At 62.9% G+C, this 452,978-nt stretch carries 439 protein-coding genes, 6 tRNA genes, 5 pseudogenes and 1 riboswitch (2 of these 451 running past the window's edge); of the genes and pseudogenes, 217 read left to right on the top strand and 233 right to left on the bottom strand.

The window, feature by feature from the left end; genetic code table 11:
* Both LB569_RS08890 and parE read right to left on the bottom strand, forming a co-directional pair.
* Positions 1-1,538 carry the 5' portion of an FUSC family protein gene (locus LB569_RS08890; RefSeq protein WP_224691878.1) on the bottom strand. It extends 532 nt beyond the left edge of the window, so 1,538 of the gene's 2,070 nt are visible here — the first part of the coding sequence; it begins with the start codon at positions 1,536-1,538; the stop codon falls past the left edge of the window.
* 44 nt (positions 1,539-1,582) lie between these two features.
* Positions 1,583-3,640: a DNA topoisomerase IV subunit B gene (parE, locus tag LB569_RS08885; protein WP_224691877.1), complete on the bottom strand. Its 2,058-nt coding sequence runs from the start codon at positions 3,638-3,640 to the stop codon at positions 1,583-1,585.
* A 238-nt stretch (positions 3,641-3,878) separates the two neighbouring features.
* On the opposite strand from parE, the gene cpaB reads away from it, so the two are divergent.
* From cpaB to LB569_RS08835, 10 genes are all read left to right on the top strand, one after another.
* On the top strand, positions 3,879-4,805 hold the full coding sequence (gene cpaB, locus LB569_RS08880; protein ID WP_246677438.1) for a Flp pilus assembly protein CpaB: 927 nt from the start codon (positions 3,879-3,881) through the stop codon (positions 4,803-4,805).
* 30 nt (positions 4,806-4,835) lie between these two features.
* Complete coding sequence (locus tag LB569_RS08875) at positions 4,836-6,281, top strand: type II and III secretion system protein family protein (RefSeq protein ID WP_224691876.1); 1,446 nt, start codon at positions 4,836-4,838, stop codon at positions 6,279-6,281.
* Between the two features lie 4 nt (positions 6,282-6,285).
* On the top strand, positions 6,286-6,555 hold the full coding sequence (locus LB569_RS08870; protein ID WP_224691875.1) for a hypothetical protein: 270 nt from the start codon (positions 6,286-6,288) through the stop codon (positions 6,553-6,555).
* 33 nt (positions 6,556-6,588) lie between these two features.
* Positions 6,589-7,797 (top strand): CpaE family protein, encoded by a 1,209-nt coding sequence (locus LB569_RS08865; RefSeq protein ID WP_224691874.1) that lies wholly within the window; start codon positions 6,589-6,591, stop codon positions 7,795-7,797.
* Positions 7,794-9,215, top strand: coding sequence for a CpaF family protein (locus LB569_RS08860; protein ID WP_224691873.1), 1,422 nt, complete (start codon positions 7,794-7,796; stop codon positions 9,213-9,215). The genes LB569_RS08865 and LB569_RS08860 overlap by 4 nt, the downstream gene beginning before the upstream one ends.
* Before the next feature lie 4 nt (positions 9,216-9,219).
* The gene (locus LB569_RS08855) at positions 9,220-10,185 is read left to right on the top strand and encodes a type II secretion system F family protein (RefSeq protein ID WP_224691872.1); all 966 of its coding nucleotides are present in this window, start codon (positions 9,220-9,222) and stop codon (positions 10,183-10,185) included.
* 1 nt (position 10,186) lies between these two features.
* On the top strand, positions 10,187-11,149 hold the full coding sequence (locus LB569_RS08850) for a type II secretion system F family protein (RefSeq protein WP_224691871.1): 963 nt from the start codon (positions 10,187-10,189) through the stop codon (positions 11,147-11,149).
* A gap of 84 nt (positions 11,150-11,233) precedes the next feature.
* The gene (locus tag LB569_RS08845) at positions 11,234-12,067 is read left to right on the top strand and encodes a hypothetical protein (RefSeq protein WP_224691870.1); all 834 of its coding nucleotides are present in this window, start codon (positions 11,234-11,236) and stop codon (positions 12,065-12,067) included.
* 165 nt (positions 12,068-12,232) lie between these two features.
* Positions 12,233-12,706: a tetratricopeptide repeat protein gene (locus LB569_RS08840; RefSeq protein ID WP_224691869.1), complete on the top strand. Its 474-nt coding sequence runs from the start codon at positions 12,233-12,235 to the stop codon at positions 12,704-12,706.
* Positions 12,707-12,872: 166 nt separating this feature from the next.
* Positions 12,873-14,048, top strand: coding sequence for a GGDEF domain-containing protein (locus LB569_RS08835; RefSeq protein WP_224691868.1), 1,176 nt, complete (start codon positions 12,873-12,875; stop codon positions 14,046-14,048).
* Here the strand turns inward: LB569_RS08835 and gcvP are convergent, their stop codons facing one another.
* The 3 genes from gcvP to gcvT are packed head-to-tail and all read right to left on the bottom strand — an operon-like array spanning position 14,049 to position 18,351.
* The gene (gene gcvP, locus LB569_RS08830; RefSeq protein WP_224691866.1) at positions 14,049-16,859 is read right to left on the bottom strand and encodes an aminomethyl-transferring glycine dehydrogenase; all 2,811 of its coding nucleotides are present in this window, start codon (positions 16,857-16,859) and stop codon (positions 14,049-14,051) included. It abuts the gene before it with no gap.
* A 17-nt stretch (positions 16,860-16,876) separates the two neighbouring features.
* Positions 16,877-17,245 carry a glycine cleavage system protein GcvH gene (gene gcvH / locus LB569_RS08825; protein ID WP_224691864.1) on the bottom strand — a complete coding sequence of 123 codons (369 nt, stop codon included), beginning with the start codon at positions 17,243-17,245 and terminating at the stop codon, positions 16,877-16,879.
* 5 nt (positions 17,246-17,250) lie between these two features.
* Positions 17,251-18,351 (bottom strand): glycine cleavage system aminomethyltransferase GcvT, encoded by a 1,101-nt coding sequence (gene gcvT, locus LB569_RS08820; protein WP_224691862.1) that lies wholly within the window; start codon positions 18,349-18,351, stop codon positions 17,251-17,253.
* A gap of 149 nt (positions 18,352-18,500) precedes the next feature.
* Positions 18,501-18,587, bottom strand: a riboswitch (glycine riboswitch).
* A 269-nt stretch (positions 18,588-18,856) separates the two neighbouring features.
* On the opposite strand from gcvT, the gene LB569_RS08815 reads away from it, so the two are divergent.
* Positions 18,857-19,858 carry a hypothetical protein gene (locus LB569_RS08815; protein ID WP_224691860.1) on the top strand — a complete coding sequence of 334 codons (1,002 nt, stop codon included), beginning with the start codon at positions 18,857-18,859 and terminating at the stop codon, positions 19,856-19,858.
* On the opposite strand, the gene LB569_RS08810 is transcribed toward LB569_RS08815, so the two are convergent.
* The 7 genes from LB569_RS08810 to LB569_RS08780 all read right to left on the bottom strand — a co-directional run bounded on the left by LB569_RS08810 (position 19,855) and on the right by LB569_RS08780 (position 25,067).
* Positions 19,855-20,292, bottom strand: a complete 438-nt coding sequence (locus LB569_RS08810; protein WP_224691859.1) for a GNAT family N-acetyltransferase — start codon at positions 20,290-20,292, stop codon at positions 19,855-19,857. The two genes, LB569_RS08815 and LB569_RS08810, sit on opposite strands and share 4 nt — an antisense overlap.
* The gene (locus LB569_RS08805) at positions 20,292-21,083 is read right to left on the bottom strand and encodes a molybdopterin-binding protein (RefSeq protein ID WP_224691857.1); all 792 of its coding nucleotides are present in this window, start codon (positions 21,081-21,083) and stop codon (positions 20,292-20,294) included. Before LB569_RS08805 ends, LB569_RS08810 begins: the two co-directional genes overlap by 1 nt.
* A gap of 1 nt (position 21,084) precedes the next feature.
* The gene (locus LB569_RS08800) at positions 21,085-21,966 is read right to left on the bottom strand and encodes a cytochrome b/b6 domain-containing protein (protein ID WP_224691855.1); all 882 of its coding nucleotides are present in this window, start codon (positions 21,964-21,966) and stop codon (positions 21,085-21,087) included.
* Between the two features lie 98 nt (positions 21,967-22,064).
* Positions 22,065-22,742 carry a DUF1345 domain-containing protein gene (locus tag LB569_RS08795; RefSeq protein WP_224691853.1) on the bottom strand — a complete coding sequence of 226 codons (678 nt, stop codon included), beginning with the start codon at positions 22,740-22,742 and terminating at the stop codon, positions 22,065-22,067.
* Between the two features lie 30 nt (positions 22,743-22,772).
* Complete coding sequence (locus tag LB569_RS08790) at positions 22,773-23,240, bottom strand: YaiI/YqxD family protein (protein ID WP_140701537.1); 468 nt, start codon at positions 23,238-23,240, stop codon at positions 22,773-22,775.
* A gap of 63 nt (positions 23,241-23,303) precedes the next feature.
* Positions 23,304-23,873, bottom strand: coding sequence for an S-(hydroxymethyl)glutathione synthase (gfa, locus tag LB569_RS08785; RefSeq protein WP_140701536.1), 570 nt, complete (start codon positions 23,871-23,873; stop codon positions 23,304-23,306).
* A gap of 66 nt (positions 23,874-23,939) precedes the next feature.
* Entirely contained in the window at positions 23,940-25,067 is a 1,128-nt protein-coding gene (locus tag LB569_RS08780; protein WP_224691851.1) for an S-(hydroxymethyl)glutathione dehydrogenase/class III alcohol dehydrogenase, read from the bottom strand.
* Between the two features lie 243 nt (positions 25,068-25,310).
* Here LB569_RS08780 and LB569_RS08775 point away from each other — a divergent pair, with 243 nt between their 5' ends.
* The 3 genes from LB569_RS08775 (at position 25,311) to LB569_RS08765 (ending at position 31,826) form a co-directional block, all read left to right on the top strand.
* Positions 25,311-27,323: an acetyl/propionyl/methylcrotonyl-CoA carboxylase subunit alpha gene (locus LB569_RS08775; RefSeq protein WP_224691849.1), complete on the top strand. Its 2,013-nt coding sequence runs from the start codon at positions 25,311-25,313 to the stop codon at positions 27,321-27,323.
* 107 nt (positions 27,324-27,430) lie between these two features.
* Complete coding sequence (gene dnaE / locus LB569_RS08770) at positions 27,431-30,958, top strand: DNA polymerase III subunit alpha (protein WP_224691848.1); 3,528 nt, start codon at positions 27,431-27,433, stop codon at positions 30,956-30,958.
* A gap of 64 nt (positions 30,959-31,022) precedes the next feature.
* A complete protein-coding gene (locus LB569_RS08765) occupies positions 31,023-31,826 on the top strand; it encodes a potassium channel family protein (protein ID WP_224691846.1) in 804 nt (267 codons plus the stop codon).
* A 12-nt stretch (positions 31,827-31,838) separates the two neighbouring features.
* Here the strand turns inward: LB569_RS08765 and LB569_RS08760 are convergent, their stop codons facing one another.
* Positions 31,839-32,720 (bottom strand): DMT family transporter, encoded by an 882-nt coding sequence (locus tag LB569_RS08760; protein WP_224691845.1) that lies wholly within the window; start codon positions 32,718-32,720, stop codon positions 31,839-31,841.
* Between the two features lie 191 nt (positions 32,721-32,911).
* Between LB569_RS08760 and LB569_RS08755 the strand changes: the two genes are divergently transcribed.
* Positions 32,912-33,418, top strand: coding sequence for a hypothetical protein (locus LB569_RS08755; protein WP_140701530.1), 507 nt, complete (start codon positions 32,912-32,914; stop codon positions 33,416-33,418).
* Positions 33,419-33,420: 2 nt separating this feature from the next.
* On the opposite strand, the gene LB569_RS08750 is transcribed toward LB569_RS08755, so the two are convergent.
* Complete coding sequence (locus tag LB569_RS08750; protein WP_224691843.1) at positions 33,421-34,749, bottom strand: DNA polymerase IV; 1,329 nt, start codon at positions 34,747-34,749, stop codon at positions 33,421-33,423.
* 65 nt (positions 34,750-34,814) lie between these two features.
* Between LB569_RS08750 and LB569_RS08745 the strand changes: the two genes are divergently transcribed.
* Positions 34,815-35,402, top strand: a complete 588-nt coding sequence (locus LB569_RS08745) for a GNAT family N-acetyltransferase (protein WP_224534990.1) — start codon at positions 34,815-34,817, stop codon at positions 35,400-35,402.
* Positions 35,403-35,486: 84 nt separating this feature from the next.
* A complete protein-coding gene (locus LB569_RS08740) occupies positions 35,487-37,079 on the top strand; it encodes a hypothetical protein (protein WP_140701527.1) in 1,593 nt (530 codons plus the stop codon).
* 81 nt (positions 37,080-37,160) lie between these two features.
* Here LB569_RS08740 and LB569_RS08735 read toward each other — a convergent pair whose 3' ends face one another.
* A complete protein-coding gene (locus LB569_RS08735; protein ID WP_224691841.1) occupies positions 37,161-37,823 on the bottom strand; it encodes a DUF2608 domain-containing protein in 663 nt (220 codons plus the stop codon).
* Positions 37,820-38,119, bottom strand: coding sequence for a DUF3572 domain-containing protein (locus LB569_RS08730; protein WP_224534985.1), 300 nt, complete (start codon positions 38,117-38,119; stop codon positions 37,820-37,822). Before LB569_RS08730 ends, LB569_RS08735 begins: the two co-directional genes overlap by 4 nt.
* Before the next feature lie 247 nt (positions 38,120-38,366).
* Here LB569_RS08730 and LB569_RS08725 point away from each other — a divergent pair, with 247 nt between their 5' ends.
* The 9 genes from LB569_RS08725 to LB569_RS08685 all read left to right on the top strand — a co-directional run bounded on the left by LB569_RS08725 (position 38,367) and on the right by LB569_RS08685 (position 48,604).
* Entirely contained in the window at positions 38,367-38,738 is a 372-nt protein-coding gene (locus LB569_RS08725; protein WP_006334976.1) for a response regulator, read from the top strand.
* 33 nt (positions 38,739-38,771) lie between these two features.
* Entirely contained in the window at positions 38,772-40,145 is a 1,374-nt protein-coding gene (locus LB569_RS08720) for a PleD family two-component system response regulator (RefSeq protein WP_140701524.1), read from the top strand.
* Positions 40,146-40,679: 534 nt separating this feature from the next.
* Positions 40,680-42,191 carry an FAD-dependent monooxygenase gene (locus LB569_RS08715; RefSeq protein WP_224691839.1) on the top strand — a complete coding sequence of 504 codons (1,512 nt, stop codon included), beginning with the start codon at positions 40,680-40,682 and terminating at the stop codon, positions 42,189-42,191.
* Positions 42,192-42,306: 115 nt separating this feature from the next.
* Positions 42,307-43,041, top strand: a complete 735-nt coding sequence (locus LB569_RS08710) for a FadR/GntR family transcriptional regulator (RefSeq protein ID WP_140701522.1) — start codon at positions 42,307-42,309, stop codon at positions 43,039-43,041.
* Positions 43,038-44,225, top strand: coding sequence for a PLP-dependent transferase (locus tag LB569_RS08705; protein ID WP_224691837.1), 1,188 nt, complete (start codon positions 43,038-43,040; stop codon positions 44,223-44,225). The genes LB569_RS08710 and LB569_RS08705 overlap by 4 nt, the downstream gene beginning before the upstream one ends.
* 28 nt (positions 44,226-44,253) lie before the next feature.
* Positions 44,254-45,531 (top strand): ABC transporter substrate-binding protein, encoded by a 1,278-nt coding sequence (locus LB569_RS08700; protein WP_140701520.1) that lies wholly within the window; start codon positions 44,254-44,256, stop codon positions 45,529-45,531.
* A 229-nt stretch (positions 45,532-45,760) separates the two neighbouring features.
* Positions 45,761-46,684, top strand: coding sequence for a carbohydrate ABC transporter permease (locus tag LB569_RS08695; protein WP_224691835.1), 924 nt, complete (start codon positions 45,761-45,763; stop codon positions 46,682-46,684).
* Entirely contained in the window at positions 46,684-47,532 is an 849-nt protein-coding gene (locus LB569_RS08690; RefSeq protein WP_224691834.1) for a carbohydrate ABC transporter permease, read from the top strand. Before LB569_RS08695 ends, LB569_RS08690 begins: the two co-directional genes overlap by 1 nt.
* A gap of 4 nt (positions 47,533-47,536) precedes the next feature.
* Entirely contained in the window at positions 47,537-48,604 is a 1,068-nt protein-coding gene (locus tag LB569_RS08685) for an ABC transporter ATP-binding protein (RefSeq protein ID WP_224691833.1), read from the top strand.
* Positions 48,605-48,706: 102 nt separating this feature from the next.
* On the opposite strand, the gene LB569_RS08680 is transcribed toward LB569_RS08685, so the two are convergent.
* From LB569_RS08680 to LB569_RS08640, 9 genes are all read right to left on the bottom strand, one after another.
* On the bottom strand, positions 48,707-49,132 hold the full coding sequence (locus tag LB569_RS08680; RefSeq protein ID WP_224691832.1) for a hypothetical protein: 426 nt from the start codon (positions 49,130-49,132) through the stop codon (positions 48,707-48,709).
* 146 nt (positions 49,133-49,278) lie between these two features.
* Positions 49,279-49,446, bottom strand: coding sequence for a 50S ribosomal protein L33 (rpmG, locus tag LB569_RS08675; protein ID WP_006201775.1), 168 nt, complete (start codon positions 49,444-49,446; stop codon positions 49,279-49,281).
* Positions 49,447-49,601: 155 nt separating this feature from the next.
* On the bottom strand, positions 49,602-50,060 hold the full coding sequence (locus LB569_RS08670; protein WP_224691831.1) for a hypothetical protein: 459 nt from the start codon (positions 50,058-50,060) through the stop codon (positions 49,602-49,604).
* 113 nt (positions 50,061-50,173) lie between these two features.
* Positions 50,174-51,352 (bottom strand): MFS transporter, encoded by a 1,179-nt coding sequence (locus LB569_RS08665; protein ID WP_140701515.1) that lies wholly within the window; start codon positions 51,350-51,352, stop codon positions 50,174-50,176.
* Between the two features lie 77 nt (positions 51,353-51,429).
* Positions 51,430-52,170 (bottom strand): NUDIX hydrolase, encoded by a 741-nt coding sequence (locus tag LB569_RS08660; RefSeq protein WP_224691830.1) that lies wholly within the window; start codon positions 52,168-52,170, stop codon positions 51,430-51,432.
* Positions 52,171-52,242: 72 nt separating this feature from the next.
* Positions 52,243-52,677 (bottom strand): DUF983 domain-containing protein, encoded by a 435-nt coding sequence (locus tag LB569_RS08655; RefSeq protein WP_140701513.1) that lies wholly within the window; start codon positions 52,675-52,677, stop codon positions 52,243-52,245.
* On the bottom strand, positions 52,677-54,983 hold the full coding sequence (gene rnr, locus LB569_RS08650; RefSeq protein WP_224691829.1) for a ribonuclease R: 2,307 nt from the start codon (positions 54,981-54,983) through the stop codon (positions 52,677-52,679). Before rnr ends, LB569_RS08655 begins: the two co-directional genes overlap by 1 nt.
* Positions 54,984-54,989: 6 nt before the next feature.
* Positions 54,990-57,611, bottom strand: coding sequence for a type I DNA topoisomerase (topA, locus tag LB569_RS08645; protein ID WP_224691827.1), 2,622 nt, complete (start codon positions 57,609-57,611; stop codon positions 54,990-54,992).
* Positions 57,612-57,954: 343 nt separating this feature from the next.
* Positions 57,955-58,332, bottom strand: coding sequence for a hypothetical protein (locus LB569_RS08640; RefSeq protein WP_224691826.1), 378 nt, complete (start codon positions 58,330-58,332; stop codon positions 57,955-57,957).
* A 223-nt stretch (positions 58,333-58,555) separates the two neighbouring features.
* Between LB569_RS08640 and LB569_RS08635 the strand changes: the two genes are divergently transcribed.
* From LB569_RS08635 to LB569_RS08620, 4 genes are all read left to right on the top strand, one after another.
* Positions 58,556-59,302 (top strand): cytochrome c biogenesis CcdA family protein, encoded by a 747-nt coding sequence (locus LB569_RS08635; protein WP_224691824.1) that lies wholly within the window; start codon positions 58,556-58,558, stop codon positions 59,300-59,302.
* Positions 59,303-59,746: 444 nt separating this feature from the next.
* The gene (glmU, locus tag LB569_RS08630) at positions 59,747-61,111 is read left to right on the top strand and encodes a bifunctional UDP-N-acetylglucosamine diphosphorylase/glucosamine-1-phosphate N-acetyltransferase GlmU (RefSeq protein WP_224691823.1); all 1,365 of its coding nucleotides are present in this window, start codon (positions 59,747-59,749) and stop codon (positions 61,109-61,111) included.
* Positions 61,112-61,278: 167 nt separating this feature from the next.
* Positions 61,279-63,102, top strand: a complete 1,824-nt coding sequence (gene glmS / locus LB569_RS08625; protein ID WP_224691822.1) for a glutamine--fructose-6-phosphate transaminase (isomerizing) — start codon at positions 61,279-61,281, stop codon at positions 63,100-63,102.
* Positions 63,103-63,195: 93 nt separating this feature from the next.
* Positions 63,196-63,948 carry a DUF502 domain-containing protein gene (locus LB569_RS08620; protein WP_140701505.1) on the top strand — a complete coding sequence of 251 codons (753 nt, stop codon included), beginning with the start codon at positions 63,196-63,198 and terminating at the stop codon, positions 63,946-63,948.
* Here the strand turns inward: LB569_RS08620 and recG are convergent.
* Complete coding sequence (gene recG / locus LB569_RS08615) at positions 63,900-66,008, bottom strand: ATP-dependent DNA helicase RecG (RefSeq protein ID WP_140701504.1); 2,109 nt, start codon at positions 66,006-66,008, stop codon at positions 63,900-63,902. The two genes, LB569_RS08620 and recG, sit on opposite strands and share 49 nt — an antisense overlap.
* A 92-nt stretch (positions 66,009-66,100) precedes the next feature.
* Here recG and LB569_RS08610 point away from each other — a divergent pair, with 92 nt between their 5' ends.
* The 3 genes from LB569_RS08610 to LB569_RS08600 all read left to right on the top strand — a co-directional run bounded on the left by LB569_RS08610 (position 66,101) and on the right by LB569_RS08600 (position 71,472).
* Positions 66,101-66,388 (top strand): succinate dehydrogenase assembly factor 2, encoded by a 288-nt coding sequence (locus tag LB569_RS08610; RefSeq protein WP_224534954.1) that lies wholly within the window; start codon positions 66,101-66,103, stop codon positions 66,386-66,388.
* An 86-nt stretch (positions 66,389-66,474) separates the two neighbouring features.
* Complete coding sequence (gene mfd / locus LB569_RS08605) at positions 66,475-69,963, top strand: transcription-repair coupling factor (RefSeq protein ID WP_224691821.1); 3,489 nt, start codon at positions 66,475-66,477, stop codon at positions 69,961-69,963.
* A 135-nt stretch (positions 69,964-70,098) separates the two neighbouring features.
* Positions 70,099-71,472, top strand: a complete 1,374-nt coding sequence (locus tag LB569_RS08600) for a class II 3-deoxy-7-phosphoheptulonate synthase (RefSeq protein ID WP_224691819.1) — start codon at positions 70,099-70,101, stop codon at positions 71,470-71,472.
* 116 nt (positions 71,473-71,588) lie between these two features.
* Here the strand turns inward: LB569_RS08600 and LB569_RS08595 are convergent, their stop codons facing one another.
* The gene (locus LB569_RS08595; RefSeq protein WP_224691818.1) at positions 71,589-72,656 is read right to left on the bottom strand and encodes a GGDEF domain-containing protein; all 1,068 of its coding nucleotides are present in this window, start codon (positions 72,654-72,656) and stop codon (positions 71,589-71,591) included.
* A gap of 407 nt (positions 72,657-73,063) precedes the next feature.
* On the opposite strand from LB569_RS08595, the gene LB569_RS08590 reads away from it, so the two are divergent.
* Positions 73,064-73,480, top strand: coding sequence for a GFA family protein (locus LB569_RS08590; RefSeq protein ID WP_224691814.1), 417 nt, complete (start codon positions 73,064-73,066; stop codon positions 73,478-73,480).
* A 78-nt stretch (positions 73,481-73,558) separates the two neighbouring features.
* Complete coding sequence (locus tag LB569_RS08585; RefSeq protein WP_140701499.1) at positions 73,559-73,918, top strand: diacylglycerol kinase; 360 nt, start codon at positions 73,559-73,561, stop codon at positions 73,916-73,918.
* Between the two features lie 18 nt (positions 73,919-73,936).
* Here the strand turns inward: LB569_RS08585 and LB569_RS08580 are convergent, their stop codons facing one another.
* Both LB569_RS08580 and LB569_RS08575 read right to left on the bottom strand, forming a co-directional pair.
* Positions 73,937-74,524, bottom strand: a complete 588-nt coding sequence (locus LB569_RS08580) for a DedA family protein (RefSeq protein ID WP_224534947.1) — start codon at positions 74,522-74,524, stop codon at positions 73,937-73,939.
* Positions 74,521-75,081: a DUF1003 domain-containing protein gene (locus LB569_RS08575; RefSeq protein ID WP_224534945.1), complete on the bottom strand. Its 561-nt coding sequence runs from the start codon at positions 75,079-75,081 to the stop codon at positions 74,521-74,523. Before LB569_RS08575 ends, LB569_RS08580 begins: the two co-directional genes overlap by 4 nt.
* 88 nt (positions 75,082-75,169) lie before the next feature.
* Here LB569_RS08575 and LB569_RS08570 point away from each other — a divergent pair, with 88 nt between their 5' ends.
* The 8 genes from LB569_RS08570 to gltX (LB569_RS08535) all read left to right on the top strand — a co-directional run bounded on the left by LB569_RS08570 (position 75,170) and on the right by gltX (LB569_RS08535) (position 85,073).
* A complete protein-coding gene (locus LB569_RS08570; protein WP_224691813.1) occupies positions 75,170-75,886 on the top strand; it encodes a DNA-3-methyladenine glycosylase I in 717 nt (238 codons plus the stop codon).
* A 64-nt stretch (positions 75,887-75,950) separates the two neighbouring features.
* Positions 75,951-77,627, top strand: a complete 1,677-nt coding sequence (locus LB569_RS08565; RefSeq protein WP_140701495.1) for an NAD+ synthase — start codon at positions 75,951-75,953, stop codon at positions 77,625-77,627.
* Between the two features lie 35 nt (positions 77,628-77,662).
* The gene (locus tag LB569_RS08560; protein ID WP_140701494.1) at positions 77,663-78,550 is read left to right on the top strand and encodes an SPFH domain-containing protein; all 888 of its coding nucleotides are present in this window, start codon (positions 77,663-77,665) and stop codon (positions 78,548-78,550) included.
* 8 nt (positions 78,551-78,558) lie between these two features.
* Positions 78,559-79,509: an NAD(+)/NADH kinase gene (locus LB569_RS08555; RefSeq protein WP_210242259.1), complete on the top strand. Its 951-nt coding sequence runs from the start codon at positions 78,559-78,561 to the stop codon at positions 79,507-79,509.
* A gap of 50 nt (positions 79,510-79,559) precedes the next feature.
* Complete coding sequence (locus LB569_RS08550; protein ID WP_140701493.1) at positions 79,560-79,976, top strand: GNAT family N-acetyltransferase; 417 nt, start codon at positions 79,560-79,562, stop codon at positions 79,974-79,976.
* A 380-nt stretch (positions 79,977-80,356) separates the two neighbouring features.
* The gene (locus tag LB569_RS08545) at positions 80,357-82,162 is read left to right on the top strand and encodes an ABC transporter ATP-binding protein (protein WP_224691812.1); all 1,806 of its coding nucleotides are present in this window, start codon (positions 80,357-80,359) and stop codon (positions 82,160-82,162) included.
* Positions 82,163-82,275: 113 nt separating this feature from the next.
* Positions 82,276-83,562 (top strand): hypothetical protein, encoded by a 1,287-nt coding sequence (locus LB569_RS08540; protein ID WP_224691810.1) that lies wholly within the window; start codon positions 82,276-82,278, stop codon positions 83,560-83,562.
* A 137-nt stretch (positions 83,563-83,699) separates the two neighbouring features.
* Entirely contained in the window at positions 83,700-85,073 is a 1,374-nt protein-coding gene (gltX, locus tag LB569_RS08535) for a glutamate--tRNA ligase (RefSeq protein WP_224691808.1), read from the top strand.
* On the opposite strand, the gene LB569_RS08530 is transcribed toward gltX (LB569_RS08535), so the two are convergent.
* The 4 genes from LB569_RS08530 to LB569_RS08515 form a co-directional block, all read right to left on the bottom strand.
* The gene (locus LB569_RS08530) at positions 84,991-86,208 is read right to left on the bottom strand and encodes a DUF2865 domain-containing protein (RefSeq protein WP_224691805.1); all 1,218 of its coding nucleotides are present in this window, start codon (positions 86,206-86,208) and stop codon (positions 84,991-84,993) included. The genes gltX (LB569_RS08535) and LB569_RS08530 overlap by 83 nt on opposite strands.
* Positions 86,209-86,347: 139 nt before the next feature.
* Complete coding sequence (locus tag LB569_RS08525; protein WP_224691803.1) at positions 86,348-87,025, bottom strand: outer membrane protein; 678 nt, start codon at positions 87,023-87,025, stop codon at positions 86,348-86,350.
* A 184-nt stretch (positions 87,026-87,209) separates the two neighbouring features.
* A complete protein-coding gene (locus LB569_RS08520; protein ID WP_224691802.1) occupies positions 87,210-89,534 on the bottom strand; it encodes an NADP-dependent malic enzyme in 2,325 nt (774 codons plus the stop codon).
* Positions 89,535-89,708: 174 nt separating this feature from the next.
* Positions 89,709-90,488, bottom strand: a complete 780-nt coding sequence (locus tag LB569_RS08515) for an SDR family oxidoreductase (protein WP_140701486.1) — start codon at positions 90,486-90,488, stop codon at positions 89,709-89,711.
* 120 nt (positions 90,489-90,608) lie between these two features.
* Here LB569_RS08515 and LB569_RS08510 point away from each other — a divergent pair, with 120 nt between their 5' ends.
* Both LB569_RS08510 and LB569_RS08505 read left to right on the top strand, forming a co-directional pair.
* Positions 90,609-91,442, top strand: coding sequence for a UDP-2,3-diacylglucosamine diphosphatase (locus tag LB569_RS08510; RefSeq protein WP_140701485.1), 834 nt, complete (start codon positions 90,609-90,611; stop codon positions 91,440-91,442).
* A 129-nt stretch (positions 91,443-91,571) separates the two neighbouring features.
* Positions 91,572-92,786, top strand: a complete 1,215-nt coding sequence (locus tag LB569_RS08505; RefSeq protein ID WP_224691801.1) for an MFS transporter — start codon at positions 91,572-91,574, stop codon at positions 92,784-92,786.
* On the opposite strand, the gene dgcA is transcribed toward LB569_RS08505, so the two are convergent.
* Positions 92,757-93,740, bottom strand: coding sequence for an N-acetyl-D-Glu racemase DgcA (gene dgcA, locus LB569_RS08500; protein WP_224691800.1), 984 nt, complete (start codon positions 93,738-93,740; stop codon positions 92,757-92,759). The two genes, LB569_RS08505 and dgcA, sit on opposite strands and share 30 nt — an antisense overlap.
* A gap of 77 nt (positions 93,741-93,817) precedes the next feature.
* Here dgcA and LB569_RS08495 point away from each other — a divergent pair, with 77 nt between their 5' ends.
* The 4 genes from LB569_RS08495 (at position 93,818) to LB569_RS08480 (ending at position 97,891) form a co-directional block, all read left to right on the top strand.
* Positions 93,818-95,005: an MlaE family ABC transporter permease gene (locus tag LB569_RS08495; RefSeq protein ID WP_224691798.1), complete on the top strand. Its 1,188-nt coding sequence runs from the start codon at positions 93,818-93,820 to the stop codon at positions 95,003-95,005.
* A 4-nt stretch (positions 95,006-95,009) separates the two neighbouring features.
* On the top strand, positions 95,010-95,819 hold the full coding sequence (locus LB569_RS08490; RefSeq protein WP_224691796.1) for an ABC transporter ATP-binding protein: 810 nt from the start codon (positions 95,010-95,012) through the stop codon (positions 95,817-95,819).
* Positions 95,820-95,833: 14 nt separating this feature from the next.
* Positions 95,834-97,207 (top strand): MCE family protein, encoded by a 1,374-nt coding sequence (locus LB569_RS08485; protein WP_140701480.1) that lies wholly within the window; start codon positions 95,834-95,836, stop codon positions 97,205-97,207.
* A 105-nt stretch (positions 97,208-97,312) separates the two neighbouring features.
* Positions 97,313-97,891 carry an ABC-type transport auxiliary lipoprotein family protein gene (locus LB569_RS08480; RefSeq protein WP_224691795.1) on the top strand — a complete coding sequence of 193 codons (579 nt, stop codon included), beginning with the start codon at positions 97,313-97,315 and terminating at the stop codon, positions 97,889-97,891.
* Between the two features lie 35 nt (positions 97,892-97,926).
* On the opposite strand, the pseudogene LB569_RS08475 reads toward LB569_RS08480, so the two are convergent.
* Both LB569_RS08475 and LB569_RS08470 read right to left on the bottom strand, forming a co-directional pair.
* Positions 97,927-98,542 (bottom strand): annotated as a pseudogene (locus LB569_RS08475) (exonuclease domain-containing protein).
* 129 nt (positions 98,543-98,671) lie between these two features.
* Positions 98,672-105,181, bottom strand: coding sequence for a kinesin (locus LB569_RS08470; RefSeq protein WP_224691793.1), 6,510 nt, complete (start codon positions 105,179-105,181; stop codon positions 98,672-98,674).
* A 274-nt stretch (positions 105,182-105,455) separates the two neighbouring features.
* On the opposite strand from LB569_RS08470, the gene LB569_RS08465 reads away from it, so the two are divergent.
* The 3 genes from LB569_RS08465 (at position 105,456) to LB569_RS08455 (ending at position 107,407) form a co-directional block, all read left to right on the top strand.
* Positions 105,456-105,824, top strand: coding sequence for an Hpt domain-containing protein (locus LB569_RS08465; RefSeq protein WP_140701476.1), 369 nt, complete (start codon positions 105,456-105,458; stop codon positions 105,822-105,824).
* Positions 105,825-105,967: 143 nt separating this feature from the next.
* On the top strand, positions 105,968-106,288 hold the full coding sequence (locus LB569_RS08460) for a 2Fe-2S iron-sulfur cluster-binding protein (RefSeq protein WP_010909663.1): 321 nt from the start codon (positions 105,968-105,970) through the stop codon (positions 106,286-106,288).
* 87 nt (positions 106,289-106,375) lie between these two features.
* Positions 106,376-107,407, top strand: a complete 1,032-nt coding sequence (locus tag LB569_RS08455; RefSeq protein WP_224691792.1) for an NAD(P)/FAD-dependent oxidoreductase — start codon at positions 106,376-106,378, stop codon at positions 107,405-107,407.
* Here LB569_RS08455 and LB569_RS08450 read toward each other — a convergent pair whose 3' ends face one another.
* Together LB569_RS08450 and LB569_RS08445 are read right to left on the bottom strand one after the other, a co-directional pair.
* On the bottom strand, positions 107,408-108,889 hold the full coding sequence (locus LB569_RS08450) for an MDR family MFS transporter (protein ID WP_224691791.1): 1,482 nt from the start codon (positions 108,887-108,889) through the stop codon (positions 107,408-107,410). It abuts the gene before it with no gap.
* Between the two features lie 229 nt (positions 108,890-109,118).
* A complete protein-coding gene (locus LB569_RS08445; RefSeq protein ID WP_224691789.1) occupies positions 109,119-109,742 on the bottom strand; it encodes a DUF922 domain-containing Zn-dependent protease in 624 nt (207 codons plus the stop codon).
* A gap of 99 nt (positions 109,743-109,841) precedes the next feature.
* Here LB569_RS08445 and folP point away from each other — a divergent pair, with 99 nt between their 5' ends.
* The 3 genes from folP to folK are packed head-to-tail and all read left to right on the top strand — an operon-like array spanning position 109,842 to position 111,552.
* Complete coding sequence (gene folP, locus LB569_RS08440; protein ID WP_224691788.1) at positions 109,842-110,693, top strand: dihydropteroate synthase; 852 nt, start codon at positions 109,842-109,844, stop codon at positions 110,691-110,693.
* Positions 110,694-110,696: 3 nt separating this feature from the next.
* Positions 110,697-111,056 (top strand): dihydroneopterin aldolase, encoded by a 360-nt coding sequence (folB, locus tag LB569_RS08435; protein ID WP_224691787.1) that lies wholly within the window; start codon positions 110,697-110,699, stop codon positions 111,054-111,056.
* Positions 111,040-111,552, top strand: coding sequence for a 2-amino-4-hydroxy-6-hydroxymethyldihydropteridine diphosphokinase (gene folK, locus LB569_RS08430; protein WP_224691786.1), 513 nt, complete (start codon positions 111,040-111,042; stop codon positions 111,550-111,552). The genes folB and folK overlap by 17 nt, the downstream gene beginning before the upstream one ends.
* An 11-nt stretch (positions 111,553-111,563) precedes the next feature.
* Here the strand turns inward: folK and LB569_RS08425 are convergent, their stop codons facing one another.
* From LB569_RS08425 to LB569_RS08415, 3 genes are all read right to left on the bottom strand, one after another.
* Positions 111,564-112,121 (bottom strand): cytochrome b, encoded by a 558-nt coding sequence (locus LB569_RS08425; RefSeq protein ID WP_224691785.1) that lies wholly within the window; start codon positions 112,119-112,121, stop codon positions 111,564-111,566.
* Between the two features lie 148 nt (positions 112,122-112,269).
* A complete protein-coding gene (locus tag LB569_RS08420) occupies positions 112,270-112,815 on the bottom strand; it encodes a DUF924 family protein (protein ID WP_224691784.1) in 546 nt (181 codons plus the stop codon).
* Positions 112,816-112,829: 14 nt separating this feature from the next.
* Positions 112,830-114,665 (bottom strand): monovalent cation:proton antiporter-2 (CPA2) family protein, encoded by a 1,836-nt coding sequence (locus LB569_RS08415; RefSeq protein ID WP_224691782.1) that lies wholly within the window; start codon positions 114,663-114,665, stop codon positions 112,830-112,832.
* 158 nt (positions 114,666-114,823) lie between these two features.
* Here LB569_RS08415 and LB569_RS08410 point away from each other — a divergent pair, with 158 nt between their 5' ends.
* The 3 genes from LB569_RS08410 to LB569_RS08400 all read left to right on the top strand — a co-directional run bounded on the left by LB569_RS08410 (position 114,824) and on the right by LB569_RS08400 (position 117,532).
* A complete protein-coding gene (locus LB569_RS08410) occupies positions 114,824-115,813 on the top strand; it encodes an AraC family transcriptional regulator (protein WP_224691904.1) in 990 nt (329 codons plus the stop codon).
* Positions 115,814-115,873: 60 nt separating this feature from the next.
* A complete protein-coding gene (locus LB569_RS08405) occupies positions 115,874-117,082 on the top strand; it encodes an MFS transporter (protein ID WP_140701467.1) in 1,209 nt (402 codons plus the stop codon).
* 183 nt (positions 117,083-117,265) lie between these two features.
* Positions 117,266-117,532: a hypothetical protein gene (locus LB569_RS08400; protein WP_027029131.1), complete on the top strand. Its 267-nt coding sequence runs from the start codon at positions 117,266-117,268 to the stop codon at positions 117,530-117,532.
* An 89-nt stretch (positions 117,533-117,621) separates the two neighbouring features.
* On the opposite strand, the gene LB569_RS08395 is transcribed toward LB569_RS08400, so the two are convergent.
* The 4 genes from LB569_RS08395 to LB569_RS08380 all read right to left on the bottom strand — a co-directional run bounded on the left by LB569_RS08395 (position 117,622) and on the right by LB569_RS08380 (position 121,437).
* Entirely contained in the window at positions 117,622-118,173 is a 552-nt protein-coding gene (locus LB569_RS08395) for a hypothetical protein (RefSeq protein ID WP_224534884.1), read from the bottom strand.
* A 123-nt stretch (positions 118,174-118,296) separates the two neighbouring features.
* The gene (locus LB569_RS08390; RefSeq protein WP_224691781.1) at positions 118,297-119,382 is read right to left on the bottom strand and encodes a YcjF family protein; all 1,086 of its coding nucleotides are present in this window, start codon (positions 119,380-119,382) and stop codon (positions 118,297-118,299) included.
* Positions 119,379-120,857: a YcjX family protein gene (locus tag LB569_RS08385; RefSeq protein WP_224691780.1), complete on the bottom strand. Its 1,479-nt coding sequence runs from the start codon at positions 120,855-120,857 to the stop codon at positions 119,379-119,381. Before LB569_RS08385 ends, LB569_RS08390 begins: the two co-directional genes overlap by 4 nt.
* Positions 120,858-120,933: 76 nt before the next feature.
* Positions 120,934-121,437: a SixA phosphatase family protein gene (locus LB569_RS08380; RefSeq protein ID WP_224691779.1), complete on the bottom strand. Its 504-nt coding sequence runs from the start codon at positions 121,435-121,437 to the stop codon at positions 120,934-120,936.
* 275 nt (positions 121,438-121,712) lie between these two features.
* On the opposite strand from LB569_RS08380, the gene dksA reads away from it, so the two are divergent.
* The gene (gene dksA, locus LB569_RS08375; RefSeq protein ID WP_006202025.1) at positions 121,713-122,129 is read left to right on the top strand and encodes an RNA polymerase-binding protein DksA; all 417 of its coding nucleotides are present in this window, start codon (positions 121,713-121,715) and stop codon (positions 122,127-122,129) included.
* Between the two features lie 134 nt (positions 122,130-122,263).
* Here the strand turns inward: dksA and LB569_RS08370 are convergent.
* A pseudogene (locus tag LB569_RS08370) lies at positions 122,264-123,021 on the bottom strand (flagellar biosynthetic protein FliO).
* Positions 123,022-123,349: 328 nt separating this feature from the next.
* On the opposite strand from LB569_RS08370, the gene cckA reads away from it, so the two are divergent.
* Complete coding sequence (gene cckA, locus LB569_RS08365; protein WP_140701460.1) at positions 123,350-125,926, top strand: cell cycle histidine kinase CckA; 2,577 nt, start codon at positions 123,350-123,352, stop codon at positions 125,924-125,926.
* A gap of 86 nt (positions 125,927-126,012) precedes the next feature.
* The gene (locus tag LB569_RS08360) at positions 126,013-126,726 is read left to right on the top strand and encodes a DeoD-type purine-nucleoside phosphorylase (RefSeq protein ID WP_224691777.1); all 714 of its coding nucleotides are present in this window, start codon (positions 126,013-126,015) and stop codon (positions 126,724-126,726) included.
* On the opposite strand, the gene LB569_RS08355 is transcribed toward LB569_RS08360, so the two are convergent.
* The gene (locus LB569_RS08355) at positions 126,723-127,022 is read right to left on the bottom strand and encodes a ribbon-helix-helix domain-containing protein (protein WP_224691775.1); all 300 of its coding nucleotides are present in this window, start codon (positions 127,020-127,022) and stop codon (positions 126,723-126,725) included. The genes LB569_RS08360 and LB569_RS08355 overlap by 4 nt on opposite strands.
* A 229-nt stretch (positions 127,023-127,251) precedes the next feature.
* Between LB569_RS08355 and LB569_RS08350 the strand changes: the two genes are divergently transcribed.
* The 3 genes from LB569_RS08350 to LB569_RS08340 all read left to right on the top strand — a co-directional run bounded on the left by LB569_RS08350 (position 127,252) and on the right by LB569_RS08340 (position 129,876).
* Entirely contained in the window at positions 127,252-127,647 is a 396-nt protein-coding gene (locus LB569_RS08350) for a VOC family protein (protein WP_224691774.1), read from the top strand.
* Positions 127,648-127,728: 81 nt separating this feature from the next.
* The gene (locus LB569_RS08345; RefSeq protein WP_140701456.1) at positions 127,729-128,259 is read left to right on the top strand and encodes a gluconate 2-dehydrogenase subunit 3 family protein; all 531 of its coding nucleotides are present in this window, start codon (positions 127,729-127,731) and stop codon (positions 128,257-128,259) included.
* A gap of 45 nt (positions 128,260-128,304) precedes the next feature.
* Positions 128,305-129,876, top strand: a complete 1,572-nt coding sequence (locus LB569_RS08340; RefSeq protein WP_224534868.1) for a GMC family oxidoreductase — start codon at positions 128,305-128,307, stop codon at positions 129,874-129,876.
* A 65-nt stretch (positions 129,877-129,941) separates the two neighbouring features.
* Here the strand turns inward: LB569_RS08340 and LB569_RS08335 are convergent, their stop codons facing one another.
* Together LB569_RS08335 and LB569_RS08330 are read right to left on the bottom strand one after the other, a co-directional pair.
* Entirely contained in the window at positions 129,942-131,855 is a 1,914-nt protein-coding gene (locus tag LB569_RS08335; RefSeq protein WP_224691772.1) for a PhoX family protein, read from the bottom strand.
* 132 nt (positions 131,856-131,987) lie between these two features.
* A complete protein-coding gene (locus LB569_RS08330; protein WP_224691771.1) occupies positions 131,988-132,395 on the bottom strand; it encodes a hypothetical protein in 408 nt (135 codons plus the stop codon).
* 312 nt (positions 132,396-132,707) lie between these two features.
* On the opposite strand from LB569_RS08330, the gene urtA reads away from it, so the two are divergent.
* The 6 genes from urtA to LB569_RS08300 all read left to right on the top strand — a co-directional run bounded on the left by urtA (position 132,708) and on the right by LB569_RS08300 (position 138,941).
* Positions 132,708-134,018, top strand: a complete 1,311-nt coding sequence (urtA, locus tag LB569_RS08325; RefSeq protein ID WP_140701452.1) for an urea ABC transporter substrate-binding protein — start codon at positions 132,708-132,710, stop codon at positions 134,016-134,018.
* 116 nt (positions 134,019-134,134) lie between these two features.
* Complete coding sequence (gene urtB / locus LB569_RS08320) at positions 134,135-135,751, top strand: urea ABC transporter permease subunit UrtB (protein ID WP_224691769.1); 1,617 nt, start codon at positions 134,135-134,137, stop codon at positions 135,749-135,751.
* Positions 135,748-136,983, top strand: a complete 1,236-nt coding sequence (gene urtC / locus LB569_RS08315) for an urea ABC transporter permease subunit UrtC (RefSeq protein ID WP_224691767.1) — start codon at positions 135,748-135,750, stop codon at positions 136,981-136,983. The genes urtB and urtC overlap by 4 nt, the downstream gene beginning before the upstream one ends.
* A 6-nt stretch (positions 136,984-136,989) precedes the next feature.
* Positions 136,990-137,736, top strand: coding sequence for an urea ABC transporter ATP-binding protein UrtD (urtD, locus tag LB569_RS08310; protein ID WP_224691765.1), 747 nt, complete (start codon positions 136,990-136,992; stop codon positions 137,734-137,736).
* 69 nt (positions 137,737-137,805) lie between these two features.
* On the top strand, positions 137,806-138,501 hold the full coding sequence (gene urtE / locus LB569_RS08305) for an urea ABC transporter ATP-binding subunit UrtE (protein ID WP_140701448.1): 696 nt from the start codon (positions 137,806-137,808) through the stop codon (positions 138,499-138,501).
* A gap of 263 nt (positions 138,502-138,764) precedes the next feature.
* Entirely contained in the window at positions 138,765-138,941 is a 177-nt protein-coding gene (locus tag LB569_RS08300) for a hypothetical protein (protein WP_140701447.1), read from the top strand.
* Between the two features lie 12 nt (positions 138,942-138,953).
* Here the strand turns inward: LB569_RS08300 and LB569_RS08295 are convergent, their stop codons facing one another.
* The 8 genes from LB569_RS08295 to LB569_RS08260 all read right to left on the bottom strand — a co-directional run bounded on the left by LB569_RS08295 (position 138,954) and on the right by LB569_RS08260 (position 147,085).
* Positions 138,954-140,135, bottom strand: a complete 1,182-nt coding sequence (locus LB569_RS08295; RefSeq protein ID WP_224691764.1) for a GGDEF domain-containing protein — start codon at positions 140,133-140,135, stop codon at positions 138,954-138,956.
* 184 nt (positions 140,136-140,319) lie between these two features.
* Entirely contained in the window at positions 140,320-141,126 is an 807-nt protein-coding gene (locus tag LB569_RS08290) for a DUF72 domain-containing protein (protein WP_224691763.1), read from the bottom strand.
* Between the two features lie 28 nt (positions 141,127-141,154).
* Entirely contained in the window at positions 141,155-141,661 is a 507-nt protein-coding gene (locus tag LB569_RS08285) for a GNAT family N-acetyltransferase (protein WP_224691762.1), read from the bottom strand.
* A complete protein-coding gene (gene uvrA / locus LB569_RS08280; RefSeq protein WP_224691761.1) occupies positions 141,661-144,582 on the bottom strand; it encodes an excinuclease ABC subunit UvrA in 2,922 nt (973 codons plus the stop codon). Before uvrA ends, LB569_RS08285 begins: the two co-directional genes overlap by 1 nt.
* A 696-nt stretch (positions 144,583-145,278) precedes the next feature.
* Positions 145,279-145,578, bottom strand: a complete 300-nt coding sequence (locus LB569_RS08275) for a hypothetical protein (protein ID WP_224534849.1) — start codon at positions 145,576-145,578, stop codon at positions 145,279-145,281.
* 99 nt (positions 145,579-145,677) lie between these two features.
* Positions 145,678-146,283: an ATP-dependent Clp protease proteolytic subunit gene (locus LB569_RS08270; protein ID WP_224691760.1), complete on the bottom strand. Its 606-nt coding sequence runs from the start codon at positions 146,281-146,283 to the stop codon at positions 145,678-145,680.
* A gap of 23 nt (positions 146,284-146,306) precedes the next feature.
* Positions 146,307-146,774, bottom strand: coding sequence for an SRPBCC family protein (locus tag LB569_RS08265; protein ID WP_224691759.1), 468 nt, complete (start codon positions 146,772-146,774; stop codon positions 146,307-146,309).
* A complete protein-coding gene (locus tag LB569_RS08260) occupies positions 146,771-147,085 on the bottom strand; it encodes an ArsR/SmtB family transcription factor (protein ID WP_140701439.1) in 315 nt (104 codons plus the stop codon). Before LB569_RS08260 ends, LB569_RS08265 begins: the two co-directional genes overlap by 4 nt.
* Before the next feature lie 226 nt (positions 147,086-147,311).
* On the opposite strand from LB569_RS08260, the gene LB569_RS08255 reads away from it, so the two are divergent.
* Both LB569_RS08255 and LB569_RS08250 read left to right on the top strand, forming a co-directional pair.
* Positions 147,312-147,842 carry a single-stranded DNA-binding protein gene (locus LB569_RS08255; protein WP_224691902.1) on the top strand — a complete coding sequence of 177 codons (531 nt, stop codon included), beginning with the start codon at positions 147,312-147,314 and terminating at the stop codon, positions 147,840-147,842.
* A gap of 114 nt (positions 147,843-147,956) precedes the next feature.
* Positions 147,957-148,382 (top strand): OsmC family protein, encoded by a 426-nt coding sequence (locus LB569_RS08250; RefSeq protein ID WP_224691901.1) that lies wholly within the window; start codon positions 147,957-147,959, stop codon positions 148,380-148,382.
* 24 nt (positions 148,383-148,406) lie between these two features.
* On the opposite strand, the gene LB569_RS08245 is transcribed toward LB569_RS08250, so the two are convergent.
* Together LB569_RS08245 and LB569_RS08240 are read right to left on the bottom strand one after the other, a co-directional pair.
* Positions 148,407-149,036: a MarC family protein gene (locus LB569_RS08245; protein WP_224534843.1), complete on the bottom strand. Its 630-nt coding sequence runs from the start codon at positions 149,034-149,036 to the stop codon at positions 148,407-148,409.
* Between the two features lie 293 nt (positions 149,037-149,329).
* Positions 149,330-149,866, bottom strand: coding sequence for a hypothetical protein (locus LB569_RS08240; RefSeq protein WP_224691758.1), 537 nt, complete (start codon positions 149,864-149,866; stop codon positions 149,330-149,332).
* Between the two features lie 85 nt (positions 149,867-149,951).
* Here LB569_RS08240 and LB569_RS08235 point away from each other — a divergent pair, with 85 nt between their 5' ends.
* The gene (locus LB569_RS08235; RefSeq protein ID WP_224691757.1) at positions 149,952-150,782 is read left to right on the top strand and encodes a helix-turn-helix transcriptional regulator; all 831 of its coding nucleotides are present in this window, start codon (positions 149,952-149,954) and stop codon (positions 150,780-150,782) included.
* 18 nt (positions 150,783-150,800) lie between these two features.
* On the opposite strand, the gene LB569_RS08230 is transcribed toward LB569_RS08235, so the two are convergent.
* Together LB569_RS08230 and LB569_RS08225 are read right to left on the bottom strand one after the other, a co-directional pair.
* Positions 150,801-151,421 carry a ParB-like protein gene (locus tag LB569_RS08230; protein ID WP_224691755.1) on the bottom strand — a complete coding sequence of 207 codons (621 nt, stop codon included), beginning with the start codon at positions 151,419-151,421 and terminating at the stop codon, positions 150,801-150,803.
* Positions 151,418-153,148 carry a SulP family inorganic anion transporter gene (locus tag LB569_RS08225; protein ID WP_224691753.1) on the bottom strand — a complete coding sequence of 577 codons (1,731 nt, stop codon included), beginning with the start codon at positions 153,146-153,148 and terminating at the stop codon, positions 151,418-151,420. Before LB569_RS08225 ends, LB569_RS08230 begins: the two co-directional genes overlap by 4 nt.
* A 175-nt stretch (positions 153,149-153,323) precedes the next feature.
* On the opposite strand from LB569_RS08225, the gene gyrA reads away from it, so the two are divergent.
* Positions 153,324-156,125, top strand: coding sequence for a DNA gyrase subunit A (gene gyrA / locus LB569_RS08220; protein WP_224534833.1), 2,802 nt, complete (start codon positions 153,324-153,326; stop codon positions 156,123-156,125).
* Positions 156,126-156,186: 61 nt separating this feature from the next.
* On the opposite strand, the gene LB569_RS08215 is transcribed toward gyrA, so the two are convergent.
* Complete coding sequence (locus LB569_RS08215; RefSeq protein WP_081714296.1) at positions 156,187-156,339, bottom strand: hypothetical protein; 153 nt, start codon at positions 156,337-156,339, stop codon at positions 156,187-156,189.
* Positions 156,340-156,533: 194 nt separating this feature from the next.
* Here LB569_RS08215 and coaD point away from each other — a divergent pair, with 194 nt between their 5' ends.
* From coaD to tgt, 7 genes are all read left to right on the top strand, one after another.
* Positions 156,534-157,034, top strand: a complete 501-nt coding sequence (gene coaD, locus LB569_RS08210; RefSeq protein ID WP_224691752.1) for a pantetheine-phosphate adenylyltransferase — start codon at positions 156,534-156,536, stop codon at positions 157,032-157,034.
* A gap of 111 nt (positions 157,035-157,145) precedes the next feature.
* Positions 157,146-157,640: a peptidylprolyl isomerase gene (locus tag LB569_RS08205; protein ID WP_224535410.1), complete on the top strand. Its 495-nt coding sequence runs from the start codon at positions 157,146-157,148 to the stop codon at positions 157,638-157,640.
* Between the two features lie 26 nt (positions 157,641-157,666).
* A complete protein-coding gene (locus LB569_RS08200) occupies positions 157,667-158,179 on the top strand; it encodes a peptidylprolyl isomerase (RefSeq protein ID WP_224691751.1) in 513 nt (170 codons plus the stop codon).
* Positions 158,180-158,191: 12 nt separating this feature from the next.
* Positions 158,192-158,641 carry a DMT family transporter gene (locus tag LB569_RS08195; RefSeq protein ID WP_224691750.1) on the top strand — a complete coding sequence of 150 codons (450 nt, stop codon included), beginning with the start codon at positions 158,192-158,194 and terminating at the stop codon, positions 158,639-158,641.
* 6 nt (positions 158,642-158,647) lie between these two features.
* A complete protein-coding gene (queA, locus tag LB569_RS08190) occupies positions 158,648-159,733 on the top strand; it encodes a tRNA preQ1(34) S-adenosylmethionine ribosyltransferase-isomerase QueA (RefSeq protein ID WP_224691749.1) in 1,086 nt (361 codons plus the stop codon).
* On the top strand, positions 159,723-159,992 hold the full coding sequence (locus tag LB569_RS08185; RefSeq protein WP_224691748.1) for a hypothetical protein: 270 nt from the start codon (positions 159,723-159,725) through the stop codon (positions 159,990-159,992). Before queA ends, LB569_RS08185 begins: the two co-directional genes overlap by 11 nt.
* Positions 159,985-161,115, top strand: a complete 1,131-nt coding sequence (tgt, locus tag LB569_RS08180; RefSeq protein ID WP_224691747.1) for a tRNA guanosine(34) transglycosylase Tgt — start codon at positions 159,985-159,987, stop codon at positions 161,113-161,115. The genes LB569_RS08185 and tgt overlap by 8 nt, the downstream gene beginning before the upstream one ends.
* Before the next feature lie 18 nt (positions 161,116-161,133).
* On the opposite strand, the gene LB569_RS08175 is transcribed toward tgt, so the two are convergent.
* Complete coding sequence (locus tag LB569_RS08175; RefSeq protein ID WP_224691746.1) at positions 161,134-161,553, bottom strand: DUF4864 domain-containing protein; 420 nt, start codon at positions 161,551-161,553, stop codon at positions 161,134-161,136.
* A 184-nt stretch (positions 161,554-161,737) separates the two neighbouring features.
* Here LB569_RS08175 and LB569_RS08170 point away from each other — a divergent pair, with 184 nt between their 5' ends.
* From LB569_RS08170 to glpK, 16 genes are all read left to right on the top strand, one after another.
* A complete protein-coding gene (locus LB569_RS08170; protein WP_224691745.1) occupies positions 161,738-162,361 on the top strand; it encodes a DsbA family protein in 624 nt (207 codons plus the stop codon).
* 81 nt (positions 162,362-162,442) lie between these two features.
* Entirely contained in the window at positions 162,443-162,679 is a 237-nt protein-coding gene (locus tag LB569_RS08165; protein WP_010909609.1) for an Lrp/AsnC family transcriptional regulator, read from the top strand.
* Positions 162,680-162,850: 171 nt separating this feature from the next.
* Complete coding sequence (locus tag LB569_RS08160) at positions 162,851-164,263, top strand: circularly permuted type 2 ATP-grasp protein (RefSeq protein ID WP_181173531.1); 1,413 nt, start codon at positions 162,851-162,853, stop codon at positions 164,261-164,263.
* 124 nt (positions 164,264-164,387) lie between these two features.
* Positions 164,388-165,329, top strand: coding sequence for an alpha-E domain-containing protein (locus tag LB569_RS08155; RefSeq protein WP_224691744.1), 942 nt, complete (start codon positions 164,388-164,390; stop codon positions 165,327-165,329).
* A gap of 61 nt (positions 165,330-165,390) precedes the next feature.
* Positions 165,391-166,185 carry a transglutaminase domain-containing protein gene (locus tag LB569_RS08150; protein ID WP_224691743.1) on the top strand — a complete coding sequence of 265 codons (795 nt, stop codon included), beginning with the start codon at positions 165,391-165,393 and terminating at the stop codon, positions 166,183-166,185.
* Between the two features lie 31 nt (positions 166,186-166,216).
* Complete coding sequence (locus LB569_RS08145) at positions 166,217-166,948, top strand: peptidase (protein ID WP_140701422.1); 732 nt, start codon at positions 166,217-166,219, stop codon at positions 166,946-166,948.
* 76 nt (positions 166,949-167,024) lie between these two features.
* Entirely contained in the window at positions 167,025-168,437 is a 1,413-nt protein-coding gene (locus LB569_RS08140) for a pyridoxal phosphate-dependent decarboxylase family protein (protein WP_224691742.1), read from the top strand.
* 126 nt (positions 168,438-168,563) lie between these two features.
* Positions 168,564-169,331 carry a DeoR/GlpR family DNA-binding transcription regulator gene (locus LB569_RS08135; protein WP_140701420.1) on the top strand — a complete coding sequence of 256 codons (768 nt, stop codon included), beginning with the start codon at positions 168,564-168,566 and terminating at the stop codon, positions 169,329-169,331.
* Positions 169,332-169,455: 124 nt separating this feature from the next.
* Positions 169,456-170,982 carry a glycerol-3-phosphate dehydrogenase gene (gene glpD, locus LB569_RS08130; protein ID WP_224691741.1) on the top strand — a complete coding sequence of 509 codons (1,527 nt, stop codon included), beginning with the start codon at positions 169,456-169,458 and terminating at the stop codon, positions 170,980-170,982.
* 42 nt (positions 170,983-171,024) lie between these two features.
* Positions 171,025-172,104, top strand: a complete 1,080-nt coding sequence (locus LB569_RS08125) for an ABC transporter ATP-binding protein (protein WP_224691740.1) — start codon at positions 171,025-171,027, stop codon at positions 172,102-172,104.
* Positions 172,105-172,114: 10 nt separating this feature from the next.
* Positions 172,115-173,200 (top strand): ABC transporter ATP-binding protein, encoded by a 1,086-nt coding sequence (locus tag LB569_RS08120; protein ID WP_140701417.1) that lies wholly within the window; start codon positions 172,115-172,117, stop codon positions 173,198-173,200.
* Positions 173,201-174,067, top strand: a complete 867-nt coding sequence (locus tag LB569_RS08115; RefSeq protein WP_140701416.1) for a carbohydrate ABC transporter permease — start codon at positions 173,201-173,203, stop codon at positions 174,065-174,067.
* A 1-nt stretch (position 174,068) separates the two neighbouring features.
* Positions 174,069-174,989 (top strand): carbohydrate ABC transporter permease, encoded by a 921-nt coding sequence (locus tag LB569_RS08110; RefSeq protein ID WP_140701415.1) that lies wholly within the window; start codon positions 174,069-174,071, stop codon positions 174,987-174,989.
* A 3-nt stretch (positions 174,990-174,992) separates the two neighbouring features.
* On the top strand, positions 174,993-175,280 hold the full coding sequence (locus LB569_RS08105) for a DUF2160 domain-containing protein (RefSeq protein ID WP_224691739.1): 288 nt from the start codon (positions 174,993-174,995) through the stop codon (positions 175,278-175,280).
* A gap of 84 nt (positions 175,281-175,364) precedes the next feature.
* Positions 175,365-177,089, top strand: coding sequence for an ABC transporter substrate-binding protein (locus tag LB569_RS08100; RefSeq protein ID WP_140701413.1), 1,725 nt, complete (start codon positions 175,365-175,367; stop codon positions 177,087-177,089).
* A 92-nt stretch (positions 177,090-177,181) separates the two neighbouring features.
* Complete coding sequence (gene glpK / locus LB569_RS08095) at positions 177,182-178,672, top strand: glycerol kinase GlpK (protein WP_224691738.1); 1,491 nt, start codon at positions 177,182-177,184, stop codon at positions 178,670-178,672.
* A gap of 77 nt (positions 178,673-178,749) precedes the next feature.
* Here the strand turns inward: glpK and LB569_RS08090 are convergent, their stop codons facing one another.
* Positions 178,750-179,241 (bottom strand): BA14K family protein, encoded by a 492-nt coding sequence (locus tag LB569_RS08090; protein WP_140701411.1) that lies wholly within the window; start codon positions 179,239-179,241, stop codon positions 178,750-178,752.
* A 296-nt stretch (positions 179,242-179,537) separates the two neighbouring features.
* Here LB569_RS08090 and LB569_RS08085 point away from each other — a divergent pair.
* Positions 179,538-179,613 (top strand) — tRNA-Lys (locus LB569_RS08085).
* Positions 179,614-179,685: 72 nt separating this feature from the next.
* Here the strand turns inward: LB569_RS08085 and LB569_RS08080 are convergent.
* Positions 179,686-180,252, bottom strand: coding sequence for a hypothetical protein (locus LB569_RS08080; protein WP_224691737.1), 567 nt, complete (start codon positions 180,250-180,252; stop codon positions 179,686-179,688).
* A gap of 85 nt (positions 180,253-180,337) precedes the next feature.
* On the opposite strand from LB569_RS08080, the gene LB569_RS08075 reads away from it, so the two are divergent.
* The 4 genes from LB569_RS08075 to otsB all read left to right on the top strand — a co-directional run bounded on the left by LB569_RS08075 (position 180,338) and on the right by otsB (position 186,247).
* Complete coding sequence (locus tag LB569_RS08075; protein ID WP_224691736.1) at positions 180,338-181,399, top strand: glycosyltransferase family 4 protein; 1,062 nt, start codon at positions 180,338-180,340, stop codon at positions 181,397-181,399.
* A gap of 44 nt (positions 181,400-181,443) precedes the next feature.
* Positions 181,444-183,606: a glycogen debranching N-terminal domain-containing protein gene (locus LB569_RS08070; RefSeq protein WP_224691900.1), complete on the top strand. Its 2,163-nt coding sequence runs from the start codon at positions 181,444-181,446 to the stop codon at positions 183,604-183,606.
* Positions 183,607-183,713: 107 nt separating this feature from the next.
* Positions 183,714-185,489 (top strand): trehalose-6-phosphate synthase, encoded by a 1,776-nt coding sequence (locus LB569_RS08065; RefSeq protein WP_224691735.1) that lies wholly within the window; start codon positions 183,714-183,716, stop codon positions 185,487-185,489.
* Positions 185,489-186,247: a trehalose-phosphatase gene (gene otsB / locus LB569_RS08060; RefSeq protein ID WP_224691734.1), complete on the top strand. Its 759-nt coding sequence runs from the start codon at positions 185,489-185,491 to the stop codon at positions 186,245-186,247. Before LB569_RS08065 ends, otsB begins: the two co-directional genes overlap by 1 nt.
* Before the next feature lie 6 nt (positions 186,248-186,253).
* Here the strand turns inward: otsB and dprA are convergent, their stop codons facing one another.
* From dprA to LB569_RS08040, 4 genes are read right to left on the bottom strand one after another with little or no spacing between them, the layout of a single operon-like run.
* On the bottom strand, positions 186,254-187,387 hold the full coding sequence (gene dprA / locus LB569_RS08055; RefSeq protein ID WP_224691733.1) for a DNA-processing protein DprA: 1,134 nt from the start codon (positions 187,385-187,387) through the stop codon (positions 186,254-186,256).
* The gene (gene plsY / locus LB569_RS08050) at positions 187,384-187,971 is read right to left on the bottom strand and encodes a glycerol-3-phosphate 1-O-acyltransferase PlsY (protein WP_224691732.1); all 588 of its coding nucleotides are present in this window, start codon (positions 187,969-187,971) and stop codon (positions 187,384-187,386) included. Before plsY ends, dprA begins: the two co-directional genes overlap by 4 nt.
* Positions 187,972-188,025: 54 nt before the next feature.
* Positions 188,026-189,312, bottom strand: a complete 1,287-nt coding sequence (locus LB569_RS08045) for a dihydroorotase (RefSeq protein WP_224691731.1) — start codon at positions 189,310-189,312, stop codon at positions 188,026-188,028.
* Positions 189,309-190,289 (bottom strand): aspartate carbamoyltransferase catalytic subunit, encoded by a 981-nt coding sequence (locus LB569_RS08040; protein ID WP_140701405.1) that lies wholly within the window; start codon positions 190,287-190,289, stop codon positions 189,309-189,311. The genes LB569_RS08045 and LB569_RS08040 overlap by 4 nt, the downstream gene beginning before the upstream one ends.
* A 210-nt stretch (positions 190,290-190,499) precedes the next feature.
* On the opposite strand from LB569_RS08040, the gene LB569_RS08035 reads away from it, so the two are divergent.
* The 3 genes from LB569_RS08035 to LB569_RS08025 all read left to right on the top strand — a co-directional run bounded on the left by LB569_RS08035 (position 190,500) and on the right by LB569_RS08025 (position 193,156).
* Positions 190,500-192,128: a DNA alkylation response protein gene (locus tag LB569_RS08035; protein ID WP_140701404.1), complete on the top strand. Its 1,629-nt coding sequence runs from the start codon at positions 190,500-190,502 to the stop codon at positions 192,126-192,128.
* 138 nt (positions 192,129-192,266) lie between these two features.
* A complete protein-coding gene (locus LB569_RS08030; protein WP_224691730.1) occupies positions 192,267-192,815 on the top strand; it encodes a hypothetical protein in 549 nt (182 codons plus the stop codon).
* On the top strand, positions 192,815-193,156 hold the full coding sequence (locus tag LB569_RS08025; protein ID WP_140701402.1) for a DUF6105 family protein: 342 nt from the start codon (positions 192,815-192,817) through the stop codon (positions 193,154-193,156). Before LB569_RS08030 ends, LB569_RS08025 begins: the two co-directional genes overlap by 1 nt.
* On the opposite strand, the gene ruvX is transcribed toward LB569_RS08025, so the two are convergent.
* Positions 193,074-193,580, bottom strand: a complete 507-nt coding sequence (ruvX, locus tag LB569_RS08020) for a Holliday junction resolvase RuvX (protein ID WP_224691729.1) — start codon at positions 193,578-193,580, stop codon at positions 193,074-193,076. The genes LB569_RS08025 and ruvX overlap by 83 nt on opposite strands.
* A 140-nt stretch (positions 193,581-193,720) precedes the next feature.
* On the opposite strand from ruvX, the gene LB569_RS08015 reads away from it, so the two are divergent.
* The 6 genes from LB569_RS08015 to LB569_RS07990 all read left to right on the top strand — a co-directional run bounded on the left by LB569_RS08015 (position 193,721) and on the right by LB569_RS07990 (position 198,099).
* Positions 193,721-194,428, top strand: a complete 708-nt coding sequence (locus LB569_RS08015) for a metal-dependent hydrolase (RefSeq protein ID WP_224691726.1) — start codon at positions 193,721-193,723, stop codon at positions 194,426-194,428.
* A 24-nt stretch (positions 194,429-194,452) separates the two neighbouring features.
* Entirely contained in the window at positions 194,453-194,869 is a 417-nt protein-coding gene (locus tag LB569_RS08010) for a hypothetical protein (RefSeq protein WP_224691725.1), read from the top strand.
* 88 nt (positions 194,870-194,957) lie between these two features.
* Entirely contained in the window at positions 194,958-195,245 is a 288-nt protein-coding gene (gatC, locus tag LB569_RS08005) for an Asp-tRNA(Asn)/Glu-tRNA(Gln) amidotransferase subunit GatC (RefSeq protein ID WP_224691723.1), read from the top strand.
* A gap of 7 nt (positions 195,246-195,252) precedes the next feature.
* The gene (locus tag LB569_RS08000) at positions 195,253-195,708 is read left to right on the top strand and encodes a GNAT family N-acetyltransferase (protein ID WP_224691722.1); all 456 of its coding nucleotides are present in this window, start codon (positions 195,253-195,255) and stop codon (positions 195,706-195,708) included.
* Positions 195,708-197,273: an amidase gene (locus tag LB569_RS07995; protein ID WP_224691720.1), complete on the top strand. Its 1,566-nt coding sequence runs from the start codon at positions 195,708-195,710 to the stop codon at positions 197,271-197,273. Before LB569_RS08000 ends, LB569_RS07995 begins: the two co-directional genes overlap by 1 nt.
* A gap of 28 nt (positions 197,274-197,301) precedes the next feature.
* On the top strand, positions 197,302-198,099 hold the full coding sequence (locus LB569_RS07990) for a YdcF family protein (RefSeq protein ID WP_224691718.1): 798 nt from the start codon (positions 197,302-197,304) through the stop codon (positions 198,097-198,099).
* Here LB569_RS07990 and LB569_RS07985 read toward each other — a convergent pair.
* A complete protein-coding gene (locus LB569_RS07985; RefSeq protein ID WP_140701395.1) occupies positions 198,048-198,791 on the bottom strand; it encodes a DUF599 domain-containing protein in 744 nt (247 codons plus the stop codon). The two genes, LB569_RS07990 and LB569_RS07985, sit on opposite strands and share 52 nt — an antisense overlap.
* Positions 198,792-198,965: 174 nt before the next feature.
* On the opposite strand from LB569_RS07985, the gene LB569_RS07980 reads away from it, so the two are divergent.
* The 3 genes from LB569_RS07980 to LB569_RS07970 all read left to right on the top strand — a co-directional run bounded on the left by LB569_RS07980 (position 198,966) and on the right by LB569_RS07970 (position 201,857).
* A complete protein-coding gene (locus LB569_RS07980; protein ID WP_224691716.1) occupies positions 198,966-200,369 on the top strand; it encodes an L-serine ammonia-lyase in 1,404 nt (467 codons plus the stop codon).
* A gap of 74 nt (positions 200,370-200,443) precedes the next feature.
* Entirely contained in the window at positions 200,444-200,881 is a 438-nt protein-coding gene (locus tag LB569_RS07975) for a DUF1489 family protein (RefSeq protein WP_140616375.1), read from the top strand.
* A 274-nt stretch (positions 200,882-201,155) separates the two neighbouring features.
* Complete coding sequence (locus LB569_RS07970; protein ID WP_224534768.1) at positions 201,156-201,857, top strand: DnaJ domain-containing protein; 702 nt, start codon at positions 201,156-201,158, stop codon at positions 201,855-201,857.
* Positions 201,858-201,903: 46 nt separating this feature from the next.
* Here LB569_RS07970 and LB569_RS07965 read toward each other — a convergent pair whose 3' ends face one another.
* Positions 201,904-203,325, bottom strand: a complete 1,422-nt coding sequence (locus tag LB569_RS07965; RefSeq protein WP_224534766.1) for an SPOR domain-containing protein — start codon at positions 203,323-203,325, stop codon at positions 201,904-201,906.
* 285 nt (positions 203,326-203,610) lie between these two features.
* On the opposite strand from LB569_RS07965, the gene LB569_RS07960 reads away from it, so the two are divergent.
* From LB569_RS07960 to LB569_RS07935, 6 genes are all read left to right on the top strand, one after another.
* The gene (locus LB569_RS07960) at positions 203,611-203,940 is read left to right on the top strand and encodes a phasin family protein (RefSeq protein ID WP_140701390.1); all 330 of its coding nucleotides are present in this window, start codon (positions 203,611-203,613) and stop codon (positions 203,938-203,940) included.
* Positions 203,941-204,246: 306 nt separating this feature from the next.
* On the top strand, positions 204,247-204,576 hold the full coding sequence (gene clpS, locus LB569_RS07955; RefSeq protein WP_010909565.1) for an ATP-dependent Clp protease adapter ClpS: 330 nt from the start codon (positions 204,247-204,249) through the stop codon (positions 204,574-204,576).
* A gap of 6 nt (positions 204,577-204,582) precedes the next feature.
* Positions 204,583-207,051, top strand: a complete 2,469-nt coding sequence (gene clpA / locus LB569_RS07950; RefSeq protein ID WP_140701388.1) for an ATP-dependent Clp protease ATP-binding subunit ClpA — start codon at positions 204,583-204,585, stop codon at positions 207,049-207,051.
* A 65-nt stretch (positions 207,052-207,116) separates the two neighbouring features.
* Positions 207,117-207,746, top strand: coding sequence for a chloramphenicol phosphotransferase CPT family protein (locus LB569_RS07945; RefSeq protein WP_224691714.1), 630 nt, complete (start codon positions 207,117-207,119; stop codon positions 207,744-207,746).
* 149 nt (positions 207,747-207,895) lie between these two features.
* Entirely contained in the window at positions 207,896-208,627 is a 732-nt protein-coding gene (locus LB569_RS07940; protein ID WP_224691712.1) for an AzlC family ABC transporter permease, read from the top strand.
* Positions 208,624-208,974 (top strand): AzlD domain-containing protein, encoded by a 351-nt coding sequence (locus tag LB569_RS07935; protein ID WP_140701386.1) that lies wholly within the window; start codon positions 208,624-208,626, stop codon positions 208,972-208,974. Before LB569_RS07940 ends, LB569_RS07935 begins: the two co-directional genes overlap by 4 nt.
* A gap of 12 nt (positions 208,975-208,986) precedes the next feature.
* Here LB569_RS07935 and LB569_RS07930 read toward each other — a convergent pair whose 3' ends face one another.
* The 4 genes from LB569_RS07930 to LB569_RS07915 all read right to left on the bottom strand — a co-directional run bounded on the left by LB569_RS07930 (position 208,987) and on the right by LB569_RS07915 (position 211,980).
* Complete coding sequence (locus LB569_RS07930) at positions 208,987-209,418, bottom strand: HIT family protein (protein ID WP_140701385.1); 432 nt, start codon at positions 209,416-209,418, stop codon at positions 208,987-208,989.
* Positions 209,419-209,496: 78 nt separating this feature from the next.
* Positions 209,497-210,717 carry a GNAT family N-acetyltransferase gene (locus LB569_RS07925; RefSeq protein ID WP_224691710.1) on the bottom strand — a complete coding sequence of 407 codons (1,221 nt, stop codon included), beginning with the start codon at positions 210,715-210,717 and terminating at the stop codon, positions 209,497-209,499.
* Positions 210,718-210,772: 55 nt separating this feature from the next.
* A complete protein-coding gene (locus LB569_RS07920; RefSeq protein ID WP_224691899.1) occupies positions 210,773-211,501 on the bottom strand; it encodes a glycerophosphodiester phosphodiesterase in 729 nt (242 codons plus the stop codon).
* Positions 211,502-211,515: 14 nt separating this feature from the next.
* A complete protein-coding gene (locus LB569_RS07915; protein WP_224691708.1) occupies positions 211,516-211,980 on the bottom strand; it encodes a RidA family protein in 465 nt (154 codons plus the stop codon).
* Positions 211,981-212,118: 138 nt separating this feature from the next.
* On the opposite strand from LB569_RS07915, the gene LB569_RS07910 reads away from it, so the two are divergent.
* The 5 genes from LB569_RS07910 (at position 212,119) to tsf (ending at position 215,879) form a co-directional block, all read left to right on the top strand.
* Positions 212,119-212,949, top strand: a complete 831-nt coding sequence (locus LB569_RS07910) for a cell envelope integrity EipB family protein (RefSeq protein ID WP_140701382.1) — start codon at positions 212,119-212,121, stop codon at positions 212,947-212,949.
* A 36-nt stretch (positions 212,950-212,985) separates the two neighbouring features.
* Positions 212,986-213,264 (top strand): DUF4031 domain-containing protein, encoded by a 279-nt coding sequence (locus LB569_RS07905; RefSeq protein WP_224691707.1) that lies wholly within the window; start codon positions 212,986-212,988, stop codon positions 213,262-213,264.
* The gene (locus LB569_RS07900) at positions 213,261-213,872 is read left to right on the top strand and encodes a LysE family translocator (protein ID WP_224691705.1); all 612 of its coding nucleotides are present in this window, start codon (positions 213,261-213,263) and stop codon (positions 213,870-213,872) included. The genes LB569_RS07905 and LB569_RS07900 overlap by 4 nt, the downstream gene beginning before the upstream one ends.
* Before the next feature lie 177 nt (positions 213,873-214,049).
* On the top strand, positions 214,050-214,832 hold the full coding sequence (gene rpsB, locus LB569_RS07895; protein WP_140505484.1) for a 30S ribosomal protein S2: 783 nt from the start codon (positions 214,050-214,052) through the stop codon (positions 214,830-214,832).
* A 126-nt stretch (positions 214,833-214,958) separates the two neighbouring features.
* The gene (gene tsf, locus LB569_RS07890; RefSeq protein ID WP_140701379.1) at positions 214,959-215,879 is read left to right on the top strand and encodes a translation elongation factor Ts; all 921 of its coding nucleotides are present in this window, start codon (positions 214,959-214,961) and stop codon (positions 215,877-215,879) included.
* A 13-nt stretch (positions 215,880-215,892) separates the two neighbouring features.
* On the opposite strand, the gene LB569_RS07885 is transcribed toward tsf, so the two are convergent.
* Positions 215,893-216,828, bottom strand: a complete 936-nt coding sequence (locus tag LB569_RS07885; RefSeq protein WP_224691704.1) for a LysR substrate-binding domain-containing protein — start codon at positions 216,826-216,828, stop codon at positions 215,893-215,895.
* 112 nt (positions 216,829-216,940) lie between these two features.
* Between LB569_RS07885 and LB569_RS07880 the strand changes: the two genes are divergently transcribed.
* The 13 genes from LB569_RS07880 to lpxB all read left to right on the top strand — a co-directional run bounded on the left by LB569_RS07880 (position 216,941) and on the right by lpxB (position 230,064).
* Positions 216,941-217,468 carry a nuclear transport factor 2 family protein gene (locus tag LB569_RS07880; protein ID WP_224691702.1) on the top strand — a complete coding sequence of 176 codons (528 nt, stop codon included), beginning with the start codon at positions 216,941-216,943 and terminating at the stop codon, positions 217,466-217,468.
* A 35-nt stretch (positions 217,469-217,503) separates the two neighbouring features.
* Positions 217,504-218,613, top strand: coding sequence for an aldo/keto reductase (locus LB569_RS07875; protein WP_224691700.1), 1,110 nt, complete (start codon positions 217,504-217,506; stop codon positions 218,611-218,613).
* Between the two features lie 152 nt (positions 218,614-218,765).
* Entirely contained in the window at positions 218,766-219,488 is a 723-nt protein-coding gene (gene pyrH, locus LB569_RS07870) for a UMP kinase (RefSeq protein ID WP_224691698.1), read from the top strand.
* Between the two features lie 105 nt (positions 219,489-219,593).
* A complete protein-coding gene (gene frr, locus LB569_RS07865; protein ID WP_224534744.1) occupies positions 219,594-220,148 on the top strand; it encodes a ribosome recycling factor in 555 nt (184 codons plus the stop codon).
* 32 nt (positions 220,149-220,180) lie between these two features.
* Positions 220,181-220,915 carry an isoprenyl transferase gene (locus tag LB569_RS07860; protein WP_140701368.1) on the top strand — a complete coding sequence of 245 codons (735 nt, stop codon included), beginning with the start codon at positions 220,181-220,183 and terminating at the stop codon, positions 220,913-220,915.
* Positions 220,912-221,727, top strand: a complete 816-nt coding sequence (locus LB569_RS07855; RefSeq protein WP_224691696.1) for a phosphatidate cytidylyltransferase — start codon at positions 220,912-220,914, stop codon at positions 221,725-221,727. The genes LB569_RS07860 and LB569_RS07855 overlap by 4 nt, the downstream gene beginning before the upstream one ends.
* 97 nt (positions 221,728-221,824) lie before the next feature.
* Complete coding sequence (gene rseP, locus LB569_RS07850; RefSeq protein WP_224691695.1) at positions 221,825-222,967, top strand: RIP metalloprotease RseP; 1,143 nt, start codon at positions 221,825-221,827, stop codon at positions 222,965-222,967.
* 217 nt (positions 222,968-223,184) lie between these two features.
* Positions 223,185-225,569 carry an outer membrane protein assembly factor BamA gene (bamA, locus tag LB569_RS07845; protein ID WP_224691694.1) on the top strand — a complete coding sequence of 795 codons (2,385 nt, stop codon included), beginning with the start codon at positions 223,185-223,187 and terminating at the stop codon, positions 225,567-225,569.
* A gap of 75 nt (positions 225,570-225,644) precedes the next feature.
* Positions 225,645-226,700, top strand: coding sequence for a UDP-3-O-(3-hydroxymyristoyl)glucosamine N-acyltransferase (gene lpxD, locus LB569_RS07840; RefSeq protein WP_224691693.1), 1,056 nt, complete (start codon positions 225,645-225,647; stop codon positions 226,698-226,700).
* The gene (gene fabZ / locus LB569_RS07835; protein WP_015317790.1) at positions 226,693-227,160 is read left to right on the top strand and encodes a 3-hydroxyacyl-ACP dehydratase FabZ; all 468 of its coding nucleotides are present in this window, start codon (positions 226,693-226,695) and stop codon (positions 227,158-227,160) included. Before lpxD ends, fabZ begins: the two co-directional genes overlap by 8 nt.
* Positions 227,161-227,173: 13 nt before the next feature.
* Positions 227,174-228,007, top strand: coding sequence for an acyl-ACP--UDP-N-acetylglucosamine O-acyltransferase (gene lpxA / locus LB569_RS07830; protein ID WP_224691692.1), 834 nt, complete (start codon positions 227,174-227,176; stop codon positions 228,005-228,007).
* Positions 227,979-228,884, top strand: coding sequence for an LpxI family protein (locus LB569_RS07825; RefSeq protein ID WP_224534730.1), 906 nt, complete (start codon positions 227,979-227,981; stop codon positions 228,882-228,884). The genes lpxA and LB569_RS07825 overlap by 29 nt, the downstream gene beginning before the upstream one ends.
* 1 nt (position 228,885) lies before the next feature.
* Positions 228,886-230,064, top strand: a complete 1,179-nt coding sequence (lpxB, locus tag LB569_RS07820) for a lipid-A-disaccharide synthase (RefSeq protein ID WP_224691691.1) — start codon at positions 228,886-228,888, stop codon at positions 230,062-230,064.
* Positions 230,065-230,136: 72 nt separating this feature from the next.
* Here the strand turns inward: lpxB and gltA are convergent, their stop codons facing one another.
* Positions 230,137-231,459 carry a citrate synthase gene (gene gltA / locus LB569_RS07815; protein ID WP_015317794.1) on the bottom strand — a complete coding sequence of 441 codons (1,323 nt, stop codon included), beginning with the start codon at positions 231,457-231,459 and terminating at the stop codon, positions 230,137-230,139.
* A 183-nt stretch (positions 231,460-231,642) separates the two neighbouring features.
* The gene (gene gltX, locus LB569_RS07810; RefSeq protein ID WP_140701352.1) at positions 231,643-233,067 is read right to left on the bottom strand and encodes a glutamate--tRNA ligase; all 1,425 of its coding nucleotides are present in this window, start codon (positions 233,065-233,067) and stop codon (positions 231,643-231,645) included.
* 103 nt (positions 233,068-233,170) lie between these two features.
* Between gltX (LB569_RS07810) and LB569_RS07805 the strand changes: the two genes are divergently transcribed.
* A complete protein-coding gene (locus LB569_RS07805) occupies positions 233,171-235,627 on the top strand; it encodes a ComEC/Rec2 family competence protein (RefSeq protein WP_224691690.1) in 2,457 nt (818 codons plus the stop codon).
* On the opposite strand, the gene lexA is transcribed toward LB569_RS07805, so the two are convergent.
* A complete protein-coding gene (gene lexA / locus LB569_RS07800; protein ID WP_140701348.1) occupies positions 235,621-236,364 on the bottom strand; it encodes a transcriptional repressor LexA in 744 nt (247 codons plus the stop codon). The genes LB569_RS07805 and lexA overlap by 7 nt on opposite strands.
* Before the next feature lie 385 nt (positions 236,365-236,749).
* Entirely contained in the window at positions 236,750-237,523 is a 774-nt protein-coding gene (locus LB569_RS07795) for a GntR family transcriptional regulator (RefSeq protein WP_224691688.1), read from the bottom strand.
* Positions 237,524-237,676: 153 nt separating this feature from the next.
* Here LB569_RS07795 and LB569_RS07790 point away from each other — a divergent pair, with 153 nt between their 5' ends.
* From LB569_RS07790 to kynU, 4 genes are read left to right on the top strand one after another with little or no spacing between them, the layout of a single operon-like run.
* The gene (locus tag LB569_RS07790; RefSeq protein WP_224691898.1) at positions 237,677-238,663 is read left to right on the top strand and encodes an ABC transporter substrate-binding protein; all 987 of its coding nucleotides are present in this window, start codon (positions 237,677-237,679) and stop codon (positions 238,661-238,663) included.
* Between the two features lie 60 nt (positions 238,664-238,723).
* Positions 238,724-239,503: an ABC transporter ATP-binding protein gene (locus LB569_RS07785; RefSeq protein WP_224534720.1), complete on the top strand. Its 780-nt coding sequence runs from the start codon at positions 238,724-238,726 to the stop codon at positions 239,501-239,503.
* Between the two features lie 5 nt (positions 239,504-239,508).
* The gene (locus LB569_RS07780; protein WP_224691679.1) at positions 239,509-240,432 is read left to right on the top strand and encodes an ABC transporter permease; all 924 of its coding nucleotides are present in this window, start codon (positions 239,509-239,511) and stop codon (positions 240,430-240,432) included.
* A 19-nt stretch (positions 240,433-240,451) separates the two neighbouring features.
* The gene (gene kynU, locus LB569_RS07775; protein WP_224691897.1) at positions 240,452-241,699 is read left to right on the top strand and encodes a kynureninase; all 1,248 of its coding nucleotides are present in this window, start codon (positions 240,452-240,454) and stop codon (positions 241,697-241,699) included.
* Between the two features lie 44 nt (positions 241,700-241,743).
* Here the strand turns inward: kynU and kynA are convergent, their stop codons facing one another.
* Both kynA and LB569_RS07765 read right to left on the bottom strand, forming a co-directional pair.
* On the bottom strand, positions 241,744-242,580 hold the full coding sequence (kynA, locus tag LB569_RS07770; RefSeq protein ID WP_263491161.1) for a tryptophan 2,3-dioxygenase: 837 nt from the start codon (positions 242,578-242,580) through the stop codon (positions 241,744-241,746).
* A pseudogene (locus LB569_RS07765) lies at positions 242,577-244,201 on the bottom strand (AMP-binding protein). Before LB569_RS07765 ends, kynA begins: the two are co-directional and overlap by 4 nt.
* Positions 244,202-244,508: 307 nt before the next feature.
* Here LB569_RS07765 and LB569_RS07760 point away from each other — a divergent pair.
* Positions 244,509-245,339, top strand: coding sequence for an alpha/beta hydrolase (locus LB569_RS07760; protein WP_224691678.1), 831 nt, complete (start codon positions 244,509-244,511; stop codon positions 245,337-245,339).
* A gap of 43 nt (positions 245,340-245,382) precedes the next feature.
* On the opposite strand, the gene glp is transcribed toward LB569_RS07760, so the two are convergent.
* Genes glp through LB569_RS07735 form a run of 5 tightly spaced genes read right to left on the bottom strand, consistent with a single transcriptional unit; the run spans position 245,383 to position 250,788 of the window.
* On the bottom strand, positions 245,383-246,588 hold the full coding sequence (gene glp, locus LB569_RS07755; RefSeq protein WP_224691676.1) for a gephyrin-like molybdotransferase Glp: 1,206 nt from the start codon (positions 246,586-246,588) through the stop codon (positions 245,383-245,385).
* A complete protein-coding gene (gene moaC, locus LB569_RS07750) occupies positions 246,588-247,070 on the bottom strand; it encodes a cyclic pyranopterin monophosphate synthase MoaC (protein WP_224691674.1) in 483 nt (160 codons plus the stop codon). The genes glp and moaC overlap by 1 nt, the downstream gene beginning before the upstream one ends.
* Positions 247,071-247,072: 2 nt before the next feature.
* Positions 247,073-247,885 carry an indole-3-glycerol phosphate synthase TrpC gene (gene trpC / locus LB569_RS07745; protein ID WP_224691673.1) on the bottom strand — a complete coding sequence of 271 codons (813 nt, stop codon included), beginning with the start codon at positions 247,883-247,885 and terminating at the stop codon, positions 247,073-247,075.
* A gap of 3 nt (positions 247,886-247,888) precedes the next feature.
* Entirely contained in the window at positions 247,889-248,899 is a 1,011-nt protein-coding gene (gene trpD, locus LB569_RS07740) for an anthranilate phosphoribosyltransferase (protein ID WP_224534709.1), read from the bottom strand.
* Positions 248,896-250,788, bottom strand: coding sequence for a SurA N-terminal domain-containing protein (locus LB569_RS07735; RefSeq protein WP_140701326.1), 1,893 nt, complete (start codon positions 250,786-250,788; stop codon positions 248,896-248,898). Before LB569_RS07735 ends, trpD begins: the two co-directional genes overlap by 4 nt.
* Positions 250,789-250,931: 143 nt before the next feature.
* Here LB569_RS07735 and tpiA point away from each other — a divergent pair, with 143 nt between their 5' ends.
* The 5 genes from tpiA (at position 250,932) to LB569_RS07710 (ending at position 256,026) form a co-directional block, all read left to right on the top strand.
* A complete protein-coding gene (tpiA, locus tag LB569_RS07730; RefSeq protein WP_224691671.1) occupies positions 250,932-251,702 on the top strand; it encodes a triose-phosphate isomerase in 771 nt (256 codons plus the stop codon).
* Positions 251,703-251,869: 167 nt separating this feature from the next.
* On the top strand, positions 251,870-252,361 hold the full coding sequence (gene secG, locus LB569_RS07725) for a preprotein translocase subunit SecG (protein ID WP_140701322.1): 492 nt from the start codon (positions 251,870-251,872) through the stop codon (positions 252,359-252,361).
* A 211-nt stretch (positions 252,362-252,572) separates the two neighbouring features.
* On the top strand, positions 252,573-253,703 hold the full coding sequence (locus LB569_RS07720) for a L,D-transpeptidase (RefSeq protein ID WP_224691896.1): 1,131 nt from the start codon (positions 252,573-252,575) through the stop codon (positions 253,701-253,703).
* A gap of 137 nt (positions 253,704-253,840) precedes the next feature.
* On the top strand, positions 253,841-255,478 hold the full coding sequence (locus tag LB569_RS07715; RefSeq protein WP_140701320.1) for a CTP synthase: 1,638 nt from the start codon (positions 253,841-253,843) through the stop codon (positions 255,476-255,478).
* 8 nt (positions 255,479-255,486) lie between these two features.
* On the top strand, positions 255,487-256,026 hold the full coding sequence (locus LB569_RS07710) for a DUF1697 domain-containing protein (protein ID WP_224691670.1): 540 nt from the start codon (positions 255,487-255,489) through the stop codon (positions 256,024-256,026).
* Positions 256,027-256,061: 35 nt separating this feature from the next.
* On the opposite strand, the gene LB569_RS07705 is transcribed toward LB569_RS07710, so the two are convergent.
* Both LB569_RS07705 and LB569_RS07700 read right to left on the bottom strand, forming a co-directional pair.
* Complete coding sequence (locus LB569_RS07705) at positions 256,062-257,519, bottom strand: NCS1 family nucleobase:cation symporter-1 (RefSeq protein WP_140701316.1); 1,458 nt, start codon at positions 257,517-257,519, stop codon at positions 256,062-256,064.
* Positions 257,520-257,769: 250 nt separating this feature from the next.
* Positions 257,770-258,672 carry a LysR substrate-binding domain-containing protein gene (locus LB569_RS07700; RefSeq protein ID WP_140701314.1) on the bottom strand — a complete coding sequence of 301 codons (903 nt, stop codon included), beginning with the start codon at positions 258,670-258,672 and terminating at the stop codon, positions 257,770-257,772.
* Positions 258,673-258,933: 261 nt separating this feature from the next.
* Here LB569_RS07700 and LB569_RS07695 point away from each other — a divergent pair, with 261 nt between their 5' ends.
* The 9 genes from LB569_RS07695 to dusA all read left to right on the top strand — a co-directional run bounded on the left by LB569_RS07695 (position 258,934) and on the right by dusA (position 268,677).
* Complete coding sequence (locus LB569_RS07695; protein ID WP_224691669.1) at positions 258,934-260,448, top strand: leucyl aminopeptidase; 1,515 nt, start codon at positions 258,934-258,936, stop codon at positions 260,446-260,448.
* A 39-nt stretch (positions 260,449-260,487) separates the two neighbouring features.
* A complete protein-coding gene (locus tag LB569_RS07690) occupies positions 260,488-261,393 on the top strand; it encodes a proline iminopeptidase-family hydrolase (RefSeq protein WP_224691668.1) in 906 nt (301 codons plus the stop codon).
* An 18-nt stretch (positions 261,394-261,411) separates the two neighbouring features.
* Positions 261,412-263,073: an ABC transporter substrate-binding protein gene (locus LB569_RS07685; protein WP_224691667.1), complete on the top strand. Its 1,662-nt coding sequence runs from the start codon at positions 261,412-261,414 to the stop codon at positions 263,071-263,073.
* Between the two features lie 40 nt (positions 263,074-263,113).
* Positions 263,114-264,130 (top strand): ABC transporter permease, encoded by a 1,017-nt coding sequence (locus LB569_RS07680; RefSeq protein WP_318012753.1) that lies wholly within the window; start codon positions 263,114-263,116, stop codon positions 264,128-264,130.
* Positions 264,130-265,101, top strand: coding sequence for an ABC transporter permease (locus LB569_RS07675; protein WP_224534693.1), 972 nt, complete (start codon positions 264,130-264,132; stop codon positions 265,099-265,101). Before LB569_RS07680 ends, LB569_RS07675 begins: the two co-directional genes overlap by 1 nt.
* Positions 265,098-266,057, top strand: a complete 960-nt coding sequence (locus LB569_RS07670; protein WP_140701304.1) for an ABC transporter ATP-binding protein — start codon at positions 265,098-265,100, stop codon at positions 266,055-266,057. Before LB569_RS07675 ends, LB569_RS07670 begins: the two co-directional genes overlap by 4 nt.
* A gap of 8 nt (positions 266,058-266,065) precedes the next feature.
* On the top strand, positions 266,066-267,052 hold the full coding sequence (locus LB569_RS07665; RefSeq protein WP_224691666.1) for an ABC transporter ATP-binding protein: 987 nt from the start codon (positions 266,066-266,068) through the stop codon (positions 267,050-267,052).
* Between the two features lie 137 nt (positions 267,053-267,189).
* Complete coding sequence (locus LB569_RS07660) at positions 267,190-267,492, top strand: DUF982 domain-containing protein (protein WP_224691665.1); 303 nt, start codon at positions 267,190-267,192, stop codon at positions 267,490-267,492.
* A gap of 192 nt (positions 267,493-267,684) precedes the next feature.
* Positions 267,685-268,677 (top strand): tRNA dihydrouridine(20/20a) synthase DusA, encoded by a 993-nt coding sequence (gene dusA, locus LB569_RS07655; protein ID WP_224691664.1) that lies wholly within the window; start codon positions 267,685-267,687, stop codon positions 268,675-268,677.
* A 2-nt stretch (positions 268,678-268,679) separates the two neighbouring features.
* On the opposite strand, the gene LB569_RS07650 is transcribed toward dusA, so the two are convergent.
* Together LB569_RS07650 and LB569_RS07645 are read right to left on the bottom strand one after the other, a co-directional pair.
* Positions 268,680-269,384: a TIGR02281 family clan AA aspartic protease gene (locus tag LB569_RS07650; protein WP_224691663.1), complete on the bottom strand. Its 705-nt coding sequence runs from the start codon at positions 269,382-269,384 to the stop codon at positions 268,680-268,682.
* Between the two features lie 9 nt (positions 269,385-269,393).
* Positions 269,394-269,624 (bottom strand): DUF1289 domain-containing protein, encoded by a 231-nt coding sequence (locus tag LB569_RS07645; RefSeq protein ID WP_140701294.1) that lies wholly within the window; start codon positions 269,622-269,624, stop codon positions 269,394-269,396.
* Between the two features lie 198 nt (positions 269,625-269,822).
* Between LB569_RS07645 and LB569_RS07640 the strand changes: the two genes are divergently transcribed.
* Positions 269,823-270,821 carry a nicotinate-nucleotide--dimethylbenzimidazole phosphoribosyltransferase gene (locus LB569_RS07640; protein ID WP_224691662.1) on the top strand — a complete coding sequence of 333 codons (999 nt, stop codon included), beginning with the start codon at positions 269,823-269,825 and terminating at the stop codon, positions 270,819-270,821.
* A 19-nt stretch (positions 270,822-270,840) separates the two neighbouring features.
* Here LB569_RS07640 and LB569_RS07635 read toward each other — a convergent pair whose 3' ends face one another.
* A complete protein-coding gene (locus tag LB569_RS07635) occupies positions 270,841-271,365 on the bottom strand; it encodes a GNAT family N-acetyltransferase (protein WP_224691661.1) in 525 nt (174 codons plus the stop codon).
* Between the two features lie 54 nt (positions 271,366-271,419).
* Positions 271,420-272,940 carry a sensor histidine kinase gene (locus LB569_RS07630; RefSeq protein ID WP_140701290.1) on the bottom strand — a complete coding sequence of 507 codons (1,521 nt, stop codon included), beginning with the start codon at positions 272,938-272,940 and terminating at the stop codon, positions 271,420-271,422.
* 76 nt (positions 272,941-273,016) lie between these two features.
* Here LB569_RS07630 and LB569_RS07625 point away from each other — a divergent pair, with 76 nt between their 5' ends.
* The 4 genes from LB569_RS07625 (at position 273,017) to LB569_RS07610 (ending at position 275,500) form a co-directional block, all read left to right on the top strand.
* Entirely contained in the window at positions 273,017-273,640 is a 624-nt protein-coding gene (locus LB569_RS07625; protein WP_224691660.1) for a thermonuclease family protein, read from the top strand.
* Positions 273,641-273,674: 34 nt separating this feature from the next.
* Positions 273,675-274,286, top strand: a complete 612-nt coding sequence (locus LB569_RS07620; RefSeq protein ID WP_140701286.1) for a glutathione S-transferase — start codon at positions 273,675-273,677, stop codon at positions 274,284-274,286.
* Positions 274,226-274,900: a uracil-DNA glycosylase family protein gene (locus tag LB569_RS07615; RefSeq protein ID WP_140701284.1), complete on the top strand. Its 675-nt coding sequence runs from the start codon at positions 274,226-274,228 to the stop codon at positions 274,898-274,900. The genes LB569_RS07620 and LB569_RS07615 overlap by 61 nt, the downstream gene beginning before the upstream one ends.
* Before the next feature lie 108 nt (positions 274,901-275,008).
* Positions 275,009-275,500 (top strand): Lrp/AsnC family transcriptional regulator, encoded by a 492-nt coding sequence (locus tag LB569_RS07610; RefSeq protein ID WP_006205209.1) that lies wholly within the window; start codon positions 275,009-275,011, stop codon positions 275,498-275,500.
* Between the two features lie 9 nt (positions 275,501-275,509).
* Here LB569_RS07610 and LB569_RS07605 read toward each other — a convergent pair whose 3' ends face one another.
* The 12 genes from LB569_RS07605 to moaA all read right to left on the bottom strand — a co-directional run bounded on the left by LB569_RS07605 (position 275,510) and on the right by moaA (position 284,758).
* Positions 275,510-276,073 (bottom strand): DUF3299 domain-containing protein, encoded by a 564-nt coding sequence (locus LB569_RS07605; protein WP_224691659.1) that lies wholly within the window; start codon positions 276,071-276,073, stop codon positions 275,510-275,512.
* A gap of 103 nt (positions 276,074-276,176) precedes the next feature.
* Entirely contained in the window at positions 276,177-276,881 is a 705-nt protein-coding gene (locus tag LB569_RS07600) for a DNA alkylation repair protein (protein WP_140701280.1), read from the bottom strand.
* A 6-nt stretch (positions 276,882-276,887) separates the two neighbouring features.
* Positions 276,888-277,757, bottom strand: coding sequence for an NAD(P)-dependent oxidoreductase (locus LB569_RS07595; RefSeq protein WP_140701278.1), 870 nt, complete (start codon positions 277,755-277,757; stop codon positions 276,888-276,890).
* A gap of 125 nt (positions 277,758-277,882) precedes the next feature.
* Positions 277,883-278,707, bottom strand: a complete 825-nt coding sequence (locus LB569_RS07590; RefSeq protein ID WP_140701276.1) for an ABC transporter permease — start codon at positions 278,705-278,707, stop codon at positions 277,883-277,885.
* Complete coding sequence (locus LB569_RS07585; protein WP_224691658.1) at positions 278,704-279,420, bottom strand: ABC transporter permease; 717 nt, start codon at positions 279,418-279,420, stop codon at positions 278,704-278,706. Before LB569_RS07585 ends, LB569_RS07590 begins: the two co-directional genes overlap by 4 nt.
* A gap of 75 nt (positions 279,421-279,495) precedes the next feature.
* A complete protein-coding gene (locus tag LB569_RS07580) occupies positions 279,496-280,281 on the bottom strand; it encodes an ABC transporter substrate-binding protein (protein ID WP_140701272.1) in 786 nt (261 codons plus the stop codon).
* Positions 280,282-280,440: 159 nt separating this feature from the next.
* A complete protein-coding gene (gene mobB, locus LB569_RS07575; protein WP_224691657.1) occupies positions 280,441-280,950 on the bottom strand; it encodes a molybdopterin-guanine dinucleotide biosynthesis protein B in 510 nt (169 codons plus the stop codon).
* A complete protein-coding gene (mobA, locus tag LB569_RS07570) occupies positions 280,947-281,579 on the bottom strand; it encodes a molybdenum cofactor guanylyltransferase MobA (RefSeq protein ID WP_224691656.1) in 633 nt (210 codons plus the stop codon). Before mobA ends, mobB begins: the two co-directional genes overlap by 4 nt.
* 56 nt (positions 281,580-281,635) lie before the next feature.
* Positions 281,636-282,556 (bottom strand): DMT family transporter, encoded by a 921-nt coding sequence (locus LB569_RS07565; RefSeq protein ID WP_224691655.1) that lies wholly within the window; start codon positions 282,554-282,556, stop codon positions 281,636-281,638.
* A 180-nt stretch (positions 282,557-282,736) separates the two neighbouring features.
* Positions 282,737-283,096: a hypothetical protein gene (locus LB569_RS07560; protein ID WP_224691654.1), complete on the bottom strand. Its 360-nt coding sequence runs from the start codon at positions 283,094-283,096 to the stop codon at positions 282,737-282,739.
* 138 nt (positions 283,097-283,234) lie between these two features.
* Positions 283,235-283,651: a hypothetical protein gene (locus LB569_RS07555; RefSeq protein ID WP_224691653.1), complete on the bottom strand. Its 417-nt coding sequence runs from the start codon at positions 283,649-283,651 to the stop codon at positions 283,235-283,237.
* Between the two features lie 111 nt (positions 283,652-283,762).
* Positions 283,763-284,758, bottom strand: a complete 996-nt coding sequence (moaA, locus tag LB569_RS07550) for a GTP 3',8-cyclase MoaA (RefSeq protein WP_224691652.1) — start codon at positions 284,756-284,758, stop codon at positions 283,763-283,765.
* A gap of 192 nt (positions 284,759-284,950) precedes the next feature.
* Between moaA and LB569_RS07545 the strand changes: the two genes are divergently transcribed.
* Together LB569_RS07545 and LB569_RS07540 are read left to right on the top strand one after the other, a co-directional pair.
* Positions 284,951-285,304, top strand: coding sequence for a gamma-butyrobetaine hydroxylase-like domain-containing protein (locus tag LB569_RS07545; protein ID WP_140701258.1), 354 nt, complete (start codon positions 284,951-284,953; stop codon positions 285,302-285,304).
* A gap of 80 nt (positions 285,305-285,384) precedes the next feature.
* Positions 285,385-285,996 (top strand): pyridoxamine 5'-phosphate oxidase family protein, encoded by a 612-nt coding sequence (locus tag LB569_RS07540; protein WP_140701256.1) that lies wholly within the window; start codon positions 285,385-285,387, stop codon positions 285,994-285,996.
* 21 nt (positions 285,997-286,017) lie between these two features.
* On the opposite strand, the gene LB569_RS07535 is transcribed toward LB569_RS07540, so the two are convergent.
* Positions 286,018-286,470 carry a MarR family winged helix-turn-helix transcriptional regulator gene (locus LB569_RS07535; protein WP_224691651.1) on the bottom strand — a complete coding sequence of 151 codons (453 nt, stop codon included), beginning with the start codon at positions 286,468-286,470 and terminating at the stop codon, positions 286,018-286,020.
* Between the two features lie 47 nt (positions 286,471-286,517).
* On the opposite strand from LB569_RS07535, the gene LB569_RS07530 reads away from it, so the two are divergent.
* Complete coding sequence (locus LB569_RS07530) at positions 286,518-287,429, top strand: alpha/beta hydrolase (protein ID WP_224534656.1); 912 nt, start codon at positions 286,518-286,520, stop codon at positions 287,427-287,429.
* A gap of 12 nt (positions 287,430-287,441) precedes the next feature.
* On the opposite strand, the gene LB569_RS07525 is transcribed toward LB569_RS07530, so the two are convergent.
* Positions 287,442-287,837, bottom strand: coding sequence for a rhodanese-like domain-containing protein (locus tag LB569_RS07525; protein WP_140701252.1), 396 nt, complete (start codon positions 287,835-287,837; stop codon positions 287,442-287,444).
* A 64-nt stretch (positions 287,838-287,901) separates the two neighbouring features.
* Positions 287,902-288,510 (bottom strand): TetR/AcrR family transcriptional regulator, encoded by a 609-nt coding sequence (locus tag LB569_RS07520; protein WP_224534654.1) that lies wholly within the window; start codon positions 288,508-288,510, stop codon positions 287,902-287,904.
* Positions 288,511-288,609: 99 nt separating this feature from the next.
* Here LB569_RS07520 and LB569_RS07515 point away from each other — a divergent pair.
* Together LB569_RS07515 and LB569_RS07510 are read left to right on the top strand one after the other, a co-directional pair.
* Positions 288,610-289,355 (top strand): annotated as a pseudogene (locus LB569_RS07515) (3-oxoacyl-ACP reductase family protein).
* A 211-nt stretch (positions 289,356-289,566) separates the two neighbouring features.
* Positions 289,567-291,456: a murein L,D-transpeptidase gene (locus LB569_RS07510; protein WP_224691650.1), complete on the top strand. Its 1,890-nt coding sequence runs from the start codon at positions 289,567-289,569 to the stop codon at positions 291,454-291,456.
* Positions 291,457-291,460: 4 nt separating this feature from the next.
* On the opposite strand, the gene LB569_RS07505 is transcribed toward LB569_RS07510, so the two are convergent.
* From LB569_RS07505 to LB569_RS07490, 4 genes are all read right to left on the bottom strand, one after another.
* A complete protein-coding gene (locus LB569_RS07505; RefSeq protein ID WP_140701244.1) occupies positions 291,461-291,937 on the bottom strand; it encodes a hypothetical protein in 477 nt (158 codons plus the stop codon).
* Positions 291,938-292,201: 264 nt separating this feature from the next.
* Positions 292,202-292,459 carry a PepSY domain-containing protein gene (locus tag LB569_RS07500; RefSeq protein WP_224691649.1) on the bottom strand — a complete coding sequence of 86 codons (258 nt, stop codon included), beginning with the start codon at positions 292,457-292,459 and terminating at the stop codon, positions 292,202-292,204.
* A 658-nt stretch (positions 292,460-293,117) separates the two neighbouring features.
* Positions 293,118-293,192, bottom strand: a tRNA-Val gene (locus tag LB569_RS07495).
* 123 nt (positions 293,193-293,315) lie between these two features.
* A complete protein-coding gene (locus tag LB569_RS07490) occupies positions 293,316-293,999 on the bottom strand; it encodes a phosphoglycolate phosphatase (protein ID WP_224691648.1) in 684 nt (227 codons plus the stop codon).
* Between the two features lie 164 nt (positions 294,000-294,163).
* On the opposite strand from LB569_RS07490, the gene rpiA reads away from it, so the two are divergent.
* From rpiA to gor, 3 genes are all read left to right on the top strand, one after another.
* Positions 294,164-294,895 (top strand): ribose-5-phosphate isomerase RpiA, encoded by a 732-nt coding sequence (rpiA, locus tag LB569_RS07485; RefSeq protein ID WP_140701236.1) that lies wholly within the window; start codon positions 294,164-294,166, stop codon positions 294,893-294,895.
* Entirely contained in the window at positions 294,882-295,496 is a 615-nt protein-coding gene (locus LB569_RS07480; protein ID WP_140701234.1) for a DUF2059 domain-containing protein, read from the top strand. The genes rpiA and LB569_RS07480 overlap by 14 nt, the downstream gene beginning before the upstream one ends.
* A gap of 112 nt (positions 295,497-295,608) precedes the next feature.
* Positions 295,609-297,000 carry a glutathione-disulfide reductase gene (gor, locus tag LB569_RS07475; protein ID WP_224691647.1) on the top strand — a complete coding sequence of 464 codons (1,392 nt, stop codon included), beginning with the start codon at positions 295,609-295,611 and terminating at the stop codon, positions 296,998-297,000.
* Between the two features lie 46 nt (positions 297,001-297,046).
* Here gor and mgtE read toward each other — a convergent pair whose 3' ends face one another.
* The 4 genes from mgtE to LB569_RS07455 form a co-directional block, all read right to left on the bottom strand.
* Complete coding sequence (gene mgtE, locus LB569_RS07470; protein WP_224691646.1) at positions 297,047-298,411, bottom strand: magnesium transporter; 1,365 nt, start codon at positions 298,409-298,411, stop codon at positions 297,047-297,049.
* A 271-nt stretch (positions 298,412-298,682) separates the two neighbouring features.
* A complete protein-coding gene (locus tag LB569_RS07465) occupies positions 298,683-300,575 on the bottom strand; it encodes an ABC transporter ATP-binding protein/permease (RefSeq protein ID WP_224691645.1) in 1,893 nt (630 codons plus the stop codon).
* 492 nt (positions 300,576-301,067) lie between these two features.
* Positions 301,068-301,748 carry a DsbA family oxidoreductase gene (locus LB569_RS07460; protein ID WP_224691644.1) on the bottom strand — a complete coding sequence of 227 codons (681 nt, stop codon included), beginning with the start codon at positions 301,746-301,748 and terminating at the stop codon, positions 301,068-301,070.
* 16 nt (positions 301,749-301,764) lie between these two features.
* On the bottom strand, positions 301,765-303,585 hold the full coding sequence (locus LB569_RS07455) for an extracellular solute-binding protein (protein ID WP_224691643.1): 1,821 nt from the start codon (positions 303,583-303,585) through the stop codon (positions 301,765-301,767).
* A 231-nt stretch (positions 303,586-303,816) separates the two neighbouring features.
* Here LB569_RS07455 and LB569_RS07450 point away from each other — a divergent pair, with 231 nt between their 5' ends.
* Entirely contained in the window at positions 303,817-304,446 is a 630-nt protein-coding gene (locus LB569_RS07450) for an invasion associated locus B family protein (RefSeq protein WP_015317881.1), read from the top strand.
* Between the two features lie 90 nt (positions 304,447-304,536).
* Here LB569_RS07450 and hspQ read toward each other — a convergent pair whose 3' ends face one another.
* Positions 304,537-304,860: a heat shock protein HspQ gene (gene hspQ / locus LB569_RS07445; RefSeq protein WP_027142695.1), complete on the bottom strand. Its 324-nt coding sequence runs from the start codon at positions 304,858-304,860 to the stop codon at positions 304,537-304,539.
* Positions 304,861-304,986: 126 nt separating this feature from the next.
* On the opposite strand from hspQ, the gene LB569_RS07440 reads away from it, so the two are divergent.
* Positions 304,987-305,949 carry an AEC family transporter gene (locus tag LB569_RS07440; protein ID WP_224691642.1) on the top strand — a complete coding sequence of 321 codons (963 nt, stop codon included), beginning with the start codon at positions 304,987-304,989 and terminating at the stop codon, positions 305,947-305,949.
* Here LB569_RS07440 and LB569_RS07435 read toward each other — a convergent pair.
* Positions 305,926-307,137 carry a UbiH/UbiF family hydroxylase gene (locus tag LB569_RS07435; protein ID WP_224691641.1) on the bottom strand — a complete coding sequence of 404 codons (1,212 nt, stop codon included), beginning with the start codon at positions 307,135-307,137 and terminating at the stop codon, positions 305,926-305,928. The genes LB569_RS07440 and LB569_RS07435 overlap by 24 nt on opposite strands.
* A 112-nt stretch (positions 307,138-307,249) precedes the next feature.
* Here LB569_RS07435 and LB569_RS07430 point away from each other — a divergent pair, with 112 nt between their 5' ends.
* From LB569_RS07430 to LB569_RS07395, 8 genes are all read left to right on the top strand, one after another.
* Complete coding sequence (locus tag LB569_RS07430; protein WP_224691640.1) at positions 307,250-308,155, top strand: DUF2182 domain-containing protein; 906 nt, start codon at positions 307,250-307,252, stop codon at positions 308,153-308,155.
* Complete coding sequence (locus tag LB569_RS07425; RefSeq protein WP_140701216.1) at positions 308,152-308,766, top strand: DUF1326 domain-containing protein; 615 nt, start codon at positions 308,152-308,154, stop codon at positions 308,764-308,766. The genes LB569_RS07430 and LB569_RS07425 overlap by 4 nt, the downstream gene beginning before the upstream one ends.
* Positions 308,763-309,581 carry a phosphatidylcholine synthase gene (gene pcsA, locus LB569_RS07420; protein ID WP_224534634.1) on the top strand — a complete coding sequence of 273 codons (819 nt, stop codon included), beginning with the start codon at positions 308,763-308,765 and terminating at the stop codon, positions 309,579-309,581. Before LB569_RS07425 ends, pcsA begins: the two co-directional genes overlap by 4 nt.
* Positions 309,582-309,608: 27 nt before the next feature.
* Positions 309,609-310,586: a quinone oxidoreductase family protein gene (locus LB569_RS07415; protein WP_224691639.1), complete on the top strand. Its 978-nt coding sequence runs from the start codon at positions 309,609-309,611 to the stop codon at positions 310,584-310,586.
* A 216-nt stretch (positions 310,587-310,802) separates the two neighbouring features.
* Positions 310,803-312,380 carry an ABC transporter ATP-binding protein gene (locus LB569_RS07410; RefSeq protein WP_224691638.1) on the top strand — a complete coding sequence of 526 codons (1,578 nt, stop codon included), beginning with the start codon at positions 310,803-310,805 and terminating at the stop codon, positions 312,378-312,380.
* Positions 312,377-313,507, top strand: a complete 1,131-nt coding sequence (locus LB569_RS07405) for an ABC transporter permease (RefSeq protein ID WP_140701208.1) — start codon at positions 312,377-312,379, stop codon at positions 313,505-313,507. Before LB569_RS07410 ends, LB569_RS07405 begins: the two co-directional genes overlap by 4 nt.
* On the top strand, positions 313,507-314,427 hold the full coding sequence (locus LB569_RS07400; RefSeq protein ID WP_224691637.1) for an ABC transporter permease: 921 nt from the start codon (positions 313,507-313,509) through the stop codon (positions 314,425-314,427). The genes LB569_RS07405 and LB569_RS07400 overlap by 1 nt, the downstream gene beginning before the upstream one ends.
* A 51-nt stretch (positions 314,428-314,478) precedes the next feature.
* Entirely contained in the window at positions 314,479-315,546 is a 1,068-nt protein-coding gene (locus LB569_RS07395; protein ID WP_140701204.1) for a BMP family ABC transporter substrate-binding protein, read from the top strand.
* A gap of 76 nt (positions 315,547-315,622) precedes the next feature.
* Here LB569_RS07395 and rimO read toward each other — a convergent pair whose 3' ends face one another.
* From rimO to LB569_RS07365, 6 genes are all read right to left on the bottom strand, one after another.
* On the bottom strand, positions 315,623-316,936 hold the full coding sequence (rimO, locus tag LB569_RS07390) for a 30S ribosomal protein S12 methylthiotransferase RimO (RefSeq protein WP_224691636.1): 1,314 nt from the start codon (positions 316,934-316,936) through the stop codon (positions 315,623-315,625).
* Positions 316,937-317,098: 162 nt separating this feature from the next.
* On the bottom strand, positions 317,099-317,785 hold the full coding sequence (locus LB569_RS07385; RefSeq protein ID WP_140701202.1) for a TerC family protein: 687 nt from the start codon (positions 317,783-317,785) through the stop codon (positions 317,099-317,101).
* 184 nt (positions 317,786-317,969) lie between these two features.
* Positions 317,970-318,377: a DUF930 domain-containing protein gene (locus LB569_RS07380; RefSeq protein ID WP_181173525.1), complete on the bottom strand. Its 408-nt coding sequence runs from the start codon at positions 318,375-318,377 to the stop codon at positions 317,970-317,972.
* A 56-nt stretch (positions 318,378-318,433) separates the two neighbouring features.
* On the bottom strand, positions 318,434-319,132 hold the full coding sequence (locus LB569_RS07375) for a DUF2161 domain-containing phosphodiesterase (RefSeq protein ID WP_224534629.1): 699 nt from the start codon (positions 319,130-319,132) through the stop codon (positions 318,434-318,436).
* Between the two features lie 94 nt (positions 319,133-319,226).
* Positions 319,227-320,033, bottom strand: a complete 807-nt coding sequence (locus LB569_RS07370) for an alpha/beta fold hydrolase (RefSeq protein WP_224691635.1) — start codon at positions 320,031-320,033, stop codon at positions 319,227-319,229.
* Positions 320,034-320,147: 114 nt separating this feature from the next.
* Complete coding sequence (locus LB569_RS07365) at positions 320,148-321,014, bottom strand: sterol desaturase family protein (RefSeq protein ID WP_224691634.1); 867 nt, start codon at positions 321,012-321,014, stop codon at positions 320,148-320,150.
* A 335-nt stretch (positions 321,015-321,349) separates the two neighbouring features.
* Here LB569_RS07365 and LB569_RS07360 point away from each other — a divergent pair, with 335 nt between their 5' ends.
* Positions 321,350-321,583, top strand: a complete 234-nt coding sequence (locus LB569_RS07360; protein ID WP_224691633.1) for a hypothetical protein — start codon at positions 321,350-321,352, stop codon at positions 321,581-321,583.
* Between the two features lie 18 nt (positions 321,584-321,601).
* Here LB569_RS07360 and LB569_RS07355 read toward each other — a convergent pair whose 3' ends face one another.
* The 3 genes from LB569_RS07355 to LB569_RS07345 all read right to left on the bottom strand — a co-directional run bounded on the left by LB569_RS07355 (position 321,602) and on the right by LB569_RS07345 (position 322,340).
* Positions 321,602-321,817: a hypothetical protein gene (locus LB569_RS07355; RefSeq protein WP_140701192.1), complete on the bottom strand. Its 216-nt coding sequence runs from the start codon at positions 321,815-321,817 to the stop codon at positions 321,602-321,604.
* A gap of 58 nt (positions 321,818-321,875) precedes the next feature.
* Positions 321,876-322,118, bottom strand: coding sequence for a hypothetical protein (locus LB569_RS07350; RefSeq protein WP_224691632.1), 243 nt, complete (start codon positions 322,116-322,118; stop codon positions 321,876-321,878).
* Between the two features lie 132 nt (positions 322,119-322,250).
* Positions 322,251-322,340: transfer RNA gene (locus LB569_RS07345), tRNA-Ser, on the bottom strand.
* Positions 322,341-322,609: 269 nt separating this feature from the next.
* Between LB569_RS07345 and LB569_RS07340 the strand changes: the two genes are divergently transcribed.
* The 9 genes from LB569_RS07340 (at position 322,610) to LB569_RS07300 (ending at position 332,103) form a co-directional block, all read left to right on the top strand.
* The gene (locus LB569_RS07340; protein WP_140701190.1) at positions 322,610-323,833 is read left to right on the top strand and encodes a septal ring lytic transglycosylase RlpA family protein; all 1,224 of its coding nucleotides are present in this window, start codon (positions 322,610-322,612) and stop codon (positions 323,831-323,833) included.
* A gap of 92 nt (positions 323,834-323,925) precedes the next feature.
* A complete protein-coding gene (locus tag LB569_RS07335) occupies positions 323,926-325,089 on the top strand; it encodes a D-alanyl-D-alanine carboxypeptidase family protein (protein WP_224691895.1) in 1,164 nt (387 codons plus the stop codon).
* A gap of 80 nt (positions 325,090-325,169) precedes the next feature.
* The gene (tmk, locus tag LB569_RS07330; protein ID WP_224691631.1) at positions 325,170-325,844 is read left to right on the top strand and encodes a dTMP kinase; all 675 of its coding nucleotides are present in this window, start codon (positions 325,170-325,172) and stop codon (positions 325,842-325,844) included.
* Complete coding sequence (locus tag LB569_RS07325) at positions 325,841-326,893, top strand: DNA polymerase III subunit delta' (protein WP_224691630.1); 1,053 nt, start codon at positions 325,841-325,843, stop codon at positions 326,891-326,893. The genes tmk and LB569_RS07325 overlap by 4 nt, the downstream gene beginning before the upstream one ends.
* Positions 326,894-326,976: 83 nt before the next feature.
* Positions 326,977-328,527, top strand: a complete 1,551-nt coding sequence (gene metG, locus LB569_RS07320; protein ID WP_224691629.1) for a methionine--tRNA ligase — start codon at positions 326,977-326,979, stop codon at positions 328,525-328,527.
* On the top strand, positions 328,527-329,327 hold the full coding sequence (locus LB569_RS07315; RefSeq protein WP_224691628.1) for a TatD family hydrolase: 801 nt from the start codon (positions 328,527-328,529) through the stop codon (positions 329,325-329,327). The genes metG and LB569_RS07315 overlap by 1 nt, the downstream gene beginning before the upstream one ends.
* Positions 329,324-330,145 carry an MBL fold metallo-hydrolase gene (locus LB569_RS07310; protein ID WP_224691627.1) on the top strand — a complete coding sequence of 274 codons (822 nt, stop codon included), beginning with the start codon at positions 329,324-329,326 and terminating at the stop codon, positions 330,143-330,145. Before LB569_RS07315 ends, LB569_RS07310 begins: the two co-directional genes overlap by 4 nt.
* A gap of 324 nt (positions 330,146-330,469) precedes the next feature.
* On the top strand, positions 330,470-330,994 hold the full coding sequence (locus LB569_RS07305) for a dihydrofolate reductase family protein (protein ID WP_224691626.1): 525 nt from the start codon (positions 330,470-330,472) through the stop codon (positions 330,992-330,994).
* A 197-nt stretch (positions 330,995-331,191) separates the two neighbouring features.
* Positions 331,192-332,103 (top strand): agmatinase, encoded by a 912-nt coding sequence (locus LB569_RS07300; protein ID WP_224691625.1) that lies wholly within the window; start codon positions 331,192-331,194, stop codon positions 332,101-332,103.
* Here the strand turns inward: LB569_RS07300 and LB569_RS07295 are convergent.
* The 6 genes from LB569_RS07295 to LB569_RS07270 form a co-directional block, all read right to left on the bottom strand.
* The gene (locus tag LB569_RS07295; RefSeq protein ID WP_224691624.1) at positions 332,013-332,447 is read right to left on the bottom strand and encodes a hypothetical protein; all 435 of its coding nucleotides are present in this window, start codon (positions 332,445-332,447) and stop codon (positions 332,013-332,015) included. The genes LB569_RS07300 and LB569_RS07295 overlap by 91 nt on opposite strands.
* Positions 332,448-332,450: 3 nt before the next feature.
* Positions 332,451-333,332: an aldose 1-epimerase family protein gene (locus LB569_RS07290; RefSeq protein ID WP_224691623.1), complete on the bottom strand. Its 882-nt coding sequence runs from the start codon at positions 333,330-333,332 to the stop codon at positions 332,451-332,453.
* 157 nt (positions 333,333-333,489) lie between these two features.
* Positions 333,490-334,206: a Bax inhibitor-1/YccA family protein gene (locus LB569_RS07285; protein WP_224691622.1), complete on the bottom strand. Its 717-nt coding sequence runs from the start codon at positions 334,204-334,206 to the stop codon at positions 333,490-333,492.
* A gap of 23 nt (positions 334,207-334,229) precedes the next feature.
* Positions 334,230-335,003 carry an anti-sigma factor family protein gene (locus LB569_RS07280; protein WP_224691621.1) on the bottom strand — a complete coding sequence of 258 codons (774 nt, stop codon included), beginning with the start codon at positions 335,001-335,003 and terminating at the stop codon, positions 334,230-334,232.
* Positions 335,000-335,530 (bottom strand): sigma-70 family RNA polymerase sigma factor, encoded by a 531-nt coding sequence (locus tag LB569_RS07275; RefSeq protein WP_411970195.1) that lies wholly within the window; start codon positions 335,528-335,530, stop codon positions 335,000-335,002. Before LB569_RS07275 ends, LB569_RS07280 begins: the two co-directional genes overlap by 4 nt.
* 75 nt (positions 335,531-335,605) lie before the next feature.
* On the bottom strand, positions 335,606-336,199 hold the full coding sequence (locus LB569_RS07270; RefSeq protein WP_224691619.1) for a histidine phosphatase family protein: 594 nt from the start codon (positions 336,197-336,199) through the stop codon (positions 335,606-335,608).
* Between the two features lie 119 nt (positions 336,200-336,318).
* Between LB569_RS07270 and LB569_RS07265 the strand changes: the two genes are divergently transcribed.
* On the top strand, positions 336,319-337,503 hold the full coding sequence (locus tag LB569_RS07265) for an aromatic amino acid transaminase (RefSeq protein ID WP_224691894.1): 1,185 nt from the start codon (positions 336,319-336,321) through the stop codon (positions 337,501-337,503).
* 89 nt (positions 337,504-337,592) lie between these two features.
* Entirely contained in the window at positions 337,593-338,417 is an 825-nt protein-coding gene (mazG, locus tag LB569_RS07260; protein WP_140701163.1) for a nucleoside triphosphate pyrophosphohydrolase, read from the top strand.
* Positions 338,418-338,470: 53 nt separating this feature from the next.
* Here mazG and hflX read toward each other — a convergent pair whose 3' ends face one another.
* From hflX to dusB, 8 genes are all read right to left on the bottom strand, one after another.
* The gene (hflX, locus tag LB569_RS07255; RefSeq protein ID WP_224691618.1) at positions 338,471-339,853 is read right to left on the bottom strand and encodes a GTPase HflX; all 1,383 of its coding nucleotides are present in this window, start codon (positions 339,851-339,853) and stop codon (positions 338,471-338,473) included.
* On the bottom strand, positions 339,854-340,099 hold the full coding sequence (hfq, locus tag LB569_RS07250; protein ID WP_006202172.1) for an RNA chaperone Hfq: 246 nt from the start codon (positions 340,097-340,099) through the stop codon (positions 339,854-339,856).
* A 144-nt stretch (positions 340,100-340,243) separates the two neighbouring features.
* Positions 340,244-341,107, bottom strand: a complete 864-nt coding sequence (locus tag LB569_RS07245) for a D-amino-acid transaminase (RefSeq protein WP_140701159.1) — start codon at positions 341,105-341,107, stop codon at positions 340,244-340,246.
* A gap of 87 nt (positions 341,108-341,194) precedes the next feature.
* Positions 341,195-342,556, bottom strand: a complete 1,362-nt coding sequence (locus tag LB569_RS07240) for a sigma-54-dependent transcriptional regulator (RefSeq protein WP_015317919.1) — start codon at positions 342,554-342,556, stop codon at positions 341,195-341,197.
* Complete coding sequence (locus LB569_RS07235) at positions 342,546-344,831, bottom strand: sensor histidine kinase NtrY-like (RefSeq protein ID WP_224691617.1); 2,286 nt, start codon at positions 344,829-344,831, stop codon at positions 342,546-342,548. Before LB569_RS07235 ends, LB569_RS07240 begins: the two co-directional genes overlap by 11 nt.
* A gap of 129 nt (positions 344,832-344,960) precedes the next feature.
* Positions 344,961-346,421, bottom strand: a complete 1,461-nt coding sequence (gene ntrC / locus LB569_RS07230; RefSeq protein WP_224691616.1) for a nitrogen regulation protein NR(I) — start codon at positions 346,419-346,421, stop codon at positions 344,961-344,963.
* Positions 346,418-347,560, bottom strand: coding sequence for a two-component system sensor histidine kinase NtrB (locus LB569_RS07225; RefSeq protein ID WP_140701155.1), 1,143 nt, complete (start codon positions 347,558-347,560; stop codon positions 346,418-346,420). Before LB569_RS07225 ends, ntrC begins: the two co-directional genes overlap by 4 nt.
* The gene (gene dusB / locus LB569_RS07220; protein ID WP_140701153.1) at positions 347,557-348,585 is read right to left on the bottom strand and encodes a tRNA dihydrouridine synthase DusB; all 1,029 of its coding nucleotides are present in this window, start codon (positions 348,583-348,585) and stop codon (positions 347,557-347,559) included. The genes LB569_RS07225 and dusB overlap by 4 nt, the downstream gene beginning before the upstream one ends.
* A gap of 140 nt (positions 348,586-348,725) precedes the next feature.
* Between dusB and LB569_RS07215 the strand changes: the two genes are divergently transcribed.
* Together LB569_RS07215 and LB569_RS07210 are read left to right on the top strand one after the other, a co-directional pair.
* Positions 348,726-349,955: a bifunctional 2-C-methyl-D-erythritol 4-phosphate cytidylyltransferase/2-C-methyl-D-erythritol 2,4-cyclodiphosphate synthase gene (locus LB569_RS07215; protein ID WP_224691615.1), complete on the top strand. Its 1,230-nt coding sequence runs from the start codon at positions 348,726-348,728 to the stop codon at positions 349,953-349,955.
* On the top strand, positions 349,952-350,461 hold the full coding sequence (locus LB569_RS07210) for a CinA family protein (protein WP_224534602.1): 510 nt from the start codon (positions 349,952-349,954) through the stop codon (positions 350,459-350,461). The genes LB569_RS07215 and LB569_RS07210 overlap by 4 nt, the downstream gene beginning before the upstream one ends.
* Here LB569_RS07210 and LB569_RS07205 read toward each other — a convergent pair.
* From LB569_RS07205 to eno, 11 genes are all read right to left on the bottom strand, one after another.
* The gene (locus LB569_RS07205) at positions 350,437-350,895 is read right to left on the bottom strand and encodes a type II toxin-antitoxin system RatA family toxin (RefSeq protein ID WP_140701147.1); all 459 of its coding nucleotides are present in this window, start codon (positions 350,893-350,895) and stop codon (positions 350,437-350,439) included. The two genes, LB569_RS07210 and LB569_RS07205, sit on opposite strands and share 25 nt — an antisense overlap.
* A gap of 36 nt (positions 350,896-350,931) precedes the next feature.
* A complete protein-coding gene (gene lipA / locus LB569_RS07200) occupies positions 350,932-351,897 on the bottom strand; it encodes a lipoyl synthase (protein ID WP_224691614.1) in 966 nt (321 codons plus the stop codon).
* 136 nt (positions 351,898-352,033) lie between these two features.
* Positions 352,034-352,291 (bottom strand): GlsB/YeaQ/YmgE family stress response membrane protein, encoded by a 258-nt coding sequence (locus LB569_RS07195; protein WP_019858028.1) that lies wholly within the window; start codon positions 352,289-352,291, stop codon positions 352,034-352,036.
* Positions 352,292-352,390: 99 nt separating this feature from the next.
* Positions 352,391-353,839, bottom strand: coding sequence for a dihydrolipoyl dehydrogenase (lpdA, locus tag LB569_RS07190; RefSeq protein WP_224691613.1), 1,449 nt, complete (start codon positions 353,837-353,839; stop codon positions 352,391-352,393).
* Positions 353,840-353,854: 15 nt separating this feature from the next.
* Positions 353,855-354,490 (bottom strand): SGNH/GDSL hydrolase family protein, encoded by a 636-nt coding sequence (locus tag LB569_RS07185; protein ID WP_224691612.1) that lies wholly within the window; start codon positions 354,488-354,490, stop codon positions 353,855-353,857.
* Between the two features lie 4 nt (positions 354,491-354,494).
* Complete coding sequence (locus tag LB569_RS07180; RefSeq protein WP_224691611.1) at positions 354,495-354,908, bottom strand: hypothetical protein; 414 nt, start codon at positions 354,906-354,908, stop codon at positions 354,495-354,497.
* 14 nt (positions 354,909-354,922) lie between these two features.
* Positions 354,923-356,308 (bottom strand): pyruvate dehydrogenase complex dihydrolipoamide acetyltransferase, encoded by a 1,386-nt coding sequence (locus tag LB569_RS07175; protein WP_224691610.1) that lies wholly within the window; start codon positions 356,306-356,308, stop codon positions 354,923-354,925.
* A 19-nt stretch (positions 356,309-356,327) separates the two neighbouring features.
* Complete coding sequence (locus tag LB569_RS07170; RefSeq protein ID WP_140701137.1) at positions 356,328-357,713, bottom strand: pyruvate dehydrogenase complex E1 component subunit beta; 1,386 nt, start codon at positions 357,711-357,713, stop codon at positions 356,328-356,330.
* 14 nt (positions 357,714-357,727) lie between these two features.
* Entirely contained in the window at positions 357,728-358,765 is a 1,038-nt protein-coding gene (gene pdhA / locus LB569_RS07165; protein ID WP_224691609.1) for a pyruvate dehydrogenase (acetyl-transferring) E1 component subunit alpha, read from the bottom strand.
* A 191-nt stretch (positions 358,766-358,956) separates the two neighbouring features.
* Entirely contained in the window at positions 358,957-359,280 is a 324-nt protein-coding gene (locus tag LB569_RS07160; protein WP_224691608.1) for an FtsB family cell division protein, read from the bottom strand.
* A gap of 151 nt (positions 359,281-359,431) precedes the next feature.
* A complete protein-coding gene (gene eno / locus LB569_RS07155) occupies positions 359,432-360,706 on the bottom strand; it encodes a phosphopyruvate hydratase (protein ID WP_140701131.1) in 1,275 nt (424 codons plus the stop codon).
* A gap of 200 nt (positions 360,707-360,906) precedes the next feature.
* On the opposite strand from eno, the gene LB569_RS31795 reads away from it, so the two are divergent.
* A complete protein-coding gene (locus tag LB569_RS31795) occupies positions 360,907-361,029 on the top strand; it encodes a hypothetical protein (protein ID WP_263494311.1) in 123 nt (40 codons plus the stop codon).
* Positions 361,030-361,084: 55 nt separating this feature from the next.
* On the opposite strand, the gene LB569_RS07150 is transcribed toward LB569_RS31795, so the two are convergent.
* The 6 genes from LB569_RS07150 to LB569_RS31790 all read right to left on the bottom strand — a co-directional run bounded on the left by LB569_RS07150 (position 361,085) and on the right by LB569_RS31790 (position 364,211).
* Positions 361,085-361,450: a PRC-barrel domain-containing protein gene (locus LB569_RS07150; protein WP_224691607.1), complete on the bottom strand. Its 366-nt coding sequence runs from the start codon at positions 361,448-361,450 to the stop codon at positions 361,085-361,087.
* Between the two features lie 84 nt (positions 361,451-361,534).
* On the bottom strand, positions 361,535-361,738 hold the full coding sequence (locus LB569_RS07145; protein WP_027045027.1) for a dodecin family protein: 204 nt from the start codon (positions 361,736-361,738) through the stop codon (positions 361,535-361,537).
* Positions 361,739-361,823: 85 nt separating this feature from the next.
* On the bottom strand, positions 361,824-362,669 hold the full coding sequence (kdsA, locus tag LB569_RS07140) for a 3-deoxy-8-phosphooctulonate synthase (protein WP_140701125.1): 846 nt from the start codon (positions 362,667-362,669) through the stop codon (positions 361,824-361,826).
* A complete protein-coding gene (locus LB569_RS07135) occupies positions 362,666-363,550 on the bottom strand; it encodes a VOC family protein (protein ID WP_224691606.1) in 885 nt (294 codons plus the stop codon). The genes kdsA and LB569_RS07135 overlap by 4 nt, the downstream gene beginning before the upstream one ends.
* A 138-nt stretch (positions 363,551-363,688) precedes the next feature.
* Positions 363,689-363,979: a Dabb family protein gene (locus tag LB569_RS07130; RefSeq protein WP_140701121.1), complete on the bottom strand. Its 291-nt coding sequence runs from the start codon at positions 363,977-363,979 to the stop codon at positions 363,689-363,691.
* Positions 363,980-364,076: 97 nt separating this feature from the next.
* Entirely contained in the window at positions 364,077-364,211 is a 135-nt protein-coding gene (locus LB569_RS31790) for a hypothetical protein (protein ID WP_263491405.1), read from the bottom strand.
* A gap of 337 nt (positions 364,212-364,548) precedes the next feature.
* Here LB569_RS31790 and LB569_RS07125 point away from each other — a divergent pair, with 337 nt between their 5' ends.
* Positions 364,549-365,793: an SAM-dependent methyltransferase gene (locus LB569_RS07125; RefSeq protein WP_224691605.1), complete on the top strand. Its 1,245-nt coding sequence runs from the start codon at positions 364,549-364,551 to the stop codon at positions 365,791-365,793.
* Positions 365,794-365,844: 51 nt separating this feature from the next.
* On the opposite strand, the gene LB569_RS07120 is transcribed toward LB569_RS07125, so the two are convergent.
* Both LB569_RS07120 and LB569_RS07115 read right to left on the bottom strand, forming a co-directional pair.
* A complete protein-coding gene (locus LB569_RS07120) occupies positions 365,845-367,824 on the bottom strand; it encodes a bifunctional 2',3'-cyclic-nucleotide 2'-phosphodiesterase/3'-nucleotidase (protein WP_224691604.1) in 1,980 nt (659 codons plus the stop codon).
* Positions 367,825-367,970: 146 nt separating this feature from the next.
* On the bottom strand, positions 367,971-369,236 hold the full coding sequence (locus LB569_RS07115; RefSeq protein ID WP_224691603.1) for an NAD(P)/FAD-dependent oxidoreductase: 1,266 nt from the start codon (positions 369,234-369,236) through the stop codon (positions 367,971-367,973).
* Positions 369,237-369,400: 164 nt separating this feature from the next.
* Between LB569_RS07115 and LB569_RS07110 the strand changes: the two genes are divergently transcribed.
* On the top strand, positions 369,401-370,051 hold the full coding sequence (locus LB569_RS07110; protein ID WP_224691602.1) for a 5-formyltetrahydrofolate cyclo-ligase: 651 nt from the start codon (positions 369,401-369,403) through the stop codon (positions 370,049-370,051).
* A gap of 10 nt (positions 370,052-370,061) precedes the next feature.
* Entirely contained in the window at positions 370,062-370,493 is a 432-nt protein-coding gene (locus LB569_RS07105; RefSeq protein WP_224691601.1) for a hypothetical protein, read from the top strand.
* Here LB569_RS07105 and LB569_RS07100 read toward each other — a convergent pair.
* On the bottom strand, positions 370,490-370,963 hold the full coding sequence (locus LB569_RS07100) for an Lrp/AsnC family transcriptional regulator (protein WP_015317948.1): 474 nt from the start codon (positions 370,961-370,963) through the stop codon (positions 370,490-370,492). The genes LB569_RS07105 and LB569_RS07100 overlap by 4 nt on opposite strands.
* A gap of 157 nt (positions 370,964-371,120) precedes the next feature.
* On the opposite strand from LB569_RS07100, the gene ald reads away from it, so the two are divergent.
* Both ald and LB569_RS07090 read left to right on the top strand, forming a co-directional pair.
* The gene (ald, locus tag LB569_RS07095) at positions 371,121-372,236 is read left to right on the top strand and encodes an alanine dehydrogenase (RefSeq protein WP_224691600.1); all 1,116 of its coding nucleotides are present in this window, start codon (positions 371,121-371,123) and stop codon (positions 372,234-372,236) included.
* Between the two features lie 213 nt (positions 372,237-372,449).
* Entirely contained in the window at positions 372,450-373,724 is a 1,275-nt protein-coding gene (locus LB569_RS07090; RefSeq protein WP_224534580.1) for an outer membrane protein, read from the top strand.
* A gap of 213 nt (positions 373,725-373,937) precedes the next feature.
* Here the strand turns inward: LB569_RS07090 and LB569_RS07085 are convergent, their stop codons facing one another.
* From LB569_RS07085 to LB569_RS07060, 6 genes are all read right to left on the bottom strand, one after another.
* A complete protein-coding gene (locus tag LB569_RS07085) occupies positions 373,938-374,405 on the bottom strand; it encodes a DUF1203 domain-containing protein (protein WP_224691599.1) in 468 nt (155 codons plus the stop codon).
* A gap of 177 nt (positions 374,406-374,582) precedes the next feature.
* On the bottom strand, positions 374,583-375,140 hold the full coding sequence (locus tag LB569_RS07080) for an OmpA family protein (RefSeq protein ID WP_224691598.1): 558 nt from the start codon (positions 375,138-375,140) through the stop codon (positions 374,583-374,585).
* Positions 375,141-375,241: 101 nt separating this feature from the next.
* On the bottom strand, positions 375,242-375,805 hold the full coding sequence (locus LB569_RS07075) for a GNAT family N-acetyltransferase (protein ID WP_140702158.1): 564 nt from the start codon (positions 375,803-375,805) through the stop codon (positions 375,242-375,244).
* A 5-nt stretch (positions 375,806-375,810) separates the two neighbouring features.
* The gene (sseA, locus tag LB569_RS07070) at positions 375,811-376,692 is read right to left on the bottom strand and encodes a 3-mercaptopyruvate sulfurtransferase (RefSeq protein WP_224691597.1); all 882 of its coding nucleotides are present in this window, start codon (positions 376,690-376,692) and stop codon (positions 375,811-375,813) included.
* 36 nt (positions 376,693-376,728) lie between these two features.
* Positions 376,729-377,472: an alanyl-tRNA editing protein gene (locus tag LB569_RS07065; RefSeq protein ID WP_224691596.1), complete on the bottom strand. Its 744-nt coding sequence runs from the start codon at positions 377,470-377,472 to the stop codon at positions 376,729-376,731.
* The gene (locus LB569_RS07060; RefSeq protein WP_140701097.1) at positions 377,472-378,506 is read right to left on the bottom strand and encodes a cysteine synthase A; all 1,035 of its coding nucleotides are present in this window, start codon (positions 378,504-378,506) and stop codon (positions 377,472-377,474) included. The genes LB569_RS07065 and LB569_RS07060 overlap by 1 nt, the downstream gene beginning before the upstream one ends.
* 225 nt (positions 378,507-378,731) lie before the next feature.
* On the opposite strand from LB569_RS07060, the gene LB569_RS07055 reads away from it, so the two are divergent.
* Entirely contained in the window at positions 378,732-379,553 is an 822-nt protein-coding gene (locus LB569_RS07055; RefSeq protein ID WP_224691595.1) for an SDR family oxidoreductase, read from the top strand.
* Positions 379,554-379,645: 92 nt separating this feature from the next.
* Entirely contained in the window at positions 379,646-380,620 is a 975-nt protein-coding gene (locus tag LB569_RS07050) for an alpha/beta hydrolase (protein ID WP_224691594.1), read from the top strand.
* A gap of 103 nt (positions 380,621-380,723) precedes the next feature.
* On the opposite strand, the gene LB569_RS07045 is transcribed toward LB569_RS07050, so the two are convergent.
* On the bottom strand, positions 380,724-382,157 hold the full coding sequence (locus LB569_RS07045; RefSeq protein WP_224691593.1) for a DEAD/DEAH box helicase: 1,434 nt from the start codon (positions 382,155-382,157) through the stop codon (positions 380,724-380,726).
* A gap of 393 nt (positions 382,158-382,550) precedes the next feature.
* Here LB569_RS07045 and LB569_RS07040 point away from each other — a divergent pair, with 393 nt between their 5' ends.
* Positions 382,551-384,083 carry an acyl-CoA carboxylase subunit beta gene (locus LB569_RS07040; RefSeq protein ID WP_140701089.1) on the top strand — a complete coding sequence of 511 codons (1,533 nt, stop codon included), beginning with the start codon at positions 382,551-382,553 and terminating at the stop codon, positions 384,081-384,083.
* A 27-nt stretch (positions 384,084-384,110) separates the two neighbouring features.
* Here LB569_RS07040 and LB569_RS07035 read toward each other — a convergent pair whose 3' ends face one another.
* Positions 384,111-385,640 (bottom strand): NAD(P)H-hydrate dehydratase, encoded by a 1,530-nt coding sequence (locus LB569_RS07035; protein ID WP_224691592.1) that lies wholly within the window; start codon positions 385,638-385,640, stop codon positions 384,111-384,113.
* A 354-nt stretch (positions 385,641-385,994) separates the two neighbouring features.
* Between LB569_RS07035 and LB569_RS07030 the strand changes: the two genes are divergently transcribed.
* The 3 genes from LB569_RS07030 to LB569_RS07020 all read left to right on the top strand — a co-directional run bounded on the left by LB569_RS07030 (position 385,995) and on the right by LB569_RS07020 (position 388,348).
* Positions 385,995-386,333, top strand: coding sequence for a P-II family nitrogen regulator (locus LB569_RS07030; RefSeq protein ID WP_006205430.1), 339 nt, complete (start codon positions 385,995-385,997; stop codon positions 386,331-386,333).
* A 58-nt stretch (positions 386,334-386,391) separates the two neighbouring features.
* The gene (gene glnA, locus LB569_RS07025; RefSeq protein WP_140701085.1) at positions 386,392-387,801 is read left to right on the top strand and encodes a type I glutamate--ammonia ligase; all 1,410 of its coding nucleotides are present in this window, start codon (positions 386,392-386,394) and stop codon (positions 387,799-387,801) included.
* A gap of 328 nt (positions 387,802-388,129) precedes the next feature.
* A complete protein-coding gene (locus tag LB569_RS07020) occupies positions 388,130-388,348 on the top strand; it encodes a hypothetical protein (RefSeq protein ID WP_224691591.1) in 219 nt (72 codons plus the stop codon).
* A gap of 356 nt (positions 388,349-388,704) precedes the next feature.
* Here LB569_RS07020 and LB569_RS07015 read toward each other — a convergent pair whose 3' ends face one another.
* Positions 388,705-389,742, bottom strand: a complete 1,038-nt coding sequence (locus LB569_RS07015; RefSeq protein ID WP_224691590.1) for a glutamine synthetase beta-grasp domain-containing protein — start codon at positions 389,740-389,742, stop codon at positions 388,705-388,707.
* A gap of 316 nt (positions 389,743-390,058) precedes the next feature.
* Here LB569_RS07015 and LB569_RS07010 point away from each other — a divergent pair, with 316 nt between their 5' ends.
* Positions 390,059-390,253 carry a DUF2735 domain-containing protein gene (locus LB569_RS07010; RefSeq protein ID WP_224534564.1) on the top strand — a complete coding sequence of 65 codons (195 nt, stop codon included), beginning with the start codon at positions 390,059-390,061 and terminating at the stop codon, positions 390,251-390,253.
* Positions 390,254-390,331: 78 nt separating this feature from the next.
* Here the strand turns inward: LB569_RS07010 and LB569_RS07005 are convergent, their stop codons facing one another.
* From LB569_RS07005 to rpsL, 42 genes and pseudogenes are all read right to left on the bottom strand, one after another.
* The gene (locus LB569_RS07005) at positions 390,332-392,218 is read right to left on the bottom strand and encodes an MFS transporter (RefSeq protein WP_224691589.1); all 1,887 of its coding nucleotides are present in this window, start codon (positions 392,216-392,218) and stop codon (positions 390,332-390,334) included.
* 183 nt (positions 392,219-392,401) lie between these two features.
* Complete coding sequence (locus tag LB569_RS07000; RefSeq protein ID WP_224691588.1) at positions 392,402-393,193, bottom strand: ATP12 family chaperone protein; 792 nt, start codon at positions 393,191-393,193, stop codon at positions 392,402-392,404.
* An 11-nt stretch (positions 393,194-393,204) separates the two neighbouring features.
* Positions 393,205-394,077, bottom strand: a complete 873-nt coding sequence (locus LB569_RS06995) for a DMT family transporter (protein ID WP_224691893.1) — start codon at positions 394,075-394,077, stop codon at positions 393,205-393,207.
* A 47-nt stretch (positions 394,078-394,124) separates the two neighbouring features.
* A complete protein-coding gene (locus tag LB569_RS06990) occupies positions 394,125-395,105 on the bottom strand; it encodes an RluA family pseudouridine synthase (RefSeq protein ID WP_095091656.1) in 981 nt (326 codons plus the stop codon).
* A gap of 110 nt (positions 395,106-395,215) precedes the next feature.
* On the bottom strand, positions 395,216-395,590 hold the full coding sequence (crcB, locus tag LB569_RS06985) for a fluoride efflux transporter CrcB (protein ID WP_224534559.1): 375 nt from the start codon (positions 395,588-395,590) through the stop codon (positions 395,216-395,218).
* 31 nt (positions 395,591-395,621) lie between these two features.
* Positions 395,622-395,798 (bottom strand): annotated as a pseudogene (locus LB569_RS06980) (DUF779 domain-containing protein); the annotation flags it as partial.
* Positions 395,799-395,859: 61 nt separating this feature from the next.
* Positions 395,860-397,563, bottom strand: a complete 1,704-nt coding sequence (locus LB569_RS06975; RefSeq protein ID WP_224691587.1) for a hypothetical protein — start codon at positions 397,561-397,563, stop codon at positions 395,860-395,862.
* Positions 397,564-397,779: 216 nt separating this feature from the next.
* Positions 397,780-398,610, bottom strand: a complete 831-nt coding sequence (locus LB569_RS06970) for an aspartyl/asparaginyl beta-hydroxylase domain-containing protein (RefSeq protein ID WP_224534555.1) — start codon at positions 398,608-398,610, stop codon at positions 397,780-397,782.
* Positions 398,611-398,767: 157 nt separating this feature from the next.
* Entirely contained in the window at positions 398,768-399,208 is a 441-nt protein-coding gene (locus LB569_RS06965; RefSeq protein WP_224691586.1) for a DUF930 domain-containing protein, read from the bottom strand.
* Positions 399,209-399,444: 236 nt separating this feature from the next.
* On the bottom strand, positions 399,445-400,752 hold the full coding sequence (locus LB569_RS06960; protein ID WP_140701068.1) for a replication-associated recombination protein A: 1,308 nt from the start codon (positions 400,750-400,752) through the stop codon (positions 399,445-399,447).
* Positions 400,753-400,809: 57 nt separating this feature from the next.
* Positions 400,810-402,303 (bottom strand): DegQ family serine endoprotease, encoded by a 1,494-nt coding sequence (locus tag LB569_RS06955; RefSeq protein ID WP_140701066.1) that lies wholly within the window; start codon positions 402,301-402,303, stop codon positions 400,810-400,812.
* 197 nt (positions 402,304-402,500) lie between these two features.
* The gene (gene rplQ, locus LB569_RS06950) at positions 402,501-402,932 is read right to left on the bottom strand and encodes a 50S ribosomal protein L17 (protein ID WP_224691585.1); all 432 of its coding nucleotides are present in this window, start codon (positions 402,930-402,932) and stop codon (positions 402,501-402,503) included.
* 104 nt (positions 402,933-403,036) lie between these two features.
* Complete coding sequence (locus LB569_RS06945) at positions 403,037-404,047, bottom strand: DNA-directed RNA polymerase subunit alpha (protein WP_006205443.1); 1,011 nt, start codon at positions 404,045-404,047, stop codon at positions 403,037-403,039.
* Positions 404,048-404,148: 101 nt separating this feature from the next.
* On the bottom strand, positions 404,149-404,538 hold the full coding sequence (gene rpsK / locus LB569_RS06940; protein WP_006205444.1) for a 30S ribosomal protein S11: 390 nt from the start codon (positions 404,536-404,538) through the stop codon (positions 404,149-404,151).
* Positions 404,539-404,675: 137 nt separating this feature from the next.
* Positions 404,676-405,044, bottom strand: coding sequence for a 30S ribosomal protein S13 (rpsM, locus tag LB569_RS06935; protein ID WP_006205445.1), 369 nt, complete (start codon positions 405,042-405,044; stop codon positions 404,676-404,678).
* Positions 405,045-405,260: 216 nt separating this feature from the next.
* Complete coding sequence (locus LB569_RS06930) at positions 405,261-405,857, bottom strand: adenylate kinase (RefSeq protein ID WP_224691584.1); 597 nt, start codon at positions 405,855-405,857, stop codon at positions 405,261-405,263.
* Positions 405,854-407,194 carry a preprotein translocase subunit SecY gene (gene secY, locus LB569_RS06925; protein ID WP_013895692.1) on the bottom strand — a complete coding sequence of 447 codons (1,341 nt, stop codon included), beginning with the start codon at positions 407,192-407,194 and terminating at the stop codon, positions 405,854-405,856. Before secY ends, LB569_RS06930 begins: the two co-directional genes overlap by 4 nt.
* Positions 407,195-407,388: 194 nt before the next feature.
* Positions 407,389-407,862 (bottom strand): 50S ribosomal protein L15, encoded by a 474-nt coding sequence (gene rplO, locus LB569_RS06920; RefSeq protein ID WP_224691583.1) that lies wholly within the window; start codon positions 407,860-407,862, stop codon positions 407,389-407,391.
* 22 nt (positions 407,863-407,884) lie between these two features.
* On the bottom strand, positions 407,885-408,082 hold the full coding sequence (gene rpmD, locus LB569_RS06915) for a 50S ribosomal protein L30 (protein WP_006205449.1): 198 nt from the start codon (positions 408,080-408,082) through the stop codon (positions 407,885-407,887).
* A 24-nt stretch (positions 408,083-408,106) separates the two neighbouring features.
* Complete coding sequence (gene rpsE / locus LB569_RS06910; RefSeq protein ID WP_032933400.1) at positions 408,107-408,670, bottom strand: 30S ribosomal protein S5; 564 nt, start codon at positions 408,668-408,670, stop codon at positions 408,107-408,109.
* A gap of 76 nt (positions 408,671-408,746) precedes the next feature.
* Entirely contained in the window at positions 408,747-409,106 is a 360-nt protein-coding gene (gene rplR, locus LB569_RS06905; RefSeq protein ID WP_140701056.1) for a 50S ribosomal protein L18, read from the bottom strand.
* 137 nt (positions 409,107-409,243) lie between these two features.
* Positions 409,244-409,777 (bottom strand): 50S ribosomal protein L6, encoded by a 534-nt coding sequence (gene rplF, locus LB569_RS06900; protein WP_013895694.1) that lies wholly within the window; start codon positions 409,775-409,777, stop codon positions 409,244-409,246.
* Positions 409,778-409,865: 88 nt separating this feature from the next.
* The gene (rpsH, locus tag LB569_RS06895) at positions 409,866-410,264 is read right to left on the bottom strand and encodes a 30S ribosomal protein S8 (protein WP_006205453.1); all 399 of its coding nucleotides are present in this window, start codon (positions 410,262-410,264) and stop codon (positions 409,866-409,868) included.
* 12 nt (positions 410,265-410,276) lie between these two features.
* On the bottom strand, positions 410,277-410,582 hold the full coding sequence (gene rpsN, locus LB569_RS06890) for a 30S ribosomal protein S14 (RefSeq protein ID WP_010909282.1): 306 nt from the start codon (positions 410,580-410,582) through the stop codon (positions 410,277-410,279).
* A 27-nt stretch (positions 410,583-410,609) separates the two neighbouring features.
* Complete coding sequence (gene rplE, locus LB569_RS06885) at positions 410,610-411,188, bottom strand: 50S ribosomal protein L5 (protein WP_224691582.1); 579 nt, start codon at positions 411,186-411,188, stop codon at positions 410,610-410,612.
* Positions 411,181-411,495 carry a 50S ribosomal protein L24 gene (gene rplX / locus LB569_RS06880; RefSeq protein WP_006205456.1) on the bottom strand — a complete coding sequence of 105 codons (315 nt, stop codon included), beginning with the start codon at positions 411,493-411,495 and terminating at the stop codon, positions 411,181-411,183. Before rplX ends, rplE begins: the two co-directional genes overlap by 8 nt.
* A gap of 12 nt (positions 411,496-411,507) precedes the next feature.
* Positions 411,508-411,876, bottom strand: a complete 369-nt coding sequence (gene rplN / locus LB569_RS06875) for a 50S ribosomal protein L14 (protein WP_006205457.1) — start codon at positions 411,874-411,876, stop codon at positions 411,508-411,510.
* 72 nt (positions 411,877-411,948) lie between these two features.
* On the bottom strand, positions 411,949-412,188 hold the full coding sequence (gene rpsQ, locus LB569_RS06870) for a 30S ribosomal protein S17 (RefSeq protein ID WP_006205458.1): 240 nt from the start codon (positions 412,186-412,188) through the stop codon (positions 411,949-411,951).
* Positions 412,189-412,192: 4 nt separating this feature from the next.
* Positions 412,193-412,393 (bottom strand): 50S ribosomal protein L29, encoded by a 201-nt coding sequence (gene rpmC / locus LB569_RS06865; RefSeq protein WP_140701052.1) that lies wholly within the window; start codon positions 412,391-412,393, stop codon positions 412,193-412,195.
* 13 nt (positions 412,394-412,406) lie between these two features.
* A complete protein-coding gene (rplP, locus tag LB569_RS06860) occupies positions 412,407-412,820 on the bottom strand; it encodes a 50S ribosomal protein L16 (protein ID WP_140701049.1) in 414 nt (137 codons plus the stop codon).
* Between the two features lie 27 nt (positions 412,821-412,847).
* Positions 412,848-413,573 carry a 30S ribosomal protein S3 gene (gene rpsC, locus LB569_RS06855; RefSeq protein WP_010909278.1) on the bottom strand — a complete coding sequence of 242 codons (726 nt, stop codon included), beginning with the start codon at positions 413,571-413,573 and terminating at the stop codon, positions 412,848-412,850.
* Complete coding sequence (gene rplV / locus LB569_RS06850) at positions 413,573-413,962, bottom strand: 50S ribosomal protein L22 (RefSeq protein ID WP_010909277.1); 390 nt, start codon at positions 413,960-413,962, stop codon at positions 413,573-413,575. The genes rpsC and rplV overlap by 1 nt, the downstream gene beginning before the upstream one ends.
* Positions 413,963-413,964: 2 nt before the next feature.
* Positions 413,965-414,243, bottom strand: coding sequence for a 30S ribosomal protein S19 (gene rpsS, locus LB569_RS06845; RefSeq protein WP_015317982.1), 279 nt, complete (start codon positions 414,241-414,243; stop codon positions 413,965-413,967).
* A 16-nt stretch (positions 414,244-414,259) separates the two neighbouring features.
* Positions 414,260-415,093, bottom strand: a complete 834-nt coding sequence (gene rplB, locus LB569_RS06840; protein WP_013895698.1) for a 50S ribosomal protein L2 — start codon at positions 415,091-415,093, stop codon at positions 414,260-414,262.
* 22 nt (positions 415,094-415,115) lie between these two features.
* Positions 415,116-415,409 carry a 50S ribosomal protein L23 gene (locus LB569_RS06835; protein ID WP_010909275.1) on the bottom strand — a complete coding sequence of 98 codons (294 nt, stop codon included), beginning with the start codon at positions 415,407-415,409 and terminating at the stop codon, positions 415,116-415,118.
* Positions 415,406-416,026, bottom strand: a complete 621-nt coding sequence (rplD, locus tag LB569_RS06830) for a 50S ribosomal protein L4 (RefSeq protein WP_224691581.1) — start codon at positions 416,024-416,026, stop codon at positions 415,406-415,408. The genes LB569_RS06835 and rplD overlap by 4 nt, the downstream gene beginning before the upstream one ends.
* Positions 416,026-416,748: a 50S ribosomal protein L3 gene (rplC, locus tag LB569_RS06825; protein WP_140701045.1), complete on the bottom strand. Its 723-nt coding sequence runs from the start codon at positions 416,746-416,748 to the stop codon at positions 416,026-416,028. Before rplC ends, rplD begins: the two co-directional genes overlap by 1 nt.
* 61 nt (positions 416,749-416,809) lie before the next feature.
* Entirely contained in the window at positions 416,810-417,118 is a 309-nt protein-coding gene (gene rpsJ / locus LB569_RS06820) for a 30S ribosomal protein S10 (RefSeq protein WP_010909272.1), read from the bottom strand.
* Positions 417,119-417,187: 69 nt separating this feature from the next.
* Positions 417,188-418,363, bottom strand: a complete 1,176-nt coding sequence (tuf, locus tag LB569_RS06815) for an elongation factor Tu (RefSeq protein WP_224534536.1) — start codon at positions 418,361-418,363, stop codon at positions 417,188-417,190.
* A gap of 68 nt (positions 418,364-418,431) precedes the next feature.
* Positions 418,432-420,522 carry an elongation factor G gene (gene fusA, locus LB569_RS06810; protein WP_224691580.1) on the bottom strand — a complete coding sequence of 697 codons (2,091 nt, stop codon included), beginning with the start codon at positions 420,520-420,522 and terminating at the stop codon, positions 418,432-418,434.
* Positions 420,523-420,551: 29 nt separating this feature from the next.
* Entirely contained in the window at positions 420,552-421,022 is a 471-nt protein-coding gene (rpsG, locus tag LB569_RS06805; RefSeq protein ID WP_008875664.1) for a 30S ribosomal protein S7, read from the bottom strand.
* A gap of 76 nt (positions 421,023-421,098) precedes the next feature.
* On the bottom strand, positions 421,099-421,470 hold the full coding sequence (rpsL, locus tag LB569_RS06800; protein ID WP_006333356.1) for a 30S ribosomal protein S12: 372 nt from the start codon (positions 421,468-421,470) through the stop codon (positions 421,099-421,101).
* 483 nt (positions 421,471-421,953) lie between these two features.
* Here rpsL and LB569_RS06795 point away from each other — a divergent pair, with 483 nt between their 5' ends.
* Both LB569_RS06795 and LB569_RS06790 read left to right on the top strand, forming a co-directional pair.
* Positions 421,954-422,235, top strand: a complete 282-nt coding sequence (locus LB569_RS06795; RefSeq protein ID WP_140710747.1) for a transcriptional regulator — start codon at positions 421,954-421,956, stop codon at positions 422,233-422,235.
* A gap of 133 nt (positions 422,236-422,368) precedes the next feature.
* The gene (locus LB569_RS06790; protein ID WP_224691579.1) at positions 422,369-423,304 is read left to right on the top strand and encodes a Gfo/Idh/MocA family protein; all 936 of its coding nucleotides are present in this window, start codon (positions 422,369-422,371) and stop codon (positions 423,302-423,304) included.
* Positions 423,305-423,591: 287 nt separating this feature from the next.
* On the opposite strand, the gene LB569_RS06785 is transcribed toward LB569_RS06790, so the two are convergent.
* The 9 genes from LB569_RS06785 to secE all read right to left on the bottom strand — a co-directional run bounded on the left by LB569_RS06785 (position 423,592) and on the right by secE (position 436,601).
* Positions 423,592-424,269 (bottom strand): O-methyltransferase, encoded by a 678-nt coding sequence (locus tag LB569_RS06785; protein ID WP_224691578.1) that lies wholly within the window; start codon positions 424,267-424,269, stop codon positions 423,592-423,594.
* Between the two features lie 178 nt (positions 424,270-424,447).
* Positions 424,448-428,644: a DNA-directed RNA polymerase subunit beta' gene (rpoC, locus tag LB569_RS06780; protein ID WP_140710753.1), complete on the bottom strand. Its 4,197-nt coding sequence runs from the start codon at positions 428,642-428,644 to the stop codon at positions 424,448-424,450.
* Between the two features lie 129 nt (positions 428,645-428,773).
* The gene (gene rpoB, locus LB569_RS06775; RefSeq protein WP_224534543.1) at positions 428,774-432,910 is read right to left on the bottom strand and encodes a DNA-directed RNA polymerase subunit beta; all 4,137 of its coding nucleotides are present in this window, start codon (positions 432,908-432,910) and stop codon (positions 428,774-428,776) included.
* Between the two features lie 265 nt (positions 432,911-433,175).
* Positions 433,176-433,553 (bottom strand): 50S ribosomal protein L7/L12, encoded by a 378-nt coding sequence (gene rplL / locus LB569_RS06770; protein ID WP_015317993.1) that lies wholly within the window; start codon positions 433,551-433,553, stop codon positions 433,176-433,178.
* A 54-nt stretch (positions 433,554-433,607) separates the two neighbouring features.
* The gene (gene rplJ, locus LB569_RS06765; RefSeq protein WP_027146631.1) at positions 433,608-434,126 is read right to left on the bottom strand and encodes a 50S ribosomal protein L10; all 519 of its coding nucleotides are present in this window, start codon (positions 434,124-434,126) and stop codon (positions 433,608-433,610) included.
* A 412-nt stretch (positions 434,127-434,538) separates the two neighbouring features.
* Positions 434,539-435,237 carry a 50S ribosomal protein L1 gene (rplA, locus tag LB569_RS06760; RefSeq protein ID WP_140710757.1) on the bottom strand — a complete coding sequence of 233 codons (699 nt, stop codon included), beginning with the start codon at positions 435,235-435,237 and terminating at the stop codon, positions 434,539-434,541.
* A 4-nt stretch (positions 435,238-435,241) separates the two neighbouring features.
* Positions 435,242-435,670 carry a 50S ribosomal protein L11 gene (rplK, locus tag LB569_RS06755; RefSeq protein ID WP_010909262.1) on the bottom strand — a complete coding sequence of 143 codons (429 nt, stop codon included), beginning with the start codon at positions 435,668-435,670 and terminating at the stop codon, positions 435,242-435,244.
* Positions 435,671-435,841: 171 nt separating this feature from the next.
* Complete coding sequence (nusG, locus tag LB569_RS06750) at positions 435,842-436,369, bottom strand: transcription termination/antitermination protein NusG (protein ID WP_015317996.1); 528 nt, start codon at positions 436,367-436,369, stop codon at positions 435,842-435,844.
* Between the two features lie 28 nt (positions 436,370-436,397).
* Positions 436,398-436,601, bottom strand: a complete 204-nt coding sequence (gene secE / locus LB569_RS06745; RefSeq protein ID WP_013531408.1) for a preprotein translocase subunit SecE — start codon at positions 436,599-436,601, stop codon at positions 436,398-436,400.
* A gap of 379 nt (positions 436,602-436,980) precedes the next feature.
* Between secE and LB569_RS06740 the strand changes: the two genes are divergently transcribed.
* Genes LB569_RS06740 through LB569_RS06725 form a run of 4 tightly spaced genes read left to right on the top strand, consistent with a single transcriptional unit; the run spans position 436,981 to position 441,397 of the window.
* Positions 436,981-437,469, top strand: coding sequence for a MarR family winged helix-turn-helix transcriptional regulator (locus LB569_RS06740; protein WP_224691577.1), 489 nt, complete (start codon positions 436,981-436,983; stop codon positions 437,467-437,469).
* 21 nt (positions 437,470-437,490) lie between these two features.
* The gene (locus LB569_RS06735) at positions 437,491-438,051 is read left to right on the top strand and encodes a (2Fe-2S)-binding protein (protein ID WP_411970194.1); all 561 of its coding nucleotides are present in this window, start codon (positions 437,491-437,493) and stop codon (positions 438,049-438,051) included.
* Entirely contained in the window at positions 438,048-439,037 is a 990-nt protein-coding gene (locus tag LB569_RS06730) for an FAD binding domain-containing protein (RefSeq protein WP_224691576.1), read from the top strand. The genes LB569_RS06735 and LB569_RS06730 overlap by 4 nt, the downstream gene beginning before the upstream one ends.
* On the top strand, positions 439,034-441,397 hold the full coding sequence (locus tag LB569_RS06725) for a xanthine dehydrogenase family protein molybdopterin-binding subunit (protein ID WP_224691575.1): 2,364 nt from the start codon (positions 439,034-439,036) through the stop codon (positions 441,395-441,397). The genes LB569_RS06730 and LB569_RS06725 overlap by 4 nt, the downstream gene beginning before the upstream one ends.
* 152 nt (positions 441,398-441,549) lie before the next feature.
* On the opposite strand, the gene LB569_RS06720 is transcribed toward LB569_RS06725, so the two are convergent.
* From LB569_RS06720 to tuf (LB569_RS06700), 5 genes are all read right to left on the bottom strand, one after another.
* A tRNA-Trp gene (locus LB569_RS06720) sits at positions 441,550-441,625 on the bottom strand.
* Between the two features lie 79 nt (positions 441,626-441,704).
* Positions 441,705-442,256 carry a putative glycolipid-binding domain-containing protein gene (locus tag LB569_RS06715; RefSeq protein ID WP_224691574.1) on the bottom strand — a complete coding sequence of 184 codons (552 nt, stop codon included), beginning with the start codon at positions 442,254-442,256 and terminating at the stop codon, positions 441,705-441,707.
* A 29-nt stretch (positions 442,257-442,285) separates the two neighbouring features.
* On the bottom strand, positions 442,286-442,768 hold the full coding sequence (locus LB569_RS06710; RefSeq protein WP_224691573.1) for a group II truncated hemoglobin: 483 nt from the start codon (positions 442,766-442,768) through the stop codon (positions 442,286-442,288).
* A 95-nt stretch (positions 442,769-442,863) separates the two neighbouring features.
* Positions 442,864-444,516, bottom strand: coding sequence for a hypothetical protein (locus tag LB569_RS06705; RefSeq protein WP_224691572.1), 1,653 nt, complete (start codon positions 444,514-444,516; stop codon positions 442,864-442,866).
* 165 nt (positions 444,517-444,681) lie between these two features.
* On the bottom strand, positions 444,682-445,857 hold the full coding sequence (gene tuf, locus LB569_RS06700) for an elongation factor Tu (RefSeq protein WP_224534536.1): 1,176 nt from the start codon (positions 445,855-445,857) through the stop codon (positions 444,682-444,684).
* A 293-nt stretch (positions 445,858-446,150) separates the two neighbouring features.
* On the opposite strand from tuf (LB569_RS06700), the gene LB569_RS06695 reads away from it, so the two are divergent.
* Positions 446,151-447,038 carry a DMT family transporter gene (locus LB569_RS06695; RefSeq protein ID WP_224691571.1) on the top strand — a complete coding sequence of 296 codons (888 nt, stop codon included), beginning with the start codon at positions 446,151-446,153 and terminating at the stop codon, positions 447,036-447,038.
* A gap of 192 nt (positions 447,039-447,230) precedes the next feature.
* On the opposite strand, the gene LB569_RS06690 is transcribed toward LB569_RS06695, so the two are convergent.
* Complete coding sequence (locus LB569_RS06690) at positions 447,231-447,488, bottom strand: GlsB/YeaQ/YmgE family stress response membrane protein (RefSeq protein WP_140710278.1); 258 nt, start codon at positions 447,486-447,488, stop codon at positions 447,231-447,233.
* A gap of 130 nt (positions 447,489-447,618) precedes the next feature.
* Between LB569_RS06690 and LB569_RS06685 the strand changes: the two genes are divergently transcribed.
* Complete coding sequence (locus tag LB569_RS06685; RefSeq protein WP_224534533.1) at positions 447,619-448,083, top strand: YidB family protein; 465 nt, start codon at positions 447,619-447,621, stop codon at positions 448,081-448,083.
* 79 nt (positions 448,084-448,162) lie between these two features.
* On the opposite strand, the gene LB569_RS06680 is transcribed toward LB569_RS06685, so the two are convergent.
* Together LB569_RS06680 and LB569_RS06675 are read right to left on the bottom strand one after the other, a co-directional pair.
* A tRNA-Gly gene (locus LB569_RS06680) sits at positions 448,163-448,236 on the bottom strand.
* Positions 448,237-448,326: 90 nt separating this feature from the next.
* A tRNA-Tyr gene (locus LB569_RS06675) sits at positions 448,327-448,411 on the bottom strand.
* Positions 448,412-448,607: 196 nt separating this feature from the next.
* On the opposite strand from LB569_RS06675, the gene LB569_RS06670 reads away from it, so the two are divergent.
* The gene (locus LB569_RS06670; RefSeq protein ID WP_224691570.1) at positions 448,608-449,456 is read left to right on the top strand and encodes a TrmH family RNA methyltransferase; all 849 of its coding nucleotides are present in this window, start codon (positions 448,608-448,610) and stop codon (positions 449,454-449,456) included.
* 118 nt (positions 449,457-449,574) lie between these two features.
* On the opposite strand, the gene LB569_RS06665 is transcribed toward LB569_RS06670, so the two are convergent.
* From LB569_RS06665 to gcl, 3 genes are all read right to left on the bottom strand, one after another.
* A complete protein-coding gene (locus LB569_RS06665; RefSeq protein WP_224691569.1) occupies positions 449,575-450,492 on the bottom strand; it encodes a 2-hydroxy-3-oxopropionate reductase in 918 nt (305 codons plus the stop codon).
* A gap of 144 nt (positions 450,493-450,636) precedes the next feature.
* Positions 450,637-451,434, bottom strand: a complete 798-nt coding sequence (gene otnI / locus LB569_RS06660; protein ID WP_224691568.1) for a 2-oxo-tetronate isomerase — start codon at positions 451,432-451,434, stop codon at positions 450,637-450,639.
* Between the two features lie 81 nt (positions 451,435-451,515).
* Positions 451,516-452,978, bottom strand: the 3' portion of a protein-coding gene (gcl, locus tag LB569_RS06655; protein ID WP_224691567.1) for a glyoxylate carboligase. It continues 319 nt past the right edge of the window; 1,463 of the gene's 1,782 nt are visible here — the last part of the coding sequence; its start codon lies beyond the right edge, outside the window; the stop codon is at positions 451,516-451,518.

Below are 452,978 nucleotides of genomic sequence, written 5' to 3'. Positions count from 1 at the left end.
AGGATCGACGCCGAGCCGGCGAAGAAGGGGCCGGGATCATAGGTCATCGCCTGGTGAGGACTGAGAAAGGCCAGGAAGTTGATGGCGAAGGCCGTGGCCACGCCGACATAGCGCGGATTGGCCATGGCGAGTGCGGCCGGCACCATGATGGGCACGACGAACAGCATGAACCAGCCGAAGCCGGGCAAAGCGGGAAGCGCGATCTGGCCGACGAGAAAGGCAAAGGGCAAAGCGAGCAGCGTTCCCTTGAAGAACCCCCAGGATACCTGCACCGGATCGGGGCGAGCGGCAAACAGGCTCGACACGACGGCAACGAGGATGACGGTGCCGGCCGCTTCCGACCACTTCGTCGTCAGCCAGAAAGCCGCGACCAGCAGCGTGGCAACGGCCGCGCGGATGGCGTTGCGCGCGGCACCGGGATAGTCGCGATGCACCACCAGGGCGGGCTGCTGGCTGCCGGGACCTGGACGACGGGTCACCGGCGCGCGCAAGGCGTCGAGGCCACGCAGCACCTGTTTCAGCGCCTCGGCGAAATCGGCTGCTATGGTGAGGCGGGTGATGGTTCCGACCCTGTCCTCACCTTGATCGGTCGAGGCATCGGGCATTTGCCGGGCTTTTATCGAGATTGCGTCGAGGCGCGCCAACCAGGGCGAGGTATCGTCCAGCGCTCCCGGCTTGGCGGCCAGTTCGCTGACAAGAGCCTGCAGTTCCGAGCGCACCGGGATGAGGGCGGCGTTTTTCGGAGCTGCATGAGAATGGAGCGCGCGCGCCGCCGAAAGGGCGGAGAGCAGTTGTCCGATGGTGCGCCGTACCGGATGCGCGCGCGGCGCGAAGCTCGGCGCTTCGAGCCTGGCATAGGCGCGCATCTCGCCAAGCGTCTGGGTGTCGGCGACAAGCTTCCGGTGAAGGCCGATCAGCGTCGCCCGATCGCCGCCCGAGAACGCGCCGCCGGCATAGGTGGCGAGGTCGAGAATGCAGCGTTTCAGCCGCGAGATGATGGCGTCGCTGGCCAGTTTCGGCAGGATCAGCCGGCTGGTGAGGCCGGCGCAGACGATGCCGAGCACGATCTCGGCACAGCGCGCGACCGCGAGATCGACGACCAGGTGCGGTTGGCCGAAGGCGGGAAGGCCGATGATCATGGCGGTGTAGCCGGCAAGGGCGGCGCCATAGGCTTCGGGATTGCGCAGCAGCGACGAGACGAAGGTGCAGATGCCAATCCAGACGGCAAGCACCGTCACCAGAATCCAGGGGCCGGTGCCGAACGCCGTGGTGATGCCGATTGCCGCGACACCCCCGACAAGCGTGCCGAGCAGCCGGTAGAAGCCTTTCGCCAGCACCATGCCGGCAACCGGCTGGGCGACGATGAACACCGTCATCATTGCCCATTGCGGGTGGTCGAGCTTGAGCGCGTAAGCGGCCAGCAATGCGATCAGGCCGGCCGAAACGGTGCGCAGCGCGAAAATCCAGTCCGAGCGCGTCGGTTGCGTCACCCCGGCCAGGCTCGTCTCGAAATTGGTTTTCAGCCGCGCCCAGGTCACATGCTGGTCTCCATGTCAGGGACGCAAGCTAAACTGGCCAGCGGCTAGATATCCAGCACTTCCGTCTCGGCGAATTCGGCACGTTCCTGGATGAAGCGGAAGCGGGCTTCGGGCTTGGTGCCCATCAGTGCGTCGACCGCATCCTTGGTCGCCGCCTCGGCGTCGATCACGTCGACCCTGAGCAGCGTGCGCTTCCTCGGGTCCATGGTGGTCTCCTTGAGCTGCGCGGCCATCATTTCGCCCAGGCCCTTGAAGCGGCCGAGTTCGACCTTGCCGCGGCCGGTGAATTCGGTGCGCAGAAGCTCGTCCTTGTGCGCGTCGTCGCGGGCATAGGCGACCTTGCCGCCTTGCCTGATCGAGTAGAGCGGCGGCACCGCCAGGTAGAGATGGCCGCCGCGTACCAGCGCCGGCATCTCCTGGTAGAAAAAAGTGATCAGCAGCGAAGCGATGTGGGCGCCGTCGACGTCGGCGTCGGTCATGATGATCACGCGATCGTAGCGCAAATCCTCGTCGCGGTACTTTGACCGCGTGCCGCAGCCGAGCGCCTGGATCAGGTCCGATATCTGCTGGTTGGCGGCCAGCTTGTCATTGCCGGCGCTGGCGACGTTGAGGATTTTGCCGCGCAGAGGCAATACCGCCTGGCTGGCACGGTCGCGCGCCTGCTTGGCCGAGCCGCCGGCGGAATCGCCTTCGACGATGAAGAGTTCTGCACCCGCCGCCGCATTCTGCGTGCAGTCGGCGAGCTTGCCAGGCAGGCGCAGCTTGCGCACCGCGCTTTTGCGCGACACTTCCTTTTCCTGGCGCCGGCGCACCCGCTCATCGGCGCGCGCGATCACCCATTCGAGCAGTTTTGAAGCTTCCTGCGGATTGTCGGCCAGCCAATGGTCGAACGGGTCGCGGATCGCGGTCTCGACGATGCGAATCGCTTCGATCGTCGCCAGCCTGTCCTTGGTCTGGCCGACGAATTCCGGTTCGCGGATGAACACCGACAGCATGCCGGCGGCCGAGATCATGACGTCTTCCGATGTGACGATCGAGGCGCGCTTGTTGCCGACGAGATCGGCATAGGCGCGTAGGCCGCGCGTCAGCACATTGCGGAAGCCGGCCTCGTGCGTGCCGCCTTCACCGGTGGGAATCGTGTTGCAGTAGGAATTGATGAAGCCGTCGCCGCCGAACCAGGTCACCGCCCATTCCAGCGACCCATGGCCGCCCTGTTTCTCGCTCTTGCCGGCGAAGATTTCGCGGGTGACCTGGAAGTCGTCGCCGAGTGATGCCTTGAGATAATCCTTGAGGCCGCCTGGGAAATGGAATTCCGCCTTGGCCGGCGTCTGGTCCTTTTCCTTGATCAGGGAGGGATCGCAGGTCCAGCGGATCTCGACGCCGCCGAACAGATAGGCCTTGGAGCGCGTCATGCGATAGAGCCGCGCCGGCTCGAAGGCGGCGCCCTTGCCGAAGATCTGCTCGTCGGGATGGAAGCGGATCCTGGTGCCGCGGCGGTTGTGCACCTCGCCGAGGTGCTCCAGGCCGCTTACCGGAACGCCACGTGAAAAGCGTTGGCGATAGAGCTGGCGGCCGCGCGCGACTTCGACCTCGAGATGGTCGGATAAGGCGTTGACGACGGAAACGCCGACGCCGTGCAGGCCACCTGATGTCTCATAGACCTTGGAATCGAATTTGCCGCCCGAATGCAGCGTCGTCATGATGACTTCGAGCGCCGGCTTCTTGAATTTCGGATGCGGGTCGACCGGGATGCCGCGTCCATTGTCGGTGACAGTGAGATAGCCGTCGGCGGAAAGCTCGACATCGATGAAGGTAGCGTGGCCGGCAACCGCTTCGTCCATCGAATTGTCGATGACCTCGGCGAACAGATGGTGCATCGCCTTGTCGTCGGTGCCGCCGATATACATGCCCGGCCGGCGGCGCACCGGCTCGAGGCCCTCGAGCACCTCGATATCGGCGGCACTGTAGCCCTCCGAACCGTCACGGATCGCGGCCGGACGCTTGGCCGCCGCTTGCACCAGCGGATCCGCTGGGCGCGCCGACGCGCGAACCGGCTGCGGCTGTTTCTCCAGATTGCCGAAAAGATCGTTGTTGTCGTCCATGCCTGCCATAGCGCCCAAGCTGCGAATCACCCCGTCGATACTGCCACGCTTTTCAGCGCCAAGCGACGGAGGTTCCTGTTACGTTCGGGGATTTAACCCCCTCTTATCCTAAAACCATTCGATAACCAAGCCGGTGGAAATCGGGCGTACCGGCGGCCGGAAGATTCCTGATTCTTTAACAATGCGGCCTAGCGTGAGCCCAACATAACAAGAAACGACGGGCATCAGGGGTTTCGGCGTGAGGGGCAAGGCCATAACGATGATCGGCATCGCCGCCGTTTTCGGCGCGATCTCGATCTTTGCCGCGGATTTCTGGGTGAAGAGCCAGGCCAAGGCCGACGCCGAGGAGAAAACGGCTTCGATCGCCGCTCCGGCCGCACCCAGGATCGAGTTCAAGACGATCGTGGTGGCGAGCGCGCCGTTGCGTTACGGCATGGAGCTCGACCGCGCCAAGCTCAGCGAGATCCCATGGCCGCAGGATTCCCTACCGCAGGGTGCCTTTGCCACCATCGATGGATTGCTGGGCGAGGGTGGCCGGGTCGTGCTGTCGCCGATCGACGTCAACGAGCCGGTGCTGCTCACCAAGCTGTCGGGACCGAACGGCCGCGCGACGCTGTCCAATATGCTGACGCCCGGAATGCGGGCGGTCACCATCCGCACCGACGAGATCGCCGGCGTCGGCGGCTTCGTCACGCCCGGCGACCGTGTCGATGTCGTGCTGACCCGTGACGCCGGCGAAATCCAGGAAGTCGCCAAGAACGCGCAAGGCGCGTCCGGTTCGACCATCACCTCGGAGATCGTCGTTGCCGATGCCAAGGTGCTGAGCGTCGGGCAGGGCGCCGACGAGCGCCAGACGACGCCGCAGGTGGCCAATTCCGTGACCCTGGAGGTGACGACCGAAGGCGCGCAGAAAGTGGCGCTGGCGCGCACCGTCGGGACGCTGTCGCTCTCGCTGCGCTCGGCCAGCGAAGGCGGCGACGGCAAGAACGGCGTCACCACCATCTCATCCTTCGGCGGATCGGTGGCTTCCAAGACCCAGGCCGCGGCCGGCTCCTTGTTCGATGCCATCGCCAAGGAGCCGGAGAAGCCGAAATTCAAGACGGTCATCGTGACACGCGGCACGCAGGCCGAGGAATATCAGGTTCCTTCGCGGGACCAGAAGTAAGGACCGGTGGGGACCGGGCGGGACGGGATCATGGTGATGCATACGCACTATCGAATGACGGGTCGGTTGCGTTTCGTGCGCGCTCTGGCGGTGGCGGTTTGCCTGGCCGCGAGCGGCATGCTTGCATTCGCCGGCGCGGCCAAGGCGGACAACGACATCGTCTATGTCTCGTCGACCAAGAACGCCTCGATCAAGGTCGCCAAGGGCAAGCCCAAGACGATCATGACGAGCGCCGCCTTCTACCAGATCGTCATCGGCGATCCGGAGATCGCCAACGTCAATCCGCTGACCGACAAATCCTTCTATGTGCTGGGCAATAATCTCGGCACCACCGGCATCGCGCTGTTCGACCAGAACAAGCAGCTTGTCGGCACCGTCGACATCGAAGTGACGCTCGACACCGACCAATTGGCCAGCACCATCCGTGCCAGCGTGCCCGACGCCAAGATCAAGGTCGGCTCGGCCAATGGCCGTGTCGTGCTTTCGGGCGAGGCCGATGACGCCGTCGCCGCCGAAAAGGCAAACAAGATCGCCACCCGCTTCTCCGGTAATGAGGAGGTGATCAATTCGGTCAATATCTCCTCGTCGCAGCAGGTCCAGCTCAATGTCCGCTTCGTCGAGATCAACCGCCAGGCCGGGCAGGACCTGGGCGCGAAATACAGCGCCAATTTCGCTTACGGCTTCGGCGGTCGCGATGTCTCTCTCGATCCGGGCACGGTGCCGGGGGCAGGGACCGGTGAAGCCATAGGCCGGCTGCTGTCCAACGGCGTTTCGATCGATATCGCGATCAAGGCGCTGGAGGAGCGCGGCCTTGCCCGAAGGCTGGCGGAACCGAACCTCATCGCGCGGTCCGGCGAAACGGCGAGCTTCCTTGCCGGCGGCGAATTCCCGATCCCGGTTTCGGAGGACAATGGCAAGATCTCCGTGAGCTACAAGAAATACGGCGTCAGCCTGGATTTCACGCCGACCGTGCTGAAGGACGGGCTGGTGAGTCTCGACATCGCGCCGGAAGTCTCCTCGATCGACGCCTCGGCATCCTACAATATCGGCACCATCTCGGTGCCGGGTTTCATCGTGCGCCGCGCCAAGACCTCGGTCGACCTAAAGAACGGCCAGAGCTTCATGATTGCCGGGCTGCTGCAGTCGCAGAACGACATCACCACATCGCGCATTCCGGGCCTCGGCAAGATGCCCGTGCTTGGGGCGCTGTTCTCGTCGAAATCCTACCAGCGGCGCGAGACCGACCTGGTCATCATCGTTACGCCCTATCTGGTCAAGCCGGTCGATCCGTCGAAGAAAATGGCCGAGCCGACCGATGGGACGCAGCCCGCCAGCAATGCCGACTATTTCCTCAACAACACCGAGGAGGTGAAGGGGGCGGACACCAACCGTGCGCTGGCATTGGCCGACGGCGGCGCCGCGCGGGGCGCTTCCGCCACCAAAGTCGGTCATTTCCTCGACCTGCCGAAGGACTGAAGCCATGCGTCTGATCCTGAGGTCGAGCATCGCCCTGCTTCTTGCCGGCCCGGCAAGCGGCTGCACCAGCGACGACTACCTACGCAGCGAAGGGGTGACGTCCGGCGCCGGCGAGGCGCAGGCCGCCAACACCGTCAAACAGATGGTCGATCCGTGGAAGTACGGCGTCCAGAACACCAGGCTTCTCGTGCCTGCCAAGCGCGGGACCGCCGGGCCGGTCACTCCCGATCAGGCGGCCGGTGCCAAGGCAGCGCAAACGACCACGGGCAACTGATCCAGACGGCGATCGACCTCACAGGCGGCGAGAATGGCAAACAGCACCAGGAAAATCCTGCTCATATCGACAGACCGGACATTCGCGCAGGACACGAAGACGGCCTTTGCCGCCTCCGAGATCATCCAGATCGTGACGGTGGAGAGGAGCATCACCGAGCTGCGCGGCGAGGTCCAGGAGGCCGAGTTCGGCGTCGTCATCGTCGACATGGATGCGGCGAAACTGGAAGAAATCGAGTCACTGCAGCGTGTCATGCGCCGGCTCGAGGGCAAGGCGCCCGTGGTCGTCGTCACCCAGGAGTTCAACGCCGCCGCCGTGCGCATCTTGGTGCAGCTCAAGGTCGCCGACTTCCTGGTCAAGCCGATCACCACCGCCGATCTCGTGCGTTCGGTCGTGCGGGCGTTGCAGGGACCCGGGCGCGAGGAAAACACCGAATCGCAGATCTATACCTTCATGCCCGCCGCCGGCGGCGTCGGGACCACGACACTGGCGCTGCAGACGGCGTTCCAGCTGCACCACTCGGTGACGCGCGGCGCGTCGACCTGCGTGGTCGACCTCAATTTCCAGCAGGGTGCCTGCGCCGAATATCTCGATCTGGAGCCGCGTTTCGATATCACCGAAATCGAGAACCAGCCCGAGCGCCTCGACCGGCAACTGCTCGATGTCATGCTGTCCAAGCACGCCAGCGGCCTTTGCGTGCTGGCGGCGCCCACGCATCCGGCCGAGATGCGCTCGTTCAAGACCGATGTCGTTGTGCGCATGCTGGACCTCGTTTCGGCCTATTTCGACAATGTCGTCATCGATATGCCGCGCACCTGGTTTCCGTGGACGGAGACGGTGCTGCTCGGTTCCAACAAGCTCTACATCGTTGCCGAAATGACGGTGCCGTGTCTGCGCCACACGCAGCGGCTGATCCAGGCCGTCTACGAGACCGCCGGCAAGGAAGTGAAGCCGAACGTGATCGTCAATCGTTTCGAGCAGAAGATGTTCGACAACGGCATCAAGCAGGCGGACGTCCAGGAAATCCTCGGCGAGCATTTTGTCGGCGGCATCGCCAACAACTACCGGCTGGTGCGCGAGGCGGTCGACCGCGGCGTGCCGTTGCACGAGATCGATCCCAACGCCAATGTCGTCAACGACCTGAAGAGGATCATTCTTCCGGAAGAGGCGGTGGCGACCGCGAGCAAGTCGAAGTCGCTGTTCGGTCTCGGCAGGGGCCTCCTGAAGAGGAAAGCCGGATGACCAGCCGTTTTTCGACCCTGCAGAACCGTGATGCGCGTCCTCAACGTCCAGCGGAATCGACGCCGGTCGCGCATCATGCGGTCGTCATCCCGACCAGCCGAAAAGTCTTGCCGGCGAAGCCGGAAGCAGCACCGGCAAAGAACGCCAACAAGGTGCTCGATGCCCGCGTGCGCATCCACCGGATGCTGCTCGAGGAGATCAACCTTGTCGCACTGGAGCGCTTGCCCAAGGACGAGATGCGCCGGCAGGTATATGATTTCGTGTCGGAAAAGACCCGCCAGGAGCGCATGGCGATCAACACCGCCGAACTCGACGCGCTGGTCGACGACATCGTCGACGAAATGGTCGGCCTCGGCCCGCTCGAACCGCTGCTCAAGGATCCAGACATCAACGATATCCTGATCAACGGCCATCAGAACTGCTTCGTCGAAAAGAAGGGCAAGCTGCAGCAGGTCCACATCCCGTTCAAGGACGAGGCGCATCTGCTCCGGATCGTCAACAAGATCGTCGCCGCCGTCGGCCGCCGCGTCGACGAATCGCAGCCGATGGTCGACGCACGCATGCTGGACGGCTCGCGCTTCAACGCGGCCATCCGCCCGGTCGCCGTCGACGGCCCGCTGGTGTCGATCCGCAAGTTCTCCAAGAACAAGCTTGGCCTGCACAGGCTGGTCGAGTTCGGCGCCATCACGCAGAACATGGCCGAGGTGCTGGCGGCGGCCGTCCATGCCCGCAAGACGACGATCATTTCGGGCGGCACCGGCACCGGCAAGACGACGATGCTCAACGCGCTGTCGGCCTTCATCCCGGAAGACGAGCGGCTGATCACCATCGAGGACGCGGCGGAACTTCAATTGCAGCAGCCGCATGTCGCGCGCATGGAGACGCGCCCCGCCAACATCGAGGGCCATGGCGAGCTGAAGCAGCGCGACCTGGTCAAGAACGCGCTGCGCATGCGCCCCGACCGCGTCATCCTCGGCGAGTGCCGCGGCGAGGAGGCCTTCGACATGCTGCAGGCGATGAACACCGGCCATGAAGGGTCGATGGCGACCATCCACGCCAATACGCCGCGTGACTGCATTTCGCGCCTGGAGCAGATGCTGGGCATGACCGGCATGCCGATGACCGTGCAGTCGATCCGCAGCCAGATCGCCAGCGCCATCGACATCATCGTCCAGCTGACCCGGCTTTCCGACGGCAAGCGCAAGGTGACCAGTGTCGCCGAGGTGACCGGCATGGAAGGCGATGTCATCCAGATGCAGGAGATATTCCGTTTCGTACGCACCGGTATGGAGGCCGACGGCAAGATCCTCGGTTATTACGAGGCGACCGGCATAAGGCCGCGTTTCCTGGAGGATCTGCGCGCCATGGGCATCGAGTTTCCAGGACGCTATTTCGAACCCGGCCGGCCGCAGGAGTAGCCGGATGTTCGACGGGTTCAGCGCGATCTATGTCGTCTATGCCGGAGCCGCGCTGACCGGCATCATGATCGCCGAGGCCGCCTATCTGCTCTACGCCGGCCGCAGCGACAAACGCACCGCCATCAACCGGCGCATGAAGTTGCGGGAAAACAAGATCAGCCAGGAACAGGTGCTGATCCAGCTGCGCAAGGAGCGCGGCCTCGATGCCGGCACCCCGCTGTTTTCTCCCGACCGGTTCCGGGCGCTGCGCACGCAGTCGGGCATGATCATGCCGCTGTCGAAATTCCTGATGATCACCTGCGGCGTGGCGATGGCCGCGACCCTGTTCGCTATCTCGCGCGGCTTGCCGCTGTTGATGGGGCTCATCCTTTTTTTCGTGCTGGCGCCGTTGCTGCCGGTCATGGCGATGCGCTCCATGCGCAAGCGCCGGCTCAAGCGTTTCGGCATGCAGTTGCCGGAGGCGCTGGAGCTGATCACGCGCGGCCTCAAGGCAGGTCATCCGGTACCGGTGGCCATTGCCATGGTGTCGCGTGAGATGCCCGATCCGATCGGCACCGAATTCGGCGTCATCGCCGACGAGGTGACCTATGGTTCCGACCTTGTCTCGGCATTGAATTCGTTGTTCGACAGGGTCGGCCACGAAGACCTGCCGCTGTTCGTCACCGCCGTGTCGATCCAGACCAGCTCCGGCGGCAATTTGCGCGAAATCCTCGATGGGCTGTCCACGACGATCCGCGAACGCGGCAAGCTGCGCCGCAAGGTGCGCGCGATTTCGACGGAGGGCCGGCTGTCGGCCTACATTTTGACGGCCGTGCCACTGCTGCTGTTCACCGCCATCATGGCCATGATGCCGGGATATTACAGCGACGTCTGGGGCGTGCCGAAGACATGGTACATGATCGGCGGCTCGGTTACCTGGCTGATGCTGGGCAATCTGATCATGTTCAAAATGTCGAACTTCAAGTTCTGACATGCAAAGCGTCGTTGAATTCCTCGCCTCGCTCGCGCCGACATCGCTGATGCCGGTGGCTGTCTTGCTGCTGGCCGTGGGCGCTGCCGCGTTTGCCTGGCCAATGGTGGTGGCAAAGGGCGACCGCAATGAAGTCAAGCGGCGGCTCAAGGTAGACCACGGTCCGGTGGTGGCCAAACCCGAACCGGTGCAGAAGAAGAATAGCGGCGTCGTGCGCGAAAAAGCGGTGAAGCGGGCGCAGGAGTTCTATGCCAAGAGCGATCCCGAGAATGTCGCCCGCCTGCGTTTGAAGCTCATCCAGGCAGGCTACATGGAGCCGCGCGCCGTCGGCATGTTCTTCCTCATCCGGTTCACGGCGATGATCGGCACGGCGATCGGAGTCTTCGTGCTCAACCGGTGGATGGCCAGCCCGGACGCGACCATGACCAGCCGGTGGACCTTCATCATCCTGTCGGGCGCTGCCGGCTACTTCCTGCCGGGTCTGGTGCTGACCCAGAAGGTGCGGGAAAAGATGCGCGAATACCGCAACGGCTTTCCCGATTTCATGGACCTGATGATCGTCTGCTCCGATGCTGGCATGAGCATGGAAGCGGGCGTCGAGCGGGTTTCGAAGGAACTCGCCAAGACTTATCCGTCGCTCAGCCAGAATTTGCAGCTTGTGTCGCTCGAGCTTCGGGCCGGGCGCAGCCTCGACGACGCGCTGAAGGCGCTGGCCGATCGCCTCAGCCTGGACGAGGTGCGCTCCTTCGCCACGCTCCTGCAGCAGTCGAAGGAACTCGGCACCAGCCTGTCGGGCGCGCTCAGGGTGTTTTCGGACGAGATGCGCCACAAGCGCATGTCGCTGGCCGAGGAGAAAGCGCATGCTTTGCCGGCAAAGATGTCCGTGCCTGTCGTGGTCTGCATCCTGCCGGTGGTGCTGATGATCGCGGTCATTCCGATTATCGTCAAACTGACGGCCCACTAAGGCGCGCCGCGTCCAGACGGATTTAAACGTTCCGTCGACGTGGTACATCGGAATCCGCGAAGTCCGAAAAATTGTGAGAAGCCCATGCGCATCCTGTTGCCCGCCCTTTTGCTGGGCCTCGCCGCCGCGAGCTTGTCGCCCACCAAGGCCGCGGCTGGCGATTGCGGCGATGCCGCCGCATTGGTGCAGCAGGCCTATCCGAAGGCGCGAAAGAGCGCTGACGGTGCCTCGTTCACGCTCGAGCCCCATACCAGCATCTCCTTGGCGCCTCCGGACAGCGATTCGCCATTCGGCCTGGTCTGCAAGGTCTGGCCCGCGCATGACGATCTGTTGCTGGTCGCGGTGCCGCTGACCGACAGCGCCCAATCCAGCGACGACGGGCATGTTGGCGATATCGAGCTTCTGGTCGTCGACAGTAAGAGCATGCAGGTGCGCCAGCGCCTGCTGCAGCCCGGGCTGATGACCGATGATGCCATCGCCATTCGCGAGATCGAATTCGATACCGGCCGCTACGGGTTGGCGCCCGATGTCGCCGCCTTCGGCCTGCGTATCGAGATGGCAAATCACTCGCAGGCCAATCCGTTCAGCGAAACCGACCTGCGGCTCTATGCCGTCGCCGGCGATGCGCTGCGCATGGTGCTCGATGGTCTTGTCGTTGCCGGCAATGGTGGCGAAGGCGATACCAATTGCGCGGGATGCTTTCATTCCAGTCGGGTCAGCCTGGCAATGAGTTCGGCGCGTCACCACGGCTATCGCGACATCACCGCGGTCGAACGGACGGATACCGACGAGCCGTCCCCCGACCAGGATGGCGAGTGCCAGTCCCATCCCGGCAAGTCTGTGAAGCGGACCTACCGGCTGCGCTATAATGGCAGCCGCTATCCGGTTCCGGCTGCGCTCAAGGCCATGGGGCAGTGAGAATGCCGCTCGTATCCGGCGGGATCGAGGCGCCGCGGCGCCGGTGGTTAATGGCCGGTATCGCGGAAACCAAATCTTAGCCGCATTTCGGCACCGAAGCTTAATGGCTGTGCTGTAGTGTCTTTGCCAGAGAACGACCCGGCAAATCGGGCGACGGGGCAGGGCATGCGTCAGACGAATTTTTCGGCGGTGGCCACGATGGCCGCCGTCCTGATGATCACCGGGTGCACGACGAACAGCAACGTCGACACGACCAAGACCACCGCCATTCAACCAGCTGCCAAGGAGGTCGCCACGTCCGACCTGGCGGAAGGCAAGGCGCAGTTTCGCGACGCCAATTACGGTCTTGCCGAACAGCATTTCCGCAAGGCCGTCGAGCTGAAGGCTGACAATGCGGAGGCCTGGATGGGGCTTGCCGCGTCCTATGACGAACTCGGCCGCTTCGACTTCGCCGACCGCGCTTATGGTCAGCTGCTGAAGGTCGCCGGCCGCAAACCGCGGATCGTCAACAATATGGGCTATTCCCAACTGTTGCGCGGCAACAAGAAGAAGGCCCGGGCGCTGCTGCTGGAGGCCAGGGCCGGCATGACCGATCCCACCGTCGTCGACGCCAATCTTGCTTTGTTGAACAAGGGCTGACGTCAGCCCCGTTCCGCCATGTTGCGATTTCGGCACAGGGGGCATCGACGCTTTGTAAACCCTATCCGCAGGTTCGGTCGGGAGATCGCCTGAAAACCATGTCCGAGGGCTGCCGCTGACCTAGAATGCGGCGCAACCGCCGACGTCCGAGAGGCCCCCGCCCGATATGCTGGATTTCAGTTCGCTCCTGCTCGCAGCCGCGCTGTCGGGCACCTGTCTGGCCGCCACCATGTTTGCGATCTGGTTCACCGCGCCGCGGGCACGCTTCGTGCTGACGGTGGCATGCGGCATTCTCGTGCTCGTCGCGCATGTGATCGTCTTCTGGCGCTACACCCGGGAGCCCGATCCACTGCTTTGCCAAATGGCACTGGCGCTGCTCAGCCTGGGCTTCCTGATCATCTGCATTTCGGCCATGCAATATCTCGGTGTCCCGGACCACAGGCGCGCGATCGCGCCGACATTTGCCGCCATGGCTGTCTGCGCGGCCGTGACCTTCATGGGGCTTGACGGTATCGGCTTCGTGATCACCTACGCGACGGTCACCGCGCTGCTCTCGACGATCGGGGCCATGTTCTGGATCAATGGCAGTCACGATCGCCGCATCCTGCTGGTCGTTTCGTTCCTGAGCGGCAGCTGTGCGCTCTCGTTTGCCCTTTGCGGCGTGGTCCTGATGGCCAATGGGCAGTGGACGCTCGGCGTCGCGCCCGACAACTGGGCTGAACGCCTCAACTCGGTCGTGGCGGTGGCCTGCATGACGGGCCTCGGCGCCTTGACGCTCTCGCTTCATCATTTGCAGGCGCAGATCGAACTCAAGGCCGAGACCATGACCGATCCGTTGACCGGCCTGATGAACCGTCGGGGTCTGACGTCGCTTTACGGCGAGCGCACCTTCGGTCCGTTCATGGCGATCGTCATGTTCGACCTCGATCACTTCAAGCGCACCAACGACATCTATGGACACCCGGTCGGGGATCAGGTCCTGTGCCGCTTCGCCGCCGTCATCCGGAAATATGCCAGGACCGGGGTCGACGCCTTTCGCCTGGGTGGCGAGGAGTTCGCGATCGTCATGTCGCGCATGACGGAAGAGCGCGCCCATGATCTCGCCAGCAAGATCGGCGTTGCCTTCGGCACGGAAGTCGTGCCCACCCCGCTCGGCCCCTTGCGCAGCACGGTCAGCGGCGGGATCGGGTTCGGCGAGACCGACGGCAGCACCCTCGACGAGGTGCTGGCCAGGGCCGACGCCACGCTCTACGCCGCCAAGCGCGCGGGGCGAAATTGCGTCATCGGCCGCAAAAGGCCGGGCAAGGCCGACCCGGTCAAGCCGGCCTTGCGCTCCGCATAGCTATTCGGCCGCACCGAGATAGTCGGACAGCGGCGGGCAGGAGCAGACCAGGTTGCGGTCTCCCGCGACATTGTCGATGCGCGATACCGGCGGCCAGTACTTTGCCGCCGTGTCGGCGTCGCCGGCGGGATAGGCCGCCTCCATGCGCGAGTATGGATGGGTCCATTGACCGGCCAGCGCCTCGGCCGAAGTGTGCGGCGCGTTGACCAGCGGATTGTCGGCCAAGGGCCATTCGCCTTTGGCGACTTTCGCCGCCTCTCCGGCAATGGCGATCATGGCCTCGCAGAAACGGTCCAGCTCGCGCTTGGGCTCGGACTCGGTCGGCTCGACCATCAGCGTGCCGGCGACCGGGAACGACATGGTCGGCGCGTGGAAACCGTAGTCGATCAGGCGCTTGGCGATGTCCTCGACACCGATGCCGGCGCTCTCCTTCAGCACGCGGGTATCGAGGATGCATTCATGGGCGACGCGGTCGCTCCTGCCCTTGTAAAGCAGCGGGAAATGCTGCGCGAGGCGCGTCGCCACGTAGTTGGCCGAAACGATCGCCGTCTCGGTCGCCTGCTTGAGGCCGGAAGCGCCCATCATGCGGATGTACATCCAGGTGATCGGCAGGATGGAAGCGCTGCCGAAGGGGGCGGCAGCCACGGCGTGCGCCGAGCCCTCGGTGACATGGCCGGGCAGATAGGGCTTCAGATGCGCCCTGACGCCGATCGGACCGACGCCCGGTCCGCCGCCGCCATGCGGGATGCAGAAGGTCTTGTGCAGGTTCATGTGGCAGACGTCGGCGCCGATGTCGCCGGGACGGGCAAGTCCGACAAGGGCGTTGAGGTTGGCGCCATCGAAATAGACCTGGCCGCCATGCTCATGGATGAGCGCGCAGAGATGGCGCGCGCCTTCCTCGTAGACGCCATGCGTCGAGGGATAGGTGAACATCAGCGCCGCGAGGTTCTTGGAGTGCTCGTTGGCCTTGGCCCGCATATCGTCCATGTCGATGTTGCCGTCTTCCAGGCAGCGCACGACGACGACGCTCATGCCGGCCATCGCGGCACTCGCCGGGTTGGTGCCATGCGCGGAAGAGGGGATCAGGCAGACGGTGCGATGACCCTCACCGCGCGAGCGGTGATAGGCGCGGATGGCCAGCAACCCGGCATATTCACCCTGGCTTCCGGCATTGGGCTGCACGGTTACCGCGTCGAAACCGGTGATCTCCGCCAGCCAGCCTTCCAGTTCGCCGATCATGGCGCGATAGCCGGCCGAATGGCTGGCCGGCGCGAAGGGATGCAGGTTTGCGATGCTTGGCCAACTCACCGGCATCATTTCCGCCGCGGCGTTGAGCTTCATGGTGCAGGAGCCCAGCGGGATCATGGCGCGGTCGAGCGCCAGGTCCTTGTCGGCCAGCCGGCGCAGGAAGCGCATCATCTCGGTTTCCGACTTGTTCTCGTGGAAGACCGGCTGGGTCAAAAACTCCTTGCCGCGCGGCTTGCCGGGCACCGTGCTGTCGGAGGACGAAGCAGCCGTGGCGCCGAACAGGGCCGCGATCGCGTCGAGATCGGCATCGGTCGAGGTCTCGTCGAAACTGATGCCGACATGATCGGCGTCGAGCACACGCAGTAGCCGGCCGGTTTTTTCAGCGGCGGCCGCGATCTGGGTGGCCTTGCCCTTCGCCTCCACCGTCACCGTGTCGAAGCGGCTGGAGCCGAGCACCGGTACGCCCGCCGCCTCGAGGCCGCTTGCCAGGCGATTGGCCAGCGCATGGATGCGCCCGGCGATCGCCTGCAGGCCGGCGGGGCCGTGCCAGATGGCGTAGGCGGTCGCCATATTGGCGAGCAGCGCCTGCGCGGTGCAGATATTGGACGTCGCCTTGTCGCGGCGGATGTGCTGCTCGCGCGTCTGCAAGGCGAGGCGGTAGCCCGGCCGGCCCTTGCTGTCGGTCGACTGGCCGACAAGGCGGCCCGGCATCAGCCGCGTCAGCTTGTCGGAGACGGCGCAATAGGCGGCATGCGGGCCGCCAAAGCCCATCGGCACGCCAAAGCGCTGCATCGGGCCAACGGCGATGTCGGCGCCGAGCCTTGCCGGAGCATCGGTCAGCGTCAGGCCAAGCGGGTCGGCGATGAAGACGACCAGCGCGCCGGCGGCGCGAGCCCTGGCGATCGCCGCCTTGTGGTCGCCATAGACGCCAAACGTGTCAGGCCAGGAGACGAGCAAAGCGGCGGTGTTGTCGTCGATCTCCTCGCCGTCGATCTCGATGCCGAGCGGCTCGGCGCGGGTGCGCACCACGTCCAGCGTCTGCGGGTGCGGCGTGCCGGCAAGCGCCACCTTGGTGCGCTTGTCGCGATGGTGGCGCAGCGCGATGCCGACCGCTTCGGCGACCGCGGTCGCCTCGTCGAGCAGCGAAGCCGACGCCACCGGCAGGCCGGTCAGTTCCGCGACCAGCGTCTGGAAGTTGAACAGCATTTCGAGCCGGCCCTGGCTGATCTCGGCCTGGTAGGGCGTGTAGGCGGTGTACCAGGCCGGATTCTCGAACAGATTGCGCTGGATGACCGGCGGCACGTGGACGCCGTGGTAACCGGCGCCGATGAAGCTCTTCAGCACAATGTTCTTCGCCATGGTCGCGGACAACTCGGCGAGCGCTTCGGCTTCGCTCGCCGGTGCCGGCAGGGCCAGCGGCTGGTCGAGGCGGATCGATCTCGGCACGGCCTGACTGATCAGCGTCTCCACCGAGGGAACACCGATGACGGCGAGCATGGCTCTGACGTCGGCAAGGCCGGGTCCGATGTGGCGGGCCGAGAAGGGGTAGGGTGTAGCGGTCATGTCGATGCGTCCTGATATCAGCCGATATGGGCTTTGTAGGCGGCCTCATCCATGAGGCTGGCGAGCTGGCTATCGTCGGCGAGCTTCATCTTCCACAGCCAGCCGGCGCCGGTCGCGGCGGAATTGACCAGCGATGGGTCGGACGACAGCGTGCCGTTGGACTCGGTGATCTCGCCGTCGACCGGCGCGTAGACGTCCGAGGCCGCCTTGACGGATTCGACCACCACGGCGGTGTCGCCCTTGGCGAGCTTGCGGCCGGCCTCCGGCAGTTCGACGAAGACGAGATCGCCGAGTTGTTCCTGGGCGTAGTCGGTGATGCCGACGGTGGCGATGCCGCCCTCGACGCTCAGCCATTCATGATCTGACGTGAAATAGATCTTTGCCATGGGGTCTATCCTTTGCGGTAGCGATGAGGTGTGAAGGGCAGGGGATTGATATCGATGGGTATTTTCGTGCCGCGCACGTCGGCGAAAAGGCGTGTTCCGGGCTTGGCCAGCGGGGTGGCGACATAACCCATGGCGACCGGATGGCCGGCGGACGGGCCGAAGCCGCCCGAGGTGACATGGCCGGCCGGGTTGCCGTCGGCATCGAAAAGCGCCGCGCCCGCCCGTACCGGCTGGCGGCCCTCGGGTTTCAACCCGACGCGCTTTTGCGCGGGACCCCGCTCCACGACCGTGCGCAAGGCATCGGCGCCGATGAAGGTACCGGAGGCACGGATCTCTTTCGGGATCGCCCACATCAGCGCCGCCGCGGCCGGGTCGGTCTCCGGCGTGATGTCCTGGCCGTGCAGGCAAAGCCCGGCTTCCAGCCGCAGGCTGTCGCGCGCGGCAAGACCGATCCAGAGCACGCGTTCATCTTCCAGCAGCTTGATGACAAGGTCGCGCGCGTCGGCTTCCGGCAGGCCGATCTCGAAACCGTCCTCGCCGGTGTAGCCGGAGCGGCTCATGAACCAGTTTTTTCGCGGTTCGATGCCATGCATGAACAGCAGCGAACCGGTCTCGAGGCCGGCGCGGGAAAGTGCCGCCCAGGCCTCCGGTCCCTGAATGGCGAGGAAGACACGGTCGAGCGGCTCGACCTCGGCGTCGAAATCGGTTGCCAAGGCGCGCAGGTGCTTTTCATCGGCGACAGCATTGCCGGCATTGGCGACCACCATGAAACGCTCTTCGCCGAGCCTGGTGACGATCAGGTCGTCGAGGATGCCGCCGGCCTCGTTGAGGAAGAAGCTCAGCTTGGATTGCGAGATTTCGAGCGCGCCGGCGTCAAGCGGGCAGGCGCGGTTCAACAGCGTCACCGCCTGCGGTCCGCTGACCTCGAACAGCTTCATATGCGAGATGTCGAACAGGCCCACATGTTCGCGGGTGTGCAGATGCTCTTTCATTACGCCGGCCGGATAGGTCAGCGGCATCGACCAGCCGGCAAAGGCGCCGAAGCGCGCACCGGCGGCCGCATGGATGTCTTCGAGGGGAAGGTGTTTGTCGTTGTCGCCCGTCATGTCGTCTCCAGAGTCGCACGCAATCGGCCGCTGATGGCGACCAGTCCGTGCCCCTCTGTCTGAAGCCTGAGAGACTCGCGCAGCCGGAACTCTGTCAGCGGCGCTTACACCTTCGGCGCGGGGGCAAGCCCCGACTTTCCAGAGTGTCTTTCCCGTCCACGGTTCTTTTGCCTGAGAGATTTCGGGCGATTTCCCCTTCGGCGGCAGCTCTCGCTGCTCTCTCCCGCAAACAGGTAGGACTCAAAACCTGAGTCCTCGACGCGCCATCCATAGCCCGTGCGCGACGGCTTGTCACCTGTCAGCGACATCTAAGCGCGTCTCGCACTCTAGATCTTTGTTGATGCATGTCGTTCTCCCAAAACCGCTGCACACTTTTGGGCGACATGCATCGTTCCGACAAGTCTTCGCTAACCACGCCGTTTGCCGGTTTTTCAAGACACGGCTGATATTGTGACGGGGTGTTGCGCCTTGGGGCTGGCGCCGGATGAGACGGGAAGGGCGGAAAATGGGCGAATTGATCATGAGCGCTCCGGTGGCGGGGCTGACGTCGAAGAACCGCATCGCGTCGGAGGATGTCGTGATGCTGCGCCGCGACGTGTTCGCCGACGGTGTGGTAACCCGGGGCGAAGCCGAGGCCTTGTTCGCGCTCGACCAGACGGCGCGGGACAAGTGCGCGGAATGGGCGCCGTTCTTCGTCGAGGCAGTCACCGACTACATCGTTCACCAGGAAAAGCCGGCAGGCTACATTTCACAGGAGAATGCCGACTGGCTGGTCCGCACGATTTCGCGCGACGGCATGGTCGACAGCCGGACCGAGCTGGAATTGCTGGTCCATGTGCTGGAAGAGGCGAAATCCTCGCCGAGCCGGCTTTGCGTCTACGCGCTGGAGCAGGTCGCCCACGCCGTCGTCGACGGCAAGGGCCCGCTGATGCTGGGCGGCGCGCTGGTGCCCGGGCTGATCGCCAAGGCGGAAGTCGAACTGCTGCGCCGTATCCTCCATGCCCATGGCGGCGATGGCAACATCGCCATCACCCGCGCCGAGGCCGAGGTGCTGTTCAGGATCAACGAGCGGACGGCCCAGGCCAACAACGATCCGTCCTGGAGCGACCTGTTCGTCAAGGCGATCGCCAATTTCGTCATGTGCTCGGCCGGCTACGAGGCGCCCACCCGCGAGGTGGCGCTGCGCCACGAAAGCTTCCTCGATCGCGCCGATCCGGAAATCGGCGGTTTCTTCAGCCGCATGGTCTCCGGTGGCCTCGCCGGCATCATCGAGGCCTACCGCTCTCCTGACGACATAGAGACCGAATGGGAGGCGAAGAACAGGGCCGCCGAGGCGCTGGCCCGCCGTGCCGAGACGGTCGATGCCGGCGAAGCCAGATGGCTGGTCGGACATATCGGGGTGAACCGGCCATTGTACGAGAACGAGCGTGCACTGCTGACCTTGATCAAGCATGCCTCGCCGGAAATCCATCCGGCGCTGAAGCCGCTGCTCGACAAGGTTGCCTAAGCCGCGCCGGCCGCCGCTACCGTTTTACAAAGGATGATATTGGAATGGCCTTCGGGCCATCCCGCCAGTTCGGCCATGCGCTCGAAGCCGGCCTTTTCATATAGGCCTGGTGCCTGGAAGTCGTGGCTGGAGACCCAGATCTTCCTGACGCCGCGATCGGCGGCCTCGGCGACAAACGCGTCGAGCAATTGCCTTGCGTAGCCGCGGCCTCGGTGAGCCTCGTCAATCCACATCAATGTAAGCTCGCACGTACCCGCCCAGGAATAGCCGGCGGCCACTCCGATCGCGTGTCCCGCATCATTACGGATGACAAAGGCCAGCTCCCGGTCGTCGTCGCGGTCCGTCATGCGCCGGTTGTCGCGATGGAGACGCTCCTCGAGCGAGCTCAACTCGATGGGCGACAGATCGTGCTCGGCCTCTATGCGGGCGGCCATCAAATCCCGCCATACCAGTCGTAGCCATTGTCTTCCCAATAGCCGCCACGGCCGCCGCCGACATTGGCGAAGCCGTCGACCAGTTCGATCTTGTAGAGATATTTCGGCATCTTGTAGCCGAGCTGGCGCTCGACACGGACGCGCAGCGGCGCGCCATTCTCGACCGGCAGCGGCTTGCCATTCAGGCCATAGGCTAGGATCGTCTGAGGATGGCGGGCATCGATCAGGTCGATCGTGCCGTAATATTTGACGTCGCCCGACAGGCTGCGGTCGATCGTGTCGAGGCAGTGGAACATGACATAGCGCGCTTGCCGCTTGACCATCGCCTGGTCGAGCAGCAGGGACAGCGGCGTGCCCGTCCATTTGGCGATGCAGCTCCAGCCCTCGACGCAGTCATGGCGGGTGATCTGGGTGCGGCTCGGCATGTTCATGAGCTGCTCGCGGGTAAGTGACAGCGGCTTTTCGACGAGGCCTGAAACCTCCAGGCGCCAATCGGCGAAGTTGTTGGCGAGCAGGGCCTTGTATGCGTCGTCGTCCGGCGCGGTGACGCCGTTCGGCCGCATGGGCTGACGGATATCGGCTTCGGTGAATTCCGGCGCCAGCGAATTGCCGCCGCCGAGCAGCCTTTGCGCCCTGTGCGTCAGGCCATTGACGTTTTCGAGGAAACTACGCAGGCCGCTGCCGATGCTGAGCTGGCTGTCGAAGGCGTCGCAACCCGACAGCATGATGCCGGAAGCGCCTAGGCCGGCGGCGGTGAGGAATTTCCGGCGGCTGATCTCAAATTTCGCCATGTCAGGCACTCCTCTCGGATGTGTTGTCGTCATGCGCCGGAGGATCGGTGCGGTACCAGCCGGTGATGATCGAGCGCAGCTCGTTGATCGGGCCGGCGGCGAGGATCATCAGGATGTGAATGACGAAAAAGGCCACCAGCAGAACCATGACGGTGAAATGGATGGTGCGTGCCGTCTGCCTGCCGCCGAGCAACTCATTGAGGAAAGGCAGCACCGAATTCATGCTGGGCGACATGGCCAGCCCGGTGATGATCATCAGCGGCAAGAGCACGAACAGCACGCCGCCATAGGCCATTTTCTGCAAGGTGTTGTATTCGCGAGTGTGGTGGAACTTCAGCCTGGCGTGGTTGGCAATGTCCTGTGGCAAGCGTTTGAGGTCATCCAGGCGCGGCGCCAGATCGCGGCGGATGTGGCCGTTGATCAGGCTTGCGACCAGCCAGACGATCAAGGTCGTCGTCAGGATCCAAGCAAAGAAGAAATGGATGACGCGGGCGGTGCCGAGATCATAGTAGGAAGGGATCGTCGCCCAGGACGGAAATCCGCGCGCTGTCTCGTTACCGGCCGGGCCCGACCAGCCGAGGACGCCTGTGGTGTCGAAGCGGTGGCCGAGGATTTCGGTGTAGCCGCGCGGTCCGGCATTCGTATTCTCGGCGCCGATGGCGAAAACGGTGTTGTCGTAGCCGAAGCCGGATTGCTTGCCGATGTAGAGCTGCGGCCGGGCATTGAAAATCTGCAGGCCGGATAGCAGCATGAAAAACAATGAAATGGCCCAGAGCCAGTGCGTCAGCCGCGTCCATCGCGACTGCCGGTAGATCAATGGTTTCTCTTTTGAAGCGGGGACACCCGGTCCAATTTCGGATTGGCTTCTGGCAACCGATTCCATCTTGTCTCGTCTCCCGGGCCTCGAGGCTTGGCCCACGCGTTCATTGTCCTTCTGATACGTCGCGATCCAAACCGATGTTTCATCCGATCACGGATTTATTACGGACCGCCCAGGCTGACGGCGAGATTGACGGCCGCTGCGACGATGACGGTGTTGAAGAAGAACGACAGGATCGAATGGACAAGCACGACGCAGCGCATATGCGTGGTCGAGATGTTGGTGTCGGCGGTCTGCGCCGTCATGCCAATGACGGTCGAGAAGTAGAGGAAATCCCAGCCCTCGGGCCGTTTGTCGCCAGGGAACAGGAGGCCGCCGATCGGGATTTTCTTCTTGGTGCCGGCGTCGACCGCGTCGCCATCCATCCAGTAGACATGGGCATAGTGGAGCGCCGCCATGGCATGAATGGTGAACCAGCCGAGCGGGATCGACAGCAGCGCAAAGCCGAGTTCGATCGGGTGATCCCCATCTTTCCGATTGATCAGCAGGAACAGGGAGACAAGGGCAACGCCGACGACGACGAGCGTCACCGCGAAGATGACCAGAACCGGCTGATCGGTGGCGCGTGCGTTCTTGCTCAGGTACTTGCCGGTGAATTTCGGCATCTGGCTGACGACAAGGATGACGTAAGCGGCGAAAAATGCGTTGGCGCCGATCGAATAGGCGAGAGGGGCATGCAGCAGCAACGCCATCAGGAGCGCAAACGCCCCGAGACACGCCGATACCGCGAACAGCATATGGCGCTGCATGGGGTTCTTGATCGGGGTTTCGGCGGCCATGGCGGTCTCCACCTGGATGGCGCTTTGTTGCTAGCCCGGTGTGGCGGATTTCAGAGCGCGCCGCAAGATGCGGTCGAGTTCGCCGAGGAACCGGGAGCGATCCTGCGGCGCGAAGCTGGCATTGTAGCCCTTGCTTTCGCCGGTCTCGCGCAGATGCTGCTTGAGATCGCGCATCGCCACCGCCATGCCGATCGTCTCGGGCGTGAAAGGACGTCCGGTCGGCCCCAGCACATGCGCGCCAAGCGCCACGGTGCGGGCGGCAAGCGGAATGTCGGCCGTCACCACGATGTCGTTGGATTTGGCGTTCTCGACGATCCAGTCGTCGGCGGCATCGGCGCTCTTGGAGACGACGACATTGCGGATCATAGGGTCGCGCGAAGGGCGCAGGCCGCCATTGGAAACGTAAGTGACCACGACGCCATGGCGCTCGGCGACCTTCTCGACCTCGGCCTTGACCGGGCAGGCGTCGGCATCGACGTAGATGGCGGGTGCGGGCATTGTTTCTCCAGAACGAGCAGGGGCCGGAAACATATCCGGCCCCTACCAGAACTCTTACAGCTGTCAGGCCGGCAAGGCACCGGACTTCTTGGCTGTCCAGGTGGCGATGTAGTCCATCAGGCCCGGATTGAGGCAGTCGTACGGCTCCAGCCCGATCGATTTCAGTTGGGCGCGAATGCCATCCATGCGCTTGGGGTCGACACCCGATTCGATGATCGACGAGACAAAGGCGGTGAAGCCGGGCGGCGACCAGCCGTCCTCCTCGAAGCGCTCGGGGTGGATGAAGGACAGACCCTTGAACGGATGGTCGCGCTCGACCGGTCCATGCATGTGGACGCCGCAACCGGTGCAGGCATGACGTTGGATCAGTGCGCTGGGATCGACCACCTTCAGCTTGTCGCCGTTCTCGGTGACGGTGACGTCGCCGGTGCCGGCAACCGCCACCACCGAGAACACGGCGCCGTCGGGCTTCCAGCATTTGGTGCAGCCGCAGGCGTGGTTGTGGGCGATCTGGCCCTTGACCTTTACCTTGACCGGCTTGCTGGTGCAGGCGCAAACCAGCGTGCCGCCGGCAAAGCCAGCACTTTCCCTGGGCAGCCCATTGTCGATTTTCGGATGCAGTTTCTCCGCCATTGTTATTTCCTCCCATGTTTTACCACAGGGGTCGCTGGCCGGATGGCCGGCGGCGTGTGGCCGTCTTCAGTAAACCACGACACTCCGGATCGACTTGCCCTCATGCATGAGGTCGAATCCCTTGTTGATGTCTTCCAGCTTCAGCAAGTGCGTGATCATCGGATCGATCTGGATCTTGCCGTCCATGTACCAGTCGACGATCTTCGGCACATCAGTGCGGCCGCGCGCGCCACCGAAGGCGGTGCCCATCCATGTGCGGCCGGTGACCAGTTGGAACGGCCGGGTCGAAATCTCCTGGCCGGCGCCGGCGACGCCGATGACGACGGATTTGCCCCAGCCGCGATGCGAGGCTTCCAGCGCCTGGCGCATCACCTTGGTGTTGCCGGTGCAGTCGAATGTGTAGTCGGCGCCGCCGATCTGGTCGGCGCCGCGCTTGGTCATGTTGACGAGGTGCGGGACGATGTCGCCCTCGATCTCCTTCGGATTGACGAAATGCGTCATGCCGAACCGCTCGCCCCATTCCTTCTTGTCATTGTTCAGATCCACACCGATGATCATGTCGGCGCCGGCAAGCTTCAGGCCCTGGATGACGTTGAGGCCGATACCGCCGAGGCCGAAGACGACAGCGGTGGCCCCTTGCTCGACCTTGGCGGTGTTGATGACCGCACCGATGCCTGTGGTGACCCCGCAGCCGATGTAGCAGATCTTGTCGAAAGGCGCGTCGGGGTTGACCTTGGCGACCGCGATCTCGGGCAGCACGGTGAAGTTGGAGAAGGTCGAACAGCCCATATAGTGAAAGATCTTGTCCTTGCCGATCGAGAAACGCGAGGAGCCGTCCGGCATCAGGCCCTGGCCCTGCGTGGCGCGGATGGCGGTGCACAAATTGGTCTTTCTCGACAGGCAGGACGGGCACTGCCGGCATTCCGGCGTATAGAGCGGGATGACGTGGTCGCCCTTCTTGACCGAGGTGACGCCCTTGCCCACATCGACCACCACGCCGGCGCCTTCATGGCCGAGAATCGCTGGAAACAGGCCTTCGGGATCGGCGCCCGACAGGGTGAACTCGTCGGTGTGGCAGATGCCTGTCGCCTTGATCTCGACCAGCACCTCGCCCTCGCGCGGGCCATCGAGGTCAACCTCCATGATCTCCAACGGCTTTCCGGCGGCGACAGCGACAGCGGCGCGGGTTTTCATCAGGCAATTCCTCCAAAGGCGATTTTTGAGGCCAAGTTTTCAGGTTTTGGGCTGCTCATCAACTCTCAGATGAGACGAAATGTCGGCTTTGTTGACGCAGATAGCACAGCGCTCGACAAGCAGCGACAGGGAGCGCCATGGCGCGGCGGCAGGGGAGACTTTCACGTCGTCCACCGCGGTACTTGAGACATGGCGACATAGTCCATAGAACTGAATCGTCTGCCGGAGGGGAATTCTGCCCGCATGTTCACCAAGATCCTGATCGCCAACCGTGGCGAGATTGCCTGCCGCGTCATCAAGACGGCGCGCAGGATGGGCATCGCCACGGTCGCCGTCTATTCCGATGCCGATCGCGATGCGGTGCATGTCGAGATGGCCGACGAGGCGGTGCATATCGGACTGTCGCCCGCCGCGCAAAGCTATCTCGTGCCGGAAAAGATCATTGCCGCCTGCAAGGAAACGGGCGCGCAGGCCGTGCACCCCGGCTACGGCTTCCTGTCCGAGCGCGCGGCCTTCTGCGAAGCGCTGGAAGCGGAAGGCATCGTTTTCATCGGGCCGAAACCTAAAGCCATCAAGGCGATGGGCGACAAGATCGAATCGAAGAAGTTCGCCAACGCCGCCAAGGTTTCCACCGTGCCCGGCTGGCTGGGCGTCATCGAGGACGCCGACCACGCGGAGAAGATCGCCGGCGAAATCGGCTATCCCGTGATGATCAAGGCCTCCGCCGGTGGCGGCGGCAAGGGCATGCGCATCGCTTGGGATCAGTCGGAGGTGCGCGACGGCTTCGACCGGGCCCGATCGGAGGCAAAAAGCTCGTTTGGCGACGACCGTGTCTTCATCGAAAAATTCGTCGTCGATCCACGCCATATCGAGATTCAGGTGCTGGCCGACGCGCATGGCAATGCGCTGTATCTCGGCGAACGCGAATGCTCGATCCAGCGCCGCAACCAGAAGGTCGCCGAGGAGGCGCCGTCATCGTTTCTCGATGCCAAGACCCGAAAGGCGATGGGCGAACAGTCGGTGGCGCTGGCCAGGGCCGTCGACTACCAGAGCGCCGGCACCGTCGAGTTCATCGTCGACAAGGACAAAAACTTCTATTTCCTTGAAATGAATACGCGATTGCAGGTCGAACATCCGGTGACGGAGCTCGTCACCGGCATCGACCTGGTCGAGCAGATGATCCGCGTCGCGGCCGGCGAAAAGCTTGGCCTGAAGCAGAGCGACATCAAGCTGAACGGCTGGGCGGTGGAAAGCCGACTCTACGCCGAGGACCCCTATCGCAATTTCCTGCCGTCGATCGGCCGGCTGACGCGCTACCGGCCGCCGGAGGAAGGGCAATTCGGCGACATCGTGATCCGCAACGACACCGGCGTCACCGAAGGCTCGGAGATTTCGATGTTCTACGATCCGATGCTCGCCAAGCTGTGCACCTGGGCGCCGACGCGGCTCGAGGCGATAGACGCCATGTCGGAAGCGCTCGACAGCTTTGTCGTCGACGGCATCGAGCACAACATCCCGTTCCTGGCGGCGCTGATGCAGCATCCGCGCTGGCGGGAAGGGGCGATATCGACCGGGTTCATCGCGGAGGAATATCCCGACGGCTTTGCACCGATCGCTCCGAACAGCGAGGAAAAGGCGGTGCTGGCCTCGATCGCGGCCGCGGTGGAGTTGCTGCGCCGCGACCGGCTGGACCGGCTGGGTGGACGGCTGGCGCCGCATTCGGGTGCACTCAAGCGCGACTGGGTGGTCAAGATCGGCGAGGACTATTTGCCGGTTTCGATCCTTGAAGGCATGATTTCCATTCCGATGGAGATCGACCTGTCCCTCGACGGCGGCAAGGCGCTGACCGTTTCGTCAGACTGGCGGCCTGGCGACCTCATCTGGCGGGGTACGGTCGGCAAGCGCAGGGTTGTTGCCCAGATCCGGCCTGTCGCCAACGGCCTGCGCATCGCCTGGAAGGGCATGTCGGTGACCGCGCGCGCCATGCTGCCGCGCACCGCCGAGCTTGAACGGCTGATGCCGGAAAAGGTGGCGCCGGACACCTCGAAGCTGCTGCTTTGCCCGATGCCCGGCCTTGTCGTCTCGATCGCCGTTGTGGAAGGCCAGGAGGTCAAGGCCGGCGAGACCTTGGCCGTGGTCGAGGCGATGAAGATGGAAAACGTGCTGCGCGCCGAGCGCGATCTTGTCGTCTCGAAGCTCAACGCCAAGCCGGGGGACAGCCTGGCGGTCGATGCCGTCATCATGGAATTCGCTTAAGCACGCTGGAAGCCTGTGGCCGGCAGTCGTTTGTGCTGGACTGGTATCGCCCGGTCCCGGACAATACATCTCCATCGACTCAGGTCTTACGGACAGCACGAGAAATCATGGCGGATGACAGACTTCCACGCGACCCCTTGAAGCGCGAAGCCGCGATTGCCGCGGCGCGGCCTGAGATACCAGCGCGGCCGTTCGTCCATCTGCGCGTGCACTCGGCCTATTCGCTGTTGGAAGGTGCGCTTCAGCTTGGCAAGATCGTCGGCCATGCCGCCAAGGACGAAGCGCCGGCCATCGCCGTTACAGACACCAACAATCTGTTCGGCGCGCTGGAGTTCGCGCAGAAGGCGGTGAAGGACGGCATCCAGCCGATCATCGGCTGCCAGATCGCGCTCGCCTTCTCCGGCGAGAACAGCGATGGCCAGCGCGACCGCCGTCGGCAAGGTCCCGACATGCGGCCGGTCGTGCTGATCGCGGCCACCGAAGCTGGCTATTCCAATCTGGTCAGGTTGGTCAGCCGCGTCTATCTCGAGACACCACCCGGTGAAGCGGTGCACCTGACCACCGAAATGATGGACGGCCAATGCGACGGCCTGATTTGCCTCAGCGGCGGTCCGCGCGGACCGATCGGGATTGCCCTGAAGGAAGATCGCCGCGATCTCGCCGAGGCGCGCCTGCTTACGCTCAAGACGATGTTCGGCGACCGGCTCTATGTCGAGCTGGATCGGGTTTCGGGCTATGATCGCATGATCGAGAAATCCTCGATCGATCTTGCCTATTTCCATGAATTGCCGCTTGTCGCCACCAACGAGGCCTTCTTCTCGTCGCGCGACGAGTATGAGGCGCATGACGCGCTGATCGCCATCGCCGAGGGTTCGGTGGTCGCCGTCGATACCCGCCGCCGGCTGTCGCCGGACAATTTCCTGCGCAGCCAGGCCGATATGGCGAAGTTGTTCGCCGATCTGCCGGAAGCCATCGACAACACGGTCGAGATCGCGCTGCGCTGCTCCTATTATCCGAAAACCCGCAGCCCGATCCTGCCGCGTTTCACGGGCGGCGATGCCTCCGACAAGGACGCCGCCGAAAAGGCCGAGGCCGCCGAACTTGCCCGCCAGGCGCGCGAGGGGCTCGATGCCCGGCTTGCGCTGCACGGACCGACACCGGGCTATACGGTCGAGCAATATCGCGAGCGGCTCGAATTCGAGCTCGGCATCATCGAGAAGATGAAATTCCCCGGCTACTTCCTGATCGTGGCCGACTTCATCAAATGGGCGAAGGCGCAAGGCATCCCGGTCGGGCCGGGGCGTGGTTCGGGCGCCGGCTCGCTGGTCGCCTATTCCACCACCATCACCGACATCGATCCGCTGCGCTTCTCGCTGCTGTTCGAGCGCTTCCTCAATCCGGATCGCGTGTCGATGCCCGACTTCGACATCGACTTTTGCCAGGACCGGCGTGAAGAGGTGATCCGCTACGTCCAGCAGAAATACGGCCGCGACCAGGTCGGCCAGATCATCACCTTCGGTACGCTGCAGGCGCGCGCCGTGCTGCGCGACGTCGGCCGTGTGCTGCAGATGCCCTATGGCCAGGTCGACAAGCTGTCGAAGATGGTGCCGCAAAACCCGGCCAATCCGGTCAAGCTCGCCGACGCCATCGCCAACGAGCCGCGCTTTGCCGAAGAGGCGGAGAAGGAGCCGATCGTCCAGACGCTGCTCGACATGGCGCAGAAGCTGGAAGGCCTCTACCGCCATGCCTCGACGCACGCCGCCGGCATCGTCATCGGCGACCGACCATTGTCGGAACTGGTGCCGATGTACCGTGATCCGCGCTCGGACATGCCTGTCACCCAGTTCAACATGAAATATGTCGAGCAGGCCGGGCTGGTGAAGTTCGACTTCCTCGGCCTGAAGACGCTGACCGTGCTGGAAACGGCGGTGAAGCTGATCCGCCGCCGCGGCATCGACATCGATCTCGCGACCATCCCGCTCGACGATCCCGAGACCTACGCGATGCTGTCGCGCGGCGAAGTCGTCGGTGTGTTCCAGGTGGAAAGTGCCGGCATGCGCAAGGCGCTGATCGGCATGCGGCCAGACTGCATCGAGGACATCATCGCGCTGGTCGCTCTCTATCGGCCTGGCCCGATGGAAAACATCCCGACCTACAACGCCAGAAAGCATGGCGAGGAGGAGATGGCCTCGATCCATCCCAAGATCGACCATCTGGTGAAGGAGACGCAAGGCGTCATCGTTTACCAGGAACAGGTGATGCAGATCGCGCAGGAGCTGTCCGGCTATTCGCTCGGCGAAGCCGACCTTCTGCGCCGCGCCATGGGCAAGAAGATCCGCGCCGAGATGGACAAGCAGCGCGAACGTTTTGTCTCCGGTGCGGTCGAGCGCGGCGTCGCCAAGCCGCAAGCCGACTTCATTTTCGACCTGCTGGCCAAGTTCGCCGACTATGGTTTCAACAAGTCGCACGCCGCCGCCTACGCAGTCGTCTCCTACCAGACCGCCTATCTCAAGGCGCACTATCCGGTCGAGTTCCTGGCGGCGTCGATGACGCTCGACATGGGCAACACCGACAAGCTCGCCGACTTCCGCCAGGATGCGCTGCGCCTCGGCATCGAGGTCCTGGCGCCCTCGGTGATGACGAGCTTTCGTGCCTTCGAGGTCGGCGAGAACCGCATCTATTACTCGATGGCTGCGCTCAAGGGTGTCGGCGACGCCGCGGTGGAGCATATCGTCGCCGTTCGCGGCGAAAAGCCGTTCAAGAGCCTGGCCGATTTCTGCGAGAGGGTCGACCCTAAGATCGTCGGCAAGCGTGTGTTCGAGAGCTTGATCATGGCCGGCGCGCTCGACTGCTTCGGCCATGATCGCGCCCAGATGTTGGCTGGCGTCGAACGGATGATGGGGCTGGCTTCGCTCGCCCAGCAGAACGCGGTTTCCGGCCAGGCCGATATTTTCGGCGCCTCGCTGGGCGCCCAATCGCAGGCGCTCAATCTGCCGGCGACCGATCCGTGGCTCGCCGCCGACCGGCTGCACCGCGAATTCCAGGTCGTCGGCTTCTATCTCTCGGCGCATCCGCTCGACGAATACAAGGCGGCGCTGCAGAAGATGCGGGTGCAGAACTGGGCGGAGTTCTCGGCCGCCGTCAAGCGCGGCGCTTCCGCCGGCCGGCTTGCCGGCACCGTGACCAGCAAGCAGGAGCGCAAGACGCGCACCGGCAACAAGATGGGCGTGGTGGCCTTTTCCGACACCTCCGGCCAGTACGAGGCCGTGCTATTTTCGGAAGGATTGGCCCAGTACCGCGACCTCCTGGAAGCCGGCCGCTCGGTTGTCATCACCGTCGCGGCGGAGGACAGGCCCGAGGGTGTCAATCTGCGCATCAACTCCGTGCAGTCGCTGGAAGACGAAGCAAGCCGCATCCAGAAAGCACTGCGCATTTTCGTCAGGAACGATGGCCCTGCGTCGATCATCCAATCCCAGCTTACCCAGCGCGGTGAAAGCCAGGTGAGCATCATCGTGATCAAGGACGAGGCGCAGGGCGAGGTCGAGATTGCCTTGCAAGGCGGCTATCGCGTCTCTCCGCAGATCGCCTCGGCGATGCGCGCCGTGCCGGGCGTGGTCGAAGTGGAACTGGTGTGACCAGCTTGGTTGCCAGTCGGCAATCCGCGCGAAAGCAGTCGCCCCTCGCACCGTTGCAATCCGCATGAAAGGCGCGGGCGGCAAGGCGCCGCAGAGCTTGTCCGCAACGGCGCGGCTGCGCGACACACTGCGCAGGCTCTATCATGGGCGCTCGCCGGCCGCGTTCCGGTTCCAACTGGTGGCTGTCATCATCGACCTCGCCATCATCGCCTTTTTCATCGCCACGCCGGTCATCCAGCAGTCGGCCTCGTTTCTGTGGCTGGATTATGCCGTGGCGGCTCTCGTCGCCGCCGATCTCGGCGCCAGGCTGCTGGCCTCGAACGACATGCTGCGTCTGACGAAGCAGCCGACCTTCTGGGTGGACGCCTTCATCCTTCTGACGCTGCTGATGCCGACGGCGCTCGCCAATCTCGGCTTTCTGCGCATCCTGTGGCTGTGGTCGCTGTCGCGCAGCGGTTCGATCTGGCGGCATTTCGAGATGCGCGGCCTGCGGCCCTGGCGCGAGGCAAGCCACGCGGTCATCAACCTGTTGACCTTTCTCTTCGTCATCACGGGCTTCGTCTACACCTTCTTTTTCCGCAACGGCGCCGGCCTGGAAAATTACATCGACGCGCTTTACTTCACCGTCGCGACGGTCACGACGACCGGCTTCGGCGACATCGTGCTGCCGGGCATCGCCGGCAAGCTGACGGCGATCGTCACCATGATCATCGGCATATCGCTGTTCGTCAGGCTGGCGCAGGCGATCTTTCGGCCGGCCAAGGTGTTCTTTCCATGCCCGCAATGCGGGTTGCAGCGGCATGAGCCTGATGCCGTGCACTGCAAGGCATGCGGCCACGTTCTGAACATACCCAACGAAGGCGACTGATCGGCGGCGGTTTTACGAAGCCGCCACTTCCGCCGGCCTTGCCGGTTTCCGCTGCAGGTTGAGCAGGTTGCCCATCAGGATGAGCAGTGCGCCGCCGGCGGTGAAAGCGTCGATCTGCTCGCTGTAGAGCAGCCAGCCGATCAGCGCCGATAACGGCACGCGCAGGAAATCCATCGGCGAAATGACGGTGGCGTCGGCGTAGCCAAGCGCGCGGGCCATGCAGAAGTGCGACGACATGCCGGTGAAGGCAATCAGCACGATCCACGGCCACAGGTCCAGCGGCGGGTTGCGCCACTCGTAAAGGGCAGGAACGAGGCCGACCACCGACTGGATGATCAGCATCCAGAAGATGATGCGCACGACGCTGTCCGTCCGCGTCAGCGACTTGACCATGACCACCGAGATGCCGAAGCAGACCGCCGCGCCGAGGACGACGAGATGGCCCGGATCGACCGAGTCTACGCCGGGCCGAACGATGACCACCACGCCGATCAGGCCCAGCACGATCGCGGCAAGCTTTGGCCGGGACAGTCTTTCACCAAGAAAAGTGACCGCCAGGATAGCCGTCCAGATCGGTGTGGTGAATTCGATCGAAATCAGCACGGCCAGCGGAATCAAGGTCAATGCGTAGAGCCATGCCGCCTGCCCGGTATAGTGGATGACGTTGCGGGCGACATGGGCGAGGGGACGCTGCGTGCGCATCGCCGCGAACCCGCCGCTCGCAAACACCAGCGGCAAGAGGATAAAGAAGCCGATCACCGAGCGCAGTTCCAGAACCTGGAAGACGTTGAGTTCGGCCGTCGTGGCACGGCCGGCGACCGACATCGCCAGGAACGACGCGATCGACAGCGCCATCCAGAACGCGGCCTTGGGGATCGAGGGAGTCGGTGCCATTTCAGCTATGTCGCAGGCCGCGATTGCCGGAGCAATCGATAGTCCGGTGTATTCGTCTGGGCCAGTTGCGGCGAGGGCGTTTCAGATCAGTCATGCCGCAGGCGGAACCTGATACGGCGAGGGGCGTTGAGCCCCTATATTGTCCGTGGTTTTGCAAACGTGCGTTTCCAATGTCGACAAGGAGAGTTTCCATGAGACTATTCGCGCAAGTGGCGCTTGCTGGCTGCCTGGTGGTCGCCGCCGGCGCGGCTCAAGCCGACGAGACCAAGTTTCTCCAGTCGTTCAATGGTAATTTCGCCGGCAAGGGCACTGTCCAGGTGACCACGGATGTGCCGAACGTCAGTGTCTCTTGCAGCTTCAAGTCGAACGCGACTTCTGCCTCGCTCTCGCTGGATGGCAATTGTCGCGGTCTCGTTGTGGTTTCGCGAGCCATCAGCGCGAATTTGAAGGTCTCCGGTGCGAAATACAGTGGCGTTTATGTAGGATCCCGCACAGGGCCAGCACAGCTGAACGGCAGCCGTTCGGGCAACACCATCAATCTTGGCATCCGCTGGGCGAAGGACGTCAATGGCGATCGCAAGGCGCGAATGACGGTTGAGAAGCGAGGCGAGAACGGCATGCGGCTGACGGTCATCGACACGGATCCGAAAACCGGCAAGAGCGTGGTGACGAGCCGGATCGACCTGCAACGCAGCTGAACTTACTCGTCGATCGGCTCCGGCGGATGGGCGTCACGGCCCCTGCCGAAGGTGTAGCCGGTTTCGACGGCTCTGCGGCCGAACTTGTCGCGCAGCGCATCGATGGCGCCCTCGGCCATGGCGCGCTTGCGCGACTGGACATCGACCAGATCCGGCGGATCGGCCTTGTCGTCGTCGGAAAGGTCGCTGACGCCGATGCCGAGCAATCGAAATTTCGTCCCGTCCGTCTCCTTGCGGAGAAGGTCCACGCCGGTTGAAAAGATGCGGTCGGCGAGCCGGGTCGGGTCGCCGAGCTGACGGTTGCGCGTGCGCAGCTTGAAATCCTGGGTCTTCAGCTTCAGCACCACGGTGCGCCCGGCAATGCCTGACTTCTTCAGCCGTGCCGAGACCTTTTCCGAAAGGCCCCTCAGCACCGAGACAAGCTCGTCCAGCGAGGCGATGTCGGTGTCGAAAGTGGTTTCGGCCGATACGCTCTTGGCATCCTGGTCGGGGTCGACGCGGCGGACGTCCTCACCGCGCGAAAGCCGGTAGAGCCGTTCGCCCATCACCCCATAGCGGCGCATCAGGTCGCCACGCTCCATCTTCTGCAGCTGACCAATGGTGCGGATGCCATCCTGTTCGAGCGTCGCGTTGAACGCCTTGCCGACACCCCAGATCATGGTCACCGGCTGCGGTGCCAGAAAATCGATCGCCTCGGCCTCGCCAATGACGGAAAAGCCGCGCGGCTTGCGGAAGTCCGACGCGATCTTGGCGAGGAATTTGCAGTAGGAAAGCCCGGCCGACACGGTGATGCCGATCTCCTTCTCCACGGCCAGCGCGAAGCGCGCCAGCACCACCGCAGGCGGCAGACCGTGCAGCCGCTCGGTGCCGGCGAGGTCGAGAAACGCCTCATCGATCGACAGCGGCTCTACCAGCGGCGTCAACGCCTGCATCATGGCGCGCACTTGCCGGCCGACGGTCACGTATTTTTCCATGTTGGGCGCGATCACCACCGCCTCGGGGCAGGCTTCGAGCGCCTTGAACATCGGCATGGCGGAACGCACGCCGCGGATGCGGGCGATGTAGCACGCCGTTGAGACCACCCCGCGCTTGCCGCCGCCGACGATCAACGGCTTGTCCTTGAGCGCCGGGTTGTCGCGCTTTTCGATGGCGGCATAGAAGGCGTCGCAATCGATATGGGCCAGATGCAGCCGGTAGAGCTCGGGATGACGGGCAAGGCGAGGGCTGCCGCAGCGTTCGCAGCGGCGCGTCTCACCGCGCTGAAACGTCAGGCAGTCACGGCAAAAACCGTGATCGGGATTGTTGACAGGAGCCGCCATTTCTGCGAACATAAAGAGAACAAACGCAATGGTACGACAGTGCAGGGTCAGCGACAAGCTTGGCCTGGGGAGAACTCATGAGCACGACCATAGTGCCGTTGGCGCCTGAGCTCTGGCCTGAATTCGAGGATCTTTTCGGAAAGCAGGGCGCCTGCTACGGCTGCTGGTGCACGCATTTCCGGCTGGCGCCGGCGGCGCGGCGCGAGAGCAGCCGCGAACGCAACAAGGATCACATCAAGGCGCGCATCGAAGCCGGCCCGCCACCCGGACTGCTGGCCTTCGAGGACGGCAAGGCGGTCGGCTGGATGCAGATCGGGCCACGCGCCGACGTGCCTGAATGGAACAACAAGGGCAGGGGCTCGGCGCCGATCGATCCCGCCGACGCTGCCGATCCCGCCGTTTGGGCGATCTCCTGCTTTTTCATCCGCGCCAAGGCCCGTGGCACGGGCATCACGCACCGCCTCGTCGAAGGCGGCATCGATTTCGCCCGCGGGAACGGCGCGCGGCTTGTCGAGGCCTGCCCGATCGACCTGTCCCGCGATTCGCGATCAATCGGCCTGTTCGTCGGCTCGTCTCAGGTGTTCGAGAAGGCCGGGTTCGAGAGGCTGGTTGAGCGCAAGGCGGGCCGACCGCTGATGCGGCTGGTGCTGAAGCCTGCTACCTGACTGTCATCGTCTTGCAGTCGTGATGGTATTTCCCTACCAGAGGTACGAAACGATTTTTGCCTCTCGACCGAACGGAGAATTCCCGTGAACCGTGTGTTGCCACTTGCCTTTTCCGCGCTTCTGCTCAGCGCGCCTGCTTTCGGCCAGACCGTCGACAGCCAGGGCGCCAAGCAATTGTCGGATGATCTGTCGCGCTATGTCGGCAAACAGGCGCTCGACAAAGGCATTCTGAAGGTTTCGGCCGAAGGCGACGCCTACAAGATCGTGTTTGATTTCAAGGCGCTTGCAGCAAGCTTTCCCGACCAGAAGCTGGTGAAATTCGACTTTGCGCCCTACGCCCTGCTGGTCAAGCCGCGCAGCGACGGATCCTGGGATGTCTCGATGGATTTTTCGCAGAGCGCCTCCTTCGAATTCAACGGTCCCCAGGGAAAGCAAAACACGCAATTCTCGATCAAGGACGGCAAGGGCAGCGGCGTCTACGACCCCAAGCTGGCCGCCTTCACCAGCGCCACCAGTTCGATGGCCGGAATGACGATGTCGTCGCAGGACGCCAAGCAGCAGATGGATATGACCGCCGGTGCCGGTACCGCGACGCTGTCCGCCACCAAGGCAGCCAATGGCGGCGTCGATTTCACGACCTCGCAAAAGATTTCGAACTTCGTGGAAACGATAAAGTTCAGTGATGCCGAGAGCGGACTGAATTTTCCCGTTACCGTGAAGTCGCCGGAATTGTCGGTGGAGGCCAGCGGCAAGGGCGTGCAGACCAAGCCGCTGCTCGATCTCCTGGCGTTCGCCGTGGCCAATGAGGACGAGAAGACGCTGAAGGCAGACCAGGCACAGCTCAAGGCGCTTCTGCTGGCGGCGCTTCCGGTGTGGGAGCGTATCGACGGAACCTACGGCTTCAAGGATTTCGCGGTCGACAGCCCGATCGGCACGTTCGGCGCCACGCAACTCAGCACCGCGTTCGGTTCCGACGGTGTCGCCCAGAACGGCAAGGTCAACTATGGCATCAAGGCATCGGGGCTGACCGTGCCGCATCAGCTCTTGCCGAGCTGGAGCGTCGCGCTGCTGCCCACCGATATCGACCTGAACTTCGGCGGCGCCAATATCGATCTCGACAGCATGGCGAAGAAGGCGATCGAAGCCTTTGATCTCAATCAGGATCCGCCGCTGTCGGCCGAGTTCGGCGACCAGCTCAAAGCCGACTTCCTGGCCAAGACGCCGAAGGTCGTCATCGGCCACAGCACCGTCAAGAACAAGGACATGGAGATCGCGCTCGAAGGCGACATGACAAGCTTCGGCCAGAAACCCGACGCGAATCTCACGGTCGATGTCGCTGGCTTCGACAAGATCATGGAGCACCTGCAGGAAGCGGCGAAGGCGGAGCCAGAGGTCGGGCAGTACGTGCCTGTCGCTCTCATGGCGAAGGGTTTTGCCAAGACGCTGCCGGACGGCAAGCTGGAGTGGGTCATCAACACCAAGGCCGACGGCTCGGTGACCGTCAACGGCGTCATGCTCAAGCCCGCCGATCCGGCGGTGGACGACAGCGTCGACGATGGTGACGGCGCGGACAATGACGGCGTCGATAGTGGCGGCAACGCCAACGAAGGCAATGGCGGCGGCAGCGACGACGGCGGCAGCGATAATGGCGGGTCAGGGGCGAAGCTGAACCCTTGAGGGGGCCTCGAGCAACTTTCGGCAAACTGTAAAGGGTCTTCCCGGGGAAAGCGCTTGGCGCTTTCCTTTTTGGGACTTACCTCAACGCGCGCCGAGCCCCAGCGCATTCGCTATCTTCGGCGCGGCTTCATGCCAGTCCTGGACGACGACGACATCGTCCGAGACCGGCGGCAGGAACGCGCGCAGCGAATTGTCGGCCATGAGATGGAATAGATTTGCGTCGGCGACCGATTCCCGCACCGACGCCAGATTGTGCGGCTGATCGTCGACGAAGACCACCGGCCGGCCGCTCTTGCCGCGCAGCTTGGCCACCGCCGGCCCCTTGGCCATCTCGGTGGTCAGCAGCGGATAGCCTAGCCCCAGCGCATCGAGATGTGCGCGGCGCACCGCACGATGCCGGTGCGGCATGGCCGTCAGCAATATGATTTCCGCGCGGTTTCCAAGCCCCGCCAGAGCGTCCGCGGCGCCATCGGTGATGCTTTGCCAATCGGCCTGCGCGTCGAAGAAATCGCCCAGCAGCGCCGTGACTTCGGGTTGTTCGATCAGCCTGCCGCTGGCCGTTTCGGCGATGTTGCCGGTCAGCCGGAAGGACGCCAGCGTCAGGCCGTAACCGCGCGCCTTGAGGAAGTGCGGGAAGGGGCGGATGAATTCGAGCACGACGTCATCGACATCGAGCACCAGTAGCGGCCGGTCGTCGGCCGCCAGTTCCTCGATCTGGCGCGCGGTTTCGGGATCATCGCTCATGTGGAACGCTCATGATTGTCGTCGCCGAGCGGCAGTGCGCGCAACGCCTTGCCGACAGCGGCCGGCGGCGTGCCGGTCTCTTCGGCGAAGCGCATCAAGGTCGGCTCGTGGGCCAGGATGAATTGCAGGACGCCGGCCAGGAAACCCGGCTCGCCGGCGGCCCGGCGGATCGAATGCGCCTCTATTCCCGTGATCGCCAGAAAGCGCGGTAGAAGCTCCGGATCGCCGGCAACGAAGCCCAATGCCTTCACGGCAATGGTTTCGGCCTCTTCGCGCATTGACGCTGCGTTTGCCATCACTACCTTCGGTGTGTGGAATGAGTCTCTCCCGCAGTAATGGCAAGAGTTGCTTGCGGCAAGCCATTAGCGTGTGGCGCGCCTTTTGGACGCGCTGGGAGGCGAGGCGGAATTCGTGCTGCTTTGCAGGCTGCGGGTTTCCGTTTCGTCAATCATATTGCCGTATAGTGAAGCAGGGTTTGGTGCGTTCAAGCAAAGGGCGCATGACGGTCACCTCCGGGCGGAGGACGGCCGGGACGGGATATCGATGCCTAAGAAGGTCATGATCGTCGAGGACAATGAGCTCAATATGAAGCTCTTTCGGGACCTCATCGAAGCAAGCGGTTACGAGACGGTGCGCACCCGCAATGGTCTTGAGGCGCTCGACCTGGCGCGCCAGCACCGGCCGGACCTCATCCTGATGGACATCCAGCTGCCCGAAGTGTCGGGACTGGAAGTGACCAAATGGCTGAAGGAAGACGATGATTTGCACGTCATCCCGGTCATTGCCGTGACTGCCTTCGCGATGAAGGGGGATGAGGAGCGCATCCGCCAGGGCGGCTGCGAGGCCTATATTTCGAAGCCGATCTCGGTGCCGCGCTTCATCGAAACCATCAAATCCTATCTGGGCGATGCCTGATGTTCCCTTCCAGCCGAGCCGGAGCCTTGTGAAATGACCGCGCGGATCCTCGTCGTCGACGACATCCCTGCCAATGTGCGGCTGCTGGAAGTCCGGCTGCTGGCCGAATATTTCGAGGTGCTGACCGCCAATAACGGGCCCGATGCGATCGAGACCTGCGAGAACGGCAAGGTCGATGTCGTGCTGCTCGACGTGATGATGCCGGAGATGGACGGTTTCGAGGTCTGCCGGCGCCTGAAGAGCGATCCGGCGACGTCGCACATTCCGGTGGTGATGATCACCGCGCTCGACCAGGTTTCCGACCGCGTGCGCGGGCTGGAGGCCGGCGCCGACGATTTCCTGACCAAGCCGGTCAACGACCTGCAGCTGATGACGCGCGTCAAGAGCCTGGTCCGGCTGAAGTCGCTGACCGACGAGCTCAGGCTGCGCGCCTCGACCACCCGCAACATCGGTATCGAGGAACTCTTGAGCCGCAATTTCGCTTCCGAGGACACGACGCCGAAAGTGCTTCTGATCGACGAGCGCAAATCGTCGGTCGAGCGCATCCAGAAGATGCTGCGCGACCGTGCCGACCTCGACGTCACCGGCGATCCGCATGCCGGGTTCTTCCAGGCCGCCGAAACGCCCTATGAATGCGTGATGATCTCGACGGCCTTCGCCGATTTCGATCCGCTCAGGCTGTGCTCGCAACTGCGCTCGCTCGATCGCACCCGTTTTGTACCGATCATCCTGCTGGCGGAGGAGGGCGAGGAAGAGCGCATCATCCGCGGGCTGGAGCTCGGCATCAACGATTATCTGATGCGGCCGATCGATCAGCAGGAACTGACGGCACGGCTGCGCACCCAGGTGCGCCGCAAGCGCTATAACGACCAATTGCGCGCCAGCGTCACCCAGACCATCGAGATGGCGGTGACCGACGGCCTGACCGGGCTGCACAACCGCCGCTATCTCGACAGCCATCTGCAGACGCTGTTCGACCGCGCCGTGGCACGGCGCCGGCCGCTGTCGGTGATGATCACCGATCTCGACCGCTTCAAGTCCATCAACGACGCGCACGGCCATGACGGCGGCGACGAGGTGCTGCGCGAATTCGCGCGGCGGTTGCGCAAGAACGTCAGGGGCATCGACCTTGCCTGCCGGTTCGGCGGCGAGGAGTTCGTGGTGGTCATGCCGGACACAGATGGCGTCGTGGCCGAGAAGGTGGCCGAGCGCATCCGGGCCGAAATCGCCCAGAAGCCGTTCGCCATCGGCGCCGACGGCAAGACGATCGAGGTCACCGTCAGCGTTGGCGTGTCCTCGGTGCTGAAGGGTGTGGACACGGTGGCGGCGCTGATGAAACGCGCCGATCTCGCGCTCTACGAAGCCAAGAGTGGCGGCCGCAACCGTGTCGTTGCCAAGGCGGCCTGACGGTCCAGGGCCTGATTATCCGGTCAACCCAACAGGGTTACCCATTTACCTTAATCCAAGCGATTCGCGAGCCTTGGTTAAGAAACTGTTGATTTTCATAAGCTCTTGCGCAAATGTGCAGGCCACGACGAAGCCGGCACGAGGGTAGACAGCCGGCTCGATACCCGAATACCCCATGATGCTCAGGTCCGCCGCATCTCCTGGGTCCGTGGGGTCGGCCGGCCGGCGCTGGCACATAGTGGCCTCCTCGTACCGCTGCCAAACGCCGACCGGCCCCCTTTGTCTCACATGACATCAAGAGTCCGTGCCAAGCCCTGAAGTTCGGGGCTTTTTTGATGCGCGGGAAATCGGAATAGACCGCTGGGTTTGTTCCGGCGTCTGTCGGCCAGTGGCGCTTCGCGCTTGCCGGCCGGGAGGGCGAAGGAAAGGCGCTGTCCCTTCCATTACATACATATGGCGCACAAGGGGCTTGCGGCAAGACCTGGCTCCTCCCGTACAACCGCGCCCTGACCAACGGAAACGGGAGTAGCAAAAATGCCGGTATCGATGCCGACTGACGGACCGCGACGGGATCATGCTGTGCTGATCGCCGGAGGAGGGCCGACAGGGTTGATGTTGGCGGGGGAACTCGCCCTGGCAAATGTCGACGTGGCCATTGTGGAGCGGCGGCCCAACCAGGAACTCATCGGTTCGCGCGCGGGCGGCCTGCATGCCCGCACCATCGAGGTGCTGGACCAGCGCGGGATCGCCGACCGGTTTGTGTCCCAGGGACGGCCTTCGCAATCGGTGGGCTTCAACATGGTGAAGCTGGACATCGGCGACTTTCCCAGCCGGCACAATTATGTGCTGGGGCTGCGGCAGAACCACATCGAGCGCATCCTGGCCGACTGGGTCGGCGAACTGAGGGTGCCGATCTATCGCGAACGGGACGTCACCGGTTTCGCGCAGGACGATGGCGGCGTCGACGTCGAGCTATCCGATGGCCGGCGCCTGAGGGCGGATTATCTCGTCGGTTGCGACGGTGGACGCAGCACGATCCGCAAGACCGCGGGCATCGCGTTCGACGGATGGGATCCGACGATGAGCTGGATGATCGCCGAGGTCGAGATGACGCAGGAACCCGCATGGGGCTTTCGCAGCGATGCCTATGGAGTTCACGCGATGGGCAAGATGGAGGACGGCGGCCGGGTGGGTATCGTGCTGACCGAGAGGCAACTGACCCTTGGCGGCGAACCGACCCTGCGCGATCTCAGCGAGGCGCTTGTCGCTGTCTACGGCACCGACTACGGGGTCCACAGTCCGACCTGGATTTCCCGGTTCACCGATATGACGCGCCAGGCTGCCGCTTACCGCGACAGCCATGTGCTGCTGGCCGGCGACGCCGCGCATATCCATCCGCCGATGGGCGGACAGGGCCTCAATATCGGCGTGCAGGACGCGGTGAACCTGGGATGGAAGCTGGCCCAGGTGGTCAAGGCGACGTCCCCAGAAAGCCTGCTCGACAGCTACCATGCCGAGCGCCACCCGGTTGCCGCGCGCGTGCTGCGCAACGCGATGGCGCAGGTCGCGCTGCGTCGCATGGATGCGCGCACCAAGGCTCTGGGCGATACCGTTGCCGAACTGCTCGCCATGGACGAACCGCGAAAACGGATCGCCGGAGAGATGTCCGGGCTGGGCGTCCACTACGACCTCGGGGAGGGGCACGCGCTGCTTGGGCGGCGAATACCCGACGTCGATCTGCTCACCGCCAACGGGCCGTTGCGGCTGTTCCGTCTGCTGCACGACGCGCGGCCGGTACTCCTTAACCTGGGCGAGCCAGGCAGATTGGAGATCGCGCCCTGGGCCGATCGTCTCCGGCGGATCGACGCCAAGTATGCTGGGGCCTGGGAGCTTCCGGTAATTGGGGCGGTCGCCGCCCCAACCGCGGTATTAATTCGGCCCGACGGATATGTAGCCTGGGTGGGAGACAAGACTGATCTTGGGCTGGCCGAAGCGTTGGCCGTCTGGTTCGGCCCGCCTTGGGCGGCTTCGCACAGCCTCGGGTAAGCTGTTGATACATATGGCGTCGTCCTTCGCGGCGGCGCCACCTCCTGACAAGCGATTGACAGCAGGTTTTATCTATGCAGAAATTGGTTGGACCATTGGACCACTTGGAGGTGATGTGGACCAGAATAGCCTGCCACCCATTCAGACGACGGCGCGCGATGACGCCGTGCTGAAGGCATTGGTGGGCTTTGTCAGCGCCGAGGCTTTGCGGCCCGGTGAGAGACTGCCGACCGAGCGTATCCTGGCCGAGCGGCTCAAGGTCAGCCGCAACACGGTGCGCGAGGCGCTGACGCGGTGGGAAGGACTGGGTCTGGTCGAACGCCGGCAAGGCAGCGGCACCTATCTCAAGGCGGCCGTCTCGCCCGACATGCTGCATCTGCCGCTGACGCTGGCGGGCGGCAATGATTTCACCAGCCTGATGCAGACGCTGGAAATCCGCCGCGCACTGGAGGCGGAGGCGGCGGCACTCTGCGCCGAGCGGGCCAGCCCGGCCGACATGACCGAGATCGAGCGCAAGCTCGACATCATGGAGCAGGCGTTCCGCACGCGCGACGGCATGTCGTCGGAAGAGGACTGGGAGTTCCACCAGGCGATCTACCGGGTCTCCGGCAATCCACTGTTCGAACAGATCATCGCTGCCATGCACGAGTTGTTTCACCGCTTCTGGGAGCATCCGCTCGGCGTGCGCGACTTCGGCCACGCCAGCTTTCCCTATCACCGCACCATCTACGAGCGCATCGCCGCGCGCGACCCGCAAGGCGCCCGCGCAGAGGCGCTGAAGCTGATCGCCACCGTCGAGGACGATTTGAAGCGCGGTGCGGCCAAACTCAAATTCTTGGGCCAGACATGAACGAGCATCCGACCGGTTTCGACCACGATTATCTTGCCGAGGCGGCGACGCTTCTGGCGCATGACGAACCATTCCCCGGTGGCGCCGTCGTGCCGCCGATCTACCAGACCTCGCTGTTCACCTTCGCCAGTTACGCCGAAATGGCAGATACGTTTGCCGGCAAACGAAAGCAGCCGATCTATTCGCGCGGCGACAATCCCACGGTCATGGAGTTCGAGGCGCGTGTCGCCGCACTCGAGGGTGCCGAGGCCGCGCGCGGCTTCTCCAGCGGCATGGCGGCGATCAGCGCCACGGTGCTTGCCTTCGTCGGCGCGGGCGAACGTGTCGTCGCGGTGCGCAATTGTTATGGCGATGCCTACCGGCTGTTCGAACGGCTTTTGCCGCGGCTCAACATCAAGGTCGATTATGTCGACGGCTCGGATCCGGATGCGGTGGCGGCGGCCTTACCCGGCGCCAAGCTGCTTTATCTGGAGAGCCCGACCTCGATGGTGTTCGAGTTGCAGGACTTGCCGCATCTGACCCGGATGGCGAAAGAGCAGGGCATCATCACCACCATCGACAATTCCTGGGCGACGCCGGTGTTCCAGAAGCCGTTCACGCATGGCGTCGACCTGGTGTTGCACTCGGCCTCGAAATATCTCGGCGGCCACAGCGACACCGTTGCCGGCGTGGTGGCGGGCTCGGCCGCGCACATCAAGCACATCAACGAGCAGACCTATTCCTATCTCGGCGGCAAGCTGTCGCCATTCGAGGCGTGGCTCTTGCTGCGCGGCCTGCGAACTTTGCCGCTGCGCCTGCCGCACCACATGAAAAGCGGGCTCACCATCGCCGAGCGGCTGAAGGCGCATGGCAATGTCGAGCGGGTCAACCACCCCGTCTATTCGAACCATCCGGGCAAGGCGACACTTGCCGGCTATGGCGGGCTGTTCTCGTTCGAGGTGACCGACGATATCGACATTCCCGTCTTCGTCGATGCGCTGAAGTTTTTCCGCATCGGCGTCAGCTGGGGCGGGCATGAGAGCCTGGTCGTGCCGGCCAAGGCGTCGCTCGAACAGACGCCGGGACTGAATTCGATGGCGCGCTTCGGCGTCAGCCCCCGAACCATCCGCTTCAATGTCGGATTGGAAAGTGTCGAGGACCTATGGGCGGATGTCGCCCAGGCCTTCGAAAAAGCCAGAAAATAACAGCGGGTTCAAAATGGGAGTCTTGAACATGAAAAAACTGACCGTCATGCTTGCCACCGTCGCGGGGCTGGCAATCTCCGCCGGGGGCGCGCTCGCCGACTCGACCCTGAAAATGGTCGAGGTCATCACCAGCCCGCCACGCACCGAGTTCCTGAAAAAGCAGATCGCCGAATTCGAGGCGGCTAATCCCGGCGTCAAGGTCGAGCTCGTCTCGCTGCCCTGGGGCCAGGCCTTCGAAAAGTTCCTGACCATGGTGCAGGCCGGCGATACGCCCGATGTGGTGGAGATGCCGGAGCGTTGGATGGGGCTTTACGCCAACAACGCCCAGCTCGAGGATCTCGGCCCCTATATGGCCAAATGGGACGACGCCAAGACGCTCGGCGACCGCGCCAAGCAGTTCGGCTCGACGGTGAACAACACCCAGTTCATGATCCCCTACGGCTACTATGTGAACGCGTTGTTCTGGAACAAGAAGCTGTTCAAGGAGGCCGGCCTCGACGGTCCGCCGGCGACGCTGGACGAATTCATCGCCGACTCCAAGAAGATCTCGGCCATTCCAGGTAAGTACGGCTATTGCCTGCGCGGCGGCCCGGGCGCCTTCAACGGCATGCACATGTTCATGAACATCGCGCAGGGCAAGGGCGGATATTTCAACGAGGACGGCACCTCGACCATCAATGAAGAGGGCTCGGTCAAGGGCCTGCAGATGCTGGCCGACATGTACAAGGACGGCCTGGCGCCGAAGGATGCGGTGAGCTGGGGCTTCAACGAGACCGTCACCGGCTTCTATTCCGGCACCTGCGCCATGCTCAACCAGGATCCCGACGCGCTGCTCGGCATCGCCGACAAGATGAGCGCCGACGATTTCGCCGTGGCGCCATTGCCGGTCGGGCCAAGCGGCAAATCCTATCCGACGCTGGGCTATGCCGGTTGGGCGATGTTTGCCAATTCGCAGCACAAGGATGACGCCTGGAAGCTGATGGCGACGCTGCTGTCGCCGAAGGACAATCTGGAATGGGCCAAGGAAGTCGGCGTCGTGCCGATCCACAACGGCGCCGACCAGGATCCCCATTTCAAGACCGAGCAGTTCAAGGGCTGGTTCACCGAGCTTAGCGACAGCAGCAAGTATGAAATGGTGACGCCGCCGACGCATCTGGAAAATCTCGGCAATTTCGTCGACCAGGTCGCCATCAAGAATTTTCAGGAAGTGCTGCTCGGCCAGAAGACCGCCAAGGACGTTGCCGACCAGTGGGCTGCCTTCCTGACCAAGGAACAGCAGGACTGGCTGGCGAAGAACAAGAAGTAAGCGCAGGCTTTTCCCTTCTCCCCGTTTCACGGGGAGAAGGTGTCACGAAGTGACGGATGAGGGGCGGCGCCAAGTTCTGCCAACTCAGCGCTGCCCCTCATCTGCCTGCCCGTCCTCCGCAGCAGCTGCGCTGCAGCTACGGAGGATGAACCGGCATCTTCTCCCCGTATAGTGACGGGGAGAAGGACGCTGCCCCCCAACGCCGCTCCAGGGAGCCGTTTCACAGCCAATGACCTACGCCGTGTCCGAAATACGATCTGTCGGCAAGCCGCGACGTAAGTGGCTCACGCATGCAGCCATCGAGCCCTGGCTTTACCTTAGCCCGGCGATCATCCTGCTGGTCGTGGTGCTGCTGGTGCCGCTGGTCATCGGCATCAGCTATTCCTTCCGCAAGTTTTCCGCTTTCAAATCCGAATATGTCGGGCTTGGCCAATATCAGGCGATGCTGTCGGATCAGGTGCTGGGCCAGGCGCTGGTCAACACGCTGTGGTGGACGGTTGCCAGCCTGTTCTTCCAGTTCTTCCTCGGCCTTGGCCTGGCGCTGTTGCTCGACAAGCCTTTCCCAGGCCGCAAGGCGGTGCAGGCGCTGGTCTTCCTGCCCTGGGCGGTGCCGTCCTTCCTGTCGGGGCTGACATGGGCCTGGCTGTTCAATCCGATCATCGGTCCGCTGCCGCACTGGCTGTTCGCGCTCGGCCTGAAGGCCGAGCCGACCAATGTGCTTTCCGATCCGGCCACCGCCATGTGGGGGCCGATCGTCGCCAATGTCTGGTTCGGCATTCCGTTCTTCGCCATCACGCTGCTGGCGGCGCTGAAGTCGATTCCTTCCGAACTGCATGAGGCGGCAGCCATCGACGGCGCTTCGCCGTGGCAACGCTTCACCAAGGTCACGCTGCCGTTCCTGGCGCCGACCATCGCCATCACAGTCATGCTGCGCACGATCTGGATCGCCACCTTCGCAGACCTGATCTTCGTCATGACAGAGGGCGGGCCGGCCGGCTCGACCAACACCGTGCCGGTCTACATCTATGTCAGCGCCTTCAAGTCGCTGGACAAGGGCTATGCCTCGGCGGTCGCCGTGCTGCTGCTGGTCCTGCTCATCGCCTACGCGATCGTTCTCATCGGCATTCGTCGCACCCTTGTGAGGCATGTCTGATGATTGCTGGACGTTCAGCCTCGCAACGGTTTTTCGGCGGCGTCGGTCTCTACGCGGCGATCGCGGCCTATGTGGTCTTCGCGCTGTTCCCGATCTATTGGACGCTGAAGATCTCGGTCACGCCGGAGCGGCTGCTCTATTCCGAGGGCATCACCTTCTGGCCGTCGCAGATGACGCTGCGGAATTTCACCACGGTGCTCGAGGCGACCGATTTTCCGCGTTATTTCCTCAACAGCGTCATCGTCTCGGTGTCGACGGCGGCCTTGGCGACGGTCATCGCGACGCTCGCCGGCTACGCCATGTCGCGCTTCACCTTTCGCGGCAAGGCGGCGCTGGCGCTGATGCTGCTTTTGACCCAGACCTTTCCGCTGGTGATGGTCATTCCGCCGATCTACCGCGTGATGGGCGAGATCGGCCTGATCAACAGCCTGACCGGGCTGATCATCATCTACACCGCCTTCAACACCGCCTTCGCCACCTTCCTGATGCAGTCCTTCTTCGACGGCATACCGAAGGATCTGGAAGAGGCGGCGATGATCGACGGCTGCACCCGCGCCCAGGCAATGCGCAAGGTGATCGTGCCGCTGACGCTGCCCGGGATGGGGGCGACGCTCGGTTTCGTCTTCACCGCCGCCTGGAGCGAGCTTCTGTTCGCGCTGATGCTGATTTCCAGCGACGACAAGAAGACCTTCGCCGTCGGCCTGCTGACCTTCATCGGCAAGTTCGCCGTCGACTGGGGGCAGATGATGGCCGCGTCGATCCTGGCGCTGATCCCGGTCTGCATCTTCTTCGCCTTCCTGCAACGCTATCTCGTCACCGGCCTGACCGCCGGCGCTGTCAAAGGATAGATCGATGGCCTCTGTCACGCTCGAAAAGGTCCGCAAGGATTACGGCGCCGTCCGCGTCCTGCACGCGGTTGACCTCGAGATCGCCGATGGCGAGTTCGTCGTCCTGGTCGGCCCGTCCGGCTGTGGCAAGTCCACGCTTTTGCGCATGATCGCCGGCCTGGAGGAAGCCTCCGGCGGCGAAATCCGCATCGGCTCGCGGCTGGTCAATGATGTGGCGCCGAAGGACCGCGACATCGCCATGGTGTTCCAGTCCTATGCGCTTTATCCGCACATGGACGTGTCGAAGAACATGGGCTTCAGCCTGCTTTTGAAGAAGGCGCAGAAGACGACGATCGATGCGCGCGTCGACGGTGCGGCCAAGCGGCTGGGGCTCGATACGTTCCTGCAGCGCCTGCCCAGGCAATTGTCCGGCGGCCAGCGCCAGCGCGTCGCCATGGGCCGCGCCATCGTGCGCGATCCCAAGGTTTTTCTCTTCGACGAGCCGTTGTCGAACCTCGACGCCAAGCTGCGCGTCCATATGCGCGCCGAGATCAAGGCGCTGCACCAGCAGTTGAAGACCACTTCGGTCTACGTCACCCACGACCAGATCGAGGCGATGACCATGGCCGACCGCATCGTCGTCATGCATGACGGGCTGATCCAGCAGGTCGGCGCCCCGCTCGATCTCTACGACCGGCCGGCCAACATGTTCGTCGCCGGCTTCATTGGCTCGCCGGGCATGAATTTCCTGCCGGCAACGGTGGAGAAGGGCGGCAAGGTGGACGCCGTGCTGTCCGATGGCCAGAAGCTTCGGCTGCCGGACGGCCTGCCGCTCAGGGATGGTGAGGTCATCACCGTCGGTCTGCGCCCGGAGCATATCAAGCTGGCGGACGACGGTGCGCTGCAAGGCGAGGTCGGGGTGGTGGAGCCGCTCGGCCTGTCGACCCAGTTCTATGTCAAGCTGGCCGGCCAGCAGCTCTGCGTCTTTGCCATGGGCCGTGCCGGCGTGAAGCCCGGCGACATGGTGCGGCTGGCGGCCGATCCGGCATCGCTGCATTTGTTCGACGAGAAGAGCGGCGACCGCATCGGATAGCTGTTCACGGCCAAGCACCGGATAAGCAGGTGGACCGTGGCCTGAGTCGCTGCTTCGCTACTCGTTGCTGAGTGTTGTTATGAACCTTTGGCTCTTTGCGGCTTATTTTTTCCGTGCCCTTTCGCTTGCCGCCATCATCCGAGCCAGTCGGTCTTGCACGGCCGGCGGTTCATTGAAAACGTAAAGTCCGCTAAGGGCGGTGTAGAGCGCATCATCAAAAGGCAAGTAGGCCTCGAGGCGATCAAGCAACCAGTCGCTCATCATATCTTCAAAGGGACCGACGCCTAGTTGAGCCACGGCCTTAGCATGCTCTGGTAGGCGGGCTTTCGCTAGAATGGCCATCACACGTTTGAGCTTAATCTCGCGCGGCTCGTCATGCGTGGACCAATGCCATTCCGAAGGATCGGCAAGATAGCTTTCAATGTAGGTTTGCGTATCCAACGGCACATTGCCCTGCGCATCCCTCCTGAAGTCAGCAGGCACCCAAGAGAGATCTTCGCTGAGATCAAGGCGAGTAAAACGGCCCATAGGATGACAACACCACAAAAGTCGGGAATTGCGACATCACAAAAATCGGTAACTGCGACGATCGGCAGCCGCCACCGTGGAGAGCTGTAAGCGAAAAACGCCGCCCGATGGGCGGCGTTTCGGCATTCCAAAGGGAAAAACCCAGACTACTTGATCTTGGTTTCCTTGAATTCGACATGCTTCTTGGCGACCGGGTCGTACTTGCGGAACGACAGCTTGTCGGTCTTGGTACGGCTGTTCTTGCTGGTGACGTAGAAGAAACCGGTGTCGGCGGTCGACAGAAGCTTGATCTTGATGTTTGCGGCTTTGGCCATGATCTCAGTCCGTTATGTTCGTGGAGTTTTGGCCGCTGGAGCACGGGAAAAACACCCGGACGCGGGAAACTTGGCGCGACACATAAAGAACGTGCCTGGAAAGTCAAGCCCGGCGGACCCGATGTAGCCCACCCAAGCCGCCCGGAATGGATAAATTAGACGGTTTCCGGCTCCGGTGCCGCGACCTTCTTCCAGTCTCCGGTCGTGTTCCACCAGCGATTCGGATTGGCCCGGTCGTCCAGCCCCTTGGAGCGGCTGGCAAGGATCGGCTGGATGCGGATCACCGGCTCCTGATAGGAATGCGCCTGGAAAATCGCCTCGACGACGCGGGCCGCCAGCTCTTGGTCGTCGGGCAATTCGAAGGAAACCTCGACCGTGCCAGGACGGCGGCGCAATTCGCTTTCGGCGCCCGCCGCGGCCCCCTCAAGCGGCCTGTAGCGCTCGATCCCGTGCGCCGACTGATAGGCATTGCGCTCATACTTGCCCATGGCAAGCGGTGCGATCGCCACAACCGCGTCCATGATGCGGTCGACGTCGGCGGCCGGAGCCTGGAAGCTTACGAGCAGCAGGAGCATCATTCGCAGCGAAGTGGTTTCAAAGCCGCTGTCGATCATCGGAGTGTCCTCGGTTCAGGGTGTTTTTAGGACACCCTTTTAACCGGTGGCTGCTGACACGGTTCTGTCAGCAGCCTGCCGTTGCGCAGTGCCGATAAACGACTTGTTGGGCTCTACAGCAGGATCTTGCGAACGAGCCTGAAGCAGACCAGGGCGATGTAGGCGGCGAAGAAAAGCCCGAGCGACCAGCCGAAGCCGGAAGGCCCGAAACTGTCCATGCCGATACCGATCGCCTGTGGGCCGAGTACCATGCCGACGCCGTAGCACAGCACGAAAGCGGCGTTGGCCGACGCCAGTTCGTGGCCGGAGAGCTGCGAACCGAGATGGGCGAGGCCGATCGTGTACATGGCGGCAACGACACCGCCCCAGACAAACAGGAGCGCGGCCATCAAGTGCCAGTTGGCGGCAAAGAAGGGCATGAATATCGTGCCGACGAGCCCGACCGTGGCGCAGGCGAGCAAGAGATAACGCCGGTCGGAGACGCGGTCGCTGATCATGCCGATCGGGATCTGCAACAGGACATTGCCAAGGCCGATCATGGTCAGCAGAAGCGCCGCGTCGGCCTCGGAATAGCCGATGCGGTTGCCATAGACCGGGAATAGCGCGAAGCCGCCGGTCTCGACCGCGCCGAAAACCAGCACGGCGAAAGTCGCTGTCGGCACCAGCCAGATGTAGCGCAGGAAGTGGCTGGTCTCGCTCTCCGCCACGATGGTGGGGCTTTCGTTGCGGGCGGCCAGCACCGGTATGGCGGCGAGCGTCACCAGGGCGATGATGACGCCGAACGGCCGGAAGCCGGAACTGCCGAGATGGGCGAACAGCCACGGTCCCGCGGCAAAGCCGAGCGACAGGACGGTGGCGTAGATGCCAAGCACAAGGCCGCGACGCTGCGGCGGCGCCGACGTGCTGATCCAGAATTCCGACAGGATGAACAGCACCGTCAGCGCGATGTGCAGCACGATGCGTAGCGGAAACCACATCCAGAAATCGGGCGCGAAATGGAAACCGACGAAAGCCAGCGCGCCAGTGGCAATCATGGCGATCATCGTCCAGGCGACGCCAAAGCGCATGGCAAGCGGCGTGGCGAGCGGCGCCCCGGCGATCGAGGCCAGGCCGGCAACGGCCGTGTTGAGCCCGATCATCGAGGCCGAATGGCCGCGTGTTTCCAGGATAACGCTGAGCAAGGGCATGCCGAGGCCAATGGCGATGCCGACGACGCTGATCGACGAGATCGCCGCTACCATCGGCAGCCAGTGTACGCGTTCGTCGCCCTGTGGTTGGGTATCGACCGTCATGAGATGCTGAATACTCTGTCTTTTTGAGATTGCGCAATTCCTGTGGGAAACCGCGTCACGCTTTTCGTGGAATTGCTCTAGAGAAGTTCGCGGGTGAAGCGGTTGCGGACAAGCCGGTAGAAGGGGACGGGACCACCCGGTCGCAGCAGCGGATCATCGGCGAGCCGCTTTTCCAGCTCGTCCAGGATCATTCGGGTGATGTCGGGTATGTCAGCCTGCTTGGCCTTGGCGAGCGGCAGCCAGACCAGTTCCTCCAGTTCGTTGGTCGGGCCGCCATCGGACAATTCGATGGCGACGTCGTCACGCCAGGCGCTGAAGAAGCGGGTGTCGAAGCGGCGTACCCGGTTCGGCGGCGTGATGGCGCGCGCGATGAAGCGCAGCGCTTCCAGCGATGGCGCCACACCATGGTCGACGAAACCCTGCCAGTCGCGCTTGGTCGTGGCGAAGGCACCCTTGCGGCCGATCAGCAGGCCGGCTTCCTCGTAGGTCTCGCGGACGGCCGACAAAGCGATGGCGCGGGCGCGGGCATGGCCGGTGCGGCCGGGGCCGGCCGTCAGCTTGGCTTCTTCGTGCGGGTCAAGTGCGGTCGCTGTTGGGATGCGACTGTCCGCTGGATCGGTGCGGCCGCCGGGAAACACGAACTTGCCGGGCATGAAGGCGTGCGCGGCGTGGCGGCGTCCCATCAGCACCAGGACGTCATCGCCCTTGCGGTCGAGCAGGATCAAGGTCGCCGCGTCACGCGGACGCAAGGGCCGGCCGCCATGGGCGGCAAGGCCCTTGTCGAGCTTGTCGACGTCCGCCTTGGTCATTCCGTTCATACGCTCGACCTAGCGGAAACTTCTTGCATGCGAAAGTGGCCTTAGCGATTGGCGTGTTGCGCCAGTGGCGCGTCACGTGCCGGCATGCGGCTCGACCTCGTCCTTTTCGCCACCAAACCCGTGCATATAGAACGCCCATTGCAATCCGATGACGGCGCCTTTGACCGGTTGCAGCAGCGCCACCGAGAGCAGGATGGTCAACGGCACCCAGATGAGGATGTGCTGCCAGCTGGACAAGGTTGACGTCGCCTCGACGCCCATGAAGGCACCGAGAACGATATGACCGACAATGACGATGACCAGATAGGCAGGCAAATCGTCGGCGCGATGGTGATGGATCTCCTCGCCGCAGACGCTGCAGGTTTCGACGGTCTTGGTGAAGCCACGGAACAGCTTGCCTTCGCCGCAATTGGGGCAGCGGCCCAGCAGGCCGCGCTTCATTGCCGTCCACAGAGGGCGTGCAACCCGGCCCGAATGATGTTCGCCGCCAAAAACCTGTTGTTCCATCACCGTCTCCTGCCGCGCGACCCCGGTCGCGATTGCGACGCACGGGCGCGGCCCTTAGCCTTGTGAAACGACCTGCTGGAGCCTGGCAGGGGCTTCGGGTCGGTCAACATCTCGAACCGCATCGCGCCGGCCATCGGCGCCACCTCGACAAGCCGGACCTCGACGCGGTCCGCGAGCTGGTACCCCTTGCCTGAACGTTCTCCGAACAAGGAGCGGGCCGTCTCGTCGTATATATAGTAATCGCCGCCCAGAGTTGACACCGGTATGAAGCCATCGGCGCCATATTGCGGCAATTGGACAAAAAGTCCTGATTTGGTGACGCCGGAGATGCGGGCGTCGAAGCGGTCGTCGATGCGCTCGGCGAGGTAGGCCGAGATCAGCCTGTCGACCGTGTCGCGCTCGGCGGCCATGGCGCGGCGTTCCGTGCCGGAGATCAGCACCGCAACGTCTTCGAGGCGGGCCTCCTCGTCTTGCGTCAATCCGCCCAGACCGAGGCCGAGCGCGGCGATCAGCCCGCGATGCACGATCAGGTCGGCGTAGCGGCGGATCGGCGAGGTGAAATGCGCGTAACGCCTGAGGTTGAGGCCGAAATGGCCGATGTTCTTGGGTGAATATTCGGCCTGGCTCTGTGAGCGCAGCACCACTTCGTTGACCAGCGCCTCATTGTCGGCGCCGCGCACGCGCTCCAGAATGCCGTTGAACTGGCTGGGCCGCATCTGGGCGCCGCGCGCCAAGGACAGGCTGAGCGTCTGCAGGAATTCACGCAGTGATTCCTGCTTGGCCAGCGACGGCGCGTCGTGAATACGGTAGACCAGCGCCTGCTTCTTGCCCTCCAGCGTTTCGGCGGCGGCGACATTGGCCTGGATCATGAACTCTTCGATCAATTTATGCGCGTCGAGCCGCTCCGGCACGATGACGCGGTCGACCGTGCCATCATCTTTCAGCAGGATCTTGCGCTCCGGCAGGTCGAGTTCGAGCGGCTGGCGGCCGTCGCGACCGCGCTTGAGGATCGCATAGGCGTCCCAGAGCGGCCTCAGCACCGTCTCCAGGATCGGACCGGTCTTGTCGTCGGGAACACCGTCGATCGCTGCCTGAGCCTGCGGGTAGGCGAGCTTGGCCGCCGACTTCATCATGACGCGGTGGAAGGAATGCCGGATCTTGCGGCCGTCGCCGGAGAAGGTCATGCGCACGGCGAGCGCTGGACGGTCCTGGCCCTCGCGCAGCGAGCAGAGATCGTTGGAGATGCGCTCGGGCAGCATAGGCACGACGCGATCGGGGAAATAGACCGAATTGCCGCGCTTCAGTGCCTCGCGGTCGAGCGCCGTGCCGTAGCGGACATAGGCGGCGACATCGGCGATGGCGACGGTGGCGATCACGCCACCGGGATTCTTCTCGTCGAGGTCAGGAGTGGCGAAGACCGCGTCGTCATGGTCCTTGGCATCGGCCGGGTCGATGGTGACCAACGGCAGGTCGCGCCAATCCTCGCGATGATCGAGCGTCGCCGGCTTCACGGCTTCGGATTCGGCTATGACATCGGCCGGGAAGATGTGCGGAATGTCGTGCGCGTGGATGGCGATCATCGAGACCGCCTTTTCGCTGGTCAGCGAACCCAGCACGTTGAGCACCTTGGCGCGCGGCAACCCATAGCGGGAAGCGCGCGCAGGCTCGACCTCGACAAGGTCGCCGTTTTTGGCGCCGTTCTGGAATTCCTTGTCGACGATCAGCTCGGGCTGGCGCCGCTCCACCGGCTCGATGCGGAAGCTGCCGTCCTGAAGCACGCGGAAGACGCCGAGCACTGCGTCCGTGCGCTTCTCGAAAATCTTCATCACCCGGCCGGTATAGGCAGGCCCTGACGGATCGTCGGTCGGGAAGGTCTTGGCCAGCACGCGGTCGCCGATGCCCGGCGCAGGGCCGTTGCCGCCGCGCGAGACGCGGATCGAGACGACCGGCGGCTCGCCGCCGCCTGTCGATTCGGTCGGGTGTGCCAGCAAGATGCCATCGCCGTCGCGGCCAAAGATGTCGAGCACGGCGACATGGGGCAGGGCGCCGACGCGGGCCAGCCGCTTGCGCTCCCTGGTCAGGACGCCTTCGTCCTGCAGGTCACGCAGGAGATCCTTCAACCAGATGCGGTCGTCGCCACGCAGCGCGAACGCCTTGGCGATCTCGCGTTTGCCGGCGCGATCGGGGTTTTCGGCGATGTAGCGCAGGATTTCGTCACGCGAGGGCCGATAGTCGTCCTTGACCTTGGCCCTGGTGTCGGCGGTGCGCGGATCGCCGTGGCTTCGTCCGGAGATCCTGCGCGCCACGCCGTCCTACCCTTTTTTCTTCGCGGCCGGTTTTTTGGCCGCCGTTTTCTTGGCCGCGGGTGCCTTGGCCGCCGCTGCCTTGCGGAACGGCTTCTTGCCGCCACCGCCCTTGGCTTCCTTCTCGGCAATCAGCGCCAACGCATCCTCGATCGTCACCGATTGCGGATCCTTGCCCTTGGGCAGCGTGGCGTTGACCTTGCCGTAGTTCACGTAAGGGCCGTATTTGCCGTCGCGCACGACGATCTTGCCGCCGCCATCTGGATGGTCGCCAAGCTCCTTCAGGGCAGCCGGCGTGCCGCCATTGCGGCCACCCTTGCCCTTCGATTGCTTCTCGGCAATCACCGTGACGGCACGGTTGAGACCGATCGAGAACACGTCCTCGATGCTGTCGACATTGGCGTAGGTGCCATCATGCAGCACGAACGGGCCGTAGCGGCCGAGACCCGCCGAGATCATCTTGCCGCTTTCGGGGTGTTTTCCGACGTCGCGCGGCAGCGACAACAATGCCAGCGCCTTCTCATGGTCGATCGACTCAGGCGTCCAGCCTTTCGGCAGGCTGGAGCGCTTGGCTTCCTTGCCGTCGCCGCGCTGGATGTAGGGACCGAAGCGGCCCGAGCGCAGCGTGATTTCCTCGGCAGTGTAAGGATCCTTGCCCAGCAGCCTGGTGCCTTCCTCGCCGCCGCCATTCTCGCCATTGGGGTTGGCGGCGTCGCCGAGCTGGCGGGTGAAGGAGCATTCGGGATAGTTGGAGCAGCCGACGAAGGCGCCGAACTTGCCGAGCTTGAGCGACAGATTGCCGGTGCCGCATTTCGGGCAGATGCGCGGATTGGAGCCGTCCTCGCGGGCGGGGAAAACCAACGGCGCCAGCTCCTCGTTCAGCGCATCGAGCACGTCGGTGACGCGCAATTCCTTGATGTCCGCGACGGCGCCGGAGAAATCCTTCCAGAAGTCGCGCAGCACGTCTTTCCAGGCGAGCTTGCCGTCGGAAATCTCGTCGAGCTTTTCCTCCAGCGATGCGGTGAAATCATATTCCACATAGCGCTCGAAGAAGCTTTCCAGGAAGGCCGACAGCAGGCGGCCCTTGGCTTGCGGCACCAGCCGGCGCTTGTCGATCGTGACGTAGTCGCGGTCTTCGAGCGTCTTCAGGATCGCGGTGTAGGTCGAGGGACGGCCGATGCCGAGCTCTTCCAGCTTCTTGATCAGCGACGCCTCGGAGTAGCGCGGCGGCGGCTCGGTGGTGTGCTGGGTGGCGTTGATCGCCCGGCGGGCGAGCTGCTCGCCGGCGCGGATTTCCGGCAGGCGGCGATTCTCCTCGTCTTCGGCGTCGTCGTCCTTCTGGTCGGTGTAGGCGGCGATGAAGCCGTCGAAGCGAACGACCGAACCGACGGCACGCAATTCGGCGGTACGGGCGCCATTCACCGCCTCGATCTCGACAGTCGTGCGCTCGATTTCGGCCGACTGCATCTGGCTGGCGATGGCGCGCTTCCAGACCAGTTCATAGAGCCGCATCTGGTCGGCATCGAGATATTGCCGGACCGACGCCGGGGTGCGCATGAAATCCGTCGGCCGGATCGCCTCGTGCGCCTCCTGGGCGTTCTTGGCCTTGGTGGTGTATTGGCGGGGCTGATCCGGCAGATATTTCGGGCCGAATTCCTTGGCGATGGCATCGCGTGCGGCCGAGATCGCCTCAGGCGCCATCTGCACGCCGTCGGTTCGCATATAGGTGATGAGGCCGGTGGTCTCGCCGCCGATCTCCATGCCTTCATAGAGCCGCTGCGCGACCTGCATGGTGCGAGTGGCCGAGAAGCCGAGGCCCGACGAAGCGGCCTGCTGCAGCGTCGAGGTGGTGAACGGCGGCCCGGGATTGCGCCTGGTCGGCTTGGCTTCCACCGACAGCGCCTTGAAGGCAGCACCCTCGAGCATCGCCTTGATGTCGTCGGCCTGTTCCTTGTTGGCAATGTCGAGTTTTTGCAGCTTCTTGCGCTCGAACGCGGTCAGCCGCGCCTCGAAAGTCTCGTTGCGCGGCGTGCCGAGGATTGCCGCGATATTCCAGTATTCCTCGCGGATGAAGCGCTCGATCTCGGATTCGCGGTCGCAGACCAGGCGCAGCGCCACCGACTGGACGCGGCCAGCCGAGCGGGCGCCCGGCAATTTGCGCCACAGCACCGGCGACAGGGTGAAGCCGACGAGATAGTCCAGCGCCCGGCGGGCGAGATAGGCATCGACGAGAGGCGCGTCGATCTGGCGCGGATTGGCCATCGCTTCGAGCACCGACGACTTGGTGATGGCGTTGAAGACGACGCGGCTGACCGGCTTGTCCTTCAGCGCGCGCTTCTGCTTCAGCACCTCCAGCACATGCCAGGAGATAGCCTCGCCTTCGCGATCCGGGTCGGTGGCGAGGATCAGGCCGTCGGCATCCTTGACCGCGTTGGCAATGTCGGTAAGGCGCTTGCCCGAAGCGGTGTCGACCGCCCAGGACATGGCGAAATCCTCATCCGGGCGCACCGAGCCGTCCTTGGCCGGCAAATCGCGGACGTGACCGAACGAGGCCAGAACCTTGTAGTTCCTGCCCAGGTATTTGTTGATTGTCTTCGCCTTGGCCGGCGATTCGACGACGACGACGTCCATGAGGTCTCATATCAGCTGTGATGCGGCAGAAGAATTCCGCTGCGCGCGACGAAATCTCGGTTCTGTTCGTCGCTCACATGGCCGCGCTTTTGCATCCGGTCAAGGGCAAGCGGCCAAAATGCGGGGATGCCGGCAGCAATACACTCTTAGAGTGTATGGAGAAGACCACATATTTTCGGATGGGCAGGCGCCGGCCTCGGAAGATCGGGAGAGGCTCAATTTGTTGCCAGTCCAGTCGGCATGAATGTGCCAGGTCGAGTCCGCTACGACCAGGCCGCCGGACTTGGAGGGATGCCCGGCGGCCAATGGGAAGTTCCGTTTGGCGGACCTCCCGATGGGAAAATCAGTCAGCCTTGACGATATGCCAGACCTCGCCGACGCCATCGCCGTTCACATCGCCGGCCTTCTTGTCCTTGATGAAGGTATAGACGGGCTTGCCGTCATAGGCCCACATCTTGGTGCCGTCGGTACGGTCGACAACGCTCCATTCGTCATCCGCCTTGGCGCCGGCCTCGGCCTTCAGCGGCGGCCAGTTGGCGGCGCATTTGTCGTAGCAATTGGTCTTGCCCTTCTCGTCCTTGTCATAGGTGTAGAGCGTCATGCCCATGGCATCGGTGTAGATCTTGGTGCCGTTGACCTCGGCTTCCTGCCAGGCTTCGGCGGCGAAGGACGCGGCGGTGCTGAGCAGCAGTGCGGCCAGCCCTGTGGCTATCGTTTTCATGGAAATCTCCTTGATGTCTGAAGACGCGCGGAAAATCGCGGCCTCCTTGTGTCAACGCCCCGCGCGCGTGCTTTCTTCCCCGAGCCGCGACGACTTGGCCGCGATGACATGGCCCCGAGGACTTGGCTGCGATGATATGGCCGCGATGACTTGCCACATGATGGTGATTGGCGGACAAACCCGCGTGCCGCTATATCGTCGCCAGAACAGTCGGAGCTTTGGAATGGCATTGGACATCGGCTACGTCAGCGCGGTCGGGGCGGGGGCCATCTCGTTCCTGTCGCCATGCGTGCTGCCGCTGGTGCCGCCCTATCTCTGTTACATGGCCGGCGTGTCGGTCGACGATTTTCGTGGCAATGCGGGCACAACCGCCAGGGAGGGCGCGCGCGGCGCGCTGCTCTACTCCTCGATCGCCTTCGTGCTCGGTTTTTCCACGGTGTTCGTGGCACTTGGCGCCGGCGCCTCGACCATAGGCCGGCTGCTGCGGGTCTGGCAGGAGCCGCTGGCGATGGGCGCCGGCGTGCTGATCATCCTGATGGGCCTGAATTTCCTCGGCATCCTGCGTATCCCGCTTCTGTCGCGGGAGGCGCGCTTCCAGTCGCAGGGAAAGCCCGCAAGCGCGGTCGCCGCCTATGTCATGGGACTGGCCTTCGCCTTCGGCTGGACGCCCTGCATCGGCCCGGTGCTCGGCCCGATCCTGACGCTGGCCGGTGGCCGCGAGACGGTGGGCGAGGGCGCGCTGTTGCTCGCCGCCTATTCGCTTGGCCTTGGCATTCCGTTCCTGATCGCGGCGCTGTTCTCCGGCGCCTTCATGCGCTTCCTCGGCAGATTTCGTGTCCATCTCGGCCGCGTCGAGAAGGCGATCGGCGCCCTGCTGGTAGTTGCTGGGGTATTTTTCCTGACCGGTGGTGTGCAGACCGTGTCTTACTGGCTGCTGGAGAATTTTCCGGTGTTGGGACGACTGGGATAGCTTGATTCTGGTCTTACCAGTGATAGTCGCGATATTACTCCCGCTGTCCCATAGGACCGAATACGAACAGGGATCCTAGTCCGCCGATCAAGGCACATGTGGGGATAACAGTAAAAGACTTTTCTAGAAACCCTGAAACGTCTGATTCTACTGTTAAAATACTGATCAGAATAATACCTGCTACACCGCCAATGATTGCCCCTATGAAGAAGACAATCAAGGCGTTGAAAATTTGGTACAAGGTTCTCATTCGCTATTTTTTGCAAAACTGAGATTTTCAACAGCAATACCGACAGAGTATTTATTTTGAATGAAGTGATATGCGACCGTCGCACTTCGCTCCAACCGGGACCGCGGCCTCACCGGAATTTAACCGCATTGGTGCAGCATGCCGCCGCTGCTATCGTGTCTTGATTCCCAACCCTTTGATATGGTTGTCCTTCCATGAGCCAGAGATCCTGCCTGTCCGTCATCCTCGCCGCCGGCGAAGGCACGCGCATGAAGAGCGCGCTGCCGAAGGTGCTGCATCAGATCGCCGGTCTGCCGATGGTTGCCCATGTGGTGAAGGCGGCCGAAGCCGCCGGTGCCAGCGGGCAGGCGCTGGTGATCGGGCATGGCGCCGATGAGATGCGCAAGGCGGCGGCGAAGTTCGCGCCGAAGGCCGAGACCTTCGTGCAGGAGAAGCGCTTGGGCACCGCGCATGCCGTTCTCGCTGCTCGCGGAGCGATATCAAACGGTTACGACGATGTGCTTGTGATGTTCGGCGATACGCCGCTGATCGATGTGGACGCGCTGACCGTGGCGCGGCTGAAATTGGCCGAAGGTGCCGCTATCGTGGTCATCGGCTTCCGTCCGCCCAGCCCCGTTGGTTATGGCCGGTTGATCGAAAAGGGCGGCAAGCTGATTGCCATCCGCGAAGAGAAGGATTGTTCCGAGGCGGAGAAAAAGATCAGCTTCTGCAATGCGGGTATGATGGCGGTGGCGGGCGTGCACGCGCTGAAGCTGCTCGACGCGGTCGGAAACAAGAATGCCAAGGGCGAGTATTATCTGACCGACATCGTCGAGATCGCCAGCGCGCAGGGCCTCGATGTCGTTGCCACCGAAGCCAGCTTCGAAAGCGCGCTCGGCATCAACAACCGGGCCGAATTGGCGCAAGCCGAGGGCATCTGGCAGGCACGTCGCCGGCAAGAGGCAATGCTGTCGGGCGTGACCCTGATTGCTCCGGACACGGTCTATTTCTCGCACGATACCGAGATCGGCGCGGATACGGTCGTCGAACCCAATGTCTGGTTCGGGCCTGGCGTCAAGATTGCGTCGGGCGCCAAAATCCACGCCTTCAGCCACATCGAGGGCGCCACCGTCGCCTCCAATTGCGATGTCGGTCCCTTTGCGCGGCTGCGGCCGGGTGCCGATCTCAGGACCAAGGCCAAGGTCGGCAATTTCTGCGAGGTCAAGCAGGCCGTCATCGAGGAGGGCGCCAAGGTCAATCATCTGACCTATATCGGCGACGCGCGTGTCGGGGCGGGTGCCAACATCGGCGCTGGCACCATCACCTGCAATTATGACGGCTATTCGAAATTCTTCACCGACATCGGCGAGGGCGCCTTCGTCGGCTCGAACTCATCGCTGGTGGCCCCGGTCACCATCGGCAAGGGCGGCTATATCGCCTCGGGAAGCGTGATCACCGAAAGCGTGCCCGACGACGCGCTGGCCTTCGGCCGAGCCCGCCAGAAGACGATCCCCGGCAAGGCCAAGGAATTGCGCGAGCGCTTTGCCTCGGTGGCAGCGGCGAAGAAAAGCAAAACCTAGCCTCGAAAAACCGAACGACCGCGGTAACCGGATTGCAAGAGCGGCCTGTCATGGTGCATGCGTGCGCAAGCGTCCGTTACAGCGGGCGAAATGCAATGTGACTTTCGCGGCGGGCCGGCCATCCCTAAATAGCGCTGGTTTTCCATGGGGAATCGGGGGCTGTCCGGATGTGCGGTATCGTTGGAATCGTCGGCCACTCGCAGGTTGCGCCGCTCATCGTCGATGCGCTGAAGCGGTTGGAATATCGCGGTTATGACTCGGCCGGCGTTGCCACCATCGAAAAGGGTGAGCTTGGCCGCCGCCGTGCCGAAGGCAAGCTGGTCAACCTCGAACGCCGGCTCAAGGATGAGCCGCTCGACGGCACGATCGGCATCGGCCATACGCGCTGGGCGACCCATGGCGTTCCCAACGAGACCAATGCGCACCCGCATTTTTCCGACGGCGTCGCCATCGTCCACAACGGCATCATCGAGAACTTCGCCGAACTGCGCGATGAGCTGATCCGCGACGGCTATTTATTCTCCTCGCAGACCGACACCGAGGTCGTGGCGCATCTGGTGGCGCGGGAGCTCGCCAGGGGGCTGAAGCCGGTCGAAGCCGCGCACAAGGCGCTTAAGCGGCTGGAAGGCGCCTTCGCGCTGGCCATCATGTTCAAGGGCGACGAGGACCTGATCGTCGGCGCGCGCAACGGCCCGCCGCTGGCCGTCGGCCATGGCGACGGCGAGATGTTCTTGGGCTCGGACGCCATCGCGCTCGCCCCGTTCACCAATTCGATCACCTATCTCGAGGACGGCGACTGGGCGGTGGTGCGCCGCGACAGCGTCGCCATCTTCGACATCGACGGCAAGAAGGTCGATCGCAAGCGCCAGCAATCGCTGTCGACCAGCTTCATGGTCGACAAGGGCAACCGCCGCCATTTCATGGAGAAGGAAATCCATGAGCAGCCCGAGGTGATCTCGCACACGCTGGCGCATTACGTCGATTTCGTCTCCGGTGTCTCCAAGCCGCTCGACCTGCCATTCGATTTCGCCAAAATCGGCCGGTTGGCGATTTCCGCCTGCGGCACCGCCTATCTCGCCGGCCTGATCGGCAAATACTGGTTCGAGCGCTATGCGCGGCTGCCGGTCGATATCGATGTCGCCTCGGAATTCCGCTACCGCGAGATGCCGCTGTCGGCCAATGATGCCGCCTTCTTCATCTCGCAGTCGGGTGAGACAGCCGACACGCTGGCCTCCCTGCGCTATTGCCGCAAGGCGGGCATGAAGATTGGCGCCGTCGTCAACGTTCGGGAATCGACCATGGCGCGCGAATCCGACGTCGTGCTGCCGACGCTCGCCGGCCCGGAAATCGGCGTCGCCTCGACCAAGGCTTTCACTTGCCAGCTTTCGGTGCTGGCATCGCTTGCCGTGCGTGCCGGCGTGGCACGCGGCACGATTTCGCCTGAGGAAGAGAGGGCGCTGGTGCGCGCCTTGTCGGAAGCACCGCGCTACGCCAACCAGGTGCTCAAGCTCGAAGAGCAGATCGAACGGATCGCGCGCGAAATCTCGCGCTACAAGGATGTGCTCTATCTCGGCCGCGACACCAACTTCCCGCTGGCCATGGAAGGGGCGCTGAAACTCAAGGAAATCTCCTACATCCACGCCGAAGGCTATGCGGCGGGCGAATTGAAGCACGGTCCGATCGCGCTGATCGACGAGAACATGCCGGTCATCGTGATTGCGCCGCATGACCGCATCTTCGAAAAGACCGTGTCCAACATGCAGGAAGTGGCGGCGCGGGGCGGCAAGATCATCCTGATTACCGACGCCAAGGGCGCGGCACAGGTGAGCGTAAAGACGATGGAGACGATCATCCTGCCCGACGTGCCGGAAATCATCTCGCCGATTATCTACGCCCTGCCGATCCAGATGCTGGCCTACTTCGCCGCCGTGTTCATGGGCACCGATGTCGACCAGCCGCGCAATCTGGCGAAATCAGTGACGGTGGAATAGCGCCCCTTTAAACGACCACCTTTAAAAACTTCGCAGTTCCAAAGCGCCTTGCGGTTCACTAATGTTGCGGCGCAACCCGCGCCCCGGTGAACCATGTCAGACGCTCCCAAGACCTCCGGCATGACCCGGCTGAGGAACTATTTCCTCACGGGCTTCATCGTCTGTGCGCCGCTGGCGATCACCGCCTATATCGCCTGGTCGTTCATCGGCTGGGTCGATTCCTGGGTCAAACCCTATATTCCGGCACGCTACAACCCCGACACCTATTTGCCGTTCCCGGTTCCCGGTTTCGGGCTGATCGTCGCGCTTATTCTGATTACCTTGATCGGTTTTCTCACCGCCAACATTGTCGGCCGCGCCATCGTCGGCTTTGGCGAGCGTCTGCTTGGCCGCATGCCGCTGGTGCGCGGCATCTATGGCTCGCTGAAGCAGATTTTCGAGACCGTGCTGTCGAACAAGGGTGACATGTTCCGCCAGGTCGGGCTGGTCGAATATCCACGCAAGGGTGTGTGGTCGCTGGTGTTTGTCGCCAGCGAAAAGGAAACCGAGATCAATCAGAAGCTCGACCAGGAAGGCGATCCGCTGATCGCGGTGTTCATGCCGTGCACACCCAACCCGACGACCGGTTTCCTGATGTATGTTCTGAAGTCGGATATCGTGCCGCTCGACATGACGATCGAGGACGGCGCCAAGCTGATCGTGTCGGCCGGGTTGGTGGCCCCCGAGGTGAAGACGAAATTGGTCACGCTGAACGGCGAGCCGATCAACGGAACCCTGGCCAATCCGCCGCTAGGGTCTCATCCGGCACGCAAGAGCCGCACGGCCTCGTCGCGGCCGAACAAGTAGAGCAGGAGGCGTAGCGCCTCGCCGCGATCCGACTGCAGTTCCGGGTCGCGCGACAGGATCAGCCTGGCGTCGTCTCGGGCAGCCTCGAGCAGATCGGCATGCGCCTCGATGCGCGCCACCTGGAAGCCCGGCGTGCCGGACTGGCGCGTACCCAGCAATTCGCCTTCGCCGCGCAGCTTCAGATCTTCCTCGGCGATCAGGAAGCCGTCTTCGGTCTCGCGCATCACCGATAGCCGGCGCTTTGCCGTTTCGCCAAGCGGGTCCTTGTAGAGCAGCACGCAGGACGAGGGTTTGTCGCCGCGCCCGACCCGGCCGCGCAACTGGTGCAATTGCGCAAGCCCAAATCGCTCGGCATGCTCGATGACCATGATCGTGGCGTCGGGCACGTCGACGCCGACCTCGATGACGGTGGTGGCGATCAGGATGCGGGTCTCGCCAGCCTTGAAGGCGCGCATCGCTTCGTCCTTCTCGGCGCCTTTCATGCGGCCGTGGACGAGACCGATACGCTCGCCGAACAACGGCTTCAGCGAGGCGAAGCGATCCTCGGCCGACATCAGTTTTATCTCTTCGGATTCCTCGACCAGCGGGCAAATCCAGTAGATTTTTTGGCCATCGGCGACGGCATCGAGCATGCGGCCGACCAGTTCGTCGAGCCGTTCCAGCGGCAGGGTGACGGTGCGGATCGGCTGGCGGCCGGCTGGTTTTTCCGTCAGCTTCGAGACGTCCATGTCGCCGAAGGCGGTCAGCACCAGCGTGCGCGGGATGGGGGTAGCGGTCATCACCAGCATGTCGGGCGCATCGCCCTTGGCGGTGATGGCAAGCCGCTGATGGACGCCGAAGCGATGCTGCTCGTCGATGACGGCCAGGACCAGATCGTGGAAGCTGACCGTGTCCTGAAACAGCGCATGGGTGCCGACGACGATGTCGATCTCGCCGCCGGCCAGGCCCGCCAGCGTCTCGGCTCGCTCGCGACCTTTTTCGCGGCCGGTCAGGATGGCGATGCGCAAGCCGACCTTGGCGGCAAGCGGGGTGATCGTCGCCAGATGCTGGCGCGCCAGGATTTCGGTCGGCGCCATCAGCGCCGCCTGGCCGCCGGCCTCCACCGCGCGTGCCATGGCCAGCAAGGCCACGACCGTCTTGCCGGAGCCGACATCGCCTTGCAGCAGCCGCAGCATGCGTTCTGGATCGGCAAGATCGGCGTTGATTTCGGCCAGCGCGAATTCCTGGGAGGGGGTAAGCGAATAGGGAAGGGCAGAACGCAGTTTCTCGACGATGCGGCCGTCACCGACGAGCGGTCGGCCCGACAGCCGTCGCACCTTTGCCCGCACCAGGGCCAGCGAAACCTGGCCGGCGAGCAATTCATCATAGGCAAGGCGGCGCCATGCAGCCCCTTCGACCGCGACATCGATCGGGTCGGCGGGATAATGGATGCGGGTCAGCGCATCGCCGAAGGACGCAAAGCTCTGGCGGCGCATGAAGGCACCGTCCTGCCATTCGGGCAATTCCGGCAAGCGGCCGAGCGCCTGGCCGATCGCTCGGCGCAAAACCTTGGCCGAAAGCCCCGCGGTCAGAGGATAGACCGGCTCGACCAGCGGCAGGCTCTCGGCTTCACCAGCCAGTGCGATATGATCGGGGTGGACCATGGTCGGGCGGCCGTTGAACCATTCCATGCGGCCGGACACCACGACATGCTCGCCCACCGGCATCGCCTTTTCGAGATAGGCGGCGTGGGCATGGAAGAAGGTCAGGCCGATTTCGCCGGTATCGTCATGGGCGTAGACCCGGTAGGGCACCGATTTGTTGCCGCGCGGCGGCGGCTGGTGGCGGTCTATGCGCAGCTCGAGCGTGACGATGGCGCCTTCGGCGGAACCCGCGATGCCGGGCCGGTTGCGGCGATCGATGACGGTGTGCGGCAGCACGAACAGGAGGTCGCCCGCGCGCGCGGCACGGTCGCCGAGGTCGGCCGCCACGACCTTCTCGATCAGCGCGCCGACCTTCGGCCCGACGCCGGCAAGCGAGGTGATCGGGACGAACAGGGGGTCGAGGATGGAAGGACGCATGATGTCAGCTTATGTCGCGACGGCGGCAGCGCAAGGCTGACACCGCCCACTATCCACGCTATATGCGCCGCTTGAAGCGAGGATGCGGCACAATGACCGGAACGAAACGATCAAGCGAGGGGCTGGACGCACACCGCCGCAAGCTGTTGTTCCGCTCCTGGCATCGCGGCATGCGCGAGATGGACTTGATCCTCGGCACGTTCGCGGACGCCGAGATCGGCACCTTGACCGCCGAGGAAATCGACCAATATGAGAAGCTTCTCGATATTAACGATACGGAATTCCTGCCGCTGATCACGGGCGAGCGCCCGGTGCCGGCAGAAATCGACTGTGCCGTCCTGCAAAAAATCCTGGCGTCCCGCCGGACCATGACTTTCTGAACACATGACTTTCTGAACACAGGCAATCCAGGAAAAGTGCGAAGCGGTTTTCCCACCGGAATTGCGACAACCAAGACCGTGATTTGATGGCTCTCATCCCCACCATTGGCTTGCCGAAGGGCCGTCCCGCCCAGTTCATCGTCGACGGCGTCGCCGACGGCTACGAAGCTTTCGCGCTGGTACAGACCGCGCTCGAGATCGCACCCGACAAGCCGGTGCTGTTCGTGGCCCGCGACGGCCAGCGCCTGCCTGCCATCATCGAGGCGCTGTCCTTCGTGGCGCCGGGCCTGCCCGTGCTGGAACTGCCGGCCTGGGACTGCCTGCCATACGACCGTGTTTCGCCCGGTTCCGATGCCGCCGCCAAGCGCCTCGATGCGCTGACCGCCATGATCGCGCTGGCGAAGAAACCTCATCGTGCCGTCATTCTCACAACCGCCAATGCGCTGCTGCAGCGTATTCCGCCGGCGGAGCTGGTCGAGGCACAGACCTTCCACGCCAGGCCCGGCAACCAGATCGACATGAATGCGCTGATCGCGCGGCTGGAGACGTCGGGGTTCGAGCGCGTGCCGACCGTGCGCGGCATCGGCGAATTCGCGGTGCGCGGCGGCATTCTCGATCTGTTCGCTCCGGGCTGGACGGAAGCGCTGCGGCTTGATTTCTTCGGCGACACGCTGGAATCGATCCGCGTCTTCGATGCCGCCACGCAACGCACCACCGGCCAGCGCAAGTCGATGGCGCTGCAGGCGATGAGCGAGGTGGCGCTGACGCCCGAAACCATCAGCCGCTTCCGCCGCGCCTATATCGAGGCCTTTGGCGCACCATCGCGTGACGACGGACTTTATGCGGCAGTCAGTGAAGGCCGGCGCTTCGCCGGCATGGAGCATTGGCTGCCGTTGTTCTACGAGCGGCTGGAAACCGTGTTCGATTACCTGCCGGACGCACCCGTGGTTTTCGACCACCTGGCGCATGAGGCGCTGGCCGAACGCCATACGCTGATCCTCGACCATTACGAGGCACGCAAGAAGCAGGCTGACGGGGCGCTCAAGGATGCGGTGCCCTACAAGCCGGTTGCGCCGGACCTGCTCTATCTCTCGCCGGACAATCTCAAGGCTTCGCTTGGCGAGCGCGAGGACATCGACTTCACCGTGTTCGATGCGCCCGACGTAGGGGGCAAGAAAGTCTTCCACGCCGGCTCGCGCCATGGTCGCAGCTTCGTCGAGGAGCGCGCCGACCCGAACGTCAACGTCTTCGATGTCGTCGTCCGGCACATAGCCGACGAGCGCGCGGCGCGCCGCCGCGTCGTCATCGCCGGCTGGACCGAAGGCTCACTCGACCGGCTTGGCCAGATCCTGGCGGAGCATCATCTCGGCAATCTCAAGCAGGTCGAGACGCTTGCCGAGGCCGAACAGCTCGAGCCGGGACAGGCTGCGTTGGCCGTGTTGCCGCTCGAATCCGGCTTCGAGACTGAAAAGCTGGTCGTTGTCGCCGAACAGGACATTCTGGGCGACCGGCTGATCCGGCGCTCGAAGCGCAAGAAGCGCGCATCCGATTTCATCGCCGAGGCCTCGGCTCTGTCGGCCGGCGATATCGTGGTCCATGCCGACCACGGCATTGGCCGCTTCATCGGCCTGCGCACCATCGAAGCGGTCGGCGCGCCGCATGACTGCCTGGAAATCCACTATGCCGGCGACGACCGGCTGTTCCTGCCGGTGGAAAACATCGAGCTTTTGTCGCGCTACGGCTCCGATACGGCCGAGGCGACGCTGGACAAGCTCGGCGGCGGCGCCTGGCAGTCGCGCAAGGCCAAGCTGAAGCGGCGCCTGCTCGACATGGCCGGACAGCTGATCCGCATCGCCGCCGAGCGGCAGATGCGCGCCGCCCCGGCGCTGGTGCCGGCCGAAGGCCTCTATGACGAGTTTGCCGCCCGTTTCCCCTACGAGGAAACCGACGACCAGCAGACGGCCATCGATTCGGTGCGCGACGACCTCGGCGCCGGCAAGCCGATGGACCGGCTGATCTGCGGCGACGTCGGCTTCGGCAAGACCGAAGTGGCGCTGCGCGCCGCCTTCATCGCGGCGATGGAAGGGTTTCAGGTCGCAGTGGTGGTGCCCACGACGCTGTTGTCGCGCCAGCACTTCAAGACGTTCTCGCAGCGTTTCTCAGGGCTTCCCATCCGTGTCGCCCAGGCCTCGCGGCTGGTCGGCGCCAAGGATCTGGCGGAGACCAAGAAGGGCATTGCCGAAGGACAGGTCGATATCGTCATCGGTACCCATGCGCTGCTGGGCTCCGCGATCTCGTTCAAGAATCTCGGCCTGCTGATCATCGACGAGGAGCAGCATTTCGGCGTCAAGCACAAGGAACGGCTGAAGGACCTGAAGACCGACGTCCACGTGCTGACGCTGTCGGCGACGCCGATCCCGCGCACGCTGCAACTGGCGCTGACCGGGGTGCGCGAACTGTCGCTGATCGCCACGCCGCCGGTCGACCGCATGGCGGTGCGCACCTTCATCTCGCCCTTCGACCCGCTGGTCATCCGCGAGACGCTGCTGCGCGAGCGCTATCGCGGCGGCCATTCCTTCTATGTGGTTCCGCGCATCAGCGATCTCGCCGAAATCCATGATTTCCTGAAGGAATCCGTTCCGGAACTGAAGGTCGCCGTGGCCCATGGCCAGATGCCGCCGGGCGAACTCGACGACATTATGAACGCCTTCTATGACGGTCAGTACGATGTGCTTTTGTCGACCACCATCGTCGAATCCGGTCTCGACATCCCGACCGCCAACACGTTGATCATCCACCGCGCCGACATGTTCGGCCTGTCGCAGCTCTATCAGCTGCGCGGCCGCGTCGGCCGCTCCAAGGTGCGCGCCTATGCGCTGTTCACGCTGCCAGCCAACCGCAAGCTGACCGATACCGCCGAACGCCGGCTCAAGGTGCTGCAATCGCTCGACACGCTGGGCGCCGGCTTCCAGCTCGCCAGCCATGACCTCGATATCAGGGGCGCCGGCAATCTGCTCGGCGAAGAACAGTCCGGCCACATCAAGGAGGTCGGCTTCGAGCTCTACCAGCAGATGCTGGAGGAGGCCGTGGCCGAGGTGAAGGATTCCGGCGAGGTTCAGGATGGCGGCTGGTCGCCGCAGATCGCTGTCGGCACGGCGGTGATGATCCCTGAAGGCTACGTGCCGGACCTGCAGCTCAGGCTGGCGCTCTACCGCCGTCTCGGCGATCTCGAAAACACCGAGGAGATCGACGCTTTCGGCGCCGAGCTGATCGACCGCTTCGGTCCGCTGCCGGAGGAGGTGAAGCATCTCCTGAAGATCGTCTTCATCAAGGCGCTCTGCCGCAAGGCCAATGTCGAAAAGCTCGATGCCGGGCCGAAGGGTATCGTCATCCACTTCCGCAGGCGCGAATTTCCCAACCCGGTCGGGCTGGTCAAGTACATCGGCGAACAGGGCTCGCTGGCCAAGATCCGGCCGGACCATAGCGTGGTCTTCATCCGCGACTGGCCCACGGCCGAGAAGCGGCTGGCGGGTTCGGCGGTGGTGATGACGCAATTGGCTCGGCTGGTCGCCTAGTCGCCGGGAGCATTCGCCAGGGCTGAAATTCCGGTCTAGAATAGGAAATCGGCTTCGTGTATGGAGCCGCAACCCCATAGAGGGACAGGAAATGGCGGGCGAGAGTGTTCGCCGGAAAGAGCGTTGGGTGCAGCGATGACGAAATGGTCGCCGAATTCGTGGAGAGCAAAGCCGATCAAGCAGGTTCCCGCCTATCCGGACCTTGCCGCGCTGAAGAACACGGAAGCCCAGCTCGCCACCTTCCCGCCGCTGGTCTTTGCCGGAGAGGCGCGCAAGCTGAAGAAGCAGCTCGCGGCCGTGGCAAATGGTGAGGCCTTCCTGCTCCAGGGCGGCGATTGCGCCGAGAGTTTCGCCGAACACGGTGCCGACAACATCCGCGACTTCTTCCGCGTCTTCCTGCAGATGTCGGTCGTGCTGACCTTCGCTGGCGCGCAGCCGGTGGTGAAGGTCGGCCGCGTCGCCGGCCAGTTCGCCAAGCCGCGCTCGTCCGACAACGAGACCAAGGGCGAGGTGACGCTGCCGAGCTACCGCGGCGATATCATCAACGGCATCGAATTCGACCACAAGTCGCGCATTCCCGACCCCGCCCGCCAGGAAATGGCCTACCGCCAGTCGGCGGCGACGCTCAACCTTCTGCGTGCCTTTGCGCAAGGCGGCTATGCCAGCCTGGAGAACGTGCATCGCTGGATGCTGGGCTTCGTATCAGACAGCCCGCAGGGCGAGAAATACGAATCTCTCGCCAACCGCATCACCGAGACGATGGACTTCATGAAGGCCGTCGGCATCACCTCGGAAACCAACTATGCACTGCGCGAGACCGACTTCTACACCAGCCACGAAGCGCTGCTGCTCGGCTACGAGGAGGCGCTGACTCGCGTCGATTCGACCTCCGGCGATTGGTACGCCACGTCGGGCCACATGATCTGGATCGGCGATCGCACGCGCCAGCCCGACCATGCGCATGTCGAATATTGCCGCGGCATCAAGAACCCGCTCGGCTTGAAATGCGGTCCGTCGCTGACGCCGGATGGCCTTTTGGAACTGATCGATCTGCTGAACCCCGACAACGAGCCCGGACGGCTGACGCTGATCGCCCGCTTCGGCTCGGACAAGGTTGCCGACCATCTGCCGAAGCTGGTGCGCGCGGTGCAGAAGGAAGGCCGCAGCGTGGTCTGGTCGTCGGATCCGATGCATGGCAACACGATCGAGGCGGCCGGCTACAAGACGCGGCCCTTCGATCGCATCCTGAAGGAGGTGCAGACCTTCTTCGAGGTGCACCGTGCCGAGGGCACGCATCCGGGTGGCATCCATGTCGAGATGACCGGCAAGAACGTCACCGAATGCACCGGCGGCGCGCGCGCCATTACCGCCGAGGAGTTGCAAGACCGCTACCACACCCATTGCGACCCGCGCCTCAATGCCGACCAGGCGATCGAGCTGGCCTTCCTGGTCTCGGACCTTTTGAAGAAGAGCCACCCGGTGCAGCACAGGCAGGCCGCGAACGGCTGATCCTGGCGATTGGACCGATAAAGCAAAGGCGCCTGGGAAACCCGGCGCCTTTTCCATTTTCGGCTTTTTGTGTGTGCCTCCGACCGTGCTGGCGCGATCGGCAAAAAGCGCAGGCTTCAGTCTTTCTTGTAGAGCAGCCAGCTCTTGCCGGCTCGTCCCATTGTCGAATGCCTGGTGACGCGGTTGCGACCGCTGACCTTGGAGCGGTAGAGCGCCCGATCCGCCTTGGTGTAGAGGTCTTCAGGCCCTTCGGCTTCTGATGCCATGCAGATACCCATCGATACCGTCACGGTGCCGTAATTCATGCCGGTCTGGCTACTGGTGAACGGCGTCTGCTCGATCAGGGCACGAATGCGTTCCGCGATGTCGTAGGTGGCGTCCTCGCTGGCGCCCTCGATGATCAGCGCGAACTCCTCGCCGCCGGTACGGGCGACGAACATGTCGCCGCGAATGCTGGTCTGGAAAATCTCGGCGATGATCTGAATGATCTTGTCGCCGACAGGATGGCCATAGCGGTCGTTGATGTCCTTGAATCGATCGATGTCGACAAGGATCAGGGCATTGAACAGAATACCCTTGTTGCTGTTGTATATCCTGGTGATTTCCTTGTCGAAGGCGCGGCGGTTCCAGATCTGCGTCAGCGGATCCGTATCCGCCAGCCGCTTGTATTCCTCGAGCTTGGATTTCACGCTCTCAAGCTCTGCCGTCTTGTCGTTGAGCGTCGAAGCGACCTGCCGGCCGTGATCGATCGTCGAATTGGTGGCAACGGCCATCGCGCTGGCGATCTTCTGCAGAAGATCCTGGGAGAGAAGGCTACGGTTGCTCAGGCCGCTGGATGTCTCATCGAGAATCCGGCCGTATTTCTCGATGTGGCTGCGCTCGCTGCGCAGGAGCGACGCCACTTCCTCGAGTTCCCTGGCGATGACGTCCCTGGCATGCTCGACGATGCCGGGACCATGATTATGGGCAAAGAAGGCGCGCCCGATCTGATCCAGTTCATCCTGTGTCGGCCGGTTGCTCAGCGATACGACGGCAAGACTGAGCTCGCGGTTGGTGCCGCTCAAGGCTTCGTAGAAGATCTCGTAGTTGCGCGGCAGGCCCAGCACGCCGAGCTGGCGCATGGTCGCGACGACGGTGCTAGCAATGTCGGTGCTTCGTTCGGTCTGGGCTGCTGCCGGCTGCATGGTCTGTTCGCTTCCCCCTCGGATGCCGCAACGGAATTTGTAAATTCCGCGTGCCACCGGCTGGGGAATGCTATTCGGTAGTCCAGAACACTCTGCGAAGAGGCGCGTCCCCACACGCGACCTTCGTTTGGCACACCATAAATTCAGTAGCGCTAAAGTTTCCTTAATTCGCAGAACTGCCGCCGGTTTTGTCTACGCCTGGCTGTAAAGGCGTCCAACCCAGGCATCATCACCGCGCATCGAGGCCCGCTTTGTCCGGCCTCCGACGGGGTTCATGCATCACGCCGCTGAAAGTGAAACTGAATTCCGTATTTGCTACGCCAGTACATGTCGCTTTTGTTTGCGTGTGGCGGCCGCAAATCGGGAATCCTGACGAGGTGGCAGGTGGGTTCTTCAAGGGGGGCCGAATGAGTGACGATCACCAGGGATCATGTCTGTGCGGAGCGGTCCGCTTCCGGACAAGGGGGGCGCTGCGTGGCGTTGTCTACTGCCATTGTTCGCAATGCCGTAAACAGAGCGGGCATTTCTATGCCGCGACCAATGTCGCCGATACCGACATCGCGATCGAGGGTGCGGAAAGCATCACCTGGTACGAAGCGTCCGGCTTCGCCAGGCGCGGCTTCTGCAAGGCATGCGGATCAGTGCTGTTCTGGAAGGCAATGGATCAGGACTATATTTCGGTCTTGGCGGGATCGTTCGACAAGCCAACGGCGCTCAAGGGTGAATGTCATATCTTCGTCGGCGACAAGGGCGACTATTATTCGATAGACGATGGGCTGCCGCAGTTTGAAAAGTCTACGCCATCCATACCGGTGGCCGAATGAAATTTGGACGATCCGCCTTATTCCATTGATCGGGGCATTGCTTTATCCCGGGCCGGTGATTCCGAGAGGGGCCTGGGCATGCAGCGGCTGATCGACGCTTTTTTCAATTCGGTGCGGGCGTTTCGCAAGCTGACCGCGAGCGAGAAGGCCTTTCAGCAGGAGCTTATGCTGCTGGTGCTGGCCCTCCCGGCCGGATGGTTCATCTCGATCTCCTGGCGTGGCTACGCCTTGCTGATCGGCGCGGTGCTGCTGATGATCATGGTCGAGGTGCTGAATACCGGCATCGAGGCGGCCTGCGACGCGTTCAGCCGGGAGTTCAATGTCGACATCCAGCTGGCCAAGGACTGCGGCTCGCTCGCGGTGCTGATTTCGGTAGTCATTGTCGCCGGCGTCTGGGGCATTGCCATCATCGAGCGGATCACCGGCTTCCCCATCTGATCTCCTCGCGAGACGGCGTCATTGCTCCCGGCCGCGCTCCCGCTTGGCGAGGTGGCGACCGACAAGCCAGGCCAGTACAGCCACGGCAAGGGCGATGCCAAGCCCGACGAACAGCCGCTCGTGGCGCATCAGCGCCTGGCCAATCAATTGTTCGGCTCCCAATCCGAAGACATAGCCGATCGTGCTGAACAGCATCGCCCAGATCACCGATGAGATGGCGTTGAGGATGACGAAACGCGGCGCGGCTATGGTCGAAAGGCCGGCCGCGACGCCGCCGACCAGACGCATGCCGTAGACATAGCGGTTCGACAGCACGAAGATGTTGGGATGGGTGTTGAGCAGACGGTAGGCGCGGCGAAAGCCGGGCCGCCGGCGCAACCTGACGACATGGCGGTTGTCGGCGAAACTCCTGCCGAGGATGAAGAAGAAGGTGTCGCCGACAAAGGCCCCGAGCGCTGCCGCGACAAAGGCATGCCACAGCACGAAAACATGCTGGTGAGCGAAGAAGCCTCCCAGGATGGCGGCACTTTCGCCTTCAGCCACGCAGCCGAGAAAAACCGCCAACAGCCCGTATTGTTCGATGAAGTGATGAATCGCCTCGGTCATGACGCCAACTGCTGTGACAGTCTTTCATCGATCCGCCTGACCACTTCCGCCAGCCGCGCGATCTCGTCGCGCATGCCGATGATCTGGCTGTGGCGCAGTTCGTCCAGTTTTTCATGCAGCGCCATGATCTCGATCTCGGCCTTCAGATTGACCTCGTAGTCGTGAGCGGCATCGATGCGGTCGCGCTCGGTCTGGCGGTTCTGCGCCATCATGATCACCGGCGCCTGCAAGGCGGCAACCATCGACAGGACGAGGTTGAGGAAGATGAAGGGGTAGGGGTCGAACGCATCGCGCGACAACAGCCAGACATTGCCTGTTGTCCACAGGAACAGGAAAACGAGAAAGCCGACGATGAACGACCAGGAGCCGCCGATGCGGGCGATCGTATCGGCGAGGCGGTCACCAAAGGTCTGGTGGAAGGCGACGGCCTTGTTGGTGTCCCGGGTGATGGTGGTGCGCTCGATGGTGCTTTGCAGCACCCGGTTCTCCAGGGCACTGAGACCATCCGGCTTTCGCTTCAGCCAGCGGTTCGCCAGATCGTCGATCGTCTTGTTCATGGCCATCTCCAAGGGCTTTGCTGCGCTAGAGGTAGAGGCTGCCGGCCCGGGCGGGAAGTGCTAGATTGAGGCGAACCGAGAGGGACCGATGGCCGACTTCAAGAAAATTCGCGCTCGCGCGGCAAACCGCAAGGGCAGCCAGGCGGAACTGGCCTCCCTGTTGGGGCCGCTGCCCGATAATGCCGCGGTGGCCGACATCACCGACGACCGTATCCTCTCGACAATGGCCGAGCGCGTCTTTGCCGCCGGTTTCGTCTGGCGCGTCATCGAGCAGAAATGGCCCGGCTTCGAGGAGGCGTTCCTGCGCTTCGAGCCCAAGCGGCTGTTGTTCCAGCCCGACGATTTCTGGCACGATCTGGCTTCCGACCAGCGCATCGTGCGCAACCCGCAAAAGATCAAATCCGTTCGCGACAATGCCGCCTTCGTCGAGCATGTCTCGAAAGAACATCGCGGTTTCGGCCAGTTCCTCGCCGACTGGCCCGCCGACGACCAGGTCGGGCTGATGGCCTATCTCGGCAAGCATGGCAGCCGGCTCGGCGGCAACACCGGCCAGTATTTCCTGCGCTGGCTGGGCTGGGACGCTTTCGTCATCTCGGCCGACATGGCCGCCGCCTTGCGCGACGCCGGCCTCGACATCGCTGAAAATCCGACCTCGAAGAGGGATCTGGACAAGATCCAGCTCCAGATCAACCGCTGGGTGGCGGATACTGGCCTGCCGCGCCGGCATATTTCGCGCATCCTCGCGATGTCCATCGGTGAAAACCATTCGCCGCAATCGCTGCGCGAGTATATGGGCGACGATTAACGGTCTGAATTGGTCCAAGCGAACGCCATTGCGGGGCGGATTTCGCCGCGCTAAGTCAGCAGGCATGACCAAGAAGCTCGACATTCTGCGTATCGCCATCGCCCAGCTCAACCCGACTGTCGGCGATGTCGCCGGCAACCTCGCCAAGGCGCGCGAGGCGAGGGCGGATGCCGCCCGCCAGGGCGCCGATCTCGTGCTCTACACAGAGCTTTTTCTCGCCGGTTATCCGCCGGAGGATCTGGTGCTCAAGCCGGCCTTCCTCAAGGCATGCGAGCGGGCGGCACAGGATTTTGCCGCCGATACCGCCGATGGCGGTCCGGGCGTCATCATCGGCACGCCGCTGAAGCGCAAGAGCGGCACGCATAATTCCATCGTCTTCTGCGATGGCGGCAAGATCATCGCCGAGCGCTACAAGCTCGATCTGCCGAATTATGGCGAGTTCGATGAAAAGCGCGTCTTCCAGGCCGGGCCCGAGATCCAGGGACCGGTAAATTTTCGCGGGGTGCGCATCGGCATACCGATCTGCGAGGACATCTGGGGCGAGGTCGGCATCTGCGAGACGCTGGCCGAAAGTGGGGCGGAAATCCTGCTGGTGCCGAACGGCTCACCCTATTACCGCGCCAAGATCGACGTTCGCCACCAGGTCGTCATCAGGCAAGTGATCGAATCCGGCCTGCCGATCATCTATGCCAACCAGCTCGGCGGCCAGGACGAGCTGATCTTCGACGGCGCTTCCTTCGCCATTGGCGCCGACAAGACGCTCGCCTTCCAGATGAGCCAGTTCGAGGACGCGGTCGACGTCACCACCTGGAAGCGGACCGACAATGGCTGGGTCTGCTCCGAAGGCCCGATGTCGAAGATTCCCGAACGGGAGGAAGCGGACTACCGCGCCTGCATGCTCGGCCTGCGTGACTACGTCAACAAGAACGGCTTCAAGAATGTCGTGCTTGGCCTCTCCGGCGGCATCGATTCGGCGATCTGCGCCGCGCTTGCGGTGGACGCGCTGGGCGAGGAGCGGCTGCGTGCAGTCATGATGCCATATCGCTACACCTCGAAGGATTCGCTCAAGGACGCCGAGGACTGCGCCCGCGCGCTCGGCTGCCGCTACGACATCGTGCCGATCTTCGAGCCCGTCGAAGGGTTTTTGCATGCGCTGACGCAACTCTTCGAGGGCACGAAGGAAGGGATCACCGAGGAGAACCTGCAGAGCCGCGCACGCGGCACCATCCTGATGGCGATCTCCAACAAGTTCGGCTCGATGGTCGTCACGACAGGCAACAAGAGCGAGATGTCGGTTGGCTACGCCACGCTCTACGGCGACATGAATGGCGGCTTCAATCCGATAAAAGACCTCTACAAGATGCAGGTCTACGCGCTGTCGCGCTGGCGCAACAGCCATGTGCCGCCGGGCGCGCTCGGGCCTTCGGGCGAGGTGATCCCGAAGAGCATCATCGACAAGGCGCCGTCGGCGGAACTGCGTGAGAATCAGACCGACCAGGATTCTTTGCCGCCCTATCCGGTGCTGGACGATATTCTGGAATGCCTGGTCGAAAACGAGATGGGCGTCGACGACATCGTGGCGCGCGGCCATGACCGGGCGACGGTGACGCGCATCGAACATCTGCTTTACATCGCCGAATACAAGCGCCGTCAGGCGGCGCCCGGCGTGAAGATCACCAGGAAGAATTTTGGCCGCGACCGCCGCTATCCCATCACCAACCGTTTCAGGGACCGCGGCTAGCGAGCCTTTGCTTTTGAGAGCCTTGGGGGGCGTGCATGTTTATCAGCTATTTCAAGGGAACGCCTGAATACCACATCGTCTGCTTCAAGAACGGGCAGATCCGGCAGCAGGGACGCGGCATCAGCTTCTGGTACGGCACGTTTGGCACCACCATCGCCACGGTGCCGGTGACCTCGCTCGACAATCCGTTCATCTTCACCGAAACCACGGCTGATTTTCAGGATCTGGCGATCCAGGGCTCCGTCAGCTACCGCATCGTCGATCCGGTCAAGGCGGCGGAAGGCTTTGATTTCAGCGCCAAGCTCGGCCGATCCGACGTTGCCGGCGACGGCCGCGAGAAGATCGCCGAGCGCCTGGTGCTGGCTATCCAGAGCCGCGCACGGGCCGTTGTTTCGAGCATGACGCTCGAACAGGCGCTGGCCGAGGTGACCAAGCTCGGCGGCAATCTTGCCGATCTGCTGCGCAACGATCCGATCGCCTCGACCGCGGGCCTGTCGATCGAGGAGGTCCATATTACGTCGGTCCAGCCGACACCGGAAATCCGCAAGGCCCTGCAGACCGAATATCGCGAGGCGCTGCAGCGCCAGGCCGACGAAGCGATCTATGCGCGCCGGGCGCATGCGGTGGAAAAAGAACGCGAGATCAAGCAGAGCGAACTGGCAACCGAGATCGAACTGGCCGAACGCAACAAGCTGCTGGTCGACACGGAAGCCCGTAACAAGCTGACATTGGCCGAGGCCGCCGCCAAGGCGCAGCAGCTCGAACTGACCGTCTATTCGTCGGCACCCGCCAATGTGCTGACGGCCATGGCGTTCAAGGCGTGGGCGGAAAAGGGCGGCTCGGTCGGCAATCTGTCGATCACGCCTGATATGTTGACCAGCGCGCTGAGCCAACTCGCCGCGCCGGCGAAGACCGACAAGTGACCTAGAAAGTGGCCGGCGACCAGGGCGATAGACCGATCGACCGGGTGATCGTCGTCACCCGCAAGACCGAGCTCGAGGAACTGACCGCGCGTTTCAACACGCAAGGCCAGGCCCGCTTCTATCTCAGGCAAGCGGGTATGAATTTCGACCCGGTCAAATCAGCGCACGATATCTATCATCGCGCGCTCGACCGGGTGATGGGTTCGCTTCCGCCAGGTCTCAAACAATTGCGGCTCGACCGCGAACTGGTGCCGCAATTCGAATTCGGCTCGGATGTCGTGATCGCGCTCGGCCAGGATGGGCTGGTCTCCAACACCGCGAAATACCTGCCGCACCAGCCGCTGATCGGCATCAATCCAAATCCCGCGCTTTTCGACGGCGTTCTCTTGCCGTGGAATGCCGACGATACCGAAAAGGTCCTCGACCTGACGATGTCCGGCAAGGCGCGGCGCCAGGCGGTGGTGATGGCCGAGGCGCGTTCCAATGACGGAAGGCGGCTGATTGCCTTCAACGATCTCTTCGTCGGCGCCAGCACCCATGTCTCGGCACGCTACGAACTGACCTATGGTGGCCGGACCGAGCGGCAATCATCAAGCGGCATCATCATTTCGACCGGCGCTGGTTCCACCGGCTGGCTGCGCTCGGTCATGGCGGGGGCGGCCGGTCTGGCCGCGGCCTATGGCGACACATCGGTGCCGACATTGCCGCCGCGGGGCTACGACCGAGAAGGCGAGCAGTTGTTCTTCTCGGTGCGCGAGCCGTTTCCGAGCAACACGACAGGCGTGTCCCTCGTCCATGGCGTGATCACCCGCGACCGGCCGCTGGTCGTGTCTTCGCGGCAGAGCAAGGGTGGCGTCATTTTCAGCGACGGGATGGAGGTCGATTTCGTCGAGTTCAATTCCGGCACCGACGTGACCATCGCGATCGCCGATCAGAAGGCCTATCTGGTGGTGCCGTGAGTACCGCGCCAGCAACGGCCTCCGAAACCAATGCCATTCGAAGGTGAAGCATGCCCGACTGTGAAATTGACTTCGACCTGTCACGCATCGATTTCCGCACAACCTCCGACCTGTTGATGGCGAGCTACTGGGGGGCGGGACGCAGCGATGACTTTCATCGCCGGGCCTTTGCCAACTCGTTCTGCGCCGCCGCTTACATTGCTGGCAAACAGGTCGGTTTCGGCAGGGCAATCACCGACCGCACGGTATTCGGCTATCTCGCCGACATCATCATCTGGCCCGAACATCGCGGGCAAGGCATCGGTTCGCGGCTGGTGCGGGCACTCATCGAGCATCCTGAACTCAGCACCGTCTCGCATTGGAGCCTGTCGACCAGCGACGCGCATGGGGTCTATGAAAAGCTCGGCTTCAAGGCATCGACGGATGGTCGATACATGCGTCTCGATCGTGCGCCGCCTGCCGGGTAACACCATGGGACGACGATAGGCATCGGTTGCACTGTTGCAAAATCGCCTCATCGGCTGGGCCAGAAGCGCTTTTGGCCATGGCTTGGCTTGGCTGGCGATCGAAGCATCCCTATAACGGCCTCTCCGCGATTCCCTTCAGGGAGGACCGAATGCCAGGATTTGACATCGTTATGCGAGGCCGCGAAGCCTAGGTCTGTGCCGGTGTTCCGAAGTATCGGAACCACACCGGACGCAGAAAAGGCATTTGCCGCTGCCGGTCACCGCCCACGGGCGGGCCACCGACCATAGCCGAACCTCCGCATTCACGGGCACTTTGCCCAGGCGCGGTTTTCAATTTTCGACTTTACTGGGATCGGGCTCGTTCGCGCCCGAATGACATCATGGCTCGTTTCAAGATCGATTTGCGCGCGAGCGCCTTTCGCAGCGTTCTTGGTTTCACGCTAACCCATTGGCGGCGCCAGCCCTGGCGGCTTTCGCTGATCATGGGTGGTTTCCTGCTGTCTACGCTGGCCGACGTCCTGACACCGCTCTATTCCGGCCGGCTGGTCGATGCAGTCGCCAGCAGCGCCGGCGCGGACGCCATTGCCTGGAATGCCGCGATGACGGCATTCTCGATTCTGATGGCGCTGGCGCTTACCGGCGTGGTGCTGCGCAACCTTGCCTTCATGGGAATCGTCGAGCTGACGCTGAAGATGATGGCCGACATCGCCGCGGACGCCTTCCACCGCGTCCAGCGCTTCTCAACCGACTGGCACGCCAACTCGTTTGCCGGCTCGACCGTGCGCAAGGTGACGCGCGGCATGTGGGCGCTCGACCTGCTCAACGACACCATCCTGATCGCGCTGCTGCCGTCGCTGGTCATGCTCGTCGGCTCGACGCTGCTGCTCGGCTGGTTCTGGCCGCTGATGGGCGCGGTCGTCGCGGCCGGTTCGGTGCTGTTCATCACCGTGACGGCGATGCTGTCGCTCGGCTACGTCGCACCCGCGGCAAGGCTCGCCAACACCTGGGACACGCGCCTCGGCGGCTCGCTGGCCGACGCGGTGAGCTGCAACGCCGTGGTCAAGGGCTTCGGCGCCGAGGAGCGCGAGGAACGCCGCCTCGCCAGGGTGGTCGCCAAATGGCGTGCGCGCACACGGCGCACCTGGGTGCGCGGCACCATCAACGGTACCACGCAAGGGGCGCTGCTGCTGGTCATGCGGGCCGCGGTGATCGGCCTGGCACTGATGCTGTGGTCGTGGGGGCAGGCGAGCGCCGGCGATGTCGCCTTCGTGCTGACCTCGTTCTTCGTGCTGCAAGGCTATTTGCGCGATATCGGCACGCATATCCGCAATTTGCAGCGTTCGATCAACGACATGGAGGAACTGGTCGATTTCCAGTCGGAATCGCTCGGCATCGAAGATCGGCCCGGTGCTGGTCCGATCGCCATCACGCAGGGCCACATCGCCTTCGACAACGTCACCTTCCACTACGGCAATCACCGGTCGCCGCTCTACCGCGACTTTTCGGTCGACATCGCGCCGGGGGAACGTGTAGGGCTTGTCGGTCACTCGGGTTCGGGCAAGACGACCTTCGTCAAGCTCATCCAACGGCTCTATGACGTGAACGCCGGAAAGATCATGATCGACGGTCAGGATATCTCGCGGGTGGCGCAGGCGTCGCTGCGCGGCCAGATCGCCATCGTCCAGCAGGAACCGATCCTGTTCCACCGCTCGCTGGCCGAAAACATCGCCTATGCCAGGCCAAGCGCGACACAGGAGGAGATCGAGCATGCCGCCAGGTTGGCGAGCGCGCACGACTTCATCACCAACCTGCCGAAGGGCTATGGCACGCTGGTCGGCGAACGTGGCGTGAAACTGTCGGGTGGCGAGCGCCAGCGCGTGGCGATCGCCCGCGCTTTCCTGGCCGATGCGCGCATCCTGATCCTGGACGAGGCGACCTCGAGCCTCGATTCGGAATCGGAGGTGCTGATCCAGCAGGCGATGGAACGGCTGATGGTCGGCCGAACGACGCTTGTCATCGCTCACCGGCTCTCCACGGTGCGGGCGCTCGACAGGCTGCTGGTCTTCGATCGCGGCAGAATCGTCGAGGAGGGCTCGCATGACGAGTTGATCCGGCTGAAGGGCGGCATCTACCGCCGCCTGTTCGAGCGCCAGGCGCTCGAGCTGACCAAGGGCCTCGTCAACTGACCTGGATGGCCTCCGGCTTGGCCCGGAGGCCATCCATCGCGCTCCCAGCGGCCAGGATGGCGCAAGGCACGTGATCGCAGGCCCGGCTCTATACTGGCCCAGCAAATCCGCCAGTGAACTCTTCTCCAGATCGCGTCTGTTTACGTTACCGACCGAGATTCGTTGTTTCTACTTTTGGTTGCTGTATACCTCTGAAGGGCAACCTAAGCGGTCTCACGATGCATCTTCTTTCCGAAAACACCGGTGTGGGAAGGGTGGCTGCGCCATCGGTGCTGGACTCCCAGCACGGCTCGGTCCGGCCGCTCGTCGCCGAAGATCTCGAGCGCGTCGCCACGCTCTTCCTGACGAAGTTTCGCCGGCGTCGGCACCAATTGCGCGATCTGGCGATCGCGGAGACGGCCGAATATATGAGAAGGATCTATCTTGACCCCGCCAGCCAGCCCGGTGCGAGCAGCGCTCTTGTCCAGATCAACCCGCAGGGCGATCTGGGCGGATTCCTCGGCGTCCTGAAAGCCGGTTACGAACTCAACGGAACGGCATTGAATGCGGCGATCATCGGCCCGTTCATGGCCGACCCTGGCGCCGACCATGGCTCGGCGGGACCTCAATTGCTGCGTGCCCTGCATCAAGGCGAGTTCGATCTGCAACTGACGGATTCGGCCAACCGGGTCTCCCTGGCCTTCGCGCGTCCGATGAAATACCAGCTCCTGCCGGTCCATTGCCTGGGATGGACCTATATCTTCCAGCCGGCCGCGATGGCCGCCGCCGCACTGCACCGTAAATGGCCCCGCCTGCCTCGTTTGGCCCTCGATCCCTGCGCGAGAGCATTCGACGCTTTCACGAAACGGAGGTTCGGGCCGCCCGTCCAGCCTTCATCGTCGCATAGGGTCCATGCGGAGCCGATCACCGCGGCCCAATTTGCCGAGCGGCTGCCGGCCCTCCTGTCCGACTACGCTCTTCGGCCGACCTGGACGGATGGCGAGCTGCCGCGACTGCTCGCGCTGGCGGCCGAGAAGCGGGCCGACGGTCCACTTCATTTCGGCGGGACTTATGACGAGACGGGCAGAATGCTCGGCTGCTACGCCTTCTACGGCCAGGCCGGCGACATGGCGAACCTGTTGCAGATCCAGGCTGCCGGACCACACTGGGGCGCGACGCTGGATAGCCTTGTCGCGGCGGCGCGGGACATGGGCTGCGCGGGCCTCACCGGACAGACCCAGAGCAGGTTCATGCCTCATCTCTTCGGCTACAGGAATGTCTTCTTCCGCTATGCCGGCGGGACGATGGTCCGCTCGCGAATCGCCGAGGTCACGCAAGCGGTCCGCTCCGGCGACATAGCCATCGGTGGATTGATGGGCGACCGCTGGACCCGCCTCAGCTCCGACGATTTCGGCCGCTGATCGCTTTCAGCGGTTTCTTCGTCGGCTCCGCGGCAGGCTTGCCTCGGTCTTTTCATTCCAGCAGCCATGTTCTATGTCTGCGGCACGGCGCGGGGGCGCATCTTGTCAATCACAAAGGCATCCGGTACGCCCCGCTCATGACAGTTACCGTTCGTTTCGCCCCGTCACCGACCGGCCGCATCCATATCGGCAATGCGCGCACCGCTCTGTTCAACTGGTTGTTCGCCCTCAACAACAAGGGCCGTTTCATCCAGCGCTTCGACGACACCGATATTGCCCGTTCGAAGCAGGAGTTCGCCGACGCCATCCTTTACGACCTGCACTGGCTGGGCATTTTCCCCGATGCCACGGAATATCAGTCGCGGCGCTTCGAAATCCATGACGCTGCGGTCGAGCGGCTGAAGGCGGCGGGGGTTCTCTATGCCTGCTACGAAACGCCGGAAGAACTCGATCTCAGGCGAAAAGTGCGCCGCACGCGAGGCCTGCCGCCGGTCTATGGCCGCGAGGCATTGGCGCTGACGACAGAGCAGGTGACCGAATATCAGGCCGACGGGCGCCGGCCCCACTGGCGCTTTCTGTTGCCCAATTTCTCCGGCGATCCGCTGCAGCCGGAGCGCACCGAGATCCACTGGAACGATCTGGTGCGTGGCGAGGAGACGGTGGATCTGGCTTCGCTGTCCGATCCGGTGCTGGTGCGCGAGGACGGCACCTATCTCTACACGCTGCCCTCCGTCGTCGACGACATCGAGATGGGCGTCAGCCATGTCATCCGCGGCGACGACCACGTCACCAACACCGGTGTGCAGATCGCCCTGTTCAAGGCGCTTGGCGTCGAGCCGCCCGTGTTCGGCCACCACAATCTCCTGACCACGGTCTCGGGCGAGGGGCTGTCGAAGCGCACTGGCGCGCTCTCCATCGAGAGCCTGCGCGAAGACGGCGTCGAGCCGATGGCCGTCGCTTCGCTGGCCGTGCTGGTGGGCACATCGGAGAATGTCGCGGCCGCGCATGATTTAACCGAACTCGCCGGCCATTTCGACCCGGCCGCGACCTCGAAATCGTCGTCCAAGTTCGATCCGGCCGAACTGTTCGTGCTGAACCGGGTACTGCTGCACCACATGCCGTTTGACGAAGCGCGGGACCGGCTGATGGTGCTGGGTATTTCCGGGGAACAGGCCGAACCGTTCTGGCTGGCGGTGCGCGGCAATCTCGACCGGTTGGCCGATGCGGTTGCCTGGTGGCGCGTCCTGCGCGAGGGACCGCGGGAGAAGCCCGAATTTTCCGACGACGACCGCGATTTTCTGCACCAGGCGCTGGATCTCCTGCCCGAGGAGCCGTGGAACGGAACGGTCTGGAAGGATTGGACCAGCAAGGTCAGGGAAGCGACCGGCCGCAAGGGCAAGGCGCTGTTCATGCCGCTCAGGCTTGCCCTTACCGGACTGCCTTCGGGGCCGGAGCTTGCAGATCTATTGCCGCTGATGGGTCGGGAAGGAACGTTGGCCCGACGACCCTGATCTTGCGCTGTTCGGGAGGCACGGCCGAAACGGGCGATGTCACCGGCTTGGCCGAAAGGCGCTTGATGGCTTCACGGTCGAGCCCGCCTTCCATATTGGCCAGGGTCTCGGGATCGGCGCCCGGATCGGGCTTCGTGGCCGGCACCGGAACAAACGGCGGCGCATCCGGTTCGGGCTGTGCCTGTTGCTGGCTTGGCGGGTTGCCGCCAATGATCTGGAAATTCTGCGCGGCATTGCAGCCGCAAGCGGGCGGTCGCGACATGTTGGGCTGTTTGTAGAGATAGGCGGTCGGCAATTCGCCGTAGGGCCTGCCGGTGACCGAGGACGTCATCGAAGCCGAATCGTCGTCCATGCCGCGCGAATAGAAGACCTGCATCTCCGTGCCGGGGCATGCCGATTCGCAATTCTTCTGGTCGCGCTCGAAATCGCCGGCCGAGGCGGCGTTCGACATGGGGAAGAAATAGCCGTCGCAAGTGCGCACGCAACTGGTGTGGAATTCGCCGCCGCCGCCCGCAACGTCCGGAATGCCGGGCTGATTCAGGATGCGGCTGACATCGCCTTCCTCGCCCGAATCGTCACGCTGGTCCAACGCATCGATCCGCCGGTTGTCGCCGCCGAAAAGCTGGTCGAACAGGTTCGCATTGCCCCCATCTTCGCGATCGGCGTCTTCACGGCTGGCTTCCCGCATGGGCGCGCGGCGGGGAGCCACGGCATCGTCACGGCAGTCATTGGCGTCGAGCGCCGCCAGGATGCGGCCCCGGTCGCGGCGTGAACCGCCGTCGGCGAGCTGGGCACGCTTGGCCTGCAGGCTGTCGAGATTGGCGTTCATGCGCTCGATGGTGGCGTTCAGCCCGGCGCATTGGTTGATGTTGCGCGAAAACAGGGAGAACCCGCAGCCGGCGCTGTTCGCCTGGCCGCGAGCCTTCGAGATCTGTTGGCGCTGCCTTTCGATCGCGGCGTCGTATTTGCGGACCAGTGCCGGGCCACCCCCGCCGCCGCGCGAGGCCGCGGCGAGGTCGGACTCCAGTTGACGGCAGACCCGCGAAGCGGCCTGCGGTTCGCTGACCGCCGCGCCGGACAGCAGCAGGCCAAGCAGAACGGCGGCATGCGCCTGCTTCAAACCTCCGCTTGCCATCCGCCTCGATCCCGCTTGCCTGTGGTCGCCAAGGCTACCCCGTTCGCGGTTAATCGTCCATTTCGGAAAGTCGCCTTGTTGCCGGCTGAAAAGCGACAACCATTCGATATGCCCATCAGGCGATGGGCCCGGCCAGCCGTCAGAACTTGTAGTTCATGCCGATCCTGACGGTACTGAACGCGTTGTCGAAAACGGTGTTGGAGTTAGGCGCGTAGTTGATCGTCTGGTCCCGCAGGTCGACATATCGATATTCGGCATTCGCCGACCAATGATCGGTGATTGCCTGCTCCAGCCCCGCGCCAATGGTCCAGCCAACCTTGGTGCTCTTTTCGGAAAAGCTGTTGGCTGGCCCATCGAGATACTGGTTCTCGACGCTTCCGAAAGCGAGGCCGCCGGTCCCGTAGATGAGGGTGCGGTCGAACGCATAGCCCGCCCTGGCGCGGATCGTTCCGAACCAGTCCACCTTGGTGTCGTAGACATCGGCCTCGCCGACATTGACCTCGTCGGAATGGCCCTTGATATCGGCACCCGAAATATCGGCCTCGATTCCCAGAACCGCGGCGTTGACCTGGTAATTGTAGCCGATCTGGACACCGCCCAGGAAACCGTCGGTGTCGTAATCCTGCGAACCCCGGATCGTCGGCGTGTTTGGCAGATTGTAGGTGGCATCGGTGCTGCCAAAACCATAGCCGAGATGCCCGCCGACATAGACGCCCGACCAGTCGTGCACGGCCGGCTCCGACCCGATGGCGTCGGCGGCGAACGCCTTTGCGCCAATCACAGTCAGCATTGCCGCAGCGAGCAACAGGGCTCTCATGACATTCTCACGGCCTGGTAAGACGGCGGTGACCATATCAAATTAACCGGTTCCGAGAAATCCGCATTCGTTCAATGTCGGATTTCTCGGTTAAGCGTTGTTGGTCCGCAACACTCGATCCGGCCAACCTGGCCCGCCGCGCGTCGGCAAGACGGCCGAATCTATCCGTGTCGTGGGAGCCGGTTCAGTCCAGATTGGCGATCGCCTGTGCCTTGTGCGCGGCCTCGACCACGGCCAGCGCGGTCATGTTGACGACGCCGCGCGATGTCACCGAGGGCGTCAATATGTGCGCCGGCTTGTCGGTGCCGAGAAGGATGGGGCCGACATGCAGCGCATCCATCATGGCCCGCAGCGCCGTCAGCGTGATGTTGGCCGAATCGAGGTTCGGGAACACAAGAAGGTTGGCTTCACCCTTCAGGCGCGAATGCGGATAGACGCGTTGGCGCAGATGCTCCGACAAGGCCGAATCGGCGTGCATTTCGCCATCGCACTGCAGCTCTGGCGCGATACGCGCCAGGATGGCAGCGGCCTGCCGCATCTTCAGCGCGCTCGGCGAATCGCGCGAGCCGAAATCCGAATGCGACAACAGAGCCGCCTTCGGCTCGATGCCGAAGCGCTGGATTTCCTCGGCCGCCAGCACGGTCATCTCGGCGATTTCCTCGGCCGTCGGGTCGACGGAGACGTGGGTGTCGGTGAGGAAGATGATGCCGCGCTGCGAGATCAGCATGGACAGGGTCGACAGGTCGCGATCCTTGATGCCGGTGCGCGGCCCAATGATCAGCGTCACATTGCGCAGATGCCGCTCGAAGCGGCCTTCGAGGCCGCAGACCATGGCGTCGGCATCGCCGCGCTTCAGGGCAAGTGCGGCGATCACCGTATTGTCGGTGCGCACCATGGTGCGTGCCGCCTCCGTCGTCACGCCACGACGGCCGGCGAGTTCGATCAGGAGGTCGACATAGTGGCGGTAGCGCGGATCGTCCTCCGGGTTGATCAGGCCGAAATCGACACCGGGCTTGATGCGCAGGCCGTAGCGCTTGAGCCTGACCTCGATGACATGCGGGCGGCCGATCAGGATCGGCTCGGCGATGCCTTCCTCAAGCACCACCTGGGCTGCTCGCAACACGCGTTCGTCCTCGCCGTCGGCGTAGATGACGCGCTTGGCGCTGGAAGCCTTGGCGGACGAGAACACCGGCTTCATCACCAGGCCGGAGCGGAAGACGAAGCGGTTGAGCTTGTCGATATAGGCGGCGAAATCGGTGATTGGCCGTGTAGCGACACCAGTGTCGCAGGCTGCCTTGGCGACGGCCGGCGCGATGCGCAGGATGAGCCTGGGATCGAAGGGCGAGGGGATCAGGAATTCGGGTCCGAAGACCGGCGTCTCGGCCGAATAGGCGCGTGCGGCGACGTCCGAAGGCTCTTCGCGGGCAAGGGCGGCGATCGCCCGCACCGCCGCCATCTTCATCTCCTCGTTGATGGCGCTGGCGCCGCAGTCGAGCGCACCCCTGAAAATGTAGGGGAAGCAAAGCACGTTGTTGACCTGATTGGGAAAATCGGAGCGGCCGGTGCAAATCATCGCATCGGGACGCGCCGCGCGCGCCACTTCCGGCATGATCTCCGGATTGGGGTTGGCCAGCGCCAGGATCAGCGGCTTCGGCGCCATGTGCTGCAGCAGTTCCGGCTTCAGCACGCCGACGGCGGAGAGGCCCAGGAAAACATCGGCGCCCGGGATGACGTCGGCCAGCGTGCGCGCCTCGGTGTCCTTCACATAAGGGTCCTTCCAGCGGTCCATCTCGTCGACACGGCCCTTATAGGCAACGCCGAAACGGTCGGTGACCCAGATGTTCTCGACGCGCACACCGAGGGAAACGAGCAGATTGAGGCAGGCAAGGGCGGCTGCACCCGCGCCGGAGGTGACGACCTTGATCTCCGAAATGGTCTTGCCGGCGAATTCCAGCCCGTTGAGCACGGCGGCGGCGACGATGATGGCGGTGCCGTGCTGGTCGTCATGGAACACCGGTATGCTCATGCGAGCCTTGAGGCGCTCCTCGACTTCAAAACATTCCGGCGCCTTGATGTCCTCTAGGTTGATGCCCCCGAAGGTCGGTTCCAGTGCGGCAACGGTCTCGACCATGCGCTCGATTTCCGGCGCGTCGATCTCGATGTCGAAGACGTCGATGCCGGCGAATTTCTTGAACAGGACCGCCTTGCCCTCCATCACCGGCTTGGAGGCCAGCGGCCCGATATTGCCGAGGCCGAGCACGGCCGATCCGTTGGAGACGACACCGACCAGGTTGGCGCGCGCCGTGTAGTCGGCGGCTGTCGCCGGATTGTCACGGATCTCAAGGCAGGGAGCGGCGACGCCGGGCGAATAGGCGAGCGCCAGGTCGCGCTGGTTGCCGAGCGGCTTGGTCGACTGGATCTCGAGCTTTCCCGGCGTCGGGTGCTTGTGGAAATAGAGGGCGGCTTCGTCGAGGTCCGAACGTGCCGTTTTCTTGTTCTCGCCTTCCATGCGGCCGCTCCTCGAAACCTGCTTCGGCAGTCCTTTTAGCATGAGGCCAAGGTTTTTCACGACGCTAATTGACGCGCCGGCAGCTTTAAATGCCGGCGCGTCAAAATCCGTATTTGTCAGATGGTTACGGCCGTTTCATGCCAAGCCGGGTTGCGTGCCGGGCGAGCGCGCCGATCAAAATGCGCTGACGTAGAGACCGCCATCGACGGGTATGTTCTGCCCGGTCAGATAGCCGGCATGAACAGAGCACAGGAAGGCGCAGATCTGGCCGAATTCCTCCGGCGTGCCGAGCCGCTTGGCCGGTACATCGGCACTGATGCGTGTCTTGCGCGCTGCGGCGGCCTTGGGATCCTCTGGCGTGCCGGCCTCATGCGGGCCGCGCAGCCGGTCGGTGTCGAGCTTGCCGGGCAAGAGGCTGTTGATGGTGACGTTGCGATCGACCACCGTGCGCGCCACGCCGGCAAGGAACGACGTCAGGCCGGCGCGCGCACCTGATGACAGGTCAAGGCCGGGAATGGGGACATAGACCGACAGCGAGGTGATGTTGACGATGCGCCCGAAGCCGCGCGCCGCCATGCCGTCGATGACCGCCTGCACCAGTTCGATCGGCGTCACCATGTTCTGGGTGACGCCTTCGAGGATTTTTCCGCGGTCGAGCTCGCGGAAATCGCGCAAGGGCGGACCGCCATTGTTGTTGACCAGGATGTCCGGCTCGGGGCAGGCGGCGAGCAACGCCTTCTGCACCTCCGGGTTCGAAACGTCGCCGACGACCTCCGTCACCGTCACGCCATGGCGCTGGCGCAGCTCCGCGGCGGTTTTCGCGACCAGCTCCGCATTGCGCCCATTGACGACGATGTCGCAGCCCGCCTCGGCCAGCGCCATGGCGCAGCCGCGCCCAAGCCCCTTGCTCGAAGCACAGACGATGGCTTTCTTTCCGCGGATACCAAGATCCATGACGATTTTCTCCTTTGATTTGCCCGGCAGGCTAGCCCTCGGGCTGGACCAATCGCAACCGTCATACGGTTGTTGCATGAATCGGCGCATAGCCTGCTTGAAAGCAAGGGTGAAATCGCGATGTCAGGCCAAGAGCCCCGCACTTTCCGCAGCATGTTCATTTCCGACGTCCATTTGGGCTCGAAGGCGGCCAAGGCCGATTTCCTGATCGATTTCCTGCGCTACCACGATGCCGACATCATCTATCTGGTCGGCGATATCGTCGACGGCTGGCGCCTGAGGCGCAGCTGGCACTGGCCGCAAAGCCACAATGACGTCGTGCAGAAATTACTGCGAAAGGCGCGCAAGGGCGCCTCGATCACCTATATCGCCGGCAATCACGACGAATTCGCCCGCCAGTTCCAGGGCGTGCATTTCGGCGGCATCGTCGTTGCCGACCGCGCCATCCACGAAACCGCGGATGGAAGGCGGCTGCTGGTCATCCATGGCGACCAGTTCGACACCGTCGTCCACAACCAGCGTTGGCTCGCTTATCTCGGCGACCATGCCTATGACGCGGCCATGCAGGTCAACCGGGTGATCACACGGCTGCGCCAGCTGCTCGGCCTGCCTTACTGGTCGTTTTCGTCCTGGGCCAAGGTCAAGGTCAAGAAGGCAGTGAACTTCATCGGTTCGTTCCAGACCGTGCTCAGCGAGGAAGCGCGCCGTTCGCATGTCGACGGCGTCATCTGCGGGCACATCCACCATGCCGCCATCGAAAGCTATGGGGACGTGCAATATATCAACACCGGCGACTGGGTGGAGAGCTGCACGGCCGTAGTCGAACATTTCGACGGCCGCATGGAAATCCTGACCTGGGCGCATGTCCTGCCCGAGGCGCCTGACGAGCCCTTCATTCCGATGCTCATCGAGGACAGGCCAATGCTGATCGAGAACAGGGTGCAAGCCGCCTGAGGCGCAAGCCGGCCCGCGCTTTCTGGTGTTGATCGACTGGTCCAGCCGGTTTCGCCCGGTTTTTCCTCATGTTAAGGATCGGCTTGCGCTGCTCTCCGGTCGTTGAGCGCAGCGTCATTGGATCGATTCATGCCGCTGCCGCCGCTTTCGCCCGAACAACTCGTAAAGCCGAGCCGTTTTGAGCTGCGGATGAGCTTGATCTTCGGCACGTTGTTCATATCGCTTGGCACCCATTTGCCCTATTTCCCGCTCTGGCTGCAGGCCAAGGGGTTTCACGCCGAGCAGATCGCCGTCATCCTGGCGGCGCCGATGTTCCTGCGTGTGATGACGACGCCGCTGCTGACGACACTCGCCGATCGGGCCAGGGACCGCGCCGATGTTTATGTCGTGCTCGTGGCGGCCTCGCTGCTGATCTCCGCGGGGTATTTTCTGACACCGACCTACTCGACGGTGCTGGCGGTGTCCTTGCTGCTCACCATCGTCTGGACGCCGCATTCGCCGATCGCCGATTCGCTGGCGCTTTCGGGCGTGCGCCGCTTCGGGTCCAATTATGCCAGCATGCGCAAATGGGGGTCGATCTGCTATCTCCTGGCCAATGTCGCGGGCGGCTTCATCCTGGCGGCCACTGGCCCCGGCGCCGTTCCGGTGATCATATTCCTTGCCCTTGGCGCGGCACTCGTCGCAGGGCTGATGGCGCCGCGCCTGGGGCGGCCGCGCAAGGCCTCGCCGCTGTCGGCGGCGGAAATCCAGCATGCGGCGCCGGGCCTGTTCAACGCCTATTTCCTCTACTTCACGCTTGGCGTCGGCATCATCACCGCCAGCCACGCCTTCCTTTACGGTTTCGTCTCGATCTATTGGAAATCGATCGGCATCAGCGATTCCGTCGTCGGTCTGCTATGGGCATGGGGCGTGGTGTCCGAGGTCTGCATGTTCCTGTTTTTCAACCGTATATTCGCCTCCGTCTCCGTCGTCCGGGTGATGCTGATCGCCGGCATCGGCTCGATCGTGCGGTGGATCGCCTTTCCGCTGGTGTGGCCGCTCGGCCTTGGCGTCGGCGGTTTCTTCGCGGTGCAATCGCTGCATTCGGTGTCTGTCGCGATGGTGCTGATCGGCCTGCAGAAGATGATCGCCGAGACCGTTTCCGAAGAGCGCACGGGTGCAGCGCAAGGCATCGCCTATTTCTTCAACGGCTTCTTCATGGCTGCCGTCACGCTTGCCTCCGGTCCGCTCTATGACCGTCTCGGCGTCGACGGATTCCTGGCGATGATCCCGATCGCGATCATTGGCCTTGTGCTAATCGGGTTTGCCGCGCGCTCAGCCCCACAACGCCCGGTCCGGGGGTGAGACGAGCGATCCCTGGTAAACGAGACCTGGCACACGATCCCGGGCAAGCAGCAGCGGGCCGTCGAGGTCGACGAAATCGGCGTCCTGGGCCAGCAGGATCGCCGGCGCCATTGCCAGCGAGGTGCCGACCATGCAGCCGACCATGACGCCAAAACCCAGTTCACGAGCGCGGTCGCGCAGGATGAGCGCCGCCGTCAGCCCGCCGGACTTGTCGAGCTTGATGTTGACGGCGTCGTAGAGGCCGACAAGGGTTTCGAGATTTTTTGCCTCGTGCACGCTTTCGTCGGCACAGATCGGCACCGGGTGCGCGATCCTGCGCAGGATTTCGTCGCGGCCGGCGGGCAGGGGCTGTTCGATGAGCGCAATGCCAAGCTCCGCGGCAAAAGCGAGATTGGCCTCGATGTTTTCGTCGGTCCAACCCTCATTGGCATCGAGAATGATACGGCTTTGAGGCGCAGCTTCCGTCACCGCCCGAATCCTTGCGATGTCGTTGTCGCCGCCGATCTTGACCTTCAGCAGCGGCCTGCCTGCATTGGCGCGGGCCTGCGCCGCCATCGCCTCGGGTTCGCCGAGCGACAGCGTGTAGGCGGTTTCGAGCTGACGCAACGGGTCCGGCCAGATTGCCTCAGCCACCGGATTGCCACTGATCTTGGCTTCGAGGTCCCAAAGGGCACAGTCGACGGCGTTACGCGCGGCCCCGGCAGGCATCGCATCGAGCAGGGCGATCCGGTCGATGCCGCCGACGATCCGTTCGCTCATCGCCTGGATCGCGTCGCGCACCCCGTTCATGGTCTCGCCATAACGCTTGTAGGGGACGCATTCGCCGCGCCCGACATGGCCGTTTTCGCTGATCGTGCATGTAATCACTTCGGCTTCGGTTTTGGAGCCGCGCGAAATGGTGAAGATGCCGGCAATCGGAAAACGCTCGGCCTCGACCGAAATGACACGCGCCATATTTTTCTGCTCCGGCTGTGCGAGAAGGGTTGTCGGCAAATCGACAAGGTCGGACCCATCAGGCTAAACAGGACGCCATGTTGACCATCGGTAAACGCGACGCAAGCGGCACGACCGGCTCGGGAACTGACCACGACCCGCGCGTGGCGGTCGGCGAGGAGGGCGACGTGCTGGGCTGCGCGTTCTCCGGAGTCTGGACGACGCGGACCGTGGCGCTGATTGACGCCGATATGCGCAAAATCGAGAAACGAAGCGGTTTCAAAAGCTTGGCGCTCGATCTTTCGAAAATCGAGAAGATCGACACCGCCGGCGCCTGGCTGATCGATCGGCTGGTCAGCGTTTTCGAGAAGAAGGATATCGAGGTAAGGCTGCAAGGCCAGAGCGAGATCGCTTCCATCCTGCTCGACGCGGTCGGCGAGGCTGTCCGACGCGAGCCCGAATCCGGGCCCAAGCGGCCGCCCAACATCGTTATCCGCACGTTGGAGGCGGTCGGCAGGCGCGTCTACGAGATGCGTGACGATTTCCTGGCTTCCATGAACATATTGGGCGCCACGATCCGTGGCGCGCAGATGAAGCTCGGCCGCGGCCATGCCGTCAATCCCGCGGCGATCTTCAACCAGATCGATCGCATGGGCGTCGGAGCCATCCCCGTGGTGGTGCTGATGTCGGCCATTGTCGGCGCCATCGTTGCCCAGCAAGGCGCCTACCAGCTCAGCTATTTCGGCGCCGACATCTTCGTCGTCGACCTGGTCGGCGTGCTGATCCTGCGCGAGCTCGGCGTGCTGATGACGGCAATCATGATCGCCGGCCGCTCCGGCAGCGCGATCACCGCCGAGATCGGCTCGATGAAGATGCGCGAGGAGGTTGACGCGCTCAAGGTCATCGGTCTCAATCCGATCGGCGTCCTGGTCTTTCCGCGCCTGGTGGCGCTGGTGATCGCCTTGCCGTGCCTGACGATCATCGCCAATTTCGCGGCGCTCGGCGGCGGCATCGTCGCGGCCTGGCTCTACTCCGACATCCCGCCGGCAGCGTTCCTCGACAGGTTGCGCGTCGCCATCGATCTCAGCACCATTTTCGCCGGGCTGATCAAGGCGCCGTTCATGGCGATGATCATCGGCACGATTGCGTCCGTCGAGGGCATGAAGGTCGGCGGCAGCGCCGAATCGCTCGGCCAGCACGTGACCGCCTCGGTGGTGAAGTCGATTTTCGTCGTCATCATCCTGGATGGGCTTTTCGCCATGTTCTACGCAGCGATCGAGTTCTGATGGGATGACCAAGGGCAACGGGGTCAAGGCGGAGCATGAGGACGAAGGCGAAATCGTGCTTTCGGTGCGCGACGTCACCGTCGCGATCGAGGACAAGCTGATCCTCGACAAGCTGTCGCTCGACATCAAACGTGGCGAGATACTGGGTTTCGTCGGTGCCTCGGGCGCCGGCAAGTCGGTGCTGTTGCGCACCATTCTGGGGTTGATGCCCAAGCAGTCGGGAACGATCAAGCTGTTCGACGTCGATGTCGACAAGGCCAGCGATCTCGATCGGCTGCGGATCGACATGCGCCTTGGCGTGTTGTTCCAGCACGGCGCGCTGTTTTCGGCGCTGACCGTCATGGAGAACGTGCAGGTGCCGATGCGCGAATATCTCGACTTGCCGAGGAAGCTGATGGACGAACTGGCGCTGCTCAAGATCGAGCTGGTGGGACTGCCGCCGGACGCGGCGCAGAAATTCCCCTCCGAGCTCTCCGGCGGCATGATCAAGCGCGCCGCGCTTGCCAGGGCGCTGGCGCTTGATCCCGACATCGTCTTTCTCGACGAGCCGACGTCCGGCCTCGATCCGATCAGCGCAGCCGAGTTCGACGAGCTGGTCGTCAAGCTGCGCGACACCATGGATCTGACCGTTTACATGGTGACCCACGACCTCGATACGCTGTTTACCGCCTGCGACCACGTGGCGGTGCTGGGCAAGAAGAAGGTATTGGTCGAAGGCACCATCGACGACATGCTGAAGAGCGAGGAGCCGTGGGTGAAATCCTATTTCCGCGGAAAACGCGCCCGCCAACTTGATCTTGCGGCGCGTGCATAGCCATAAGTGAAGCAATGGAAACCAGAGCCAACTACGTCATTGTCGGCATTTTCACGTTGGCTGCGATCCTCGCGGCCTTCGGCTTCGTCTATTGGACGGCCGCGATAGGCGACAAGGGCGAGACGACGCTGCTACGGGTGCGTATTCCAGGCTCGGCTTCGGGTCTCGGCCGCGGCAGCTTCGTGCTGTTCAACGGCGTCAAGGTCGGCGACGTCAAGCGTGTCTATATCGACGTCGACAATCCGACCGTCGCCATCGCCGACACCGAGATCGACCGTTTGACGCCGATCACCAAGTCGACCCAGGCCGATATCGGCCTGGCCGGCCTGACCGGGCAGGCCAATATCGAGCTCAAGGGCGCCGATCCCAAGGAAGTGAAGCTGCTCGACCAGGCCGAGAAGGAAGGCAAGGTCGCAGAGATCGTCGCCAATCCTTCGGCCGTGACCAATCTCCTGCAGACGGCGCAGAACATCTTCACACGCGCCGACAAGGTGCTGACGGAGCTGGAAGGCTTCACCAAGGATGTTCGTGGGCCGCTGACGCAGACCGTGCAGAACGTGCAGACGTTTTCCGATGCGCTGGCCAAGAATTCCGACGGCATCGACAAATTCCTGTCCGCCGTCAGTGCGCTGTCGGATGAGCTGAAAGGCGTCTCAGGCAAGCTCGACGGCACGTTGAAGGCAGCGGAGGGCCTGCTCAATGCCGTCGACAAGGACAAGATCAAGAGCATCGTTGCCAATGTCGATGCGGTGACGGGGAACCTCAAGGAAACCTCGCAGCAACTGGATGGCGTGATCAAGAACGTCGATACGGCGGTGGGCTCGGTCAACGATTTCGCCAAGCAGACGCAAGGCACACTCGCCAAGGTCGACGGCGTGCTCGACGGCATCGACCCGGCGCAGGTGCGCGAAGCGCTCGCCAACATCAAGAAGGCCAGCGACAGTGCCGACAAGGCGGCCGCCGACATAGCGGAGGTGACCGGCAAGATCGCCAATCGCGCCGACGACATCGACCAGACAATCAAGGACGCCAGGCAGTTGGCGCAGCGGCTCAACGACGCCTCGGTGCGGGTCGACGGCATCCTCGCCAAGGTCGACAAGCTGCTCGGCTCTGGCCAGGCCGACGGCGTGATGGCCGACGCCCGGGCTACGCTGAAATCCTTCAAGCAGGTCGCCGATACGCTGAATGCCCGCCTTGGTGTCATCACCGACAATCTGGCGCGCTTCTCGGGCCAGGGGCTGCAGAATGTCGAGGCGCTGGTACAGGACAGCCGCCGCTCGATCAACCGCATAGAGGAGGCGGTGACGGATCTCAGCCGCAATCCGCAGCGTATTCTTTCGGGTGGCGACGGCGAGGTTCGGCAATTCGACGGCAGGGCGCGGCGTTGACTTCCGCGCCGGCCCGCCGCAAGAACAGTGCTCGCGAATGTGGGTTGATCTTTAAGATCACGACGGGGATCACGCGTGACGTTGAGTAGGCTTGGAACGAGCGGGTTGAAAACGGCTGCGGCGCTGCTTGTCCTGGCGGTTGCCGGCTGCGCGGCGCTCGGTGGCAAGCCGGCCCCCCTCGACACATTCGAACTGTCGGCGCCATCGGTCGACGCGCATGGCCATAGCCGCAAGCAAATCCTGATTGCCCAGCCTTCGGCGCTGAAGGCATTGGACAGCCAGAACATCGTCATCAAACCATCCGACCGCTCGATCCAGTATCTGAAGGGCGCGCAATGGGCCGACCGCCTGCCGCTGATCGTGCAGGCGCGGCTGGCCGAGACGTTCCAGCGCTCGGGCAGCTTCGCCGGCGTCGGCAAGCCGGGCGAGGGGCTGGCGATCGACTATCAGGTGATCGTCGAGGTCCGGTCCTTCGAGGTGCGCGTCAATGGCGGCGAACACGCCGAGGTCGACCTGTTCGTGCGCTTGCTGAACGATCGCAACGGCGAAGTGAAGGCTTCGAAGAGCTTCACCGCATCCGCGCCGGTCTCGGGCAGCGGCAACCCGGCCTATGTCGGCGCCCTCGACGCGGCCTTCAGCGATGCGGCCAAACAGATCGTCCGCTGGACCGATTCACAGATCTGAAGCAGTCAGGCGCCGGATTCCCTGATATCTTCAACCTACTTGCGGTCGAAGACATCCGGCCGCAGCATTCCAGCCGTCATCAGATGCTGCAGCGTATAGGTTAGGGACAGCGCATCATCCAGTGCGTCATGCCCCTGCAATGGCGGGTGTTCGACGCCGTAGTAGTCCGCAAGCTTGTTGCTCGGCGTCCTTGCCAGATCCTCGATCGGCATGCCTGCCGCGATCAGCAGCTTGACGGCGTTGTCGAACCGCGTTGCCGGGATGGAAGGCTCGATGCCCGCGACATAGCAACTGATGGCGACCATGTTCAGTTCGTCCTTGCCCCAGGACCACAGCCGCGCCCCTTCGGAAAACCGATCGACGCCGGCAAGGGCCTCTGCTAGTGCGACGCCCTCGGCTTCGACGATTTCTTCGGTGATGCCGGTCAGTCCGGTGAAGAACGGATCGAGCGCGTACCGCTCGCCAAACCGGTCGATCGGCCTGACATAGGCCTTGTGCGTGCCCAGGATAGGGGAAGTCGCCTTCGAGGGCGAGCCTTGCCGCGCCGATCTGCGCGATGACCGGATCGGGATCATGAGCCGCGCACCAGAACCTGCGTTGTGACCCCTCGAGGCAGAGAAACTCGCAGTCGAAGATGATTGCCGTTTTCAACAACTCAGGATCCGGTTCCGGAAAAGCGAGACTAATCCGGATGCGTCTTCCGGGTGGCGAAATTAGTCCCTTCAAGAAAAAAGGCGGGAGACAAGTCCCCCGCCTTTTTCATTGTGGCTTGCCGATCGCTTAGTGCAAGCGGCCGCTGGCGTGGGCCAGCATGGTGTAAACCTTGCCGGTGTCCGACGTGAGATAGGTCTGCGCCATGATGTTGTCGCGATCGTTGCGCGAGACATCCTTGAGCAGCTTCTCGAAATCGTCGCAGTAGCGGTCGACGGCGGCGCGGAATTCGGCCTCCGCCTGGTACTTGCGGCGGATTTCGTCGAACGTCTGCTGGCCCTTCAGCGTGTAGAGCCGGCGCGTGAACACGTCACGCTCGCCACGCCGGTAGCGGTTCCACAGCTCGATCGAGGCATCGTGGTCGATGGCCCGCGCGATATCGACGGAGAGCGAGTTCAGCGATTCCACGACATGCAGCGGCGAACGCTGGGCAGGGGCCGCCCGCGGTGCTTCGGCCGGTACCGAGGGCGCTGCCGGCCTGAGGTCGGCATCGTTCGACGCGGCGGTCAGCAGGTCACGCACCCAGCCGCCCTGCGGCGTACGGGCGCTGGCGTCAGGACGCGGGCGCGGCGCCTGCTCGGCCGGACGCTCGAGGTCGAGCGTGCCACGCAACGCGGTGCCACCCAGAGGCGTCTGAGGCGTGCGAAGCTCCGGCTGCGGTGCCGACGGCGCGCGACGCTGCGGCTCGGCGGGACGTGCCGCCGGGGCTTGCGGCGCCGGGCGCAAGGGGCGCGGTTCCGAAGTGTCGCCGCGCCCGGACTTGGCGACGATATCCGAAAGCTCCTTCAAGGCGTTGATCTGCTCGGAAACGGCGCGGCGGATGGCCGAGGTCGATTCCTTGGCTTCTTCCGGCATCTCGATGACGCCCTTCTTGAGTTCGGCGCGGGTGAGGTCGAGTTCGCTCTTGATCGAGCCGGCGGTGCGCCGCATCTCCTCGGTCGCGTCGGCGAAGCGCTTGGTCGCGGAATCGACGACGTCGGCGATGGCGTTGCGGATCTTGTCGGCCGACTCCATCGTCTTGCCCTCGGCGTTCTGCAGCGTCTGGCCGACGAGATTTTCGAACGAGCGCATGACCCTTTCGAGATCTTCCGACTTCTTGACAAGTCCGACGGCGAGATCCTCGAGCGAGGACTGCCTTTCCAGCGTGTGTTCGAGGTTGCTCTGGGCCGAACTCAAGAGATCCGAGGCGCTGGCCAGCAAGCGGCTGTGCTCGTCGAACTTGGTGGCGATGGAGGCCACTTCGCGCAAGGTCGACGACGATAGTTCCGTCAGCCTCGTGGTGTTCGAATCGACCAGGCGCGCCGAGCTGGCAAAGGTCTGCGCCGCCTTTTCGGTGGTCGCCGCGAAGCTTTGCGTGCTGCCGGTCAGGCGTTCGTCGACCTGGCCTAGATTGACCGCGGCCTGCTCGATCAACTGACCGAGCTGCGAGCTGGAGTTGGTCATGCGGCCGATGAGATCGGCGACGCTATCGGACAGCGACGAACGTGCGCCTTCGACAGCCGACAAGGTTTCGGCGGTGCGGCTGGCAAGCGCGTTGACCAGGGCCGCGTTCTCGCTGCGCAGCTTCTCGGTCGCGCGCTCGGTGACCTCTTCCATGCTCTTTTGCAGTTCCGAGCCGCCCTGGGCGAAACGCTCGACCAAGGGCCGCGCGGTTTCATCGAGGATTTTCGACATTTCGGCCGACCGCGCCGCGAGCATGGTGTTGAGTTCGCGGGTGTTGGCGCCGATCGTCTTAGCGGCGTCGTTGGTGCTCTGGCCGATATGCTGGCCGACCGCGGTGAAGGTCTCCGCGATCACATTGGCGCGCGATACGAGTTGCGCCTCGGCGGTCGACACCTGCTCGTTGAGCTTCTGTCCCATCGTCTCGGCCGTGTAGGCGAGCCGGTTTTCGACGCCGGCGATCTGCTCTTCGACACGGGCGGCAGCGGCCGCCGCGCTCGACGCCAGACGCTCGTCGGCGCCGGCAAGCGCCTGCTCGATCTCGCGGGCGTGCACGGCCAGTTCCTGACCGGTCTGGCGGGCGCGCTCGGCGACCCTCTGCTCGGTGTTGGCGAAGGCGCCGACAATGGTCTGCGCGTGCTCGCCGATCGTCGTGGTGCTGTCGGCGATGCGCGAAACCAGGCGCTGGTCGGCGTCGTCGAAGATGCGGGCGATTTCGGAGGCCCGGCTGGACAGCGCGTCCGAACCTTCGGCGATGCGCGACACCAAATGCTGGTCGGCGGCGTCGAAAATGCGGCCAAGGTCCGACGCGCGGGCGGCGAGCGCCTCGGCGGATTCGCCGATGCGCATGCCGAGCCGCTGGTCGGCGCTTTCGAAGTTGCGCAGGATGTCGCCGGCGCGGGCGGCCAACGACTGCGCCGTCTCCACGGCGCGGGCGACCAGCTTCTGGTCGGCCGCGTCGAAGGTGCCGGCGATCTCGCTTGCACGGGCGGCCAGCTGATCCGCGGTCTCCTGAGCGCGGGCGGCCAGTTGATCGGTGGTCGCTTGCGCGCGGGCGGCGAGCTTCTGGTCGGCCATGTCGAATGTGCCGGCGATCTCGCCGGCGCGGGCAGCCAGTTGATCGGCGGTTTCATGGGCACGGGCCAGCAGCGAGCTGGAGGTGTCGTCGGCGCGGGCGAGCAGGGCATTCGAGGTATCTTCCGCACGGGCGTGGAGCCGACGATCGGCTTCCTCGAATGTGCGGGCGATGTCTTCGGCCCGAGCCAGCAGGGCGGCGGACGTCTGTTCTGCGCGCTCGGCGATCTTGCGATCGGCGTCACTGAAGGCCGCACCGGCCTGCTCGTGGAGCGTGCTGGTGACTTCCAGGACCTTTTCGCGCAAGGCGCCGGCGACGAAGACCGCGCTCTTCTCGAGCACTGAGCGGACATTGTCGACACCGGTCGACAGCGCGCGCTCCATGGTGCCGGCGCGTTCCTCGATGATGCCGGTCTGGCGGCTGAACGCCTGCTCGATCTTGTCGACATCGGCAGCGATCGCTGCGGAAATGTCCGTGCTCCTGGCCGCGATCTGGTCGATGTGGCCAGACAGCGAGCGATCGACCTCCTTGCGGCTCTCGGCGAGCTTGCCGAGGTCATCTTCCAGCGCCCGGCTGAGCATATTGCGGCCTTCGGACAACTTGCCGACATGTCCGGCGATGATGTCGTCGATATCGCCACGGCTTTCAGTCAACCTCTGCAGGTCGGCTTCGAGAGCGCGCTTGAGGATGTCGCGGCCCTCGGCGAGCTTCTCGACCTGGCCGGCGACCAGCCCGTCGATGCTGGAGCGGCTTTCGGCCAGCTTGGCGAGATCGGCCTCCAGCGCACGCTTGAGGACATCGCGGCCTTCGGCGAGCTTCTCGACCTGGCCGGCGACCAGCCCGTCGATGCTGGAGCGGCTTTCGGCCAGCTTGGCGAGATCGGCCTCCAGCGCACGCTTGAGGACATCGCGGCCTTCGGCGAGCTTCTCGACCTGGCCGGCGACCAGACCGTCGATGCTGGAGCGGCTTTCCGCCAGCTTGGCAAGATCGTCTTCGAGAGCCTTTGACAAGGTCGAACGCTCCTGCACGAGCCGTTCCGCGTGATTGTTGACGTGGCCGCTAACGGTCAGCAGGTCGGCCTCGAGGGCTCTCGACAAGGTCGAACGATCCTGGGCAAGCCGCTCGGTGTGGCTGTTGACATGGCTGCCGACAGTTTCGAGGTCGGCCTCAAGCGCCTTCGACAGTGTCGAACGCTCCTGGGCAAGCCGGTCCGAGTGGCTGTTGACAAGGCTGTTGACGGTTTCGAGATCGGCCTCCAGCGCGCGGGCGAACTGGGCCCGGTCGTCGACCAGTTTCTGCGACTGATCGGCAACGGTGTTTCTGACCGTGTTGAGGTCGGATTCCAAGGCGCGGCGTAGAATGTCGCGCCCTTCGGCAAGCTTCTCGACCTGACCGGCGACCAGTCCGTCGATGCCCGAGCGGCTTTCCGCCAGCTTGGCGAGATCGTCCTCCAGCGCCTTCGACAATGTCGAGCGATCCTGAACCAGCCTGTTCATATGATCGGCGATGACGCTGTTCACATTCTGCAGGTCGGCTTCCAGAACGCGCGAGAGCTGCCCGCGATCCTCGGCCAGCTTCTCCGACTGGCTCGATATGACGCTCTTGATCGTGTTGAGGTCGGATTCCAGCGCACGCTTGAGAATGTCGCGGCCTTCAGCGAGCTTCTCGACCTGGCCGGCGACCAGCCCGTCAATGCTGGAGCGGCTTTCAGCCAGTTTGGCGAGGTCGGCTTCCAGCGTCTGCGATAGCAGGCCGCGATCCTCCGCCAGGCGCCCCGAATGGCTGTCGATCAGGCCGCGTATGCCCGACAGGTCGCTTTCGAGCGAACGGCCGAGTTCGGTGCGGTCTTCGGCCAGTTTCGCCGAATGCGCCTCGATCATGCTCTTTATACCGGCAATGTCGTTTTCCAGCGCCTTGGCGAGCACCGCGCGGCCCTCGGCGATTTTCTCGACCTGGCCCGCGACAAGGCCGTCTATGTCGGCGCGGCTGTCGGACAACTTGCCGAGATCGGCCTCCAAAGCGCGCGACAGGATGTTGCGGCCTTCAGCCAGCTTTCCGACGTGTCCGGCGACCATTTCATCAATGATCGTACGAGCTTGCACCAATTTACCTGAGTCTTCGTTGAGGGCCAGTGAGAGCCGGTTGCGGCCTTCTTCCAGCCTTTCGAGGTGGCTGCCGAGCGACGCATCGATGGCGGCGCGCGATTCGTTGACCTTGCGAAGGTCTTCTTCGAGCGCACGCGCTATCAGGCTGCGGCCTTCGGCCAGCTTCTGCACCTGATTGGTCACCGCGGCATCGATGCCGGCACGCCCTTCAGCGAATTTCGCAAGGTCCGCCTGCATGGCGGCCGCCATGCGCTCGCGGCTCTCGGAGAGCTTGCGGCTGTGGTTCTCGACGGCTTCCTCGATGCCGACGCGGGCATCGGCGAGCCGCTGGATGTCGCTGTCGAAGGACCGCGACACGACATGGCGAGCCGCCTCCATACGGCCGGCGAAATCGCTGGCGCGCGCTTCGAGCATGGAAGAGGTCGAGGTGACGATGTCGGCCATGTCGGCGCCGATCTGGGTCTTGCCCTGATCGATCATCGCGGCCAGCGTGTCCTTGCTCTCGGCGAAGGTGTGGGCGATTTCGCGCGCACGCTCGACCAGCGTTTCGTTGATCTGGCGGGCGCGGGCTTCGAGCGCGGCATTGAGTTTCTGCGTGCCCGTATCCAGCGCTTCGGCGCGGGTCTGGAACTCGCTGATCAGCGCCTGGCCGCGTTCGGCCAAAGTGCGCTCGATGCCATTGAGGCTGGCCTCGAACTCGGAATTGAGGGTGCGCGCGGCGCCGCCGAGCAGTGACACCATGCCGGTGGTGCGGTCGTCGAGCAGGTCGGTCAACGAGCGGGTCAGGCCGTCCGTGGTGTCGGTCAGCTTGGCGATACGGGTGTCGAGCAGGCTGGCGAAAGCCTCGCCGGAGGTCGAAAGCCGGTCGGTGATGGTGTCGAGCCGGCCTTCCACCGAATCGAAGATCGACATCGAGCTTTCGTTGATGCGGTCGATCAGCGTGTCGCCGGAATTGGTGATCGTCATCGACAGTTTGGTCGACGCATTGAGGATGCTGTCGCGGATGATGTCGCTCGCCGCGCCGATTTCATCGCGCAACGTCTCGTGGGCGCCGGAGATCGAGGCGCGGACGCGCTCGGCATGGGTGACCACGGCTTCGCGTTCGCTGCCCAGTCCGTCGACCAGCGACCGAATCCGGGTTTCGTTTTCCGAATAGGAGCGCTCGATCTGGTTGACCTCGCTGTGGACCAGCGTTTCCAGCTCCACGGCACGGGCAAGCGTGCGTTCGATGCCTTCGCCCATGGCGGCCACCTCGCGGCGGACGGCTTGGCCGATCATCATGACGCGATCCTGGGCCATGTTTTCCGGCTCGGTCAGGCGGAAGGCCACTTCCGTCATCGACTGCGCGGCGATGCGCATGTCCTGGGCGCGGCGAATCATCGCCGCGAAGGCCCAGAACAGGATGACCGGCACGATTGCCGCGACCGCAAGGCCGATCAGTTCGGGGCGGGCAAAGAACTGGTCCAGCGTGCGGATGCGCCAGATGCTCGGGCCAAAAAGCAGGTTGGCCAATCCGCCAGCGCCCGCGATCCAGGCGAGCGAGACAAAGGCGATGACCCAGTAGATGGTGTTGGAGGCGCGCCTGTTCAGGCTGTGCAGGAGGGTCTTGTAATCTTTCTGGCGATCGTCGTTGGCTGGCGCGAAGCTCGTCGGCTGGCCACCACCATTGCGCGTCTCCACGGGGCGAAGTTCGGCCGGCTTGGCCTTTGGCGAGGGCTTCGCGGCCTGGGTCTGATTGACGACGGGCGCCGGCCCGACAGGCGTCGACTGCTGATTGCGTCCCTCGCGTGCCAGTTCGTCGGCCGCCTGCGATATCTGCGCTTCCAGATCTTCCATCGAAGCCGCGATATCGAGGTCGCCGCTGTCGGTATCGCTGCTCAGGTCGAGATCGAGCGCTTTTTCGAGCTCCCTGGCTACGTCGCTGTCGAGAGTTCTGGTCGTCGTTGGTTTCTTCGCCATGCCTTCGCTACCCTGTACTAGCTGCCGCGGGGGCTTATAATTCTGTTTGTCTTACCCCCGCGCAGGAGGCTGAAAATGGACCCTCGTATCGTAATGACACAGGGGGGTAAAGAAAACATGCATTCCGCGGGATACGTAAAACTTTAAATATAAGGTTAACGGAACTGTGATTTGGGGGCCGTTTTCGCAACATTTTTCCGGGCCATTCATTAACCCGTTGTCCACTGGATTCGCCTAGCTTTTTGGCGGCCGAAAGAAAATGGAGTTCGAGTTCATGCGTGGCGAAAGCGGCATTGCCTTCTCAATGCCCGGGGGCGACGTATCGGGAACCAGGCAGTCCCGGCCGGTCGATTTGGCACACCTTGCCCGCCAGACGATGGGCGATCGCGCCCTCGAGCAAGAGGTGCTGGCGCTGTTTGTACAGCAGGCATTGTCGGTGCGCGACAAAATTGTCGACGCCGACATCAAGGACCGGCTTCTGCTGGCTCACGGTTTGAAGGGATCGGCCCGCGGTGTTGGCGCCTTTGCCATCGCCGATTGCGCCACAGACATCGAGCGCCGGCCGGAGGACGTCCAGACCCTCAAGCGGCTTGGCCGGCTGATCGACGAAGTGCGCGACTTCATCGCCGCCATCAATCGCTGAACCGGGTTTGCGACAAAAACGTCACCGAGCGCCGCTTTCGCGCGGCAGTTGACATGTTTGCCGGAGTGATTATCTCCGGCGAAACTCCCCTTCGTCGGGGCGAAATTCTTTTCGTCCCGGGTGAAACCCCCTTCAGGTGACAAATGACCAAGCTGACCTTCATCGCCCATGACGGCACACAGTTCGACGTGGACGCCGAAAACGGCTCGACGGTCATGGAAAACGCCATCCGCAACGCCGTACCGGGTATCGAGGCTGAATGCGGCGGCGCCTGCGCCTGCGCAACCTGCCATGTCTATGTCGACGAGGCATGGACGGCCGAAGTCGGCGAACCCGAGGCGATGGAAGAAGACATGCTGGACTTCGCCTACGACGTCCAGCCGAACTCGCGCCTGTCCTGCCAGATCAAGGTGCGCGACGCGCTCGACGGCCTGGTCGTGCGGGTGCCCGAACGTCAGGGCTGAAATCAGCTCGGTGATTTTTCCCGCTGACGCTTGGCAGCGGGGCAATGCTCATGCAGTCTCGCCTGGTCTTTCGCAGCGAGGCGCATCATGACCGGCATCATCACCACAGACGTCCTCATTATCGGGGCAGGGCCGGTCGGCCTGTTCGCCGTATTCGAGCTCGGCCTGCTGGACCTGAAGTGCCACCTGATCGACATTCTCGACAAACCCGGCGGCCAATGCGCGGAGCTCTATCCGGAAAAGCCGATCTACGACATTCCCGGCTGGCCCTCGATCTCGGCGCAAGGGCTCGTCGACAAGCTGCTCGAACAGGTTGCGCCGTTCAATCCCCACTTCACCTACAACCGCATGGTCTCCAGCCTCGAAAAGCTGGAGGACGGCGGCTTTCGCGTGACCACGGACGAGAACGAGGTGTTCGAGGCCAAGGTGGTGGTGATCGCCGCCGGCGGCGGCTCTTTCCAGCCGAAGCGCCCGCCAATTCCCGGCATCGAGGCCTATGAAGGCACGAGCGTGTTCTATTCCGTTCGGCGGATGGAGGATTTTCGCGACCATGACCTGGTTATCGTCGGCGGCGGCGACTCGGCGCTGGACTGGACGCTGAACCTGCAGCCGGTGGCGAAGAGCGTGACGCTCGTTCACCGGCGGCCCGAGTTTCGCGCGGCGCCCGACAGCGTCAACAAGATGTACGCCATGCAGGAGATGAAGCAGCTGGAATTTCGGGTCGGTCAAGTGACCGGGCTCACCGGGGCCGATGGCCAGCTGGCATCGGCCACCATCAAGGGTGGCCCCGATGGCGACGTCGAGGTGCCTTGTACCCGCATGCTGCCGTTTTTCGGCTTGACCATGAAGCTCGGCCCGATCGCGGAATGGGGGCTCAATCTGCATGAGAACCTGATCCCGGTCGACACCGAGAAGTTCCAGACCTCGGTGCCAGGCATCTTCGCGGTGGGCGACATCAACTGGTACCCGGGCAAGCTGAAGCTGATCCTGTCGGGTTTCCACGAGGTGGCGCTGATGGCGCAGGCCGCCAAGCGCGTCATCAGCCCCGGCGAACGCATCGTGTTCCAGTATACGACTTCGTCCACCACCCTGCAGAAGAAGCTCGGCGTCTCCGGCTAATCACTCCGCCAGGATAGGGGCCGTATCGTCGACATGGCCGCGAAGTTCTTTCTCGGGCATCAGCGTCAACGTGACGAGGCCCAGTCCAAGAGTGCCGGCCGCGACGAGGAATATCATCACGAAGGGTTGGGCCGATACGGCATGTCCAGCCGTCTGAATACCTTCGCCCGCCAGCGGCAGCCCAAAGCCCAGAGCGACGGCACCGAGCATCGCGACCCCCAACGCACTGCCCAGCGAACGCAGAAAGGTCAGCACCCCCGTCGCCACGCCAAGATGCATGCGGTCGACGGCGTTCTGCACGGACACGGTGGTCACCGGAAATGTCGTCCCGGTTCCGAGGCCAATGCAGATGGTCAGGACTTCGACGACAAGCAGCGATGCATGGCCGGCGACAAAGGCCAGCAGGCCCATGCACAGGATGGCGAAGATGACGCCAACCATGGCGATGCGCTTGTAATGGGTGAAGCGCGGTATCAGCCGGCCGCTGGAAGCGGCGCCGCCCACGGTTCCAAGCAGAAGCCCAAGCATTGCTATGCCCGACTGGCTGGCCGTCAGGCCAAGTATCGATTGCAGATAGACCGGCAGATAGACGGCAAGGCCGACGCTGGAGGCCTGGAGCAGGAACATCGACAGGGTGCCGGCCAGGACGATCGGGTTGCCCAGTACCTCGAGCGAAATGAGCGGTTCGGCCGCCCGCATCAGCCGCAGGGCAAAGGCGCCCCAAAAAAGCGCGGAGCAGGCCAGAACGCCAATGACTTCCGGCGACATCCAGGGGTAGGCGCTGCCACCCCAGTTCAACGCCAGCAGCAACAGCGCCGTGGCCACGATGAGCAGCAACGCGCCAAGACCATCTATGCTGTGGTTCTTGGCCGCGATCGGCAGCTTCTTGAGCGGCTTGTTGATGATCGCCATCGCAACAAAGCCGAGCGGAATATTGATCCAGAAGATAAGTGACCAGTGCAGATGTTCGGCGAAGGTGCCGCCCAGCAGCGGCCCGGCGACGCTGGCGACGGCCCACGTGCCGGAAAACCACGCCGCGTAGCGCGCCCGCTCGCGCGGCGGCACAAGGTCTCCGACCACGGTCTGCGTCAGCGCGAAAAGGCCGCCGCCACCGGCCCCCTGGATCGCGCGCCCCAGGATAAGGACGAACATGTTGGGGGCCATTGCGCTGACCAGCGATCCGGCAAGAAAGATGAGAATTGCCGCATAGACGGTCGGTCGACGCCCATAGACGTCGGAAATCTTGCCGTAGAGCGGCGCCACGGCGGTCGCGGTCAAGAGGTAGCCGGTGACGATCCAAGGCAGGTAGTCGGCATGGCCGAGCGAGCGCCCGATTGTCGGCATCGCTGGCGCGACGATGGTCTGGTCGAGGGCTGCCAGCAGCATCGACAAGAGGACGCCGCCGATGATGGCGTTCTTTTCGCTTTCGCTCAGCGGCGTGGCTGCAACCGCCATGGTCTGCTTGTCGACAGCCTGGTCCATAATCGTTTGTCCGTGTGCTTGCGCGCCGTGCGGTTGGTCACCGGTTGGGCTTGTCTGGTGCTACCGCCGCGCGATCGGCCTTGGTGCTCGTGTCGAAGGTTGTGCCCTGCCAACCCGTGATATGTCGTCCGATATAGGCCGATTTGGACCGTCGTCCGAAATTTTTCGAATCTGGTCCTATGCTTCGGTCCGCTTGGCCTGCGCCGGTCCCGTTGCTCACGCCCGAGGTTCACGCCGGCGGCGGTAACTGGCCGCTTTCGATGCGCTGCATACGGTAGCGCAGCAGCCGCAGGATGCGGCTTTCGAAATTGACGCCTTCGACGCGGTCGAACCGCACCTGGTCCTGATCATGCCTGGCAAGCTCTGCCGCCGTGATCTCGGCGGCCTTGGCCTTGGCGGCGTCGCAATCCTTGCGCGGATAGGTTGCCTTCAGCGCGTCTTCCAGCGCGCGGGCGTGGTTCTTGGCGATCTCGACGTGACGGTCCTCGTGGCGCTTGATGTCGGCGGACAATGTATCCCAGAACAGCCGCACGTCGGCGTCGGCTCTGCGCGGGCGGCGCCATTCGGGAAGGATCACCTTGACCTTGACGGTCACGACCGCGTCGGCGATCCGGCAAGAGCCGGGCTGGCTGGCGTAGCTGACGCGTGTCGTGAAGGCCATCTGGGTGGCGCCAGGGTGGCGCGACCCCGTGCTTTTGACCTGCGGCCCGTGTTTGGCGAGTTGTTTTTCGATGTCCTCCAGCGTTCTGCCGCCAATGGCGAAATAGCTGTAGGTCTTCACCAGATTGGCCGCATCCGCCGGAACGGCGGCGACGGTAATCATCAATGCGCAGAGCAGGGATCGTTTCATCATGTTGCCTCTTCGGTCACCTTGCTTTACGGCCTTTGCCGGCGCAACGGAACTGATCCGATGCGCATCACACATCGTTGATGACCCCATGGTAGATGAGCAATGACGGCGAGGCGATGGCGGCTGGCGCACGGGCGTCATCTCGAGCTTGGCGGCAAGGCCGTGGTCGTCGGCATCCTCAATGTCACGCCCGACAGTTTTTCCGACGGCGGCCTGTTTGATGCACCCCGGACCGCGCTGGCCCAGGCGCGCCGCATGATCGGCGAAGGCGCCGCGGTCGTCGATGTCGGGGGAGAATCGACCCGGCCGGGCGCCGCCGCGATCTCGGCCAGCGAGGAGCAGGCCCGTATCCTGCCGGTGATCGAAGCGCTGGCGCGGGCCGGCGACGTGCTGATTTCGGTCGACACCTATCGTGCGGAGACCGCGCGGCTCGCCGTCAAGGCCGGTGCGCATATCGTCAACGATGTCTGGGGCGTGCAGCGCGAGCCGGACATCGCGCGGGTGGCGGCCGAGACCGGTGCCGGATTGATCATCATGCATACGGGCAGGGAGCGCCAAAAATTGCCCGACGTGATTTCGGACCAGGTCGTGTTCCTGGAAAAATCGCTCGAAATCGCCCGACGTCATGGCGTCGCCGACGACCAAATCGTGCTCGACCCCGGATTCGGATTCGCCAAGGAAACGGCCGAGGAAAATCTCGATCTGATGGCGCGGTTTCGCGAACTTTCGGCGCTCGGCTTCCCGCTGATGGCGGGTACGTCGCGAAAACGCTTCATCGGCACGGTCACCGGCCGCGACCCGGCCGACAGAGGGGCGGGCACGGCGGCGACAAGCGTCATCCTGCGGCTCGAGGGCGCCGACCTGTTTCGCGTCCACGATGTCGCAATCAACGTGGACGCGCTGGCGGTGGCGGATGCTATGCTGGCGCGACAAACCGTCGGATCGGAACGCTGAGCCATGTATGTCATCCGCATGAAGAATTGCGCCTTCTTTGCCCGGCACGGCGTGCTGGATGAGGAAGAAGCGCTGGGACAGCGCTTCTATGTCGATGCCTCGCTCACCGTCGAGCCCGGGCGCGCGCTCGTTGACGACGCCATCGGGGAAACCGTCAATTACGGCGTTGCCTTCACCGTCATCGAGGGGATCATCACCGGACACAGGCGCTTCCTGATCGAGGCCTTGGCGCTTGAAGTCGCAAAGGCTCTGACCGGGCGCTTTCCCCAGATCAGGAAAGCCGAGATTACCGTTCGCAAGCCGAATGCGCCGGTGCCTGGCGTGCTCGATTACGTCGAGGTGACCGTTGTCTGGCCCGAGTAACACCGTCTATCTGAGCCTCGGCGGCAATCTCGGCGATCCGGCGACGTCGATGGGGGCCGCGTTGCGCCTGCTCGACGCCGATCCCGATACCGAAGTGGCCACTGTTTCCTCGCTCTACCGGACGCCGCCCTGGGGCAAGCTCGACCAGCCGAATTTCCTCAACGCGGCCGCCGGACTGTCGACCCGGCTGGCGCCCCGGGCATTGCTCGACCTCTGCCTCGATGCCGAGCGGAAGCTCAAACGCGTGCGCGAGGAGCGGTGGGGACCGCGCCTGATCGACATCGACATCCTGGTGTTCGGCGACCGCATCATCCATGAAACGGGCTTGGAAGTGCCGCACCCGCGCATGCTGGAGCGCGCCTTCGTGCTGGCGCCGCTGGCCGAGATCGCGCCGGATCTTGCCATCGCCGGCAGAAGCGTGGTCGATCGGCTGGGCTCGGTCGACGCGGCCGGCATCGAGCGACTGCCATCCGGCCGCGACTGGTGGCTGCGGTAGGGCCGAGCCGGTTACAGCATCCGCCCCAGCACATCATCCCTGCGGAAAAGATGATGCCAAAGGGCAGCCAGCACATGGAGGCCAAGGATCGCATACAGGCAATAGGCGCCAAACTCATGGATTTGGGCGGCGACCCTCTCCAGCGGCTTGTCGAGCGGCAGGACGTTAGGCCACTGGAACAGTCCGAACCATGGCAGATCGTGACCGCCGGCCGCGGAGGTGATGTAGCCGGCGAGCGGCATCAGGATCATCAGCGCGTAAAGCAGGACATGCGTGCAGCGAGCGGCATAGTGAATCAAGGTGCCAAGCGGTTGCCGGTTTGCGGGTTCACTGAAAGAAAGCCTGAGCGGCAGGCGGATCGCGATCAAGACAAGCGCTGTCATGCCGAGCGACTTGTGCACGTCGAGCAATGCGCGGCGCAGCGCCGTGCCCTGCTCAAGATACGAGCAGTAAAGGCCGATGACGAGCGCTGAAATGATGATGACGGCCATCAGCCAGTGCAGGATGCGCTGAGACAGCCGGTAGCGCGGGGTTGGCGTATCCGAGGTGGCCCCGGCAACAGTGGACATGGGATTCTCCGGTCGCCCTGGCGGCGATGAGCCTGGCGATCGACCGGAATATGGTTGATTTGAGGGCTGGCCCGTTCACCTCTTCGCGAGGTGACCGGCCCTCGATTGCAGTCCGCTGCAATGGCGACGCACGCTGCAGCGGAAAGAGTCAGCCCGCGAAACCACCTTCGTCCAGGAATGCCTTTTCCTCAGGCGTCGTTTCGCGTCCGAGCATCCTGTTGCGATGCGGAAAACGGCCGAAGCGCTGGATGATGTCGCGGTGCTCCAGCGCGTATTTCAGGTTGAACTCGGCCCTGGCGGTGTGAAGTTCGACCGACCGCTCCTGGTCGGCAATGTTTTCCGAATGTTCGAACGGCAAATAGAGGAACACGCGGACCGCCGGTTCCAGCAGCACATCGTGGCCGGCGAGGACTGCTTTTTCAGCGAAATGCTTTGCCAGCGGGTCGGTCGCGAACATATGGCCGCTGCCGCGAAAGCAGTTGCGCGGAAACTGGTCGAGCAGGATCATCAGCGCCAGGGAGCCCTCGGCATGATCCGACCAGCCGTCGCACTCACGCCGCGCGGCGGCGTAGTGCAGGTCGAGGAAGCGGTTGCGGAAATCGGCATCGAAAGCGTCGTTCTTCTCGAACCATGCGTCCTCGCCGGCATCGCGCCAGAATTTGGTGACCGACAGGGCCCTGCCGTCCAGTTCCATGCATGGTCTCCTGTTCAATCGGTGGTTTCGGATTTGTGCAGGACGCCGGCCGTTTCCTCGTTGAGCGCCTGGCCGGGACGGCGCGGCGTCGACAGCGGGGTCGGGATCGGCGTACCGATATTGCCCCTCAGGAAGCGTTGGCCGGCGCGGATGCCCTCGGCGAGCTGGGTTTCGAACCGGTCGGAGTCGCGGCGCCTGACATCCTCGATCGTCTCGGCGACGTCTTCTGGATCGACGCCGAGCGATTCCAGGGCCGAGCCGCCGAAAACCAAAGCCGATTCGAAGGTTTCGCGCAGTTGATAGTCGACGCCGGCGCGAATGAGCTGCAGGGCCGTGCCGCGATCGAAGGCACGCGCCAGGATCGTAAGCAAGGGAAACTCGGCCTTGACGAGCTCGGCGATGCGAACGGCGACATCGGCCTTGTCGACGCAGATCAGCACGGCCCGCGCCCGGCCGGCGCCGGCGGCATGAAGGATGTCCAGCCGTGTGCCGTCGCCATAATAGACCTTGAAGCCGAAATCGGCCGCCGCCTGGATCATCTCGACATCGTTGTCGATGATCGAGACGTCGATGCCGCGCAAGAGCAGCGGCTGGCTGGCGATCTGGCCGAAACGGCCGAAGCCGATGATCAGCACGCTGCCGGTCAGGCCGTCGGCGACATCGACGCCGTCCAGCGATTGCTCGTCGCGCGGCGTGACATAGCGCAAGGCAATGATCGCCAGTGGGGTGAGCACCATGGAGATGATGACGATCGCCGTCAGCGTCGCGTTCGCCTGCCCGTCGATGATGCCGACGGTCGCTGCCGCCGAATAAAGCACGAAGGCGAACTCACCGCCTTGCGCCATGAAGACCGCGCGTTCCAGCGCCTCGCGGTGAGCTGATTTCAGGACGCGGGCGACGATGTAGATGCCGATGGCCTTCATCACCATATAGGCGACGACATAGACGGCGATCAGCTTCCAGTTCGCGGCCACGACATGCAGGTCGAGCGACATGCCGACGGCGAGGAAGAACAGACCGAGCAGGATGCCGCGAAACGGCTCGATGTCGGCTTCGAGCTGATGGCGGAAGGTCGATTCCGAGAGCAGCACGCCGGCCAGGAACGCACCCATCGCCATCGAGAGACCGCTGAGCTGCATGGCGAGCGCCGAGCCGAGCACGACGAGCAGAGCCGCGGCCGTCATCACCTCGCGCGCACGGGCATCCGCCAGGATGCGGAAGAAGGGGTTGAGCAGGTAGCGTCCCGCCACCACCAGTCCGACGATCGCGGCGAGGCCGATGCCGACCTCGGTCAAGCGCTCCGACAGACTGGTGTCGGCGCCGCCGGGCGCCAAGAAGGCGATCAGGGCCAGCAGCGGCACGATGGCCAGGTCTTCCAGCAGCAGGATGGAAACGATGCGCTGGCCTTTGGGCGAGGCCATTTCGCCGCGCTCCTCCAGAAGCTGCATGACGATGGCGGTCGAGGTCAGCACGAAACCGGCACCGGCGACGAAGGATTGCGCGATCGGAAAGCCTCCGGCCATGCCGACAACGGTCAGGAGCACCGCGCAGACCCCGACTTGAAGCGCGCCCAGCCCGAAGATCTCGCGGCGCAGGCCCCAGAGCCGCGACGGCTGCATTTCCAGGCCGATGATGAACAGGAACATGACGACGCCAAGCTCGGCGACATGCAGGATGGCTCCCGATTCGGAAAAGACGCCGATGCCGAACGGGCCGATCACAACGCCGGCGGCGAGATAGCCGAGAATCGAGCCGAGGCCCATGCGCTTGAAGATCGGCACGGCCACCACGCCCGCCGCCAGCAGCGCCACCACCTGAATGAGATCGCTCCCCGATGCCTCTGCCGCCATGCGCTGTCCCTTCTCGTTCAGCACTCCTTGCATGCAGTGGGAGCGCGAGGCAAGGGCGGGAGGCCTGCCAGGAAGGGTAGGGTGCCGTTGGCGCGACTCCCTGGATGGAACAACGGTCTGCGCTTGTCTGCCGGACGTTCGGCATCTATATCAGCTATATGCTTGACCGTTCGTCCCAGCCGTCTTCGCCGCCCCATATCCCGATGGATGCGCTCAGTGAAGTCCTGCAAGACTTTCGCTTGAGTGGTGTCAACTATGGCCGCTGCGAGCTCCGACACCCGTGGAGCATAGAATTTCCGCAACAACCGCTGCTTCGTTTTCACTTTGTCGGCCAGGGTCCATGCTGGATTCATACCGAAGCGCAAGGATGGCAGGAGTTGCGCGACGGCGATCTGGTGCTGCTGCCGCAAGGCATCGGCCATCGGCTGGCGAGTGCGCCCGATGTCGTCGGCTCCTCCCTAGAGGGTTGCCAGGTGACCAAGTTGGGGGGCAACGTCTGCGAAGTGATAAGGCAGGGAACGGGCGCGACAAGCACGCTCTTCTGCGGCTCGATGAGCTTGGGCTCCTGTGCGCTTAATCCATTGATCACGTTGATGCCGCCTATCATCAAGGGTTGCGATGTGGCCGGCAACGACCCGGTCGTCGGTCCTTTGCTGACGGCTATGACGGTGGAGGCCGCGCAACCGCAGATGGGCAGCGCCACGATTCTGTCGCGTATGGCGGACTTGCTGACAGCCCGGCTCATCCGCTGTTGGGTCAATTGCAACGGCGCCTCGACCACCGGTTGGCTCGCGGCCATCCGCGACCCCCATATCGGCCGCGCTCTGGCAGCCATGCATCGAGACCCCGGCCACAACTGGACGCTGGGAAGCCTCGCCGGCGTGGCAGGCCAATCGCGATCGATTTTCGCCGAGCGTTTCAGCGCTGTATTGGGTGAGGGTGCCGCACGCTATCTCGCCCGCCTGCGCATGCAGCTTGCCCGTGAGTTGTTAGGGCAAAACGGTTTGTCGGTCGCCGAAGTCGCTACCCGTTTGGGCTATGATTCCGAGGCATCCTTCGCTCGCGCGTTCAAACGCATCACCAATGTCTCGCCGGGCATTGTGCGCCGCACAATTCCCGGACGAATAGATATGAATTTCGGATTTTGAGATACATATCATCCGGAAGGACTCGTCTATGAAGATCTCCAAACTTTGGAGATCCTTCCCGTGACTGACACAACATTACAGCTTGAAGACGCCGCGATCGGCCTTGATGCCGATGCTCCAGCCGCATGGAGCGCAGCCACCTGGTTCGCGGTCCTTTCACTGGCGGCCACCAGCTTTGCCCTGGTGTCCGCCGAATTCCTGCCGGCAGGTCTATTGACGCCAATGGCACGCGATCTCGGCATCAGCGAGGGAACGGCCGGTCAGGTCGTCACCGCCACCGCTTCCGTCGGCGCCGTGACGGCCATGTTGAGCAATGTTCTCATCGGCCGATTGAATCGCAAGACGGTGCTGGTCGGTCTCATGGCCTTGGCGATCGCTTCCAATATCCTTGCGGCGCTGGCGCCCAATTTCTGGCTGTTGTTGTTGGGCCGGGCCGGACTGGGGATCGCTCTCAGCGCTTTCTGGGCACTTTCGGTTGCCGTGGTTGCGAGACTGGTTGGCGCCAATGCGACAGGCCGGGGCATGGCTATCGTCACCCTCGGCGTCTCGCTCGCCACCATTGCCGCGCCGTCGATGGGGGCGTTGATCAGCGACTGGCTGGGATGGCGCAGCGCCATGGCCATGACTGCGGGCCTGGCCGTGTTGGCCATGCTGGCGCAATTGCTCAGCCTGCCGACCTTGCCCGCGACAGCTAGCAACAGTCTCGCGGACGTATTTCGGCTGACACGGCGGCGCGGCATTCAAATCGGCATGCTGGCTATTGTCCTGCTGATGACGGGGCATTTTGCCGGCTCTGTCTATGTGCGCCCCTTCCTCGAACATGTGACGCTGCTTGCGACAGGTCCTATTGCCTTGGCCCTGCTCGGGTTTGGCATCGCCGCCGTGATCGGCAACGTTGCCGGCGGCCGCATGGCCGACGCCAATATTCACATGGCTCTCGTGGTCACCGCCGCCTTGATGGCGGTTGCGGCGCTGGCATTGGTGCTTTGGGGCGTGCACATCGGCGTTGCCTTCGGGTTCGTCACGCTTTGGGGCTTCGCCTTCGGCATGGGGCCGGTGGTGCTGCCAACCAATCTGTCGCGTGCGGCACCTGACGCGCTGGAAGCCGCGGGCAGCCTGATGGTCGTCTCTTTCCAGGTGGCGATCACGATCGGCGCGGTTGTCGGTGGCTATGTCGTGGACACCTATGGCGCCACGGCGCCCTTGACCCTTACAGCCGTCCTTGCCGCATCGACAGCCGTGCTTGCGTTGCTGCAGCCTCGCGGCTGAACTTTGCCCCCAGCCGACATAGGCGGCCCGAAATCCGGGCCGCCGCATTGTTGCAGGCGCATTACACAAGTTTACGCCATGCGCGCGTTGCGTCCTGCCACAATCGAAGGTTAAGGACGCTCGGCTTCGGCCATTGGAGGGTGGGCGACGATCAAGTCGCGCCCTTTTGAGGAGATGACTGACATGAAGAAGTTTTTGCTCGTTGCCGTCGGGCTGGCGGTGCTTGCCGGTTCGGCCTGTTCAAAGGCGCCGGAATGCACGACCGAGATCGCGACCAAGAAGGCGCAGGACATGGCCGCAGCGCTGCAGGAAGCGATCACCAAGGACCCGTCCAAGGCGGCTGACCTGACGGCCAAGGTCCAGGCGGTGACGACCAAGTACCAGGGTTCCACGACCTTGGCCGACGCCTGCAAGGCGTATGACGAGGTGACCGCGGCGATCAAGGGCTGACGCCCGGTTCGTCCGTTTCGAAAAGGAGGCGGTGGCGATGGGCCGCCGCCTCTTTCGTTTTAGGAGGTCGGGTAGGGCGCGATACGCGCTCAGTTCGGCGCGATGGAGCCGACTTCGACGGCGTCGACCCGCTTCAGGCTCATGCCGATGACCGGCACCAGCTGGTCCTGCACGCGCACGGCGACCGTCACCGTCATCGAATTGTCGTCGGGAATGCGGGCCTGCATGACGCCGCGCAACTGGTTGCGGTTGATGGTGAAGACCACCTTGCGGGCGTCGACGACATTGCCGCCGATGATATCCAGGCCCGCCCCGGCCGAGCCGCCCATGAAAGAGCCCTTGTAGTCGCGGCCCTTGCGCTCGATCCTGGCCGACATCGGCTGGGTGAACACGCCGACCCGGCAGCCGCCGTCAAGCGTCATGCCCATCTTGCCGTCGGGCGTGGAGCCGGTGAAGCTGCAGTTGAATTTCGTGCCCTTGTACTTGCCGGCGACGATTTCTCCGGGGCCGACCCACTTGCCTTCGGCTGACTGGAAAAACTGCTTGTCCGGCTCTCCGGCGCTGGCCCCCGAGGTAAGACCGGCGACTGCAGTGATCGCCGCGGCCAAGGGCAGGATGCTGGACAGAATTACGCTTTTCATCGACGACACCCGGCAACAACGAGGCTGTTTGAGACCGGTTTGACCATGAAGAAGATTGGTTAATGCTTCGTCACCTCGGGGCCTCGAAAGCGCAATCCGGCAATGCCGCGAAAGAGATGCGCGTCATTTGCCCGGCTCGTCCGTTTCGGCGCCTTTCCTTGTCGCGAACGATGTCAGCGCGGCGAGGAAATCGCCCAGTCCCGGGCGCCTGGCGGCGCTGAAGGGCAGGGGGCGCGCCGTCTCCATGGCCGCGATGCCGATGCGCGCCGTCATCATGCCGTTGACGACGCCCTCGCCGAGCTTGGCCGAGAGGCGAGCCGCCAGGCCGTGACCGACGATCTGCTGGACAAAACTGTCGCCGACGGCGATCGAGCCGGTGACCGCCAGATGCGCCAGCACGCTGCGTGCCAGGCGGAAGAAACCCAGCGTTCCGGGCCGTCCGCCATAGAGTTCCGACAGGCGGCGGATGAGGCGCCCCGCCTCGAAGACGACATAGGCGACATCGACGAGCGCGCGCGGGCTCACCGCCGTCACCAGCGAGACGCGCTTGGCCGCCTCGAGAATCATCACCTTGGCCCTGGCATCGAGGGAGCCGAGAATCTCGGCTTCCGCCAGGCGCACCAGATTGGCGCCGTCGATGATCTCGCCACGCAGTTCAGCCAGCGCGCGCCGGCCGGCCGCGGTCTCCGGTTTGGCCGCGACAAAGGCCGACAGCTCATCGACCACCGCGCGTGCCGCCTTCGGATCGTCGCGAGCGATGGCGTCGAGGGCGCGCTTCTGCAGCTTTTCGACCTCCGCAAGGCGGGCAATGGCCAGGAATTCGCGAATCAGGATCACCAGAAGCGCCAGCAGAGCAATCGCCGCCATGCCGGCGGCGAGCCAGCCCAGCCATTGCGCGCGGGCAAAGAGATCGCGTATCAACTGGTCGGTCCACAGGCCGACAGCCAGCGAAACCAGCACGCCGAACGCGCCGAAGAAGATGCTGCCGAGAACAGAGCGTTTTCTGGGGGCGATCGACGGCGGCGGCTCGGCGGCAACAATGTCGGGTTCGTCGAAGACGTCGACCTCCGCCGGGATGACCAGCGCCACATCGGCCTTCATCGGGCGCGGCTTGCGCGCCGGTTCGGCCTGGCGTGCTTGGGGCGCGTCTTGTTTCAGCGTGGCTTCCGGCTCGATACGGAATGCCGCCGGTTTGCGGGGCGCGGTCATGCCAGATGATCTCCGATCAGGAACTGCAAGGCGCGGTCGAGCCTGATATGCGGCAGCGACAGCGTGACGCCTTCGGCCGTGCGTTCGAGTTTCGGCGGACGAAACCGGACGAAGCGGATTGCCGGGTCGGTGGAGTCCTGCCTGTGATCCGGTCCCGAAAGGTCGAACACAGCATCAATGTTTTCCGGTAAGTCTCCAGGAAATATGGCTGTTTCCGTCGTTCCGTCGAAGGTCTCGCCATTGATTTTCTCGCCTGCGATCGGCGTGCCGATGATGACGGGCAATGTCTCCCGGCCCTGTTTGACCGTGCCTTCGCGGGTCGCGCGCACCGCCGCCATGGCGACCACGTCGACATCGGCGCCGGTGAAATTCGCCCGCGCCACCGCGCGGTCGGCCAGGCGTCGCACGATCGCCTGCAACCGGTCATGGCTTTCGTGATGCAGATGATCGGCCTTGGTCGCGGCGACCAGGATGCGGTCGATACGCCGGGAAAAAAGGTCGGTGAGGAAGCTGCCCCGGCCGGGACGGAAACAACCGAGGATCTCGGTGACGGCGCGTTCCAGGTCGGCCATGGCGCCGGGCCCGGCGTTCAGCGCCTGCATGGCGTCGATGAGCACGATCTGGCGGTCCAGCCGCGTGATATGCTCGCGGAAGAACGGTTTGACGACATGCGTCTTGTAGGCCTCGTAGCGCCGTTCCATCATGGCGTGCAACGAACCGTTGCGCGCCCGCCCGTCGCCGAGGCCGGCCAGCGGCGCGAAGGTCAGGGCGGGCGAGCCTTCGAGGTCGCCGGGCATCAGGAAGCGGCCGGGCGGCAAGGTCGAAAGCGCCCGCTCGTCGAGCTTGCAGGCCTTGAGATAGGCGGCGAAGCTTTCAGCCAGCCGGCGTGCCGTCATTTCGTCGGCGTCGGCATTCGGATCGATTTCCGCCGAGATCGCCCGCCAGGCCCGCGACAGGTCCTCGCGCACCGGCAGCGTGGCCATTTCGAGGGCCTCGCGCGAAAAATCGGCGAAGGATTTGCCGAGCAGCGGCAGGTCGAGCAGCCATTCGCCGGGGTAATCGACGATGTCGACCGACAGTTTGCCCGACGAGAACATGCGGTTCCAGCCGGAGGCCGATTCATATTCGATCGTCAGCCGCAGTTCTGAAATGGCGCGGGTCGAGTCCGGCCAGACGCGATCGTTGACCAAAGCGGCGATGTGGTCCTCGTACTGAAAACGCGGCACGGCGTCATCAGGCTGCTGTTCGAGGAAGGCACGTGCGATACGCCCGGATTTCTGCGCCTCGAACAGCGGCAGGCGTCCGCCGTGGATCAGATTGTGGACGAAAGCCGAGATGAAGACGGTCTTGCCGGCACGGGAAAGACCCGTGACCCCCAAACGCAGCGATGGAGAAAAAAGCCCGGTGGCGCGTCCCGACAACGTGTCGAGGGCAATTCTTGCCTCGTCGGTGAGGGTGGTCAGCGATGATGCCAAAATATGATCTCTCGGACTTGCATCCGCCCGATATAGGCGCTGGAACCCGGCTTTGAAATGGCGCTGGAGACCGGCATCACAGATCGGTCGGTGTCAGGAACGCTTCGAGATAGCCCGCGCCCTGGGTCGCTTTCGCCAGATCGCCGGGAAAACGGACAACCGCCAGGCCCGAGGTCGGGAAGCCATGATTGAGCATTGTCCGCTCCGTCTCGCCACCATCGCCCGAAACCGCCATGGCGAGATCCTCCGTCATCGGGTTGTGGCCTATGACCAGCAAGGAACCGGGTCCGCCATGCTCCTGGATGAGGCGGAGATAGCCGGCCGCGTCCTCGCTGTAGAGCGAGTCGAAAAACAGAACCTTGCCTGTATCGGTCTGGCCGGCCAGTCCCTCAAGCGTTTCCCGGGCGCGTCTGGCATTGGAGCACAGCGTCAGGTCCGGCACATAGGAGCGGGATCGCATCGCACTCCCCAGCTTTTCGGCGTCGGCGTGGCCGGATGCATCGAGTGGACGATCGAAATCACGCATGCCCGGCAAGGCCCATCCGGCCTTGGCGTGTCGCAACAGATACAGCTTGCTCACCCGACCTCCAATGATGCCCGAAAGCTGAAGTCCTGCCGCGATTAGCCACGAGAAAGCCGCAGGCACAATGGCGCGCGTGTGTCAGCGTGGCGAATCACCTGCAGGGGGAACGGCGTGGATCGTCGTACTTTCGCCATCAAAACAGATTTATCCGGCTCCGGAGAAGGCCGGAGACACACTTTAACAATTGCGTGAGTCGGTGGCTGATTGCGCTTGTGCAGGCGTCTGGTGGCGAATATATAGGCGCCAAATTTGGGGCTGTTTGGGTGAGTCGAATGAACGACATCGTTACCGCCGATTACGTACCCTCCGAAGACGAGCCGTTCATGAACGAACGGCAGAAATCCTACTTCCGCCTGAAGCTCGTCACCTGGAAAAATGACATCTTGCGCGAAGCGCGCGAAACCCTCGAAATCCTGCAGCAGGAAAACGCCAACCATCCCGATCTCGCCGACCGCGCCTCTTCGGAAACCGACCGCGCCATCGAGCTCAGGGCCCGCGACCGTCAGCGGAAACTCATCTCGAAGATCGATTCGGCGCTGCAGCGCATCGATGAAGGCACTTACGGCTATTGCGAAGAGACGGGTGAGCCGATCGCGTTGAAGCGGCTCGACGCGCGCCCGATCGCCACCTTGTCGATCGAAGCGCAGGAGCGGCATGAGCGTCGTGAAAAAGTCTATCGCGACGACTGACGGGGCGCCTTCGCATTGATTCCCAAATGGCCGGTTCTCCGGCCATTTTTGTTTGCTGCTCGCCGCGCACTGCAACAGGCCAAGGCACGCTTGAACGTCGACCGGCTCAATTCACTGGCAGCCGCCGGCCCAAATCATCTCTTCTGGCTTGAAAGTTCGCCCAACAGCCTGGTCATTTCGTCATCGAGCGACGGCGGCGCCTTGGCTGCCGGTTTGCCGACCGGGCCGCCTGAGCGGGGCTGGTCGAGCGAAACCTCGAGTTCCTTCATCAGCGTGTCGTCGATGCTGTCTTGCCTCGGCGGCGGCGGAGGCGTGTGCTTGACCACGTTGGCGTTGGCGGAGCCATAGGCAGGCAGCGGCGTGACATTGGTCGACTGATAGGTTTGCACGGGCGGTTTCGGTGCGGGCGCCGGGGCCGGTGGCGGCGCTGCCGGACGCGGGCGGGCAGGCGCTGCCATGGGCGCCGCCTGCGGAGGCGGTGCTTGTCTGGGGGGCACGGGCGCGGGCTGCGGCGGCCGCGGTTTCGCGGCGCGGGCGCCGCTGTGGCGGCGACAGGCTGCGGGCCGCCATCTCCGGTCAACGCCGGACGGCGCGGCGCGGCGAGGCGGATGTCGCGTTCGACAACGACGTCGGTCGGGCCGCCGATCAGAAGCAGATGTTCGATGTCGTCGCGTCGCACCAGCACCAGCCGGCGATGGCTGTCGACGGCGGTGGCGTCCATGACGGCGAGCCGCGTCTTGCGGTTGCGGCCACCGGCGACAAACGTGCCGAAGGTCAGGTTGCGCACGAGCCTGATGATGACGAGAACGATGACCAGCAGGATCAGCGCCGCGAAGGTCCACAGGAGTGCCGCCGCATAACCGGGGCCCGCCACGCTATCCAGCCACTGCATTGGTTTCCCCTGATCGTTTTGGAAAGTGACGCGACACTAGACCGTTGCAACTGGCTACCGCAAGTTGCCTTTCACGCATCGTGAACAGCTTGAAACACTGGGAAGGCCGGCCAACATGATTTTTATCCGACATTTGCGGCTCGGGCCTTTTCCGGACTAGGAGAATGTGATTCAACCGGCTAAAGCGCGTCGCGCTGAAACGGATTCATGCGACGCGCTTCAGGTTCTTGTTTTTCATGCATGTCGTTTTCCCAAAACCGCAGTCACTTTTGGGCGATATGCATTAGGGGCGGGTGTCGGAACCTCGGATTTCACGAGCAGGGGGCATATGGCCAAGGAAGCGCGCGGCGATTTCTATCCGGTACCGATCGTCGACCAGAATACGCGACCGGGCGCGGTCACCCGCCTCATCATCTTCATCGTCGTCCTGACGGGCGCGGCAATCGCCTTCGGCCTTTTCCGCGAGCGCCTCGGCGATCCCTTCCTGCTCGGCATGCTCGGCGTGCTGGCGATGATCGGTGTCGGCTTCCTGTTCGCGACCGCGATCGGCTTCGTGCAGATAACGCCGCGCTCGACGGGCGACGAACTGTCCAAGGCTTTCGTCGATTCGATGGGCCAAGGCCTGCTGGTGACCGACACCAAGGGCCGCGTCGTCTACGCCAACCGCGCCTATGCCGATATGACGGGGGCCTCTTCGGCCGCCGACCTGAAGACGGTCGAAGGGTTGCTCTCGGATGTCCCCGAAGCCTCTGTGACCATTTACCGGCTGGCATCCGGCTTGCGTGACGGGCAGCCGGGCGACGGCGAGTTCCGGCTCGCGCAATCGATCCGGCCCGGCGCTGAACCGGGTGCCCGCTGGTACCGGGCGCGCGCCCGTGCGTTCAGCGTTCCGGGCCAGCGCTTGCCGATGTTGGCCTGGCAACTGGCCGACATTTCGCAGGAGCGGGCCGAGCAGGAACGTTTCTTCCTCGATCTGCAGAAAGCCATCGATCACCTCGACCACGCACCGGCCGGTTTCTTCTCGGCCGACCAAGATGGCCGCGTCACCTACATCAACGCCACGCTGGCCGGGTGGCTGGGCATCGATCTTGCCAGCTTCACGCCGGGCGCCGTCACCTTGCCCGATATCGTTGCCGGCGACGGCATGGCGCTGGTGCGATCGGTCAAGGCGGACCCCGGCACGACGCGCAATGCGGTCGTCGATCTCGACCTGACGACGATGACCGGCGAGGCACTGCCGGTGCGCTTCATGCATCGCGTTTCGGCGAGCCGGGAGGGCGTCAGCGGGCCGACCCGCACCATCGTGCTCAACCGCACGCAAGGCGAGGATTCCTCGGCCGATCTGCGCGCTTCGGAAGTGCGCTTCACCCGTTTCTTCAATTCGACACCGATGGCGATCGCCGGTGTCGATGCCAGCGGGCGCATCCTGCGCACCAACGCGCCTTTCCTGTCGCTGTTTTCCTCGGTCGTCGACCGCGATGCCGTCGATCGCCGCGTGCGGCTCGACACGGTGATCCACGACCGCGACCGGCCTGCCTTTGCCGCCGCGTTCGAGAAAGCCCGGCAGCGGCAGGCCGACATCGATCCGATCGACACCGTGCTGCCCGGCAATGAAGAGCGGCACATCCGCTTCTACGTCAACGCCGTCGCCGACGGCACCGGCGGCGAAGGGGCCGAGGAATCGGCCATCGTCTACGCCGTCGAGACGACCGAACAAAAGGCGCTCGAAGGGCAGATGGCGCAAAGCCAGAAGATGCAGGCCGTCGGCCAGCTCGCCGGTGGCATCGCGCACGACTTCAACAATGTGCTCACCGCCATCATCATGGCGTCCGATCTGCTGTTGACCAACCACCGGCCGTCGGATCCGTCCTTCCCCGACATCATGAACATCAAGCAGAACGCTAATCGCGCGGCCTCGCTGGTCAGGCAGTTGCTGGCCTTCTCGCGCAAGCAGACGCTGCGGCCGGAAGTGCTCAACCTCACCGATGTGCTCGCCGATCTCAGGATGCTGCTTGCCCGGCTGGTCGGAAACGACATCAAGCTCAAGATCGACCATGGCCGCGACCTGTGGCCGGTCAAGGTCGATATCGGCCAGTTCGAGCAAGTGGTGGTCAATCTGGCGGTCAACGCGCGCGACGCGATGCCGGCCGGTGGCGATCTTACCGTGCGCACCCGCAACGTGACCACCGAGGAGTGCAAGACCTTCCCCTACCGCGAACTCACGGCGGCCGATTATGTCGTGGTCGAGGTTGAGGATACCGGCTCGGGCATAGCGCCCGACGTGCTGAAGAAGATCTTCGAGCCGTTCTTCACCACCAAGGAGGTCGGCAAGGGCACGGGCCTTGGCCTGTCCATGGTCTACGGCATCATCAAGCAGACCGGCGGCTTCATTTTCTGTGATTCCGAAGTCGGCAAGGGATCTACTTTCCGCATCTTCCTGCCGCGCCACATCGCGGAAGCGAAAAAGGCGGCCGAGCCCGGCGAGGCGCCGGCCGCGGCGCCGGCCAAGCCGGCCGACAACACCAAGGACCTCTCCGGATCGGCGACGGTGCTGCTGGTCGAGGACGAGGATGCCGTGCGCATGGGCGGCATGCGGGCACTAACCTCGCGCGGCTACACCGTGCATGAGGCGTCTTCCGGCGTCGAGGCGCTGGAAGTGTTCGAGGCGTTGGGCGGCAAGGTCGACATCGTCGTTTCCGACGTGGTGATGCCGGAAATGGATGGGCCGACGCTGCTTGGCGAGTTGCGCAAACGCCAGCCGGATATCAAGTTCGTCTTCGTCTCCGGCTATGCCGAGGATGCATTCGCCAGGAACCTGCCGGCGGACGCGCAATTCGGCTTCCTGCCAAAGCCGTTCTCGCTCAAGCAACTCGCCACGATCGTCAAGGATGTGCTTGAATCCTAGGTATTTCCAGCACCGCGCCCCTTGCACAACGCCGTAACAACGCCATGATTATTGACAATACGGCAGGCGGGCTTGGGGAGCAGCTGTTGACGCCACACATAGAGGCAGCCAGGGGCGACTACGCCGACACGATTTTGTTGCCGGGCGATCCGCAGCGCGCGGAATGGATGGCGCGGACATTCCTGGACGGGCCACGCTGCGTCAATCGTCGACGCGGCACTCTCGGCTTTACCGGCGCGTTTCGCGGCAGGCCTGTCAGCATCCAGGCGACGGGTATCGGCGTTTCATCGTTCCTGATCTACGCGCATGAATTGCTTGATTATTATGGCGCCCGAACACTGATCCGAACTGGGACCTGCGGTGGCCTGAGCGCCGAGACAAGGCTGCGCAGCCTTGTGATCTCGCAATCGGCATGGCCTGAAAATACCGAGAGCGGCCGGGTCTTTGGCCTTTACGAAGCTGACGCCGGCCCGGATCCGGCGCTGCTCGCTTGCGCATTGGCCAAGGCAGCCGAACTCGGCATCGACCACCACGCCGGCCTGACAGCCTGCACCGACATATTCTACCATCCTGACGCGCGTGCCCGCTATGCCGACGCAAGGGCGCTCGGAGCGCTGGCCGTAGACATGGAAACCAGCGCGCTCTATCGCATTTCGGCGCATTTCGGCGCGAGGGCATTGTCGCTGCTGACCGTCGTCGACAATCTGGTTACCGGCGAACAGACCGACTATTCCGAACGCCAGGAGCTTTTCACCGATATGAGCCGTCTGGCATTCGAAATCGCCGCGCAAGGGCGCTAGGCCGCCTCCCGCTTCAGCACCTCCTCCATGGATGGCCTGTGGCCACGCAGATAGAGTGCGCAGGTGGTGCGTAGCATCGACGCGAAGTTCGGAATCTCGCCGTTGATCTCGATCACTTCGTCGTAGAGTTTCGAGATGAATTTCGGCGTCGTCAGGTTCTGGCTTTCGGCGATTTCGTCAAGCAAGGCCCAGAACGTCGCCTCGAGCTGAATGCTGGTCGAATGTCCGTCGATGCGGATCGACCGGTTGATTTGGCGATAGCCTTCCGGATCCTGTGCGGCAAAGACTCTGCACATCGTTACCTCCCATTTTTGTTGGTCTTGGGCGCCGACGGGGCGGTCGGTGCCTTTTGAACACTGCCTGCGATTTCATCTTCGACCGGACGGTCGAGAACGGCAATCAGACTTTCGTCCTTACGAGCCGACATAGCCGTTTTTGCTATCTCATGCGTGGTAATTGGCTGCCACCACCTTTCTTCACCAGCGCGCATAATCACCTTCGAAGCACGAAGCTGCGGAGTTCGATTTGGCGAAGGCAATCCACACCATGATCCGGGTTCTTGACGAAGCCCGGTCCATCGATTTCTACACCAGGGCATTCGGCCTGGAGGTCGCCCAACGGCTGGATTTCGAAACGTTCACGCTGGTCTACCTCAGCAATGCCGATGCACCTTTCGAGGTGGAATTGACCGTCAACAAGGGGCGTGCGGAGCCCTATGCGCTGGGCGATGGCTACGGCCATCTGGCGGTCTCGGTCGCCGATCTCGACAGCGAGCACGACCGGCTCGGTGCGCTCGGCCTCAACCCGAAGAAGATCGTCGAGTTCAACCGCGACGGTTCGCTGATCGCCCGCTTCTTCTTCATCGAGGATCCCGACGGCTACAAGATCGAGGTCCTGCAGCGCGGAGGACGCTTCCAATAGGGGAACAACCGGCCGCGCGAACCGGCGCGGCGCCAGCAACGGCACTCTTTTCGAGTGCGAACAGCAAGCAGGGAGGAAAATATGGTCACGATCTACGAGAGGAAGCCCGGGCTTTCACGGCGCGAGCTTCTCAAACGCGGCGGCGCGGGTGCGTTGCTTGTCATTTCGGGCAGCGCGATCATCAGCCCGCAGCACGCCTGGGGGCTGGAAACCTCGTCTCTGAAGCCCGAGACGATGGCGACGCTGATCCAGGTGGCGCGCGACATCTATCCGCATGACCAGGTGCCGGACAAATATTATGCCATCGCTGTCAAGGGTCATGACGAGACAGCCGCCAAGGATCCCGCCCACAAGGAACTGATCGAGAAGGGCATTGCCGATCTCGACAAGAAGGCCGGCGTGGGCGGCTATCGCGGGCTCGGCTGGGAAGAGCAGCGTGTGGCGCTGCTCACCGAGATAGAGAAGACGCCCTTCTTCCAGGCGGTGCGCGGCGGCCTGGTCGTCAGCCTCTACAACCAGAAAGAGGTGTGGCCGATCTTCGGTTACGAGGGCGAGTCCTACTCCAAGGGCGGCTACATCGCGCGCGGCTTCAGCGACATCGAGTGGCTCTGAGCTGCTTGGTCGAACCGCATCCAATTGATTTCATGGGAGGAAACCATGGCAGCAGCATTTGATCTGAAAAACGACGGCGTGGTCGTCATCATCGGCTCCGGCGCCGGCGGTGGTACGCTCGGCAACGAACTGGCGCAGAAGGGCATCGACGTCGTCATCCTCGAGGCCGGCGCCCGCCACGAATATGAGGACTTCATCAACGACGAGTGGGATTCCTTCGCCCAACTCGCCTGGACGGACAAGCGCACCACATCCGGCGACTGGCGCGTGGCCAAGGATTTTCCCAATCTGCCGGCCTGGATCGTCAAGTCGGTTGGCGGCTCGACCACGCACTGGGCGGGCGCATCGCTGCGCTTCCAGGAGCATGAGTTCAAGACGTTGTCGACCTACGGCAAGCTGGAAGGCGCCAATCTTCTGGATTGGCCGATCACGCTTGCCGAAATGGAGCCCTATTACGCCAAGGCGGAGGCCAAGATGGGCGTCACCGGCACCAACGACTGGCCGAGGCTGCCGGGCAACAACAATTTCAAGGTGCTGAAGGCCGGCGCCGACAAGCTCGGCTACAAGGAATGCCATACCGGCAACATGGCCATCAACTCGGTGGAACGCGACGACCGCAATTCCTGCCAGCAGACCGGCTTCTGCTTCCAGGGGTGCAAATGGGGCGCCAAATGGTCGACGCTCTATACCGAGATCCCGAAGGGCGAGGCGACAGGCCATCTCGAAGTGCGGCCGAACGCCATGGCGATCAAGATCAACCACGACGCCAGCGGAAAGGTCACCGGCGTCGTTTATGCCGACAAGGACGGCAAGCTGCAGGAGCAGAAGGCCCGGATCGTGGCGGTCGCCGGCAATTCGATCGAGAGCCCGCGGCTGCTGCTCAATTCGCAATCGGCAAAATTTCCGCACGGGCTTGCCAATTCGTCGGGGCAGGTGGGCAAGAACTACATGCGCCACACGACGGGATCGGTCTATGCGATCTTCGACAAGCCGGTGCACATGTATCGCGGCACTACCATGGCCGGCATCATTCGCGACGAGGCGCGCCATGATCCATCGCGCGGCTTCGTCGGCGGCTACGAGTTCGAGACGCTGTCGCTTGGCCTGCCGTTCATGGCTGCCTTCCTGGACCCCGGCGGCTGGGGGCGTTCCTTCACCACGGCGCTCGACCATTACGACCACATGGCCGGCCTGTGGATCGTCGGCGAGGACATGCCGCGCGAGGAGAATCGCATCACGTTGCATGCCGACGAGAAGGACGAGCACGGCATGCCGATCGCCGACGTGCATTTCGACGATCATCCCAACGACACGGCGATGCGCAATCACGCCTACAAGCAGGCCTCGGCGCTCTACGACGCGGTCGGCGCCACGCGCACCTTCCCGACCCCGCCCTATCCCTCGACCCACAATCTCGGCACCAACCGGATGAGCGAGAAGGCGGCCGACGGCGTCGTCAACAAACATGGCCAGGCGCACGACATCAAGAACCTGTTCGTGTCGGACGGCAGCCAGTTCACGACCGGTGCGGCTGAAAACCCGACATTGACCATCGTGTCGCTGGCGATCCGCCAGGCCGAATACATCGCCGCGCAGATGTCGGCCAAGACCATTTGACCTCCCGACTGCCTGCTGGCGCGGGACCCGAGAGGGTTCCGCGCCTTTTTTGTGGGTCTACGGCTTCATGCGCCGACCGGCTGGCCATCCTTGCGGCGGATGGCGACGACCGACGGCCGAGGCGGTTGGCCATCCCTGAAGTCGGGCCATAGCGACTGCGCCTTGTCGAGCGTTTCGGCATCCTCGGACGGGTGCTGGACCGAGAGGAACAGCGTCGTGCCATCCGGTGTGAAGCACGGGCCGGTTGCTTCTGCACCATGCGGGCAGGTGAAGAGCAGTTTCGGCAGGCCACGCGCGGCACCTTCCGTGTCGACGCCATAGACGCCGTCCGGCAGGCCAAAGTCATTGGCGCCGTCGGTCGCTACCCAGAGGCGGCCGGCTGGGTCGAAAGTGATGTTGTCGGGGCAGACGAACCAGCCATTGTCCGAGGTGTCGGGATGGAAGGTGGCGCCGACCTTGGCATCGCTGGGGTTGCCGCACAGCACGAACAGGTCCCAGGCGTATTTGTCCGCGGTGTGGTCGGCATCGGCGCCGCGGCCGCCCGGAGGGATCAACTCCACGATATGGCCCCAGAGGTTTTCCGGCCGCGTGTTGGCCGGATTGACCTTGGATTCGTCGCGCTTCTTGTTCTTGGTCATGACGGCGTAGACGCGGCCGGTGACCGGATTGGTCTCGATGTCCTCCGGCCGGTCCATCGGGGTCGCGCCGAGCGCGTCGGCCGCAAGGCGTGTCTTCAGCAGCACCTCGGCCTGGTCGGCAAAGCCGTTTTCGGCGGTGAGCTTGCCCTGGCCATGAACCAGCGGCAGCCAGGTCATCGAACCATCGGCGTCATAGCGGGCGACCGAGAGCACGCCGTCGTCCAGCAGATCCTTGGCCGAAGCCGGGTTCGCCTTATCGTAGGCCCCGGCCGAGACGAAGCGGTACATGTATTCGAAATAGTCGTCGTCGCCCATATAGACGACGATCCGGCCGTCCTTGTTGAGGACGACCGTAGACGCCTCATGCGACATGCGGCCGAGCGCCGTGCGCTTCACCGGCTTGGACTGGGGATCATAGGGGTCGATCTCGACCACCCAGTCGAAGCGGTTCGGCTCATTCGGCTCCTTGTCGATGTTGAAGCGGTCATGGAAGCGGCCACGGCCGTAAATGTCGGAACCGTCAAAGCCATAGCGGTCGAGAGTGTCCGAGGTCGGCGCTTTTTTCGGGTCACCGCCAAACAGGTCGGAAACGCCTTCCTCGCAGGTCAGCACGGTGCCCCACGGGGTGAAGCCGCCGCTGCAATTGTAGCTGGTGCCGAGCACCTTTGTGCCGGTGGCATCAGTGGACGTCTTGAGCAGCGCATGGCCGGCCACCGGACCGGAGACGGTCATTTCGGTGTTGGCGGTGATGCGGCGGTTGAGCGGGCTGTCCTCGACGGTTTGCCACTTGCCGTCCTTGAGCATGACTTCGACGATCGAGTGGCCCATCGCCGCGAGGCCGAGATCGACCTGTTCCTTGCTCATCATTTTGCCGGCGCCATCCTCGGTCATGCCGGGAAACATCACGTTCGGCGAAATGTACTCGTTGTTGACGCAAAGCAGGCCGTGGTCGGAATTCACCGAGCCTTTGGGCAGCGGCATGAAAGCGATGTAGTCGCAATTATAGCCGAAACGCTTCTCCTGCTCGTCGGCCGCGATCGCATCGCCGTCGAAATCCGGCAGGCCGGCGGCGAGTGGATCGCCCCAGCGCGCAACGATGGTTGTTTCATAGCCATCGGCGGCGGCGTGGGTCTTGTCGTAGACGCGCTTGAGTTCGGGAAAACCGAGTGTGGAAAGAGCGGCGGCCGCATGTGTTTCGCCGGCAAACAGCGAGCCGACAAAGCTACCGCCGGCGATCAATGCGCCGGATGCAAGGCTGCCTTTCAGGAGCGCGCGGCGCGAAACGCGCTCGGCGATGACGTCGCGAATGACGGGGGAGGATGAAGACGGGGAATTGGCCATGGTGTCTGCCTCTCGAGGTGGATGTGACGGCGCACCGCTGCCTATCCAGCTTCGGCAACATCCAGATGACATGAGAGGAGGCGGGCAGGGGTTGCGGACCGCATGGAGGCGGCTGCCTTGCCGGGCAAGGGCTTACTGATTGTCTCCCCTGGTGCAGGTCGAGGCGGTGAAGGCGCCATCGGGCTGCTTCATGATAATGTCGAAGGAGGGCGGGCTTTGGCCGTCCAGCGTTGCCTGGGTCATGGAGAGCGAGTTGCCGCCGGCGGTGTAGCCACCGAGCGGGCCCAGCCACGAGATCACGCCATTTGCGTCCATCTGATAATTGTAGCCCTGGCGGGCCGTGCCGAAGGTGACCGGGCCGGTATAGACATTTCCCTTGATGGTGATGTCGCCGAGGTTGAGGAACATGCCGAGCAGGTAGACTTCGCAATGATAGGTGCCATCGGGCATCTTGCCGTCGCTGAAGTCGGCCCGTGCGGACCCGGTTGCGGCCGCCAGAAACAATATGCCGGTGCCTATGCGTGAAATGCCTGATGTCATGACGTCGCTCGGTTGAGGAGTGAGCTTGCCCCATTTTTGCGCGGTGCCGCAACATGCGTCGACTGCGAAGGGTGTATCGAGATCAAAATCTAGGCATTTGGAAAAATTGGTTGAAAATTAGGCATTTGCCTTGTGCGCTGCGCAAATTTCTCTCAATCAATTGTTAACCAGCTCTCTTTGTCAGATTCAATCTGATATTATAAATACCTGATAATGTTTGATTATTCCCCTGTATACGGCATGCTCGAAGCGGTTGGCATGGGGGTTGCATTGCATTGTTGCGGCGCAATCAACCAGCTTGGGAGTCTTCCTATGAGGGGTAATTTCTCGACAATAACAAAAATGGTCTCGGCGAGCGTGGTCGCCGCCGGTCTGATGATGGCCGCTCCGGCCAGGGCCGCCGACGACACGATCAAGGTCGGCATTCTGCATTCGCTGTCGGGCACGATGGCGATTTCGGAGACGACGCTGAAGGACGCCATGCTGATGCTCATCGACGAGCAGAACGCCAAGGGCGGCCTGCTCGGCAAGAAGCTCGAAGCCGTCGTCGTCGATCCGGCTTCCAACTGGCCGCTGTTCGCCGAAAAGGCGCGCGAACTGATCTCGAAAGACAAGGTCGCGGCTGTGTTTGGCTGCTGGACCTCGGTGTCGCGCAAATCGGTACTGCCGGTGTTCTCGGAACTCGACAACATCCTGTTCTATCCCGTCCAGTACGAGGGCGAGGAGAGCGAGCGCAACGTGTTCTACACGGGTGCGGCTCCGAATCAGCAGGCCATTCCGGCCGTTGATTATCTGATGAGCGAGGATGGCGGCTCGGTGAAACGCTGGGTGCTCGAAGGCACCGACTACGTCTATCCGCGCACCACCAACAAGATTCTCGAGGCCTATCTGAAGTCGAAGGGGGTCGCGGCCGAGGACATTATGGTCAACTACACGCCGTTCGGCTTCTCCGACTGGCAGACGGAAGTCTCGGCGATCAAGAAATTCGGCTCGGCCGGCAAGAAGACCGCCGTCGTCTCGACCGTCAATGGCGATGCCAATGTGCCCTTCTACAAGGAACTCGGCAACCAGGGCATCAAGGCCGAGGACATTCCGGTCATGGCCTTCTCGGTCGGCGAGGAAGAACTGGCCGGTCTCGACACCGCGCCGTTGGTCGGCCATCTCGCCGCCTGGAACTATTTCGAGAGCGTCGATACGCCCGAAAACAAGAAGTTCATCGCCGACTGGCACAAGTTCATCAAGAACGACAAGCGCACCACCAACGATCCGATGGAAGCCCACTATATCGGCTTCAACATGTGGGTGAAGGCGGTCGAGAAGGCCGGCACCACCGACCCGGACAAGGTCATCGACGCCATGATCGGCGTTTCGGTGCCGAACCTGACCGGCGGCTATTCGACGATGATGCCAAACCATCACATCACCAAGCCGGTGCTGATCGGTGAAATCCAGGCCGACGGCCAGTTCGAGACGGTGTCGCGCACGCCCGGCCTGGTGATGGGCGACGAGTGGTCCGACTATCTGCCGGACTCCAAGGATTTGATCTCCGATTGGCGCGCGCCTCTGTCCTGCGGCAACTTCAACGTTGCCACCGGCAAGTGCGGCGGCAAGGGAACGAACTGATCCTCCCAGGTCTGCCGGTCTGGACCGTCAGGTCCATGACCAAGACCGCGCGCGTCCGGACGGTTTCCTCCACTGTCCGGACGCCCACTTCACTCCTCAGGGGTCACTGAAAGCAGATGAACGTGTTGCATGCGATTGGGCTGACGCTGCTGTTCCTGCTGACGACGTTGTCGCCATCGGGCGCCGCGGAGTCCGATCTGCGCGCCATCATCGCCAAATTCGCGACGGCCAAGGGTTTTTCGGAGACAGGAGCTGTCGTCCACGAACTGACGGCCGTCGGCGACCCAGCCGTCGAACGCCCGCTTTCAGCACTTGCCGACGGCAACCTCTATGTCCGCAAGGCCGATTCCCTGGTGTTCATCGGCAAGGAAACCGGCGAAAGCGTCCAGCTTTTCGACCCGCTGAGCGGCGACGCCTCTGGTGAGGCGGCCAAGGACGACATTACCAAGATCAAGGTCAACAACACGCTGCGCCGCGTCATCCGCGATGCGCTGGGCACGTTGACGCTTGGCGCCAAGGATCCGGCCGTGCGCATCGCCGCCGCCGATACCATGTTCAAGACGCCCGATGCCGCGAATATTGGACCGCTCGAAACCGCGATTGCCGGTGAAACGGTGGCCAGCGTCAAGGCTCTGCTCGAACAGGCTCGTGCGGCCTCGGTGCTTGTTTCCGACAGGCCGGAGGCCGACAAACTCGCCGCGGTCGCACTGATCGGGGCGCGCGGCGATCGCGATGCGGTTTCGCTGCTCACCTCGGTCGAAGCCAGCGCGTCAGGCGCGGTCAAGGACGCGGCGACGGCCGCGATCGCCGATATCAGCTCGACGCTGGCCTTGTGGGATGCCGGCCAGAACATCTGGTACGGAATTTCGCTGGGCTCGGTGCTGCTGTTGGCGGCGATCGGGCTTGCCATCACCTTCGGCGTCATGGGCGTCATCAACATGGCGCATGGCGAGATGGTGATGCTCGGCGCCTATACGACCTTCGTCGTCCAGCAGGTGATCAGGACATCCTTTCCCGGCCTGTTCGACTGGTCGCTGGTCATAGCCTTGCCGCTTGCCTTCCTGGTCGCGGCATTCGTCGGCCTCGCCATCGAGCGCGGCGTCATCCGCTTCCTCTATGGGCGGCCGCTGGAAACGCTGCTGGCGACCTGGGGCGTCTCGCTGATCCTGCAGCAGGCCGTGCGCTCGATCTTCGGACCGACCAACCAGGAGGTCGGCAATCCCTCCTGGATGTCCGGCTCCTTCGACGTCGGGCAACTGGCCATCACCTGGAACCGGCTCTGGATCCTGGTCTTCGCACTCACGGTGTTCGGCGTGCTGCTCTACGTGATGAAGCGCACGTCCTGGGGTCTGCAGATGCGCGCCGTCACCGCCAACCGGCGCATGGCGGCCTCGATGGGCATCAGGACGCCATGGGTCGACGCGCTGACCTTCGCGCTGGGATCGGGCATTGCCGGCATTGCCGGCGTCGCGCTCAGCCAGATCGACAATGTCTCGCCCAATCTCGGCCGCGGCTACATCATCGACAGCTTCATGGTCGTCGTCTTCGGCGGTGTCGGCAACCTTTGGGGTACGCTGGTCGGCGCCTTTTCGCTCGGCATCGTCAACAAGGTTCTCGAACCCTATGCCGGCGCCGTGCTCGGCAAGATCGTCGTGCTGGTGCTGATCATCCTGTTCATCCAGAAGCGCCCGCGCGGCCTGTTCGCGCTCAAGGGCAGGGCGGTGGAAGCATGATCACAGGACATTTCTTTGCCGCCGGTGCCGACCGCCGCATCGCCATCACCATCTTCATCCTGTTGGCGGTGGCCATCATCGTGCCGGTGCTCAACCTGACTGTTTCGCCGACCAGCGCCTTCTATATCCCGTCCTACATCGTGGCGCTGACCGGCAAATATCTCTGCTACGCGCTGCTGGCGCTCTCGCTCGACCTGGTCTGGGGCTATTGCGGCATTCTTTCGCTCGGCCACGGCGCCTTCTTCGCGCTCGGCGGTTACGCGATGGGCATGTATCTGATGCGCCAGATCGGCTCGCGCGGCGTCTACGGCAATCCGATCCTGCCCGATTTCATGGTGTTTCTGAACTACAAGGAATTGCCGTGGTTCTGGACCGGGTTCGACCATTTCTGGTTCGCGGCAATCATGGTGCTGGCGGTGCCGGGCCTGCTTGCCTTCGTCTTCGGCTGGTTCGCCTTCCGCAGCCGCGTCACCGGTGTCTATCTGTCGATCATCACCCAGGCGATGACCTATGCGCTGCTGCTTGCCTTCTTCCGCAACGACATGGGTTTCGGCGGCAACAATGGCCTCACCGATTTCAAGGATATTCTGGGCTTCAACGTGCAGGCCGACGCGACCCGTTCCGCGCTGTTCGCCGCCAGCGCGGTGATGCTGGCGCTCGCGGTTTTCGTCACCTGGGCAATCGTCGGCTCCAAATACGGCAAGCTCTTGATGGCCGTGCGCGACGCCGAGAGCCGCACACGCTTCCTCGGCTGGCGGGCGGAGAATGTAAAACTGTTCGCCTTCACGGTTTCGGCGATCATGGCCGGCATTGCCGGCGCGCTCTACGTGCCGCAGGTCGGCATCATCAATCCCGGCGAGTTCGAACCGTCCAATTCGATCGAGGTCGTGATCTGGGCTGCTGTCGGCGGGCGCGGCACCATCGTCGGGCCGATCGTCGGGGCGCTGCTCGTCAATGCCGGCAAATCCTGGTTTACAGGCGCGCTGCCTGAATTCTGGCTGTTTGCGCTCGGCGGCCTTTTCGTCGCCGTCACCTTGCTCCTGCCGAAGGGCATCATCGGCATGTGGGACGGCTGGCGCGGCAATGCGAGGGCGTTGCGCGCGGCGTCCCTGGCTGAAGAAGCCGGCACCGAGGTTAGGGTCGCGTCCGCGACCTCGAAGCCCGCTCGCTCGCCGGCGAGAAATCCGGGCGAATGGTCATGGTCCGACCCCGAACCGCAGGCGGCGGAGTAAGCGGTCATGAGCAAATCCAACACCATCCTCTATCTCGATGGCGTCTCGGTGTCCTTCGACGGCTTTCGCGCCATCAACAATCTGTCGCTGGTGCTCGACAAGGGCGAGATGCGCGCCATCATCGGCCCCAACGGCGCCGGCAAGACGACGATGATGGACATCGTCACCGGCAAGACCCGGCCCGACGAGGGCGAAGTGTTCTTCGACGGCCAGGTTGACCTTACCAGGCATGACGAAGCCGAGATCGCCATGATGGGCATCGGCCGCAAATTCCAGAAGCCGACCGTCTTCGAAAGCCACACGATCGAAGAAAACTTGATGCTGGCGCTGAAGGGACCGCGTTCGATCTTCCCGGCGCTGGTTCATCGCCGCTCGGCCGCCGAGGCGCGGCAGATCGATGACATCCTTGGCATCATCCGCTTGGGCGACAAGCGCAGTCAACTCGCCGCCAATCTCAGCCACGGCCAGAAGCAATGGCTCGAGATCGGCATGCTCTTGGCGCAGGATCCGAAGCTGCTCCTGGTCGACGAGCCGGTCGCCGGCATGACCGACGCCGAGACCGAGGAAACCGCCCGGCTGCTCAAGGATATCGCGCGCGACCATTCGGTCATCGTCGTCGAGCACGACATGCATTTCGTGCGCGAACTCGGCGTCAAGGTCACCTGCCTGCATGAGGGTTCGGTTCTGTCCGAAGGCACGCTCGATTTCGTTTCGGCCGACGAGCGCGTCGTCGAAGTCTATCTGGGGAGATGAGCATGCACTGGCGGGTTCAATTCCATCGCTTCGATCTGTCTTTCCTGAAGGTCTGGAGAAGGCGCTGAGATGCTCGAAGTTTCCGATGCCACGCTGCATTACGGCGCCGCCCAAGCGCTGCGCGGCGTGTCGCTGAAGGCGGGCGCCGGCAAGATCACCTGCGTGCTCGGCCGCAACGGCGTCGGCAAGACAAGTTTGATGAGATCGATCGTCGGCCACCATCGGCTGACGAGCGGAAGCGTTGCCTTCGAGGGGAAGGCGCTCGACCGGAGCGCGGCGTATGACCGCGCCCGGTCGGGCATCGCATTCGTGCCGCAGGGCAGGGAGATCTTTCCGCTGCTCAGCGTGCAGGAAAATCTCGAGTCCGGCTTCGCCCCCTTGAAACGCGCCGACCGCAACGTGCCGGCGCACGTCTTCGAACTGTTTCCGGTGCTGAAGCAGATGCTTGGCCGCCGTGGCGGCGATCTTTCTGGCGGTCAGCAACAGCAGCTCGCCATCGGCAGGGCGCTGGTGATGCGGCCGAAGCTGCTGGTGCTCGACGAGCCGACGGAAGGCATCCAGCCCTCCGTCATCAAGGATATCGGCCGCGCCATCCGCTATCTGCGCGATCAGGCCGGTATCGCGGTGCTGTTGGTCGAACAGTATCTCGATTTCTGCCGCGAGCTTGCCGACGAGGTCAACATCATGGACCGCGGCCAGATCGTGCATACCGGTCCGGCGGAAGATTTAGATCGGGCTGATGTTCGCAAATTCCTCACGGTCTAGAATCGGCACCGGATTTCGGTTGAAGATCCGAAGTCCTTGGCAAGTCCAATATTTCTCCGATCTGGTCATCCGTGTCCCTGGCACACGCAATATGTGATGCTAGTCTTGTCTTGGCTTTGTGAGTCGGCCGCTTCCGTATCAGTCTGGTTATCGCGGATCGAGGCGCGGCGAAGGCTCTGCAAGTTCCACGCAAGCAAGGCTTCCTAGCTTCCCGGTCTGATTGTCGTTCAAACGCGTTTGAGCACACAGGCTAAGGGACAGCCATGGAACGTTTCGTCGAGGACTACCAGAAGCGGCGGCTTACCGAGCGTGTCGACATCATCGCCGCCATCAACATCCTGAGGTCACAGGGCTGCGACTATGACGATCTGATCGAGGAGATCACCAAGGTCTTCTACGTCGACCTCGATGCCTTCAATGAGATCGTGATGGCGGCCTAAGGGCTGCTTCGCCTAACTCGACAACACCGACCGGCGCTGATACGCGCTGTCAGCTCGCGCGCCGGGAGAGGCGGTGACGCGGTTGCGGCCACCGCGCTTGGCATCGTAGAGCGCCTTGTCGGCGGCGCTAAGCACCTTGTCGAAGCTGAGCCCTTCCTTGCTGCCAAACGCAAAACCGGCACTGACCGTGCAACTCAGCGAGCCGGCTTCGGTTTCTATCAGCCGCGTTGCGAAAGCGGCGCGGATGCGCTCCGCCGATTCCTCGACCGTTTCCGGCAGGGTGCGCTTCAACACCAGCGCGAATTCCTCGCCGCCCATGCGCGCGGCGACGTCGGTCTGGCGAAGATTGCCGGCGAGTTCACTGGCGAACACCTTCAGCACCGCGTCACCCGCGGCGTGTCCGAATTCGTCGTTGATGGTTTTGAAGTTGTCGAGGTCGAAGACCACCACCGCGGTAAAGGCGCCGATCGGGACATGGCCATGCATGTCGAACAGAGCGCGCCGGTTGAGCAGGCCGGTCAGGGGATCCGTCAGGGCGTTCCGATGGTGGTGCCGCGCCAGGCGCCCCTGGTTGAGGGCAAGCGAGAGCGCGCCAATACCGGTCATGCTGGCGATCACCACGATGAGGCTGAGCTCCTCCGCCCAGTTGCTTGGTGCGTGCCCCAGGATCAGTTTGCCATCCCAGGCGAGAACCATGGCGCAGAGCGCGAAGGATGTGGCCGTGGCCGAATAGAGCGCGGTGATGCCGGTCGTCAAAGCGGGCGCTTCATCGCGGCCCCTCCAGTATTCGAACGCCGTGGCGAACAGGAGCAAGGCGGCGAACATGTTCTCGAACATGAAGCCGATGCCATCATAGCCCAAAGCCATGGGAGGCAGCGCTACCACCAGGGAAACGCAACCCCACAGCGCCCGCGGCAGTGGAGAGCCCCCGGTTCGGAACTGATAGGCAGCCCCCAGCATGGCCGAAAAGCCGATCAGCAGGAACGCCGAGGTGGCGACGCCGAGCAGGCGTCCGGGCATGTCGATATAGGCGTCGTAGATAAAAATATCGCCGACCACGAATACCAGGCTGATCGCCCAAGTCAGGAGGAATTTTTCCGAGCGGGCGGTCAGCCACATGCCGAACAATGTCAGACCGAGGCACGCGGCGGAGAATCCGACAGCCAGCAGAAGTGAAGTGTAGTCGAGCGACATGCCCCTCTTTTCCTGCCGGCGGCGGCTCAAGCCCTGCGGTTTGGCGTCCCCGTATTTATGCGGCAAGGAAGTGTCGATAAGGTTACGATCATGGCGAAGATGCCTTGGAATGGGCACTCCGCTACGCGCAAAACGCATAGGCGAGGGACTTATAGTGTGTAGCTTGAAGCCGGCTGATGCTTTTTCAGTCGGCCACGCGCTTCATCAGCGCCATCGCCCCGAAAGGCGCGCGCACCTTGCCCTCGGTGATGAAGTAGACGAACACGTCGCGCGGCTTGACCGGCGCATCCGTCGCCGGGTCGGCGCGCCGCAGATCGGCCGGCTGCTTGCCTTCCGCCCAGGTTCTTGCGCGCGCCGCCCATTCGTCGAGGCCCTTCGGCGTGTAGCAATCGGGATTGTCGTCGCTGCCCGTCTGCAGCCGCGCATAGACGAAATCGCCGGTGATGTCGGCGATATCTGGATATTTGGCATGGTCGGCATAGACGATCGCCGCCTTGTATTTGCGCGCGAGCGCTGCGAATTCCGGCACGACAAAACTGTCGTTGCGCACTTCGAGCGCGTGGCGCAGCGCGACGCCGTCCTGCTTTTCCGGCAGCAGTTTCAAAAACGCCTCGAAATCGTCAGGGTCGAATTTCTTGGTCGGTGCGAACTGCCACAGGATCGGCCCGAGCTTGTCGCCGAGCGCGGCGACGCCGGAACCGAGGAAACGCATCATCGATTCACCGGCCTCGCCCAGCACGCGCCGGTTGGTGACGAAGCGGTTGCCCTTCAGCGAATAGACGAAACCGTCCGGCGCCTCGTTTGCCCATTTGACGAAGGTCGGCTCCTTGAAGCTCGAATAATAGGTGCCGTTGACCTCGATGCTCGGCACTTGCCGGCTGGCGTAGTTCAGTTGCTTGGCCTTCGACAACTTGTCCGGATAGAAGGACGTGTCCCAGGGCTCGAAGGTCCAGCCGCCCATGCCGGCGCGGATTGTTCCCGATTTGCTCATCGTCGTCCTCCCAGATTTCTAAAAGCGATCAGGCCGCGTTGGGCCTGTCGACAGGTTTGGCCATGTCGACGAGTATCCACCCTGGCCGATAGGGATTGGGTCGGCGACCCGTTTCGTGAAAACCATAGGCGAGATAGAGCGCGATGTTCCGTTCCATCTTGGCGTTGGTGTAGAGCCGTACCTCCGGCACGCCCCACAGGCGCGCCTGTTCATCCGCATGATAGAGCAGTGCGATGCCGAGTTTTTTGCCCTGAAAAGCAGCGGAGACGGCGACGCTGAAGATCATGGCGTGGTCGGGATGGCGTTCCAGTGTGATCAGCCCTGCAAGTACGCCGCCGCTCTCCAGCAGCCAGACCTCACCCTGGGCAATGCGCGGCGCGTAGTCCTCCGTAACCGGTATCGGCGGTGCGTCGAGTATGGCACTATAGGGCGCATAGGCCGCTTGCGTCAGCGCGACGATCGCGGCGAGATCCTCGAGGTGGGCCGGCCTCACGCCAAAGCGGCTCTGGACCGTGATGAGACCATCCTTGCCCATCACTCCGCCGCTTCGCGCTTGCCTCCGGGGCGCCGCTCCAGAAGTTCCTTGAGGAACTGGCCAGTGTAGCTGCGCTTTTCCCGCACGATGGCTTCCGGCGTGCCGGAGGCCACAAGTTCGCCACCGCCGTCACCGCCCTCGGGGCCGAGGTCAAGCACCCAGTCGGCGGTTTTGATCACCTCGAGATTGTGCTCGATGACGACCACCGTGTTGCCCTGGTCTACCAGTTCGTGCAGCACTTCCAACAGTTTGGCGACGTCGTGGAAATGCAGGCCAGTGGTCGGCTCGTCGAGGATGTAGAGCGTCTTGCCGGTCGCCTTGCGCGACAGTTCCTTGGCCAGCTTGATTCGCTGCGCCTCGCCGCCCGACAGCGTCGTCGCCTGCTGGCCGATATGGATGTAGCCGAGGCCGACCTGCTTCAGCGTCTCGAGCTTGTCGCGCACGCCGGGCACGGCGGCGAAGAAATCGACGCCTTCCTCGACCGTCATGTCCAAAACGTCGGCGATCGACTTGCCTTTGAAGAGGACGTCGAGCGTCTCGCGGTTGTAGCGCTTGCCGTGGCAGACGTCGCAGGTGACGTAGACGTCGGGCAAAAAGTGCATCTCGATCTTGATGACGCCGTCGCCCTGGCAGGCCTCGCAGCGGCCGCCCTTGACGTTGAAGGAGAAGCGCCCGGGCTGATAGCCGCGCGCCTTGGCTTCAGGCAGGCCCGCGAACCAGTCGCGGATTGGCGTGAAGGCGCCGGTATAGGTCGCGGGGTTCGAACGTGGCGTGCGCCCGATCGGCGACTGGTCGATGTCGATGACCTTGTCGAGGAATTCGAGCCCTTCGATGCGGTCGTGCTCGGCCGGATGCTCGCGCGAACCCATGATTCGGCGCGACGCCGCCTTGAACAGCGTCTCGATCAGGAAGGTCGACTTGCCGCCGCCCGACACGCCGGTGACGGCGGTGAAGGTGCCGAGCGGGATTTCGGCGGTGACGTTCTTGAGATTATTGCCGCGCGCGCCGACGATCTTCAGCCGCCGGTTCTTCTTGGCCTCACGTCGAATGGCTGGCGTCGCCACCTCCAACGCGCCCGACAGATATTTGCCGGTGATTGAATTGGGATTGGCCATCACCTGCTGCGGCGTGCCCTGGGCGATGATTTCGCCGCCATGAATGCCGGCGGCCGGACCCATGTCGACGACATAGTCGGCATGCAGGATGGCGTCCTCGTCATGCTCGACGACGATCACCGTGTTGCCGATGTCGCGCAGGTGCTTCAGCGTATCCAGCAGCCGCGTGTTGTCGCGCTGGTGCAGGCCGATCGACGGCTCGTCCAGCACGTAGAGCACGCCGGTCAGGCCCGAGCCGATCTGCGAGGCCAGCCGGATGCGCTGGCTCTCGCCGCCCGACAGCGTGCCGGAATTGCGCGACAGCGTGAGATAATCGAGCCCGACATCGTTGAGGAAACGCAGCCGCTCGCGGATTTCCTTCAAGACGCGGACAGCGATCTCGTTCTGCTTGTCGTTGAGCTGCGCCGGCAGGTCGGTGAACCACTTGTCGGCGTTGCGGATCGACTGTTCGGTGACTTCGCCGATGTGCTTGCCGGCGATCTTCACCGCCAGCGCTTCTGGCTTCAGCCGGTAGCCCTTGCAGACCGGGCAGGGCGTTGCCGACATGAAGCGCTCGATTTCCTCGCGCATCCAGGCGGATTCGGTCTCCTTCCAGCGCCGTTCGAGATTGGGGATGACGCCCTCGAAGGTCTTCGTCGTCTTGTAGGAGCGCAGGCCATCATCATACTGGAAGGTGATTTCACGTTCGCCGGTGCCGCGCAGGATCGCTTCCTGGGCCGACGTGGAAAGATCCTTGAACTTGTCGCCGAGCTTGAAGTTGTAGGCTTTGCCCAATGCTTCGAGCGTCTGCGAGTAATAGGGCGAGGTCGATTTCGCCCATGGGCTGACGGCACCGTCGCGCAGCGACACGTTCTCGTCGGGCACCACGAGATTGGGGTCGATGGCGCGCTGGCTGCCGAGACCGTCGCAGGTCGGGCAGGCGCCGAACGGGTTGTTAAAGGAGAACAGCCTGGGCTCGATCTCGGGGATGGTGAAGCCGGACACCGGGCAAGCAAATTTTTCCGAGAACAGGATGCGCTCATGCGTCTCGTTCTTGGATTTGTTGACCGAATCCTCGCCGGTCTGGCTGGCATCGAGCGGCTTGTCGGCGAACTCGGCCACCGCCAGCCCCTCTGCGAGCTTCAGCGCCGTCTCGATGGAATCGGCAAGCCTCGCGGCAAGATCGCCGCGCACGACGATGCGGTCGACGACGACATCGATGTCGTGCTTGTATTTTTTGTCCAGCGCCGGAACGTCGCCGATTTCATAGAAAACGCCGTCGACCTTGACGCGCTGGAACCCCTTTTTCTGCAGCTCCAGCAGTTCCTTGCGGTACTCGCCCTTGCGGCCGCGCACGATCGGCGCCAGCAGGAACAGGCGTGTGCCTTCCTCGACCGCCAGCACGCGGTCGACCATCTGGCTGACCGTCTGGCTCTCGATCGGCAGGCCGGTGGCCGGCGAATAGGGCACGCCGACGCGCGCGAACAGCAGCCGCATATAGTCGTAGATCTCGGTGACGGTGCCGACCGTCGAGCGCGGGTTCTTCGACGTCGTCTTCTGTTCGATGGAGATGGCCGGCGACAGACCGTCGATCTGGTCGACGTCGGGCTTCTGCATCATTTCGAGGAATTGCCGGGCATAGGCCGAGAGGCTCTCGACATAGCGGCGCTGGCCTTCGGCATAGATGGTGTCGAAGGCGAGCGACGATTTGCCGGACCCCGACAGCCCGGTCATGACGATCAGGCTGTCACGCGGCAAATCGAGATCGACATTCTTCAGATTGTGTTCGCGCGCCCCGCGAATGGAAAGGTATTTATGGTCGGCCATGTCAGGTCGCCGCCTCAGATCTGGAATTTGTGGGATCGGCAGGTTCCCGGCCATCCCCTATGTAGGTATTTTTGCCGCCACGTCGAGAGACGCCACAATTCTCGACAGAAGTCGTTTAACCGCCTTTCGCGCGAAGGGGCAAGCGGAAAGAACAAAGGCCGAACACGCTCCTGACAAAGCTGTGCGGAAACTGACCCTGACGTAACCTCCCGGCAATCACATTTTTCCGTAACCGGCTATTGATGGTTGACGCGGCCGGCTCACGGGAGCAGTCTCCTCAGGTCAGCGAAGCCGGCCGTCTATCGATGGCCTCGCCGCCCCAAGGCGGCCTGCGAGACGCCGCAGGCATTTGCGATTTGCGCTTCGCGACGGCAATGTCGCAACGGACAAAAGGAGCGGAGCATGACGCCACCGGACAGTCCCCCAGGGCTCCACGTCTCGTTGGAGCCGCGGCAGGCATAAGTGCCAGGGTATAGCGTTTGCGCCACCCGACAAACCGTGACCTGCCATATCCCCCAAAATCAGAGACGTTAGTCGGATCGTCGGCTGAATGCCGCGAAGCATCCGAATTCCAACGCCGGCAGTACACTCCCGGCAAAAATGGATTTGAGATCCAGAAAAGCCCCGTCAGTTTGCCCCAGGCACGGCGGGGCTGTTCTTTTGTACGGGCTCGATTGGGCAGGCTTGTGCTTTTGCCTATCTGGGCGGCTTGATCCCGCCAACGCCGACATCGACGGTGATGCTGCCGGAAATCCTGACATCGGTATTGCCGATCTTGAACTGGCCGTTGCCGCTGCTGGGGAACGCGTCGTCGGGTTCGGGCACCGGGGCCGGCTTGGCGATGCGATAGTCGCCGGTCACGCCGGGCAGGGCACCCTTTTGCACCGACGACGAGGCGTCGTCGGCAAGCGCCGGGCTGGAGGCAAGGCCGACGATGGCAAGCGCCATGGCGGCGGTGACACGGCGCGATGTCCTGGATCGATGAGTGTCGGTCATCTCCCTGTTATAGGGACCTGCCGCCACCGGAACCAGACCGGTATCGTCAAATCTTCGACAGCGGCAGGAATTCGACTTGGCCTTCACGCCGCTTGGGCTTCACGCCGCCTTTTTGCGGGTATCGAAGACATGGTCGACAATGCCCCATGCCTGAGCCTCGCGCGCTGTCATGAAATGGTCGCGGTCAAGCGTGCGTTCGACCTCCTCATAAGTGCGGCCACAATGCTGGGCGTAGAGTTCGGTCATGTGGCGTTTGGTCTGGCTGATCCGCTCGGCATGGCGCTGGATGTCGGAAGCTTGGCCCTGGAAGCCGCCCAGCGGCTGATGCAGCAGGATGGTGGCGTTGGGCAGCGCGATGCGGCGCCCCGGCGTGCCCGCCATAAGCAGGAACGATCCCATCGAGGCCGCGAATCCCATGCACAGGGTCGACACCGGGCAGCTAATATACTGCATAGTGTCGTAGATGGCGAAGCCGCTGGTCACCACGCCGCCCGGAGAGTTGATGTAGAGCGAGATTTCCTTGTCGGGATTGTCCGATTCCAGCGACAAGAGTTGCGCGCAGACCAGCGCCGAGACGTCGTCGTTGATCTCGCCATTGATGAAGACGATGCGCTCGCGCAGCAGCCGCGAGAAAATGTCGAAGGCGCGTTCGCCGCGGCTCGATTGCTCGATCACCATCGGCACCAGACTGGCAACACCGCTCATTTTTCTTCTCCGATTTCCCGTGTTCAGGCCGCGCGCAGCAGAAGATGCGGCGTGTTGTTGGCGACGATGGGCTTTCCGGCTCCGCGCAGCGAAAGCCGGCAGCCGGCGCTCGCCATGGCAACCGCCGGCATCGCCTTGCGGGCAAAGCCGTCATGGACGATGCGCAGATGCGTGCCACCGGAAACGGTGCGGGCAAGTGTGAAGGTGACGATGCTGTCGAGCGGATCCCGCCGCGCGGCGTCCCTCGACTGCTCCCGCCAGGAATAGCGCAGCAGGCGCTCGGGCTCGGCGTCGAGGATTTCGCATTCGATCGCCGCGTCGGGCCCGGCGAAGGCAAAGCGGCTGCCGGCCTGTGGCCTGATGTCGTTCGGCATCATCCAGGCGGCGAGCAGTTCCGGCACGGTCAACGCCCGCCACACCTTTTCAGGCGGCTCGGCAAGGTCATATTCGAATTCGAGCGCATCTGCCGCGACTTCGCTTTGGTCGTTCATTGATCCATGTCCTTCAAGACCGTCTTCAGCTTTTCGATGCGTTCCGGCCAGAACGTCCGGTAGCGTTCAATCCAGGAGAGCAGGGGGGCAAGCCCCCGCGGATCGGCGCGGTAATAGGCGTTGCGGCCGGCCCGCCGCTCGACCACGAGGCCGGCGCCACGCAGCACCGCCAGATGCTGCGACACGGCCGGCTGCGACACCGTCAGGCCGTTGCGCAGTTCCGACACGCTCATCTCGCTGGTCGCGAGGCGCTCGAAGACGGCGCGGCGCGTCGGGTCGGCCAGGGCGCGGAAAATTTCTGCTTCGATCATGACAAAAGCATAAGTCGATACTTATCGATTTGGCAAGCGCTGTTTTGAAACCCATATCAAGGCCTTGGCCATTGCTGCCATTCCTTGACAATCAGCAGCGGTCCATATAGGAACGAAAAGGGAACAAAAACCTTGTGGGAAAAGCCAGCCTTGGCAGGCGGCTGACGTCGGTAACCTGTAAGGTGCTGCGACAAAAATTTGTTTCGGATGAGCGCGGAGAAATATGATGGCGGGTAGCGTCAACAAGGTCATTCTGGTCGGCAATCTCGGCGCCGACCCTGAAATCCGCCGCCTGAATTCGGGCGAGCCGGTCGTCAATATCCGCATCGCCACGTCGGAAAGCTGGCGCGACAAGAATTCCGGCGAGCGCAAGGAAAAGACCGAGTGGCACAACGTGGTGATCTTCAATGAGGGCATCGCCAAGGTGGCGGAGCAGTATCTGAAGAAGGGCATGAAGGTCTATGTCGAGGGCCAGTTGCAGACCCGCAAATGGCAGGACCAGACCGGCGCCGACAAATACACGACGGAAGTCGTGCTGCAGAAATTCCGTGGCGAGCTGCAGATGCTCGACGCGCGCGGCCAGGGTGAGGGCGGCCAGGTCGGAAGCTATTCCGGCGGCGGCAGCAGCCGTGGGTCGGATTTCGGCCAGTCGAGCCCGAACGAAGGGTTCAACCGTGGTGGTGGCGGTGGCGGTGCTCCCCGAGGCGGCGGTGGCAGCGGTTCGTCGCGCGAACTGGACGATGAAATTCCGTTCTGATCGGAAGCCGTACCAAACGGCTAACGCTTGTGCTTGATGTGCCCCGAGGGTCCGGCATGGACTTTCGGGGTTTTGCTTTGTTGATTTGGGATCGAAGGACTGGAAGGCATGGCGATGAAGGCACGGGTAAAATGGGTCGAGGAGCGCACCTTCGTCGGCGAGTCGGGTAGCGGCCACAAGCTCGTGCTGGGCACGGCGTCCAGCCCGGAAGGCAAGACGCCGGGACCGAGCCCGATGGAGTTGGTGCTGATCGGCACCGGCGGCTGCTCGGCCTATGACGTCGTCCATATCCTGGAAAAAGGCCGCGAGGCGGTCGAGGACTGCGTGGTCGAACTCGACGCTGACCGGGCCGAAACCGACCCGAAAGTGTTCACCCGGATCCACATGCATTTCATCGTCAAGGGCCGCGCGCTGTCGCACGACAAGGTCAAGCGCGCGATCGACCTTTCGATCGACAAATATTGCTCTGCCTCGGCCATGATGGCCAAGACGGCCGTGCTTACGCATGATTTCGAGATCGTCGATACGACGGCGAAGTAGGGCAATAGGCAATAGGGATACGGCTCAACCAGCCATCAGCGCCTTGATGCCATCGGCCACGAACTGCACCGCCAGCGCCGCCAGGATGACGCCGAGCAGGCGGGTCAGGATCGAGCGGCCGGTCTGCCCGAGGATGCGGTCGATGCGTTCCGACAGCACGAACACCAGATAGGTGATGACGAGGCAGACGAAGATGATGCCGACCAGCGCCGCCTGGGCGGCAAAGCCTTCAAAATGTCCCGACAGCAGCACGGTCGCCGAAATCGCACCGGGGCCGGCGATCAGCGGGATCGCCAGCGGGAAGGCGGCGATATTGTGGATCATGTCCTTGGTGATGGCGACGTCGCCGATCTTCTCCTTGCGGTCCTGGCGGCGCTCGAACACCATCTCGAAGGCGATGAAGAACAGCAGGAAGCCGCCGGCGACGCGGAAGGCCGGCAGGGTGATGCCAAACACCGACAGGATCGAAGCGCCGGCCACCGCGAACAGCGCCATCACCAGGAAGCCGATGACCGAGGCGCGCACCGACACCTGCTGGCGCTCCTCCCGGTTCATGCCGCGTGTCACGGCCAGGAACAACGGCGCCAGCCCGGGCGGATCAATGGTCACGAGAATGGTGACGAAGGCGTTGAACAGGCTGTCGAAACTCGGCATCGCTGACCCCTCCCGCCGGGCTTTGCCCGTATTAGAGCGGCTCAGCGTTTCGTGGAAACGCGGACCCGCTCTATCTCCTTGTTTTGACGCAATTCCGGCGGAAAACCGTTTCGCACTTTTCCTGGAATTGGTTGGAGACATTGGTAAAGCAAAGCCCGGCCGGTGGGAACTGTCAGCGGTGTGAATGCCTGGTTCCCTTTTTATGCTGGCGGGACAGCGCCCCTCTCGGTTCTGCCGGATAGAGGGGGGCGCGAAGGATCGCCATCGATTATTTCGAGCGACTTTTCGAAGACTTATCGAGCTTCATTCTCGCGCTGCGCCAGGAACTCGACTTCGAGGTGCCAGTCCGCGCCGTCCTGCGAGCGCTCGCCGAGCCATCGGAAGGAATTTTCGGTGATGCGCGAAAAGCTCCAGCGCACCGAGGCGCCGGTGCCGTCGGCGCCGACCTGCACGATGGTGTCGCCTTCGGCGCGGCCGAGCTGGCGGCTGAAATACTGGTTGCGCGGGTCGCTCCAGAAGATGTGCCAGGCGTCCGTGCCGGGGTCGTAGACCCTGAGCGTCGTGCCGTAAAAGGTCCATTTGCCCAGCGACGGCGAGGGGCCGGCGTCACGCGCGGGCAGGATCCAGACATCCTGGATGGCGCGGCCCTCCAATACCCAGCCGAAATGCACCTCGCCTCGGCCGGTCAGCACCGTGCCGTCTTCGAGATGACGCGCCGCGTCAAACGTCCAGGCGCCGACGAAGCGGCCGTAAAGGTCCAGTTTTTCAGCGAGCCCGTCGATCGGTCCGGGACTGTGCAAGGCTTCGGCAAATGAGGATTGGTCGAACATGGCTGCGGCCTCTTCTTGTCAGGAGACCGCGAGGAATAGGCCCTGGCAGGGTTCTGGGCTTGGGAAAAATTGCTATATTTCGGCCATGACGGCGACCGCGAATACGCTTGCATCGGGACCTGGCTGGCACGTGGCGGACGTGATCTGCACGGCCAGCGCCGGCGATCGACCGGTCGAGGAAGAGCATCGGGATTTCTGCGTCGCGGCCGTCACCAGCGGCACGTTCCGCTACCGCGCCCGGCAAGGCACGGCAATGCTGGCGCCTGGCAGTCTCCTGCTCGGCAATTCCGGGACATGCTATGAGTGCGGGCACGAGCATGGCAGCGGCGACCGTTGCCTCTCTTTCCATTTCGGGCCTGCCTATATGGACCGGATCGTGGCCGATGTACCGGGCGCCAGGACACTCACCTTCGGGGCGCCACGCCTGCCGCCGTTGCCGGCCCTGGCGCCGTTGCTGGCCGAGGCGGAAGCCGCGCGCGAGATTGGCGACGCGGACGCGTTCGAGGAGCTTGCTCTGCGCATCGCGGGGGTCGCCGTGTCCATGGTGTCCGGCGTCACCGATGTCAGGCGAGGCCCGAGCCGCCGCGATCAGCAACGGGTTGCTGATGCGGTACGGCGGATCGAACTGGACGCCGAGGCTGCGATCTCGCTTTCAGCCCTGGCGGACGGTACCGCGACCAGCCCCTATCATTTCCTGCGCGCCTTCCGGCAGGTCGTCGGCATGACGCCCTATCAATACCTGCTCAGGACCCGGTTGCACCGCGCGGCGGTGCGCTTGCGCATGTCGAACGATGCCATCTCGGCAATTGCTTTCGAGGCCGGTTTCAACGATCTGTCGACCTTCAACCGCCGGTTTCGGCGGGTCATGGGCGAGACACCGGGCCGGTATCGTGCCAGACGCGCGGGCTGCAGCTGAAAAGTTGCCCCGCCGGCATCAGTCCATGGTCGGACCGCACCAGCCGGGCAGATAGGCGGCGTCCTTGCCCTTGGCCAGCACGAGCGCATCCTTCATCGCCTTGTCGAAATTTTTCGCCACCGCGCCTTTGTCGATGCGTCGGCGCAGGAAGTCCGCCCACAGGAATTCGCTGAACGGGGTGGTGTCCTTGGCGTAGCCACCCAGCCGGCGCAGTTCGCCCGCCATGCTCCGGTAGGGGTCGTCGACGAGGCCGCCGATGGTCTTCGGCAGGGCCGTATAGTCGCGGCGTTGACCATTTTCATCGAATGGGTGCATCCAGCCGCGGTTGTCGAGCATGAAGAGGAACGCGTCCTTGTCCAGCGCTGACAGGTCACTGATCACCGTCACGAGCACATTCTCTATACCTTCGTCGAGCAAAGCGCGGGCAAGATGATGGTGATCGGTGACGTAGTTGCGATTTTTGGGACCCAACACGACCGGGATCATGTGCTTGCCCAGAAAGGCGCCTGTCTTGGCGGCGCTCTGCGAGCGGATCAACTGGCGTTTGATCTCCACCTCGCGCATGCCGACGGTAATCTGCGTCGGCCGCAGTTCCTTGACCGGAACCGGGGTCACCAGCGGCTCTCTCAGGACGATCATGACGCACTCTCCTGGTTTTCCGGCGGGCCGGAATGCAGAGCCCTGATGGCGGCATCGACACTGTGAAAGATCCGCTGCGGGCCGACGAGATCGATGATGCCGAACCGCGCAAGGGCTGCCTGGGCACGCACCGACTCCATCCGAGCAATGGCGAATATTGCGCCCGCATTGCGGCAATGGGTGATGGTTTCGATCAAAGCCTGGGCGGCGGTGTAGTCGATCTCGACAATGTTACTGGCCTCCAGCACGACGAGTTTCACATCGCCCTGGCCGGCGTCGACCAGATCACAAAAGCCGCGCTTGAAACGGTCGGCATTGACGAAGGACAGCGGCGCCTGGAACGCGGCGACCAGCACGCCGGGAAGTTGTTCGCCAGCGCTCGGCTTGGCCGGCGGCCACCAGACCGAGGTTCCCGGCACTTGTTCCAGTTCGATCGGCAGCGTCCGGGTCGCGCTCCAGATCCCATGCAGCAGCGACAGGCCGATGCCTATAGCCACGCCGGTTTCGATGGGCAGCACGACGATGGCCGCCATGGTGATCAGGATCAACGCGAATTCGACCGGCGCCTGCCGGTAGACGCTGGCGAAAACCTTCCAGCGCAGAATGTGCTGGGCGACGAACATCAGAACCCCGGCAAGGGCGGCCTGCGGAACATCGGCGAGCAGACCGCCGCCAAAGGCACCCAGCGCCAGAACGATGGCCGCGGCGATGAGGCCGGAGAGTTGCGAGCGGCCGCCCGACTGGGAGACGATCGCCGTGCGCGGCGGGCTGGCGTTGACCGCGAAGGCGCCGAACAGGCTGGACGCGATGCTGCCGGCGCCGACACCGACGAAATCCCTGTTAACGTCGGGCGCGTCGCCCCGCGGGGCGAAGGAACGGGAGGTGGCGGCCGTCTGCACCATGACGACGATGGCGATCAGCAAGGCCAATGGAACCAGCGCCTGCACGTCGTCGAGACCGGCCAGCGGCGAGCCTGCCCGCGGCAGGCCGTTCGGCAAGGCGCCAAGCACCTCGACGCCACGATCCTTGAGGCCGAAGACGGCGACCGCCGCCGTGGCAAGCACCATGCCGATCAGCGCGCCCGGGATGCGGGCGCTGATGCGCTCGGAAAACAACACGATCGCGAATACTCCAAGGCCGAGCGCCAGGCTCCAGGGGTTGGTCAGATGGAGGCTGCCGGCGATCTCGCCGATGCGCCGCACGGTTTCGCCGCTTTCGGCGGGCAGGCCGAGCAGTCCGGGCAGTTGCGAAACGATGATGTGGACGGCGATGCCGGCCAGAAAGCCCGTGGTGACCGGCACGGAGAGCAGGTCGGCAATCCAGCCAAGGCGAAAGACACCGCTCAGCATCACGATCAGCCCGACCATCAGCGCCAGGGTGGCAGCCAGCGCCAGATAATGCGGTGAGCCTGATGATGCGAGCAGGGCCAGGCTGCCGGCGAACAGAGGCGTGATGGTCGAATCCGCGCCGGCCGAAAGGTGGCGATTGGCGCCGAACAGGGCAAACGCCACGGAACCGGCGACAAAGGCGAAGAAGCCGATCTCGGGCGCAAAGCCACCGAGCCTGGCCGTTGCCATCTGCTCGGGAATGGCGATGGCGGCCAATGTTATACCCGCGATCAGATCGCCATTGAGATCCCGCGGCGTCCAGCCAACCAGCGCCCGCAAAGGCAGCCACGAGCTCCAGTTGATCGCGCTCGCGGCTTTTGTCCGAGGAAGTTGGTCCATTGCCGGCTTTTGCCTTGGTGGCGGCGAAAAGCATCGTGGCCATATCGTCGCAATCAGCGGTATCCTTTTGAAATTACCACTAAAAATGACACTGGAAAAGTGCCGCGGACATTGGAGTTTCGCCCTTGCATCCTATATAAGCACCAAGTGATTCCTGATTAGATTGTGATCCGATTTGACCGACCAAAAAACACCGCGCGGCGCCGACGGCGGACCCACCGGCATCGAGCCGATCTCCATCATCGAGGAGATGCAGCGTTCCTATCTCGATTACGCCATGAGCGTGATCGTCAGCCGTGCGCTGCCCGACGTGCGCGACGGCCTGAAGCCGGTGCACCGCCGCATTCTCTACGCCGCCCATGAGAGCGGCTACCATTGGAACCGCAAATATGTGAAGTCGGCACGTCCTGTCGCCGACGTGATGGGTAAATACCATCCGCATGGCGATGCCTCGATCTATGACGCCTTGGTGCGCATGGCGCAGGACTGGTCGCTGCGCGTGCCGCTGATCGACGGGCAAGGCAATTTCGGTTCCATCGATGGCGATCCGCCGGCGGCGATGCGCTACACCGAATCGCGCCTGACCAAGGTCGCGCACGAGCTGTTGGAGGATATCGACAAGGACACCGTCGATTTCCAGGACACCTACGATGCTTCGGACACCGAGCCGAAAGTTCTGCCGGCGCGCTTTCCCAATCTGCTGGTCAACGGCTCGGGCGGCATCGCGGTCGGCATGGCCACCAACATCCCGCCGCACAATCTCGGTGAAGTCTGCAACGCCGCCATCGCCGTCATCGACAATCCAGCGATCGACCTGCCGGCGCTGATGGAGATCATTCCGGGCCCCGATTTCCCGACAGGCGGCATCGTGCTTGGCCGTTCCGGCATCTACAGCGCCTATTCGACCGGGCGCGGCTCCGTCGTCATGCGCGGCAAGGTCAACATCGAACAGCGCGGCAACGACCGCGAATCGATCATCATCACCGAGGTTCCCTACCAGGTGAACAAAGCCTCGATGATCGAGAAGATGGCCGAACTGGTGCGCGACAAGCGTATCGAGGGCATTTCCGACATCCGCGACGAAAGCGATCGCCAGGGCTACCGGGTCGTGGTCGAGCTGAAGCGCGACGCCGTCGCCGACGTGGTCCTCAACCAGCTTTACCGTTTCACGCCGCTGCAGACATCCTTTGGCGCCAATATGGTGGCGCTCAATGGCGGCAAGCCGGAGTTGCTGACGCTCACAGACATGCTGAAGGCGTTCGTCACCTTCCGCGAAGAAGTGATCAGCCGGCGGACAAAGTTCCTGCTGCGCAAGGCGCGCGACCGCGCCCATGTGCTGGTTGGCCTGGCTATCGCCGTCGCCAATATCGACGAGGTTATCAAGCTCATCCGCACCGCGCCGGATCCGCAGACGGCGCGCGAGCAGTTGATGGAGCGGCGCTGGCCCTCCGGCGATGTCGAATCATTGATCCTGCTGATCGACGATCCGCGCCACCGCATTAATGAGGACGGCACCTACAATCTGTCCGAGGAACAGGCTCGCGCCATCCTCGAACTGCGCCTGCAGCGCCTGACAGCGCTTGGCCGCGACGAAATCGCCGATGAGTTGAACACGATCGGCGACGAGATCAAGGACTACCTCGACATCCTGTCGTCCCGCGCCCGTATCCAGCAGATCGTCAAGGACGAGCTCGCCGCCGTGCGCGACGAGTTCGGCACGCCACGCCGCACCGAGCTCACCGACGGTGGCGCGGACATGGAAGACGAGGACCTGATCCAGCGCGAGGACATGGTCGTGACGGTGAGCCATTCCGGCTACATAAAGCGCGTGCCGCTGTCGCTCTACCGGGCACAGCGCCGTGGCGGCAAGGGCCGCTCCGGAATGTCGACCAAGGAAGAGGATTTCGTCACAAGGCTGTTCGTCGCCAACACGCATACGCCGGTGCTGTTCTTCTCCTCGCGCGGCATCGTCTACAAGGAAAAGGTCTGGCGCCTGCCGATCGGCAACCCGCAGTCGCGAGGCAAGGCGCTGATCAACATGCTGCCGCTGGAGCAGGGCGAGCGCATCACCACCATCATGCCGCTGCCCGAGGACGAGACCAGCTGGGGCGATCTCGACGTGATGTTCGCCACGACGCGCGGCACCGTGCGCCGCAACAAACTGTCCGACTTCGTCCAGGTCAATCGCAATGGCAAGATCGCCATGAAGCTGGAGGAGGAGGGCGACGAAATTCTCGGCGTCGAGACCTGTACCGACAATGACGACGTGCTTTTGACGGCGAATTCGGGTCAGTGCATTCGCTTCTCCGTCGGCGACGTGCGCGTCTTCCAGAGCCGCAATTCGGTTGGCGTTCGCGGCATCACCATGGCTGAAACCGACCGCATCATCTCCATGTCGGTGATCGAGCATGTCAATGCTTCACCGGCGGAACGCGCCGCTTACCTCAAGCGGGCGGCGTCGGAGCGGCGGCTTGCCGCCGAGACGGCCGGAGAGGAAGAAGAGATCGCGCTCACCAATGAAGAGGTCGGCGAGGAGACGGAGCTTTCCGACGAGCGCTACGAATTCCTCAAGGCGCATGAACAGTATGTGCTGACGGTGACCGAATATGGCTACGGCAAACGCTCTTCGTCCTACGATTTCCGGCTGACCGGACGCGGCGGCAAGGGCATCCGTGCCACCGACGTCTCGAAGACGGCCGAGATCGGCCGTCTGGTGGCGACCTTCCCGGTCGGCAATGACGATCAGATCATGCTGGTGTCGGACGGCGGCACCGTCATCCGGGTGCCTGTCAACGGCATCCGTTTCGCCAGCCGCGCCACCAAGGGCGTGACCATCTTCAACACGGCTGAAGGTGAAAAGGTGGTTTCGGTCGAGCGGATTTCGGAGCCGCAATCGGACGAGGAAGTGGAAGAGGCCGTCGAGAGTGGCACGGAATCCGATCCGACGACTGATGCCGGCCCGGATAGCGCCGAATAATCCTGTGCCAGACATAGCAACGCCGGCCTGATGGCCGGCGCGGCAGCAATGCGAGATTGACTTAGTAGTGACGATACGGCTTGCGCGGGCCGAAGCCCTCGAAGCGCTTGGTGTTTGCCTTGACGCGGATGCGCTGTGCCTCCTGATGCAGCCCGAATACTGTGGCGATCAGCATGGCGACGGTCATTGCGGTGGCGAGCATGTAGATCAGCATATGCGTGTTCTCCTGCGCCTTACAACGGATAGATGGGATTTTGGTTTCATCTTATTAAGGTGCAACCTAGTGAACGCTGCGTGAAGGCTTCGTGATCAGCGTGTTCATCTGTCGTTCATGTGCCGGAAAAGGTTCACGGCCCCGCGTGCCAATCGGATTTGCCTTTGTGAGAGAGGCTCGCTAGAAGCTCCGCCATGACCGAACGCATCGCCCTTTATGCCGGCTCTTTCGACCCGCTGACCAATGGCCATCTCGATGTGCTGAAGGCGTCACTGGCGGTTGCCGACATCGTTTATGCCGCGATCGGCATTCATCCCGGCAAGAAACCGCTGTTTTCCTTCGAGGAACGGGTGAAGCTGATTGAAACCGCGACCAAGGCGGAATTTGGCAGCGATGGCGCCCGCATCAAGGTTGTCGCCTTTGATGGATTGGTCATCGACGCCGCCAGGAGAGAGGGCGCCTCGATCATGATCCGCGGCCTGCGCGACGGGACCGACCTCGACTACGAGATGCAGATGGCCGGCATGAACGAGACCATGGCGCCGGAGTTGCAGACCGTTTTTCTGCCCGCCAGCCCGTCGGTGCGCACCATTACCGCCACACTTGTGCGCCAGATAGCCTCGATGGGTGGCGACATCCGCCCCTTCGTGCCGGCTGCCGTTGCCGGCGCGCTCACCGCCAAATTCGCGAAATAGAAATTCCGGAGACCTTCCATGCAGCTGAAGAAGCTTGCCTCGTTCCTCGTCGTGCTTGCCGGTCTCGTGACCGCATCGGTCTCGGCCTATGCCGCCGACCCGGAAAACACCATGATCATCACGCTGAAGGGCGGCGACGTCACCATTGCGTTGCGCCCAGATCTGGCACCCAAGCATGTCGCGCAGATCAAGAAGCTCGTGCGTGATCATGCCTATGACAATGTTGCCTTCCACCGCGTCATCGGCGGCTTCATGGCGCAGACCGGCGACGTCAAGTTCGGTAACATGGAGAAGGGATTTAACGCCCAGGCCGTCGGCACCGGCGGCTCGGACCTGCCCGATCTGCCGGCCGAATTCTCGCAGACCGAGCACTACAAGCGCGGCGTGGTCGGCATGGCCCGTTCGCAGGATCCGAACTCCGCCAATTCGCAGTTCTTCATCATGTTCGCACCGGCACCGCCGCTCGATGGCCAGTACACCATCGTCGGCAATGTCGTCAGCGGCATGGACCTGGTGGACAAGATCAAGAAGGGCGACGAGGCGGACAATGGCACGGTCACCGATCCCGACCGGATGATCAAGGTGCGCATCGCCGCCGACAAATAGTTCCATTTTACAAAAGGATATCTGACATGGCTGAGATCAAGGACCGCGAGAACGCGCTCATCATGGAAACGACCAAGGGCAAGGTCGTCATCGAACTGTTTCCCGATTTGGCCCCCGGCCATGTCACCCGTATCAAGGAACTGGCGCGCGAAGGCGCCTATGACGGCGTGGTCTTCCACCGCGTCATCGAGGGCTTCATGGCGCAGACCGGCGACGTCAAGTTCGGCAATTCGAGCAAGCCCTCCTTCGCGCCGTCGCGCGCGGGCATGGGCGGCTCGGAAAAGCCCGACCTGAAGGCTGAATTCTCCAACGCCAATCACGGCCGCGGAACCTGCTCGATGGCCCGTTCGCAGAACCCGAACTCGGCCAACTCGCAGTTCTTCATCTGCTTCGACGATGCCGCGTTCCTCAACCGCCAGTACACGGTCTGGGGCCAGGTCATCGAAGGCATGGACAATGTCGACAAGATCAAGCGCGGCGAGCCGGTGCAGGATCCCGACAAGATCGTGTCGCTGAAGGTCGCGGCGGACGTCAAGTAAGGCGAAACGACAATGATGGGCGTCGTCTGGTCGCTTCTCGGCATCCTGTCCGGCGCCTTCATTGCCATTCAGGCGCCGATCAACTCGCAGTTGGCGCGCGGCCTGGGTCTCCCGGTCGCGGCGGCCGCGTTTTCGTTCCTGTCGGGCGCGATCGTTCTCGGCATCATCTCGGTCACCGTGGTGAAGCTGCAAGGCATCTCGCTCGACTGGAAGGCCCCGGCGCCCTGGCTATACGTCGCCGGCGGCATGCTCGGCGGCTTCTATGTCACGCTCTCCACCATCCTGACGCCGCGCATCGGCGCCGCCGCGCTGATGGCATTCCTGGTGGCTGGTCAATTGCTCGCCGGCGTGCTCATCGACCGCGTCGGCTTCCTTGGCGTCGCGGTGCGTGAAATCTCGCTCGGCCGCATCGCCGGGGCGGTACTGCTCTTGGCCGGAGCGCTGCTCGTCCGGTTGTTTTGAGCCCCGATGCGCGTCGACCTCTTCGACTTCGACCTGCCGGAGGAGCGCATCGCGCTTCGCCCGGCGGAACCGCGCGACAGCGCCAGGATGCTGGTGGTCAAGCCGGGCGAAGGGGTGGAAGGCCGGACCGTCGGCGACCTGCCATCCTTGCTCCGTGCCGGCGACGTGCTGGTCTTCAACGACACCAAGGTCATCCCCGCACACCTCAAGGGCATCAGGCGGCGTGGCGGGGCAGAGGCGCAGGTCGAGGCCACGCTGCACATGCGCGTGGCGCCGGATCGATGGCTGGCGTTCATGCGGCCGGGCAAGCGTATTGCCGCCGGCGACCGCATCCATTTCGGCCATGACGGCAATTCCTGTTTCCTCGGCCAGCTCGACGCGACTGTGATCGAGAAGGGCGAGGGCGGCGAAGCGTTGCTTGGCTTCGACCTAGCGGGGCCTTTCCTCGATGAGGCGCTGCACGCCGTCGGCCACATCCCGCTGCCGCCCTATATCGCCTCGAAGCGCGATGACGACGAGCGCGATCGCGCCGATTACCAGACCATCTATGCCCGGGAGGAAGGTGCGGTAGCAGCACCCACCGCCGGCCTGCATTTCACGCCGGAGCTTTTCGCGGCGCTCGACGCCAAGGGGATCGAGCGCCATTTCGTCACGCTGCATGTCGGCGCCGGTACGTTCCTGCCGGTGAAGGCGGACGATACATCAGACCACAAGATGCACGCCGAGATCGGCTCGGTCAGCGCAGCGACAGCCAGGGCGCTCAACGCGGCCAAGGCGAGGGGCGGGCGCATCATTGCCGTCGGTACGACGTCGTTGCGCCTGCTGGAGAGCGCGGCGCGTGAGGACGGCAAGCTCGCTGCCTGGTCCGGCCCCACCGATATCTTCATCACGCCCGGCTACCGTTTTCGCACCGCCGACATGCTGATGACCAATTTCCATCTGCCGCGCTCGACATTGTTCATGCTGGTCTCGGCCTTCAGCGGCCTCGACACGATGCGAGCGGCCTATGCGCACGCCATCGAGAGCGGATACAGGTTCTATTCCTATGGAGACGCCAGTCTTCTGTTCAGGGAGGAGAACGATGGACGATGATCTGCAAACCCTCGATCGCGAAAGCCTTGTCGCGGAAGTGAAAAAGCTGCGCGCCGGCATCCGCGCCCACCGCGATACTTCGGGCCATGATCTTTGCTGGCATCACCCCGACCTGTGGGACCTGCTGCCTGAAAAGACCGAGCCGGCGATCGCCGTGCCGCCCTGGCCAAAATTCATACGCGGCTGCATCCAATACCGCCAGTCGCTCGACAGGCAGGCGCCGGATGCCCCGGTCCACGACAAGGAATTCAATGGCTGAGACGTTCACCTTCAAGGTTCTGGCGACCGACGGGAAGGCGCGGCGTGGCCTGATCGACATGCCGCGCGGCGAAATCCGCACGCCGGCCTTCATGCCGGTCGGCACCGGCGGCACGGTCAAGGCCATGTATATGGACCAGGTGCGCGGCGTCGGCGCCGACATCATCCTGGGCAACACCTATCACCTGATGTTGCGCCCCGGCGCCGAGCGCGTGGCGCGGCTTGGCGGGCTGCACGAATTCGCCCACTGGCCGCATCCGATCCTGACCGACAGCGGCGGTTTCCAGGTGATGTCGCTGTCGAAGCTGAGGAAGCTGACGGAAAAGGGCGTCACCTTCCGCTCGCATATCGACGGCGCCGCCTATGAGATGTCGCCGGAACGGTCGATCGAGATCCAGGGATTGCTCGATTCCGACATCCAGATGCAGCTCGACGAATGCACGGCGCTGCCGGCCGAATTGAAAGAGATCGAGCGCGCCATGGAACTGTCGCTGCGCTGGGCCGAGCGCTGCAAGACGGCGTTCGGCGACCAGCCGGGCAAGGCGATGTTCGGTATCGTGCAGGGCGGTGACAATGCAACACTCAGGGTGCGTTCGGCGCAGGCACTGGGCGCGATGAACCTCAAGGGCTATGCGGTTGGCGGCCTGGCTGTCGGCGAACCGCAAGCCGTGATGCTCGACATGCTCGACATCACCTGTCCCGAACTGCCTTCGGACAAGCCGCGCTATCTCATGGGCGTCGGCACGCCGGACGATATCTTGAAATCAGTGGCGCGCGGCATCGACATGTTCGACTGCGTGATGCCGACGCGGGCTGGCCGGCATGGCCTTGCCTATACCAGGCGCGGCAAGGTCAATCTGCGCAACGCCCGGCATGCCGACGATCCGCGCCCGCTCGACGAAGAGAGTGATTGCCCCGCCGCACGCGATTATTCGCGCGCCTATCTGCACCATCTCGTGCGTTCGCAGGAAGCGCTCGGCGCAATGCTGCTGACCTGGAACAACCTGTCCTATTATCAGAAGCTGATGCAGGACATCCGGGCCGCGATCGAAGCCGGCGCCTTCGAGGCGCGTGGAGCCGAGATCACCGAGCGCTGGGCCAGGGGCGATATCCCGGCGCTGTAAAGCCCCGGTGCCGTAACCTCAGGTGCTGAGCGAGTTCGATGCCCGCAAGCTGCAGCCGGTGATCTGGAATGTGCCGTCAGGCTGCTGCTGCAGCGTATAGACCGCCTCATAATCCTTGCCGTCAGGGCCGACGATCAGCACCTGCTGGACGATCGAACCGGGACCAGTCTGCTCGACCTTGCCGAAAGCGTAGGACTGCGGCTTGCGCACAGGCGGGTAGCCATTGGTCACCATGTTCATGAAGGCATCGACGGTCGGGAAGACCTGCTTCACGTTCGGAGCGGCGAAGCTGTAGGCCTTGGCGCCGTCATTGGCGATGAGCGCCTTCAACTGACCGTCGATGACGGCCTGGCCAGCCTGAACCTCGGCATCTCCGGCAAGCGCCTGGGAAACCAGCATGAGCGAAACGAACGCGAATGCGAAAAAGCCGCGGCGCATGGCCTGTCTCCACCGTCCCTCGAACCACCTCCAGAAAAGTTTTCAGGAGACATCCTAACATACGCGCGAGGGCGCTTCACGGTTTCAGCGGCCGCCGATATTCGTACTCATCCCGCCGGATTCCCTATGCTTAAGCCTCCTTTAAGATGGGGCGCTCATCGTACATTCGGGGAAGGAGCGTGCAATGGGACACATGATTTTCACGCATCCGGTTGGCAGACGCCTGTTGCTGAAAGGTGCCGCCAGTCTTGTCGCCCTTGCGCCGCTGCCGGCTTGGGCGAGGGCGGCACCGACTGTCACCGATGTGGCCTTCGATCCGGCGATCCCGGCACTGGGCAATCCCGAGGGCGATGTGACCATCGCCGAATTCGTCGATTATCAATGCCCTATCTGCAAGCTGGTCTTTGTCGAGCTGAAGAAGCTGATGGCCGAGGATGGCGGCATCCGGCTGGTGATGAAGGACTGGCCGATCTTTGGCGATGTCTCGCGCGACGCCGCAAGGATGGCTTTGTCGGCCGGCGACCACTATGCAGCCGCGGTGGATGCGCTGATGGCCAATGAGCGTGGGCTTTCCGAGCGTCGCACCGACGTTATTCTCGGATCTGTCGGCGTCGATGTTGCAAAGGCGCGCACCGGTCTCGCCGGCCACCGGCCGCGGATCGATGCCTTGCTGTCGCGCAACGACGCCCAGGCCGCGGCGTTCAGGCTGCAGGGTACGCCGGCATTGGTGATCGGTGGCAGGCTGTTCAAGCGCGGCATGCCGGTTGCGGAGCTGCGCGAGGCCGTGGCCAGGGCTCGCGCCGGCTAAGTGCGGATTCCAACGCTTGAAAGCCCGCCTCCAGTCTGCCAGAAGGGCCGCTTGGACCTGGAAGTTTAGCGGGACGAAGCCATGAAGGCGTTTTTCGTGCAGATCAAATGCGAGCTGGGCAAATCCTATGAGGTTGCCAGCGCGCTTGCCGACGCCGAGATCGCCTCGGAAATCTACTCCACCGCCGGCAATTACGATCTGCTCGCCAAATTCTATGTCGACGATGAGGAAGACGTCGGCCATTTCGTCAATGAGAAGGTGCAGATTCTCCCCGGCATCAAGGACACGTTCACCGTCGTCACCTTCCGCGCCTTCTAGGAGAGCGAGGCGCTTGCCCGGGCACGAGGCAAAGGCTGATCAAGCGCTTGTTGGGGCTGCCTTAATTTTAGGCAGCCGCAACATACTGGTCGTCCGCTTACCCCAAATCATCGATTGCGCTTGATTTTCTCGGGCGACGCCAGTGAAATGGCGTCACAGGGGAGTATGCGATTGGCAGCGTTCGATGAAATGCTTCCGGAGGTATCCGGACTGAGAAGACCGTATTCGGCTTACGATCGCTGGCTGAAGGAGCAGGATCCAGCCAGGCTTACCGAGAAGATGCAGGACGCCGAACGCGTCTTCCGCAAGACCGGCATCACCTTCGCCGTCTATGGCGAGCAGGAAGCCTCCGAACGGCTGATCCCATTCGATATCGTCCCACGCATCATTTCAGGCAATGAGTGGCGCAGGCTGACGCAAGGCATCGAGCAGCGCGTGCAGGCTCTGAACGCCTTCCTCGACGACATCTACCATCGCCAGGAAATCCTGCGCGCCGGCCGCGTCCCTCGGGACCTGATCGCCAAAAACGAGGCTTTCCTGCCCGAGATGATCGGCGTGCGGCCGCCGGCCGGCGTCTACACGCACATCATCGGCGTCGATATCGTGCGCATCAGCGAGGACGAATTCTACGTTCTGGAAGACAATGCGCGCACCCCGTCCGGTGTCTCCTACATGCTGGAGAACCGCGAAACGATGATGCAGCTCTTTCCCGAGCTGTTCCAGAAGATCAAGGTGCGGCCGGTGGAGAACTACCCGCAGCTGCTGCGCCAGTCGCTGGCGGCGGTTCGCCCGCAGAGCACGAAGGGCGCGCCGACCATCGCCGTGCTGACACCCGGCAGCTTCAATTCCGCCTATTTCGAACACGCTTTCTTGGCCGACCAGATGGGTGTGCAACTGGTGGAGGGCCAGGATCTGCGCGTCGTCGACGGCCATGTCGCGATGCGCACCACCGAAGGCTACAAACAGATCGACGTGCTTTACCGCCGCGTCGATGATTCCTTCCTCGACCCGCTGACCTTCCGGCCGGATTCGGCGCTTGGCATACCCGGCATCATGGATGTCTACCGCGCCGGCAACATCACCATCGCCAACGCGCCGGGAACCGGCATTGCCGACGATAAGGCGATCTATTCCTACATGCCCGAGATCGTCGAATTCTATACCGGCCGCAAGGCAATCCTCGGCAACATCCCGACTTGGCGCTGTTCGGAGCCGGACAGCCTGAAATACGTGCTCGAACACATCCACGAACTGGTGATCAAGGAAGTCCATGGCTCGGGCGGCTACGGCATGCTGGTCGGGCCGGCGGCGACCAAGAAGGAATGCCAGGATTTTGCCAAGAAGCTGCAGGCCAAACCGTCTAATTACATCGCCCAGCCGACGCTTGCCCTCTCAACCTGCCCGATCCTGACTGAAAAGGGGTTGGCGCCGCGTCACGTCGATTTGCGGCCCTACGTGCTGGTCTCGGACCGCATCCAGATCGTACCCGGCGGGCTGACGCGCGTCGCGCTCAAGGAAGGCTCGCTGGTCGTCAATTCCTCGCAAGGCGGCGGCACCAAGGACACCTGGGTGCTGGATGATTGAGATGAGTGAGTAGGGAATAGTCAGTCGTGAGGCAAAGGGGAACGAAATGCCATATTCTATTGAGATTCAAGCGCTTGCGACTTCCTACTCACTATTCCCTGCTCACTAGCCCGAAGGGCCCGACATGCTTCTAGGCCGCACCGCCAACGGGCTCTACTGGATGAACCGCTATATCGAGCGGGCGGAAAACATGGCGCGGCTGGTCGATGCCGGCCTGCGGATGGCGCTGACCCGCACCCAAAGCGCGTCGGAGGAATGGAACTCGGTCCTGCTGAGTGCCGGCTCCGATGCCACCTTCACGCAGAAATACCAGGACTACACCGCCTCCAATGTCTCCGATTTCCTGCTGCGCGACACCTCGAACCCGTCGAGCACGATGTCGTCGATCGAGACGGCCCGCTACAATGCCCGCATGGTGCGCACCGCGTTGACACGCGAAACGTGGGAAAGCATCAATGAAGCCTGGATGGCGTTGAAGCGGATGCTGGCGAGGCCGATCGACGAGCGCGACCTGCCAAGCGTGCTCGACGCCATCAAGCGCGAGACGGCGCTGATCCGTGGCTCGTTCTATGGCACCATGCTGCGCAACGAGATCTTCGATTTCTCGCAGCTCGGCACCTATGTCGAGCGCGCCGACAACACGGCGCGTATCCTCGACGTGAAATACTATGTGCTTTTGCCGTCGATCTCATGGGTCGGCTCCAGCCTCGACAATTACCAGTGGGAATCGATCCTGCGCTCGGTGTCGGCGCATCGCTCCTATCGCTGGGTCTACGATGCCGACTACAAGCCGACCAACATTGCCGACTACCTGATCCTCAACGTCCGCATGCCGCGATCGCTGACCTTCTGCTATCGCTTCCTGGCGGAACATCTGAAATTTCTCTCCGATGACTATGGCGAGCGCCATGCCTGCCACGCGACGGCGGAGAAAACGCAGGCGATGCTGAGGGCGGGGTCGATCAAGGACATATTCGACGCCGGCCTGCATGAGTTCCTGGCCGGGTTCATTCGCGATAACACCAGGCTCGGCGACGAGATCGCGCAGGACTACAGGTTTTATTGAGCATGATTGAACGTGGACACCGCTTTTCGCTAGAGATCATGCACGCGAACGGAAGATAGCCATGCGGCTGAAAATCACCCACCGGACCGAATACCGCTACGACGCGCCGGTGCAATATCTGCTCCAGCGGCTTCGTCTGCTGCCCGTGAGCGGGCCGACGCAGACCGTGCTGTCCTGGGCGCTAAAGGTCGAAGGCGCGCGCGAGGAGGTGCGATTTACCGACCACTACGGCAACGATACCAGGCTGTTGAGCGTCGAGGGTGACCACGACTTCATCACGGTCGAGGCGTCGGGCGAGGTGGTGACGCGCGATACCTCTGGCGTTTGCGGGCCGCATCAGGGCTTCGCGCCACTCTGGTTGTTCGCGCAGGAGACCGCCTTGACCACCATAGGCGACGGCATCCGTGATCTTGCCGAGGCGGTCGGCAAGGGCACCGACCTTGAAAGACTGCATCGGCTGATGGCCGCCATCGCCGAGCGCGTCGCCTACACGCCAGGGACCACCAATGCGACGACGTCGGCCGAGCAAGCCTTGGTGCTGAAAACCGGGGTCTGCCAGGACCATAGCCACGTCTTTGCCGCCGCGGCGCGTGCGATGGGGTTTCCGGCACGCTATGCCAGCGGCTATTTGATGATGGATGCGGCTGTCGAGCAGGCGGCAAGTCACGCCTGGGCCGAAGCGCATGTTCCGGGCCTCGGCTGGGTTGCCTTCGATCCCGCCAACGGTATTTCTCCCGACGAACGCTATGTGAAGGTGGCCACCGGCCGCGACTATCGCGACGCTTCGCCCGTGTCGGGAATTCGACTGGGACAGGCGGAAGAACTGCTTGCGGTCACGGTCACGGTAGAGCAGTAATCCCCCAGGGATTACCGTTTCAAGAGATTCCATGACCTATTGCGTCGGCCTCAAGATCGATCGCGGGCTCGTGTTCATGTCGGACACGCGCACGAATGCCGGCATGGATTCGATCTCGACCTTCAAGAAGATGCATGTCTGGGAGCAGCCGGGCGAGCGCGTCATCGTGCTGATGTCGGCCGGCAATCTGGCGACGACGCAAGCGGTGGTCAGCCTGCTCGACGAGCGCACCAAGGCGGTGACCGACCGTCACGAGAAGCTGCTCGAAACGCCGTCCATGTACCAGACGGTGCGGCTGGTCGGCGACACGGTGAAAGAGGTGATCGAGCAATCGTCGCCCGCCGGCGAAAAGGCTGATTCCTATTTCAACGCCTCCTTCATCCTGGGCGGGCAGATCAAGGGCAGCCCGCCGCGCCTGTTCATGATCTACCCCGAAGGCAATTTCATCGAGTCGACCGACGACACGCCGTTCTTCCAGATCGGTGAGACCAAATATGGCAAGCCGATCATCATCCGCGCCTATGAGCGCACGATGAGCCTGGCCGAAACGGTGAAGCTGCTTCTGGTGTCGTTCGATTCCACGTTGAAATCCAACCTGTCGGTTGGCCTGCCGCTCGACCTGCTCTTCCTGGAGCAGGATGCCTTCAAGGTCGGGCTGAAGAAGCGGATCGGGCAGGACGATCCTTATTACCGCACGATCTCCGACGGATGGTCGAATGCGCTGAAGACGGCCTTCGCCAGCCTGCCGGATTTCCCTGGCTAGGAGGCCGCGGAGTCCGCGGCTCTTTTCAAAAGCCGGGCGATGGGTGCTGGCGTGGCGATCATGCGGGGAGGGCAGGATGAACAACGACGATTTCCGGCAATGGTCGCATCGCGCCGCCGAGTGGGGCGCCGACTACCGCAACAATCTGCGTGAGCGGCCGGTGCGGCCACGGGTCGAGCCGGGCGACATTTTCAGGAGCATCGAAGCGTCGCCACCCGAAGACCCGGAACCGATGGACAGGATCTTCGCCGACTTCGAAGCCAAGATCGTACCGGGCATGACCCATTGGCAGCATCCGCGCTTCTTCGCCTATTTTCCAGCCAACGCGGCGCCGGTCTCGGTGGTGGCGGAGTATCTGGTGTCGGCGATGGCCGCGCAATGCATGCTCTGGCAGACATCGCCGGCCGCAACCGAGCTCGAAACCCGCACAGTGGACTGGATGCGCCAGGCGCTCGGCCTGCCGGAAGGCTTTTCCGGCGTCATCCAGGATTCGGCCTCTTCGGCGACGCTCAATGCGGTGCTGACCATGCGCGAGCGGGGGCTGGACTGGCAGGGCAACAAAAAGGGACTGGCCGGGCAGGAGCGGTTGCGCGTCTATTGCTCGGATCAGGTGCACACTTCGATCGATCGGGCGATCTGGGTGTCAGGCATAGGCGAGGACAATCTCGTGCGTATTCCGGTCGCCGGCCGTTTTCGCGCCATGGATACGGCGGCTCTCGAAGCGGCCATCATCGCCGACCGGAAAGCCGGCATGCTGCCCGCGGGCATCGTCGCCAGCGTCGGCGGTACCAGCACCGGCGGCACGGACGATATCGCAGCGGTCGCGACGGTCGCGGGGCGGCACGGGCTCTACCTGCATGTGGATGCCGCCTGGGCCGGGTCGGCGATGATCTGCCCGGAGTTTCGCCATTTCTGGGCCGGCGCCGAGCTGGCGGATTCCATCGTCTTCAACCCCCACAAATGGCTGGGCGCGCAATTCGACTGCTCGATACAGTTCATTCGCCAGCCCGAGGACCTCGTTCGCACGCTTGCCATAAAGCCCGAATTCCTCAAGACACATGGCCGCGACGGCATCATCAATTACTCCGAATGGTCGGTGCCGCTCGGCCGACGCTTCCGCGCCCTGAAACTTTGGTTCCTGCTGCGTGCCCACGGGCTGGAGAATCTGCGCGCCATGATCCGCAATCATGTCGCTTGGAGCGAAGGCCTGGCCGCGCGCCTCGCCGGCGAGCCGGATTTCGAGATCGTCACCGAGCCGATGCTGTCGCTGTTTTCATTCCGCCATGCCGCTCCCACCGGCGCCGAGCCCGACAGTCACAATCTTCGCCTGGTCAATGCCATCAACGATGACGGCCGCATCTACCTGACGCAGACCAGTGTGAATGGCCGCGTCGCCATCCGCTTCCAGGTCGGCCAGTTCGAGGCAACCGCCGCCGATGTCGATTCGGCTTTTGCAGTCATCACCGAAATCGCGCGTAGCCTGACCTGAACCGGGCTTGTGGAGTTGTGCCGGAGTTTGCCTTTGCAATCATGTGATTTCCATTAGCCGGCTTATACCCTTTCATCATTTTCGTTTTCAGTTATAATCAAGAAAAACGAAAGGGGAGGTCGTGTAATGTATCTGTCGCCGCGCCATGCCGAAATCATCCAGATGGCCAAGGACAATGGCCGTGTGCTGGTCGACGATCTGGCGACCCATTTCAACGTGACGCCGCAGACCATTCGCAAGGATCTCAACGATCTCTGCGACCAGCGCCTGCTTTCGCGCATCCACGGCGGTGCCTTGTTCCCGTCCGGCATCGAGAACATGGAGTATGAGGCAAGGCGCAAGATCGCGGCCGACGAGAAGGAAGCGATCGGCCGCGCGGCAGCCAGGCTTATCCCCGACAACGCCTCGCTGTTCATCAATATCGGCACCACGACGGAAGCGGTCAGCAAGGCATTGCTCGACCACAACGGTCTGATGGTCATCACCAATAACATCAATGTTGCCAATAGGATGCGCATATATCCGTCGATCGAAGTGGTGATCGCGGGCGGGGTTGTGCGTGGTTCCGACGGCGGCGTCGTCGGCGAGGCGGCGGTCGATTTCATCAGGCAGTTCAAGGTCGATTATGCTGTCATCGGCGCCTCGGCTATCGATCATGATGGCGCGTTGCTCGATTTCGATTTTCGCGAGGTGAAGGTGGCGCAAGCGATCATCGCCAACGCAAGGCATGTCATCCTGGTGTCCGACCAGACCAAATTCGAGCGTACGGCGCCGGTGCGGATCGGCCATCTGTCCCAGGTAAACACCTTCATCACCGACCGCTGCGACATTGCCTCGGTGCGCAGGATCTGCCAGGAGGCCGAGGTTCAACTGATCGAGACGTCACTCGGCTAAACGCTTTCACGGCCGTTTCACGGGCTTGTGATATTTCGTTTGACATTCGTTATGAGTTCGAAATAATTCCGCCACGGTTTCGCAAAAGACAAAAATGGTGCAATGCGAAATCGTGGAGGAACTGGTGGACGCATCTTCAATCCGTGACATCTTCGTCATAGGCGGTGGCATCAACGGCTGTGGCATTGCCCGTGACGCCGTTGGGCGCGGGTTTTCGGTCTTTCTGGCCGAGATGAACGATCTCGCCAGCGGAACCTCGTCCGGCTCGACCAAGCTCATTCATGGCGGCCTGCGCTATCTCGAATTCTACGAATTCCGTCTGGTGCGCGAAGCGCTGATGGAGCGCGAGGTGCTTTGGAAGAACGCGCCGCACATCATCTGGCCGATGCGTTTCGTGCTGCCCTACGCCAAGGGCCTGCGCCCGGCCTGGCTGATCCGGCTTGGCCTGTTTCTCTACGATCACATTGGCGGGCGCAAATTGCTGCCGGCGACCAGGACGCTCGACATGACGAGCGATCCGGCCGGCAAGCCTTTGAAACCTTTGTTCAAAAAGGCTTTCGAATATTCCGACGGCTGGGTCAACGACGCGCGTCTGGTGGCGCTCAACGCACGTGATGCCGCCGATCGCGGCGCAACGATCCGCACCCGTACCAAGGTGGTCGGCGCGCGCCGCGAAAACGGCCTTTGGACAATCAGGATCGAGGACCTGCGGACCGGCGAGACCGAAGAGGTCAAGGCGCGGCTGCTGGTCAACGCGGCGGGGCCCTGGGTCGATCACGTGCTGTCCGGCGTCGTCGGGCTGAACGAGGTGCACAATGTGCGCCTGGTGCAGGGCAGCCACATCGTCATCGCCAAAAAGTTCGACGATCCGCGCGCCTATTTCTTCCAGAACAGGGATGGCCGCATCATCTTCGCCATTCCCTACGAGGACGAGTTCACGCTGATTGGCACCACAGATCAGGATTATCCCGGCGATCCGCATGATGTGAAGATCAGCGACACCGAGATCGACTATCTCTGCGCCGCGGCCAGCGAGTATTTCGCGGTTCCCGTCAAGCGCTCGGATATCGTCTGGACCTATTCGGCCGTGCGCCCGCTCTACGATGACGGCGCCTCCAAGGCGCAGGAGGCGACCCGCGACTATGTGCTGAAGGCCGATGGCGGCGAAGGCGCCGCGCCGATCGTCAATGCCTTCGGCGGCAAGATCACCACCTATCGCCGGCTTTCGGAATCGATGCTGGAGAAGATCGAGGGTTTTCTTGGCAAGCGCGGCAAGCCGTGGACATCGAACGCACCGCTGCCTGGCGGAGATTTTCCGGCCACCGGTTTCGACGCGCAGGTGGCGAAGCTCAAGGGTGTCTATCCCTTCCTCGACCAGCGCCTCGCCCGCCGGCTGACCCGGCTTTACGGGACGCGCGCCCAGGTGCTGCTCGGCCTTGCCAAGTCGATTGCCGACCTCGGCCGCAATTTCGGCGGCGACCTCTACGAGGTCGAGGTGCGCTATCTCGTTGAAAACGAATGGGCTGTCACTGCGGAAGATGTGCTGTGGCGCCGGACCAAGCGCGGCCTGCATCTTGCGCGTGAGCAGGTTGCCGCCCTGGATGAATTCATGCGCGGCATCAGCCGGCGGCACGTCGCGGCCGCCGAATGAAGAGGGTCTCGAGCTGATGCGGAAGGCCTGGGAGGAGGCGTCATGCTGGAACTGAGAAACGTCACCAAGGCGGTCGGCGCGGCCGAGCACATCCGCGACGTGTCGCTGACGCTCCAGCATGGATCGCTCAACGTCCTGCTGGGGCCGACCCTGTCGGGCAAGACCAGCCTGATGCGGCTGATGGCCGGCCTCGATGTGCCCACCTCCGGTTCGGTCTGGTTCGACGGCCAGAACGTTACCGGGACGCCGGTGCAGAAGCGCAAGATCGCCATGGTCTACCAGCAGTTCATCAATTATCCGGCGATGACCGTCTATGAGAACATCGCCTCGCCCTTGCGCGTGGCCGGCGTCGAACAGGCCAAGATCGACAGCCAGGTGCGCGAAGCGGCGGCACTTCTCAAGCTGACGCCCTATCTCGACCGCACGCCGCTCAGCCTGTCAGGCGGCCAGCAGCAGCGCACGGCGCTGGCTCGCGCCATCGTCAAGAATGCCAGCCTGGTGCTGCTCGACGAGCCGCTGGCCAATCTCGACTACAAATTGCGCGAGGAATTGCGGGCCGAACTGCCGAGGATCTTCGCGGCCGCGGGCACCATCTTCGTCTACGCCACCACAGAACCGCACGAAGCGTTGCTGCTCGGCGGCAACACGGCGACGCTGTCGGAAGGCCGGGTCACCCAGTTCGGCCCGACCATCGATGTCTTCCGCAGGCCGGTCGACCTGGTGACGGCCAGGACCTTCGCCGATCCGCCGCTCAACACCATCGTGCTGGCCAAGAAGGGCCCGGACTTCCTGCTCGAGGGCGGCGTCAAGCTGCCGGTGCCCGTGGAACTCGCCGACATCGCCGATACTAACTACACGATCGGCTTCCAACCGCATCACCTCTCGCTCGATCGGCCCAATGCCTTGGCCGTGCCGGTGCGAGCCAAGGTCACCATCACCGAAATCACCGGGTCGGAAAGTTTCATCCATCTCGATTTCGCCGATGCGCGCTGGGTCATGCTGACCCATGGCATCAGGGATTTCGAAACCGACGCGGTGGTCGAGGTGTTCATCGATCCGCGTCACATCATGGTCTTCGACGAGCACGGCCGGGCCATGACCGCGCCGAAGCTGGCGGCTTGAGGAGGGCGATATGGCACGCATCGACGTCAACCATGTCAGGCATTCCTACCTGCCGAACCCGCAAAAGGATGCCGATTTCGCGCTGCGCGAAGTGCACCACATTTTCGAGGATGGCGGCGCCTATGCGCTGCTCGGGCCGTCCGGCTGCGGCAAGACAACGCTGCTCAACATCATTTCTGGCCTGCTCCATCCCTCGCATGGCCAGTTGCTGTTCAACGGCAGGGACGTGACCAATTTGTCGACGCAGGAGCGCAACATCGCGCAGGTGTTCCAGTTCCCGGTCATCTACGACACCATGACCGTTTACGACAATCTGGCCTTCCCGCTGCGCAATCGCGGCGTGCCGGAAGCCGATGTCGACCGCAAGGTGCGCGAGACGCTGGAGATGATCGATCTGGCATCGTGGGCCAAGAAGAAGGCGAGGGGCCTGACCGCCGACCAGAAACAGAAGATTTCGCTCGGCCGCGGGCTGGTGCGTTCCGACGTAAACGCCATCCTGTTCGACGAACCGCTGACGGTCATCGACCCGCATATGAAATGGGTGCTGCGTTCGCAATTGAAGCAGCTTCATCGGCGCTTCGGCTACACCATGGTCTATGTCACGCACGACCAGACCGAGGCACTGACCTTCGCCGACCAGGTGGTGGTCATGTATGATGGCGGCATCGTCCAGATCGGCACGCCGGCGGAACTGTTCGAGCGGCCGCGCCACACCTTCGTCGGCTATTTCATCGGCTCGCCCGGCATGAATGTCATGCCGGTGGCGATCGACGGCAAAACCGCGACGCTCGGCTCACAGCGGATCGAGCTGCCGGGCGCGCCCAAGGCGGGCGGTGGCGCGATCGAGCTTGGCATCCGGCCGGAATATGTGCGGCTCGGCCGCGACGGCATGGCCGTTTCGATCAGCAAGGTCGAGGATGTCGGCCGACACAAGGTGGTGCGTGCCAAGCTGGAGGGCCGCGACATCGCGGCGGTGATCGGCGAGGACGAGACAGTGCCGGCCGAACCGAAGGTGCGGTTCGATCCGGCCGGCATCAACATCTATGCCGATTCCTGGCTAGTTGACATGGGGCGTGTCGAGATGGGGGTGGCATAGATGGACAAGACCTGGAACAACAAAGCCTGGTTCCTGGTGCTGCCGGTGCTGGTGCTGGTGGCGTTCACCGCCGTCATCCCGCTGATGACGGTCGTCAACTACTCGGTTCAGGACACGTTCGGCAACAACGTCTTCTTCTGGGCGGGCACCGAGTGGTTCGAGGAACTGCTTTCATCCAGCCGCTTCTGGGAAGCGATGGTTCGCAACCTGGTCTTTTCCTTCATCATCCTGGCGATCGAGGTGCCGCTCGGCATCTTCATCGCGCTCAACATGCCGAAAAAGGGCTGGGGCGTACCGGTCTGCCTGGTGTTGATGTCGCTGCCGCTGCTGATCCCGTGGAACGTCGTCGGCACCATCTGGCAGGTGTTCGGGCGCAACGATATCGGCCTGCTCGGCTACTACGTCAACGCGCTCGGCATCGACTACAACTACGTGCAGGATCCGTTCGACGCCTGGGTCACGATCATCGTCATGGATGTCTGGCACTGGACCAGCCTGGTCGTGCTGCTCTGCTATGCCGGCCTGGTCTCGATCCCGGACGCGTTCTATCAGGCGGCCAAGATCGACGGCGCCTCGCGCTGGGCTGTCTTTCGCTACATCCAGCTGCCGAAGATGCAGCGCGTGCTTTTGATCGCCGTGCTGCTGCGTTTCATGGACAGCTTCATGATCTACACCGAACCTTTCGTCGTCACCGGTGGCGGTCCGGGCAATTCGACGACGTTCCTGTCGATCGACCTCGTCAAGACGGCGCTCGGCCAGTTCGACCTTGGTCCGGCGGCGGCAATGTCGCTGGTCTACTTCCTCATCATCCTGTTGTTGTCGTGGGTGTTCTACACCGTGATGACCAACTACGACGCGGAGCGTTGAGATGGCAGGCGCCAATGAACGCACCGAACGCAACGCGATGAACGGCACGGCCGCTTCCGAAGGGCTCGCCAGTTCGCTGTCGCAGAGTGAACTCGACAGGCGCATGCGCCGCCGCGGCGAGGAATCGCGCTGGTGGTGGATCGTGCCGACGCTCTACATCATCGTGCTTTTGCTGCCGATCTACTGGCTCATCAACATGAGCTTCAAGACCAATGCCGAGATCGTCAACTCGCTGACGCTCTACCCGCATGCGCCGACAATCGCCAACTACGTCACTATCTTCACGCAGAAGGCCTGGTATTCCGGCTACGTCAACTCGATCACCTATGTCGTGATGAACATGGTGATTTCGGTCACCGTGGCGCTGCCGGCGGCTTATGCCTTCTCGCGCTACCGCTTCCTTGGCGACAAGCATCTGTTCTTCTGGCTACTGACCAACCGCATGGCGCCGCCGGCGGTGTTCGCGCTGCCGTTCTTCCAGCTCTATTCGGCCTTCGGCCTGATCGACACGCACATCGCGGTGGCGCTGGCGCACTGCCTGTTCAACGTGCCGCTGGCGGTGTGGATTCTCGAAGGCTTCATGTCGGGCGTGCCGAAGGAAATCGACGAAACCGCCTATATCGACGGTTATTCGTTCCCGCGCTTCTTCATCAAGATCTTCATGCCGCTGATCGCCAGCGGCATCGGTGTCGCCTGCTTCTTCTGTTTCATGTTCTCGTGGGTCGAGCTCTTGATCGCGCGCACGTTGACCACGACCGACGCCAAGCCGATCGCGGCAACGATGACCCGCACCGTGTCGGCCTCGGGCATGGATTGGGGGCTGCTCGCCGCCGCCGGCGTGCTGACGCTGATCCCGGGCGCGCTCGTGATCTGGTTCGTCAGAAACTATATCGCCAAGGGTTTTGCGCTGGGGAGGGTATGATCCATGAACCTCGATTTCTCCTGGATGGCGTGGACCTGGCCGACGGCGGCGTTCTTCAGCGTCATCGCGCTGCTTTTGCTCGGCATGGGTGTCTGGGAATACGCTTCGCCCGGCGGTCATCCGCGTATCGGCGTGCTGCGCTTCGAGACGACGCGCGGCGACCGCCTCTTCGTTTCGCTGCTTGGCAGCGCCTTTATCCATCTCGCTTGGCTGGGTCTGGTTGGGCCCAGCCTGTGGTGGGCTCTCGCTCTCTCCGTGGTCTACGCCATTGGCGTGTTCCGCTACGTATAGAGGGGGAAACTGATGGGGCGGCCGCGTATCGGCGGACGCTCCAGATCGCACTTGAAACCTTTTTAGAAACTCGGAGGAGACACAATGCGACGGCAATTTTTAACGTCAACGACTGCCCTTGTCCTTTTGCTCGGCGCGGGCCACGCTTATGCCGGAATGGATGAAGCAAAGACCTTTCTCGACAAGGAGATAGGCGATCTGTCGACGCTCTCGCGCGCCGACCAGGAAAAGGAAATGCAGTGGTTCATCGACGCCGCCAAGCCGTTCGCCGGCATGGAGATCAAGGTGGTCTCGGAAACGCTGACGACACACCAGTATGAATCGCAGGTGCTGGCGCCGGCGTTTGCCGCCATCACCGGCATCAAGGTCACGCATGACGTCATCCAGGAAGGCGACGTCGTCGAGAAGATCCAGACCCAGATGCAGACCGGTCAGAACCTCTATGACGGCTGGGTCAACGACAGCGATCTGATCGGCACCCACTGGCGCTACCAGCAGGTGCGCAACCTGACCGACTGGATGGCTGGTGAAGGCAAGGACGTCACCAATCCGGGCCTCGACCTGGCAGACTTCGTCGGCTCCTCCTTCACCACGGCGCCGGACAAGAAGCTCTATCAGCTCCCCGACCAGCAGTTCGCCAACCTCTACTGGTTCCGTTACGACTGGTTCAACGACGAGAAGAACAAGGCCGACTTCAAGGCCAAGTACGGTTACGACCTCGGCGTTCCGGTCAACTGGTCGGCCTATGAGGATATCGCCGAGTTCTTCACCGGCCGCGACGTCGACGGCAAGAAGGTCTATGGCCACATGGACTACGGCAAGAAGGACCCGTCGCTGGGCTGGCGGTTCACCGACGCGTGGTTGTCGATGGCCGGCAACGGCGACAAGGGCCTGCCCAACGGGCTGCCGGTCGACGAATGGGGCATCAAGGTCAACGAGAAATCGCAGCCGGTCGGCTCCTGCACGGCGCGCGGCGGCGACACCAACGGCCCGGCCGCGGTCTATTCGATCCAGAAATACCTGGACTGGCTGAAGGCCTACGCGCCGCAGGAAGCGCAGGGCATGACCTTCTCCGAATCGGGCCCGGTTCCGGCGCAGGGCAACATCGCCCAGCAGATCTTCTGGTACACCGCCTTCACCGCCGACATGGTGAAGCCCGGCCTGCCGGTCATGAACGACGATGGCACGCCGAAGTGGCGCATGGCCCCATCGCCGCATGGCGTCTACTGGAAGGACGGCATGAAGCTCGGCTACCAGGACGTCGGGTCGTGGACGCTGATGAAGTCGACGCCCGAAGACCGGGCGAAGGCGGCCTGGCTCTATGCCCAGTTCGTGACATCGAAGACCGTGGACGTGAAGAAGAGCCATGTCGGCCTGACCTTCATCCGCGACTCCACGATCCACGACAAGAGCTTCACCGAACGCGCACCGAAGCTCGGCGGCCTGATCGAGTTCTATCGTTCGCCGGCCCGTGTGCAGTGGTCGCCGACCGGCACCAACGTGCCTGACTATCCGAAGCTGGCACAACTCTGGTGGCAGGCGATCGGCGATGCGTCGTCGGGCGCCAAGAGCGCGCAGGAAGCGATGGACTCGCTCTGCGCCGAGCAGGAAAAGGTCATGGGCCGCATCGAGAAGTCCGGCGTCCAGGGTGACATCGGGCCGAAGCTCGCGGAGGAACATGATCTCGCTTACTGGAATGCCGACGCGGTCAAGGCCGGCAATCTCGCGCCTCAGCTGAAGATCGAGAACGAGAAGGAAAAGCCGCAGACCATCAACTATGACGAGCTGGTCAAAAGCTGGCAGAAGTAAGACGGTCTATGCGGGCGTTCGCGCCCGTGTGAAACAGGGGGAGACGGCGCGTTGCCGTCTCCCTTCTTTGTATCAAGGCGGAGGATGCGGGAATGAGCGGTTTTGTGCTGGCCATCGACCAGGGAACGACATCGACCCGGGCGATCCTGTTCGACAAGGACATGACAGTCGCCGGCAGCGGGCAGAAGGAATTCACCCAGCACTATCCGGCCTCCGGCTGGGTCGAGCACGACCCGGAAGAGATCTGGGCAAGCGTCGTGACGACGGTGAAGGCCGCACTGAAAAAGGCCGGCTGTACGGCTGCCGATGTCGTGGCCATCGGCATCACCAACCAGCGCGAGACCATCGTCATCTGGGACAGGGCGACGGGCAAACCGATTCACAACGCGATTGTCTGGCAGGATCGGCGCACCGCGCCGCTTTGCCAGAAGCTCAAAAAACAAGGGCTGGAAAAGAAATTCACGCGCAAGACCGGCCTGCTGCTCGATCCCTATTTTTCGGGCACCAAGATCGCCTGGATGCTGGACAAGGTGAAAGGCGCAAGGAAGCGGGCCGAGAAGGGCGAATTGCTGGCCGGCACCATCGACAGTTTTCTGATCTGGCGGCTGACCGTCGGCAAGGTGCACGCCACCGATGCCACCAACGCGTCCCGCACGCTCGTCTACAACATCGCCGAGAATGCCTGGGACGACGAACTGCTTTCCATCCTGCGCATTCCAGCCGCGATGTTGCCCGAAGTCAAGGATTGCGCCGATGAATATGGAATCACAGAGAAAAGCCTCTTTGGCGCCGAGATCAGAATCCTCGGCGTCGCCGGCGACCAGCATGCCGCCACCATCGGGCAGGCCTGCTTCGAGCCGGGTATGATGAAATCCACCTACGGCACAGGCTGTTTTGCGCTGCTCAACACCGGCAGCGATCTGGTGCGCTCGAAGAACCGGCTGCTGACGACCATCGCCTATCGGTTGAACGGCAAGACCACCTACGCGCTGGAAGGCTCGATCTTCATTGCCGGGGCCGCCGTGCAATGGCTGCGCGATGGCATCAAGGTGATCGGCAAGGCCGAACAGAGCGGCAGGCTGGCGGCGGAGGCCGATCCGACCCAGAATGTCTATCTAGTGCCGGCTTTTGTCGGGCTCGGCGCGCCGCATTGGGACGCCGGGGCGAGGGGCGCGATCTTCGGGTTGACCCGCAATTCCGGCCCGGCGGAGTTCGCCCGCGCCGCTCTGGAATCCGTCGCTTATCAGACCCGCGACCTGCTGGATGCGATGCGCAAGGACTGGAAGGGCGCCTCCGCCAAGACCGTGCTCAGGGTCGATGGCGGCATGGTGGCGTCGGACTGGACCATGCAGAGACTGGCCGACATTCTCGACGCGCCGGTCGATCGGCCGACCATACTGGAGACGACCGCGCTGGGAGCGGCCTGGCTCGCCGGTTCGAGAGCCGGCGTGTGGCCGAAGGCGCGAGAATTCGCAAAAAGCTGGGCGCTGGAGCGGCGCTTTCAGCCGGAGATGGACGCTTCCAGCCGTGCGGCGAAACTGTCGGGCTGGCGCGATGCCGTGCGCAGGACACTGAGCACCTAAAAAGGGCCGCGCCATTTGGCGCGGGCCTTCTACTCACAAGCATACGCTACTCATACGCCACTCACACTATCCGTGGATCAGTACGGCGAGCGGCACTCCTGGCGCGGCCCATTGTACGGCTGGAAGGTGTTGTCCGATGCCCGGTAGCTCTTGTAGCGGTCGTAGCACCACTGGACGTGCGAGTTGCCTTCATAGACACGATTGCTCTCGCTGTTGACGATCGCACCGGTGATCAATGCGCCAGTCGCGAAAGCGGCAAGCGGGAACCAGTAATCGCCATGGCGGCGGTAACCGCGACGGTATTCACGATAGCCGCGATGGCCGTTCCAATAACTTCCACCATCATAGTTTCGCGCAAAGTTACGATTGCGGTTGAAGTTGCGGTTGCTGAAGTTTCGATTGCCGTGGCGGTTGTTCATCCAGGGCTTGTAGTCGACGTTCTGTGCATCGCTAGAAGCTGATGACGTCTGCGGCACAAACATCTGGGCTGCTTCCGCCGGCATGGCGGCCGCCGCGGCAAAAGATATTGATAGCGTGGTCGCCAGTATACCCGTTGCGAGCTTGTTCATGGTCTTCTCCTTCGAAAGGGTGATTGACGTCCCTTGTGGCGAGGTAACGAGCGATCTTACCGATGGTTCCTCATGAACCGCCAAGTTGCTGATTTGTAATGTTTCTCGGTTGGGTCGGCAGCCCATTGAAAAGTTCTGCCGGCTGCTCGGGGGATTTGGAGCCTTCGGGACGTCTTATCAGGCGAAGTGACCATGCTTGAAACAGCCGGCCTTTTGACGCTCTTTTCCGGTTGACCGGTCGCGGCACTCTCCCTATGTTCCGCGCAATTTCGAGGGCGGCCTTTTCGAGCCCGAGGGAGCGCGTAGCTCAGCCGGTAGAGCAACTGACTTTTAATCAGTAGGTCATGGGTTCGAATCCCATCGCGCTCACCATCGTCAAATGTCTTGCCAGCGCTTTTTGATTTGTCCGTGTATCTTGTCGCGCTCAACGACTGTTCAGATGCTTCATGACAGATGCACGTCCAAAACGGCGGCTTTCTTGGCGATCAACCCTTCCAGATCGGCGTCGGATCGCTTCGTTCCCGTCCGTTCGCGCAGCAACGAGATCACGGAGCTCATCGAAAGCCGCGCCGTGCGATCGCTCAGGATGGCGTCCACCGCGCCGGCAACATCGGGGGTCTCGGTCGGTGCTCGCATAATCGGTTCCTTTCTGTTCAGGTCGGCGTCGGCGCCGTTGGCCGGTCCCCTTACGCCGCGGTCGAAGATGACGGCCAAGCCGTTCTTCACGGCGAGGGCGGCGACCATGTCGTCGAGGTCGTGATCGGAAAGCGCTCGCTCAGAAGGATCAGGTTTCAGGGTTCTGCGGATCACTCGGGCAGCCTGGTCCGTGGACACAAAGCCGAAATGCCGTTTTCTGGCCTCGACATATTGCTCGATGATCATACTCAGACGCCGGGCTGCGATATCCCTGGGTTCCTGCATCTGGGCCTCCTTCGACCGCCGTAAGCGCAGGTCGGCACCAACAGGAAATAGGGCGGCTGCGTCGAGCCAAACAGGGGACGGATCGATCATTCGTCGCACTTTCCAATGATTCCGGAACGATCCCGGCCCTGATGCATTTTGGCTCTATGACCAGCTTATTGAGGGACGCCGGGACATGAAGATCGCCCATGTCGCGCCGCTGTACGAATCGGTGCCGCCAAGACTGTACGGGGGTACCGAGCGCATCATCTCATACCTTACCGAAGCGCTCGTCGACCTCGGCCACGAGGTGACCTTGTTCGCCAGCGGCGATACGAAGACCTCGGCCAAGCTCGTGCCGTGCCGCGAAAGGGCGCTTCGTCTCGATCCCCGCCCGCTGAAGTCGGAGATCGCGGCGCATCTGTCCATGCTCGACGAGGTGAGGAAACGCGCCGACGATTTTGACGTCGTTCATTTCCATCTCAGCCATTTCCTGCATTTCCCGTTTTTCCGCGATATGCCGCAACGCACGGTGACGACCCCGCATGGCAGGCTGGATTACGTGGATCTCGCGCAGGCCTATGACCGGTTTCCGCGGTTCCCCATGATTTCCATATCCCGCAGCCAGCGGGCGCGGTTCGCGTCCGCCAATTGGCTTGCGACAATCCATCACGGGTTGCCGCTTGGGCTTTATGAGCCCGATTTCGAAGCGGGCTCGGACGGGACCTACCTTGCGTTTCTCGGCCGAATGTCGCGCGACAAGCGGCCGGATAGGGCGATCGAGATTGCCCGCCGCACCGGCCTGAAACTGAAGCTCGCCGCCAAGGTCGGCGATGGCGACCGCGCCTATTTCGAGGAAGTCGTGCAGCCGCTCATCGATGGCGACCGGGTCCAATATGTCGGCGAGATCGGCGAGGACCAGAAGGCCAGGTTCTTGGGCAATGCGGCTGCCTTGCTGTTCCCCATCGATTGGCCCGAACCCTTCGGGCTTGCGGTGATCGAGGCCATGGCCTGCGGAACCCCGGTCATGGCCTGGAGTTGCGGCGCCATGCCCGAGATCATCGATCATGGGGCCACCGGCTTTGTCGTCGAGACCATCGAGGATGCCGTCGCCTCGATGCCTGCTCTCCTGCAGCTCGACAGGCGACGAATAAGAACCGCCTTCGAAAGGCGGTTTTCGGCCGACAGAATGGCCAGGGATTATGTCGCGGCTTATTCGCGGCTGAGCGATGGTCTCGAAGAAAGCAGAGCTTCGTAGACCTTCACCCGTTCGGAAACCAACACGGGACAATCTTCTTGACCATTACCCAACTCGACGAGCGCAAGCTCGATCCTGCAATCGCACTGGCTTCACTCGACGAAACCGCGCCCCGGGAGCCGCATCGGCTTTACGCCCTCAAGCACGGTGACTGCTTTGCCGTCGCCGATGCCTATGGCGACATACGCGGCGCCGGCGACGGCTTCTTCCGTGACGACACGCGGATGCTCTCCGAATTTCGCCTGACCGTCGGCGGACGGTCGCTCTCATTGCTTGGCGCATCGCTTAGCCAGGACAACGTCCTGTTCACGAGCAATCTGACCAACCTGCCGATCGAGAGCGCCGCTGGCCGCCAGATTCCGCAAGGTGCCCTTCATATCGAGCGGGTCAGACTGCTGTGGCAGGAAAGACTGTATGAACGCATAACGCTCTCCAACTACAGCCGGGAGCATTCGACCGTCCTTCTGTCGCTGCGCTTCGGTGTCGATTTTCGCGACATGTTCGAGGTTCGGGGTTCGACGCGTCCCAAGCGAGGAACTGCCCACACGGCCGAGATCGATCGGAACTCGGTCTTGCTGCGCTACGAAGGCTTGGACAAGGTGGTGCGCACGTCCGCGATATCGTTTTCGCAGACGCCCGATCAATTGACCTCCGAGCGGGCGGATTTCTTCATCGCGATCACCAAGCGCAGCAGCCAGACGCTTTACGTGGAAGTGGGCGGCGAGACGACAGACCGGCCCGAAAGCGGCCGGTTTCGGGCCGCCGCCGCCCGCGCCCGTTTCGGCATGCGCGCCAAGCGGCGGCATGGCGCGACGCTGCACAGTTCGGGCCGTGTTTTCAATGATTGGATGGAACGCGCCCGCGCGGACGTGGCGTTGCTCACGACGGAATTGGCGACCGGCCCTTACCCCTATGCCGGCATTCCATGGTTTTCCACCGCCTTCGGCCGGGACGGGGTGATTTCCGCCTTGCAGATGCTTTGGCTCAATCCAGGCCTGGCCCGCGGCGTGCTTGCGTTTCTCGCCCAGCACCAGGCGACCGAGACCTCTCTCTTCAGCGATTCCGAACCCGGCAAGATCATGCACGAGACGCGCAAGGGCGAGATGGCGGCGCTCAGCGAACTGCCGTTCGGCCGCTACTATGGCGGTGTCGACACGACGCCGCTCTACATCCATCTCGCCTGCGCCTATGCCGACCGCACGGGAGACACGGCTTTCATCGACAGCCTTTGGCCATCGCTGTGCGCGGCGGCCGAGTGGATCGAAACAGCGAGCCGTCCCACAGGGTTCCTCACCTACCAGCGCGCCGCGGAGTCAGGGCTTGCCAACCAGGGGTGGAAGGACAGTTTCGATTCCGTCTTCCATGCCGACGGCCGCTTTCCAAAAGGACCGATAGCGCTGGTCGAGGTCCAGGGCTACGTCTTCGCGGCGTTCCAGGGATTGGCAAAGCTTGCGCGGTTGCGCGGCGAAGAGGAGCGGGCGCAAGATTGGGAAGTGCGCGCGGATGCCATTCGCCAACACGTCGAACGTCACTTCTGGATCGAAGACCTCGGCTATTATGCACTGGCGATCGATGGCGATGGCCAGCCCTGCAAGGTGCGCACGTCCAATGCCGGTCACCTGCTCTATGTCGGCCTTCCCAGTCCGGATCGCGCACGCATGGTCGCCGACCAGCTGCTGTCGGCTTCGTTCCATTCCGGCTGGGGACTGAGAACGCTGGCCGACGACGCGATCTTTTTCAATCCGATGTCCTATCATAACGGGTCGATCTGGCCGCACGACACCGCGATCTGCGCGGCCGGACTGGCACGATACGGGATCCGCGACAGCGTGGTGCGGTTGATGAGCGGAACCTTCGAATCCGCGGTTCACTTCAACATGCGGCTGCCCGAACTGTTTTGTGGTTTCACGCGCGCGGCCGGCGAAGCGCCGATCGCCTATCCGGTGGCCTGCCTGCCGCAGGCCTGGTCCGCGGGCTCCGCCTTCATGCTCATGCAGGCCTGCCTGGGCCTCCAGATCGACGGCCGGACCAACGAAATTCACGTGACCCAGCCGCGCTTGCCGATCGGTATCGACAACCTCGTCCTTCGCCATCTCTCGGTAGGAGACGTGGCGGTGGATCTGACGTTTCAACGCGTGGGAGATCGTGTCGGCGCCTTCCTCGCCGATGCGCATGAGGGTCTGGTCCCTCTGGTGGTCAGGAGCTGAAAAATCGGAACCATCATGGGGTCCGGAACGTTGGATTGCCATGCCAAGGATGCTGGAGTTCCTGTCGGTGGATTTGCCGCATCGCATTGAAAGGTAATCAATTCGAAATGCCCGACAACAGTTCGTATCTGGTCGTCCCTTCGGCTGCAACGTGGCTCTTCATCATCGCAATTGTCGGTACCTTGTGCATCGCCCTGACCCTGGCGATTTCGCGGGCGAATCGGGCCAGAAACGCGAAGCGCACTCGCCTCGAAGCAGGGCCCGCTCGCAGTCCGCTGCCGGAATTCGAAAAGAATGGGCAATCCGCTACCGCCGCGCTCGTCCAATGGTCGCCGGAAACCTTGCGTCACATTCTGGCGAAGGAACTTCCGGACGCGCAGGTGATCGTGGTCTCGAACCGTGAACCCTATATCCACAACCGCAACGGCGACGAAATCCAGCTGGTCGTGCCCGCCAGCGGCTTGGTCTCGGCCCTGGAGCCGATTACGCGCGCCTGTGCCGGCACATGGATCGCCTATGGAGGCGGCTCGGCCGATGCACTTGTCGTCGATGAAAATGACCGCGTCGAGGTGCCGCCGGAAAATCCTTCCTATACGTTGCGCCGCGTCTGGCTGAGCGAGGAAGAACTGCAGGGCTATTACCTGGGCTTTGCCAATGAAGGGCTATGGCCGCTGTGCCACATTGCCTTCACCCGGCCGACCTTCCGCGCTTCGGACTGGGAGGCCTATGAGGCGGTCAATCGCAAATTCGCCGAGACGGTTGTCGCCGAGGCCCGCAACGAACGGCCGATCGTTCTAGTCCAGGACTATCATTTCGCGTTGTTGCCGCGGATGATCCGGGAGCGCCTGCCGGAAGCGATCATCATTACCTTCTGGCACATTCCATGGCCGAACTCCGAGGTCTTCAGCATCTGCCCGTGGCGCGAGAAGATTCTCGAAGGGCTGCTTGGCAGTTCAATCGTCGGCTTCCACACGCAGTTTCATTGCAACAACTTCATCGACAGCGTCGACCGCTTCCTGGAGAGCAGGATCGAGCGCGAGGATTCCGCGATCTCCTATGGCGGCCAGATCAGCCTGGTTCATGCCTATCCGATTTCGATCGAATGGGACCCGGCGCGACAGGCCAAGCTGCCCGATGTGGCGCAATGCCGCCGGCTTGTTCGTGAGAAATTCGGGCTGGCGGATGATGTCAGGCTGTGCGTTGGCGTCGAACGTCTCGACTACACCAAGGGCATCCTCGATCGCTTTACCGCACTCGATGAGCTGCTGACGCTTCATCCGGAATGGATTGGCAAGGTCGCCTTCCTGCAGATAGCGGCCCCCAGCCGCGGAAGCTTGCCCGCATATCAACAGCTGCACGAGGAATGTCTGCGCCAAGCCGACGACCTCAACCTGCGCTATGGCCGTGACGGCTACACTCCCGTCCTGATGGTGACGGAACATCATTCCCAGGATCAGGTCTACGAAATCTACCGGGCCGCCGACGTGTGCATGGTCACAAGCCTGCATGATGGCATGAACCTTGTGGCCAAGGAGTTCGTCGCGGCGCGCGATGACGAACAAGGCGTCCTCCTGCTGAGCATGTTCGCCGGCGCCTCGAAGGAATTGCTGGAGGCGCTGATCGTCAACCCCTACGACGCCACGATGATGGGAGACGCCTTGTTGCAGGCTTTGACGATGTCGGCGGATGAGCAGCGGCAGCGCATGCAACGGATGCGTGAGATCGTTCGCGAGAACAATGTCTATCGGTGGGCAGGCAGCATGCTTCTCGATGCCGCGCGCTTGCGCAAACGCGTTGCGGTCGATCGCGCCGTCGGCGCGGCCCCGACGTCATCAGGCAATGTGATATCGCTGCTTGATCGCAGACGCGTGGCGGCACTGTGATGTTGTCCTTGCCAAAACTGTCCGCGCCTGAAGTCCCCAGAGGGCAGTGGTGCCTTTTCCTGGATATTGACGGCACGCTTCTGGAACATGCCGCGCATCCCGATGCCGTGGTTGTCAGCAATGGGTTGCGTACGCTGTTGGCGGGGCTCGAATTGCAATTGGACGGAGCCCTGGCGTTCATCACGGGACGGTCGATCGCCGCGGTCGACCATCTCTTCCAGCCCCTAAGATTGCGCGCCGCCGGGCTCTATGGGCTTGAGCACAGGCTCACGCGTGACGGTCCGGTGGAGGCGGCTGGCGAGCCGGCCGATATTGCCGCGCTTGCCGAGGAAGTCGAAGCGGAACTGGCCAGCGCGGACGTCTATATCGAGCGCAAGGGTCCGATCCTGGCAATCCACACACGCGCGGCGCCGCACTTGTTGCAGCGCGCGACGCAACTGGTCGAACAGGCGCTGGAGAGGTTGCCCGTGGGATATCGGGTGCTGGCGGGTAATGCCGGCGTTGAATTGATGCCGCTGGAGGCAGCGAAGGGCGCGGCAATCAGGCGCTTTTTGGATCTGCCGGCTTTCGAGGGGAGGCGGCCAGTGTTTCTGGGCGATGACACGTCCGACGAGAATGGGTTCGAGGCCGTCAATGAGATGGACGGCATTTCGATCCGCATCAAACCGCGCGGGCCGACAGCGGCTCGATACACGCTTGCCGGCGTGGACGAGGCCTTGGCCTGGCTGGGTGCGGTAAGCCTCGCTCAGGTCCGCTGAGGCGGCTCAGCCTTCCCCGAAAACAAGAGAAACATTGCCGCCGGCGTGACGCTCGAGGCGGCCGGCGAGATCAAGTTCCAGGAGCACCATGAAGACTTGGGCGGGGTGCAGACCGGTGTGGCGAATGATTTCATCGACTGGCACGGGTGTCGGCCCCAGTGTCTCGATCACCTTGGCGCGGTCGCTCTCGCCCGGTGGCGGGGTGGCTGAAAAGTCAGGCGGATCTTCAAACGGCGGCACCTCGGGCGCGCGCATTCCGGTCAGCGGCGCGATCGCCCGGGAAATGTCTGAAGCTTCCGTCACCAGCGTGGCGCCGTCCTTGAGCAGGCCATTGGTTCCGACGGCGCGCGGATCGAGTGGGGAACCGGGTACCGCGAAGACCAGCCGGCCCATCTCGCCGGCAAGCCTGGCGCTGATCAGCGAGCCTGAGCGCTGCGCTGCTTCAATCACGACCAATCCAAGCGCAGCACCGGCGACAAGGCGGTTGCGGCGCGGAAAATCCTGGGCGCGCGGCTGCCAGCCGAACGGCATTTCCGATAGGATGGCGCCGCGCTCGGCAATGTCATCGCACAGGCCGGCATTTTCGGGCGGGTAGGGCAGGTCGAGCCCGCCGGCGAGCACTCCGACCGTACCGGTCGAGAGGCTGCCCTGATGCGCCGCCGTATCGATGCCACGTGCCAGGCCGGAGATGATGCCGTAGCCGTCCCTTCCGAGATCGGCGGCCAGCATGCGCGCCATCTTGATGCCGGCAAGCGACGCGTTGCGCGCGCCGACGATCGCGACCCCAGGCAACCGGAACACCGCGGCATTGCCCTTGATCGCCAGCAGCGGCGGCGGATTGTCCATGCTGCGCAGCAACGGCGGATAGTCTGCCTCGCCAATGCCGACAAAGCGTGCACCGATCCGTCGTGCGGCTTCCATCTCGGCCTCGGCTTCGGCAATGGAAGGGATGCGCACGATCCGGTTGGCGCCGCCGGAGATCATCAGTTCCGGCAGCATTTCCAATGCGACTTCCGCCGAACCGAAGCGGTTGATCAAGTCGCGAAAGGAGGCCGGGCCGACATTCGGAGTACGGATCAGCCGTAGCCAGCTCAGCCGCTGGCGATCGCTGAGACGCGGCCCTGCGGCCGGTTCGCTCACCCCTTGGCTCCGATCTTGCCCTCGGTGCCGGCAAGCAGCCGCGAGATGTTGGCTCTATGCTTGATGAAAACAATGATGCTCATGACCACGAACAGGGCGGCAATCTGGGGTGTGCTCATGAAATAGAGGGCGATCGGGACGACGACGGCCGCGACCAGCGCCGCCAGGGAGGAGAAGCGAAACAAGAAAGCCACCGCCAGCCAGACGACGGCGAAGATCAGTGCCACCTGCCAGGCGAGGCCGATCAGCACGCCGAGATAGGTGGCGACGCCCTTGCCGCCTTTGAAGCCCAGCCAGACAGGGAAGAGGTGACCGAGAAAGGCACCAAGGCCGGCCCAGACCGCCGTCTCGGGCGCGAAATGGCCGGCGATCAAAACGGCAGCGGTGCCTTTCAGCGCGTCGAGCAGCAAGGTCGCGGCGGCAAGCCCCTTGTTGCCGGTGCGCAGCACGTTAGTGGCGCCGATATTGCCGGAACCGATCTTGCGCACGTCGCCGAGGCCAGCGGCGCGGGTGAGCAGCAGGCCGAATGGAATCGAGCCCAGCAGATAGCCGAAAACCAGTGCCAGGATCAGGCCGTAAGTCATTGGTTCCCCCGCATTTCCCCCAACCATCCCCGACGTGACATGGCCACTGCCGGTTCAGGCTGAAAACACTGTGCGGCCCGCCACCAGCGTTTGCAAGACCTTGCCTTGCAGCCGCGCCCCTTCGAAACAGGTGTTCTTCGAGCGCGAACGAATGCCGCTTTCACTGACGATCCAGGGTTCGTCCAGATCGACAAGCGCAAGGTCCGCAATGGCACCCGGCTTCAGCGTGCCGCCTGGCAATCCAAAAAGCCTCGCCGGCGCGGTGGACAAGGTTTCGATCAGCCTGAGCAACGGCACATCGCCATTGTGGTAGAGGCGCAAGGCCGCGCCCAGCAGGGTTTCGAGGCCGATGGCTCCTGCTGCCGCATCGGCGAAGGGCAGGCGCTTGGTGTCGACATCCTGCGGATCATGCGAGGAGACGATGATGTCGACCGTTCCGTCCTTCACCGCCTCGATGACAGCCAGCCGGTCTTCCTCGGCCCGCAGCGGCGGCGTCAGGCGAAAGAAGGTGCGATACTCGCCGACGTCGTTTTCGTTGAGCGACAGATTGTGGATCGAGACGCCCGATGTCACCGCCGCGCCATCGGCCTTAGCCCGCGCCATGGCGCCTGCGGCCATCGCCGTCGAGATCTTTGCCGCATGGTATGAACCGCGCGTCAGCCGCGCCAGCGCAAGGTCCCGCTCGAGCGGGATGGATTCGGCTTCACGCGGAATGCCGGAAAGGCCGAGCCAACTGGCGTACAGGCCTTCATTCATGACGCCCGACGAACCGAGGTCGGCATCCTGCGTTTCATGGACGATGGTGGCGCCGAAGTCGCGGGCATAGGTCAGCGCGCGGCGCATCACCAGTGCGCTCGATATGGTGTGCCGGCCATCGGTGAAGGCCACGGCGCCCGCCTCGCGCAGCAGGCCGAACTCCGTCATCTCGCGGCCGTGGAGGCCCTTTGTGATGGCGGCGGCCGGAAAGATGTTGACGACAGCCGTATCCTTGGCGGTGCGCAGCACGAATTCGACCAGCGCCACATTGTCGATCACCGGGTCGGTGTCGGGCATCATGACGATCGACGTCACCCCGCCGGCGGCCGCGGCGATGCTTGCCGAAGCGATGGTTTCGCGATGCTCGCCGCCCGGTTCGCCGATGAAGACGCGGCCGTCGATCAAACCCGGGATGATCGCTTTGCCGGCGCAGTCGATTGCCGTGGCGCCGTCGGGGGCGCCCTGGTTCAGCGCCGCCTTGCCCGCGGCAACGATTTTCTTGCCATCGACGATGACGGAGCCCACTTCGTCGATCCCGCGCGAAGGGTCGACGATGCGGGCACGTTCAAAGACCGTGATGCTCATGCGCCGCGGCCCTCTTGATTACGGCCCTCTTGATTACGACGGGGATCGAGCAGCGCTTCCATCACCGCCATGCGCACGGCGACGCCCATCTCCACCTGTTCCTGGATGACGCTTTGCGGGCCGTCGGCGATTTCGGAGGCGATCTCGACCCCCCGGTTCATCGGGCCAGGATGCATGACCAGAGCATCGTCCTTGGCCGCCTTGAGCTTTTCGGCATCGAGGCCGAAATAGCGGAAATATTCGCGCACCGACGGCACGAACGCGCCTTCCATGCGCTCGCGCTGCAAGCGCAACATCATCACCACATCCGCGTCCTTGAGGCCTTCCGCCATCGACCGGCAGACGATCACGCCCATCCTGTCGATGCCCGACGGCAGCAGCGTCGAGGGCGCCACCACCCGCACCTGTGCGCCAAGCGCGTTGAGCAGCATGATGTTGGAGCGCGCCACGCGCGAATGCAGGATATCGCCGCAGATCGCCACGATCAGCTTCGACAGCGGACCCTTGGCGCGGCGAATGGTGAGCGCGTCGAGCAGCGCCTGTGTCGGGTGTTCATGGGCGCCGTCGCCGGCATTGACCACCGAGCAACCGACCTTCTGCGCCAGAAGGGCCGCGGCGCCCGCCGACTGGTGGCGGATGATCAATATGTCGGGCCGCATGGCGTTCAGTGTCATCGCGGTGTCGATGAGCGTTTCGCCCTTCTTCACCGAAGAACTCGCCACCGACATGTTCATGACATCGGCGCCAAGCCGCTTTCCGGCCAACTCGAACGAGGACTGCGTGCGGGTCGAGGCTTCGTAGAAGAGGTTGATCTGGGTTCGGCCGCGCAGCGTCGAGGTCTTTTTCTCGGATTGCCGCGAGATCGCGACGGCCCGATCCGCCCTGTCGAGCAACAGCTCGATGTCGGCGGGCGAAAGATCGCTGATGCCCAGAAGATGGCGGTGAGGATAGAGTGGCAGGGACGAAGCGTCGGTCATCTCAAGGGGCTGCTATAGGGTGCGGATTTCGCGCCCGCAAGCGCCTGCCTCGGATTGGGGCCGTTCTCCTCAATTTTTTCGTGTAGATAGCCGATTAAACCGGCCGGTATTTTCATCGCGCGCGCGGCAACGCTTGGCTATATCTAGCCGATGGCCTTGGATTCGTGGCTTTCGGACGATAAGGGCCTTTCTACCGATAGAGGATTGGGCGTGACCGACGACGTAACGAACCAGCCGCCGCCGCTGACGGGCGGCAACGCCTGGCGAGGTGATCCGTTGCTGATCCAGCTTGCCGAGCGCTTTTCGGATCCGGTGCGCAAGGATCTCGACGGGCTTGGCCGTTTCGTGCTCACGCAGGAAGCGCAGGAACTGGCGCGCCTGGCCAATGTCGAGACGCCGAAACTCAGGACGCATGATCGCCAGGGACGGCGCATCGACCTGGTCGAATTCCATCCTGCCTACCATGCCTTGATGCGCCGCTCGGTGGCCAACGGGCTGCACTCCTCGGTCTGGGAAAATGGCGACGCCGAGATCGGCCGCCGCCATCAGGTGCGGGCCGCCCGTTTCTACCTGACGGCGGAACTCGAGACCGGGCACCTGTGCCCCATCACCATGACCAGCGCCTCGCTGGCAGCGCTGATGGCCAGCCCAAAGCTGTTTCGTGAATGGGCGCCGCGGGTGACGACGCGCAAATACGACCAGGGCCAGAAGCCGCCGGTCGAGAAGACCGGACTGACGCTCGGCATGGGCATGACCGAGAAACAGGGCGGCACCGATGTGCGCGCCAATGTGACCAGGGCGGAACGTGTCGGCAACGGCTTCTATCGCCTGACGGGACACAAATGGTTCATGTCGGCGCCGATGTCGGATGCTTTCCTGGTGCTGGCGCAGGCGCCGGAGGGGCTGTCCTGCTTCCTGGTGCCACGTGTGCTCGGCGACGGGTCGGGCAATGGCTTTCGCTTCCAGCGGCTGAAGGACAAGCTCGGCAACCGCTCCAACGCGTCTTCCGAGGTGGAATTCGTCAACGCCATCGGCGAGATGGTCGGCGAGCCCGGCGCCGGCGTGAAGACGATCATGGACATGGTGACGCTGACGCGCCTCGACTGCGCGGTGGCGTCCTCGGCGATCATGCGGGCGGGGCTGGCCGAGGCGATCCATCATGCCCGCCATCGCCAGGTGTTCGGCTCGACCCTGATCGAACAGCCTTTGATGCAGCGCGTGCTGGCCGACATGGCGCTCGATGTCGCCGCTGCGACCGCCCTGTCATTCCGGCTGGCCCGTTCCTTCGACGAGGCGGCGAGCGATCGCGGCGAGGCGGCATTCGCCCGCGCCATGACGCCGGTCGTCAAATACTGGGTCTGCAAGATCGCGCCGCCGCTGCTCTACGAGGCGATGGAGTGCCTCGGCGGCAATGGCTATGTCGAGGAAGCGCCGCTCGCCCGCTACTACCGCGAGGCGCCCGTCAACGCGATCTGGGAAGGATCGGGCAATGTGATGGCGCTCGATGTGCTGCGCGTGCTTGGCCGCGCGCCGGGCCTCTTCGAAGAAGTGCTGGCCGGCATCGACCGTGACCTTGGCGCCGGCGGGCGCGGCACGATTGGCGTTTTGAAGGCGGCCATGCAGGTGGCTTCGACGGACGAGGGCTCGGCTCGGCTGCTGACGGAACAACTGGCGCTGTCGGCCGCGGCCGCCGAGTTGCGCCGGCTGGGGGCAGGGCGAATTGCCGATGCCTTCGTGGAGACGCGGCTCGCCGGCCAATGGCGCAACACCTACGGCATGCTCGATGCCCGTCACGACGCCCGCATGATCATCGATACGCTCTACCCACCGGTGAACTGACCGCGACGCCATCCATTTTCGAGGCGCGTCGATGGAGCCTTCACCGGGCCTGTCGTCGCCGTTAACCTTAACAAATGGTTTCGATTGCGACGGCGAAGCGCAAAGCCCACTGTCATTCCTGGCGAAACAGGAATCACGATGCGACACGTATTGACCTCCTTTCTGTCGGCGCACTGGGCGATCGTTTTCGCCCTGTTGGCGCTCGTCTGCATCGACGGAAACCGAGGTGTGGCGGCGGCGCTTGGCTTACTCGGTGTGACCGCCGAGGGCGCGCGCGCCGTCAATCTGGAGAACATTGTCGTGGTCGCTCCGCTGGCGACCGCATTGCTGGTCGTGGCGGTGCTGTTCTTCTGGGCCTTTGTCGATTCGCTGATCAGCGACGCGTCCAGCTCGGGCGCCGACAGCGTCGTTCGTATCGCCTTTATCTCTGCTTCTGGCTTAATGTCGGTGATCCTGATCGGCGGCGCGGCCCAGGGCATCAACGGCCTGTTCATGGTGGTGGCCGTGCAATTGGCAGCACTTCTGGCCTCCTATGTCGCGATGCTCGCCGAACGGCGTTCGGTAGCCGCATTGGATGAGGACGATTTCCACGCCACGGCGCACAACATGGCAAAAGCCGCGGCGCATAACTCACTGCTATCCCTGATATCGGGCCGTGCCGGGCCGGCCAGGAAGGGAGGCCGCTGATGCGCTACATCTTCGCGTTGTGGGCGGCGCCGATGGCGCTGTTCTGGGGCTGGTTCTACCTGTCGCTCAACGACATGAATTTCGGCTATGTGATGCTGACGCGCCAACTGCACGACTTCGTGTTCCAGCTCTACGGGCAGATGCTCGGCATCGATCCCGCCATCATCCCGGGCATGGTGGCGAAGGCCTGCGTGTTCGACGGCCTGCTGCTGATGGCGATATGGGCGTTTCGCAGGCGCCGCGAGATCTTCGGCTGGATCAGGCGGCGCTGGACGGGTCCGATTCCGTTCGAGCGGCTGCATCGAGCGACTGAAGCCGGTCCAAAACTCCCTGCAGAATAAAGGCGGCCGCCGCCGAATCGATCTTGCCGGCGCGTTTGGCGCGCGAGAAGTCCATTTCGATCAGCGTCCTTTCGGCCGCGACGGTCGATAGCCGCTCATCCCAGAACACGAAGGGCAGGTCGCTCAGTTGCGCCATGTTGCGGACGAAGGCGCGCGACTTCTGCGCGCGCGGGCCTTCCGACCCGTCCATGTTGATCGGCAGTCCGATCACCACCGCACCGACATTCTCCTTCTTCAGCAACGCCAAAAGGACGGCGGCGTCGAGCGAGAATTTCCTCCGCATGATAACCGGACGCGGATGAGCGAAGGAGAAACCCCGGTCGGAAACCGCGACGCCGATCGTCTTGTCGCCGAGATCGAGCCCCGCCAGGGTCGTGCCGTTGGCGAGCCGTGCCGGTAGTTGCTCAATCGTGATGACAGCCAACGGATTTCCTTCGTCTTTTCGGCGGCACGCATCTTTCCGCATGCGTGGCCGACACTATACCCTTTGATCTCGATACCCTTTGATCTCAGGGCTATCGGCGTTCTATCCTGTGGCAAGGCAAAAATCGAGGAAATGCATTCATGAAACTGACCTGGTACGGCCACTCGGCCTTCCGCATCGAAACCGGTGACGCGAAGATCCTCATCGACCCCTATCTGATTGGCAACCCGTCCTGGACAGACGGATGGGAAGGACCGGCCGAAGGGATCACGCATGTCCTGCTGACCCATGGACACAGCGATCATATCAGCGGAGCCGTCGAAGTGCTTGGCAAGAGTGGCGCGCAACTGGTCGCCAATTTCGAGATCTGCATGTACCTGGTCGGCAAGGGCATCAGCGGCGATAAGATCAATCCCGGCAACATCGGCGGCACCGTCGATTGCGGCGGCTTCACCACCACCTTCGTCCAGGCGCTGCACTCCTCCTCGTTTGGCGAAGACGGCGGCAAGAACGTCTATCTCGGCAATCCCGGTGGGCTGGTTCTGCATTTCCCGGAAGACAGGACGCTCTACCACATGGGCGATACCGACATCTTTTCCGACATGGCGCTGATCAACGAATTGCACGAGCCGAAGATCGGCATCGTGCCGATCGGCGACCGCTTCACCATGGGCGGCGCCGTGGCGGCCCTTGCCTGCCGCCGCTTCTTCAAGTTCGACACGGTCATCCCTTGCCACTTCGGCACGTTTCCGATGATCGATCCGACGCCGGAGAAGTTCGAAGCCGGCATGGAAGGGTCCGGCGTCAAGGTGGCCTTGCCGCGGATCGGTCAGACGATTACCATCTAGAAATGGTCAAAGCGGAACAAATCCATGGCGTTGGGGCGATCTCTTTGCGTATCGATGTTTGTCGCGGCGTCGCCCGCGCTTGCCGCCGATGACTTCATCGAAGGCGTCTATCTCCAGTCGGAGGAACTTTGCGCGCAAGCCAAGAAGGATACGCTGCAGACGCTGATCGATGCCGGCAACATCGTTCTTTCGAAGAAGGGCCTGCAAGGCGTGGAATACAATTGCGAGTTCCTGCAGATCAGCAAGGCGACACGCTCGCCAAGCTGGGCGGTGACGGCCATCTGCCAGGAGCCAGGCTATGTCTTTCCCGATGTCCTGTCGGTGACGCAGATGAACCCGACGCAGGTCGATCTCGTGTCGGTCCGGCCCATCGACGATGAAAGCGAGGCGAGCGGCAACAGCGGCAGCTATTATCTGTGCGAAGGCATTGCCCTGCCATGAAGCTGTTTGCCCGATTGTCGGCCGGCGCATGTTGCGCGCCGCGCGCCGCGCCGCTATAGCCCGGACTGGTTTTCCCCGAGGCAAGTCCATGTCCGTTGATGTCAAGACAGTGAAGCGCGTCGCGCATCTCGCCCGCATCGCCGTGAGCGAGGAGGATGCCGCACGCATGACCGGCGAGTTGAACGCCATACTGGGCTTCGTCGAGCAACTGAACGAGGTCGATGTTTCCGGCATCGAACCGATGACGTCGGTGACGCCGATGGAGATGAAGAAGCGCGGCGATGTCGTCACCGACGGCAACAAGGCGGCCGACATCGTCGCCAACGCGCCGGCGACCGACGAGAATTTCTTCCTCGTGCCGAAGGTCGTGGAGTAAGGCGCCGATGGCAATCGAGATCGCCGTCGAAACACCGCTGCAGGACGACGTGCGCGGCCTGGTCAAGGAACTCAACGAGACCTTGCTGGAATTGACGCCGGCGGAGCACTGCTATCATCTTACGGTCGAGCAGATGGCCGGCCAGGACACCACCGTTTTCATCGCCCGCGATGAGGGCATCGCCATCGGCTGCGGGGCGCTGAAGCGCCATGGCGACGCCGTCGGCGAGGTCAAGCGCATGTACACGCGACCTTCGCATCGTGGTCGCAAGATCGGCGCCAGGATCGTCGAGCGGGTCGAGGCGCTGGCGAGGCGGGAAGGGCTGAAGCGGCTGGTGCTGGAGACCGGCGATCGCCATCCCGCCGCCTGGGCCGTCTATGAACGTGCCGGGTTCTCGCGCTGCGGGCCGGTGCTGGATTATCCCGATTCCGAGTGGTCGGTGTTTTACGAAAAGAGCCTTTGATGAGCGACCTGACCCGACTGACGATTTCGCAGGCCCGCGCCAAGCTGCGCGCCAAGGAAATCACCGCGACCGAGCTGACGGAAAGCTATCTCTCGGCTATCGACCGCGCCAATCCGGCGCTCAATGCCTATGTCGCGGTAACCGGCGATAAGGCGCGCGACATGGCCAAGGCATCAGACACCAGGCTGGCCAAGGGCGAGGGCAGCGCGCTGGAAGGCATTCCGCTCGGGATCAAGGACCTGTTCGGCACCGAGGGCGTCCATACCCAGGCCTGCAGCCACGTGCTCGACGGCTTCAAGCCGCGCTATGAATCGACCGTCACATCAAATCTGTGGGCTGACGGCGCTGTCATGTTGGGCAAGCTCAACATGGATGAATTCGCCATGGGCTCGTCCAACGAGACATCCTATTACGGTCCGGTCATCAACCCTTGGCGGCGTTCGCGCCTCGATACGGTGGTGATGCCGACGACGCATCAGGGTGACGGCGGCTTCGTATCGGCTGGCGGCACGAAAACCCAGCGCAGCCTGGACAATGCGCAGCTGGTGCCGGGCGGCTCGTCCGGCGGTTCGGCGACCGCCGTCTCGGCCTTCCTGTGCGCCGGCGCGACGGCGACCGACACAGGCGGCTCGATCCGCCAGCCGGCCGCCTTCACCGGTACCGTCGGCATCAAGCCGACCTATGGCCGCTGCTCGCGCTGGGGCATCGTCGCCTTCGCTTCGTCGCTCGACCAGGCCGGCCCGATTGCGCGTGACGTGCGCGACGCAGCCATCCTGCTCAAGTCGATGGCCTCGGTCGACCCGAAGGACACCACGTCCGTCGATCGGCCGGTGCCGGACTACGAGGCCGCGATCGGCAAGCCGATCAAGGGCATGAAGGTCGGCATTCCCAAGGAATATCGGGTCGACGGCATGCCGGAAGAGATCGAGGCCCTGTGGCAGAAGGGCATTGCCTGGCTCAGGGATGCGGGCGCCGAGATCGTCGACATCTCCCTGCCGCACACCAAATACGCGCTGCCGGCCTATTATATAGTCGCGCCCGCAGAAGCGTCTTCCAACCTCGCACGCTATGACGGCGTCCGCTATGGTCTGCGCGTGCCGGGCAAGGACATCGTCGAGATGTACGAGAAGACCCGCGCCGCCGGCTTCGGCCGCGAGGTCAAGCGCCGCATCATGATCGGCACCTATGTGCTGTCGGCCGGCTACTACGACGCCTACTATCTGCAGGCGCAGAAGGTGCGCAACCTGATCAAGCGCGACTTCGAAAACGTCTTTGCCGCCGGCGTCGACGTCATCCTGACCCCGGCGACACCGTCGGCCGCCTTCGGCATCGCCGACGAGGACATGGCCGCCGATCCGGTCAAGATGTACCTCAACGACATTTTCACGGTGACCGTGAACATGGCTGGCCTGCCGGGCATCGCCGTGCCCGCGGGCCTCGATCCGAAAGGATTGCCGCTCGGCCTGCAGCTGATCGGCAGGCCGTTCGAGGAAGAGACACTGTTCCAGACCGCCGCCGTCATCGAGCAGGCGGCCGGCACATTCCAGCCGGAGAAATGGTGGTAAGGATTTCGCCCGTCTCGAGGGAGGAGCGATGTTCTACTATCTTTCCAAGGTCTTCTGGTTCTTCATCCAGCCGCTTAACCTGACGATCTTCCTGCTTTTGGCGGGGCTGATCGCCGGGGTGACCGGCCGGCGGCGGCTTGCCGTCACCGGAAGTGCGCTGGCGTTTCTGATCCTTGCGTTGTCGGCCTGGACGTCGCTCGGCGCCATGATGCTCAATCCGCTGGAGGAACGCTTCCCCAAGCCGCCTCTGCCGGCGAAAATCGACGGCATCGTCGTGCTCGGCGGCGGCTTCGAGGGCGCCATCAACCTCGCGCGTGGCGGTTATGAATTGAGCAGCGGCGGTGATCGCATGGTCGAGACGGCGATCCTTGCCCGGCGCTTCCCGCAGGCCAAAGTGGTCGTGTCAGGCGGAAACGGTTCGCTTTTCCTCGATGGCGAGGGCGACGCCGACACCGCGCCGCGCCTGCTTGGCGCGCTGGGTGTTTCGGCCGACCGCCTCGTTCTCGAGGATAAATCCCGCAACACCTACGAGAATGCGGTCTTCAGCCGCGGACTTGTCGAACCCAAGCCGGGCGAGACCTGGCTGCTGGTGACGTCGGCCTTCCACATGCCTCGCGCCAAGGCGCTGTTCGACAAGGCCGGCTTTCCAACCGTTCCGTGGCCGGTCGATTATCGCACTTCTGGCAAGGAGGGCGTCGGCCTGTTCCGGGACAATGCGGCCGACTCGCTCGAAAATACGACCATGGCGGTCCGCGAGTGGATCGGGCTGTTCGCCTATTGGCTTTCCGGGCGCATAGACCGGCCGTTTCCTGCGCCAGGCGGCTGACCGATGACGGCGCGCCGCGCCGCCGAGAAGAACTGGCGCCGCACCAGCACGGCCAGCAGCAGAAGCGTCGACAGCACGAACACCACCGGATCGACGAACCAGCCGAGATAACCGATCGAGAAGAAGACGCCGCGCAGGCCCGAGTTGAAATGCTTGCCGGCCAGCATGTTCATTTGCGTCGCGCGCCACACGGCCGTCTCGGTGACCGGATTGCGCGAGGCTTCGCCATGCGGGATCGGCACGGCGCCGATCAGGATCGAGCAATAGTTGAACAGCCGGTAGGCCCAGCCGAACTTGAAGAAGGAAAAGGCCAGGATCAGCACCAGCCCCAGCACCTTGATCTGAAAAGCCGCCCGATCCGGCACGCCGCCGAGCGGCAGGTCGCTCAGCACCTCGATGACGCGGTCGGACGCGCCAAGCAGCGCGAAACAGCCGCCCAGCGCGATCAGCGAACTGGACGCGAAGAACGCGGTTCCCTGCTGCAGGCCGCTCATGATGGCGGTATCGACGATGCGGATCTCGCGCTCGGCCATGGTGCGCATCCAGGCCTCGCGTTGCGCATTCATGGCGGTCGTCAGGGACATGCGGCTGACCAGCTTGCCGTCGGATGCGAGCGTGTGCAGCAGCCATGCGAGGAGGAAAAAGCCCAGCGCCGCGAGATCGGTCGTCGACAGATAGGAGGAATCGCCCATGGTTGAGCTTACCATATCCCGCGATTGCTTCGGTCACCGGCTGTAGAGACAGACAACCAATGTCGCTGCCGGAGCAAACAAGGTCGGCAGGCGTTGCGCCGCGATTGTCAAAAGAGCGGAAACATCGGGGGGAATTCCTATATGTAGTCCTCGAAGCGCGCCCCAGGAGACAACGTGTTCCTTTCGGTTTTCGACCTGTTCAAGATCGGCATCGGCCCTTCGAGCTCGCACACGATGGGGCCGATGACGGCCGCGCGCCGCTTCCTCGACGAGATAGCGGGTGATGATTGGCCGCGCCCCGTAGGCGCCAAGGTCGCCCGCATCGGCGCCGGCCTGCATGGCTCGCTGGCCTATACCGGCATCGGCCATGGCAGCGACCGTGCGGTCATTCTCGGCCTCGCCGGCCAGACGCCGCAAACGGTCGATCCCGACCAGGCCGACGGCATTGTCGCCCGTATCACCGCCGACAGGCGGATTTCACCGCCCGGTCACCCGACCTATCATTTCGACCCGGCCACCGATCTGGTGCTCGACCGCAAGACACCGCTCACCGGTCACGCCAACGGCATGGCATTCCATGCCTACGACGCCGGCGGCCGGCTGCTGCTCAAGCGCATCTATTATTCGATCGGCGGCGGCTTCGTGGTTTCGGAAGAAGAGCTGCAGCGGATGAAGACCAAGGGCTCGGTCACGACTGAGGGCAAGAGCGTGCCGTATCCCTTCAAGAATGCGGCCGAGATGCTGAAGATGGGGGCCAAGAGCGGCCTTTCCATCGCGGAGATGAAGCGCGTCAACGAGGAGACGCAGATGTCGCGCGAGGAGCTCGACACCGGCCTCGATGCCATCTGGGACGCCATGAAGGGCTGCATCGACCGCGGCCTGTCGCAGGACGGCATCATGCCGGGCGGCCTTAAGGTGCGGCGCCGCGCCAGGCAGCTGCATGACAAGCTGCAGGAACAGTGGCAGCAGAACCGGCCGAACCCGCTGCTCGCCAATGACTGGCTGTCGATCTACGCGATGGCGGTCAACGAGGAGAATGCAGCAGGCGGGCGCGTCGTCACCGCCCCGACCAATGGTGCCGCGGGCACGCTGCCGGCGGTGCTGCGCTACTGGTTGCATTTCCATCCCGAGGCCGACCAGCCGAGCATTCGCGACTTCCTGCTGACGGCTGCCGCCGTCGGCGGCATCATCAAGTCCAACGCGTCGATCTCCGGCGCCGAGGTCGGCTGCCAGGGCGAGGTGGGTTCCGCCTCGGCGATGGCGGCCGCCGGCCTGTGCGCCGTCATGGGCGGCACGCCCGAACAGGTGGAGAATGCCGCCGAAATCGCGCTCGAACATCATCTTGGCATGACTTGCGACCCGGTCGGCGGGCTGGTGCAGGTGCCGTGCATCGAACGCAACGCGCTGGGTGCCGTCAAGGCGGTCACCGCCGCGTCCCTGGCGATCAAGGGTGACGGCACCCATTTCGTGCCGCTCGACGCGGCGATCGAGACCATGCGCCAGACCGGGCTCGACATGAACGAGAAGTACAAGGAAACCAGCCTTGGCGGCCTGGCGGTCAATGTCGTGGAGTGTTGAGGACGAACGTCTGGCACTGTGGAGAACTCGCACAGGCCGTTGACGCGTTCGCGCCCCGGACTAAACCTTAGCGCATGGCTCTCAATCTCCTAAAGCTTTGCGTCGGCTGCGACAGCGTCGAGGATCTCGAAGAGTGGATCGCCTTCCGTCTTGACGAGCGCCGCCGTGCCGGCGAACCAGCCGAACACTGGCACACCACCCGCATGATGCCCACGCGTGGCGACGAGGTCACCGACGGCGGCTCGCTCTACTGGGTCATCAAGGGCAGCGTGCAATGCCGCCAATTGATCACGGAAATCCGGCCGTTTACCGATGACGACGGCATCGGCCGCTGCCATTTGATGCTCGACCCCGAGGTGGTGCGCACCGACTGGCAGCCGCGCCGCGCCTTCCAGGGCTGGCGCTACCTGAAGCCGGCGGACGCGCCGGCCGATCTCGGCAAGGGCAAGGCCGGCTTGGTCGAGATGCCGCCGAAACTCAGGCGCGAACTGGCCGATCTCGGCTTGCTCTAGACGTTGGGCGGAAGGATTGCCCGTTCCGGCGCTGGCCTTTTCTGGCCCTCAATCTTGCCCCGCGCTGGACTTGCAAGCAGCGCGACAACGCCACATCTTGAATCCATGCGCGATGAAGAACTGTCGGGGCCGGAATGGCTCGCGGCGTGCAGGAACCAGTTCGCATGACGGCCCTCTTCCGCTGGGGTAAAGGTCATGATTCTGGCGCAGAGAAAGTGTTGAAGGACATCACGCGGCTGTCCAGACGGACAGGATATCTGCGGGGCGACGGGAAATGTTAGGCGCAATTATCGGTGTGGTCGCGTTGTTGCTGGTGCTCCTGGGAGCAGCCACGGCCTTTCTCCGCGCGGATCCGGCGCAACTGGCAAGCGGGATGAGAAAACTGGGGCCGATCCTGCTGGCGCTGGTCGGCGCCGCCGTGCTCCTTGTCGGTCGCCAAGGCATAGGCGGCGTCATCCTGTTCGTGGCAATCGCCTGGTATGGCGCCATGCACACGGGCCGGCCAAAGGCCAGGCCGGTTGCTGGAAAACGCGCAACCGTGCGGACGGCGGCACTCGAGATGGAACTCGATCACGATACGGGCGGCCTTGAAGGACTGGTCCTGGCTGGCCGCCACGATGGCAAGATGCTTGGCTCGATGACCCTTGCGGAGTTGCAGCATCTCTACCGCGAACTCTCCGGCGATGCGGAGAGCCGGCAACTGCTAGAGACGTATCTTGACGGCAGATTTCCCGTCTGGCGCAAACACGCTGAGACGAACGGTGGCGAAAGGCTGGGTGTTGCGCCAGGTCCGGGCGCCATGACTAAGGAGGAGGCCTACAAGGTCCTTGGTCTTGAAGCGGGGGCCGCCGCGGCGGATGTCCGCAAGGCGCACCGCCGCCTGATGCAGCGCCTGCACCCCGATATCGGCGGCACGTCTTTCCTGGCGGCGCGGATTAACGAAGCCAAGGACGTCTTGCTCTCCAACCACAATTAGTCTCCTTCGACGCAGTATTTTTCCGGGAGATTGTTGCCGCGCCGTCCTATTGCTGGACGGCGTAGCACTCGATTTTCTTCTTCTTCAAAGCGGTGCAGGCCTTCCAGGCGGCGTCCTTCGACCCGAAGCCGCCGAAACGGGCGCGGTAATAGGTGACGCCGTCCTTGTCGAAAGCGACGGTGAAGCCGGAAGCATCGGCCAGCACCTTGGGAGCCTGCTTGGTGGTCTTGTCGAGGAAAGCCTGGGCTTCGGATTGCTTGGGCGACGACGCGACCTGGATGGCCCAGCCCGACGGAACCGAAGCGGTGTTGACGGGGTCAACGGCCGGCGTGGGCTCGGCATAGGCGGCCACGACCTGCGCGGTGGCGACCTTGGGGGCGGCGACGATGACCGTCTTCACCTTCTTTGCCGGAACAACCAGCTTGGGCGCCTCGGCCTCGGCCGAATCCTCGTCCTCGCTATCGCCCTGGGCAACGGTCGCGTCGTCCGCGACAGCGGTATCGTCTTCGGCCACGGTCACTGGCTTTTCGTCGGGGGTCGGCGCGTCGTGCTTGGGCAGGAGAACCTTCGCAAGGGCCTTGATGGGATTGCTGTCAGCGTTGGCGACCAGATCGCCGCCACCACGAGTCGAGGCCCTCGGCAAATAGGTGTTGATCAAGCCAGCCATCTGGTTGTCGCGGCTGCCGCCCGACGTGCCACCCATGACAACGGCGACAAGACGCCGGTTGCCGTCATTGACGGACGAGACGAGATTGAAGCCGGAGGCGCGGGTATAACCGGTCTTGATGCCGTCGACGCCCTTGATGCGCCCGAGCAGACGGTTGTGGCCGTTGATGCGCTGGCGACCGTAGAGAAAGGACCGCTGCGCGAAATAGCCATAGTACTGGGGAAAATGCTCCCTGAGCGCGATGCCGAGCGTGGCCATGTCGCGCGCGGTGGTGAACTGCCCCGGGTCGGGGAGGCCGTTGGCGTTGCGGAAGACCGTGCCGTCCATGCCGAGCTGCCGCGCCTTGGCTGTCATCATGCGGGCGAAGTTGGTTTCGTTGCCGCCGATCATTTCGCCGAGTGCGGTCGCCGAGTCGTTGGCCGACTTGGTGACGATCGACAGGATCGCGGTCTCGACGGTGACCGATCCGCCCGGCTTCACGCCGAGTTTGGTCGGCGCCTCGGCGGATGCATGGGCCGAAAATACGACCGGCGAGTTTCTGTTGATCTTGCCCTTCGCCATCGCTTCAAAGGTCAGGTAGAGCGTCATCATCTTGGTCAGCGAGGCAGGGTAGCGCCGGCCATCGGCGTTAGCCGAGTAGAGCACCTTGCCGGTCTTGGCATCGACCACGATGGCAGCCGACTTCGCCGCCAGCGACGAGGCTGCGCCCGCGACGACGAATGTCATCGCCATGGCGAGGATCATGATCGTTTTGAAAGGAAACGCGGATTTGGAAACGATGCCCGACAACGCCTGACGCACTGGTAGTTCCTTTGAATTTCTCGTTGCGCTGGAGGCGGCAAAGGGATCCTGCCTCACTTCCGGCCAAGCTAGCGGGGCAGCGTTACCAATCCGTTTATGGTAACCGCCGCGTTCACCATTTTCTGGCGGTTTGAGCCTCTCTTTATTCTAATTTTAGCCATTGCCTGTGCCAGCGGGGTCGCGAGCCCTTGAATTCTTGACTTTTGTGCGGCGCACAATATATTATCATGCATTGCACAACGGCGCTCGGGGCAGGGCGCTTCAACCGTCCAGGGAGAGTATGAAATGACCCAGACCTATGAGGACTTCTCGAAATACGGCAAGGAGTTCGCCGACACCGGATTGAAGAGCTTCGCCTCCTTATCAAAGGGCGCGCAGGCGATCGCCACCGAGGCCGGCGAATACACCAAGAAGAGCTTCGAAGCCGGCAGCGCCGCTGTCGAGAAGCTGTTCTCGGCCAAGTCGCTGGACAAGGCGATCGAGATTCAGTCCGATTATGCCAAGCAATCCTACGAGGCGTTCGTCGCCGAGGCCACCAAGATCGGCGACCTCTATGCCGAACTCGCTAAGGAAGCCTACAAGCCGTTCGAATCGGTCGTTGCCAAGGCGAAGTAATTTTCGCCCGGGCGAGTGATTTCGCCCTGGAATTTCAAATCCGGCCCTTTGGGCGCGGAAAAGCCCGGTCGTGGAAACGCGGCCGGGCTTTTTCATGCCAATTTCCGATCCGCGACGGCGTACCGCTTCACGATTGCGAAAATCCGCCAAGAAAATCAGCGAAGTTGGTCACCTAGCCATATTGTCAGCTAACCAGAAGGGCTTAAAATCGTCCATCGAACACCTACATGTTGAACTCGCATGGGGATTCGAAAGAGGCAGGATTACGTGACTTCAGGTTTGACTGCCACGAGACAAGTGGCGCGGATGCAAAACGGCGGCGGCGACGGCAATGAGGCCGGCCGCGGGACGGCCGTCATCACGCGCACCAAAACCAAAACCAAGAAGCCCAGCCTTTACCGGGTTCTCATCCTTAACGACGACTACACTCCGATGGAGTTCGTGGTTCACGTGCTGGAGCGTTTTTTCCAGAAGGACCGCGAAGCCGCCACACGCATCATGCTTCATGTTCACAATCATGGGGTGGGCGAGTGCGGGGTCTATACATTCGAGGTGGCCGAGACCAAAGTGTCTCAGGTCATGGATTTCGCCCGACAGAATCAGCATCCGCTGCAATGCGTGATGGAGAAGAAGTGAGGTAACATGCCGGCTTTCTCCCAAGGCCTGGAAAAGGCGCTTCATCAAGCGCTGACGCTCGCCAACGAGCGGCACCATGAATACGCAACCCTTGAACATTTGCTGCTCGCGCTCATCGACGACACCGAGGCGGCCGCCGTCATGCGCGCCTGCAATGTCGATCTCGACGAGCTGAAGCACACGGTTCTCACCTATATCGATACCGAGCTCGACAACCTGGTCACCGGCTACGACGAGGACTCCAAGCCGACGGCTGGTTTCCAGCGCGTAATTCAGCGCGCGGTGATCCATGTCCAGTCGTCGGGGCGCGAGGAAGTGTCCGGCGCCAATGTGCTCGTCGCCATCTTCGCCGAGCGTGAAAGCCACGCCGCCTATTTCCTGCAGGAACAGCAAATGACCCGTTACGACGCGGTCAACTACATCTCGCATGGCATCGCCAAGCGCCCCGGCGCATCGGAGAGCCGCACCCCGCGCGGCGCCGATGACGAGCAGGGCGGCCAGAACGGCGCGGAGCCGCAGGAGGAAGGCGGCAAGAAGAAGCAGCAGCAGGACGCGCTGACCGCCTATTGCGTCAATCTCAACAACAAGGCCAAGGCCGGGAAGATCGATCCGCTGATCGGCCGCGAGAGCGAGATCAACCGCACCATCCAGGTGCTGTGCCGCCGCTCCAAGAACAACCCGCTCTATGTCGGCGATCCCGGCGTCGGCAAGACGGCGATCGCCGAGGGGCTGGCCAAGCGCATCGTCGAGGGCGACGTGCCGGAAGTGCTGCACAATGCCACCATCTTCGCGCTCGACATGGGTACGCTGTTGGCCGGCACGCGCTACCGCGGCGATTTCGAGGAACGGCTGAAGCAGGTCGTCAAGGAGCTCGAGGATTATCCGGGCGCCGTGCTGTTCATCGACGAGATCCATACGGTGATCGGCGCCGGGGCGACTTCAGGTGGCGCGATGGATGCGTCGAACCTGTTGAAGCCGGCACTGTCTTCGGGTGCGATCCGCTGCATCGGTTCGACCACCTACAAGGAGTTCCGTCAGTTCTTCGAGAAGGACCGCGCGTTGGTGCGGCGCTTCCAGAAGATCGACGTCAACGAGCCGACCATCGAGGACGCCATCGAGATCATGAAGGGCCTGAAGCCCTATTATGAGGAATTCCACAAGGTGAAGTTCACCAACGAGGCGATCAAGGCTTCGGTGGAGCTGTCGGCGCGCTACATCAACGACCGCAAGCTGCCGGACAAGGCGATCGACGTGATCGACGAGACCGGCGCCTCGCAGATGCTGGTGCCGGAAGCCAAGCGCAAGAAGACCATCGGCATCAAGGAGATCGAAGCCACGATCGCCACCATGGCGCGCATCCCGCCGAAGACGGTTTCGGCCGATGACGAGAAGGTGCTGCAGGGCCTCGATATCGAGCTCAAGCGCGTCGTCTACGGCCAGGACACCGCCATCACGGCGCTGACCTCGGCGATCAAGCTGGCGCGTGCCGGCCTGCGCGAACCGGAAAAGCCGATCGGCTCGTACCTGTTCTCGGGCCCGACCGGCGTCGGCAAGACCGAAGTCGCCAAGCAGTTGGCCGCCTCGCTCGGCGTCGAACTGATCCGCTTCGACATGTCGGAATACATGGAACGCCACACGGTCTCCAGGCTGATCGGCGCGCCTCCCGGCTATGTCGGTTTCGACCAGGGCGGCCTTTTGACCGACGGCGTCGACCAGCATCCGCACTGCGTGCTGCTGCTGGACGAGGTGGAGAAGGCGCATCCGGATCTGTTCAACATTCTGTTGCAGGTGATGGACCACGGCAAGCTCACCGACCACAATGGCAAGCAGATCGACTTCCGCAATGTCATCCTGATCATGACCACCAATGCGGGCGCATCCGATGCCCAGCGCGCGGCGATCGGTTTCGGCTCGACCAAGCGCGAAGGCGACGATGTCGAGGCGATCAACCGGCTGTTCACGCCGGAGTTCCGCAACCGTCTCGACGCGATCATCCCGTTCGGCTCGCTGCCGGTGCCGGTGATCCACCAGGTGGTGCAGAAGTTCGTCATGCAACTGGAAGCTCAGCTTTCCGAGCGTGGCGTCACCTTCGACCTGTCGCCGGACGCGATCGCCTGGCTGGCCGACAAGGGCTACGACGAACGCATGGGCGCGCGGCCGCTCGGCCGTGTCATCCAGGAGCACATCAAGAAGCCGCTGGCCGACGAGGTGCTGTTCGGCAAGCTGAAGAAGGGCGGCACGGTGCGCGTCACCGTCGAGAAGAAGGAAACCGGCGAGACCGGCCTGAAGCTCGAATCGCTCGCCGACGAGGCGCCGGTGAAGCCGAAGAAGGAAGAGCCGGAAGACGCGCCGCAGCCGCCGAAGGCCGTGGCCAAAAAGCCCGCGGCAAAGAAGGCCGTAGCGCAGAAGCCGGAGCCCAAGGGCAAGGACGGCGGCAAGCGCAGCCTGGTGCCGCAACTGCCCAGAAAGGGCTGAGCCTGACAAGAAGTCGAAGAGAGCCCCGGAAACGGGGCTTTTTTCATCGGCACAATGAGATGCGCATGGTCGGGCAAATCATCATCCTCAACGGCGCGCCGCGTTCGGGAAAGTCGAGCATCGCCCGGGCCATCGGGGAGAGCTTTGACGGCCCATGGATGAATCTGGGCGTCGACAGCTATGAACTGATCACGCCGCCGCCATATCGTCCCGGAATAGGCCTGCGCCCTGGCGGCGAGCGGCCCGATCTCGAAGTTTTCGTGCAGCGCTTCTATGCGGCCCTTTATGAATCGATCGCCGCCCATAGCCGGTTGGGCGAGAATGTCGTGGCGGATGTCGGTCACCACGAAGCGTATTCCAAACCGCTCCACATTCTGGCCGATTGCGCGCGACGGCTTGCCGGCCTGCCGGTCCTGTTTGTTGGCGTTCGCTGTCCGATCGAGGTCATCATGGAACGGCGCGCTGCCAGCGAGCCGGGCAGGGGCTACGTCACCGCCTCGGCTGGTGATCCCGTGCCTTCGGCCGTCCGCCTGTGGCAGGAAGAAGTGCACAAACCCGGCATCTACGACCTGGAAGTCGATACCTCGCTGTTGAGCCCGCACGACTGTGCCGGGGCAATCCTGCAGCGTCTGGCCGGCGCACCGGAGCCATCGGCGTTCCAGACTGTGGCGCAATTGCCGATTGACGGACAGTAGAGGTCAGTTCCCGAGCGCCGCGCCAACCTGTTTGTCGCATCTTCGATCAACCGGAAGCCGACTGCCACCAGTCTCTTGGATCAATGGAAAGACGATACGCGGCTTTCGGTGCGGTCGCATCCGGTGGCCGCGCGTGCTATGGGCGGCACATGTCGACCCCAGACGCCACAGCGCCTCGTTCCACCTGGTTCCTGCGTGGTGTTGGCGCGGCGTTTTCCCTGCCTGGCCTTATCCTCATCAGCTCGTTTATCGGCTTCGCCGCCCTGGCGAAAGACGCCGGGGTCACAGTGACACAGGCCGCTTTCATGACCGCAACGGTGTGGGCGTTGCCATCGATGGTCGTGCTGGTGGGCGCGGTCACATCGGGTGCAGCGCTGCCTGCGGCGATGTTGGCCGTCACATTGTCCGCCATACGTCTGATGCCGATGGTAATGGTGCTGGTACCCGAGATGCGCACCAGAACGACCCGGCAGTATGTGCTCTATCTCCTCGCGCATTTCGTCGCTGTGACGTCCTGGGTGCTCGCCATGGAGCGCCTGAAGCGCGTTCCGCCCAGCATGCGTACGACATATTATGCCGGCCTTGGCGCTATGCTGGTGATGACGAACGTCATTGTCGTGACAGTCGTGTATGCCGTGGCGGATGCGCTGCCGTCCGCGGTTTCAGCGGCGTTGCTTATGCTGACGCCGATGTATTTCCTGACCTCGTTGTGGGGTTCCGCGCGCGAACGGGTAGGGCATGTGGCAATGGTCCTGGGCCTCGTCCTCGGGCCGTTCTTCCACATCCTGCTGCCGCGGATCGACTTGCTGGCCGCCGGACTTATCGGTGGCACGGCCGCCTATGGCTGGCACCTGTGGCGGCGCAAGGCGCGCGCGGCGTGAGTTATTTTTCCAACGGCGCCTGGTGGTGGCCATACCTGTTCATTCTCGTTGCCGGCTTCGCCGCGACCGATGTCTGGCGCATCCTCGGTGTCTATCTCGGCGGCAAGCTTTCCGAAGATTCAGACCTGCTGGTGCTGGTTCGCACGATGGCCACCGCGCTTGTCGCCGCCGTCATCGGCAATCTGATTGTCTTTCCGGGCGGCGCGCTTGCGCATACGTCACTTGCCTTGAGGATAGCGGCGGTCGCCCTGGGCTTCGTCGCTTATCTGGCGTCGGGAAAGCGCATGGTCGTCGGCATTGCCACAGCCGAGCTTCTGCTGCTGGCCGGACTTTACCTGAACTTTTGATTGCTCGCCGCGTCAGCCCGCCAGAGCCGCTCGGATCTTGCCGGCGTTTTCGGCGAGAACTTCCGGTTTCTCCATCTGCCCGGTATGCGGCTTGAGCGGCACGCCGTCGAAGCGCGGAAGGACATGGACGTGGAGGTGATAGACGGTCTGGCCCGAGGCCGGTTCGTTGAACTGCATCAGCGTGAGACCGTCGGCATCGAAAGCCTTTTTCACCGCCACCGCCACCTTCTGCACGACCGTGAACAAGGCGCCGAGCGTTGCCGGATCGGCATCGAGCAGGTTGCGCGACGGCGCCTTCGGCACCACCAGCGTATGGCCCGGTCCTTGCGGCATCACATCCATGAAGGCCACGACAGCCTCATCCTCGTAGACGCGGTGCGAGGGGATTTCTCCACGCAGGATCTTCGCGAAGATGTTGTCGGTGTCATAGGCGGCCTCAGCCATGGCGAACGCTCCGGAGTGTGCCTTGAAATCCGGTGTAGCGAAGCCGCTTCCGAGCGGCAAGACGAAGCCGCGGCGCGATCAGTCGAGATCGCCAATATCTTTGCGGAACGGGGTATGTTCTTCCAGATATTCGCCCATCCGTTCGACCTCGCGCCGCTCGCGCTTGAGGTAGTCGGCGACCGCATTGCGCAGGCCCGGGTGTGAAATGTAGTGTGCCGAATGCATGGTCACCGGCCGATAGCCGCGCGCCAACTTGTGCTCGCCTTGCGCACCCGCCTCGACCACCTTCAGCTTGCGTTCGATGGCGAAGTCGATGGCCTGGTGGTAGCAGACCTCGAAATGCAGGTAGGGGTGATCCTCGATGCAGCCCCAGTTGCGGCCGTAGAGTGCGTCGGAGCCGATGAAATTGATGGCGCCGGCGATGTAGCGCCCGCCGCGCCTGGCCATCACCAGCAGAATGTCGTCCGCCATGCGCTCGCCGATCAGCGAGAAGAACTGGCGGTTCAGGTAGGGGCGGCCCCATTTGCGGCTGCCGGTGTCCATATAGAAGGCGAAAAAATCGTCCCAGGCCTTTTCGGTCAGGTCCTTGCCGGTGAGCCAATCGATCGTGATGCCATCGGCGAGCGCTTCGCGCCGTTCCTTCTTCATCGCCTTGCGCTTGCGCGAGGCAAGCGTGGCGAGGAAGTCGTCATAGGTGGAGAAGCCTTCGTTGAAGAAATGGAATTGCTGGTCGGTGCGATGCAGGAAGCCCGCGGCCTCCAGCGTCGCGACGTCGCTCTCCCGCGCGAAGGTGACATGCGCCGAGGACACGCCGAGCTTGTCGGTGACCATTTTCAGACCGGCGGCAAGCCCGGCCTTCACCGCATCCTGATCCTCGCCCTTCCCGACCAGCAGGCGAGGGCCGGTGACGGGGGTGAACGGCACCGCACTTTGCAGTTTGGGGTAGTAACGGCCGCCGGCGCGCTCGAAGGCATCCGACCAGCCGTGATCGAACACATATTCGCCCTGGCTGTGCGACTTGAGATAACAGGGAACGGCGCCGAGCAGCCTGCCTTGCGCTGTTTCCAGCCGCAGGTGATGGCCTTGCCAACCGGTGCGCCGCACGGCGCAGCCGGAATCTTCCAACGCGCTCAAAAAAGCAAAGGAAACCAGCGGATTGTAGTCAGTCTCCGCGTCACCGCGCGTGGTTCCGGCAAAGCCGTCCCATTCGTCGCGGGTAAAGGCACCGATGCCGGCGGCGATGCGGATCGAATAGTCCGCATTCACCGTTTGTTCGTCGCCATCGTCGCCCTGATCCATGAGGCTTATTTAAGCTCCATCCAAGCCGCTACAAGTCACGTTTCAGACACTCTGCTCAGGCGACCTCGACCAGGTCGGGTTCGAACCCTTCGAATGTCATCTGGTCGGCATATTTGAACGTCAGGTCGATCGCCGGCTGATCATGGACCGTCCAGGTGATGACAGGCATTTTGAGCTTTTCACGCACAAAGCTGACGAACGGGTTGGGCAGGTCGCCGGCGGCATAGGAGGTAAAGGAGAGCTCGTGCGCCAGCATGGAAAAATGGGCTTCGATCAGCTTGGCGTCCTTGCCGTAGGCGGTCAATCCAGCCGGAATGCCGGGCGCGTGCCTAGGGAAATCGCGGATCAGCCAGTGATCGAACGACATGATCGCCGCCTTGCCCTTATAACGCTTGAGCATCTTGCCGACGCGCGCCACCAGCCCTTCGTCGCGACCAGGGGTTCCTTTCAGCTCGATAACCATGGGCACGCGGCCATCGACGAGATCGAGCGTTTCCTGCAGCGTCGGCACGTGATCGGCCGTGCCGCCAACCTTGAGCGCGGTCAGTTCAGCCGCGCTGCGTTGCCAGACGAAACCGTCCTGCCCGGTCAGCCTTTGCAAATCGTCGTCATGGATGACGATGGGAACGCTGTCGGACGACAGATGCACGTCGCATTCGATCGCGTAACCGCGTTCGGCCGCGGCAGCGAAGGCGGCAAGCGTATTTTCCCAGCGCGTCTTGTTCATGTCATGGAAGCCGCGATGGGCAACCGGCCGGGCAGTCAGCCAGGAGAGGTCGGTCATGTCTTCACCTTCACTCATTCGACTTCGAAGATCGCTTCGATTTCGACCGCCGCATTAAGCGGCAGGGAGGCGGTGCCGACGGCGGAGCGAGCGTGCTTGCCGCCCTCGCCAAGCACGGCAACCAGGAAATCGGAGGCGCCGTTGGCGACAAGATGCTGCTCGACGAAGTCGGGGGCAGAGGCCACGAAGACGGTGATCTTCACCAGGCGGCGGATCTTCTCGAGGTCGCCAAGTGCGGCCTTGGCCTGCGCCAGGATGTTGATGGCGCAGTATTTCGCCGCGTCCTTGCCGGTTGCCGTGTCGACGTCGCGGCCGATCAGGCCGCTCGCCTGCAGCTTGCCGTCCTTGAGCGGCAATTGCCCCGCCGTGAACAGCAGGTTGCCTGATCTGCAATAGGGCACGTAGTTGGCGGCGGGCGCGGCGGCAACAGGAAGCGTCACGCCGAGATCGCTTAGCCGCTTTTCGATTGTTTCACTCATTGCTTTTCCCTATTGCTGGAAGATGCCGCGCTGGCCGGGCCGAAATTGCTATTTTTGCCTCGCTTCCGCCACGACTTTTTTTAAGCTGGACCATCTTTCCCTGCGGCCTGCCATCAGCCGCGACGATTGGAGTACCTCATGCGCGCAGTGCGCCTTGCAGTCCACGCCGCTCTGTTGTCGGCGCTCTTCCCCGTAGGCTCCGCTTTCGCCGTCCCGGCGCTGCAGGCGCATCGCGCCGTCTATGATCTCACTCTCAAGAAGGCGGATGACCGATCCGGCATCACCGGCATCACCGGCCGCATGGTCTACGAGTTCAATGGCTCGGCCTGCGAAGGCTATACGGTGAAATTCCGTTTCGTCACCCAGATCGCCACCAACGACAATACGAAGCTGACCGACCAGCAGACCACCACCTTCGAGGACGCGGAAGGCAAGATGTTTTCCTTCGTGACGAAGTCCTTCGTCGACCAGAACCTCGACAAGGAGGTGAAGGGCGTCGCGACGAAGAATCCCAAGGGCCTGAAGGTCGATATCGACAAGCCGGAGAAGAACAGCCTGGAACTCGCGGCCACCCAGTTTCCGACCCAGCATCTGGTCGAGCTGATCGGCAAGGCGGAAAAGGGCGAGAACTTCTACCAGACCAATTTGTTCGACGGCTCGGAGGACGCCAACAAGGTGATGACGACCACGGTTGTCGTCGGCAAGAAGACCGAAGCCGACAAGGCCGACCCGGAAGCGCCGGCGCTGGCAAAGCTCGCCACCGACAAATATTGGCCGGTCGACATCGCCTATTTCGACGACAGCGCCCAGAACGGCGAGGAAGTGCCGGAATACCGGATCAGCTTCAAGCTGCACGAGAACGGCATCACCCGCGACCTCACCATGGACTATGGCGACTTCTCCATGACCGGCAAGCTGGTCAACCTGTCGCTGTTCGACCAGACGAAGCCTTGCCCCGTATCGAAATAGCAGCGAGGCGCAAGTGAGTTGGCCGCGGCGGGCTTGATGGCGGTCTATGTCGATGCGGCGATCTGGAAATGGGCCGGTCATCTCTGGTGCCATCTCCTAGCCGACGACACCAACGAGTTGCATCGCTTTGCGGCTGAACTCGGCATCAAGCGCTCGTCTTACCAGGGCCCGCCCAAGACATCCGCTCCACACTATGACATAACCGGCTTCGAGCGCGACCGTGCGGTGCGGCTCGGCGCCATCGAATGCAGCCGCGAGCAGATCGTCGCCATCTTCCGGCGCGTGCGGGTGCCCAACGGAAAGGCCAAGCGATGACACCAACGGCATTCCTGGCTTACTGCGCCGCCGTCACGCTCGCCGCCGCCACGCCGGGACCGGCAATGTTCGCGGTCATCACCAACGGCGTATCGCGTGGGTTCCGGCGGGCCTTCATGGCCGGCGTTGGGGTCGCCGCCGGCGACGCCGTGCTCGTCACTCTGGCGCTGCTCGGGCTGGTGGCCCTGGCTCAGACCTTCGAATGGATTTTTCTCCTGCTGAAATACGCCGGCGCCGCCTATCTGATCTTTCTCGGCGTCAGGATGTGGCGGGCCTCGGCCACGCAATCGAACGAGCAGGGGACGGGGCAGGCGAAATTGTCCCGATCATTCTTGCTGGGCGCATCCATCGCATTGGGGAACCCGAAGGCGATCCTGTTCCATGCCTCGATCATGCCGCTGATTCTCGACCTCGATACGATGACGTTTTTCGACGGCCTGCTGGTGGTGGCGACCGTCATCAGCGTCAATATCGTGACCATGGGGGTCTATGCCGCGCTCGCCGGCCGGGCTTCGGGCTGGTTCAGGACGCCGCGGCGGATGCGGCTGATGAACAGGTTTGCCGGCAGCGCGATGATCGGCACCGGAGCGCTGATTGCCGCACGCTAGGCGTTAAAGCACCGTCCCGCTTGCGTTTGTCGGACTTCCCCTCTATATGCCCGCTCATTCCACACACGGACTTTGGTGTCTGCCCGGGAGAAATCCGGCTGAAACCTCCGGTGGCGTTCAAGGACCTCGGTCCGAAAATGCCTGTGTCCGTGGAGGCTAACCGGAAAGGAAATGAGAATGGCACTGCCTGATTTCAGCATGCGCCAGCTTTTGGAAGCTGGCATTCACTTCGGCCACCAGACCCACCGCTGGAACCCGAAGATGGCGCCCTACATCTACGGCGCCCGCAACAACATCCACATCATCGACCTCTCGCAGACGGTGCCTTTGCTGCACCAGGCGCTGAAGCAGGTTTCCGACACCGTCGCCAAGGGCGGCCGCGTGCTGTTCGTCGGCACCAAGCGCCAGGCGTCGGACATCGTTGCCGATGCCGCGCAGCGTTCTGCTCAGTACTACGTCAACTCGCGTTGGCTCGGCGGCATGCTGACCAACTGGAAGACGATCTCGAACTCGATCCAGCGCCTGCGCAAGCTCGACGAGATGCTGGCCGGCGAAGCGCAAGGCCTGACCAAGAAGGAACGCCTGAACCTCGACCGCGAGCGCGAGAAGCTCGACAAGGCGCTCGGCGGCATCAAGGACATGGGCTCGACGCCCGACCTGATGTTCGTGATCGACACCAACAAGGAAGCGATCGCCATCCTCGAGGCCAAGCGTCTCGGCATCCCGGTCGTCGCCATCATCGATTCGAACTGCGATCCGGACAAGATCGACTTCCCTATCCCCGGCAATGACGACGCGGCCCGCGCCATCCAGCTCTATTGCGATCTGATCGCCAAGGCCGCCATCGACGGCATCGCCCGCCAGCAGGGCGCGCTCGGCATGGATATCGGCGCTTCGGTCGAAGCTCCGGTCGAGCCGGCGCTCGATCCGGCCCCGGCGTCGGAAGCCCCAGAAGCTTGATAAACATCCGGGCTTGATAATCGAAGGCCGGCAGCGGCCTTCATCTTTCTCATATTTTGGCACGCTAAACAGACGCACCATCGAGTACCGATGGTGCGTCGGTGCATTTAAAACAAAGAGGCGACAATGAGCATTTCGGCTGCACAGGTCAAAGAACTCCGCGACTTGACCGGCGCGGGCATGATGGACTGCAAGACGGCGTTGAACGAGACCAACGGCAACATGGAAGAAGCCGTGGACTGGCTGCGCAAGAAGGGCATCTCCAAGGCCGACAAGAAGGCCGGCCGCACCGCCGCCGAAGGCCTCATCGGCGTCGACAACGGCGTGCGCGAAGCCGCCATCGTCGAGGTGAATTCCGAGACCGACTTCGTCGCTCGCAATGCGGCGTTCCAGGAAATCGTCGCCAACGTCGCCAAGGTGGCGCTTGCCTATGGCACGACGGAAGCCGTGGCCGCCGCGAAGTATCCGGGCTCCGACAAGTCGGTCACCGACACCATCAAGGACGCTGTCGGCACCATTGGCGAGAACCTGGGCTTCCGCCGCTCGGCCAAGCTCACCGTGCCGCATGGCGCGGTCGCGACCTACGTCCACAATTCGGTTGCCGATGGCCTCGGCAAGCTCGGCGTGCTGGTGGCGATCGAGACCACGGGCAACGAGCATGCCGCCAACGCCTTCGGCCGCCAGGTCGCCATGCATGTCGCCGCCACCAACCCCTTGGCGCTGACCGCCGAGCAGATCGATCCGGCCGCCGTCGAGCGTGAGAAGGCGATCTTCTCCGACCAGGCGCGCCAGTCCGGCAAGCCGGAAGCCATCATCGAGAAGATGGTCGAGGGCCGCCTGCGCAAGTTTTACGAGGAAGTCGTGCTCCTGAAGCAGGCCTTCGTGCTCAATCCCGACATCACCGTCGAGAAGGCGCTGAAGGATGCCGAAAAGGAAATCGGCGCGCCGGCCACGATCACCGCCTATCTGCGCTTCGCGCTGGGCGAGGGCATCGAGAAGGAAGAGACCGACTTCGCCGCGGAAGTCGCGGCGGCGGTCAAGAAGTAAGCGTCCTATCGCGTTATTGCGACTGCGTTTTTCGGCCTGATGTCCGCAGGGATGTCAGGCCGATTTCGTTTGCGGTGTCGATAAAGGCCCTGAGCTTCGGTGCCATCGCCGCCCGGCGCGGGAAATAGAGGAAAAGCCCGGGTTCCTCGATCGTCGACTGCGGCAGAACCTGCACCAGGCGCCCGGCCGCAAGATCGGCGCGCGCCAACGGCTCGAACATATAGGCAAGGCCCACTCCGGCGAGGGCCAGATCGATTGCCGCGAGCGAGTCGGTCACGATGGCCGTACCGCTGGTCTCCATGACCACATCCTTGCCATCCCAGGTCAAATCCCAGCGATAGAGCGCACCCGAGCGGACAAGCCGGTATCCGATGCAATTGTGGTTCGCGAGATCGGCGATGCCGCGCGGGCGGCCACGTCGCCCGATATAGGCGGGTGAGGCGACGATGACGGTTTTGAAGGGCGGCGTCAGCCGGATGGCCACCATGTCCTGCGCGATCATTTCGCCCAGCCGGATGCCGGCGTCAAAATCTTCGCCGACGATGTCGACCAACCCCTGATCGGCAAAAATCTCCACCGTAATGTCGGGATAACGCTCGGCCATTGCCGCGACGACCGGCGTCACGGCCAATGGGATCGCGATGTTGGAGGCGTTGATCCTGAGCAGGCCGGACGGCCTGCCATTGACGCTGCGGATACGGTCCATGCGCTCGGCAATATCCTGGAGGGCAGGGGCCGCCGTCTCCACCAGCGCCTTGCCGGCCTCGGTAAGCGAGACGCTTCGCGTCGTGCGCGCGAACAGCGGCTGGCCGATCCGCTCCTCGACGAGGCGCACCGCATGGCTGACCGCCGAAGGGCTCATGCCCAGTTCGGCCGCGGCAAGCGCGAAGCCGCCGCGTCGGGCAACGGCGACTATGACAGGCAGGTGGCTGAGGAGATCGCGATCCATTCATGAATGATATCGCATGGTCCTTGCAAACAATGCCATCTTATCGATGTCGACGCATTGCCCCACATTGTCCCCAACACCACGGCCATGGGCCAGATCAGGGAGCAAGGACATGAATGCGTTGAAGCACGTCACTTTCGCGGCCGGTATCGCATTGGCGCCAGCCGATGCCGGTGGCGCCGAACCGACCGGCTGGCAGGCGCTGGCCGATGAGCGCGCCGTCATCCGCATCGCCGATGCCATCGACCGCGCGGTCGACGCGCGGGACTGGAGGCTTGCCCGCTTCTATTTCGCCGATCGCGTCACCGCCGACTTCAGCAGCCTGTCCGGGCAGCCAGCGGCCAACATTGCCTCCGACGATCTGATCGGCGCCTGGGCCGGCAATCTCAAGGCCGGCAAGACCAGCCTGCACCTGCGCACCAATCACCAGGTGGTCCTCGAAGCTGACACGGCGACCGTTCTGTCGAACGGCTATGCCTGGAACCGGGTGGAGGGCAATGGCGATCCGCTGTGGGAAGTCTGGGGCACGTATGAGCACCACCTGACGCGTTCTGGCACCGCCTGGAAGGTCGATGGCTTCACCTTCCGCATGACGCATGAACGCGGCAATCCCTGGGTCAAGGCGACGCCTGGGCAATGACGCCCGCATCAACCGGATCAGGATCGGAAAAGACAATGACGATGAGCTATTACACACTCGGCAACAGCGGCCTGCGCGTCAGCCGGCTGGCGTTGGGCACGATGACCTTCGGCACGGAATGGGGCTGGGGCGCGGACCGGAACACGGCGCGCGCGATGTTCGACGCCTATGTCGAGGCTGGCGGCAATTTCTTCGACACCGCCGACCTTTATACCGGCGGCACGGCCGAAACCTGGCTCGGTGAATTCGTGGCCGAGCGCGGCTTGCGCGACAAGGCGGTGATCGCCACCAAATTCACCATGAACTCGAACCCCGGCAATCCGAACGCCGGCGGCAATGGCCGCAAGAACATCATGCGCGCCGTCGACGCCTCGCTGAAGCGGCTGGGCACCGACTACATCGATCTCTATCTCATGCATATCTGGGATAGGCTGACGCCGGCCGAGGAAGTGCTGCGGACGCTCGACGATCTGGTGCGGGCAGGCAAGATACGTCACATCGGCCTGTCCGACGTGCCGGCCTGGTATGCCGGGCGGGCGCAGGCGATCGCCGAACTGCGCGGCTATGAGCCGATCTCGGCGTTGCAGCTCGAATACTCCCTGGCGGAGCGTGCCATCGAGCACGAATTCGTGCCGTTCGGGACACGCCATGGCGCCGGCATCATGGTCTGGAGTCCGCTGGCCAGCGGGCTGTTGAGCGGCAAGTACCGCCCGGCGCAAGGCGGCAATGCCGGCCGGCTCGACGGCTTCCGCGACACCACCCATCCAGGTTTCCAGAAATTCAGCGAGCACAACTGGGTTGTTGTGGCGGAATTGGAGAAAGTCGCCGCCGAACTCGGTCGCGGCATGGCTCAGGTGGCGCTCAACTGGGTGGCGACACAGCCAGGAATCGCCACCGTCATCCTTGGCGCAACGAGGCTTTCGCAGTTGCAGGACAATCTTGCGGCGCTCGATTTCTCCATACCGCCCTCGCTTCGCCAGCGGCTGGACAAGGTGAGCGGCACACCGGCGCCGTTCCCGCATTCTTTTTTCGGTCCCGAGATCCAGGTCCGGGTCGCCGGCGGCGTCGTGACCGGCGACAAGCCGTCCGGCTACGCATCGCCGGTCGTGGTCGAAGGCGAGGCCGTTGCCATCAGCAGCAACTGATCCAGAAAGCCTGGAATTTTGCACAAGGGCGCGGCGTGACATCGCCGCGCCCTTCGTGTATCCGGTCAACCCGTCATGACAGCACCGCCGGACGAAGCAGGAGGCCCTTTTCGCCTTCAAAGTCTGCCGCGCCGGGATTTTCGAGGAACCAGATGACGGTGAAGCCCCTCTACCGACGTGTTCTGCTGAAAGCTTCAGGCGAAGCGTTGATGGGCGAACAGCATTTCGGCATCGACGTCTCGGTCGTCGACCGCATCGCCGGCGACATCGCCGAAGCGCGCGCGCTGGGCATCGAGGTGGGTGTCGTCATTGGCGGCGGCAATATCTTTCGCGGCGTGGCCGTCGCTTCCAAGGGTGGAGACCGCGTTACCGGCGACCATATGGGCATGCTTGCCACGGTCATCAATTCGCTGGCGCTGCGCACCTCGCTGAACAAGATCGGCGTCGACGCCGTCGTGCTGTCCGCGATTGCCATGCCCGAGCTTTGCGAGAGCTTTTCGCAGCGCCAGGCGACCGCCTACATGAACCAGGGCAGGGTGGTGATCTTCGCCGGTGGCACCGGCAATCCCTTCTTCACCACCGATTCGGCCGCCGCGCTCCGTGCGGCCGAAATCGGCGCCGACGCGCTGTTCAAGGGCACGCAGGTCGACGGCGTCTATTCGGCCGACCCGAAAAAGGACCCGAACGCGACCCGTTTCGAGCGCATCAGCCACGCCGAAGTCATAAATCGCGGCCTTTCGATCATGGATACGGCTGCGATTGCACTTGCGCGTGAAAACAACATTCCGATAATCGTCTATTCGATACACGAAAAGGGTGGTTTCGGCGATATTCTGAGGGGCGGCGGCCGTTGCACGGTCGTCGCGGACGAGTGATCCGGGCCTGATCCCTGAAGGGAAACCGGTTTTCGAAATCAGGCTCGAAAACGGAGCCGTGCCCCGAAGCAGTGAACCCGCGGCAGACGGGTCGAGGAGACTAGAATGAGTGGTGAGTACGACGACCTCAAGCGGCGCATGGATGGGGCAATCGCCGCGTTCAAGCACGATCTGGCCTCGCTGCGGACCGGACGCGCTTCCAGCAATCTGCTCGACGCGATCCAGGTGCAGGCTTATGGCACCACCATGCCGATCAATCAGGTGGCCAACGTCACCGTGCCGGAGCCGCGCATGATCGCGGTCTCGGTCTGGGACAAGTCGATGGTTGGCGCCGTCGACCGCGCGATCCGCGAATCCAATCTGGGCTTCAACCCGATCGTCGACGGCACCAATCTAAGGATTCCGCTGCCGGAGCTCAACGAACAGCGCCGCAAGGAACTAGTCAAGATTTCGCACGGCTACGCGGAGAACGCGCGTGTCGCCGCGCGCCATGTACGCCGCGACGGCATGGATTTCCTGAAGAAGGCGGAGAAGGACGGCACGATCAGCGAGGACGATCAGCGCAAGCGTTCCGACCAGGTCCAGAAACTCACCGACGAAACCATCAGCACCATCGATCATCTGCTTTCCGACAAGGAAGCTGAAATCATGCAGGTTTAGGGTTGGCCCTTGGCTGACCCGAAAGCGAGATCATGACAACGCCCGCGCATGTCGCGATCATCATGGATGGAAATGGACGCTGGGCCAAGGCGCGCGGCATGCCGAGGCTCGCGGGTCATCGCGCCGGCGTCGAGGCCCTGCGCAAGGCGGTGCGCGCCGCCCCCGGTCTCGGTATCTCCTTCCTGACCGTCTACGCTTTCTCGTCGGAGAACTGGTCGCGGCCGAAGTCCGAGGTCAGCGACCTCATGGGTCTGTTGAAGCTGTTCATCCGCCGCGACCTCGCCGAGCTGCACCAGAGCGGCGTGCGGGTGAGGATCATCGGCGACCGGGCAGGGCTGCAGGCGGACATCAGAGGGCTGCTCGACGAAGCCGAATCGCTGACGATCCACAACACCTCGCTGACGCTGGTGATCGCCTTCAACTACGGCGGGCGCGACGAGATCGTCCGCGCCGCGCGCAAGCTCGCCCTGGCCGTGGCGCGCGGTGAAATCGACAGCGAGGCGATATCGGCCGAAAGCTTTGCCGGCGCTCTCGACACGCAAGGCATTCCCGATCCGGAGCTGGTCATCCGCACCAGCGGCGAGCTTCGCCTGTCCAACTTCCTCTTGTGGCAGGCTGCCTACAGCGAACTCGTCTTCCTGCCGTGCTACTGGCCGGACTTCAACCGTGAGCACTTCGCCGAGGCCTTGCGCGAATTTGCCGGCCGCGAGCGCCGCTTCGGCGGACTGGGCCCGCAAGACGTCGCTTCGCGGCCGGCCGCGGGATGAGCAACCTTCGGCTGCGTGTCATCTCAGCGGTCGTGCTCGCCATTGTCGCGCTTGGCCTGACCTGGCTCGGTGGCCTGCCTTTCCGGCTGCTGTGCGCCCTGATGTCGGCAATGATCTTTTATGAGTGGACCCGCATGTCGCGGCCCGTTGCGGCCGACGGGCTTGGTTTTCTGCCGGAAGCGCTGATGGTCATTTTCGTCGGCGCCCTGATCGCTGGGCTGCCCGCGTTCTGGCTGCTGCCGCTCGTCGTGGTCCTGGTTGCGATAACAGCGACCACCGCCGGCATTCGCAAGATCGGCCAGTGGGACGCTGGCGGCCTTGCCTATGCCTGCGTATCCGGCCTCTCGCTTGCCCTTTTGCGCGACGGCGACCATTCGGGACTCGTCGCCATCCTGTTCCTGTTCGCGGTCGTCTGGGCGACCGACATCTTCGCCTATTTCGTCGGACGCGCCGTCGGTGGTCCCAAACTGGCGCCGTCGATTTCGCCCGGCAAGACGCGCAGCGGCGCGCTCGGCGGGGCGGTCGGTGGCGTCGTCGCGGGACTTCTGCTGGCCGCCATCGCCGGCGCCGGCAATCTGGCTTTGCTCGGCCTTGTGGCGCTGGTGCTGTCTGTTGTCGCCCAAGCCGGCGACCTGTTCGAATCCTGGGTCAAACGGCGGCATGGCCACAAGGATTCGGGCGTGCTCATTCCTGGCCATGGCGGCATCATGGATCGTGTCGACGGGCTTGTCGCGGCCGCTCTTGCCCTATACGTCATCGGCTGGATTTCGGCGGGCGCCGAGCATCCGGCACAGGGGCTGTTTCCCATTTGAATGGTGTCGTTGCACGATCGGGGGCGGACCTGCCTTGGATTCGCCTGGATTGATGTCACAGTCACGGCGCGACCGCGGAAGAATTTGAGGGCTTGAATTGAACGAGATTCTTCACGCGATTTTCGGCACGGAAGGCTTCTTTCTCGGCACGCTCGTGCCGTTTCTCTTCGTGCTGACGGTGGTCGTGTTCGTTCACGAGATGGGCCACTACCTAGTCGGCCGCTGGTGCGGCATCGGGGTCAGGGCCTTCTCGATCGGCTTCGGTCCGGAGCTCATCGGCTTCAACGACAGGCATGGCACGCGCTGGAAGCTTTGCGCCATACCGCTTGGCGGCTATGTCAAGTTTGTCGGCGACATGAACGCCACCTCCAGCCAGCCGACATCGGAAGAGCTCGAGACGCTGACCGACGAGGAACGCAAGGTTGCCTTCCACACCCAGCCGATCTGGAAGCGCGCGGCAACGGTGGCGGCCGGGCCACTGTTCAACTTCCTGCTGACGATCGTCGTCTTTTCCGTGCTGTTTGCCTCCTACGGGCGTTATGTCGCGGAGCCCATGGTGGCGGAGGTCACCGCCGACAGTCCCGCGGCCAAGGCCGGCATCTTGCCTGGCGACCGATTCGTCAGCGTTGACGGCAGCAAGGTCGAAACCTTCGGCGACGTGCAGCGGCTGGTTTCGGGCCGGGCCGGCGATACCATCACCTTCGTCATGTTGCGCAACGGCAAGGAGGTCACGGTGACCGCGTCGCCGCAACTGATGGAGCAGGAGGACGCGCTCGGCAACAAGGTCAAGGTCGCGGTGATCGGCGTCGTCAACAACAAGGAACTCGGCCAGCCTCGTCTCATCACCTACACCCCGGTCGGAGCCGTTGCGGCGGCGATTGAGGAAACCGGCCACGTCATCGAGCGCACCGGCCAGTTCATGCAACGCTTCGCCGTGGGGCGCGAGGACAAGTGCCAGTTGGGTGGCCCGGTCAAGATCGCCGACATGGCCGGCAAGGCCGCCAAATTGGGTTTCGAATGGCTGGTGCAGCTCGTCGCGCTGCTGTCCGTGGGGATAGGCATTCTAAACCTTTTGCCGATTCCCCCCCTCGACGGCGGCCATCTGTTGTTCTACGGGGTGGAGGCTGTCATCCGCCGGCCGGTGTCCGAACGGATGATGGAAATGGCCTATCGGGCCGGTCTGCTTCTGGTGTTGTGCTTCATGGGGTTCGTGTTCTGGAACGATCTCTTTGGGTGCTGAAATCATGAAGGAATTTGGCCTGGGCATGGTCGATGTTGAGACGCCGTTTACCATGCACGGGGATATGAGTGACGCGAAAGCCACGCAACAGGGTTAAGTAAATACAAATTAACCAGAAGCCTTGCGTGTAGGGAAAATCCGGTTAATACGGTAGGGGAAATGACCGCACGTCCGGTTTTCTCGCCGTGGGGACTACGAGAAAAGGTTATTAAGCCCGATGAAGGCAGCATCCAAGTTTCTAAACGCCGCGTCAGCGGCGGCACTGTCCGCCGCTCTGGTCGTACCAGGTGCGCTCGCAGTGCAGTTCGTTGCCACATCGGCGGCCGAAGCCGCTGTCGTAAGCAGGGTGGAGGTGAGCGGCAACCAGCGTGTCGACGCCGATACCATTCGCAACTACATCACCATCAAGCCCGGCAAGGCCTTCTCCAGCTCCGATGTCGATAGCGCGGTCAAGGCGCTGTTCGGCACCGGCCTGTTCTCGGACGTCCAGATCAACCAGGTCGGCTCGACCCTGGTGGTCAAGGTTTCGGAATACAAGGTCGTCAACCAGGTGCTGTTCCAGGGCAACAAGAAGCTCAAGGACAACGCGCTTCAGGCCGCCGTTCAGCTGAAGTCGCGCGGTACCTTCTCTCAGGCCACGCTCGATTCGGATGTCGAGGCGGTGAAGGCCGCTTACAGGCGCATCGGCCGCGACGATGCAGGCGTGACCGCGCAGGTCATGGATCTCGGCGACAACCGCGTGAATGTGGTGTTCCACATCACCGAAGGCGACCGCACGCAGATCGCGGCAATCAATTTCGTCGGCAACAGCGCCTATTCGAGCCGCCGCCTGTCTGACGTGATCAACACCAAGCGTTCGTCCTGGGTTTCGTTCATATTGCGCGACGACGTCTATGACGAAGACAAGCTGCGTGCCGACCAGGAGCTGCTGCGCCGCTTCTACTACAATCACGGTTATGCCGATTTCCAGGTCGTCTCCGCTGTCGGCGAGCTCGACAACGCGACCAACAAATACACGGTCACCATCACCGTCCAGGAAGGCGAGCGCTACAATTTCGGCGACATCAGCGTCGAGAGCACCATTCCGGAAGTCGACTCGAAGTCGCTGGAGTCGGTGGTCGAAACCCGCAAGGGCGACGTCTACAACGCCAAGGACGTGGAAGACTCCATCATCGCGCTGACCGAGAAGGTGGCCGGTTCCGGCTATGCCTTCGCCCAGGTGACGCCGCGCGGTGACCGCAACTTCGAGAATCACACGATCTCGGTGGTCTACACCGTCGATCAGGGCACCAAGGCCTATGTCGAGCGCATCGAAATCCGCGGCAACGATCGTACGCGTGATTATGTCATCCGCCGCGAGTTCGATGTCAGCGAAGGCGATGCGTTCAACCAGGTGCTGATCCAGCGCGCCAAGAAACGCCTGGAAGACCTCAATTACTTTGACAAAGTCGACATTTCCACGGTGCCGGGCTCGGCCCCCGATCAGGTCGTGCTTGTGGTCGACGTGGTCGAGAAATCGACTGGCGAGTTCTCGGTCGGTGCTGGTTATTCGACCGGTGGCGATTCGGCTGGTCCGTCCGTCGAAGGATCGATCACCGAGCGCAACTTCCTCGGGCGTGGCCAGTTCATCAAGGTGTCGGCGGGTGGCGGCAAGAATTCGCGCGACTACAGCCTGTCCTTCACCGAGCCGTATTTCCTCGGGCGGCGCATCGCCGCCGGCTTCGACATCTACAAGTCGACGCGGGAGTACAACAACAATTACGACAGCGACACCACTGGCGCGACGATCCGCTTCGGGCTGCCGATCACCAACAGCATCACGACCCAGCTGGCGTACAACATCTCGCAAGAGAAATATAAGGTCGACGATAGCTGCGGTCCTACCGATCCTCCGAATCCTCCCGGCGGCACCTGCAACATCTCCCAGGCCATCCTGGACGGCATCGAGCAGAGCCCTTGGATCAAGTCGTCGGTCAGCCTGGGGCTAGTCTATAACACCATCGACGACATGAAGAACCCGCATGAGGGTATTTACGCCAACACGACGGTGGAAGTTGCCGGCCTCGGCGGCGATGCGAAGTTCGTGAAGATCACGGGCCGTGCAAGCGTTTATCAGACATTGTCCGAACAACTTGACCTCGTCGGTCTCGTTTCGGGTGGCGCCGGTCATGTGGAGGGCTACGGCAGCGATGGCGACCTGCGTATCTTCGATCATTTCCAGAGCACCGATCGTATGATCCGCGGCTTTGCCTATGGTGGCATCGGCCCGGTTGCTGCCGGCACCAGCGGCGACCATCTGGGTGGCACGACCTATTTCAACGCTTCGGCCGAGGCGCAATTCCCGTTGCCGGTCGTTCCCGAAAGCTTCGGCTTGCGCGGCGCGGTGTTCGCTGATGCGGCGACGCTCTACGGCAACAAGATTGCCGATCAGTCACTGGTCAATCAGGACTCGACCGGCTTGCAGATACGCGCCTCGGTTGGTATCGGCCTGATGTGGGCCTCGCCGTTCGGCCCGATCCGCATCGACTATGCGATTCCGGTCAAGAAGGAAGCGAGCGACGACGTGCAGGAATTCAACTTCGGCATATCGACCCGCTTCTGATCGGCGGCCAACGATGCTCCCGGGTTTTTTCGATCCGGGAGAAATGTTCCGACCTAGCTGGATATAGCTTCTGGAATGACCGATCCGGTGTTCTTCGCGCCATCACGCCGGTATACGGCGGCCGAAGTCGCGAATCTGACCGGCTCGGTGCTAGTCGATTCCGGCCAATCCGACGTTGTGATCGATGCACTGGCGCCAGCCAATGAAGGCGGCGCCAACGCGCTGGTCTTCGTCGACGGCAGGCGTAATTCCGCGCTGATGCCGTCGCTGCGGGCTGCAGCGGTGCTGTGTCCGGCGGAGTTCGCAAACAAGGCGCCGTCCGGCATCGCTGTCCTGACCCATCCACGGCCGCAACAGGCTTTCGCGCTGGTTGGGCGCCTCTTGTTTCCGACAGCCGCCACGCCGGGAGCAATGACCGGCGAAACCGGTGTTTCGCCGCATGCCCATGTCGACCCGACCGCGCATGTCGAAGCCGGCGTCGTCATCGAGGCCGGCGCGGTCGTCGGGCCAGGAGTCTCGATCGGCAGCGGCACCGTCATTGCACCCAATGCCGTCATCGGACAGTCCTGCCAGATCGGCCGTGACGGCTATGTCGGCCCGGGCGCCAGCATCCAGTACGCGTTGATCGGCAACCGGGTCATCATCCATGGCGGCGCCAGGATCGGCCAGGACGGCTTTGGCTTTGTCGGCGGCGCCAAGGGGCCGGAGCGTGTTCCACAGATCGGACGGGTCGTCATCCAGGACGATGTCGAGATCGGCTCCAATTCCACGGTCGATCGCGGCGCCATGTCCGATACGATCATCGGGCAAGGCACCAAGATCGACAATCTCGTGCAGATCGCCCATAACGTCCGCATCGGCCGCAATTGCATAGTAGCCGGGCTTTCAGGTATTTCAGGTTCGGTGGTGGTGGGGGACAATGTCACCATGGGCGGCGGCGTCGGGCTCGCGGATCATCTGACGATTGGTTCAGGTGCCAAGCTTGCCGCCAGAAGTGGATTTATGAGCAACGTTCCCGCCGGCGAGATATGGGGTGGCTACCCGGCACAGCCGATGGCGGAAGCCATGCGAGAGATAGCCATGTTGCGCACGATGGCCAGGGCACGCAAGCAGGGCAAGGACAATGGCTGACATGGTGGCGGCGACAACGCTGGAAGCGGTCGACATATTGGGGCTGATGAAGCTCCTGCCGCACCGTTATCCCTTCCTCATGATCGACCGCATCGTCGACATCGATGGCGACGACTCCGCCATCGGCATCAAGAACGTCACCATCAACGAGCCGCATTTTCAGGGCCATTTCCCGGAGCAGCCGGTGATGCCGGGCGTGCTGATCGTCGAGGCCATGGCGCAGACGGCCGGCGCCATCTGCATCCGCAGCCTTGGGGCGTCGAAACCGTCCCTGGTCTATTTCCTGACCATCGACAACGCCAAATTCCGCAAACCGGTCGTTCCCGGCGACCAGTTGAAGATCCATGTCAAAAAAATCAAGAAGCGCGGCAACCTGCTCAAATTCGCCTGCGAGGCCCTGGTCGAAGGTACCAAGGCAGCCGAGGCCGAGATTTCAGCCATGATGGTCACCGGCGACTGACGATCGAGTGCCTATGAAAATAAAGACGTCAATTCATCCTTCCTCCGTCGTGGAAGAAGGCGCTCAAATCGGCGAGGGTGCGCGCATCGGGCCGTTCTGCCATATCAGCGCCGAGGCGGTGATCGGCGACGGTGTCGAACTGGTCAGCCATGTCTCGGTGATGGGCGCCACCACCATCGGCACCTCGACCAAGGTCTATCCGATGGCGACATTGGGCGCGCCGCCGCAGAACACCAAGCACAAGGGCGGGCGCACCACGCTCGTCATTGGCGCCAATTGCACCATACGCGAAGGCGTCACGATGCATGTCGGCACCGACACCAGCCGTGGCGAAACGACGGTTGGCGACAATGGCAATTTCCTTGCCTATGCCCACATCGCCCATGATTGCGCCGTCGGCAACAACGCTACCTTCGCCAATGGGGCGACGCTGGGCGGCCACTGCGAGATCGGCAACAATGTTTATATTGGCGGCCTCAGCGCCGTTCATCAATTCGTGCGCGTCGGCGACAATGCCTTTCTTGGCGGGTGCTCGGCATTTGTTGGTGACGTCATTCCCTATGCCATCGCCGCGGGCAACCGCGCCAGCTTGCGCGGCTTGAACATCATCGGCCTCAAGCGCGCCGGCCTGCCGCGTTCCGAAATCTATCTGTTGCGCAAGGCTTACAAGACGATTTTCGACCGCTCCCGCACCGTCGGCGAAAACGTCGAGTTCGCCAAAGCGGAATTCGCCTCTTCCCCAGCCGCGATGAAGATCATCGATTTCATCACCAGTCGCGGCAAGCGGCACTTTGCCGTGCCATCGCTCAAGCGCGGCGATGACGACGATACCGATGACGAAGGCTGAGACAGCCGCGGCTGGTCTCGATCTCCCGCCTGATGCCAAGGTCGGCATCATCGCCGGCGGCGGCAGCCTTCCGGTCGAAGTCGCTGCCGGTCTGGCCGAACAGGGTCATGCGCCCTTCATCGTGCTCATGGCCGGCGAGGCCGACCGTCTGGCGGAGTTGTCCCGGTACGAGCATGATACACTTGCCCTGGAGGCGATAGGGTCGCTCGTTCCACTGCTCAAGCGCAACCGGATTACCCATCTGGTGCTTGCCGGCGAGATAAAGCGCAGGCCCAGACTGACACATCTGCGCCCAAGCCTCAGCCTGCTTGCCGTAATACCGGTCGTTGTCATGGCGTTGGCGCGCGGCGACGATGGGCTGCTCAAGGTGGTGGCGCGCGGGCTCGAGGCCCGGGGGATAAAGGTCGTGGGCGCTCACGAAATCGTGCCGAGCCTCGTCGCCGCCGAAGGCGTGTTGACCAAGGCCGGGCCTCGGAAAACGGACTGGCGCGATATCGAGGCAGGGTTCGCCGCGGCAAAGGCCATCGGGGCACTGGATATCGGTCAGGCGGCGATCGCGGTCGGCGGCCGGACCATTGCGCTCGAAGGCATCGAGGGCACGGCCGGATTGCTGGACCGCGCCAGGCTGCTGCGCGGCCATGGCCGCATCGCCGGCAAGACGCGCGGCGTCCTGGTCAAATGCGCCAAGCCTGGCCAGGAGCTGCGCGCGGATCTTCCTTCGATGGGGCCGCAAACCGTCGAAGCAGCGCATGCGGCAGGACTTGCCGGCATTGCCGTCGAGGCGGGACGCTCGCTGATCCTCGAAGGTCCCGCGACCCTCTCGCGTGCCAACGAACTTGGGCTGTTCATCGTCGGCCTGGCCGCAGCGGAGTCCTGACATGGCTGACAGAGCGTTGAAGATCGCGATTGTCGCGGGCGAGGAATCAGGCGACCTGCTTGGCGCCGACATCATCCGGTCGCTCCGCCAGATGACGGGCCGCGAGGTGCAACTGGTCGGTCTCGGCGGCCGCCATTTGCAGGCGCTTGGGCTGGTTCCTCCGTTCGACGCCGGCGAGGTCGCCCTGATGGGTTTCAGTGCCGTCCTGCGGGATCTGCCGCGCCTGATGCGGCGGATCGGCCAGATGGCAGGCATGGTTGCCGACGCCAGGCCTGACTGCCTCGTCACCATCGACAGCCCCGATTTTTCGCTGCGCGTCGCCAGGAAGGTGCGCGCGGCCAACCCGTCGATCCCGATCATCCACTATGTCTGCCCGAGCGTCTGGGCATGGCGTCCGGGCAGGGCGGTGGCGATGAAGCCCTATGTCGACCACATCCTGTGTATCCTGCCCTTCGAGGTGAAGGAGCTCGCGCGACTGGGCGGCCCGCCTGGCACCTATGTCGGGCACCGTCTCACCCATGACGCGGGCGTGCTGTCGGCCGCCAAGGCTCAAGGTCAGCCGCGCGACCTTTCGCCGGACCGCGTGAAGACACTGCTTGTCCTGCCCGGCTCGCGGCGCGGCGAGGTGCGGCGGCTGCTCGAACCGTTTGGCGAGACCGTGTCGATGTTGCGGGCACGCGGGCACCGGCTCCGGCTGATGATGCCGACGGTACCGCATGTCGCCGATACCGTGCGGTCCGCTGTCACGCGCTGGGACGAGAAACCCGAGATCATCCTTGAGCCCGAGCGCAAATGGCAGGCCTTCGGCAAGGCCGACGCGGCGTTGATCGCCTCCGGCACCGTATCCCTGGAACTGGCCTTGTCCGGCGTGCCGATGGTCTCAAGCTACCGCCTCGACCCAGTCGCGCGCGTCGTCGCGCCCTATCTCGTCTCCGTCTGGTCGGCCCTGCTGCCCAACCTGATCTCGGATCGCGCGCTGATCCCGGAATTCTACAACGAGTACGTCAAACCGAACAATCTGGCACGCCAGGTGGAAGCGCTGTTGGCCGACACAGGAATGCGCGCCTGGCAGAAAGACGGGTTTGCCGAGATCTCACGGCGCATGGCAACGGACAGGCCGTCCGGTGAGATCGCGGCGCAGGTGGTGATGGGGTACGTGAAGAGAGTGAGTAGGCAGTAGTGAGTAGTGAGTAGTGAGTAGCAAAATTTCCAATCTGACTACTTACTACGCACTGTTCACTACTGCCTGATTTTAGCGCTTGGCGATCGGAACGTAATCGCGCTCCGGCGCTCCGGTGTAGAGCTGGCGCGGACGGCCGATCTTCTGGCGCGGATCCTCGATCATTTCCTTCCACTGCGCGATCCAGCCAACCGTGCGGGCAACGGCGAACAGCACGGTGAACATGGTCGTGGGGAAGCCCAGCGCCTTCAGCGTGATGCCGGAGTAGAAGTCGACGTTCGGGTAGAGCTTCTTCTCGATGAAATAGGGATCGGTCAGCGCGATCTTTTCCAATTCCATGGCGATGTCGAGCAGCGGATCGTCCTTGATGCCGAGTTCGCCCAGCACCTCATGCGCGGTCTTCTGCATGATCTTGGCACGCGGATCGTAGTTCTTGTAGACGCGGTGGCCAAAGCCCATCAGTCGGAACGGATCGTTCTTGTCCTTGGCGCGGGCGATGAATTCCGGGATGTGATCGACATGGCCGATCTCGCCCAGCATGTTGAGCGCCGCTTCATTGGCGCCGCCATGCGCCGGACCCCACAGGCAAGCGATGCCGGCGGCAATGCAGGCGAACGGGTTGGCGCCCGACGAGCCGGCGAGACGAACGGTCGAGGTCGAAGCGTTCTGCTCGTGATCGGCATGCAGGATGAAGATGCGCTCCATGGCGCGCGCCAGCACCGGGTTGATCTTGTACTCCTCGCACGGCACGGCAAAGCACATATGCAGGAAGTTTGCCGCGAAACCGAGATCGTTCTTCGGGTAAATAAACGGCTGGCCGATGTGGTATTTGTAAGCCATGGCCGCGATCGTCGGCATTTTGGCGATCAGGCGCATGGAGGCAACCATGCGCTGGTACGGGTCGGAAATGTCGGTCGAGTCGTGATAAAAGGCCGACAGGGCGCCGACCACGCCGCACATAACCGCCATCGGGTGCGCGTCGCGGCGGAAGCCGGTGAAGAAGCGCGACATCTGCTCGTGCACCATGGTGTGGCGCGTCACGCGGTAATCGAAATCGTCCTTCTGCGCCTTGGTGGGCAGTTCGCCATAGAGCAGGAGATAGCAGACTTCGAGGAAGTCGCCGTGCTCGGCCAGCTGGTCGATCGGATAGCCGCGGTGCAGGAGGATGCCGGCATCGCCGTCGATGAAGGTGATCTCGGATTCGCAGCTCGCGGTCGAGGTGAAGCCGGGATCATAGGTGAAGGCGCCGGTGGTGCTGTAGAGCGAGGCGATGTCGATGACGTCGGGCCCGACCGAGCCGCTTCGCACCTTGAACTCGTGGGTCTTGCCGGCGAATTCCAGCGTTGCCGTGGCCTCCTGGCCGCCCACATCCAGTTTTTTCGCAGCTTCGGTCATTGCAAACTCCTTCTTGTTTCCTCATGCCGGCAAAGGCAAATTCCGCAGAGCGACACGTCGAAATCACCGCAATGCGCTTATTCGCCACCGCATTCTAGGAGGTGCGTGCCAGATTGGGCCAAGGCCTAATGTTGCACTGCGAAACCCGCCTTTCAATGCCAATCTTCTTGGGCCAGTTTGCTCCTAATCGATTTGATCCGCTATGCGCGCCAGGCTTTCCTCGCGCCCCAGCACGGCCAGCACGTCGAACACACCGGGCGAGGTGCTTTTGCCGGTCAAGGCGGCGCGCAGCGGCTGGGCCACGGCGCCAAGCTTGTGGCCGCCAGCCAGCGCATAGTCGCGGATCGCGGCCTCGGCCGTGGCCGCCGTCCAGTCGCCCGCCAGCGACTTCAAAGCTTCGTGAGCGCCACGCAATATCTTGCGGGCATCGTCATTGAGCAGCAGTGCCGCCTTGTCGTCGATCGGCAGCGGCCGCGCGGCGAACAGGAAGGCGGCGCCATCGACGAGCTCGACCAGCGTCTTGGCGCGCTCCTTCAGCCCCGGAAGTGCCGCCAGCAACTGCGCCTTGTTCTTCTCGTCGAGGCGCGCCGCCATCGCCGGGCCGCCCTCCAGATAGGGCAAGGTGGCGATGAAAATGTCGAACAGTTCGGAATCGGCCATGCGGCGCATATGGACGCCGTTCAGCGCCTCGAGCTTGGCGAAATCGAATCGCGCCGCGCCCTTGTTGACGTCGCCGATGTCGAACCAGGAGATCATGTCCTTGATCGACATGATCTCGTCGTCGCCATGGCTCCAGCCCAGGCGCGCCAGGTAGTTGAGCAGCGCCTCCGGCAGGTAGCCCATGGCGCGATAGGCCTCGACACCGAGCGCGCCGTGCCGTTTAGACAGCTTGGCGCCATCGGCACCATGGATCAGCGGGATGTGCGACATCGACGGCACGTCCCAGCCCATGGCGTTGTAGATCACGCTCTGGCGGGCGGCGTTGGTCAGGTGGTCGTCGCCACGGATGATGTGGGTGACGCCCATGTCGTGATCGTCGACGACAACGGCATGCATGTAGGTCGGGTTGCCGTCCGACCGCAGGATGATGAAATCGTCGAGATCCTTGTTGGGAAAGCGCACCTCGCCTTGGACCCGGTCCTGCACCACCGTCTCGCCCTCGGTCGGCGCCTTGATGCGAATGGCGCCCTTGACGCCGACGGGTGCCTCCGACGGATCGCGGTCACGCCAGTGGCCGTTGTAGCGCGGCGGCAGGCCCTTGGCCCGCGCGGCCTCACGCATCGCCTCGAGTTCGGCTGGTGTCTCGTAGCTGTAATAGGCCTTGCCCAGGCGCACCAGTTCCTCGGCCACCTCGCGGTGGCGTGGCGCGCGCTCGAACTGGGAGACCGCATCGCCGTCCCACGACAGGCCGAGCCAAGTCAGCCCGTCGAGAATGGCCGTGGTGGCTGCATCCGTGGAGCGTTCGCGATCGGTGTCCTCGATGCGCAGCAGCATCGTGCCGCCGGTGTGCTTGGCATAGAGCCAGTTGAACAGCGCCGTGCGCGCGCCGCCAATGTGCAGATAGCCGGTCGGCGAGGGGGCAAAACGGGTGATGACCTTGTCGGACATGGAACTCTCGGAAAACGTCTGAAGCGGGGTGCGGCGTGCGCGGACTTTCGCGCGTCGCGCGTTCATGTAGCATAGGGCGTCGAGGGTGCAAGGGGCAGACCCGATGGCTGGACGGAGCCGGAGCTCGGATCAGGGCGAGGACGCCATTGTCGGCGTCAGCGAACGGTCCCTGTTTGCCAATCCCGCGCTCGCACCATCGGCGCCGGCGGCACTGCCCGCATTGCGCCCTGGCGAGCAGTCCTTGCCCGAGGGCATCAACGCGCCGGTCACCGTGCCCAGAACCGGTGCGGTCGCTCGCCTGCGCCGTCATCTCGGCCGCCTTTCGTGGCCTAGAGTACAGGCGGGCGTGGCTTCGGCGGCCACGCTGGAGCTCGATCGCGGCATCGCATTCCTGCTGGTGCCGGTGTTCCTGGCCATGGGCGTCATCGTCTATTTCTCGATGGCGGCTGAACCTGGGTTCGTCCAGCCCATCGCCGCCGTCGTGCTGATGGCTCTCTGTGCGGTCGCCTCGCGATCCTGGCCCAGGACCCATCTATGTCTGATGGCCGCGCTGCTCTGCGCCCTTGGCGTGCTCGCCGCCAAGGTCGAGACGTGGCGGGCGGGGACGCCGATGCTTGGCTCTGAAATCGCCACGCAGGTGACCGGCCGGGTGGTGTCGCTCGACTATATGGAGACCGGACGTATCCGGTTGACCATCGACGTGACGTCGACCGTCCGGCCGAAATTGCGCTATGCACCGGAACGGGTTCGCATTTCCGCCGCCAAGATACCGGCCGGCGTGAAGGCCGGTTCGCTGGTGAGCGGCTACGCCAGGCTGTTGCCGCCGACCGGTCCGGTGCGCCCGGACAGTTACGATTTTTCCTTCGACAGCTATTTCGCTGGGATCGGCGGCAGCGGCTTCTTCATGGGAACGCCAAGGATCGTTCCCGACGACGACGAGGCGCCGCTGTGGTCCCGCCTTGCCTCGTCGGTCGAAAATACCAGGCAGGACATCGCCGACCACATCAGAGCCAGTGTCGGTGGCGCCGAGGGTGAGATCGCGGCGGCGCTGATGGTCGGGGTGCGCGCGGGCATTCCTGATGAAATCAACGAAGCCATGCGGCGAACAGGCATCTATCACATCATTTCGATTTCCGGACTGCACATGGCGCTGGTCGCGGGCACCATGATGATGCTGATGCGCGGCGTATTCGCGCTGTTTCCGGATTTTTCCTCACGCCGCCCGGTCAAGAAGTACGCCGCGGCCGCCGCGCTTTTCTCGATCGCGGCCTATCTCATCATCTCGGGCGTCGTCGTTGCCGCCGAGCGCAGCTTCATCATGCTGGCCGTGATGTTGATCGCCGTTCTGTTCGACCGGGCGGCGCTGACAATGCGCAATCTGGCAATCTCGGCCATTGCCGTCATCGCGGTGTCCCCGCACGAAGTCGTTGGCCCGAGTTTCCAGATGTCCTTCGCCGCGACCGCGGCGCTGGTCGGCGCTTATGCGGGCTGGGCGGATCACCATGCGGGAAAGACGAGGCCACCGGCGCCAAAGCGATCCCTAGCTGGGTTCCTGACGCGAAAACTCCTTTTGGGGGCAGGCGGACTGGCCATGACGTCCATCATCGCCGGCAGCGCCACGGCGCTGTTTGCGATCTGGCATTTCCAGCGGGTGTCGCCGCTCAGCCTGTTCGCCAATCTGGCCGTCATGCCGATCGTGTCGGTCGTGATGTTCCTGGCCGTCGCCAGTGCGTTGCTGATGCCGTTCGGACTGGATTGGCCGGCTCTTTACCTCATGGGCAAAGGCCTGACGGCGATGATTGCCGTATCGGCGTGGATATCGGAGCGCTCGCCAATCGATGGTGTCGGGTTGATTTCGCGGCAATCCGTGCTGCTGGTAACCGTCGCATTGGTCATCGCGACGATGGCGACGACCCGGCTGCGGCTCGCGGCACTGCCATTCGCGCTTGCCAGCTTGTTGACTGTGTCGGATACGCGCACGCCCGATGTGCTGATCTCGGAAGATGCGCGGCTGGTCGCGCTGCCGATCGGCGGCGGCGAACTCGCGGTCAACCGGGCTCGCCCGAACGAATTCACCGTCGACAACTGGAAACGCGCGCTGACATCGGAAGCCCTCGTCGTACCGGAGATGTTCGACAAGGCAGGTGGGCAATTCGCCATCGCCGATGCGGTAAACCTGCCGACGGGAGCGCCGTTCTATTGCACCGAAGGCGTCTGTATCGCCAGACACCCGTCCGGTGCGATCATAGCGCATGTCGAAGACCGCAAGGACACCTGGAAGGCCTGCGCGTTCGCCGACCTCATCGTGGTCAATGACGCGACCGCCTACGATGCTTGCCACAATCCGCTGGTTCTCGTCGTCACCAAACGGCAGCTCGCCCGCAAGGGAAGTGCCGCGGTCTTCTTCGATCCTCGGTCGGCCACGACCCCGGCCAAGATCGAATTCGCCGTCGACCAACCATACCGGCCCTGGCATGAGCAACGAAAATTCTCACGCGAGGCGAGGGGACTGCCGCCCTATAAAAAGCCCGACAAGCCCGATGGCAAACAGGCTCAGTAGCGCCTGATCAAGCCGACCAGCCTGCCTTGCACCTTGACCCTGTCCGGCCCGAAAATGCGGGTTTCATAGGCCGGATTGGCGGCTTCGAGGGCGATCGAGGCGCCTTTGCGGCGGAACCGCTTCAGCGTCGCTTCCTCCTCGTCGACCAGCGCCACGATGATTTCGCCTGGGCTTGCCGTATCGGCATTGCGGATGATGACCGTGTCGCCGTCGAAGATGCCGGCCTCGATCATCGAGTCGCCTTTGACTTCCAGCGCATAGTGCTCGCCGCCCATGATCATATCCGGCGGCACCGAGATCGTATGCGTCTGATGCTGGATGGCGTCGATCGGCACACCGGCGGCGATACGGCCCATAACGGGGATGGACACAGCTGAAACCGCATCGTCGTCATTGCCGGCCGCGGGCAGGCGCGAAGGTGCGGCTGCCGGCTTGATCTGGCGACCGAGATTGTTTTGACCCAGGCTGCCCTGGATGACGCTTGGCGAGAATTTCTTTGCCGCGTTGAGGCCGGGCGCGATCGAATCCGGCAGCCGCAGCACTTCCAGCGCACGCGCCCGATTGGGTAGCCGCCGGATAAAGCCGCGTTCCTCCAGCGCCGTGATCAGGCGATGGATCCCCGATTTGGAGGCAAGATCGAGCGCTTCTTTCATCTCGTCGAAGGACGGCGGTATGCCGCTTTCCTTGAGGCGTTCGTGGATGAACATCAGCAGTTCATGTTGCTTGCGTGTCAGCATGGCGCGGCCCCCAAGGCATTGAACAACGGTCTGATTCAGAATCGAAAAACAAACCCAGAACAAACCCTATCTGTTCCAGTTGTGTTCTGCAACCGTTTAAAGTTTAGTGAATTTGTTAAGGCGTCAGAAGCTTTTGGCTCGCGACTGCGGCCGGCAGACGACCTTTCGTTTCCGCATGGGCCTTGAAATCGTTATGGTTAATGGCTTGCGGCCTAACCCTGAAGGAGGCTTGGCGCCAGCCCTTTCGAAGGATCCAGGTAAGAGGCTCCAGCAAGTGTTCGTGCCATCTCCGGCGGAACGAAACGAAATCAAAACGCCAACAGCCGGCAAGCCGCTCACGGGCGGCCTTTATTCCTCAAGCGTCGGCCGGTGCACGGGCCCGACATCATCCGGCGACAGCCTTCAAGCTGCCGGCGCGGGCGGCGTATTTGGTCGCGCCACTGTCTTCGCTGTGGACATAGACATGCAGCGTGTAGCCGATATGGGCCGTCATCAGCGCCTTGGCCCGCTCGACGTCACGATCGAGTGCCGCTTCCATGATCGCGGTGTGATGCTCGATGGCGATCGCTTCGCGCAATGCCTCCATGGCCTCCTCATAGCCATCCTTGAGGCCAGCCGCGGCCCGTAATGTCGGCGCCAGGCCAAGAAAGCGATGATGGCGGCGTAGCTGATCCGAGATTGTCGAGCGGAAACGCAACAGCCAGTTGCATGTGGCGGCGCTCAGCAGCGCCGCATGGAAAGCCTCGTGGTTCTCGTCCCATTTGTCGACGGCCGCATCCGAGGGATCGTCGACCGCGGTCTTGCAACGGGAGAGCCGGTAGTGGGCGGTGACAACGGCATCCTCCCATTCCTTGCCGCCTTTCTCCATCGATTCGAGGAACAAGGGGATCTCGACCACCATCCTGGCGCGCGCCAGATCCTCCAGTTCGGCCCGCGATACGGGAGCGACTGTAAAACCACGGTTGCTGATGGCGGTGACCAGGCGTTCGGCCTCGAGCCGCGACAAGGCTTCGCGCAACGGCGTCCAGCCGACGCCATAGGTGCCGCGCAACGCGCTCAGCTTGAGGGGCGCGCCGGGCATGAGGCGCGTGGTCAGGATATCCCGACGCAACAGCCGATAGGCTGCCTCCGTTTTCGTGGAGTTCGTCTCATCCTGCATCGCGGTCCATCCGTCGTCCGGCAAAGAGAAATTATATATGATGTCCGACCGTGGCAAGAATTATATATAATGTTTGACAGGGGACGGCCGACTGACCATGATCGTTGCAGTAGCCGCGCTGCAAGCGGCGCTGATCAAATCTGGGAGGAAATGATGTTGAAGTCGAAATCCGCTTGGGTGTCGGGTTTGTTCCTGGCTGGCGCGTTGATGGTGAGCGCCGGCAGTGCCGCCGCCGATCAGATCCGCATCGGCATTGCCAATTTCGGCGAACATCCGCAGCTCAACGCCGCCATAGCCGGCTTCAAGAAGGCGCTGACGGACAACGGCTTCGTCGAAGGCAAGGACGTCGTCTATACGGAGAGCCATACCAATTTCGATGCATCGCTGGTGCCGCAGATGATCGCCAAGCTGCAGGCCGAGCAGCCCAAGCTGATCTACACCATCACCACGCCGGTTTCGCAGATCGCCAAGAAGGCGCTCGCCGGTTCCGGCATTCCGATCGTCTTTGCCGCGGTCACCGATCCGGTGGCGGCCAAGCTGGTGCCCTCATGGGACGCCGGAGACGAAGGCATGACCGGCGCCAGCGATCTGCAGGACGTCGCCGCGGTGATGGCCTTCACCAAGAAGTTGCTGCCCAACGCCAAGCGCTTCGGCGTGCCTTACAATCCCGGCGAGGCCAACGACGTTGCCTTGGTCGAAAAGATCAAGGCGGCGGCGCCCGCGGCCGGCTTCGAGGTGGTGGAGGTCGGCATCGACAACGTCAATGACATCCAGCAACGCATCGCTTCGCTCGCCGGCAAGGCCGACGTGATCTACGGCCCGGCCTCGAACCTTATCCAGCCGGCGATCGCCGCTGTCTCCGCGGCCGCCCGCCAGGCCGGTATCCCGGTCGTCAACTCCGATGACAGCGCGGTCCGCAACGGCACCGTGCCGGCGAGCTTTGCGGTCAATTACACGCAGGTCGGCGTCAACGCCGGCACCATCGCCGCCGAGATCCTGAAGGGGAAGGACCCCAAGACGATCGCGTCGTCGCGCCCGGCCTACAAGGACCACATGGCAACGATCTCGCGCAAGGCGATGGCCGCGTTCGGTATCGAGATACCCGCTTCGATGGCCGATTGCGGCTGCATCGTCGACTGACATCGGAACCGCAAGGGGTGACGGCCTCGGCGCCGTCATCCTTGAGGTGAGGGAGGAACGATGCTCGAAATCCGATCGGCGCGCAAAGTATTCTACAAGGGCCAGGCCGACGAGAAGGTCGCGCTGGACGGTCTCAGTCTGTCGCTGGCCACGGGCGAGTTCGGCATCGTCATCGGCTCCAACGGTGCTGGCAAAAGCAGCATGCTCAATGCCATTTCCGGCGCCCTGATCCTCGATTCCGGCCAGATCCTGATCAACGGCGCCGATGTGACTGGAATGCCCGTACACAAGCGCGCCGCGCAACTGGCGCGCGTCTTCCAGGATCCGATGCGCGGCACCGCCGCCAGCATGACGGTCGCGGAAAACATGCTGCTGGCCGACTTGCGCAGCAGCAAGCGCACCTTGCGCCAGGGGCTGAACGCCACCCGGCTCGCGTCCTACAAGGAACGCCTGTCGATACTGGGCCTCGGCCTTGAGAACCGCCTCGACACCCGCGTCGACCTGCTTTCGGGCGGGCAGCGGCAGTCGCTGTCGCTGATCATGGCGGTCGGCGGGTCACCGGATTTGCTGCTGCTTGACGAACATACCGCGGCGCTCGACCCGCGCACGGCCGAGATTGTCATGCGGGCGACGGTGCGGGCTGTCAACGCGCTGAAGCTGACGACCCTGATGGTGACCCACAACATGCAGCACGCCGTCGATTACGGCAGCCGCGTGATCATGCTCGACGCGGGCCGGGTCTTGCTGGAGGTCACCGGCGAGGAGAAGGCGAGGGTCACGGTTCTCGATCTGATCGGCCATTTTTCCGTCAAGACCGACCGCATGTTGCTGGCGAGCTGACCGACATGGGTTTTGTTCAGGAAATTCTCACCAGCTTCGTCGCGATCATTCCGGTCACGCTGGCGCAAAGCCTGATCCTGGCCTTTGTCGTGCTCGGGATCATGATCCCGTTTCGGATGCTGAATTTTCCCGATCTCACCAGTGAGGGCGCCTTTCCACTGGGCGGCTGCGTCTGTGGTGTGCTGCTGGCCGCCGGCGTATCGCCACTGGCAGCCATCGTGGTCGCATTCGCGGCGGGCTTCGCGGCAGGCTGCTGCACCGCCTTCATCCATCTGCGCTTCCGCATCCACACGCTTCTCGCGGGCATCCTGATGATGACGATGCTCTACAGCATCAACCTCCGCATCATGGGCAAGTCCAACCTCTCCGTCTTCGGCTCGCCCGCCGTCTTCGATTGGGTGCCGTTCGCGCGGCCGGGTTTTCCCGCCAGCAAGATCGTGGTCGCCGGCCTTCTCGCGCTTGCCGCCTTCGCGTTGCTCTACATGTTCTTCCGGACCGAGAAGGGGACAGCGGTGCGTGCCGTAGGCGCCAATCCCGACATGGCCGAGGCGCAAGGCATCAATGTCTGGGCAGCCACCATAGGCGGCGTCGGGCTGGCGAGCGCGTTCTCGGCCTCAAGCGGCGCACTGATGGTGCAATCGCAGGGGTTTGCCGACGTCAATATGGGGCTGGGGATCCTCATCAACGGCCTTGCCGCGCTGATGATCGGCGAGGCGGTCGTCGGCAAACAGACGGTCGGGCGGCAGTTGCTGGCGCCGTTTGCCGGCGCGATCATCTATTACCAGCTTGTGTCGTTCTGCCTTGCCGCCGGCATGCCCCCGCCCGACCTGAAGCTGGCCACCGGCCTGTTCGTGCTCGCCATGCTTGCCGTGCCCAGCCTCAAGCGCGGCCGTGGGCCGGCGCCTGCCCGCGAAGCGATCCGTGAATAATCGGGGAATGTCGGAAATGATGCGTGCACCGCTCGATCTCGCAGCCGTCGAAGCCATGGACGCGGCGGATCCGCTGCGTGCCATGCGCGACCGGTTCATCTTGCCGGAAGGTGTCATCTATCTCGACGGCAATTCGCTCGGCGCCGCGGCGCCCGCCGTCTTCAGCGAGCTGCAGAAGGCAGCGACACAGGAGTGGGCGCAGGATTTGATCCGCGCCTGGAATACCGCCGGCTGGTTCGACATGCCGGTGGCACTTGGCGACCAGCTCGGACGATTGATCGGCGCCGCGCCCGGCCAGACGGTGGTCTGCGATACGACCTCGATCAACATCTACAAGGTGCTGCATGCGGCCTTGGCCATGCGGCCGGACCGCTCGGTCATCGTGGCCGAAGGAGACAGCTTTCCGACCGATCTCTACATGGCCGAAGGCGTGGCCTCGACGCGGCCGGGCACGGTGCTGCGGCTCGAGGGCGTTGATGCGCCTGACATTGAGGACCTGATCGACGAGCGTGTCGCCGTCGTCCTGGTCAACCATGTCAACTACAAATCCGGACAGTTGCGCGACATGGCGGCACTGACATGCAAGGCCCATCAGGTCGGCGCGCTGATCGTCTGGGATCTCTGCCATACGGCCGGCGCCCTGCCGGTCGAGCTCGACAGCGCCAATGCCGATTTCGCCATCGGCTGCACCTACAAATATCTCAATGGCGGTCCGGGCGCGCCGGCCTTCATCTACGCCGCCACGCGTCATCACGACAAGGTCCAGCAGCCGCTCAGCGGTTGGTGGGGCCACGCACGGCCCTTCGCCTTCGAACAGGGCTATGCGGCCGGCAACGGCATCCGCCGCTTCCTGTGCGGCACGCAGCCCGTGCTGTCGATGCGGGCGCTGAAAGGTGCGCTGGATATCTGGGACGATGTCGACATGGCAGCGGTGCGCAAGAAGAGCATTGCGCTCACCGACCTGTTCATCCATCTCGTCGAGACCAGGTGCGGCGCCTACGGCCTGGAACTCGAAAGCCCGCGCGATGCCAAGCAGCGCGGCAGCCAGGTTTCGTTCCTCCACCCGCACGGCTACCAGGTGATGCGGGCCTTGATCGACCGCGGCGTGATCGGCGATTTCCGTGCGCCCTCGACGATCCGCTTCGGCTTCACGCCGCTCTATGTCGGTTACGCCGATGTGTGGCAGGCGGTCGAGGTGCTGGAAGACATCCTGCGCACCGACGCCTGGCAGGACGTGCGCTTCGCGGTCAAGACGGCGGTGACCTGAAAGTCGGCACATTTTTCCGTAGGGAATTGCGTCGAACAGAGCGTTCAGAGCCGGGTGCGGACGGTCCACAGTTCCGGAAACAGGACGACCTCCAGCATCTTCTTGAGGTAAGAGGCGCCCGATGTGCCGCCGGTGCCGCGCTTCAGGCCGATGATGCGCTCGACCGTGGTGACATGGTTGAAGCGCCAGCGGCGGAAATAGTCCTCGAAGTCGACCAGCTTCTCGGCCAGCTCGTAGAGCATCCAGTAGCGCTGTGGGTCGCGGTACACGGTCTGCCAGGCGACGAGGACCTCTTCGTTCTCGGTCCGCGTCTCGCGCCAGTCCGTGCGCCTCGCATCCGCCCCGATGTCGAAGCCGTTGCGCGCCAGAAGCAGCAGCGCTTCGTCGTAGAGCGACGGCGCCGCCAGGATCGCCTCCAATCGGTCCGTCAGGTCCGGCCGGTGCTTGTGCGGCCCGAGCATTGCGAGGTTGCGATTGCCGGCCATGAATTCGATGGCGCGATATTGCCAGGACTGAAAACCCGAGGACTGGCCGAGCGCGTCGCGGAACTCGGTGTATTCGCTTGGGGTCATCGTGCGCAGCACATCCCAGGCATTGTTCAACTGCTCGAAAATGCGGGCGACGCGCGACAGCATCTTGAAGCTCGGCTCCAGCCGATCGGCACGGATCGAGCGGATCGCGGCGCCAATCTCGTGCAAGGCGAGCTTCATCCAGAGTTCCGATGTCTGGTGCTGGATGATGAACAGCATCTCGTCATGCGCCGACGACAGCGGCTCCTGCGCGTCGAGTACTTTCTCCAGGTGCAGGTAGTCGCTGTAGGACATGCGTTCCTTGAACGACATCTGTGCGCCTTCTGACGCCGGATCGTAGGGCTCGCTCAATTGATTTTCTCCGTGCGCAGCCGGAACCGCTGGATTTTTCCGGTCTGGGTCTTGGGCAGAGCGGCAATGAATTTCACCGAGCGCGGATATTTGTAGGGCGCAATCGTTGCCTTGACATGGTCCTGCAGGCGCTTGACGGTCATCGCGTCCGGCGAAACGCCTTGCACCAGCACGACATGCGCTTCGACGATCTGGCCGCGCTCGCCATCCTCGGCGCCGATGACCGCGCATTCGGCGACATCGGGATGCGAAAGCAACGCCGCCTCGACCTCCGGGCCGGCGATGTTGTAGCCGGCGCTGACGATCATGTCGTCGGAACGCGCGGCGAAGTGGAAGAAGCCGTCTTCGTCTTGCCAAAAAGTGTCACCGGTGAGGTTCCAGCCGTCGCGCACATAGTCCTTCTGCCGGTCGTCGGCCATATAGCGGCAGCCGGTTGGCCCGCGCACCGCCAGCCGTCCTGGCTCGCCACGCGGCACCTCGCGCATTTCGTCGTCGACGATGCGCGCTTCGTAGCCGCCAACAGGCTTGCCGGTCGAAGCCGGCTTCCTGTCGTCAAAGCGGTTGGAGATGAAGATGTGCAGCATTTCGGTGGCGCCGATACCGTCGAGGATGGGCTTGCCGGTCTTCTTCGTCCATTCTTCGAAGACTGGAGCCGGCAAAGTCTCGCCGGCCGAGACGGCAACGCGCAGCGACGACAGGTCGGCGCCTTCGTCCATGGCCTTCAGCATGGCGCGGTAGGCGGTCGGCGCGGTGAAGGAAATGGTCGCTTTGTAGGTCTCGATGATGTGGATCATGTTGGGCGGCGTCGCCTGCTCCAGCAGGGTCGCCGCCGCGCCGAAGCGCAGGGGAAAGATGGCGAGGCCGCCAAGGCCGAAGGTGAAGGCGAGCGGTGGCGAGCCGACGAAGACATCGTCCGGTGTCACTTGCAGAACCTCGCGCGCATAGGCGTCGGCGATGATCAGCAGATCGCGGTGAAAATGCATCGTCGCCTTCGGCACGCCCGTGGTGCCCGAGGTGAAGCCGAGCAGGGCGACATCGTCGCGGCCGGTGCTGACCGCGGTGAAGGTGACCGGCTTGTCGAGGGCGGCGCGGTCGAGTTCGGCATCGTGTTGGCGGTGCCGTCGAAACCGATGACCTGTTTGAGAAACCCGCTGTCCTTGGCGCAGGCGGTCATTTCGTCCATCAGCCTGGTGTCGCAGAGCGCTGTGGTGATCTCGGCCTTGTCGACGATCTTGGTGAGTTCGCCGGCGCGCAGCATCGGCATGGTGTTGACGACGACGGCGCCGACCTTGGTGGCGGCCAGCCAGCAGGCAACCATGGCAGGGTTGTTGGCCGAGCGGATCAGCACCCGGTTGCCCGGCCTGACGCCATAATTCTCGACCAGCGCATGGGCCAGCCGGTTCGTCCAGTCGGACAGTTCCTTGTAGGTGCGGCGGCGGCCATTGCCGATCAGGGCGGTGTGGTCGCCGAGCCCCTTCTCGACCAACCTGTCGGTCAATTCGACACCGGCATTGAGGTGTTCTGGATAGTCGAAGCCGTCGAGCAGGAAGTCGGGCCATTGTTCGAACGGCGGCAGATGATCGCGCGTGAATGTGTCGGTATGCGCTGAAGGCCCAAGCATCTCGCCGCTACCCCATCTGCTGCCCGGCCAGCGTGCGGGGCACCTGGGCGGTGGATTGAATTCCTGTCCGTCGCGGAAGGCTTCGTGCGGCCGGCAAACGTCTTGTCGACATGCCACCGGAAAGGTGACCGTCGACCCGTCCGAACAGCACAGCGGACCTCCCATTTTGTCAGCTGTTCCGCAGGCAGGATCGCACCAGTCGAAATTTGTTTCAAGCCTAAAATGTTTTGCCACTGGAGCATTGACGCATGACGTGTCGGCGGCCATTGCTAGCGCGGAAACGATGCCGCTTCGGGGGAGGGTGCCGATGCCAGACCATCGCATTGCCGACTGGGACAATGCCTACGCCAATGGCGACAATATCGCGCGCAGTGATCGTTGGCCCGCCGCATGGTCGGAACCGGCGCAAGCCTTTCGCGATGCTTTGTCGGCGCAGGGCCGGGCACGCCTCGACATCGCCTATGGCGATCGGCCGCGCAACCGGTTCGACCTTTTCCTTCCCAAGGCCACGCCGAGGGGCCTCGTCGTGTTCATCCATGGCGGCTATTGGATGGAGACCGACAAGAGCTTGTGGTCGCATCTTGGCAATGGCGCGGTCGGCAGCGGCTTCGCCGTGGCGATGCCGTCCTACACACAATGCCCTGATATACGCATCGCCGGGATCGTCACTGAAATCGCGGCGGCCATCGGCACGGCCGCCGCCATGATCGACGGACCGCTGATGCTGACCGGACATTCGGCCGGCGGGCACCTCGCCAGCCGCATGGTGACGACATCAACGCCTTTGGCGACCGACGTCGCGCGGCGCGTACGCCATGTCGTCTCGATCTCGGGGCTGCATGATTTGCGCCCGCTGATGCGCACGGACATGAACGCGGCGCTGAAAATCGATGAGCATGAGGCGCTGACGGAAAGCCCGGCGCTGCTGCGCCCCTTGGATGGTGTCCGCATCACCTGCTGGGCCGGCGGCGGCGAGCGTTCCGAGTTCCTGCGCCAGAATGCTCTGCTGGCCAACATCTGGACCGGACTTGGCGCAATCACCAATACCGTGATCGAGCCCGACCGGCACCATTACGACGTTGTCGATGGCCTCGCCGATCCCGCGCATCCGCTGACGCGGACCTTGATCTCGGAATAGTCGATAATTTTGTCCCGATGTCAGCTATTTACGGAGCAATTCTTCAGCGCAACATCAGAACGCTGCAAGTATCGCCGGCGACAGACGCAGGCGCAAAAGGCGCGCGTACGATCAATCCGTTGGCGTCTGCAAGCATCCTCAGCATGGAAGAATCCTGGATGCCGAACGGCGTCGCCACCAGTTCGCCGTCGTCTTGCCGAACCACCGCCCGTACATAATCCTGGCGCAGGTCATTGGCCGGCATCGCGCTCCCCAGCCTTGCCGGGCGGATGTCCTGACGATGCTCGCGGCCACCAAGCCTCGCCAGAAGCGGCTTCAGGAACAATTGCGAGCAGACCAGGCTTGCCACGGGGTTGCCGGGCAGGCCGATGCACCTGATGTCGCCGAGGCGGCCGAACATCAGGGGCTTGCCGGGGCGCATGGCGATCTTCCAGAAGCCCAGTGTCATGCCTTCGCCCGTAAGCACGTCGTGGATGAGGTCATGGTCGCCGACCGAGGCACCGCCCAGCGTGACGATGACATCCGCACCGGCGGCCACCGCTTGCCTGACCAGGGCGGAGATGGCGTCCTTGCGGTCGGCGGCGATGCCGAGATCGAGCGCGCGGGCGCCGACTGATTGCGCCGCCGCGGCAACGCCATAGGCGTTGGACGAGATGATCTGGTCCGGGCCGAGTTCGCTGCCGGGCGGCAACAGCTCGTCGCCGGTGGCGATGATGGCGACCAGCGGCCGTCTCACCACGCTCACTCGCGGGTGGTTTGCCGACGCCGCCAGCGACAACGCAGCCGGGTCGAGCACGCGTCCTTTTCCCAGCAGCACGTCGCCTTTGGAAAAATCGAGGCCGACGCGGCGGATGTTGCGCCATTCGGCGGTGGGCTCGATCACTTCGATTTCCCCGCCGCCGAGATCCCTGACATTCTCCTGGATGACGATGGTGTCGGCGCCGTCAGGCAGCGGTGCGCCGGTGAAGATGCGCACGGCCTGTACCTGGCCGACCGCACCCTCGAAGCCGCGCCCGGCCGGCGCCATGCCGATCACCGAGAGTTTCGATGGCACCGAGGCAACATCAACCGCGCGGACCGCATAGCCGTCCATGGCCGATGCGTTGAAGGGGGGCTGGGTGCGAAGCGCCACGACCGGTTCGGCCAGCACACGATCGACCGCCTCGATGAGAGGGACGCTTTCGCTGGCCAGCGGTGCGGCGCCATCCAGCAGGCGTTCGAGCGCCTCGGCGACCGGAACCAGCGCCATCAGACGTCTGCCTTGTAGTCGCCTGATTTGCCGCCGGTCTTTTCCACCAGCCGGATGCCGGAAATGACCATGGCGCGGTCGACCGCCTTGGCCATGTCGTAGATGGTCAGGCAGGCCACGGACGCGGCGGTCAAAGCTTCCATCTCGACCCCGGTCTTGCCGGTGACGCGCGCTAGTGCCGTGACCTTCAGGCCCGGCAGTGCATGGTCTGGCTCGATGTCGACGGAAACCTTGGTCAGCAGCAGGGGATGGCAGAGCGGGATCAGCTCATGCGTCTTTTTCGCGGCCATGATGCCGGCGATACGCGCCGTGCCGAGCACATCGCCTTTCTTGGCATTGCCGGCGAGGATGGTCTTCAACGTTTCTGGTTGCATGGAGACAAAGCCCTCCGCGATCGCGGTGCGCGTCGTCTCTTCCTTGTCGCCGACATCGACCATGTTGGCCTCGCCCTGTGCGCCAAGGTGCGTGAGGGTGGCCGCCACGATCAGATCGCCTCGGCTGCTGCCTTGCCCGTCAGGAGCAAGCGCGTCGCGGCGGTGACGTCCTGTTGCCGCATCAGGCTTTCGCCGACGAGGAAGGTGCCGATGCCGCTCTTTTGCATCCTGAGACAATCGTCATGGGTGAAGATGCCGCTCTCGCTGACCAGCAGGCGATCGGCGGGTACTATCGCCGCCAGCCGTTCGGAGGTCTTAAGGCTGGTCTCGAACGTTCTCAGATTGCGGTTGTTGATGCCGATCAGCCGCGACGACAGTTTCAGCGCGCGCTCCGTCTCGGCCTCGTCATGCACCTCGATCAGCGCATCCATGCCGAGTTCGAACGCGGTCGCTTCAAGCTCGTTCGCCAGGGCGTCGTCGACGCTGGCCATGATGATCAGGATGGCGTCCGCGCCCCAGGCGCGCGCTTCATGGACCTGGTAGGGATCGAACAGGAAATCCTTGCGCAATGCGGGCAGGGTGACGGCTGCCCGCGCCTTGGTGAGAAATTCCGGCGCACCCTGGAAGGATGGCGCGTCCGTCAGCACGGAAAGGCAAGCGGCGCCGCCTTTTTCATAGGCCTTCGCCAGTGCCGGCGGATCGAAATCGGCACGGATCAACCCTTTGGAGGGGCTTGCCTTCTTGATCTCGGCGATCAGGGCGAAATCGCCTGAATTGCGCTTAGCTTCAAGCGCCGCGAGAAAGCCGCGTGGTGCGTCGGCTTCTTTCGCGAGCGCCTTGATCTCGGCCAGCGGCAGGCGTGCCTTGGCGGCGGCGATCTCGTCGCGCTTGTAGGCTTCGATCTTGCGCAGAATGTCAGACACGGTTCACCCGTTCGAAATTTCGACCAGCCGGTCGAGCACCCGCAGCGCCCGGCCGCTGTCGATGGCCTGCGCGGCAATGGCGATGCCGTCGCCCAGCGTCGTCGCCTTGCCGGCAATCACCAGGCCGGCGCCGGCATTCATCAGCACGGTGTCGCGATAGGCGCCGGCGGCACCGCCCAGCATGTCGCGCAAAGCCTTGGCGTTGTAGGCGGCGTCGCCGCCGCGCAGCTCGTCCTTGGTATGGCGCTTCAGCCCAACCTCTTCCGGGGTCAGCGTGAAGCTGCGGATTTCGCCGCCGACCAACTCGGCGACCTGCGTCTCGCCGGTGGTGGTGATCTCGTCATAGCCATCGCCATGGGCGACCCAGGCGTGCTCGGTGCCCAGCGCCAGCAGCGTCTCGGCAACCGGCATGATCCATTCCGGCATGAACACGCCGACCATCTGCCGTTTCACGCCGGCCGGATTGGAGAGGGGGCCGAGCAGGTTGAAAATGGTCCGGGTGCCGAGTTCGACGCGGGTCGGGCCGACATGCTTCATGGCCGGATGATGCGCCGGCGCGAACATGAAGCCGACGCCGGCTTCATGGATGCACTTGCCAATCGTCTCCGGCGCGATGTCGATCTTGACGCCCAGCGCAATCAGCACGTCGGCCGCGCCGGTCAACGAGGACAGGCCGCGATTGCCGTGCTTGGCGACCGGCACGCCGCTGCCGGCGATGACGAAGGCGGAAGCCGTCGAAATGTTGACCGAGTGCGAATTGTCACCACCGGTGCCGACAATATCGATCGCGCCATCTGGCGCGTCGACGCGCAGCATCTTGGCGCGCATCGTGGCGACAGCGCCCGAAATCTCGCCCACCGTCTCGCCGCGCACGCGCAATGCCATCAGGAAGCCGCCGATCTGTCCCGGGGTCGCGTCGCCCGACATGATGATGTCGAAAGCCTCGCGCGCTTCCTCGAAGGAAAGGGCGGTGCCGGTCGCGACCTTGGCGATATGGGTTTTCAGCGCGCTCATCTTGTCGAGGCTTGGGCAACGGCGGCCTGGTCGATGCGGACGTCGTACTGCGTCTGCAACTGCGCCACCAATTGGTCGAGCAGGTCGTCGGACATGCCGGCGGTGAAGGATTTCTGTGCGTCGTCCGGCACCGAGCTGGCATCGGCGCCGGCCGGTTCGAACACTTCGGCGACCTTGAACAGGATCTGGCCGTCGCCGGTGGGCGAGGGGATCAAGCCGGTGCCGCCTTCGCCGACGCCGAACATCACGGCGGCGCCCTCCTTGCCGAAATCGGCATCATCGGCTTCGCGCTTCAAGCCGCGCTTGGTCTGCTTTTCCAGCTTGAGTTCACCGGCGATGACGTCGAGCGTGGCGCCGGCCTTGAGCCGCTTCTCGAATTCGTCCGCCTTGGCGGCAAGCCGCTTGGTGGTCTCGGCCGCTGTCCAGTCGGCGACGACCTTCTGGCGCACCTCGTCGAGAGTGCGGTCGCGCGCCGGCGTGATCGAACCGACCTCGTAGAAGACGAAGCCGTTGTCCGCCGTGGTCAGCGCTTCGTTTTCAGTGTTGGGTTCGGCATCGAAGACGGCCTTGATCAGCGCCGGCGATTCCGGCAGGTCCTTGACGATGGAGCCATCGGGCCTGAGGCCACTGCGGTCGATGGCGTCGATGGTGACGTCCTTGAGCTTCAATTTGGCGGCCGTGTCGGCCAGCGAACTGCCCGATGCACGGGTGTCCTCATAATTGTCGTGCACATCCAGCAGGATGCGGCTTGCCTCACCCAAAGCCAAATCCTTGCGGATCTGATCGGACACTTCCGCCAGCGGCTTCACCACCTCGGGCTTGATCTCGGTCACACGCAGCAGCACTGGACCGAAGGCGCCTTGGACGACCGGGCTGACTTCATTGGCGGCGAGCGCGAAGGCGGCATCGGCAACCGCCTTGTCGGCGATCTTGTCCTTGGCAAGCGTGCCAAGCAGCGTGTCGGCCGGGGTCTTGCCTTCGGCGGTCACCAGCTTTTCGAAAGTGGCGCCCGCCTTGAGCGAATCGAACGCTGCCTTGGCGGCATCCGGCGTCTTGAACACAAGCTGCTCGATGGTACGCATTTCGGGCGTGGTGTAGCGCGCCTTGTTCTTGTTGTAGTCGTCGCTGACTTGGCTGTCGGTGACGGCGGTCGTATCCATGATGTCCACGGGCTCGAGGCGGACATAAGAGAATTTGCGGTATTCGGGTGCGGCGTAGGTTTTCTTGTTGGCTTCGAAATAGGCCTGGAGCACGCTGTCGCTCGGCGCCTCGATCGGCTCGACCAGCGTCTTGGGCAAGGTTACATAGTCGACCGTCCGGTCTTCGCCGCGGTAGAGAGCGACCGCCTTGAAGAACGTATCCGGCGCCTTGAGGCCGTCAGAGACCGCCTCGACGATCTGCTGGCGTACCGCGACCTGAGCCTTGTTCTTCAAATAGTCCTCCGGCCGCATGCCCAGGTCACGAAGCCGCCCCTCGAAGACCCTGCGGTCGAATTGGCCGTCCGGACCCCGAAAAGCGGGTTCCTCGCGCGTCAGTTCGGCCAGTTTGTCCTTGGAGAAGCCGAGCCCGAGCTTGCGTGCCTGTTCGTCGAGAACCGCGCCCGAGACGAGTTGCGCCAGAACCGTGTTGTCGATGCCGAGCGCCTTGGCCTGTTCATGGGTAAGGCGCTGACCGAATTGCTGCGACATGACGGCGAGCTGCCGGTCGTAGGCGAGGCGGTATTCGTTGATCGACACCTTGGTGCCGCCGGCCGTTATCACTGAATCATGGCCGGCAAATCCGCCCATCAGGCGTCCGGAGATACCCCAGGCAGCGAAACTGACCACCAGCAGCGAAAGCAATGTCTTCGCGACCCAAGTGCCCGCCGCGTTTCTCAATATACCAAGCATGGACAATTCCGATTTATGCGCATTTTCGCATGCGCCGAGTCTGAAACAAGCGCAATAGCGCCCTTCCGGCCCACTGTCGATTGCTTTGTGGCCTGATTTTGGTAGTGAGGGCGCTGCTTAATGTCGCCTGGAGAGACCGCCCAATGACCCCTGGAATTCGTCCGCTTGTCGCCGGCAACTGGAAAATGAACGGCACCAGCGCCTCGCTCAACGAACTCAGGATGATCGGCAACGGCTTCATGAGCGGACTCGACGCCGAAACAGAGGCGCTGGTCTGCGTTCCCGCGACCTTGCTTTCCCATGCGGCGGAGATTCTGTCGCGCACCCCCGTCCATGCCGGCGGTGAGGACTGCCACACCAAGGAGAGCGGCGCCTATACCGGCTGCATCTCCGCGGAGATGTTGAAGGACGCGGGCGCGAGCCATGTCATCGTCGGTCACTCCGAATGCCGCGAACAACGCGGGGAGGACGATGCGACGGTCCAGGCCAAGGCCACCGCTGCCTGGCGCGCCGGGCTCGTGGCGATTGTCTGCATCGGCGAGACGCAGCAACAACGCGAGGCCGGCGCCACGCTCGACGTGCTGTCGCGCCAGGTTGCCGGTTCGGTGCCGCCAAGCGCCACGCCATCCAACACCGTCATTGCCTATGAGCCGGTGTGGGCGATCGGAACCGGGCTGACGCCAACCGCTGCCGATGTGGCCGAGGCGCACGCGCATATCCGCGAAAAGCTGTCGGAAAGGCTCGGTGGCGGCGCGGCGAGGATGCGCATCCTGTATGGCGGTTCGGTCAAGCCGTCTAACGCCGTGGAACTGCTGGGCGTCAGGAATGTCGATGGCGCGCTTGTCGGCGGCGCCAGCCTGAAAGCGGCCGATTTCCTCGGTATCGCGGAAGCCTATCGCAGCATTGCGGGGTGAGATTCACTGGGACGGGCGGGGCTTGTCCCATCCAAATTCGTTGCAAAGGGTGCGTTGCTTCCCATATTCCGGCCACGGGCTTGGAAATGCCGTGAAAGCATTGTATTGAGCCGCCTCCAATTCACCGGTCGTGTCCGCGGCCGGGCAAGGCCTTGCCAGGATAAACTATGCAAACCGTATTGATCGTCATCCATCTCATGGTCGTGCTCGCCCTTGTCGGCGTGGTGCTGCTGCAGCGCTCCGAAGGCGGCGGCCTTGGCATTGGTGGCGGATCTGGCTTCATGACGGCGCGCGGTGCCGCCAACGCATTGACCCGGGCGACGGCGATCCTGGCGGCGGCGTTCTTCGTCACGTCGCTTACCCTGTCGATCATCGCCCGCTACGGCGAAAAGCCGATCGACATTCTCGACCGGGTTCCGGCGACTTCGGACAATGCCGGCAAGGGCGTGCTCAACCAATTGCCGGGTACGACCACCCCGGCACCCGCCGGCAACGCCACGCCGACGCCGCCGTCCGGCAACGATGCCGGCGCGACGCCCCCGGCAAACGCTCCGGCCACGGCACCCGCCGCCGGTTCGACGGCACCTGCCACCAACGGCGCTACCAACGCCGCGCCGGCGACCACAGCGCCAGCGACGCCGCAGGTCCCGAACCAGTAACCTCCACTTCTCCAGGCCGCGATCTGTGATCGTTTGAACACAGTCGCGGCAAATGCGGCACGATCACGAAGATTCGACGGGGGCTGTTGCGGGCCCGCGCTTGAGGGATCCGCGCTTATTCGACTATAGATTGCACGCGGCATTTTCGGTGTCCTTGGGGGACGCCGGGCGACGCCGTGGGCAACAAGCATTGAACGATCGGATCTTCGCCATGCAGCTTCGCAGCTTCATTTTCCTGGGACTTTGCGCCGCAATCGGCCTGAGTTCCCCGGCCTTCGCCGCCATGCCGGCAAACATGGCCGCACAACAGTCGGTGTCGCTTGAAAAAACCGACGCCATCCCCGTCGCAGCCAAAAGCGATGCGGCGCAGTTGAAGCTTCTCAAGAAGAAGAAAAGCCCAACGCCGGACGATCTCGCCCAGATCAAGAAGATCGAGGCCAAGATCGCCGCCGACAAGGAAGACGCAAAGGCCAAGGCGCTTGAAGCCAGGAAGATGGCGATGCGTGAGGCCGCGAAGGCCAGGGCTGACGCGGATCGTCAGGCCTTCCTGGCCCAGAAAGGCAAGAGCGCTCCGGCAACCGAAGTGGCCGAGGCCAAGCCAGCCAAGAAGACCACCAAGATCATCGAACCCGTGACGCCGGTTGCGCCGATCCAATCGGCCGAGCCTATCCCCGCCGAGGCGATGAACGTCGCCTTGACCGGCAACAATGGCGAGTTGCGCAGCGAGGTCGTCGGCGGCCAGACGCAGCCCAGCGGCGGCATTTTCGCCGGCCTGTTCGGCGGCACCTCGTCAGGATCGTCGATCAGCTATCTGCCGGAGACACGCGCGCTCGACTCCGCGCTTGCCCAGAGGAACGCCAAGAAGCCGTTCAAGGTGAAGCCGGAATTCGTGCCGCAGGACGTGGAATTCACTGGCTATGATGCCGGCACGATCGTCATCGACACCAGCGCTCGCCGCCTCTATCTCGTCGAATCATCGACCACCGCGCGCCGCTACGCCATCGCCGTCGGCCGCGAAGGCCTGCAGTTCAAGGGCACCGTCGCGGTCGGCGACAAGCAGGAGTGGCCGCGCTGGATCCCGACGCTCGACATGCAGAAGCGCGAGCCCAAGCACTACGGCCAGTACAAGGACGGCATGGCCGGCGGCGGACAGAACCCGCTCGGCGCCCGCGCCATCTACCTCTATGACGGCAAGAAGGACACGCATCTGCGCATCCACGGCACCATCGCGCCGCAGTCGATCGGCACCAGTGCCTCCAATGGCTGCTTCCGGATGATGAACGAGCACGTCATGGATCTCTACAGCCGCGTCCGGGTCGGTACCAAAGTCGTCATCATCTGACGTTTTCATCATCATGCCGAAAGGGCCGGCTCAGCCGGCCCTTTTGTTTTGCCTTGTTCCTGCCCTCGACGCCTTCTTGGGAAAAAGCCTTCGCGGCGGTTTTTTCTCTGGCGGAATCAATCCGGCCGCGTTAAGCGATGACTCCCATGGCGCGATATGTATTCATCACAGGCGGCGTGGTTTCCTCACTCGGAAAAGGCATAGCCGCAGCGGCCCTTGGGGCTCTCCTGCAGGCGCGAGGCTATCGCGCACGCATCAAAAAACTCGATCCCTACCTCAATGTCGATCCCGGCACGATGTCGCCGTACCAGCATGGCGAGGTGTTCGTCACCGATGACGGCGCCGAAACCGATCTCGATCTTGGCCATTACGAGCGCTTCACCGGCCGCTCTGCCAACCAGCAGGACAACATCACCACCGGGCGTATCTACAAGAACATCATCGAGCGCGAGCGGCGCGGCGACTATCTCGGCGCCACCGTCCAGGTCATTCCGCACGTTACCGACGAGATCAAGAACTTCGTTCTCGACGGCAATGACGACTATGATTTCGTGCTGTGCGAGATCGGCGGCACGGTCGGCGACATCGAGGCGATGCCGTTCCTCGAGGCGATCCGCCAGCTCGGCAACGATCTGCCGCGCAACAACGCCGTCTACGTGCATCTGACCTTGATGCCCTATATCCCGACGGCGGGTGAGCTGAAGACCAAACCGACCCAGCATTCGGTCAAGGAACTGCGCGGCATTGGCATTGCGCCCGACATTCTTTTGGTGCGCGCCGATCGCGCCATCCCGAAGGAAGAACGCAGAAAGCTGTCGCTGTTTTGCAATGTCAGGGAAAGCGCCGTCATCCAGGCGCTCGACGTGCCGCATATCTATGACGTGCCCATGGCCTACCACAAGGAAGGCTTGGATTCGGAAGTGCTGGCCGCCTTCGGCATCGATCCGGCGCCCAAGCCGCGCATGGAGCCGTGGCAGGCTGTCTCCAACCGCATCCACAATCCGGAGGGCGAGGTCACAATCGCCATCGTCGGCAAGTATACCGGCCTCAAGGATGCCTACAAATCGCTGATAGAGGCGCTCTCGCATGGCGGGCTGGCCAATCACGTGAAGGTCAAGCTCGACTGGATCGAATCGGAGATCTTCGAAAAGGAGGATCCGACGCCATGGCTGGAGAAGGTGCATGGCATCCTGGTGCCCGGCGGCTTCGGCGAGCGGGGCTCGGAGGGCAAGATCCTGGCGGCGAAATTCGCACGCGAGCGCAAAGTGCCGTATTTCGGCATCTGCTTCGGCATGCAGATGGCCTGCATCGAGGCGGCGCGGTCGCTTGCCGGTGTCGACCATGCCTCGTCGACCGAATTCGGCCCGACCAAGGAACCTGTCGTCGGCCTGATGACCGAATGGCTGAAGGGCAACATGCTGGAGAAACGCCGGGCGACCGGTGATCTCGGCGGCACGATGCGGCTCGGCGCCTATCAGGCCGAGCTCGCCAAGGGCTCGAAGATCGCCGACATCTATGGCGACACGCAGATTTCCGAACGTCACCGGCACCGCTACGAGGTCAATATCGACTACAAGCAGCGGCTCGAGGATTGTGGGCTGGTGTTTGCCGGCATGTCGCCCGACGGTGTGCTGCCGGAGACGGTCGAATACCCCGACCATCCCTGGTTCATCGGCGTGCAATATCATCCCGAGCTGAAGAGCCGACCGCTCGATCCGCATCCGCTGTTCGCCAGCTTCATCGAGGCGGCGGTGGAACAGAGCCGCCTGGTCTGACGGCTTCCATGCAAACCTATGTCGCGCTTCTCTACAGCATCACCCTGGGAGAGGGGCGGCGGGTTGTCATGTCGGACCTCAAGGCGATGGCGGAAGGCCTCGGACTGAAGAATGTCCGCACCTTGGTGGCGACCGGCAATCTGGTCTTCGAGAGCGGAAAGACTTCGATCGCCACGCTTGAGAAGCGGCTGGAATCCGCCTTCGAACAGGCCTTCGGCCGCCACGTCGACATCATTGTCCGTAGCGCCGGGGATTGGCTGAAACTCGCGGCCAGCAATCCGTTCCCGGCCGAATCGGCCGATGCCGGCGACCAAGTGGCGGTGCGCGTCATGCGCAAGGCTGTGGCCGAAGATGCGATATCGGAGCTTCGGACCCGTGCCGCCGAGGATGAAAAGGTGCACTTGGTCGGCGGCGACATCTGGGTCGCCTTTTCACGAGAGCGGCCAAGTTCGCGCCTGCTCGCGGCAGCCAACCATAAACGGCTGGGCGTCGGTACCTCGCGCAACTGGAACACGATACGCAAATTGGCCGAAATGGTCGCGACGTAAGGGGGCGGCTCAAGGCCGCCCCGCTATTTGCTCCGTCAGGCCTTCGCCGTCTTGGCGCCGGCACTAACGGCTGCCGTGCGCAGCACGTAGTAGATGACACCGGCGATCGCCACGCCGAAGAACCAGCCATAGACGCCCCACCAGGACGGCAGCCAGTTGGTGAAGTTCGGCAGGATCGAGGAGAAGATGGCGCCGATACCGGCGGCGATGAAGGCGTTGACATGCCAGCCGCCCTGGAAGCGGAATTCACCGTCTTCGCGGTACAGCGCCTCGACATCGACCTCACCTTTGCGGATCAGATAATAATCCACCATCATCACGCCGAAGATTGGCCCCATCGTCGCGCCGATGACGTTGACGAAAGAGGCGGCGCTGCCATCCCACGGCGCGAACGGATAGAGCACGAGCGCGATGACAGCGGCGATATAGCCGCCCTTCTTGAAGTCGATTTGGCGCGGGAAGACGTTGGAGAAGTCGAAGGCCGGCGAGACGAAATTGGCCACGACGTTGATGCCGAGCGTTGCCACCGCGAAGGTAAGTGCGGCCAGCGCGGCCAGGAACCAGCTGTCGAATTTCGCCGAGATCTGGTCGGGGTGCAAAAGCACCTCGTGGTAGACGTCATAGGCGGCGATGGTGGTGACGCCCGCGACCAGCGAGAACAGGATCAGGTTGACCGGTAGGCCCCAGATATTGCCCTTGCGCAGCGCAGCCTGGTCCGGGGCATAGCGGGCGAAGTCGCAGAAGTTGAGATAGAGCGCCGAGAAATAGGTCACCCAAATCGCGGCCACAGCGAACAGCGACGTCCACGAACCCGGCGTTCCCGGCACGCCGGCGTCCTTGGTCTTTTCCAGAAGCACGTCCATCGGAATGTCGCTGGTGAAGGCGAAGGTTCCGGATTTGACGCAGAGATAAATGGCCAGGAGCAGCATCATCACCCAGACGGCAGGCCCGGCCCAATCCTGGAAGCGGCGCACCGTTTCCATGCCTTTCTGGATGATCAGCAACTGCAGCGCCCAGATGACCACGAAGCAGATCACCTCCAGGCCGGAATGGCCGAGGAAATGCGTGTTGGCGTTGAAATCGGCGAACCATTGCGAACGGATGAGCAATGCGACGATGGCGCCGGAGGCGGCGGCCGTCTGCGCGCCATACCAGAAGCAGGCGACGATGGCGCGCACCAGGGCCGGAATGTTGGCGCCCCAGATGCCGAAGGAAGCGCGGGCGAGCACGGGGTAGGGCACACCGGTCTTCACACCGGCGTAGCCGACCATGTTCATCAGCGCGTAGATGATCAGCGAACCGATGCCGATGGCGATGATGAAGTTGACGAAGCCGCCGCAGAACAGAAACAGGCTGGCGGCGAGATAGTAACCCCACAGGCTATGGACGTCCGACGTCCAGACATTGAAGATCGAGAACGGTCCCCAGTTTCGAACCTTGGCCGGAGCGAGGTCTTCATTATACAGGTCAGGCGATGCGCCTTGTATCGTCATTGCAATATCCCCTTCTTGCAGCACGCGCCCTCACGCGTTGACCGCACAGGTTACGCCTGACGCAGGGGAACCGACAAGCAACCGATTTGCCGGCTTTGGGCTTAAAGATATTCAATGCGAACCGCGATTATCAATGGGCCGTGGTGGTGAGCCGCTTTTGAAAAGCGCCTGTCTGTTGATTCGAGTTTCGATCCACGGCTTCAATTCGAGGGAAGGCGCGTTCCCGACTTCCGTCGGCAAGCGCGGCTGCCTAGGCGATGGCCATCACCCGCTTGTGGTCCTCGACTTCGGAAAGCAGCCAATCCTGAAACAGGCCGGTACCCGGCTTGTTGCCGATGCTGCGGCGCTGATGCAGGTAGATGCCGGCCGGATAGGTATGGCGGGCGCTGAACGGGGCGACAAGCTTGCCTTGCTGCAGCAGATCCTGGGCCATCATCGTGTCGGCAAGCGCTATTCCGGCACCATTGATCGCCTCGCGCATGATCAGCGTGCAATCGTCCAGCGTCGTCGAGGATTTCGGCGTCGTGTCCAACACGCCTTCCTGCTCGAGCCAGCGCTTCCATCGCATGCTCTCGCATTCGTGGATCAGGTGGTGGTTGACCAGGTCGGCGGGCGAGCGCAGCGGCATCGGCCCATCGAGCAGCGACGGCGCGCAGACCGGCGTCAGCACCAGCGGGATCAGCAGCGTCAGGGCCGGGCCGGCCTTGTAGACGAACTCGTCGACGATGGCCAAATCGAAATTGGCTCGCTTGCCCGATGTCGAGATCTCCAGATCCACCGCTGGATGCAACCGGCGAAAATTCGGCAACCGGTCCGCCAGCCAAAGGTTCAGGACAGCGGGCACGCACAGGACCCGGACACGCTGGGTCCTGCCGTGGCTCGGGCCGTCGATGAGGCTGACATCGTCGGTGGCGCGCCAGATGGCCTCGAACGCCTCGGAGAGGCTGCGCGCATAATACGAGCCTCGAATGGTCGGCGTGATCTGGCGAAAGCCGCGCTCGAACAGGTCCTGGCCGAGATTGCGTTCGAGCGCGCGGATGTGGCGGCTGATGGCCGAGGGCGTCAAATGCAGCTCCTCGGCCGCATCCTTGATGCTTCCGAGACGTGCCGCGGCCTCGAAAGCGCGCATGCCATTGAGTGAGGGTAGAGCCATTGGCCGATCATGAATTGTCAGTTGAGTTTTTGTCAATCGACATGGACAAAATTGGCGTTTGATCGCGTGGGCCGTTCAGGGATACCCAAGAGGCAAGAGCAACTAAGTCGTCTCAAGAAAACGACTATTCGGGAACTTCGGCACCATTCCACCAACGGCGGCGACCGGTTTGACCGGCCTGCACCGGTGGCGGGCGAAGCATTGCACCAACTGCAAGCGATGCCTCGGCCAAGGCCCCGCCAATGAGGAGAATGCCCGCTTATGCCTCAATCGCCAGTGCCGGTCTTTGAAGCGGCGGACGAGATTTCCGCGGAAACCTCCGTCGTCGTGATCTTGCAGACTGCCCAGACGGGTTTTGGCCCACGGGCAACGGCACTGGACACGGAAACGGGCGGGATCCTCTCCCGAGCCTGTTCCGATGCGGCGGTCCTGGCTGAATCTGGCACCTGTATCGATGTCATCGCGCCCCAGGCGGTATCGGCCCGGCGCGTGATTGTCCTGGCCTTGGGCAAGGCCGAGGCCGTCACCACACTGTCATTGTCGCGCGCCGGCGGTCTGCTGGCCGCGCATCTGGAAGGCAAAGGGGAATGCGCGGCTACCCTGGTCCTGGACCCCATCGCGGGCGTCGATCTGCCCGGCGCCGAAATCATGGCGCGCGTGGCGCTCGGCATGCGGCTGCGGCGCTATCGTTTCGACATGCGCAACCGGCGCCAGGGAGCAGGGGCCGATCGGACCCTGCGGGTGCAACTGGTCGGAGCCGGCGGTGCGGAGCTGAATTCGGCGCTGGCGCGGATCAATGCCATCGCCGATGGCGTCGAATACGCGCGCACGCTTGTCAACCTGCCGCCAAACCATCTTCATCCCGACAATTTTCACGATCATCTGGAGCCGTTGCGCGAGGCTGGCATCGACGTCGAGATCCTCGATGCGGCGAGGCTCGGGGAACTCGGCATGAACGCCGTCCTGGCCGTGGGGTCGGGCTCGGTGCGGCCGCCGCGCGTCGCGGTCCTGCGTTATCGCGGCAAGGGCGCCCCGGCACAGCCACTGGCCTTCGTCGGCAAGGGCGTCTGTTTCGATTCCGGCGGCCTCTGCATCAAGCGCGGCGAGCAGATGTTCGACATGAAGGCCGACATGGGCGGCGCGGCCGCGGTGGTCGGCCTGCTGATCGCACTCGCCCGGCAAGGCAGCCCCGTGCACGTGGTTGGCGTGCTCGGCATTGCCGAGAACATGCCGTCAGGCACCGCGCTCAAGCCGCGCGACATCATCACGACGGCATCCGGGCAGACCGTGGAAGTGTTCGACACGGATGCGGAAGGACGGCTCATTCTGGCCGACTGCCTCTATTACGCCGCCTCGCGCTTCAACCCGTCGGTGATCGTCGACCTCGCCACTTTGACCTATTCCGTCATGCGGGGTCTCGGGTCGGTGTTCGCCGGCCTCTTCAGCACTGACAACGCCATCGCCTCGCGGATGATCGCGGCCGGCGAGAAGGTCGGCGAGCGGTTCTGGCAGCTGCCGCTCGACCGGGCTTACGACGAGGGGCTCCAATCACCCTTCGCGGACCTGCGGCATCACGCCAAGGACATGGAAGATGGCGACGCCCCCTACGCCGCGGCGTTCCTGCGCCACTTCACCGAGGATCGGCCCTGGGTGCATCTCGACATCGCCGGCAAGGAGCTGACCGGCAAGGATCAGCCGCTGGGCCGAGAAGGCGCCACGGCATTCGGCGTGCAGATGCTGGAAGAATGGGTTCGAGCGAGCCGGGTTGCAAACTAGGTGCCCAACGACATGCCTTCAAACATTCAGGAGATCGGAATGTCATCGGAGATCGTCACCAGCGAAGGACGGGCCGGCTTCGGCGACTACGAAACCTGGTATCGGATCAGCGGCGCGCTCGACGCCGGCAAGGCTCCGGTCGTTGTCCTGCATGGCGGGCCAGGTGCCGCCCACAATTACGTCGATGCCTACAAGCTTCTTGCCCGAACAGGCCGTGCCGTCATCCATTACGACCAGTTGGGGTGCGGCAATTCCACCTTGCTGCCTGACAAGGGCGCCGATTTCTGGACGCCCAGGCTGTTCATCGACGAACTTGAAAACCTCGTCGATCATCTCGGCATCCGTGGCGGCTTCGATGTCCTTGGACAAAGCTGGGGCGGCATGCTGGGCGCCGAATATGGGGTGACGCGGCCGAAGGGCTTGAAGTCGCTGACCATCGCCAATTCACCGGCTTCCATGAAGCTGTGGGTAGAGGAGGCCAGCCGGTTGCGCGCCGACCTGCCGATGGACGTACAGGAGACGCTGACCCGGCACGAGCAGGCCGGCACGACGGATCATCCGGACTACCAGGCCGCGACGATGGCGTTTTACGAGCGGCATGTCTGCCGGATCGTTCCGTTCCCGCCCGAGGTCACGGAGACCTTCGCCCAGGTCGTGCGCAATCCGACCGTGTACAACGTCATGAACGGTCCGAACGAATTTCATGTCATCGGAACGCTGAAGAGCTGGAGCATCATCGACCGCTTGCCCGCCATCGATGTTCCCACGCTGATCATCTCCGGCCGCTACGACGAGGCCACGCCGGCGACCGTGCAGCCTTTCGTGGACGGCATCAAGGGATCGCGCTGGCGGATTTTCGAGCATTCCAGCCATATGCCGCATGTCGAAGAGCAGGATCTTTGCATGCGCGTGGTGGGAGACTTCCTGGACGACAACGACAACTGAGAAAAGGGGAACTACAACATGAAGAAACTGCTTCTGGCGGCCTCGGCCGCGGCATTGCTGGCCGGTATGTGGCTGGCGCCGGCGCAGGCCGAATATCTCAAGGAACACCGCGGCGGCACCATTCGGCTGCTGGCCCGCTCGGCGGCGGGAACGCTCGATCCGCACATCAACTACACGGACCAGGGCTGGCAGATGTACCAGCCGATCTATGACGGGCTGGTCGCCTTCCGCAAGGCCGAAGGCATGGACGGCTTCACCATCGTCCCGGACCTCGCCGAGGCGCTGCCCGAGGTGACCAATGACGGCAAGACCTTCACCTTCAAACTGCGCAAGGGAATCAAGTTCTCCGACGGCAAGGATCTCGGCGTGAAAGACGTCGTTGCTTCCTTCCAGCGCATCTTCAAGGTCTCGGGACCGACCTCGGGCACGTTCTATGCCGGCATCGTCGGCGCCGACAAATGCCTTGCCGACACCAAGAGCTGCGCGCTGGAAGGCGGCGTCGTCGGCGACGAAGCGGCCGGCACCATCACGTTGAATCTCACCAAGCCGGACGCCGAGATTCTCTACAAGCTTGCCTTGCCGCACGCCGTCGTCCTGCCGGCCGATACGCCAGCGGAAGACATGGGTTCCAAGCCCATTCCCAGCACCGGCGCCTACATGATCTCCGCCTTCGATCCCAACAAGGGCATGACGGTGACCCGCAACCCGAACTTCAAGCAGTGGAGCGAGGAAGCGCAGCCGGACGGTTATCCCGACGTCGTCCAGTATGATTTCGGCCTTTCCGAGGAAGCCGCGGTGACGGCCATCCAGAACGGAGAAGCCGACTGGATGTTCGATGCGCTGCCCAGCGATCGCCTTGGCGAACTCGGCACGAAGGCCATGGACCAGCTCCACATCTCGCCGCTTTCGGCGTGGTGGTATGCGCCGCTCAACAATCGCCTGGCGCCGTTCGACAATGAAAAGGCGCGCCAGGCCGTCGCCTACGCGATCGACCGCAACACGCTGGTCAAGCTGTTCGGCGGCAAGGTGCTGGCCTCGCCGGTCTGCCAGGTCCTGCCTCCCGATTTCCCCGGCCACGAAGACTACTGCCCCTTCACCAAGAACCCCGGCGCCAAATGGTCGGCGCCTGACCTCGACAAGGCAAAGCGGTTGGTCGAGGAATCCGGCACCAAGGGCCAGAAGGTGACCATCATCGTCGAGGACACGGCCATTTCCCGGTCGATCGGCGTCTATCTGCAGAGCGTGCTGACCACCATCGGCTATGTCGCCGACGTCAAGCCGATCTCGTCCAACATCCAGTTCACCTACATCCAGAACACCAACAACAAAGTGCAAATGTCCGTCACCCAGTGGTACAAGGACTATCCCGCGGCCTCGGACTTCCTGAACATCCTGTTCAGCTGCGCCTCGTTCCGTGAGGGGTCGGACGCTTCGATCAACATCGCCGGTTTCTGCGACAAGGATATCGACGCCAAGATGCAGAAAGCATTGGATCTCGGCGTGACCGACCAGAAGGCCGCCGACAAGATGTGGGCTGAAATCGACAAGCAGGTCACGGACAAGGCGCCGGCCGTCGGCCTCTTCACGCCGAAGCGGCTTGACTTCGTCAGCAAGCGCGTGGGCAATTTCAAGTTCAACCGGCAGTTCAACTGGATGATCACCCAGTCTTGGGTGCAGTAAGGGCCTGGGTGCAGTAACGAACCGCGGAGGGGCACGTCCCGTGTCGAACCAAGTCGCTGCCATGCCGCGCAGGACGCGAGGGCCCTGGGCCGTCGCGTTTGCAAAGCTGGCAAGAAACAGGGCCGCCATGGCGTCCCTGGCCGTGTTCCTCCTCATTGTCCTTGCCTGTTTCAGTGCGCCCCTCTACGCCAACTGGGCAGGAACCGACCCCTTCGCCTCGACGCTCGACGCCGTCATCCAGATCGACGGCGCCGACGTTGCGGTGATGGAACAATCGACGGAGGGGCTCGGGCTTGGCTACACGCCGATCGGTCCAACCTGGCGGCTCGGCAATTATTTCCTCGGCGCCGACAGCCAGGGCCGCGATGTCATGGCCCGGATGCTCTATGGCGGGCTGAGTTCGCTGCTGATCTCCGGAGCCGCCACTATCTTCACCTTGATCCTCGGCACGGCGGCGGGGCTCGTCGCCGGTTATTTCGGTGGCATCACCGACACGGTGCTGTCGCGCTTCCTGGATGTGCTGTGGGCGTTTCCGATCTATCTCCTGGCGATATCGCTTTCCATCGTCACAATTTCGCAAGGCATTTCGATCGGACCGATCGAAATCGAGTCCGGCAGCCTGTGGCTGCCGGTCATCATCATCGGCATCGTCTACGTGCCTTATGTAGCGCGGCCGATACGCGGGCAGGTTCTGTCGCTGCGCCACAGCGAGTTCGTACTGGCCGCGATCAATCTGGGCGTACCGGGGTGGCGGATTTTGTGGCGCGACATCCTGCCCAACATCACCACCACGCTCATCGTGTTCATACCGCTGATGATGGCGCTGAACATGCTTACCGAATCGGCGCTCTCCTTCCTGTCGATCGGTGTCCAGCCGCCCGCGGCGAGCTGGGGAACCATCATCCAGGACGGGCAGGCGCTGCTTTACACACGGCCGCTGGTGGCGCTGGCGCCTGGCCTGGCGATCGCGATTTCCGTCATGACCCTCAATGTCTTCGGCGACGGGCTGCGTGACGCGCTCGACCCGCGCTCCAAGGTTCGGCTGGGGCGCGACTGATGATCTATGCCATCCTGCGCCGTTTCGGTCAGATGCTGTTCGTGATGTTCGGCATCTCGGTCATCGTCTTCCTGATTTTCTTCGCCACGCCGGGTGCCGACCCCGCCGCACGCATCGCCGGCCGCAATGCCTCGCCCGAAGTGCTGGAAGCGGTTCGTCACAGCTTCGGCTTCGACCGGCCGCTCTACGTGCAATATGTGACGATGATGGAGAAGATCTTCGTCACGGGAGATCTGACCTCCTTCGTCAATCGCGGCTGGAAGGTGGTGCCGGCGGTCATGGATTCGATTCCCGTCACGCTGTCGCTGGTCTTCGGGGCGGCGATCCTGTGGGTGGTTGTCTCCATCATCATTGGCATCGTTGCCGCCGCCACACGCGACAGTTGGCTGGACAGGCTGCTGATGGCGTTGGGTTTGCTCGGTATTTCCATGCCGGTCTACTGGCTGGGCGAGGTGATGAACCTGATCACCCAGAGCCGCTATCATGACAGCTGGGCGTTCTCCTGGGTGCCGCCGCTCGGCTACAAGAATTTTTCCGACGATCCCAGGGGCTGGTTTCTGACACTGGTCATACCCTGGATCACGCTCGCCATCCTCTATATCGGCATCTATGGGCGGGTCCTGCGCGCGGCGATCATCGAATCGCTGCAGGAGGACTATATCCGCACGGCGCGCGCCAAGGGCCTGTCGGAAACCCGCATCCTGCTGCGCCATGCCTTGCGCACGTCGCTCATCGCCTTCGTCACCCTGTTCGGACTCGATTTCGGCGCGCTGGTGGGCGGCTCGGCGCTTTTGACCGAGGTGGTGTTCGGGCTGCACGGCATCGGCAAGCTCACCTATGACGCGCTGCAGAACCTCGACCTGCCGATGATCATGGCGACGGTGATGTACGCGTCGATGTTCGTGGTGGTCGCCAACGCGGTGGTCGATTTCGTCTACATCCTTCTCGATCCGCGCCTGAGGACATCATGATACTGTCGGTGCGCGATCTCAAAGTATCGTTTCGAACCGATGATGGCCTGGTACGGGCCATCGACGGCGTTTCCTTCGACCTCGCGGAAAGCGAGATTCTCGGGGTCGTCGGCGAGTCCGGCTCGGGCAAGACAGTGTCGCTGCTGGCGGTGATGGGGCTCATCACCGACCCCAACGCCGTCATCGAAGGCTCGATCCGCTACAAGGGCCGCGAATTGGTTGGGCTGCCCCCGCGCGAACTCAGGCGCCTGCGCGGCAACGAGATCGCGATGATCTTCCAGGATCCGATGACGGCGCTGACCCCGGTCTACACCATCGGCTGGCAAATCGCCGAACAGATCCGCGCGCATCGCAACATCAGCAAATCCAAGGCGATGGAGCGTGTGGAAGAACTGCTGGCGGAGGTGAATTTTCCCAATCCGCACGAAGCGATGTCACGTTATCCGCATCAGCTCTCCGGCGGCATGCGCCAACGGGCGGTGATCGCGATGGCGCTGTCGTGCAACCCGGCGCTGCTGGTGGCGGATGAGCCGACCACCGCGCTCGACGTCACGGTCCAGGCCGGCATTCTCGATCTCGTGCGCAAGCTGCGCGCGACGCACAAATCGGCCGTCGTCTTCATCACGCATGACATGGGCGTGGTCTCCGAACTCGCCGATCGGGTCATGGTCATGTATGCGGGCCGCATCGTCGAACGCGGCAGCCGTACGGCGCTGTTTTCCGACCCGCGGCACCCCTATACCCGTGCATTGCTTGGTTCGATCCCGCCGTTGACCGGTGCGAAACCTCGCCGCTTGCCGGCCATTCCCGGGTCACCGCCATCGCTGCTGCGATTGCCGCAAGGCTGCGCCTTCGGTCCGCGTTGTCCGGTCCGGTACGAGCCCTGCCTGACCGGCAAGCCCGATCTTGGCGCCGCCACGCACGCGGCGGCCTGCTACCGGGTGGCACAAGCATGAGGGGGCCGATGACCGACAAAGACCGTCCGATCCTCGAAACACGTTCGCTCGGCAAACGCTTCTCGATCGGCACCCGTTTTTCCGCCGAAGGCAGACGAACCGTCCATGCGGTCGACAATGTCTCGCTGACGGTGCGGCGCGGCGAAACCGTCGGGTTGGTGGGCGAGTCCGGATGTGGCAAGTCCACGCTGGCGCGCTGCCTGGTCAGGCTCTACGAGATTTCGGATGGTGAGCTTCTGTTCGAAGGCGATGACATCACCTCGAAGTCGCTGTCTGAACTGCGGCCGTTGCGGCGGCGCCTGCAAATGGTGTTCCAGGACCCGTCGGCCTCGCTCAATCCGCGCCGGCGCGTCGGCGACCTCGTGGCCGAACCGCTGCGCATCCATGGCAAGCTTTCGTCGCGCGAGATCGCCAGCCGCGTCGCGGAACTGTTCGACCTCGTCGGGCTGCTGCCGGACCATGTCATGCGCTACCCCCACGAATTCTCGGGCGGGCAACGCCAACGTGTCGGCATAGCGCGCGCCATCGCCCTCAATCCTGATCTCGTGGTTCTGGACGAACCGGTCTCCGCGCTCGACGTGTCCGTACAGGCGCAGATCGTCAACCTGCTTGCCGACCTCCAGGAGAAGCTGGACCTGACTTATGTCTTCATCGCTCACGATCTTTCGGTCGTGCGGCAGGTCTCGACCCGCATCGCGGTCATGTATCTCGGCTCGATCGTCGAGGAAGGACCGGCGGAGGAGGTGTTTTCGACCCCGGCCCATCCCTACAGCCAGGCATTGATCTCAGCGGTTCCCGTCGTGGAGACGACACCCGGCGGCACGCGCAGGCGCATCATTCTCTCGGGCGATGTGCCAAGCCCGCTCAATCCGCCATCCGGCTGCCGGTTCCATCCCCGCTGCCCGATCGCGGCGGAGCGGTGCCGTACGGAGCGGCCAGAGGTGAGGGAGTTCAGGCCCGGCCGCAAGGTGGCATGCCACTTTCCGACGGTATAGGCTCATTTCGCCCGGCATCGACTGCCGCATCCGGCCAGAAAATTCTTCAAAATTCAGTTTTCCGCGTGGAACCAACCGCCGGACAGCACGTTTGATAGGGTTCGATCGAGCGCATCGCGATCGACCGGGAGGAAGCTATGGACTACCTGCATTTCTTTTCGCCCGTGCGGATATCGCGCGGGCAGGGGCATCCTGTGGAAGAGGTGGATAGTGTCGCCGAGGCGATGGTTTTCTTGCGTAAATGGCCGACGGGACGGCGTGGGCCGGTGTATCAGTGTGCGCTGAATTGCTGTTCGGCCGCCCTGTCTGGACAGATGTCGGCGGAGGAAGCCAGAAAGGCGTTCACCGGATTTGCCCGGATCACGCGGCTTCTTGACGACGACATGGCATTGCCGATAGGCGGCAACAGCATGGCGAGCATACACGCGCTGCGGCGGTAACGCCGCGCTGCCTTTCAGGGTTGGATCGCGTCCGTTGCGGGCGCGATGGCGGTTGTGTCCGCGCATTCCGGGCAGGCCCTTTGCCGGTAGCCAAGGCCGGGCGGCAGTTTGAATGGGCCAATAAATACGCTACATGTCGCGGCAAGATCCGATCCAGGTGGATGGATCATCGGGATAGCCAATCCGAATAACATGTTGAATGCAAAACTCGCCATTGCGCCGATGATGGATTGGACGGACCGGCATTGCCGGTTCTTCCATCGTCGGCTGACGAGCCACGCGCTGCTCTACAGCGAAATGGTGGTGGCCGACGCGGTCATCCACGGCGCGCGCGGGCGGCTGCTTGGCTTCGATGAGGCGGAGCATCCGGTCGCCCTGCAGCTTGGCGGTTCGGATCCGGCAAAACTCGCCGAAGCGGCGCGCATCGGCGAATCCTTCGGTTACGATGAGATCAATCTCAACGTCGGCTGCCCGTCCGACCGCGTCCAGTCCGGCACGTTCGGCGCCTGCCTGATGAAAGTGCCCGACCTCGTCGCAACTTGCGTCGCCGCGATGAAGGCGGCGGTGGCGGTGCCGGTCACGGTCAAATGCCGCATCGGCGTCGACGAGCAGGATCCGGAGCCGGCGCTCGATGCGCTGGCGAATGGCGTTTTCGATGCCGGCGCCGATGCCTTGTGGGTGCACGCACGCAAGGCGTGGCTGGAAGGGCTGAGTCCCAAGGAAAACCGCGACATCCCGCCGCTCGATTATGACAGGGTCTATCGATTGAAGGCGGGAAATCCGAACGAATTCATCGGCATCAATGGCGGTATTCAGTCGCTTGAAGAGGCGCGCGAGCATCTCGATCATGTCGATGGCGCCATGCTTGGCCGCGCCGCCTACCACACGCCAGGCATTTTGACAGGTGTTGATGCCGCCTTCTACGGAGTGCGGCCGGAAGCGTTCGATTTCGCGGCACTGATCGATGCCATGGCGGACTACGCGGCTCGCCATATCGAACAGGGCGGCAGGCTCGGCCATGTCACCCGCCATATGGTCGGGTTGTTTCACGGACTGCCCGGCGCGCGCCGCTACCGCCAGATCCTGTCCACCGACGCGACCCGGCCCGGCGCCGGGCCGGAGATACTGAAGAGCGCTTTCGCAGCCGTCGAATTCGGTAGGGCGGAAGCCGACGAAGCGGCCTGACCTCAGTCGCGCAGAATCATACGATCGCCGCGCACGTCGAAGCCCGACAGCGAGCCGACGAAGTTCATGCCGAGCAGACTTTGGCTGAGCATGCCGGGCGCGGCGACCATCACCGACATGTCCTTGCGCACGATGCCGCCGATCGCCAGCTCGTTGGTCTTGACCGCCGCGGCGCGGGCCATGCCATTGGCGGTCGAAACCGGGATGGTGTAGTTCAGCGCCGCCGGATTGAAGCCCGCGGCCTGAGCGTCCTCCGAAGTCAATACGGTGCTGGTCGCGCCGGTGTCGACGACGGCCCTAACCGGATTGCCGTTGACTAGGATGCGCGCTTCGAAATGGCCGTTGTCGGCCTTGTCCAGGGTCACCGTCGCGTGGCCGTCCTCGACGCCGAGCGCCAGGGGACTGCCGGGAACGAGGCCCGCGGTCACTCGGCTGGCGACGTCCTGCAGCTCGTAGCGATATTGATAGCCGGCGATCAGAACGAGCACGATAGCCGCCCAGGTGCCGAGGTTGCGGGCCATCACGCCCAGCGGAGCCGACCGCAGCAAGCCGGCGCCGATGAGGGCGCCGAAGGCACCGAGCCAGATCAGCCGGCCGAAATCGTCATTGTCGACGCCGAGCGTGCTGCCGGCGGAATCGTTGAGCATGAGCAGCACCGCTCCCACACCGATCATCGCCATCACAATCCAGAACAGCCGGCTGCTCATCCGTCCTCGCTAGAATGCGTCGCGTTCGCGCGCCATGCGGGTGCGGCGCGTTTCGCGGCGCGGCCGGCGCTCGACGGTTTCCAGCCGGGCCGGCAGTTCGGCCATCACATTGCGGCGCGTCTCGGGCGTCATTCCCATCCAGGCGCCGATTTCCTCGCGCGTGCGGCCGCAACCGAAGCAGAAGCCGGTCTTCATATCGATCGAACAGACCAGGATGCAGGGAGACTCGATGACCGTCATGACTTTCTCTGGAGGACCCCGTTCGGAGTCCGCTCTTCCATCTCCACATGGTGCAACGGCAAAGCCAATACAAGCCCTCGCGATAGCGCCGTCCATGGCCGCCTTTGCGGCAAACCGGGAAGGACGATCGAGGAGGTTGTGCCGATCACGCAACGCAGCTATGCCGCTCGCCAACATCCAGGAATGATTGTTCGCGACATGACCAGTGCACTGCCTTTCGACGATTTCCGCAACCTGCTCGACAATTTGCCGCCCGCGGACCTCAAAGCCGAGGCGCGCGTGCGCGCGCTGTTTGCCAAGGCCGACAAGCCGGTGAATTCGCTTGGCCGCGTCGAGGACATTGGCGCATGGCTTGCCGCATGGAGCGGTCGCGCTCCGCCTGTCGTGACGAGGCCCTTGATGGCTGTCTTTGCCGGCAACCATGGCGTTGTCAGGCATGGCATTTCGCCGCGGCCGGTGGCGGCGACCGCCAATGCCGTTGAACTTTGCGCGGCCGGTGGTGCGGCGATCAACCAGATCTGCATCGCCAACGACCTCGGCCTGAAGGTGTTCGATCTTGCCCTGCACATCCCGACCGGCGATATCACCGAAGACGCCGCGCTCGATGAGCGCGGTTGCGCGGCCACCATGGCCTTCGGCATGGAAGCGATCGCCGGGGGCACCGATCTGCTTTGCCTCGGCGATCTTGGCGTCGGCAATTCCACCGTCGCCGCCGCCCTGTTGGCCGCGCTGTTCGGGGGCAGGGGCGCCGACTGGGTTGGCCCAGGATCGGGCGCCGATGCCGCCATGCAGGCCCGCAAGGCAGAGGTGGTCGATGCGGCGCTGGCCTTTCACGGCGCCCATCTGGAAGATCCGCTCGAAGCGCTGCGGAGGGTCGGAGGCCGCGAGTTCGCGGCGATATCCGGCGCCATCCTCGCGGCACGGATGCAGCAGATACCGGTGCTGATCGACGGCTTCGCGGCAACGGCATCCGCGGCGGTATTGTATGCGGCTAACCCCGTCGCGCTCGATCATTGTCTCCTTGCCAGCCTGTCGCCGGAGCCCGCGCATGCAAGGGCCGCCGAACACATTGGGTTGCGTCCGCTGCTTGATCTCGGCATCAGCCATGGCGAAGGGGCGGGAGCAGCCCTTGCGGCCGGGCTGGTCAAGGCCGCAGCCCTGACCAGTTCAGGCATGGCGGCGGCTGTTCGGGGCTGAAGTGTATCGTCTCGGCGGATCAACGCTGGAGATTGGGGATGCGATAGACGACCGAGGTATATTTCGAGTTGGAGCGAGTGGAGACTATCGAGCCGCCAAGGCTTTCCGCGATCCTTCTGCTTGCGACGTTCTCTTCCGCGACAGGATATTCGAAGCAATCCGGATTGAGCGCGTCGGACGCCCATGCCGCCACGGCGGCGACAGCTTCCCGGCCGACGCCATTTCCATGTACATCCTCTCTGAGCCAAATTCCGATCTCGGGGCAGGTGGTCTTGGCCGCGTGAAGGCCGACAAGCCCCAGACAGCAACGGTCCGTCAAGGAACGCACAACGAAATGCAAATCCGATCCTTCAAGGATCGGCGTCAGCCAGGATCGCCATACCTCGGCAAAGGCCGTTGCTGATCGAGGTGGTTCCCACTGCATGAAACGGGTTACCGCGGGAGTGATGGCGGCAAAGACCTCCGCGGCATCGTCTGCCGTAAACAGTTTCAGGCGAAGCCGCTCCGACTTGATGTCGACGCCGCTGGCATCCCAATTCGTCATCTTTTGCCGTCCGCGTACTTCTTCCATAAGGTGTCGACGCAGGTCCGCAAGGCACTACCGCCGTCGCGCGGCCACCGCGGCTGTCGGCAGCGCCGGCAGTTCTTCCATCACCCGGCTCAGCGGGAAGATGGCGATGGCCTCGGTGCCTTCACGTAGCTTGGAGTGAAGTTCGAACTCGCCGCCATGCATGGCGAGCAGCCCCTGCACGATCGGCAGGCCAAGCCCGGTGCCTTGCTCGGCGCTCTTGATGGCAATCGAACCCTGGCCGAAGGCTGAAAGCACGACCGGAATCTCGTCCTCTGGAATGCCCGGGCCGTTATCCCGAATCGAAATGTATTGTCCGCCGCCCGCCGTCCAGCCGACCCGGACGCGGATTTCGCCGCCGGTGGCGGTGAACTTGATGGCATTGGACAGAAGGTTGAGCGTGATCTGGCGCACGGCGCGCTCGTCGGCGAACAGCCGCGGCAATGTCTGTTCGAAGTCCTGGACGACGCGGATATCCTTGTTGCGTGCCTTGAGTTCCATCATATGGCAGCAATCCTCGACGATGTTGAGCAGCATGACCGGCTCCTCGTTGAGCTGGTAGCGGCCAGCCTCGATACGCGACAGGTCGAGGATCTCGTTGATCAGGTCGAGCAGGTGCTGGCCGGAATCATGCACGTCATGGGCGTAGTCGCGATAGGTGGGATTGCTCATCGGCCCCAGCACCTCGTTCGCCATCACCTCGGAAAAACCCAGAATGGCGTTGAGCGGCGTGCGCAATTCATGGCTCATCGAGGCGAGGAAGCGCGACTTTGCCAGATTGGCGTCCTCGGCCCGCCGCCGCGCCTCGTCCGACATCGACTTCGCCGTCTCCACTTCGGCGATCAACGCATCCTTTTCGGAGCGAAACGACAGCAGCATCAAGGAGGACAGGTTGAGATGGCGGGCGATATAGGCGAAGAAAGGCAGCGACACGACGAGCAGCCCGGCCATGATCGCTTCGACCGGCATCCACAGCTTCACCCCGGCATAGGCATAGAGCGCCACCGGAACGGCAAAGGTCGCCAAAAGAGCTCCACCCAGAGACGAGGCCATCACCGCGGTCGATGCCATGGCGAGCAGCAGCACCACCGCCTTGGCCACCTGGAACTGATCCACCGCGCACGCGCCACAGCCCAGCAAAACGAACCAGGCCCAGCCGAGGCCGCAAAGAAAATGCGCGACCAGGAATTCTCGTCGCGTTTGCAATGGGTTGAGCGCGGAAGCTTCCGTCCGCTCGATCCGCCTCGCCATGAAGGCGACAATGGTATGGGCGGTGAGCGTGAACAGCGCCCAGAGCCCGATCTCGTTTCCGACGCCGGCGAACCGGCCCGCCGCGGCGATTGCCAGGACGAGCAGCGGGATAACCACCGCGCCGCTTGTCATGGCCCGTGCGTGAAGCTTCAGCAGTTCCCGATCGAAATCGGGATTGCCGGCCTGCTGCGAAAGACGGTCGCGCGTCTTGCGCACCGCGCGCGCGACATCGGTGTTGCGATGCCGTTTCCTGCGGTCCACAATGAACTTGTCCGCTGTGTTCGAGCGTTGCAAGGGCATCAAAAGCTTCAATTTATGCGCGCAGCGATTTCAAGGTGTTAAGCTACGTTCGAATGATTAACCAACCGTTTGCCATATGAGCCGTTCGTGGTCGCCGGGGTCGCGCAGGCGGTACGCGGCGCCGCGCCCGAGAAGCCCGTGGCGCAAGCTGCTCGACTATGCGTTGGCCACCATCATTCTGGGACTGCTGATCCTGCTCGCGGCGCGTCTCGACCGGGTGGAGACGCGCAAGACGCAAGGTAGCGCCATCATCAATGACGGCGATTCGATCACGCTCGGCACCGAGCGCATCCGGATGCGCGGCATCGACGCCCCGGAATACACGCAGACCTGCCGCAGGAACGGGGCCGATTATGCCTGTGGCACGCTGGCGCGCGAGTCCCTGGTGCGGCTGATCGCCGGCAGGCCGGTCATCTGCAGCGGCTGGCAGAGCGATCGCTATGGCCGGTTGCTTGGCGACTGCAAGGCCGGCGGCACCGACCTCAACCGCGCCCAGGTCGAAGCGGGCTGGGCCGTCGCCTATGGTGATTTCGAAAGTGAGGAAGCGATTGCCCGCGCGGCAAGGGCCGGTATCTGGGCGGGCACGTTCGATCGGCCACAGGACTGGCGCGACAGCCATCATGGCGCGGTCGTGGAGCGGAAACACGGCAGGCTGGCGTCGATTGGTGATGCCGTGCGGGAGATCTTCCGCTTCTGGTGAAATCTCGTATGGCGTGAGGAAAAGGAGGATGGACATGAAGCTCTTTGACGGCGGCCGGGCGCCCAACCCGCGGCGGGTTCGCATTTTCCTCGCCGAGAAGGGGATCACGGTTCCGCTGGTGCCGGTCGACATGGGCGCGCTGGAGCACAAGCAGCAATCGGTCAGCTCGCGCAATCCGTTGCGGCGTCTGCCGGTTCTGGAGCTTGACGACGGCACCATCCTCACCGAATCCGTCGCCATCTGCCGCTATTTCGAGGAACTTCATCCCGAGCCGGCATTGTTCGGACGCGGCGCGCTTGGCAAGGCGCAGGTCGAGATGTGGCAGAGGCGGATGGAGTTCAACCTGCTCAGCAGTGTCACGCAGGCTTTCCGCCACATCCATCCGGCCATGAAGGAATGGGAAATCCCGCAGATTCCCGAATGGGGCGAGGCCAACAAGCCGAAGGCGGTGGAGTTTCTCGAGTTGCTCGATGCGGAACTCAGCAGCCGTGAATTCGCCGCCGGCGACAGCTATTCGATTGCCGACATAACCGGCCTGATCGCGATCGATTTCATGAAGCCGGCACGCATCAAGGTGCCGGAGGAATGCACCAATGTGTTGCGTTGGCATCAGGCTGTCTCCAGCCGGCCGAGTGCCGCCGCTTGAGCATGGACCTGGATAGCTTCGCCGCGACGATCCGCGCGTGCCGCATCTGCGTCGACAATCCCGTCGGCAAGCCGCTGCCGCACGGGCCGCGACCGGTGCTGCGCCCCTCGTCCAACGCCCGCATCCTGATCGCCAGCCAGGCGCCTGGAACCAAGGTGCATCTGTCGGGCATGCCCTTCACGGATGCCTCGGGCGACCGCCTGCGCAACTGGCTCGGTGTGACCAGCGAGGAATTCTACGACCTCGAGAAATTCGCCATCGTGCCGATGGGCTTCTGCTTTCCCGGACAAGACGCCAAGGGCGGCGACCTGCCGCCGAGGCGCGAATGCGCCCCGGCCTGGCGCGCGCCCTTGATGGCGCTGATGCCGCGCATCGACCTGGTGCTGACGATCGGCATCTATGCGCAGACCTGGCACATGGGCGCGGCGCGGCGCGCCTCGCTGACGGAAACGGTGATGGACTGGCGCGCCATCTGGGAGAATTCCGTCGGCCCCAAAGTACTGCCGCTGCCGCATCCGTCCTGGCGCAACACGGGCTGGTTGAAGCAGAATCCGTGGTTTGAAATGGATTTGCTGCCTTTCCTGCGGTCGGAAATCCGCTATCGCCTCGGCTAGGCATTCAGCAAGAAATCACTCGCTTTAGACGCTGGCGGCAGAATTTCTTTCTTGTAGATGGGCCAAATAAAAGGGAATATAGCGAAACTATTCCACCAGGAGCCTCCGATGGATCGCCTTGACCGAAAAATTCTCCGCCTCTTGCAGGAGGACGCGACGCTCGCGGTCGCCGACGTTGCCAAGAAAGTCGGCCTGTCGACCACGCCGTGCTGGCGGCGCATCCAGAAGCTCGAGGAAGAGGGCGTTATCAAGCGGCGCGTCGCCATTCTCGACCACGAAAAAGTCAATGTGCGGGTCACGGTCTTCGTGTCGATCCGCACCAATTCGCACAGCCATGAATGGCTGCGCCGGTTTTCCGAGGTCATCCAGGAATTTCCGGAGGTGGTAGAATTCTACCGCATGAGCGGCGACGTCGACTACTTGCTGCGCGTCGTCGTGCCCGACATCGCGGCCTATGACGCCTTCTACAAGCGGCTGATCGCCAAGATCGAGATCCGCGACGTGTCGTCGTCCTTCGCCATGGAGCAGATCAAGTACACGACCGAAATCCCGCTCGATTATATGGTGCTGGACAAGGAGTCGGGCGCGAACGCGGCCTGAGGCCGACGCTTAGTTCTTCTTCTTGTTGAGGAAGCTCCAGGGCGAGTTCACCGGCAACACGACCGAATCCGGAACTGTGTCGACGCTCACGACATCGGCTTTGCGCACGCTATAGCCGGACTGGATGACGCTGACGCCGTCGAGAATGAACAGCTGGCTTTTCTTCATGTCCGGCTTCATGGCGCCGGTGACGGAGACCGCTTCGTAGGCCTCCGTCATCTTGTACGGACGGGCTGGCGTGACCAGCACGATCTGGTTGGGCGGCGGCGTCGGCATGTGGCTGCACGCCCCGGTCCACGGCACCAGCAGGAACTGATAGACGAGGTCGCCGTCGCGATCGACCGGCAATGCATAGCCGGCTAATTGAATGGTTTCGTCCTGCAGGGCGACCGACAGCGTCTCACCATGATCTGGCAGTTTCGCCGCGATCATCGGCAGGCCGGCGTCTTCGGCGACCGCCTGCGTTGCCGGGCGCAAATCCTTCCAGAAGATGTGCGCGGTCTCGGCCGAAGCGCCGGCCGTGGAGAGGGCAAGCGCGGCGGCGAGCGCAATGATCGATTTGAGATGGTTCATGGCCGCATCCTTTGCGGGCGAGTAAAGACGCGACGGCGGGTGGCGTCAATGCACGAGCCCCATCACATGTCGGCGATATCCGGCCGCGGCAAACCTCAACTCGTCAGGCCTTTCTGGCGGCGAGGCGTTCGTGCGTTTTGGCATGCGAAAGTTCTCTCACCGCATCCTTGCCGATCCAGCGTGCCGTCTTGTCCGTGGAGGTGGCAAGCCTGTGCGCCAGCGCAAGGGCAGGGGCGTGCAAAGCCATTGACCGTTTGCCGATCTGCCGCAGCGCCCAATTGACCGCTTTGCGGACGAAGTTCCGCTCATCGCTGCAATGGGCTTCGACCAATGGCAGGTAGGACTGGAAGGTCGCGTCGGGTTCCTTTTTCAAGTGCACCGCCGCCCATGCCAGCATGGCGAAGGCGGTGCGGCGGACGAATTCACGCTCGTCGGCGGCAAACTCCGCGACCAGATGGCGCCAGAACGGCGTATCCACGAACAGATCGGAGACGGTGTCGACGATCTCCCAGGAATCGAAATCGCCGGCCCAGCGGCGGCACTCCTGGATGGTGATCTTCTTCGGCTCGCCGGTGAAAGCCGCCATCAGCCGCGCCTCGCGTATGCCGCTGTCCCACAGCGCCAGCGCTCGCTCGTGGTTGCGCTTCAGCTTGCGCGCCAACGGCCGCAAGTCCGCATTGCCGATACCGAGCGCGGTCGTGGTGTTGATGCCGAACCGCGCCATGCCGGCGCGGTTTTCCTCGGTTCCGATCGAACGCAGATGCGCGATGATGTCGTTCGCGGTCCAGCCTGGAGCAGGCAGGGACATTGTCGCCTACTTCTCCAGTCGCGCCAGCAGGGAGGATGTGTCCCAACGCTTGCCGCCCATGGCCTGCACGTCCTTGTAGAACTGGTCGACAAGGGCGGTCACCGGCAGCCTGGCGCCATTGCGGTCGGCCTCTTCAAGGCAAATGCCGAGATCCTTGCGCATCCAGTCGACGGCGAAACCGAAATCATACTTGCCGGCGTTCATCGTCTTGTGCCGGTTCTCCATCTGCCAGGAGCCGGCGGCGCCCTTGGAAATCACCTCGATCACCTTCTCGATGTCGAGCCCGGCCTTCTTGCCGAAATGGATGCCTTCCGACAGTCCCTGCACCAGCCCGGCGATGCAGATCTGGTTGATCATCTTGGTCAACTGGCCGGCGCCCGCCGGCCCCATCAGCCCGACCATGCGGGCAAAGGCGTCGATGACCGGCCTGGCCTTGTCGAAGGCTGCCTGATCGCCGCCGACCATGACCGTCAACACGCCATTTTCGGCGCCGGCCTGGCCACCGGAGACCGGCGCATCGAGAAAGGAAAAGCCGCCCACTTGCGCGGCTTCGGCCAGTTCGCGCGCGACTTCCGCCGAGGCGGTCGTGTTGTCGATGAAGACCGAGCCTTTCTTAATCGCCTTGAAGGCGCCTTCCGGTCCCGTGGTCACCGAGCGCAAATCGTCGTCATTGCCGACGCAGGAAAAGACGAAATCCTTGCCCTCGGCTGCCTGCGCCGGTGTCGCGGCATGGCTGCCGCCATGTTGGGCGACCCATTGCTCGGCCTTCGCGGCTGTGCGGTTGTAGACGGTGACGTCGTGGCCGCCCTTGTTCTTCAGGTGTCCGGCCATGGGATAGCCCATGACGCCAAGACCGAGAAATGCCACCGATGCCATGCCTTGTCCTTCCGGCGAAACAGAGTTTTCAGTTGCGGAAGCTCTAGGCCATGCGGCGAATTCGTCAAGGCGCGTGCCGCCGCATCGACTGGCACAGGCCGGTCAGGAGCGGTTTCGGCGATGCCTCAGCGGTGCAGGTGAATGGTGATCCGGCGCTCGATCCATTCGACGCCATGACGCAGGATCTCGACCATCACCAGGTAGACGATGGCGACCCAGACATAGGCCTGGAAGTCGAAGGATTTGGCGTAGGCGAGCTTTGCATTGCCCATCAGGTCATAGACCGTGATGATGGCGACGATCGCCGAAGCCTTGATCATCAGAACCAGTTCATTGCCGTAGGGCCGCAAGGCCACGATGAACGCCTGCGGCAGGATGACCTTGCGCAGCGTCTGCAGCTTGTGCAGGCCGAGTGAGGCGGCGCCCTCCCACTGGCCCCTGGGCACACTCTCTATGGCGCCGCGCAGGATCTCGGCCTGGTAGGCAGCGGTGTTGAGCGCGAAGGCGAAGACGCCGCAGTTGAAGGCCTCGCGGAAGAACCACCACAACCCGACGGATTCAAGCTGCAGCCGGAAAGAGCCCAAGCCATAGTAGACGAGGTAGACCTGAACCAGCAGTGGCGTGCCGCGGAAGAAGTAGACGTAGCAGTAGGCAAGGCCGGACAGGAAACGGCTCTTCGACATGCGGCCATAGGTGACGGGCAACGAAAAGATCGCGCCGACCACCATCGAAATCGCAACGAGCGACAGCGTCGTCCACAGGCCCTGCAGGTAGGCTGGCGCATATCTGGCAAAGAATTCGCCATTCCAGGCATAGATGAGATAGGCGAGGATACCGAGGCCGAACAGAATCCAGAGGCCGACGAGCGCGTACCCGACGATACGGGTGCGCGGCCAGCCGCGTGCCCGCGGCGGCGGCCGGTCGACGGAGATGGCTTGGCTGACGCTCATCGCGCTTCCCTCCGCCCGAGCGAGCGCAAGATGAACCCGGTCGCGATCGACGACAGGATTGCCAGCACAAGGAAAACCAGCGCGGCCACGCTGTAGAACAGGAAGGCGTGTTTCGTGACACGCGCCGCCACGCCGGCGTTACGCAAGGTTTCGGCGAGGTTGACGACCGAGACCAGGGCGGTGTCCTTGAGCAGGCTGAGCCAGCAATTCTCGAGGCCGGGAAAGGCGATGCGCAGCAGCTGAGGCAGGATCACCTTGCGCATGGTCAGCCATGTCGACAGGCCGATCGCGTAGCCGCCCTCATACTGGCCCTTGGGAATGGCGCGAAAGGCGGAAAGAAACACTTCGCTGGCATAGGAAGAAAAGATCAGCGACAGCACGATCATGCCGGCGATGAAGCTGTCGACGTCGATCGTCGCCTCGGGCTTGAAGAGGCGGATGACGTATTGCAGCAGGATGGGCATGCCGAAGAAGAACAGGAACAGCGTCACCAGTTCCGGCAGGCCGCGAAACACGGTGGTGTAGATGTTGGCGGCCGCCCGCAGCGACGGCTCTTCGGATTGCTTGGCCCAGGCTACGAAAAAGCCGATCGTCAGACCGATCGGCAGCGTTGCAAGGGCAAGCGCGATGGTAACCAACGCGCCATAGGCAATATCGTCACTCCAGCCTTCCGGTCCCCAACTGAGCAGTGTCCATATGCTTTGGGCTGGCATTGACTGGTCTTACCCCGCGGCGCTCCCGAGATGAACAAGGCGGCAGGGAACCCCCGCCGCCTTGGCAATAAACTATCAGGACTCGGCGCCGTAGACGTCGAACTTGAAGTACTTATCGTTGATTTCCTTATACTTTCCGTTGGCGCGGATGGCGTCTATGGCGGAATTCAGCTTGTTGACCAGGTCGGTGTCACCCTTGCGAACGGCGATGCCGGCGCCAGGTCCGAAGATTTCGACCGGTTGCGGCGAGGGCTGGCCAAGGATCTTGCAGCAGGCACCATCAGGCGTATCCAGCCACTGCTGCAGCACCACGATATCGTCCTCGATGGCGTCGAGACGGCCATTGGCCAGGTCAGCCTGCTCCTCGGGGCTGCTCGGATAGCCCTTGACGGTGCTGTCCGTATAGGTCTTCGAGGCATAGTTGAAATGCGTCGTCGTGGTGGCGACACCGATGTTCTTGCCGGCAAGGTCTTCCTTGGTCACGCCCTTGAGCGGCGAATCCTTCGGCACCGCGAGCGCCGAGGGCGTGTTGTAGTATTTGTGTGAGAAGTCGACCTTCTCCTGCCGCTCCGGCGTGATCGACATCGAAGCGACGATGGCGTCGAACTTGCCGGCCTGCAGGGCTGGAATGATGCCGTCCCAATCCTGGGCGACGAAGGTGCACTTGACCTTCATTTCATCGCAGAGCGCCTTGGCGATGTCGATGTCGAAGCCGACAAGCTGGCCATCCGCGGTGAGGTTGTTGAAGGGGGGATAGGCGCCTTCGGTGCCGATCCGCAGGGTCTTTTCCTGGGCCTGGGCTACGCCGAGCGTCAGCAGCGCAGCCGATGCGGCGAGCGCGATACGCAGTGCAATACGCATGATAGTCCTCTCTTTATGGTCCCGGCCGTCGTTCCGAAACGGCTCTATGGGGCGGTGCTTTTTGACCGCCCGCTGGGGCGATACTCCCACTCTTTCCAAGAAAAAAGCAACTGCAAAACCGCCAAAATCGGCAATAGGCTTCTGCCCTTACGTTACTTCTCAAGCAACGAGGCCGGTCGTGCGCTCGATGAAGTCGGCTATGGATTTTACGTCGTCGAGGTCGAATACCGGCAGGACCTTGTCGGTGAGGGCGAAATCGGCGGCGACGGCGACAATATTGGGGTCAGCGGCCGCAAGCGGCGTCCGGTCCTTCGCCTCCAGCCGTCGCGTTTCGATCTTGCGGTGGGCTTCGCGCTTGTAGCCTTCGACCAGCACGATGTCGCATGGGGCAAGCCGCGACAGGATGGCGTCCAGCGGCGGCTCCTGCTCGCCACGCAACTCGTGCATCAGCGCCCAGCGATTGCCCGATACGATCGCAACCTCGGTGGCGCCGGCCTGGCGGTGGCGGAAGCTGTCGGCGCCCGGCTTGTCGATGTCGAAATCATGATGCGCATGTTTGACCGTCGAGACTTTCCAGCCGCGCCGCACAAGCTCGGCGACCAGCTTTTCCGTCAGGGTGGTCTTGCCGGAGTTTTTCCAGCCCGTGATGCCGAAGACGCGTCTGTTCATGACGTCATGCTCTGCAACAGGAGTTCAGCCTGGGCAAGATCGTCAGGCATATTGATGTTGAAGAATGGATCGATGGAGTGGCCGGCGGATTGCAGGACCGGGAATTCGACCTCGACATGGCCGTATCGTTCGATGAAGGCCGAAACCCGCCTGTTGTCCTCATCGACCAGGAAATGCCGCAAGGCGTCACGGCATTCGGTTGGCCATAGTGCGAAGGTCGGATGCGGCCTGCCTGCGGAGAATGCGACGGCGATCGAACCGGGACTTTCATCGGCCGCCGCCACCAGACGGTCGACGAGATCAAGCGGCAGGAAAGGCGTGTCGCCGGCAGCGGTGACGATTGCCTTGCAAGGCGTGCCGGCGGCCGCCCATTCGAGGCCGGCCAGGATCCCGGCAAGCGGTCCGGCAAAGCCTTCGACGGTATCGGCAAGCACCGGCAGTCCGAAACGCGCGAATCGCGCCGGGTCGCCATTGGCGTTCAGCGCCAGGATGTCGAGCTGCGGGCCAAAGCGCGACAGGACCTCGTCAAGCACGCAGCCGCCGCCGAGCGGCAACAGGCTCTTGTCACCACCGCCCATCCGGCTCGACTGGCCACCAGCCAGAATGATCCCCGCGATCTCCCGATTCATACGGCCCAGCCTGTACCCCGGCCGCCGGAAATCGCAAGCAACTTCAAGGGGCGCGGTTAGATTCCGTCCGGAGCCATCGCCGGACCGGTGGTTTCGGCGACGATCCTGCGCCGGCCGACCGTCCGCTCGCGATAAAGCGCGTAGAGACCCGAGCCGACGACGATGGTGGCGCCGACGACCATCGGCATGTCCGGCACGTCACCGAAGATGATCAGGCCAAGCAGTATCGACCAGAGGAGTGCCGTGTAGCGGAAGGGGGCGATGAAGGAGATCTCGCCCGAGCGCATCGCCATAATGATGAACTGATAGCCGATCAGCACCAGCACCGCGGCCAGTGCCAGCAGCATCGTGCTTTTGCCGGCCATCGGTGTCCAGCCGCCCATCGGAGACAGCAGCGCCGCGCCGACGATGGTCATGGCAAGCGCGGTGGCGGTCGAGACCAGCATCGTGGGGATGACCTGTGGGATGCGCTTGGTCGAGAGGTCGCGCACCGTGCAGCACGCGACGGAGGCCAGCGCCCAAAGGGAATAGGCGCTGAATCCGTCGAAGCCCGGCCGCACGATGACCAGCACGCCGATAAAGCCGACGGCGATCGCCAGCCAGCGCCGCCAGCCGACCGCTTCGCCGAAAAACAGGGCGGCTCCCATCGTCACGGCCAGCGGCAGCGCCTGCAGAACGGCCGAAACGCTGCCGATCGGCAAATGCGCGAGAGCGACCAGGAAGGAGACCGTACCGCCCGCTTCACCCAGCACACGGATCGCAACCATTGGATGCAGCATCAGTCGCGGCTGAACAAGCGCGCCACGTTGCCAGGCCAGCAGGCCGACGAAGAGCGAGGCGAACGCCCCTCTGATCAGCATGACCTGCGCCATGTTCATCGACTGCGAAGAGTATTTGGTAATGGCGTCGTTGAGGGTGAAGCCAACCATCGCCACCACCATGAACAACGCGCCGCGAAGATTTGGGGAAAGGGGCAAGACACCTACCGATTGCCTGAGCAGGCAAGCCTGTAACAGCCCGCCACGGAACAGCAACGGCAAAGGGCTGGGCCAGGGCCCGATATCCATCTTCACCAACGTGAAATCATCCTGGAACCGGCACGAATTCCATCGGAAGGCGGTATCGCCTCCCGAAAGCTGTCCAGCCGTAGGCGACGACTATTTCTTCGGCGTCAGTACCTCGGTGCCGTTGCCGTCCTTGCCGGCGATGGTCCACAGGCCATGCAGCGACCCGTCATCCTCGACCTTGTAGACGACGAGGCCGATATCCTTGCCCATGACGTAGCCGGCGGAGAAGGCGTTGTCGTTGCGCATGCAGATGCCATCCGAGGACGAGCCCCCCGTCTCCCAGTGGATCGTGCAGGTGGTGCCGCTGGTCAGTGTGATGGTGGCTTCGCCGTCATAGGCCGAACCGTCGAAATTGGTGCCGGCGACGGTGTAAGTGCCGCCGATCGACTGGGCAGCCGCGGGCAGGGCGGCCAAGCCGAGCAAGCCGAAAGCGAGAAGAAGTTCGCGCATGATGTAATCCCCCGAGAAAGCGATGAATCGCTACGGAACCGAGGCTAGGCGGGAAACCGTAACCAGTAAATCAGACCGACATTTGCAGACGGAGATTTGTTTGCGGTGTGGCTAAAATACTCTTGCCCCCTGAACCGCTCATGGACCCTTGAGGCTGCCGGCGATGGCGCCGACCAACGGGTCATATATCGATTTCAGCGCCGGCGGATAATCGATCCAGACCGTGCGGATGACGCCATCCCCGCCGAACAGGCGCCGCTCGTAGAAGATCTTTCCATCCTTGACGCCTGACAGCACCGCCCAATCCTTGCCGGCCTTGCTATAGGTGACCTTGTAGCCCGGCTCCTTGCTGGCCTTCTCGCCGGCGACAAAACCTTTGGGCGTGTCGTAGTCGATGTTGAGGATGCCGGAGCATGTCAGGCTGGCGCCGTCCTTGCTCAGCCACACCTGACCGTCACCGTTTTCAGGCTCGGGCTGACGATCGGTGAAGATTTCGTCGGGAAAGGTGCAGACGGTGCCGAAGCGCTCGTTCACGTAGGTGGATTGCACGGCCATCGCGGTGCTCGCCGAGAGAGCAGCCAGAGATATGACGATCAAAAAAACCCGTCGCATGCCTTGCCCCGAAGCCGATGATGCAAGGCATTCTCGCACAGGCAGGCGAGAAGATCAGCCGCCCGTGACGCTCATATGCCGTGACACCGATGGGCGGCTGGTGCGGCGATCGATTATAAAGTCATGGCCTTTCGGCTTGCGGCCGATGGCTTCGTCTATAGCGTCGGCAACAAGTTCGTTGCCTTCGGATGCGCGCAACGGCGTACGCAGGTCGGCGGCATCTTCCTGTCCGAGGCACATATAGAGCGTGCCGGTGCAGGTCAGTCTGACCCGGTTGCAGCTTTCGCAGAAATTATGCGTCATCGGCGTGATGAAGCCGAGCTTGCCGCCGGTCTCGGCGACGTTGACATAGCGGGCCGGGCCGCCGGTCTTGAAGGGGATGTCGGTCAGCGTGAACTGGCGCTCGAGCGATGCGCGCAGCAGCGACAGCGGCAGATACTGGTCGGTGCGGTCGGCGTCGATCTCGCCCATCGGCATGGTTTCGATGACCGTCAGGTCCATGCCGCGGCCATGCGCCCAGCGCATCATTTCGGGCAGTTCGGCGTCATTGAAGTCCTTCAGCGCCACGGCGTTGAGCTTTACCTTCAGCCCGGCCGCCTGCGCGGCATCGATGCCTGCCATGACCTTATCGAGATGGCCCCAGCGGGTGATGGCATGGAACTTGTCAGCATCGAGCGTATCGAGCGAGACGTTGATGCGCTTGACGCCACAATCGGCGAGTTCGGCGGCGAAACGCGACAGCTGCGAACCGTTGCTGGTCAGCGTCAGTTCTTCCAGCGCGCCGCTGTCGAGGTGGCGCGACAGCTGGCGCACCAGATGCATGATGTTCTTGCGCACCAGCGGCTCGCCGCCGGTGAGGCGCAACCGTCTCACACCCTTCTCGATGAACACGGTGCAGAGCCGGTCGAGTTCTTCCAGCGACAGCAGGTCCTTCTTGGGCAGGAAGGCCATATCCTCGGCCATGCAATAGGTGCAGCGGAAATCGCAGCGGTCGGTGACCGACACTCTGAGATAGCTGATCGTGCGACCGAAGGGGTCGATCATGTTCATGTCCGAGCGTTTCCGTGGCCGTTACCGGCGTCGTTATATACAGCTATGTGATACGATCCAGCCCGCCATTCAAGATAGCTTGCCTCGATCTTTGGTAACATTCCCCGACCGACATTGCATGTCGGAGGCCTCGCACGCCTTTGCGCAGCGGGCGAAGCAGCGTAGGGAAGGGACATTCAAGCAGGATAGATCATGACAGCGCCAAAGGAACTGAGGGTCTCCAGGGACCGCAAGCTGCTCACCGTGACGTTTCCGGGCCACCAACCGTTCGAGCTGCCGGCGGAGTTGCTGCGCGTGGCATCGCCTTCCGCGGAAGTGCAGGGTCATTCGCCGGAACAGCGGGTGACGGTGCCCGGCAAACGCGATGTGACCATCCTCAAGATCGAGCCGATCGGCAATTACGCCGTGCGCATCACCTTCGACGATTTCCACGACACCGGCATCTTCACCTGGACCTATCTGCATACGCTCGGCCACGAGAAGGACGCTCGCTGGAGCGCCTATCTAGCGGAACTCGCCGAGAAGGGCTTGAGCCGCGATCGTTAGCCGCCGTTGCGTCGTCAAAACGTCATGGATCGGGAGTACGGGCGATCGGGAGTAGGGGGGCGGATCGGGAGACGAAAAAGATGTCAGTCATCACCACGGTCGAGCAACTCGAAGCGCTTTACGGATTGCCCGGCGAAGCCTCCGTGGTCAAGGAACTCGACCATGTCATTCCCGAATATGCCGCCTTTATCGAAGCCTCACCCTTCGTCGCGCTCGCGACCAGCGGTCCCGAGGGACTGGATTGCTCGCCGCGCGGCGATCTCGCGGGCTTCGTGAGGATCGTCGATCCAAAGACCGTGATGATGCCGGACCGGCGCGGCAACAACCGTGCCGATTCGCTGAAGAACATCATCCGCGACCCGCGCGTCGGCCTGCTGTTCCTCGTGCCGGGGTCTGGCACGACGCTGCGCATCAATGGCCGTGCGCATATCAATACGGACGCAGCGTTGTGCGCGTCGTTCATCATCGAAGGCAAGCCGGCGCGTTCGGTGACCGTGATCGAGGTCGAGTCGGTTTATTTCCAGTGCGCCCGGGCGATCGTGCGGTCGGAACTGTGGAATCCGGAGAGACATGTCGACCCGAAATCGCTGCCGACCCCCGGCCAGATCCTGGAAATCACCAGTCGCAAGAATATCGACGGCGAGACCTACGACAGGGAATGGCCGGAGCGGGCGAAGAAGTCGATGTGGTAGGAGTCGAGGGCGGAAGGGCGTTCACGCCTCGTTCAGCACCTCATAGATTTTTCGCATCTGCTCGCCGATCATGTCGCATTGCTCCGGTGTCGACTGGCTCATCGCCTTCTCGATCAGCGCCATATGCACTTTCAGCGCCTGCATCAGCAGCGCCTCGCCAGCTTCGGTCAACGTAAGCCGCAAGATGCGCTTGTCCTTCTCGTCACCTTCGCGCCGCAGCAGGCCACGCACTTCCAGCTGCGGCAACAGCATGGTGATGTTGGAGCGGCCGACGAGCAGCTTGCGGGCAAGGTCGTGCTGCGACATGCTAGGATGGCGGTAGAGGTTCATCAGCACGTCGAGCTGCGCCGGCTTGAGGTCGAGCGGCGCGAGTTTCACCGCCAGCGTGCGCTCCAGCACATGGCAGGCGCGCGCCACCGCGACCCAGTTGCGAAAACGCGGGTTGTCCCAGGGTAGCTCTTGTTTATTGTTCATCTTTGAACTATTATGTTCATGCTTGAACGTATGGATGGATTCCCACTATGGCATCATTCGGGCTGAAGGTCATCCGAGGTGTGTTTGGTGCGGCCGAACATGTCGCGCCACGCATCACCGGGCGCGCGGCTTTCGAATTGTTTTGCCGCACGCCAAGCACGCGGACGCTGACCGACGGCGAACGCCGCGCCATCGATCGCGCCGCGGCATTCATGGCCGAGGCGCGGCATCACAGGCTGAAGACCGCGACCGGCTGCGTCATGGTGCATGAATTCCGCCCGGAGCCGGGCCACGAGCCCGCCGGCACCATTCTCGTCATTCATGGCTGGCGTTCGCGCACCGAATATATGCGCGTGCTGATCGAAGGTTTTCGCGCCGCCGGCTACAAGGTGGTCTCGCTCGATCTTCCGGGCCATGGCCATTCGCAGGGCAGGCACCTGAACATGGTCAATGCCGTCGAAGCCGCGAGGGTGGCCGGCCAGTGGTTCGGACCGTTCGTGGCCGCCGTCGGCCATTCCTTCGGAGGCGCCGTTGCCGCCAATGCCATCGCCGGTTCCGTCAAGGACATCCCGCCGCTGGCGGCCGGACGTCTCGTGCTGATCGCGGCGCCAAGTTCGCTGCCGGCGATTTTCGCCGATTTCAGTCGCATGCTCAATGTCGGTCCCCGCTCGCAGGTCGCGATGGCCGATCGTGTCGAATATCTCTCCGGCCGGCCGCTGCATGAATTCACCGGCGACCGCCAGCTGGCCCAGGCGCCGGTGCCGACGCTGGTCATCCATGCTTCCGACGACCGCGAGGTGCCGGCTGAACATGCGCGACGTTATGCCGGCGCCGGCGACCATGTGCGGCTGCACTGGGCCGACGGGCTCGGCCATCGCCGCATTCTGGCCGACAAGGGCGTGGTTGAGCGCGCCGTCGGCTTCGTGACCACGCAGCGCGAGCCGTCGCGGATCCACTGATCCGCGTTCAGGCTATTTCTTCTTTTCCCCGGGCTCCACGGGCAGTCCGGCGGCCTTCCAGGCGGTGTAGCCGCCGAGGATGTGCTTGACCGGGGAGAGACCCATGTCCTGCGCAGTCTTGGTAGCCAGCGCCGAACGCCAGCCACCGGCGCAAAAGAAGACGAAGCTTTTTCCGGAAGCGAAAAAGGGCTTGTGGTAGGGGCTTTCGGGATCGATCCAGAACTCCAGCATGCCACGCGTGACATGCCTGGCGCCGGGAATTCTGCCGTCGCGCTCTATCTCGCGAGGATCGCGCAGATCGACGAAGATGGTGTCCTCGTCGTCGAGCAGCCCGGCTGCTTCCTCGGGTGACACCACCTCGATCTCGGCATTGGCCTCGTCGAGCAGCTCGCGATACCCTTTTTTCACGGACGATCCCCTCCCGGCGCTCTTTCGCCGCAGAGCGGATTTCCAGCACAACGCCAGCGCTTTGTCACGCCGTTCCGGCAAGTCCCTGCCATGCCGCCATCGCTCCGGCGACAGTCGCCATCAGCGCATCACATGAAGCGCCGTCGCGAGCCTGGATCGACATGCCGTGCTGGACCGTCGCATAGAAGGTCGCCGCTGCATCGCTGTCGAACCCCGCCGGCAATTCGCCTTCCGCAATGCCGCGTTCCAGCCGCCTGAGCAAGAGGGTGTGGTTTTCGGCGCGGCGGCGGCGCAGATCATCGCAAATGGCGCCGCTGCTTGAATCCTGGTGCAGCGCGCCAAGCGCGATCAGACAACCCTGCGGGCGGTCGTTCCGCGAATAGGCCTTGGCGGTCTGGCGCAGGAAATTCTCGATCGCCTGGCATGCCGTCGGCGCCTCATCCAGCGCGGTCCAGATCTCCGTGCCTTCGGTGCCCGTGTAATAGTCGGTCGCTTCGAGGAACAGTGCCTCCTTGCTGCCGAAGGCGGCATAGAGGCTGGGTGAACCGATGCCCATCGCCGCCGTCAGGTCGGCGATCGAGGTGCCTTCATAACCTTTGGCCCAGAACAGCTCCATTGCCCGCCGCAAGGCGGCGGTTCGATCGAAGGTGCGGGGACGGCCTCTTTCCGGCATGGCGCTCTTTTGTGTGTTGATCGATACATAATTCAGTTGACGCCGCCGGACAAGGCTGCCAGAAATTTATGTATCGATCGTTACATAAAGGAGAATGACATGTCAGCGAACGGATTGAACGGCAAGGCGGCTTTGGTCACCGCGGCAGCCGCGGTATAGGTGCCGCGATTGCAAAGCGGCTTGCGGCCGACGGCGCTGACGTCGCCATCACCTACGTGAACAGCGCGGCGCCGGCCCAGGCTGTCGTTGCCGAGATTGTCGCGGCGGGTGGGCGCGCCATTGCCATCCAAGCCGACAATCGCGACGCCGCCGCCATCGAAGGCTCGGTCACCGAGGCGATGAACGCCTTCGGCCGCCTCGACATCCTGGTCAACAGTGCCGGCATCTGGCGCGCCGCACCCATCGATACGCTGTCGCTTGCCGATTTCGACGAAACCATGTCGGTCAATCTGAGGGCGCCGTTCATTGCCTCGAAGGCGGCGGCAAGACATATGGGCGAGGGCGGCAGGATCATCTCGACCGGTAGCAATCTGGCCGAGAGGGTTACCGACACCAGCCTGGCTGCATACTCGGCCAGCAAGGCGGCGCTGGTCGGCCTGACCAAGGCATTGGCCCGCGACCTCGGGCCACGCGGCATCACCGCCAATATCGTGCATCCCGGCTCTACGGATACCGACATGAACCCTGCCGGTGGCCCGCATGCCGAACATCAACTCCAGAAGATGGCGACCCCGCGATTCGGCAAGGCGCACGATATTGCCGGCATGGTTGCTTGGCTCGCCGGCCCCGAGGGCCGTTTCGTCACCGGGGCCGCGCTGACCATCGACGGCGGCGCAAACGCCTGAAGACGCTGCGCCCCCGCGAACGGCGCGGCGATCTGGCCGCGCCGACCGTCACGATGTTGTGAAACCGTTCTGCAACAGGCCCGCCGAAATTTATGAAAGCTTAACGAAATCGGTATGAATCGGTATAGTCGCGCCTTACATCCGCCATGCGGTGAGCGGGACGGTCTAGCGTTGCGGAACGGGAACCGGTTGCGACCGGAGCGGGTGATCCATGAAATTCCTCGGTAAAAAAGCAACCGTGATGCCGCTGGTGGCGATTACGGCGACGCTGGCTTTCGGCATGCCTCAGGCAGGAGCCCAAGGGCTTTTCGACATGCTGTTCGGCGGCGGCATCAGGCATGAGCCGAAAGGCGAGTTTCCGCCTCCTCCGCCAAAGCACAAGCCGAAGGCGCCGGCCGGTGGCGGCGGCGGTGGCGGCGTGAAGATCAGCAGTCCGTCCTACTATACCTACAAGGCCGACAGACTGGTGCGGATCGACTTTTCCACGCTGGCGACCGCGCCGCAGCCGGCGACACCGCAAGACGCCGCTTTCGTTCCCTCGGCCACGGGGGCTGCCTTCCACGAAGCCATGGCCGGGCTCTCCGACTACGAACTCTATGCCGAGCCGGAGATCGCCAAGGCGCTGATCGCCTACTATTCGGCCAACCCCGATTTCATCTGGGTCAGCGGAACCAGCCCCAACAGCCGCGCGCAGGATGCCGTGCGGGTGCTTGGCGAGGCTGCGAGCTACGGGCTCGCGCCTGCCGACTATACCGTCAATGTACCAGCCGGCAGTTCGGCCTCGATAGACGACGCAGCCAAGTTGAAGGAACTCGTCCGTTTCGAGATGGCGCTGTCGGCACGCGTGTTGCGTTACGCCCATGACGCCCAGAGCGGCCGTGTCGAGCCGAACCGCATGACCGGCTACTATGATTTCCCGACCAAGCCGCTCGACTTGGCCGGCGTGCTCAAAACGCTGGCGCATACGCAGGAAGTGCGCACCTATCTCGAATCGCGCCATCCGCAGAATGCGGAGTATCAGGCACTGCGCGTCGAACTGGAATCGCTGCAGGCGAGCGCCGAGAACGAGATCGTCGTCGATCCCAAGCTGCTTTTGAAGCCTGGCGAAACCAGCCCAGAACTGCCGAAACTCCTGTCGCTGATCGCGCGCAATCTCGATGACGAGATGGGCGGCACCTATGGCGAGGTCCTGTCGCGGCTGGCAACCAGCGAAGTCTACGTTCCCGAACTGGTTCCGCTCATCAAGGCGGTGCAGGTGAAAGAAGGCATGAAGGGAGACGGCGTCATCGGACCGCGCACCGTCGCCTCGCTGGCCGGGACATCGAAGGCCGACAGGCTGCTCAAGGTCGAGGTGGCGCTGGAGGAACTGCGCTGGCTGCCTTCCGATCTCGGCAGCCCGCGTGTTTTCATCAACCAGCCGGCCTTCACCGCAAGCTACATCGACGACGGCCAGGAGAAGCTGAAGACGCGCGCCGTCGTCGGTCGGGTCACCAACCAGACCGCTTTCTTCTACGACCAGATCAAGCAGGTCGATTTCCACCCTTACTGGGGCGTGCCGCAGTCGATCATCGTCAACGAAATGCTGCCCCGGTTGCGCAACGATCCCGGCTATCTCGATCGCGCCGGTTACGAGGTGACGGACTCGCGCGGCAAGCGTATCCCTTCGTCGGCGGTGAACTGGGGCGCCTATGGTGCTAACATTCCCTACAATGTGCGCCAGCAGCCGAGCGAGGCCAACGCGCTGGGTGAGCTGAAGATCCTGTTCCCCAACAAGCACGCGATCTACATGCACGACACGCCGCAGAAATCGTTTTTCAAACAGGATATGCGTGCGCTCAGCCATGGTTGCGTGCGCCTGCAGGATCCGCGCGGGATGGCGGCGGCGGTGCTCGGCACCTCTGTCGATTATATCGCCGAGAAGCTGAAGCACGGGCACTCGACCGAGAATGTGACGCGCACGATTCCGGTCTATGTCGCCTACTTCACCGCCTGGCCCGACATGTCCGGCAAGGTCGAGTATTTCAGCGACGTCTACGATCGCGACTCACGGCTGAAGCAGGCCTTGGACGCGACCGAAGCGGTGCGCTCGCCGTCGAGCTGAGCGCTTAACGCTCCGATAGCGGGCGCCGGAAACCGGCATCGCGCCCGGCGATCAGCCAATAGACAAGCCCGGCAACCAGACCGGCGGCGGCGATGATGCCGATGTCGGCCCAGCGCTCCAGATCCACGTCCTCCGCCGCGCTCGGCCAGATCAGGAAGAAGCCGCCGGCGGCGGCCGCGGCGCCGAAAAGCATGTGGAGCAAGGCGCTGCGCAAGGAGAAGAACTCGGCGATCAGTGCGAAAATCAGCGTCTGCGGCGCGGTCACTACAATCGTCAGGAAATAGATGAACATGCCGAGCGGCGGCACCACAAAGGCCGCGATCGGCGAGACGCCCATCAGGTCGAAATAGGCCGGCGCGTTGGGCAGCGCGCTCAACGCAGCATAGATCGCCACCACGGCGATCAGGCCAACCAGTATGGCGACGAGATAGCCGGCGAGCATCATCAGGACGCGCTTCAGTATGTGCTTCGCTGTCGACATGCCCACCCCCGTGAAGCCCAGTCATTCCACAATCAGCCATCAATGGCGAAGTGACGCAAGGGGAGACGGAAGACGTCATGGCCTGGCTGGTGAAAGCCGTCGTCAGGCGCCGCCGCACAGATGCTGCGGATCCGGCAAGCAGGATCAAGGCCGGCCCAAAGAGCCAGGTTCGAACACACCCCCGCACTTGCCCAAAGGCGCGATGCTTCTTCGCGGCAAGGAGCGCGGGGAAACGAGGCGTTGTGCCGGCGGTCGGCTTACGTCTTATTTAGGTTCGGCCGTGACGGGGTCGTAGGTGATTTCGACCTTCGCCTTGTCCGCCGTGTAATAGGTGATGGTGTAGGCGCCATCTTCCCAATCGACTTCCTTGACATAGCGGAAGCCGTTGCGCTGCTCGACCTTGGCGAGGATTTCAGACAACTTCTTGGCGTTGGGGGGCGGCAGCGGTTTGTCATCGCCGGCAAAGGCCGAACCGACACCGCAAAGAAGCGCCATGCCGGCCACGAGAACCAATCTGGACATGATTTCCCTCATATTTGAACGAGAAGAAACGCCCGATGGCTGCGGTTTGTTCCGACGGAAGCAGATTACCTGACAGCTTGTGGTGGATGAAGTTCAAGCCTTCGCCGCCATGCGGCTCCCGATATCCACGGCGGTGAGGCGGTGACGCATTCCACGAAGCCTCCATCGCATGGACACCGGGCGCCCGCTTGCGAATCCCGCCGCCTCGCCAGCGGGCGGCAAAAAGAGGAAGCAAGCCTATTTCTGAGGAGGTCGAACCTCCGCCTCCTCGGCCCGGACTTCGCCCGCCGGTGACGAGCGCCCTTTGGGGTCGTCATAGAGGTTGTTTACCGCTTCGTCCTGGTGAACCTTGGCACGCCGCGAAAGCCTCCGCTGGTTTGCCAGAGCATAGATGATTATCGCAGCCAGAATGACAGGTCCGATGATTGTCAGGGCCCAAATGGCGTCAGGTCTAATCACAACAGTTCTCCTTCGCAGGCCAACACCACAGGGCTGAAAATGTTCCCGCATCAATTGACGGGCGAAGCCGCCCAGGGACCGGGCTCGACCGGCGCCGATGCCACGCTCCTGCTTCAAGCGGAGAGGATGGCCAGTTACGCGCTTCTAGCCGAAACGGCAAAAGCTCTCGAAACCGGACAAGTCGTAAAATCAAGAAAAATGGTGGGCGATGCAGGGATTGAACCTGCGACCCCACCCGTGTGAAGGGTGTGCTCTCCCGCTGAGCTAATCGCCCGCTCGTTGCCCGAAGGCCAAGCGAGCAGCGATATAAGGGAGGCATACCGATTAAGTCAAGGCGATCCCTGGCGATCTTTGAGCGATTGGATCCGCTGATTTGAAGACTGTTCGGGCGCGGTCGTTATTGGGCTGAGGCAGCGATCAGTCTGTCCGCGAGTTCCACCGTCAGCGAATCGAAATGCGAGATCACGACCGAGGGTTCGAACTCGCGCACGTGCCGGTCGGTGTAGCCGAAATCGACAGCCACGACAGGAATGCCGGCGGCCTTCGCCGTGTCGATGTCGGTCTGCGAATCACCGACCATCACGGCGCGATGCGGATCGCCGCCAGCGAGTTTGATGGTTTCGATCAGATGGCGCGGATCGGGTTTGCGGAACGCGAACGTGTCCTGTCCGGCAATTGCCGCGAAATGCCTGGTCAAGCCGAGCGCCTCGATCAGCGCCAGCGAATTGGCTTCGTATTTGTTGGTGCAGACAGCCAGGAGATAGCCGGCCTTCTCGAAGCGGGCGATCGCCTCGATCACGCCGGGGTAGGGGCGCGACTTGCCAGGAATGTTGAGGGTGTAGTGATCGAGGAACAGTTTCAGCAGCCGATCGTGTTCCTCGACCTTGAGGGATCTTTGCTGGGCGGTGTGCGCCCGTTCGATCATGACGCGGCCGCCATGGCCGACGAAGCGCTTGAAACCGGCCTCGTCGACGGCCGCGAGTTCGCTGGCGGCAAGGCTGTGGTTGAGGCTGTCGAGCAGGTCCGGCGCCGTGTCGATCAGCGTTCCATCGAGGTCGAACACGATGATCGGTCGGGTCATTGTCTGTTCCTGTGCGGATTTTGCTGTTCGGACGCGATAGCCGCTGTGGGCCGTCTAGGCAAGCATTGGTGGACGGATGGTCAAGGCCCCGTGCTCGAGGGCTTTGACCCGCCCGGCAAAAATGCTAGGAGCCCAAACACCAGTTTCCCGGGGCAGCAAGCGGCATGGATGCAAGGCAATTGAAGGTCGAGGCCGCGCGGGCGGCCCTTGCCCATGTCACCGACGGCATGCGCCTCGGCATCGGCACCGGCACAACGGCGGAAGAGTTCGTGCGGCTGCTCGCCGACAAGGTCGCCAGCGGCATGAGGGTCATCGGCGTGCCGACCTCGGAACGCACCGCGGCGCTGTGCCGCGAACTCGGCGTGCCGTTGTCGACGCTGGAGGAAACGCCCGAACTCGATCTGACCGTCGACGGCGCCGACGAGGTCGACCCGGAGCTGACATTGATCAAGGGCGGCGGCGGTGCGCTGCTGCGCGAAAAGATCGTGGCCGCGGCTTCGCAGCGTATGATCGTCATCGCCGATCGATCGAAGATGGTCGAGACACTCGGCCGGTTTCCCCTCCCCATAGAAGTCAACCAGTTCGGCCTGCGCGCGACCGAGATCGCCGTGGCCGTGGCGGCTGAAAATCTCGGCCTTTCCGGCCCGGTGACATTGAGGATGACGGGAGGCCAGCCTTTTGTTACAGACGGCGGCCATTTTATCCTCGATGCATCTTTTGGCCGCATTCCGGATACAAGAGCGCTTTCGAATGCTCTCCATGCCATTCCTGGCGTGGTCGAGCATGGTCTTTTCATCGGGCTGGCGTCAGTGGCCATCATCGCCGGCGGCGACGGTATCCAGGCCGTCCATGCCGCCCGAAAACCAGGGAGTTCTACCGATCATGATGTTGCATAACCGGGTTCGCAGCCTTTGCGCCGTTCTGGCGGCTTCAGCCGTCCTTGCTTTCTCTTCGCCGGCGTTTTCGCAGGACGTCACGGAATCGCACCTGAAGGCGGCCCGGGCGGCGGTCACGGCGATCCATGCGACCGACCCGTTCGACAACATTTTGCCGCAAGCGGCGGCCGCACTGGAATCGCAGCTCATCCAGAAGAACCCTGATATGCAGGAGCTGATCGGCAAGACGATCAACGAGAAGGCGTTGGCCATGGCCTCGCGCCGCGCGGATCTCGAGAAGGAAGCGGCTCTTGCCTATGCGAAAGTGTTTTCCGAAAAGGAACTCACCGACATCGCGACCTTCTACAGCTCCGAGTCCGGCAAGAAGCTGCTCGACAGCGGCCCGGCCGTGACGCGCGACCTCGTCAAGGCGGCCGACATCTGGCAAAACGGCGTGGCGCGCGATCTCGCCCAGCAAGTTGGCGAGACGTTGGCGGCGGCGGCGAAAGCGAAGGCGCCAGCCGCACCCGCGGATGGTGCGGCTCCGGCGGATGGCGCAGCACCCGCCGACGGGTCTGCTCCGGCGGATGGTTCGGCCCCCGCGGACGGCACGCAGAACTGATCCTGATCTGCCAATGGTCTTGCAGCCATAAAGCCCGGCTTGTCCGGGCTTTTCTTTTGATGGCTCGCGGCCTACCTGTCACTCACATTTCAGACATCCAAGGAGCCGCTTCATGGCCGGTTACGACTACGATCTCTTCGTCATCGGCGGCGGCTCCGGCGGGGTGAGGGCGGCGCGGGTCGCGGCAGCGCTTGGCAAGCGCGTCGGCATCGCCGAAGAATCCCGTTTCGGTGGCACCTGCGTCATCAGGGGCTGCGTGCCGAAGAAACTCTACGTCTACGCCTCGCAGTTTCCCGAACATTTCGCTGACGCCGCCGGCTATGGCTGGACCGTGCCGGAAGCCAGTTTCGACTGGCAGACACTGGTCGCCAGCAAGGACCGCGAGATCAGCCGGCTGGAAGCGATCTACAAGAAGAATGTCGAGGGCTCGGGCGGCGAGACCTTTCATTCGCGAGCGATGATCGTCGACCCGCACGTGGTGCTTCTCCTGGGCAAGGACCGCACCGTCACCGCCGATCAGATCCTGATCGCCACGGGCGGCCGCCCGGCGGCGCATCCGGCACTGCCCGGCCACGAACACTGCATCTTTTCCAATGAGGCCTTCGACCTCAAGGAACTGCCAAAGGCGATCATGATCGAAGGCGGTGGCTATATCGCGGTCGAGTTCGCAAACATCTTCCATGGCCTCGGCGTCGACACCACGCTGGTCTATCGCGGCAAGGAGATTCTCAGCCGCTTCGACATGGACCTGCGGCGCACGCTGCATGAGACGATGGAGAAGAAGGGGATCAAGATCCTTTGCCATGCCGTCTCCGAATCGGTCAGCAAGCGGACGGACGGACGGCTCGACGTGCGGATCACCGGGGATCAGGTGCTGACGGTAGACCAGGCGATGCTCGCCATCGGCCGCATTCCCAACACCGAGAATATGGGCCTGGAAGGCATAGGCATCGAAATGGTCACCGCGACCGGCGCGATCAAGGTCGACCGGTATTCCCGCACCAACATCGACAACATCTGGGCGATCGGCGATGTGACCAACCGCGTGCAGCTGACGCCGGTGGCGATTCACGAAGCCATGTGCTTCGTTGAAACGGTGTTCAAGAACAATCCGACCGCGCCCGACCACGATACGATCGCGACCGCCGTCTTCTCGCAACCGGAAATCGGCACGGTGGGCCTGTCGGAGGACGACGCCGTCAAACGCTTCGCCGATATCGAAATCTACCGTGCCAGCTTCCGGCCGATGCGGCACACTCTGTCGGGCCGTGACGAAAAGATGCTGATAAAGCTGGTCGTCGACGGCGCCTCGCGCAAGGTTCTCGGCGCGCACATATTGGGTCCGGATGCCGGCGAAATGGCGCAGTTGCTCGGTATTCCGCTGAAGGCGGGGCTGACCAAGGATGATTTTGATCGCACGATGGCCGTGCACCCGACCGCGGCCGAGGAACTGGTTACCATGTACAAGCCGACCTATCGGGTGAAGGACGGCGAGCGCATCTGACGTAGCCTACCGCCGCCAGCCATGGCCGGCGGCGGCAGGCGAACCATTACAGCAGCGTGCCGCGCAGGATGACCAGCGCCACCGAGAAATAGATCACCAGCCCGGTGACATCGACAAGCGTGGCCACGAACGGCGCCGATGCGCTGGCCGGATCGAAACCGATCCGTTTCAGGGCGAAGGGCAGCATCGACCCCGACAGCGAGCCGAAGGTGACGATGCCGACCAGCGCGGCACCAACCGTCGCGGCAATCAGCGGCCAGTGCGGGCCATAGTCATAAAAGCCCATATACTGCCAGAGCGCGATGCGGCAGACGCCGACCACGCCGAGCATGGCGCCGAGCACGAGACCGGTCGGCAGTTCACGCAAGGCCACCCGCCACCAGTCGCGAAGCCCGATCTCGCGCAACGCCAGCGCGCGGATGACCAGCGACGTCGCCTGTGAGCCTGAATTGCCGCCGGAGCTCATGATCAGCGGGATGAACAGCGTCAGCACGATCGCTTTCTCCAGCTCGCCCTCATAGCTTTGCATCGCATTGGCCGTCAGCATTTCGCTGATGAACAGCGCGCAGAGCCAGCCGCCACGCTTCTTGATCATGGCGAGGAAGCTCATCTTCATATATGGCTCGTCAAGGGCCTCCATGCCGCCGAAGCGATGCACGTCTTCCGTCGTCTCCTCGATCATCGTGTCGATGATGTCGTCGATGGTGACGATGCCGAGGATCTTGCCGTGGTCGACGACCGGGACGGCGAGCAGATCGTATTTGGAGATCGTCTGCGCCAGGGTCTCTCGATCGGTCAGCGGGGTGACCGTCACCGGCACGTGGTCGGGCGCCACGGACAGGATCGGGTCGTCCGGCTCACCGGTGATGAGCCGGCGCAAGCCGGTCGAGCGCACCAGGAGGTGTGTTTGCGGATCGACGATGTAGATCGCATAGACGGTCTCACGCGTCCGCTCGACCTTGCGGATGTAGTCGAGCGTACGTCCGACGGTCCAGTCCGAGGGAACGCTGACGAACTCCGTCGTCATGATCGAGGCGGCGCTGCCTTCGGGATAGCCCAGAATGGAAAGCAGCGTCGCGCGCAGCGGTGGGGCCAATGCGCCGAGCAGCTCGGAGCGTGCCGGCTCGCCGAGCTCGCGCAGAATATCGGCCGCGCGGTCGACGGACATGGCGGTGATGAGCTTGCTCGCCTTGGCGCGGGGCAGGGCCTCCGCCAGTTCGGATGCGCCTTCCAGTTCCGGCTGGTCGAAAATCTCGACCAGCCGCTCGAAAGGTACGGCGCAAAGCAGCTCCGTCGCGGTTTCACGCGATTCATGATTGAGCGCCTCGACAACGTCGGCGACGTGGTCGTTGGCAAGGATGCGGGCGATGGCGACGGCCTCGTCGTCCGCTACGGGGAAAAATTCGTTCATGGTTCACTCCTTGCCGTCCGGCAGGACATGAACCAGTCAGGTCACGTCTGGGCGGACGGCGGTTGCGTTCGACTGTGACTGTCGCCAGGCATGGCGCGGTGACCTTTCTGCTTGCGGGTTCGCTTTTGAATGGCTGCAAGCCGGCGCAACATAGGAGCGCGCCTTGCCGAGTCAATCGCTGTGAGGAAGGAAAACAGTGCCGAACGAACCTGATCGCGAGACTGTGATCAGCGTCCGCCGCTTGACGCGGCATGTCCCGGTGCCATCAGCGTTATTTCTGCTTCAGCCGGCGTGAGAAACGCGTCCATTTGTCCTCGACCGGCCTGGGCTGAGCCAGAATCGTGGTGAGTTCGAGGGGCAGGGTCGGGGCAAGCGGCTTCTTGGTGGCGACGCCGTCGGCGATCAGGACCATCGAGTGGTAGAACTCGGTCCCGGCAGCCGATCTCGGCGCCACGGCTTCGTGCATGACGCTGATAACGGTGACATCGGGGCAATTGTCCTTGATGGCCTGATGGAAGGCAATCTTGCCGTCAGGGTCGAGAGCGCCGGTCGCCTCGTCGAGGAACAGCAACCCCGGTTGCTGCAGGATGATACGAGCCACCACCAGCTTCTGCTTCTGGCCACCCGACAGGACCTGATCCCAGCTCTTGCCCTCGCGGCTTTCATTGGCCATGTGTTCGATGAAATCGCCGAGGCCGGCCTTGTGCAGCGCGGCCGCGACCTGGGCATCGCCATGGTCGCCTTCGGAGCCTGGCAGGCAAACCAGCTGCTTCAGAGACACCTGCGGCAGCTTGACCTCCTGGGCGGCATAAAAACTCTTGACGCCCTCGGGGAAGACGATGGTGCCGCGGCCATAGGGCCACAGGCCGTTGATCGCCTTGATCAGCGAGGTCTTGCCGCAACCTGATTCGCCTTTCAGGAAGGTCCATTCACCGCGCCGGAAGCGCAGATTGGCCGAACTGAGGAATGGCGTCGCATCCTCGCCCTGATGCGCCAGCTCCAGCTTCTGGATGGTCAGGCCGAACACCGGATTCTGACTGGCGTATTGGAAATCGGAGCGGCCGCTCTGGCTGTAGAACTCCTGCGGGTGCTGGACGTTCTCGATCGCGTTGGCGAGCTCCGTCACACGCTGGCTGTTGGCGCGCAGCGTGGCGATGGCGGGCATCACATGGATGAACCAAGAACACTGGCTGATGAGCTGGGCGACCATTTCGGAGCCGGTGATGTAGCCTTTATAGTCCAGGCGGCTGTGGATGAACGGAACCAGGCCTGGAGCATAGGCGACAATACGGGCGCCGACGAAATTGTAGATGAGTTCGAACGACATATAGCTGGTGTTGACGACATTCAGCCGCCCCCAGGTGCGATCGATGTCGACATAGAGCCGGTCGTGCATCCTCTTCTGCACGCCCTCGCCATGCGAGGCGGCCACATGGAAGCTGCGGCGCAGGAACGTCGTCAGTTCGCTGCGATAGCTTCCCTCGGCTTTCTGCATGCGAATATTGAGACGTTCCAGCAGGCTGCCGAGCTTGACGGCGATCCAGGTGTTGAGGGGAACGTAGATGGCAACCGCGAGAAGGGCGAGAACGGCGCTGCCATAGCTGCCAAGGAACTCCAGACCTTTGACCTCGACCGACGACTGCAGCAGATTCTGGCCGATAAAGTAGAGCGATGTCGCGAGACCCAGCACGCCCATGGCGAGCCCGATCGCGCCGCCGGTCATGTCCTTGATCGATTCCTGGATGCGCTGGTCAACATTGTCGGGCGCAACGATGCCGCCGTCCACGGAACCATGCTGGGCGTGAAAATGGGTATGGTTGCCGTCGAGCAAAGCCTGGTTGAATTGATCGTTCAGCCAACCACGCCATTTGCGGTGCAAGGTTGCCGAGACAAGATTGCGTATACCGGTAAAGCCGGCGTCCTTGAGCAGGACCAGCAGCACCAATATGCCGGCGTTGGTCAGGATTGTCTCGAGCGGGCTGGTGTTGGCGGCGTCGTGCAGGAAGGCGATGGAATTCACCAATTCGCCCGAAGCCATGGCGAACCACACGCTTGCCTTGCTGGACAGCGCGGTGAGCAGCGCGATCACCAGCGTCAGCGTCCAGGCTTCCTTCCAGCGGTCCGAAACCCAGTAGGCTCGCACGAGCCCCCAGAAATTGCGCATCGAGGATACCGGTGTCAGGTGCGACTGCCCCGCGGCGTCGCGGTGTAGTCCATCCAGTACTGACTCTTGCGATCGTCTGCCGATCCGAATCACGATCCCGCCCAAACCTTTTTTGTTTTGTTACGGATGGTAACACCAATTGATCATTTTCCATTAATTTTTAAGGCGGGCAGACAGGATTGCGTCCGTAGCCGTTGCCCTGAGGCAACATATCGAGGATTGAATTGCCAATCGAACGACTAGCAACAGTTAGAAACTATATAACTATTTCAATTATTTATGTATAGATAGCGTGACTGCGAAACATCTTCCCCAAGGGAAGCTCCGCACACGGTTTTGTGAATCAAAAATCCTGTTGGCGGGACAATTTTCTCGTCGGGAACCGACCAGAATTCCCGAACAACGCCTTCCTTGGATGTCCGATTCATGGCGGCCGGGAGCCCGGTTGCTCAGGCAACGCCAGGCCATGCTATCGCTGAGAGATGGCTGGCCTCAGCCGGCCGTTTCCAACTCGCCACGCGCCTTGGCGGCCGCGACCTGACGGATCGCGTCGGCCAGCGTGTCGACGTCCTGTGCACCCATCACGGCATATTTGCCTTCAAGCAAAAAGCACGGCACGCCCGTGATGCCCATGCGCGAAGCGGTGGCGATTTCCGTGCCAACCGCCTCGACGTCGGCGTCGCTCGGCAGGAGCGTGGCGACAACCGAGGCGTCCATGCCGGCCTCGCGGGCGGCTTCGACCAGCACGGAGTGGTCACCGATATTGGCGCCTTCCTCGAAATTCAACTGGAACAGGCGGCGCACCAGCCGGTTCTGAACATCCTCGCCGGCGGCACCGGCCCAGCGGATCAGACGATGCGCGTCGAGCGTGTTCGGCGCCACCTTTATAGCGTCGAAGGCGAAAGAGATGCCCTCGGCCTCGCCAAGCGGTTCGATGCGGGCATGAATTTCGCGAATGCGCTCGTCGCTGCCGAACTTGGCCAGCATGTATTCGCGGCGGTCCTTGCCTTGCCGCGGAATGGTCGGATCAAGCTGGAACGGCCGCCAGCGTATATGCACCTCGACATCCGCGGCCGCGGCGACCGCCTTGTCCAGCCGCTTCTGACCGATGAAGCACCAGGGGCAGACGACGTCGGACACCACATCGACGGTAATGGCGTTCGATTCGCTCATATCGATCTCTGACCCTTCAATTGGTCTTGCGCCACCAGGTAGGCAGTTGGTACCCGAATATGGGCGTCTTCTTCGGATGTTCCAAGTAGCTCCAGTAGGCGATCCATTGCTGTGTGTTGTACTGGGTCGGCACCATGTAGTTGCCGGAGATCAGCAGGCGGTCGAGGACCCTGACGGCAGCGACGTAGTCTTCCTTCGAACGAGCGCGCAACATCGCCTCGATAGCCGCATCAACCGCCGGATCCGCGACCCCGGCGAGATTGAAGGAACCTTCGGCCTTGGCCGCCTCGGATCCCCAGCGTCCGAGCTGTTCGAAGCCCGGCGACAGCGAGTTGTTGAAGCCGCTCGATCCGATCAGAGCCTCGAAATCGAAGCGCTGCTTGCGGGACTGGATCTGGTCGCCGTCAAGGCTGCGAATGGTAACATCGATGCCGATCTTCTCCAGTGTTCGCTGATAGATGCCGGCGAGGCGCTCCTCATCCTGAGAGGCGACCAGAATCTCGAAACCGAAGGGTTGCCCGTTCGGATCGAGCATCGTCCCGTCCTTGACGTGATAGCCGATGCTTTTCAGCAGATCGAAGGCAGCTTTCAGCACCTTGCGATCCTGCCCCGAACCATCGGTGACAGGCGGGCGGTATGTACCGTCCATGACATCGGCCGGTACGCGGCCGGGGTAAGGGGCCAGAAGTGCCTTTTCCCTGTCGTCGGCCGGGTGGCCAAGCGCCGAGAGCTCGGAATTCTGCCAATAACTCATCGCGCGCGCGTATTTGCCGCCGAACAGATTCTTGTTGGCCCACTCGAAGTCGTAGAGCATGCCGAGTGCACGCCGCACGGTCGGGTTGGAGAACTTCTGCAACCTCGTATTGAACAGGAACCCGGTCACGACGGGCGGAATGCCGGTGTCGAAGGTCTCGGCGATCACCTCACCCCTGTGGAAGGCCGGGAAATCGAGGTCGCGCTCACGCTTGACCGGATCGCTGTCGTCGTCGATCGCGCAGAGGCCTTTCTTGAAGGCCTCGAGCTTGGCGTTGGCGTTGAGAAAATACTCGATGGTGATCTGGTCGTAGTTGTCGAAGCCGCGCTTGGCTGGAACATCCTTGCCCCAATAATCGGGATTGCGCTTGAACACGATGCGCTGACCGGGTGCCACCTGGGCAATTGTATAAGGTCCGCTGCCAATCAGCGGCTTCAGCGTTGTCTTGTCGAAAGTCTCCTTGTTGAAGGCATGTTTCGGCAGGATCGGCGTCAGCGCGATGATCAGGGGCGTTTCACGATTGGCCTTGTCGTTGAAGGTGAAGCGCACGCTGTGATCGCCGGTCTTTTCAAGCTTGGAGATCAGGCTCATGCGTGCGCTGTAGGGCGGGCGCCCCTTGTCGGTATAGACATCGTAGGTGAACAGCACGTCCTCCGGCGTCACCGGCTCGCCGTCGGACCATTTCGCATTGGGATTGAGGTGGAATTCGATCGACTTGCGCTCAGGATCCATGTCGGCGCTGTCGGCGAGCAGGCCATAGAGACTGAAGGCTTCGTCGTAGTTGCGCTGCATCAGCGGCTCGAAAACGAGGTTGCCGTAAGTCAGATCCATCATGCCGCGCGCGGTGGTGCGCAGGCTCTTCAGGATGAACGGATTGAGATTGTCGAAGCTGCCGACCACGCAATAGGTGATGTTGCCACCTTTCGGCGCATCGGGATTGACGTAGTCGAAGTGGGTATAGTCGGGTGGCAGTGCCGGCTCGCCCTGCATGGCAATAGCGTGCTTCGGTTCCGACATGGCTGGCGGCGGCGAAAGGGTGAAAAGCGATAGTGCGGCGATCAGCCAAACAAGAACGCGGCCCATGACCGTCTCCTTCACAGGTCGGCTTGATGATTCGGTGCGCACCGTAGCATGAGCCAACCGCACGCCCGCCAATGTCGTTGCCAAGAATCGCAGATACCGGGCTGGATTCGATCCAGCTTGCAGTGTAACACGCCGTCCGAAGTCATTCTGTTGCCTCATTTCGGCAACAGGTAGCTGGACCACAGGGCACGAAGAAGCCGGTCCCGGGATCATTGAGAGGAAGTGCACGACATGACGAGCCTGAACAGCAATGCGTACCGCCTGTCGGTCATGGCCGCGGGCGTGGTCGGCTTCCTCGGCGCGGGCCTGCCTTCGGCTTCCGCCCAGCAGCAGCCGCAGATTCCACAGGGCTGGTTCAAGGCCTGCACCAAGCAGGAAGACGTCGACATCTGCAACGTCCAGAACATCGTCACCGCTGGCAACGGCCAGCTCGTCACTGGCGTCAGCCTGATCGAGCTCAAGGGCAAGGTGAACCGCAAAGTGTTCCAGGTGACCGTCCCGACCGGCCGCCTCGTGCCTCCCGGCATCGGACTGCAGATCGACACCGGCAAAGCCCAGAAGCTCGACTATGTCATCTGCTTCCCGGATCGTTGCGTGGCGGAAGTGCCGCTGACCGACCAGCTCGTCGCCTCGTTCAAGAAGGGCCAGGGCATCACGCTGACCTCGATCAACTTCCAGAACCAGGCCAACCCGATCAAGATCGCGCTGCAGGGCTTTAGCGGCGCCTATGACGGCCCGCCGCTGCAGCAGTCGGATATCGAGGACCGGCAGAAGAAGCTGCAGGACTTCGTCGCCAAGAACAACCAGGACTTCGCCAAGAAGCTCAAGGACGAGCAGGACAAGGCGAAGACCGCCAACTGATCGTCCGTCACCGGGTCATTTCAAGCCAAGAAAAAGCGGGGTCCTTTGCCCCGCTTTTTTCGTTCCCGGAATGCCGCATGTCTCGGGCGGTCAGTGCCTGGATTGCCGTTTCGGCGCGTAGCGCCCATCCGGCTTCTTGTCGAACATCTCCTTGATCTGCGGGTGGCGGACCGGCTCCCCCGACTGATCCTCGAGCAGATTCTGCTCGGACACGTAGGCGATGTATTCGGTCTCCGAATTCTCGGCGAGCAGATGATAGAACGGCTGGTCCTTGCGCGGCCGCACGTCGGCTGGAATGGCCTCGTACCATTCGTCGGTGTTGGCGAATTGCGGATCGACGTCGAAAATAATGCCTCGGAATGGAAACAACCGGTGGCGAACCACCTGTCCGATCGCGAATTTGGCCGTTTTCATCGTACTCACCACTGAATTCCTTGGCTTTATCTGGCGCAGACTCCGAGTCAATTCAATCCCGGCACGCTTGACGCGCCTTTAAGCTACGGGCTAGCCCCGTATGAAGGTTTCTAGCCAAGCGTTCAAATGTCTGACGTCGTCGGTCTTGTTCTTCCGTTCTTCGGCCTGATTTTCGTGGGTTTCCTGGTTGCGCGCATCACCAGGCAGCCGCTGGAAGCGCTCGGCTGGATGAACACCTTCATCGTTTATGTCGCGCTGCCGGCGCTGTTCTTCCAACTGCTTGCCAAGACGCCGTTCGAAAATTTGACGGAGTGGCGTTTCATTTTCGGCTCGGTCGTTTCGACCTATCTGATATTCTCGTTGATGTTCGTGGGATCCGTCCTGCTGTCGCGCGGCGAGATCGCGCAGTCGACCATCAAGGCGCTGGCGGCGGCCTATGGCAACATCGGCTATATGGGTCCCGGGTTGGCGCTGCTGGCTTTCGGCGAAGAGGCGGCCGTGCCGGTCGCCCTGATATTCTGCTTCGAAAACATCATGCATTTTGCCATCGCGCCGATGATGATGGCGCTGTCGGGCGCCGAAAAGACGGCTCCGTCTAGGCTTGTGCTGGGCGTCTTGCGCAAGATTGTGCTGCATCCGTTCATCATCGCGACCGCGCTCGGCGTCGGCGCCGCCTATATCGGCTTCAGACCACCCGTGGCGGCGGATCGGTTCCTGGAATATCTTTCCCGGGCCGCCGCACCTTGCGCGCTGTTCGCCATGGGCGTCACGCTTGCGCTAAGGCCCCTCAACCGGGTGCCGCATGAGGTGGGTGCGATCGCGGTGCTGAAACTGATCCTGCATCCGCTGCTGTGCTATGTAATGTTGAGTTGGATCGGCAATTTCTCCGGGACCTGGGTGTTTTCGGCGGTGCTTCTGGCGGCGTTGCCGACCGCAACCAATGTCTTCGTCATTGCCCAGCAATATGGCGTCTGGGTGCAGCGCGCCTCCGCGAGCATATTGATCACGACCTGCCTCTCGGTGGCGACGGTAACAGGGCTGCTTTATCTGATCCGCCACGGCGTCCTAGCGCCAGACCTGTTTCCCTAGACCGCCGCCAAGTGCGGCAAAGCCGCTGCCGGGACGAAGTCCTTCCCGCATGAAGAAGGCGCGTAGCGGCGCAAAGCCGCCAAGCACGCCGAGGCCAGCGCCGCGTGCCATCTGCGCCGGCAGCATGTCGGAAAGAAGCGACATGTTGAGCAGATTGACCGCGGTGCTGCGCGCCAGAATATCTGGCCGGCGTTTGAAATCGTAGGCTGCAAGCGCTTTCGTGGCGCCGGGATCTTCGCGATTTTCAGCTGCGATTTCAACCAGATCGTCGATGTCCCTGATGCCAAGGTTGAGACCTTGCGCGCCGATCGGCGGGAAGACATGGGCCGCCTCGCCAACAAGCGCTACCCGTTCGCGCGCGAACCGAAGGGGGGTGGCGGTCGAAAGCGGATAGATTTGGCGGCCTGGCTCGACCGAGACCCGACCGAGCATCGATTGCATTTGATTCTCGACCCGAAGCGAAAGCGTTGCATCGTCCAATGCGGCGAGTTCATTGGCGGTCTCGGGCTTCACCACCCAGACGAGGCTCGAGCGATTTCCGGGCAGCGGAACCTGCGTGAACGGGCCGGTCTCGGTGTGGAACTCCGTCGAGATGAAGGCATGGTCGCGGCTATGATGGAAATTGAGCACCAGCGCTGCCTGTGGGTAGGAGCGCGAGGCGGTCGAAATGCCCGCCGCCACGCGGGCCGGCGACTGGCGTCCATCGGCGGCGACCGCGAGCGATGCGCTGACCTCGCTGCCGTCGGCGAGGTCGGCATGGGCGCTGTCGGCGCCGAGATGCCAGGCCTTCACCATCGATCTGCGCCATTCGATTCCGGAATGCGCGGCCACCTTGCCGGCAAGCGCCGGCCCAAGGACGCTGTTGGGCAGGTTCAGGCCAAACTGGTCCTCGTCGATCTCGCTGGCGCGGAAGGTGACGACGGAGCTGCGGATCAACCGGCTGGTCGCATCGACGATGCGCATCATTTTCAAGGGGGCGGCCCTGGGCTTGATGTCTTCGAGGACATCAAGCCGCTCAAGCACTTTGAGGGCAGGGTTCATGAGCGCCGTCGTGCGGCCATCGGGGGCCAAAGCATCGGGGCCGACAAGCGTCACCGGGAACCCGGCGCCAGCGAACGCGAGCGCGGCGATCAATCCCGCCGGCCCAGTGCCGGCGATCAGTATCCGCTCTGTTTTCTGATGCTCCAAGATCGGCTTCCGGCTTGCGATGCGAGGCGGCCCATCAGACCTGCCAGTCGTTGAGCATATAGGTCAGATCATGCGGCTTGATCAACGCGACGATTCGGCCCATTCGAGTGTCATGACCGGCCAACAGGACGACTTCAGCCATCTCGACCGCGCCGGCCGCGCCACGGCTGATATTGCGCGCAACCCGCGCCTGACGGTCAACGTCGTCGTTGGTGCGGGCATAGCACTGGCCTGGCTGCTGCTTGCCGCGATGGCGATTCGGGGCGCCGAGGCCTGGGGCGGGGCGCCCGGCGATACTCTGCTGCGCGGCCTGCCGCACCTGCCGTTGCCGGCCGTTCTCGAACGGTTCTTCGCACTCTGCCTTTCACCAGCGCCGCTGGGTGGAAGCATCGGTCCGCGCGCCCTGGCGCTCACCCTGATGTGGTTTTTGATGGCGATCGCCGCTATGCTGCCGTCCGCCGCGCCAATGATCCGCACCTATTGCGAGATCGCCGATACGGCGCGGATCAAGGGGGAGCCAGTCGTCCATCCGCTTGTGCTGGTTGCCGGCTACCTCAGCGTCTGGTTCGCCGCCTCGATGCTGTTTGCGGCACTGACACTTGCCGTGCACGCATTGGCCGGTTCCGAAGGGATGTTCGATCCGGTGCTTGGCGTTGCCGGTGGGCTCGCCTTGCTGCTTGCCGGCCTCTACCAGTTCAGCGGCCTCAAAGAGGCCTGCCTGACGAAGTGCCGGAATCCGTTCTCGATCCTGTTTTCGAACTGGAGCGCACGACCCACCCGTGTCTTCCGGCTCGGCGTCGCGCAAGGTATCTGGTGTCTGGGATGCTGTTGGGCATTGATGCTGGTGATGTTCGCCGTGGGCGTGATGAACATCTTCTGGATGGCGCTGATCGGCGTGTTCACCCTGATTGAAAAACAGACGACGGGCAGTCTTCCAACCCGACTGGCTGGTGCGATACTGCTTGTCTGGGCAGCCGCGCTGCTAGTAGTCTCGCTGCGACTGGGGGGAATTCGATGACTGATCCGGGCTGGGCAATGAAAGGGGAGCTCGTACTCTCCTGCAATTGCACGGTTTTCTGCCCTTGCGTGCTGTCGCTCGGCAGTCACCCTCCGACCGAGGGCTATTGCCAGACCTGGGCGGGTTTTCGTATCGACGCCGGTCATTTCGGTGAGGTCGACCTGTCCGGTCTCAATCTTGGGCTGATCATGGAAATCCCCGGTTACATGAGCCGCGGCAACTGGACCGCGGGCCTGTTCATCGACAGCAGAGCCTCGATCTACGCGGTCAAGGCATTGACCAAGATCTTCACCGGCAAGGCCGGCGGGACCACGTCGCTGCTGTCGATCCTGGTCGGCAAATTCCTAGGCGTAGAACAGGTGCCGATCACCTACGAGACGCGGGACAAGACGCGTATTTTCCAGATACCGAAGATCATCGACGGCGCGGTCACGCCAATCGCGGGCAAGGACCGCGAGAAGGATACGGTAATCACCAATTCCGAATACTGGATCGCGCCGGAGATCATCGTGGCCCGGTCCGACAAGAGCAAGATGCGCGCCTTTGGCCGCAACTGGAATTTCGCCGGCCGCTCGGCCGAGATATGCAAGCTGGATTGGCGGGGCCCGTGAGCAAGAACACAAAGGCCCGAAAGATCGCCGGGAAGATCACCGAACGGATTCCGCGGCCGAAGAAGAAGGTCACCTGGCCGCAGGCGCGCGCCTTTTCGGTGCATCTGCTGACCGCCTCCGGTTCGTTCCTGGCTTTCCTGTCGCTGGTGGCGGCGAGCGAGGAGCGCTGGACCGCCATGTTCTGGTGGCTCGGCCTGGCGCTGTTCGTCGATGGTATCGACGGGCCGATCGCCCGAAAGCTGGAGGTCAAGGAGATCCTGCCGACATGGTCGGGCGAACTCCTCGACAACATTATCGACTATGTGACCTACGTGCTGATCCCGGCCTTCGCGCTCTATCAACGCGGTTTCATGGGCGAGGGCCTGTCGTTCCTGTCGGCGGCGATCATCGTCGTCTCCAGCGCGATCTACTATGCCGACACCGGCATGAAGACGAAGGAGAATTTCTTCAAAGGATTCCCCGTGGTCTGGAACATGGTGGTGTTCACGCTGTTCGTCATCGAACCGGGACAATGGGTTTCGTTCGCGGTGGTGGTGGTGGCCGGCGTTCTGACGTTCGTCCCGATAAACTTCATCCATCCGGTGCGGGTGGTGCGGCTGCGGCCGCTCAATCTCGGCATGACGCTATTGTGGTGCGCCTTCGGCGCGCTCGCGCTCGCGCAGGCGGCGCTCGCCGCCTTCTACGACCAGATCGGCGTGCTGGGCGAGCAGGTCGGCACTTTCACCAAGATCGGCATCACCATCACCGGGCTCTATTTGGCCTGCATTGGCGGCATCATGCAGTTCTTTCCAAACCTCGGTGCCAAAAAGGCCTGATCAGCCTCTCTTCAAGGAATCCTCTCCATGTCCAAAGCCATCCGCATCCACGCCAATGGCAGCCCCGAAGTCCTGACCTACGAGGACGCCGATCCCGGCCAACCGGGTTCCGGGCAGATCCTGATCAGGCATACCGCGATCGGTCTCAACTTCATCGATGTCTATCATCGCTCGGGCCTCTATCCACCGCCCGGCGGATTTCCGCTCATTCCCGGCAGTGAAGCCGCCGGCGTGGTGCTGGAAGTCGGTCAGGGCGTCGACTGGCTGAAGCCGGGCGACCGGATTGCCTATGCGGTGACGACGGGCGCCTATGCGCAAGAGCGCGTCATCGATGCCAGCAAGGTCGTCAAGGTGCCGGACGGCATCAGCGACGAACAGGCCGCCGCCATGATGCTGAAGGGCATGACGGCGGAATATCTGCTGCGCCGGACCTTCAAGGTGAAGGCAGGCGACACCATCCTGTTTCATGCCGCGGCCGGTGGCGTCGGGCTCATCCTGGGCCAATGGGCGAAGCATCTGGGAGCAACCGTCATCGGCACCGCCAGTTCCACTGACAAGATCGAGCTCGCCAAAGCCCACGGCTTCGACCACGTCATCAACTACAAGGAGCAGGATTTCGTCGCCGGCGTCGCCGCCATCACCGGTGGCAGGAAATGCGATGTGGTCTACGATTCGGTGGGTAACGACACATTTCCAGCCTCGCTCGACTGCCTGAAGCCGCTCGGCATGTTCGTCAGCTTCGGCCAATCCTCAGGCCCGATTCCGCCATTCTCGATGTCGCTGCTGGCGCAGAAGGGCTCGCTGTTCGCCACCAGGCCGACGCTGTTCGTCTACAATGCGAAACGCGAGGATCTCGATGCGTCCGCAGCGGCGCTGTTCGAGGTCGTGCTCAGCGGTGCCGTCGAGATCAAGATCAATCAGCGCTATGCTCTGAAGGACGCCGGCAAAGCGCACGCGGATCTCGAGGGACGTAGAACGACAGGCACGACCATCCTGGTTCCCTGACGGAAGTCTGCCTTGGTTTTCAGCGCACTGCCGCAACCGCGGGCATGGTTGCACAGGAAAAGTGGCGTGCCACGCTCTTGTGCGAAGAGGACTAATCTTTGCCCTTGAGTTTCCGCTGAAATTCTTGAAGCTCTTTCAAGTTGGGTGCTGCTTTCGCATGAGAGCCGGCCGCGCATACGATGTTTGCGGGAACACAGAACATGTCCGGCAATCCGGATGGGAGGCACTGTGAGTGCAAATCATGATGGGGCGAACCTGCTCGAGGTTCGTGGCCTGACCAAGATATTCGGCACGCTGACAGCGTGCGATCATATCGACCTCAACATAGCCAAAGGCGAAATCCACGCTTTGCTAGGCGAGAATGGCGCGGGCAAATCGACGCTGGTCAAGATGCTGTTCGGCTCGCTGGAACCCAATTCCGGCGAGATTTTCTGGAACGGCCAGGTGGTGCGGATCACCAGCCCCGGCGTCGCCAAGAAGCTCGGCATCGGCATGGTGTTCCAGCATTTTTCGCTGTTCGAGGCGCTGACGGCCGCCGAGAACATCGCGCTTTCCTTGGACGACGGTTCCCCGATCAGCAGCATCGCGGCAAAGGCGAGGGCGCTTTCCTACAGCTACGGCCTGCCGCTCGATCCGGAATCGCTGGTCGGCGACCTGTCGGTCGGCGAGCGCCAGCGCATCGAGATCATTCGCTGCCTACTGCAGACGCCGCAACTCATCATCCTGGACGAGCCGACATCGGTGCTGACGCCGCAGGAAGCCGACAAGCTGTTCGAGACGCTGGAGCGGCTGCGCGCGGAAGGCAAATCGATCCTCTACATTTCGCACCGGCTCGAAGAGGTCAAACGCATCTGCGACCGCGCCACCGTGCTGCGGCACGGCAAGGTGGTCGGTCACTGCAACCCGCGCGAGGAGACCGCCGGTTCGCTTGCCCGCATGATGGTCGGCAGCGAGGTGCAGGCCGTGGTGCGGGCGCCGGTCGAGGGCATCGAGACCGCGCGGCCGCTGCTCGAAATCCGAGGCCTCGATCGCAAGCCGGCAACGCCGTTTTCCATTCCGCTCAAGAACATCAGCCTCAATGTCCGCGCTGGCGAGGTGATCGGCATTGCCGGTGTCGCCGGCAATGGCCAGGGTGAGTTCTTCGAATCCGTCTCGGGCGAGGTTTTGCAGCAGGATGGCGCCTCGGTGCGCATTCGCGGCAAGGACGCCGGCGGCCTCACCATCACCGGGCGGCGCCTGCTGGGAGCCGCTTTCGTCCCGGAAGAGCGTCTCGGCCACGGTGCCGCGCCACGCATGAAACTCTCCGAAAACCTCCTGCTGTCGCGCCATGCCACGGACGGCAAGGCTTTTGTCGGCACCGGCGGCATGGTCAAGAGCGGCGCCGTCTACGCCGCCTCGCAACGCATCATCGAGGCGATGGATGTGCGCAAGAGCGCACCGGATCCCGAAGCGGCAGCACTTTCAGGCGGCAATCTGCAGAAGTTCATCGTCGGCCGTGAGCTCGACCGCCGGCCAAGCGTCATGGTGGTGAACCAGCCGACATGGGGCGTCGATGCTGGCGCCGCCGCCCACATCCGCCAGGCGCTGATCGAACTGTCGCGCAGCGGATCGGCGGTGCTGGTGATCAGCCAGGATCTGGACGAGTTGTTCGAGATATCCGACGCGATCGCGGTCATGCACAATGGCGAATTGTCCAGGCCGATGCCGATCGCCGAAGCGACTTTCGAGAAGGTCGGCTTGCTGATGGGCGGCGCCGAGCCTGGCCACGCCGAACATACGCTGGAGACGGCATGATGCGCCTCGAACTCGTCAAACGCCCGCAGCGCTCGGCGCTGTTTTCGATGCTGTCGCCCTTCATCGCCTTCGCGCTGACCATCATCGCCGGCGCGATTCTGTTCGCGCTGCTCGGCGTCAATCCGCTCAATGCCTTCAAGATCTATTTCATCGAGCCTATCAGCCAGGTCTGGCAGTTGCATGAGCTGGCCATCAAGGCAGCACCGCTGATCCTGATCGCCGTCGGCCTGTCGGTCTGCTACAAGGCCAACATCTGGAACATCGGCGCCGAGGGCCAGTTCATTTTCGGGGCCATTTTCGGCTCGGCCATTCCGGTGCTGTTCCCACAGTTCGAAGGCCCGCTGGTGCTGCCGCTGATGCTTCTGCTCGGCATGGTCGGCGGCGCGGCCTATGCGGCGATCCCGGCCTTGCTCAAGACGCGGTTCAATACCAACGAGATCCTGACCAGCCTGATGCTGGTCTATGTCGCCCAGCTCTTCCTCGACTGGCTGGTACGCGGCCCCTGGCGCGATCCGCAGGGACACGGCTTTCCGCAGACGATCCAGTTCGGTGACTCGGCCGTGCTGCCGGAACTGATGCCCGATGCCGGGCGCGCCAATTGGGGTTTTGTGTTCGCCCTGGTTGCCGCGGTGCTGATCTGGATCCTGATGGGCCGCATGCTCAAGGGTTTTGAGGTTCGCGTGCTGGGCTCCAGCCCAAGGGCAGGGCGCTTCGCCGGCTTCGGCCTCAACCGCATGGTGTTCTTCGCCTTCCTGCTATCGGGAGCGCTGGCCGGTCTTGCCGGCATCTCGGAAGTCTCCGGCGCCATCGGCCAGCTTCAGCCGGTGATCTCGCCCGGCTACGGCTTCACCGCCATTATCGTGGCCTTCCTCGGCCGCCTCAATCCGCTCGGCATCATCGGCGCCGGTCTGGTGCTGGCGCTGACCTATCTCGGCGGCGAGGCCGTGCAGAGCGCGCTCGGCATTTCCGACAAGGTGGCAAGGGTGTTCCAGGGGATGCTGCTGTTCTTCGTGCTCGGCTGCGACACGCTCATTCATTACCGCATCCGGTTGATCGGCCTGGCGCTGACGAAACAGGAACCCGCCGCGAAGCTCGAGGCCGCGCCCAAGCTGAAGGAAGCCCGCTGATGGACATCACCGTCAACATCCTCCTGACCATCGCCACGGCGGCGACACCGCTGTTGATCGCGGCGATCGGCGAACTGGTGGTCGAGCGGTCCGGCGTGCTCAATCTGGGCGTCGAAGGCATGATGATCATGGGTGCCGTCGGCGGCTTCGGAGCCGGCTATCTGACCGGCTCGCCCTGGATCGGCCTTCTGGCGGCAATCGCCATGGGAGCGCTGTTCTCGCTTTTGTTTGCCGTCATGACCCTGTCCCTGGCCACCAACCAGGTGGCGACCGGCCTGTCGCTGACGCTGCTCGGCCTCGGCCTCTCCGGCATGATCGGGACGAGCTTCGTCGGCCAGCCTGGTGTCAGATTGCCCAACCTCGACATTCCTGTGCTGACCGACATCCCGGTAATCGGCAAGCTGCTGTTCGGCCAGGATCCTATCTTCTACATCTCGATCGCGCTGACATCAGCCGTGATGTGGTTCCTGTTCAAGACGCGTACCGGGCTGACCCTGCGCTCGATCGGCGACAGCCACACATCGGCGCACGCGCTCGGCATCAAGGTCATCCGCTACCGCTACCTCGCTGTGATCTTCGGCGGCGCCTGCGCTGGTCTGGCCGGCGGCCACCTTTCGCTGGTCTACACGCCGCAGTGGGTCGAGAACATGTCCGCCGGACGCGGCTGGATCGCGCTGGCGCTGGTGGTGTTCGCGTCGTGGCGGCCATGGCGGGTGCTGGCTGGCGCCTACATCTTTGGCGCGGTGTGGATCGGCCAGCTCCATGCACAGGCTTTTGGCATTCCGGTGCCCTCGCAGATGCTTTCTTCTCTGCCCTATCTGGCAACGGTCGTGGTTCTCGTTCTAATCTCGCGCAACAAGCGTCTGACGATGATGAACACGCCGGCATCCCTGGGGCAGCCATTCGTTCCGGATCGTTGACAACAAGAACAAGACGGGAAGCTCCAAGGCTTAACTCAGAGAGGTAACACAATGAAAAAACTGCTTATTGCCCTGATGACCACGACCGCCGCAATGTCGCTGGCGGTGTCCGCGGAGGCTGCCGACAAGTTGAAGGCCTGCTGGGTCTATACCGGTCCGATCGGCGATTTCGGCTACTCCTATCAGCATGACCAGGGCCGGCTCGAAGTCGAGAAGGCGCTCGGCGACAAGGTCGAGACCGCCTATCTGGAGAACGTCTCCGAAGGCCCCGACGCCGACCGTGCCTTCGAGCGCCTGGCGCGCGAAGGCTGCAAGATCATCTTCGGCACCTCGTTCGGTTTCATGGACGCCGAAGTTAAGGTCGCCAAGAAGTTTCCAAAGGTGATGTTCGAGCATGCCACCGGCTACAAAACGGGGGACAATCTCGGCATCTACAATGCGCGCTTCTATGAGGGCCGCTACGTGCTTGGCCAGATCGCCGCCAAGGAATCGAAGTCCGGCGTCGCCGGTTACATCGTTTCCTTCCCGATCCCGGAAGTGGTGATGGGCATCAATTCCTTCATGCTCGGCGCGCAGTCGATCAATCCGAACTTCAAGGCCAAGATCGTCTGGGTGAACTCCTGGTTCGATCCGGGCAAGGAAGCCGACGCCGCCAAGGCGCTGTTCGACCAGGGGGCCGACATCATCGTCCAGCACACCGACTCGACCGCCGCCCTGCAGGTGGCCGAAGAGCGCAAGCTGCACGGCTTCGGCCAGTCGTCCGACATGATCAAGTTCGCGCCGAACGCGCAGCTGACATCGCTGACCGACGAATGGGGTCCGTATTACATCAGCCGCGTACAGGCCGCCATCGACGGCAGCTGGAAGCCGGACAATGTATGGCTCGGCATCAAGGACGGCGCGGTCAAGCTCGCGCCCTACACCAACATGCCCGACGACGTGAAGGCGATGGCCGAAGCCACCGAAAAGAAGATCGCCGGCGGCTGGAACCCCTTCACCGGACCGATCGCCAAGCAGGACGGCTCGGCGTGGCTGAAGGATGGCGAGGTCGCCGATGACGGCACGCTGCTCGGCATGAATTTTTACGTCAAGGGCGTCGACGACAAGCTGCCGCAGTAAGGCGGCACTTCACATTCCGAATAGGAAAGGGCGCCGCGAGGCGCCCTTTTCATTGCCTGGAGAATCGACGGACAGCTCAGACAGCCGAGCCGTAGAGGTCGTAGGCGTCGGCGCGCTCGATCTTGACGGTGACGATGTCGCCGGCGCGCATCGGACGGCGCGATTGGATGTGAACCGAGCCGTCGATCTCGGGCGCGTCATATTTGGTGCGGCCCTTCGCCGACGTGCCATGCGCCTCATCGATCAGCACTGGAAGGCGCTTGCCAACCTTCCTGGCCAGTTGCGTCGCCGAAATCTTCTGCTGGCGCTGCATGAAGCGATGCCAGCGCGCTTCCTTGACCTCCTGCGGCACCTGCTCGAGCCCGAGATCGTTGGAGCGGGCGCCCCTGACGGGCTCGTATTTGAAGCAGCCGGCACGGTCGATTTTTGCCTCGTCCAGCCAGTCGAGCAGCATCTCGAAATCGTCGTCCGTTTCGCCGGGGAAGCCGACGATGAAGGTCGAGCGGATGGCGAGATCGGGGCACACGTCGCGCCAGCCGCGGATGCGTTCGAGCGTTTTTTCGCCATGCGCCGGACGCCTCATGTTCTTCAGCACCTGCGGCGAGGCATGCTGGAACGGGATGTCGAGATAGGGGAGGATCTTGCCGTCGGCCATCAGCGGGATGACGTCGGCGACATGCGGGTAGGGGTAGACATAGTGCATGCGCACCCAGATCCCGAACTTGCCCAGTTCCTCCGATAGATCGAGGAACTTCGCCCGCACTTCACGGTCGCCGAACATCGACGTCTGGTACTTGATATCGATGCCGTAGGCGCTGGTGTCCTGCGAGATGACGAGCAGTTCCTTGACGCCGGCCTTGGCCAGTTTCTCGGCTTCGCGCAGCACGTCGGCCGCCGGCCGTGAAACGAGATCGCCGCGCAGAGCTGGAATGATGCAGAAGGTGCAACGGTTGTTGCAGCCTTCCGAGATCTTCAGATAGGCATAGTGGCGCGGCGTCAGCTTGACGCCCTGCGGTGGCAGGAGGTCGATATAGGGATCGTGCGAGGGAGGGGCCGCCTCATGCACGGCGGCCATCACGCTCTCATAGGCCTGTGGCCCGGTGATCGCCAGCACGTTGGGGTGCTTCTCGCGGATCACGTCCGGCTCGGCGCCCAGGCAGCCGGTGACGATGACCCTGCCGTTTTCCGAAAGCGCGGAGCCGATGGCGTTGAGCGACTCGTCGCGGGCGGAATCGAGGAAACCACAGGTGTTGACGACGACGAGGTCGGCGCCATCATGCTTGCGAGCGATCTCGTAGCCCTCGGCTCGCAAACGCGTGATGATGCGCTCGGAATCGACAAGGGCTTTGGGGCATCCGAGGCTGACGAAGCTGACGCGCGGGGCGGACATGGGCGATTTTCCAATGGACGCGTACCGGAACACCGATCCGGCGAGCAGTCTCAACATATAAATATAACGGTTTGCATGGCTCCTGGCAGGAGCTCAATTCGGGCGGCGCAATAGCACGGCTTGCCCAATCAGGCAAACGGAGCCCTTGCGCCACTCAGTATCTCAGTGTCCGCTTGACCCGAACCACGGTGACAGGAAGGCGAAATGCTCGGGAAATTGCTGCACGGCCCCGTCCAGCAGCATCTTGACCGCGACATAGAGGATGATCACCAGGCCGATATAGGCAATCCAGCGGTATTTGTGCAGCAGGCGCGCGACGAACGACGCGGCAAAGCCCATCAATGCGATCGACAGCGCCAGGCCCACAATCAGCACCGTCGGATGGTTCATCGCCGCGCCCGCCACGGCGAGCACATTGTCGAGCGACATCGAGACGTCGGCGATGACGATCTGCCAGGCGGCCTGTGAGAAGGTCTTGCTTGGCCCCTTGCCACCAACGACTCCATCCTTGTTGAAGTCGCCGTTCGACAGCGCCTCGGTGGCATCGCGCTCGTCGTCGTGGCTGACACGCAATTCGCGCCACATCTTCCAGCAAACCCACAGCAGAAGCAGGCCGCCGCCGATAAGCAGCATCGGCCCGATGGTCAGCAGCCATTGCGTGATCAGGGCGAAGAAAATGCGGAGAACCGTGGCGGCCGCGATGCCGACAAGAATGGCGCGTTGGCGTTGGCTGGCCGGCAGACCAGCCGCGGCGAGGCCGATGACGATGGCATTGTCGCCCGCCAGCGCAAGGTCGATGGCGATGACCTGAAGGAGAGCCGAAAAGCCAGCGGCGGTAAATATTTCCATCGACCTGGAAGCCCTTCGTGGAGTGTTCGTCGTCGATCGTCCGAACGGGCCTAAAGGCACGGTCCGCTGGCGTCAAGTCGCAGCTACGGACAACGCCGGAAAACCATTTTGGTGGCAGTGGAATTACAGGGGATTTTCAACAACCCTGGCGGCAAGCCAAATGTCGGCGCAGGCCTGCGAAAAACTAATCGTAGAGATTGTACTTCGCCCAGTCGGCTTCCGGAATCTCATCGCCGATGCGGTAGCGCAGTTGCAGGACTTCCATATGGTCCGGCCCCGTCTGGCATTTGAATTTCAGCCGGTACCACTGTCCCTTGCTGCGGAACGCCGCACCGGGGCTTCGGATCGCGTCGGCGCTCATCTCAGGCGTCGCGAAGGCGTAGGCGACGACGCGGTCAGCCTTGAACTTGCGATCATCATGGGTGATCCGGTCCAGGATTTCGGCATCGCAACGCTGCTCGAGGCGGGTCTGCGGATCAAGTTTCATCAGTCCGGCGCGCAAGGCATTGTCCATCGCACTGGCCGGAAAAGCCAGCGTCAGGGACGCGATGGCCATCATGCAGAGTGTCTTCATGGGCGCGACAAGCAGCATGTTTTGTCTGAAAAATCAACCAACGGCGGCGATTCATGCTCACCAAACTCCGGCATTCAGAGGTCCGGCGCAATCAAAATCTCGTGTCGGGCCTCATCGTGCGGGATCTGCGGCCAACGAAGCAGCGAGGCGCGGCCGGCATCCGTGAGATCATAGAGACCGCGCTCGACCCTTGCGAACCAGCCATAGACATTGTGCTGCAGAATCTTCGGTGCGATCGGCGTCACGACTTTCAGATCGCGCGGCCGTTTGGGGCCGTCGGCAAGCGCGGCGGCACAGGCGAGGGCACTTTGCCGGTAGGCGGTCATGATCGGATTGCGCGATCCGCCGCCAGCCACCGGATCGCCGCGACGACGCTGGTGCTCGTCAACGAGGCGAGAACGCCGTCGCGCATTCTTACGAGGCGCCAAGGCGATCGGACTGAGAAGCACTTCGACCCGATCATTGGCGGTTACGCCAATCAAGCCGAAGCCGAGCCGGCGGCAAAGGTTGCGGAACCTGGCATCGCTTTCGCGCCCTTTACCGCGCGCCGACATGCGCGCCGCCAGCCACACTTCATCGCACGCAGCCGCACGGTCGACGCCCTGCAGAACCAGTTCGAGGTTGAACTGCAGCTTCAGCTCGCAGATGACGACGATCGGCGGCTCCCCCTCGCGTAGCGCGACGATATCGCAGCCGCCGATTTCCCCTTTCACGACGAAGTCGAGATTTTCGAGGAACCGCTTCACCGGCGCATAGAGTGAGGTCTCGTTCATATCGCAAGATCTAGCCGATTCGGCGTGAAAAGCCCCCCGGAGATGGTGGCGCGCGCCCGCCAGAGCGGGAATCCGGAACGCTGTGTGGCAGGGCTCAAGGATGAATTTTTTCGACGAAAGCCAACAGCACGCGGTTAAACTGTTCGGGACGCTGCAAGGGCGCGAAATGACTGACGTCGGGCAGCATGATCAATTCCGATGCCGGTATGCTGCGAGCCAGATAGGTGGCGTGCTCGTCCTTGATAAACTCGTCGTGCTCGCTTTGGACGACCGCAACGGGCACGCGGATCTTTCCCAGTTCGGCCGCGTAATAGTTGGGTTCGCTCTTCATCATCAGGCCGACAGCTTCGACAAACGCATCGAATTGACCTGGGGTGGCCGACAGCTCGGCATAGTCCTTTTTGTGCCGGCCGAAACACCGCTCGATGACCGGACTGGCCTCGAAGTCCTTGGTCCCGCTGGGATCCATATTGCAACCGAAGAAGAACACACCCGCGATGCGATCGGCGGCCTTCATGCCAAGGATCAGGGCAACGCAGGCGCCATCACTCCACCCCGCCGCGATAGCCTTGTTCAATTGCAGGCGATCCATCACCGCCAGGACGTCCGAAGCCATCAGTTCGTATTTGTACGGCCGCTCGTCGCGGGTGCTGCGTCCATGGCCTCGGCTGTCGATGGTGATGACCTGATAGCCGTGCCTGACCAATGCGGGGACCTGAAATCCCCAATTGCCGCTATGGCCGAGGCCACCATGTAACAGGATCACGGGATAACCCGTCCCAAACGTCGCATACCAGATTTTCGCACCATCGTGCTCCACCTGGCCTTGCTCCGTAGCGACCGGCAAAGGGGCAGCGCCATGCGCTTCGAATTTCTTGAGGTCGTCGTCGCGATAATCCATGCCGTACAGCCTCGTGGCAAATACACCGGGCCTACATTTATTGCTGGCACCCGCCGAGACCACCCGCGAGGGAATCTCTCCTGCCATTGGTCGACACGAGGGCGAGATTGTTGCCTAACCGCCGATATTGACCGCGCTTATCGCCGCCTGATCCTGGCTGTTTCGCGGAGGCTGGCTTTCATGGAGGGCTTCGCTGTCCGGCATTGCCGGATTCGGTCGTTTCCTGCGGGGGCGTAGCGGATAGCCGATCTGTCCGAAGTAGCTGGAGGGCACAGGATCATCGACGCCATACTTTTCGGGCACCTTATTGCCGGTGGCATTGTACGTGCCGAAAACCACGTCGAGGAAGGGCAACTGTCCGGCGAAGTTCTTGTCATAGGCTTCGCGCTGGTTGGCGTGGTGCCAGCGATGGAACTGCGGGCTGGCGATCAGCCATTTCAAGGGGCCGAACGGAATGCGCAAGTTCGAATGAACAAGCAGCGTGTGCCAGAAGTAGATGGCGGAAAACACGGCGATCGAGGTTTCGGAGAAGCCGAGAAAAAAGATCGGTGTCAGCGAAATAGCCTTCGTGAGCAGGGCGTCGACGGGATGAGAGTGGAATGCACCGAGCCAATCCAGTTCCTCGATGCCGTGATGAACCGCATGGAACTTCCAAAGCGCGGGAATCTCGTGAAACGCGCGGTGTGCCCAGTAGACGCCGATATCGGTGATCAGGATGATTTCGGCGACCTGCAGCCAGATGGGCTGGCCGCCGACCGCTTGCGTTATCGATTGCGGGACCAGCATCGCGGCGGCTTCGAGCGTGTTGGCCGCTATCAGGATTATTGCCGCTTTTATGACGAGGCCGTTGAACAGCACATAGATCAAGTCCACGCCCAGGCCCTTGCGCAGGATCTTCTGCGGCCGCTCGGCAAACAGATGCTCAACCGGAATGAAGATCAGCGCACAGATCAACAGCCCCTTGATGCCAAAGATATCCATTCGACCGCTTCTATCGCCTTGCCTTTGGCCAGCGCCACTCGCGCTTCAGCTTTCCGACAGAACCACATGTCTCCTTTCCAAAGGCTTGACGCAGGCCGCCAGGGTCGCGCCCGCGAGGCTGGTCATGAGACAAAGGCGCTCGCCGGTGTCACATCCTTGTCGCAACCCGACGCTATCTGGTCGGCGCGCGCTTGATGAACGCAGCGAAACGCGCGTCCTCCCAGGACTAACCCTGCCGGTCCCTGCCGGTGGGGTTTTTCATTTCGAGAACCATATTGTCGGTCGCGAGTTGTCCTTGCTATTGTGGCACTACGGTCAGCACAGGAACGCCCATCATGGACGCAACTGAAATGAGTGCGATCGGCGACACCCTCATGAGGATCGTCACGCCCGACATGTCTCCCAAGCAGCTTGTCAAAGCTGCCCGGAAGGCCCACCCCAAGGCCTCGAAGAAGGATGTTGCGAGAGCGGCCTTCTTCTCGATCATCGCAAACGCCGATCAGGATATCGGCAAGGCCAGGAACCTGCAGGCATTTGCCATCGCGGAACGCACACAGCAGTCCGATTGAGCAGGTCGGGGCCTTGGCTTATCCCGGCTGCTCAGGGTGGCGGGGCCTTCTCAGTGATAAATGGCCGACCATACGCAATCCAACCAGCATGATCGCCATGGCGACGGCACAGATGCCGACTCCGCGCCGAAGTGAGGCCGTCAGCCCCTGCCTTTCGTACGACATTTGCGGATCGGCATTGAAATCCTCTTGTATTTGGCGCTCGATCTTTTTCAGCAGCTCGGCTTCCGACACCTCTAGCCCCTGTCGCCGTCAGATGAATTGATACCGCGAACGCTTGCGGCTTCTGCTGCTAGCCCTTTATTGATCCGCCGTCATGGCGATGAGTTTCCGGGCCTGGACGCGCTTTACGCAGTGAGCGGGGAAAATCCGGCCAGGTGGCCTTCGCGCAGTCTTTCGCGGTGGCGATAGGTTCATCGGGCGGAACGTTCGATGCCTGCGTGGACGCCGATGAAAAAAGCAGCGTTTGGGTGGTCAATGCCGAGACGGCGGCGACTTGTATGAGGAGCGCGGCGAAGGCGATATTTTTGAGCATGCGCGACAACGCGCCTATCTGTACAACGTTCCAGCCAGTGGGCTTGGGGCTTTCTTACCGATTTCCCGGGCCAGGTAACGGCTACGTCACAAGCGCAAATAGCCGTCTTGGGGCAATTGAAGTACATGGTTCTGGCGGAGGGAGTGGGATTCGAACCCACGGTGAACTTGCGCCCACGCCGGTTTTCAAGACCGGTGCCTTAAACCGCTCGGCCATCCCTCCGTTGACTGCCGGCCACTGCTCTAGTGTGCCCGGCAAAGGCCTGTCAACCGGTTGCATCAAGCGCGGGGTCTCGGGGGGACCCGAGGACTGGACAAGCTGCGTCACAATCTTGCCCGGTTCCGGCCACAATCGATTAATACCGTGATAAACAATTCCTGCGCACAAAGGATCGGGGTCCAAGACGTCGTTGACATTGTCGAGTGAGCGCTTGGCGCCTCCGGTGGTCGGATACGACGTCGTTTGGTAGAGACTTTAGGGGGCATTCAAGAATGCAGGCTGTGACGCATCCGCGTCTTCGTCGCGTTGCAACGGTTGCGTTGCTTGCGGCGTCGGCTGCATTGCTTGCCGCTTGCGCGTCGCAGCCCGAGCCGAAAGGCATGGTCTACAAGAAGACCCGCTCCAAGGAATATTTCGCCGAGACGGAATATGGCGTGAAGGCCAGCCCGCGCGTTGCCTTCATGCGGCGCGGCGGCGGCCGCGACCAGCTTGGCAAGCCCTATCAGGTGCGCGGCAAGTGGTATTATCCCAAGGAAGACAAGAAGTACGCCAAGGTGGGCCTGGCCTCGTGGTATGGCGATGCCTTTCATGGCCGGCTGACCGCCAATGGCGAAGTCTATGACACGGCACAACTGACGGCGGCGCATCCGACCATGCCGCTGCCCAGCTATGCCCGCGTCACCAACCTCGAAACCGGCAGTTCGGTCATCGTGCGCGTCAACGACCGCGGCCCCTATCACGAGGGCCGCATCATCGACGTCTCGGAGCGGGCGGCGCAGATGCTCGACTATGACAAGGTCGGCACCGCGAAAGTGAAGGTCGAATATGTCGGCCGCGCACCGCTCGACGGCAATGACGACCAGTATTTGATGGCCTCCTACCATCCAGGCAACCGGATACCGGATCCATCGGATGGCTTGCCGACCGGCGTCATGGTGGCCATGAACGGACCGTCGCCAAGCCTTCCTGTCGGTGCTGCCGCCGTGCCGTTTCCAGGCCAGCTGACCGATGCCGGAGCCTCGGTGCAGGGACAGATGTCCGCGCAGTCGCCGGCCTTCGGCGATCTGCCGCTGCCCGATTTTGGACCGGTTGTGCCCGAGCGGCCGGAGATCGGCTTGCCGGCGCAATCGCCCTTTGCCATGGCATCGCTATCCTATGCCGATGAACGCGTCCATCGCGCGGATGTCTTTGCCGCGCTGGACGACAGCGGCATGTCGCCCGCCGACATACTGCGGTCGTGGAAAAAGACCAGCCGCCAAGCGGCGCCGTCCAGCTCCGACTATGTCGCCGCCGGCACGTTCGACGATGCCGCCGAAGCCAAGCGTGTGGCCTCGGCACTGAAGCCCTTCGGCAGAATAGAGATCCAGCGGTCCGATCTCGACGGCAATGACTGGTACGCGGTCAACCTCTATCCGGACGGTCATGGCGGCCTGGACGAGTTGCTGAAGGCGGCATGGTCGCATGGCGCGCCCGACGCGCTGGCCGTGCGCGACTGATCCAGGTCCGGCCGCCGCCGGCAGTTGATCCGTCGCCGAAAAAGCCCGATAGTTTCGGCACGCCGGAGGGGCCGGCCAACGGGTCGAATTTCATGCAGTTTCGCTTGCTTCCGCCTTTTGCCGTTTTTTTTCTCCTCAGCCTCCTGCTTACGCTTTCGCCGGCCCGCGCGCAGCTTTTCGAGACCAAGGCCGCACAGGCCTTCATGATCGATGCCGACACCGGCACGGTGCTGTTTGCGAAAGATGCCGACAAACCCATTCCGCCGGCCTCGATGGCCAAGCTGATGACGATGGAAGTGGTTTTCAACGCCCTCAAGTCCGGGCGCCTCAAACTCGACGACACGTTCGTGGTCAGCGAGAACGCCTGGCGCAAAGGTGGCGCGCCATCGGGGACCTCGACGATGTTCGCCAAGCTCAAATCGGCGATCCGGATCGAGGACCTGATCCAGGGGGTGACCGTGCAGGCCGCCAATGACGGCTGCATCGTCATCGCCGAAGGCATGGCCGGATCCGAGGACAATTTTGCCGGAGAGATGACCGAACGCGCGCGCCAGATTGGCCTCAAGACGTCGACTTTCGTCAATTCGACCGGCTTGCCGGCCGATGGCCAGCAGACAAGCGTACGCGAACTGGCGCAACTCGGCCTGCACCTGTGGCGCGAATACCCGGATTTCTATCGGTATTACGGCTTGAAGGATTTCACCTGGAACAAGATCTCGCAGAGGAACCGCAACCCTCTGCTGGCCATGGATATCGGCGCCGACGGCCTTGCTGTCGGCGCCAGCGAGACATCCGGCTTCGGCATCGTCGCTTCGGTCAGCCACGACGGCAAGCGGGTGGTCGCTGCAATGAGCGGGCTGGCCAATGACAAGGAGCGTGCCGAAGAGGCGCGCAAATTGCTCGATTGGGGCGTTCGTTCGTTCGAGAAGACCGAGATCTTCGCCAAGGATGAGGTGGTCGGGGAGGCGCAGGTCTTTGGCGGTGCGAAATCCGGCGTGACGTTGAAAGCAAAAGGTCCGATCGACATCTTCCTGCCGATCACCAACCGCGACAAGCTGACCGCCAGGATCGTCTACACCGGCCCGGTCGCAGCTCCCGTGGAGGAGGGGCAGCCGGTGGGGGCACTGCGCGTCTGGATTGGTGATACGCTCAGCCAGGAGACGCCGCTGTTCGCCGCCGAGTCGATCGGCGTCGGCACGTTGCCGCAACGCGCCCTCGATGCCGTCAAGGAGCTGGCGATCGGCTGGCTGCGATAGCACCTACGGCATGGATTTTTTCGCGAACGCGGACTATCTAGAGCGCAACAATCCACTCAAACACGAATAAAGGCCCTCGGTTGGCGCGCGGATTTTTCATCACCTTCGAAGGCGGCGAAGGCGCAGGCAAGTCGACACAGATCGAGCGACTGGCCAGAAAGATGCGCGCCAAGAAGTATGATGTGCTGCGCACGCGCGAACCGGGCGGCTCGCCGGGCGCCGAAGCGGTTCGGCATGTGCTGCTTTCGGGTGCCGCCGAACCGTTCGGGCCGAAAATGGAAGCACTGCTCTTCGCCGCCGCGCGTTCCGATCATGTCGAGCAGGTCATCCGGCCGGCGGTCGAACGCGGCTCGATCGTGCTTTGCGACCGCTTCCTCGATTCCTCGCGTGTCTATCAGGGCGTCACCGGCGGGATCGATCCGGCCTTCATGGCCATGCTGGAACAGGTCGCCATCAACGGCATGATGCCCGACATGACGCTGATCTTCGATATCGACCCGGCCGAGGGTTTGAGGCGCGCGACATTGCGGCGCGGCAGCGATGCCGATGCCGACCGCTTCGAAAAGGAGACGCTGGCCGTTCACCAGGCCCGCCGCGAAGCGTTCCTGGCGATCGCGGCGGCCGAGCCGGAACGCTGCGTCGTCATCGATGCGTCCGCCGATCCGGACACGGTGGAGGACGTCGTCACCGCGGCCGTGTTCGCGGCGCTGGAGGCAAGGGTACCCGCGCGCAACAGGCAGGCCGCACCCGCATGATCTTCGAACGCATCGCGCCTGAACAACACGACACGCTGGACGGTGTGCCGGAACCTTCCGAAACGCCGCGTCTGGTCGGGCACGGCCAGGCCGCCGCCATGCTCGCCGCCGCCTATCGCGCGGGAAAGCTTCCGCACGCGCTGATCTTCGCCGGACCGGTCGGGATCGGCAAGGCGACGTTTGCCTTCCATCTCGCCCACCACCTTTTGAAGCATCCGGCCTTCGACCAGGCGCCAGGCAATCTTGCGGTTCCCGATCCGGCCTCGTCGCTGTTTCGCCAGATCGCCACCGGGGCGCATCCAGGCGTGCTGCATCTGACCCGCCCGTTGAACGACAAGACCAAGAGCTTCAAGACCGTCGTCACCGTCGACGAAATCCGCAAGGTCAGCCGCTTCCTGTCGCTGACTTCGCACGACGGCAGCTACCGGGTGGTCATCGTCGATCCGGCCGACGACATGAATGCCAATGCGGCCAATGCCTTGCTGAAGAATCTCGAGGAGCCGCCGGCACGAACCCTGTTCATTCTCATCGTCCATGCGCCTGGCAGCCTGCTGCCGACGATCCGTTCGCGCTGCCAGGTGGTGCGGCTGACGCCGCTCGACGCCGACGAACTGATGGCGGTGCTGGAGACCGCGGAGCCGCCGCCGGACGATCCGGCCGCGCGAGCCGCACTGGTCGAGCGGGCAGGGGGAAGCGCCCGCAACGCCATCCTGTTGACGCAGTATGGCGGGCTGGAGATCGCGCAGACACTCGATGGCCTGGTGGCGACGGGTAAGGGCGATATTGGCCGCGCCTATCGCCTGGCCGAGGCCGTCGCGGGCAGAGACCAGGCGATCCAGTTCGACATCTTCAATCGTCGCGCGCTGGACCTTCTGTCGGACGCGGCAAGCCAGGCGGCGCTGGCCGGCGACCTCGCAAGGGCGAAAACATTATCGGACACTTGGCACGAGGCGCTGGACGCGATATCTGAGACCGATACCTACAATCTCGACAAGAAGCAGCACGCCTTGACCATGATCGACCGCCTGAATTCTGCGATGCGAATGTGACGGTCCCCACGGGATGGCAATCGCCATTCCGATGCGATATCCACCGCCACGGCTTCCATTCAGACATTCATGACGGTTCATTCATGTCACGCGACACATTCTACATCACGACCGCGATTTCCTATCCGAACGGCAAGCCGCATATCGGCCATGCCTATGAGCTGATCGCCACCGACGCGCTTGCCCGCTTCCAGCGGCTCGACGGCAGAAAAGTCTTCTTCCTCACCGGCACCGACGAGCACGGCATCAAGATGCTGCAGACGGCCAAGCGCGAAGGCATTTCGGCGCGTGAATTGGCTGACCGCAATTCCGCCGAGTTCAAGCGCATGGCGACCGCGCTCAACGCCTCCAACGACGATTTCATCCGCACCACCGAGGAGCGGCATTACGCGGCGTCGCAGGCGATCTGGAAGGCGATGGCCGCCAATGGCGACATCTACAAGGGCGGCTATGCCGGCTGGTACTCGGTGCGCGACGAAGCCTATTACGGTGAGGAGGAAACCGAGGTTCGCCCCGACAATGTCCGCTACGGGCCGCAGGGAACGCCGGTCGAATGGGTCGAGGAAGAGAGCTATTTCTTCCGCTTGTCGGCCTATCAGGACAAGCTCATCGCGCTTTATGAAAACCAGCCCGACTTCATCGGCCCGGCCGAGCGCCGCAACGAGGTGATGAGCTTCGTCAAGTCGGGGCTGAAGGATCTGTCGATCTCGCGCACCACCTTCGACTGGGGCGTGCCGGTGCCTGGCGACGAAAAACACGTGATGTATGTCTGGGTCGACGCCTTGACAAATTACCTCACCGGTGTCGACTATCCCGATGAAAAGGCTGATGATTGGCGTTTCTGGCCAGCCGATGCGCACATCATCGGCAAGGACATCGTGCGTTTCCACGCGGTGTACTGGCCGGCCTTCCTGATGTCGGCCGGCATTCCGCTGCCGAAGCGCGTTTTCGGCCATGGCTTCCTGTTCAACCGCGGCGAGAAGATGTCGAAGTCGGTCGGCAACGTCATCGACCCGTCCACCATGGTGGAGCATTACGGGCTCGACCAGGTGCGGTATTTCTTCCTGCGCGAAGTTCCATTCGGCCAGGACGGAAGCTACAGCCATGAAGCGATCGTCAACCGCACGAATGCGGATCTCGCCAACGGTCTCGGCAATCTAGCGCAGCGCTCGCTGTCGATGATCGCCAAGAACTGCGGCGGCGTGGTGCCGAAGCGCGGCGATCTGACGGAAGCCGACAAGGCGATCCTGGATCAGGCAGTCGACGCCCTCGCCACCGCGCGCAAGGCAATGGCCGAGCAAGGCATCCATCTGGCATTGGCGGCGATCTTCGGCGTGGTGGCGGAGGCCGACCGGTATTTCGCCGGACAGGAACCTTGGGCGTTGAAGAAAACCAACCCGGAGCGCATGGAAACGGTGCTTTGGACGACGGCCGAAGTGGTGCGGCGCTTGGCGGTCCTGTGCCAGCCCTACATTCCGGGATCGGCCGGCAAGCTGCTCGATCTGCTGGCGGTGCCGGCCGACGCGCGTGACTTCGTGCATGTTCATGCCGACCATGCACTGGTGTCCGGTACGGCATTGCCGGCGCCAGTGGGGGTCTTTCCGCGTTATGACAAGCCGGACGCGGACGCCTGATGCTCGTCGACAGCCATTGCCATCTGGACTTTCCGGATTTTGCCGAAGAGCGGGCGGCCATTGTCGCCCGCGCCAAGGCGGCTGGTATCAGCCGGATGGTGACGATCTCGACGCGCGTGAAGCGGTTTCAGCAAATCATTGAGATCGCTGAGACTTTCGACGAAGTCTATTGCTCGGTGGGCACCCATCCGCACAATGCGGCAGAAGAGCTCGACGTCACCACCGCCGACCTTGTCCGCCTGTCCGCTCATCCCAAGGTAGTGGCGATCGGTGAAGCCGGGCTCGACTATTTCTACGACAAGGCACCACGCGATGCGCAGGCTCAAGGTTTTCGCGCCCACATCGCCGCCGCCCGCGAGACCGGGCTGCCTCTCGTCATCCACTCGCGCGATGCCGACGACGACATGGCCGCCATTCTCGAGGACGAGACCGGGAAGGGCGCCTTCCCGTTCATCCTGCACTGTTTTTCCTCGGGACGGCGGCTCGCCGAGGTCGGCGTCTCGTTAGGCGGCTACGTGTCGTTCTCGGGTATCCTCACCTTCAAGAACTCGGTCGAATTGCGCGCTATCGCCGTGGATGTGCCGCACGACCGTTTGCTGGTCGAGACCGACGCGCCATATCTGGCGCCGGTGCCGTTTCGCGGCAAGCGCAACGAGCCGGCCTATGTCGCGCAGACCGCCAAGGTGCTGGCCGAGACAATCGGCGTCAGCGAGGCTGCAATCGCGGCAGTGACGACCGACAATTTCTTTCGGCTGTTTGGAAAAATGCCACTCCCCGACCAGCGAGCGCTCGAGGCATGAGCGACCGGCTGCGCCTGACCATTCTCGGTTGCGGATCGTCGCCAGGCACGCCACGCATCACCGGCGACTGGGGCAATTGCGATCCCGCCAACCCCAGGAACCGGCGCATGCGCACGGCGGCACTTGTCGAGCGCATTGGTGCCAATGGCGGCCGTACCACGGTCGTCATCGACACCGGGCCGGATTTCCGCGAGCAGATGCTGATGGCTTCGGTCAGGCGCATCGATGGCGTGATCTACACGCACCCGCATGCCGACCACATCCACGGCATCGACGATCTGCGCGGCTATGTGCTGGAGCAGCGCCATCGCATCGACATCCATGCCGACGAGCCGACCATGCTGCGGCTGCGCGAGGCATTCGGCTATTGCTTCGAGACGCCGCCAGGCAGTTCCTATCCGCCGATCGTCGATGCCCACATCATCGATCATGCCAGGCCGGTCGTGATCGAAGGAGAGGGGGGTGCCCTCACCTTCGAGCCGCTGCCCCAGATCCATGGCGACATCATCTCGCTCGGCTTCCGCATCGGCGGCCTCGCTTACTGTCCCGATATCAGCGATTTTCCCAAGACCACCGCGGAACGGCTGCAAGGCCTCGACATGCTGGTCATCGACGCGCTGCAATACAACACGCATCCAAGCCATCTCTCGCTTGGCCAAGCGCTCGACTGGATCGCGGCGCTTTCGCCTGCGAAAGCGGTGCTGACCCACATGCACGTGCCGCTCGATTACACCGCCGTGATGACCGAGACGCCCGACAATGTCGAACCGGCCTATGATGGCATGGTGATAGAAATCCCATACGAGTCAGGACGATAGAGACAGCGGCTCGGGTAGTTTTCAATTTGCCGTTCGAACGTTCGAGAACTCGAAGTCGTGAAGTGTGAGACGCTTGCCGCCAATGGCCAAAACGCCGCCAATCCCCGATCTGTGCCCACGTGTTAGTTCCATAATCTATCTTATGCGACTTATGGATGCAGGCGCAAAGTTGAAGGCGCGCGGCAGCAACAGCCCTCACCAGAAAAAATTTGGGCACGTGTCGGGCAGCTTTGGTTTCGTTCGTCTTGTAGGAGCTAGTGTGCCTTGGCCAAAGGGATCGCGTGGATTGGTCCCGCATAGCTGACACGTGCGGAGATTTTGCACATGGCGAGGATCGTCTTCGGAATGAACGTGTCGCTGGACGGATACGTCGACCACGACAAATTCGCGCCTGATGCGGCGCTGTTTCGTCATTGGATCGAACACGTGCACGGGCTAACCGGCAGTTTGTACGGTCGCCATATGTACGAGATCATGCGCTACTGGGACGAAGACCGGCCTGAATGGACTCCGGATCTACGCGACTTTGCAGCGGCATGGCGGCGGCAGCCGAAATGGGTCGTGTCGCGCTCGCTGAAGTCTGTCGGCCCTAACGCCACACTTGTCGGGGATGACACGGAGGCTGCGGTGCGCAGGCTTAAAGATGAACTGCCGGGCGAGATTTCGGTTTCCGGACCGGGCCTGGCGGGAAGTTTGACCGAGCTTGTCGATGAATATCGACTTTACGTCCACCCCGTCGTACTCGGTCGCGGCAAGCCGTTTTTCGCCGCCCCCCGGCCGCGGCTGCGCCTCGTGGCCAGCGACCTGATCGGCGGAGACGTCATCAGGTTGACTTACGTTCCTGCCTGATTTCACAAAATCGCCTTACGGGATCAGGCCCTCTGTCACCAAAATTATCCCTGTGGTTGCGTTCAGTTCATAAGAGACGAACTCGCCTGCCCGAGCCCATGCGGCGGGCGGTTTCGGCTGTGGAATCCGGCTGACGAACCAACTACCCTGCCCCAATCTGCTCACCGCGCTTCGGCTGGACGCAAAAGGCACAAGAAATGACCGCTCGACCTTCCTTTCTCGGCTTGCCCGATCGCCTTGCCGATGGGGTGACGCCTCGTGCGGTAATCTTCGGCGCTGGTCACGGCAGCACCTATCCCGGCAAGGACAGCAGCGCCTATGCCCTTGCCGCCGATGCTGTCCGTGGCGCGAGCCTTGACGATGCCGGGCTCGTCGAACACTGGGATTTCGACCTCGGCGGGCCGCTGTTTGACGGCAAGCCCAACTGTTGCATCGATGCCGGCGACATCCCGACGACCCTGCATGACAATGCCGGCAATCGCGCCGGGATCGAGGCCAAGACACGCGAGATCCTGGCCTTGCCGGCGGTGCCCATCCTGCTCGGCGGCGACTGCTCGGTGACCATCCCCTTCCTCGCCGGTTTTGCGGACCAAGGTCCGGTATGGGTTCTGCAGATCGATGCGCATATCGACTGGCGCGACGAGGTGCATGGCGAGCGCTACGGCTATTCGAGCCCGATGCGGCGCGCCAGCGAGATGCCGCATGTCGCCGGCATGGTGCAGGTCGGTCTCCGCAGCGTCGGCAGCGCCCGCCTTGCGGAAATCGAAGCGGCACAACGCTACGGCAGCCGTTTCGTGACCGCCCGCGAGATCCACACCCAGGGTATCGAAGCCGCCCTGCGGCATATTCCGGAAGCAGCGCGGGTTGTCGTCACCCTGGATTTCGACAGCCTCGACCCTTCCATCATGCCGGGCGTGGCGGCGCGTACGCCTGGCGGCCTCACCTACACGCAGCTGATCGACCTGATCGCCGGCCTTGGCAGGCGGGCCAAAATCGCCGGTTTCGACCTCGTCGAGTTCTATCCTCCCGCCGACATCGACAATCTGTCGGCGCTTACCGCCGCCCGGGCTCTCGTAAATGTGATCGGAACCATTGTTCGACGGGTTTGAAATCCGGCCTTTCCGTACTGAGCGATTGATGAATATTCAGGCAGTGCGACTGAAACGCGCTTGAGTTCATCGCGGCCCAACCGTCCGCTCGCCAGGGCGGTACGGCGAATGGAAACGCTGACGCGGGGCGTCTGCCGCTCGAGTTCGAGACGTTTGGGGACGGTGCCGGCGGATGTCACGACGCCGCGCGCGACAAGCCCCTGCCCGCCTTCGTTCTCGCTGGCGAACAGGAAGACGATGTCACCCTCGGCGATGTGCTTGCCGCCATACATGGTTTTCTGGGCGGCGAAGACGAAGGCCTCCGACCGCGGGTCCCTGATCTCGGCCTTGATGGCATACGCCATGGCTTACGGTTCCCGGCTGAAGCCTATCCGGTAGTTCAGCACGCGCCGGGCGCCCGGCTCGATCAGCATGACACCCGGCTTCTCGGCAAACTCGCCGTCGAAATCGACAGGGCTGGTGATCCCGTGCCAGGGCTCGATGCACAGGAACGGTGCGCCGCCGGGTTTGGACCAGATGCCCAGTTCCTGAAATCCCCGCCATGAGACCTCGATCGCCGGGCCGCGATCGGCGCCGTAGCGAACACTGTGGCTGGCTGGGTTGTCCAGGATCACGGCATCCTCATCGAAGAGCCGCTCGGAGAGCTCGAGGATATTGCCTTTGACAGGCGTCGGCTGCGCCGCCGGAAGCAGAAGGCCTTCCTTCAGGCGGCGGATTGGTGCGCGCTCTGGTTCGGCGAAGATCAGCCGGTAGGCCTGCTTGGGCAATTCCGGCAGCAGCGGCCAGTTGAACGCCGGATGCGCCCCGATCGACGCCGGCATCGGCTCGTCGCCGGTGTTGGTGATCTCGAATCCTATCTCGAGTTGCCCCTCGCCCAGCGCATAGGTCACGGCAAGGCGAAATGCGAACGGGTAATGCGTTCGGGTCTCCGCGTCGTCGGTGAGCAGCAGGCTACAGAATCGCGAGCTCCTCTGCGCCCAGGCAAACGGCTTGTCGCGGGCGAAGCCGTGCTGCGTCATCGGATAGGTCTGGCCGCCATGGCGCAGCTGATCGCCCTTCAGCCGGCCGACGATCGGAAACAGGACCGGTGAATGGCGCCGCCAGGCCGGTCCAGCCTGCCACAGGAACTCAAATCCTTGTGCATCCCGCAGGGAAACCAACTCGGCGCCGTGTGAGAGGATGGTTGCCAATATGCCGTCGCCATGAAGCGTCAGGCCGTCCTGTTCCATTTGTCCTCGCGGTTTGTCTGGCTTGGCCGGCAGGCTAGCAAATGGTCGGGCGTGAACTCAAGGCGGCGGTGCGAGCCAGACGTCTTTCGAACGAAAATGGCCGGAGGTTCCCTCCGGCCACGCCAAGACTCAAAGCTGTTGCCTGCCACGGTCCGGACTATTCGCGCTCACCGGTGAAATTCAACAGCAACTGGAAGATGTTGATGAAGTTCAGATAGAGCGAGAAGGCGCCGAAAACGGCGAGCTTCTGGCGCGATTCGCCGTCGAAATTCTCGGCATACTGTTCCTTGATCGTCTGCGTGTCCCAGGCGGTCAGGCCGATGAACACGGCGATGCCGATCACCGAGATGGCGAACTGCAGCGCGGTCGAGCCGAGGAAGATGTTGACGATGCTGGCGATCACCACGCCGATCAGGCCCATGATCAGGAAGGACGAGAACTGGGTCAGGTCACGCCTGGTCGTGTAGCCGTAGAGGCTGGTGGCGCCGAACATGGTGGCGGCGATGAAGAAGGTGCGCGCGATGCTGGTTCCGGTGAAGACCAGGACCACCGAGGCCAGCGACAGGCCCATGACAGCACAGAAGGCCCAGAACATCGCCTGCGCGCTCGATGCCGACATGGTTTGCATCTTGAACGAGAACAAAAGCACGAAGGCGAGCGGCGCCAGCATCACCACATATTTCAGCGGGCTGGAAAAGATCGGCACGTAAAGCGCCGGCGTCGACGACACCATGAAGGCGACAAGGCCGGTGACGACAAGGCCGAGGCCCATATAGTTGTAGACGCGCAGCATGTGCTGGCGCAGGCCTTCGTCATAGACGACTCCGGACCGGGCGCCCGCGCCGACGCGGTATCCCATATTGGGGGTATTCATCTCAATTCTCCTTTGCGGGTCGATCAGTAAAGCGTTCTGGCGAGCGTCTCCGCGGCGCGGTCGAGGTCATGGACCCCACTTTTCGCGACAACCGCATAGGCGACCTCGCCGATCTGGAAATAGGCCGACGAAATATCGCCCGAAGGCGCCACGGTCGGCTTGACCACGTCGAAGCTGCCCGGCCGGATCGCGAACAACGACACCAGGCCCATATCCTTCGTATCGACGGCCATCTCGACGCTCGGTCCGAAGCGCGACGGATAGATCTGCACGTCGCGCACCTTCCAGTCCTTCGGCAGGGATGGCATGACGATGGCGGTGGCGGCGCGGATCTCGCCGGCATTGTAATTGGGCGCCTCGGTTTGCGAGGGCATGCTCTCGCGCACCAGTGTCGTCCTGTGTGCCCGCACGGCCTCATCGACATAGGCAGGCGGCTGCGGCGAGGCGATAACCTTGGTCACCGACATCGGTCCGATGATGCCATTGGCCAGCCAGCCGGCGCCGACCAGGGCGGCAACCGTCGCCGCACGCTGCAGCACACCGAAGATGCGGCCCCGGCCAAGCCCCCTCTCCAGCCGCCGCGCGGCATCGGCCGTCGCCGGCCGCGCCATGCCCTGGGAGCCGGCAAGCGCCACGCGCAGCTCGTCGCGGGTTCTGAGATCCAACATCACACGCGCGGCCGTCTCCGGGCGCGCGGACAGGAAAGCTTCGACCTCGATGCGGCGGGTGACATCGAGTTGATCGTCGACATAGGCGTCGAGATCGGCGTCTGTAACCGGGTCGACCAGAGCGGTCATGAGTCGCCTCCCACGATCCTGAGATGATTTTTGCCGCGCGCCGGTGCTTCTTCCATCTGGCGCAAGGCGGCGCGCGCCCGGCCGATGCGCGACATCAGCGTGCCGAGCGGCACGCCGCTGGCATTGGCGGCCTGCTGGTAGGAAAGGCCCTCGATGGCGACCAGATGCAGAGCCGAGCGCTGCTCTTCCGGCAGGCTGAAGAAGGCTTCTCGCACCTGCGCAAGGCGCACCGAATGCTCCTGCGGCGCTGGCGTGCTGCTGTCGGCCAGATATCCGGCCTGTTCGAGGCGCGCGGCTTCCGACCGGCGCGAGCGCACCCGGTCGATGAAGGTGTTGTGGACGATCGACAACAGCCAGGCTCGCAGGTTTCCGCCCGAGCGGAACGTGCCGCGCCGCTCATAGGCACGCACCAGCGCGTCATGCACGAGATCCTCGGCCTCGACGCCGTCGCGCGTCAGCGAGCGCGCGTAGCGCCGCAGCGACCCGAGCTGTCCTATGATGTCAAAGCGTGGCATCGACCGTTTCATGCCCTGTTTACGGAGCATGTGGGGATTTTAATCCCGGCTACCGCCAAATTTTTCGCCGGGCATCCGACGCCGCACTCAAGCCTGGCGCGGATTTGCCGGTTTGGGAGCCGTCATGCCGCAAGCGCGCAGCACCCACCGGCGGCCGTCGCTGCGAAAATCGGTGATGCTCAAGGGTTCGATGTCGATCTTCGCGCTGGCGGCAAGCGGCGCGCCGAGAACGTGCAGGATAGCGGTGCGGATGACGCTGGCATGCGTCACGGCGATGGTGTGGCCGGCTTCGGCAATCAAGCCATCCATCAGCTTTGACGCCCTGCCCGCTACATCGGCCAGCGACTCGCCACCATGCGGGGCGGTATTGGGATTGCTAAGCCAGGCAACGATCTCATTCGGCTGTTGCGCCTGCACCTCTTCGAAGCTCCTGCCTGACCATCGTCCGTAGTCCTGGTCCGCCAGCAGCGGTTCGACCGATGCTTCCAGCCCCAACGTCTCGGCGGTCTGGCGAGCCCGCAGCGCCGGCGCGGTCCAGACGTGGTCGGCGCGGCGCAGCGTCCCGCGCATCGCTCTGGCCGAGGTCAGCGATCTCGGCTCCAGCGGCTCATCGGCCGGAAACGATCCTTTCCGGGTCGCCGCCGTGGCGCCGGCACAGATCATGGTCAGACGGACGAGCATGGAGCATGCTTTCTCTGAAGTGGTTGAAAGCCGCACCAACAGGTGCCGGCGCAATCAAAACCGCTGGTGAAACGTGGCCGATTTGCGTATCACTCCGCCGCGCCAACGGAACCATAATGATGTTCGAAGACCTGCAGCCAGCTCCCGCCGACAAGATTCTCGCGCTGATCGGGCTCTATCGCGCCGATCCACGTCCTGGCAAGGTCGACCTCGGCGTCGGCGTCTACAAGGATCGCGACGGCAAGACGCCGGTCATGCGCGCCGTGCGCGAGGCCGAGAAGCGGCTGCTGAATAGTCAGGACACCAAGACCTATCTCGGCCTTGCCGGCGATACCGGCTTCAACACAGTCATGGCCAAGCTCGCCTTTGGTCCGGGCGCCGACATGGCGCGCATCCGCGCGGCACAGGCGCCTGGCGGTTCCGGTGCGCTGCGACTGGTGGCGGAACTGCTCAAGCGCACACGGTCGGACGCGACGGTGTGGGTCTCCGACCCGACCTGGCCGAACCATATGCCGGTGATGCGGGCCGCCGGCCTGCAAATCCGCGAATACCCCTATTTCGACGCGACTTCGGGCGCGGTTCGTTTCGACGACATGCTGGCGGCGCTGCGGACGGCGCAGAGCGGCGACGTGGTGTTGCTGCACGGCTGCTGCCACAACCCGACCGGCGCCAATCTGGACGCCGCTCAGTGGGAGGCCGTGACCGATCTTGTCGTCGAGCGCGGTCTGCTGCCGTTTGTCGACATCGCCTATCAGGGCTTCGGCGATGGCCTGGAGGCCGATGCCCTCGGCTTGCGGCTGCTGGCGGCGAAAGTTCCGGAAATGGTTGTCGCGTCGAGCTGTTCGAAGAATTTCGCCGTCTACCGCGACCGTGTCGGCGCGGCGATGGTCCTGGCCCGGGACGGTGCGCAGGCGGACATCGCGATGAGCCAGATGCTGTCGGCGGCGCGCGCCATGTATTCGATGCCGCCGGACCACGGCGCGGCCGCGGTACGCATCGTGCTGGAAGACGCCGCGCTGCGTGCCGACTGGGAAGCCGAACTCGAGGAGATGCGCCTGCGCATGCTGCGGCTTCGTGTGGCTTTCGCCGAGGCACTGCGCCGGCAATCCAACTCCGACCGTTTCGACTTCGTTGCCAGCCATCGCGGCATGTTCTCCAGGCTCGGCCTCACGGAAGCGCAGGTCGAACGGCTGCGCGCCGAGCACGCCGTCTACATGGTCGGCGACAGCCGCATCAACGTGGCAGGCCTGCCGGAGGACGGCATGGATGACCTCGCCAAGGCGATCGTTTCCGTGCTGGACTGACGAAGCTGATACGGTGCAACTGTGGACAAGGTCCCCTTCCCGGCTGACAGCGTTGGCCGTGCGTCGGTCGGCGCGATAGCATTCGCCGCATGACACCATCGAAAGATATTTCACGCCTGATCGAGATCATGGCGGCGTTGCGCGCGCCGAAGACCGGTTGCCCGTGGGATATCGAGCAGAATTTCTCCACCATCGCGCCCTATACGATCGAGGAAGCCTATGAGGTGGCCGATGCCATCGCACGCGGCGATCTCGACGATTTGCGCGACGAGCTTGGCGATCTCCTGTTGCAGGTCGTCTACCATGCCCAGATGGCGCAGGAGGCCGGCGAATTCGCCTTTGGCGACGTGGTCCAGGCTATCACCACCAAGATGATCCGCCGCCATCCGCATGTCTTTGGCGACGAAAAGGCCCGCAGCGCCGGCCTGGCCAAGGGCATGTGGGAAAAGATCAAGGCGCAGGAGAAGGCCGAGAAGCGACAAGCCCGCCTCGCGCGAGGCCTCGACCCCGAGGACAATGGCAAGGGCTTCCTGGACAGCGTTCCGGTCGCCCTGCCCGCCTTGACGCGAGCCCTGAAACTTCAGGAAAAAGCCGCCCGCGTCGGCTTCGACTGGAGCGAGGCTGCCCCCATCCTGGACAAGATCGAGGAAGAAATCGGGGAGTTGCGCGAGGCACTGGCCAAAGGTGAAACGGCCGAGATCAAGGACGAGTTCGGCGACATGCTGTTTGCTGTCGTCAATCTCGGCCGCCATCTGAAGCTCGATTCGGAGGCGGCACTCAGCGGCACGAACGAGAAATTCCGCTCACGTTTCCACTATGTCGAGCAGGCCCTGGACAAATCAGGCGGCTCGCTGGAGGAAGCTACGCTGGAAGAAATGGAAGCGCTCTGGCAGGAAGCAAAGACCGCGAAGTAGGCCCGGCAATTCCTTACGAGAAACGCGATACAATTTTCCCGGAATTTACGCGCTTACCCGTTGTTTTTGCGACGCAATCGGCTTTCGATCTCTTCTCGGGCGCTTTGTGTGGCCTTCAGCGAAAGGGTAGCGCTGCCGTCGTCATTGTCAGTCCGCGAAACGACGTCACCATTGCGATAAAGCCAGTCGACCAAGCCGAACTGTGCCGGCTCGATCGTCACCGTCAGATCTTCGAGCTCGCCGGCCATCCGGGTTTCGATGATGGCCTTCAGCGCATCGATGCCTTCGCCCGATACCGCGGATACGGCAATTGGCGGTTCCTTGCTGCCGTCGGCTAGCAGCCGCTGCCTGTTGCCGTCGTCCAGAAGGTCGATCTTGTTCCAGACTTCGATGACCCGCTTGGTGTCGCTGGCATCGACGCCGAGGTCGGCGAGGATGCGCTCGACGTCCTCGGCCTGCGCAGCCGTATCGGGATCGGAAATGTCGCGCAGATGGATGACCAGATCGGCCTCGACCACCTCCTCCAACGTCGCGCGGAAAGCCGCGATCAGATGCGTCGGCAGGTCAGAAATGAAGCCGACCGTGTCGGAAAGAATAATCGGTGTGCCATGTGGCAGGCGCACGCGGCGCAGGGTCGGATCAAGCGTGGCAAACAGCATGTCCTGCGCCAGCACCCCTGCTCCGGTCAGCTTGTTGAACAGCGTCGACTTGCCGGCGTTGGTGTAGCCGACGATCGCCACCACCGGAAACGGCACCTTCTTGCGCTTGGCGCGGTGTAGGTCACGGGTGCGGCGCACGGTTTCCAGCTCGTGCTTCAGTTTTATGATCTTTTCCTGCAACTGCCGCCGATCGGATTCGATCTGCGTTTCACCGGGACCGCCGAGGAAGCCGGCACCGCCGCGCTGGCGCTCCAGGTGGGTCCAGCTGCGTACCAGGCGGCCCTTCTGGTAGTTGAGATGGGCAAGCTCGACCTGCAGCGTGCCTTCCTTGGTACGCGCCCGCTCCCCGAATATCTCCAGGATCAGCCCGGTACGATCCAACACCTTGGCGTTGAATTCCTTCTCGAGATTGCGCTGCTGCACCGGCGTCAGCGGGTGGTCGACGATGACCACTTCCGCGTGACCTTCCTTGACGATTTCGGCCAACTCCTCGACCTTGCCGCTGCCCAGCAGCGTCGCCGGGCGAGGGTCGTTGACGGTCACGACCGCCGTATGGATCAGATCTAGGTTGATGGCGCGGGCAAGGCCGACTGCTTCGTCGTGGCGCGCCTCGGCCGAGCGGGTCAGCCGGGGACGGTTCGTGTCGTCATCGCCGCGCTGCTGGCGGGTAAGCACCGGCACGATGACAACAGCCCGGGTCGGGGCTTCGGCTACCGTCCCGGGATGATGTGCTGGTTTTCCGCGAACCGTGCCGTCCGCGTCCTTCTCACGTGCCAATCAGGCGCCCTGGCTTTCCTCGCCATCGAACATCTGAACCGGCTGGCTCGGCATGATCGTGGAAATGGCGTGCTTGTAGACGAGCTGGGAGTGGCCGTCGCGGCGCAACAGGACGCAAAAATTGTCGAAAGAAGTGACCACGCCGGTCAGCTTCACGCCGTTGATGAGAAAGATGGTGAGCGGGTTCTTGCTCTTGCGAACTGAATTCAGGAACAGGTCCTGAAGGTTTTGCGATCGTTCCGCCATTGTTTTTGTCTTTCGCCGATCCCCTTCGGTTTGCAGCCAATGCGCCAAATTAGCGGGCACATGTCAAGCGCGCAAACACCCTCTTGCCGTCAGTAACGACAAGCAGAACGAGATATATTGATGTTCATTCCACCTGAGCGGTTATCAGGCTGGACTTTTTTCCGCAATGTCAAAAAAGGCCTGCCGCAACGAAAGTGTTATTGAGCCGGGGTGTCCGTTGGCTACGGGATCACCGTCAATGGCCACGATCGGCATGGCAATAGTCGTCGCCGAACTGATGAATGCTTCGCGGGCCGCCTTGGCCTCGGCGACGGAAAATCCACGCTCCTCGATCTTCAGGCCGAGCTTTGCCGCGACTTCGAACATGGTGGTGCGCGTGATGCCGCGCAAAATGCCATGTTCGGCCGGCCGGGTGACCAGAACGCCGTCCCTGGTAACGATCCAGGCATTCGACGAGCCACCTTCCTTGACGTTGCCATCTGTATCCACGAACCACGCCTCCTGCGCGCCCGCCTCCTTGGCCTTCTGCTTGGCCAACACATTGGGCAGCAGTCCGACGGTCTTGATGTCGACACGGTCCCAGCGGTTCTCCGGCACGGTGATGACCGCGATGCCGGTCTCGGCGCGTTTCGTGCCGGCGGCAGGATCCGCCTTCCTGGCTGTCACCACCAAAGCCGGCTTGGTGTCCGCCGACGGAAAAACGAAATCGCGGCTGGCGACACCACGCGTCACCTGAACATAGACCAGACCGTCGACGACATGGTTGCGGTTGACCACCTCGCGCAGGATCAGCGGCAACACGTTGCGCGTCACCGGCCAGGCGATCGACAGTTCGGTCAGCGAGCGGTTAAGCCGGGCGAGGTGGCGCGGCATGTCGACGATGAAGCCGCGCGCCACCTCGCAGACCTCGTAGACGCCGTCGGCGAACTGATAGCCGCGATCCTCGATATGCACGGCGGCATCGGCATGAGCGATGTAGCGCCCGTTCACATAGGCAATGCGCGGCATTTGTCACCTCGGGGAATTTGGTCCGGCCTGTTTAGGCGATTCCGCCCTTGAGGTAACGGACAATCGCGTGGGCCACTGGATATCCGGTCAGACGCCCAGCGACTTCAGCTTGCGATGCAAGGCGGAGCGTTCCATGCCGATGAACTCGGCGGTCTTCGAAATGTTGCCGCCGAACCGGTTGATCTGGGCGATCAGATAGTCCTTTTCGAACTGTTCGCGTGCCTCGCGCAGCGGCAGCGCCATGATGTGCTGGTCCGACTGGTTGGGTGTGCGCGGCATGACATCGCCGATTTCGGACGGCAAAAGATCGGCGGTGATCGGCGCGTCGACGTCCTCGCCGCGCGCCAGGATCATCAGGCGCTCGACATTGTTGCGCAGCTGGCGGACGTTGCCCGGCCAATTGTGCGCCTGCAGCACGGCCAGTGCGTCGTCGCCGATGCGGCGCGGCTTGATGCCGGCCTGGCGGGCGATCTGCTTCATGAAATTGTCGACGAGATAGGGAATGTCCTCGCGCCGCTCGGCAAGTCCGGGCACCATGACCGGGACGACCGCGAGACGGTGGTAAAGATCCTCGCGGAAACGCCCGTCGGCGATCATCGCCTCCAGGTTCTGCGAGGTCGAGGAAATGATGCGCACATCGACCTTGACCCGCTTCGTGCCGCCCACCCGCTCGAACTGCTGTTCGACCAGCACGCGCAAAATCTTGTTCTGCGTCTCGCGCGGCATGTCGGCCACTTCGTCGATGTAGAGAATGCCGCGATGGGCTTCCTCCAGCGCTCCCACCTTGCGTTCGACCCCGTTCGATTCGGTGCCGAACAACTCGATCTCCATGCGTTCGGGCGTGATGTTGGCGGCGCTCAGCGTCACGAAAGGCCCACCCTTGCGTGTCGACAGTGTATGGATGGCGCGCGCCGCCAGTTCCTTGCCCGAACCGGAGGGGCCAACGATCATCACGCGGCTGTTGGTCGGCGCGACGCGCTCGATGGTCTGGCGCAACTGGCTCATCGCCGACGACATGCCGATCAGGTCGAAGGTCTCGCCGCTGCGCAGTTTGAGGTCGGAAACCTCGCGGCGCAATTTCGAGGTCTCGAGCGCGCGCTCGGCAATGAGGATCAGCCTGTCGGCCTTGAACGGCTTCTCGATGAAGTCATAGGCGCCGCGGCGAATGGCGGAAACCGCCGTTTCGATGTTGCCATGACCTGAAATCATCACCACGGGCAGGTTGGGGTGCATGGTCTTGATCTCGTCGAGCAACGCCAACCCGTCCAGACGCGAACCCTGCAGCCAGATGTCCAGGAAGATCAGCCTCGGCGCCCGGTCGGCTATAGCCGCCAGTGCACTGTCGGCGTCGAATGCCGTACGGGTTTCGTGACCCTCGTCACTCAAGATGCCTGCGACGAGCTCGCGGATGTCTTCCTCGTCATCGACGATGAGAATATCAGACGCCATTACCGACCTTTTCAGTTTCTCGTTCGTGGTCCGCCCTGCCTTCGCCGCGCGCTGGGGTGCCGGCCGAGGGCGGCAGGATGATGCTGATCATCGCGCCGCGCCCGCCGTGGAAATCCGCGGGCGCGTCATGGAGTTCCAACCTGCCGCCATGGTCCTCCACGATCTTCTTGACGATAGCGAGACCAAGTCCGGTGCCCTTCTCGCGTGTGGTCATATAGGGCTCCAGCAGCCGTTGGCGATTCTCGCGCGGCAGACCTTTGCCATTGTCGATGACGTCGATGCGAATCGCGCCATTGTGGCGGCCGGCTTGAATCCGGATTATGCCGTGCGAGCCGTCCTTCTGTTCCAAACCGTCGATCGCCTCGGCGGCGTTCTTGATCACATTGCCGAAAGCCTGGGCCATCAGCCGGCTGTCGAACGTGCCCTTGAGTGGTTCATTGCCGAATATCCGCTCGAAGGTGATGTCGGCGCGGCTGACTTCGACCAGGAAAGAAGCCTCGCGCAGTGATTCGCGAAGGTCGATGGCCTTCATCTCGGGTTTTGGCATGCGCGCGAAAGCCGAGAACTCGTCGACCATGCGGCCAATGTCCTCCACCTGCCGGATGATTGTGTCGGTACACTGGTCGAAAACTTCGCGATCCTCGGTGATCACCTTGCCATAGCGGCGCTTGATGCGCTCGGCGGAAAGCTGGATCGGCGTCAGTGGGTTCTTGATCTCGTGGGCAATGCGCCGCGCCACGTCGGCCCATGCGGACGAACGCTGGGCCTGAACCAGGTCGGTGATGTCGTCGACCGTCACCACATAGGATTTTTCCTCGGAGCCATCGTCGCCTGCCTCGATCGTGACCTGCACATTGAAGGTCCGCTCGGCGCCGGCGCGATAGAAGGTCACCTGCTCGCGGTAAACCGGTTTGCCGGACTTGCGGCCAATCTCGAAAACGCGGCCGACATGCGGCAGGACAGCGGAAAGATTCTGCCCAAGGGCCGCGCTGGCGGAAATGGCCAGCATGGTCTCGGCCGAGCGGTTGACGATGGTGACGATGCCATACGGATCGACGCCGATGACGCCGGCCGTGACGCCGGCAAGCACCGCTTCGGAAAAACGGCGGCGCTCGTCGATCAGGTCCTTGGCGGACAGGATTTCGTTTCGCTGCGATTTCAGCTCGAGCAGCATCTTGTTGAACGTGTCGCCAAGCGAGGCGACATCGCCATCGGACGGCCGCACCTGCACCGCAACGTCCAGGTTTCCGGTAGCAACCTCGTCGGCGGCACCAATGAGCTGCCGGATCGGCCGCACCAGACGGTCGGCGACGGCAATGCCGGTCCAGATCGCCGACAGGATGACAATCAGCGTCAGCGACAGGTAGGGCAGCGCGAATGCCACCTGCGAGGTGCGGCGATTGTCTTCCAGACCACGATATTCGTCAGTGTTGGACCGCACGATCTGGCGCGCCTTGATCACATCGGGATCGACAAGGCGGATGGTGTAGAGATAGAGCCCTTCGATCTCGCGCAGCTTGACGATAGCGCCCATAATGTTGCGCGTGCGCGGTTCGATCAGCACGGGCTTGCCGTCTTCGGCACTGGCCACGGCGCCTTCGGGCGGCTCCGGCATGGCGAAATCGACATCGGTCTTTGCGCTCATGACGAAGGAGCCGTCGGCCTTGATCAGCGCGGCGTGGGCAAGCGAGCGGCCCACGGCCTCCTTGTTCATCAGATCGAGAAAGCCGGTGCGATCGAGGCCGTAGAGCGTCCGCGACGCATCGAGGTCATAGGCCATCGACAATGTCGTGCCCTGCAGGTTGCGCGCGTTCTCCTGAACATAGGCGTCGGCAATCGACAGGGATGAGTTGACGATCGTCTTGGTGCGAATCTCGAACCAGCGATCAAGGCCGATGTCGAGCGTGATCGATGCGATGATCGCCACCATGATGGCCGGTATGGCGGCGACGAGCGCGAACATGGCAACGATGCGCACATGCAGCCGCGAGGCAGCCTTGCCATGCCGGCGTGCCATGATGATGCGGTGCACCTCACGGCCGATCAAGGCTATGAGGAAGAGCACGAAGGCGGCGTTGAGTGCGATCAGCGACCAGGTCGCCTTGGCGTCGGGCGCGATCGGAGTGGCGCCCACCAGGATGGCGAACGAGATGGCAGCCATGATCAGCGCGCCGACAACCGCCACCACGCCGGGCAGCGCCAGCAGCCGGCGCCCGTCGCGCGCGCCGGGTTTGCTAAAAAGCGGTTCGTTCAGTGTTGGTGCCTGCGAAGCCATATCGCCGTCTAGAACCAGTGATTGCGTCCGATCTATGCAACGCATTGTGGCGATTATGCAACAAGTGTGACACGGACGGGAATCTTTCCCCGTTCGGTCCCCTGAAAAGATGGTGTGCCTGACGCGGGCTCAGGGCTGGCGCGATGACTTGTAGACGTTGACGCCCAATTCGCGAATCTTCTTGCGCAGCGTGTTGCGGTTGAGCCCCAAAAGCTCCGCGGCCTTGATCTGGTTGCCGCGGGTTGCCGTCATCGAAGCCAGTACCAACGGATATTCGACTTCGGACAGAATGCGCTCGTAGAGGCCGGCGGGCGGCAATTCGCCGGCAAAGGAGGCGAAATAGCGCTGCAGGAAGTGCTCCACCGCCTGACCGATGGAAAGATCGTCGGGAATGAGGTTGCCGGCACCGGGTACCACCGGGCGCTCGCCTGTCTTGAGCTCAGCCTCGATGATTTCGGCTGAAATCTCGTCCTGCGAATAGAGCGCGGCGAGCCTGCGAACGAGGTTTTCAAGCTCGCGCACATTGCCCGGCCAGGGATAGCGCTTCATCAGTTCGATGCCGCCCGAAGAGATGCGCTTGGTCTGCAGCCCCTCCATCTCGCCAAGCTTGAAGAAATGCCGGACCAGGTCGGGCACGTCTTCGGAGCGTTCGCGCAGCGCCGGCAACCTGAGCGGCACGACGTTGAGACGGTAGAAAAGGTCCTCGCGAAAGAGGCCCTGGTTGATCAGCGTGCGCAGATCCTTGTTGGTGGCGGCAACGATGCGCACGTCGGTCTTGATCGGCGTGCGGCCGCCGACGGTCGTGTACTCGCTCTGCTGAAGGACCCGCAGCAGGCGCGTCTGCGCCTCCATCGGCATGTCGCCGATCTCGTCGAGGAACAGCGTGCCGCCCTCGGCCTGCTCGAAGCGACCGGTCGAGCGGTTCTGCGCGCCGGTGAAGGCGCCCTTCTCATGGCCGAACAATTCCGATTCGATGAGATCGCGCGGGATCGCCGCCATGTTGATGGCGACGAACGGACCGCCTCGGCGGCGTCCATATTCATGCAGCGCCCGCGCCACCAGTTCCTTGCCGGTGCCCGATTCGCCCGAGATCATCACAGTCAGGTCGGTCTGCATCATGCGCGCCAGCATGCGGTAGATGTCCTGCATGGCGGCCGAACGGCCGACCAGCGGCATCGATTCGGGCTGCTCATCCGGCCGCGTGTCGATCTTTGGCCGCCGCGGCTCCGAAAGTGCCCGGTTGACGATGTTGAGGAGCTCCGTCAGGTCGAACGGCTTCGGCAGATATTCGTAGGCGCCGGTTTCGGAAGCGCGGATCGCCGTCATGAACGTGTTCTGGGCGCTCATGACGATGACCGGCAGTTCCGGCCTTGCCTTCTTGATGCGCGGCAACATGTCGAAGGCGTTCTCGTCCGGCATCACGACGTCGGTGATGACGAGATCACCCTCCCCGGCCGCCACCCAGCGCCACAGGGTCGAGGCGTTGGAGGTGACGCGCACCTCGTGACCGACGCGTGACAGGGCCTGATTGAGCACGGTGCGGATCGCCGCGTCGTCGTCGGCGACGAGAATATTGCCGCGAACGGTCATTTGCGATCTCCTTCGCCATCTTGATCGGCGCCCAGCGCCGTTTCCTTCCAGGCCGGCATCAGGACCCGGAACGTCGTTGCGCGCGGCGTCGAATCACATTCGATGATGCCGCCATGTTCACCGACGATCTTGGCGACCAGCGCCAACCCCAGCCCCGAGCCGTTCGGCTTGGTGGTGATGAAAGGATCGAACAGGATCGGCAGGATATCTTCCGAGACGCCGGAACCATTGTCGCGTACGCAGAACTCCAGCGGCAAAGATACGCGGTCCTGCGTGCCCGGGACCGAAACGCGAATGCCGGGCCGGAAGGCGGTGGACAGCACGATCTCGCCCTGGGGATCGCTGCCGATCGCCTCGGCGGCGTTCTTGACCAGATTGAGGAACACCTGGATCAGCTGGTCGCGATTGGCGAATACCGGAGGCAATGATGGATCATAATCCTCCAATATCTTGATTTTCTTTGCGAAACCGTTCTTTGCGATCGCTTTCACATGATCGAGCACGACATGGATATTCACGGGATAGCGGTCGATCGGCCGTTCGTCCGAAAACACCTCCATACGGTCGACCAGCGACACGATGCGGTCCGTCTCGTCGGTGATCAGCCGCGTCAGCGCGCGATCCTCATCCGACGCCGACAGTTCGAGCAGTTGCGCCGCTCCCCTAATGCCGGAGAGCGGATTCTTGATCTCATGCGCCAGCATCGCCGCCAGGCCGGTGACCGAGCGTGCCGCACCGCGATGCGTCATCTGGCGGTCGATCTTGTCGGCCATCGATCGTTCCTGGAACATGACCACGACGGAACCCGGAAATTCCGGCACCGGCGCGACATAGAGATCGACGACCTTCTCGATGCCGAGGCGCGGTGACGAGACGTCGACCCGATACTCGTTGACGGGCGCGCGGCGCTCGCGCACCTGGTCGACCAGCGTCAGCAACGGGCTGCCGAACGGTATGAGTTTGGACAAGGTGTTGCGCGCCAGCATGGTTGCGCTGGAGCGAAAGAAATCCTCGGCATCGGCGTTGGCGAAGGTGATGAACCCTTCCTCGCTGATCATGATCACCGGGCGGCGAATCGTGTTCAGCACGATCTGGGCGGCATCCGCCATTTCGGTGCCCTGGACGGCAGTGGCGGTCATGCGGCGCTCCGCAGGTTCAAGGTTTGCGGATCGCGCGAGAACACATCGCGCAGCAAGGCAATGACGCGGGCCGGTTCGAACCCGGTCATGATCGCTTTTCTAGTGTCGCCGGCGGCACCTTCGGCATGTCGGTCTAGATACCAGCCGAGATGCTTGCGCGCCTGCCGCAGGCCGCTCTCGACGCCGTAAAGCGCCAGCATGTCCTCGTAATGGGCAACGACATAATCGGCGAGCGCTTGGCGGGTCTCGGGAATGCCGGGCGAAAATGTCCCGGCGGCGGCCGACGCGATGCTGCCGGCGATCCATGGCGCGCCATAGTGGGCGCGGCCGACCATCACCGCGTCGGCGCCGGACTGTTCGAGAATGAGCGAGGCTTCGGCAGGCGAGCAGACATCGCCGTTGGCGACGACCGGGATGGATACGGCCTCCTTGACGCGAGCGATGGCGCGCCAGTCCGCTTTGCCCTGGTAGAACTGGCAGCGTGTGCGGCCATGGACAGTGACCATCCTGACGCCCGCCTGCTCGGCCCGGCGCGCAAGGACGGGAGCGTTGAGTGCGCCTTCGTCCCAACCCAGCCGCATTTTGACCGTCACCGGCACCTTGACGGCGCCGACCACGGCCTTGATCAGCGAAAGCGCGTGGTCGAGGTTGAGCATCAACGCCGAGCCGGCATAGCCACCGGTGACCTTCTTGGCCGGGCAGCCCATGTTGATGTCGATGATGTCGGCGCCCTCACCGGCGGCGATTCGAGCGCCTTCGGCCATGTGGATAGCCTCACGGCCGGCAAGCTGCACCATATGGACGGGCAGGCCGGAATGGCGTATGCGCAGATCGCAGCCGGCCCTGCCCTTGGCGAGTTCGCCGCTTGCCACCATTTCGGACACGACCAGGCCGGCGCCATGCGCATACGCGCGCTGCCTGAACGCCTCGTCGGTGATCCCCGACATCGGCGCGAGGAAAACGCCGTTGCGGATTATCACGCCGCCGACATCGAGTGGCGCGGCCAATCTGATCAAGTTAACCATGCACAAAAACCAAGCATGTCCATTCGTTGCACATTCTCTAGCCAGATCGAGAGAAATGTGCAACGCGCAATGACGCCACATTAAGGCGCAATTGGGAAAAAGCTGGCCTTCGTCCTTGGCCGCGACTAGGACCAGACGGCATGACGGGCGCAACTGAAAATCAGGCTTCGGATCCGAGTGGCAAAGTCGCGGTGGTTATCGTCGCGGCAGGCCGCGGCGCGCGCGCCGGACAGGCCGATGGTCCCAAGCAATATCAACGAGTTGGCGGTCGCGCCGTCATCGCTCGCGTCATCGACATTTTTCTGGCGCACCCGCTCATCGGCCGGATCGTCGTGGCCATTCATGCCGAGGACCGCGAGCTTTTCCGGCAAGCGGTCGGCACCGACGCCGATCGGGTGACGGCAATCGCCGGGGGCGCAACCCGGCAGGATTCGGTTCGGCTAGGGCTGCAGGCGCTGAGAAGCTACGCGCCGGACAAGGTTCTCATCCACGATGCCGCACGCCCCTTTGTCGACGTGGATCTGATCGACCGCACCATCGCGGCTATCGGCGAGCGAGAGGGCGCGCTTCCCGCACTGCCGGTCGCCGACACGCTGAAACGCGAATCGGCCACCGGCATGGTCGGCGAAACAGTCCCCAGGAGCGGGCTGCACGCGGCGCAAACGCCGCAAGGCTTTCCATTCCTCGCCATCATGACGATGCATGAGGAAGCCTACAGCAGCGGCAAGACCGACTTTACCGACGACGCGTCGATCGCCGAATGGATGCAGATGCCGGTGAAGCTCGTTCCGGGCTCACCGGACAATGTCAAACTCACCTGGGCACGAGACATCGCCATGGCACACCAGCGGCTTTCCAGCGAACGGGCGCACTTCCCCGACGTCCGCACCGGCAATGGCTATGACGTCCATGCCTTCGAGCCCGGCGACCACGTCACGCTCTGCGGCGTCGCCATCCCGCATGACAGGAAACTGTCGGGCCATTCCGACGCCGATGTCGGCCTGCACGCCCTCACCGACGCATTGTTGGCGACCTGCGGGGCCGGCGACATCGGCACGCACTTTCCGCCGTCCGATCCGCGGTGGAAAGGCGCTGCCTCGCGCATATTCGTCGAACATGCGGCAAGACTGGTGCGCGAGCGCGGCGGGCGCATCGCCAATGCCGACATCACGCTGATCTGCGAAGCACCGCGCGTCGGCCCGCACCGCGAGGCGATGACATCAGTTCTTTCGCAGATGCTGGGCATTTCCGCCGACCGCATCTCCGTCAAGGCGACGACCAACGAGAAGCTCGGCTTCGTCGGCCGTGAGGAAGGTATAGCGGCAATCGCCACCGCCAGCGTGGTGTTTCCCGGCGAGGTTCCGGAATGACCAACGGCGAACTGGCAATCGCCCTGTTCGAGGCCTGCCGCGAGCGCGGCATCATGCTGGCGACGGCGGAAAGCTGCACGGGAGGCATGATCATCGCCGCGCTGACCGACATCGCCGGCTCTTCCGCCGTGGTCGATCGCGGCTTCATCACCTATTCCAATGAAGCCAAGATGGACATGCTCGGCGTTCGCGCCACCACGCTCGACGCGCATGGCGCGGTATCCCGCGAGACGGCGACCGAGATGGCAGCCGGCGCGCTTGCCCGTTCGCGCGCCGCGCTGACGATGGCGGTCACAGGCATTGCCGGTCCGGGCGGCGGTTCCGCGGAAAAGCCGGTCGGGCTGGTCTGGTTTGGCGTTGCCGTCAACGGCCGACCCGTGACGGCCGAACGAAAGCTGTTTGCCGACAATGGCCGCGACTTCATCCGCCGGGAAACGGTCAAACATGCGCTGGAGCTCGGCTTGCAGGCACTTGGCGAGAGTCAGGCCGCCGGTGTCTTGCCGTAGATGACGTCAGCGCGCTTCTCGAAAGCCTCGGCGAACATACGGAAGGCACGATCGAACATCGTGCCCATCAGCGCGCCCAGGATTCGGCTCTTGAATTCATAGTCGATGAAGAAGCGCACGGCGCAGCCGGCGCCGTCTGGCTCGAAACGCCAGACATTGCTCAGATATTTGAACGGGCCGTCGATGTATTTCACATCGATGGCGTTCTCGTCGGGCTTCAGCAGCACCTGCGTGGTGAAGGTCTCACGGATCGCCTTATAGCCGATGCTCATGTCGGCGACGAGGATGGTGCGTCCGTCACGCTCCTTGCGCGAGCGGACCGTCAGCGCCTCGCAAAGCGGCAGGAATTGCGGATAGGTCTCGATATCGGCGACCAGCGCGAACATCTGCCGAGGCGTGTGGGCTACGCGGCGGGTGGCTTCGAATTTCGGCATGAGCCCGGCTCTAAAGCGCGTCGCGTCGAAGATGCATCAGAGCGATTTCGCGAGCTGCGCTTCGCGCGCCGCGCGCAGCCTGGCGAAATCATCGCCGGCGTGATGCGAGGAGCGCGTCAGCGGGCTCGACGCCACCAGCAGGAAACCCTTGGTCCTGCCGATCGTCTCGAAGGACTTGAATTCTTCCGGGGTAACGAAGCGGATCACCGGATGGTGCTTCTTCGACGGCTGCAGGTACTGGCCGATGGTCATGAAGTCGACATTGGCCGAGCGCAGATCGTCCATCAGCTGCAGGATTTCATTCCGCTCCTCGCCCAGCCCCACCATGATGCCGGACTTGGTGAAGATCGACGGATCGAGTTCCTTGACCCGCTGCAGCAGGCGGATCGAGTGGAAATAGCGGGCGCCGGGCCGGACCTTCAGATAATTCGACGGCACGGTTTCGAGATTGTGGTTGAAGACGTCGGGCCTGGCCGCCACGACGATTTCCAGCGCCCCGTCCTTGCGCAGGAAATCCGGCGTGAGAATTTCGATCGTCGTCAGAGGCGTTGCCGCCCGGATCGCACGGATGACATCGGCAAAGTGCTGCGCGCCACCATCGGCGAGATCGTCGCGGTCGACCGAGGTGATGACGACGTGGGTGAGCCCCATCTGCTTGACGGCATGCGCGACGCGCGCTGGCTCATCGGGGTCGAGCGCGGTCGGAATGCCGGTGGCGACATTGCAGAAGGCGCAGGCGCGCGTGCAGATCTCGCCCATGATCATGAAGGTGGCGTGCTTCTTTTCCCAGCACTCGCCTATATTCGGGCAGCCGGCTTCTTCGCAAACCGTCACCAGCTTGTGCGACTTCACGATCTCGCGTGTCTCGGCATAGCCTTTCGATACTGGCGCCTTGACGCGGATCCAGTCCGGCTTGCGCAACACCTCCTGGTCGGGCTTGTGGGCCTTCTCGGGATGCCGCAGCCGCGGCGCGTTGGCGATCGTGTCGAGGACAGTGACCATCTGAACCCTGGCTTTTCTCGCGACCGCCCACCGGCGATCGTCATTTCAACGTCATTTAGAACTTTTCAACACAAAGAAAAAGGCTGCGGCGGCACATGCCGCCACAACCATTTGCGCATAGCCGAAGAGATATCGGCTAGCGGCGCACCAGGCGCCCGACCCAGATCAGCAGGCAGGCGCCGATGAAGCCGGTGATCAGATAGGCTGTCCAGCCGACGCCGAATGGCCCGAAATTGAGTGCCTGCAAAATGGCGTTCAACACGACAGCGCCAACGATGCCCATGATAATGTTCATGAAGATGCCGGTGTTGCTCTTCATGACCATTTCGGCAAACCAGCCTGCCAGGCCGCCGATGATGATGGCTGCGATCCAGCCCACGCCGTTCAAGTGCATATGCCTTCTCCTTGTGCGCGTAAAAATGCATCCGGAAACGAGCTGCCTTGCCGTCGAGATCCCACAGCTTGCACGGCTGAGTCTCCTGCGGCAAATCTATCATGCGTTCAAGGCGCGGCCATAGGCGTCGAGCACGCTTTCCTTCATCATCTCAGACAGCGTCGGATGCGGGAAGATGGTGTGCATCAACTCTTCCTCGGTCGTTTCGAGGTTCATCGCGACCACAAAGCCCTGGATCAATTCGGTCACTTCGGCGCCGACCATGTGCGCACCCAGCAGCTGACCGGTCTTCTTGTCGAAGATGGTCTTGATGAAACCCTGGTCCTCGCCAAGCGCGATCGCCTTGCCGTTGGCGGCGAACTGGAAGCGGCCAACGCGGATGTCCTTGCCCTCCGCCTTGGCCTTCGCTTCCGTCAGGCCGACCGAGGCGACCTGCGGGTTGCAGTAGGTGCAGCCGGGGATCTTGAGCTTGTCGATGGCATGTACGCCGGGAAAATTCGCGATCTTCTCGACGCACACCACGCCCTCATGCTCGGCCTTGTGGGCAAGCATCGGCGGTCCGGCGACGTCGCCGATGGCGTAGATCCCTGGCACGTTGGTCCTGCCGTAACCATCGACGACCACGCAGCCGCGATCGGTCTTCACGCCGAGCGCTTCAAGGCCGAGGTTCTCGATATTGCCCTGAACGCCGACGGCGGAGATCATGCGGTCGGCGGTGATCTTCTCGACCTTGCCGTCCTTCATCTCGACATGGGCGGTGACCGAATTGGCGCCCTTTTCGACCTTGGTCACCTTGGCTTCGAGAATGATCTTCATGCCTTGCTTCTCGAACTGCTTTTGCGCGAATTTCGAGACTTCGGCGTCCTCTACCGGCATCACCGCCGGCAGCAGTTCGACGACCGTCACGTCGGCGCCCATCGTGCGGTAGAAGGAGGCGAATTCGATACCGATGGCGCCGGAGCCCATCACCAGAAGCGACTTCGGCATCTCCTTGGGCACCATGGCCTCGAAATAGGTCCAGATCAGCTTGCCGTCCGGCTCGATGCCGGGCAGCGCGCGCGGCCGCGCACCCGTCGCCAGGATGATGTGCTTGGCGGTGTACGTGCCCTCGCCCTTGACGCCTTTCGGCACTGGTGGCTGCGGTTCCATCGGCTTCTTGGCCGTCTTGGTCACGACGATTTCGCCGGGCTTGGAGAGCTTGGCCTCGCCCCAGATCACGTCGACCTTGTTCTTCTTCATCAGGAAGGCGACGCCGCCATTGAGCCTGAGCGACACTTTGCGCGAGCGGTCGACGACAGCGGCGGTATCGGCACTGATCTTGCCGCCATCGAGCTTCAGCCCGTAATCCTTCAAGTGATCCGAATAATGCATGATTTCGGCCGAGCGCAGCAGCGCCTTGGTCGGGATGCAGCCCCAGTTCAGGCAGATGCCGCCCAGATGCTCGCGCTCGACGATCGCCGTCTTGAAGCCAAGCTGGGCGGACCGCACCGCCGTAACGTAGCCGCCGGGGCCGGAGCCGATGATGATGACGTCGTAGTTCTCAGCCACGGTTTTCTCCTTCAATCACAATTCCAACATGACGCGTACGGCCGGTGCCAGCGCCTTGCCGATATTTCGCGTGTTTTCGGCGTCGAGGTGGACACCGTCGAGCGGCGTGGTTTGCGCCACGGTGCCGGCGTCGAAGAAGCCGCAGCCGACTTCCTCGGCGAGTGCCTCGTATTGCGGTGCAAGCTGTTTCGAAGCGTCGTCGCCGCCGGCGAACATCGCCTTGAAATCGGCATTCTCGGTCCGGGTTACAACGGGCGGCGAGACAATCAGGATCTGGGGTGCTGGCCAGTCGAACGGATAGTCGTGGCCACGCACGATATCGATCAGCCGCTGGATGCCTTGCTTGGCCGCGACCGGATTGCCATGGATCCATGGCTTCATGTCATTGGCGCCGAGCATGATGACGATCAGGTCGATCGGCGCATGCGTCGTCAGCACCGTCGGCAGCAACCGCGCACCGTTGCGGTCGGCTCCGGCCAGATGATCGTCGAAGGCGGTGGTGCGGCCATTGAGGCCGTCGGCGATCACCTGAACGCCTTCACCGAGCCCGGCCTGCAGCACACTTGGCCAGCGATCCTCGAGCGCATGACGTCCACCTTCGGCATTGTAGCCCCAGGTCAGCGAGTCGCCGTAACAAAGAACCGTCTTCATCCGTTCAACCCGCCTTTATGTCGGCCACACCGCGCTTCACGCGCCAGCGCACGAACAACCAATGGATGATGATCGTCACCAAACCCGGCAGACCGAGACCGGCAACCATCGGCATGTCTTTCCTGACCACCGCGGCGCTGCTGTCGCTGTAGAGGATCACCCCGACCAAGAGGACGATCAGCGCCACAAACACAATCAGCGTCCACTTCCCGGCCCTCGACACCGCCGCGACCGGATCGTTCATCAATTGCGCCACGAAGAAGATGAAGGTGACGACAAAAGTCACCAGCACCGAGACCATGAAGACGATGATGTATTCTTCCTCGGCGCCGGTCGCGACAGCCAACCATTGCGCGATCAGACCGCCGGCCAACCCGGAAATGAAAAAAGCGAAAAGGCTGGTGAAGAATATTCGCACAGCCTTTCCCTTTCCTAGACCAGCATGCCCATCGGATTTTCGATCAGCTTCTTGAAGGCGACCAGCAGTTCCGCACCAAGCGCGCCGTCGACGGCACGATGGTCGGTCGACAGCGTCACCGACATCACGGTGGCAATCTTGATCTCGCCGTTCTTGACCACCGCCCGCTCCTCGCCGGCCCCGACCGCCAGGATCGTCGCATGCGGTGGGTTGATGACGGCGGCGAAATCCTTGATGCCGAACATGCCGAGATTGGAGACCGCCGTCGTGCCGCCCTGATACTCCTCCGGCTTCAGCTTGCGGCTGCGCGCCCGGCTCGCCAGATCCTTCATCTCGTTGGAGATGACAGACAGCGTCTTTTCGTCGGCATGGCGGATGATCGGCGTGATCAGCCCGCCGGGGATCGAGACGGCGACCCCGACATCGGCATGCTTGTGCTTGACCATGGCGCTCTCGGTCCAGGATGCATTGGCATCCGGCACTGCCTTCAGCGCCATCGCCATCGCCTTGATCACCATGTCGTTGACCGACAGCTTGTAGGCCGGCGCATCACCCTTGTCGGTCTTCTTCACCGGAGCCGCCGCATTGAGCTGCGAGCGCAGGGCCAGCAGCGCGTCGAGTTCACAGTCGAGGGTCAAGTAGAAATGCGGGATTGTGGTCTTGGCTTCGACCAGGCGCCGCGCGATGGTCTTGCGCATATTGTCATGCGGGACCAGCTCGTAGGAGCCCTGCTCGAACAGCTTCAGCACCTGATCGTCCGACATCGCCTTTACGGCCGGTGCGGCGGCCGGCGCACCAGCCGGAGCCTTGGCCGCAGGCGCTGCCTTGGCGCCGCCGCCGGCGATCGCGGCATCGACATCGGCCTTGACCACGCGGCCATGCGGACCGGTGCCGGTCACAGCGGACACGTCGACGCCCGCGTCCTTGGCAATGCGGCGCGCGAGCGGCGACGCAAAGGTGCGCTCGCCACCGGCATGGCCGTTGGCGGCCGGAGCAGGCTCAGCCTTCGTAGGCGCCGGCGCAGCGGACGTCGCCGGCTTCGGCGATTCCTTGGGTGCCTCAACTTTCGGAGCATCCGCTTTTGGAGCTTCAGTCTTTGAAGCTTCAGCCTTTGATGCGGCATCGCCACCGCTTTTGGCGGCAGCACCCGCATCTTCGCCCTCGGTCGCAAGCACAGCGATCAGCGCGTTGACCTTGACGCCCTCCGTTCCGGCCGGCACGACGAGCTTGGCCACGGTACCTTCATCGACGGCTTCGACCTCCATCGTCGCCTTGTCGGTCTCGATCTCGGCGATGACGTCGCCCGGCGAGACCTTGTCGCCTTCCTTGACCAGCCACTTGGAAAGATTGCCCTCTTCCATCGTGGGCGAGAGCGCCGGCATGGTGATGTTGATTGGCATTTTTGTCCTCCCGCCCGGTTCAGCGATACGTGACGGCTTTGACCGCCTCGATGACCTCGCCGACATTCGGCAATGCCAGCTTTTCGAGGTTCGCCGCATAAGGCATCGGCACATCCTTGCCGGCGATGGTGATCACAGGCGCATCGAGGAAATCGAAGGCGCGCTGTGACACCTGGTTGGCGATATGGTCGCCGACCGAATTCTGCGGGTACCCTTCTTCGACCACGACCAGCCGGTTGGTCTTCTTGACCGAGGCAATGATGGTGTCGAGGTCGAGCGGACGAACGGTTCTGAGATCGATGATCTCGGCGTCGATGCCCAGGCCACGCAATTCGGCTTCAGCCTTCACCGCATAGGTCATGCCGATGCCGAACGAGACGATGGTGACGTCCTTGCCCTGCTTGTGGATGCGCGCCTTGCCGATCGGCAGCACGAAATCGTCCAGCTTCGGCACGTCGAAGGACTGGCCGTAGAGGATCTCGTTCTCGAGGAAGATGACCGGGTTCGGATCTCGGATCGCCGCCTTGAGCAAGCCCTTGGCGTCGGCGGCCGTATAAGGCATCACGACTTTCAGGCCTGGAATGTGGCTGTACCAGGCGGCATAGCATTGGGAGTGCTGGGCGGCGACGCGGGCTGCCGCGCCGTTCGGCCCACGGAACACGATCGGCGCGCCCATCTGGCCGCCCGACATATAGAGGGTCTTGGCGGCCGAATTGATGATCTGGTCGATCGCCTGCATGGCGAAGTTGAAGGTCATGAACTCGACGATCGGCTTCAGGCCCGCCATCGCCGCGCCGACGCCGACGCCGGCAAAGCCATGTTCGGTGATCGGCGTATCGACGACGCGCCGCGGACCGAATTCCTGCAGCAGGCCTTGGGTGATCTTGTAGGCGCCCTGATATTCGGCGACTTCCTCACCCATGACGAAGACGTCGCCGTCACGGCGCATTTCCTCGGCCATGGCATCGCGCAGCGCTTCACGCACGGTGGTCGAAACCATTTCGGTGCCAGCCGGAATGTCCGGATCGGCGGCGATTTCGGTCTTCGGTGCCGCCGCGACAGGTGCGGCGGCCTCGCTCTTGGCCGCGACTGGCGCAGGCGCCTTTGCCTGAGCCTTGGCAGGCTCTTCGCCGATGCCTTCGCCGGCCTTGTCGGTGTCTTCGCCTTCAACGGCAAGGACGGCGATCACGGCATTGACCTTGACGCCTTCGGTGCCGGCGGGAACCACGATCTTGGCCAGCGTGCCTTCGTCGACGGCTTCGACTTCCATCGTCGCCTTGTCGGTTTCGATCTCGGCGATCACGTCGCCGGCGACGACCTTGTCGCCCTCGTTCTTCAACCACTTGGACAGATTGCCCTCTTCCATGGTCGGCGAGAGAGCGGGCATGAGAATTTCGATCGGCATGTCCTGGCCCTCCCTTATAATACGATATCGGTCCAGAGCTCGGACGGATCCGGCTCGGCATCGTTCTGGGCAAATTCGGCGGCGTCGGCGACGATGTCGCGAACCTCCTTGTCGATGGACTTGAGTTCGTCCTCATCAGCCCACTTCTTCTCGATGAGCCGCGCCTTGACCTGCTCGATCGGGTCGTGCTCGGAGCGCATCTTCTGCACTTCTTCCTTCGACCGGTATTTTGCAGGATCGGACATGGAATGGCCGCGATAGCGATAGGTCTGCATCTCGAGAATCAGCGGGCCATTGCCGGCGCGGCACCATTCGGTCGCAAGATCGGCGGCGGCCTTGACCGCGCGCACATCCATGCCATCGACCTGGATGCCGGGAATCTTGAAGGAAGCGCCTCGGTGCGAGAAGTCGGTCTCGGCTGAGGAGCGCGACACCGACGTGCCCATGGCGTAGCGGTTGTTCTCGATGATGTAGATCACCGGCAGCTTCCACAGCGAGGCCATGTTGAAGCTTTCATAGACCTGGCCCTGGTTGGCGGCGCCGTCGCCGAAATAGGTCAGCGACACGTTCTTGTTCTCACGATAGCGGTTGGCGAAGGCCAGGCCCGTGCCGAGCGACACCTGCGCACCGACAATGCCGTGACCGCCATAGAAATGCTTCTCCTTGGAGAACATGTGCATGGAGCCGCCCTTGCCTTTCGACAGGCCGCCTCGGCGTCCGGTCAGTTCGGCCATGACGCCGCGCGGCGAAAGCTCCATCGCCAGCATGTGGCCGTGATCGCGATAGGCCGTGATCATTTGGTCGCCGTCTATCAGCGCCATCTTCATGCCGGTAACCACGGCTTCCTGGCCAATGTAGAGGTGGCAGAAGCCGCCGATGAAGCCCATGCCATAGAGCTGGCCGGCCTTTTCCTCGAACCGGCGGATGAGCAGCATGTGCCGGTAGGCGGCTAGCTCTTCGTCCTTGGTGAAGTCAGCAGGCTTGGGTGCTGACAGGCCGGATTTACCGTCGGATTTCGATTTGGCAGGCGCTTTTCTGGCTGCGGTGGCCATGCATCACTCCCTGTTGGCGTCTCTTTGCGGACACTGGAGCAAGATCAACTTGCTCCGGGGAGATCGCCCTCCCCTTCGATTTATGGGAGGCTAACACGTCGAAAGGCGTTCCGCCATGTCGAAATTGCATAGCTGGCATGCACCTAAGCAATTAAAATCATTGAAAATATTGGTGATTAACCGGAAATCGGTTATTTCGTCGAGACCGGCAGCATGATGGTGATCTCGTCGGCTTGGGACAGATTGAGCGCCCGGCGCGCCTGCTCGTCGAGCATGTCCTTCTCGAGCGTGCCATCATGCATGAGCCTGACGCGCCGCTCCAGCTCCATCCTGCGCGCCTTGATCGCATCGAGCTGCCCCTGCAGCGCGACCGTCTCGGCTTCCAGCTTGTATTTGGAATTGATGCCGAATTCGCCGTGATAGGCGTGGAAGCCGAAATAGGCCAGGAACACCACGCACAAAGAGGGAATGATCAGCCGCCCGGTGTTTCTCTGCTTGTGCTGACGCGTCCACATGACCGATTCCCCGTGGCCGCGAACTCAGACGGCACTAAGCCTTTTTCGCCTGATTGTGCTTAACGGACGGTTACGGGGGCCGCGCGGGCCGGCTTGAAAAGCAAAAGGGCGGGATGTCCCGCCCTTTCCCTGTCAACAAGATGCCGCCGGATCAGCCCTTGATCACCGACTTGCCGGCATAACGCGCCTGCTTGCCGAGTTCTTCCTCGATACGGATCAGCTGGTTGTACTTGGCCATGCGGTCGGAGCGCGACAGCGAGCCGGTCTTGATCTGCCCGCAATTGGTGGCGACGGCGAGATCGGCGATGGTCGAATCCTCGGTCTCCCCCGAACGGTGCGACATGACGGCGGTGTAGGCTGCCTTGTGCGCGGTCTCGACCGCGTCGAGCGTCTCGGTCAGCGAGCCGATCTGGTTGACCTTGACCAGGATCGAATTGGCGACGCCCATGCGGATGCCGTCGCGCAGGCGCGCCGTGTTGGTGACGAAAAGATCGTCGCCGACAAGCTGCGTCTTCTTGCCGATAAGGTCGGTCAGGTACTTCCAGCCTTCCCAGTCATCCTCGGCCAGGCCGTCCTCGATCGAGATGATCGGATAATCGGCGGCGAGCTTGGCGAGGTATTTGGCCTGCGCCTTGGGATCGCGTGTCTTCTTCTCGCCTTCGTAGACGTAGTTGCCGTCCTTGAAGAATTCGGTCGCGGCGCAATCGAGGCCAAGCGCGATCTCCTCGCCCGGCTTGAAGCCGGCCTTCTCGATCGATTCCATGATGAAATCGAGCGCCACCGGCGCGCTCTTCAAGTTCGGCGCGAAGCCGCCCTCGTCGCCGACATTGGTGTTGTGGCCGGCATCCTTCAGCTTCTTGCGCAGCGTGTGGAAGATTTCCGACCCCCAGCGCACGCCTTCGCGCAGCGTCGGCGCGCCGACCGGGAGGATCATGAATTCCTGGAAGTCGATCGGGTTGTCGGCATGCGCGCCGCCATTGATGATGTTCATCATCGGCACCGGCAGGACGTGCGCCTTGGCGCCGCCGACATAGCGATAGAGCGGCAGGCCGGAGGCATCGGCCGCGGCCTTCGCAACCGCCAGCGAAACACCCAGAATGGCGTTGGCGCCGAGCCGGCTCTTATTGGGCGTGCCATCGAGCTCGATCATGGTCTGGTCGATGTGGATCTGGTTTTCGGCTTCCATGCCGCCGATCGCCTCGAACAGTTCGCCATTGACCGCTTCGACGGCCTTGAGCACGCCCTTGCCGAGGTAGCGGGCGCCGCCGTCGCGCAATTCCACGGCTTCATGGGCGCCGGTCGAGGCGCCCGAAGGCACCGCAGCGCGGCCCATCGAACCATCTTCGAGAACGACATCGACCTCGACGGTCGGGTTTCCACGGCTGTCCAGGATTTCACGCCCGACAATATCGATGATGGCGGTCATTGCGATGTCCTCGATTGATCTGGAGAAAACGTCGCGCCCGTCTTAGCCAAAGCAACGCAAAAGGCAATCGGGCCGTGGCCGAATATTGCCGGGTCCCCGATTCACGAAGCGCAAATTTCTGTCATCATAAGTCATGCCGTCGAACACGCATTTTCGGATATGGCTATGCATGCGCGGGGCGAAACAGGAGGAGTTTCGCCATGTCCGAGTTAAGCGGTATTGTCAGTCTGTTCCTGATCGCGGCCGCGTTCCTGACATCATGCGATGGTCAGCAGCCGCCAAAAGCCGGGATGTCGCTGCCGGCGCTGCACCTCAGCGAATAATCCTTGCGTTGAATCAAAAAGGGCCCCGTCGAAACGAGGCCCTTTTTGTTCGCGGTCAATGCCAGTAGGGCGTGACCTTGTAATACTCATAGGAGGCGTCGCGCGCGCTCTCGCCATCCGCGCCGGCCAGTTCGTTGATCGAATAGGCGGGCGCGGCCTTCAGCTGTTCCTTCGAGAAGGGCACGACATAACCGCCCTTGTCCTCGTCATAGTCGAGACTTGCCCAAGGAATGGCGTGGTATTTCTCGCCGATGCCGAGAAAGCCGCCAAAACCGATCACCGCGAACATGATGCCGTTCGACGTCTTGTCGAGCATGATGTCCTCGATGCTGCCGATGCTGGTGCCCTCGGTGTTGTAGACCGACGTGCCGATGACCCGCGAAGCGGCAATGGCTTCGGTGTGACCTGTCTGGGTTGTCATTGTCATACTCCTCGTTGTCGTTGATCTCTGCTTCGACAATGAGGGGCGCGGGCGAAAGTTCCCGACTTTTTGGCGGCTGCCCGATCACTCCGCCAGGATGAAAGTCACCTTCATATTGACGCGGTAGGCCGCGATCTTGCCGTCCTCGACGACGATCTTCTGATCCTGGATCCAGGCGCCTTCGACGTTCTTCAGGGTTTTCGAGGCGCGGGCGATTCCCTTCTCGATAGCGTCCTGAAAGCTCTTCTTCGACGATGAGGTGATTTCGGTGACGCGGGCAACGGACATGGCTTCCTCCTGCCAAAACGCTCATTTGCCGGCCAAGCGTACAACCGGCCCCCAGCAACCACAAGCGCCGGCTGAAAGCCCTGGATCAGTGCCCTTTGGCCACCCGGTCCAACGCCATCAGCGTTTCCAGCAGTGCCGGCATATCTTTCAGCGGCAGCATGTTGGGACCGTCGGAAGAGGTCGAATTGTCGGGATCCTGGTGGGTCTCGATAAAGACGCCGGCAACCCCAACCGCGACGGCCGCGCGGGCCAGCGTCGCGACAAACCGGCGTTCGCCGCCGGACGAGCCGCCCTGCCCGCCCGGCTGCTGGACCGAATGCGTGGCGTCGAAGATCACCGGCGCGCCGATCTCGGCCATGACAGGCAGCGCCCGCATGTCCGACACCAGCGTGTTGTAGCCGAAGGAGGCACCGCGCTCGGTGGTCAGGACATTGGCGTTGCCGGAGCCGGTGATCTTGGCGACCACGTTCTTCATGTCCCACGGCGCCAGGAACTGGCCCTTCTTGACGTTGATCACCTTCCCCGTTCTTGCGGCGGCGACCAGCATGTCGGTCTGGCGCGACAGGAAGGCCGGAATCTGCAGCACATCGACATGCGGCGCGACGATCGCGCACTGTTCCTCGGTGTGGACATCGGTCAGCACGGGAAGCGAGAATTCCTTGCGCAACTCGTCGAACACCGGAAGTGCGGCGTCCATGCCGGCGCCACGCGTTGCCGACAGCGAGGTCCGGTTGGCCTTGTCGTAACTCGTCTTGTAGACGAGGCCGATGCCAAGCCTACCGGTCAGTTCCTTCAGCGCGCCGGCCATGTCGAAGGCGTGCTGGCGCGATTCGAACTGGCACGGGCCTGCGATCAGCGCCAGCGGTGCCGCATTGTCGAAGACGACATTGCCGACGGTTACCGCCGAATTGGGCGCTAGGGGGTTGCTCATTGGATCTCCCGAAAGATGAAAGCGGCGCCTTGGCCGGCTGCGGGCCGCACGATGATGTCATTGCCCGACATATCGTGTTCGATGGCATTGGCCGCAAGCAGGCTTGCGGCGGCGCCAGTGTCGCGGATCGAAAAAACCACGGCGGCGAAGTGCAATTCCGACGGCGCCCCGGCCGGTGTTCCAAAGCGCGCGGCGTAAGACGCGGGATCGAGCACACGCAAATTTGCATTCGGCAAGGGAAACGCGCCGCCTCGTCCGCCAGACGGGTCGTTGACCGCCACGGCAATCAGCCTGTGCTGCTCGGCGGGAGAGCTGCTGACCGCAATCACCTCGGCGATCCCGTGGACCCCATTGGGATGAGCCTGCAAAGCGGCACGGTCCACTTTTGGCGCGTTGATGCGCTGGCAGGCAAAAAGAAATGCGTCCGTTTGGCCCTGAGCGCCGGCAAAGGCGAGCTTGAACGACGCCGTATCGCTTTTGCCCGTCGTGTCGGTGAAGGCTCGCGAGAAGCTCAGCGTGTCTCCCGCCGACAGGCCGGCTTCCACATAGCGTTCATGGTCGCCATCGGCATTGTCCGTACCAAGCACCACCGCGGAGAATCCCTCGTCGCCACGGCTTTCGCGATAGAGCCGATCGCGTGCGACGAAGACGTTGCCCTGCGCAACCGCCTCTGTCGCAGCCGGCTCGCTGCCGATCGCTAGTGGCTCCAGATAGGTGCCGTCGGCGAAGAAAACACAGCAGTTTTCCGTGCCAAAGGGATGGACGCCGGTCGGAGCGACGACGAAGCCCAGCGCTGTGAGCCGAGTCCGCGCAGCATCGAGGCTCCGCGTCGGCAGAACCAGATGATCGAGCGGATGAATGCCTGATGTGGTTGGGGTCATGCAGGCGCGATGTGCATCATTCCGAAGATCGGTTCAAGACTGGATCGCCATGCCGCCGGCGGCGGCGCATTGTTCGCGTGGCACGATCCATCGGGAAAACGCGCCCGCGCGAAGGGTCCTTCTGGAGCAGGCGCCGGGTCAGCTCCCAGCCACGACGTCAGCCGAATAGCGCAGCTCGCGCAATGGTTTGACCTTACTGGTGGTCTGCGCATAGAGCGGGTGCGCCTTATAGGCGGCCAGCGCCGCGTCATCGGCGAATTCCGCGTAGACGACGACATCGATTTCATCCGACAGCGGGTCGACCTTGGTGTTCAACGTGACCTCGAAGAGGCTGGAATGAGGAATGTCGCCAAGCGCCAGCAGCCCGGTACGCACTGCTTCCACGTCTTGCCTGTGCCGCGCGCTGAAGAAAACGATATGCCGGATCAATCCCGCCTCCTCGATCTGAATGTCGGGGTCTTTTGTGGCGGCGGTCCCTTTGCGTCAACCGGTCATGGCGTCACGCGTCCTTGCGACGCGCCTCGATCTAGACCTTGCCGGTGACGTAGCGCACCACATGAGAAATCTCCCTGACCGTGACGTCCAGATACCGGCCCTGATTGTAGAGACCGTCCCAGATCAGGAAGAAGGCGATGGCGGCAATGACAATTACATAACGCATGGCTAAAGCTATCGTACAAGCGATGCGGCTGCCATAGGCGTTTTCGATTTTGGGTTGCAGCAAGCTGGCGCAAGGCGGTCGATGCCCGGCACAGCGTGGCACAGTCCAGCTCTCGGCATGCCCCTTGAAGTTTCCCCTGATGACGTGGAAGATCGTGACAGGCATTCGCTGAGGAGCGCTGAAACTTCGCTTGAAAGGTATGCGTTTCTGTTGGAGCCGCCTGCCGCCGAACCCGCAAGCTAACGGGACCAGGCAATGGCGTTCGAATCCGGCGGATGATCCAAGAGAACCGTGGTCCGGCAGTTGCGCCGACATCACGGAGATCCAGGGGCACGGAATGGCACACGGGGAACATCAGGGCGACGCGGTCAAGCTCGACGAATTCAATTTCGCCGAGATCGTCAAGGGCCTCCCGGCCAAGGCGCGGATGGTGCTGTCGGCGGCCATGAACCTGCCGCGGGGTTCGCTGAAGGTCAGGATGCCGGACGGCCGCGCCGTTCTCATCGGCGGCAAAGCGCCGGGTCCCGACGCCGAACTGGTGCTCAAGAACTGGCGCCTGCCGGGCCGCGCCTTTTCCGGCGGCACGATCGGCGTTGCCGAATCCTACATGGACGGCGATTGGGAGAGCCCCGATGTGACCAGTTTTCTCGAACTGTTCGTGGTCAACTCCGCCTTCGGCGAAAAGGTCGCCGGCGGAGCAAGCTGGCTCATCAACACCGTCCAGCGCATCCGCCACTGGTTCAACGAAAACACGCGCTCCGGTTCGAAGCGCAATATTTCGGCGCATTACGATCTCGGCAATGCCTTCTACAAGGAATGGCTCGACCCGAGCATGACCTATTCCTCCGCGCTTTACGCCAACGGTGCCAATGATCTCGAGAGCGCGCAGGCCGCCAAATACCGGGCGCTGGCCAGGGATACGGGCATCGGCGGAAAGGATCATGTGCTGGAGATCGGCTGCGGCTGGGGCGGCTTTGCCGAATTCGCGGCGCGCGAAATCGGCTGCCGCGTTACCGGATTGACCATCAGCCGCGAGCAGCACGACTTTGCCAAGGCCCGCATCCAAAAGGCGGGACTGGCGGACAAGGTCGACATCAAGTTGCAGGATTACCGCGACGAAGCGGGCACTTACGATCGCATCGCCTCGATCGAGATGTTCGAGGCGGTCGGCGAGAAATACTGGCCGGTGTTCTTCTCCAAGATGAAAGCCTGCCTGAGGCCAGGCGGCACCGCGGGCCTGCAGATCATCACCATCAACGAGGCCGCTTACGACACCTATCGCGCCAGGCCGGATTTCATCCAGCGCTACGTCTTTCCGGGCGGCATGCTGCCGACGCCGTCGATCCTGAAATCGCTAGGCGCGGCACACGGCCTTGCGCATTTGCGCGAACGCGTTTTCCCGGAGGACTATGCCCGCACGCTTGCCGAATGGCGCCAGCGTTTCTGGGGATCGTGGGAGAAGATCGTGCCGCTCGGCTTCGACGATCGCTTCAAGAAGCTCTGGGAGTTCTACCTGCACTATTGCGAGGCCGGGTTCCGCGCCAGCTACATCGATGTGCGCCAGGTGGTCTACAAGGCTTGAGGAGCCGGGGGAAACGAACGGGGCAGCCCGCTCGTCTCCTTGCTCGATGCTTCAAAGCAGGATGCGGTACTTCGCGAAACCCGCTTCGCCGTCGCCGGCCGGCTCGATCCTCAGCGACTTCACCTCGGCAATGAAGTCCTTTGCCTTGACGCCTGTCTCGAAGACGACGCTGGTTCCCGGCAACGGCGCGAACGACCAGTTGCCGTCCGCCGACGGGTTGATGGTGCCTTGGCTGACGACGTAGCGGACGATGACGTCGCGGTTGGTATCGGGCGCGTCGTAAATGATCTTCGAGGCATTGATGTCAGGAAAGTTGCCGCCGCCGCCGGCACGGTAATTGTTGGTTGCGACGACGAATTTCGCCAAGGGATCAATCGGCTTGTCATCGAATTTGAGATCGACGATGCGGTTCGATCCGGCGTTGGCGATGCCGCCCTTGGCATCGTATTTCGGGGGCTGCGACAAATCTATCTTGTAGGTGACGCCGTCGATGACGTCGAAATTGTAGGACGGAAATTCGGTGTCGATCAGTGGCTGGTCGGCCTTCCCCGCCTCGACCTTCTTGAAGATGCCGGCCGACATTTCCAGCCATTCCTTGACTTGCGCCCCGGTGATTTCGACGGCACGCACGGTGTTGGGGTAAAGGTAGAGATCGGCGACGTTCTTGATGGCGATGTCGCCTGCGGGCACGTCGGTATAGTAGTCGGCGCCGTTGCGCCCACCGGCCTTGAATGGGGCGGCGGCCGACAGCAGCGGCACGTCCTTCCACTGTGTGCTTTTCAATATGTCCTCGAGGTACCAGGTCTGCGCCTGGTTGACGACCTGCACCGACGGATCGTCCGCGACGAGGGCGAAGTAGGAATAGAGCGGCGCGGAGGTCTTGCCGACCGGGCGGCGAACATAGGCGAGCGTCGCCTCGTGGTCCTGCTCGAGAGCGGCAATGATGCGCTTGTCGTCGGCGACGGTCGGCTTGTTCTTGTTGTCGACACGCTCGAAGATCGGCCGCGCCTCCGATGTCGCGGAGACCACTTTCCAACTGGAGCCGTCACGCTCCAGCATCAGGTCGATCAGGCCCATATGCGAGCCCCAGAAACCGCCCATGACGGCTGGCTTGCCTTGCAGCGTGCCCTTCTGTGTATCGACGCCCTCGAGCGCCTGGAAATCCTTCTTGCCGGGGAAAACGAGGTGCTGGTGGCCGGTGAACACGGCGTCGATGCCTTCGACGCCGGCGACGAAAAACGAGGCGTTCTCCATCATCTCACCCTGCTTGACGTCGATGCCGGAATGCGAGAGCGCGATGACGATATCGGCGCCCTCCTCCTTCATCTGCGGCACCCAGGCCTTGGCCGCGTCGACGATGTCGCGGGTCTTGACGTTGCCTTCGAGGTTCTTGAGATCCCAGACCATGATCTGGGGCGGCACGAAGCCGATGATGCCGATCTTGATCGGCTGCTCGGCGCCTGCTCCGTCCTTGATCTTCTTGTCCAGGATTATGTAGGGCTTGAGGTAGAGCTTGTCGTCGCGCGGGTTGGCGGCAAGCTCGGTCCCCCGGATCAGATTGGCGCAGACGAACGGGAAATTGGCGCCGGCCAGCACCTTATCCAGGAAGGACAGGCCGTAGTTGAATTCGTGGTTGCCAAGCGTCGAACACTCGTAACCGAGCAGGTTCATGCCTTTCATGATCGGATGGAGGTCGCCTTCCTTCAGGCCCTTCTCATAGGCGATGTAGTCGCCCATCGGATTGCCCTGCAACAGGTCGCCATTGTCGATCAGCATCGAATTGACGGCCTCCTTGCGCACGGCGTCGATCAGCGACGCAGTGCGCGACAGGCCCATCGTGTCGTTCGCTTTGTCGGCGTAGTAATCATAAGGCAGCACGTTCACATGGATGTCGGTGGTTTCCATGATCCTCAGATGCGCCTGGTTGGCCTGCGCCCGGGCGGAGAAAGGATGAAGCATGATCAGCGCCCCTGTGGCGGCGGCCCCCGCAAGAAGACCACGGCGAGAGACGGGATGGAGCAGTTGCGACATGTGTTCTCCTTCTTCGACCTGACACGCCCTGCCCCGAAGCGAACTTCGCGCCGAAATTGGCTCAAGTCCACTCAAGAAGTCGCGCGTATCCGGCATCAATCCATCAGCAGCAGATGACGCGCGGATGAATGGGACGGTGAAGAAAGTCAGGTCCTGTCGTCGTCGCCTTGCGTAATCAGCCGGGCGCTGCGTTGGCCCGTGACATAGATCCATAGCCAGCTCAACGAAACGGCAAGCCGGTTGCGAAAGCCGATCAGGAAATAGATATGCGCGATGCCCCACAGCCACCAGGCGAGCCAGCCGGTCAGCTTGATCCAGCCGAAATCGATCGCGGCGGCGCGCTTGCCGATCGTCGCCAGATCACCGGCATGCTTGTAGTGGAAAGGCCGCGGGCTCGTGTCGCCGGCAAGCCTGGCCCTGACGGTCGCGGCGACATGCCGGCCTTCCTGCTTGGCGGAAGGCGCCACGCCGGGCACCGGCCGTCCGTCGGGCCGCAGCACAAGTGCGGCGTCGCCGATGACAAATATCTCCGGGCTGCCAGGCACGCTGAGATCGGGCTCGACCAGTACCCTGCCGGCCCGGTCCGCCTTCGCTCCCAGCCATTCGGCGGCTGGCGAAGCGGCAACGCCGGCTGCCCACAGGATCGTGCGGGCCGGCAGAACGGTATCGCCAAAGACCACGCCTTCGGCATCGCAGCGCGTAACGGCCCGGCCAAGCTCGACCACAACGCCAAGCCGTTCCAGCGCCTTCCCGGCATAATCGGAGAGCTTCGGCGCAAAATTGGCCAGGATGCGGTCGCCGGCCTCGATCAGCACCACGCGCGTCTGGCGCGTATCGATGTTGCGGAATTCGCCGCGCAGCGTGTCATGCGCCAGTTCGGCAATGGTTCCGGCAAGTTCGACGCCGGTCGGCCCGCCGCCGACGATGGCAATGGTCAGCAGCGCCTGGCGCCTGGCAGGGTCGGGTTCCCGTTCCGCCTGCTCGAAGGCCAGCAGAATGCGGCGCCGAATGGTGGTGGCGTCCTCCAGCGTCTTCAGGCCCGGCGCGAAGGGCTCCCATTCGTCATGGCCGAAATAAGCGTGGCGCGCGCCGGTGGCGAGCACCAGCGTATCGTAAGCAACGGCGCTGCCATCGTCGAGCAGAACGCGTTTGCCGATCCGGTCGATCCCTGTGACATTGGCTAGCAGCGTGGTCACATCCTTGCGCTTGCGCAGGAGATGGCGGATCGGCCAGGCGACCTCCGAGGTCGCCAGCGCCGTGGTTGCCACCTGATAGAGCAGCGGCTGGAACAGATGATGGTTGCGCTTGTCGATCATGGTGATGCGCACCGGCGCGCCAGCCAGCGCGCGGGTGAATTCGAGGCCGCCGAACCCTGCGCCAACGACGACGACATGATGTCTGGCTTCGTTCATCGCGTTCACCCCTGATGGGCAAGATTGCCTGCCCTGAATGTAGGTATTTTTGTGCAATGCAACAACGGCAGGACTGCCCGAGACTCGTCGTTCCATGTCGTCAACGCACAAGATGTATCGTGTCGCGAGGTATAGCGTCATGGGACACGCGATGAGGTGAAAGCATGCCCAACGATCATGACGACCAGGGTCCGGCGCGGTATGCCTCGCCACCCTGCTTCATGCATGAACTCGATCCCGCCTTCCAGGCATCATCGAGCGACTGGACCGATGTCCGGCGCTGGCGCAAGGCCGAGCGCGAAAGGCTGATCACCGCGCGGCTCGCGGTTTCGGCCGACGCGCGAACCGCGATGTCCCGGCGTATCGCCGAAGGGCTCGATGCCGAAATCGGCGAGATCGCGGGCCGCATGGTCAGCCTTTACTGGCCGTTTCGCGGTGAGCCGGATTTGCGGCCATGGATGGCTTCGATCAACGGCCGTGGCGGCCGCACGGCGCTGCCGATTGTGGTCGATAAAGGCCAACCGCTGATCTTTCGCGCCTACAAACCCGGCGACCGGTTGGAAAAAGGTGTGTGGAACATCCCAATTCCGGCCGAGGGCGATCCAGTGTTGCCCGATATCGTCATCTCGCCCATTGTCGGCATTGATCCGGCAAACTACCGCCTGGGCTATGGTGGCGGCTTCTTCGACCGGACGCTGGCGGCCATGCCCTTCAAGCCATTGGTCATCGGCGTCGGCTACGAATTGCAGCGTATTGCCACCATCTATCCGCAACCGCACGACATCCCCATGGATCGGATCGTCACCGAGGCCTAGGATCGGCTGCTTGACAACGGGTGATGAGATGATCGGACGAACTGTAACGGCTGGGCTTGCAATTGCGTTGTCCTTGTCGCCCGCGCCTGCGCAATCACGGCATCGCTTGCCGAGCGGCTATAAATGGGGCCGTTGCCTGCTCGTTGTTGACCGCCAGACGCGTATATCGGGAAAATGCTCCTATCAGATCGAGAAGGGCGGCGATTTCAATATCCAGGGACCCCGGCAGGTTTTTGCAGGTATCGACTATCCCGATACGCACAGTGGGGCTGGTGAAATGTCCGAGGATTACTGGGCAGCTGTCTACAAAGACGGTGATGTTTGGAGCGGCTATGGCAACTCGGACATCCGCGCGACTCACGGCGATGAACGCTGGGAAGACCTTCGCCGCGACGGCGCATGCTATCTCGGGAAAGACGTCCGGGTGTGCCTTTGGCGTTAAGCCATTTCCGGCTTCAGGCCCATTGCGGTCCGGTCGACGATTTCGCGCAAGGCGAATGACGAATTGATCTTCGTTACATGCGGCATCGCCGACAGCCATTCCTTGTGGATACGCTCGTAGTCGACGAGATCCTTGGCCGCGATCCTGAGGATATAGTCGTACTCGCCCGACATCAGGTGGCACGACAGCACGTTGGGGCAACGCTTGATCGCCGCCTCGAAATCCGACAGCGTCTTCTCGAACTGGCCGGAGAGCGATATGTGGACGATCGCGGTCATCTGGTGGCCAAGGGCCGCGTTGGAAAGCCGGGCGTGATAACCGCGGATGGTCCCGGACTTCTCCAGATTGTCGAGCCGGCGCGAGCAGGCCGACTGCGACAGGCCGACCTTTTCGGCGAGAGCCGCGTTCGGCATCCGGCCATCCTTCTGCAATGTCTCCAGAATGGCGATATCAATCCTGTCGAGCGGCATTCTTCGTGATTCCTGCCAATATCAGTGCATTTCGCGCAACGATTATCGAAGGAGCCGCTCTCCCGCAAGTGCATTCGCAAACACCTGCGCGCCGATTCATGGTTCACTGCGCCAATACAGGGAGTGAGCCCAAAAGGGCCTGGATCAGGAGAAGACAATGCGCGTCGGCTGCCCCAAGGAAATCAAGAACCACGAATACCGTGTCGGCCTCACGCCAGGCTCGGTCCGCGAATACGTCGCCCACGGCCATGAGGTTCTGGTCGAGGCCGGCGCGGGCGCCGGCATCGGTGCCGATGACAACGCCTATCGCGCCGCCGGCGCCATCATCGCCAAGACGGCCGCCGACGTGTTCGCCAAATCGGACATGATCGTCAAGGTCAAGGAGCCGCAGCCCAATGAGTGGGTGCAGCTGCGCGAAGGCCAGATCCTCTACACCTATCTTCATCTGGCTCCGGATCCGGAGCAGACCAAGGGGCTGCTCGCTTCGGGCGTCACGGCGATCGCCTATGAAACCGTGACCGACGATCGTGGCGGCCTGCCGCTCTTGGCGCCGATGTCGGAAGTCGCCGGCCGCCTGTCGATCCAGGCCGGCGCCACGGCGCTGCAGAAGGCCAATGGCGGCCGCGGCGTGCTGCTCGGCGGCGTGCCGGGCGTGCTGCCGGGCAAGGTCACCGTGCTCGGCGGCGGCGTCGTCGGCCTGCACGCGGCCCGCATGGCGGCCGGCCTCGGCGCCGACGTCACCATCATCGACCGCTCCATCCCGCGCCTGCGCCAGCTCGACGATCTCTTCGCCGGCCGGGTCCACACCCGTTACTCCACCGTCGAGGCGCTCGAGGAAGAGTGCTTCTCGGCCGACATCGTCGTCGGCGCCGTGCTGATCCCGGGCGCAGCCGCGCCGAAGCTGGTCAGCCGCGAAATGCTGTCGGGCATGAAGAAGGGCTCGGTGCTGGTCGACGTCGCCATCGACCAGGGCGGCTGCTTCGAGACCTCTCATGCCACCACCCACGCCGAGCCGACCTACGAGGTTGACGGCGTCATCCACTATTGCGTCGCCAACATGCCGGGTGCCGTGCCGGTCACCTCGGCGCATGCGCTGAACAACGCGACGCTGCATTATGGCCTGCAACTCGCCGACAAGGGTCTGAAGGCTCTTATCGACGACCACCACTTGCGCAACGGCCTCAATGTCCACAAGGGCAAGATCACCAACCGCGCGGTCGCCGAGGCGCTCGGCTACGAACTGGTCGAGCCGAAAGCAGTGCTCGCGGCCTGATACACCCAGAAAAAGTCAACCTACACTCTTGCCCGCCGGTTCGCTCCGGCGGGCTTTTTGCTTTGGTAATGACGCGCCGATCCGCTTTCTTGAGGCCGCCTCGAAGCGTGTGCCGTAAGGGCACTTTGCCTCCCATTGTTGCATTTTTGTCATACCTGTCTTGGCCGACTCCCTGCTAGGAACACCTTGGGCTTATTGATTAGGGGTACGGCTATGTTTATTCGCGTTTCAGCGAAATCTATTCTTCTTGGTGCAGTGTCGGCGGTGGCAATTATGTCGGCCGCGCACGCGGCTGATGTCGTGCAGCCGGTCGAGACCTCCGGTTTCAACTGGAGCGGCGTTTATGTTGGCATCGGCGGCGGATTCGGCGCCAGCGTGCACAAGTTCAGCGTGGCTCCAATTGTCGATTTCAACGGCATCGGTGGTAACGGCGTCTTCGGCGAACTGACCGCCGGCTATGACTATATGGTCAACGAACGCTTCCTGCTCGGCGGCTTCATCGACGCAAATATCGGCAATATCGGTCCGTCAATCAGCGCTCCGGGCGCCGACATCGATCTCACGAATTCATATGGTTTTGACGTTGGCCTGCGCGCTGGCTATCTTTTAAATCCCAGCACGCTCGGCTACGTGCTCGGCGGGTATAGCTGGCAGCATTTCAAGCTTGATGGATCGGGTTTTGCCGACATTGATTTCACGCAGAACCGTAGCGGTTATGTACTCGGCGTCGGCATGGAAACCGTGCTGCGTGGCAACTGGACCTTGAAAACCGAATATCGCTACGCTGATTACGGCGACAAGTCGGTTCTCGATTTCGGAGGCGCGTCCTTGAACGTGCAGCCTTCGACGCACACCTTCCACATCGCTGCCAACTATCGTTTCGGTGCCCAGAACGGTGGCGGCGCCTCGTTTGAAGGCCCAACCTACAACTGGACAGGCTTCTATGTCGGCGGCGCACTCGGAGCGGGCACGATGGTGCATGATCTGACGCTCCTTGGTGCCCTCGAGTTGAACGGCATCGGCGGCGAAGGTGTGTTTGGCGAGGCTAGCGTTGGTTATGATCACGATTTCGGTAGCTGGGTGGCAGGTGTCCAGTTTGACGGCCGTTACTCGGGCATCAGATCCAAGCTCGACATTTTTGGCACAACGGTCAAAGGTGACGCCGACTACGGCTTCGATGCGCTCGCTCGGGTTGGAGCCAAGGTCAACGACGCAACTCTCGCCTATGTGATCGGCGGCTACAGTTGGCAGCACTTCAATCTGCATGCCTCTGTACCCGGAGGCCCGAGCGGCGATATCTACGACTGGGGTTCCAGCGGCTTCTCGATAGGCGGCGGTCTGGAAACAGCCGTTTCCAACAACATGACCGTCGGCCTCGAATACCGATATTCGCAATATGAGAAGGAAGATTTCGGCTCGGGCGGCTTCCTCGAGGACACCCCGTCGTTCCAGACGGTGCGTATCGGCGCGAAGTACAAGTTCAACTAAGGCCCTCCAGGCAAACAATCGAAACCCGTCGGCCATGCCGGCGGGTTTTTTTCTTGCGCGAAGAAGACTTGGGGCTGAACGCAGGCAACAAAAAAGCGGAGCCAAAGCCCCGCTTCCTCGATATCGAGATTTGCCGCCGGTTCATCCGCGGTCGACCAATCAATCGATACTGGCTTTCTACAGAAACAATGCGACGGGAGTACGACAGCTTCGTCAGACGCGCTCGATCCGGCATTGGTAGCAATTGTTGCGCGCAGAGCGGACATGCACATAGGCAATGTCTTCGCGCTTGAACAAGGTCTCGGCTCGCGCGGCGATTGCCTCGGTCGGGATGACGCCACCGCTGCCATAGACGATGCGATCATCGCTGCCATAGCCGCGCACGATATAGTCCGGGCTCTCGAGGATCTCCGGCGGCTCCCCTGTGCCGACGGCACGCTCGCATCCCTCGGCGTGCAGGAAGATCGGCCCTGTTTCGGCATAGGGCTGAAGGTTCGGAAATGGCCGATAGGCGAGGATGAGATAGACATCGCCGGCAGCGATATTGCTCAGACAATGACGGCATGGCACGCCGTCACCGTCAGAGATTTTCCGCTCGGGCGTGTGGCCATAGGCATCGGGTCCGCCACGCTGCAGGGCTCTTACATCGTCGGTCGGCAGAGCTGTGAACTGAATCGTCATGGCAAGATCTCCGGTGCTGTCGACCGGAAATTATGCGCTCGCGGCAGCGCTTCCCACCCGATTCCCGCCAACCGTCCGGTGACCGATCCGGTGTCGCGTATCGGTCCCCGTCCAGCACCGGCACGGATCGTCGGGATCATCGAGCAGATGAACGAAGTCGGCTAATAACTTCGAAAATCATCTGATGAAGTCGTCGAAACGGCGCAACGTCACCCTGCGATTCTGCCAGTTTTCGTTCTGCGTCGGCACGAGCAGGAACTCCTCGCCATAGCCGACGGTTTCCAATGCATGGCCGGGGACGCCGAATTCGCGCACCAGCGTACGCTTCAGCGATGCAGCGCGCTGTTCCGACAGGCCCTGGTTCGACTGGAAGGAACCGACCGCATCGGTATGCCCCTCGATGAGCACACGCACACCCGGATCGCGGCGCAGGATGCGCCGCAGCGCATCGGCGATGTTCTCGATCTTCTCATACTGCGAGGTGGAAATGGCAGCTGAGCCAAAGGCGAAATTGATCGACTGGATATCGATCGAGCGCGCCATGCGGCGCAGATCCGGCCGGCGCTTGAATTCGCGGATGGTGACGCGCTCGTTCGGCCGCAGCTTGACCCGAGGGGCCGCCTCGAGCTTCCGCTCGATCGTCGCGGCCGAGGGCGTCGTCGCCTGGGCGGCGGCAAGGCTCGGCATGGCAATGGCCGCGATCAGCGCGGCGGCGAGAGTACGTCGGGTCAGCATGTCTTTTCTCCTTCGGCCTCGGCCGCATTTGACAATGCGGGCAAGATGCCAAAGCCAGGCTGAAGCGCCGATGAACGGAAGGTTCAGGTTTGCGGCTGGAGTTATGGCCGCATGACGCTGGCCGAACGCTCGGCGAATGGCAGCGGGTGCACGACTTCCTTCTTCTGCGCCACCGGCTTGAAACCGAGCTTCTGATAGAGCGGCAGGGCTGCGGGGTGGTCGAGCGTACAGGTCTGCACCGTCACCCGTTTCGGCCCATGCGACCATGCCGCGGCAATCGCCGAGCCAAGGAACCAGCGGCCGATGCCTTGCCCGGTGGCGTGTTCCATCATGCCGAAATAGGCGAGTTCGACTTCCTCGGGCAGATGCGGCTTGAGATCGAAGAAGCCCGCCGGCGAACCGTCGAGATAGAGCACCCTGATGTCGCGATCCTCGCGGTGGATTCCGGCGGACAGCTCATCATCGTTCAGCCTCAGAACATTCACCCAGTGCCATTTGCGCCCCACCCGGTCCATCAGGTAGCGGTAGAAATGCAGGGGAATGTCCCTGGTCTTCAGCAGTGCGACCTGGCGATTGTAGGGCACCGGCGGCGAGACGGCCGGCGGGGCATGCATCTCCAGAAAAGTCACTGTGACTTCAATGTCCTGCAGCACGCCATTTTCCATCGTCGTCATTCCTTGCCGGCCAGCGCTGGGCCGGCCGCCGCTGGGCCGGTCACGACAGGGGTATCGGAGAGCCCGCCCCATTCGGTCCATGAACCGTCATAAAGCCTGTTTTCAGTGTGGCCAAGCGTCTCCAGCGCCAGCGTGACCACCGCGGCCGTGACACCGGAGCCACAGGATGTGACCACGGGTCTGGAGAGGTCGATACCAGCATCCTCTATCACCTTGCGCAAACGGTCCTTCGGCAGCAGCCTGCCGTTTTCGGAAAGCGCCGAATAGGGCACGTTGCGGGCGCCTGGCATGTGGCCGGAGCGGATGCCTGCGCGGGGCTCGGGCTCCGTGCCGGTAAAGCGCCCTGCCCCACGCGCGTCGGCAATCTGACTTTCACCGGTATCGACGATCCGGCGCATGTCGGCCAGGCCGACGACGCGCGCGGCATCGAAATCGGCATGGAACACGCTCGGCGCGATCTTGGTCGGCTCGGCCGTGACCGGGCGGCCGGCCGCCTTCCAGCCGTCGAAACCGCCGTCCAGAACATAGGTCTGGAAGACGCCCATGACGCGGAACATCCACCATGCCCGGGGCGCCGAGAAAAAGCCCGGCCCATCATAGACGACGATGGTGTCATCGGCCGAAACGCCCATCGCGCCGACATATTGGGCGAAATGCCGCGGCGATGCGAGCGTATGCGGCAGAGCGGCGTCGGAATCCGAAACGGCATCCTGATCCAGGAACCGGGCGCCCGGGATATGGGCCGCATCATATTCGGCGCGCGCATCGCGCTTTTGCGCAGGCAGGTACCAGGAGGCGTCAATGATCGTCAGCCCCGGCTGGCTTAGGCGCTGCTGCAACCAGTCCGCATCGACCGTGAAAGGACTGTCTTCGGCCATTTTTCCTCCTGCCGCCTTCTGACGGTGTGTGTCTGTTCAGTTCGCCGGCATCGGACCGAAGCGAATGCGAAAGCGCCTGTTCTCCCGGCCCTTCTTCTCGATCTTGCCGATGTGAATTTCGCCGATTTCGCCAGTGCTCTTCACATGCGTGCCGCCGCAGGGCTGGCTGTCCACCGCGCCATTCTCGCCGATGCAGACCAGGCGGATCTTCCCCGTGCCGACCGGCGGTCGAACATTCTTGGATTTGACCAGGCCAGGATTGGCGGCCAATTCCTCGTCGCTTATCAGCCTGGTGAAGATGGGATGATCCGCCCGCACCAGGTCCATCATGCCGGCAGTCACCTCTTCCCTGGTGAAGCTGGCGTCCGGAATGTCGAAATCGACGCGGCTGTCGTCCTCGGAGACCGACGCACCGGTGATCGGGAACGGACAGACGACGGTAAGCAGGTGGCAAGCCGCGTGCATGCGCATCAGCAGGTGCCGGCGCTCCCAGTCGATGGTGAGCTTCACCGTTTCGCCGACCACCGGCATCGCCTGCTCCGCCGCCGGCACATGGACGATCTCGTCCTTGGTCTCACCGGTGATCGTGGCGGCAATTGCGATGCGGCTGCCGTCGGCGCGTTCGAGATGGCCGGTGTCGCCCGGCTGGCCGCCAGAAGTGGCATAAAAGATTGTCCGGTCGAGGATGATGCCGCCGCGCTCGTTGATGGCGACGACCGTTGCGTCAGCCGTCTTGAGATAGGCGTCGTCGCGAAACAGCGCTTCGGTCCTGTGCGCCATCACGCGACCTTTTCGAACGGCACCGAGATCTTGCTTTTGAGCTCCATCCAGCTTGGCACAGGCAGGTTTTTCTCCCGCAGGAATTCCGGATTGAACAATTTAGACTGGTAGCGCGTGCCGTAGTCGCAAAGGATGGTCACGATGGTGTGGCCCGGGCCCAATTCCCTGGCCAACCGCATCGCGCCGGCAATGTTGATGCCAGTCGAGCCGCCGACGCAGAGCCCCTCTTCCTGGATGAGATCGAAGATGATCGGCAGCGCTTCCTCGTCCGGGATTTGGTAGGAGAACTCCGGCGTGAACCCGTCGAGATTGGCGGTGATGCGGCCCTGGCCGATGCCTTCGGTGATCGAGTTGCCATCGGATTTCAGTTCACCGCTGGTGTAGAAGCTGTAGAGCGCGGCGCCCAGCGGATCGGCCAGCGCGATTTTCACATCCTTGCTCTTGGCTTTCAACCCGAACGCGACACCGGCCAGCGTTCCGCCCGAACCCACCGCCGAAACAAAGCCGTCGACCTTGCCGCCGGTCTGGGTCCATATTTCCTGCGCCGTGGTGCGGATATGGCCATCGCGGTTGGCGACATTGTCGAACTGATTGGCCCAGATGGCGCCATTCGCCTCGGATCCGGCCATCTGCTCGGCCAGCCGCCCCGATAGCTTCACGTAATTGTTGGGGTTCTTGTAGGGCACGGCCGGCACTTCGATCAGCTCGGCGCCGAGCAGCCGGATCACGTCCTTCTTTTCCTGGCTTTGCGTATCCGGAATGACGATGACGGTGCGGTATCCGAGCGCCTTGGCGACGAGCGTCAGCCCGATGCCGGTGTTGCCGGCCGTTCCCTCGACAATGACACCGCCCGGCTTCAGCAGGCCGCGTTGTTCGGCGTCGCGGATGATGAACAGTCCGGCGCGATCCTTGACCGACTGTCCCGGATTCATGAACTCGGCCTTGCCCAGGATCTCGCAGCCGGTTGCTTCGGAAGCTTTGTTGAGGCGGATCAGAGGCGTGTTGCCGATCGCGTCGATCACAGAACGGGGCATTCAGGATTCCTTGTGTACGTGCGCCGAAACCCTAGAAACCCAACGCTGCGGTTTCAAGGCAAGAATTCGTCTGGTCCAGTCGCATTTCCGACCTTGCGAGTGCCGACCTTGTCGCGACCTGGCTCGATATCACACAGTTCATTTGCACCTGTGGTGGAAAAGCACTCTTTTCATTCGATTTCTTCGCCGGTAGAGCAAAGCACCAACAAGTCGACAGGGCGCAGCATGACACTCTATCGGGCCGATCCGAAACACGGCGTCGCCTGGGTCACGGGCGGCAGCAGCGGCATTGGCCGTTCGCTGGCCAGGGATCTGGCGTCACAGGGCTATGCGGTGGCGGTGACCGCGCTGGACGACGATCCGATCGACACGCTCATCGTCGAGACCGCGCAGATGCCGGGCAAGGTCGTGGCTTTTCCCTGCGACGTCACCGACGAGCCGCGCATGGCAAGAACGGTGGCGGCGATCGAGAAGGACCTCGGGCCGATCGTGCTCGCCATCTTCAATGCCGGAAATTACATCTCGACACCCGGAGAGTCACTCGTCGTCAGCGACTTCCGCCGGACCTTCGAGGTCAACTATTTCGGCATCATCAATGGGCTGGTGCCTCTCGTCGAGCACATGCGGGTGCGTGCACGCGGCCATGTCGTTCTGGTCGGCTCGGTGACCGCCTATTTCGGCTGGCCAACCACGGCCGCCTATGGCGGCACCAAGGCGGCCATCAACATCCTGGCCGAGTCGCTGAAATATGATTTCGACAAGATGAACATCCGCGTTCAGGTGATTAACCCCGGGTTTGTCGACACGCCATTGACCGAAAAGAACATGCTGCCCATGCCGGGTCTGATGCCGGTCGGCCGCGCGACCCGCCGCCTGGTGCGAGGCATCAAATCCGGCGGCTTCGAAGTGACCTTCCCGTACCGGACGAGCTGGCCGCTGAAACTTCTTGGCCTGCTGCCAAGGCCTGTATCCCGATGGGTAATCAGCCTGACGACCAGCTGGAAGGCACGGCCACTGCATTACGATCGCAAAACGCCCAGCGAGTAGATGCCCACAGGATTGGTGGCTTGGCCACCCGAGCGGCCGTTGCCTGTTCACGGCGACCACCATAGTTTGAATGTTGTTGCGTGGAGTCTGCGATGGGGCGACGGATCGTGCTTGCTGTGCTGGGCCTGATCGCCATCCTTGCCCTGGCCTTCCTGCTTGGTCCACGCGTTCCCGTCGACACCACGATCCGTTTCGATCCTTCCGCCATCGGCGACGACCCGCAGGCCTATGTGGCCAAGGCGGAAGCCGCCATACCGGGCATCCGCGACGGGCTGGAGAAGGAAATCGTCTGGGCCAACCCGATGGTGCACGCCAAGACGCCGCTGTCGATCGTCTACATCCACGGCTTTTCAGCATCGAAGGGCGAACTCCGCCCCTTGCCCGACGATGTGGCCGACCAGCTCGACGCCAACCTGTTCTACACCCGCCTCACCGGTCACGGACAGGACGGCGAAGCCATGAGGCAAGGCAGCGTCAATGCCTGGATCAACGACTATGAGGAGGCGCTCGCCATCGGCCGGGCAATCGGTGACAAGGTGATCGTCATCTCGACGTCGACCGGCGGCTCACTGGCGGTCTGGGCGGCAACGCAGTCCGGAGCATCCGAGGGTGTGGCGGCCATCGCATTCATCTCGCCCAATTTCGGAGTAAAAGCATCCGGCGCCGAGATCCTGACCATGCCCTGGGGCAAGCAGATCGCCGAACTCGTCGCCGGCAAGGAACGCAGCTTCGCGCCGCGCAATGCGCTGCATGAGAAATTCTGGACCACCAGATATCCGATCGCCGCCACGATGCCGATGCAGGCCCTGACCGAGCTTGCCTATGGCGCGCCGGTGGAGAAGGCGACCATCCCGGCTTTGTTTATTTTCTCGGATTTGGACAGAGTGGTGCGACCCGACCGCACCCGCGAAATCGCCGCGCGCTGGGGTGGTGCGCATGAGCTGGTACCCATCGAAAGCACTGGCGATCCCGACAATCATGTCCTTGCCGGCGACGCGCTGTCGCCATCGACCACGGCCTTCCTGGCGCAACGGATTGCCGTCTGGGTCGAAGCCGTGGCGAAGTGAGGTTCTGAAATAAAACGGGCGGCTGAAGCAATGCCTCAGCCGCCCTTTCTCTATTGCTCAGGGAACCAGCCAACCGCCAGGGATTGGCCGACTGCCATAATGGTCAGGCAGCCCGCGCCGCCGGGCGCTTGCCGCCGAAGCGGCGCTTGTTGTTGCCCTTGAAAGGCTTCGCACCTTCGGGCTTGCGCTCACCGGCAAAGGCTGGCTTGTCGCCGAAGCGCTTCTTGCCGAAGCCGTTGTTCTGCTTCTTCTCGCCGCCCGGCCGCCTGCCGTCGCGACGGCCATTGCGGTCGTTGCGGTCGTTGCGGTCATTGGCGGGTTCGAAGCGCTCGTTCTTTTCAGCCGGATTGCGCGCCGGATCGGGACTGCCGAGATGGTCGGCAACGATTGGCAGCTTGGTGCGGATGATGCGCTCGACCTGACGAAGCTTGCTGTTTTCCGAAGGATCGCAAAGCGTTATCGCGATGCCATCCTTGCCGTTGCGGCCGGTGCGGCCGATGCGGTGAACATAGCTTTCGGCTTCGTCCGGCAGGTCGAAGTTCACGACATGGCTGATGCCGGGGACGTCGATACCGCGTGCGGCGATGTCGGTCGCGACCAGAATGCGCACCGATCCATCACGGAAATCGTTCAGCGCCTTCTGACGGGCATTCTGCGACTTGTTGCCATGAATGACGGCGGCCTTGAAACCGTCGCGCTCAAGGTCCTTGGTCACCCGGTCGGCACCATGCTTGGTGCGCGAAAAGATGATGACGGACTTCATCGCAGCGTCGGCGAGCATCGTCGACAGCACCTGGCGCTTCTGCTTGGTGCGGGCAAAGACGACGCCCTGAACGATTTCGACGGCCGCGGTGCTTTGCGGCGAGACCTCGACGCGGACCGGGTTCTTCAACAGGCCCTTGGCGAGCTCGGCGATCTCGTCAGGCATGGTGGCCGAGAACAGCGCCGTCTGGCGGTCGGGCGCGGTCGCCTTGGCGATGCGCTTGACGTCGTTGATGAAGCCCATATCGAGCATGCGGTCGCCCTCGTCCAGCACCAGCCATTTGGTGTCGGACAGGATGAGGTCGCCCTCGCGCACCAGGTCGGTCAAGCGGCCGGGCGTGGCGATGAGGATATCGACGCCTGGAGCAACCTTCTTCACCTGGCTGAAGCGCGAGACGCCGCCCAGCACCAGTGCCGTCGAGACATGCGCGCCCTTGGCGAGGATCTTGATGGTGTCCTCGATCTGCACCGCGAGTTCGCGGGTCGGCGCCAGGATGAGCGCGCGGGTCGTCTTGGCGCGGCGCTTGGTGCCGAGCGCGATGATCTTCGACAGGATCGGCAGCGCGAAGGCAGCGGTCTTGCCGGAGCCGGTCTGCGCGATGCCGAAAATGTCACGGCCTTCTAGCTGCGGCGGGATCGCCTGCATCTGGATCGGCTTCGGTTCCGTGAAGCCTGCATTGTGGGTGGCCTTGAGCAGCGCACCCGTAATTCCCAGCGCCGCGAAACCGGAGAGTTCCGCGGTATCGTTGCCGGGCAATGTGTTTTCGTTGGTCAAAGTAATCTTCTTTCACGCGGCCTCTGGCCGCAAACGTCGATGGCGGCAGGGCGCAACCTGCCGTCGAAAAATTTGATATGAAACGACAAGGCGGGCGGACGGTAACGTCCACTCGGCTGCGCTGTCGTGCCCGCAGGCGTCATGCCACGGGGCTTTTTCGCCACCTTTGCCGACTTGCCGGAAAGAGGGAAAACAGACGCAACCAGTCTCATTTCGTCGAGAAGGCCGGAATCTCCCGGCCCAAGCGCCTATGGGCTGCATATGGCTGAGTTCGCCCCAGAATGCAAGGGGCGTCATGTTGCGCTGCAGCAAAAACCAGCCAAAAGCCGACGCTTGCGCTCCATGGCTGGCATCATTACCACAAACAAAGCTTCCGACTTTGGGGACCGAGCGATGAAGGACGTGCTGAAGGAACTCGAGCGGCGGCGCGACATTGCCCGCATGGGCGGCGGCCAGGCCCGCATCGATGCGCAGCACAAAAAGGGCAAGCTCACCGCGCGCGAACGCATCGAGGTGTTTCTCGACGAGGGCTCGTTCGAGGAGTTCGACATGTATGTCGAGCACCGCTCGACCGATTTCGGCATGGAGAAGACCAAGATCGCCGGCGATGGCGTCGTCACCGGCTGGGGCACGGTCAATGGCCGTCCGGTCTATCTCTTCGCCAAGGATTTTACCGTCTTCGGCGGCTCATTGTCGGAAGCCCATGCCGAAAAGGTCATCAAGGTGCAGGAGATGGCGCTGCGCAACCGTGCGCCGATCATCGGCCTCTACGATGCCGGCGGGGCGCGCATCCAGGAAGGCGTGGCGGCACTCGGCGGCTATGCCGAGATCTTCCAGCGCAACGTGCTCGCCTCCGGCGTCATCCCGCAGATCTCCGTCATCATGGGCCCTTGTGCCGGCGGTGACGTCTATTCGCCCGCCATGACCGATTTCATCTTCATGGTGCGCGACACCTCCTACATGTTCGTCACCGGGCCGGACGTGGTAAAGACCGTCACCAACGAGACGGTGACCGCAGAGAGCCTCGGCGGCGCTTCCGTCCACACGACGAAATCCTCGATCGCCGACGGCGCCTATGACAATGACGTCGAAGCACTCTTGCAGATGCGCCGGCTGGTCGACCTGCTGCCGGCTTCCAACACATCGGAGATTCCCGAGATCGAATGCTACCAGTCGGTCACCGACCATGACATGTCGCTCGACCGGCTGATTCCCGACAACGCCAACAAGCCCTACGACATCAGGGAATTGATCCTGAAGGTCGCCGACGAGGGCGACTTTTTCGAGATCCAGCAGAGTTTTGCCAAGAACATCGTCACCGGCTTCGGGAGGGTAGAAGGCCGCACGGTCGGCTTTGTCGCCAACCAGCCAATGGTGCTTGCGGGCGTGCTCGATTCCGACGCCAGCCGCAAGGCGGCGCGCTTCGTGCGTTTCTGCGACTGTTTTTCGATCCCGCTCGTTACCTTCGTCGATGTTCCCGGCTTCCTGCCCGGCACGGCGCAGGAATATGGCGGATTGATCAAACACGGCGCCAAGCTGCTCTTCGCTTATGCCGAGGCGACCGTGCCGAAGATCACCGTCATCACCCGAAAAGCCTATGGCGGCGCCTATGACGTGATGGCGTCAAAACATCTGCGCGGCGACATGAACTATGCCTGGCCGACGGCGCAGATCGCAGTGATGGGCGCCAGGGGGGCGGTCGAGATCATCTACCGCAAGGATATCGGCGATGCTGAAAAGATCGCAGCCCATACAAAGACCTACGAGGATCGCTTCCTGTCGCCTTTCGTGGCCGCCGAGCGCGGCTATGTCGACGAGGTGATCATGCCGCACTCGACCCGCCGCCGTATCGCCCGGGCGCTTCGCATGCTGCGCAACAAGGACATGCAGAACCCCTGGAAGAAGCACGACAACATTCCGCTGTAATCACCGGCAATCAACAGACCGCGTTTATCAACGGCTGCCGCGAGCAGTAACCAGTTCGCGCAGCACCGGCACCAGCGCCAACGGCAAATCCTCGGCGATCAGTCCCGGCCCGAATCGACTTCCGGCCTCGGCATGGATCCAGACCGCCGCGCAGGCAGCTTCGAAAGCCGGCATGCCCTGGGCAATCAGTCCGGCCGTGATACCGGACAACACGTCACCTGATCCGGCCGTGGCGAGCCAAGCCGCGCCGTTTGAATTGATCGCCGCCCTGCCATCCGGAGCGGCGATCACCGTGTCGGCGCCCTTGTAGACGATGACGGCATTGGCGGCCGCTGCAGCCGCGCGTGCCTTGTCCAGCTTCGAGGAGGCATTGTCGTCGGCGATGCCAGGAAACAGCCTGGCGAACTCGCCTTCATGCGGTGTCATCACCAGCGCGGGCGCGTTCGGCCATCGGGCGGCTTCGAACAACATGGCCGGCGCCTCGCGAAACGAAGTGATCGCATCGGCGTCGAAGACTAGGCCGTCAATTCCGGCGGCGGCGGCCGCTGGCTTGCCCGACGCGAGCAGAGCAAGCGCGAACGCCTGGGTTTTTTCACCGACGCCAAAGCCGGGCCCGAGAACAAAGGCCGACGGCCGGCGCTCCCCGACAAATGCCTCGATGTCGGCCATCTCGTCGGTCCTGCGCAGCATGATCGAGGTCAGGTGCGTGGCGTTGACCTGCATGGCGTTCCCCGGCGACAGAACCGTCACCGCCCCTGCCCCGCTTCGGGCGGCGGCAAGCGCCGACAGCCGCGCCGCACCGGTGGCACTGGGGCCGCCGGAAAAGACGCCGACATGGCCGCGCTTGTATTTGTGCGCGTCGACGGCCGGCACCGGCAAACCGCGCAACCAGAGTGCCGGTCCGTTCTCGAATGTCCGAGGCTGGAGCCTTGCAATCACGTCATCGCCGATGCCAATGTCGGCAAGCACGATCTCGCCGCATCGCTCCCGGCCCGGCAGGAGCAGATGGCCTGGTTTCTTGCGCGCGAAGGTCACGGTGAGGTCCGCCGAAAACGATGTGCCTAGCACCTTGCCGCTGTCGCCGGAAATGCCGGAAGGCAGGTCGACCGCGACAACCGGCAAATGCAGTCCGGCGGCCAGATCGGCCGCCCTGGCGGCTTCGCCGGATAGCGGCTTGGACAGCCCTGCCCCGTAAAGCGCATCGACCACGATCGAGCCCGGCTCGGCTTCAAAGCCGACCAGCGGCCGAGGCTTGATCGAACATTCCGCCGCGGCGAGCGCCGCATCGCTTTGCGCCCTCGGCGCACCTGATGCCCAGATCGTCGTCGCAACGCCGCCGCCTGCCAGGATGCGGGCGACGACATAGCCGTCGCCGCCATTGTTGCCAGGCCCGCAAAGGACATGGACATGGGCCGCTTGGGGATAGCGGACGAAAACCTCGGCCGCGACCGCTTCGCCTGCTCTGCGCATCAATCCAATGCCGTCGGTTGGACCGGCGGCAATCGTCAGCCGGTCCGCCTCGCCCATCTCGGCGGAAGTGAGAAGTTCGTCGCTCATGGATTGCCGATCCGCATTCGATCAAGCATTGTCCAGTTTTCGAGCCGAAGCAAACAAAGAGGGAGGTCTTGCCAGCTGCGCTACATTGCCGGGCGAGCATTCGAGGCGCGAAACCGCACAAAAAATGGGCTGATTGCGTAATTTTCGTGCGGATGCAAGTGAGGAACTGCGCGGGCTTCTGCAGTCCATGGCGCTTCCGGTGCAGCGAATGACGCGAAATTGCATGCCAGCGCGGCTTGGCTTCGAAATCATATGAGACCGCTTCAAATCCCCTATCTGGCACAGTTCGTGCTTGATGGAGGCGCAAGCGGGGGCTCACAACCCGTTTTTTTGGCAGTGGAGGCCACTTTTTACATGAAAAAGATCGAAGCGATCATCAAGCCATTCAAGCTGGACGAAGTGAAGGAAGCGCTTCAGGAGGCCGGACTGCAAGGCATTACCGTGACCGAGGCCAAAGGCTTCGGCCGCCAGAAGGGCCACACCGAGCTCTACCGCGGCGCCGAGTATGTCGTCGACTTCCTGCCCAAGGTGAAGATCGAGGTCGTGCTCGGCGACGATGCCGTGGAAGGCGCGATCGAGGCCATCCGCAAGGCGGCCCAGACCGGCCGCATCGGCGACGGCAAGATCTTCGTCTCCAACATCGAGGAAGTCGTGCGCATCCGGACCGGTGAAACCGGAATGGACGCGGTTTGACGGCCATCCTCTAAGAAACGTCATCATCAAAAAACGTCAGCACACAGGGATAAATGACATGACGACAGCCAAAGACATCATGAAGCAGATCAAGGACAACGACGTGAAATTCGTCGACCTGCGCTTCACCGACCCGAAGGGCAAACTGCAGCACGTCACGATGGATGTCGTCGAGGTCGAGGAAGACATGTTCGCCGATGGCGTCATGTTCGACGGCTCCTCGATCGCCGGCTGGAAGGCAATCAACGAGTCCGACATGGTGTTGATGCCCGATCCCGACACGGTCCACATGGACCCGTTCTTCGCGCAGTCGACGATGGTCATCCTGTGCGACATCCTCGATCCGGTCTCGGGTGAATCCTACAACCGCGATCCGCGCGGCACGGCCAAGAAGGCCGAGGCCTACATGAAGGCGGAAGGCATCGGCGACACCATCTATGTCGGGCCGGAAGCCGAGTTCTTCGTGTTCGACGACGTCAAGTACAAGGCCGATCCCTACAACACCGGCTTCAAGCTCGATTCGACCGAACTGCCGTCGAATGACGACACCGACTACGAGACCGGCAACCTTGGCCATCGCCCCCGCGTCAAGGGCGGCTATTTCCCGGTGCCGCCAATCGATTCGGCGCAGGACATGCGTTCCGAAATGTTGACCGTGCTGGCTGAAATGGGCGTGCGCGTCGAAAAGCACCATCACGAGGTGGCCGCCGCCCAGCACGAACTCGGCATCAAGTTCGACGCGCTGGTCCGCAACGCCGACAAGATGCTGATCTACAAATATGTCGTGCACCAGGTCGCCAACGCCTATGGCAAGACGGCAACCTTCATGCCGAAGCCGATCTTCGGCGACAACGGTTCGGGCATGCATGTCCACATGTCGATCTGGAAGGGTGGCAAGCCGACCTTCGCCGGCAATGAATATGCCGGCCTGTCGGAGAACTGCCTGTTCTTCATCGGCGGCGTCATCAAGCACGCCAAGGCTATCAACGCCTTCACCAATCCGTTGACCAACTCCTACAAGCGCCTGGTGCCCGGCTATGAAGCGCCGGTGCTGCTCGCCTATTCGGCACGTAACCGCTCGGCCTCCTGCCGCATCCCCTTCGGCAGTTCGCCGAAGGCCAAGCGCGTCGAGGTCCGCTTCCCCGATCCGGGCGCGAACCCCTACCTGGCCTTTTCCGCGTTGCTGATGGCCGGCCTCGACGGCATCAAGAACAAGATCCATCCGGGACAGCCGATGGACAAGGATCTCTACGACCTGCCGCCGAAGGAACTGAAGAAGATCCCGACCGTCTGTGGCTCGCTGCGTGAAGCTCTGCAAAGCCTCGACAAGGATCGCGGCTTCCTGAAGGCCGGCGGCGTCTTCGACGACGACCAGATCGACAGCTATATCGAACTGAAAATGGCGGAAGTGATGCGCTTCGAAATGACCCCGCATCCGGTCGAATACGACATGTACTATTCGGTGTAAGAGCCACTGGGATAGCGTTACAGAGCCCTTGAGGGACTACCCCTTCAAGGGCTTTTTTGCTGTCCTCGACGCTCCCGAGGAGCGTCGCGACATCATTGCTTTTCAAGGATTGCTTGGCCGTGGCCGGCACGCGGCAAGGCGGAAGCCGAAATTCAGGGTCGCGACAGATTATTGCGGGCCGTTGGCGGATTGCTCCAAAGCGCATCGGTCGCCAGGAGCGAGCGGCACACTGCCTCAGGCTGCAATGCCCGCTCGTCCGGCGCCCCCGCCAATGCCGTCGTTCACGAAACCCCCGCCCCGTTCGAACAGCATTGCTTGGCGTAACCCCATGGCCACGAATACGCATGCCGCGACATGGTATGTCAACGCACCGGAGGAATCGCAGGAATCGGCGATTTCCTTGTATGAACAGTGGCTTATAGAAGGGTTTGTTGGTGTACGGATGAGCCGGAAACAGGCAGTTTTCCGGGCTTTTTCACCATATCCAGAAACGCAATCCATTGATAACGGCCGCGGTATGCCGGCCAAAAGCCCCTTCATTTGCTGAAGCTGGCTCGACCTTTTCAGTCTGACTTTTTTTGGGTGTATTCAAGTCGCTGCCGTTCGATCGGCTTTGACAGACCTTCGGTGCCTTTTCCGCCCACTCGCTGTCAAAGTGGCATCTCCGAAGCGAGTCTGTCCGCATGAGTGAGCGCGAGGGTATCGGTCAGCCCGGCAGCGAGTGGCGCCTATCGGCGACGAGGGCCGGCTCTTGCATCGGCATCGTCGCCACCGACGCACCACTTTTGCTTCGCCGGGCGAGAGAGATGCCACCACTCGCAATATAACGAAAAAAGCCCCGACGCGGAGCGCCAAGGCTTTTTTCTGTACTGCAAGGACCTTGCGATCCACCCGAGATATAGGTCAGGCGGCGGCCGAAACAGCCGCTGTCGAAACTTGCGATATCGTCTTCAGGATCTGCGAAGCGATCTGGTAGGGGTCGCCTTGCGAGTTCGGACGACGGTCTTCCAGATAGCCCTTGTAGTCGTTCTTGACGAAGGAGTGCGGCACGCGGATCGAAGCGCCACGGTCCGCGATGCCGTAGCTGAACTTGTTCCACGGCGCGGTCTCATGCTTGCCGGTCAGACGCTTGTCGTTGTCGGGACCGTAGACGGCGATGTGGTCCATCAGGTTCTTGTCGAACTGCGCCATCAGCGATTCGAAATACGCCTTGCCGCCGACTTCGCGCATATAGGCGGTCGAGAAATTGGCGTGCATGCCCGAGCCGTTCCAGTCGGTATCGCCGAGCGGCTTGCAGTGGAATTCGATGTCGATGCGATATTTTTCGGTGAGACGCAGAAGCAGGTAGCGAGCAATCCACATCTGGTCGGCGGCTTTCTTGGAGCCTTTGCCAAAGATCTGGAATTCCCACTGGCCCTTGGCCACTTCGGCGTTGATGCCTTCATGGTTGATCCCGGCGGCAAGGCAGAGGTCGAGATGATCCTCGACGATCTGGCGTGCGACATCGCCAACGTTCTTGTAGCCGACGCCGGTGTAGTACGGACCCTGCGGGGCGGGATAACCGCTCTCCGGGAAGCCGAGCGGGCGGCCGTCCTTGTAGAAGAAATACTCCTGCTCGAAGCCGAACCAGGCACCCTCGTCGTCAAGAATAGTGGCGCGCTTGTTCGATGCGTGCGGCGTCACGCCGTCAGGCATCATGACTTCGCACATGACCAGCACGCCGTTGGTGCGGGTCGGATCCGGATAAACCGCGACCGGCTTCAGCACGCAGTCGGAGCTGTGGCCCTCGGCCTGCATCGTGGAGGAGCCATCGAAGCCCCAAAGCGGTAACTCCTCGAGCGTCGGGAATTCGGCGAACTCCTTGACCTGCGTCTTGCCGCGCAGATTGGGGACCGGGGTGTATCCATCGAGCCAGATATACTCGAGCTTGTATTTCGTCATTCTAGCCTCTCGTTGCTTGTTCACCGAACACCAGACGGCGTCGACACGGGTCCGCCGTCGGCAGCCGGCGCTGCCAATTAATAAAATGCAATTCGTATGCCACTCCGGTGTCGGCCGGTGCGGCAAAATGACAGGGAGATGAGGGCGGATTTGTTGAGCCACCTCATCAATGGGTCAAGATCAGTCAAACATCAATTTTGCATATATATTAGGCAGATAATGATCTTTTCGTAGGCATATTGCCTAAAGGAATCGCAAGACCTATGTTGTGGCGAGACTGAATCGACAAGCTCCCGAAGAAGAAAGGAGAGCGCCCATGGAAGTCGCCCCTTCCCGTCCGTCGGCAACAATCCTGATGTTCCCGCTGGCAGCGCGCAGGCCTGCCTTAAATTTAGGCGCCAAGGCCAAATTCGCGGCAGAGCTTGCCGCGCTTCGCGGCGAGCACGCCGATTCCGATGGCTGGTACCACGAAGCCGCCGTCGAGGAAGAGAATTCGCAGCGGAAGAGCTGACGCCTTCAGCATCGAGTTTGCATGAAAAAGCCCGGCGCGATCGCTCGCGCCGGGCTTTTTATTCATATCGGCGATCGACTACTCCTTGGTCCGCAGATCGGTCCCAAGCGTATCCTTGACGAAGATCATGCCGATGATCAGCGTCATCGCGGCGATGACCACCGGGTACCAGAGTCCATAGTAGATATCGCCCTTGTACGCGCTGAACGCGAACACGATCGCGGGCAGCAGTCCGCCGAACCAGCCATTGCCGATGTGATAGGGCAGCGACATGCCGCTGTAGCGGATGCGGGTCGGAAACATCTCGACCAGGATCGCCGCGATCGGTCCGTAGACCATGGTCACGTAGAGGACCAGGATGAACAGGATGCCGATGACCTGCGCCCAGTTGACTTGTGCGGGATCGGCAAACATCGCGAACGCACCCGCTGCCGGAATGGAGTAGACGGTCACCTCAGGGGCGCCGGCCGCCTCATCCTTGGTCAGCACCTTGTCCTTGATCGCCTGCTCGACCGGAACCGTTGCCTTCTCGCCGCCACGGATGGCCGCGGTATCGAGCTTCAGTTCCGGATTGGCGGCGACGAAGGCGTCGAGCTTCTGGTCGGCGACCTTGGCGGCAGCGCGCTTCAGCGGATAACCGCCGTCCTGAAGAGCCATGTTAACCGACTTCTTGAAGACGGTGTCGCTTGCAGCCTTCTTGTCGCCAGCGGCCGCCGCGTCATAGGACGTCACGGTCTCGTTGCCGATCTTGACGGTTGCCGCCGTGCCGGCCGCCGCTGTCGAAACGATATCGTAAGGCACCGAGTTCTTGGAAAGGAAGTCGGTTGCGATATCGCAGGACGTCACGGGTACGCGTGTTCCGGTCGGATTGAACTGGAAGTTGCAGTCTCCAGGGGCTGCTGTCACCGTGGCGCGCGTGTTCTGTTGCGCGGTGGCGAGAGCCGGGTTGGCGGCCCAGGTCAGTGCCTTGAACAGCGGGAAGGTGGTGACGACCGCCAGCGCAAGGCCAGCCATGATGATCGGCTTGCGGCCGATCTTGTCGGACAACCAGCCGAAAAAGACGAAGAAGCCCGTGCCGAGCGCGAGCGCAATGGCGATCATGATGTTGACCGACTGCGCATCGACCTTGAGCACATTGGCCAGGAAGAACAGCGCGTAGAACTGGCCGTTGTACCAGACGACGGCCTGGCCGGCGGTCAGGCCGAACAGCGCGAGGATCGCGATCTTGGCATTTTTCCACTGGCCGAAGGCTTCAGACAGCGGCGCCTTGGAACTCTTGCCCTCCTCCTTCATGCGCAGGAAGGTCGGCGATTCCGAGAGCGACAGACGGATCCAGACCGAAATCGCGAGCAATACGGCTGAAACGATGAAGGGAATGCGCCAGCCCCAGGCCGCGAACGCCTCCTTGCTCAAGGAGTTCTGCACGATCAGGATGACGATCAGCGACAGGAAAAGGCCGAGCGTCGCGGTCGTCTGGATCCATGACGTGTAGAAGCCGCGCCGATCGTCGGGCGCATGTTCGGCGACATAGGTCGCGGCACCGCCATATTCACCACCAAGCGCCAGGCCCTGCAGCATGCGCAGCGCGATCAGCAGGATGGGCGCCGCGATACCCCAGGTCTCGGAACCGGGAAGCAGGCCGACCAGAAAGGTCGAAAGGCCCATGATCATGATGGTCATTAGAAACGTGTATTTGCGGCCGACGAGATCGCCGATGCGGCCGAACACCAGCGCGCCGAAGGGACGCACGATGAAACCGGCGGCGAAAACCAGCAGCGTGAAGATGTAGCGGGTACTTTCGGGAAACGAGTTGAAGAATGTCGTGCCGATCGCGGCCGCCAGCGCGCCATAGAGATAGAAATCGTACCATTCGAAAACCGCGCCCAGCGAGGAAGCGAAGATGACTTTCTTCTCTTCCCGCGTCATGCCGCGGCTCGTTCCGCCGGCGGTCGATGCCATTGCCATTGAGTTATCCTCCCGTGAGACCCAGTCCTCGATGCTGTGCGCCAACGTCCGCGTTCTCCTCCGAACGCGGACTCACAAAACGCAGCCAACACAGGAAAAATGGCAGAAAGCGCCGGGGAAAGGCACCGCGACGATGGGATTATGACTTTCGTATTAGGTGCAGTGCGAAGGCGGGCGTCGCGCTCAGGCCCGCAGCGCTTCAAGCAGACTGACGGCGGCCATCATGTCGCGTTTGCGGGCGGCGCGGCGCGCGACGGCTTCGGCGTCCTGTCCCCACTGCGCGATCTGCCAATCCTCGTCGACATGGCCGGCGGCCCAGGCCTCCTCGCCGTCGAGCGCGCCGAAATCGACGGCGAGCGCCAGCAGTGCGGAGCCGGTCAGCGATGTCATGACATGAATGGCGGCCAGGCGCAGCGGCTCGGCGCGCTGCGCCAAATGGCTGCCCAGCACGGCAATGGTCTCGCGCGGCTGCTCGACATGGATGATACCCTCGGCAAGGTTGAAGCGAGCCCCAAGCGAAGCACGGGCCCAGTCGATGACGGGATCCCACTGCTCGTTCTGCCGCTCGACCAGCCCTTGCGGGGCGTCGGCGCGATAGCAGAGCATATCTGACGAGGCAAAGCGCAGTACGTCTTCCAGCACGGCCTGCGGGTCGGTTGCGACGCCGTCAATGGCGGTGTTGGCCAGCCGCATCACCGGCATCGTCACCGGATTGATCGTCTCGCCCTGCTGCGCGAACTCATCGGCGACCAGCGCCGCGGCCGCCTCGGTCGGCAGCGCCAGCAGTGCCTTGCCCGGGGTGCGCACAGGCTTGCCGTCGAGATGGACGGCAAAGCCACCTTCCACCGGCGCGACCGACACCTCCTTGTAGAAGCGCCTGGGAAGCGGCGTCTTCATCTGAATCTGGGCGCGACGCACCGGATCCGGGTCGGAGAGATATTTGCCCGCTTCGAGGTCGTTGAGGATATCGCGCATAAAAATCTCTTTCAAACCGGCGTCAGCTTGCGCGCCGGCCGGTTGACGATGATCAGGCCGGCCGCAATCAAGCCAAGTGCCAGGAAAATGCGAATGGTCAGCGGCTCGTTCAAGATGATCGCCCCGGACAAAACACCGAAAACCGGCGACAGGAAGGTGAAACTGGACAAGCCGGAGGCGGGATAGCGGCGTAGCAACCAGAACCACAGTACGTAGGTGAAAGCGACGATGTAGATCGCCTGGAAAAGCAGCGCCAGTGTCGGCAGCAAGGAGGGATCCCGGACCGGCGGCCCGGCGAGAGGCAGCACCAGCACGCCAACGATCGCCGCGCCGGCGAGTTGGTAGAGCAGCAGCTTCTCCGCACTTGCCTCGACCAGTTTCGAGCGCTTGATGAGGATATTTGTCAGGGCCCAGAAGAATCCGGAGCCCAGGCTCAGCAGGTCGCCGAACAACATGTCACCACCCCCGCCGAGTTTATCGGAAAAGACGGCGGCAAGCCCCGCGAAGGCCAATAGCAGGCCAAGGAACTTGCGCATGGTGATCTGCTCGCCGAGCAGAAAGTGACCGCCAATCAGCATCCAGAACGGCATCGAGTTGACGAGCAGCGTGTTGCGGGCAACCGTCGTGTGCTCCAGGCCGACATAAAGACAGAGGAATTCGATGCCGAACAGCACGCCGACCGCGATGCCGGCAAGCAATGTGCCGTCGTGCGCGAACAGCGCTACGCCGCGCCAGCGGCACCAGAGAAAAACACAGAGCCCACCGATGATCGAGCGCGCGATCGACAGGAAAACGGGGTCGTAGCCGGCGTAGGAAATCTTGGCGGCAACGTAGTTCAGCCCCCAGGAAAAGGTCAGACCGACCATGATGGCGGCGGCGGCCATATCGATTGTGTCGCGCCGATCAAGCGCGTCGGCGGCGCCGCTCACGGTCAATCCTCCGCGCTGGCGTCGTCGAAGCCGATCAGGTTCCAGCTCTGGCGCATATGCGGCGGCATCGGCGCGGTGACGTCGATGACGCCCTTGTCGGGATGCGGGATGATGATGCGGCGCGCGTGCAGATGCAGGCGGTTTTGAATGCCGCCGGGAAAATCCCAGTTGGTGTCGGCCTCGAAGTATTTCGGGTCGCCGATGATCGGGCAGCCAATATAGGCGGCATGGACGCGAAGCTGGTGGGTGCGGCCCGTATAGGGCTCCATCTCCAGCCATGTCATGGTCTGCGCCGCCTGCTCGATGATACGGTAGTAAGAGACCGCGTGGTCGGCACCCTTTTCGCCATGCGCGGCAATGCGCACGCGGTCGCCGTCGGGCGTCGGCTCCTTGATCAGCCAGGTCGATATCTTGTCCTCGCGCTTGGGCGGCACGCCCTTGACCAGTGCCCAGTACGTCTTCTTGGTTTCACGAGCGCGAAATGCTTCCGACAGCTTCATGGCGGCCAGCCGGGTGCGGGCGACGACCAGCACGCCCGACGTGTCACGGTCGAGGCGATGCACCAGCCGCGGCTTCTCGCCCTTCTGGTTGCGCCAGGCTTCCAGCATGTCATCGACATTGCGCGTGACGCCGGAACCGCCCTGAACGGCGAGGCCGGCCGGCTTGTTGAAGACGAAGACCTTCGGGTCCTCGTGGATCAGCATCTTGGCGAGTACATCGGCGTCGCCCTGGTTGCGGATCGAGTGGCCGGTGAGCGCGCTCTCACCCTTCTTGTCCACCTCGAGCGGCGGAACGCGCACCATCTGGCCAGGCTCGACACGGGTGTCGGCCTTGACCCGACCGCCATCGACACGGATCTGGCCGGAGCGCAGCAGTTTCTGCAGGTGGCCGAAGCCAAGTCCTGGAAAATGGGTCTTGAACCAGCGATCGAGCCGCATGCCCGCCTCGCCGGCCTCCACCGTGATCTGTTCAACGCCTGCCATGTCTTTTTCGCTTATCCGTTTCCCGAGCAGGGCTCTTGGCCCGCTGCGTTTGGCGCGGCAATAGCACTAATGCTCGCCGCCCAAAACCATAAAGCATGCCATGGTGTGCTTTATGGCAGGCTTCTTGCGAGCCAAAGTCCCAGAAACAGGGCAATGATCGCGCCAATGACGCTTGCAAGCGCATAGCCAAACGCCGGCAGCGTGGCGCCCCGCTCCCACAGTGTCGCGAAGTCGAGCGAAAAGGCCGAGAAAGTGGTGAAGCCGCCGAAGATGCCGGTGGCGACGAAGAGTCTGAGCTCGTTCGATCCGCCGCGGCGCGCCAGGGTGGCGATGAACAGCCCCATGGCAAAGGAGCCGATGATGTTGATCGCCATCGTGCCCCAGGGATAGTTGGGGCCGACGAGGCGCAGCGCGCCCATATTGGTCAAATAGCGGATGCCGGCACCAAGCCCGCCACCGACAACGACAAGAAGCAGATTGAACATAGCCGTTACTGCCCCTGCGAAGGCGCCGGCGTCAATCCCTTGAAGCCGGTGACGCCGCCCCGGAGAGGGGACGGACGGTCGACCGCGTCAGGAACCGCCTTTCGCGGCCATTGTCGAGCGAGAACATGCCGCCCCTGCCTGGCACCACGTCAATGCCCGGCACCACCTCAATGATGAGATCGGTGTGCTTCCACGCCGCCATAGCGCTGTAGGACGATGGTCCTAACCGCGACGCCGCGGCTTGCCAGGAGCGGACAGCCGCGCGGCCGTCACCAGTCAGGCGTCGCCCAGTCCGGATATTTTTTCCTGAACTCACCGTAGAGAGTATCGACTTCAGCCGCGCTGACCGGGCGAACCTGCTCATAAAGGTAACCGTTGAAGCCTCCGGACAACCGATATGCGCCAATGCGCCTGTATGCGGCGCCGACACCCGTGCCTGCGAGTATCTGCTGGTCGGGGATCGTTATGCAGAGCTGCGCTCCCGCCTGCAGATGCACCACAGGCGGATCGGTCACGACGGCATATCTGGATTTCAACGCTCTCGGTCCGAATCTGTCGCGGCTGTCAACTTGGCAAGTCCACTCGATGTGAGCGGACAGATGGCCATCCATGCCGACCAACATCCAGTCGTTCATGACCAAATCGGACGCAAATACGGAAAAGCGATCCTCAGGGCCCATCCTGCCGAGAAGGTCGCCGATAAGGCGACGATACTCCGGCTGATTGTCCAGGTGCAGAGGAAGTGTAGCTTCCCTGGCAAAGACGTAACTGATCGGAGCCAGCGCCTGACGCCCAACTGGAAAGAAAGTGCCCAAAAATGCACATCCAGCCAAGACGGCAATGGCGGCAACCGACCATCGCGACCTCAATGCCGGCATCGAAACGATTGCAACGATTGCTTGGGCATATGCGGGAAAAAGCCAAAGAAACATCGGTATTGAGTGATGGCGATCTGGATCCTGCGTTCGGGTAAAAAGGAAAAAAGTCAGTGCAGAGGCGGCGGCGCAAAACAAGGCAAAGTGGTTGCGGCGTACTATTGAAAAATAAAGGCCCAACGCTACGAGTAACCAGTTCGCAAAACTGATCCTGGCTCCTACCTGGCCAAGTTGCGAGAGCAAGTCGGTCTTGTATCCGGCGTAGAGGTCACCGTAGTTGGTCCCCAGGATCTTGAGTATGAGGGGCGCCTGGAAAATCCATGCGGCTCCGGCGATAGCGGCAAGCGCACACATGCCCCCCAGGACCGCATTCCGGAGCGCGGCGAAGTCTCGGTCTTTTGCGATCCGCAACAAACAAAAGAAGACCGCGGAAATCGCGAGCGCGACGGCGGAATATGCGTACCAGCGGCGCAGCATGAATGCCAACCAGACATATGCCCCGACGCGTATGCCACTGACCACGGGCTCGCGGGTGAGGAATTTTGATTTCCAGAAAAAATAGGTCGCCGCGACAAGCGCCAAGGAACCACCGACATCGGGCATCCCACGAAGTGTCGCGGCCCAGAACGGCGTGTACAGAAGGGCCGCAATCAACACGGCGAGCCAGCTTTGCGACGAGCGCGTTTCGGCTATCGCCTCCAGATAGCTCAGTCTTCCCACAAAGAGCGCGGTGGGGACCAAATAGACCACGACTATCGCCGCGACGTATGAAAGCCTCGAGCCGCCAAAGAATATGTGAAACGGCATCAGCGGCGCCAGAGCCGCCACACTGTAATCATCCGCCTTGATGGACGCCCTCAACTGACGCAGCCATTGGACCGGCTCCTGGACCAGAAATTCGCCTTGCTGGTTGAATGCCTTGAAATAGGCGTCGAAATCCCAATAATAAACGGGATCTTCCAGATTTATATATGCCGCGGTAATGGCTACGCACAGCAACGCGCTACAAACGTAAAGCGCGAACCAAAATCTAAAATTTCTGAAACTTTCCACCCAAGCCACCGAGGAAAATAGACTCAACCGATCAAGCGCGAACATTAGCGATACCGCGAATAATATTCGCCGCTCGGAATAGAACCTTCAAATTCGCATAATCATCATAGGGTGCATACTTTAATGCATTGTCACCACAAGGATTGACGACGCGACCGGAAAGCCGTCGCAGGCATGGTGGCGACGCGCGAGGGAAATGACGCGCCAGGCAAAGCGCGCCAGAATGCCGCCGGCGGCGCCGGCAGCATGACAGCTTTTACCTCAGGTGGTTTCGACCTTCTTTGGCTTGGAGGAGCCAATCATCTTCCAGTTCTTGTAGAACATCGAGTTGATGCGCTCGACGCTCACCGAAACAACCGCAAGCATGCCTGCGATCAGGCCCGGGAATGGCGACGGCCTGATAATGTCCATGAACACGCAGTAGCGGCGGCCATCATACTCGTTGACCGAGCGGTGCAGCAGCGTGTCGTCGAAAATGTAGAGCGGATTGTCATGCCAGTAGTTCCTGGCGTTGTTGCACTCGACGAAAACCTCCGCCTTTACGGGCAGCAGATTGTAGAGAATGCGCAGGCTGAGCCGTAGCGGCCCGAAATGCCAGGAGGTCGATTCCTTGCCCCTGAAAACCGAAACGGCAATGGTCTTGATGTATTTGAAATCCTTGTTGAATTCAGCGACGTTGTCGATCCGGTGCTTGCCGTACCATTGATAGACATACATGCCGCGGCGGCCGGTGCCGAAATTGGCGTCGATATCGGCGATGATCTCGTCCTTGCGCGCCTTGAAGACATCCAGGACCTCGTTGACCTCACGCTGATAGTCGGCGGGAAACTGCTCCAGCTTCCACACGCCGGGGTTCCTGTAGCACAGGAGATCGACCAGCAGGTTGAAGGGTGAGAGCAACCAGGTAAAGAGCCCATTGCCAAGGAAATAGCCGCTGAACAGCGCCAGATCCTTCCTTTGGTTGCGCAGCACGTCGATCAGGCCACAGACGATGAAGATCGTCGTCAGGATCGGAATGAAATAGAAGCCAAGGGCGAGAAGCGGGATGGCAATGGCGAATTTGCGAAGGGATTTGCGAAGGGTTTTTGTCATTTTTCCACGCGCGAAGCGCGATCCTGTTGCGAATGAGGTGCCCAAATCATGGCAACGGCCACCGCCCGACCGTGCGCCTTGATAAGGTTTTTTGGGTCACCGCACAACGGCCATGGTGTCTGGCCGGGCTGGCTGCCTGGTGGAGCCCGCCGGGCAGTCAATGCACTGCCGGCAAGCCAAGCTCGTCCCATTTGTCCCTGGCCACGGGATCACCGACCAGGAATTCAAAGCCAATGACGCTTTCGCCGTTCTGCGCGAGCTGGCATTTGAACTTCAGACTGTACCAGTTTTTACGGCTGCGAAAAGCCGCGCCAGCAGCGGCGATCGTCGTGCCTGTGATTTTTTCCTCGGCGGTTGCGTAGGGCACCACGCGCTCCGGCTGGAAATCCGCGCGCCATTGGCGGATCTGATCCATGGCTTCCAGATTGCATAGCTGCACCATGCGCTCGTCGGACGCGAAGGTCTCGAGATCGGCGCGGGCTTGCCTGCTACGCGGATCGGCGAGCGTCTTGGCCGACAACATCCGCGTCGGACGAATCATGGCGGGCGCGGCGGGAGACTGGGGAGCGCTTGGCGTCGGAGCCGGCGCCTCGGGCATGGGCGCGCTGGGCGCCGCTTCGGCGGGCGGTGAAGGCTGTCTTGTCGAAGCCTCGAACTGCTGTTGCGTCAGGATATCTACCGAGACGCGCTCCTCCTCGGGCCGGATCGGAGGTTTCGGCACTGGTATCAACATGACCGTGGCGGCGAGCAGTGCGTGCAGGAGAACCGAAGTGGAAATGCCCCAGGGCGAGGCCTCGTTTCGCACCGCCAAGGCCACCGGGCTCCGCAAGCCGACTATTCCCGCTCTTTGCGCAGCTTTGCCCAATAGTCGAGCCGCTTCCTGATATCGCGTTCGAAACCGCGCTCAGGCGGATCATAAAAGGTCTGGCGGCCCATCTTCTCCGGAAAATAGTCCTGCCCCGAAAAGGCGTCCGGCTCGTCATGATCGTAGCGATAGCCGGCGCCGTAATCCTCTTCCTTCATCAGCTTGGTCGGCGCATTGAGGATGTGCTTCGGAGGCAGCAGCGAGCCATGTTCCTTCGCGGCCCGCGTGGCTGCCTTGAAGGCGGTATAGACGGCGTTGGATTTGGGTGCCGTGGCGAGGTAGACGGTGGCCTCGGCGAAGGCGAGTTCGCCCTCCGGGGATCCCAGATAATCGTACGCGTCCTTGGCGGCGTTGGCGACGACCAGCGCCTGCGGATCGGCAAGGCCGATGTCCTCCATCGCCATGCGCACCAGCCGGCGGCCGAGATAGAGCGGATCCTCGCCGGCGTCGAACATGCGCGCGAGATAGTAGAGCGCGGCATCGGGATCCGAGCCGCGCACCGACTTGTGCAGCGCCGAGATCAGATTGTAGTGGCCGTCCTGGCCCTTGTCGTAGATCGGCGCGCGGCGCTGGACGATGCGTTGCAGCCCTTCGGGATCGAATATCTCGCCAGGTTTGGCCGCGCGCCAGACTTCCTCGGCCAGCGTCAGGGAGGCGCGTCCGTCGCCATCGCTCATGCGAATGAGCATCGTGCGCGCTTCGTCGTCGAGCGGAAGCGCCCTGCCCTCGGTCTCCTCCGCGCGCGTCATCAGCTTGGCGATACTGTCTTCGCCGAGCGAATGAAAAACCATGACCCGCGCGCGCGACAACAAGGCCGCGTTGAGTTCGAAGGATGGGTTTTCGGTCGTGGCGCCGACCAGGACGACCGTTCCATCCTCCATGACGGGGAGGAAAGAATCCTGCTGGGCACGGTTGAAACGATGGATCTCATCGACGAAGAGCAGCGTCTGGCGGCCGTTGGCGCGGCGCAGCTTTGCTGCTTCGAACACTTTCTTGAGGTCGGCGACGCCTGAGAACACCGCCGATATCTGCTCGAAAGCAAGGCTGGTTTCGCCGGCAAGCAACCTTGCCACCGTGGTCTTGCCGGTGCCTGGCGGCCCCCAGAAGATCATCGATCCCAGCGAACCGGAACCGATCAGCCGGGTCAGCGCGCCATCTGGTCCCGTCAGATGCTCCTGGCCGACGACCTCGCCAAGATTTTTCGGCCGCAACCTGTCGGCCAGCGGCCGCCCGGGCGGCACCTTCTCCGGTTCGTCAACGCTGAACAGATCGGCCATCTATGTCTTCAGCTTGGGGATGTCATCCGGTTGGAGCACGGTCCCTCTGGATTGAACTCAGTAACGCAACACCTGGCGCAGTATCTGCCCGCCGCGTTCGACGGTAAAGCGCCACCAGCGCGTATCCTGCTGGGCAACCTGCGCCAGCGTCGCGGCGGTGTCGATGCTGGTGCCGTTGACCTCGCGCACGATGTCGCCCGGCTGGAAGCCGAAATCGGCGGCCGGCGAATCACGGTTGATGTCGATCACCGTCACGCCCTTGAGATCGGTGCGCAGGCCGAGCTTCTGGGCCAGCCGCGGCGACAGTTCCGACACCTTGGCGCCCGAGAACGGGCTGCGGCCATGCAGCGTCACTTCCGAGGCTTTCGCACCTTCCGGCGCACGTTCCAGGGCGATGTCCATCGCCGCCTGCTGTCCCTTTGTCAGGATCGCGAAATTCGCCTTGGTGCCGATCGACAGCGTCGCCATCCGATAGTCGAGCGCTTCGATGCTTTCGACCCCCTTGCCATTGACCTGCAGCACGACATCGCCGGGCTTCAGTCCGGCTTTACCGGCGGGACCTGTCGCTTCGACCGACGACACCAGCGCCCCGGTCGGCTTTTCCATGCCGAGCGATTCGGCGATCTGCGGCGTCACCGCTTCGAACTCGGCGCCGATATAGGGCCGCTCGAAGAAATCGAGGCCGGCCTTGGCCGCATCGGCGAACGCCCGCACCATGTTGGCGGGGATGGCGAAACCAATGCCGATCGAACCGCCGCTGCGGCTGTAGATGGCGGTGTTGATGCCGACAAGCTGGCCGCCCATGTTGATCAGCGCGCCACCGGAATTGCCTGGATTGATGGCGGCGTCCGTCTGGATGAAATAGCCCGAATCCGAAACGCCGATATGGCTGCGCGCAAGGGCCGAAACGATGCCGCTGGTGGTGGTCTGGCCGACGCCGAACGGATTGCCGATGGCCAGCACCAGGTCGCCGACCTCCAGCGCGTCGGAATCGCCGATGGCGATGACCGGGAACGGCTTGTCGGATTCGATCTTGAGCACCGCAAGGTCGAGTGTCTCGTCCTTCAGCATCACCTTGCTGGTGAATTCGCGCCCGTCGGCGGTCGCCACCTTGACCTCGTCGGCATTCTTGATGACGTGGAAATTGGTGACGATGACACCGCTTGGGTCAACCAGCACGCCCGAGCCCAGCGATGACTGCGCACGCGGCTGCGCGCGGCCGAAGAATTCCTCGAAGAACGGATCGCCATCGAAAGGCGATGTGACCTTGGCTGTCTGGGAGGCATAGACGTTGACCACGGCGGGCGCCGTTTGCTTGACCAGCGGCGCGAAGGAAAGCTGGACCTCCTCGCGGCCGAAGGGCACGCGCTTGTCTGGACCTGAAGTAGCGTTCTCGCCTTCGACGCCATGCAGCAGGTCTGTCAGCACGTCGGAGAGCCCTGGATCGGCGGGCTTGGCGGCGTCCTCGGCCAGCGCCTGCCGGGCTGCCGGTGCGGCTGCAAACACCATGAAGGCGCAGAGCAGAACAAGGGACAGTCTTTTGGCGCGCATTGCGAATCCTCCAAGCGAGTTCGGGCGCATTGTCCCGACGAATGTGCAAAATGAAAGGCTAAGCCGCTGAAGTCTGAATATTTTCGCCTGAAAGCAGCCAGCCGGGCCAGGAAATGCTGGCAATATGGCCATACGCGATGTCTGGACAAGAAAAAGGGGCCCGCGGGCCCCTTGAACTCTTCCGAAAAAATCGTGGCTTATGCGGCCGCGGCGTCTTCGTTGCTGCCTTCGGCTTCAAGCCGGGCGCGGTCGCCGGCGCCCTTGGCCTCGGTGTCGCGGTCAACGAATTCGATGACCGCCATCGCGGCATTGTCGCCGTGACGGAAGCCCGCCTTCATGATGCGCAGATAGCCGCCATTGCGGTTGGCGTAGCGCGGGGCGATGGTGTCGAACAGGCGCTTGACGACGCCTTCATTGCCGATCTGGGCGATCACCTGACGGCGGGCGTGCAGGTCGCCGCGCTTGCCGAGCGTCACCAGCTTCTCGACGATCGGACGCAGGTCCTTCGCCTTCGGCAAGGTGGTGACGATCTGCTCGTGCTCGAGCAGCGACACGGCGAGGTTGGCGAACATCGACTTGCGATGGCTGATGCTGCGGGCGAAGCGGCGGCCTTTGAAACCGTGGCGCATGGCTCTTTTCCTTCTTCAGTTGTTCAAGAGGCCGCGGCCCCTGATGGTTTTCCGCATGACCGTCGGATCGGGCGGCCCACGCCGCCGATCCTTGGAATTCATGCTCAATATTGGTCTTCGTAACGCTTGGCGAGGTCTTCGATGTTTTCCGGCGGCCAGTCCGGCACTTCCATGCCGAGATGGAGGCCCATGGCCGCCAGCACTTCCTTGATCTCGTTCAGCGACTTGCGGCCGAAGTTCGGGGTGCGCAGCATCTCGGCTTCGGTCTTCTGGATCAGATCGCCGATATAGACGATGTTGTCGTTCTTCAGGCAGTTGGCCGAACGCACCGAAAGCTCGAGTTCGTCGACCTTCTTGAGCAGCGCCGGGTTGAAGGCGAGCTCGGTGACGGCTTCGGCGGCGACTTCCTTCTGCGGCTCGTCGAAGTTGACGAACAGGCCAAGCTGGTCCTGCAGGATGCGAGCGGCGAAAGCCACCGCGTCCTCGCCCGAGATCGAACCGTCGGTCTCGATGGTCATGGTCAGCTTGTCATAGTCGAGAACCTGGCCCTCGCGGGTGTTCTCGACCTTGTAGGAGACCTTCTTGACCGGCGAATAGAGGCTGTCGACCGGGATCAGGCCAATCGGCGCGTCCTCGGCGCGGTTGCGCTCGGCCGGCACGTAGCCCTTGCCGGTGTCGACGGTGAATTCCATGCGGATTTCAGCGCCTTCGTCCAGCGTGCAGATGACGTGGTCGGGGTTGAGGATCTCGACGTCGCCAACCGTCTGGATGTCGCCGGCCAGAACCGCACCCGGGCCCTGCTTGCGAACGACCATGCGCTTGGGGCCATCGCCTTCCATGCGGATGGCGATTTCCTTGATGTTGAGGACGATGTCGGTCACGTCCTCGCGCACACCGGCGATGGACGAGAATTCATGCAGAACGCCGTCGATCTGAACGGCGGTGACCGCCGCACCGCGCAGCGAAGACAGAAGCACGCGGCGCAGCGCGTTGCCGAGCGTCAGGCCGAAACCACGCTCGAGCGGCTCGGCGACCAGCGTGGTCAGCGTCTTCTTCTTCGACGAGAACTCGATCTTGTTCGGCTTGATCAGTTCCTGCCAATTTTTCTGGATCATGATGCTTTCCTTCCGTTGACCCGCCACCATCCAATCGTGGCGGGCGACCTGGAATACCGTGGAGGAACGCCTTTGGGGCGTTCACGCGGCGTTCGATAGTATTAGACGCGGCGCTTCTTGCGCGGGCGGCAGCCATTGTGCGGGATCGGCGTCACATCACGGATCGAGGTGATGGTGAAGCCGGCCGCCTGCAGGGCGCGCAGCGCCGATTCACGACCGGAGCCGGGTCCGCAGACCTCGACTTCGAGCATGCGCATGCCGTGTTCCTGGGCCTTCTTGGCGACGTCCTCGGCGGCCATCTGGGCGGCGAACGGGGTCGACTTGCGCGAACCCTTGAAGCCCTGGGCACCGGCCGACGACCAGGCGATCGAATTGCCCTGCGCGTCGGTGATGGTGATCATCGTGTTGTTGAAGGTCGAATTGACGTGGGCAACGCCCGACGAAATGTTCTTGCGTTCGCGGCGGCGAACACGTGCGGCTTCCTTGGCCATGGTAGTCCTTTCAGTTGATCTCTACACCGCCGTAATGCCAGCGGCTCCACCTGGAAAAGTGAGCAGTGAATTAGTGAGTAGTGACAGTGCAGGCATCAACGCCGCAATTCACTACCCACTACCAGCTACTCACTCTCTTACTTCTTCTTGCCGGCGATCGACTTGGCCGGGCCCTTGCGGGTACGTGCATTGGTATGGGTGCGCTGACCGCGAACCGGCAGCGAGCGGCGGTGACGCAGGCCGCGGTAGCAGCCAAGGTCCATGAGACGCTTGATGTTCATCGACACTTCACGACGCAGGTCACCTTCGACCTGGTAATCGCGATCGATGGTCTCGCGGATCTGCAGCACTTCCGCGTCGGTCAGCTGGTTGACGCGGCGCTCGGCGGGGATGCCGACCTTGTCGACGATCTCCTGGGCGAACTTCTTGCCAATGCCGTGAATGTACTGAAGCGCGATGACGACGCGCTTGTTGGTCGGAATGTTGACGCCGGCTATACGAGCCATGTTCTTCTCTTCTCCATGTGGACCGGACAACCTTCAACAAGGCAGATCCTGGCGCTGTTCAAATTACCCCGCGTCCGGTGGAGGCCGGCCCTTGCGGGAGTTTCCAGTTCAAAGCGACTGCCTTGCCCTTGCGGACAAGCAAAGTGCGCATCTGATAGGAGACGGGCCGCCATACCGCAGCGAACCGCCTCCGTCAAGCTTAATCTTTAGATTCCCTTACCGCGCCTTTGCGGCTGCCGCGAGCACGGTCTCGATCTCGGCGGTTACCGCGTCGATGCTGGCCATGCCGTCGACAGTCTTGAGCCTGCCCTTGGCGTAGTAGTAGCCGGTCAGCGGCGCGGTCTTCTTGTAGTACTCCCGCAGGCGCTCTTCGAACACGGCGGGATTGTCATCCTTGCGCACCGGCTGGCCGGCGGCTTTGGCATCCTCGGCGCGCTTGACGATACGGCCGACCAGGGCCCGGTCGTCGACGACGAGTTCGATGACCGTGTCGAGACCAATGCCGCGCTCCGAAAGCATCGATTCAACCGCATCGGCCTGCACCAGCGTGCGTGGGTAGCCGTCGAGGATGAACCCCTTGGCGCAGTCCGTCTGATCGATCCGTTCGGCGACGATGGCGTTGACGATGGCATCGGACACCAGTTCACCGGCATCCATCACCGCCTTGGCACGTTTGCCGACCTCGGTGCCGGCCTGGACGGCGGCACGCAACATATCACCCGTCGAGAGCTGGGGTATGCCGTGTTTTTCTACCAGTCTTTGTGCTTGTGTCCCCTTGCCCGCCCCTGGCGGCCCAAGCAAAATCAACCTCATCTGGCTTTCTTCCCCCCGCGCAGCTTCGACTTCTTGATCAGGCCTTCATACTGGTGCGCGATCAGGTGACCCTGAATCTGCGCAACCGTATCGAGCGTGACACTGACCACGATCAGAAGCGATGTGCCACCAAGGTAGAATGGTACGCCAGTCGCCGAGATCAGGAACTCCGGCAGCAGGCACACCAGCACCAGATAGATGGCGCCGACGACGGTGATGCGGGTGAGAACGTAATCGATATAATCGGCGGTGCGCTCGCCCGGGCGATAGCCCGGGATGAAGCCCGAATGCTTCTTGAGCTGGTCGGCGGTGTCCTTCGGGTTGAAGACAATCGCTGTGTAGAAGAAGGCGAAGAACACGATCATCGCCGCGTAGAATGCCATGTAGAGCGGCTGGCCGTGGCCAAGCGAGGCCAGGATGGTGCTGGCCCAGGCCGGCATGTTGGTCGTCTGCGAGAAGCCGGCGATGGTGGCCGGCAGCAGGAGCAGCGACGACGCGAAGATCGGCGGGATGACGCCCGACGTGTTGAGCTTGAGCGGCAAATGCGAGGTGTCGCCCTGGAACATGCGGTTGCCGACCTGGCGCTTCGGATACTGGATCAGCAGGCGGCGCTGGGCGCGCTCGAAGAAGACGATGAGCGCGATAACGACGATGGCCAGAACGATGATCGCCAGGATCAAGCCGGTCGACAGCGCACCGGTGCGGCCGAGTTCCAGCGTGCCGGAGATAGCATGCGGCAGGCCGGCGACGATGCCGGAGAAGATGATCAGCGAAATGCCGTTGCCGATGCCGCGCGCGGTGATCTGCTCACCGAGCCACATCAGGAACATGGTGCCGCCGACCAGGGTGACAACGGTCGAGATCCGGAAGAACATGCCGGGATCGCTGACGATGCCGTTGCCGTTCTCCAGGCCCACCGAAATGCCATAGGCCTGCACCAGCGCCAGAAGCACGGTGCCGTAGCGCGTGTACTGGTTGATGACCTTGCGGCCCTGTTCGCCTTCCTTCTTCAGCGCTTCCAGCGAGGGGATGACCGAGGTCATCAGCTGCATGATGATGGAGGCGGAGATGTAGGGCATGATGCCGAGCGCGAAGATGGCCATGCGCTGCACGGCGCCGCCGGCGAACATGTTGAACATGCCGAGCACGCCCTTGCTCTGCGAGGAGAAGGCCTGGGCGAAAGCGTCGGGATTGATGCCGGGAAGCGGGATGTAGGTGCCCAGACGATAGACGAGCAAGGCGCCGATGGTGAACCAGATGCGTTTCTTCAGGTCCTCCGCCTTGGCGAAGGCCGAGAAATTCAGATTCGAGGCTAGTTGTTCAGCAGCCGAAGCCATGCCTGATTCTCCGCTTGGTAACGCTTGATGGCCCGTGAGGTCAGGCGGCGCGTTTCACCGAAGCTCACGAGATAAGCTCCGGGCTGTAAACATGCAAGCGGCCGCGTTGACGCGGCCGCCCAATTGATCAGATCGAAGCACGTTTCGAGGGCAAAAACGAAATCATCCTTGCCCGATCGCGCTTCAAATCGCCGTTACTCGGCGGCGGCTACTTCAGGCAGCTTCACCGAACCGCCGGCCTTCTCGATCTTCTCGATCGCGGCCTTGGAAGCGCCGGCGACGTCGAAGGCGAGCTCGGCCTTGAGTTCGCCATCCGACAGCACGCGCACGCCATCCTTGACGCGACGGATGACACCGGCGGCGACAAGCGCCTCGGCCGTCACGGTTGCCTTGGCATCGAGCTTCTTGGCATCGACCGCTTGCTGGATACGGGCCAGCGAGACGACGACGAAGCTCTTGGCGAAGATGTTGTTGAAGCCACGCTTCGGCAGGCGCCGGTAGAGCGGCATCTGGCCGCCCTCGAAGCCGTTGACGGCAACGCCGGAGCGCGCCTTCTGGCCCTTGACGCCGCGACCGGCGGTCTTGCCCGAGCCGGAGCCGATGCCACGGCCGAGACGCTTCTTGGAATGCGTCGCGCCGTCCTTGTCACGCAGATCATTGAGTTTCATCTGGGTTCTCCTGCGCTTTGGCTCAGCCCTCGTCCACGACGCGGACGAGATGCTGGACGGCGGCGATCATGCCGCGCACGGAGGGCGTATCTTCCAGCGTGCGCTGCTTGTGCATCTTGTTGAGGCCGAGGCCGACCAGCGTGGCGCGCTGTTCCTTCGGGCGGCGGATCGGCGAACCGATCTGCTCAACGGTGATGGTCTTGGTTGCTTTCTTGGCCATGGTCAAAATCCCTGGTCAGATCGACTATTCTTCAGCCGCGACGGCGGTGCCGCGGCGGGCCTGAAGGGTCGAATACTTGATGCCGCGCGCGGCAGCCACATCCTTGGGATGCATCTGGCTCTTCAGCGCGTCGAAGGTGGCGCGAACCATGTTGTAGGGGTTGGACGACCCCATCGACTTGGCGACCACGTCATGCATGCCGAGCGTCTCGAAGACGGCGCGCATCGGGCCGCCGGCGATGATGCCGGTACCCTGCTTGGCGGCGCGCAGCAGCACGCGGCCCGCACCCCAGCGTCCCTCAACGTCGTGGTGCAGCGTGCGGCCCGAGCGCAGCGGCACGAAGATCATGTCGCGCTTGGCGGACTCGGTTGCCTTGCGGATGGCTTCCGGCACTTCGCGCGCCTTGCCGTGACCAAAGCCGACACGGCCCTTCTGGTCGCCGACGACGACGAGCGCGGCAAAGCCGAAGCGGCGGCCACCCTTGACGACCTTGGCGACGCGATTGATGTGGACGAGCTTGTCCACCATGCCGTCATCGCGCTCTTCACGCTCGCGGCCGCGGCCGCCTTCCCTACGTTCCTGTGCCATATCCTGTTCCTTGTTCTTTTCCGGAAGCACGGGTTGCTGATTGCCGATGCCGCTTTGGGTCATCAGCGGCGAAAAATCAGAAGCTCAGACCGCCTTCGCGGGCAGCCTCGGCCAGCGCCTTGACGCGGCCGTGATAGATGTACGGGCCACGGTCGAAAACGACTTCCTTGACGCCGGCCTTGGTGGCGCGCTCGGCGATCAGCTTGCCGATCGCGGCGGCGGCGGCGGTGTCGGCGCCGGTCTTGAGCGAACCCTTGAGGTCCTTCTCGAGCGTCGAGGCGGCTGCGATGGTGTGGCCCTTGGCGTCGTCGATCACCTGGACGTAGATGTTCTTCGACGTGCGGTGCACCGAAAGACGCGGGCGCTCGCCGGCGACCTTCTTGAGCTGGCGGCGGACGCGCTGCGCGCGGCGCTGGATGGCTTCCTTGGTACCCATGGTGTCTTCCTTGCCTTCAGAGTCGGGGGCCGCCATATGCGGTAGGCGAAGCGCCTCCCGCGACCGCTCCCCGCGGCGTTACATTTCCGTGGCTTGGTCCTGTCCGAAAAGTCCGTAACTTCCCAGGACCGAGCCGATTACTTCTTCTTGCCTTCCTTGCGGACGATCTTCTCGCCAGCGTAGCGGACGCCCTTGCCCTTGTAAGGCTCGGGACCACGGTATTCGCGGATCTCCGCGGCAACCTGGCCGACCTGCTGCTTGTCGATGCCGGCAACGGTGATTTCCGTCGGCTTCGGGACAGTGATCGTGATGCCGGCCGGCGTCTCGTAGACGACATCATGGCTGAAGCCAAGGGCCAACTGCAGGTTCTTGCCCTGCAAGGCGGCGCGATAGCCGACGCCGGTGATCTCGAGCTTCTTCTCGAAGCCGTCCTTGACGCCCTGCAGGATGTTGACGATCTGCGTGCGCGACATGCCCCATTTGGAGCGGGCGGTCTTGGTCTGGTCGCGCGGCTGGACAGCGATCTCGCTGCCTTCCATCTTGACCAGCACTTCGTCGTTCACGACGAACTTCAGCTCGCCCTTGGGGCCCTTCGCCGTCACGGTCTGGCCGTTGACGGTCGCGGTCACGCCCTGCGGCAGCGAAACGGGTTTCTTTCCAATACGAGACATCAGGTTGTCCTCGTCACTTCTCTTGTTTCAGGTCTCTGTCTTCGGAACGATCCGAAGACCGGATTCCAATTTGCGGTGAGCTGCCAGATCAGAAGATCTGGCAGAGGATCTCGCCGCCGACGTTCTGTTCGCGTGCTTCATGGTCGGCCATCACGCCCTTCGGTGTCGAAAGGATGGCGATGCCGAGGCCGTTGGCGACGTGCGGGATCGACTTGGCCGAAACGTAAACGCGGCGGCCGGGCTTCGAAACGCGGGCGATTTCGCGCACGACCGGAGCACCGTCGAAATACTTCAGCTCGATTTCGATCTCGGACTTGCCGTTGTCGAAGTCGGTCTGGCTGTAATCGCGGATATAGCCTTCAGCCTTCAGCACGTCGAGGACGCGGGTGCGCAGACGCGAGGCCGGGGTCGAGACACTCGACTTCTTGCGGCCATAGGCGTTGCGGATGCGGGTCAGCATATCGCCGAGAGGATCGCTCAATGACATGTTATGTCCTCCTTACCAGCTCGACTTGACCAGGCCCGGGATCTGGCCGTTGTTGCCGAGATCACGAAGCGCGATGCGCGATACTTTGAGCTTGCGATAGTAGGCACGCGGACGGCCGGTGACTTCGCAGCGGTTGCGGATGCGGATCTTGGCCGAGTTGCGCGGCAGGGCAGCAAGCTTGAGCTGAGCGCGGAAGCGCTCCTCCATCGGCTTGGACTGATCCATGATGATCGCCTTCAGGGCAGCGCGCTTGGGACCGTACTGGTCGGCAAGCTTGCGGCGCCTGTTGTTCTTCTCGACTGAGCTGGTCTTTGCCATTTCAGATTTTTCCTTTTCTCGCTGCCGTTACTGGCGGAAGGGGAAGTTGAAAGCCTTGAGCAATGCCCTGGCTTCGTCGTCCGTCTTCGCCGTCGTACAAACGATGACGTCCATGCCCCAGACCTGATCAACCTTGTCGTAGTTGATCTCCGGGAACACGATGTGTTCCTTGATGCCCATGGCGTAATTGCCACGGCCGTCAAAGCTCTTAGGGTTCAGTCCGCGGAAGTCGCGGACGCGCGGCAGTGCGATGTTCACGAGGCGGTCGAGGAACTCGTACATGCGTTCCTTGCGCAGCGTGACCTTGGCGCCGATCGGCATGTTCTCGCGGACCTTGAAGCCAGCGATCGAGTTGCGGGCGCGGGTGACGACGGCCTTCTGGCCGGCGATCATCGCCAGGTCCTCGGCGGCGACCGACGGCTTCTTGGAATCGGCGGTTGCTTCGCCGACGCCCATGTTCAGCACGATCTTGTCGAGGCGCGGAACCTGCATGTCGTTGTCGTAGCCGAACTGCTCCTGCAGCGCCTTGCGGATGGTCTCGTTGTAGACCTTCTTGAGACGCGGCACGTTGGTGGCAGCCGCCTGCTTGTTTTCAGCCTTAGCCATTGATGACTTCTCCCGAGCGCTTGGCGACGCGCACCTTCTTGCCGTCCTTCTGGAAGATGAAACCGACGCGGGTCGGCTTGCCATCCTTCGGATCGGCCAGCGCGATGTTCGACAGCTGGATCGGCGCTTCCTTGGTGATGATCCCGCCCTCTTGGGACTGGGACTGCTTCTGGTGACGACGGATCATGTTGACGCCGCGCACCAGCGCGGTGTCATCCTTCGGCTGAACCGAGAGGACTTCGCCCGAACGGCCCTTGTCCTTGCCGGCCAGCACGACGACCTTGTCGCCTTTTCTAATCTTTTGCATTGGTCCGGCTCCTTACAGCACTTCTGGCGCGAGCGAGATGATCTTCATGTGGTTCTTGGCGCGGAGTTCGCGCGGAACCGGTCCGAAGATACGCGTGCCGATCGGCTCTTTCTTGTTGTCGACAAGAACGGCCGCGTTCTTGTCGAAACGGATCACGCTGCCGTCCGGGCGGCGGATGTCCTTGGCCGTGCGAACCACGACCGCCTTCATCACATCGCCCTTCTTAACGCGGCCGCGCGGAATGGCTTCCTTGATCGACACCACGATGATGTCGCCCACGGAAGCGTATTTCCGCTTCGAGCCGCCCAGCACCTTGATGCACATGACACGACGCGCGCCGGAATTATCCGCCACGTCGAGGTTTGTTTGCATCTGAATCATGACTGGCCGCCTTCTTCTTTTCTAACGGGACGGGCTCGAAGCCCCTCCCCGGTCTGTCCAAAATTCGTTTGTTTACGCCTGGTCCGAGGCCACGACGATCCAGCGCTTATCCTTGGAAATCGGCTTCGATTCCTGGATGAACACCTGATCGCCGACCTTGTGGGCGTTGTTCTCGTCGTGCGCCTTGTACTTCTTGGTCATGCGCACGGTCTTCTTCATCACGGGATGCGTGAAGCGCCGTTCGACCTTGACGACGACCGTCTTCTCATTCTTGTCGCTGACGACGGTGCCCTGCAGAATGCGCTTTGGCATGGTCTTAACCCTTCTTGGCCGCGGCTTTTTCCGCGGCGATGGTCTTGATGCGCGCGATGTCCTTGCGGACCTGCTTCACGCGCGCGGTCTTTTCGAGCTGACCGGTGGCCTTCTGGAAGCGCAGGTTGAACTGCTCCTTCTTCAGGCTGGCCAGATCGTCGGTCAGCTGGTCTTGGGTCTTGGTCCGGATGTCTTCGGCTTTCATGATCAGCCCGTCCTTATTCTGCGATGCGCTGTACGAAGCGCGTCCTGACCGAGAGCTTGGCCGCGCCGAGACGCAGAGCCTCACGGGCGGTTTCTTCATTGACGCCGTCGATCTCGAACATGATGCGGCCCGGCTTGACGCGGGCCGCCCAGTAATCGACCGCGCCCTTGCCCTTACCCATGCGGACTTCGGTTGGCTTCGAGGTGACCGGCAGATCCGGGAAAATACGGATCCAGACGCGGCCGGCGCGCTTCATCTCGCGGGTGATCGCGCGGCGGGCCGCCTCGATCTCACGCGCGGTGACGCGGTTCGGCTCAAGCGCCTTCAGCCCGAAACCACCGAAATCCAGGTTGGTGCCGCCCTTTGCGACACCATGGATACGGCCCTTGAACTGCTTACGGAACTTTGTGCGCTTTGGCTGCAGCATCGTTCTAACTCCAAATTCCTAAATGTCTCAGGCGTTTTCGCGACGACGACCGCGTTCGCGATCACCACCACCGCCATGCGCGGCATCACCCTCGGTGGCGCGACGTTCCGAAGCCATCGGGTCGTGCTCGAGGATCTCGCCCTTGAATACCCAGACCTTGACGCCGCAGATACCGTACGCCGTGTTCGCCTCGGCCGTGCCGTAGTCGACATCGGCGCGCAGCGTGTGCAGCGGCACGCGGCCTTCGCGGTACCATTCCATGCGCGCGATTTCGGCGCCGCCAAGACGGCCCGAGCAGTTGATGCGGATGCCTTCGGCACCCAGGCGCATCGCCGACTGCACGGCGCGCTTCATGGCGCGGCGGAACGCGATGCGGCGCTCGAGCTGCTGGGCGATCGACTGGGCGACCAGGGTCGCGTCGATTTCGGGCTTGCGCACTTCGACGATGTTGAGGTGCGTCTCGGACTTCGTCATCTCCATCAGCTTCTTGCGAAGCTTCTCGATGTCGGCGCCCTTCTTGCCGATGATCAGACCCGGGCGCGCGGCATGGATGGTGACGCGGCACTTCTTGTGCGGGCGCTCGATCACGACCTTCGAGATGGCGGCCTGCTTCAGCTCCTTCTCGAGATACTTGCGGATCTTGATGTCCTCATGCAGCAGCTTGCCGTACTCGCCGGTGTTCGCGAACCAGCGCGAATCCCAGGTGCGGTTGATGCCGAGGCGAAGACCGATCGGATTGACTTTCTGGCCCATTATGCGGCCTCCCCTTTTTCTTCGACTTCACGAACGACGATCGTGAGGTGCGAGAACGGCTTCTCGATGCGGCTGGCGCGACCACGGCCACGAGCGTGGAACCGCTTCATGACGATCGACTTGCCGACATAGGCTTCCGCCACCACCAGCGCATCGACATCGAGGTCGTGGTTGTTTTCCGCGTTGGCAATCGCCGATTCCAGCGTCTTCTTGACCGTGCCGGAAATCCGCTTGGCCGAGAATTCGAGATCGGAAAGCGCTGTCGCGACCTTCTTGCCGCGGATCAGCGCGGCAACCAGGTTCAGCTTCTGCGGGCTGATACGGATCGTGCGCAGAACGGCGCGCGCTTCGTTGTCAGCAAGCCTGCGCGGAGCTTTGGCCTTGCCCATGATTATTTCCTCTTCGCCTTCTTATCCGCGCCGTGACCGTAATAGGTCCGCGTCGGAGCGAATTCACCGAACTTATGACCGACCATGTCCTCGTTCACCGAGACGGGAACATGCTTCTGGCCGTTGTAGACACCGAAGGTGAGGCCGACGAACTGCGGCAGGATGGTGGAGCGACGGCTCCACATCTTGATCACCTCATTGCGACCGCCTTCACGAACCTTGTCCACCTTCTTGAGAAGGTAGCCGTCGATGAAGGGGCCTTTCCAAATAGAACGAGTCACTTGGCGTTACCTCTTCTTAGCTCTTGCGCTGATGGCGCGAGCGCAGGATGAACTTGTCGGTCGCCTTGTTGGACCGCGTCTTCTTGCCCTTGGTCGGCTTGCCCCACGGGCTGACCGGATGACGGCCACCGGAGGTGCGGCCTTCACCACCGCCATGCGGGTGGTCGACCGGGTTCATGGTCACGCCGCGATTGTGCGGGCGCTTGCCACGCCAAACCGTGCGGCCGGCCTTGCCGTCGTTGATGTTGCCGTGGTCGGGGTTCGACACGGCGCCGACGGTGGCCATGCAGGAGCCGTGAACGACACGCTGCTCGCCCGAATTGAGGCGCAGGATCGCCATGCCCTGGTCGCGGCCGACGAGCTGGGCGTAGCCGCCAGCCGAACGGGCGACCTGAGCGCCCTTGCCCGGCTTCAGCTCGATGTTGTGGACGATCGTGCCGACCGGCATCGAGGCCAGCGGCATCGCATTGCCCGGCTTCACGTCGACCGCTTCGCCAGCCACGATCTTGTCGCCGGCGGCAAGACGCTGCGGGGCGATGATGTAGGACAGCTCGCCATCGTCATACTTGATGAGCGCGATGAAGGCGGTGCGGTTCGGATCGTATTCAATGCGCTCGACCGTGCCGACGACGTCGAACTTGCGGCGCTTGAAGTCGATGATGCGGTACGAACGCTTGTGACCGCCGCCGATGAAGCGGGCCGTGATGCGGCCGTGATTGTTGCGGCCGCCCGACTTGGTCAGGCCTTCGGTCAGGCCCTTGACGGGCTTGCCCTTGTAGAGGCCCGAGCGGTCGACGATGACCAGCTGACGGGTGCTCGGCGTTACCGGGTTGAATTTTTTAAGTGCCATTGTCCTGTCCTCGCGGCCTAGCTCAGAGACCCGTCGCGACGTCGATCGACTGGCCGTCGGCCAGCGTCACGATCGCCTTCTTGACGTCGCTCTGGCGGCCGATCGTGCCGCGGAAGCGCTTGATCTTGCCCTTGCGGACAAGCGTGTTCACGGCCATCACCTTGACGCCGAACAGCGCTTCGACGGCGGCCTTGATTTCCGGCTTCGACGCCTTCTTGGCGACGTTGAAGACGACCTGGTTCTGCTCGGAGGCCATGGTCGACTTTTCGGTGATCGCCGGCGAGACGATCACGTCGTAGTGACGAAGGTCGGTCATTTAAAGCGCTCCTCGAGAGCCTCGACGGCGGCCTTCGAAAGGACCAGCGTGCCGCGGCGCAGAATGTCGTAGACGTTGATGCCCTGGATGGGCAGCACGTCGATGTTGGGGATGTTGGTGGCTGCCAGCTTGAAATTCTTGTCAAGCTCGGCACCGCCAACCACCAGGGCGTTGGTCAGGCCCAGCGTCGCGAAATTCGCGATCAGCGCCTTGGTCTTGGCCTCGGTCAGCTTCAGTTCGTCGATGATGATGATCGACGCGCTCTTGGCCTTGGCCGAGAGAGCATGCTTCAAGCCCAGCGCGCGCACCTTCTTCGGCAAGTCGTGCTCGTGGCTGCGAACGACCGGGCCGTGGGCCTTGCCGCCGCCGCGGAACTGCGGAGCGCGTGCCGAATGGTGACGGGCGCGGCCCGTACCCTTCTGCTTGTACATCTTGGCGCCGGTGCGCGCGATTTCGGCGCGGCCCTTGGCCTTGTGCGTGCCCTGCTGCTTCTTGGCAAGCTGCCAGCGTACGACGCGCTGCAGGATGTCCTCGCGCGGATCAAGGCCGAAAATTCCTTCGGAAAGTTCCACCTTGCCGGCGTCTTTACCGCCGAGCGTTGTGATCTTGAGATCCATTATTCCGCTCCCTCTGTGGCCGGAGCCTCGTTCTTCGCAGCTGCCGCGACAGCGCGGATCGCGGCGGGCTTCGGCGCGTTGGCCGGCAGCGCCACCTTGGCCGCGTCGCGGACCAGGATCCAGGCGCCCTTCGATCCGGGAACCGCACCGCGGATGAGGATCAGGCCGCGATCGGCGTCGGTCGAGACGATCTCGACATTCTGCGTGGTGACCCTGACATCGCCCATGTGACCAGCCATATGCTTGCCCTTGAACACCTTGCCCGGATCCTGACGCTGGCCGGTCGAACCGTGCGTACGGTGCGAGACCGAGTTACCGTGCGTCGCGCGGCCACCACCCATGTGGTGGCGCTTGATGACGCCCTGGAAACCCTTGCCGATCGTCGTGCCGGTCACATCGACCTTCTGGCCGGCGACAAAGTGGTCGACGGTGATCTCGGCGCCGACATCGATCAGATTGTCGGCGGAGACGCGGAACTCGGCGAGCTTCGCCTTCGGCTCGACGGAAGCAGTCGCGAAATGGCCGCGCATCGCCTTCGACGTGTTCTTCACCTTGGCCAGGCCAACGCCGAGCTGAACGGCGGTATAGCCATTCTTCTCCTGCGTGCGCTGTGCCACGACCTGGCAGTTCTCCATCTGGAGAACGGTGACGGGAACGTGTTCCCCGGCATCGTTGTAGATGCGGGTCATTCCCACCTTCTTTGCAATCACACCTGAACGCATCGGTTCAATTCCTTTAGAGTTCCGGGCCAGGGGCACCGCCCCTTACCGCGCTCTCATTCCCTTAGAGCTTGATCTCGACGTCGACACCGGCGGCCAGATCGAGCTTCATCAAAGCATCGACGGTCTGCGGGGTCGGATCGACGATGTCGAGCAGACGCTTGTGCGTGCGCATCTCGAACTGCTCGCGGCTCTTCTTGTCGACGTGAGGCGACCGGTTGACCGTGAACTTTTCGATCCGCGTCGGCAGCGGAATGGGGCCGCGGACGTTTGCCCCGGTGCGCTTGGCCGTCGACACGATTTCCTTCGTCGAGGCGTCAAGCACGCGGTGATCAAACGCCTTCAGGCGGATGCGGATATTCTGTCCGTTCATGCGTCACTTCCTTGTTCTGGCGCGGCGCGGGCAACTTCCGCGCCCGCGACAGATCGGTTTAAGTCCAAATTACTCTTTGATGGTGACGACGATGCCGGCACCGACGGTGCGGCCGCCTTCACGGATGGCGAAGCGCAGCTTCTCTTCCATGGCGATCGGCACGATCAGCTCGACATCGACCGTGATGTTGTCGCCAGGCATCACCATCTCGGTGCCTTCCGGCAGCGACACGATGCCGGTCACGTCGGTCGTGCGGAAGTAGAACTGCGGACGGTAGTTGGTGAAGAACGGCGTGTGACGGCCACCTTCGTCCTTGGTCAGGATGTAGGCTTCGGCCACGAACTTCTTGTGCGGCTTCACCGTGCCCGGCTTGGCCAGAACCTGGCCGCGCTCGACACCTTCACGATCAACGCCGCGCAGCAGCGCGCCGATGTTGTCGCCAGCCTGGCCCTGATCGAGCAGCTTGCGGAACATTTCCACGCCCGTGCAGGTCGTCTTGGTCGTCGGACGGATGCCGATGATCTCCAGCTCCTCGCCGACCTTGACCACGCCGCGCTCGACGCGGCCGGTGACGACCGTGCCGCGGCCCGAGATCGAGAACACGTCCTCGATCGGCATCAGGAACGGCTTGTCCAGCGGACGAACCGGCGTCGGGATGTAGGCGTCGACCTGAGCCATCAGCTCGCGGATCGCGTCCTCGCCGATCGTCTTGTCCGAATCCTCGAGTGCTGCCAGAGCCGAACCCTTGACGATCGGAATGTCGTCGCCGGGGAACTCGTTCTTCGACAGAAGCTCGCGAACCTCGAGCTCGACCAGTTCGAGCAGCTCAGCGTCATCGACCTGGTCAACCTTGTTGAGGAACACCACGATCGACGGCACGCCGACCTGACGGGCAAGCAGGATGTGCTCGCGGGTCTGCGGCATCGGGCCGTCGGCGGCCGACACGACCAGGATCGCGCCGTCCATCTGCGCGGCACCGGTGATCATGTTCTTCACATAGTCGGCGTGGCCGGGGCAGTCGACGTGGGCGTAGTGGCGGTTGGCGGTCTCGTATTCGACGTGAGCCGTCGAGATCGTGATGCCGCGCGCCTTCTCTTCGGGCGCCGCGTCGATCTGGTCATAGCGCTTGTATTCGCCGAAATACTTGGTGATCGCAGCCGTCAGCGACGTCTTGCCGTGATCGACGTGGCCGATCGTGCCGATGTTCACATGAGGCTTAGTGCGCTCGAATTTACCTTTGGCCATGTGATGTCTCCATTTCCTGCTCGCCCGTGCGGGCTTTGAATTGCGTTACCGCGGCAGCTCTGTTCGAGTTACGCGTATTTCTTCTGGACTTCCTGGGCGACCGCGGTCGGGACCGGCTCGTAGTGATCGAACTGCATCGTGTAGGCCGCGCGGCCCTGGCTCATCGAGCGCAGGTTGTCGACGTACTTGAACATGTTGGCGAGCGGCACCATCGCGTTGATGACGACGGCCACGCCGCGCGCTTCCTGGCCCTGGATCTGGCCGCGACGGCCGTTCAGGTCGCCGATAACGCTGCCGACGTAATCTTCCGGCGTCACCACCTCGACCTTCATGATCGGCTCGAGCAACTGCACGCCAAGCTTGGGAGCAGCTTCACGGAAGCAGGCACGGGAGGCGATTTCGAAGGCCAGGACCGAGGAGTCGACGTCGTGGTAGGCGCCGTCGATGAGCGTCGCCCTGACGCCGATCATCGGGAAGCCCGCGAACGGACCGGCGCCCATGACGCTCTGGATGCCCTTTTCGACGCCCGGAATGTATTCCTTAGGCACCGCGCCGCCGACGATCTTGGACTCGAAAACGAACTCTTCGCTCTCGGAATTCGGCTCGAACACGACCTTGACGCGGGCGAACTGGCCGGTACCGCCGGTCTGCTTCTTGTGCGTGTAGTCCTGCTCATGCTTGCGGGTGATCGTCTCGCGATAGGCCACCTGCGGCGCGCCGACATTGGCTTCGACCTTGAACTCGCGACGCATGCGGTCGACGATGATGTCGAGGTGCAGTTCGCCCATGCCCGAGATGATGGTCTGGCCGCTTTCCTCGTCGGTCTTGACGCGGAAGGACGGATCCTCGGCAGCCAGGCGGTGAAGGGCGAGGCCCATCTTTTCCTGGTCGTTCTTGGTCTTCGGCTCAATGGCGATCTGGATGACCGGATCGGGGAATTCCATGCGCTCGAGAATGACCGGGTGCAGCGGATCGCACAGCGTGTCGCCGGTGGTCGTGTCCTTGAGGCCCGCCAGGGCGACGATGTCGCCGGCGAAAGCTTCTTCGACGTCGGCGCGCGAATTCGCATGCATCTGCAGCATGCGGCCGATGCGCTCCTTCTTGCCCTTCACGGTGTTGTCGACCGAGACGCCCTTGGTGAGTTTGCCCGAATAGATGCGGGCAAAGGTCAGCGAACCGACGAAGGGGTCGTTCATGATCTTGAAGGCAAGCATCGACAGCGGCTCGTTGTCGTCCGCATGACGCTCGATCTCGGCATCGGTCTTGGCATCGACGCCCTTGATGGCAGGAACGTCGGCCGGCGACGGCAGATATTCGACGACGGCGTCGAGCAGCGGCTGCACGCCCTTGTTCTTGAAGGCCGAGCCGCAGAACATCGGGTAGAACTTGACCGCGATCGTGCCCTTGCGGATCAGCGAGCGGATCTCGTCATTCGACGGCATCTTGCCTTCGAGATAGTTCTCGAGCGCCGTCTCGTCCATTTCGACGGCGGCTTCGATCATCTTCTCGCGATATTCCTCGGCACGCGCCTTGAGGTCGGCCGGGATCTCGACGACGTCCCAGGCAGCGCCCAGGGTTTCGTCGCGCCAAACAAGCGCGTTCATCTCGACGAGGTCGACGACACCCTTGAAGTCGGTCTCGGCGCCGATCGGCAGCTGCATGACGACAGCCTGCGCGCCGAGGCGCGAGCCGATCATCTCGACCGAGCGGTAGAAGTCGGCGCCGATCTTGTCCATCTTGTTGCAGAAGATCATGCGCGGCACGCGATACTTGTCGGCCTGGCGCCAGACGGTTTCCGTCTGCGGCTCGACACCGGCGTTGGCGTCGAGCAGCGCGATGGCGCCGTCGAGCACGCGCAGCGAACGCTCGACTTCGATCGTGAAGTCGACGTGTCCGGGGGTGTCGATGATGTTGAAGCGGTGCATCTTGCCGTCACGGCCCTTCCAGAAGGTCGTGGTCGCGGCGGACGTGATGGTGATGCCGCGTTCCTGCTCCTGCTCCATCCAGTCCATGGTGGCAGCGCCGTCGTGCACTTCGCCGATCTTGTGCGACTTGCCCGTGTAATAGAGGACGCGCTCGGTGGTCGTCGTCTTGCCGGCGTCAATATGCGCCATGATACCGAAATTGCGGTAGTCTTCGATTTTGTATTCGCGGGCCATCGTAGCTGCCTCTCAGTCCTGTTCGCGCTTTACCAGCGGTAGTGTGCGAAAGCGCGGTTGGCTTCAGCCATCTTGTGGGTGTCTTCACGCTTCTTCACGGCGGTGCCGCGGTTGTTGGCCGCGTCCATCAGCTCGCCGGAGAGGCGGTCGACCATGGTGGTCTCGTTGCGGTTGCGGGCAGCCGCGATCAGCCAGCGGATCGCCAATGCCTGGCGGCGCTCGGGACGAACGTCGACCGGAACCTGGTAGGTGGCGCCGCCGACGCGACGCGAACGCACTTCCACATGCGGCGCGACATTGTCGAGCGCCTGATGGAAGACGGTGACCGGCTCCTGCTTGGTCTTCGACTGGACCTGGTCGAGCGCACCGTAGACGATGGTCTCGGCAACCGACTTCTTGCCGTCATACATGACGGCGTTCATGAACTTGGTGACGATCAGATCGCCGAACTTGGGATCCGGGTTGATCTCACGCTTTTCTGCACTGTGACGACGCGACATGGCTTTTGTCTCTCAATCTCGTAGCCCGGCGCGTTCAAGCAGCGCCAAGGCCGGAAAATCTTACTTCGGACGCCCCTTACTTCGGACGCTTGGCACCGTACTTCGAACGGCGCTGCTTGCGGTTCTTCACGCCCTGCGTGTCGAGCACGCCGCGGATGATGTGGTAGCGCACGCCCGGAAGATCCTTGACGCGGCCGCCGCGGATCATGACCACGGAGTGTTCCTGAAGGTTGTGACCTTCGCCGGGGATGTAACCGATCACTTCAAAACCATTGGTCAGGCGGATCTTGGCCACCTTGCGCAGCGCCGAGTTCGGCTTCTTCGGCGTCGTCGTGTAGACGCGCGTGCAGACGCCCCGCTTCTGCGGGTTCTGCTGCATGGCCGGGACCTTGTTGCGCTTCACCGGCGCAATGCGCGGCTTGCGGATCAGCTGGTTGACGGTAGGCATTAAACCCTCTTGTCTCTCAATTCCGTGTCTCGTGCCGGTCAAGGCTCGCTCAAAGCGTCATTTCCATACGCAAATTCGGGCCACAAACCGCGCCTCGCGGTCCTGCCCGAACAAATCGCAGAGGAAGCGGAAGCCGCTTCATGCACGCCGGAAATGTCTTTTCGCTCGTAAAACGAACCCTGTTTGAGGCAAACTCCAAAGCGTGTCGCTTCGGAAGGGAGAGCCTCACATCGGTTCTGACTGGGCGGCTTCTACTCGTAAGCCCGCGAACCGTCAACCCCGCAGCGGCAAATATTGCATTGAAGCCGGGTCTTGGCAGCCATGCGAAAACCGCATGTAATTTTCTTTCGCCGTTTTGCAAGGTCGGGGAAGAAAGTGCCAAGCCTCTGGCAAATTGATTGGCTTGCGGCTGTTGCGAGCCCTTGCTTCATGCGAAAAGGCCGCATGAACAGTGACAATCCCTCGCCGCGAAGGAATCGGCCCGTGAACGACAATGAGGAACGCCCGGTCACCATCATCACCGGCCGGGTGTGGAAAAGGAAAGGCGGCAAGCCGGAAGGCGTCCATGTCATGCTGGTGGCGCCCGACGACGATTCGGCGGTGCGCCGGGCGCTCGAATCGCTCGCCGCGGAAGGCTACGCCGAGGCCGAGCTCGACCAGATCGGCGACATGGAGGGCGAGCCCGACGATGAGCCGCATCTTTCGGCCTTCCAGGGCGCACTCGAAGGCGAAGTCTCGATCGTGACCTTCGACGTGCCGATCTGACCGCGGTTGATGCGCCTCTCGCCTGCCTTTCGCCATGATGCCGATTCGTCGAGACTGGCTGGCATGGCCGACGCTTGCCCGGCATGGCCGATCTGCTAAGAGACGCGCAGTCGTCCAAACCCGGCGGAGCCTCATGTCCCCATCCACCTCGCCCATAAGAATCGGCATTGTCGGCGTCGGCAAGATCGTGCGCGACCAACATCTTCCCGCCCTGGCCAAGAACCAGGGCTACCAGCTTATCGCGGCGGCCAGCCGGCACGGCAAGGTCGACGACATTGCGAATTTCCCCGACATAGAGACGATGCTTGGCGCCGTGCCCGAACTCGACGCGGTGTCGCTGTGCATGCCGCCGCAGTTCCGCTATGACGCCGCGCGCAAGGCGCTGGAGGCCGGGAAGCACGTCTTCCTGGAAAAGCCACCGGGCGCCACGGTCAGCGAGGTCGAGGACCTGAAGGCGCTGGCGACAAGACAAGGCGTTTCCCTGTTCGCAAGCTGGCATTCGCGTTACGCGCCGGCGGTGGAAGCTGCGCGGGCATTCCTGGCTTCGACCAGAATCAAATCGGCGGCGATCGTCTGGAAGGAAGATGTGCGCCGCTGGCATCCGAACCAGGACTGGATCTGGCAGCCCGGCGGCTTCGGCGTCTTCGATCCCGGCATCAACGCGCTGTCGATCGCGACCTACATCCTGCCGGCCATGTACATCACCTCGGCCGTGCTCGACTTTCCCGAAAATCGCGACGCGCCGATCGCGGCCCAGGTCGCCTTCCGCGCGGCGAGCGGATCCGATGTGACGATGGACCTCGACTGGCTGCAGACCGGACCGCAGAGCTGGGACATCCTCGCCGATACGGATGCCGGGAAAATGGTGCTCTCGGGCGGCGGCTCGAAGCTCGCCGTCGATGGCCGTGTCGTCCACGAGGAGCCGGAAGCGGAATATCCGATGCTCTACCGGCGCTTCGCCGAAATCGTGCGCGCCGGCGTATCCGACGTCGACCTGGCGCCGCTGCAGCACGTCGCCGACGCCTTCATGCTCGGCAAGCGCAATGTGGTCGAGGCGTTTTTCGACTGATTTGTGCATGTACGGATCGCGGACCGGCTGGAATGCAAGCTCGTGCCAAGTCGACCCCCACTCCGTCTCGGCTACGCCGAGCCACCTCTCCCCCGATCGACGGGGTAGAGGAAGGGCGCGAACCTATTGCTCGCCAACGCTTGTTCAACGCGGCTTCCTTTCCCTCCGGAGGGGGGAAAGGTGGCGCTGCGAAGCAGCGACGGATTGGGGGAAGCCGGTCGTCAAACGAACAGCCGGTGACAGGGGCGCACGACCGAGCTGGTATGATATCAGCATAATTCAGACAATCATGGTGTGATGTCACTGACGATCGCAATCGCAAAGCCGTCATAGCCTTTGGCGCCTACGGTCTGGATGGCTGTGCCGTCCAGTCGCTTGTCGCCGCCGATGAAGGAAAACGCCGCGCGTGCGCCTTCGACATTGGCGTCGAGGCCATCGTCCTCCAGAACGGCGCCGTCGCGGATGACGTTGTCGCACACGATCACTGTTCCTGGACGCGCCAGCCGCAAGGCCCAGGCGAGATAGTTTGGGTTGTTGGGCTTGTCTGCGTCGATGAAGATCAGGTCGAACGGACCGGCATTCTCACTCGCCAACGCGTCGACAGATTGAACCGCGGGACCGACTCTGAGCTCAACCTTGTCCGCTACCCCTGCCCGCTCGAAATTCGAGCGTGCGACCTTGGCGTGGTGCGGATCGAGTTCGAGCGTCACGACCTTGCCGTCGGCTGGCAAACCCCGCGCCATCCAGATGGTCGAATAGCCGCCCAGCGTACCAATCTCGAGCACCTTTTTCGCACCGCCGATGCGCACCAGCAGTGAGAGCAGTTTTCCCTGAGCCGCCGAGACGTCGATCGCCGGCAGGCCGTGGTCGCGGTTGGCCGCCAGAACCGCGTCGAGAACGGGGTCCGCCTTGAAGAGCGAGGACACGATGTAATCGTCGACAGCCGTCCAGGTCTTCGTGCTCATATGCCTTCCTCCGATCGTTGAAACGAAAAAGCCGCCGGGTTGCCCCGACGGCTTCTGTTGCCTGAGATCTCCAAGCGGTTTGTCGTTTCAAGGAAACGATAAACCGCTCTATTTTCCATGAAGCAATTCCGGGCGGAAAACCGTTGCACACTTTTCCTGGAATTGCTCCCCGCCGCGCTTACTGCGCGGCGGTTGTCATGTCGGCCAGCATCGGCTCGGCGACTTCCACACCGGAGGCCTTGCGGCGCTCATCGATGATCAGTTCGTCACGCGAGGTCGCGATGCGCCGGATCTGGCTCATCGTGCCGCCGGTACCGGCCGGGATCAACCGGCCGACGATGACGTTTTCCTTCAAGCCCTGCAGCATGTCGGTCTTGCCGGCCACCGCGGCTTCCGTCAGCACCCTGGTCGTCTCCTGGAAGGAGGCGGCCGAGATGAAGGACGGCGTCTGCAGCGACGCCTTGGTGATGCCCAAGAGCACCGGCTGGCCTTCGGCCGGCTTCTTGCCGTCCTCGATCAGGCGCTCGTTGACCTCTTCCAGTTCGATCACGTCGACGTGGTCGCCCGGAATGTAGGTCGAGTCGCCCTGCGTGGTGATCTCGACCTTCTGCAGCATCTGGCGAACAATCACCTCGATGTGCTTGTCGTTGATCGACACGCCCTGCAGGCGGTAGACTTCCTGGATCTCGTTGACGAGGTAGGACGCAAGCGCCTCCACGCCCTTGATCGCCAGGATGTCGTGCGGCGCCGGATTGCCGTCGAGGATGTAGTCGCCCTTCTCGATGACGTCGCCGTCCTGGAGATGGAACGGCTTGCCCTTCGGGATCAGGTATTCGACCGGCTCCAGCGTCGAGTCATGCGGCTCGATGATGATGCGACGCTTGTTCTTGTAGTCGCGGCCGAAGCGGATCGTGCCGTCGATCTCGGCGATGATGGCGTGATCCTTCGGACGACGTGCCTCGAACAGTTCGGCAACACGCGGCAGACCGCCGGTGATGTCCTTGGTCTTGGCGCTTTCCATCGGGATACGCGCCAGCACGTCGCCGGGACGAACCTGCGAACCCGGCTCGACCGAGAGAATGGCCTCGACCGAGAGCAGGAAGCGGGCGTCGCCGCCCTTCGACAGCTTGCCGACCTTGCCCTTGGCGTCCTGGATGGCGATCGCCGGCTTGAGGTCGTTGCCGCGCGGCGTCGAACGCCAGTCGATGACCTCACGCTTGGTGATGCCGGTCGACTCGTCGGCCGTTTCCTGGACGGAAATGCCATCGACCAGATCCTCGTACGACACCTTGCCCTCGATTTCGGTGAGGATCGGGCGGGTATAGGGATCCCACTCGGCGATACGCTGGCCGCGCTTCACCTTGTCGCCATCGTCCACGAAGATGCGCGAACCATAGGTGACGCGGTGCGTTGCACGCTCCTTGCCGGCCTCGTCGAGGATCAGCACCGCCATGTTGCGGCCCATGACCATCTGCTGGCCGTCGGAGTTGCGCACCACGTTACGGTTGCGGATCTCGACCTTGCCCTCGTAGGAGGCTTCAAGGAACGAACTATCCACCACCTGCGCCGTACCGCCCATGTGGAAGGTACGCATGGTGAGCTGCGTGCCCGGCTCGCCGATCGACTGCGCCGCGATGACGCCGACGGCTTCGCCCTGGTTGACCGGGGTGCCGCGGGCCAGATCGCGTCCATAGCAGACCGCGCAGACGCCGATCCTGACCTCGCAGGTCAGTGCCGAACGAATGCGGACCGACTGCACGCCGGCCTTTTCGATCTTTTCCACGTCACGCTCGTCCATCAGCGTCCCGGCCTTGACCAGCAGATCGCCGGTCACCGGATGGTTGATGTCGTCGAGCGAAGTACGGCCCAGCACACGCTGGCCGACCGAAGCAACGACCTGACCGGCATCGACGATCGGCTGCATGGTGAGGCCCTTGTCGGTGCCGCAATCCACGGAGTTGACGATGCAGTCCTGCGCCACGTCGACCAGACGACGGGTGAGGTAGCCCGAGTTCGCCGTCTTCAAGGCGGTATCGGCCAGACCCTTGCGGGCGCCGTGGGTCGAGTTGAAGTACTCGAGCACGGTCAGGCCTTCCTTGAAGTTCGAGATGATCGGCGTCTCGATGATTTCACCCGAGGGCTTGGCCATCAGGCCGCGCATGCCGGCGAGCTGGCGCATCTGGGTGGGCGATCCGCGCGCACCGGAGTGCGACATCATGTAGATCGAGTTCATCGGCTTCTGACGGCCATTGTCCTCGAACTCGACCGCCTTGATGCGGGCCATCATCTCGTCGGCGACCTTTTCCGAGCACTTGGCCCAGGCGTCGACGACCTTGTTGTACTTCTCGCCCTGCGTGATCAGGCCGTCGTTGTACTGCTGCTCGTACTCCTTGGCCAAAGCCTCGGTGTCCGACACCAGCTTGATCTTGGTGTCCGGGATCAGCATGTCGTCCTTGCCGAACGAAATGCCGGCACGGCACGCATGAGCAAAGCCGAGCGCCATGATGCGATCGCAGAAAATGACCGTCTCCTTCTGACCGCAATGGCGGTAGACGGTGTCGATCATCTTGGAGATGTTCTTCTTGGTCATCTCCTGGTTGGCGGTCTCGTAAGGCACGTTGACGTTCTTCGGCAGAAGCTCGCCGATGATCATGCGGCCAGGCGTGGTGTCATGGATCTTCGACACGACCTTGCCTTCGGCGTCGACCGTGCGGAAGCGGCCCTTGATCTTGGCGTGCAAGGTCACGGCCTTGGTCTCGAGCGCGTGCTGGAGTTCGCCCATGTCGGCAAACACCATGCCCTCGCCCGGCTCGTTCTGGTTGACGATCGAGAGATAGTAGAGACCCAGGACCATGTCCTGCGACGGCACGATGATCGGCGCGCCGGAAGCCGGGTGCAGGATGTTGTTGGTCGACATCATCAGCACGCGGGCTTCAAGCTGCGCTTCCAACGACAGCGGCACGTGAACGGCCATCTGGTCGCCGTCGAAGTCGGCGTTGAAGGCCGTGCAGACCAGCGGGTGAAGCTGGATCGCCTTGCCTTCGATCAGGATCGGCTCGAACGCCTGGATGCCGAGGCGGTGCAGCGTCGGCGCGCGGTTCAACAGCACCGGATGCTCGCGGATGACCTCGTCGAGGATATCCCAGACTTCCGGACGCTCCTTCTCGACCAGCTTCTTCGCCTGCTTGACGGTCGAGGAGTAACCCTTGGCGTCGAGGCGGGCGTAGATGAAGGGCTTGAACAGTTCGAGCGCCATCTTCTTCGGCAGGCCGCACTGGTGCAGCTTGAGCTCCGGACCGGTGACGATGACCGAACGGCCCGAATAGTCGACGCGCTTGCCGAGCAGGTTCTGACGGAACCGGCCCTGCTTGCCCTTGAGCATGTCGGACAGCGACTTCAGCGGACGCTTGTTGGCGCCGGTGATGACGCGGCCGCGACGGCCGTTGTCGAACAGCGCATCGACGGCTTCCTGCAGCATGCGCTTTTCATTGCGCACGATGATGCCGGGCGCGCGCAGCTCGATCAGCCGCTTCAGGCGGTTGTTGCGGTTGATGACGCGGCGATAGAGATCGTTCAGGTCGGACGTCGCGAAGCGACCGCCGTCCAGGGGGACCAGCGGGCGCAGATCCGGCGGGATCACCGGAACGACCTTCATGATCATCCATTCCGGACGGTTGCCGGATTCCATGAAGTTCTCGACGACCTTGAGCCGCTTCAGATACTTCTTCTGCTTCAGCTCGGACGTGGTCGAAGCCAGTTCCGAACGCAGGTCGCCGGCGATCTTTTCCAGGTCCATGCCGGCCAGAAGGTCATGAATGGCCTCGGCGCCGATCATGGCGGTGAAGGAATCCTCGCCATACTCGTCGACGGCGATCATGTACTCTTCCTCGCTGAGCAGCTGGTGCTCCTTCAGCGCGGTGAGGCCAGGCTCGGTGACGATGTAGTTCTCGAAATAGAGGACGCGCTCAATGTCCTTCAGCGTCATATCGAGCAGCGTGCCGATGCGCGAGGGCAGCGACTTCAGGAACCAGATATGGGCGACGGGGGCCGCGAGCTCGATATGGCCCATGCGCTCGCGCCGAACGCGCGACAGCGTCACTTCGACGCCGCACTTTTCGCAGATGACGCCCTTGTACTTCATGCGCTTGTACTTGCCGCACAGGCACTCATAGTCCTTGATCGGGCCAAAAATGCGCGCGCAGAACAGACCGTCACGCTCCGGCTTGAAGGTGCGGTAGTTGATGGTCTCCGGCTTCTTGATCTCGCCGAACGACCAGGACAGAATCTTCTCAGGGCTGGCAAGCGAAATCCGGATGGAATCGAACACCTGCGCAGGCGCCTGCGGATTGAAGAGATTCATGACCTCTTGGTTCATGCCGTTCTCCTTTTCGGGGTCCTCGAAAACCCCTTGCATCTACCGCGGGCCGAATGCCCGCTGAGTGGTCGGCCCACCGGCCGTAGAATTTGGTAAGCGCGTCGCGGGTTGCCGCGACGCGCCTTTGCCTTATTCGGCCGCGTCGGGCAGCCGGACAGGGTTGTCGTCGAGCTTGGTGTTCTCCAGCTCGACATTGAGGCCGAGAGACCGCATTTCCTTGACGAGCACGTTGAAGCTCTCGGGAATGCCGGCCTCGAACGTGTCGTCGCCACGCACGATCGCCTCGTAGACCTTGGTGCGGCCGGCGACGTCGTCCGACTTCACCGTCAGCATTTCCTGCAGCGTGTAGGCGGCGCCGTAGGCTTCCAGCGCCCAGACCTCCATTTCGCCAAAGCGCTGGCCACCGAACTGCGCCTTGCCGCCCAGCGGCTGCTGGGTGACGAGCGAATACGGACCGATCGAACGCGCGTGGATCTTGTCGTCCACCAGGTGGTGAAGCTTGAGCATGTAGATATAGCCCATCGTCACCTTGCGATCGAACGGCTCGCCGGTACGCCCGTCATAGAGCTGCGACTGACCTGATGTGTGCAGGCCCGCCTGCTCCAGCATGATGTTGATGTCAGCCTCGTGCGCACCGTCGAACACCGGGGTCGCGATGGAGACGCCGCGGCGCATCTGCTCGCTGAGGCGAACGATGCTCTCGTCGTCATACTCGCGGACCGGCTCGTTGCGGTCGTTGGCCGGCATGAAGCTTTCCAACGTCTTGCGCAGCGGCTTGATGTCGCCGGCAGCCTTATACGTGTCGATCAGCTCGCCGATCTTCCTGCCCATGCCGGCGCACGCCCAGCCCAGATGCGTTTCCAGGATCTGGCCGACATTCATGCGGCTCGGCACACCCAGCGGGTTGAGCACGATATCGGCATGCGTGCCGTCCTCGAGGAAAGGCATGTCCTCGACCGGAACGATCCGCGACACGACACCCTTGTTGCCGTGACGGCCAGCCATCTTGTCGCCGGGCTGCATCTTGCGCTTCACCGCCACGAAGACCTTGACCATCTTCATGACGCCCGGAGGCATTTCGTCGCCGCGCTGCACCTTCTCGACCTTGTCCATGAAGCGCTGCTCGAGCGCCTTCTTGGAGTCGTCGTACTGGCCACGCAGGGCTTCCAGTTCGCTCTGGAGCTTTTCGTTCTCCACGGCAAACTGCCACCACTGCGAACGCGGATACTCGTCGAGCGTATCCTTGGACAGCGTCGAGCCCTTCTTGAAGCCTTTCGGTCCAGCGATCGCTTCCTTGCCGACGAGCACGTCGGAAAGGCGCGCATAGACGTTACGGTCCAGAATGGCCTGTTCGTCGTCACGGTCCTTGGCGAGGCGTTCGATCTCCTCGCGCTCGATCGCCATGGCGCGCTCGTCCTTCTCCACACCGTGGCGATTGAACACGCGCACCTCGACGACGGTGCCGAAGGTACCCGGAGGCATGCGCATCGAGGTGTCGCGCACGTCGGAAGCCTTTTCACCGAAGATGGCGCGCAGAAGCTTCTCTTCCGGCGTCATCGGGCTTTCACCCTTCGGCGTGATCTTGCCGACCAGGATGTCGCCCGGCTGCACTTCCGCACCGATATAGACGATGCCGGCTTCGTCGAGGTTCTTCAGCGCTTCTTCCGAGACGTTGGGAATGTCGCGCGTGATTTCCTCCGGACCGAGCTTGGTATCGCGCGCCATGACCTCGAACTCCTCGATGTGGATCGAGGTGAAGACGTCGTCGGCGACGATGCGCTCGGACAAGAGGATCGAGTCCTCGTAATTGTAGCCGTTCCACGGCATGAACGCGACCAGCACGTTGCGGCCGAGCGCCAGATCACCGAGCTCGGTCGACGGACCGTCGGCGATGATGTCGCCCTTGTTGACCCGGTCACCCATGCGCACCAGCGGACGCTGGTTGATGCAGGTGTTCTGGTTCGAACGCTGGAACTTCATCAGCCGGTAGATATCGACGCCGGACTTGCCCGGATCGAGATCCTCGGTGGCGCGGATAACGATACGCGTCGCGTCCACCTGGTCGACGATGCCGCCACGACGCGCGCCGATGGCGGCGCCCGAGTCACGGGCGACGATCGGCTCCATGCCGGTGCCGACGAACGGCGCCTCGGCGCGCACCAGCGGCACGGCCTGACGCTGCATGTTCGAGCCCATCAGAGCGCGGTTGGCGTCGTCGTTCTCGAGGAACGGGATGAGCGCCGCGGCGACAGACACCATCTGCTTGGGCGACACGTCCATCAGGTCGACGTTTTCGCGCGGCGCCATCATCACTTCGCCGGCGCTGCGGCAAATGACGAACTCGTCGACGAAACCGCCGTTCTTGTCGAGCTCGGCGTTGGCCTGCGCGACATGGTGCTTGGCCTCTTCCATCGCCGAGAGATAGACGACGTCATTGGTCAGCTTGCCGTCGACGATCTTGCGGTACGGGCTTTCGATGAAGCCGTACTTGTTGACGCGCGCGAAGGTCGCCAGCGAGTTGATCAGACCGATATTCGGGCCTTCCGGCGTCTCGATCGGGCAGATGCGGCCGTAATGCGTCGGGTGCACGTCGCGCACTTCGAAGCCGGCGCGCTCGCGCGTCAGGCCGCCCGGTCCAAGCGCCGAGAGACGACGCTTGTGGGTGATCTCCGACAGCGGGTTGGTCTGGTCCATGAACTGCGACAGCTGCGAGGAGCCGAAGAACTCGCGCACGGCGGCGGCCGCCGGCTTGGCGTTGATCAGGTCCTGCGGCATCACCGTGTCGATCTCGATCGAGGACATACGCTCCTTGATCGCGCGCTCCATGCGCAGCAGGCCGACGCGGTACTGGTTTTCCATCAGCTCACCGACGGAACGCACGCGGCGGTTGCCGAGATTGTCGATGTCGTCGATCTCGCCCTTGCCGTCGCGCAATTCTACCAGTGTCTTGACCACGGCCAGGATGTCGTCCTTGCGCAGCACGCGCACGGTGTCCTCGGCCTTGAGCTCGAGGCGCATGTTCATCTTGACGCGGCCGACAGCCGACAGATCGTAGCGCTCGCTGTCGAAGAACAGCGAGTTGAACATGGCTTCGGCGGTCTCGAGCGTCGGCGGCTCGCCGGGGCGCATGACACGATAGATGTCGAACAACGCGTCCTGGCGGCTCTCGTTCTTGTCGACGTTGAGCGTGTTGCGGATATAGGCGCCGACATTGACGTGGTCGATGTCGAGAACCTTGATCTCGCTCTCGCCAGTGCCGAGCAACACCTTCAGCGTCTTTTCGTCGATCTCGTCACCGGCTTCGAGGAATATCTCACCGGTGGCGTAGTTGACGATGTCCTCGGCCAGATAGTTGCCAAGCAGATCCTCGTCGGTCGCCTTGATCGCCTTGAGACCCTTTTCGCCAAGCGCGCGCGCCTGACGGGCGGTGATCTTCTTGCCTTGCTCGACCACGACCTCGCCCGTATCGGCATCGACCAGATCGCCGACAGCCTTGAGGCCGCGGAAACGCTCGACGTTGAACGGGATGCGCCAGTGGTCGCCCGCACGGACATAGGAGATCTTGTTGTAGAAGGTCGACAGGATCTCTTCGCCGTCCATGCCGAGCGCCATAAGCAGCGACGTCACCGGAATCTTGCGGCGGCGGTCGATGCGGGCGTGCACGACGTCCTTGGAATCGAACTCGATGTCGAGCCACGAGCCGCGATAGGGGATGACGCGCGCGGCAAACAGAAGCTTGCCCGATGAGTGCGACTTGCCCTTGTCATGGTCGAAGAAGACGCCCGGCGAACGGTGCATCTGCGAGACGATGACGCGCTCGGTGCCGTTGACGATGAAGGTGCCGTTCAAGGTCATGAGCGGCATGTCGCCCATGTAGACGTCCTGCTCCTTGATGTCCTTGATCGACTTGGCACCGGTATCCTCGTCGATATCGAACACGATGAGGCGCAGCGTCACCTTGAGCGGCGCGGCATAGGTCAGGTCGCGCTGACGGCATTCGTCAACGTCGAATTTCGGTCCTTCGAACTCGTACTTCACGAACTCCAGCATGGAGGAGCCGGAAAAATCAGAGATCGGGAAGACCGACTTGAAAACAGCCTGCAGCCCTTCGTCCGGACGTCCGCCCTTGGGCTCGTCCACCATCAGGAACTGGTCATAGGATGCCTTCTGAACCTCGATCAGGTTCGGCATCTCCGCAACTTCCGGGATCTTTCCGAAGAACTTGCGTACGCGTCTGCGGCCATTGAAAGTCTGGGTCTGGGCCATCGTCGCTCCTTAGCTCTAAACTCGGGACGGGCCTCGCCGCGGCCCGCCTTGCATTCCGAGCCACCTGGCCGGCGGCTCTCTGTCTGTTCTCCGTCCACCTGCACCAACTGCTTGGCGGTGGCCGGCTAAAACGGGAGAAAACCCGTTTCCTGAAGGCCGGTTTTCGGCCCTCAGGAAAGAGGTTCTCCTACATCTCGCGCTACGCGTCCTCCCTTCCAGGCGAAGAGAGTGGCGGACGGCGCGAGGCCGCCCGCCGCTTTTACGCTTACTTCAGGTCGACCTTGGCGCCGGCTGCTTCCAGCTGGGCCTTGAACTTGTCAGCGTCGGCCTTGGAAACGCCTTCCTTGACCGGCTTCGGAGCCGCTTCGACCAGGTCCTTGGCTTCCTTGAGGCCAAGACCGGTGATGGCGCGGACTTCCTTGATGACGTTGATCTTCTGAGCGCCGGCCTCGGTGAGGACGACGTCGAATTCGGTCTTCTCTTCGACCGGAGCAGCCGCGGCGGCAGCGCCGCCAGCAGCGGCAACCGCCACCGGAGCGGCAGCCGAAACGCCCCACTTTTCTTCCAGAAGCTTCGACAGCTCAGCCGCCTCGAGGACGGTCAGCTTCGAAAGGTCGTCTACGATCTTTGCGAGATCAGCCATTGTTGTATTCCTTCGTTAGGTTCGAACGTGTGTTTTCGATAGCGAGGAACGGCCTCATGCCGCCTCGTCCTTCCGGGCGTAAGCGCCGATGACGCGCGCGACCGAGGCCGCTGGCGCATTGACGATCTGGGCGATCCGGGTTGCCGGCGTGGCGATCATGCCAACCAGCCTGGCGCGCAGCTCATCGAGCGACGGAAGTGTGGCGAGTGCCTTCACACCGTCGGCATTGAGCGAGGTGGTGCCCATTGCGCCGCCGAGAATGACCAACTTGTCATTTCCCTTGGCGAAATCGGACGCGACCTTCGGCGCCGCAATCGGATCCTCCGAATAAGCGATCAGCGTCTGTCCCTTGAACAGGTCGATGATCGATGCGGAGTCCGTGCCCTGAAGAGCGATTTTGGCGAGACGGTTCTTCGCGACTTTAACGGTGCCACCGGCGGCGCGCATTTTCGACCGAAGGTCGTTCATTTGCGCGACGGTGATACCGGCATAGTGGGCCACGACGACTGAACCTGCGCCCGAAAACGCATCATTCAGGCCCGTGACGAGTTCGCGTTTTTCCGCTCTGTCCACTGCCTATCTCCAGTTGACCCCTGCCCCGTCAATGGGAACATTCCCATTGGAGAGGACAGGCGTCGGGTTGCCTTTTGCCGGCCGGGCCATCCAGTAACGGATCTCCCGAACGACGCTCGAGGATCCTGCCCCCTTTCGCCACATCGACGGCTAGGCCGGCGATGCGCAGACAAAAGGCAAACACGGTTCGAACCTTTCATTGGAGCTTGTCGCTCCGTTGTCGGGTCTTCACCCGTCTCATGCAGGCCCACATGAATTAAGGCCGTCCTCTTGAATCAAGGTTCGGGCCGCCCGCAATCTCGGACAGGATGTCCGGAAGCCTTCCGGCTTCCGGCACCGGGCCCAGGATAAATCCAGGGCCCGGAATTCAGTCACGGACCAACCTTCGAAAGGCCGATCCAAATGGTCTTAATCAGGACGCTGCGAGCGTCGAGACGTCGAGCTTGAGGCCCGGGCCCATCGTCGAGGTGACCGACACCTTCTTGACGTAGTTGCCCTTGGCGCCAGCCGGCTTTGCCTTGGTTACCGCATCGGCGAAGGCACGGATGTTCTCTTCCAGTGCCTTGACGTCGAACGAGACCTTGCCGACGCCGGCATGAACGATGCCGGCTTTTTCGACGCGGAACTCGACGGCGCCGCCCTTCGATGCCTTGACGGCGGCGGCAACGTCGGTGGTGACGGTACCGACCTTCGGGTTCGGCATCATGCCGCGCGGGCCGAGCACCTTACCGAGACGGCCGACCAGCGGCATCATGTCCGGCGTGGCGATGCAGCGATCGAAATCGATCGTGCCCTTCTGGACGATGTCGACCAGGTCCTCCGCACCGACGATGTCGGCGCCGGCGGCCTTGGCTTCATCGGCTTTGTCGCCACGGGCGAACACGGCGACGCGAACCGAGCGGCCGGTGCCGTTCGGCAGGTTGACCACGCCGCGGACCATCTGGTCGGCATGACGCGGGTCGACGCCCAGGTTCATGGCCACTTCGACGGTCTCGTCGAACTTGACCGACGACCGGTCCTTGAGCAGCTTCAGCGCTTCACCGAGCGCGTAAGCCTTGTTGGGATCGATGCCTTCACGGGTCTTCGATACACGCTTTGCAATCTTTGCCATGATCTCAGCCCACCACTTCCAGACCCATCGAGCGGGCGGAGCCCTCGACCATACGCATGGCCGCTTCGACGTCGTTCGCGTTCAGATCCTTCATCTTGGCGGTCGCGATTTCGCGGACCTTGTCGCGCGAAACCGTGCCAGCCTTGACCTTGCCCGGCTCCTTCGAGCCCGACTTCAGGTTCGCGGCCTTTTTCAGGAAGTAGCTCACCGGCGGCGTCTTCATGACGAAGGTGAACGACTTGTCCTGGTAATAGGTGATGACGACCGGAACCGGCGATCCCTTTTCCATTTCCTGGGTCTGCGCGTTGAACGCCTTGCAGAACTCCATGATGTTGATGCCACGCTGACCAAGCGCCGGGCCGATCGGGGGCGACGGCGTAGCCGATCCCGCGGAGACCTGGAGCTTGAGTTGGCCTGCAATTTTCTTAGCCATCTCTTTTCCTGCCTTTGTCTATGCCGGCCCCACTAGCTGGGAAACACCGGCGGTTGCAGTCTGGTGGTGCGGTTCTTGCGGCCGGCTAAAGCCGCCTTCGCCTCCCACCGTCCTCAGGCAGCGCTTGCGCGCCGCCTCCCTGATCGCCGAACCGGCATCAGGGATTTCGGATCAGCCTTTTTCGACCTGTCCGAATTCCAGATCGACAGGCACGGCGCGCCCGAAGATCGAAACTTCCACCTTGAGCCGCGCCCGCTCCTCGTCCACTTCCTGGACGAAACCGTTGAACGACGCGAACGGACCATCCGAGACGCGGATCGCCTCGCCGATCTCGAAGGTGACCGAGGGCTTCGGCCGCTCGACGCCTTCCTGCACCTGGTTCAGGATGCGCTGGGCTTCGGCCTCGGTGATCGGCACAGGCTTGGAGTCGCCGAGAAAGCCGGTGACCTTTGGCGTGTTCTTGACCAGCGAGAAGACGGCGTCGGTCAGATTGGCCTTCAGGAGCACATAGCCCGGGAAGAACTTGCGCTCGGCGTCGACCTTGCGGCCGCGACGAACCTCGACGACCTTCTCGGTCGGCACCACGATCTGCTCGATGTCGGCGGACAGGCCCTTCTGCTTGGCCTTGTTTTCGATGTCCTCGGCGACCTTCTTCTCGAAGTTCGAATAGGCGTGGACGATGTACCAGCGCGTAGCCATTTTTACGACTTCTCCGTAATCGCCGGACTTAGCGTCCAATGCCCAGAATCTGCTCGACCGCGAGGCCCATGAGCTGATCAGCGGTGAAGAAGAAGATCATCGCGATCACGGCGAAGGCGAGAACCATCACCGTCGAGATCATCGTCTCGCGACGCGACGGCCAAGTCACCTTGGCTGTCTCCGCGCGCACCTGCTGGAGAAAGACGAAAGGATTTGTGGTTTTCGAAGCCATATGCCGCCTGTCTTCAAGACCCGTTGGCCGGGTCCCCTGGATGATCCCGCTGGCCGGGACGTGCCGCCTGAGCCCAAAGCGCGCCGAATCAGCGCACCATTTCGCCCATGCAAATCAGACGCGTAAAGCCGGCTTCCCAGCTCCACGCGCCGCGTGTCTGTTCTGTCTACATAAAACCGATTCTTGATCCACGCAAGTGGCAAGTGTCCGCTTTATGACCAAACGCCGCCTCGGAACCATCCAGTCGTTCCGTCCCGGCTATGGCGCCCTTATGCCCCAATCGTCCTAATATGGCAAGCGGGTCGCCGATTTTCAAATGGCACCGCTAATTCCATTCCCCGCCTCGGTCCTGTCCGCGCATGGAGGCGCGGCCAGCGGTATGGCGGCGGATAACTTGGCATCCATGCCCGAGACATGCTTTCTTGGAGCGATGACCGAGCCGACACAAGAACAGGTTGAGCAGCTTACCATTGCTTTCGAGCGCTTCACGCGCCGGTTCAAGGTGGCCGAAGCCGCCGCCGCAGCGGAGAACGCGCTTAATGCTCTCGACGCTCAGACATTGGTCTTCATCTGCGATAATGCCGGGTGCGGCGCGGCCGACGTCGCCCGCTATCTCGACGTCGCGCCGACAACCATGTCCTCGGCCACAGACAGGCTTGTGCGCAAGGGGCTGATCGAACGCCGCCGACCGGAAGAGAACCGCAGGACGGTAGCCCTCACCGCCACGGCGAAGGGCGCGGAGGTGGTCGGCGATCAAAAGGCCGGCTACCGCAACGCCTGCGTGGCAATGCTCAGGGCGCTCAATGCCAGCGAACAACAGGAATTGATCCGGCTTACCGAGAAAATCGCAGATACGAAAGTTGAATAATACGAATTTCGTACTATCATGATGGTAGTAGGCTTGCTGCCTATCCGCTGCCGATCCCGAATGGAGACGCCTGTGACCATCACGATCAACGGATCCGATTATCCCGTCCCCCTGGATTCGCGCGTGTCGCTGCTTGACATGTTGCGCGAGAGGCTGGGGCTCACCGGGACGAAACTCGGTTGCAATCAAGGTGCCTGCGGCGCTTGTACCGTGCTGCTGGACGGGGAACGGGTGCTATCTTGCCTCACCCTGGCTGCGCAGGCGGAGGGGCGTGACGTCCTCACGATCGAGGGGCTGCAAGGAGCGGACGGCAGCCTCCATCCACTGCAGAAGGCGTTCATCGAACACGACGGCCTCCAGTGTGGCTATTGCACCCCAGGCCAGATCTGCTCGGCGATCGCCATGGCGCGGGAGTTGCGGCGCGGCGACCCAAGTCATGTCACCGCCAATCTCGCCGCCGGCCCCGAAGGGCCGACCCGAGAGGAAATCCGTGAACGAATGAGCGGCAATCTGTGCCGCTGCGGAGCCCATAACGGCATTGTCGAAGCGATCGAGGAAATGCTTGGTGGAGAGCCGGCATGACACCCTTTGCATTTCATGTCGCGCGCGATCGCGCGGAAGCCCTGTCGCTTGGCGCCGCCAACGGCACTCGATTGATCGGAGGAGGCACGAACCTTGTTGATCTGCTCAGGCAGAATGTCGAGTCCGCTTCCGAACTGGTCGATGTCAGCCGCCTGGCCGCCAACATTCAGGAAGTCGATAACGGCGCGCTGCTCGTCGGCGCATCGATGAAGAACAGCGCGCTCGCCGCGCACCCGATGGTCCGCGGTCGCTATCCGATGCTGTCGCGCGCCCTGCTGGCCGGGGCCTCGGCGCAGATCCGCAACATGGCGACAGTCGGCGGCAACATAATGCAGCGGACACGCTGCCCCTACTTCTACGATGTGGATGGGGCGCGATGTAACAAACGGCAGCCTGATAGCGGCTGTGACGCGAAGGGCGGGTTCAACCGTTATCACGCCATTCTGGGCGGGTCGAACGCCTGCGTGGCGACCCATCCCTCGGACATGTGCGTGGCGCTTGCGGCACTCGACGCACTGGTGCATCTCGCCGGCCCAGAGGGTGAGCGAACCGTGCCGCTTGCCGAGTTTCACGTTTTGCCCGGCGCCAACCCACAGGTCGAGACCGTCTTGCGGAACGGGGAGATGATCACCGCCATAGAGCTACCGCCCGCGACGCCCGCAATGACGAATTCCGAATATCGCAAGGTCCGCGACCGTTCGAGCTACGCATTCGCTCTGGTTTCCGTGGCAGCTGGCCTCGAAGTGGTGGAAGGCAAGATCGCCGAAGCCCGGATCGCGCTTGGCGGCGTGGCCGCAAAACCATGGCGCGCCACGCGTGCGGAGGCCGCGCTTCGTGGATTGCCGGCGACCCGCGCAAACTTTCTCGCCGCCGCGGAAGAGGAACTGACCAAGGCGCAGCCGCTTGAAGGCAATGCGTTCAAGGTCGGTCTGGCGCGGCGGACGATCGCCGCCGTCCTTGAATCGCTGGCAGGAGAGCGCGCATGAGCAAGCTACAGAACGCCATCGTCGGCGGAGTTCGCACAGTGCTGGGGCGCGTTCCGGCTAGCTGGCTGCCCGGCGGCACGCCCGATCCGATCATCCAAAAGCGCGCGACGCTTGGTACACAGCAGCCCCGCATCGACGGTCCGGACAAGGTTCGCGGCGCGGCGCGCTTCGCGGCTGAAGTGCCGATGGCGAACCTGCTCCATGCCGCTTTTGTTCATTCCACCGTCGCGCGCGGCAAGATCGCCGAACTCGACGTTTCCGCCGCCGAAGCCGCGCCAGGGGTCGCGCTGGTGATGACATATCGCAACGCGCCGAAAATGTCGGTGCCTCCCGCAATCGGCATCACCAATCTGAAGGCGGCAGGCAACCACACGCTTCCGGTGATGCAGGATGCTGAAATCCGGTGGAATGGACAGGCGGTGGCCGTCATACTCGCCGAAACCCGCGAACAGGCCGAACATGCCGCCACGCTGGTCCGGATACGTTACAATGCCGCGCAGTCACGCACGCGGTTCAAGGACGGCAAAAAAGATGCGAGCACGCCGGACTCGATACTGATCGAGCGGAACCGCGTCGACAAGGGCAACGCCAGCAAGAAGCTGGCCGAAGCGGCGTACAAGATCGATGCGGTCTACAGGACGCCGTGGCAGAACCACAACCCGATCGAACCGCACGCCGCCACTATCGCCTGGCAGGACGGGCAACTGATCGTCCACGACGCGACGCAGATGATCCACGCTACGGCGGGTTCCCTGGCAAAAGTGTTTGGGCTGAAAGAGGCGGATGTCTTCGTCAGTTCACCCTTCGTTGGGGGTGGCTTCGGCGCAAAAGGGATGTGGGACCATCAGATCCTCGGCGCCGCCGCGGCAAAGCTCGCCGGGCGACCGGTGCGTGTCATGCTGTCGCGGGCGAGCATGCACCGTCTGGTGGGCGGTCGCACTCAGACCGAGCAGCGCGTGGCACTGGGGGCCAGTGCAGATGGGAAGCTCACCGCCTTGCTGCATCACGGCTATGCGACCAAGCCGCGGCACAGCATATGCGACGAAGGCTTCAGTCTCACCGGGCGATCGCTCTATGCGTCCGCCAGCTTCGACATCGTCCAGCACCACGTCGATCTCGACCTGCTGGCCAACTCTTTCATGCGTGCCCCCGGAGAGACTCCGGGGACTTTCGCGATTGAATGCGCGATGGACGAACTGGCCCACCAACTGGGGATGGACCCGGTCGAATTGAGGCGTCGCAACGTCGCCTCCTGCGATCCGATCAGCGGCGCCCCCCATTCGCAGAGCGCCACGATGACCGCGTACGACTTGGGTGCCGAACGCATCGGCTGGGCCAGGCGTGCGCCCGCGCCCCGTGCACGACGCGATGGGGAATGGCTCGTGGGCATGGGCTGCGCGGGCGGAACCTTCCCTTTCGCCCGCATGCCGGGCACGTCCGCGCGCATCACCCTTGACGCACGCGGTCAGGCCCATGTCGCCAGCGCCGCGCACGAGATGGGAATGGGAACCGCGACCGTCCAACGCCAGCACGCTGCGGACAGGCTCGGGCTGCCGCTCGATAGCGTCTCGGTGACGATCGGCGACTCCCGCCTGCCATTTGCCAGCTTCGCCGGCGGATCGTCCCAGACAGCCTCGCTCGGCGCGGCTATAAATGCCGCAAGCGGCAAACTTGCCGCCGAGCTGTTGCGCCTTGCCGGCAACGACACGCCGCTGGCGGGGCTCAGGGCGAGTGACGTCGAATTCGCCGACAGCGGGCTGCGCAGCATCGATGACCCCTCCCGGCACGAAAGCTTCGCTTCGATTTTTCGGCGCTCCGGACACAAAGACCTCAGCGTCACGGGTGAAAGCGGGCCGCCGCTGGAAATGCTCAAATTCTCGATGCACAGCACGTCGGCCATTTTCTGCCAGTTACGCGTGAGCGAGGTTACCGGGGAAATCCGGATTGATCGCCTGGTCGGCGCCTTCGATTGTGGCCGTATTCTCAATACGAAAACCGCAACGAGCCAGTTCAAGGGCGGCATGATCATGGGGCTGGGAATGGCGCTGACGGAAGAGACGCTGCTCGACGAGCGGAGCGGTCGAATCATGAGCACGTCACTGGCCGACTATCATGTGCCCGTGCATCTGGACGTGCCGGAGATCGATGTGCTGTGGACGGACATTCCTGATCCGCGCACTCCCATGGGCGCGCGCGGCATCGGCGAGATCGGTACGACCGGCGTGGCCGCAGCGGTCGCCAATGCCGTCTTCAACGCCACCGGTACTCGCGTCCGCGACCTGCCTATCACCCTCGACAAGCTGGCCTTCAATGAAACGCCGGAAAAGCGCGAAGCGATTTCCCCTCCGGAATTCCCATGAAAACCAATATCTAATCAGACCAACAAGAAGCTCTCCAATTCGACGTCAATGCGTCGACTGAGCGAACAGCAGACCTTCGCCGCCGCGCCATGTTGCATATTCAATTTCGGTCGTCGGGAAGTCTCCTGGCGTTCGTCATTCCTCTGAAGGAATGGCACGGGCAGCAGGGCTCGAACCTACGACCTGCGGTTTTGGAGACCGCCGCTCTACCAACTGAGCTATGCCCGTACATGTGCGCCTCGGCGCAGCAGGGGCTTCCTAAAAGCTTCCGTGCTCTCTGTAAAGAGCGGTTTGCAGGCAAACGCGTTTAACCCCTGCGCCAGAAATCAGGATAGTCGACGACCAGCCCATCGCGGTCGATCTCCAGTTCCCGCCTGAAGTCGCTGGCGCGCGATTCATAGAGGTATCGCCTGCCCTCTTCGAGGCATGTGTAGCGTTGCGGGTTGGGCACGACAGAGAGGGCCGGAAAATCGATGAAGGCGGTGGTGATCTCGGCGCTCTGCCCAGTCGAGAGCGCCAGGCGCCGGATCGGCAGCGTGTTCGTGAAAGGGGTGACGGTCAGGTCCGGGTCGAGGACGCCGGCGAGCTCGGGCATCGGCAGGCCGTTCCTGGTCCAGCGACCATCCCCATCCGACGCCAGGACAAGCGTCCGGCCATCGCCGATCATATCGACCATGACGCTCCGCGCGTGCCAGCCGGCATCGCAGGCGATGCGATAGCGGACCGCAAATGGCGTTTCGCCCGAGCAGATGACGACGGAATCGGCCAGGAACCGCCCCGTCTCTCCCCGCAGCACAAGATGTTCGAAGCCGGGGCCATCCCACTCGCGCCAGCGCACGATCTTGGCATCTTGCGGCATCGGTCCTCCATCTCCGTGGCAAACGGAAGCTATTTTTCGTCCGGCACCCGGTACGGTCCGCCAGGCACGCCCCAGCCCCAGGCCGGCATCGGCTCGCTTTCGGGATCGCAGGTTTCGCCGAGATTGGAATTCATCTTGGCCAGCCGCGATCCCCATTCGATGTAGCCAATGAAGGCGGAACGGAATTCGGGATCGTCGGGCAGGCCGACCTCGTCCGCCGCGTCGGCGAGAAGATTGATCCAGCGGCGGCGCTGCGCCTCGGTCAGATGCTTGCCCAGGTGATGCATGACCATTTCGCGGTGGCCGCCGAATTCCTCGCTATAGGTTTTCGGTCCGCCAAAAACCTCGCCGATGAAGGCGGCGACATGGGCGGGGTGGTCCGGCGACATTTGCTTGAACACCGGGCCGACGACCGGATCCCTTGCCACCTTGTCATAGAAGGTTTGCGTCAGCCGGTTCAGCGACTCGCCGCCACCGGCCCATTCGTAGAGTGTCGGAACATCCTGGCTCATTCTCGATCCTTCGCCGGCCCCGCAGCCGCGACGATAGCGGAAATCGAGTATGGCTCAACCTGCCTCGATGGCCAGTTTTCCGCCGCCGCCGCGCCCTACAGCTTGGCGGGCGCGTCGGCCTGTGCGTTGGCGGCTGGCAGGCCCCGGCAATTGCCTGGCTTGGCAACGGCCTTGCAAACCGTGGAGCCCGTCAGCGCGTCGACCGATTGCGGTCCCGTTGTCAGTCCGGCCTTCAGCATCGTGTCCGGGTCAAGTTGCCCCTCAGCCGAGCGTCGCTCGATCGCGGCGAACAGAGCGGGACCGATCGCCATCTCCTCGAGGTAGGCCTTGACCACCGGCTTCTGTCCCATCGGGTAGAGGCTGAGCCGCGCCCGGGGGCCGACAAGCCGCCTGGCGCCGGCGGCAACCACGAGCGCGCAGGCGGAATCACACTCCACCCCGGTATCGATGCTCAAACCGGCATAGGCTCCTTCCCTGGCCAGGCAGTGCCACGCGCCGGGATCACAGTCGACGAAATCGGTCCGGGCAACGGCGATGTCGAGCTTCCTCTCATGGATAAGCCTTCCCATGGCGAGCGCGCTGGACAGGTCGCCTCCCCGAGAGCTGATGACGACAGGCAGGTGCCGATCGCCCAGCGTGGCAAATAGCTGCCGCAGCTTCAGCGGCGTCTGGGTGGTGATCGCACCTTCCGCCGATATCCATTCGGGGCAGTCGGGATTGCAGAGCGGATTGCTGCCGCGAACCACGACAAAGCGCATGTCCCCGCCGGCCTTTGCTTTGGCCGGTTCACCGGCAACGGCAGTGGCAGGCCGGGCAGCGGCCGATGGCGTCGCCTTGTTTGCTGGTCCAGCCATCTCCCGGCAATTCGTGGCCGGCTGGTCCGGCACGCACAGGCTTGCCGTGGTCAACAGATCCACGGTGTCCCGGCTGGTGACCAGCTTCATCGTCAACATGTCGTCGAGCGGAATCTGACGGATGTCGCTGGCCGGCGTGGCCTTCATGACATCCAGCACGCCGTCGCCTATCCCCATTTCCTTGAGATACGCCGAAAGCGTCTTCTCGACCGTCCTGCTCATCTCGTAGGTTTTGTAGCTGCCCGCGTTTTTCCGGCTGACCACCTTGGTGCTGATGACCTTTTTCTTGCCGTTCACGATCCGGTACGTGGTCCGGTAGAGCAGCTTCTCCCGGCGGTAGGTGGTGGTGATCTGGTGAACGCCGAGATAGCCGAAATCGCCCACCACGCGGCGGACGCCGCCGGAAAACATCAGCGGACAGGCCGAATTACACATGGCCCCATCATCATGGGCGATGCCGAAATAGTCGGCACCCTTGCCCCTGTTGTCGTTGCAATTCCTCACCTCCGGCTGGCAATCGGAAAAAATCGTGACGCCGACGGCGACGTCGAGCTTGTTCTTGCGGATCATCCGGCCAAGTGCCAGCGCCGCGTCGACATTGCCGCCGGGCGAATTGACGACAACAGGCAATCGCCTTCCCTTGAGCGCCTTGAGCGTGCGCTTTAGGAGCGACGGCGTGCCCGCCTCGATGGCGCCGTCGGCCGATATCCACTCAGGACAGTTGGGTTCGCATCCCGGCGCGTTGCTGCGCACGACGACGAAGCGCATGGACGGGATATCGGGAGGGCCATCCTGCGCTCGCGCCGTCAGCACAGGCAGCGCCATGGCGACGACGAGGCATACCAGTGCCCACAACCGCCATGCCTGCCCACCGAAACGGCGCCCTGGAACCACTCTTGGCAAAGCTCCCTCGCTCCAAACCCATACTAGTTGCAGCCATGGCGCTTGCAACAGCTTTGAAATAATCCTTGCGATACTTGCGCCGCCGAGCAGCCTGAAACGAAAAAGGGCGGCCCGAAGACCGCCCTTTCCTTGTCGAACCGGCAGCAGCCGGATCGATTATTCCTTGATGGTGACGACGATGCCGGCACCGACGGTGCGGCCGCCTTCACGGATGGCGAAGCGCAGCTTCTCTTCCATGGCGATCGGCACGATCAGCTCGACATCGACCGTGATGTTGTCGCCAGGCATCACCATCTCGGTGCCTTCCGGCAGCGACACGATGCCGGTCACGTCGGTCGTGCGGAAGTAGAACTGCGGACGGTAGTTGGTGAAGAACGGCGTGTGACGGCCACCTTCGTCCTTGGTCAGGATGTAGGCTTCGGCCACGAACTTCTTGTGCGGCTTCACCGTGCCCGGCTTGGCAAGAACCTGGCCGCGCTCGACACCTTCACGGTCGACACCGCGCAGCAGCGCGCCGATGTTGTCGCCAGCCTGGCCCTGATCGAGCAGCTTGCGGAACATTTCCACGCCCGTGCAGGTCGTCTTGGTCGTCGGACGGATGCCGATGATCTCCAGCTCCTCGCCGACCTTGACCACGCCACGCTCGACGCGGCCGGTGACGACCGTGCCGCGACCCGAGATCGAGAACACGTCCTCGATCGGCATCAGGAACGGCTTGTCCAGCGGACGAACCGGCGTCGGGATGTAGGCGTCGACCTGAGCCATCAGCTCGCGGATCGCGTCCTCGCCGATCGTCTTGTCCGAATCCTCGAGGGCGGCCAGAGCCGAACCCTTGACGATCGGAATGTCGTCGCCGGGGAACTCGTTCTTCGACAGAAGCTCGCGAACCTCGAGCTCGACCAGTTCGAGCAGTTCCGCGTCGTCGACCTGGTCGACCTTGTTGAGGAACACCACGATCGACGGGACGCCGACCTGACGGGCAAGCAGGATGTGCTCGCGGGTCTGCGGCATCGGGCCGTCGGCGGCCGACACGACCAGGATCGCGCCGTCCATCTGCGCGGCGCCGGTGATCATGTTCTTCACATAGTCGGCGTGGCCGGGGCAGTCGACGTGGGCGTAGTGGCGGTTGGCGGTCTCGTATTCGACGTGAGCCGTCGAGATCGTGATGCCGCGCGCCTTCTCTTCGGGCGCCGCGTCGATCTGGTCATAGCGCTTGTATTCGCCGAAATACTTGGTGATCGCAGCCGTCAGCGACGTCTTGCCGTGATCGACGTGGCCGATCGTGCCAATGTTCACATGAGGCTTCGTACGCTCGAATTTACCTTTTGCCATAGTCTCTTTCCTTGGACGGCCTGGACCTTCAGTTCAGTCGAATGCGGGGCGATTAGCGAGAAAGGCCAAAAAACACAAGCATCTTTTGCCCGGGCGCCATCTCACTCGGCCAGAACCCATGATCCGATTGCGGGGGTATGGCGCTGATATAGGGAGCCGCCGTCGAAAATGGAATGGGCGGAAGCCGGCGGAACAATGTGGGGATTTAGCAGGCCCGCGCATCGGTCGCTGTCGGATTTGCCGGCGGTCCATGGCCCATTGCGGCGGCCACCCCGGTCTGATTTCCTGCGCCGATGCATTTCATTCCGACTGCCATTCGCGGCCCGCTGTTCATGATCGTCTCGACCGGGTCGTATCTGGTCAACGATACGATGATGAAGCTCGCGACAGTGGGCTTGCCGTCCTACGAGGTGCTTTTCCTGCGTGGTGCCGCGGCAACGCTTTGGGGCTTTCCGCTGCTGTTCGCGCTCGGCTACGGCAAGCAGATCCCGCTGATCTTCGACAAGCGGGTGCTGCGCAGGAACCTGCTCGAGCTGGCGGCGATCCTCTGTTACGTCGTCGCGCTCGCCAATATGCAGATCGCCGATTCCACCGCGCTCGGCCAGATCACGCCGCTCCTGATGCTGGTCGGCTCCTCGATCCTGTTTGGCGAGCGGATCGGCGGCCAACGCATGGCACTGATCGGATTGGGCTTCCTTGGCGCGCTGATGGTGGCGCAGCCGACCATGCAAGGCATTTCGGTCTACGCCTTGCTGGCACTCGGCAACGCGACATTCGCCGCCGCCCGCGATCTGGCCGGCCGCAAGATCACCGCCGAAGTGCCGGGAATGATCGTGGCGATCTCGGCCGTCGTCGTCGTGCTCATCGGCGCCGGCGCCGCGCATCTGATGTCCGAGCGCTGGGTCATGCCCGAGGCCCGTCACCTGATGCTGATGGCAGGCGCCGGCTTCTTCCTGATCTTCGGCCACTTCTTCATCTTCATGGCCTATCGCGTCGGGCCGACCGGAGCGGTGGCGCCATTCTACTATTGCTTCACGGTCTGGGCGGTCATTTCAGGCCTGCTGGTGTTCGGGCAATTTCCCAACACGCTTGCCGTCTGCGGCATCCTGCTGGTGGTCGCCAGCGGGCTGACCATCGTTTCCCTGGATCAGCGCAAGCGCCGGCTGACGGTGATCGCTTAGTTGCCGGCGGGGCGCTCGCCAAGGCCGTTGCCGACGCCGTGGGGATCATCTACGCGGCTGGACGAACCAATCAGCCGAGGGAGCTTGCCGCCGCCGACGCGGTGCTGATGCCATAGGCAAGCCGGCGGTCGAGGCGGCCCGAAAGCCGCGCGGGGCCGCCGCCTATCTGGCGCAGCCAGTCGCCTCGGGCTGCTAAAGCGTTCGGCGCCCGCTGAACTGGTGATAGGCCCAAAGGACGACCACGGCGCCCACCACGGCGACGATCAGGCTATAGATGTTGAGGCCGGTCACGCCCGACGCGCCAAAGGCGCTGAAGATCAGGCCGCCGACAATTGCGCCGACGATGCCGAGCACGATATCCATGATCATGCCCTGGCCGGTCTTGTTGACGATCTTGCTGCCGATGAAACCGGCAATGACGCCCAGAATGATCCAGCTGATGATACCCATTTTTTCCTCTCCTTCCCTCCGCCAAGCGGAGATTTTCATATGAATGTCAAAACCACAAGCCAGCTTGAAATTCCGCCCGATTGCGCCATTGTTGAAGATGGGTTGGGCTTGGCTAGATGGAGGATCCACTATGGGACTTTTTGACAACGCCGTTCCTGGCGGCAACATCACCAAACCGCTGATGATCGCACTTGGCGCGTTGCTGGTCGGAAAGATGCTGAGCGGCAGAAGCGCCGAACAGCCGGACCAACCCGACGCCGCTGCTCCCCCCGTCCCTGCTCCGACCGAAGCCAATCCAGGCGATGGCGGCCTGCTCGGCGGTTTGGGCGGCCTGCTCGACAAGCTCAAGAATGCCGGCCATGGCAATGTCGCCGACTCCTGGGTCGGCACCGGGCAGAACCAGTCGATCAACGCCAATGATCTCGGCAACGCGATCGGACCGCAGGTCATCCGCGAGATCGCGCAAAGGACAGGGCTCGACGAGCAGGAACTGCTCAAGCAGCTGTCGACGGCCCTGCCGGGCATCGTCGACAAGCTGACGCCGAACGGCCAGGTGCCGCAGCAGCACCAGGTCGCATCCGCGTTCAACAGCTAGGGTGGCATGCACGAATGCCAGAGGCGCTGCGCGCATTGCCGCGCAGCGTTTCGGCGTAACACTAGTTTGGATGAAAGTCTGGAGCGGGTAGCGGGAATCGAACCCGCATATTCAGCTTGGAAGGCTGCTGCTCTACCACTGAGCTATACCCGCGCCTTGCACTGAAGTACCGGATTCACTGGAAAAGCGCCATGCACTTTTCGTCTCCGATGCTTTCGCGTTTCAGGGCTTCCGGGCCGGCAGTGGTGGAGAGGGTTGGATTCGAACCAACGTAAGCTAAGCTAACGGATTTACAGTCCGTCCCCTTTAACCACTCGGGCACCTCTCCAGTCTGCCGCCGGAGCCATGCAACGAGGCATTCACGCCGATCCGGACCCGAGTTGTCTTCTCCGAAATCAGCGAAGCGCCTTATGGCGGCAAGGCCAGTGGGTGTCAACCGCGCAGGAAGGGTTTTTCGATGTTGTTCGCCGGCTGCGGCGACAGGGCATATCCTTGGCGGGAGGAGACGGCTATAGAAGCCGGCCATGAGCAACAATTCCAACACCCCGAAAGACACCCACTACGCCAAGCTGCGCCGCGCGTATCGCGACGAGAAAAGCGGCGGCGCACCGGCCTTCAGGCCGCGCCAACCCGTGCCGCCAGGCGAAAACGCCGGGGATGGGCTGGTGCGTCTTTATGGCCTGCACACTGTGCGCGCCGCGCTCGACAATCCGCGCCGCCGGATCAAAAGAATGCTGGTGACGCGCAATGCGGCCGAACGGCTCGAGATCGCCGATCTCACCGCTTTGCCCTTCAAGGCCGACCTGGTCGAACCGAGGGACATCGACAAGATCACCGGGTCGGACGCCGTGCATCAGGGCGTGCTGATCGAGGCCGAGCCGCTGAAGCCCAAGCGCCTCGACGCGCTTGGCGACACCAGGCTGGTGCTGGTGCTCGATCAGGTCACCGATCCGCACAATGTCGGCGCCATTTTGCGTTCTGCGGTGGCCTTCGGCGCCGGCGCACTGATCACCACGGCACGCCACAGCCCGCAGGAATCGGGCGTGCTGGCGAAATCCGCCTCCGGCGCACTGGAGCATATCGACCAGATCGAGGTGAAGAACCTCGCCGACGCGCTCGGACAACTGCACGAGGCCGGCTTCCAGACCATCGGGCTCGATTCGGACGGGCCGGCGGAACTCGAAACCAGTTTTGCCGGCGACAGGATAGCCTTGGTGCTGGGCGCAGAAGGCAAGGGCCTGCGCCAGAAGACGCGCGAGACGGTGACGACGCTGGCGCGGCTCGACATGCCCGGCGCCATCCGCTCGCTGAATGTGTCGAATGCCGCGGCGGTGAGCCTTTATGCGGCACGGGAATTTTTAAAGCGCGGCTGACTGAAAGCGGCAAGTTCCCGCCAGGAAGCAAAAACGGGTTCCGGCGACAAAACCGAAACCCGCTCTTCGACGGACAGGAGTTGGCGGCTTTGGGAACGTTGTGCCGCCCTCTCCCGACCTATGCCGCTTTACCCTTGATTTCCGTTTCCTCCTTGCCGATCTCGAAATTGGCCATCCGCTCTAGCGCCCTGACCAGCGCCGAATGATCCTCCTTCGCACCACCATTGGCGGCGCAGGAATTGAACAGTTGCTGCGTCGCCGATGTGTTGGGCAGCGACACGCCAAGCGCCTTCGCACCCTCCAAAGCGAGGTTCAGATCCTTCTGGTGCAGTTCGATGCGGAAGCCTGGCGCGAAGGTGCGCTTGACCATGCGCTCGCCATGCACTTCGAGAATGCGTGAGGCGGCCAGCCCGCCCATCAGCGCCTGCCTGACCTTGGCAGGGTCGGCGCCGGCTTTCGATGCAAAAACAAGCGCTTCGGCGACGGCTTCAATGGTCAGCGCGACGACGATCTGGTTGGCGACCTTGGTGGTCTGGCCGACGCCGTTCGGCCCGACCAAATTGATGTTCTTGCCCATCTTCTCGAAGATTGGTTTTGCGCGCTCGAAGGCTTTCTCCTCGCCGCCGACCATGATGGTCAGCGACGCCGCTTTGGCGCCAACCTCGCCGCCCGAGACCGGCGCGTCGAGATAGTCGCAGCCGAGCTCGTTGATCTTCTTTGCGAATTCCTTGGTCGCGATCGGCGAGATCGAACTCATGTCGATCAGCAGCTTGCCCTTCGACAGGCCGGAGGCGACGCCGTTGTCGCCGAACAGCACATCGGCCACCTGCGGCGTGTCAGGAACCATGGTGATGATGATGTCGGCGGCCTTGGCCACCGCGGCATGGCCGGTGACGGTCTTCAGGCCGTTGGCGACAAGGTCGGCCGGCGGTTTCGAGCGGTGGTCGCTGGCCACGACCGTGTAGCCGGCTCCAAGCAGATGCCCTGCCATGGGTGCGCCCATGATGCCGAGGCCGATGAAGCCTATGGTTTCCATTATGGTTCTCCTGAAATTCCTGGCTCGAATTTGTCGAAAGGCCGGCGCTGCCCCTCATCCGCCTGCCCATCCTTCGCTGCGGTGCAGCTACGGAGGGTGAACCGGGCACCTTGTCCCCGTATAGTGACGGGGAGAAGGGATGCTCTAAGCCGCCGCGCTGCCCTGTCCGGCCAGATCCCGAAACCAGCCCAGCCCGGCTTCCGTGCCCGCCTTCGGCTTGTATTCCGCGCCTATCCAGCCGGAATAACCAATCCGGTCGATGTGGTCGTAGAGGAAGGGATAGTTGATCTCGCCCGTCCCCGGCTCGTGACGGCCGGGATTGTCCGCAAGCTGGATATGCGCGATGCGGGGAAGGTTCGCTTCGATGGTACGGGCGAGATCCCCCTCCATGATCTGCATGTGGTAGATGTCGTATTGCAGGTACAGGTTCTTCGAGCCGACGCGATCAATGAGCTCAAGCGCCTGGTCTGAATAATTGAGGAAGAAGCCCGGAATATCGCGCGTGTTGATCGGCTCGATCAGCAGCCGGATGCCGGCCTGCTCCAGTTTTTCGGCGGCGAACGCCAGGTTCTCGGCGAAGGTATCCTCAAGCACCTTGGTCGCAACACCCTGCGGCGCGATGCCGGCTAGGCAGTTGACCTGTTGGCAATCCAGCGCCTGCGCGTAGGCGATCGCCTTGGCGATGCCCTGGCGAAATTCCGGCACGCGGTCCGGCAGCACGGCGATGCCGCGCTCGCCCTTGGCCCAGTCGCCCGCAGGCAGATTGAACAGCACCTGCGTCAGGCCGTTCTTCTTCAGGCGGGCGGCGACCACCTCGGGCGCATGATCATACGGTCCGATATATTCGACACCCTTGAAGCCGGCGCGGGCGGCGGCATCGATACGGTCGAGGAAATCATGCTCGCCAAAGAGCATCGACAGATTGGCTGAAAAACGCGGCATTCTTTTTCTCCTATTTTCTGCCCGGAACCAAAGCCGTGTTGAGATCAGGTCAGGCCGGCCTGACCTGAATATCAGCATGACTTAGTCCAGCATCACGATCGCGGTGGGCGCGTCTTCCTGATGTTCGGCAAGGTCCTCGAATTCGGTGATCTTGTCGATCTCGGTACCCATCGAGATGTTGGTGACGCGTTCGAGGATGAATTCGAGCACGACAGGAACCCGATGCTCCTTCATCAACCGCTGCGCTTCCTTGAACGCGCCGGCGAACTCTTCCGGCTTGCGCACCCTGACCGCCTTGCAGCCCATCGCTTCGGCGACGGCGACATGGTCGACGCCATAACCCGCCTCGGGATCATTGGCACGGTTGATGTTCTCGAAGGCGAGGCTCACCTCGTAGTCCATCGAAAAACCGCGCTGCGCTTGGCGGATCAGGCCGAGATAGGCGTTGTTCACCACGACGTGGAGGTAAGGCAACTTGTGCTGGGCGCCGACCGCCAGTTCCTCGATCATGAACTGGAAATCATAGTCGCCCGACAGCGCCACGATCGCGCGGTCGGGATCGGCGGCGCGCACGCCGAGTGCGGCCGGCAGCGTCCAGCCGAGCGGGCCGGCCTGGCCGCAATTGATCCAGTTACGCGGCTTGTAGACATGCAGGAACTGCGCGCCTGCGATCTGCGACAGGCCGATGGTGGTGACATAGGTGACGTCGCGGCCAAACGCCTTGTTCATCTCCTCATAGACGCGCTGCGGCTTCAGCGGCACCTGGTCGAAATGGGTCTTGCGCTTCATCGTCTTCTTGCGGCCCTGGCATTCCCTGGCCCAGCCCGACCAGTCGCGCAGTTTTCCAGCCGTCTTCCATTCGGTGGCGACGTCGAGCAGCATCTTCAGCGCCGCACCCGCATCCGAAACGACGCCGAGGTCCGGCGCGAAGACCCGGCCTATTTGAGTAGGCTCGATATCGACGTGAATGAATTTCTTGCCTCTGGTATAGACGTCCACCGAGCCGGTGTGGCGGTTGGCCCAGCGGTTGCCGATGCCGAAGACGAAGTCGGCTTCCAGCATCGTCGCATTGCCGTAGCGGTGCGACGTCTGCAGGCCGCACATGCCGGCCATCAGCCGGTGGTCGTCGGGGATCGCGCCCCAGCCCATCAGTGTCGGGATGACCGGAACGCCCGTGATTTCGGCGAATTCGATCAGCAGGTCCGACGCGTCGGCATTGATGATGCCGCCGCCGGCGACGATCAGCGGCTTTTCCGAGGCGTTCAGCATCCCCAGCGCCTTTTCGGCTTGGGCGCGCGTCATCGCCGGCTTGAATGGCGCCAGCGGCTCATAGGCGTCGATGTCGAACTCGATCTCGGCCAGCTGGACGTCGACCGGCAGGTCGATCAGCACCGGACCTGGCCGCGACGAGCGCATGAGATGGAACGCCTTTTGCAGCGCCATCGGCACCAGATAGGGCTCCATCACCGTCACCGCCCATTTGGCGACGGGCGCGGCGATGGCGGCGATGTCGACGGCCTGAAAATCCTCCTTGTTGAGGCGCG

The sequence above is a fragment of the Mesorhizobium sp. BH1-1-4 genome (assembly GCF_020165665.1).
In the GTDB taxonomy this organism is placed as follows: Bacteria; Pseudomonadota; Alphaproteobacteria; order Rhizobiales; family Rhizobiaceae; genus Mesorhizobium.
Note: the sequence above shows the minus strand (reverse complement) of the source record. Positions and strands in the feature narration are given on the sequence as shown.

Coding starts and splice junctions, on each gene's coding strand:
- urtA (WP_140701452.1), top strand. CDS start 132,708: ATGAGGGGTAATTTCTCGACAATAACAAAAATGGTCTCGGCGAGCGTG.
- lexA (WP_140701348.1), bottom strand. CDS start 236,364: ATGCTGACACGCAAGCAACATGAACTGCTGATGTTCATCCACGAACGC.
- LB569_RS07055 (WP_224691595.1), top strand. CDS start 378,732: ATGACACTCTATCGGGCCGATCCGAAACACGGCGTCGCCTGGGTCACG.
- LB569_RS07825 (WP_224534730.1), top strand. CDS start 227,979: ATGACGACGATACCGATGACGAAGGCTGAGACAGCCGCGGCTGGTCTC.
- gltX (WP_140701352.1), bottom strand. CDS start 233,067: ATGTCCGACAAGGTCATCACCCGTTTTGCCCCCTCGCCGACCGGCTAT.
- LB569_RS07430 (WP_224691640.1), top strand. CDS start 307,250: ATGACCGGCCAACAGGACGACTTCAGCCATCTCGACCGCGCCGGCCGC.
- LB569_RS08665 (WP_140701515.1), bottom strand. CDS start 51,352: ATGACGGTCGATACCCAACCACAGGGCGACGAACGCGTACACTGGCTG.
- LB569_RS08145 (WP_140701422.1), top strand. CDS start 166,217: ATGACCTATTGCGTCGGCCTCAAGATCGATCGCGGGCTCGTGTTCATG.
- LB569_RS07080 (WP_224691598.1), bottom strand. CDS start 375,140: ATGCTGACCCGACGTACTCTCGCCGCCGCGCTGATCGCGGCCATTGCC.
- LB569_RS07300 (WP_224691625.1), top strand. CDS start 331,192: ATGACCGCTCGACCTTCCTTTCTCGGCTTGCCCGATCGCCTTGCCGAT.
- LB569_RS08300 (WP_140701447.1), top strand. CDS start 138,765: ATGGAACGTTTCGTCGAGGACTACCAGAAGCGGCGGCTTACCGAGCGT.
- LB569_RS07805 (WP_224691690.1), top strand. CDS start 233,171: ATGGCTGGACGGAGCCGGAGCTCGGATCAGGGCGAGGACGCCATTGTC.
- LB569_RS07100 (WP_015317948.1), bottom strand. CDS start 370,963: ATGCCGCTCGACAGGATTGATATCGCCATTCTGGAGACATTGCAGAAG.
- LB569_RS07245 (WP_140701159.1), bottom strand. CDS start 341,107: ATGCCGCGCATTGCCTATGTGAACGGGCGCTACATCGCTCATGCCGAT.
- LB569_RS08755 (WP_140701530.1), top strand. CDS start 32,912: ATGAGACTATTCGCGCAAGTGGCGCTTGCTGGCTGCCTGGTGGTCGCC.
- LB569_RS07050 (WP_224691594.1), top strand. CDS start 379,646: ATGGGGCGACGGATCGTGCTTGCTGTGCTGGGCCTGATCGCCATCCTT.
- rplX (WP_006205456.1), bottom strand. CDS start 411,495: ATGCAAAAGATTAGAAAAGGCGACAAGGTCGTCGTGCTGGCCGGCAAG.
- LB569_RS08400 (WP_027029131.1), top strand. CDS start 117,266: ATGAAGAAGTTTTTGCTCGTTGCCGTCGGGCTGGCGGTGCTTGCCGGT.
- LB569_RS08545 (WP_224691812.1), top strand. CDS start 80,357: ATGGCTCGTTTCAAGATCGATTTGCGCGCGAGCGCCTTTCGCAGCGTT.
- parE (WP_224691877.1), bottom strand. CDS start 3,640: ATGGACGACAACAACGATCTTTTCGGCAATCTGGAGAAACAGCCGCAG.
- LB569_RS07425 (WP_140701216.1), top strand. CDS start 308,152: ATGACTGATCCGGGCTGGGCAATGAAAGGGGAGCTCGTACTCTCCTGC.
- gcvT (WP_224691862.1), bottom strand. CDS start 18,351: ATGACGGGCGACAACGACAAACACCTTCCCCTCGAAGACATCCATGCG.
- fusA (WP_224691580.1), bottom strand. CDS start 420,522: ATGGCCCGCGAATACAAAATCGAAGACTACCGCAATTTCGGTATCATG.
- LB569_RS08235 (WP_224691757.1), top strand. CDS start 149,952: ATGACGGCGACCGCGAATACGCTTGCATCGGGACCTGGCTGGCACGTG.
- LB569_RS08800 (WP_224691855.1), bottom strand. CDS start 21,966: ATGGAATCGGTTGCCAGAAGCCAATCCGAAATTGGACCGGGTGTCCCC.
- LB569_RS07560 (WP_224691654.1), bottom strand. CDS start 283,096: ATGCGCGAACTTCTTCTCGCTTTCGGCTTGCTCGGCTTGGCCGCCCTG.
- LB569_RS08695 (WP_224691835.1), top strand. CDS start 45,761: ATGACCTACGCCGTGTCCGAAATACGATCTGTCGGCAAGCCGCGACGT.
- LB569_RS08290 (WP_224691763.1), bottom strand. CDS start 141,126: ATGAGCAAATCGGGAACAATCCGCGCCGGCATGGGCGGCTGGACCTTC.
- dksA (WP_006202025.1), top strand. CDS start 121,713: ATGAACGACATCGTTACCGCCGATTACGTACCCTCCGAAGACGAGCCG.
- LB569_RS06960 (WP_140701068.1), bottom strand. CDS start 400,752: ATGGCCGATCTGTTCAGCGTTGACGAACCGGAGAAGGTGCCGCCCGGG.
- LB569_RS07700 (WP_140701314.1), bottom strand. CDS start 258,672: ATGGCTCTACCCTCACTCAATGGCATGCGCGCTTTCGAGGCCGCGGCA.
- gor (WP_224691647.1), top strand. CDS start 295,609: ATGGCCGGTTACGACTACGATCTCTTCGTCATCGGCGGCGGCTCCGGC.
- ald (WP_224691600.1), top strand. CDS start 371,121: ATGCGCGTCGGCTGCCCCAAGGAAATCAAGAACCACGAATACCGTGTC.
- LB569_RS07125 (WP_224691605.1), top strand. CDS start 364,549: ATGGCACACGGGGAACATCAGGGCGACGCGGTCAAGCTCGACGAATTC.
- LB569_RS31795 (WP_263494311.1), top strand. CDS start 360,907: ATGTCCGAGTTAAGCGGTATTGTCAGTCTGTTCCTGATCGCGGCCGCG.
- LB569_RS07915 (WP_224691708.1), bottom strand. CDS start 211,980: ATGAGTGAAACAATCGAAAAGCGGCTAAGCGATCTCGGCGTGACGCTT.
- LB569_RS07795 (WP_224691688.1), bottom strand. CDS start 237,523: ATGCAGGATGAGACGAACTCCACGAAAACGGAGGCAGCCTATCGGCTG.
- LB569_RS07785 (WP_224534720.1), top strand. CDS start 238,724: ATGCTCGAAATCCGATCGGCGCGCAAAGTATTCTACAAGGGCCAGGCC.
- mobB (WP_224691657.1), bottom strand. CDS start 280,950: ATGAACAGACGCGTCTTCGGCATCACGGGCTGGAAAAACTCCGGCAAG.
- LB569_RS07465 (WP_224691645.1), bottom strand. CDS start 300,575: ATGCGCAATTTCTGGGGGCTCGTGCGAGCCTACTGGGTTTCGGACCGC.
- LB569_RS08425 (WP_224691785.1), bottom strand. CDS start 112,121: ATGTCCACTGTTGCCGGGGCCACCTCGGATACGCCAACCCCGCGCTAC.
- LB569_RS08455 (WP_224691792.1), top strand. CDS start 106,376: ATGACCGGCATCATCACCACAGACGTCCTCATTATCGGGGCAGGGCCG.
- LB569_RS08790 (WP_140701537.1), bottom strand. CDS start 23,240: ATGCCCGCACCCGCCATCTACGTCGATGCCGACGCCTGCCCGGTCAAG.
- ntrC (WP_224691616.1), bottom strand. CDS start 346,421: ATGACCGTTCGCGGCAATATTCTCGTCGCCGACGACGACGCGGCGATC.
- LB569_RS06975 (WP_224691587.1), bottom strand. CDS start 397,563: ATGTTCGCGCTTGATCGGTTGAGTCTATTTTCCTCGGTGGCTTGGGTG.
- LB569_RS07985 (WP_140701395.1), bottom strand. CDS start 198,791: ATGGGCGATTCCTCCTATCTGTCGACGACCGATCTCGCGGCGCTGGGC.
- rplP (WP_140701049.1), bottom strand. CDS start 412,820: ATGCTGCAGCCAAAGCGCACAAAGTTCCGTAAGCAGTTCAAGGGCCGT.
- LB569_RS08045 (WP_224691731.1), bottom strand. CDS start 189,312: ATGAGCATCACGGTCTTTGAACGTGCCCGCATCGTCGACCCTTCGCGC.
- recG (WP_140701504.1), bottom strand. CDS start 66,008: ATGCGTCCTTCCATCCTCGACCCCCTGTTCGTCCCGATCACCTCGCTT.
- LB569_RS08000 (WP_224691722.1), top strand. CDS start 195,253: ATGGCAATCGAGATCGCCGTCGAAACACCGCTGCAGGACGACGTGCGC.
- LB569_RS07625 (WP_224691660.1), top strand. CDS start 273,017: ATGAGCCGTTCGTGGTCGCCGGGGTCGCGCAGGCGGTACGCGGCGCCG.
- LB569_RS07510 (WP_224691650.1), top strand. CDS start 289,567: ATGAAATTCCTCGGTAAAAAAGCAACCGTGATGCCGCTGGTGGCGATT.
- LB569_RS07940 (WP_224691712.1), top strand. CDS start 207,896: ATGTCGACCCCAGACGCCACAGCGCCTCGTTCCACCTGGTTCCTGCGT.
- LB569_RS08815 (WP_224691860.1), top strand. CDS start 18,857: ATGGGCGAATTGATCATGAGCGCTCCGGTGGCGGGGCTGACGTCGAAG.
- glmS (WP_224691822.1), top strand. CDS start 61,279: ATGTGCGGTATCGTTGGAATCGTCGGCCACTCGCAGGTTGCGCCGCTC.
- LB569_RS07585 (WP_224691658.1), bottom strand. CDS start 279,420: ATGCCAGCCCAAAGCATATGGACACTGCTCAGTTGGGGACCGGAAGGC.
- LB569_RS07975 (WP_140616375.1), top strand. CDS start 200,444: ATGGCTCTCAATCTCCTAAAGCTTTGCGTCGGCTGCGACAGCGTCGAG.
- LB569_RS07150 (WP_224691607.1), bottom strand. CDS start 361,450: ATGACAACCCAGACAGGTCACACCGAAGCCATTGCCGCTTCGCGGGTC.
- LB569_RS08015 (WP_224691726.1), top strand. CDS start 193,721: ATGAAACTGACCTGGTACGGCCACTCGGCCTTCCGCATCGAAACCGGT.
- LB569_RS07780 (WP_224691679.1), top strand. CDS start 239,509: ATGGGTTTTGTTCAGGAAATTCTCACCAGCTTCGTCGCGATCATTCCG.
- dgcA (WP_224691800.1), bottom strand. CDS start 93,740: ATGGCGCGTGTCATTTCGGTCGAGGCCGAGCGTTTTCCGATTGCCGGC.
- LB569_RS07995 (WP_224691720.1), top strand. CDS start 195,708: ATGAGCGACCTGACCCGACTGACGATTTCGCAGGCCCGCGCCAAGCTG.
- LB569_RS06785 (WP_224691578.1), bottom strand. CDS start 424,269: ATGAGCACGAAGACCTGGACGGCTGTCGACGATTACATCGTGTCCTCG.
- LB569_RS07350 (WP_224691632.1), bottom strand. CDS start 322,118: ATGCTCAAAAATATCGCCTTCGCCGCGCTCCTCATACAAGTCGCCGCC.
- LB569_RS07120 (WP_224691604.1), bottom strand. CDS start 367,824: ATGTCGCAACTGCTCCATCCCGTCTCTCGCCGTGGTCTTCTTGCGGGG.
- mfd (WP_224691821.1), top strand. CDS start 66,475: ATGGCTCTCATCCCCACCATTGGCTTGCCGAAGGGCCGTCCCGCCCAG.
- LB569_RS08205 (WP_224535410.1), top strand. CDS start 157,146: ATGATCATCACGCTGAAGGGCGGCGACGTCACCATTGCGTTGCGCCCA.
- LB569_RS06665 (WP_224691569.1), bottom strand. CDS start 450,492: ATGGAAACCATAGGCTTCATCGGCCTCGGCATCATGGGCGCACCCATG.
- LB569_RS08690 (WP_224691834.1), top strand. CDS start 46,684: ATGATTGCTGGACGTTCAGCCTCGCAACGGTTTTTCGGCGGCGTCGGT.
- urtE (WP_140701448.1), top strand. CDS start 137,806: ATGCTCGAAGTTTCCGATGCCACGCTGCATTACGGCGCCGCCCAAGCG.
- secY (WP_013895692.1), bottom strand. CDS start 407,194: ATGGCTTCGGCTGCTGAACAACTAGCCTCGAATCTGAATTTCTCGGCC.
- LB569_RS07015 (WP_224691590.1), bottom strand. CDS start 389,742: ATGACGAAATACAAGCTCGAGTATATCTGGCTCGATGGATACACCCCG.
- glnA (WP_140701085.1), top strand. CDS start 386,392: ATGACGACAGCCAAAGACATCATGAAGCAGATCAAGGACAACGACGTG.
- LB569_RS07335 (WP_224691895.1), top strand. CDS start 323,926: ATGCAGTTTCGCTTGCTTCCGCCTTTTGCCGTTTTTTTTCTCCTCAGC.
- LB569_RS08395 (WP_224534884.1), bottom strand. CDS start 118,173: ATGAAAAGCGTAATTCTGTCCAGCATCCTGCCCTTGGCCGCGGCGATC.
- LB569_RS07395 (WP_140701204.1), top strand. CDS start 314,479: ATGAAAAAACTGCTTATTGCCCTGATGACCACGACCGCCGCAATGTCG.
- LB569_RS07360 (WP_224691633.1), top strand. CDS start 321,350: ATGGACGCAACTGAAATGAGTGCGATCGGCGACACCCTCATGAGGATC.
- LB569_RS07175 (WP_224691610.1), bottom strand. CDS start 356,308: ATGCCAATCAACATCACCATGCCGGCGCTCTCGCCCACGATGGAAGAG.
- LB569_RS08870 (WP_224691875.1), top strand. CDS start 6,286: ATGCGTCTGATCCTGAGGTCGAGCATCGCCCTGCTTCTTGCCGGCCCG.
- tsf (WP_140701379.1), top strand. CDS start 214,959: ATGAGCATTTCGGCTGCACAGGTCAAAGAACTCCGCGACTTGACCGGC.
- LB569_RS07500 (WP_224691649.1), bottom strand. CDS start 292,459: ATGTCCAGATTGGTTCTCGTGGCCGGCATGGCGCTTCTTTGCGGTGTC.
- LB569_RS07380 (WP_181173525.1), bottom strand. CDS start 318,377: ATGCTGCTTGTCGCGCCCATGAAGACACTCTGCATGATGGCCATCGCG.
- LB569_RS07060 (WP_140701097.1), bottom strand. CDS start 378,506: ATGCCCCGTTCTGTGATCGACGCGATCGGCAACACGCCTCTGATCCGC.
- LB569_RS07535 (WP_224691651.1), bottom strand. CDS start 286,470: ATGAACAATAAACAAGAGCTACCCTGGGACAACCCGCGTTTTCGCAAC.
- metG (WP_224691629.1), top strand. CDS start 326,977: ATGTCACGCGACACATTCTACATCACGACCGCGATTTCCTATCCGAAC.
- LB569_RS07160 (WP_224691608.1), bottom strand. CDS start 359,280: ATGTGGACGCGTCAGCACAAGCAGAGAAACACCGGGCGGCTGATCATT.
- LB569_RS08335 (WP_224691772.1), bottom strand. CDS start 131,855: ATGGCCAATTCCCCGTCTTCATCCTCCCCCGTCATTCGCGACGTCATC.
- LB569_RS08195 (WP_224691750.1), top strand. CDS start 158,192: ATGATGGGCGTCGTCTGGTCGCTTCTCGGCATCCTGTCCGGCGCCTTC.
- LB569_RS07415 (WP_224691639.1), top strand. CDS start 309,609: ATGTCCAAAGCCATCCGCATCCACGCCAATGGCAGCCCCGAAGTCCTG.
- LB569_RS08805 (WP_224691857.1), bottom strand. CDS start 21,083: ATGGCGAAATTTGAGATCAGCCGCCGGAAATTCCTCACCGCCGCCGGC.
- moaA (WP_224691652.1), bottom strand. CDS start 284,758: ATGAACATGATCGACCCCTTCGGTCGCACGATCAGCTATCTCAGAGTG.
- LB569_RS07115 (WP_224691603.1), bottom strand. CDS start 369,236: ATGAACGAAGCCAGACATCATGTCGTCGTCGTTGGCGCAGGGTTCGGC.
- urtB (WP_224691769.1), top strand. CDS start 134,135: ATGAACGTGTTGCATGCGATTGGGCTGACGCTGCTGTTCCTGCTGACG.
- gcvP (WP_224691866.1), bottom strand. CDS start 16,859: ATGACCGCTACACCCTACCCCTTCTCGGCCCGCCACATCGGACCCGGC.
- LB569_RS08865 (WP_224691874.1), top strand. CDS start 6,589: ATGGCAAACAGCACCAGGAAAATCCTGCTCATATCGACAGACCGGACA.
- LB569_RS07400 (WP_224691637.1), top strand. CDS start 313,507: ATGGACATCACCGTCAACATCCTCCTGACCATCGCCACGGCGGCGACA.
- LB569_RS07265 (WP_224691894.1), top strand. CDS start 336,319: ATGTTCGAAGACCTGCAGCCAGCTCCCGCCGACAAGATTCTCGCGCTG.
- LB569_RS08765 (WP_224691846.1), top strand. CDS start 31,023: ATGAAAGGCGCGGGCGGCAAGGCGCCGCAGAGCTTGTCCGCAACGGCG.
- LB569_RS08550 (WP_140701493.1), top strand. CDS start 79,560: ATGCCCGACTGTGAAATTGACTTCGACCTGTCACGCATCGATTTCCGC.
- LB569_RS07900 (WP_224691705.1), top strand. CDS start 213,261: ATGACACCAACGGCATTCCTGGCTTACTGCGCCGCCGTCACGCTCGCC.
- mgtE (WP_224691646.1), bottom strand. CDS start 298,411: ATGAACGAATTTTTCCCCGTAGCGGACGACGAGGCCGTCGCCATCGCC.
- LB569_RS08415 (WP_224691782.1), bottom strand. CDS start 114,665: ATGGCGGCAGAGGCATCGGGGAGCGATCTCATTCAGGTGGTGGCGCTG.
- LB569_RS08250 (WP_224691901.1), top strand. CDS start 147,957: ATGAAGGCACGGGTAAAATGGGTCGAGGAGCGCACCTTCGTCGGCGAG.
- pdhA (WP_224691609.1), bottom strand. CDS start 358,765: ATGGCCACCGCAGCCAGAAAAGCGCCTGCCAAATCGAAATCCGACGGT.
- LB569_RS08775 (WP_224691849.1), top strand. CDS start 25,311: ATGTTCACCAAGATCCTGATCGCCAACCGTGGCGAGATTGCCTGCCGC.
- LB569_RS06685 (WP_224534533.1), top strand. CDS start 447,619: ATGGGACTTTTTGACAACGCCGTTCCTGGCGGCAACATCACCAAACCG.
- LB569_RS08460 (WP_010909663.1), top strand. CDS start 105,968: ATGACCAAGCTGACCTTCATCGCCCATGACGGCACACAGTTCGACGTG.
- LB569_RS07540 (WP_140701256.1), top strand. CDS start 285,385: ATGTCAGTCATCACCACGGTCGAGCAACTCGAAGCGCTTTACGGATTG.
- LB569_RS07925 (WP_224691710.1), bottom strand. CDS start 210,717: ATGGATCAGGGCGACGATGGCGACGAACAAACGGTGAATGCGGACTAT.
- LB569_RS08760 (WP_224691845.1), bottom strand. CDS start 32,720: ATGGCACCGACTCCCTCGATCCCCAAGGCCGCGTTCTGGATGGCGCTG.
- LB569_RS07520 (WP_224534654.1), bottom strand. CDS start 288,510: ATGCCGGAAAGAGGCCGTCCCCGCACCTTCGATCGAACCGCCGCCTTG.
- trpD (WP_224534709.1), bottom strand. CDS start 248,899: ATGAGCGCGCTGAAAACCCATATCGCCAAGGTCGCGACCGGCACCGCC.
- gltX (WP_224691808.1), top strand. CDS start 83,700: ATGACAGTTACCGTTCGTTTCGCCCCGTCACCGACCGGCCGCATCCAT.
- LB569_RS06835 (WP_010909275.1), bottom strand. CDS start 415,409: ATGACCGACCTTCGTCACTACGACGTGATCGTCTCGCCGGCGATCACC.
- LB569_RS08445 (WP_224691789.1), bottom strand. CDS start 109,742: ATGATGAAACGATCCCTGCTCTGCGCATTGATGATTACCGTCGCCGCC.
- LB569_RS07450 (WP_015317881.1), top strand. CDS start 303,817: ATGACGAGCCTGAACAGCAATGCGTACCGCCTGTCGGTCATGGCCGCG.
- LB569_RS07905 (WP_224691707.1), top strand. CDS start 212,986: ATGGCGGTCTATGTCGATGCGGCGATCTGGAAATGGGCCGGTCATCTC.
- LB569_RS07225 (WP_140701155.1), bottom strand. CDS start 347,560: ATGACCGCCACTGCCGTCCAGGGCACCGAAATGGCGGATGCCGCCCAG.
- rplQ (WP_224691585.1), bottom strand. CDS start 402,932: ATGCGCCACGGTTTCAAAGGCCGCCGCTTCGCCCGCAGCATCAGCCAT.
- LB569_RS08215 (WP_081714296.1), bottom strand. CDS start 156,339: ATGCTGATCTACATGCTCGCCACCGCAATGACCGTCGCCATGCTGATC.
- LB569_RS08340 (WP_224534868.1), top strand. CDS start 128,305: ATGGCAGCAGCATTTGATCTGAAAAACGACGGCGTGGTCGTCATCATC.
- LB569_RS08635 (WP_224691824.1), top strand. CDS start 58,556: ATGGCATTGGACATCGGCTACGTCAGCGCGGTCGGGGCGGGGGCCATC.
- LB569_RS07855 (WP_224691696.1), top strand. CDS start 220,912: ATGAGCAACCTTCGGCTGCGTGTCATCTCAGCGGTCGTGCTCGCCATT.
- glmU (WP_224691823.1), top strand. CDS start 59,747: ATGAGCCAGAGATCCTGCCTGTCCGTCATCCTCGCCGCCGGCGAAGGC.
- LB569_RS07375 (WP_224534629.1), bottom strand. CDS start 319,132: ATGAACGAGACCTCACTCTATGCGCCGGTGAAGCGGTTCCTCGAAAAT.
- LB569_RS06930 (WP_224691584.1), bottom strand. CDS start 405,857: ATGAGGTTGATTTTGCTTGGGCCGCCAGGGGCGGGCAAGGGGACACAA.
- LB569_RS07455 (WP_224691643.1), bottom strand. CDS start 303,585: ATGGGCCGCGTTCTTGTTTGGCTGATCGCCGCACTATCGCTTTTCACC.
- coaD (WP_224691752.1), top strand. CDS start 156,534: ATGACCGAACGCATCGCCCTTTATGCCGGCTCTTTCGACCCGCTGACC.
- LB569_RS07005 (WP_224691589.1), bottom strand. CDS start 392,218: ATGGCAATGGCATCGACCGCCGGCGGAACGAGCCGCGGCATGACGCGG.
- LB569_RS07910 (WP_140701382.1), top strand. CDS start 212,119: ATGCGCGCAGTGCGCCTTGCAGTCCACGCCGCTCTGTTGTCGGCGCTC.
- LB569_RS08260 (WP_140701439.1), bottom strand. CDS start 147,085: ATGATCGAAGCAGAAATTTTCCGCGCCCTGGCCGACCCGACGCGCCGC.
- LB569_RS07675 (WP_224534693.1), top strand. CDS start 264,130: ATGATCTATGCCATCCTGCGCCGTTTCGGTCAGATGCTGTTCGTGATG.
- LB569_RS07000 (WP_224691588.1), bottom strand. CDS start 393,193: ATGCGCGATATCCTCAACGACCTCGAAGCGGGCAAATATCTCTCCGAC.
- LB569_RS08680 (WP_224691832.1), bottom strand. CDS start 49,132: ATGGGCCGTTTTACTCGCCTTGATCTCAGCGAAGATCTCTCTTGGGTG.
- LB569_RS08025 (WP_140701402.1), top strand. CDS start 192,815: ATGCGCTACATCTTCGCGTTGTGGGCGGCGCCGATGGCGCTGTTCTGG.
- LB569_RS08115 (WP_140701416.1), top strand. CDS start 173,201: ATGGACAAGACCTGGAACAACAAAGCCTGGTTCCTGGTGCTGCCGGTG.
- LB569_RS08010 (WP_224691725.1), top strand. CDS start 194,453: ATGGCGTTGGGGCGATCTCTTTGCGTATCGATGTTTGTCGCGGCGTCG.
- LB569_RS07790 (WP_224691898.1), top strand. CDS start 237,677: ATGTTGAAGTCGAAATCCGCTTGGGTGTCGGGTTTGTTCCTGGCTGGC.
- LB569_RS07735 (WP_140701326.1), bottom strand. CDS start 250,788: ATGCTTGGTATATTGAGAAACGCGGCGGGCACTTGGGTCGCGAAGACA.
- LB569_RS08840 (WP_224691869.1), top strand. CDS start 12,233: ATGCGTCAGACGAATTTTTCGGCGGTGGCCACGATGGCCGCCGTCCTG.
- fabZ (WP_015317790.1), top strand. CDS start 226,693: ATGGCTGACATGGTGGCGGCGACAACGCTGGAAGCGGTCGACATATTG.
- LB569_RS08720 (WP_140701524.1), top strand. CDS start 38,772: ATGACCGCGCGGATCCTCGTCGTCGACGACATCCCTGCCAATGTGCGG.
- LB569_RS08580 (WP_224534947.1), bottom strand. CDS start 74,524: ATGACCGAGGCGATTCATCACTTCATCGAACAATACGGGCTGTTGGCG.
- lpxA (WP_224691692.1), top strand. CDS start 227,174: ATGAAAATAAAGACGTCAATTCATCCTTCCTCCGTCGTGGAAGAAGGC.
- LB569_RS08135 (WP_140701420.1), top strand. CDS start 168,564: ATGTATCTGTCGCCGCGCCATGCCGAAATCATCCAGATGGCCAAGGAC.
- gatC (WP_224691723.1), top strand. CDS start 194,958: ATGTCCGTTGATGTCAAGACAGTGAAGCGCGTCGCGCATCTCGCCCGC.
- LB569_RS07695 (WP_224691669.1), top strand. CDS start 258,934: ATGCCTCAATCGCCAGTGCCGGTCTTTGAAGCGGCGGACGAGATTTCC.
- otnI (WP_224691568.1), bottom strand. CDS start 451,434: ATGCCGCGTTTTTCAGCCAATCTGTCGATGCTCTTTGGCGAGCATGAT.
- LB569_RS08660 (WP_224691830.1), bottom strand. CDS start 52,170: ATGAACGGAATGACCAAGGCGGACGTCGACAAGCTCGACAAGGGCCTT.
- dnaE (WP_224691848.1), top strand. CDS start 27,431: ATGGCGGATGACAGACTTCCACGCGACCCCTTGAAGCGCGAAGCCGCG.
- clpS (WP_010909565.1), top strand. CDS start 204,247: ATGCAAAACGGCGGCGGCGACGGCAATGAGGCCGGCCGCGGGACGGCC.
- LB569_RS07235 (WP_224691617.1), bottom strand. CDS start 344,831: ATGGCTTCGCAGGCACCAACACTGAACGAACCGCTTTTTAGCAAACCC.
- hfq (WP_006202172.1), bottom strand. CDS start 340,099: ATGGCGGAACGATCGCAAAACCTTCAGGACCTGTTCCTGAATTCAGTT.
- LB569_RS07205 (WP_140701147.1), bottom strand. CDS start 350,895: ATGCCGAAATTCGAAGCCACCCGCCGCGTAGCCCACACGCCTCGGCAG.
- LB569_RS08845 (WP_224691870.1), top strand. CDS start 11,234: ATGCGCATCCTGTTGCCCGCCCTTTTGCTGGGCCTCGCCGCCGCGAGC.
- LB569_RS07660 (WP_224691665.1), top strand. CDS start 267,190: ATGGACTACCTGCATTTCTTTTCGCCCGTGCGGATATCGCGCGGGCAG.
- LB569_RS08685 (WP_224691833.1), top strand. CDS start 47,537: ATGGCCTCTGTCACGCTCGAAAAGGTCCGCAAGGATTACGGCGCCGTC.
- LB569_RS07315 (WP_224691628.1), top strand. CDS start 328,527: ATGCTCGTCGACAGCCATTGCCATCTGGACTTTCCGGATTTTGCCGAA.
- LB569_RS08225 (WP_224691753.1), bottom strand. CDS start 153,148: ATGGACCAACTTCCTCGGACAAAAGCCGCGAGCGCGATCAACTGGAGC.
- LB569_RS07505 (WP_140701244.1), bottom strand. CDS start 291,937: ATGTCGACAGCGAAGCACATACTGAAGCGCGTCCTGATGATGCTCGCC.
- rpsK (WP_006205444.1), bottom strand. CDS start 404,538: ATGGCCAAGGAAGCCGCACGTGTTCGCCGCCGCGAACGCAAGAACATT.
- LB569_RS07275 (WP_411970195.1), bottom strand. CDS start 335,530: ATGAAACGGTCGATGCCACGCTTTGACATCATAGGACAGCTCGGGTCG.
- LB569_RS07720 (WP_224691896.1), top strand. CDS start 252,573: ATGCAGCTTCGCAGCTTCATTTTCCTGGGACTTTGCGCCGCAATCGGC.
- LB569_RS07010 (WP_224534564.1), top strand. CDS start 390,059: ATGGAAGTCGCCCCTTCCCGTCCGTCGGCAACAATCCTGATGTTCCCG.
- LB569_RS07690 (WP_224691668.1), top strand. CDS start 260,488: ATGTCATCGGAGATCGTCACCAGCGAAGGACGGGCCGGCTTCGGCGAC.
- LB569_RS06715 (WP_224691574.1), bottom strand. CDS start 442,256: ATGCCGCAAGATGCCAAGATCGTGCGCTGGCGCGAGTGGGATGGCCCC.
- LB569_RS07075 (WP_140702158.1), bottom strand. CDS start 375,805: ATGGAAAATGGCGTGCTGCAGGACATTGAAGTCACAGTGACTTTTCTG.
- LB569_RS07610 (WP_006205209.1), top strand. CDS start 275,009: ATGGATCGCCTTGACCGAAAAATTCTCCGCCTCTTGCAGGAGGACGCG.
- gcvH (WP_224691864.1), bottom strand. CDS start 17,245: ATGGCAAAGATCTATTTCACGTCAGATCATGAATGGCTGAGCGTCGAG.
- bamA (WP_224691694.1), top strand. CDS start 223,185: ATGAAGGCAGCATCCAAGTTTCTAAACGCCGCGTCAGCGGCGGCACTG.
- rpsM (WP_006205445.1), bottom strand. CDS start 405,044: ATGGCTCGTATAGCCGGCGTCAACATTCCGACCAACAAGCGCGTCGTC.
- LB569_RS07135 (WP_224691606.1), bottom strand. CDS start 363,550: ATGACCCCAACCACATCAGGCATTCATCCGCTCGATCATCTGGTTCTG.
- LB569_RS06735 (WP_411970194.1), top strand. CDS start 437,491: ATGGTAGTAGGCTTGCTGCCTATCCGCTGCCGATCCCGAATGGAGACG.
- rplK (WP_010909262.1), bottom strand. CDS start 435,670: ATGGCTAAGAAAATTGCAGGCCAACTCAAGCTCCAGGTCTCCGCGGGA.
- pyrH (WP_224691698.1), top strand. CDS start 218,766: ATGACGGTGAAGCCCCTCTACCGACGTGTTCTGCTGAAAGCTTCAGGC.
- LB569_RS07145 (WP_027045027.1), bottom strand. CDS start 361,738: ATGTCCGTTGCCCGCGTCACCGAAATCACCTCATCGTCGAAGAAGAGC.
- LB569_RS07340 (WP_140701190.1), top strand. CDS start 322,610: ATGCAGGCTGTGACGCATCCGCGTCTTCGTCGCGTTGCAACGGTTGCG.
- LB569_RS08570 (WP_224691813.1), top strand. CDS start 75,170: ATGGCCGACTTCAAGAAAATTCGCGCTCGCGCGGCAAACCGCAAGGGC.
- LB569_RS08575 (WP_224534945.1), bottom strand. CDS start 75,081: ATGAACAAGACGATCGACGATCTGGCGAACCGCTGGCTGAAGCGAAAG.
- LB569_RS07240 (WP_015317919.1), bottom strand. CDS start 342,556: ATGGCGTCTGATATTCTCATCGTCGATGACGAGGAAGACATCCGCGAG.
- LB569_RS31790 (WP_263491405.1), bottom strand. CDS start 364,211: ATGCGTTATGTAATTGTCATTGCCGCCATCGCCTTCTTCCTGATCTGG.
- LB569_RS08850 (WP_224691871.1), top strand. CDS start 10,187: ATGCAAAGCGTCGTTGAATTCCTCGCCTCGCTCGCGCCGACATCGCTG.
- LB569_RS07670 (WP_140701304.1), top strand. CDS start 265,098: ATGATACTGTCGGTGCGCGATCTCAAAGTATCGTTTCGAACCGATGAT.
- LB569_RS08700 (WP_140701520.1), top strand. CDS start 44,254: ATGAAAAAACTGACCGTCATGCTTGCCACCGTCGCGGGGCTGGCAATC.
- hspQ (WP_027142695.1), bottom strand. CDS start 304,860: ATGAAAACGGCCAAATTCGCGATCGGACAGGTGGTTCGCCACCGGTTG.
- LB569_RS08100 (WP_140701413.1), top strand. CDS start 175,365: ATGCGACGGCAATTTTTAACGTCAACGACTGCCCTTGTCCTTTTGCTC.
- LB569_RS08780 (WP_224691851.1), bottom strand. CDS start 25,067: ATGAAAACCCGCGCCGCTGTCGCTGTCGCCGCCGGAAAGCCGTTGGAG.
- LB569_RS07480 (WP_140701234.1), top strand. CDS start 294,882: ATGATGTTGCATAACCGGGTTCGCAGCCTTTGCGCCGTTCTGGCGGCT.
- urtC (WP_224691767.1), top strand. CDS start 135,748: ATGATCACAGGACATTTCTTTGCCGCCGGTGCCGACCGCCGCATCGCC.
- otsB (WP_224691734.1), top strand. CDS start 185,489: ATGTTGTCCTTGCCAAAACTGTCCGCGCCTGAAGTCCCCAGAGGGCAG.
- kdsA (WP_140701125.1), bottom strand. CDS start 362,669: ATGAGCAACCCCCTAGCGCCCAATTCGGCGGTAACCGTCGGCAATGTC.
- LB569_RS08155 (WP_224691744.1), top strand. CDS start 164,388: ATGCTTCTAGGCCGCACCGCCAACGGGCTCTACTGGATGAACCGCTAT.
- LB569_RS08285 (WP_224691762.1), bottom strand. CDS start 141,661: ATGGGCAAGGATGGTCTCATCACGGTCCAGAGCCGCTTTGGCGTGAGG.
- LB569_RS08860 (WP_224691873.1), top strand. CDS start 7,794: ATGACCAGCCGTTTTTCGACCCTGCAGAACCGTGATGCGCGTCCTCAA.
- LB569_RS08470 (WP_224691793.1), bottom strand. CDS start 105,181: ATGGCGAAGAAACCAACGACGACCAGAACTCTCGACAGCGACGTAGCC.
- LB569_RS08120 (WP_140701417.1), top strand. CDS start 172,115: ATGGCACGCATCGACGTCAACCATGTCAGGCATTCCTACCTGCCGAAC.
- LB569_RS07640 (WP_224691662.1), top strand. CDS start 269,823: ATGACCAGTGCACTGCCTTTCGACGATTTCCGCAACCTGCTCGACAAT.
- rplF (WP_013895694.1), bottom strand. CDS start 409,777: ATGTCTCGTATTGGAAAGAAACCCGTTTCGCTGCCGCAGGGCGTGACC.
- LB569_RS07620 (WP_140701286.1), top strand. CDS start 273,675: ATGAAGCTCTTTGACGGCGGCCGGGCGCCCAACCCGCGGCGGGTTCGC.
- LB569_RS08835 (WP_224691868.1), top strand. CDS start 12,873: ATGCTGGATTTCAGTTCGCTCCTGCTCGCAGCCGCGCTGTCGGGCACC.
- LB569_RS06965 (WP_224691586.1), bottom strand. CDS start 399,208: ATGCCCGAGGCGCCGGCTCCGACGCCAAGCGCTCCCCAGTCTCCCGCC.
- LB569_RS08875 (WP_224691876.1), top strand. CDS start 4,836: ATGGTGATGCATACGCACTATCGAATGACGGGTCGGTTGCGTTTCGTG.
- LB569_RS07960 (WP_140701390.1), top strand. CDS start 203,611: ATGACCCAGACCTATGAGGACTTCTCGAAATACGGCAAGGAGTTCGCC.
- LB569_RS08105 (WP_224691739.1), top strand. CDS start 174,993: ATGAACCTCGATTTCTCCTGGATGGCGTGGACCTGGCCGACGGCGGCG.
- nusG (WP_015317996.1), bottom strand. CDS start 436,369: ATGGCTACGCGCTGGTACATCGTCCACGCCTATTCGAACTTCGAGAAG.
- LB569_RS08465 (WP_140701476.1), top strand. CDS start 105,456: ATGCGTGGCGAAAGCGGCATTGCCTTCTCAATGCCCGGGGGCGACGTA.
- lpxD (WP_224691693.1), top strand. CDS start 225,645: ATGACCGATCCGGTGTTCTTCGCGCCATCACGCCGGTATACGGCGGCC.
- LB569_RS07580 (WP_140701272.1), bottom strand. CDS start 280,281: ATGCGTATTGCACTGCGTATCGCGCTCGCCGCATCGGCTGCGCTGCTG.
- LB569_RS06740 (WP_224691577.1), top strand. CDS start 436,981: ATGGCGGCGGATAACTTGGCATCCATGCCCGAGACATGCTTTCTTGGA.
- LB569_RS06945 (WP_006205443.1), bottom strand. CDS start 404,047: ATGATCCAGAAAAATTGGCAGGAACTGATCAAGCCGAACAAGATCGAG.
- LB569_RS08750 (WP_224691843.1), bottom strand. CDS start 34,749: ATGTTCGCAGAAATGGCGGCTCCTGTCAACAATCCCGATCACGGTTTT.
- LB569_RS08730 (WP_224534985.1), bottom strand. CDS start 38,119: ATGGCAAACGCAGCGTCAATGCGCGAAGAGGCCGAAACCATTGCCGTG.
- LB569_RS08670 (WP_224691831.1), bottom strand. CDS start 50,060: ATGATCGACAGCGGCTTTGAAACCACTTCGCTGCGAATGATGCTCCTG.
- LB569_RS08270 (WP_224691760.1), bottom strand. CDS start 146,283: ATGAGCGGTGTTGCCAGTCTGGTGCCGATGGTGATCGAGCAATCGAGC.
- LB569_RS06695 (WP_224691571.1), top strand. CDS start 446,151: ATGCATTTCATTCCGACTGCCATTCGCGGCCCGCTGTTCATGATCGTC.
- LB569_RS07270 (WP_224691619.1), bottom strand. CDS start 336,199: ATGCTCGTCCGTCTGACCATGATCTGTGCCGGCGCCACGGCGGCGACC.
- LB569_RS06990 (WP_095091656.1), bottom strand. CDS start 395,105: ATGGCAGGCGTTGAACAGATCACGGTGGAGGCCGGCGAGGCGGGCATG.
- LB569_RS06955 (WP_140701066.1), bottom strand. CDS start 402,303: ATGCGCGCCAAAAGACTGTCCCTTGTTCTGCTCTGCGCCTTCATGGTG.
- LB569_RS08240 (WP_224691758.1), bottom strand. CDS start 149,866: ATGTTCGACCAATCCTCATTTGCCGAAGCCTTGCACAGTCCCGGACCG.
- LB569_RS08560 (WP_140701494.1), top strand. CDS start 77,663: ATGTTTATCAGCTATTTCAAGGGAACGCCTGAATACCACATCGTCTGC.
- LB569_RS08490 (WP_224691796.1), top strand. CDS start 95,010: ATGACCAAGGGCAACGGGGTCAAGGCGGAGCATGAGGACGAAGGCGAA.
- LB569_RS07590 (WP_140701276.1), bottom strand. CDS start 278,707: ATGAGCGTCAGCCAAGCCATCTCCGTCGACCGGCCGCCGCCGCGGGCA.
- topA (WP_224691827.1), bottom strand. CDS start 57,611: ATGGACGTCGTCGTCGTCGAATCGCCGGCCAAGGCGAAGACAATCAAC.
- eno (WP_140701131.1), bottom strand. CDS start 360,706: ATGACCGCCATCATCGATATTGTCGGGCGTGAAATCCTGGACAGCCGT.
- LB569_RS08855 (WP_224691872.1), top strand. CDS start 9,220: ATGTTCGACGGGTTCAGCGCGATCTATGTCGTCTATGCCGGAGCCGCG.
- uvrA (WP_224691761.1), bottom strand. CDS start 144,582: ATGGCCGACCATAAATACCTTTCCATTCGCGGGGCGCGCGAACACAAT.
- LB569_RS07195 (WP_019858028.1), bottom strand. CDS start 352,291: ATGCACTTGAACGGCGTGGGCTGGATCGCAGCCATCATCATCGGCGGC.
- rpsH (WP_006205453.1), bottom strand. CDS start 410,264: ATGTCATTGAGCGATCCTCTCGGCGATATGCTGACCCGCATCCGCAAC.
- LB569_RS07530 (WP_224534656.1), top strand. CDS start 286,518: ATGGCATCATTCGGGCTGAAGGTCATCCGAGGTGTGTTTGGTGCGGCC.
- LB569_RS07715 (WP_140701320.1), top strand. CDS start 253,841: ATGACTCCCATGGCGCGATATGTATTCATCACAGGCGGCGTGGTTTCC.
- LB569_RS07285 (WP_224691622.1), bottom strand. CDS start 334,206: ATGAATACCCCCAATATGGGATACCGCGTCGGCGCGGGCGCCCGGTCC.
- LB569_RS07600 (WP_140701280.1), bottom strand. CDS start 276,881: ATGTCCCTGCCTGCTCCAGGCTGGACCGCGAACGACATCATCGCGCAT.
- LB569_RS08170 (WP_224691745.1), top strand. CDS start 161,738: ATGGGACACATGATTTTCACGCATCCGGTTGGCAGACGCCTGTTGCTG.
- LB569_RS08065 (WP_224691735.1), top strand. CDS start 183,714: ATGCCCGACAACAGTTCGTATCTGGTCGTCCCTTCGGCTGCAACGTGG.
- rplV (WP_010909277.1), bottom strand. CDS start 413,962: ATGGGCAAGGCCAAAGCTCCGCGCAGGCTTGCTGACAACGAAGCGCGC.
- LB569_RS07365 (WP_224691634.1), bottom strand. CDS start 321,014: ATGGATATCTTTGGCATCAAGGGGCTGTTGATCTGTGCGCTGATCTTC.
- LB569_RS07280 (WP_224691621.1), bottom strand. CDS start 335,003: ATGACCGCTCTGGTCGACCCGGTTACAGACGCCGATCTCGACGCCTAT.
- LB569_RS07440 (WP_224691642.1), top strand. CDS start 304,987: ATGTCTGACGTCGTCGGTCTTGTTCTTCCGTTCTTCGGCCTGATTTTC.
- LB569_RS08355 (WP_224691775.1), bottom strand. CDS start 127,022: ATGTGCAGAGTCTTTGCCGCACAGGATCCGGAAGGCTATCGCCAAATC.
- rpoB (WP_224534543.1), bottom strand. CDS start 432,910: ATGGCCCAGACCCAGACTTTCAATGGCCGCAGACGCGTACGCAAGTTC.
- secE (WP_013531408.1), bottom strand. CDS start 436,601: ATGGCTTCGAAAACCACAAATCCTTTCGTCTTTCTCCAGCAGGTGCGC.
- LB569_RS07760 (WP_224691678.1), top strand. CDS start 244,509: ATGCCAGACCATCGCATTGCCGACTGGGACAATGCCTACGCCAATGGC.
- mobA (WP_224691656.1), bottom strand. CDS start 281,579: ATGAATCGGGAGATCGCGGGGATCATTCTGGCTGGTGGCCAGTCGAGC.
- rpsC (WP_010909278.1), bottom strand. CDS start 413,573: ATGGGCCAGAAAGTCAATCCGATCGGTCTTCGCCTCGGCATCAACCGC.
- LB569_RS08255 (WP_224691902.1), top strand. CDS start 147,312: ATGGCGGGTAGCGTCAACAAGGTCATTCTGGTCGGCAATCTCGGCGCC.
- LB569_RS07385 (WP_140701202.1), bottom strand. CDS start 317,785: ATGGAAATATTTACCGCCGCTGGCTTTTCGGCTCTCCTTCAGGTCATC.
- LB569_RS08655 (WP_140701513.1), bottom strand. CDS start 52,677: ATGGAACAACAGGTTTTTGGCGGCGAACATCATTCGGGCCGGGTTGCA.
- LB569_RS08410 (WP_224691904.1), top strand. CDS start 114,824: ATGCTTGACCGTTCGTCCCAGCCGTCTTCGCCGCCCCATATCCCGATG.
- LB569_RS07490 (WP_224691648.1), bottom strand. CDS start 293,999: ATGACCCGACCGATCATCGTGTTCGACCTCGATGGAACGCTGATCGAC.
- tpiA (WP_224691671.1), top strand. CDS start 250,932: ATGACCCCTGGAATTCGTCCGCTTGTCGCCGGCAACTGGAAAATGAAC.
- LB569_RS08795 (WP_224691853.1), bottom strand. CDS start 22,742: ATGGCCGCCGAAACCCCGATCAAGAACCCCATGCAGCGCCATATGCTG.
- LB569_RS07030 (WP_006205430.1), top strand. CDS start 385,995: ATGAAAAAGATCGAAGCGATCATCAAGCCATTCAAGCTGGACGAAGTG.
- LB569_RS08530 (WP_224691805.1), bottom strand. CDS start 86,208: ATGGCAAGCGGAGGTTTGAAGCAGGCGCATGCCGCCGTTCTGCTTGGC.
- LB569_RS07970 (WP_224534768.1), top strand. CDS start 201,156: ATGTTAGGCGCAATTATCGGTGTGGTCGCGTTGTTGCTGGTGCTCCTG.
- urtD (WP_224691765.1), top strand. CDS start 136,990: ATGAGCAAATCCAACACCATCCTCTATCTCGATGGCGTCTCGGTGTCC.
- LB569_RS07545 (WP_140701258.1), top strand. CDS start 284,951: ATGACAGCGCCAAAGGAACTGAGGGTCTCCAGGGACCGCAAGCTGCTC.
- rpsQ (WP_006205458.1), bottom strand. CDS start 412,188: ATGCCAAAGCGCATTCTGCAGGGCACCGTCGTCAGCGACAAGAATGAG.
- rplB (WP_013895698.1), bottom strand. CDS start 415,093: ATGGCACTTAAAAAATTCAACCCGGTAACGCCGAGCACCCGTCAGCTG.
- LB569_RS06995 (WP_224691893.1), bottom strand. CDS start 394,077: ATGGCCGCCGCCGCCATCATGGTCGGTCTGACCTTTTCCTGGGGGCTG.
- rpsL (WP_006333356.1), bottom strand. CDS start 421,470: ATGCCTACCGTCAACCAGCTGATCCGCAAGCCGCGCATTGCGCCGGTG.
- clpA (WP_140701388.1), top strand. CDS start 204,583: ATGCCGGCTTTCTCCCAAGGCCTGGAAAAGGCGCTTCATCAAGCGCTG.
- LB569_RS06970 (WP_224534555.1), bottom strand. CDS start 398,610: ATGACAAAAACCCTTCGCAAATCCCTTCGCAAATTCGCCATTGCCATC.
- LB569_RS07215 (WP_224691615.1), top strand. CDS start 348,726: ATGACGGGCGCAACTGAAAATCAGGCTTCGGATCCGAGTGGCAAAGTC.
- rpsB (WP_140505484.1), top strand. CDS start 214,050: ATGGCACTGCCTGATTTCAGCATGCGCCAGCTTTTGGAAGCTGGCATT.
- LB569_RS07110 (WP_224691602.1), top strand. CDS start 369,401: ATGCCCAACGATCATGACGACCAGGGTCCGGCGCGGTATGCCTCGCCA.
- LB569_RS08390 (WP_224691781.1), bottom strand. CDS start 119,382: ATGACCGCGCCCCGCAAACCGGCGGCATTCCGTATCGAGCCGGAAGCC.
- rimO (WP_224691636.1), bottom strand. CDS start 316,936: ATGTCCGCCCCGCGCGTCAGCTTCGTCAGCCTCGGATGCCCCAAAGCC.
- LB569_RS08330 (WP_224691771.1), bottom strand. CDS start 132,395: ATGACATCAGGCATTTCACGCATAGGCACCGGCATATTGTTTCTGGCG.
- LB569_RS07875 (WP_224691700.1), top strand. CDS start 217,504: ATGACGATGAGCTATTACACACTCGGCAACAGCGGCCTGCGCGTCAGC.
- folB (WP_224691787.1), top strand. CDS start 110,697: ATGTATGTCATCCGCATGAAGAATTGCGCCTTCTTTGCCCGGCACGGC.
- LB569_RS06710 (WP_224691573.1), bottom strand. CDS start 442,768: ATGAGCCAGGATGTTCCGACACTCTACGAATGGGCCGGTGGCGGCGAG.
- LB569_RS08165 (WP_010909609.1), top strand. CDS start 162,443: ATGAAGGCGTTTTTCGTGCAGATCAAATGCGAGCTGGGCAAATCCTAT.
- LB569_RS07990 (WP_224691718.1), top strand. CDS start 197,302: ATGTTCTACTATCTTTCCAAGGTCTTCTGGTTCTTCATCCAGCCGCTT.
- rpsE (WP_032933400.1), bottom strand. CDS start 408,670: ATGGCACAGGAACGTAGGGAAGGCGGCCGCGGCCGCGAGCGTGAAGAG.
- LB569_RS06725 (WP_224691575.1), top strand. CDS start 439,034: ATGAGCAAGCTACAGAACGCCATCGTCGGCGGAGTTCGCACAGTGCTG.
- LB569_RS08110 (WP_140701415.1), top strand. CDS start 174,069: ATGGCAGGCGCCAATGAACGCACCGAACGCAACGCGATGAACGGCACG.
- LB569_RS07290 (WP_224691623.1), bottom strand. CDS start 333,332: ATGGAACAGGACGGCCTGACGCTTCATGGCGACGGCATATTGGCAACC.
- rplA (WP_140710757.1), bottom strand. CDS start 435,237: ATGGCAAAGATTGCAAAGCGTGTATCGAAGACCCGTGAAGGCATCGAT.
- LB569_RS07085 (WP_224691599.1), bottom strand. CDS start 374,405: ATGACGATTCAGTTCACAGCTCTGCCGACCGACGATGTAAGAGCCCTG.
- LB569_RS07615 (WP_140701284.1), top strand. CDS start 274,226: ATGCACCAATGTGTTGCGTTGGCATCAGGCTGTCTCCAGCCGGCCGAG.
- LB569_RS07595 (WP_140701278.1), bottom strand. CDS start 277,757: ATGGCATCGGTGGCATTTCTCGGTCTTGGCGTCATGGGCTATCCCATG.
- tuf (WP_224534536.1), bottom strand. CDS start 445,857: ATGGCAAAAGGTAAATTCGAGCGTACGAAGCCTCATGTGAACATTGGC.
- rpsJ (WP_010909272.1), bottom strand. CDS start 417,118: ATGAACGGACAGAATATCCGCATCCGCCTGAAGGCGTTTGATCACCGC.
- LB569_RS08275 (WP_224534849.1), bottom strand. CDS start 145,578: ATGACCGACACTCATCGATCCAGGACATCGCGCCGTGTCACCGCCGCC.
- LB569_RS06670 (WP_224691570.1), top strand. CDS start 448,608: ATGAGCAACAATTCCAACACCCCGAAAGACACCCACTACGCCAAGCTG.
- LB569_RS08505 (WP_224691801.1), top strand. CDS start 91,572: ATGCCGCTGCCGCCGCTTTCGCCCGAACAACTCGTAAAGCCGAGCCGT.
- LB569_RS08175 (WP_224691746.1), bottom strand. CDS start 161,553: ATGCGCCGCGGCTTTTTCGCATTCGCGTTCGTTTCGCTCATGCTGGTT.
- LB569_RS07405 (WP_140701208.1), top strand. CDS start 312,377: ATGATGCGCCTCGAACTCGTCAAACGCCCGCAGCGCTCGGCGCTGTTT.
- LB569_RS08810 (WP_224691859.1), bottom strand. CDS start 20,292: ATGGCCGCCCGCATAGAGGCCGAGCACGATCTGTCGCCCATCGAGTTG.
- LB569_RS07645 (WP_140701294.1), bottom strand. CDS start 269,624: ATGACGGTCATCGAGTCTCCCTGCATCCTGGTCTGTTCGATCGATATG.
- LB569_RS08520 (WP_224691802.1), bottom strand. CDS start 89,534: ATGGAAGGCGAGAACAAGAAAACGGCACGTTCGGACCTCGACGAAGCC.
- tgt (WP_224691747.1), top strand. CDS start 159,985: ATGGCTGAGACGTTCACCTTCAAGGTTCTGGCGACCGACGGGAAGGCG.
- LB569_RS07310 (WP_224691627.1), top strand. CDS start 329,324: ATGAGCGACCGGCTGCGCCTGACCATTCTCGGTTGCGGATCGTCGCCA.
- LB569_RS08140 (WP_224691742.1), top strand. CDS start 167,025: ATGAACAACGACGATTTCCGGCAATGGTCGCATCGCGCCGCCGAGTGG.
- frr (WP_224534744.1), top strand. CDS start 219,594: ATGAGTGGTGAGTACGACGACCTCAAGCGGCGCATGGATGGGGCAATC.
- dusB (WP_140701153.1), bottom strand. CDS start 348,585: ATGGTTAACTTGATCAGATTGGCCGCGCCACTCGATGTCGGCGGCGTG.
- LB569_RS08590 (WP_224691814.1), top strand. CDS start 73,064: ATGAGTGACGATCACCAGGGATCATGTCTGTGCGGAGCGGTCCGCTTC.
- rplR (WP_140701056.1), bottom strand. CDS start 409,106: ATGGGTACCAAGGAAGCCATCCAGCGCCGCGCGCAGCGCGTCCGCCGC.
- LB569_RS08345 (WP_140701456.1), top strand. CDS start 127,729: ATGGTCACGATCTACGAGAGGAAGCCCGGGCTTTCACGGCGCGAGCTT.
- LB569_RS08640 (WP_224691826.1), bottom strand. CDS start 58,332: ATGAAAACGATAGCCACAGGGCTGGCCGCACTGCTGCTCAGCACCGCC.
- LB569_RS07040 (WP_140701089.1), top strand. CDS start 382,551: ATGAAGGACGTGCTGAAGGAACTCGAGCGGCGGCGCGACATTGCCCGC.
- rpmG (WP_006201775.1), bottom strand. CDS start 49,446: ATGGCCAAAGCCGCAAACATCAAGATCAAGCTTCTGTCGACCGCCGAC.
- LB569_RS08485 (WP_140701480.1), top strand. CDS start 95,834: ATGGAAACCAGAGCCAACTACGTCATTGTCGGCATTTTCACGTTGGCT.
- LB569_RS08265 (WP_224691759.1), bottom strand. CDS start 146,774: ATGAACGACCAAAGCGAAGTCGCGGCAGATGCGCTCGAATTCGAATAT.
- LB569_RS08515 (WP_140701486.1), bottom strand. CDS start 90,488: ATGGATCTTGGTATCCGCGGAAAGAAAGCCATCGTCTGTGCTTCGAGC.
- rplC (WP_140701045.1), bottom strand. CDS start 416,748: ATGCGTTCAGGTGTGATTGCAAAGAAGGTGGGAATGACCCGCATCTAC.
- rpmC (WP_140701052.1), bottom strand. CDS start 412,393: ATGAAAGCCGAAGACATCCGGACCAAGACCCAAGACCAGCTGACCGAC.
- LB569_RS08725 (WP_006334976.1), top strand. CDS start 38,367: ATGCCTAAGAAGGTCATGATCGTCGAGGACAATGAGCTCAATATGAAG.
- LB569_RS07705 (WP_140701316.1), bottom strand. CDS start 257,519: ATGACGATACAAGGCGCATCGCCTGACCTGTATAATGAAGACCTCGCT.
- LB569_RS08715 (WP_224691839.1), top strand. CDS start 40,680: ATGCCGGTATCGATGCCGACTGACGGACCGCGACGGGATCATGCTGTG.
- LB569_RS07880 (WP_224691702.1), top strand. CDS start 216,941: ATGAATGCGTTGAAGCACGTCACTTTCGCGGCCGGTATCGCATTGGCG.
- LB569_RS08510 (WP_140701485.1), top strand. CDS start 90,609: ATGTCAGGCCAAGAGCCCCGCACTTTCCGCAGCATGTTCATTTCCGAC.
- LB569_RS07210 (WP_224534602.1), top strand. CDS start 349,952: ATGACCAACGGCGAACTGGCAATCGCCCTGTTCGAGGCCTGCCGCGAG.
- gltA (WP_015317794.1), bottom strand. CDS start 231,459: ATGACCGAAGCTGCGAAAAAACTGGATGTGGGCGGCCAGGAGGCCACG.
- LB569_RS07020 (WP_224691591.1), top strand. CDS start 388,130: ATGGCCACGAATACGCATGCCGCGACATGGTATGTCAACGCACCGGAG.
- LB569_RS08620 (WP_140701505.1), top strand. CDS start 63,196: ATGTCAGACGCTCCCAAGACCTCCGGCATGACCCGGCTGAGGAACTAT.
- LB569_RS08565 (WP_140701495.1), top strand. CDS start 75,951: ATGACCAAGAAGCTCGACATTCTGCGTATCGCCATCGCCCAGCTCAAC.
- LB569_RS07885 (WP_224691704.1), bottom strand. CDS start 216,828: ATGGATCGCGATCTCCTCAGCCACCTGCCTGTCATAGTCGCCGTTGCC.
- LB569_RS08295 (WP_224691764.1), bottom strand. CDS start 140,135: ATGTCGCTCGACTACACTTCACTTCTGCTGGCTGTCGGATTCTCCGCC.
- rpsG (WP_008875664.1), bottom strand. CDS start 421,022: ATGTCGCGTCGTCACAGTGCAGAAAAGCGTGAGATCAACCCGGATCCC.
- rpmD (WP_006205449.1), bottom strand. CDS start 408,082: ATGGCCAAGAAAGCAACCAAGACCATCACCGTTGAGCAGATCGGTTCG.
- LB569_RS06730 (WP_224691576.1), top strand. CDS start 438,048: ATGACACCCTTTGCATTTCATGTCGCGCGCGATCGCGCGGAAGCCCTG.
- glpK (WP_224691738.1), top strand. CDS start 177,182: ATGAGCGGTTTTGTGCTGGCCATCGACCAGGGAACGACATCGACCCGG.
- LB569_RS07665 (WP_224691666.1), top strand. CDS start 266,066: ATGACCGACAAAGACCGTCCGATCCTCGAAACACGTTCGCTCGGCAAA.
- LB569_RS08735 (WP_224691841.1), bottom strand. CDS start 37,823: ATGAGCGATGATCCCGAAACCGCGCGCCAGATCGAGGAACTGGCGGCC.
- LB569_RS08420 (WP_224691784.1), bottom strand. CDS start 112,815: ATGGAACTGGACGGCAGGGCCCTGTCGGTCACCAAATTCTGGCGCGAT.
- LB569_RS07170 (WP_140701137.1), bottom strand. CDS start 357,713: ATGCCGATCGAAATTCTCATGCCCGCTCTCTCGCCGACCATGGAAGAG.
- mazG (WP_140701163.1), top strand. CDS start 337,593: ATGACACCATCGAAAGATATTTCACGCCTGATCGAGATCATGGCGGCG.
- LB569_RS06790 (WP_224691579.1), top strand. CDS start 422,369: ATGTCCCCATCCACCTCGCCCATAAGAATCGGCATTGTCGGCGTCGGC.
- sseA (WP_224691597.1), bottom strand. CDS start 376,692: ATGGCCGAAGACAGTCCTTTCACGGTCGATGCGGACTGGTTGCAGCAG.
- folP (WP_224691788.1), top strand. CDS start 109,842: ATGACGGCGAGGCGATGGCGGCTGGCGCACGGGCGTCATCTCGAGCTT.
- crcB (WP_224534559.1), bottom strand. CDS start 395,590: ATGTTCAATCTGCTTCTTGTCGTTGTCGGTGGCGGGCTTGGTGCCGGC.
- LB569_RS07090 (WP_224534580.1), top strand. CDS start 372,450: ATGTTTATTCGCGTTTCAGCGAAATCTATTCTTCTTGGTGCAGTGTCG.
- LB569_RS08610 (WP_224534954.1), top strand. CDS start 66,101: ATGACCGGAACGAAACGATCAAGCGAGGGGCTGGACGCACACCGCCGC.
- LB569_RS07555 (WP_224691653.1), bottom strand. CDS start 283,651: ATGGCCGTGCAATCCACCTACGTGAACGAGCGCTTCGGCACCGTCTGC.
- LB569_RS07305 (WP_224691626.1), top strand. CDS start 330,470: ATGGCGAGGATCGTCTTCGGAATGAACGTGTCGCTGGACGGATACGTC.
- LB569_RS07370 (WP_224691635.1), bottom strand. CDS start 320,033: ATGGATTATCGCGACGACGACCTCAAGAAATTCGAAGCGCATGGCGCT.
- LB569_RS08040 (WP_140701405.1), bottom strand. CDS start 190,289: ATGACCGACGCTTCGTCCCTGCCACTCTATCCTCACCGCCATCTTCTG.
- LB569_RS08185 (WP_224691748.1), top strand. CDS start 159,723: ATGGACGATGATCTGCAAACCCTCGATCGCGAAAGCCTTGTCGCGGAA.
- rplE (WP_224691582.1), bottom strand. CDS start 411,188: ATGGCTAAGGCTGAAAACAAGCAGGCGGCTGCCACCAACGTGCCGCGT.
- LB569_RS08030 (WP_224691730.1), top strand. CDS start 192,267: ATGCGACACGTATTGACCTCCTTTCTGTCGGCGCACTGGGCGATCGTT.
- plsY (WP_224691732.1), bottom strand. CDS start 187,971: ATGACTTACGGCCTGATCCTGGCACTGGTTTTCGGCTATCTGCTGGGC.
- LB569_RS07630 (WP_140701290.1), bottom strand. CDS start 272,940: ATGCCCTTGCAACGCTCGAACACAGCGGACAAGTTCATTGTGGACCGC.
- LB569_RS07685 (WP_224691667.1), top strand. CDS start 261,412: ATGAAGAAACTGCTTCTGGCGGCCTCGGCCGCGGCATTGCTGGCCGGT.
- LB569_RS08745 (WP_224534990.1), top strand. CDS start 34,815: ATGAGCACGACCATAGTGCCGTTGGCGCCTGAGCTCTGGCCTGAATTC.
- LB569_RS08450 (WP_224691791.1), bottom strand. CDS start 108,889: ATGGACCAGGCTGTCGACAAGCAGACCATGGCGGTTGCAGCCACGCCG.
- LB569_RS07460 (WP_224691644.1), bottom strand. CDS start 301,748: ATGAGCGAATCGAACGCCATTACCGTCGATGTGGTGTCCGACGTCGTC.
- LB569_RS07605 (WP_224691659.1), bottom strand. CDS start 276,073: ATGAACCATCTCAAATCGATCATTGCGCTCGCCGCCGCGCTTGCCCTC.
- LB569_RS07635 (WP_224691661.1), bottom strand. CDS start 271,365: ATGACGAATTGGGATGCCAGCGGCGTCGACATCAAGTCGGAGCGGCTT.
- LB569_RS07035 (WP_224691592.1), bottom strand. CDS start 385,640: ATGAGCGACGAACTTCTCACTTCCGCCGAGATGGGCGAGGCGGACCGG.
- lpxB (WP_224691691.1), top strand. CDS start 228,886: ATGGCTGACAGAGCGTTGAAGATCGCGATTGTCGCGGGCGAGGAATCA.
- LB569_RS08705 (WP_224691837.1), top strand. CDS start 43,038: ATGAACGAGCATCCGACCGGTTTCGACCACGATTATCTTGCCGAGGCG.
- LB569_RS07410 (WP_224691638.1), top strand. CDS start 310,803: ATGGGAGGCACTGTGAGTGCAAATCATGATGGGGCGAACCTGCTCGAG.
- LB569_RS06690 (WP_140710278.1), bottom strand. CDS start 447,488: ATGGGTATCATCAGCTGGATCATTCTGGGCGTCATTGCCGGTTTCATC.
- LB569_RS08200 (WP_224691751.1), top strand. CDS start 157,667: ATGGCTGAGATCAAGGACCGCGAGAACGCGCTCATCATGGAAACGACC.
- rpsN (WP_010909282.1), bottom strand. CDS start 410,582: ATGGCAAAGACCAGCTCAGTCGAGAAGAACAACAGGCGCCGCAAGCTT.
- rpoC (WP_140710753.1), bottom strand. CDS start 428,644: ATGAACCAAGAGGTCATGAATCTCTTCAATCCGCAGGCGCCTGCGCAG.
- lipA (WP_224691614.1), bottom strand. CDS start 351,897: ATGGTCACTGTCCTCGACACGATCGCCAACGCGCCGCGGCTGCGGCAT.
- LB569_RS08245 (WP_224534843.1), bottom strand. CDS start 149,036: ATGCCGAGTTTCGACAGCCTGTTCAACGCCTTCGTCACCATTCTCGTG.
- cckA (WP_140701460.1), top strand. CDS start 123,350: ATGGCCAAGGAAGCGCGCGGCGATTTCTATCCGGTACCGATCGTCGAC.
- rpiA (WP_140701236.1), top strand. CDS start 294,164: ATGGATGCAAGGCAATTGAAGGTCGAGGCCGCGCGGGCGGCCCTTGCC.
- LB569_RS07945 (WP_224691714.1), top strand. CDS start 207,117: ATGGTCGGGCAAATCATCATCCTCAACGGCGCGCCGCGTTCGGGAAAG.
- LB569_RS08125 (WP_224691740.1), top strand. CDS start 171,025: ATGCTGGAACTGAGAAACGTCACCAAGGCGGTCGGCGCGGCCGAGCAC.
- gfa (WP_140701536.1), bottom strand. CDS start 23,873: ATGGCGGAGAAACTGCATCCGAAAATCGACAATGGGCTGCCCAGGGAA.
- LB569_RS07295 (WP_224691624.1), bottom strand. CDS start 332,447: ATGGCGTATGCCATCAAGGCCGAGATCAGGGACCCGCGGTCGGAGGCC.
- LB569_RS08495 (WP_224691798.1), top strand. CDS start 93,818: ATGTTGACCATCGGTAAACGCGACGCAAGCGGCACGACCGGCTCGGGA.
- LB569_RS08150 (WP_224691743.1), top strand. CDS start 165,391: ATGCGGCTGAAAATCACCCACCGGACCGAATACCGCTACGACGCGCCG.
- LB569_RS07710 (WP_224691670.1), top strand. CDS start 255,487: ATGCAAACCTATGTCGCGCTTCTCTACAGCATCACCCTGGGAGAGGGG.
- LB569_RS08595 (WP_224691818.1), bottom strand. CDS start 72,656: ATGCAGCCGGCAGCAGCCCAGACCGAACGAAGCACCGACATTGCTAGC.
- LB569_RS08075 (WP_224691736.1), top strand. CDS start 180,338: ATGAAGATCGCCCATGTCGCGCCGCTGTACGAATCGGTGCCGCCAAGA.
- LB569_RS07065 (WP_224691596.1), bottom strand. CDS start 377,472: ATGGCGCACAGGACCGAAGCGCTGTTTCGCGACGACGCCTATCTCAAG.
- tuf (WP_224534536.1), bottom strand. CDS start 418,363: ATGGCCAAAGGTAAATTCGAGCGCACTAAGCCTCATGTGAACATCGGC.
- rplN (WP_006205457.1), bottom strand. CDS start 411,876: ATGATTCAGATGCAAACAAACCTCGACGTGGCGGATAATTCCGGCGCG.
- LB569_RS08600 (WP_224691819.1), top strand. CDS start 70,099: ATGACGAAATGGTCGCCGAATTCGTGGAGAGCAAAGCCGATCAAGCAG.
- LB569_RS07185 (WP_224691612.1), bottom strand. CDS start 354,490: ATGAAGACGGTTCTTTGTTACGGCGACTCGCTGACCTGGGGCTACAAT.
- LB569_RS07860 (WP_140701368.1), top strand. CDS start 220,181: ATGACAACGCCCGCGCATGTCGCGATCATCATGGATGGAAATGGACGC.
- LB569_RS08080 (WP_224691737.1), bottom strand. CDS start 180,252: ATGATCGATCCGTCCCCTGTTTGGCTCGACGCAGCCGCCCTATTTCCT.
- LB569_RS08525 (WP_224691803.1), bottom strand. CDS start 87,025: ATGAGAGCCCTGTTGCTCGCTGCGGCAATGCTGACTGTGATTGGCGCA.
- queA (WP_224691749.1), top strand. CDS start 158,648: ATGCGCGTCGACCTCTTCGACTTCGACCTGCCGGAGGAGCGCATCGCG.
- LB569_RS07930 (WP_140701385.1), bottom strand. CDS start 209,418: ATGGCTGAGGCCGCCTATGACACCGACAACATCTTCGCGAAGATCCTG.
- dusA (WP_224691664.1), top strand. CDS start 267,685: ATGTTGAATGCAAAACTCGCCATTGCGCCGATGATGGATTGGACGGAC.
- LB569_RS08090 (WP_140701411.1), bottom strand. CDS start 179,241: ATGAACAAGCTCGCAACGGGTATACTGGCGACCACGCTATCAATATCT.
- LB569_RS07650 (WP_224691663.1), bottom strand. CDS start 269,384: ATGAGCAGCCGGCTGTTCTGGATTGTGATGGCGATGATCGGTGTGGGA.
- rplL (WP_015317993.1), bottom strand. CDS start 433,553: ATGGCTGATCTCGCAAAGATCGTAGACGACCTTTCGAAGCTGACCGTC.
- secG (WP_140701322.1), top strand. CDS start 251,870: ATGCAAACCGTATTGATCGTCATCCATCTCATGGTCGTGCTCGCCCTT.
- LB569_RS08230 (WP_224691755.1), bottom strand. CDS start 151,421: ATGATCGTCCTGAGAGAGCCGCTGGTGACCCCGGTTCCGGTCAAGGAA.
- rplO (WP_224691583.1), bottom strand. CDS start 407,862: ATGAAACTCAATGATCTGCGTGACAAGGACGGCGCGACGCATTCCAAG.
- rplD (WP_224691581.1), bottom strand. CDS start 416,026: ATGGATCTCAAGATCACAACGCTCGGCGGTAAAGACGCCGGCAAGGTG.
- LB569_RS07325 (WP_224691630.1), top strand. CDS start 325,841: ATGATCTTCGAACGCATCGCGCCTGAACAACACGACACGCTGGACGGT.
- LB569_RS07920 (WP_224691899.1), bottom strand. CDS start 211,501: ATGACCGACCTCTCCTGGCTGACTGCCCGGCCGGTTGCCCATCGCGGC.
- LB569_RS08585 (WP_140701499.1), top strand. CDS start 73,559: ATGCAGCGGCTGATCGACGCTTTTTTCAATTCGGTGCGGGCGTTTCGC.
- glp (WP_224691676.1), bottom strand. CDS start 246,588: ATGGCGCTGGTTCCGGTCGCCGAGGCGCTCGAACGCCTGCTGGATGGC.
- kynU (WP_224691897.1), top strand. CDS start 240,452: ATGCGTGCACCGCTCGATCTCGCAGCCGTCGAAGCCATGGACGCGGCG.